We start from the raw sequence: 445,673 nt of genomic DNA on the forward strand, positions 1-445,673 counted from the left end.
GGCGCGCTCACCCGCAGCCGCAGCGTGACGCACCTGGCGGCTCCGGCCTTCGCGAGCGCGATGATGGGCCGGCAGGTACTCGGTGCCATCCCGGTCGAGCGGCGGGTGCTGCTGTTCGCCGCCCTGGAGGTGGCCGGCCATCCGCAGCTGGAGGGGCGGACCATCGCGGAGTCCTTCCGGCCGGGGGCCTGGCGCGTGATCGCCCTGGACACCAGCGCACCCGAGGACCGGCGCCCCGACCTGTCGGCGACGCCCGAGGAGACCCGGCTGCCCGAGGCCGGCCTGGTCTGGGACCTGCATCCGGGTTACGTCCTCACGGCGCAGGACCGGGTCGTCGTGGCCGCCACCCGGCGGGGCCTGGCGGAGCTCCTCGGGCGCCGCCTGCCCGGCCCGGCGGACCCGGGGCCCCGCAGCCGTACGGTCTGAGACGCCGACGGGCCGGGCTTCCCTCCGTACGGGCCCTAACCGGCAGGCTTCTGCTTCGACACGACGAACGCGACGAGGACCGCGGCCAGCACCGCCCAGACGAGCCCCTCCGCCCCGCCCTGCAGCCAGCCCGGCCAGGCCAGGACACCGGCGGTCACCGCACCCGCGGCCAGCGCCCGGGTGTCCTTCAAGGAGGTCCACCGGGCGTTCCCCGCACCGGGATGCCGGAGCTCGGCCACGGCCGTCCTGATGACGAAGGCCGCGACGATCACGACCGCGATGAGCAGGGCCGGTCCCATGGCGCCTCCGATCGGCGATCCGCGGCGGCCTCCCGCCGCCGGATGTCGGCGATGCCGCCGGCGTCGCCGTCGACGGTCGTCCCCTCATCGTAGGGCCGCTCCCGGGCGGGCACCTCGTGCGCGCCGGTCCCGCGCTCACTCCTCCCGCGCCGGGGAAGCACCCGCCGGCTCCGCAGCCCCCGCGGGCGGGGAGCCCGGCGGTCGCTGCACCCCGGAGCGACGGTGCCGGAGGTCGTAGAGGGCCGCCGCCGTGACCTCGCAGGCCCTGGGCACCGCGCAGGCCGGTGCCAGCAGGGTCAGGAACACCATGGGCGACAGCGTGCCGTTCGCGATCCCCTCCAGGCACGCGAGCACCGCCACACCGCCGAAGCAGCAGATCGCCGCGTGGACGCGCCGGCGGAAGACCGCGTCGTCGGGGGCGAGGGCCGCCCCGGCCACGGCGAGGACGAACAGGAGCAGCCCCAGCGTCTTGACCAGGGTCAGCGGTGCGGGCGGCGCCGAGAAGGCCAGGAGCCGGCCCGTCAGGACGAGCGCCCAGGCGCTCACGCCGAAGGTCGCCAGATGGCACGCGACGAGGACCCGGGTGCGCAGCGGAGCCGATGCCCCGGTCACGGTGCCCCGGCCGAACTCCGCCTCCACCGGCGGATGGTGGACACCGCCGGCCGGTGGGCGGCGCCGCGGGCGGACCAGGGGCACGGCGGCGAGGAGGGGCAGGGCGAGGACCACCGCGTAGCAGTACGGCCGCAGGCCCGCGGGCAGCGCGGCGGGGAACCAGGCGACGGTGACGAGCGCACCGTACGCGCCGTGGAGCAGCAGGGCGGGCCTGCGGGGCGGTGCCACCGCCTCCGTTCCCAGGGCCACGAGCGTGCACAGGCCCACGGTCGCCGTGCAGGTCACCGCCAGGCCCAGGGCGGGCGACCCGGTCAGCGTCTGCCACAGCATCACGGGCATCTCGTGGGGCGAAGGGGTCTCGGTCAGCGGTCCCGGGCGCAGCAGGCAGCCCAGGCAGGTGCCGGCCCACAGGCAGCTGGCGAGCACCGCCTGGCGTGCGAACGGGACGCTCCGGCGCCAGGGGAAGCGGCCGGGGTCGCGGACCGAATGGCGCAGCCCCAGGGCGATGACGGGCCCCGCGACGAGGAGCAGCGGCAGGGCGGACCGCACGTACACCCCGTTGAGGTCGATGCCCTCCAGGTCGAGCACGCCGATCCGCAGACCGAACATCTTCATGTCGAGGCTGTGACCCGTCACGAGGTTCGCGGCGAAGGTGAGGATGCAGCCGATCAGCGCCGCTTCCCACCCCGTGAACTCGTCGGCGAGCACCGGGCGGGCGAGCGAGGCCCTGCGCCGGGCCGGGGAGGGATGGGTGGCGAAGGGCCAGGCGGAGGTGTCCACCCTCTTGGCGGGACGTTCCCCGGCGACCCGGACGAGGAACCGGTCCAGTGCCTGTCGCACGGTCCCGCCGGCGGTGCCCCGCGCCGGGCGGCCGGCCGCGAACGCGTCGGCGTGCAGCTCACGGGAGTGCAGATAGCTGTTGCGCGCCGCGTACACGAGGAAGGTGAGCAGCAGGAGCTGCATGCACAGGGAGCGCAGGTGCTTGTCCTGGGCCGAGTACGTGGTGAGGGAGAGCCCGAAGGTGGCCGTGACGAGCGTGACGAACACCCACCACAGTGCCGTGACGCCCTGGGTGACGTCGAGGTCCCGGTTGCGGATGTGCCCGAGCTCGTGCAGCACGACCGCGTCGAAGGCCGGGGGATCCTTCACGAGGAGGTCCTCCATGCCGCTGGACAGTTCGACGTACCGGCGGCCCACGTGCCCGAAGGCCACGGCGTTGGCCGTGTCGTCGCCCGCGTTGAACAGCACCGCGTGCACGGTCACCCCGGTGTCGGCCGCCAGGTGCCGTACGGGCGTGACCAGGCAGAGGGTGGGTGTGCCGTCCGGGTTGACGGTGCCGGGCTCCCGAGGCCGCTCCCGCGTCAGGCCGTACCGCAGGATCGTCAGGTAGGGCAGCAGCCAGTAGAGGAGGAAGCCGCCTCCGGCGAGCACGGCCACGGCCAGGGCGACGCGCTGCTCGGGGTGGTCGACGGGCCGCTCGCCGCACTCCCGCAGAACGGCCCGGGAGACCAGGGGACGGTAGGGGTCCGGGACGATGTCCCGAGGCCAGAACGGGTCCGCGGTGGCGAGGGGCAACTCCTCGGGGGTGAGGGGGAGCTGGAGGAGGAGCTCCTGCTCGATGCGGCGGGCGCAGAAGCGGTAGGACCAGGCCGCGTCGTAGTGGCGCTTCGATTCGGTCAGGGGGCCGATGGCGGCGGCCGCGAAGACGAGGGCGAACAGGAAGAGCAGTGCTCGCGCGAACACCGGGGCCGTCAGCCCTCGGTCGGACGCGGCCCGTCGGCGGCAGGAGGCCCGGGCGGCCCGGGCGGCCGCGGGGGATCCGGCGGCTGCGGGGGATCCGCGGCGGGGGCCGGGCCCGAGGCGACCTCCCCGGTCGTCTGCCCGGGGAGGACGGGGCCGGTGTCCCCGCCCAGTGACCGGACGAGGTCGGCCAGCGCGGCGTCGACGACCCGCCGGACGAGCTCCTCCGGCACCCGGGGCGGGGCGGCCCGCATGGCGACGGCGTGCCAGCGGGCCAGGTCGGCGACGGTGGGCTGGGGTGCGGCGGCCGGGGGCGCGGGAGGAAGAGCGGCCTGCCGGCGTCGGCGCCGGGCCCGCCGGGACAGGCCTCCGACCACTTCCGTGGACACGGCCCCCAACAGGGCGGTGGCCACTGCGAGGACGGTGGGCGTCAGCAGGTCCGAGGGGACGCCGAGTACGTCGAAACGTGTCGTGCGGTGGCCGCGCCAGGGAAGCCGCCGGCGGAAGTGGGCCCGAGCCCGCTGCTCGAAGCGCTGCGCCTCGCCCGGTGCCAGGCCGACCACGACGCGCCGTGCGAGGTCCTGCGCCAGTTCCCGGCGCTGTCCGGAGAGTCGTCCGGACGGCTGCTCCAGGTCCGTTTCCGGTGTGGATCGTGTTGCCATGTGCGGATGTCAGCCCCTTGCGTCACGATGTGATCATCACTCGTAGGGATGTCATGATTACGGTGCGTCAATCAGTGTGTGGCGCGTTCGCGTCGCCTGGCAAGGGATTTCGTTGCCCCGGGCCGAGGAGGGTTCCGACACACCCGGACGGTGTTCGGACCCGCAGGACTCCCATGCGGCGCGGGAGTTGCCCCGGGGGCCGCCGGGCCGTCCGCCTGCCCGGCGGGCGGGGCGGTGGCCGGGGTGCGCCGCCGCGTGGTCCCGTCGGGGTGCACTCCGGGGGTCGCCCGTGCGTCCGCCCGTGCCGGGGCGCACCGACGCCCTAGCGTGGCCCCGCAACGATCCCGGCGGACCGCCGCCGGGATCCAGGACCACGGAGGCACCTTGACCACGAGCCCCACCCTCGCCGACCTGACGGGGGACTACGTCCTCGACCCCGCCCACACCCGGATCGGCTTCGTCGCCCGGCACGCCATGGTGACCAAGGTCCGCGGGGCGTTCCACGCCTTCGAGGGCACGGCCCGGCTGGACGGCGCCGACCCCGCCCGCTCCACCGCGCAGGTGGTGATCAAGGCCGAGAGCATCGACACCGGTGTGGAACAGCGTGACCAGCACCTGCGCACCAACGACTTCCTCGACGCCCCCAACTTCCCCGACATCACCTTCCGCACCACGTCGGTCGAGCCGGGCTCCGACAACGAGTACCGCGTCACCGGTGACTTGACCATCAAGGACACCACCCGCCCCGTCAGCATCGACTTCGAGTACACGGGCACCGCTACGGACCCCTTCGGCAACCGGCGCGTCGGCCTGGAGGGCTCGGTCACCATCTCCCGCAAGGAGTTCGGCGTGACCTGGAACGCGGCCCTGGAGGGCGGCGGCGTGCTGGTCGGGGACAAGGTCGTCCTCGAATTCGACATCTCCGCGATCAAGCAGGAGTAGCGCGGGCAGGGGAAGCGCGCCCTTCCGCCGTGCCGGTGCCGGTGCCGAGGTCACGGGGCGAGGGCGCGAGGCGGGGTCGTCCGGGGCCGGGACCGGGCCGCCGCGCGCGGCCCGGCTCCCCGGCCCCGCTGCGGGAACCGGCGGACCGGGCCCTGTCAGAGGCCTCGGACGCACTGCGCGCCACGGACGCGAGGGGGCTCGTCCCCGAACGGCCCGCCGAGGAGTGGACCCGCGTGGGCATCGACATCACCGATGCCCACGGAGAGCGGCTGTACCGGGAATGGACCTTCGAGGAGGTCGCGGCAGCGTGCGACCGGGCGCGGGCGCGGGCGGAGGCGGACGCGCCGGTCGTGATCATCGAGCCGCGGTGAAAGCGCAATGTTCCGGTTCCTCGCGGAGATCATCATTCTATTCATGCGGAGGGATGATTCATGATCGTCTTCGGGTTTCCGGCCTGCTTATGATTCCCGCGCCATGACAGAAACCCGTCCTTCCCCCGCCTTACCCGATTCCGCCGACGTGGTCGTGCTCGGCGCCGGACCCGCAGGCCTGGTGCTCGGCAACCTCCTGCTCGCCGCCGGGATCGACTGCGTCGTCGTCGAACGCACCACCCCCGCACAGGTCCGGACCCGCGCCCGGGCCGGCTTCCTCGCCCCGAACACCGTGCGGATCCTGGACCGCCACGGTCTCGCCGACGGGCTGCACCGCCACGGGAGCACGCACGGCACCTGCGAGTTCCGCACCGGCCAGGGCAGCTTCCGGCTCGACTACGGCGCCCTCGGCCACGGCGAGCCGCACACCGTCTACCCGCAACAGGACCTCGTGTCCGACCTGCTGGAGGCCTATCTCGGGGCCGGCGGGAGGATGCGTTTCAGCACCGAGGCCCTGTCCGTCCACGACGCCGACGGCCCGCGGCCGTACGTCCTCACCAGGGGAGCGGACGACGACCGCCCCACCCGGTGGAACGCCCGGTACGTCGCCGGCTGCGACGGCCGGCACGGAGCCGCGCGCCGCTCGCTGCCCCCCGGCACCACGCTCCACCACCACGACCACGGAGTGAGCTGGCTCGGCCTCCTCGCCGAGGCCCCGCCCAGCCTGGACGCCGTCGGCTACGCCGTCCACGACCGCGGTTTCGCCGGGCACATGGCCCGCAGCCCGCGCATCACGCGCTACTACCTCCAGTGCCGGCGCGGTGCCCCCGCCGACGCCTGGACCGACGAACAGATCTGGGACGAACTGGACCTGCGGATGCGCGCCGCGGAACACGGCCCGCTGCGCAGGGGCGCGATCGTCGAGCGCGGCGTCGTCGACCTGGCGTGCGACGTGGTCGAACCGCTGCGCCACGGCTCCCTCCTGCTCGCCGGTGACGCCGCCGGGCTGACCGCCCCGGCCGCCGCGAAGGGGGCCAACCTCGCGGTCCTGGCGGCGGAGGCGCTGGCGGAGGCGCTGACCGACGCACTCGCCCACGGCGACGACGCGGCACTCGACCGCTACTCGGTGCGCGTGCTGGCCCACATCTGGCGCGCCCGGGAGTTCACCCACTGGATGACCGGACTGCTGCACGACCTCCCGGGCCCGGACCGGCCGGGCGGACCGTCCTTCCACGCCTCCCTGAGGCGTGCCCGCCTCGACTCGCTGCGCACCTCCCGCGCCCACCAGGTCTGGTTCGCCGAGAACTACGTCGGCGTCTGACCCACCGTCCGCTCCGGCCACCCGCCCGGACCGGTCCGGCGCGGTCCGGTCCGGCCAACGGCCCGGTCCCGACCGCGGCCCCGTCCGGCCCGCCCGCCCCGCCTGCCTGCAGCCCCCCACCTGCTCCGCCCGGCCCCGCCGGGCGCTGCCCCCACGCCCCGCTCCACACCCCCCAACGTGCCCCGGTCTCCGACCCGGCACCGGCCTGAGGACACCTCCGTGACGACCACGACCCTCCCCGACTGTTCCCGCGTCCCCGCCGCGGCCCGCCCCCTCGCCACCGGGTCCACCGGCGAAACGATGCTGCACGACGACGCGGCCCGGCTGCGCGCCGCGGCGGCCTTCGTTCGCGAACACCGCAGCGCGGCCACGCTGCTCCCCCTGCTGCTCCCCGGCCTGCACGGCACCGAGCTGGACTCCCTCGCCGCGCACTGCCGCTTCGCCCACGCGGGCCTGCTCCTCTTCCCGTCGGACGCCCGGCAGTTGCGCGACACCTTCGACGACTGCGGACTGGCCGCCGACACCCCGTCCCACCCCAGCGTCGTCGTACGGCAACGGCTCGCCCGCCGCCACGGCCGCGACGCGGCCGCACTGGACGTCCGGATCCTGCGCCCCCACGTCCCCGGCCCGGCGGGCGAAGCGCGCACGGTGGAGGTGTTCGCCCTCACCGTCCCCGACGGCTCGGACCTCGTACCGCTCGCCGCGTACGAGCGCGCCCGCGACCACGAGGCCCATCTGGCCTTCACCCTGGAGCGCCCCGACGCGCTGGTGCTGCGCGGACTGTGCGCGCTCCTCGCCCGGTACGGCGCGCGCCCCGACGGCGGCGGGTACAACGCGCACGAGGACGGCACCGTCCTCTACTTCACCACCCCCGCCGGCGCCGCGTGCGGCTACCGGAGGCTGGAGCTCTACGCGCCGGGCGAGCACCGCGACGTCCTGGACACCCACCTCGCCGGAAGTCCCGCGGCGCACGGGCATGCCGAAACGCTCCTCCACCTCCTGACAGGGGCGTGGACCACACAGGCCCTCGCCGGGTTCGCCCGCCTGCGCCTGCCCGAAGCCATGGAAGCGGACCCCAACGGCACCAGTGGCACCATCGGCACCACCAGTACCGTCGAACTCGCCCGCCGCACCGGCACCCACCCCGAGAGCCTCGGCACCCTCCTGCGCTACCTCGCGATGCTCGGCGTCGTCACGCCGGACGGCGAACAGCGGGCCGACGCACGGCCCGAGGGCTTCCGGCTCACCCCGGTCGGGCGCCTGCTGCGGGCCGACGCGCCCGGCTCGATGCGCCCCCTGGCCCTGATGTACGCGGGCCCCTTCTACCGCTCCTTCGCCGCACTCGACCACACCGTGCGGACCGGCGAGCCCGCCTTCGACCACCTCTTCGGGGAGAACCACTTCGACCACTTCGCCGCCGATCCCGCCCTGGCCGACCTCTTCGACCGGTCCATGGCGGCCAGTACGCGCATGTTCGAGCCGCTCCCCGGACATCCCGTGATCACCGCCGCGGCCCGTTCCACCCGCCCCGCCACGGTCGTCGACGTGGCCGGCGGCAACGGGGAGCTCCTCGGACGCGTCCTCGCCGCCCACCCGACCCTGCGCGGCACGCTCCTGGAACGCCCCCACGCCGTCGACGCCGCCCGCCGCTCGCTCGACGCCATGGGCTGCGCCGCCCGGTGCGAGTTCCGCAGCGGGGACTTCGCCGACGTACCCGCGGGCGGCGACGTCTACGTCCTCTCCCGCGTCCTGCACGACTGGGACGACGACCGGTGCCGCGAGATCCTGCGCCACTGCGCCCGCGCGATGCCCGCCCACGCCGACCTGCTGATCGTCGAACGGCTCCTGCCCGCCGACGGGTCGCCGTCGCTGGCCACGGCCTGGGACCTCCACATGAAGTGCAACGTCGGCGGCCGGGAACGCACCGCCGGACACTACGCCGCCCTCCTCGCCGACGCCGGACTGGAGCTGCTGGACCGTACGCCACTGCCCCTGGACGCCCACGTCCTGCACGCCCGCAAGGACCCCACGGGCTGACCCGGACACCGGCGGCCGTCGGCAGGTGCCGCCACCCGGGCCCGGTGGTGAACCGGGCCCGGGTGGCGGCTCAGGTGGGGACGGGGGCGGGCGGGGCGAGGACGGCGTACGGGTTCGGGGCGCCGGACTGCTCCGGCGCGGCGAGCCTCGGGTCCGCGGGACGGGGCACGTACACCGGTGAGTCCGCCTGGTAGAAGAGGTCGATGTCGGCCTCCTCGCCGCCGACGATCAGGGTGTCCCAGGCGCCGCTCTCCAGGAGCGTGCGCACGGTGGCCGGGGCGATCTGCGAGAGGTGGGCGCGCAGTTCGTCGTCCGTGGGCAGGCCGGGCATCCGGGGCGCGAGCCGCTCGCGGATCGCGGCCGTACGGGCCACCAGCGCGTCGACGTCGGACCCGCCGGATCCGCCGGACACCTCGGCGCCGTGCGGGGCGTGCGCGCTGTCGGCGATCACGTCCCTGATCGCACGGGTCACGCCCCCGTCGTCGGTCGTGACCATGGCGTTCCAGGCCCGGCTCTTGTGCCGGTACTGCAGCATGGACATCGCGGCCTCGTGACGGATGAAGTCGGCGTCGCGCAGCGGTCTGCCCCGCCAGGCCCGGCTCAGCGAGCGGGCGAGGGAAGTGGCGGAGGCGAGGCCGCTGTTGAGGCCCCGGCCCGGCCAGAAGTGGATGGCGTTGGCCGCGTCGCCGAGCAGGAAGCCGTACGTGCCGGGGCTCGTCGCCGTCGGGCGGCTCAACTGGGCGGTGAACCGCGGGCGCTGCACCATGTCCAGGCGGAAGGAGGTGATCGCCGACAGGTCCTCCTCGGCCACGCCGAAGAGCTTCAGACCCTGCCGGATCTCCTTCCACAGGGGCGAGCTGCGCAGCAGTGCGGGCAGGAAGAGCGTCCCGTGCGTGGGGCAGCGGAACTCGTTGTCCTCCTCCTCGCGGCTCATCAGGCAGGGCCGCGCCGCGATGCACTCCTCGAAGACGTGGCGGACCGGGTCGATGCCGATCACCTGGCGGGCCTCCTCGCGGGTGAGCCGCATGTTCAGGAAGCCCTCGCCGCGCAGGGAGTTCAGCAGGAAGCGGTTCTGCGAGACGGTCAGCAGCACGCTCATCGGGTCCGGCAGCGCCGAGGTGACGCGCAGCCCGAGGACGACGTCCTGCAGGTGCTCGCCGTCGAGGGAGTAGATCGAGGCGTCGGCCGCGCCGAAGCGGTCGGCGAAGTGCTCGCGGGTGCGGGAGCGGCCGCCCTCGCAGACGGCCAGGACGTGCTCCTGGGCGAGCCGGTGGCGTTGTTCCACCGGGTCGAAGCGCTTCGGCACCAGCCGGATCGACGCCTTGGTGTTGGCGAGTTCCAGCAGCCGGTCCTCGATGTAGGCGATCCGGATGTTGCGGGGCGGGTTGCCCTCGACCGAGTCGGGACCCACCGGCCACATCTCCGAGTACTCGGACGGCCGGTCGAACAGTGCCTCCCGGACCTCCTGAGACAGCGCGAGGTACTGCCGGCTCTGCACCGTCACCACCTGCAGGCGGCGGACGTTGCCCTCCTCGGCGCCCTTCCAGACGACCGTGGTGCCCCGACGGGTCCACCGGCCGTCGTAGAGGGTGATCGCCACCCGGCCCGGCAGCATCTCGTCGAGGGCGAGCGCGAAGGCGAGCCCCACCGGCCCCCCGCCGGTGATCGTGACCCGCAGCACCCCCGGGTCTGCGGTGGCCGGGGCCAGGCGCGGGAGGTCCAGCTGCGAGAGGTTGACGACGACCGTCTCCGCGGAGTCCTGCGCCTCGTAGAGGAAGGTTTCCTCGCCGATCCGCACCAGGTCGTTCGGGCGCAGCACGTGGCGGGCCACGCGCTGGTCGTTGACGTACGTGCCGTTCCTGCTGTCGCGGTCGTAGAGGACGAACCCGGCGTCCTCCGCGACGATCTCGGCGTGCAGCCGGGACGCGCTGGGGCTCACGATGACGACCCCGTTGTCGCTCTTGCGCCCGAACGTGAGGGGGGCATCGCCCAGCACCACGCTCTGCCCCGTGAAGGGACCCGTGCGACCTACGATGACCGATGGCACAGCACACTCCTTGTGAAGATTCCAACCACCCCGTATACGGCGTGATCCCGTGCGGCCGGTCCGGCCAGGTGTCACCCGTACGGCACTGACACGTCGGTGCGACCGGTTCGGTTCATCTCTGCTCAGTTCTTTTCCGAACACGCCCTTCTGTTGATCGCGGTCGAACCGGTGTGCCGGACCGGACGTGTGGTCCGTGGCGGATGCCCGGAGCGCGGACCGCAGAGCGCCATGGAACGGAACGGAGAGTCGCCCTGATGTACGACGAGGAGAGCACGCCGCAGGAACCGGCCGGTGGTGGTCTGGTCGCGGGCCGCTACCGCCTGCTGTCCCGGCTCGGTGAGGGCGGGATGGGCACCGTGTGGCGCGCCCGCGACGAGATGCTGCAACGGGACGTCGCGGTCAAGGAGGTGCGCGGCCCGGCCGGCCTGGAGCCCGCCGACATGGACCGGCTGTACACCCGGCTGCAGCGGGAGGCCTGGGCGGCGGCGCGGATAGCCGACCGGAACGTGGTCACGGTCCACGACGTGGTCATGGAGTCCGGCCGCCCCTGGATCGTGATGGAGCTGATCCGCGGGCGGTCGCTGGCCGATCTGCTGAGGAGCGCGGGACCGCTCACCCCGCAGCACGCCGCGTACGTCGGGGGCGAGGTGCTGGCCGGTCTGCGCGCCGCGCACGCGGCCGGGGTCGAGCACCGGGACGTGAAGCCGGCGAACGTGCTGATCGCCGACGACGGACGCGTCGTGCTCACCGACTTCGGCATCGCGGTGGTCGAGGGCACCACCGCCCTCACGATGGCGGGCGAGGTGGTCGGGTCCCCCGAGTACCTGCCCCCGGAGCGGGCGTTGGGCGGGACCTCCGGGCCGGAGTCCGACCTGTGGTCCCTGGGCGTGCTGCTGTACACGGCGGTCGAGGGCGCGTCGCCCTTCCGGCAGGGGACGGCGCTCGGCACGCTGCGGGCCGTCGTCGAGACGGAGCCGCCCCCGCCCGTGCGGGCCGGCCCCCTGGCGGCCGTCGTCGAGGGGCTCCTGCGCAAGGATCCGGCCGAGCGGACTCCGGCCGGGGAGGCCGCCGCCGCGCTGCGGTCGATCGGCGGGGGCGGCGGGGCCGGCGCGGCGTTCGCGCTTGTGGCGGCGGGCAGCGGACCGGCACGGGACCCCGGCCCCGAGCCCGAGACCGTGGACGCGCCGGCCCTCGGGGCGGCCGAAGCGGGTCGCCGCCCGGGAGGGGACACCTCCCGGACGGCCGCCATGGGCTCCGTACCGGCCGGGGAGGACCCGGCGGGCGCCCGCCGCGCCCCCGCTGCCCTCGCCGCCGCGCCCCTCGTGCCCCGGCGCAGGCGCCGGGCCGGGACGGTCGTCGTGGCCGGCGCCGCGGTACTGGCCGTGCTCCTGGGTGCCTCGGGCTACGCGCTGGCCCAGCGGGAGGAGGGCGCGGGCCGGGGCGCCGACCAGGTGCCCGCCGCCGCCAGTTCGCCGGGCGCGGTCCGTACGCCCGGCGCCGTCCGTACGCCCCAGGGGGCCGGGACGCCCGACGCTGCGGGGACGCCCGACGGGGACCGTACCCCCGACACGGCCGGGACGCCCGAGGCCGGCCGCACCCCCGAGGCCACCGGCCGGCCCGATGCGGGCCGTACCCCCGACGCCGCCTCCGTCCGCGTGGTGGTGTCGGGATCCGGTACGACGTACCGGGGGGCCTGCCCGCCCTCGGGCGACCGGGCCCCGACCTTCAGGGCGACGTTCACCTCCTCCGCGCCCGCCCGGATCTCCTACCGCTGGGTGTCCGACGACGGCTCGGTGGTCGACCCGCACTGGCGCGTCATGGACCTCGGGGGAGCGGGGGCCGCCGCCGGACAGGACACGGTGAGCCTGACGGCCCGGGCGAGGTCGGGCACCCTCACCGGCCGGATCGGAGTGGAGATCCGAGAACCCGTCAGCACCGCGTCCAACCAGGTCCCCTTCACGGTGACCTGCCTCTCCTGACCGCCCGCCGCCGCTCCGCCCCGGACGGGCGGAGCACGGACTCCTCCCGTCCGGCATCTACTTGCTAAGGTGGCAAGTAGATGCCGGGCCGGCATGTTCAGGCCCGCCCGGCCGTGACGGGAGGGGTGTGGCGTGCACGAACAGGCGGCAGCGGCAGCGTCGTTGAAGGACCTCGCGCGGATCGAGGGGACCGTGCGGGGGCACAGTGGCTGGTACGTGGCGTACCTGTGGCTGTTCGCGGCCTGGCAGCTCGCCCTCGTGCCCGCGGTACTGCTGTGGCACGGGCCGGTGGGGACGCTCGTCAGTACGGCGGCCAACGCGCTCGTGGTCGCGGGCCTGTCGGTCTTCGCCACCCGTCGGCCTGTCGTTCCGCGCGGCCACGGGAGCCTGCACCTCCGGGTGATCGGGGCGTGGGCGGTGGCCTACGTCCTGGCCCTCGTGCTCGGCTACGCGTTCTTCCGCGACGGCGTGGCCTTCGCGGCCGTGGCCGCCCTGGTGTGTGCGCTGCCGCCCGCGGCCGCCGCCCTGCGCGGGGGACGCACCCGATGACGGTGCCGGCGACGGCGCAGGGGGCGCCGGGCGCCCACCCCCGCCACGGGCTCGAACCCCTCCTCGGGTCGGCCGTGCGGCTGTCGGTCGTGGCGGCCCTCGTGGCCGTGGAGAAGGCCGAGTTCGCCTATGTGCGCGACCTCGTGGAGGTCACCGACTCCGCCCTGTCGAAGCAGGTCTCGCGGCTGGAGGAGGCGGGCTGGGTGGCGGTGGAGAAGGGGCAGGTCGGCCGCCGGCCGCGGACCTGGCTCCGGCTGAGCGCGGACGGGCGGGCCGCCTACCGGCGGCACGTCGCCGCACTCACCGCGATCGCGGGCCCCCTGCACGGGTAGCGCCGGGGCGCACCCGCCCCCGGCGGCCGCCCGAGGACCGCCCGGGGCCCAGTCCGGTCCCGTGGGCGGGCGTGCACGTGCCGGTCCCACCGCGGGGAAGGCGGGAGGACCGGCACGGCTCCGGCCGTGGGGCAGGCGGCGGAGGGCTACGCGCCGATGTCGCGCAGGCGGAGGTCCTCCAGGGTCTCGCGCCGCACCAGGAGACGGACGGCGCCGTCGTGGACGGCGACCACGGCCGGGCGGCCCACCATGTTGTAGCCCGAGGCCATGGACAGCTGGTACGCCCCGGCCACCGGTACGGCGATCAGGTCGCCGGGCCGCACGTCGCCGGGCAGCGACACACCGGCGGCGAGCACGTCGCCCGCCTCGCAGTGCCGTCCGACGACCGTGGCCGCGACCGGCGGCGCCGAGGAGGCCCGGCCGAGCAGCCGGGGCGCGTACCGGACCCCGTACAGGGCGGGCCGCGGGTTGTCGCTCATCCCGCCGTCGACGGCGACGAACACCGTGTCCCCGCCGCGCTTGACGGCGAGCACCCGGTAGACGGCGACCCCGGCCGGTCCGACGACGGCCCGGCCCGGCTCGACCAGCAGGCGCGGTACGGGCAGCCCCGCGGCGGCGCAGCTCTCGGCCAGACCGCTGCGCAGCCCGCGGGCGAGGGCGGCGACGTCGAGGGCCGGTTCACCGGGCCGGTAGGCGATGCCGTGGCCGCCGCCCAGGTCCAGTTCGGGCAGGACGACCCCACAGGTGTCGCGGACGCGCGCCATCAGCCCCACCATGCGACGCAGCGCCGTCGCATAGGGCTTGGCGGAGGTGATCTGCGAGCCGATGTGGCAGTGCAGCCCGGTCAGCTCCAGCCGGGGCTGCGCCAGGACCCGCACGATGGCGTGGTGGGCCGAGCCGTCGGCCACGGACAGGCCGAACTTCTGGCCCTCCGTCCCGGTGCGGATCTTGTCGTGCCCGCCTGCGGAGACGCCCGGCACCACCCGCACCATCACCTTCTGGCGTTCCTCCGGGCCGACGGCCGCCGCGATCCGGGCGATCTCCGACGGGCTGTCGATGACGATCCGCCCCACCCCGAGGCGCAGCGCGCTCTCGAGGTCACGGGGGGACTTCGCGTTGCCGTGCAGCACGATCCGTTCGGGCGGGAACCCGGCCGTGACGGCCAGCTCCAGTTCCCCGGCCGAGCAGACGTCCAGGCCCAGGCCCTCTTCCCGCACCCAGCGCACCATCGCCCGGGAGAGGAACGCCTTCGCCGCGTAGAGGACCCCGTCCCCGGGGAAGGCGTCCCGGTAGGCGCGGCAGCGCACCCGTACCTCGCCCTCGTCCAGGACGTAGAGCGGTGTGTCGAACCGCCGGGCCGCGTCCGCCAGGTCCACCCCGCCGACGGCCAGGCCGCCGTCCGGGAGCCGGGACGTGGAGGCGGGCCAGACGGACAGGTCGTCCGTGCCGGACTGCGGCGTGGAGACGATCGCCGTGGTCATCGCGCTCCCCCTCTCAGGCGCTCGGAGCCGGGCTGACGGGCCGTCCGGCGGGGGCCGGGGCGGGGCCCGCCGGAGGTGGGCAGAGCGTCGCCGGCCCGGCGACCGCGGCGGCGGTGAACGTCGGGTCGACGGTCAGCAGCCGCACCCCGAGGGGCTCGGCCAGGGCACGCAGCGCCGGCGCGGAGAGGCGGATCCACGGCTGTCCGGCGCCGAGGGTGGCGGTCAGGCGGGTGGCGTCGGTGAACCCGACGGCCGTCCGCGCGCCCAGCGGGGTGCGGAACATCCGCACCACCACCTCCGCCGTACCCGGCCGGACGGGGACGTGGAGCAGTCCGGCCGGGACGCGTTCCTCGGGCTCGGGGTCGTCGTCGTACTGGAACAGGCACATGGGGCCCTCCTGGAGGAGCCGTGGACGGATGTCGGTACGGGCCCCGGGCGCGGGGAGGCGGGCCGGGGCCGCATCCGGAAGCCTTGCCCATGCCGGCGTCCCACCGGCCCTGCCCTGACGGCTCCTTGACGAGGACCGGCGTGGTTCATACGCGCCGCTGACGGCGGGGTGGCCACGGCGCCCCCTCATCCGCTAGGCAAGCCTTACCTGATCGGGGGTTCTGGTGACGTCCGCTGCCGCCCTGCTCGCAGCCCAGGCGACCCCCGCCGAACAGGCCCGTTCTGTACTGGCCCGCGCGGTGTCGCTGACCGTCACCACCAACGGCCTCCGCCACGACCTCGTCGGCCTCCACTCGGTCGATGCGCGGGGACAGGTCCGGCTCCGGCTCCCTGCCGACGGCCTGCCCGCGGCCCAGGCGGCCTGCGCGCCGCGCGGAGCCCTGGCCTCGCTGGTGGAGTTCACCGACATCGCCCCGTCTCCGTACGCGACCGGGTGACCCTCTCTGGCTGGCTCACCCGCTCCGGGCGCGCCCCCGCGAACGGTGACGTCGACCGCCGCCTGGACACCGCCCGCGTCACCCTGGCGACGCGCGAGACGGCCCAGGCCGTCGGCCTCGACGAATTGGTCCTCGCCGCACCGGACCCGCTCGCCGTCGACGAGGGCTCGCTCCTGACCCACCTCGCCGACGCGCACCAGGACGCCGTCCTGCGCCTCGCCGGCCTCGCCGACCCCTGGCTGCTGCGCGGCGCCGTCCGCGTCCTGCCGCTCGCCCTGGACCGCCACGGCATCACCCTGCGCTGCGAGTACGCCCACAACCAGCGCGACCTGCGCCTGCCCTTCCCCCGGCCCGTGCACGAGGCGTCCCTGATCGCGCGGCAGCTCGAAATGCTCCTGACCACGGCCGCCGCGCACCCCGCGCCGTCGTGAACCGGCCCGTGCCGGCCTCCCGTACGGCGCCCCGCCGGATCCCGGCGGGCCCGCGGCCGCTCAGGTCCCGGCCGCGGCCGTCCGCTCGAAGGAACGGAGCAGGTCCGCCGCGACGCTCACCGCGATGGTGGCGGGCTCCTTCCCGCCGATCCCCTCGATCCCGATCGGGGTCTTGATCCGCTCGATCGCGGCGGCGTCGTGGCCGCCCTCGGCCGCCAGCCGCTGCCGGAACCGCGCCCACTTCGCGGACGAGCCGATCAGGCCGATCGAGCCGAGACCGGGGGTGCGCAGCGCCGCGTCGCACAGGGCCGCGTCCTCGGCGTGGTCGTGCGTCATGATCAGGACGTGGGCGCCCGGCGGCAGCTCCTCCAGCACCGCCTCCGGCAGCAGCGGGGTGTGGTGCACGTGGACCTGCGCCACCGGGTCCGCTAGCACGGCCAGGCGCTCCCCGGTGAGCATGTCGGGCCGGCTGTCCGTCAGGTGCAGGTCCAGGTTGTGCCGCGCCAGGATGCGCGCCAGCTCCAGCCCGACGTGCCCCACCCCGAAGACGGCCACCGCCTGCACCACCGGCAGCGGTTCGAGCAGCACGGTGACCGCGCCACCGCAGCACTGCACCCCGTGCGGGCCGGTGACCTTGTCGTTCAGGGCGAACTCCATCAGCTCCGGCTCCGGGTCGGCGGCGGTGTTCAGCTCGCGGGCCCGGTCGATGGCGACGGCCTCGATGTTGCCGCCGCCGATGGAACCCCAGGTCTCGGTCCGGCCCACCACGAGCTTGGCGCCGGCCTTGCGGGGCGCGTGACCGCGCACGGTCGCCACGGTCACGAGCACACCGGGTTCCCGGTGCGCCCGCAACCGCGCGACCGCGGCCACCCACGTCATGTCAGGCATTGCTCAGGGCGTGCCCGTCCGGGGTGGGCGCGCCGTCGCCGGCCGGCCCGCGGGCCGCACGGGCCGCCTCGACCGCCCAGAACACCGCCTCCGGGGTCGCCGGGGCACCGAGTTCCAGGCTGACGCCCGCGGGCCCGAACTCCGCGGCGGCCTGCCGCAGCGCCTCCCGCACCGAGAACGCCAGCATCAGCGGGGGCTCGCCGACGGCCTTGGACCCGAAGACCGCCCCCTCCTCGGTGGCGTTCTGCATCAGCGTGACGTTGAACTCCTCGGGCATCTCGGAGAAGCTCGGCAGCTTGTACGTGCTCGCCGCCTGGGTCAGCAGCCGGCCCCGGTGCGGCCCGTCGCCGCTGTCCCAGCGCATGTCCTCCAGCGTCAGCCAGCCCGCACCCTGCACGAAGCCGCCCTCGACCTGGCCGATGTCGATCAGCGGGGACAGGCTGTCGCCGACGTCGTGCACGATGTCCACCCGCCGGATGCGGTACTTGCCGGTGAAGCCGTCCACCTCCACCTCGCAGGCGGCGGCGCCGTAGGAGAAGTACTTGAACGGCGAGCCCCGGAAGGTCTTCGCGTCCCAGTGCAGCCCCTCGGTGCGGTAGAAACCGGCCGCCGACAGCTGGACCCGCTGGAAGTACGCCGTGCGCACCAGGTCGTCCCAGGCCAGCTCCTCGTCGCGGCCCAGGACGCGGGCGACACCCTCGACGATGCGCACGTCCGAGGCGTTCGCGCCCAGTTGGGAGGCGGCCACCTGGAGCAGCCGTCCGCGCAGCTGCTCGCAGGCGTTCTTCACGGCCGCGCCGTTCAGGTCGGCGCCGGAACTGGCCGCGGTTGCCGAGGTGTTGGGCACCTTGTCGGTCCGCGTCGGCGCCAGCCGCACCTTGTGCAGGGGGATCCCGAGGGTGGTCGCGGCCACCTGCAGCATCTTGGTGTGCAGGCCCTGGCCCATCTCCGTGCCGCCGTGCGTGATCAGGACGGATCCGTCCTTGTAGATCAGCACCAGCGCGCCGCCCTGGTTGAAGGCGGTCAGGTTGAAGGAGATGCCGAACTTGATGCCGGTCAGCGCCAGCGCCCGCTTGGTGTGCGGGTTCGCCGCGTTGAACGCCGCGATCTCCCGCCTGCGCCCCGCGACACCGGCGTCGTCCTTCACCTGCTGCCAGATGGCGGAGATCCGCTCCGCCTGGGTGACGGGCTGCCCGTACGGGGTGGTCTGGCCCTGGCCGGGCCGGTAGAAGTTGCGTTCCCGCAGCTCCATCGGGTCCAGCCCGAGCAGGGGCGCGCACCGGCCGAGGATGTCCTCCATGACGAGCATGCCCTGGGGGCCGCCGAAGCCGCGGAAGGCGGTGTTGGACACCTTGTTGGTCTTCGCGATGCGGCCCGCGACGCGTGCGTTCGGGATCCAGTAGGTGTTGTCGATGTGGCACAGGGCGCGCGCCACCACGGGCTCGGACAGGTCCAGGCTCCACCCGCCGTCCGCGGTCAGGGTGGCGTCCAGCGCCTGGATACGGCCCTCGGCGTCGAAGCCGATCCGCCACGAGGCGTGGAAGCCGTGGCGCTTGCCCGACATGGTCAGGTCCTGGGTGCGGTTGAGCCGTACCCGGACCGGGCGGCCGGTCAGCCGGGCGCCGAGCGCAGCGACGGCCGCGAAGCCGTGCGGCTGCATCTCCTTGCCGCCGAACCCGCCGCCCATCCGCAGGCACTGCACGGTCACCTCGTGGCTGTTGAGGCCGAGGACGTGCGCGACGATCTCCTGGGTCTCCGAGGGGTGCTGGGTGCTGCTCTGGACGAACAGCTGCCCGTTCTCGTCGACGAGGGCCAGCGCGGCGTGCGTCTCCAGGTAGAAGTGCTCCTGGTCGGAGAACTGGAACTCGCCCGTGAACACGTGCGCGGAGTCCTCGAAGCCGGCGCCGATGTCGCCGGTCTCCATCAGCGGCCGCGCCCCGTGGAAGCTCTCGGCCGCGATCGCCTCCTCCAGGGTGATCAGGGAGGGGAGCTCCTCCAGCTCGACCTCGACGGCCTCCGCGCCCAACCGGGCCGCCTCCAGGGTCTCGCCCAGCACCCACGCCACCGCGTGGCCGTGGAACATGACCTCGTCGGGGAAGAGCGGTTCGTCGTGCTTCATGCCGGCGTCGTTCACTCCCGGCACGTCGGCGACGGTCAGCACCCGCACGACACCGGGCACGGCCAGCGCGGGCTTGGTGTGCAGGGCCGTGATCCGGCCGCGGGCCTTCATCACCTGCACCGGGTGGGCGTGCAGCACGTCCTTGGTGCGGTGGACCAGGTCGTCGGTGTACAGCGCCGTGCCGGTGACGTGCAGGGTCGCGCTCTCGTGCGGCATGGACACGCCGACGACGGGCTTCTCGGGACGCTCGGACAGTTGGCTCATGACGACACCGCCTCGGTGGTCTGTGCGTACAGCTTCAGCAGGCTCTGGCCGAGCATCGCGGAGCGGTACTCGGCGCTGGCACGGTGGTCGTTCATCGGCGTGCCCTGGGCACGCAGCACCCGGGCGGCGGCCTCGACGGTCTCGGCCGTCCACGGCCTGCCCTCCAGGGCCGCCTCGGCGGCGAGGGCACGGATCGGGGTGGCCGCGACACCGCCCAGCCCGATCCGCGCCTTGCGGACCGTGCCGTCCCGGACGTCCAGGGCGAAGGCGACCGCCACGCTGGAGATGTCGTCGAAGCGCCGCTTGGCGATCTTGTGGAAGGCCGTGACCCGCGACAGCGGCAGCGGGACGCGCACCGAGCGGATCAGCTCGCCGGGCCGGCGCACGCTCTGCCGGTAACCGGTGAAGTAGTCGCAGAGGGGGACCTCGCGCTCGCCGTCCGCACCGGCGAGCACCAGCGACGCCTCCAGGGCGAGCAGCACCGGCGGGCTGTCGCCGATGGGCGACCCGGTCCCCAGGTTCCCGCCGAGGGTCGCGCTGTTGCGGATCAGCCGGGAGGCGAACTGCGGGAAGAGCTCGGCCAGCAGCGGGACGGCACCGTCGAGGCGGCGCTCGATCTCGGTGAGGGTCTGCGCCGCGCCGATCTCGATGTGGTCGGACCCGACCCGCAGCTCCCGCAGTTCGGGAAGCCGGTCGATGGCGATCACGCAGTTCTCGCGGCGGGAGCGGATGTTGACCTCCACGCCCCAGTCGGTGCTGCCGGAGACCAGCACCGCGCCGGGCCGCTCGCGCAACAGCTCCGTCGCCTCGGCCAGCGTGCCCGGCCGCAGGAACTCGGCGCCGTCCCGGGTGTACGCGGTCGCGACGGGTTCGGGCGGCGCCTGGTCGCGCCGCTGCGCCAGGACGTCGTCCTCGGCGGGCGCGCCGACGGCGAACGCGGCGTCACGGATCGGGCGGTAACCGGTACATCGGCACAGGTTCCCGCTGAGCGCGTGCAGGTCGAAGCCGTTCGGACCGTGCTCGGGGTCGGACGCGCCGTCGTGGGCGCCACCGGCACCGGCACCGGGCTGGTCGGCGGCGTGGGCGCAGCGTCCGGGCCGGTAGTACTCGGCGGCCATGCTGCACACGAACCCCGGTGTGCAGTACCCGCATTGGGAGCCGCCGCGGACGGCCATCTCCTGCTGCACGGGGTGCAGTGCGACCGGGGTGCCGCCCTCGTCGACGGTGGCCAGCCCCTCGGAGGTGACCACCTCCTGCCCGTCGAGCGCCGCGACCGGCACCAGGCAGGCGTTGACCGCCACCCAGTCGGTGGGCCGGTCCACCCCGGGACGGGCCACCAGGACCGAACAGGCCCCGCATTCACCCTCGGCGCAGCCCTCCTTCGTACCGGTGAGTCCGCGCTCGCGGAGGAAATCCAGCACCGTGGTGTGGGCGGGGGCCGGAGAAATCGGTGTCTCTTTCCCGTTGACCGTGATCCGTGCCGCTACCATGACACGTCCTCATTTCGGCGCGCGGTGGATGTGACTGTCCTAGTCGCCATTTCAGGAGCTTTCTCTTTCGGCGGTCGCGGCCGGCGGACCCGCAGCGCGACGCGTCGGCACGCGACGACGTGCCGTGAACGGTGACAGAGAGGAAAAGGTTCCGGGGCCTCGACGGGCACGCCGGAGAAAGGCTGTTCAGCAGCCGTGTGCTACACGACCCGGAGCCCAGGCGACCTGGTGCGCGAGGCGAATCGTTCCGGAGAGGGTCGACATCCGGTTTCGCCTCCTTCCAGCAGCTCACGAGTGGGTGCGCTTGAAGTTACGTTGCCGCGGGTTCATCGGTCAAGCAGATGTGGGTGGAATCCATGAAGGCCGGGGACCTGCGGTGACGATGGTTCGTATGCGAAACCAGTGGTCTCGTCGGACGTGGTGGTTTTCCACGAAGTCCGCCCGGGGCCGGACCGGCCCCGGGCGGTGTCCTGCCCCGGAGGGCTACTGCCAGTCGTCCCACGGCGGAGGGGGCATCTCCTCGGAGTCCAGGGGCGGTTCCTCGTCCTCCGGCGCGGCGGAACCGGCCCGGGGCGCGGGGGAACCGGCCTGCGGCGCGGGGGCGGAGGCCGTCCCGCCGCACTCCGCCAGGGTGTCCAGGACCCCCTGGGCGTACTTGGCGAGCTTGGCCTCGCCGATGCCGCCGATCCCGCCGAGCTCCTCCGCCGTGGCGGGCAGGCGTACGGCGATCTCCCGCAGCGTCGCGTCGTGGAAGACGACGTACGCCGGGACGCCCTGCTCCTTGGCCGTCTCCGCCCGCCAGGCGCGCAGGGCCAGGAACACCGGCTCGGCCGCGGCCGGCAGATCGACCGGCACCCGGGCGCCCTTCCCCGAGCGGGCACCGGACTCCTTGCGGCCGGACGCGGCGGGCGCCTTCTCCTTGCGCATCGCCACGGTGCGGCGGCCGCCCAGCACCTCGCCGCTCTCGTCCGTCAGCACGAGCGTGCCGTAGTCGCCCTCCACCGCGAGCAGCCGCTGCGCCAGCAGCTGCCGTACGACTCCGCGCCACTCCGCGGTCCCCAGGTCCGCGCCCACCCCGAACACCGAGAGCGCGTCGTGGTCGAACTGGATGACCTTGGCGGTCTTCTTGCCCTGGAGGATGTCGATGATCTGGCCCGCGCCGAACTTCTGCCGCCGCTCCTTCGCCAGGCGCCACACGGTGGACAGCAGCTTCTGCGCGGCCACCGTCCCGTCCCAGGACTCGGCGGGCGTCAGACAGGTGTCGCAGTTGCCGCACGGCGCCCCCGACTGGCCGAAGTACTCCAGCAGCCGCACCCGGCGGCAGTCGACCGTCTCGCACAGCGCGAGCATGGCGTCCAGGTGCATGCCCAGGGAGCGCCGGTGCGCCTCGTCGCCCTCGGAACCGTCGATCAGCTTGCGCTGCTGGACCACGTCCTGCAGGCCGTAGGCCAGCCAGGCCGTCGCCGGCTCGCCGTCGCGGCCCGCGCGGCCGGTCTCCTGGTAGTAGCCCTCGACGGACTTCGGCAGGTCGAGGTGGGCCACGAAGCGCACGTCCGGCTTGTCGATGCCCATGCCGAAGGCGATGGTGGCCACCACCACGACGCCGTCCTCGCGCAGGAAGCGCGCCTGGTTCTCCGCCCGGGCCCGGGCGTCCATGCCGGCGTGGTAGGGCACGGCGTCGACGCCGTGCTCGGCCAGGAAGGCGGCGGTCTTCTCCACGGAGGCCCGCGAGAGGCAGTACACGACCCCGGCGTCCCCCGCGTGCTCGGTCCGGATCAGCTCCAGGACCTGCTTGAGCGGGTTGTTCTTCGGGGCGATGCGGTACTGGATGTTCGGCCGGTCGAAGCTGGCGACGAAGTGCCGGGCCTCCTCCAGGCCGAGCCTCTTCACGATCTCGGCGTGCGTGGCCCGGGTGGCCGTCGCCGTCAGCGCGATCCGCGGGACCTTGGGCCAGCGGTCGTGCAGCATCGACAGGGCCAGGTAGTCGGGCCGGAAGTCGTGGCCCCACTGGGCGACGCAGTGCGCCTCGTCGATTGCGAACAGCGACACCCGGCCCCGGTCGAGCAGCCGCTGGGTGCCCTCGGTGCGCAGCCGCTCCGGGGCCAGGTAGAGCAGGTCCAGCTCATCGGCGAGGAACGCCTGCTCGACGGCCTGCCGCTCGTACGTATCCTGGGTGGAATTGAGGAATCCGGCCCGGACCCCGAGCGCGGTCAGCGCGTTGACCTGGTCCTGCATCAGGGCGATGAGCGGGGAGATCACGACGCCGGTGCCCTCCCGGACGAGCGCCGGGATCTGGTAGCAGAGCGACTTGCCGCCACCGGTCGGCATCAGCACGAGGGCGTCGCCGCCGCCGACGACCTGCTCGATGATCTCCTGCTGTTCGCCGCGGAAGGAGTCGTATCCGAACACACGGTGCAGTACCTGCAGAGCGTCGGAGGTCTCGGGGGAAGTGTCCGGAAGGGCCATCCACGAAGCCTATCGGCACCCGCGGACACACCCGCCCCGGTCGCCCGGACCTGTGGACGACCGCACTCCCGGGTTGGGGGAAGCGGGCGAAGGTTCCGGTCGGTCGCGGCGTGTCGGGCCCGCGGCGGGCCCGTCTCCCGGCACCGCCCCCATACTCGGTGATCGTTGCGTCCGTGTGGTGCGAGGGGCTGGAGGGGCGTGGTGGACAGGGACGTGCCGGTGCTGCCGGAGGTGGTCGACAGCCCCGCCCTGCGGGCCGAGCCGACCGGGGCGCTGGAGCGGTGGCTGCTGCGCCACCGGGTGCAGCCGGTGGGGCCCGCCGCCGACGAGGGGCACTCCGTCCCGCACGCCTGGTGGAAGGTGATGTGCCTGACCGGCGTCGACTACTTCTCCAGCCTCGCGTACGTGCCCGCGATCGCCGCGCTCGCCGCCGGGGCCGTCGCCCCGCTCGCCACCCTGCTGATCGTGGTGCTGACCCTGGCGGGGATGCTCCCGATGTACCGCCGGGTGGCCGAGGAGAGCCCGCACGGCGCCGGGTCGGTGGCCATGCTGGAGAAGCTGCTCCCCTTCTGGTGGGGCAAGCTGTTCGTGCTCGTCCTGCTGGGCTTCGTCGCGACCTCCTGGATCATCACGATCACCCTGTCCACCGCGGACGCCTCCGTCCACGTGGTGGAGAACCCCTTCTTCCCGGCCGCGCTGCACGGGCACGAGGTCGCCCTGACCGTCGCGCTGCTGCTGGTCCTGGGCGGGGTCTTCCTGCTCGGGTTCAGCGAGGCGGTCAGTGTCGCGATCCCGCTGGTCGCGGTGTTCCTCGCGCTGAACGCGGTCGTCATCGGCGTCGGCCTGGTGCACGTGTTCACCACCCCGGACGCCCTGCCGGCGTGGACGACGGCGCTCTCCGGCGACACCGGCGGCCTCGGCCACCTCGTCGGGCCCGCGCTGCTGGCCTTCCCGCTGCTGGTGCTCGGACTGTCGGGTTTCGAGACGGGCGTCAGCATGATGCCGCTGGTCGCGGCCGAGGGGGCCGACGAGGAGCGGCGGCTGCGCGCGCGGATCCGCAACACCAGGCTGCTGCTGACCACCGCCGCGCTCATCATGAGCGTGTACCTGCTGACCGCGAGTTTCGTGACGACCGTGCTGGTGCCCCCGCAGGAGTTCCAGCCCGGCGGCGCCGCCAACGGACGCGCGCTGGCGTGGCTGGCGCACGAGCACGTGGGGGAGGGCTTCGGTACGGTCTACGACATCAGCACCATCCTGATCCTGTGGTTCGCCGGCGCCTCGGCGATGGCCGGCCTGGTCAACATCGTGCCGCGGTACCTGCCCGGGTACGGCATGGCCCCCGAGTGGGGGCGGGCCGTCCGCCCGGTGGTGCTCGTGTACACCGCCCTGTGCGTGGTCATCACGATCCTGTTCGACGCGGACGTCGACGACCAGGCCGGGGCCTACGCCACGGGCATCCTCGCGATGATGGTCTCCGGTGCCTTCGCCGTCACCCTGTCGGTGGCCCGCAAGCGGCGCCGCGGGCCCGCCCTCGGGTTCGGCCTGCTCACCGCGGTACTGCTCTACGCACTGGTCGAGAACATCATCGACAAGCCCGACGGCATCGCCATCTCGCTGGCGTTCATCGCCGGGATCGTCCTGGTGTCGCTGGTCTCCCGGGTCTCGCGCACCACCGAACTGCGCGCCGACCGGATCGTCTTCGACGGGGCCGCGCGCCGGTTCGTCACCGACAGCCTCGCCCACGACCGGGCCCTGAACCTCATCGCCAACCGGCGGCAGACGGGCGACAGCGCCGAGTACGAGGCCAAGGAGCACGAGCAGCGCAGCACCAACCCGGTCCCGGGCCGCGCCGACGTGCTGTTCCTGGAGATCGACGTGGTGGACCCGTCCGACTTCAGCGACACCCTCACCGTCCGCGGCGTGGAGGTCGGGGGCCACCGCGTCCTGCGCGCCGAGGCCCCGGCCGCGCCCAACGCCATCGCGGCCGTCCTCCTGGCCCTGCGCGACGCCACCGGGGTCCGCCCGCACTGCCACTTCGCGTGGGCGGAGGGCAGCCCGCTGGTCCACATGGTCCGGTACTTCCTGCTCGGCCGCGGGGACACCGCCCCCGTCACCCGCGAGATCATCCGCAGCCACGAACCGGACCCCGACCGGCGCCCCGGCATCCACGTCGGAGGCTGACCCGGACGACCTCAGCCCTTGCGGGACAGTCCCGCGGAACCCAGGGCGGCGCCGGCCAGCGCGGCCAGGGCGACGGCGACCAGACGGTCCTCCTCCGCGGGCACGGGCCGGTCGGGGAACGGGTCGAGCAGGAAGCGCCCGCGGGAGCGCCCCGCGCCGACGACGGGGAGCTCGGTCTCGCCGTCGGGCCAGGTGACGTACTCCACGAGACGCCCTCCGTCGTCCAGCCAGAGGCCGCCGTCGTGCTGCATGCGGGGGCGGGGCCCGGCCCCGCTGCCGGCCTCGAAGCGGCAGCCGCGCAGGCCGAGCAGGCCGATCAGCTCGACGCGTACGTGCTCCACCAGCGCCTCGGGCGAGGGGGAGTCCTCGGCGAAACGGGCCGCGGCCCGCAGCGTGGCCAGGTGCGCCGAGCCGGAGGCGGCCACGTCCCGCATCCGCCGGGCCCGTACGGCCAGCTGCGAGACGATCAGGCCGACCGCCAGCAGCAGGACGGAGGTCCCCGTGTCGCCTCCGTCGGCGATGGTGAAGCGCTGGTAGGGCTCGATGAGGAAGAAGTCGTACCAGGCGGCCGCGGACAGCGCGGCCAGGGCGCCGGCGGCCCGGGTGCCCGAGGCGGCGACGGCCACCACCACCACGACCATCACCAGGGCGGCGTTGGCGGCCGTCAGCGACGTACGGAAGGGCACGAGCGCGAGCGCGACGAGGAAGGGCGCGACGAGCGCCGCCACCAGCGCGGCACCGTCGTGCAGGCGGTAGCCGGACATGTGGGACCTCCTGCTTCCACTGTGCCGCGCCCCCCGCAGGTCCGCACACGCGTGCGCCCGTCCCCCGGCCGGATCAGCGTTCCGCCAGCCGGCGTTCGATGATCGACTTGAAGTCCTCGTAGCCGCGCGGGGAGACCCTGCTCCCGTCGACGAAGAACGTCGGCGTGCCCTGCACCTTCAGACCCGCCCCGTCGCGCTGGTCGAGGGCGATGCGGTCGGCGGTCCGGGGGTCCGCGACGTCGGCGTCGTAGCGGGCCAGGTCGAGCCCGAGCTCCTGCGCGTAGCCGCGGAAGACGGCGTCCTTCGGCTCCCGCGACTCACCCCACTCGGCCTGGGTGGTGAACAGCTTGTCGTGCATCTCGCCGAAGCGGCCCTGCTGCGCGGCCGCCTCGGCGGCCCGGGCCGCCGCCTGGCCGTTGCGGTGGCCCGGCAGCGGGAAGTAGCGGGCGACGAAGGTGACGCGGTCGCCGTACTCCTTCTTCAGCCGGTCCATCACCGGGTGGAAGGCGCCGCAGGACTCGCACTCGAAGTCGAGGAACTCGACCACGGTCAGCCTGCTCTGGGCCGGGTCGGTGAGGCGGTGGCTGTTCTCCCGCACCGCGCGCGCGTCGGCGGCCGGCGAGGGGAGGGCGGCCGGCGTGGTGTCGCCTCCGGCGGGCCGGAGGAGGAGGAAGGATCCCAGGCCGGCGGCGAACGCGGCCAGCAGGACGAGGAGGACGTAGAGCTGCTTCTTCACGGCACGTGTGCTTTCTACGGAGCGCCGGCGCAGGGCCGCGGCGGCGCGCGGGCGCGCGGCGGCGGGACGGTGGCCGGGGCGGAGGACGGAAGGGGAAGGGGACGGGGCCCGTACGGGCGCCGGCTACTGACCGGAGGGGCTGCCGGCGCGCCGGTGCCGGCGCACGGTGACGACCATCGCGGCCACCAGGGCGAGGAGACCGACGGCGAATCCGGCCGCGATGGCCTTGAGGCTGTTCGCCGCCCTCCGGCCGTTCGTCACGGCGGTCCGCGACAGGGACGCGGAGGGCGCCGGTGCCGGAGCGGCGGACGGGACGGACGGTGCGGGGGAGACGGCCGGGACCGCGGCCACCGTGCGGTGGACCGGAGCCGCGGCCGGGGCGGCCGCGGCCGGGGACGGCAGCAGCAGTCCGGCCGCCGCCACGGGTACGAGGAGACGCCGCGCCGCGCAGACGGCGGCGCGCGGGACGATGACGCGCATGTCGGAAGGTTCTCCGGTGGTTCCGGGCCGGACGCGCGGCCGGGAAGGAGGACGGGGGACGCCCCGGGGCGCCCGCGCGTGAGCCGCGCCCGCGCCCCGGGCGATCAGCTCGCGAGGCGGAGGCCGGTCACGGCCGGGGGCCGGGACGGGTACCGGGTGAGGGGCGCCGGGACCGGAGGCGCGCGGCCGGGCCGCGGGGGCACCAGGGCCGACGGGGGGAGCGGGCTCGCCCCGGTCGCGGGTACGGCCTCGGGCCCGTGCCCGCCCGCGGTCGCCGCCGTCAGCAGCGGCAGCAGCGCGCCGAGGAGGCGCCGGGCGTGCTCCGCGAGCGGCCGGCCGTGCCAGAGCAGGGACTGCGGTGCGCCGACCAGCCGGGCGGCGAGCAGCAGGGTGACCGCGTGCCCGCCCAGCAGCACCGGCGAGTGCCCCTGGGGGGCGGCGCCGGTGAACGCCGTGCACGCACCCGGCAGCACGTAGCAGAGGTGGTAGACGGTCTGCGCCGCGAGGAAGGCGGCCAGCGCCTGGGTGTCGGTCAGCCGCCGCCGGGCCAGGGCCCGGCAGACGGGCAGCGCCACGACGGCCAGGGCGACCAGGGCCACCGTGCCCGGGGTGTGCTCCCGCAGCAGCGCGCGCCCACCCAGGGGGAGCAGCACGCACAGGGCCGCGAGCACCGCCGCCCGCAGCGCGGGCAGCGCACCGGTCCGCGGCTCGGGGCCGGGGAGGATGCGCAGGGCGTGCACGGCGTCGCTTTCGGGCAGGCGGGGTGCGGGCGCGGGCCCGCTGGGTCCGTCGCAGCGTACCGGCCGGCCTCCCGGCCCCCGACACCGGCCGTGCCGTGAGCGGCCCTCCCGCGACCGGCGCCGGTCGCGGGAGGGCTCCGCTGGCTCAGCGGGCGGGCCCCGCGCCCTCCCCGGCGGCGGCCGCGCCCGCATCCGCACCCGCAGCAGTAACCGAGACCGGGACCGGGACGGGCGCCGCGGAGCCGGCGGCCCCCGGGGTCCCGGCCGGGAGGTCACGGCTCCCGCGGAGGGGACCCGACAGCAGCAGGAGCGCGCACAGGGCGTTGCCGGCGTAGAGCACCCACAGGGCGTCACGGGTGCCGAGCAGGGCGCCGAGCGCGCCGCCCAGGACGCTGCCGACCGGGATCGTCCCGTACATCACGAACCGGATGCCGGCGCCGACCCGGCCCAGCATGTCCGGCGGGCAGTACGCCTGGCGGAAGCTCACGATGATCACGTTCCCGGCGACCACCCCGGTCATCAGGCAGAACTCGCCGACCAGGAAGGCAAGCAGCCCCGCCCCGTCCGTGGTGAGGGGGATCAGCAGCCCGAACGGGCCGCTGCAGAAGGCGCACAGCAGCACCGCACGGGCCGTCCCGACCCGGCGGGCCAGCCGCGGCGACACCATCGCGCCCAGCACCCCGCCGAGACCGGCCAGCGCGATCAGGAGACCGATCACCGTGCCCGACGCCCCCACCGTCCGGCTCAGGAACAGGATCGACAGGGACTGCGCCCCGGCCAGGAACAGGTTCATCGCCGCGTCGCACAGCAGGATCGTCCGCAGGAACGGGTCCCCCGTCAGGAAGGCCGCGCCCGCACGGATCTCCCGGACCAGCGAGCGCCGCGCGGCGGGGTCCGCCGGCGGGCCCGGAGGTTCCTCCGGCGTCCGGATCCGCAGCAGCAGCACCGCGGACAGCAGGAAGCTCAGCGCGTCCGCGAGGAAACCGACGGCCGCGCTCCCGGCCTGGGCCAGCATCCCGCCCGCGCCGGGCGCGACGACCTCCGCCACCGATTCGCTGGCCTGCAGCCTGGCGTTGCCGTCGGGCAGCGCCTCGTGCGGCAGCACGGTGGGCAGGTAGGCGCCGTAGGCGGCGCGGAAGAACACGTCCGCGGTCCCGGCCAGGACGGCCACCGCCGTCAGCTGGGTGATCGTCAGCGCCTCCAGCCAGGCCGCGGCGGTCAGCGACAGCATCAGCAGCGCCGACACCGTATTGCAGACGATCATCACGGGCCGCCGGCGCATCCGGTCCGTCCACGCCCCCACGGGCAGCCCGAACAGCAGCCACGGCACCCAGGCCGCGGCGCCCAGCACCCCCATGGCGAGGGGCCCCGCGTCCAGCGTCTCCACCGCGATCAGCGGCATCAGCACCCGGGTGGCGGCGCTCCCGAACTGGCTCACCGACTCCCCGGCCCACAGCAGCCGGAAGTCGCGGTGGCGCAGCGCGCCGTGCCCGGCGCTCACCGGCCCACCGGTCCCGCGCCCGTACCGGCGCCCAGCAGTGAGGCGATCTCGGCGGCCGGCTTGGGGTCCATCATCTCGCCGTGCGCACAGGGCACTTCGTACCGGGAGACCGGGCCGGTGACGTACGGCTCCCACACCTCCGGACCGGGGACGTCGGGCTCGTGGGCGGCGCCGACCAGCGTCACCCCGCCTCGGAACACCCCCGGACGGTGCGCCGGAGCCAGCCGGTCGTGGTGGACGTACGCCTCGCCGAGTGCGGCGACCGTCCCCGCGTCGAGACCGGCCAGCGGCCCCCCGGCCGTACGGGCGGCCGCCACCAGGCCCGCCGGGGACAGCGGTCCGGATCCGCCCGCCGCGTCGTCGTCGAGCGGCGGGTGGCCGAGCGAGAGGAGCAGGTCACGCAGCGGGTCCGCCGACGGGGTCTCACCGGGTGCTGCCGGATAGCCGTCCAGCAGGACCAGCCCGGCCACCTCCTCCCCGTCCTCCTGGAGCCGGACGGCCACCGCGTGGGCGAGCAGCGCCCCGAAGGACCAGCCCAGCAGGTGGTACGGGCCGTGCGGCTGCACCCCGCGGATCCGCCCGGCGTACTCCGCGGCCATCTCGGCCACACCGGAGGCCCGCGCACCCGGCTCGCTCAGCGAACGGGACTGCAGGGCGTGCACCGGCCGTGCCGGGTCCAGGTGCTCCAGCAGGCTCCGGTACACCCAGCCCGTGCCCGCGCCGGGATGCACGCAGAACAGGGCGGGCGGCGGGGCGGACGCGCCGGGCGGCGCGGCCCGCAGGGTGACCAGCGGCGCCAGCGGGTCGCCGTCCCTGCCCTGCGCGCCGTCCCCGGACCGCGCACCGGGACCGGACCGGGCGGCGAGCCCGGCCACCGTCGGCGCGGCGAACAGGTCCGGTACGCCCAGCTCCTCGCCCAGGGCCTCGCGCACCCGGGCCATCAGCCGGGCCGCCAGCAGGGAGTGCCCGCCGAGGTCGAAGAAGCCCTCGTCGATCCCGACGGTGTCCGCCGGAACCCCCAGGACCTCGGCGAACAGGCCCGCCAGGACCTCCTCGCGGCGGTCCCGCGGCGACCGGCGCGAGGCGCCCCCGCCCGCGGCCGGCTCCGGAGCGGGCAGGGCCGCGCGGTCGAGCTTGTCGTTCGGGGTGCGCGGGAAGGCGTCGAGCACGACGAACGCGGAGGGCACCATGTGCGCCGGCAGGCCGCCGGCCAGGTGGGCGCGCAGCGCGGCCGCGTCCACCGGCGCGTCCCCGCTGCCGCTCCCGGCCCCGCCCGCGGCCGGGACCACGTACCCGACCAGCCTCTTCCCGCCGCCGGGCGCGTCGTCCCGGACGGTCACCGCGGCCCGGCCCACCCCGGGCACCGCCGCGAGCGCCGCCTCGACCTCGCCGGGTTCGATGCGGAAGCCGCGGATCTTGACCTGGTCGTCGGCGCGGCCGAGGTAGTCGATGCGGCCCTCGCGGTCCCAGCGGACCAGGTCGCCGGTGCGGTACATGCGGGCGCCGTCCTCGAACGGGCAGGCCACGAAACGCTCCGCCGTCGTCCCCGGGCGCCGCAGGTAGCCCCGGGCCAGTCCGGCCCCCGCCAGGTACAGCTCGCCGGGCACGCCCGGGGCCACCGGCCGCAGGGCCGCGTCGAGCACGTAGGCGCGGGTGTTGGCGACGGGGGTGCCGATGAGCGGGTGCCCGCTGCGGGCGGTGTCCCACCAGAGGGCGTCGACCGTGCACTCGGTGGGCCCGTACAGGTTGTGGGCGCGCAGTCCCGCGGTGGCGCGCAGCCGGCTCCACAACTGCTCGTCGGCGGCCTCTCCGCCGATCAGCAGCAGCCGCGGCGGGGCGTCGAGGAGCCCTTCCTCGACGAGGTGCGCGGCGTGGGTCGGGGTGGTGTCGAGGACGTCGATGCCCGCGTCGGCGACGTGCCGGGCCAGGGCGGCGGAATCGTGCCGCAGGTCGTCGCCGATCAGGTGGAGTTCGTGTCCGGCGATCATCCACATCAGGGCGTCCCAGGAGGCGTCGAAGGACAGGGAGGCCACCAGGGCCACCCGCAACGGACGCCCGTGCGCCGCGCGTTCCACCTCGGCCATGGTGTGGGCGCGGTGGAAGGCGTACAGGTTGCGCAGGGCCGCGTGGTCGACGACCACGCCCTTGGGCCGGCCGGTGGATCCCGAGGTGTACACGAGGTACGCGGCGTCGCCCGGCGCCGGCGTACGGGGCACCGCCACCGCGGCACCGCCCCGGGCCTCGGCATCGGCCTCGGCCTCGGGGTCCGCGTCCGTGAGCACCACGTGGACCTGCGGCAGAGGTCCGAGCGGCAGCCGCGGAGCGGTCGCGGAGTCCGTGACCAGCAGCGCCGGGGCGGAGTCGGCCAGCATGTGGGAGATCCGCCCCTCCGGATAGCCGGTGTCCACCAGGACGAGCGCCGCACCCGCCTTCAGCACGGCGAGGACGGTGGCCACCGCCGCGGGGGAGCGTGGCAGGGCGATCGCCACCACCCGCTCCGGGCCCGCCCCCGCGCGGACGAGACGCCGCGCGAGCCGGTCGGCCCACGCGTCGAGGGCGGCGAACCCGATCCGCTCGGTGCCGTGCACCAGCGCGGTGGCCCCGGGGGTGCGCGCGACGGACGCCGCGAACAGCTCGGGCAGGGTGGCGTCCGGCACGGCGAGCGCCGTGTCGTTCCACTCGGTCAGCATCCGCCGGCGCAGCTCCGGCGCCAGCGGGTCGGCGGCGCCGACCGGCAGGTCGGGCGACTCGGCGAGCGAACGCACCACCCGCTCCAGGGCCGCGGCGAGGTCCCCGGCGGTGGCGTGGTCGAACAGCTCGGCCGCGTACTCCAGGAAGCCGGAGATCCCGGCCGGGCGGCCCTCGCCGTCGCGCAGCTCCCGGACGTCCAGGGTCAGGTCGAACTGGGCGACGTCGAAGCGGAAGGGCTCGGCGCGGACGTCGAGACCGGGCAGGGCGAGGGTCTCGTCCCCGCCGTCCTGCACCTGCAGCAGGACCTGGAAGAGCGGGTGCCGGGAGAGGGACCGCTCGGGGTTGACCGCCTCCACCACCCGTTCGAAGGGCACGTCCTGGTGCTCGAAGGCGGCGAGGTCGCTCTCGCGCACCCGTTCCAGGAGTTCGGCGAAGGTCGGGTCGCCGGAGAGGTCGGTGCGCAGGACGAGGGTGTTGACGAAGAAGCCGACCAGGTCGTCCAGGGCCTCGTCGGAGCGGCCTGCCACGACCGTGCCCAGCGGGACGTCGGTGCCGGCGCCCAGCCGGGACAGGGTCACGGCCAGCGCCGCCTGCACCACCATGAACAGGGTGCAGCCGTGCCGGCGGGCCAGCTCCAGCAGCCGTCCGTGCAGGGCCGCGTCCAGCGCCACGGGGACCGCGCCGCCGGCGTGGCTCGCCACGGCCGGCCTCGGCCGGTCGGACGGCAGGGCGAGTTCGGCCGGTGCCCCGGCCAGTCCGGCCTTCCAGAAGGCCAGTTGGCGTGCGCCCCGGCTCTCCGGGTCCTCCTCCGCGCCGAGCAGCTCCCGCTGCCACAGCGTGTAGTCGGCGTACTGCACGGGCAGCGGCTCGAACCGGGGTGCGGCGCCCGCGCACCGGGCGGCGTAGGCCTGCGCCAGGTCCCGGAAGAGCGGCCCCCAGGACCAGCCGTCGAGTGCGATGTGGTGCACCACCAGGGCGAGCACCCACTCCTGCGGCCCGGCCGGGATCAGCGCCGCCCGTACGGGGGGCCGCGCGGCCAGGTCGAACGGACGGGCCAGCAGGGCGTCCAGCACGGCGGCCGTCCCCTCGGGGCCGCACTGCGGCTCCTCCAGCACCACACTGCCGCCCGCGGGCAGCACCCGCTGGTACGGTTCGCCCCCCGCTTCCGGGAACATCGTCCGCAGGGCCTCGTGCCGGTCGGTGACGTCCCCCAGGGCCCGGGTCAGCGCCACGGTGTCCAGCGGGCCGTGCAGCCGCAACGCGAACGGGCAGTGGTAGCCGGCCGACTGGCCCGCCCGGCTCAGGAACCACATCCTGCGCTGCGCCGCCGACAGCGGCGGAGCGTCCGGCCGGTCGGCGGCCGCGGTCAGCGCGGGACGGGGAGCGTCCCCGCCACCGGCCTCCGCCGCCAGACAGGCGGCCAGTCCGGCCACCGTCGGGTGGGAGAAGAGCTGCCGGATGCCCAGGTCGCCCCCGAGGACGGTCCGGATCCGCGACAGCAGCCGGGTCGCCAGCAGCGAGTGGCCGCCCAGTTCGAAGAAGCCGTCCTCGGCGCCCACCGACGCCACCCCCAGCACCTGGGCGAACAGCTCCGCCAGGAGCTCCTCGCGCAGCCCGCGCGGGGCCCGCGAGGAGGACCCCGAGGAGAGGTCCGGAGCCGGCAGCGCGCCGCGGTCCAGCTTCCCGTTCCGGTTCGTCGGCAGGGCGTCCAGGACCACGACGGCCGACGGGACCATGTGCTCCGGCAGTTCACCGGCCAGGCGCCGGCGCAGCGCGGCCGGCTCGGCGGTGCGCCCCGCGGCGGGGACCACGTACGCCACGAGACGCTTGCCCCCGGGACCGCCGTCGCGGGCGACCACCACGGCCTGCGCCAGCTCCGGGCAGTCCCGCAGACGGGCCTCGATCTCGCCGGGTTCGATGCGGAAGCCGCGGATCTTGACCTGGTCGTCGGCGCGGCCGAGGTAGTCGATGCGGCCCTCGCGGTCCCAGCGGACCAGGTCGCCGGTGCGGTACATGCGGGCGCCGTCCTCGAACGGGCAGGCCACGAACCGGCCGGCCGTCAGGGCGGGACGCCCCAGGTATCCGCGGGCCAGGCCGGGCCCGGCCAGGTACAGCTCGCCCGGCACACCGGGGGCGACGGGCCGCAGCCCCGCGTCCAGCACATAGGCGCGGGTGTTGGCGAGCGGCCGGCCCACGAGCGGGTGCTCGCTGAGCGCCGCGTCCCACCACAGCGTGTCGACGCTGCACTCGGTGGGACCGTAGAGGTTGTGGCAGAGCATGCCCTCGGCGGCGCGCACCCTGGTCCACAGGGCCGCTCCCGCCGCCTCCCCGCCGAGCAGCAGCACCGCGGGCCGGTGGGCGGGATCGTCCAGCAGCCCCTCCTCGACGAGCTGTTCGGCGTGGGTCGGGGTCACGTCGAGGGCGTCGATGCCGGCCCGGGCGATGTGGCGCACCAGGGCGTGCGCGTCCCGCCGGGTGTCGTCGTCGATCAGGTGGAGCTCGTGCCCGGCCACCATCCACAGCAGCCCCTCCCACGAGGTGTCGAAGGACAGGGCGGCGGTCAGCGCCATGCGCATCCGGCGTCCGCCGTGCCGTTCCTCCGCGCGGGCGATCACCCCGGCCCGGTGGAAGGCGTACAGGTTGCGCAGCCCCGCGTGGTCGATGACCACCCCCTTGGGTTCGCCCGTCGAGCCCGAGGTGTGGATCACGTACGCGGCACTGCCGGGCAGGATCCGGCGGCCCGGGACCGGACCGGCGGGAGCCGGCCCGGCCGGGCCGGGGGCGTCGGTGAACACCCGGAGCGCACCGGTGTCCGGGAGCGCCGGGGCGGTCGCACGGTCGGTGACCACGGTGGTCGCGGTGCCCAGCAGGCGGGCGATCCGCTCGGCCGGGTAGTCCGTGTCGACGGGGACGAAGGCCGCGCCCGCCTTGAGCACCGCGAGCAGCGCCACGACCGAGTCGGCGGACCGCGGCAGGGCGAGGGCCACCAGGTGTTCCGGGCCGACTCCGTGCCCGGCGAGCCGGTGGGCCAGCTCGTCGGCGCGCGCGTCGAGCGCGGCGAAGCTCAGCCGGGTGTCCCCGGACACGAGCGCGGTCGCCCCGGGGGTGCGGGCGGCCTGTGCCTCGAAGATCTCGGGCAGGGTGGCGGCGGGCACCGCGACGGCCGTGTCGTTCCAGCGGGTCAGGACCTGCTCGCGCTCCTCGGCGGAGAGCGGGTCGGCCATGCCGACCGGGGCGTCGGGGGCCGCGGCGAGCTGGGCCAGCACCCGGGTGAGGGCGGCGGCGATCCCCTCGGCGGTGGCCGGGTCGAAGAGGTCCGTCGCGTACTCCAGGGCTCCGCCGATCCCGGCGGGCGAACCGTCCTCGTCCCGGCGTTCCTGGAAGTCGGCGGTGAGGTCGAACTTGGCGACGTCCCAGCCGACGGGCTCCTCGGCGCAGGCCGTGCCGGGCAGGGCGAAGGCGGGGCCCCCGCCGCTCTCCAGGGTCAGCATGACCTGGAAGAGGGGGTGGCGGGCGAGGGAGCGTTCCGGGTTGACCGCCTCGACGACCTGCTCGAACGGGACGTCCTGGTGTTCGAAGGCGGTGAGGTCGGTTTCGCGGATGCGTTCGAGGAGTTGGGTGAAGGTGGGGTCTCCGGTGAGGTCGGTGCGCAGGACGAGGGTGTTGACGAAGAAGCCGACGAGGTCGTCGAGTGCTTCGTCGGTGCGGCCGGCGACGACGGTGCCGAGGGGGATGTCGGTGCCGGCTCCGAGGCGGGAGAGGAGGACGGAGAGTCCTGCTTGGAGGACCATGAAGAGGGTGCAGTGGTGGGTGCGGGCGAGGTCGGTGAGGCGGGTGTGGAGTGCGGCGTCGAGTTCGAGGGGGACGGAGCCGCCGGTGAAGCTCGCGACGGGCGGGCGGGGCCGGTCGTGGGGCAGGGCGAGTTCGGCGGGGGCCCCGGCCAGCTCCCTCCTCCAGAAGCCCAGTTGGTGGCTCAGGAGGGAGTCGGGGTCGCCCTCCTCGCCGAGCACCTCCCGCTGCCACAGGGTGTAGTCCCGGTACTGGACGGGCAGCGGCTCGAAGGCGGGCGCGGCGCCGGAGCACCGGGCGGTGTAGGCGGTGGCCAGGTCGCCCAGCAGCGGTCGCCAGGACCAGCCGTCGGTGGCGATGTGGTGGAGCACCAGCGACAGCACCCACTCCTCCCGGCCGACCGAGAACAGGTGTGCGCGCAGCGGCAGTTCCGTCGTGAGGTCGAAGTGGTGGCCGGCCTCGGCTGCCAGCGCCGCCGGGAGCTCCTCCTCCCCGGTCGGGGTGACGGGCAGTTCCGGTGTCCGCTCGGTGACCTGCTGCACCGGTTCGCCGTCCACCTCGGGGAACACCGTCCGCAGCACCTCGTGCCGGGTGGTCAGGTCGGCCAGGGCTTCGGCCAGCGCCCGCGGGTCGAGGGGACCGCTGATCCGGGTGGTCAGCGGGCAGTTGTAGGCGGAGCCGGTCTCGCCGAGCCGGCTGAGGAACCACAGCCGCCGCTGGGCGAACGAAACGGGGAACACGGGGCCTCCGGGGGCGTGCGGGGCGGTGCGGGGGGCGGGGGACGGATCAGACATCGGCGGCGCGCCGGAGGGTGGGGCGGGCCTTGGGTGCGTCGGCGAGCAGGGCGGCGGTCCGCGCGGGGGTCGGGTGCTGGAACAGCTGGCGGATCTTCAGCTCCCGTCCCAGCTCGGCCCGGATCCTGCTGATCAGCCGGGTCACCAGCAGGGAGTGACCGCCCAGGGCGAAGAAGTTGTCGTCCGGGCCGACCTCCTCCCTGCCGAGGACCTCGGCGTACAGGGCGCGCACCCGGTCCTCGGCTGTGTCGCCCGGCGCGGCGTCCGGACCGGGCGCTGCGGGCGAGGAGGCACCGGCGCGCGGGGCGGGGCCGTCGGCGGAGCCGACCGGCCGGTCCGGTGCGTCGGCGAGCCCCCGCAGCAGCCGCGCCAGGTCCTCGGCCAGCCGCTCGGCACTCGTACGGTCGAACAGGTCGACCGCGTAGGTGAGTTCGCCCGAGAGGCCGTCCGGCGTGCCGGCGGCGGTCCGCCGCTCGGCGAGGTCCACGCCGAGGTCGAACTTCGACACGGGCCACTCGACGGGGTGCGGCCGGGCCGTCACTCCCGGCAGCCGCGGCAGCGCCGGCGGCTCGTTCTGCACCTGGAGCATCACCTGGAAGAGGGGGTGCCGGGCGAGGGAGCGCTCCGGGTTCACCCCCAGGACCACCTGCTCGAAGGGGACGTCCTGGTGCTCGAGGGCGGTGAGGTCGGTTTCGCGGATGCGTTCGAGGAGTTGGGTGAAGGTGGGGTCTCCGGTGAGGTCGGTGCGCAGGACGAGGGTGTTGACGAAGAAGCCGACGAGGTCGTCGAGTGCTTCGTCGGTGCGGCCGGCGACGACGGTGCCGAGGGGGATGTCGGTGCCGGCTCCGAGGCGGGAGAGGAGGACGGAGAGTCCTGCTTGGAGGACCATGAAGAGGGTGCAGTGGTGGGTGCGGGCGAGGTCGGTGAGGCGGGTGTGGAGTGCGGCGTCGAGTTCGAGGGGGACGGAGCCGCCGGTGAAGCTCGCGACGGGCGGGCGGGGCCGGTCGTGGGGCAGGGCGAGTTCGGCGGGGGCCCCGGCCAGCTCCCTCCTCCAGAAGTCCAGCTGACGGGTCAGCAGGGATTCCGGGTCGTCCGCCGCGCCCAGGACGGTGCGCTGCCACAGCGTGTGGTCCCGGTACCGGACGGGCAGCGGCTCGAAGGCGGGCGCGGCGCCGGAGCACCGGGCGGTGTAGGCGGTGGCCAGGTCGGTGAGGAGGGGTCCCCAGGACCAGCCGTCGGTGGCGATGTGGTGGAGCACCAGCACCAGCACCCACTCCTCCCCGCCCAGCTCCAGCAGGCGCGCCCGCAGCGGGAGTTCCGCCGCGATGTCGAAGCGGTGGCCGGTCACCTCGCGGACGGCGTCCGCGAGGCCGGTGGCCGCGTCCACCCGGCGGACCTCCAGCGCGGCCCCGGCCGCGGGCGGCTCCAGCAGCCGGATCACCGGCTCGCCGTCGCGCTCGTCGAAGACCGTCCGCAGCACCTCGTGCCGGGCCACCAGGTCGCCGAGGGCCAGATCGAGCGCCGCCGGGTCCAGGGCACCCGTCAGCCGGTAGGCGAAGGGCACGTTGTGGTGGGCGGAGGGGCCCTCCGCCTGGTGCGCGAACCACAGCCGGTGCTGGGCCGACGACAGCGGCACCTCCTGCCCCGGCTCGGACCGGCGCAGCGGCGGCCGGGCCGAGCCGGCGCTGCCGGCCAGCTCGGCCAGGGCGGCGACGGTCTGCGCGCGGAACACGTCGCGCACCGACAGCTCGACCCCGAGGGCCGTACGGACCCTGCTGACCAGGCGGGTCGCCAGCAGCGAGTGGCCGCCCAGGTCGAAGAAGCCGGCGTCGGCGGCGACCGCTTCCAGGCCGAGCACCTCGGCGAAGAGCCCCGCGAGGATCTCCTCGCGCGGCGTCCGGGGCGCCCGTCCGCCGCCGACGGGCCGGGCGGGCTCGGGCAGGGCCCGGTAGTCCACCTTTCCGTTCGGGGTCAGTGGCAGGGCGTCGAGGACGGTGACGTGCGAGGGCATCATGTAGCCGGGCAGCAGCCGCTCCAGCGCGCGCCGCACCCCTGGTCCGGTGACCTCCCCGACGACGTACCCGGCGAGCCCCTTCTCGCCGTCCGCGCTCCTCCGTACGGCCACCACCGCCTGGCGGACCCCGGGGCAGGCGGCCAAAGCCGCCTCCACCTCCCCGGGCTCCACCCGGAACCCGCGCACCTTCACCTGGTCGTCGGCCCGGCCCAGGAACTCCAGCAGCCCGTCGGCCCGGTGCCGCGCGAGGTCGCCGGTGCGGTACATGCGCGTCCCCGGCGGCCCGAACGGGTCCGCGACGAACCGTTCGGCGGTCGCCGCGGGCCGCCGGTGGTAGCCGCGCGCCACGCCGCAGCCGGCGAGGTACAGCTCCCCGGGCGTGCCCGGCGGGACCAGCCGCAGCCGCTCGTCCAGCACGTAGACGCGGGAGCCGTCGAGAGGCCGGCCGATCGGCACCGGGCCGTCCGCCTCCTCGGCCCGTGCGACCAGGTGGGAGGTGGCGCACAGGGTGGCCTCCGTGGGCCCGTACAGGTGGCGGACCACCGTGTCCGGGCAGGCCTCCAGTACCGCCCGGACCGCCGCCGGACTCACCACGTCGCCCCCGGTCAGCACCTCCCGGACGGTGGCCAGGAGCCCGGGGGACTCCTCGGCGACCACCCGGAACAGCCCGGCGGTCAGGTGCACGGCGGTGATCCGGTGCTCCCGGAGCAGCGCGCCCAGGGTCGCGACGGTCGGCTCGCCCTCCGGGGCCACGACCACCTGCCAGCCCGACAGCAGCGCCACCCACAGCTCGTAGTCGGCGATGTCGAAGGCGTGCGGGGCGTGGAAGAGGACCCGCTCGGCGCCCCGCGTGTGCCAGCCCCGGTCGGCCACCAGGTCCAGGAGGTCCCGGTGGGTGACGGCGACGCCCTTGGGCTCACCCGTCGAGCCCGAGGTGTGCATCAGGCAGGCGAGCTGCCCGGGGGCGTACGGCGCCGGCGTGAAGGGCGCGCCGTCCTGCGCGGCGCCGGCTCCGGGGTCCGCCGCGCCGACCAGGACCGTCGGCATGCCCTCCGGACCGAGCCCGGCGTGCGCCCGGTCGACCAGCAGGACGGCACATCCCGCGGCCTCCAGGATCCGCCGGCTGCGCGCGGCCGGCTGACCGGTGTGCAGCGGCACGTACGCGCCGCCCGCCTTGAGCACGGCCAGCATCGCCACGACCACCTCGGGCGAACGGCCCATCAGCAGACCGACCGGGGTCTCGGCGGTGACGCCGAGCCCGGCCAGGCGCCGGGCCAGCCGGTCCGCGCGCCGGTCGAGCTCCCCGTACGTGATCGCGTCCGGGCCGCTGACGAGGGCGACGGTGGCCGGGTGCAGCGCGGCCCGCCGGGCGAACTCCAGGTGCACGGCTTTCCCGGGGACCTCCGGCGGCGCCGCCGGGAGCCAGTCGCCCAGCAGCAGCCGGCGCTCCTGCGGCAGCAGCACCTCCAGGTCCGAGACCCGCCCGCGGGGCGCGCGCACGGCGGCCGCGAGCACGCCGCGCAGCCGCTCCACGAGGGCGCGCACGGTGGCCTCGTCGAAGAGCCCGGTACGGTACTTGGCCACGCCGCGCAGCCCCTCGCCGGCGCCGGCCCCCTCGGTGAACTGCAGCGCCAGCTCGAACTCGGCCTGCGGCACGTCCACCTCCTCGGTCCGCGCGACCAACCCGGGCAGCTCGAGGGCCGCGGCGGACGCGGCCCGGCGCATCGTCAGCGCCACCTGGAACAAGGGGTGGTGGGCGAGCGAACGGCGCGGGTTGACCGCCTCCACGACCTGCTCGAAGGGCACGTCCTGGTGGGCGAACGCCGCCAGGTCCGTCTCCCGCACCCGCTCCAGGAGTTCGGCGAAGGTCGGGTCGCCGGAGAGGTCGGTGCGCAGGACGAGGGTGTTGACGAAGAAGCCGACCAGGTCGTCCAGGGCCTCGTCGGAGCGGCCCGCCACGACCGTGCCCAGCGGGACGTCGGTGCCGGCGCCCAGCCGGGACAGCACCACGGCCAGCGCGGCCTGCAGCACCATGAAGACCGTGCACCCGTGCGTCCTGGCCAGCGCCTCCAGCTCCGCCGTCAGCGCCGCGTCCAGAGCGAAGGGCACGGCCGCGCCCGCCGGATCGGCCACCGGGGGCCGGGGCCGGTCCGTGGGCAGCGCGGGCTCCTCAGGCAGCCCCGCCAGCGCGGTGCGCCAGTGCTCCAGCTGCTCCTCGCCGACGGCGTCCAGCAGGGTGCGCTGCCAGAGCGCGTAGTCGGCGTACTGCACGGCCAGCGGCGACCGCGCGCTGGTGCCGGCCCGGCCCGTACGGGCGGCGTACGCGGCCGACAGGTCGCCCAGCAGGGGACCCCAGGACTCGCCGTCGGTGGCGATGTGGTGCAGGGCCAGCACCAGGGTGTGCCGTTCGGGTCCGGCCACCAGCAGCGCGGCCCGCAGCGGAGCCTCCGCCGCCAGGTCGAAGGGCCGGCCTGCGATCTCCGCGACGTCCGCGCGGTCCGCGTCGAGGAGCTCCAGGACGGGCCCGCACGGCGGCAGGACCACCTGGCGGGGTTCGCCGTCGGACTCCGGGTGGACGGTGCGCAGGATCTCGTGCCGCCCGGTCACGTCGGCCAGGGCGCCCCGCAGCGCGTCCACGTCGAGCGGACCGTCCAGCGCCACGGCGACCACGCTGTGGTAGGCCGGGTTCGGCCCGTCGAGCCGGTCGAGGAACCACAGCCGCCGCTGCGCCGGGGACAGGGGCAGCTCCGGCGGGCGGGGACCGGGGCGCAGCGCGGGCCGGGCCCCGGCCGCACCGTCGACCAGGGCGGCCAGCGCCGCCGGGGTGCGCGCGGTGAACACCTCACGGATGCCCAGCTCCGCGCCGAACGCGCCGCGCACCTGCGCCACCAGCCGCATCGCCAGCAGCGAATGGCCGCCCAGCTCGAAGAAGTCCTCGTCGGCGGCCACCTCCGGCAGGCCCAGGACGGAGGCGAACAGGCCCGTCAGGATCCGCTCCCGCTCGGTGCGGCCGCCCCGCCCGCCGGAGCGCCGGGCGGGCGCGGGCAGGGCCCGCCGGTCGAGCTTGCCGTTCGCGGTGACGGGCAGCGCGTCGAGGACGACCACGGCCGGAACCATGTGCTCGGGCAGCGCGGCCGCCAGGGCGGTGCGCACCCCGGCCGCGGTCGGGGCCGCGCCGGGCGCGGGCACCACGTAGGCCACCAGACGCGGGTCGCCGGGGCGGTCCTCGCGGACGACGACCGCCGCGTGGGAGACGCCGTCGCAGGCGGCCGCGGCGTTCTGCACCTCGCCGAGCTCGACGCGGAAGCCGCGGATCTTCACCTGGTCGTCGGTGCGCCCCAGGTACTCCAGGACGCCGTCGGACCGCCAGCGCACCAGGTCGCCGGTGCGGTACATGCGGGCGCCGGCCTCGAAGGGGCAGGCCACGAAGCGTTCCGCGGTCAGCCCGGGCCGGCCCAGGTAGCCGCGGGCCAGCTGGACGCCGGCGAGGTACAGCTCGCCGGCGGTGCCGGGCGCCACCGGCCGCAGCGCGCCGTCCAGGACGTACGTACGGGTGTTGGCGGCGGGCCGGCCGATCGGCACGGTCCGGTCCCCGGCCCGGCACGCCCACAGGGTGACGTCGACCGCGGCCTCGGTCGGGCCGTAGAGGTTGTGCAGCACCGCCCCGGGCAGCACCCGGTAGAAGGTGTCCTGGGTGTGCGGGGACAGCGCCTCGCCACTGGCGATCACCCGGCGCAGCGAGCGGCTCCGGGCCGCGGCGGGCTCGCGCAGGAACACGTCCAGCATGGACGGCACGAAGTGCGCGGTGGTGACGGCCTCCCGCTCGATCAGGGCGGCCAGGTAGGCGGGGTCCTGGTGGCCCCCCGGCGTGGCCACGACCAGCGTCGCGCCCGTCAGCAGCGGCCAGAAGAACTCCCACACCGACACGTCGAATCCGGCGGGGGTCTTCTGCAGCACCCGGTCGCCGGGGCCGAGACCGTACTCGCGCTGCATCCACTCCAGCCGGTTGACGATGGCCCGGTGCGGGACGAGCGCCCCCTTGGGGCGGCCGGTGGACCCGGAGGTGAAGATCGCGTACGCCGGGTGGTCCGGGAGGACGACGGGCCGGGGCGCGGAGGGCGCCGCCGGGAGCGGGGCGTCCAGCCTCAGCGTCGGCGTTCCCGCGGTCTCCCAGCCGGTGCTCAGCACCAGGGCCGGGGCCGCGTCGGCGATGATGCCGAGGTTGCGGCCGTCGGGCTGGGCCGGATCGACGGGCAGGTAGGCCGCCCCGGCCCGGAGCACCCCGCACAGGGCGACGACCAGGTCGAGGGAGCGCGGCACGGCCACCGCGACCAGGCTCTCCGTACCGATGCCCCGGGCGGCCAGGACGTCGGCGAGGCGGTCCGCCCGCTCCTCCAGCTCGCGGTAGGTGAGGGACTCGCCCTCGAAGACGACTGCGGTGGAGTCCGGTGTGCGGGCGGCCTGCTGCGCGAGCTGCGCGGTCAGGGTGGTGGCGGGCAGCTCGGCGGAGGTGTCGTTCCACTCGGAGAGGACCCGCCGGCGCTCGGCCGGGGTCAGCGCGTCCAGGGTGTCGACCGGCGCGTCCGGGTCGGCGGTCCAGCGTTCCAACAGCCGCACCAGCCGCTCGCCCAGCTCCCGCACCCGCCGGGTGGCGAGGAGTTCGGGGTGGTGGCTCAGCCGCAGGCCGAGGCGGGCGCCCGGCTCGACGACGAGGGTGAGCGGGAAGTGCGTGGTGTCCCGGAACCGGATCCGCGCCTCCAGGTCGAACCCGGGCAGGTCGAGCGCGTAGTCGCTCATCGGGAAGTTCTCGAAGACCAGGTTCGTGTCGAACAGCGCCGAGGAGGATCCGGCCAGCTGCTGGATCCGGGTCAGCGCCAGGTGGTCGTGGTCCACCAGCGCGGCGCGCTGCCGCTGGAGCTCCGCGCAGATCCCGCGCAGCGGGGCGGAGGCGTCGATCCGGGCCCGCACCGGGACGGTGTTGATGAGCATGCCGATCATGTGCTCGGATCCCGGGAGTTCGGCCGGGCGGCCGCTGACCGTGCAGCCGAACACCACGTCGTCCTGTCCGGTGGTCCGGGCCAGGAGCGCCGCCCAGGCGCCCTGGACCAGACCGGTCAGCAGCAGCCCGCACTCCCGGGCCCGCGCGGTCAGCGCCGCGGTCGCCGTCTCGTCCAGCCGCAGCACCACGTCCTCGGGGGTCGCGCCGGGGGAGACCCGGCCGGAGCCCGTGGCGATCCGGGTGGGCGCGCCGAGACCGGCCAGGGCGGCGCTCCAGGCCGCCTCCGCGGCGGGGCGGTCGCCGGCGGCCACATGGGCCAGGTAGTCCCGGTACGGCCGGACCGGCTCCGGCTCCCCGCCCCCGTACAGGGTGAACAGCTCGCGGAAGAGCAGCCCGAACGACCATCCGTCCAGCAGGATGTGATGGGCCGTCACCAGCAGGCGGTGCCGGTCGCCCGCCAGCCGCAGCAGGGTGAAGCGCAGCAGCGGGGGACGGCGGCTGTCGACCCCCCGGGCCCAGTCCTCCTCGGTCAGCTCCACGGCCCGGTCCTCGGCCCGCCCGGCCGGCAGACCGCCGAGGTCGTGCTCCTGCCAGGCCGGTTCCATGTCCCCGCGGACGACCTGGACGGGGTCGCCGTTCTTCCGGTGCGTGAGCACGACCCGCAGACTGGCGTGGCGGCGCAGCAGCTCCCCGGCGGCCCGGCGGAGCCGTGCGGCGTCGAGCGCCCCGTCCAGGTCGACGGTGAACTGCGCGATGTAGAGGTGCTTGGACTCCTCGTCGTACCCGGAGTGGAAGAGCATGCCCTCCTGCAGCGGGGAGAGCGGCAGGACGTCCTCGATGGCCGGCCGGGTGGTGTTCATGACTGGTTCGCTTTCTGGGGAGTCCGCCGGGGCGGCGGCCGCCGTCGGGGAACGACGGGGGAGGAAGGGCGGGGAGGAGGAGGGGAGTCGGGGAGGAGTCGGGGAAGGCGGGGAGGCGGGAGCGGCCGGTCCGGGGGCGGGTCAGCCGAGGCCGAGGGCGGCCGCGAGGTCGTCGAGCTCGTCCTGGCCGATCGCGGCCAGCGTGAGCCCGGCGGCGGGCGGTGCCGGGGGCGGGGCGGCGACGTCCGCGCGGTCCGCGTGCGCGACGAGGGCGCCGAGCATCCGGAACCACCCCTCGGCCAGCGCCCGCACCTCCGCCTCCTCGTGGACGCCCTCCGCCCACGCCCAGTCGGCGTGCAGGACGGGCCCGGCCGCCGACTCCAGGACGAAGGCGTTCACCTCCACGGCGTGCGCCATCGGCATGCAGGGGCCGGGCGCGTCGAGCCGGGCGCCGTACGCGGGCAGCAGCTGCCAGTCGCCGCCGCCCGGACCGCCCAGCCTGCCCAGGTAGTTGAAGCCCAGCCCCGCCCGCTCGGCGGCGCCGAGCACCGGGCCGGCCACCGGGTCGAGGTGGCGCAGCAGGCCGTAGCCGATCCCCTTGCGCGGGATCGCGCGGAGCTGCTCCCGGACCCGCCGCAGGGCTGCTCCGGCGGTGGGCCCGCCGTCCTCGGCGTCCGCCGCGTCCAGCCCGTCCAGGACGAACCGGGTCGGGAACAGGGTGGTGAACCAGCCGACCGTACGGGAGAGATCGGCCTCGGCGCCGATGTCCTCCCGGCCGTGCCCCTCCAGCTCCACCAGCACCTCCGGTCCGCACGGCCGCCACCGGGCGAGGGCCAGGGCCAGTCCGGTCAGCAGCACCTCGTTGGCGTCGGCGCCCAGCCGGTCGGCGACCGAGGTCAGCAGCGGACCGGCCGTCGCCGCGGGCAGGCTCAGCACGAGACGCCCCGCCCGGTCCTCGTGGTCGCTGCCCGGATCCAGCGGACGGCGGCCCGCGATCCCGGCCCCCGGCCGTACCACGCCGTTCCAGTACGGGGCTTCGGCGGCGGTCCGGCCGGCCGCCGCCTCCGCGGCGAGCAGTTCCGACCAGCGGCGGAAGGAGGTCGCCACCGGGTCGAGCGCACCCTCCGGGGAGCGTCCCGCCGCGACGGCCTCCCAGGCCCGCGCGAGATCGCCGGTCAGCACCCGCCAGGAGATCCCGTCCACCACCACGTGGTTGACCACCAGCGCCAGCGCGCCGGGCCGGCCGGTACCCGCGTCGAACCAGACCGCCCGGACGATCACCCCGGCGGCCACGGACAGCAGGTCGCGGGCCGCGTGCACCTCCCGCTCGACCTCCTCGGCCGTGGGGTCGCTACCGTCCGTGACCACGCGCCGCAGGCAGTCCGCGGCCCGCACCGCACCGGCCGGGCGGGTGCTCCAGCCCGTGTCGTCCCGCACCAGGCGCAGCATGTCGTGCCGGTCCAGGACCGCCTGGAGCACCGCGGTCGCGGCCCGGCCGGTCAGCCCGGCCGGGGTCCGGACGACCAGGTACTGGTGGTAGCGGTCGGCGGGACCGCCCCGCTCGTCGAGCCAGCGCATCACGGGCGTCGCCCGGACCGGCCCGACGCCGTCGTCCGCGCCGGCCCCCGCGGCACGCGCCAGCGGCACGGCCGTCGCGGCCAGGGCCGCCACGTCCGGCAGGGTCAGCACGTCCCGGACGGCGATCCGCAGCCCGGCCCGGCGGGCCGCGCCGACGACCTGGACGGCGATGATGCTGTCACCGCCGAGCCGTACGAACCCGTCACCCGGGCCCACGTCCGCGATCCCGAACAGGTCCGCCAGGACCCCGCACAGGATCCGCTCCGCCTCGGTCACGTCGATTCCCCTCATGGTCTTCCTCGTTCTCGTTCTCCGCGGGCGCTGCCGCGGGGCGTGGTCAGGCGGCGGCGCGGGCCGGTGCGAACAGCGTCCGCAGCGCGGCCCGGTCGACCTTTCCGTTGGCGGTCACCGGCAGCTCGTCCAGCCGGTGGAAGTGCCGGGGCACCATGTACGCGGGCAGCCGGGCCGCGCAGGCCGCCGCCAGGTCCTCCGGCCCCGGGCCGCCGGAGCCGGCGCGGGTCCAGACGGCGGCCAGCCGCCGGGAGCCCGCGACCTCCACGGCCACCACCACGGCCCGGCGCACCCCGGGCACCGTGCCGAGCACGGCCTCGACCTCGCCGGGCTCCACCCGGTAGCCGGCCACCTTGAGCTGGTCGTCGGCCCGCGCCACGAAGTGGAAGGACTCCCCGTCGAAGCGGACGAGGTCGCCGGTGGCGTAGCAGCGGCGCGGGGCGCCGTCGGCGTGCGGCAGGGTCCGGAACCGGGCCGCCGTCAGCTCCGGGTCGCCGAGGTAGCCGAGCCCGACGCTGCCGCCGGCCACGATCAGCTCGGCCTCCTCGCCGGGGGCGAAGGGCCGCAGCACGCCGCCGGCCTCGCGCAGCAGCTCCGCGCCGGCGACCGCGGTGCCGATCGGCGGGTGTTCGGGCCAGGACGCCGCCCCGCGCGGGTCCAGCCGGTGCTGGGTGACCACGTGGGTCTCGCTGGGGCCGTACTCGTTGACCAGGGCCACCCCGGCGGCCGCGCAGAACTCCCGTACCTCGGCGTTGACGACGAGGCGCTCGCCCGCGACGGCGATCTCCCGCAGGTCGGGCATGGCGTCCGGCTCGAACACGGCGGCCGTGGCCAGCGCGTGCAGGCCCACCACCGGCAGGAAGAGCCGGGCGACGCGGTGCGCGCGGACCACCTCCATCAGAGTGAAGGGGTCCTGTCGTTCCTCGTCGGACACCACGACCAGAGCGGCCCCGGCCAGCCAGGTGGCGACGATCTCCTCGTAGCCCACGTCGAAGCCGATGGAGGCGGCCTGGAGGGTGTGCGGCGGGCGGTCGTGGGACCAGTGCCGCACGTGCCAGTCGCCGAGCGCCGCCAGCACGGACGGGGGAACGGCGACGGACTTGGGCTCACCGGTGGAGCCGGAGGTCGGTATGACGTAGCCGACGCTCCCCTCCCGGATCTCCTCCAGCGGCGCGCCGCGCACCTCGCCGAGGGTGGCCTCGGCGGGGCCGAGCCCGGCCGGGGCGCTCGCGTCGGACCGGACGAGCAGGGCGCAGTGCCGGGCGATCCGCGCGGCCCGCGGCGCGGGCATGCCCGGGTCGACGCAGACCACGCCCAGGCCGGCCCGCCAGGCGCCGAGCACGGCCGCGCAGCGCTCCCAGGACCGCTCCCCGTGGACGGCGAGCACGTCGTCCGGGCCCAGCCCGCGGGCGGCGAGCCCGCCCGCGATCTCCGCGGAGAGCCGGTCGAGTTCGGCGTAGGTGTGGGCGGCGGCGCCGTCGACGACGGCCACCGCGCGGGGGTCGCGCCGGACGGCGCGGAGCAGGGCCCGGACGAGGGAGGGCGGTGGTCCGGGCGCGTCGTCGGTGTGCATGGTCGTGCCTTCCGGGGGCGGTACGGGGGACGGGTGGCGGGTGGGGCGGGGACGCTCAGGCATCCGGCGCCGCGGTCTGTGCGCGGACCAGCGCGGCCAGCCGGTCGAGGCCGTCCTCGATCCGGTCGGGGTCCAGGGAGCTGCACGACAGCCGCAGCTGGCGGGCGGCCCGCGCGGAGCCGCTGAAGTGGCGCATCGGCGTGAAGAGCACGCCGTGCCGGACGGCGGCCTCCTCGACGAGGGCGTCGGTCACCGCGAACGGCACGTCGACGACGACGAAGAAGCCGCCCGCCGGGCTGCTCCAGCTCACCCCCGGCGCCTCGGCGAACCGCCGCCGCAGCCCCTCCAGGAGGCAGCGCAGGTTGCGCCGGTAGACGCCGATCTGGCGGCGGTTGGCGCCCAGCAGGCTGCCGTCGTGCTCCAGCAGCATGCCGCCGACCAGGGCCTGGCTCACGGGCGAGGTGTTGACCGTCAGCATGCTCTTGGCCCGGGCCAGTTCGTCGGCCAGCAGCGCGGGACCGCCCGGTCCCGTGACCCGCTGGTCGGCGACGGCGAAGCCCACCCGGGCACCGGGGAAGCAGGTCTTCGCCAGCGAGCCGATGTGGACCACGCGCTGCCCGGTGTCCAGGGCCTTCAGCGTCGGCGGCCGGCCGGTGTCGGAGAGCCGGAACCAGCCGTACGGGTTGTCCTCCAGGAGCAGCACGTCCTCCTGCTCCGCGACCTCCAGCAGCTCCAGGCGCGTCACCACGTCCAGTGAGTGGCCGCTCGGGTTGGAGAAGTCCGCTACGAGGTAGAGGGCGCGGGGCCGTTCGCCCGCGGCGCGGACCTCCCGGATCCGCTCGCGGACCTGCTCGGGGCGCAGCCCGCGGGGGCCCTCGGGGACCGGGCGCACCGGGAGGTCCAGCAGCCGGGCCGCCCCCGTCAGGCCGACGTACGCGGGGTCCGTGGCCAGCACCACGTCGCGCGGGGTCGCCCGCAGCGCGCGCAGGACGAGCCACAGGGCCTCCTGGGCGCCCACGGTGACCAGGAGGGCCTCCGGGTCGCAGGTGATGCCCTCGTCCCGTTCGAGCTGGTGGGCGATCAGCTCGTGCACGACGCCCTTGGTACGGCCGTACTGGAACAGCTCCCGCCGCACCCCGGCCGCGTCGAGCCCCTTCTCGGTGGTGAGGTGCTCGATGTACGTGTCCAGGTAGCGGTGCAGGTCCGCGGGGTCGAAGAAGTCCTCGACGGGTCGTCCCGGGGCGAAGGAGACCGCGTCGGGGAAGCGTCCCGCGATCTCGTTCAGGAAGGTCATGGACAGCAGTGCCGGGTCCGAGAGGGAGGCGTGCAGGTCGGCCCGGTCCAGCAGCACGGAGGGTCGGTTCACCGGCCGGCCCCCAGCGCGGTCAGCCACGGGGCCTCGGCCGGGGTGGCGCAGCCCGACAGCTCCAGCGCGGAGCGCAGTTCGGCCTCGAGCAGCCCGAGCACCCGGGCGACCCCGTCCTCCCCGTCCGCCGCCAGGCCCCACAGCACGGGACGGCCCAGCAGCACCCCGTCCGCGCCGAGCGCCAGGGCCTTGAGGACGTCCGTCCCGCCGCGGATCCCGCTGTCCAGCAGCAGCCGACAGGACGGCGGGACCGCCTCGCGGACGGCCGGCAGCATGTCGGCGCTGGCGACCGCGCCGTCGAGCTGACGGCCGCCGTGGTTGGAGACGACCACCGCGTCCGCGCCGACGGACGCGGCGATCGCGGCGTCACCCGGATCGAGGATCCCCTTGACGATCAGCGGAAGCCCCGTCAGGTCCCGCAGCCGGGCCAGTTCGTCCCAGCCCAGCGCGCGGGCGAAGGACTCGGCGGTGTGCTCCGCGACCGCGCAGGTCCCGGCGCGCCGCTCGGCCGCCCGGCGGGCGCCGGCCGGGTCGAGGTGGGCGGCGGCCACACCCGGCGGCAGGGCGAAACCGTTGCGCAGGTCGCGCAGGCGGCGCCCCATCACGGGCACGTCGACCGTGACCATGAGCGCGGCGCAGCCCGCCTCCTCGGCGCGCCGGACCAGGGCCGCGGTGGCCTCCGGGTCCCGCTGGCAGTACAGCTGGAACCAGGTGACCCCGCCCAGCGCGGTCACCTCCTCCACCGGCACGCTGCTCAGCGTGCTCAGGGTGAACGGCACGCCCGCGGCCGCCGCCGCGCGCGCCGTGGCCAGTTCGCCCTCGGGGTGCAGCAGCCGCTGGTAGGCCATCGGCGCGACGGCCACCGGCAGGGCCGCCCGTCCGCCGGGCAGTTCGGCCGAGGTGTCACAGGCACCGGTGCCCGACAGCACGCGCGGGACCAGTCGGATCCGGTCCAGGGCCGACCGGTTGGCGGCCATGGTCAGCTCCTCGCCGCTGCCGCCGGCCACGAAGTCCCAGACCTCCGGGTCCAGCGCGCGCCGCGCCGGTCCGGCGAAGTCCTCGAGCCGGACCGGGATCGCGGAGGTGTCGTCGACGCCGCTCACCGCAGGACCTCGCCGCCGAGGCGCTCCGCCTCGACGGCCTCGTACAGGGCCTTGATGTTGCCGTTGCCGAAGGTGCGGGCGCCGAACCGCTCGATGACCTCGTGGAAGAGGGTGCGCCGCGGGTGGGTGGAGCGGGTGAAGATCTGGAAGAGCTGCCCGTCGTGGTCCTCGTCGACCAGGACGCTGATCCGCTGGAGCTCCCGGGTGGAGTGCCGCGCCAGGTCGAGACGGGCCGCGAGCATCGTGTAGTAGGCGTCGGGAACGCTCAGGAACTCCACCCCGCGCTCGCGCAGCGCCCCGACCGCACGCACGATGTCGCGGGAGGCGAAGGCGATGTGCTGCACGCCGGCGCCGCCGTGCTCGGCGAGGAAGCGGTCGATCTGGCCGGACTCGCGTCCGGTGTCCGGTTCGATCAGCGTCAGGGTGACCTCGCCGGAGGCGCTCTGCACCACCTTGGAGTCCATGGCCTGCGCACCGACCCGGATCAGCTCCTGGAAGATCATCCGGAAGCCCAGGACGCGGGTGTAGAACTCCACCGTCCGGGCGAGTTCCCCGGCGGGCAGGCAGATCGCGAAGTGGTCCAGTTCCTCCAGGAGTTCACCGTCGGGGTCGGCTGCGGGCGCGTCCGGGAGCGGGGCGAAGCCGGCGGGGAGTCCGGCCGGGTCCGGCTCGACGAGGGTGTGCACGACGTCGCCGAACCCGGCGATCACGGCCCGGGTGCGGCCGTCGGCGCCGCGGTGCGGCACCGCCAGCGGAACGGCGCCGCGCGAGACCGCCTCGTCGAAGACGGCGGACACGTCGGGGACGCTCAGCGCGATGTCGGCGACCCCGTCGCCGTGGGCGAGCACGTAGCGGGCGCCCGGGTGGTGCGGGCTGAGGGCCCGGGTGAGGACGAGCGAGATCCGGCCCTGGCGCAGGAGCAGGGACTCGGCGTCGTCGGACGCGGCACGGGCGACCGCGCGGAATCCGTAGCGGTCGGTCAGTTCGGCCGCCGCCGAACCGAGGTCGGCGACGTAGGACTCGACGTGGGCGGTGCCGAAGGCGGGGGAGAAGGTCATGGTGCTGCCGTTCGTCATGGGGCCGCCGTCCCTCGCGGGCCGGCGGGCACGGACAGGGCCGCGGCCGGTGCGGGGGCCGGGCCGGTGGCCGTGGTCAGGAAGGGGATCCGGGAGGGCAGGGTGCGCCACACCCCGGGTGTGTAGAAGTGGCCGCCGGGCAGGACGTCGTGGCGGAAGGGGCCGTCGGTCAGCGCGGCCCAGCGCGGGCCCGCGTCCTCGCCGATCACCGGGTCCGCGTCACCGGAGAACACCTGGAGCGGGACGTCCGTCCGGGCGCCCGGGACGGGGGCGAAGCTGTCCCGGGCGACCAGGTCGGCCCGCATCAGCTCCACGGCCATCTCGGTCAGCTCGGGCTCCTCGCGGACGTGCTCGGGCAGCAGCCCGTGGGTGAGCATCCAGCCGAGCAGCTCCTCGTCGCGCTGCCCCTGGGCGAGGAACCGGTCCCGTTCGGTCACCCCGCGGTCCGGGGCGTTGCAGGCGGAGACCACCAGCGCGCGGGGCGCGGGCGCCCCGGCGGCGGCGAGCCGGACGGCGACCTCGAAGGCCATCCAGCCGCCCATGCTGTGCCCGAACAGGACGTACGGGCCCTCGCCGGCCACCGCGGCGACCCCGGCGGCGGCGTCCGCCGCGAGCTCGTCCCAGGTCCGCGCGTACTCCTCGGCGAACCGGCCCTCCCGGCCCGGATAGCAGACGGCCACCAGGCCGGCGCCGTCCGGGAGGGAGGGGATCCAGTCGTGGAAGGTGGCGGTGCCGCCCCCGCAGAAGCCGAGGCAGACCAGGGTGGGAGCCCCGTCGGCGCTCTCCCTGAGCCGTACCGCGGTGGTGTCCGGGGCGCTCACGAGGACACCTCCGCGGCGCGGACGGGCACCGAGCCCGCGTGCCGTGCCAGGTCGGCGAGCACGGGGAAGCGGTAGACGTCCTTGGTCCGCAGCGCGATGCCGGCGTCCTTCTTCAGCCGGGACACCACCCGCAGGGCCACCAGCGAATGGCCGCCGAGGGCGAAGAAGTTGGCCTCGGCGTCGATGCCGTCCCGTCCCAGGACCTCGGACCAGACCGCGGCGATCAGCTCCTCCAGCGGCCCCTCCGGAGCACGCCCGGGGGACTGCGTCCCGCTCGCGGCCGTCGGCAGCGGGGGCAGCGCCTCCGTGTCCACCTTGCCGTTCGGCGTCAGGGGGAGCGCGTCGACCGTCACGAAGACGGACGGGACGAAGTGGGCGGGGAGCACGGCGGCGCAGTGCCGCCCCAGCTCGGCCCCGGCCACCGGCTCGCCGGGAGCGGGTACCCAGTACGCGGCGAGCAGCGCGTCCCCGTCGGGGCCGGTCCGCACCACCGCGACCGCGGCGTCCACGCCGGGGTGCTCGCGCAGCCGGTCCTCTACCTCGCCCGGCTCCATGCGGAAGCCGCGCACCTTGAGCTGGCGGTCGGTGCGCCGCAGGAACTCCAGGCCGGATCCGGCCCGCCAGCGCACGAGGTCGCCGGTGCGGTACATGCGGCTGCCGTCGGCCGCGAACGGGTCCGCGACGAACCGGCTCGCGGTCAGCCCGGGCCGGCCGACGTATCCGACGGCCACACCCGGACCGGCCAGGTACAGCTCGCCGGTGGTGGCCGGCCGCAGCCGCTCGTCGAGGACGCAGGCGCGCACCCCGGCCAGCGGCTCGCCCAGCCGCGGGGTGTCCCCGGTGATCCGGACGGCCGTCGCGTCGACCGTGCACTCGGTGGGACCGTACAGGTTCCACGCCTCCACGGCCGGGTCCGCGGCCAGCGCCCGCCACATGGGCACGGGCACCGGTTCGCCGCCGAGCAGCAGCCGCAGCGGTCGCCCGGGCCGAAGCCGCGGACCGGTGAGCCGCCAGTGCGAGGGCGTGCAGTCCAGGTCGGTCACGCCGTGCTCGTCGAACAGGGCGTCCAGCCGCGCCGGTTCGGTGCGGTCCTCGTCGTCCAGGACGACGAGGGTGTCGCCGCGGCAGACCCGGACCCACTGCTGGACCGACGCGTCGAAGGACAGGCTGGCGTTCCAGGCGACCACGCCGTGGTCGCGGGGGTAGACGCCCCGCTCCTCCAGGCCGGCCACGAGGGCGGCGACGCCGCCGTGCGTGACCTCGACGCCCTTCGGCGGGCCGCTGGAACCCGAGGTGTGGATGACGTACGCGGCGTCGCCCGGCCGGCCGACGGGCCCGGACGGGGCGTCGGCCTCCGCCTTCGGCCCCGCGGTGTGCGGGTCCAGCACCGGCAGGCCCGCGGCCCATCCGGCGGCCGTACCCGCGTCCGCCACCACCGCGCGCAGTCCGGCGTCGGCGGCGATGTGCGCGAGGCGGTCCGCCGGGTGCGCCGGGTCGAGGGGGACGTAGGCGGCGCCGGCCCGCCAGACGGCGAGCGGGGCCACCGTCCAGCCCGTACCGCGCCGCAGGCACACGCCGACGCGGTCGCCCGGGCGGACGCCGGACGCGCGCAGCGCCGCCGCCAGCCGGGCCGTGCGCGCGGCGAGTCCGGCGAAGGTCAGGGAGCCGTCGCCGGCGTGCACCGCGGCCCGGTCCGGGACCTCGCGGGCGGCCCGCAGGAAGCGCTCCACCAGGGTGTTCGGCTCAGCCACGGGACACCGCCGCGACGTCTCCGGCGCGCGGGGCGACGGTGGGGGAGCAGTCCGCCACCGACACCGGATCGCCCATGGCGACGACGACGCGCCGCTCGCCGCGGAAGGGGTCCCGGGCGTGGGCGGTCAGGACGTTGTCGACGAGCAGCAGGTCGCCCGGCTGCCAGGCGCGGCGCACGGTCGCCCGCTCGTAGGCGGCGTTCACCACCGCCAGGTCCTCCTCGGTCAGCGGCACGCCGTCGCCGAGGCCGGTGTCGAACGGCAGGCCGTCGGGGCCGAGTTCGTCGAGCAGGACCTCGCGGATCTCCTCGTCCAGCGAGAACCGGTTCCAGAACGCCAGGTGGTTGAACCAGACCTCCTCGCCCGTCTCGGGGTGGCTGATGACACCCGGCCGCACCTGGCTGGTGCGCAGGGTGCCGTCCTCGTCCCAGGCGCAGGCGATGGCGTTCTCGGCGCAGTACGCCTCGACTTCCTCGCGGGTGCGCGCGCCGAAGGCGGACTGCCAGGCCACCGACAGGGTCTCGGAGTAGGTACGGGTCAGCACCCAGCCGGAGGCCCGCATCCGCCCGACCAGCTCGGCGGGCAGCGTGCGCAGCACCTCCCGGCAGTCGGTGACGGGGGTCGATCCGCCCTCCTCGGGGGCGGTCAGGCAGCCGAAGAGCAGCAGCCCGGGGAAGGTCAGCGTGTAGCTGTTCTCGTTGTGCGGCCGGATGGCCTGTGCGGCGGGCAGGTCCGTGGAGGAGAAGACGCCGGAGCCGAAGTCGCTGCGGGGCGTGGCCTTCTCCCGGTACGGGGTGGCGCGCAGCACCAGCTCGTCGCGGACGAGGGCGAAGTCGTCGACGGTGCGGACGGGCAGCCCCCCGATGTGGACGGCGCCGAACTGGTGCAGTCCGGCCCGCAGTTCGGCCCGGTGCTCGGCGAGCCAGTCCCGTGCGGCGGCGGCGTCGGCCAGCTGCGGCGCGCGGACGCCGGCGGGTGCGCCGGGCTCGGTGTACCAGTCGAGGACGCCCGTGAAGGGTGCGGCGGCCGGGGCCTGGTGCGTGCTCATGCGGCACCGCCCGCGGCCGGTGCCGTCACCGCGTGACGGAGCTCCAGGGTGCAGCACTTGACGCTGCCGCCCCCCTTGAACAGCTCGGACAGGTCGACGCCGATCGGGGTGAAGCCCCGTTCGGCCAGCCGGTCCGCGAGCGAGCGGGCGGCCGCCGCCAGCAGCACGTGCTTGCCGTCGGAGAGGGCGTTCAGCCCGAAGACCTCCGCGTCCTCCTCGGTGGCCAGCAGCGCGTCCGGGTACAGCTCGCGCAGGACCGCGCGGGACTCGGGCGAGAAGGCACCGGGGAAGTACATGACCTCGTCGTCGTCGAGGACGGCGAGGGCGGTGTCGAGGTGGTAGAAGCGCGGGTCGGTCAGGGTCAGGCTCACCACCGGAGCCCCGAGCACCCGCTCGGCCTCCGCGTGCGATGCCGGATCCGTACGGAAGCCGGTGCCCGCCAGGATGCGGGACCCGGCGACCAGGTAGTCGCCCTCGCCCTCGTTGACGTGCTCGGCGACGTGCACCAGCGGGTAGCCGTTGGCCTCGAACCACGCCTGGTAGGCGGGGCCCTCCGCGGCCCGCTCGGGGTGGCGGAATCGGGCCGTGAGGACCCGGTCCGCCAGCACGGTGGCGCCGTTGGCGGCGTAGACCATGTCGGGCAGCCCCGGAACGGGGTCGACCAGGTCGACCGTGTGCCCCAGCTCGCGGTACAGGGCGTACAGGCGCTCCCACTGCAGGACGGCGAGCGCGGTGTCGGTCGGCTTGGCCGGGTCCATCCAGGGGTTGATCCGGTAGTCGACGGTGAAGTGGGACGGGCGGCACATCAGGTAGTGCCGGGGGCGGGCGGCGCGCTGGACCTGCATCGGCTCAGGCCTCCCCGAGTGCGGCGACCAGGCCGGCCGGGCGCATGTCGGTCCAGTGCGCCTCGATGTGCTCCAGGCAGTCCTGGCGCCCGGCCGGGCCGTGGGTGGCGCTCCAGCCGGCGGGCGCCTCGATCGAGGCGGGCCACAGGGAGTGCTGGTTCTCCTGGTTGACGAGGACGAAGTAGGTGGCTTCGTCGTCCTCGAAGGGGTTGGTCACGGGTGCTCCTGTCACGTCGTGGTGGGGCTCGCGGCGGGTCGCGCGAGGCGGGCGGGTCCGGTGGCGATGAGCCAGCCGTGGAAGGGGGAGGGCGCCACGAGGGCGCGGCGGCAGACGGCGAGCGCGGCGTCCCGGGCGCTGCGGCCGGGCGTCGCCACGGTGAAGAGGCCGAGGTCCACGCCGTACGGGCCGCTGCGCACGCTGATGTGCTCCAGGCGTTCCTCCGGGCGGGCCGCCGACCTCAGGAGGCCGAGCAGCAGGGCGTCGTCCGGGGGGAGGTGGCCGGCGCTCGGGTCGGCCGGGACGAGAGTGACGAGTGTCAGCTCCACGCCGCCTCGTCAGTCCCAGATGAGGCCGTACGGGGCCGCGGCCGCCCGGACCGGGGCCGGAGCGGGCACGTCCGTACCGGACGGGCCGCCGACGGCGAACGCGAAGGCGGCGGCGCAGGCGACCGAGGCGACCGCGGCGGCCGCGGCGCCGACGACGGCGGTACGGACCGGACGGACTGCGGAGTGGACGCGAGAAGTCATGGAGGTGCCCTCATCGGGAGTGGGAGACGGAGGTGCCGAGCGGCACGCCCCCATCCTCACCGCCCCGTTGACCTGGGGGAACGGGGTCCGGGGTGGCGGAAGCGGCCAGGACGCTTTGGGACATCCGGCGTCCGTGCGACGGCGTCTATCTCCCGTAGATCTCCGGCGGGCAGGCTGGTCGCCGATGGACGGGGGCGACCCCATGCGAAGAGGGGAATGCGATGTCCGTGACGCTCGGCCTGGAGCCGCTCGACCAGACGGTGTACGAGGAGATGCTGGCCCGGCCCGAACTGGGCCTGGCCGAACTCGCAGCCCGGCTCGGGACGGAGCCCGACCTGATCCGCGCCTGCCTCGACCGGCTGTTCGCGCTGCGCCTGGTCCAGGCGTCCTTCGAGGCGCCCGGCCGCTTCACCGTCGTCGACCCGGTCCTCGGCATGCAGCGGCTCCTGGAACAGCAGCACGAGGAACTCCTCCTGCGCCACCGCCAGGCCGCCGGCCACCAGCAGGCCCTGGTGCGCATCCTCGCGGGCACTGGCTCCGCAGGCCGCCCGGCCGAGGGCGTGGAGCGGCTGTCCGGACTCGACGCCGTCCAGCGCAGGCTGGAGCGGCTGGCGTTCGAGGCCACCAGCGAGGTGCTCACCTTCATGCCCGGCGGCCCGCAGTCCGCGGCCGCGCTGGAGGCCGCCGAGCACAACGACGCCCTCGCGCTGGGCCGGGGCATCGCGATCCGCACGATCGGCCTGGACCTGGTGCGGACGGATCCGGCCACCCTGCGTTACAGCCGGGCCCTGGTCGAGCGGGGCGGCGCCTTCCGCACGGTCGCCTCACTGCCGACGCGCATGGTGCTGGTGGACCGGAGCCGGGCGCTGGTCCCGATCGACCCGGCGGACAGCCGCCAGGGCGCGCTGTGCCTTTCCGCCCCCGGCATGATCGCCCCGCTGGTCGCCCTCTTCGACCGGGAGTGGGGTGCCGCGGTGCCGCTGGGCACGGACCCGGCGGAAGCCGTCTACGTCCCCACCGAGCAGGAACGATCGCTGCTGGGCCTGCTGGCCGAGGGGCACACGGACGAGTCCGCCGCGGGTCAACTGCACATCTCGGCCCGCACGGCACGCCGCATCATGGCCTCGCTGACCGAACGGCTCGGCGCCCGGAGCCGGTTCGAGGCCGGGACGCGCGCCGCCCGCCTCGGATGGGTCTGACGGGCGGCCCCGGACCCTCCCGCCCCCTGCCGGCCGTGCCCCCCGGGTGCCGTCTCCGTGCCGCCGCGCCGTCGCCGTGCATTCGATGGCATGGTCACACAAACCCCTTAGGATGACGCTCCGTACATCGGCGGGCCAGGACATCTGGGGACCGACCGCCGGGTGGAGCTGTGCGCGCGCACAGGGGGAAGTCGTGGAATTCTTCGTGCTCGGATCCGTGGGGATGTCCCTCGGCGGACCCGTTCTGACCGGTGGGCCGCCGCAGCAGCAGGCGACCCTGGCCGCACTCGTGCTGCGCGCCGGCCATGTCGTCCCGCTGCACGAACTGACCTCGGCGGTGTGGGGGGACACCGCCCCCGGCTCCGCGGTGATGATCCTGCGGACCTACGTCTGGCGGCTGCGCAAGCTGCTGGAGGGCGGCAGCTCCGGGAAGGCCGGGGCCCAGGTCCTGGAGTCCGCCAACGACGGCTACCGGCTCGCGGTGCCGCCCGGCTCGGTGGACGCCGTACGCGTGGAGGAGCTGGCCGCGAAGGCCGCGCGCGCCCACGCGGCCGGGCAGCTGGACGACTGCGCCGACGCCCTCGCCGAGGCCGTCGCCCTGTGGCGGGGCGAACCGCTGGCGGGGGTGCCGGGCCCGTTCGCCGAGAGCCAGCGCTCCCGCCTGGCCGAGCTGCGGCTGCACCTGCTGGAGGAGCGCTTCGAGGTGGACGTCCTCCTCGGCCGACACGACCGCGCCGTTCCCGAACTCACCTCCTTCATCCGGGAGGTGCCGCTGCGGGAGCGGCCGTACGGCCTCCTGATGCGGGCGCTGTACGCCGCCGGACGGCAGGGCGACGCCCTGGCCGTCTTCGGCCGGGCGCGCGAGGTGCTGGCCGAGGAACTCGGCCTGGACCCGGGCCCGGACCTGCGGGACCTGCACGCCCGCATCCTCTCGGGCGACCCGGCCCTCCACCCGCCCGCCCGCACCCCGCACGGGGCGGCCGCTCCCGCCGCCGCCCGTCCGCCCGCCGCGCGGGCCGCCGCTCCCGCACCGCACGCCGGGGAACGGGGCCCCGTCCCGCCCGCCCGCGCCGGAGTGTTGCGGGCCGACGACCCCACCGGGCCGGCGCCCGCCGGGGGCCCGGTGGCGATGCCGCCCACGGGCACGCCCGCGCGCACGGCTCCCGGCCCGGACCCGGCCGGGGAGCCGGCCTACGGACCGGCCGTCGCCGGGGACCCCGCGGGCTCCCCGGGGCAGGACCGCTCCGGCCGCGCTCCGGCCGACGGCGCGGGACCGCACCGCATCCGGATCCCCGCCGCCCGTACCCCCGGACACGCGCCGGCCGCCGCCCCCGTGGCGGACGCCGCCCACGCCCGGCCGGCCCAGCTGCCCGCCGACATCACGGACTTCAGCGGCCGGGCGGCCGAGCTGGCGGGCCTCGCGGCGGCCCTCACCGACCCGGCGCGCCCCGCCCTGGCGGTCGGGACCGTGAGCGGCATGGGCGGCATCGGCAAGAGCGCGCTCGCGCTGCGGGTCGCGCACCAGGTCAAGGACGCCTACCCCGACGGCCAGCTCTACGCCGACCTCCGCGGCACCGGCACCGACCCCGCCGACCCCGGCACCGTACTGGCCGGCCTGCTGGCCGACCTCGGGGTGCCCCGGCGCGAGGTGCCCGCCTCGGCGGAGGACCGCGCACGGCTCTTCCGGACCGTCGTCGACGGCCGCAGGCTGCTCCTGCTGCTGGACGACGCCCGGGACACCGCCCAGGTCAAGCCGCTCCTGCCGGGCGCCGCCGGCTGCGGGGTGATCGTCACCGGCCGGGCCCGCCTGGGCGGACTGCTGTCCGGACACCACGTCCAGCTCGCCGAGTTCACCCCGCGGGAGGCGCTCGGGCTGCTGCGCCACATCGTCGGCGACGCCCGCGTGGACCGCGAGGAGGAGGCCGCGGCCGCGCTGGTCACCGCCTGCGCCCGGCTGCCCCTGGCGGTCCGGATCGTGGCCGCCCGGCTCGCCGCCCGACCGGGGTGGACCGTCGCCCACCTGGTGGCCCGCCTCGCGGACGAGCGGCGCCGGCTGACCGAGCTGCGGGCCGACGACCTGGCCGTCGCCGCCGTCTTCGAACTGGGCTACCGCCAGCTGACCGGCCCCCAGGCGGCGGTGTTCCGCCGGCTGGCCCCCGTCTCCCGTCCGGGCATCGCCCTGGCCGCCGCGGCGGCCGCCCTCGGCCTGCCCGAGCCGGAGGCCGAGACCCTGCTCGAGGAGCTGGTGGACGCGGCCCTGCTCGAATCGCCCGAGCCCGGCCGCTACCGCCACCACGAGCTGGGCCGGGACTTCGCGCTCAACCTGCCCGCTCCGGCCGACGACCCCGAGGAGGCGCTGTGCCGCCGGCTCCTGCACCACCTGCTGGGCATGGCGGCGGAGGCGTTCCAGTGGATGATCCCGGGCGACCCGGTGCACCGTTCGATCGTCGCGGCCACCGCGGATCCGGGGGAGGGCCGTCTCGGGAGCCTCACCGAGGCCCGTGCCTGGGTGGTGGCGGAGTTCGACTGCGCACTGCACGCCGTGCAGCTCGCGGTGCGCCGTCCGGGGGGCGCGGACACCGCCCATCTGACGGTGGCCGCGGACCTGCTGGTCGCGCTGAGCTCCTTCGGGCAGGACATCCCGTACGCGCGGATCACGGCGACGGCCGCGGAGCTGGCCCGGGCCGCGGTGCTGTGCGGGAACGACCGCGCGGCCGGGCGCGCCCACTTCCTCATCGGGAACGCGGCGCTCCAGGCCACCGATCTGGGCCGTGCCCGCACGGCCTCCGAGCTGGCCGCGCAGGCCTGCCGCCGGGCGGGCGACCGCGCGATCCTCCAGCAGGCGTACAACGACCTCGGCGTGATCGCGCAGTTCGAGCAGCGCTACGGCGAGGCGGCCGAGTACTTCGACGAGGCGCTCGTCCTCGCGCGGGAACAGGGCCACCGCTCCGGCGCCCTGACCATCACCCTGAACGCCGCCCTGGCCCGGATCCGCGGCGGACGCGCCGCCGAGGCACTGCCGGCCTGCGAGGAGGCGCTCGCCGCGCTGCGGGAGATGGCGGACCAGCACGGCGTCGCGCACGCGCTGTGCGTGCGGGGGCAGGCCCTGCACGAGCTGGGCCGCCTGGGAGAGGCCGTCGCGGCGTACGAGGAGTGCCTCGCCCTGTGCGAGGCGGTCCGGATCCCGGGCCAGCGGGCGCAGGCGGACTACCGCTACGCCCGCACCCTGGGCGCCCTCGGCCGGACCGGGGAGGCGCTGGACGCCTCCGCCCGGGCGCTGGCCCATCTGCGCACGGCCCCCGGCCGGGGCCGGGACCGGGGCTACGCCCTGCTGGTCCACGCCGGTGTCTGCCGGGAGGCCGGCCGGCACGAGGAGGCCAGGAGCCACGCGCAGGAGGCACTCGACGCCTTCACCCGGGCGGGCCTCCCCGAAGCCGGGGAGGCCCGTGCCCTGCTGGAGGCGTCGACGGCGGTCAGGCCCGGCTGTTGAACTCGTTGTGGTCCTTGGGCGGGCGCTGCAGCGAGTCGCCCGCCGACACGGTCGTGTCCTGGCCCGCGCTGCCGGCCGGGGCGCCGGCCGTACCGCCGACGGCGATCAGCGCGGCGAGCGCGGCGGGGACGAGGAGGGCCAGGCGGCGCGTGACGGACGGGTGGAGGTGCGGCACAGGGGGTCCTGACTGTCGGTCCGGGTCCCGTGCGGGGCACCCGGCTGGCGTGCGTTCTGTTCTGCCGAGGACTCTCACAGCCGCCCATCTACATTTCATATACGCGGCCGGCGGAGGGCGGCCGGCGGCGAGGCTCCGAGTCCCTCACCGTACGGTGTACGGCAAGGGGGTGGGTGCTCGGCGGGACGGCGTCCCCGCCCCGGCATACGCTGGACCGGGGGGCCGAGATCCGGGCGGCGACGCTTGCCGGAAGGGACGCCTCGATGGACGAGTACCCGCTGATCGAGAACCACGGCCTCATAGGCGATCTGCAGACCGCCGCGCTGGTGACCTCCGACGGGGCGGTCGACTGGTTCTGCTGCCCGCGCTTCGACTCACCGAGCGTCTTCGGGGCCCTCCTCGACAAGGACAAGGGCGGGCACTGCACCGTCCGCCCGGGCCACGAGACCTACGCGACCAAGCAGTTGTACCTGCCCGACACCGCGGTCCTGGTGACCCGTTTCATGACCGAGGCGGGCGCGGGCGAGGTGGTCGACTTCATGCCGCTGACCGGCACCACCGCCACCGACCGGCACCGGCTCGTGCGCATGGTCCGCTGCGTGCGCGGCAGCATGACCTTCGAGGTCGACATCGCGCCCCGCTTCGACTACGGGCGGGCGTCCCACGAGCTGCACGTCACCGAGGCCGGGGCGGTCTTCACCGCCGGCACCACGACCCTGACCGTGCACACGGTCCGCGAGCCGGACGACGAACGCCTCGCCCAGCTCCTCACCAGCGACCGCGACGACCTGCACCTCACCCTGCGCCTCCAGGCCGGCCAGCAGCGCGGCCTGGTCCTGGAATCGGCAGCCGACGGGCCACCCCGGCAGATGCGCGTCGCCGAGTACGAGGAGCTCTTCCACGCCACCATCGGCTTCTGGCGGAACTGGCTGAGCACCTCCCGCTACACCGGCCGGTGGCGCGAGGCGGTCGAGCGCTCCGCGGTCACCCTCAAGCTGATGACCTACGCCCCCACCGGGGCCGTGGTCGCGGCCCCCACCGCCGGACTGCCGGAGCAGCTCGGCGGCGAGCGCAACTGGGACTACCGCTACACCTGGATCCGGGACGCCTCGTTCTCCGTGTACGCGCTGCTCGGCATGGGGTTCACGGAGGAGGCGAAGGCCTTCATCGGATGGCTCGACGACCGCATCAAGGAACGCGCGGGCGGCGACGGCGAGACGGGACCGCTGAACATCATGTACGCGGTGGACGGCTCCTCCGACCTGAAGGAGGAGACCCTCGACCACTGGGAGGGCTACGAAGGCTCCGCGCCCGTCCGCATCGGCAACGGGGCCGCCACCCAGCTCCAGATGGACATCTACGGCGAGGCGCTGGACAGCATCTTCTTCGCACACGGGCACGACATCCACCTCGGCTACCACGGCTGGACGGGCATGGTCCACGTCCTGGACTGGCTGGCCGACCACTGGGACCAGGCGGACGAGGGCCTGTGGGAGACCCGCGGCGGGGCGAAGGACTTCACCTACGGCCGGGTGATGTCCTGGGTGGCCTTCGACCGGGCCCTGCGGCTGGCCGCGGCCGGAGGGCGTCCCGCGCCGATGCAGCGCTGGAACCAGACCCGGGACCGGATCTTCGAACAGGTCATGCAGAAGGGCTGGAACGAAGGCCGCGGCGCCTTTGTCCAGCACTACGGCAGCGACGTGCTGGACTCCTCGCTCCTGCGCATGCCGACCGTCGGCTTCCTCACCCCCCAGGACCCGGTGTGGGCCTCCACCCTGGACGCCATGGAGCAGGAACTCGTCACCGACAGCCTCGTGTACCGCTACAACCCGGAGGCCTCGCCCGACGGCCTGCGCGGCTCCGAGGGCACCTTCTCGCTCTGCACCTTCATGTACGTCGACGCGCTGGCCCGGGCCGGGCGCATCGACCAGGCCCGCCTGGTCCTGGAGAAGATGCTCGGCTACGCGAACCACCTCGGCCTGTACTCCGAGGAGATCGCCCTGACCGGACGCCAGCTCGGCAACTTCCCGCAGGCGTTCACGCACCTGGCGCTCATCGACGCGGCCATCACCCTCGACGCGGCCCTCAACCGGGGCTCGGCACGCGGCTGAACCGCCCCCGCGCCCGCAGACGTCCCCGCCCCGGGCGGGGGCCTTCAGGCACCGGGTTCCGGGTCGCCCCGGCGCAGGTCCGCGTCGGACAGCGGCTCCAGATCGCCCCGGGTGTCGAGCCGGTACAGGACCGCCACCGCCGGGAAGACCAGGACCACGGCCACGGCGGTCACGATGACCAGCCAGTGCAGGGTGCTCGGCGCCCCGGCCGCCTCGGCCACGGTCAGCCGGCCGGGGATGAGGTACGGGCGCTGCGCCAGCCCCCAGGCGATCACCGCCGCGCCCATCACGGCGACGGCGGAGACCCGCGACCAGGCGCCGGAGGTGCGCAGCAGCAGCCAGCCGGTGACGACGGTGGCCAGCACGGACACGACGAGGAAGAACAGCCCGGCGCCGTGGCTCAGGCCGTGCCACAGGTGCGGGGCGTCGGCGTGTGCGACGGCCAGGGTGACGGCGCCCAGTACGGCGACGGCGCCCAGGGCTGCCAGGGCCCGCCGCCGGAAGTAGGCGTGGAGATCCGGGGCTTCGTAGCGCACCGCGTCCGCGGCGAGGAAGACCGCGCCGAGGAGCGCCGTGCCGACGACGGCCAGCAGCCCGAAGAACACGGAGGTCGGGTTGTACCAGGCGTGCGCCGTGGGCTCGATGCCCGGACCGACCCGCCCGGAGGCGATCCCGCCCGCGGCGGCGCCGAGGAAGAACGGCGTGAGCAGGGAGGAGATCGCGAACACGGCGCCGTACACGCGCCGTCCGGCCAGCCTGCGGGTGGGTTTGCGCAGGGCGAACCCGGCGCCGCGCAGCACGATCCCGACGGCGGCGAGGGCCAGCGGCAGCCACATGGCGGAGAAGACGGTCTGGAAGAAGACGGGGAACCCGGTCCACATGATCACCAGGACGAAGATCAGCCAGACGTTGTTGACCTCCCAGACGGGGGCCATGGCGTGGTCGATCAGCCACCGGGGCCGCTTGCCCCGCTCCGCCCCGCCCGCCGTCAGGTCCCAGAAGCCGGCGCCGTAGTCGGTGCCGCCCGCACAGGTGTAGGCGGCCACGGCGAGCAGCATGACGAACGCGACGAGGGTGGCGGCGCTCATGTCCGGCCCCCCTCGGCCGGGCCCGCGCCCTCGCCGGCCGCGACCGGCGGCCGGGGACCGTAGGGGGTGTCCTCCTCGGGCGTCGGCGCGGCGCCCGGTCCGGCACGCCGCTCGTCGTCCTCGCGCCATCGGGTGCGCATCTTCAGCAGCACGGCCAGGAAGGACCCGAAGATGAAGACGTACACCACGACGATCAGCCAGAACATGGCCCACAGGGAGCCGGAGCGGGCGCCGGTCACCGCCTCGGCGACACGCATGTTCTCGTAGACGATCCAGGGCTGGCGGCCCACCTCGGTGGTGATCCAGCCGCACTCGACGGCGATCACGCTGGCCACTCCGGCACAGGCCGCGCTGCGGTAGAACCACGGGGACGCGGGCAGTCTGCGGCGCCGGAACCACACGAAGGCGTACCAGAGGACCAGCAGCAGGAGCACCGAGCCGATGCCCACCATGATGTCGAACGTCCAGTGGATGAGGGTCGCCTGGGCCACGGTGGGCCGGTTCTCCGCCGGGACGGACGACAGGCCCTGCACCCGGGTGTCGGGGCTGAAGCCGGCCAGGATGGAGTCGAGTTGGGGGATCTTGATGCCGCCGGTGACGGTCCCGTCGGGATGGAGCCGCCCGAAGAGGTACTCCGGGACGTGCGTGTCGGTGTTCCAGACGATCTCCATCGCCGCGAACTTCACCGGCTGCTTTTCGAAGACCGCGCGGGCGATCGCGTCGCCCAGGACGAACTGCACGGGGGTGAAGACGGCCGCGACGGTGAACGGGACGGTGAAGCCGAGCCGGTGGTAGCGGTCGCGACGGCCGCGCAGCCAGCCGCTGGCGTAGACACCGGCCACCACGAACCCGGCAGTGACCAGCATCGCGACGACGAAGTGCCAGTACTGCGGCCCGAACATCGGGGTGAAGATTGCCTTGCGGACGTCCACGTCGACGGGGTTGCCCTCGGCGTCGAGGGTGAAGCCCCGGGGGGTGTTCATCCAGGAGTTGGCGGCCAGGATCCCGAAGGCGCCGAGCAGCGCGGCCGCCGGCAGGGGCAGCGCGAGCAGGAAGTGGGTCCGGGCGGGCAGCCGGCGCCAGCCGTACAGGTAGATGGCGATGAGGACCGCCTCCAGGAAGAAGGCCCAGGCCTCGACCCCGAACCCGATCCCGAACACGTCGCCCCACCGGCCCATCAGCCCCGGCCACAGCAGCCCGAACTCGAAGGACAGGACGGTGCCCGTCACGACGCCGATCGCGAACTGCACCGCCATCACCGCCGACCAGCGGCGCGCCAGCAGCAGGGCGGTCGCGTCGCCCCGCCGCAGCCCGTAGCCGTGCATGATCAGGGTGATCAGCGGCAGGGCCACGCCCAGGGGCACCAGGATGATGTGCGAGGCGAGGGTGAAGGCCATCAGCGATCGCGCCGGCAGCATCTGGGGCGGGGCCTCCGCCAGCAGGTGGAGCGTGGTGTGCATGCGTGCCTTTCCGGGGACCGGCGGGGAGGTGAGGTCAGCCGCCGGTGGCGAAGCCCGGGAACAGGGTCATGCCGCCGTCCACGTACAGCGTGGCGCCCACGACGTAGTCCATGAGGTCGGAGGCGAGACCGACGGCGGCGTGGGCGATGTCCTCCGGGTCGCCGACCCGCCCGTACGGGATCAGCTTCAGGAGGTCCTGCTCGGCCTGCTCGGTGTCCCACGCGCTGCGGTTGATGGGCGTCCGGATCGCCCCCGGGGCGATCGCGTTGACCCGGATCCGGTGCGGCGCCAGCTCCTGTGCCAGGGTCTCCATCATCATCTGCACGCCGCCCTTGGAGGAGGCGTAGTTGACGTGCCCGGCCCAGGGGATGATCTGGTGCACCGAGCTCATGCAGATGATCTTCCCGGCGGCGCTGGAGACCTCCGGGACGACCCCGCGCCGCAGGAACTCCTTCGTCGCCTCGCGGGCGCACAGGAACTGCCCCGTCAGATTGACGTCGATGACCTTCTGCCACTGGGCGAGGGTCATCTCGGTGAAGGCGGCGTCCCGTTGGAGTCCGGCGTTCGCGACGAGGATGTCGATGGTCCCGAACTCCTCGACCATCCGGTTCGTCATGGCCACGACCTGGGCCTCGTCCGAGACGTCCGCCTCGTACGCCGCCGCGCGCACCCCGAAGGACGCGATCTCCTCGACGACCTTCTCGGCCTCCTCCCGGCCGGCCACGTAGTTCACGACCACGTCGGCCCCGGCCCGGCCCAGACCGATGGCGGTCGCCTTGCCGATCCCGGAGTTGGCGCCGGTCACCAGCGCCTTCTGGCCCTTGAGCAGGTGCGCGGGAATCACTCCCCGGGGTCCTGTCTCGGTGGAACTCACGACCGTCCGCCTCCTCCGCGCCGCCGGCCCGCGCCGTCCGGGCGACGGCACCCGGCGGGTCCGGCGTCACCCAATCACCGGGCCGGGGCGGGGGCGGGCCGCCGCGAAGCGCGTTGCGCCACCCGGACCAGGATCTTCGCCCGGTCGGCGGTGCCCCGCCGTGGATCAGCCCAGGCGTTCGAGGAGATGGTCGCCGACCCGCAGGGCGTTCGCGATGGCCGTCAGCGAGGGGTTCACCGCGCCGATGCTCGGGAAGAAGCTCGTGTCCACCACGTACAGGTTGTCCAGGTCGTGCGCCTTGCAGTGCACGTCCAGGGCGGACGACGCCGGGTCGGTGCCGAAGCGGACGGTGCCCGCCTGGTGCGCGGTGGCCCCGATCGGCATGCCCTTGTGCAGGTAGAGGCTGTGGTCCAGCAGGTGGTGTTCGTGCATGCCGAGGTGTCCCAGCATGCTCTGGAGCTTGTGCCGCAGACGGTCGAGCCCGGCGGTGTTGTGGGTCTCGTCGAGGGCGAGGTGGACGCGGCCGTCACCGTCGAGGGTGACGCGGTTGTCCGGCAGGGGGAGGTCCTCTCCGCACAGCCAGAAGTCCACCGAGTGGTGGGCCATGACCGCGAAGGGCATGTTCGGGGTGACCGCCCCGGCCCAGCGGGGGGCCTCGCCGTGGATCTGCTCGGCGTCCGACTTGCCGAGCATCTGGATCCCGCCCAGCGGGTAGTCGAAGTCGTCCGCCCCCAGGTACCAGTCGTGCAGGGCGAGGGTCTTCTGGAACTGCGTGTCGTTCGGCTCCTTGGACACCGCCATGAGGGCGAGGTTGTTGTGGCGCATGTAGAAACGGCCCACGACGTCGGAGGAGTTCGCCAGCCCGCGGGGATGCCGGTCGTTCGCCGAGGCGAGGAGCAGCACGGCCGAGTTGACCGCTCCGCAGGCGACGACCACGATGTCCGCCGAGAAACGGGCCTCCTCACCGCCGTCGAGCCGGGCCACGACGGAGCTGACCGTGCGTCCGGTCGGGTCGGTCTCCAGCCGGAGCACGTGCGCTCCGGTGACCAGCTCCACCCCGGGGTGGAGCAGGGCGGGCTCCACGCAGACCACCTGGGCGTCGGATTTCCCGCGCACCAGGCAGGGGAACCCGTCCACCCGGTTGCAGCGGATGCAGACGCTCGACGGGGTGGCCCGCCCGGCCGCGTCCTGCACCAGGTCGACCCCGATCGGCAGGTGGAAGGGGTGCAGCCCCTGCTTCTCCAGGTCGTCGCTCAACTGCTGGATGCGCGGCTCGTGTTCCACCGGAGGGTGGGCGTACTGGGCGCTCGCCGGGCCCTCGGAGGGGTCCTCCCCGTGCCGGCCGTGCACCCGGTAGAGGTGCTCGGCCTGGGTGTAGTACGGCTCCAGGTCCTCGTAACGGACCGGCCAGGCCGGGGACATGCCGTCGTGGTGGCGCAGCTCCCCGAAGTCCTCCGGGCGCAGCCGGAACAGGGCCGCGCCGTAGAACTTGGTGTTGCCGCCCACGTAGTAGTTGACCTCGGGCGGGAACTCCCGGCCGTGCTTGTCCAGCCAGAACTCCGGCGCCCGGTACTTGCCCTTGACGAACACCGCCGTGGAGTCCCAGTTGTCCCGCTCGCGGGGCAGGAACCCGCCGCGTTCGAGGATCAGGATCCGTTTCCCGGACGGGGCGAGCCGGTGGGCGAGGGTGCCGCCGCCCGCTCCCGTCCCGACGACGATGACGTCGTAGTGCGGAGCGTCGTTCACGGCGACCACCGTCCTCGGGTTGCGGCGCCGGCTCTCCGAACGGGTCCGGCGCGGCGGGATCCCCCTTCGAACGTATACGCCCCCCGCCGGTGCGGCACCCGGGGGAGGCCGGGGACGCGGGGGCCGGGAGACGCGGCGGCCGGGGGCGCGCCCGTGGCGGGGCCGCCCGGCCCGCGACGCCCCGTCACAGGACGGCGATCGGGTTGACCGGCGAGCCGGTGGCGCCGGGCAGCCGCAACGGGGCCACCGCGCACAGGAAGCGCCAGTTGCCGAGCTCCGCGCAGGCGCCGGCCAGCCCGTCCAGGTCCAGATAGTCCATCAGCTGCATGCCGAGGGCGTGCAGGGCCAGGACGTGGACCGGGAAGGGGACGCCGGCCACCGGGCTGGGGGCGGTGTCGTTGTTCCCGTCCGAACCGAGGACGGAGACCTGCCGGTCGGCCAGCAGCCGGACGCACGTCGGGTGCAGGCCCGCCCGCGCGTGCGCCGCGTCCCACGGGCCGGTCTCCCGGCGCCGGCGGCGGTGCCCCACACGGACGAGCAGCAGGTCGCCCGGACCGGCGCGCACCCCCTGTGCCTCCTCGGCGGCCAGCAGGTCGTCGACGGTCACGCAGTCCCCGGGATCCAGCCAGGGGACGCCGCGCAGCCGGGGGACGTCCAGCAGGACCCCGGGGCCGACGATCCCGTTCCGCACCAGGTCCACGGTGAGCCCCCGACCGCCGTCGGAGGTCAGGCGGCTCTCCGGGAGGCCGCCGTGGAGTTCGCCGTCGAACACGACGTGGCACAGCGCGTCGAGGTGGCTGTGGGCGTCGCCGTGCACGTTCATCGCGAACCGGTCCAGGGCGAAGTGCACCCCCGGAGCGCCGCTCTCCCGGGCGGTGGGCGCGGTCAGCCGGTAGACGGCGGGCTGGGGGTCGTCCGGGCCCGGCCGCGTCTCGATGGGAGCGGCCAGCGACACGGTGCGCCCGTGGCGCACGCCGGCGGCGGCCGCGGCCACGCGGGCGGGGGTGAGGTGCGCGAGGGTGCCGCGCCGGCGCTCGTCGCCGGTGGCGTCCGCGGTCCGGCGCAGGGCGGCGTGGAGGTCGCGGAAGGCGGCCTCCGTCATGAAAGGCGAGTCCGCCGGGTGCGGTGTCGCCTCGTCCGTCACGTCCGTCACGCGGGTCCTCCTGCTCTGGCGAAGGCTCCGCATCCACTGTCCGCCGCGGCCGCGGCCCGCGCATCCCGGTGGCCGGCCGCCGCGTCCTACGCGGGTGCCGCGGCCCGCCAGCCCGGTTCGAGGCGGTCCAGCAGCAGGGTGAAGGCCCGGTCGGCCCGTTCCCGGTCGCCGTCGGCCAGGGGGGCGACCAGCAGGCCGAACATGCCGTCGACGAGCAGGGTCGCCTCGGTCCGGGCCCGCGCCGCCGGCAGGCCCAGGCCGACGAAGAGCCCGCAGAGCAGATCGGTCCAGCCGTTGAGCACCTCGCGCATCACCGGCCCGTACCGCTCCGGGTGCAGGACGCTGGTGGTCATCATCTCCAGGTAGAGCGGGAGGACCGCCCGCATCTCCGGCACCCCGAACTGCCGCCAGGCCCGCTCGATGGTCCGCCGCAGGGCCGCGGCGTCCCGGGGCGGGTCTCCCGCCTGCTCCAGCAGCAGCCGCAGCCGGATGAGGGGGCGCTGCTCCTCCAGGGCGAGAGCCTCCGCCACCATCCGCTCCTTGGTGACGAAGTAGTACAGCAGCATGCGGTCACTGGTGCCGACGGCCCGGGCCAGGGGGCGCAGGGACAGGTCGGACAGGCCGTGGTCGAGCACGTAGCCGCGGACCCGGCGCAGCAGGTCGCGGCGTTTGGCGGGATCGACCGGTCGGGGCACGGGCACCTCCGGAGGCGGGACGTGAGCGGTGTCCGGTATGAGATGTAATATCAAAACTTTAACGTAATGTCCGTTACGTGTATGATGTAAATGTAGCACCTGCTACGTGAACGGCGGCCGAGGTTCCCCGGCCCCGTCGCACCTCCTACCGTCCGGGCCACCGGCACAGAAGGGACTGATGACCATGGCCCGCTCCACCGTCCTGCTCCGGCGCCCCCTGCGACGCGACCGGACGGCGCTGCCGACCGCCGTGCCGGCGGCCGTGCCGGTCGGGCCGCGTCGAGCGCCATGGGTGCGGAGGAACGCCTCGGGGTCGTGGCTCACCCGGAACGCCGCCCTCTGGGCCCGCAGCCTGGAGCCGCTGCGCCCGCTCTGCGCCCCCGCCGGCCGGGCCACCGACCGCGAGGCCTCCTGGCCGCTGGTGCGCGATCCCGCGTCGGCCGGCCGGGCCCGCCGGCTGGTCCGCGAACGCCTGCGGGGCTGGGGCCTGGCCGGGGACGCGGACACGGTCGACACCGCCGAACTCCTCGTGAGCGAACTGGTCACCAACGCCCTGCGGCACTCGCGGGGCCCCGTACGGCTCAACCTCCGGGCCCTCGACGGCCGCCTGATGTGCGTGGTGGAGGACACGAGCGACGCCGGCCCGGTGCGCCGCACGGCCGGCCCGGCCGCCGAGGGCGGGCGCGGCCTGGAGCTGCTCGACCTGCTCAGCGAGTCCTGGGGCAGCTCGTGGACGGCCGTCGGCAAGGCCACCTGGTTCTCGCTGTCCGTGCCGCCGGGGGCCCTGCGTGCCGACCGCCGGCCTGACCGGTTCCGCACGGCCTGACCTGCTCCGCGCGGCCCGTTCCGCACCGTCGGCCCGGACGGCCCACCGTGCTCAGGGGCGGTGCCCGGCGACCGACCGGCGCGCGACGGGGAAGTCGAAGTAGCTGTCGGGGAACGGCTCCGGCCGGTAGGTGAAGTGCCACCACTCCTCGGGCAGGTTGACGAAGCCCTCCGCCGCCAGCGCCGTCCTCAGGCGCCGGCGGTTCTCGCGCTGTGCCTCCCCGACGCGCGGGTCGTCGGTGTGCGACAGGGTGTCGAAGCAGTCGAACCCGGTCCCCATGTCCACCGGGCCGTCGGGGTACCGCTCGGCCCGGGGTGCGTCGCAGGCCCCCGGCTCCCGCCCCGGCCGCGGCGGGTGCGCGGGCAGGTCGGGCAGCCGTACGAGCGTCACGTCCACGGTGCTGCCCCGGCTGTGCCCCGACCTCCTGGCGATGTAACCGTCCTCGAACAGCCGGGACTTGTCGACGCGCGGATAGAACTCCGCCTTGTGCCGCTGGTCGTCCGGGTCCTCGGCCCACCGTACGAAGTGGTCGACGGCCCGCTGCGGCCGGTAGCAGTCGTACACCCTCAGCGCATGGCCCTGGCGCAGCAGGGCGGCCTGGGCCCGGCGCAGCGCGTCGGCGGCCGGGCGGGTCAGGATGCAGACGGGCTCCCGGTAGCCGTCGATCGGGTCGCCGACAAAATTGCGCGGGCCCGCGTAGCGGATGTCCTGGCGGATCGTCGGGTCCACCGAGGCGAGCGTCACGAACGCGCGGGGGGCCCGGAGCCCGGGGGTCCGCGCCTCCGCCCCGGCCCTGGTGGCCGGGGCGAGCACAAGGACGGTGGCCGCGGCGACGGCGGCGGTCACGGCACGACGTGCCGTGCGGCGGTGCGGGCGCTGGGGGTGCTGCGGGGGCGGGGGGACGGTCATCCGGTCCTCCATCGGCGCGGACGGTGCGGAAGGTGTCCGCCCCACCCTGTCAGCCGCCGGCCGGCGCGGGGTGCAGCGCGTCGTGCGCCGGGCAGTGGCGGTGCCGGAACCCGCCGGAGGTCCTGGACGCTCCGGCGAGGTGCGGGTGGCCCGGCTCCAGCCCGGTGTGCACGTGCTCCTCGCCCTCACCCTCCGCCTCCGCCTCGGCCGCCGGTTCCGCTGCGGGCCACAGCCGGGCCGCCGCCCCCGCCGCCACGGCGGCGACGGCCCCCAGGGTCACGGCGGCGGTCAGGAGCCCGGCCGTGGCGCCGAGCCATCCCGCCAGCGGATAGGTGAGCAGCCAGCAGACGTGCGACAGCGAGAACTGCGCGGCGAACAACCGGCCGAGCTCCCCGGGCGGCGCCGAGCGGCGCAGGACCCGGCCGGTCGGGGTGAGCACCAGGGAGCAGGCCGCGCCGAAGACGGCCCAGGCGGCCAGCAGGGCCGGCCACCGCCAGCCGCCCCCCGTGAACGAGGTGAGGGCGGCGAGGGCCGCGAAGACCACCGGCAGGGCCACCGCCCCGCCCGTCATCACGGTGCGGTCGGAGATCCGGTCGAGCGCGCGGGGCAGCGCCAGCGCCACGGCCATCGATCCGGCGCCGTAGGCACCGAGGGCGAGGGCCACGTCGCCGGCGCCGCGCGACAGTTCGCTCCGTACGTAGACGACGGTGTTGACCGTGACCATGGCGCTCGCCGCGGCCACCGCGAGGTTCAGGCACAGCAGGGCGCGCAGCCGCGGCACCCTGAGGAACAGCCGGCCGCCCGCGGTGGCCTTCGCGTACACCCCGCCGCCCGCCCGCGGGGCGGGCGCGGGCCGGGGCACCGCGGCGGAGGCCACCAGGACCGCCGAGGCGAGGAACCCGGCGACGGTGCCGAGGAAGAGCCGGTCGTATCCGACGACGGTCAGCAGCGCGGCCGCCAGGGCCGGGCTGAACAGGCTCTCCAGGTCGTAGGCGAGCCGGGACAGCGAGAGGGCCCGGGTGTAGTCCCGCTCCCGCGGCAGCAGCTCCGGGACGACGGCCTGGAAGGTGGGGGTGAAGGCGGCGGAGGCCGCTTGCAGGACGAAGATCAGTACGTAGACCTGCCAGACCTGGTCCACGAACGGCAGGGCCAGCGCGACCGCCCCGCGCAGCAGGTCGGAACCGACCATCAGGGCGCGCCGGGGGAGCCGGTCGGCGAGGGCGCCGACCAGGGGTGCGATGCCGACGTAGGCCACCATCTTGATCGCCAGGGCGGTGCCCAGGACGGAGCCGGCCCGGGAGCCGGCGATGTCGTAGGCGAGCAGGCCGAGCGCGACGGTCGCGAGGCCGGTGCCGACCAGGGCGACGACCTGGGCGCCGAACAGGCGCCGGTAGGTGCGGTGGCGCAGGACCGAGAGCATGTGCGCACCTCCTTTGCGGGCCGGACGGGCCGGACGGGCCGGACGGGCCGGACCGGACGGGGCGGGACTGCGGTGCCCGCCCCTCCACCGTACATACATGTGCGCATGTGTGCACATGATGGCGGGCACTCCCCGGTCTGCCGGACGGCCGGGACTTAGGCTGTGCCCATGCCAGTCAGCGAATCGGTTCCACCTGCGGGTGATGCGCATCTGGGCGCGCCCGACGACGCGCGCCTCCAGGAGGCCGCCGCGGTGTTCGGCATGCTCTCGGACGCCACCCGGCTCCACCTGCTGTGGCTGCTGGCGGAGCGGGAGTCCGACGTGGGCTCGCTCACCGAGCGGTGCGCCGCGTCGCGCACGGCGGTCAGCCAGCACCTGGCCAAGCTCCGGCTCGCCGGGCTGGTGGAGACCCGCCGGGAGGGTCGGCACGTGCACTACCGGCTCCGCGACGGCCACCTGCGCCGGCTGGTCCTGGAGGCGCTGAGCCACGCCGACCACCGGGTCACCGGCGAGGCCCCGCACGACTGAGCCCCCGGCCCGCACCGGCGGAACGAGCACGGGCCCGGCGGCTTGCGCCGACGGGCCTCGTGGCCGGGGTGCGGTCCCGTCGCGGCCTGGATGGCCGAACCGCACCCCGGCGTCCCGCGCCTACCCCGCCGCGCGCCGTTCATGGCAGCGCGCGGCGCGGCGGGCGTCAGCCGAGAACCGCGGTGGCCTCGATCTCGACCAGGTGCTCGGGGACGTCCAGCGCCGCGACGCCCAGCAGGCTGGCCGGCGGTACCGGGGTGACGCCCAGCTTCGCCGCGGCCCGTGCGATCCCCTCCTGGAGCAGGGGCATCATGCCGGGCGTCCAGTCGACGACGTACACGGTCAGCTTCGCCACGTCGGCGAGGGTGGCCCCGGCGGCCGCCAGCGCCGTGGCGACGTTGAGGTAGCACCGCTCGACCTGCGCCGCGAGGTCGTCCGCCCCCACCGTGACGCCGTCGGCGTCCCACGCGACCTGTCCGGCGACGAAGACCAGCCTCGACCCCGTCGCGATCGCCACCTGCCGGTAGGCGTCGATCTCCGGCAGTCCTTCCGGGTTCACCAGTGTGATGGCCATGTCGTGCCCGCCTCTTCCCTGAGCCCATGCTCTCTTGTGGTTACTCGGAAACCGTAGGAGAGTGAGGCCTGACCTGGAAGAACGCACTTTTCGGTAACGGGGGAACCTCATGGTGACCAAGCAGGTCACGGCCACGCAGGGCACGGACCCGGCGGACGTGACGCGGGCGGACTCGCTGGCGCGGGAGATCTTCTCGGACATCGCCAACAAGTGGGCGCTGCTGATCATCGAGGCGGTGGGCGACCGCACCCTGCGCTTCAGCGCACTGCGCGACGAGGTCGAGGGCATCAGCCACAAGATGCTCACGCAGAACCTGCGCATGCTCGAACGCAACGGCCTGCTGCTGCGCACGGTGCACCCCACCGTGCCGCCGCGGGTCGAGTACACCCTCACCGAGCCGGGCCGCGCCCTGCGGGTGACCATCGACGGCATGTGCGACTGGACGCACCGCCACCTCGGTCACATCGAGGCGGCCCGCCACCGCTTCGACGCCTGATCCCCAGGGCGCGCCGCAGGGTCGAACGGCCGCCGTCGGCGGCCACGACGTAGCGCGCGCGAACGGGCGGGCCCGACGTGAAGGCGACCGTCACCCCCTCGGCGTCCTGCTCGATGCCCGCCACCTCCCGCCCGAAGGCGATCGTGCCCCCCAGTTCGGCGAGCCGCGCCGCGAGGATCTCCTGCGTACGCCGCTGGGGAAGCGTCCACGGACCCGCGAACGGGGCGCCCTCGTCGGCCGCGACCTCGTCGGACAGCCGGTGCTCGCCGACCCGGACCCCCTCCTGCCAGATCATGCCGACCGGGTACGGGCCGCCGGCGGCCAGGACGGCGTCGAGCACGCCCAGGTCGTGGAGGACCTCCAGGGTGCGGGGCTGGAGTCCCTTGCCGCGGGTGCCCGGGAAGAGGGCGTCGGCCCGTTCGACGACGAGGGCCCGTACCCCGCGGCGGGCGAGGTCCGCGGCCAGCGTCAGCCCGGTGGGGCCGGCCCCCACGACGAGCACTTCGGTGCGGTCTGCGCGCACGTTCACGACATTCTCCTTAACGCTGTTAAGTCAGCGGCTCCCGCTTCACCGGCACCGAGCACGCCGTCCAGCTGGAGGAGAACCTGCGCGCCTTCGCCGCCGCCGGGTTCGACCCCACCCGGGCCGTGCGGGCCCTGACCACCACGTACCTCTTCACCCTGGGGTTCGTCACCGAGGAGCAGGGGGTCGTACCCCTCCCGGGCGACCGCCGCGAGGGGTACGGCATCGACGAACGGGCCGCGCGGATGGCGGACTTCCCCCTCGCGGCGGCCGCCGGCGCGGACCACTTCCAGGACCGCGCCGCCGCCCTCGAGGAAGGCCTCGGTCTGATCGTCGCGGGCATCGAGGCCCGCTACGGCATGGCGTGAGCGGTGGGCGGGAGCGCCCCGGCCCCGCGGGAGGCCGGCGCGCTCAGGGGGCGTTCAGGGGTGTTCGGGGCGCGGGGGAGCGCATTCGAGTAGAAGATCAATTCGAATGCGCCCCCCGGGGTGACGGCCGCCCGTCCAAGATCGTCCGATTGCTAGCGTCCTGGCCGTGACTCACTTCATGCAGTCCGGCACGGAGCCGGACACCTTCGTGCTGCCCTCGCCCGGCCGGGCGAGCGAATCGTTTCGTCCCGTGCTGCTGGACCCGGCCCGGCCCGCCGATGCGGCCACCCTGGCCGCCCTGCGGGACTCGCCCCTGCTGCGCGAGGTCCACGACCGCATCGAGGACCAGGTGGCCGAGCTCGTGCGCGCCCTCGCGCCCGCGGAGCCCTTCGGCCCCGCGGCCCTGCACCGGGCGGTCTCCGAGGTCACCGGAGGTCGCGCCGAGGCGTACGGCAGGTGGGTCTGGTACCCGTGGTCGGGACGCCTGGTCCACGTGCTGCCCGAGGAGGAGTTCCGCCTGGTCCGCACCGACCGCAACCGCGGCCGGATCACCCGTGAGCAGCAACGGGGCCTGCTGCGGCGGCGCGTGGGCGTCATCGGGCTCTCCGTCGGCAGCAGCGCGGCGCTGACCTGCGCCATGGAGGGCGTCGGCGGGGCCTTCCGGCTGGCCGACTTCGACCGGCTGAGCCTGTCGAACCTCAACCGGCTGCGCGCCGGCGTCCACGAACTCGGCCTGGAGAAGACCGTGCTGTGCGCCCGGCGCCTGTACGAGCTCGACCCCTACCTGGACGTCGAGATCCACCGGGAGGGCGTCACCGAGGAGAACATCGGCGCGTTCTTCGGAGCGGCGGAGGACGGCACGGACGGCGCGGACGACGGCGCCGGCCACGGCGGCGACGGGTCCGGCGCGGGCTCCGGTATCGACGTGCTCATCGAGGAGTGCGACACCGCGTGGGTCAAGGTCGCCGCCCGCGAACACGCCCGGCGCCACCGCGTTCCCGTCCTCATGGACACCAACGACCGCGGCATGCTCGACATCGAGCGCTACAACACCGAACCCGCCCGGCCGCTCTTCCACGGCCGCATCGGCGACACCACCGCCGCCGACGTGCGCGGCCTCGACCGGGCCGGGACCGTCGACTTCCTCCTGCGCGTCGTCGACGCGCAGGAGCTGAGCCCCGCCATGGCGGACGCCCTGCCCCGCATCGGCCGCACCCTCTCCAGCTGGCCCCAGCTCGCCGACGGGGTCATGCTGGGCGCGGCCCTCGTCACCGACGCCGCCCGCCGGATCCTGCTCGGCGAACCGCTGCCCTCCGGACGGCACCGCATCGACCTCGACGAACTCGTCCCCGCCCGGGCACCCCGGCCCGCACGGCACGGAGCCGCCCTGTGAACCGGGTACCCGTACTGCGCGGCGAGCACCTCCGGCTGCGCGAGCTGCACGCCGACGACCACGAGCCCTTCGCGCGGATCCTGACCCACCGCGTCCTGACCCGCTTCCTCGGCGTGGACCGGATGGACCCCGGCCAGGCCCACGACACCTTCGCCCGCAGCCTCGCCCAGCCCCACGCGCACCCGCGCCGCCGGTACACCCTGGCCGTCTGCGCGCCGGACGACGACACCTTCCTCGGCACCATGGGACTGCTCGTGGAGGACTACGGGAGCAACGCCATGCTCACCAGCCTGGTGCTGCTGCCCGGCTCCCCGGTGCGCGGACACGGGCACGAGGCCGGACGGCTGCTGATGGCCTACGGCTTCGGGCACCTCGGCCTGCACCGCATCTGGGCCGGGCACCGCAGCGACCACCACCACATGCCGAGGGTCATGCACGCGGCAGGACTGCGCCCCGAGGCCACCCTCCGCCAGCTGTTCAGCACCCGCGGGTGCTGGCACGACGTCACCACCTACGCCGCCGTGGCTCCCGAGTGGAAGCTCCAGGCGAGCGGGAACGAACTCGCGATCCTCGACGGTGTCCGCCCGCTCGACCGGGTCTGAGCCGGCCACGTCCCCCGGGTGGGGTCCGCCTCACGGGCGCCCGGTGAGGGCGGCCACCAGCGCCCGCAGCCGGGCCGGGGTGGCCTCCTCCAGGGAGCCCAGCACGGTGCGGCCGGGCGCCGGGTCGATCGGGGCCACCGAGGGCACGGCGAGGACCTGGCAGCCCGCGGCCTCGGCCGAGGCCACACCGGTGGGGGTGTCCTCCACCGCCACGCACGCGGCCGGCGGGACGCGCAGGGCACGGCACGCGGCCAGGTAGGGCTCGGGGTCCGGCTTGGTCAGCGCGGTGTCGTCGGCCGTGACGGTGACGGCGAACCCCCCGTGCCCCGCCTCCGCCAGCGCGGAGACGACGGTCTGCGCGACCTCCCGGGGCGAGGCCGTGACGAGGGCGGTGGGCACGCCCTCGTCACGCAGCGCCCCCAGCAGGGCGAGGGCGCCGGGCCGGGGCACGACCCGGGTGCGGACCCGCTCCGCGAAGGCGCGGTGCAGCGCGGCGGCGATCCGCGGGGCGGGCGCGCCGCTGCGCCCGGCGAGGAACTGCGCGGTGTGGGCGACGGGCCGGCCCAGCACGTCGCCCTGGTCGGCCGCGACCAGGGCCTGGCCCAGCCCGGCGGCCGTCTCCGCCACGGTGTCCCACCACAGCTGCTCGGTGTCGACGAGGGTGCCGTCCATGTCGAAGAGGACGGCCTGCAGCGTCGGCGGGACGGGGGAGGTCGAGGAGGTCACGAACGGTCTCTTTCCGGTACGGGGGAGCGTGTCGGCGCAAGCCGCCCGGGCTCCGGGTCCCGGGGCCCGGGACGGCCGGAGGCCGGGCGTACGTCCACCGGGTCAGCGCGGGCGGGGGGCCACCAGGACCGGGCGGTCCGGGAGCGACACGCGGACGGGCGTGCCCGGCGTGAGGGCGGCTGCGTCGTGGGCGGGGAGGTCCGCCTTGACCTGCGTACCGTCGCCCAGGAGGACCGTCAGGCGGACGGTCGCGCCCAGGAACGAGGCGCCCGCCACCCGGTCCGGTCCGGCGCCCGCGACGACCCGCACCGCCTCCGGCCGTACGAGGACGTCGACCTCGGTGCCGTCCCCGCCGGCCGGCGGGGTGCCGTCGACCGGAAGGCGCCTGCCCAGGACCTCGACGGTGCCGTCGGCGGCGCGCAGCCGGCCCGGGACCCGGCTCATGGTGCCCACGAACTCGGCGACGAAGGCGGTGGCCGGGCGGGCGTACAGCTCCGCGGGGGCGGCGCACTGCTCCAGGCGGCCCGCCCGCATGACGGCCACCCGGTCCGCCATGGACAGGGCCTCCTCCTGGTCGTGGGTGATGAAGAGGGTGGTGATGCCCAGTTCCTGCTGGAGGCGGCGGATCTCCTCGCGCAGCGTCAGCCGGACCTTGGCGTCCAGGGCGGACAGCGGCTCGTCCAGGAGCAGGACGCGGGGCCGCAGGGCGAGGGCGCGGGCCAGCGCGACGCGCTGCTGCTGGCCGCCGGAGAGCTCGTGCGGGAAGCGGTCGCCCTTGTCGGCGAGGCCGACCAGGTCCAGGAGTTCGCGGGCCCGGCCGCGCCGTTCCGCGGCCCCGACCCGCCGCATCCGCAGGCCGAAGGCCACGTTGTCGACGGCGTTCAGGTGCGGGAAGAGGCTGTAGGACTGGAAGACCATGCCGGCGTCGCGGCGGTGGGCCGGTACGGCGGTGACGTCCTTGCCGTCGAGGAGGATCTCGCCGGAGTCCGGGTGCTCGAAGCCCGCCAGCATGCGCAGGGCCGTGGTCTTGCCGCAGCCGGACGGGCCGAGCAGGGCCAGGAGTTCGCCGGGGCGCACCGTCAGGTCGAGTCCGTCGAGGGCGGTGGTGGAGCCGAAGGACCGGTGCAGGCCGCGCAGTTCGACGGTGGCCGCGCCGGACCGGGCTGCCGGGCCCGGCGCGGGGGCCGGGACCGGTGCGGAGGTGGTGGGTGCGCTCATGGGGGATGTCATTTCCGGTCGGTGGAGGCGGAGGCGGAGGGGGTGCGGCGGCCGAGGCCGGCGAGGCCCAGAAGCAGCAGCCAGGTCACCAGCAGGCTCATGACGGAGACGGCCACGGACATCTGGGCCTCGGAGCCACTGATGTTGACGATCCAGACGGCGAACGGCCGGAACCCGAGGAGCTGGGCGGTGGTGAACTCCCCCAGCACCAGGGCGAGGGTGAGGAAGGCGGCATTGAGGAGCGCCCCGCGCAGGTTCGGCAGGACCGCCCGGACCAGGGCATGCGGCAGGCTCGCTCCGCAGCTGCGCGCCGCCTCGACGAGGGTGCGCACGTCGAGGGCGCGCAGGCCCGCGTCCAGGGCGCGGTGCACGAAGGGCAGGGCCATGACCGCGTACGCGAGGACGAGCACCACGGGGAAGCCGGGGTCCTGGACGGCGACGAAGGTCTGGAAGAGGGGGGTCCGGGAGAGGTGCTCGGGGCCCCACTTCAGGACGGTTCCGATGCCGGCGACGAAGGCGATGGGCGGGACCACCAGCGGCAGCGAGCACACCACCTCGACCACGGGCCGCAGCCGGGGCGCGCCCAGGCGCAGGGCCACCATGGCCGGGACCATCAGCAGCAGTACCAGGGCGACGGTGGCCGCGGCGAGCTCGAGGGAGAGCAGCAGGCTGGGCAGGAACCCCTCGGTGCCGAGGATGCGGGTGTAGGCGTCGAGGTTCACGCCGCGGCCCGGTACGTCGACGGTGAAGACCACGGAGGCGGCGAGCGGCACCAGGAAGTACAGGGCCGCGGCGGCGAGGACGAGGGCGCGCCAGGGGGCGGCCGGGGTCAGGCGAGCCATCGGGCGCTCCGTCGTTGCAGGGGCAGGTGGACCGCCATCACGAGGCCGGCCACGAGGACCATGTCGAGGCTGAGGGCGAGGGCCACGTTCTCCTGCCCGATCAGCACGTTGCCGGAGATGGCGTCGGCGATCTGCAGGGTGACCAGCGGCACCGAGCTGCCCACCATCGCCGCGGCCGTGGCGTAGGCGGCGAAGGCGCTGCCGAAGAGCAGGACGAGGCCGCCGAGGAGGGAGGGGGCGAGGACCGGCAGGGCGACGTGCAGCCAGTACTGGCGGGCCGTCGCGCCGTTGTTCCGGGCGGCCTCCCGCCACTGGACGCGCAGCCCCTCCAGCGCGGGGGTGATGGTGAGGACCATGAGGGGCACGAGGAAGTAGAGGTAGACGAGCACCAGGCCCCAGAAGCTGTAGAGGCTCCAGCCGGTGTCGGCCAGGCCCAGTGCGCGGGTCAGGACGCCGGAGTTGCCGAGGGTGGCGACGAAGGCGAAGGCGAGGGGAACGCCGCCGAAGTTGGCGAGGACGCCGGAGGCGGTCAGGACGGCTTCGCGCAGGGCGCGCAGCGGGGAGCTGACGACGGCCTGTGCGAGGAGGAGGCCGAGCAGGGCCGCGAGGGCGGCGGAGGTCGCCGACAGCTTCACGCTGCCGGTCAGGGCGGTGAGGTAGGCGCCCTGCCAGGAGGCGGTCAGGTTGCCGAGGCCGTACACGGCGGCTCCGGTGGCCGGGTCCTCGACGGTGAAGGCGCCGTTCAGCATGGCGACGGCGGGCAGGCCGAACGCGGTCGCGGCGAACAGCAGCAGCGGGACGACGGCGAGCGCGCCGGAGCGTCCGGCCCGCCGCCGCCCGGTCCGGGCGGCGGGTGCGGCGGGCGCCGGGGGGCCCGCCGGGGCGGCGGCCGCGGGGGGAGCGGCCGCCGTACGGGGAGGGTTCGTGTCGGTGGTCATGTGGGTCGTGTCGTGTCCGGTCGTGTGCGGTGTGCGGTGTCCGGTGGTGGTGGTCGGGCCGGCGCTCAGCCGGCGACCGCCTTGCCCCAGCTCTGGGAGAGGGTGGCCTTGGCCTTGGTCTGCTGGGCCTCCGTCGGGAAGGACGGGGTACCGCTGACCTGCGGGAGCTTCGCGGCCGCCGCCTTGTCGAGGGTGCCGGCCTGCTCCATGGCGGGCATGAGGACCGGACGGGCGTACCCCTTCAGCCAGAGGTTCTGGCCCTCGGCGCTGTACAGCCACTCCTGCCACAGCCGCGCGGCGGCGGGGTGCGGCGCGTCCTTGTTGATGGCCTGGGCGTAGAACTGCGCGTACTTGCCGTCCTCGGGGACGGCCACCTTCCAGTCGACGCCCTTGCCCTTGAACTGCTCGGCGTAGCCCGAGTTCAGGTAGTCCCAGTCGATGCTGATCGGCGTCTCGCCCTTCTCGACGGTGGCCGGGGTGGACTCGACGGGCGTGAAGTTGCCGTTCTTCTTCAGCTGGCCGAAGAAGTCGATGCCGGGCTGGATGTCGTCCAGGGAGCCGCCGTTCGCGAGGGCGGCCGCGTAGACGCCGCCGAAGGCGGAGCCGGACTTGGTCGGGTTGCCGTTCAGGGCGACCTGGCCCTTGTACTCGGGCTTGAGGAGGTCCTTGAAGGTGGTGGGGCAGTTCTTGACGCGGGCGGCGTCGCAGCCGATGGAGACGTAGCCGCCGTAGTCGTTGTACCAGCGCGCCTGGTCGTCCTTCTGCGCCGAGGGGATGTCGCCGAAGGAGGCGACCCGGTACGGCGCGAACAGATCCTGCTGGGCGCCGCTGACGGCGAAGGAGGTGCCGAGGTCGAGGACGTCGGGGGCGCGGTCCTGGCCCTTGCGGCCGGTGACGGCGTTGATCTCGTCCTGGCTGCTGCCGTCGGGGTTCTCCACCTCGACCTTGATGCCGTACTTCTGGGTGAAGCCGTCGATGAGGGCCCCGTAGTTGGCCCAGTCGCGGGGCAGGGCCATCGCGTGCAGGACGCCTTCCTTCTTCGCGGCTTCGACGAGGGCGTCCATGCCGCCGAAGTCCGCCGCGGAGGTGGCGGTGGCGGCGTCCTTGCCGGTGGCGGTCTTGTTGCCGGCCTTCTCGGGGGCGGCGCCGCAGGCGGTGAGGGTGAGGGCGGCGACGACGGCGAGGCAGCCGGCGAGGGCGGCGTTTCTCGGCAGGGACACGGGTCTCTCCTGGGAGGTTGCGCGAGGGGCGCGCTGCGGGACGAGCGGCCCGGGAAGGGCGGACTCGGTGGTTCCGAAGGCAACTTGTCTGAACAAGTTGGCCTCAGTAGGCCCGGCATCCATGACCGCCCGGTGAACGGAAAGCGACTGGTTCCGGCCAATAACCTGGACACTCTCCGCTCGTTTCGAGCCAGTCGGCCCTGCCCTTACGCTGTACGCGACACACCCCCTGGCGCACAGTCAGCGCTCACGACGAGGGACGGGAGCACCATCGATGACGGCCCGGCACGAGGAGATCGCCGAGGAACTGCGCCGGGCGATCGACCGCGAGGAGTACGCGGTGGGGGCGCTCCTGCCCGCCGAGACGGACCTCGCGGCCCGGTTCGGCGTCTCCCGCGGCACCGTCCGGCAGGCCGTGCTCGCCCTGACCGCCGAAGGCCTGATCGGATCCCGCCAGGGCGCGCGCCGCGTGGTGCTGGCGGGCCGCCGCAGCCAGAGCTTCGGCGAACTGCGCAGCTTCGCCCAGTGGGCCGCCGCCATGGGACGCTCCGCGACCGGGACGGTGGTCTCCACGCGCTACCGGCCCGCCACCGGCCGCGACGCCATGCGGCTCCAGGTCGAGCCCGACACGCCCGTCCTCCACGTCCTGCGCGTCCGCGGCCTCGACGGCGACCCCGTCCTGCTCGAGCGCACCGTGTACGCGGACTGGATCGCCCCCGCCGTCGAACGCATCGAGCCGGACTGCCCGTCGGTGACGCAGCGGCTGCTGGACGACACCGGGCTGGTGTTCGCCCACGGGGAGCACCTCATCGACGCGGTCGCCGCCGGGGCACGGGACGCCGAGCACCTCGGCGTGCGCCGCACCAGCCCGCTGCTGCGGGTGCGCCGCCTGACCACCACGCGCGAGGGCCGGCCCGTGGAGTGGTCCGACGACCGCTACCGCCCGGACGCCGTCAGCTTCAGCGTCCGCAACTCCATCGGCAGCAACCCCCTGGCCCGCCGTACCGGCCCCGCCCTCGCCTGACCCGGCCCGCGCGCCCCGCTCCGAGTCGCCCGATCGGTCCCGGGCGCGACAGCATGGAGGGAGGACGGTCGTCGGGACGTCCTCCGGAGGAGGCGATACGGGCGGTGACCAGATCTCGCTTTGCGTTCTGCGGGGCCGAGCTCGCCGCTGTCTACGTGGTCGCCGACCAGGACAGGGAACTCCACCTCGCCGAGCTGACCGGCGACCGCGGGGTCCTCTACGGGCTGCCCGCGATCCTCGCCGTCGCCGGGCACTCGCCCGCCGCCAACGCCTTCCGCTCCGGCCGCCCGCTCTGGCTGACCCCCAAGGAACTCGCCGCGTTCATCGAGGAGGAGCCCCACCACTTCCCCACCCGGGTGCGCGACGGCGACCCCCACTCCCCGGCCCGGATCTCGCTCGGCGCACTGCCCCTGGGCCACGGGGATCAGGAGCTGGGCTGCCTGGTCGTGGCAGGCGAGGTGGGGGAGGGCTTCAGCGCCGACGACCGCAGTCTCCTGGAGCTCTACGCCGACCAGGTCGCGGCGGGCCTCGAAGCCGTCAGCACCCGGCTGAGCGGGCACCGCAGCCCGCAGGCCCACCTCGGCCAGTCCCTCGTCCCGCACCAGGGCGGAGCCTTCATCCTCGAACTGGGCACCGGCCGCATGGAGGCCCACGCGCACGTGCTGGAGCTGCTCGGCCTGCCGCCGGAGCACTTCGACGGGCAGGTGGAGACCCTCCTCGCCTGCGCCGTCCCCGACGACATGCCCGCGCTGATGGCCATCGTGGAGCCGGACCGGCTGGTCGCCGCCGGACAGCAGCTGGCGTTCCGCATCCGCCGCCCGAACGGGGAACTGCGCTGGCTGGGCCTGCGCTGCCGGGTCGAGGTCGCCCCCGACGGCGCCCCGCGGCGGGTCCTCGGCGTCGTGGCAGACGCCACCTACCTGCGCCCCAGCGCGGACGAGGTGTCCCTCGTCCAGCGGCTGTCGGCCACGCTGGCCGGCGCGGCGACCGTCCGCGAGGTCGGCCGGCTGGTCGTCGCCGCCCTGCGCGAGCCGCTCGGCGCGACCCGGGTCGCGGTCGGCGAACTGGAACCTGAGCGGCTCATCGTCACCGCCCTCGACCCGCCGGAGCCCGACGCCTGGCCCGAGCTCTGGCGCTCCGAATGGCGCTCGGAGTGGCCCGACGTCCCCCTGGGGGAGCTGCCCACCCTCCAGAGCGCCCTGCGCAGCGGCCACATGGGCCTGTGGCCGCCCGGCGCACCCCTCGAACCGGGCCTCCTGGACGTCGGACCCGGCGGCCTCGCCGTGCTGCCGCTGCCCGCCGAGGGCAGGCTGGTCGGGGTGTGCCTGGTGGGGTGGGACGGGGAGCATCGCTTCGGCCCCGAGGAGCGCTCGCTGCTGACCGTGACCGCCGGCCTCGCGGGACAGGCCCTCGTCCGCGCCCACGCCCTGGACGCGCGCCACGAACTCGCGACGATGCTCCAGCGCAGCCTGCTGCCCCGCAAGCTCCCGGAACTCCCGGGCGGCGTCGCCGTCGCCCGCTACCTGCCCGCCACGGCCGGACTGGAGGTGGGCGGCGACTGGTACGACGTCATCCCGCTCACCGACGGCCACGTGGCCTTCGTCATCGGCGACGTGCAGGGGCACAGCGCGGGCGCGGCCACCATCATGGGCCAGATGCGCACGGCGGTCCGGGCCTACGCGGTGGAGGGCCACCCCCCGGACGTGGTGGTCGCGCGGGCCAACCGGCTGCTCGTCGGCATGGAGACCGACCTCTTCGCCACCTGCGGATACGTCGACCTCGACATGGAGGAGGGCATCGCCCGGGTGGTCCGGGCGGGACACCTGCCGCCGCTGCTGCGCCACCCCGACGGCGTGACCGAGGAGCTGGCCGTGGAGGGCGGACCGCCGCTCGGCGTGCTGGCCGACGCCGAGTTCCCCATGACCGAGACCGGACTGCTGCCCGGGACCCTGATGGTCCTGCTGACCGACGGGCTGGTCGAGTCCGCCCGGCTGCCGGTGGAGGAGGGTGTGCGGCGGGTGTGCGAGGCGCTGGCCGAGGCCGACCCCGCCGACGTCGGAGGCGTCGCCGACGAGCTGGTCGCGGGGGTGCGCCGGCGCGACGACGACGTGGCGCTGCTCCTGCTGCGCTACGACGGCACCGGCGGTCGGCCGAAGCGGAGCCACTGGACGGTGTGGCGACTGCCCAAGGCGGTCCTGCACGCACGCCGCTTCACCGCCCGCACCCTGCGCTCCTGGGGGCTGGCGGGTCAGGTCGACGCCGCCCTGCTGATCGTGTCCGAGCTGGTCACCAACGCCATCGCGCACACCCAGGGAGAGATCGGGATGGACCTGACCCTCTCGGCGGACCGGCTGCGGATCGCCGTGAACGACGCCTCCCCGCGCAGCCCCGTCAAACCGGTGGCGGTGAGCTGGGAGTCGACGGGCGGACGCGGGCTCTTCATCGTCGAGGCGACGACGACCGCCTGGGGTTCGGTGCCGCTGAGCGGCGGCAAGCAGGTCTGGGCGGAGATCGCCGTCGACCGGACGGACGGCTGAGGCGGGGCCCGGACACGAGGTCCGGGCCCCGGGGGCTCAGGTCCGCGCGGCGCTCGGCGTCGCCCCGGTCGGCGTGGCGGGCCGGGAGAGGGCGCTCGGCCACCAGGACCGCGGGCCGATGTCGATGACCAGGGCCGGCACCAGCAGGGAGCGCACGACGAGGGTGTCCAGCAGGACGCCGAACGCCACGATGAAGGCGATCTGCACGAGGAAGGCCAGCGGGATCACCATCAGCGCGGCGAAGGTCGCCGCGAGCACCACCCCGGCGGAGGTGATCACCCCTCCCGTGGTGACGAGGCCGCGCAGCACGCCCTCGCGGGTGCCCAGGGCCAGGGTCTCCTCGCGCACGCGCGACATCAGGAAGATGTTGTAGTCCACGCCGAGGGCCACCAGGAACACGAACCCGTACAACGGCACGGAGGCGTCCGTTCCGCTGAAGCCCAGCAGGTGCTCGAAGACCAGCGCGGACACGCCCAGCGTCGCCACGAAGTTCAGGGCCACCGTCGCCACCAGCAGGAGCGGCACCACCACCGAACGCAGCAGCGCGACCAGGATGAGCAGGATGATGCCGAGGACGACCGGGACGATCACGGTGCGGTCGCGGGCGGAGGTCTGCTGGGTGTCGAACTGCTGCGCCGTGTAGCCGCCGACCAGCGCGTCGGCGCCCGGCACCGCGTGCACCCGCTCCCGCAGCCGCTGCACGGTCTCCTTCGCGGCGTCGCTGTCGGCCGCCGCGTCGAGCGTGGCGTCCAGCCGCACCCGGCCGTCCACCACCAGCGGCGGGCCCGCGCCGGGCCGGCCTCCCGCGGTGGCGGGCACGACGGCCGCGACGCCGTCCGTGCCGTCCGCGGCCGCACGTACCTCCTCGGCCCGGTCCGCGGCCGCGATGATCACGGCGGGGTTCCCGGAGCCGCCGGGGAAGTGGCGGGCGAGGGTCTGCTGCGCGCTCACCGAGGGCGCGTCGTTGACGAAGATCTCGTCGAGCGGCACGCCCTTCGAGGACAGGCCGGGGGCGAACGCGGCCAGGACCAGGAGCAGCAGGGCCGAGGAGGCCCAGACCCGCCGCGGCGCCCGGTCGATGAGAGCGGCGATCCGGCGCCACACGGCGTGCCCGTCGGCGGTGGCGTCGGCGGCCTTGGGGGTGGCCGGCCAGTAGGCCGCGCGCCCGAGCAGGACCAGGACGGCGGGCAGGAAGGTCAGGGCGCTCAGCGCCGCGCAGACGATGCCGATCGCGCCGACCGGCCCGAGGGCCCGGTTGTTGGTCAGGTCGCTCGCCAGCAGCGCCAGCAGACCGAGGGCCACGGTCGCCGCGCTGGCGGTGACGGCCCCGGCCGAGCGGCGTACGGCGGCCAGTGCCGCGGCCGCCCGGTCGCCTCGTACGGCCAGCTCCTCGCGGAAGCGGGCCGCGATGAGCAGGGCGTAGTCGGTCGCGGCCCCGATCACGAGGATCGACAGGATCCCCTGGACCTGGCCGTCCACGCGGACGGCGCCCCGGTCGGCCAGGGCGTAGACGACCGCGCAGGCCAGGCCGAGGGCGAGCACCGCACTGAAGATGATCACGAGGGGGAGCAGCACGCTGCGGTACACCAGCAGCAGGATCAGCAGGACCGCCCCGAGCGCGACCCCGAGCAGCAGTCCGTCGATGCCGGCGAAGGCGTCCCCGAGGTCCGCCTGGGCGGCGGCGGGTCCGGCGATCTGCACGGTGGCGCCGGGCACCTGGCCGGCTGCCTGCCGGACCTCGTCCAGCACCGTCGGGAGTTCCTCCCCGAGGTCGGGGGCGAGGGGCACGACGGCCTGCATCGCCAGGCCGTCGTCCGAGAGGAGCGCCGGCGAGGGCGGGGAGGCGATGCCGCTGCGGCCCGCGAGGCCCCCGACCGCCCGGGTGGCCGCCTCCTGCTGGGCGCCGGTCACCCGCTGCCCGTCCGCGGTCCACACCAGGACGGCGGGAACGGACGCCGAGGTCTCGAAGGGCTTGCGGGCCTCGATCACGCGGGTGGACTCGGCGCCGCGGGGGAGGAAGGCCGCCTGGTCGTTCGTGGCGACCTCGCCCAGCCGGCCCGCGTACGGGCCGAGGGTCCCGCCGATGCCGAGCCAGGCGATCAGCAGCACGAGCGGGACGATCCAGAAGGCCCAGCGTGGTGTCTTTTTCAATGGGGGTCCTCGAGCACGGGTTTCGAATGATCAGGTCGGCAATCGTCTAAGTCAACGATAAAGAATGTCAATCATCGAGACATCATATGCTGAGATCATGCATGCGACCGAAGCCTCCCCACCTGTACTTCCGGCCGACGACCCCATCGGGTTGCAGTCGTTCGCCGTACTGCTGCGCCGGATGAACGCGGAGTTCAATCGCATCGCCCAGGAATTCGCCCATGCGCAGGGCCTGCACCTCACGGACGTGCAGGCGATGATCGCCGTACTGGACGCCGACGCCGAGGGCCCCGGCGGCCCCATGACGCCCGGCCGGCTGCGCAAGCAGATGAACCTCACCTCGGGCGCCATGACGGCCTGCCTGGACCGGCTGGAGCGGACCGGGCACATCCGCCGCGTCCGGGCGGCCGACGACCGCCGGGTGGTCCACCTGCACTACGAGGAGCGGGCCCGGCAGGTGGCCCGCGAGTACTTCCGCCCCCTGGCCCTCGGCACGGACGCCGCCCGCGCCCGCTTCAGCGACGACGAGCTGCGCGTGGTGGTCCGCTTCCTCGCCGAGATGAACCGGGAGCTGTCCGTCGTGGGTCGCTGAGGAGCCCGTCCGGGCTCCGTCCGGCATGGTGGTGGTGAGCCCTCCCGACGGGAGGACGCGGGCCCGGACGGAACGTCGGAAGGGGCGGCCATCTCCGTGGACGCGCATGCGAAGGGGGCGGGACGCACGCCGGCGCGGCACCGCCGCGGCCGCCGGCGGGGCCCGCGATGACCGGCGAGGTGGTCCTGTTCGCCCTGGTGATCGCCCTGTCCCCGTTCACCCTCATCCCCGCCCTCTTCATGCAGTTCGCACCGCGGGCGCACGCCGCGGGCGGGGCGTTCACGGTGGGCTGGGTGGCCGGGGTCGCCGTCCCGGTGTCCCTCTGCGTGGCGCTCACCCCCCTGGTCCAGCGCTTCGAGGGCGGCCACTCCTGGACCGCCTGGGTCCGCATCGTCCTGGGCGGGCTCCTGGTGCTGCTGGGCGTCCGTCAGTGGCTGGTGCGCCACGGCAAGGCCGCCCCCGGCTGGATGCGGCTGCTCGCCGACGCCAGCCCGGGCCGCGCCTTCCGGCTCGGGCTGCTGCTCTCCCTGCTCAACCCGAAGATCTTCCTGCTCTCCGCGGCCGCCGGTTTCGCGATCGCGACCGCGGACCCGGGCCCCTCCGGCGCCGCGACCGCCGTCGTGGTGTTCACGGCCTGCGCCGCCTCCACGGTCGTCCTGCCCGTCCTGCTCCGGCTGCTCCTCGGGGAACGGGTGGTGGAGCCGCTGGCCCGGACCCGGAGCGCGCTGGAGCGCAATGCCGCGGGGGTCATGGCCGTCGTCATCGCCGCCATCGGAGTCCTGGTCCTCGTGGAGGGACTCGTCGACCTCTGACCACCCTCACCTCCGGTCAGAAGGCGTAGCGGATGCGCAGCCACGGGGCGTGCTCCGCCACCAGCCGCCGGACGGTCCGTACCGCCTCGGCCTTGCGGTCGTGGTCGTAGCGGACGTTCCAGCCGCCGTTCTCGGAGCGCTTGGCCTCCTGCAGCCCGGGGCGCCACAGGACCTCCTCGGCGCGCGGGTGCCAGGCCAGGTTCAGCTCGTGCAGGTCCCGGTTGTGCGTCAGCATGATCACCTCGGCGCCGGCCTGCTCCTTCACCGCCCGCGGCAGGACGTCGTCCATGTGCCGCAGCAGCAGGCCCCAGTCCTGCTCCCAGCCGGGCCGCAGGACGACGGGGGAGAGGTTGAAGTGCACCTCGTAACCGGCCTCCAGGAAGTCCCCGGCCGCGGCGATGCGCTGCTCCACGGGGCTGGTGCGGATGTCCAGCAGCCGGGAGTCCCCCGGAGGCATCACGGAGAAGCGCACCCGGGTCCGCCCGCGCGGGTCGAGGAGCAGCAGGTCGGGGTTGACGAACTTCGTGGCGAAGGAGGCCTTGGCCGTCGGCCAGCGGGAGAAGGCGGCCACCAGGTCCGCGGTGTTGTCGCTGACGAGCGCGTCCACGGAACAGTCGCTGTTCTCGCCGATGTCGTAGACCCAGGCGCTCGCGTCGCACTGGTTCGGCTCCCGCTTCGGGCCCAGGCGGGCGACGTGCCGGGCGAGGTGGGCGGTGATCCGCTCGATGTTGGTGAAGACGGTGATCGGGTTGGCGTAGCCCTTGCGGCGCGGCACGTAGCAGTACGCGCAGGCCATGGCGCAGCCGTTCGCCGGTCCGGGCGCGATCCAGTCGGCCGACCTGCCGTTCGGCCGGGTGGTCAGCGTCTTCCGTTCGCCGAGCACCAGGACCTCGCTCTTGACCCGCACCCAGCGCTCGAGGTTGCCCTCGTTGCCGTGCAGTCCGGGAATGCCCCAGTGCGATTCGACGGGGACGACCCGGGCGTCCGGGAAGCGCGCCAGGACCTCGCGGCCGCGGGGCGAGGCGGCCGCCGCGGGCTCGGCGTGGATCTCGCGGACGGCGAGCAGCCTGCGGGCGGCGGGGGAGTCGCGGTAGGACGGGCCTGCCGGGGCCGCGGTCCGGGCGGTTCCGCCGGCGGACGCGGGCCCGCAGCGCAGCTCCTCCAGGCCGAACAGGCCGTCCTCCTGGCCGCCGGGTGCCTGGGACGGCCGGGCCTGGGCCATGGTGTGCTCCGGTTCTCGCTCCGACGTCCGTCCCGCGCGGGCCGCGGGCCCGTCCACTCTAGGGCGTGCCCGGCGTCGCACCGGCCCGGCACCCGCCGCCGCGCCTCCGTTTCCGTCCACTGCCGCGGGGCAGGCGGGGTGCGTGGCCGCCGAGTGGAAGGGGCGCCGGGCATGGAGCGCGATGCGATGCCGGACGAGGACGCGAAGGGCGCGGACGTGAGGGGCGCGGACGTGAGGGGCGCGGACGTGAGGGGCGCGGACGTGAGGGGCACGGACGCCGAGCGGGACGAGGACACGCGGCGGGACGAGGGCGGGCGGGGCGGTGCCCCCGGCGCGGGACCCGACGGCGGCGGCGCGGGTCCCGGCGCGCGGGTGCGGGAGCGAGCCCCCGACCGGCCCGCCCAGCTGACCGGGAGCTCGTGGCGGGCCGTACTGCGCGGCACGGTGCGGGAGTTCACCGAGGACGAGCTCGGGGACCGGGCCGCGGCCCTGACCTACTTCGGGGTGCTCTCCCTCTTCCCCGCCCTGCTGGTCCTGGTGTCCCTGCTGGGCATCGCCGGCGAGGCGACGGCGCAGCGCGTGCTGGACGGCCTGAACAGGCTGGCGCCCGGCTCGGTCCGGGACGTGATCGGCGACGCCGTGCAGCAGCTCCAGGGCCGCAGCGGCGTGGGGTCGCTGGTCGCGGTCGTCGGCCTGGTCGTGGCGCTGTGGTCGGCGTCCGGCTACGTGGCCGCGTTCATCCGGGCCTCCAACGCCGTCTACGACGTGCCCGAGGGGCGGCCGGCGTGGAAGATCCTGCCGCTGCGCCTGGCGCTCACCGTCACCCTCGTGCTGCTGGCCTGTGCCGGCGCGCTGATCGTGGTCTTCACCGGCGGCCTGGCCCGGCAGGCCGGCGCCGCGCTCGGGATCGGGGACACCGCGCTCACCGTGTGGTCGATCGCGAAGTGGCCGGTCCTGGTGGTCCTGGTGACGATCATGATCGCGCTGCTGTACTGGGCCGCGCCGAACGCCCGGGGCCGGGGCTTCCGCTGGGTCACGCCCGGCAGCTTCCTCGCCCTCGCGATCTGGATGGCGGCCTCGGGCGGCTTCGCCGTCTACGTCGCGAACTTCGCGTCCTACAACAAGACGTACGGCACCGTGGCCGGCGTGATCGTCTTCCTGGTGTGGCTGTGGATCACCAACCTCGCTGTCCTCCTCGGCCTGGAGTTCGACGCGGAACTGTCCCGGCAGCGGGCCATCGCGGGCGGGATGGCCCCGGGTGACGAGCCGTACGTGCGCCCCCGTGACACCCGTCAGTGGACCGAGGCGGACCGCCGCCGCATGGTGTGAGGGCCGCGCCCCGCAACCGCTCCCGGGCACGCCCGGCCCCCGCGGGGGCCGGGCGCACCGCGGTTCACCCCTCCAGCAGGGCGGGAACCGGGCGCGGACGCCCCTCGGCGTCGATGGCGACGAAGGTCAGCCGGGCGGTGGCGACCTCGGTGGCGGGGGTGGTCGTGGCGTTCCAGCGCTCGGCGGTGACGCGGACGCCGACCGTCATCGAGGTCCGGCCGGCCCGGTCCAGCGCGGCGTGCACGGTGAGCAGGTCTCCGGCGCGGGCGGGCGCCAGGAACGTCATGCGGTCGACGGAGACCGTCACCGCCGGCCCGTCCGCGTGCCGGCCCGCGGACGCCGCGGCGGCGTCGTCGATCAGCTTCATGACGACCCCTCCGTGGATGGTCCCGTAGAGGTTGGTGTCGTGCTCGCTCATGATGTGGGCGAGGGTCACGCGGGAGTCGGCCGGTGCCTTGTGGGCCCTGGAGCCTGCGGTGGTGTCCGTGGTCACGGAACTCTCCTTCGCGAGTCGTGGCGTGGTCCCGGGGACCGCTGGGGGGCGCGAAGGAACGGCGGGTCCGGTGGGGTCCGCCGTCGCCGGCCCGCCCACGAGGCCACCGGGATCTTCCGTGCGCGTCCGTCGCGCACGGGCAGCGGCAGGTCTTCGGACTCGCGGGCGCGCCGACGTGCGCGGGGTGCGCACGGGGCACCTACTGGCCGTCGCTTCCCGGGCCGGTACGGCCCAGTGCTCGATGACGGCGGTCGTTCCCACTCACCGCTGCGGGGCAGTCCCGGATTCCCACCGGGTTCCCTCTTGCGACGCATCCCGCCTGGCTGGCGGGGCGAACCGGCTGCACGGCACACCCTAGGTCACGCCCCGGCCGGCCGGACCGCCGCTCGCGCGTGAGCCGCACCTCACCGCGAGCCGGTACCTTGTTGCACATCACTTGCAAGAAGATTTCATGTGCGAAAGGGGAGGCCGTGGGCGCTCCGGTGGTGCTGGGCATCGAGTCGTCGTGCGACGAGACCGGGGCGGGGATCGTCTCCGGGGGGAGACTCCTCTCCTACGTCGTCGCGTCGAGCATGGACGAGCACGCGCGCTTCGGCGGCGTCGTCCCCGAAATCGCCGCCCGTGCGCACCTCCAGGCCTTCAACCCCGTCGTGCAGGAGGCGCTCGACCGGGCCGGGCTGCGGATGCGCGACATCGACGCCGTCGCCGTCACCACCGGACCGGGCCTGTCCGGCGCGCTCCAGGTGGGCCTGGCCGGAGCGAAGACCCTGGCGTTCGCGGCCGGGGTGCCGCTCTACGGGGTCCACCACCTCGCCGGGCACGTCGCCGCCGACACCCTGGAGCACGGGCCCCTGCCGGACCCGTGCATGGTGCTGATCGTGTCCGGCGGGCACACCTCGCTCCTCCTCGTACGGGACCTGGTGCGCGACCCGATCCTGCACCTCGGCGACACCGTCGACGACGCCGCCGGCGAGTGCTTCGACAAGGTGGCCCGCGTCTTCGGCCTGCCCTACCCGGGCGGGCCCGCCGTCGACCGCGCCGCCCGGACCGGGAACCCCTGCGCCGTGGCCTTCCCCCGCCCGCTGACCGGGCCCCGCGACGACCCGTACGCCTTCTCCTTCTCCGGGCTGAAGACCGCCGCCGCGCGCTGGGCCGAACGGCACCGGCAGAACGGCGAGGAGATCCCGCTCGCGGACGGCGCCGCCTCCCTGCAGGAGGCCGTCGCGGACGTGCTCACCCGCAAGGCGCTGGCCGCCTGCCGGGAGTACGACGTCCGCACCCTGGTGGTCGTCGGAGGCGTCGCGGCCAACTCGCGGGTGCGGGCGCTTGCCGAGGAGCGCTGCGCGGCGGCGGGCGTCGAACTGCGCGTCCCGCCCCTGACGCTGTGCACCGACAACGGGGCGATGATCGCCGCCGTCGGGGACCTGCTGGTCCGGGCGGACGCGCCCCCCGCGCAGCTCGACCTGTCCATCGACCCGTCCGCGCCCCTGGAGTACGCCGCGCTGCACCCCGTGGCCGGCCCCGCGCGGCCGGTGGTGGTGGGCGCCGCCTGAGCGGGGCGGGCTCCGAGGGGATCCCGCGCGTCGCGATGAGTTCCGGGGGCTCCGGCGGTCGTACTGTCGAACCCGTCACCGAGGAGGACTTGCGATGCGCAGCGTGACCTACGCGATGAACATCTCACTGGACGGCTACATCGTCGGGCCGGACGGCGGCTTCGACTGGTCGGAGCCCGACGAGACGGTCTTCCGCTTCTGGATCGAGGAGACCCGGCAGCTCGGCGTCCACCTGCTCGGCCGGCGGCTGTACGAGACGATGCTGTACTGGGAGACGGCCGCCGAGGACCCGCCGCAGGACGAGGCGACCCGCGCATGGATCTCGGTGTGGAACCCGCTGCCCAAGGTCGTGTTCTCGCGCACGCTGTCGGAGGTGCGGGGCGCGGCCCGGCTGGCCTCCGGCGGCCTTGCGGAGGAGATCGCGCGGCTGCGGGCCGAGCCGGGCGAGGGCGACATCGCCATCGGCGGCGCGGACCTGGCCGCGCAGGCGGCCGAACTGGGGCTGATCGACGAGTACCGGGCTGTGGTGTACCCGGTGCTGGTCGGCGGGGGCCGCCCGTTCTTCCCGCAGCACGAGCGCCGGGTGGACCTCGAACTCGTCGAGACCCGCACCTTCTCCTCCAAGTTCCTCTACGTCCGCCACCGCGTGACGCGCGGGGGCGTTGGTGCCTGAGCGGTGCGGGGCGGACCGCCGGGCGGGGGGAGCCGGTCGCGGGACACCCGTCAGGCAGCCAGCGGGGTGAAGGGGTGCAGGGCGTCCGCGCCCGGGCCGACCACGCCGTAGCTGCTCTCGGGGACCTCGTGCCAGGCGCCGGGCAGGTCGCCCAGCGGCTCCGACACCACCAGGCGGGTCTCGTCGGAGACCTCCCGGAGGAACTGCACGTCGGGGTGGAGCCTGCGCAGGGCGTCCACCCGGCTGCTGTAGAAGAGCGAGCGCGACGCGCCCTGGCTGGAGTAGCGGAAGGCCCACACGTTCGTGCCGTCCGTCACCGCCACCGTCATCTGCATCGGGAACTCCACCCCGTGCTCGCGGCCGACACGTTCCACCGTGCCCACCATCCGGGCCACCGCCCCCGGCGGGTCCGTCTCCAGGCCGTAGGTGAGTGCCAGGTAGAACATCGTCTCGGAGTCCGTCGTGCCCTCGATCTCCGGGTACAGGACGGGGTCCACGAGCAGCGCGAGATCGCGGCGCATCGCGTGGAAGCCCGCCACGGCGCCGTTGTGCATCCACATCCACCGGCCGTGCCGGAACGGGTGGCAGTTCGTCTGCTGGACGGCCGTACCCGTGGACGCCCGGATGTGGGCGAAGAACAGCGGGGAGGTGACATGGTCCGCGAGTTCCCGCAGGTTGCGGTTGTTCCAGGCGGGACCGACGTCCCGCAGGAGCGCGGGCGTGCCGTCGTTGCCGTCCGAGTACCACCCGACACCGAAACCGTCGCCGTTCGTCGTCTCCACGCCCAGCTTGGAGTGCAGGCTCTGGTCGATCAGCGAGTGGGCCGGTCTGTACAGGATGGTGTCGAGGAGTACGGGGGTTCCCGAATACGCCAGCCACCGGCACATGAGCGCTCACCTGACCCGTCGCCCCGTCCGGTTCCGCGGCCACCGCGCGCGGGCGGACGGGGGTGTGCCCGTCGCGTGGTTGGGCGCCCCGACGCCGCTCCCATTCTCACGCCCGCCGTCGGCGGTCGCCACAGGGACGGTCGGGGCCGCCGTCGGCCCGCGGCCCGGTCCGCCGCTACCAGCCGAAGCGGCGGTCGATCACGGCCGCGAACTCCTCGAAGGTCAGGACGCGGTCGCCGTTCTGGTCGGCGGCGTCGAAGAGTGCCGAGGAGTCGTCGGTGTCCCCGACTCCCCAGAAGGGGATCGCTCCCTGTGCCGCGAGGGTGGGTCCCTTGGAACGCAGGGCGCCGATGACCTCGGCACGGGTCAGGGTGCCGTCCTGGTCGAGGTCGAGGGCGTCGAACAGCCGCCGGGCCTTCTCGCTCATCACGTGGTCCTCTCCGCGTGCGTGCGCCGTCCTGCGCGGCGCGTGCCGTACGGGAGGACGCCGCGGAGCCGCCCGGGGTTGCCTCGTCCGGCCCACCCGTCCCGGCGGGAGCGGCCCGCCGGGACGGGCGGACCGGACGCGGTCACGGGCCGGGCGGCACGGCGGTCTCGACGATGCGGCCGTCGCGCAGCTCCACGACCCGGTCGGCGAGCTCGATCAGGTTGGGGTCGTGGGTGGCGACGAGGATCGTGACGGACTCGCTGCGGACCACCGCCCGCAGCAGCTCCATGATCGACCGGCCGGTCTCGGAGTCCAGCTGGCCGGTGGGCTCGTCGGCGATGATCAGGTCCGGGTCGTTGGCCAGGGCGCGGGCCACGGCGACGCGCTGCTGCTGGCCTCCCGACAGCTCCCCGGGGCGCTGCTCGGCGTGGTCGGCCAGACCGACCAGGGCGAGCAGGGTACGGGCGCGCTCCTCGCGCTCCTTCGCGGGCATCCGGCGCAGGCGCATCGGTACGCCCACGTTCTCGGCGGCCGAGAGCACGGGGATCAGGCCGAAGGACTGGAAGACGAAGCCGATGCGGTCGCGGCGCAGCGCGAGCAGGCCCGGTTCGTCGAGGGAGGCCAGGTCGGCCCCGTCCACGGTGATGCGCCCCGCGGTGGGGGAGTCGAGCCCGCCGACGAGGTTCAGCAGGGTCGTCTTGCCGGAGCCCGACCGGCCCCTCAGAGCGGTGAGTTCGCCGCGGCGGACCTCGAAGGACACCCCGCGCAGGGCGTGGACGGCCTGCGGTCCGCTGCCGAAGCTGTGGTGGACGTCGTCCACGACCACGATCGGCGGTGCGTCGCCCCCGCGTTCCGCCGTCGCGACCGCCGCCGGTGACTGTTGGTCGCTCATCGCATGTACCCCCCGTTGGGCCCTGTCGGTCCAGATGGTGCCGGCCGTGTCGCCGTCGATCCTGCCGGCGGCCACTGTGCAGCTTTCTGATCGAATTTGCACACCTGGCGCACCCGTCACGCAAGACCCTTCCGTCAGTGGATCAAATCTGACAGCATCGTCCGCTATCCGGTACCCAGGGTCCGGACGGGGGAGGAACTCAACACGTGCTCGGCTTCGTCGTGCGCCGACTGCGCGGGCGATGGCCGCTCGCTGTCGCCGTGCTGCTCACCGTACTCATCACCGCGACCACGCTCACCGCGCTGACGGCGTTCACCCGCGGCATCGGGGAGGAAGGGCTGCGCCGCGCCCTGACCGGCCCCGAGCGGTCCCGCACCACCGCCGTGATCACCAGCGGCCATCCCGCCGCGGACCGAGCCAAGGACGACGCCGCCGTCCGCGGCTTCGCCGACGAGGTCTTCGGCCGGATCCCCGTGGCCACCGAGAGCGTGGCCCGCAGCCGCTCGTACGGCCTGCCCGGCGCCGCGGCCTCCGGACGCGACGCCGACCTGACGCTGCTCGCCGCCCTCGGCCGCGACCACGTCGAACTCGCCGCCGGCCGGTGGCCCGGCCCGGCCGCCCCCACCGCCCAGGGCGCGCCGACCGAGGTCGCCGCACCGCGCGCGGCGCTGGCACGGCTCGGCCTCGCCGAGACCGCGCTGCCCGCCCCCGTACGGCTCGACGACCGCTTCGGCGGACCTCCGCTAACGGTGCTGGTCACCGGGGTCTACCGGGCGGCCGACCCGGACTCCGCCTACTGGAGGCTCGACCCCCTCGGCGGCCGCGAGGTCCAGTCCGGCGCCTTCGCCACCTACGGCCCGCTCCTGGTCGACGACAGCGCCTTCACCGGCGGCGCCCTGCTCCAGAACCACCGCCTCACCCTCCTCACCCCCGACCTGAGCACCATCCGGGCCGCCGAGGCCGAGGCCGTCCGCACCGCGACCGGCACCTCCGTCATCGCCCTCGAACGCGCCACCGGCCTGCGGACCTCCACCGACCTGCCGCTCCTGCTCGCGGAATCCCGCTCCGCCCTGGTCGTCGCCCGGTCCACCCTGCTGATGGGCGCGCTCCAGCTCGCCGTCCTGTCGGCCGCCGCACTGCTCCTCGTCTCCCACATCCTGATGGCCCGGCAGGAACCCGAACGCGTCCTGCTGACCGCGCGCGGCGCCTCACGCCGCCGGCTCGGCGCGCTGTCCGCCGCGGAATCCCTGCTGCTCGCCCTGCCCGCCGCCGTCCTCGCACCGCTGCTGACCCCGCCCCTGCTGCGGCTGTTCGCCGACCACGGACCGCTCGGCCGGGCCCGGCTCGAGGTGCCCGGCACCTGGCTCGTCTGGCCGGTCGCCGCCGCCTGCGCCCTCGCCTGCGTCCTGCTGACCGCCCTGCCCTCCGTCCTGCGCGGCGCCTCGGCGGCCGTACTGCGCCGCGTCGGCGGCCGCCAGGCCCTGGTCTCCGGCGCCGCCCGCTCCGGAGCCGACCTCGCCGTCCTCGCCCTCGCCGTCCTCGGCTACCAGCAGCTGTCGACGTACGCGGGCACGGACCCGGCCGCCGCCGACGGGCTCGGCGTGGACCCCGTCCTGGTCGCCGCCCCGGCGCTGGCCCTGTGCGGCGGCACCCTGCTGGTCCTGCGCCTGCTTCCCTTCGCGGCGCGCGCCGGCGGCCGGCTGGCCGCCCGCGGCCGGAGCCTGGCACCGGCCCTGTCCGGCTGGCAGCTCGCCCGCCGCCCCGGCCGCGCCACCGGCCCCGTACTGCTCCTCGTCCTCGCCGTCTCCAGCGGGATCCTGGCCCTCGGCCAGCACTCCGCCTGGTCGCAGTCCCAGCGCGACCAGGCCGACTTCGCGACCGCCGGCGGCCTGCGGATCTCGGCGAGCAGCATGGCCGCGATGGGCCAGGGCGGACGCTACGGCGCGCTGCCGGGCGGCGCCGGCCTGACCCCCGTGGTCCGCACCGAGCAGCGGCTCCCGGGCGGGGACACCGCCGAACTGGTCGCCCTGGACGCCGCCAAGGCCGACGACCGGATCCCGCTGCGCGCGGACCTGCGCGACGGCCGGACGATGCGCGAGCTGTTCGGCACGCTGACCGCCGCAGTCCCCGCCGCCGGACCGGTCCTGCCCGGCTCCCCGCGCCGGATCGACCTCGACGTGACCGTCCGCTCCACCGCGACCGCCTGGGCGTCCGTGAGCCTGCTGCTGCGCGACCGCTTCGGGGTCACCCACGCGACGCAGTCCGCCACCCTGCCGGCCGGCGGCGACGCCACCCTCCGGTTCGGCCTGGACTCCCTCACCGGCGCCCCGGTCGGCTCCGTCGCCGCCCCCCTGACCCTCGCGGGGATACGCCTCTCGTACGCGGGGGACGGCACCTCCGCGGGCAACGGCAGCGAGCTGGCCGTACGCGGCATCGCCGCCTCCGACACGGCCGACGGCCCCGCCGCCCCGGTCGCCGCGCCCGCTCCCGCGGCCGGCGCGGCCCCGGCCGCCTGGCGCACCGCGCCCCCGCAGGGCTCCCGCGTGGTGCGGGCCCCCGAGGTGTCCCCGCCCCCCGCCGGATCCACCGAGCTGCTGCGGCTGCGCTACTGGGGCGGGGCCGGCACCGACCGGGGCATCCACGCGATGGCCTTCCCCGCGCCCGCGGCCGAACCGGTCGACGTCGTCCCGGGCGTCGCCACCACCCCCTTCCTGCGGGCCCTGGGCGCCTCGGTCGGCCAGACGGTCCCCGTCACGGTGGACGCCGCGACCGTGCCCGTGAAGATCACCGCGGCCGTGGACGCGCTGCCCGCCTCCGGGCGTTCGGCGCTCGCCGTCGACCTCGGGACCCTCGGCCGGTACCTGGTGGAGACCGCCGGCCGGGAACCGCCCACCCCCGCCGAGTGGTGGCTGCCCGCCGCCTCGGCCGCCGACCCGGCCCCGGCCGCCGCCGCGGCACGGCTGCGCGACGGGGCCAGGACCGAACGGGTCGAGGTGCGCGAGGAGTTCGCCGCCCGTCTCCTCGACGACCCGCTGAGCGCCGGCCCGCAGGGCGCGCTGGCCGCGCTCGCCGTGTCCTGCGCGGTCCTGGCCGCCATCGGCTTCGCCACCTCCACCGCCGCCGAACGGCGCGTGCGCGGACGGGAGTTCTCCGTCCTGCTGGCCCTGGGCACCCCGCGCCGCTCGCTGGCTCTGGCCTCCGCCGCCGAGGGCGGCGTGCTGATCGCCGTCGGCACGGCCGTCGGCACCGGGCTCGGCGTGGCCCTCGTCCACCTGATGGCGCCGCTCGTCGTGCTCACCCCCTCGGCCGGCCGGCCCTTCCCGCCCGTACGCGTCGACATGCCGCTGGGCGCGACCCTGCTCACGGTCGCCGCCATCGCCGCCGTTCCCCTGCTGTCCGCCGTGCTCAGCGGCCCCCGGGGCCGTGACATCGCCGCCCGGCTGCGTCCCGTGGAGGAGATGTGACCACCCCGCCGCCGACCGGCCCCACCCCGCCGCCGACCGGTTCCACCCCACCCCGGACCGGCGCCCCCGTGCCCGCCGCCGGGAAGCCGTCCGGGCCCCGGCCCGCGCCGTGGGTCGGGACCCGCCTGCGCGCGATGCCCCTGGCCGCCGTCCTCGCGGCCGCCCTGGCCTTCGTCACCGTCCTGCTGGCCGCGGCGCTGCCCCGCGCCCAGGACCGGGGCGCCGACCAGGCCCTTCGGGACTTCCTCCAGCGCAGCGGCCCGACCGACACCAGCCTGCGGGTCGGCGCGCCCGTCCCGCGGACCAACACCGCCGAGGCCCTGGACGGGACACTGAAGAGCCTGCTCGCGCGCACCGGCGACACCTTCCACGTCGACGAGGACCAGGCGGTCCACGGCACCCGCACCACCAAGCGGCGGCCACTGCTGACCCCGGGGCTGTCCCGGCCCTCCGGACTCGACCCCCACATGAGCCTGCTGTACGTACGCCAGGCGGAGGCCCACGGGAAGCTGGTCGAGGGACAGTGGCCGCGCAGCACCCCGCCGCCTGCCCTCGGCGCGTCCGACGGGGCCTCCACCGACATGCGGCCCCTCCAGGTGGCCCTCTCCAAGCCGGCCGCCGACACCCTCGGCGCCCGCGTCGGATCCGTCCTCACCAGCAACCCCCAGGTCGACGGCACGCCGTCGGTGGAGGTCGTCGGCATCTACGCCCCCGACCGGGACGCGCTGTTCTGGTCCGACGAACTGGGCTGCCTGGCCCGGGCCTGCGAGCGCTACGTGGAGGACAACCTCGCCTGGGACGTCGACGCCCTGGTCGGTACGGGCGACCTGGACCGGCTGGTGAACTGGGACCCGATGGCCGTGGACTTCTGGCGGCTGCCGGTGGACGTCACCCGGCTGAGGGCCGACCGGCTCGACGCCACCGCCGCACAGGTCGCCTCGTACGTCGGCGGGCCGACCGCCGCCGCCCTCGCCCGGGAGACCGGCCGCGACCGGCTGCACACCACCTCCTGGCTGCCGGAACTCTTCGAACAGGCCCGCATCCGCCGGCAGGCCGCGGCCCCCCTCGCCGCGATCGGCCCCGCCGGGGTGGCGGGCGTCGCCTTCGTCGTCCTGTGCCTGGCGGGCGCCCTCGCCGGGGACCGCCGCTCCGCCGAACTGCGGCTCCTGCTCGCCCGGGGCGGATCCCGCGCCGGGATCGCGGGACGGCTGCTCGGGGAGGGCGCCGTCACGGTCCTGCCGGCGGCGGCCGCCGCCACCGCCCTCGCCGTCCTGCTCCTGCCCACGCCCCGGCTCGCCCCCGCCCTGTGGGCTGCCGCCACGGTGACCCTGCTCGCCGTGCTGGCCTTCCCGGTGCGCGCGGCCGTGCTGCTGACCCCGCCGCGCCGGGCGAACAAGTGGCGCAGGATCGTCGCGGAACTCCTCGTCGTGGTCGCCACGGCCGCCGCGGTGGTCGCCCTCCGCCGCCGCGGGGTCGCCCCGCCCGGTAGCGACCTCGACCCGCTGCTCGTCGCGGCCCCGCTGCTGCTCGCGCTGTGCGGCGGACTCCTGCTGGCCCGCGTCCAGCCGGTGCTGACCGGAACGCTCGCCCGCGCGGCCGCACGCGGCTCCGGGCTGGTCGGCTTCCTCGGCCTCGCCCGGGCCGCACGCGGCTCGGGCGAGGCGGGACCCCACGGCCGCGGCCGCACCGGCCCGTCCGTCCTGCCGATGGTGGCCATGCTGCTCGCGATCACCACGGGCGGCTTCGGCGCCGCGGTCCTGGAGTCGGTGAAGGCAGTCCGGTCGGACGTGGCCCGGCTCACCGTCGGGGGCGACGCGGCGATCACCGCCTCCGGCCGGCTGCAGCTGCCCGCCGGGGTCGCCCGCGCCGCCGGTGAACTCCCCGGCGTCCGGACGTCCGTACCGCTGTGGGTCGACTACAACACCACCCTGCGCGGCGGAGCCCGCGGCTCCCTCCAGCTCACGGTGGTCGTCGCCGACCCGGCCGGCTACGCCGCCCTGTCGCGCTCCCTGGGCTGCGGGAGCTTCGACCCCGGCCTCCTCGCCGGAGGCGGCACGGCGGCCCCCGGCACACCGGTGCCGGCCCTGTTCAGCGCCGGCCTGGCACGCCAGGTGGGCGAGGGCACGCACACGCTGCGCACGGCCGGCGGCACCGAACTGCAGGCCCGGGCCGCCGCAGTACTCGACTGCACCCCGGTCGCGCCGGCCGCCGACGCACCCACCGTCGTCCTGCCCGCGGGCCCCGCCACGACCGTGATCGGCACCACCGAACACCCCAACCGCTGGCTCGCGACCGGCTCCGTCGACGCGGCACGGCTGCGCGCCCTGGTCCGGGAGGCCCTCCCGGCTGCGGCCCGTACGGCCGCTGCCGCCACCCCGGCGCCCGCCCCGGCCGCGACCGGAGCAGCGGCCCGCGCGACGGACGCGGTCGAGGCGTCCTTCCCCGTGCGCACCAGCGCCGAGGCCGTGGCCGAACTGGCCGCCGACCCGCTGCAACGTTCGGCAGGACGCCTCTTCTGGGCCTCCGTCGCGGCGGCGGCCGGCTTCGCCCTGCTGGCCGTCCTGCTGACACTGCTGCGCAGCGTGCCCGACCGGATCGGGCTGCTGGCCCGGCTGCGCACCATGGGGCTGCGCCGCCGGCAGGGCGTCTGGCTGATCCTCGCCGAGACCCTCCCGCAGACCCTGGCGGCCGCGGCGGGCGGCGCTCTGGTGGCGGTCGCCGCGATCGCCCTGCTGGGCCCGGCGATGGACCTGTCGACGCTGGTCGGCGCGAAGGTGCCGACCGGGGTCCGGCTCACGGCCGCGCCCGTACTGACCCAGGCCCTGGGACTGGCGGCCCTGGTCGCCGTGGCCGTGCTCGTCGAGGCGGCGACGTCCGGCCGACGGCAGATCACCACCGAGTTGAGAGCGGGAGACCAGCGTTGAACAGCGACCAGCCGACGTACGAGGAGCTGCGCCGCCGGGCGACCGCCGCGGCGGAGCCCCGCACCCGGGCGGCGGACGCCGCGATCGTCTGCGACCGCCTGGTGCGCATCTTCAGCGCGGACGGGATCGAGGTCCAGGCCCTCCAGGGCCTGGAACTGACGGTCGAGCAGGGCGACCTGATGGCCCTCGTCGGAGCCTCCGGCAGCGGCAAGTCCACCCTCCTCAACATCCTGGCGGGCCTCGACGTCCCCACGGCGGGCCGTGCCGCGGTCGCCGGGTACGACCTGCTGGAGCTGTCGGCGCGGGACCGGCTGCGCTACCGGCGCGAGGCCGTCGGGTTCGTCTTCCAGCAGACGGCCCGCAACCTGCTGCCCTTCCTGACGGCGGCCCAGAACGTCGCCCTGCCGATGCAGCTGCGGGGCGACGGCCCCCGGCGCGGCGCCGCCGCGCGCCGCGGAGCCCGGGCCGCCGAGATCCTGGACGCGCTCGGCATCGGCGACCTGGGGCACCGCCGCCCGGCGGAGCTCTCCGGCGGCCAGCAGCAGCGCGTCGCGATCGCGGTGGCGATGGCCAACGACCCGAAAGTCCTGCTGGCCGACGAACCCACCGGTGAACTGGACTCGGAGACGGCCGCGGCGGTCTTCGAGGCCTTCCGCACCGTGAACAAGGAACTCGGCGTGACGGTGGTCATCGTGACCCACGACCCGATGGTCGCGGGCGAGGTCCGCCGGACGGTCGCGATCCGGGACGGCCGTACCAGCAGCGAGGTGCTGCGCCGCCTGGTCACGGACGAGCACGGCGAGGAGTCCATCAGCGAACGCGAGTACGTCGTCCTCGACCGCTCCGGCCGCGTCCAGCTCCCCCCGAAGTTCCTGGAGGCCCTGGGCATGGAACACCGCGTCGCGGTGGACCTGGCACCCGACCACATCGAACTGCGCCCGGACACCCACTAGGACGCCCACGGGGCGCCGCCGGCGGGGCACACCGCCGGCGACGCCCCGTGCGCGCGGTCCGGCGCAGCCCGGGGATGTAGGCGAAGGCGTCGTCGTAGCCGTCGCTGATGCGGTAACGGGCCGGCAGGGCGACCTCGTCCAGGGTCGCGGTTCCGTGAATGAGGTCGAGGACGTCGCGGGCGGCCGGGAAGGCTGGGGCGGCGCTCCGGGGGCTCGTCAGGAGTTGGGGATCGTGGCCGCGCGGATGATGTCGGCGTGGCCGAAGGCCAGCTCGTCGGCGTCGGGCGAGCCGCTGATGGGCGGCTTCCGTCGCGGCCCCACCCCCGGGCCGGCCAAGCTGGAGGGCGTGCAGGAGATGGCGTGGGCGGTGGACCTGATGGAGAAGGGCCTCAACCCCGCCCGCACAGGCCGGGGCCGCCCTTGAGACGGCCCCGGCGTGACATGAAGACGAGCCCGACAGTGATTGATCTCCACGAAGTAGCAACCCCGGCGGTACTGCACGGCCGCGATGACGAGTTGGACGCGCTCGCGCGATCGCTCACCGCCTCGGGCGGCGGCTGCGTCCCCGTGCTGCCCCCGGACCGGTGGCCGGACCCTGGTGGTGGCCGCCGAGGCGCAGTTGCCGGCCGGCCTGGTCCTCGACGGCGAGCTCGTCGTGTGGGACACCGAGGCGGGCAGGCTGCCGTCCGAGGCGTTGCAGCGCCGGGCAGCCGCCCGCGCCCGCGGAGCCCGGGCCTGGCAACCCGGTGGCCGGCCTACTTCGTTGCCGTCGATCTCCTGCAGCGAGGCGGCCAGGAGCTCCTCGCGAGCCCGGGGGACCTACGCCTCTCGTACGGCATTCAGGCAGCGGGTCCCCTGGATGCGCAGGGCGTCGGCGAGTTCGGGCGGGGCATGGGTGAGAGTGAAGTCGGCATCGACCGAAGTGATCATCCACGCGAGGTCGCGGGGGGTGCCGGCGCCCAGGTGCAGCAGACAGCTGTGGTCGTCGACGGGTTCGATGACGCCCATGCCGGGCCAGATGCGGTCGGCGACCGCTGCGGCGGGCTCATGCAGGGTGACGACGGCCTGGAAGGGCCACGCCTGCGACGACAGCCGGCGCGCGAGATAGGCGGCCACGTCGCCGTCGGGCAGTTCTCGGGGGGTGAACTGCGGGCCGTTCGGAGTGCGTGGGGTGAGCCGGTCGACGCGGAAGGTGCGCCAGTCGGTGCGGTCGGTGTCCCAGGCGACCAGATACCAGTGGCGCCCGAAACTGACCATGCCGTGCGGCTCGACCGAGCGGATGCTGTGGCCCCGGCGGGGGCTGGTGTAGTCGAAGCGCAGCCGCTCACGTCGGCGGCACGCCTCGGCGATGGCCATGACGGTGTCCGCAGAGACCGTGGGAGCCGGGACCGCGCCGGCCCGGACGGTGGTGGTCGTGAGCAGAGTGTCCATCCGGTGCCGCAGCCGGGACGGCAGCACCTGTTCCAGCTTGGCAAGCGCACGCAGGGAGGACTCCTCGATCCCGGTGACCGGGCCGTCGGCCGCGGTGCGCAGCAGCCCGAGGGCGACAGCGAAGATCTCATGATGGTCGAGCAGCAGCGGAGGAAGCTTGGCCCCGGCGCCGAGCCGGTAGCCGGCGGTGCCCTGGGTGGCGTGCACCGGGTAGCCGAGCCCGCGCAGCCGCTCCACATCACGGCGCAGGGTACGCCGGCTGACCGCGAGGCGTTCGGCGAGTTCGGCGCCGGACCAGGCACGGTGGGTCTGCAGCAGGGAGAGCAGCCTCAGCAGCCTCCCGGAGGTCTCGAGCATGCTTCCAGACTGCCCGAAGGTTAGGACCGCAAGTGACCCAAGCGAGCCCTAGCGTCACAGCCATGGCGAACACGACACCCGGCATCCGCCCTTTCCTCATCGACATCCCGCAGGCCCACCTCGACGACCTCTGCTCCCGTCTGGCCGCCACCCGCTGGCCGGACGAGCTGCCCGGTGTTGGCTGGAGCCGCGGCGTTCCGGTGACGTACCTCAAGGATCTCGCCGAACACTGGCGCACCGCCTACGACTGGAGGGCGCACGAGACAGCGCTCAACGAGCACCCCCAGTACATGACCACCATCGGCGGACAGAACCTTCACTTCCTGCACGTGCGTTCCCCCGAGCCAGGTGCCACACCGCTGATGCTGCTGCACGGCTGGCCGGGCTCAGTGGCGGATTTCCTTGACGTCATCGGGCCCTTGTCCGATCCCCGCGCGCACGGCGGCGATCCGGCAGATGCCTTCCACCTGGTCGTCCCCTCGCTGCCCGGGTTCGCGTTCTCCACCCCCCTGGCCGGGCCGGGCATGGGCGCGGCCACGATGGCCGCGGCCCTCACCCGCCTGATGTCCCGCCTCGGCTACCTGCGCTACGGCGTCCACGGCTACGACACCGGCTCGTGGGTCGCCCCAGAGATGGGCAGGCAGGCCCCGGACCAGGTCACAGGCATCCACGTCAACGCGATGATCACCTTCCCGGCCGGCGTGGAAGGCGAGACGGACGGCCTGACCGAAGCCGAACAACGACGCTGGCAGGCAATGCAGAACCTCAACGACGGCTACCTGCAGTGCAACTCCAAACGGCCGCAGACCGTGGCCTACGCCCTCACCGATTCCCCCGTCGGCCAGCTGGCCTGGATCGTGGAAAAGTTCAAGGAGCTCACCGACCCGGAAGACGGACTGCCCGAGGACAGCATCGACCGGGACCGCATCCTGACCGAGGTCTCGCTGTACTGGCTGACCGGCACCGCCGCCTCGGCCGCGCAGGTCTACTACGAGGAGATCTCCGCGCAGGCCTGGACCGAGGCCGCAGCCGACGACGGGAGCAACGGCCCCGGCACCGAGCAGAACACCAACGGGGGCAACGGCCAGGACGACTGGGCAGCCGACCGGCGCGGGACGGTTCCCACCGCCGTACTGGTCTCCACCCACGACGTGACCATCCGACGCTGGGCCGAACGCGACCACAACATCGTGAGGTGGACCGAACTCGACCGCGGTGGCCACTTCCTCGCAATGGAAGCCCCGGACCTGCTCGTCAGCGACCTCCGCGCGTTCTTCGGCCAAGCACACTGACAGGAAGACCCGAACCGCCCGCGCCCAGGGGCCCATCTCGCCCCGGGCGCAGGACACCGGCACGGCCGGGGCCCGGCGGCCGGGGCCGCCGCTGTCCGCGTAAGCCGGCCGCTACCCGGCCGCGGGTCTCAGCGGCGGCGGCCCGCTCCCGCCCCACCACCCCCGCTGCTGCGGCGCCCGGCCAGCCGGCCCCGGCCGTGGTCCCCGTGCTCATCGCCGGCTGCCCGCCCAGGGCAAGGAGCCGGGCGCGCCCCGGTAGACGCCCGGAGCGGGAGGCAGGCATGGCGTGTCGGGCTGGGGGAGGGGCGCGGGGTCGAGAGCGCCGGCCACCCCCTCCGCTGCCTTGGCGCCGGCCGCCCCTACCGTCGGCTGTGGCCCCGACCGCCCCTACCGCGGCCCCGGCAGCGGCCGCTCCGGCTTCCGCACCCGCGGCCGGTGCCCGGGTACCGGCGGACGACCCGTGGGCACCGCCCACCCGACCGACCCCCTGGCGGGTGGTGCCCACAGTTCCGCACCGGCCGCCGCTCCCCGCTCGCCTGCCTCACCCCCGGTCACCTCGGACACGGACCGGGTCCTCCTTGCGGAGGTGGCCCGGACGGGACGGGTGGCGGTGGTCGACTGGCGCCGCCGCCACACCGATTTTCCCCGCCGCGACCGCCGGGACGGAGGTGCATCCGGAGTTCGAGTGGGCCGACGTCGTCGCGTGGCTGCTCGCCCCAGCGCCTCGGAACTCCTCCCGTCCCGCGCCTTCGGCGCGCGCACGAGCCCCGCGAACTCCTCGACGACGGCGTCCTTCGGCATTCCACCCCCCTCGACCGCGCGTCCCATCCTTCACGTCCTCGCACGTCAGCGGGGGTGGAATGGTTTCGGGACGGCTGATGGGCGCGTGATCGTTGCGGTCGGCGGGCGCCGGCCCCACGCTGGTTGGGCACTGACCGAACGAACGACCCGACGGGGGATCCACCACCATGAACACGCTCCGCACCGCACTCGCCACCGCAGCCGCTGCCGCACTGGGCCTCGCGGCTCTCGCCGCAGCCCCGGCGCAGGCCGCTGCCCAGCCCGCCTTCCTCGCCGCTTCCCAGATGCCGCCGTCGTCGACGCCGTGGACCGCCACCCAGGTCTTCACCGGCGTCCCCGAGAACGGCGGCGTCCTCTGCGCCCCGTACAAGATCCCGGCACAGAACACCCGCTACCGCGAGTTCAGCACCGAGCTCGACACCAACGGCGTCCAGATCACCACCGTCGCCCGTACCGAGGCCGACGCCGTGAAGCTGGTCGACACCCTCCGCGCGGCCCTCGCCGGCTGCGGCCCCCTGCTGGAGCAGCAGAACCCGGGCCTGCAGGCCGTCAGCGCCTCCCACGGCAAGCTCGCCGTCGAGGAGGGCGCCTGGGTCTACAGCCTGGACACCGCCGACCCGCAGATCGGCAACTCCGACATCCACCTGTTCTCCGTCGGCCGTGACGGCCGCACCGTCACCCTCGTCCGCTGGGGCCAGATGGGCGACCTCGAGGACGCCCCGCTGACCGCCTTCCGCACCACGACGAAGACCGCCGTCAACAAGCTCCACTGATCCCGGGGGCTCCCCCGAGGGCTGACCACAGCTCGACAGCGGCGCGGCCGGAACCCGGGCGCGCCGCTGTCGTGCCCACCCGCTCCGCCGGCGGCGACCACTTCCTGGCCTTCACCACCATCGCCTGGACTCTCATCTGCTGCCGCAGACGCGCCAAATGGTCTCCAAACCGCCCCCAACTCCTCATCCTCGGACGCCACGACCCCACCGGACGCCTCCGCCCCATCGGCCGGACGGTTTGGCTGCGTCCCGACCCGGCCCGCGAGCTCGCAGAGCGCCTCAGCCCCGCCGGCTCCGGCCGTCTGCAGACGGTGGCAGCCGCCCCGGCCGGCATCAGCGGGGCGGGCACCGACCGATGGGCCGGCCTCCTGATGGCGACGATGCCCGAAGGCCTTGTACGTGACGCGATCCTGGCTTCCCCGGCTCGGCCGGACATGGCCGCCATGATGCCCCGCCTCGACCAGCTCGGACCTGCGGCCGGGGTGCCCGCCGCCCGCCCCGCCCCCGCTGCGAACCCGTACGCCGCGCCTGCGGGGCCCGAGGCCACCCCCGCCCCCGCTGCTCCCGATCGGGCCCCGGCTGCGGAGCCGGTGGCGGTGAGCGCGGACGCCCGCGCGATGTGGGGGCCGCTGACCGAAGGCCTCACAGTCTCCGACGACCTGGATCTGTCCGAGCGGCCCGCCGCCCTTTGAGTAGCTCGGCGTCTCGGCAGCGGAGAATAGCTGGCTGGTGTCCCTCACAGAAGTACGTCACCTTCGCGGGGAACACGGCCCTTGCTGGTGGCACCGTCCGTCGCCGAGATGGCCTTGCTTTGAGTGTGGGCTGCCCGGCGAGGGTTGAGGCTGGGCCATCCAAGCTCACGAACGGGCCGGTCTGAGAGCCCTCGCATGTCTGCGGCGCTGGCCCGACCAGCCCCTCGTCCACGATACGGCGGAGAGGTGACAGCAGGCATGCCGTGGGGACCGGAATGGTGACCACTGCAGCCGTACCGTCCAGCCGGTCGTGGCGGCACCGGCGCGTCAGAAGGCTTCGTACGACGGTCCGATGACTGTCCGGCCGACCTGCCCGGCCGGCCAGGCGGCGTATCCCTCAGCCTCCGGCCCCCGCTGGAGGCCGATGCACAGCGTGTGCGTGCCGGCCTCCAGGTCCGTTCCTTCGGCGTTGCAGTTGAGCACCAGGGTGACGGGGGGTCGGCGTAGGCCGGACCGGCTTGGAACATGGCGCCCTCACTGCCAGCGGTGGTGCTCAGCGCGCGGACAGCTCGTGTCAGCAGCCCTTCGTCCGGTCTGCTGTGATCTTAGTGATGAGCCATGTGTCGCCCTCCAAAGCGGCCTGGGACGTGACCGGGTATTTCAGACGCTGATCAGCCGGCTGAACGGGCTTCCCGGAGTCCTTGTCGACGGGCTTCCAGTTGGTTGTGTTGAAGCAGTCGGAGAGCGTGGCGGTCTTGTTCTTGATGTCGACGGATGTAACCGTCGGGCTCATCTCCGGCCGGCCGGTGTACTTGATGTTTTCCGACGTGTTGAGCAGGGCGGATCCTTTCAGGTCGGCTGCTGCGTCCCCCTTGGCGAACTTCGCCAGGTCCTCGGTGCGCACCTTTCCGTCTGCGGCCGTCTTGATCTGTATCTCGCGCATGTTGGTGTAGGCGGCCAAGACCTTTTCCTTCGCGGCCTGGCCGGGATCGCTGGGAGGCGGCTTGGACGCTGACACGGAAGGCGTGGACGACGCTGTGCCCGTCGCGTTGTCGGAGCTGCAGCCGGCCAGCGCTCCAGCGGCCACGGCGTATGTGAGAGCGGTGCCGGCCATACGCAGGGCGTGGGTTCGGGTCATGGTGGACGGTGCCATCGGCAGATCCCCCTTCAGTGTCGGATTCGGGCGCGAACGTGTGAGCCATGAGGGCAGTAGGCGCGGAGGAGTTCCTCCAACGCGATCCGCCTGCCATGGACGGACTCATCGGGCCAGGACCCAGCGAGCCTATAACTGCGCCCGTACGGCGCGCCGCGCCCCGCGAGTGCGTCGACCCGGCCCGCATCCGCCGCCGCATCGTACGGCGCGAGGCGAAGGGAATGGATGCCGGCGCTGTCGCGGCGGCCCTCGAGGAGGCTCGGTTCGACGCGCGGCAGGCGTCCCGGTACGAGGACCTGGCCGACGACCTCCGTGGCCCGGCGGAGCATGCGGAGCGGGAGCGCATCGCCCAGCTGCTCGCCGCTGCCGGTCCGGGCGCCGTGTACGACCCGGACGTCGACGACGTCGTCCAGGCCGAGCTCGCCGCCGACACCGCGGCCGCCGCCCGGGAGGCCGAACTGCGCGAAGCCGTCCGGATCGCGACCCGCGCCAACCACCTCCAGGTGCTGCGCGACCTCGGCACCCTGGACCAGGCCGAGCCAGCCGAAGGCGACGAGGCCGTACGCGACGAGCTCACCCGGCGCACGGACGGGTACGTCCAGGCCGACGTCGACACCTTGCTCGCCCACGCCCTGGCCACGCACCGTAGGCACTGCCGCGACCCGGCCGCCCGCGAAGCCGCCGGCCTTCTGACCCCGCGGTCCTCGCCCACGCCGCCCTGCTCCGCGAACTCCTGCGTCTGGTCCCCGGCGCCGACTCCGACCAGCTGGCGTTCGCGGCCCGGCTCGCCGCCACCGAGCCCGAAGCCGTCAACGGGCTCGCCGTGCTTTTCACCCGAGGGCTCCTCACCAGGCCCAAGCCGATGTCAAGCTGAGGCAGCGTGTGCGTGGCACCGGCTGTCACCGCGACCCGGAAAGTGTCACGGCGCTGGAACAAATCCATCCATGTCCCTTTCAGGGAGCCCTGAGGTCGTCCTGACGGGGGTCGAGGGGCGGCCGTGACACATAGAGGTCCAGACCTCCCGAGGGCCGGCAATCCGTACGGACCGTGATCGCAGGCGCTGGTTTGGTCGGAGTGGCCCCGGGCCCTTCCGTCCGGCGATATCGTGGTGAGGCCCGCCAGTTACGCGCCCTGGAGCCCGCGGCCGCCGACGCGGTCCGGGCGTACGCGGCCCAGACCCGCGAGAACGCCGACCGGTTCGCCGCCGTCCTGGAGGACATCGCCGCCAACGGCGAGGTGGAAGCCTGCGCCCACGCCGCCTCGGGTGTTCATGTCGCTGATGATGAACTCGATCGAGGTGTGGCCGGGGAAGCCCCAGAGATTGCCGACGAGGGTGGTTCCGTTGACGACGGGCCCGCCGGAGTCGCCGGCGTTGGTGGCGATGACGCTGGTGAAGCGGCCGATGCTTGCCGGGCCGTGGCCGACGACGTTGCCACAGGTCTTTCCGGTCCGGTGGCCCATCTTGCACAGGCGAGTGCCGACGGCGGGGCGGGCGCCGAGTGAGGTGATGGTCACCGAGCCCGACGGGCTGTTGACCGTGTTCGTCGGGGTCACCTTGGCCGGGTCGAACTTGATCACGGCGTAGTCGGGTCCTGCCACACCGCCGGTGTAGTAGCCGTTGCCCTCGCTGATGTAGGTCACCTCGCCGATCACGCCAACCTCGAGGAACTCAAGGCTGCTGGGCAACGGGGCGGGGGCGAAGAAGCTGCCGTGCGGCGACCTGTCGAGGTAGACCTTGTCGCCGTGCACCTTGTTGCCCGCGTCGTCGACGAAACAGTGCGCGTTGGTCAGGCCCACGAGGTTGCCGGCGTTGTCGTAGCCGACCGCCGTCAACGTACAGCTCTTGATCTTCGCTTCCGTCGGCGTCTGCACGAACTGCTGGAAGATTCCGGTGCCGCCGCCGATCGGATGGAGGGTGTCGGCCCGGGCTGCGGGGGACAGGGTGTCGGCCTGGGCCGGGAGGCCCACGACGGCGAGCAGCGATGCCGCCATCGCCGCGGCTAAGACAGCTGCCCTGCGTATGAAGTCGGGCATGTTCACTCACTCCCCGGGAGAGATCAGGACGCCGACCGTTCAAGCAGGCGATGACGCTCTTGACCTCGCGCTTTCAGGTCACGGCCGCCACGCCACGGAATCCCCATCGGGATCGGGCACGCCGACCAGATTCATGTCAGAGAAGACCGCCGCCACCCGCGCCTGCCGGGTCCTCAAAGCCAAGGTGAAGGAGCTGGAGAAGACCGGCGAGGTCCGCGGCCGGGACCCGGCCCCCGCCTTCACCGTCCCCCGGCTGCGGGCCGCCGTCGCCGCCGCCCCCGACACCCTTGCCGGGCTTGCGCAACGGGGCCATCGGAACGCTCGCGTTCGCGCTGATGGCCCGCGAGCACGAGATCGCCGGGGCTGGCAGGGCATGGGTGTCCGGTTCGGGGGCGTGGGCGACGGGGTCGTCGCATTGCACGGCGTGGTGGTCCTCGCGTCCCGTCGGCCTCACGGGGTCCGGGCGCGCCCGGTCACGCGTACGGGTCGAAGGGGATGCCGGCCGGCTTGGCCTTGGCCAGGTGGGAGGCGAAGGAGCCGTCCTTCAGGCCGAAGTGCGCGCTGCCGAAGTCCGCCTGGGTGAGCTTCTCGCGCAGGTTCGCCGGATAGCCCGACCAGCCGACCAGCGTCGGGTACTGCCAGGTCCCGCGGTGGTTCTCCGGCGGCTCGTCGTTGGTGTTGGCCGCGCGGAAGCAGTGGGTCCCGATGCCGTCCTTGTGGTAGACGACCTTCGGGTGGCTGCCGTCCCAGCGGATGCGGTCACGGGCGTGGACGACGAAGTCGCCGTGGGCGGACGTCGCCACGTACTTCGCCTCGCCGCCCTGGATCCACACCACGACGTGCTCCCAGTCGTGCCGGTGCCCGCCGAGGCTGATGCCCGGTATCGCCTGGTCCTTCTCGAAGTACAGCGCGTACACGACGGCGCACCAGCCGTTGTTGCAGGCCGCGCGGGAGTAGCCGTTGGTGTTGGCGAGGTCCGAGGCGTCCCGGCAGCTCCCGTTCAGCGCGCCGGTCGGCGACAGGCCGCCGTTGAGCACGCCCGTGGGACCGATGGCGGGGGTCGGGTAGCAGCCGTCGGTGTCGTAGTCGAAGGCCGGCTGGAACGCCCGCTCCATGGCGTCCGCGTTCCCGGGGAGGGCGGGAGGCGGCGCGGCGAAGGCCGCCTGCGGCACGGCGACGACCAGCGCGAGGGCGGCGCCGACTACTCCGAGGGATCTCTTCACGCGCCAACTCATCTTCACGACACGTCTCCTGACGATTCATCAAAATCGGTTGGGGGGTGCGTGCCGTCCCGGGACGGCGCGTCCGGTGGCATCCTTCGGCAACGGAGGCCGGGGGGCAAGAGGCCCTGCGCCGAACGTCCGCCGTCGGCCGGGGAACCGAACGGGAGCGTTCCTCCTCTGACAGGTCGTACGCACGTCCGCAGAAGAGGAGTCGGCATGAACGCAGGGCGTCCCCAGGGGGTCGGAACGGCGTGGACGCTCACCTGTTGCGCCGTCGCCGCGCACGCGGTGGTCTGGGTGCTGGGCGCGTTCGTGGTCGCTCCCACCGGCCTCGACGAGCTGACCGCCACCTCGGGTGCCGGGGGAGCCGTACGCCAACTCGCGCTGTCCGGAGGGGTGCTGGCCCTGTTCCTCGCCGGATGGCTGGCCGTCGGCCTGCGGATGCGGGCCGGCCGCGGCTGGGCCCGCCACGTCCTCGCGGTCATCGGCGCCGGGTCGCTGCTGTTCCTCGCCACCGACTTCTCGATGAGCGGCGGGGAGACCGGCCCGTGGCCGCTCCTGTCGGCCGTCCCCGACCTGCTCGCCGCCGCCGTCGTGGTCCCCGTGTACCTGCCCGCTCTGCGCTCCCGCTTCCCCGCGGGCCCGCACCGGGCCTGAACTACGCAGGATCTGCGGCCGGACCGGGCCGGGACGGAAGTCCTTCCCGAATTCCGTGCGGCGCGCGCTGCGACTATGCTCCGGCGAGTGCCGCCCGCCCCCTTGTTCGAACGGGCGGGCCGCCTTTCGCGTGCAGAGTTCCAGGAGTGCAGTGGTGATCGGACGTCAGCAAGAACGGGCGTTCATCGCCGCGGCACTCTCCCCCCGCGCGGCGGCCGCCTCCGTGCTGCTGCTCGGCGAGCCGGGCGTGGGCAAGACCCTCCTGCTGGACACCGCCGCCGACGAGGCGGCCCGCGCCGGGACCCGCGTGCTGCGGGTCCGGGGCAACGCCGCCGAGGCCGAGCTGGCCTTCGCCGGCCTGCACCAGCTGCTCCTGCCCGTACTGGACGGCGTCGCCGGCCTGCCGGTCCGTCAGCGCGGGGCCCTGCTCGGCGCGTTCGGCATGGGGGAGGACCCGGCCCCGCCGGACACCATGATGATGAGCCTGGCCGTGCTGACCCTGGCCTCCCAGGTCGCCTCGACCGGCCCGCTGCTCCTCGCCGTCGACGACGCCCAGTGGCTGGACCGGGGCAGCTGCCAGGTGCTGGGCTTCCTCGCCCGCCGGCTCGCCGGCGAGTCCATCGGCCTCCTCGTCGCCGCCCGCGGCGCCCACCGCCCCGACTGGCTGGACCCCTCGGTGCCGCACCTGGTGGTGCCCGCCCTCGCGCCGGCCGAAGCGGAGGAGCTGCTCAGCGCCCAGCCCGAGCCCCCGGTCGGCCCGGCGCGGCGCCAGGTGCTCGCCACCGCCGCGGGCAACCCCCTCGCCCTGGTGGAACTGGCCCGGTCGGCGGCCCGCGACGGCCACCTGCCCGCGGCCGGGCCCGTGCCCGTTCCCGTCACCGACCTCCTGGAGCGCACCTTCGCCGCCCAGGTCGGCGAACTGCCCGGGGCCACCCGCGAGGCGCTCCTCGTGGCCGCGGCCGCCGAGGGCGTCGCCCTGGCCGACGTCCTGGCCGCACTGCCCCCCGGCTCCCGCACCGACGTGTGGCAGCCGGCCGAGCGGGCGGGACTCGTACGGCTCCACGCGGACCGCATCGACTTCCGTCACCCCCTGGTCCGCTCGGCCGTCTACGGCGCCGCCCCGTTCGCCGAACGGCGCAGCGCCCACCTGGCCCTCGCCGAGGTGCTCGCCGGCGACCCCGACCGCCGGGCCTGGCAGCTGTCGGCCGCGACCGTGACCCCCGAAGAGCCGGTCGCCACCGCCCTGGAGGCCGCCGCCCTGCGGGCGCTCGGCCGCGGCGCGGTGGCCGAGGCACTGGCCGGGCTGGAGCGCGCCGCGCACCTGCACCCGGTCCCGACCGAACGGGCGCGCCTGAGGGCGACCGCCGCCTACGCCGCCGTCGTCACGGGCGACATCGCCAGGGCCGAAGCCCTCGCCGCGCAGGCCTCGCTGCCCGACGGGGACCCGGACGCCCTGCGGTGGATATCCGCCTTCAGCGGACTCGTCGAAATGCTGATGCTGCGGATGGAACGCGCCTTCCGCCTCGTCGTCCCGGACGAACTGCCCGGCTCGGCCCAGATCGACGCGGGCGTCTCCACGATCGCGACGGGCATCGTCTACCACTCGGGGATCCCCGCCCAGCGCGAACGGATCCGGCCGATGCTGGCCGCCCGTGCCGGGGACGAGGGAATGGCCACGCATCCCTTCCACCTCTGGGACACCGGCGTCACGGACCCCTACCTGCACGGCAACACCGTCCGCGGCCACCTGCCGGCCGTCACCGCGGCCCCCGGCCTGATCCCCACCGAGAAGCACACCCTCGGCGTGCTGTGCATGGTGCTCGACGAGACCGAGACCGCGATCGGCCTGCTGGGCGAGGTGGTCAACCCGCAGTGGGAGGACGCGGCCGACTTCCACGCCGGGACCACCGCCGCCGACCTGGCCCTGGCCCACCTCGACGGCGGCCGGTGGGCGGACGCCCGCCTCGGCGTCGAACGGCTCGCGGACCGGTTCCTCGCCGGCCGGCACAACCTCGGCACCGTACGGGCCCTCGCCGTCCTCGCCACCCTGTGCGCGCTGACCGGCGAGAGCGAGAACGCCCGGCGGCACGCCGCAGCCGTGCTGGCCGTCACCGAACCGGCCCACGCCCTCGCCACCACCGTCCGCGCCCACCGGGCCGCCGCCTTCGCGGCGACGGCCCTCGGCGACCACGCCGCCGCCCACCGCCACCTCCGGGCGCTCTTCGACCCGGCGGGCGCGCCCCTGCACTACCACCTGTCCTGCTACGCCGTCGCCGACCACGCGGCCGCCGCGGTGCTCACCGGGCACGCGGAGGAGGCCCGTACGGCCCTGCGGCGGGTGACGGCCGAGGTGGGCGACGGCGCCTCCGCGCGGCTGCGGCAGATCCTGCTCCGGGCCGCCGCCCTCCTCGCCGAACCGGCCGCGGCGGGACCGTACTTCCGCCAGGCACTGGAGGACCCGGCCGGCCAGGGGTGGCCCTTCGAACGCGGCCAGCTGTGGCTGGAGTACGGGGAATGGCTGCGCAGGCAGCGGCAGATCGCCGACGCCCGCTCCGCCCTGGCCAAGGCCCGCGAGATCTTCGAAGGCCTGGGCGCCGGCCCCTGGGCGGCCCGCGCGGAGGCCGAACTGCGCGCCGCCGGCGTCGCCGTCGACCCGGCGCGGCAGAGCGCACTGCGCTCCCTGACCCCGCAGCGGCAGCGCATCGTGCGGCTGGCGGCGCAGGGCCTGACCAACCGGGAGATCGGAGAGCGGCTCTTCCTGTCCCCCCGGACCGTGGGAACCCACCTCTACCAGGCGTTCCCGGTGCTCGGCGTGACCGCGCGCGGCCAGCTGCGCGACGTCGTGGAGCGCGAGCCGGGCGACTGAGGCGGCCGGCGACGACGCAAGTCATGTGACGGATGGCGCGGACCGCGGACCGGCGGAGAGTGGGAGCAGAACGCCCCGCACCGCAACCGGAGTTCCCCATGACAGCCGCACCGCCCACCCCGCCGCTCTCCCCGTCGGAGCGGGCCGACCACTGGCACCACCTGGTGTCCGGCACCTTCGTCCCGCTCGACGTCGTCCTGCACGAACCGGTGCCCCCGGCCTGGAACATCTCCAGCGAACGGCTCGGGCCGCTGCGGATCTCGGTGGTCGAGGCCGGTCCCCAGACCGTCTCCCGCAGCCGGCGCCGGATCTCCCAGGGCGGCGGGGAGTACCTGACCGTCACCCTCCAGCAGCGCGGCACCGCCCGGCTCACCCAGGACGGCCGCCAGGCCCTGGTCGGTCCGGGCAGCTTCACCTGCTCGGACGCGGGCCGGCCCTTCCTGCGGGAGCAGCCCGACGACTTCCGCTTCACCGCGTTCCGGGTGCCCAAAGCGGGACTCGGCGTCACCGACGCCGAGCTGAGAGCCGTCACGGGCACCCTGTTCAGCGGCAGCGCCGGAACCTCCGGACTGGTGGCGGGCTACCTGGCCGGCCTCGCCGAACGGGCCGCCGGCTTCGACGCCGACACCGCCCACCGGCTCGCCCTCACCACCACCGACCTGCTGACCCTCCTGGTCCGGGAACGGCAGGGCGCACCGGACCCGCAGGCCCCGGAAACGGCGCGGGCCATGCTCGCCCGCGTCCAGGACCACGTCCTGCGCCACCTCGGCGACCGTGGTCTGTCCCCGGAGCGGATCGCGGCCGAGCACCACATCTCGGTGCGGTACCTGCACAAGCTCTTCCAGGCCGAAGGGACCACCGTCGGCCGCTGGATCCGGCGAGAGCGGCTGGAGCGGTGCCGGCGGGAGCTGGCCCGGCCGCGGGGGAGCGCACCGTCGGTGTCGGCGGTGGCCCAGCGCTGGGGCTTCGTCAGCCCCTCCCACTTCAGCCGGGCCTTCCGGGACGCGTACGGGATGTCGCCCCGCGAGTGGCAGTCGGCCGGCCTGGCCCCCGCCGGTCCGGAACGGTGCCGGACCTGATGCCCGGCACCGTTCCGGACCCGCCCTCGGGCTCCGCTCCCGGCGTCCCCCGTCACAGGGTGCGCCGCACCCCCGCCTGCCGCTCCAGATTGCGCAACTGCACCCCGAGGCCGCCCTCCACCGCGTGGTGGGCCGGCCCGCTGCGGCCGATCGGGAGCACCTCCTCACCCCGCACGTCCTCCAGCATCAGCGCGTACGCCGCGTACGCCGCCACCAGCGCCACCAGGATCCCGAGCCCTCCGGCCGTACGCACGAGCCACTCCGCCCCGGTCAGCCCCGCCAGTCCCGTGGCCGCCCAGCGGGGCAGGGAGGCCACCAGGACCAGCCACAGGGCCCGCTTGGGCCCGGTCACCGCGGCCAGCAGCACGCCGAAGCACAGCAGCGCCAGGTTGAACACGCCGAGCACCGCCGGACCGCCGGCCGCTCCCGTCCCCATCACCAGCGCGTACGCGAGCCAACTGCCCGCGAACGTGCCCATCAGGGTCGCCGCGATCACGTCCCGGGCACCGAAGGCGAGGACGCTCACGAGGAACTGCAGGGCGAAGGCCGGCAGCACGCACAGGGCGACCGCCCGCCGGTCCGCCGCGTCGAACACCCCCAGCTGCTGGCAGCCCGTCAGCACGGACGCGAAGGCCACGGTGAAGAAGCCCAGCGGCAGGGGCGAGGCCACCGGGTGCAGGTTGATCCGCGTCATCGCCCGCAGGTCCGGCTCGAACCGGCGCCCGGAGCCGCCGGGATCCCCGTCGGGTGCGGCCGCGGGGCTCCCCGCGGCAGGATCCGTACTCATCCGCCGTTCCTCCCCGTTCACGGTGCGAAGCACGGGTCGACGGGACCCCGGGCGGCCGGCCCGGTCGCGCTGTCTCCGCGGGCGGCCCGCCAGGCGCGGTGCCGCTCCGACTCGGCGACGGCCTCGGCCATCGCCTCGGCCTGACGGGACCCCGAGGCGTACCCGCCGAACCGCGCCACGGGACTCCACGCAGGGGAGACCGGCGGCACGGCCTCGTCCATGCCCGCGTACTCGGCCCGCGCGTGCACGATGCGCCCCCCGACGACGGTCAGCACGGACTCGATGTCCGGGATCTCGGCGTCGGGCACCGTGAAGTAGTCCTGCGAGAGGACCGCCAGGTCGGCGTAGCAGCCCTCCCGCAGCACCCCCTTGACGTCCTCCTCGCCGGTGAGCCGCGCCCCGCCCAGGGTGTACAGGCCGAGGGCCTCCTCCCGGCCGAGCAGGTTCGCCGGAGGGTAGAGGGCCGTGCCGCCGACGGTGCGTCCGGTCACCAGCCAGTGCAGTGCCACCCAGGGGTTGTACGAGGACACCCGGGTCGCGTCGGTCCCCGCGGCGAGCGTCAGCCCGTGCTCCAGCATGGACCGCACCGGCGGGGTCCGGGCGGTCGCCTCCGCCCCGTACCGGTCGAGGAACGCGGTGCCCTGGAAGGACATCCGGTTCTGCACGGACACGGCGCCGCCCAGCGCGGCGATGCGCTCCAGGCTGTTGTCGGAGGCGGTTTCGGCGTGGTCGAAGAGCCAGCGGCGCCCTGCGGGGAAGAGACCGTCGGCCGCGAGCCTCTCGAACACCGCCAGATCGCGGCGGATGGTCTCGTCGTAGGTGGCGTGCAGCCGGAAACCCCAGCCGTTCTCCGTCAGCAGGCGCACCGCCTGCGCGAACTCCGTCTCGTAGCCGGGTCCCAGGACGGGCCGTGGCTCGGCGAAGTTCTCGAAGTCGGCGGCGGCCCAGGTGAGGTTCTCCCCGGCGCCCGCCAGGCGCAGCCACTCGTCGCCGTCCCCGGGCCGGACCGTCTGCGTCCAGCGCCGGAGGTCGGCGAGCTCCTGTCCCGCCGTCTGCGGGAAGAGGAAGTAGGCGATGCGCAGGGAGAGTTCCCCCGAGCGCGCCAGGTCGACGACCGCCCCGTAGTCGTCGGGGAAGTTCTGGAAGCCGCCGGCCGCGTCGAGCGCCGAGGTGAGGCCGAAGCGGTTGAGCTCCCGCAGGAAGTGCACGGTGGACGTCCGCCGGTCCGCCGCGTCCAGGGCCGGGGCCTTGGCCAGCGTGGAGTACAGCAGCAGGGCCCCGGGCGCCGCCAGCAGCACTCCGGTCGGCTCGCCGTCCCGGCCGCGGACGATCTGGCCGCCGCGCGGGTCGGGGGTGTCCCGCGTGTAGCCGGCGGCCCGGACCGCGGCCCGGTTCATCAGGGCGGACTGGTAGAGGTGCAGGACGAAGACGGGCGTGTCGGGAGCGGCGGCGTTCAGCTCGGCGACGGTCGGCATGCGCCGCTCCGCGAACTGCTCGGCCGTCCAGCCGCCGACCACCCGGATCCACTGGCCCCTGGGCGTGCGGCCGGCCTGTTCCCGGAGCATGGCCAGCGCGTGGCGCAGGCTGCGCACCCCGTCCCAGCGCAGCTCCAGCACGTAGTTCAGGCCGCCGCGGATGACGTGCAGGTGGGAGTCGTTCAGACCGGGGACCACCCGGCGGCCGAGGGCGTCGACCACGCGGGTGTCCGGGCCGACCAGCGCGGCGAGGTCGTGGTCGTCGCCGAGGGCCGTGATCCGGCCGTCGCGGACGGCCAGGCCCCGGGCCCCGGGCCGGGCCGGGTCCCCGGTGTACACCTTGGCGTTGCGGACGAGGAGATCGGCCGGGGCGCCGCGCGGGGCGGGCGCCTCGGCCGGGCGTATGCCGGCCACGGGCATGCCGGTGGAGCCGCTCATGCCAGGGCCTCGCGCAGGGTGGTGACGGCGAGTCCGATGGCGAGCGAGGCGGCCGCGGTCTCCCGCAGGGCGTTCAGCATCACGAAGTCGTGGATGGTGCCGAGCGCGCGCAGCGCGGTGACCGGTACGCCGGCCTCCCGCAGCTTCGCCGCGTACGCCTCGCCCTCGTCGCGCAGCACGTCCGCCTCGGCCGTGACGACCAGGGCGGGCGGCAGCCCGGCGAGCTGCCCGGAGTCGGCCCGCAGCGGCGAGGCGGTGATCTCGGCGCGCTGGGCGGGGTCGGTCGTGTACTGGTCCCAGAACCAGCGCATCGCGTCGCGGCGCAGGAAGTACCCCTCGGCGAACTGCAGGTAGGACCCGGTGTCGAAGGAGGCGTCGGTCACGGGGTAGAAGAGGACCTGCTGGACGAGGCGGACGTCGCCGCGCTCCTTGGCCATCAGGGTGAGCGCGGCGCTCATGTTGCCGCCGACCGAGTCGCCCGCGACGGCGAGGCGGCCGCCGTCGAGGCCGTGCCGGTGGCCCTCGGTGGTGATCCAGCGGGCGACGGCGTAGTTCTGTTCGATGGCCACCGGGTACCGGGCCTCGGGCGAGAGGTCGTACTCGGGGAAGACCACGGCCGCCCCGGCACCGACGGCCAGCTCGCGGACCAGCCGGTCGTGGGTGTGGGCGTTGCCGAAGACCCAGCCCGCGCCGTGGATGTAGAGGATCACCGGCAGCGGGCCGGTGGCGCCCGCCGGGCGGACGATGCGGGCGCGGACCTCGCCGGTGGGGCCGCCGGGCACGGTCAGCCACTCGTCGTCCACGGACGGGAGGGTGACGCCCTCGCCGTTCTGGACCTCGTCGACGGCCTTGCGGCCCTCGGCCACGGGGATCTCGTAGAGGAACGGGGGCGTGGCGGTGGCGTCGGCGAAGGCCTGGGCGGCGGGCTCCAGGACGGGGCGGTTCGACATGGCGGGGGAACTCCTTGGGGGAAGTGGTGGGCGGTTCAGGATCGCGCCGGCGGCCGCTCCGGTGAGGGAGACGGCCACCGGCACGCCGTAGCGGGACCCGCTCAGCCGAGGAAGGCGAGCAGGGCGGCGTTCACCTCGTCGGCGTGGGTCCACAGCAGACCGTGCGGCCCGCCGGCGACGGTCTTCAGCTCGGCCCCGGCGATGCTGCGCGACAGCGGGACGGCGGTGGAGTCGATGGGCAGGGTGCGGTCGGCGTCGCCGTGGATGATCAGGGTGGGGACGTCGATGCGGGGCAGGTCCTCGCGGAAGTCGGTGAGCCAGGCCCGTACGCAGTCCAGGGTGCCCTTGGCGGAGGCGCCGACGGCGACGTTCCAGCTCGCCCGGACGACCTCCTCGCTGATCCGCTCGCCGCCCAGCACGTCCATGTTGTAGAAGTCGGCGAGGAAGTCAGTCATGAAGGCGAACCGGTCGGCGCGCAGGGCCTCCTCGATGCCCTGGAACACCGAGGCCTCGACGCCGGCCGGGTTGTCGACGGTCTTGAGGAGGAACGGCGGCACCACGCCGATCAGGACGGCGCGCTCGATCCGCTCCGACCCGTAGGTCCCCAGGTAGCGGGTCACCTCGCCGGTGCCCATGGAGAAGCCGACCAGGGCGGCGTCGCGCAGGTCGAGGACGGTCAGCAGCCGGTCGAGATCGGCGGCGAAGGTGTCGTAGTCGTATCCGTCCGCGGGCTGGTCGGAGCGGCCGAAGCCGCGCCGGTCGTACGTGACGACCCGGTGGCCGGCGGCCAGCAGCGCGGCGGTCTGCTTCTCCCAGGAGGCCCCGTTCAGAGGCCAGCCGTGGATCAGGACGACGGGGCGGCCGGTTCCGTGGTCCTCGTAGTGGAGCCGGACGGGGGCGGAGTTGCCCTCCGCGACGTCGATGTAGGGCATGGGTGTGTTCCTGTTCGGTGTGTCAGTGGGTGTGGGTGCGGGTGTGGGTGCGGGCGGGTGAGGCCGGGCCGGGCCGGGCGGCCGGCGGGCGGTGCAGGACGAGCCGGGTGAGCAGCCCGCTGCCGACCCCGGCGGCGAGGACCACGGCCGTCCACCACAGCGGGTACGGGGCGAGGCCGAGCAGCCGGTCCAGGGACCAGTTCCCGGGACCGGTGGCGGCGAGGGCGGCGGCCGTGCCGATCAGGACGAGCGGGTACTCGTAGCCGTCGTCCTGCACCCAGAGGCCGTTCGGCCACTTCACGGTGAGGGCGACGGTCATGACGCCGATGGCGCCCGTGGCGGCGAGCGGGGTCAGGAGTCCGCAGGCCAGCAGCAGACCGGAGCCGATCTGGCCGGCGCCGGCCGCCAGGGCGGTCAGGGCACCGCCGCGGAACCCGTCCGCGCGGAACTCCCGCGCACCGCCCTGGAGGCCCGTGCCCCCGAGGTGCGAGCTGATCTTCTGGACCCCGTGGCCGGCGATGAGCAGGCCCACCAGCAGCCGCAGGAGAAGGAGGCCGGTGTCCAAGGGGGTCAGCCGGCGGCGTGCGCGCCGATGACCGACTGCGCGTACACGACCCCCAGGCCGTAGGCGCCCGCGTGCTCCTTGACGATCTCCATGACGGCGCCGTACGTCTCCTGGCGGGCCCAGTCGCGCTGGAGCTCCAGCAGGACCTGCACCCAGGTGACCGGCACCGCGCCCGCGGCGACCATCCGCTGCACGGCGTGCTCGTGGGCGGCCGGGCTCACCCCGCCGGAGGCGTCGGTGACCACGTAGACCTCGTAGCCCTGCTCCAGTGCGGACAGCGCGGGCAGCACCAGGCAGACCTCGGTCCACAGACCGGACAGCACGATCTTCCGGCGGCCGGTGGCGCGGACCGCCTCGACCAGCGCCTCGTCCTCCCAGGCGTTCATGCTGGTGCGGTCCACGGGCTTCTGGCCGGGGAAGACGGACGCCAGCTGCGGCAGGAGCGGACCGGAGAAGGACTCGGCGGCGACCGTGGTCAGGACGGCCGGGACGTCGAAGGCCCGGGCCGCCTTCGCCAGCCCCACCGTGCTGTTGATGATCGCCGTGCGGTCCCCGCTTCCGGTCCCGAAGAACATCTGCGGCTGGTGGTCCACGAAGAGCATGACCGCGTTGTCGGGCGTGAGCAGGTCCGCGCTCGGGGCGGCGTGCACCCGGGTGATGTCGAACATGAGGGGAGTCCTCTCGCAGGAAGAGCCATGAGTAAGGGGAGTGACCACGCGCCGTGCGGCGCGGCCGGTCACTCCCCGAACGTAGGTCCGCGAGGATCAGTCGAGTTGCCCCTGCGCGCCCGGCGTCTTGTCCGCGGGCGCACCGTGCGGCGGCGGCGCGGTGCCCCCGTCCCGGTCGCGGTCCAGCGCGCGTTCGGCGTTGAACCGGGCGCCGACGAGCAGGGCGAGATTGGCGAACCACAGCCAGATCACGAAGACCACGATCCCGGCCAGCGAGCCGTACAGCCGCCCGTAGGTGCCCAGTTCGGTGTACAGCGTGAAGAGCCCCGAGGCCCCCAGCCAGAGCAGCGCGGCGAGGACACCGCCCGGCAGCCCGCGGCGGGTCCCCCGGCTCTGGGCCGGCCCCGTCCGGAAGAGGACCAGGACCAGCAGGGTGACCACCAGCAGCAGCACCGGCCAGCGCAGCAGCGTGATGCCGTGCACGCTGCCCCCGCCCGCCGCCCGGACCGCCCACCGGGCCGCGGGGCCCGACAGGACCAGCCCGGCGGCGCCCGCCACGAGCAGCACCAGCAGCAGCGCCGCCGTCATGACCAGGGTGTGCGCGGCCCGCAGCGGCGGCCGCGTGTCGGGCACCCGGTGCATCGTGTGCAGGGCGCGCCGGAAGACCGCGAGGTAACTGCACGCCGACCAGAGCGCGCTGACGACCGCACCGATCAGCAGGGCCCAGATCGACGTGTGCGCCGCCGAGAGCCCGTCGAGCGCTTCGCGCAGCACCTGTGCGGACTGGGGTGGGGCGTACGAGGTGAGCCCGGCCACCAGCCGGTCCCGGCTCTCCGCGCCCAGCAGGCCCACCAGGGACACGGCGATGACGAGCGCGGGCAGCAGGGCCAGGACGGCGTAGTAGGTGAGGGCCGCCGCCTGGTCGGCGACGTTGTCGGTCCATACGCGCACGGCGGTGCGCACGAGGGCGGCGCGGGTGCGCACGAGGGCGAGGCGGGTGCGCGCCGCCAGGGCGGAGGCTCGGCCCGCTCGGTGCAGGGCGGAGCCCGGGATGTCTGTCACGGAACGCGCGTTCCCCGCGGACCCCGGTGCCATGCGCGCTGGTGCGTCCGGCTGCGACCGGTGGAGACGGGTACGGCGGCCGCACCCGGTGCCCGGGGGGAAGGGGACACCGCGTGCGGCCGCCGTACCCGGCGGGTCGCCGCCCCGCTCGAACGGCGGCCTGCCGACCACTGCGCGTATGGCCCCGAACCGAGGACCCAAACGCACCTCGGAAGAAGAACCTCCTTCGGTGTCGGTGCTCCCTCGTGGGGCAGGCGAGTGAAGTCCATGCCGCCAACATCAGCTGAGGAGACATGAACACCGCTCTTCGCCTCCTGACCGTCCTGGGCGGCTCGGCACTGCTCACCGTCGCGGCCGGATGGGCCGTCGACCGGCTGCTGCGCCGAGCCGACGTACGCCACCCCGAAACGCCGCTGTGGAACGCGCTGCGCCGCTGCCGCCCCGCCCTGCAGATCGTGCTGTTCGCCGCCCTGCTCAGGGGTGCCTACCGGCAGACCCAGTGGCAGCCCCTCCAAGACCACGAGGCGGGCGTCGGCCGGGTCCTCTCGCTCGTGCTGATCGGCGCGGGCGCCTGGCTCGTCGTCGGCCTGGCCTCCGCCGTGGTCGAGTCCGGGTACGCGCGCTACGCGATCGGCACCCGCGACCCGGCCAGGGTCCGCAGGGTCCGCACCCAGGTGACCCTGATCATGCGGGTCGTGACCGCCGTCGTGGGCGTCGTCGCGGTCGCGGCGATGCTGCTGACCTTCCCGAGCTTCCGCGCGCTCGGCACCTCCGTGCTGGCCTCCGCCGGCATCATCGGCATCGTCGCGGGCATAGCCGCCCAGTCCACGCTGGGCAACCTGTTCGCCGGCTTCCAGATCGCGTTCGGCGACATGGTGCGCATCGGGGACACGGTCGTCGTCGCCGGCGAATGGGGGGTCGTGGAGGAGATCACCCTCACCTTCCTCGCCGTCCGCACCTGGGACGAACGCCGGATCACCATGCCCGTCTCGTACTTCACCACCCGCCCCTTCGAGAACTGGTCGCGCGGCGGGGTCCAGATGACCGGCACCGTCTTCCTCCACTGCGACCACGCGGCGCCCGTCGACCTCATCCGCGAGAAGGTCCACGAGATCCTGCACCGCTGCCCGGAGTGGGACGGCCGCGGCTGGGACGTCGCCGTCACCGAGACGACCCCGTCCACCATGGTGGTGCGGGCCATCGTCACCGCCAAGGACGCCGACGACCTGTGGACGGTCCGCTGTGCCGTCCGGGAGCAGCTGATCACCTGGCTCTCGGAGAAGCACCCCGAGGCCCTGCCCCGTCTGGTCCTCGCACCCGCCCCGGACGCGGGCTCCGCCCCGTTCGGCCCCGGGACCACGGGACGCGTCCCGAAGCAGGGCGGCCGACGCTGACCCCGGCGCCCCACCGGCCCCGCCCGCCGTGTACCGGGGCCCGCCCCGGGCACACGGGCTGCATGACCGTACCCAAGACGACCGTTCTCGTCCTCGACAGTGCCGAGCCCGAACCCCTGGCACGGTTCTACGCCGACCTGCTCGGCGGCACCGTGGGCCCCGCGCCGGGGGACGGGGACCTCCTCCTCGTCACCGGCGCCACCGGGGTGGTGCTGGGCGTGCGCCGCGACCTCGGCCGGGTCCCGCCGAGCTGGCCCCTCCCGGAAGGCTCCCACCAGCCCCATCTGCGCATACTCGTCGCGGAGCAGGGCCTCGACGAGGCCGAGCGCGAGGCCGTGGCGCTCGGGGCCCGCCCGGTGGCCGCCGAGGACGACGGGGCACCTCCGGGCAGCCGCACCACCCTGCGCCGCTACGCGGACCCGGCCGGCCACGCGTTCGTGCTCGCCGTGACCGGCCGGGACTGACCGGTCCCGATCTGGACGTGCCGGGGTGCCGGGCGCGCCGCGCCCGGCACCTCACCCGTAGCTGACGTGCACCGTGCGGAAGCCGAGGGACCGCAGCAGGCCCTCCAGCATGGAGGTGGTGTTCTGCTCGGCGCGCTCCGCGAGACCGCTGTCCCGGGCCGCTTCCTGGATGTGCTGGGCGGCCAGCTTCTGCACGGCCTGCTCACCGGCCGGGTTGTCGGAGAACAGGTCCCCGATCCGGTCCAGCAGGCCGCGCTGCTTCGACACCGCGTACGAGCGCTCCGGGTCCAGGGCCGTCGCGCCGAGCACCGGGCGCGGCAGCCGGATCGTCGCCGCGGTGCGGTCGGCGTCGACGGTCACGTTCCCCTCGTCCAGGCCGCCGAGGTCGACGTAGCCGCTGACCGAGCCGGCTCCGACGTACAGGGTGCGGGTGCCGCGGATCGCGTCGGGCAGGAAGGCCGCGTCCTTCTCCAGGTCCACCACGACCTGGAAGTTGCCGACGGCGGCCTCGTAACGGTGCATGTCCTGGAGGGACTTGAGCAGCGCCGGCCCGGACCGGTCCCGGGTCTGCCCGCCGAACAGGTCACCGAACCACGACACCCGCCCGAACTGCCCGACGAGGACGGCCAGTACCGCGACCACAGCCAGGGCGACGGCGATCCGCGCCCACCACGGGCGGCGCGCGCCGCCCGTCCGTTCCGATGAGGTCTCCATGTACCCCGGATACCCCGGGAACCGCTCGGCAGGCGGCTGTCTACCGGTGCCGTGCCAGGGAGTGCACGAGGACGAGGAGGGCGAAGGCGATGACGGCCAGGTGGATCCAGGCGGGGCCGGGCGCCGGGTTCAGGGCCAGCGGGACGTACGGATGCGATTCCATACCGGGCGGATGCCCCCGTCCGCCGGGATGACGCCCCGTCGGCGGGACGTGTACGGGGACGGTCGGCGGGACGTGTACGCGCACCGATTCACGGGAACGCGGGGTTCGACGAACCGACCGGCCATCCGAAAGGAACCGTCCATGCTCATGGCTCACCCGGCAGTGCTCTCCGGCCTCGTCGACCGCTACTGGGCCCTCTCGGTCCTGGACGCGCGGGACGGCACCGTGCCGGCCCGCCGCCTCGAGGACGCGGCTGCCCTGCTGTGCGTCGCCACGGGCACCTCCGACGTGCACGCCGCCCTCGCGGCGGCCCGCTACGGTCTGCCCGGCGCCCGGATCCACGACGACTCGGTGCTCGGACCGCGGCCCGTGCCGCGCCGCTCCGCGGCCTCCTGACCGGCGGGGCCCGCCGGCCCCGGCCCCGGCCGGGATCACGCGCCGGCGGGCCTGCCCGAGGTCAGCCGGGACGCCTCGATCTCCGCCCAGACGGCCTTGCCGCCGTCGTGGACGGTGCTGCCCCACCGGTCGGAGAGGCGCTCCACGATGTACAGGCCGTGCCCGCCCGGCAGGCCGCGCTGCGGGGACGGGTGACGCCGGGGGAGCGTCGTCGTGGCGTCGAAGACCTCGATCCGCAGCGCCGTGCCGGACGTCAGGACGAGTTCGACGCAGCCGCCCGCGTGCAGCGAGGCGTTGGTCAGCAGCTCGGAGACGAGCAGCAGGACGTCGTCGGCGGTCTCCGTGCCGTCCCAGCCCCAGTCCCGCAGCGCCTGGTGCGTGAAGTCGCGCCCCTTCGCCACGTGGCCGCGCACCCCGGACAGGGCAAGCCGACGCCGCTGCCCGGCCACGGACAGCCCGGCGGGATGAGGATCGCCGGCCCCCGGCCCGATGGATTCCACTGTGGTCCCTCACCCCCGTCGTCGACACTGGCCCCTGCTCGCGCGTACCTCCACGGCCCCGCGCACGCCCGTGACAGTGTAGGGCCTGCACTGCGGATCACCGGGCGGTCGCCGCTCTCACGCGGTGCTCAGGTGCTCATGTGCAGTCTCAGCGTGAGGCCGTCCGCCGCCGCGCGGATCTCGACCAGGTCGCACAGCTGGTGGATCATCCACAGGCCGCGGCCGCCGTGGGCCGAGGCCAGGGTGGGGCGGCGCCGCCCCGCGAGCGGGTCGGCCAGCCGGCCGCCGTCACGGATCTCGGCCACCACGCCGTTCCCGGGGGTGCTCCACAGCCGGAGGGCCCCCTTCCCGCCGCCGTGCGCGAGGGAGTTGGCGGCCGCCTCGCTGACCGCGAGGACGAGGTCCCCCCGGCGGAGCGGGCTCAGGGCCGTGCCGAGGGCCCAGTTCTCGGCGTACTCGCGGACCTCGCCGAGCCGGCCGTGCGCGTACGCCAGCCACGGCGCGGGGCCGTCGGGCTCCGGGAGGGGGGTGTCGCAGTCCGCGCAGACGGGGGAGGCGCCGGCGTAGGCCGGGCTGGCTCCCCGGGCGCCCTTCTCGATCACCGTCGGGTGGGTGCGCCGGGCGTCCGACACCGCCGCGGCCGGCAGCCTCCGCACGTCGTACGGGCACAGCACGGTGGCGGGGCGGCCCGCGAAGGCCGTGTTGATCAGGGCCTCGTGGCGGGTGGCCTCCAGCAGCTCCGCCGGCGAGCGCCCGGGCCATATCGGTTCGCCCACGATCCGGGCCGGACGGCCCGGGTGCCGGTCGGCGAATTCCTGCAGGTCCGCGAGGATGCGGCCGGGGTTGCGGCCGGCCTGCTCCATGTCCGTCCAGGTCACCGCGGACGCGTCCGCGCCCAGGCTCTCGCGCAGGGCGTCCAGGCGGGCCCCGGGTACGGCCACGAGCACCGGCTCCTCGGCCGCCAGGGAGGCCAGCACGAACGCCCCCACCTCGTCCAGGTACTGTGCCTGGCCCTCGTAGAAGAGGGCGGGGTGGAGGAAGGCCCCGGGGTCGGCGGACCCTGGCACGTTGGTCATGCTGCGACCTCCAGGGCGGCACATTCGTCCGGGAACATCTCCACTACCTTGCGGAGCGAGTACGGCGGGTGGTGGAGCAGCAGGCGACGCCCCTGTCCGGTGAGGGTGGCGGTGGCCTGGACGAGCGCCGCGACCGCGGCCGTGTCCAGGAAGGGCACGGCCGCGAGGTCGAGGTGCACGACCCGCCCCGGGATGCGCGTGACGACGCCGAGCGCGGCACAGAGTACCGGGCGGGTGTCGATGTCGCAGCTGCCCCGCAGCAGGGCGCCGGGACGGTCGCACAACGGCAGGGCGCTCAGGGAGGCCGCCGCCGCACCGTGACCGGTGTGGGCGAGCCGTACGACGGCGTCCGGCCATCCGAGGTCGTCGAGCAGCGCCGACGGGACGGAGGGCGGGACGGGTCCGCCGTGCGGGTGGGGTGGCATGCCCGCTGCCTACCCGGAGAGCATTCCGGCACGCAGCCGGGTCAGGGTCCGCGAGAGCAGGCGCGAGACCTGCATCTGGGAGATGCCCAGTTCGGCGCCGATCTCGGCCTGGGTCTTCTCCTGCCCGAAGCGCAGCTGCAGGATCACCCGGTCGCGCTCGTCCAGCTGCTCCAGCAGCGGCCCGAGCGTGTGGAAGTCCTCGAAGAGCTCCATGGCCGGGTCGGGCTGGCCGATCCGTTCCGCGAGCGGCCGCGTCGTGCGCGTGGCCGTCGAGGTCTCCTCGGCCTCGGCGGTGTCCAGGGACCCGCTCGTGTAGCCGTTCGCGGCCACCAGACCGTCGATGACCTGCTCCTCGGTCAGCTCCAGGTGCTGGGCGACCTCCTTGACCGTCGGGGCGCGCCCCAGGACGTCGGTGAGCGCCTCCTGGGCCTTGGCCAGTTCGGTCCGCAGCTCCTGGAGGCGGCGCGGCACGTGCACGGCCCAGGTGGAGTCGCGGAAGTACCGCTTTATCTCCCCGGTGATGTAGGGGAGGGCGAGCGTGGAGAACTCGACCTCGCGCTCGGGGTCGTAGCGGTCGATGGCCTTGATGAGGCCGATGATGCCCACCTGGATGATGTCGTCCATGTCCAGGCCGCCGCCCATCACGCGGGCCCGGAAGCGCCGTGCCGCGAACTGGACGAGGGAGAGGTTCATCTCGATCAGGGTGTTGCGGGCGTACTGGTACTCGCGCGTGCCCTCTTCCAGGGTGCGGAGCCTGCCGAAGAAGAGCTTCGACAGCTCGCGCGCGTCACCGGGCGCCACCTCGCGGGCGTTCTTCACCTCGGGCAGTGTCAGGTCCTGGGGTGGGGCCTGCGTGTCGCCGGGCACGGTCGGAGCGACCTGTGCGTCTGTTGCGCGAACGGGGCTTACGGCTGTGGCCGAACGAGACATGGTGGCCGTTCCCTCCCTGGTGACTGACGGCTGCTCGGGCGCTTGTGCCCCGACTTCGCGTTCCTACGCGTCCCGCTCCTGATCTTTTTTGATTTTCTTTCTCCGCCTCCGTGCGGCCGGGCGGGCGGAGGCCGCCGCGGTGGTGCGTGTGCCGAGCTCCCGGAGGTCCGGGTCGGCCGATGAGCAGGCATACTCCCTTGCGGAGCCCGTAGGTGACGATCCGGGGAGGCGGAGGCGGACATGACCGGAGCAAGGGACGCGAACCACGAAGGCGTCGTCGGGGAGGGCTACCCGGCGGGCGCCGGGTGGGTGGTGGCCGCGCACGGCGAGCTGGACCAGGACACGCTGGCCCCGTTGGAGGAGGCGCTGGCCGCCGCGGCGGACCGGCACGGGATGGTGGTGCTGGACGCCACCTCCATCACCTTCGGGGATTCGTCGTTCCTGAACCTGCTGCTGCGCCTGCACCACCACACCACCCTGCGCATCGCCGCCCCCGGCGAGCAGCTCCGCCGCCTGTTCGCCCTGACGGGTGCCGATACGGTGCTGTCCCTGCACCCGACCGTCGAGGACGCGGCCCGCGTGTCATGAGGCGGCCGGCCCGGAGGGCGCCCGCTCGCGGTGCGGGGAGGGACCGCCCCCGGGGCGGAAGCAGGCCGTGATCGCCTTGCCCCCGTGGACGGCGTGCACGCTCCAGTCGTCGGCCAGGGTGGCGACGATCCCGAGCCCGCGGCCCGAGGTGGCGCCGGCGTCCGAGCGGGCCGCCTCCTCGCGGGGCCGCGGCAGGCGGGGGTCGGAGTCGGCGACGCTGACGTGGAGGCAGCAGCCGTCCCACGTCAGCACCAGGTGTGCGGTGCCCGCCGCGTGCAGGTGGGCGTTGGTGACCAGCTCGGACACGCTGAGCAGGACGGAATGCACCGTGTCCGGGGCCGATTCGGTCCAGGTGAGCGAGGCCAGGTGGCCGGCCGTCCACTGCCGGGCGGCCCGTACCCCCCTCGACACCGGGAACGAACGGGCCCAGCCCACCGCCTTGACGGCCAATGTCCTCACCCCACTTCGTCGGTCTTCGTCCGTCACCGGCTCGTCTGCCCGCCGTGCGGGCATACACCCCCCGCTTCCGCCGCGGGGTGCGGAAGCGTTGCTTCCGGGTGATCGCGGTGCCGTAAGGTCCTTCGGGCGGCGATAGCCTTCGCCTATTGATCGTGGGCAGTGCGTAGTGAGGTTGGCGGGATGGCTGAGCGGACGGGCACGGAGCCACTGAGCAGGTCGGCGGCGCTTCCGGGGGACACCGGGATCGGCGAGAGCGGCATCGGCGAGGCGGAGCTCCGTAGGCTGCTGGCCGGCCTGACCGCCGTGCGCGACGGGGATTTCCGTACGCGGCTGCCCGACCACGCGGACGGACTGCTCGGCGAGATCGCCACGGTCTTCAACGGGATGACCGACCAGCTGTCGCTGTTCACGTCCGAAGTGACGCGCGTGGCGCGCGAGGTGGGCACCGAAGGCACGCTCGGGGGCCAGGCGGAGGTTCCGGGCGTCGGGGGCGCCTGGCGGGACCTGACGGATTCGGTCAACTTCATGGCCGGAAACCTCACAGCCCAGGTCCGCTCCATCGCCCAGGTCGCGACCGCCGTGGCCAAGGGGGACCTCTCCCAGAAGATCACCGTCACCGCGCGCGGGGAGATCCTGGAGCTGAAGGAGACCATCAACACGATGGTCGACCAGCTCTCCGGCTTCGCGGGCGAGGTGACCCGCGTGGCCCGTGAGGTCGGCACCGAGGGACGCCTCGGCGGCCAGGCCGACGTCAAGGGCGTCTCCGGCACCTGGAAGGACCTGACGGAGTCGGTCAACGTCATGGCCGACAACCTGACCGCGCAGGTCCGCTCGATCGCCGAGGTCACCACCGCGGTGGCCCAGGGCGACCTGACGCAGAAGATCCGGGTGGACGCCCGCGGGGAGATCCTGGAGCTGAAGGAGACCATCAACACGATGGTCGACCAGCTCTCCGCGTTCGCCGACGAGGTGACCCGCGTCGCCCGCGAGGTCGGCACCGAGGGCAACCTGGGCGGCCAGGCCACCGTCCGCGGGGTCTCCGGCACCTGGAAGGACCTCACCGACAACGTCAACGTCATGGCGTCCAACCTCACGGGCCAGGTGCGCTCCATCGCCCAGGTCGCCGCCGGCGTCGCCCGCGGCGACCTCTCCCAGAAGATCATGGTGGAGGCCAAGGGCGAGGTGGCCGCGCTCGCCGGGGTCATCAACACCATGGTCGACACCCTCTCCGCGTTCGCCGACGAGGTCACGCGCGTCGCCCGCGAGGTCGGCACCGAGGGCCGGCTCGGCGGCCAGGCCCGGGTCCCCAACGTGGCCGGCACGTGGAAGGACCTCACCGACAACGTCAACTCCATGGCGAACAACCTCACCGGGCAGGTCCGCAACATCGCCCTCGTCACCACGGCGGTGGCCAACGGCGACCTGTCCAAGAAGATCGACGTCGACGCCCGCGGCGAGATCCTCGAACTCAAGACCACCATCAACACCATGGTCGACCAGCTCTCCTCCTTCGCCGCCGAGGTCACCCGCGTGGCCCGCGAGGTCGGCAGCGAGGGCCGGCTCGGCGGCCAGGCCGAGGTGGAGGGAGTCTCCGGCACCTGGAAGCGGCTGACGGAGAACGTCAACGAGCTCGCGGGGAACCTCACCCGGCAGGTCCGCGCCATCGCCGAGGTCGCCAGCGCGGTCGCCGAGGGGGACCTGACCCGTTCGATCACCGTCGACGCCTCCGGCGAGGTCGCCGAACTCAAGGACAACATCAACTCCATGGTCGGGTCGCTGCGCGAGAGCACCCGGGCCAACCAGGAACAGGACTGGCTCAAGACCAACCTGGCCCGCGTCTCCGACCTGATGCAGGGCCACCGCGACCTCGCGGTCGTCGCCGAGCTCGTCATGGACGAACTGACCCCGCTGGTCGCCGCCCAGTACGGTGCCTTCTACCTCGCCGAGGACGGCCCGCACGGCACCGTCCTCACCCTGGTCGGCTCCTACGGGCGTCCGGCCGGCACCCCGGACTCCACCGGATTCGCCCTGGGAGAGTCCCTCGTCGGACAGGCCGCGCGCAGCCACCGCATCATCGCCACCGACCAGGTCCCCGCCGGCTACGTCATCTCCTCGGGCCTCGGCCACACCACCCCCGGCAGCCTGATCGTCCTGCCGATCGTCGTCGACGACCAGGTGCTGGGGGTCATCGAGCTCGCCTCCTTCGCCGCGTTCACGCCCGTCCACCGCGACTTCCTCGGGCAGCTGATGGAGACCATCGGCGTCAACGTCAACACGATCGTCGCCAACGCCCGCACGGACGAGCTGCTCGGCGAGTCCCAACGGCTCACCGGCGAACTCCAGGCACGCTCCGCGGAACTCCAGGACCAGCAGGAGGAACTCCAGCGCTCCAACGCCGAGCTGGAGGAGAAGGCGGCCCTCCTCGCCAGCCAGAACCGCGACATCGAGGCGAAGAACCTGGAGATCGAACAGGCCCGGCAGGAACTGGAGGACCGCGCGCAGCAGCTGTCGCTGGCCTCCAAGTACAAGTCCGAGTTCCTGGCCAACATGAGCCACGAACTGCGCACCCCCCTCAACAGCCTGCTCATCCTCGCCCAGCTGCTCGCCCAGAACCCCACCCGCAACCTCAGCCCGAAGCAGGTCGAGTACGCGGGCATCATCCACTCGGCGGGGTCCGACCTCCTCCAGCTGATCAACGACATCCTCGACCTGTCCAAGGTCGAGGCCGGCAAGATGGACATCAACCCCGAGCGGGTCGACCTGCCGCAGCTGCTGGAGTACGTCGACGCCACCTTCCGCCCGATGACCACGCAGAAGAGCCTCGACTTCACCGTCACCACCGCCCCCGACGCCCCCACCGGCCTGCTCACCGACGACTCCCGGCTGCGCCAGGTCCTGCGCAACCTGCTCTCCAACGCCGTGAAGTTCACCGAGCGCGGCGGCGTCGAGCTGCGCATCGAACCGGCCGCCGCGCCCGAGGTCCCCGCGGGGCTGCACGGCCGCGGACCGGTGGTCGCCTTCCGGGTGCGGGACACCGGGATCGGCATCCCCGAGCAGCAGCTGGAGTCGGTGTTCGGCGCCTTCCAGCAGGCCGACGGCACCACCAGCCGCAAGTACGGCGGCACCGGCCTCGGGCTTTCCATCAGCCGGGAGATCGCCCAGCTCCTCGGAGGCGCCGTCACCGCCGAGAGCACCCCCGGCCAGGGCAGCACCTTCACCCTCTACCTGCCGGTCAGCCGGGCCGACTACGAGGACGTGCCCGCCTTCGACACCCCGTCCGCCGCCCCGAGCGCCGGCGGCTCGACGACCGTCGAGGCAGGCGGTTCCGGCAGTCCCCTCCCGGCCCAGCGGCAGGCACGCCGGCTGCTGGTGATCGAGGAGCGGCAGGGCGGCCTGCTCTCCCTCGTCGCCGAGAGCGCCGACCGGGACTTCGCCCCCAGACACCGGTCCGCGGGGGACCGGGGCGGCCTCCAGGTCGTCAACGCGACCAGTTCGCGGGAGGCGGCCGCCGCACTGGCCGCCGACTCCTTCCACTGCGTGGTCCTCGAGCTCGACATGCCCGACGGCGAGGCGCTGCGCTTCCTCGACGCGCTCGACGGGGACCCGGCGCTCGCCGGCCTCCCCGTCCTCGCCCACAACAACCCCCGGCTGAAGACGGGGCAGGAGCGGGTCCTGCGGGAGCGGGCCGCGTCCCGCCGCCTGGAACTGCTGTCGAGCCTGGACGAACTCCGGGAGCGCATCGTGCTCCACCTCACCGCCGACCAGCCGAGCGACGTCCTGCCCCTCGCCCAGGGCGGTGCGGAGCGGCAGCAGACCGCCCACGTCCTCGACGACGACCTCGCCGGGCGCACCGTCCTCGTCGTCGACGACGACGCCCGCAACCTGTACGCACTCAGCGGCGTGCTCGAACTGCACGGGGTCCGCGTCCTGCACGCGGAGGACGGGCGCAAGGGAATCGAGACCCTCACCCGCAACCACGGCGTGGACCTGATCCTGATGGACGTGATGATGCCGGAACTGGACGGGTACGCGGCGACCGCCGAGATCCGCCGGATGCCCGCCCACTCCGGCCTGCCCATCATCGCGGTCACCGCCAAGGCCATGCCCGGCGACCGGGAGAAGAGCCTCGCCGCGGGCGCCAGCGACTACGTGACCAAGCCCGTCGACGCCGACGACCTGATCGCGCGCGTCCGACACTGGCTCACGCGGTGAGCGCCACCCGGCCGGTCCCGCCCGCCCGCGGCCACCGCCGCCCCAGCAAGGAGCCGGCAGCACGGTGAGCATTACCGACACGCAGCACCCCGACGAGGCCCGCCCGCCCGGTCCGCCGGACGCGGAACCGGCCCGCGGCGTCATCCCGCATCAGGCCCCGACCCCGCTGGGGCGTCTGGTCGCCACCGTGGAACGCCTGCGCCGCGAGGTGCGGGAGGCCCACGCGGCCGCCGACGGCAGGGCCCTCGTGGAACTGGCCAAGGGCATCCTGATCGGGCAGCTGAGCTGCACGCCCGCCGCCGCCGCGCGCCAGCTCGACGACCTGTGCCGTGACACCGGGCTGTCGCCGCTCGAACTCGCCGCCGACATCGTCAACCAGGCCGCCCGCGACCAAGTCAGCGACGTCGCCGCCGAGTTCGTCGAACGCACCGCCGGCCCCGGCCCGCTCCGCCCGCCCCCGCCGGCCGCGCCCGCGGTACGGCCCGACACCGTCGCGGTCCGGCTGCGCACCGCCGAGAGCGGCATGCTCGCCGTCGCCGCCGACACCCAGGCCGTCGCCGAGTCGCTCCTGACGAACGCCCTCGCGCCCCTCGGCGCCGCCGCCGTCGCCGTGTGGACCGCGGCCCCCGACGGTTCCCTGGCCCTCGCGGGGCACGCCGGTTTCCCGCCCGGGGAGGCCGCCCGGTGGCACCACGTACCGCCGGGCGTCTCCACCGTCGCCCGCCTCGCGCTGCAGGAACGCCGGCTGGTCGCCGTCGCCCGCCTCAAACGCGACGGGCTCCCCTCCATCGGCCACCTCCAGTGGCCCGACGGCGGCCGGATGGCCGTCCCGGCGGGCACCGGCGGCCGGATACACGGCGTCCTGGAGATCTGCTGGCCGCAGCCCCTGCCGCCGCAGCCCCCGAGGATCGAACGCCAGGTCGAGGCCCTCGCCGAGCTCTGCGCCCGCACCATGGACACCTCGCCCGCCGCCGACCCCGCGGTGGACACCGTCCTCCCCGACGTCCGCGAGCTGATCGACCTCGCCGAGGGACTCCACGATCCGGCCGTCGTCCTCACCCCCGTGCTCGACCCCGACGGCTGCCTCACCGACTTCCGCATCCGCCACACCAGCAGCCGCTTCGTCGACCCCGCGGGCCGCCCGCGCGGCGACGTCAACGGCGCCCTCCTGCTGGAGGCCTATCCCATGGCGGCCGGGGAGAGCGGTCTGTTCGACGTCGTCGAGCGGGTGCACGCCACCGGAGAGCCCTTCCGCGCCGAACGCATGGGGCTGACCGCTCTCGTCGACCAGATCCCCCTGACCTCGGTCGCGGACATCAGCGTCAGCCGGCACGGCGCGGCCGTCCTGCTCATCTGGCGGGTCGAGGACGAGACCGCACGCCTGGCCGACCTCCTCCAGCACGCCCAGCGCCTCGGCCGCATCGGCGGCTTCGAGGAGAACCTCCTCACCGGCGAGACCACCTGGAACGCCCAGCTCTACGCCCTGCACGGGCTGCCCCCCACCGCCTCCCCGGTACGGCTGCGGGAGCTGCCGGACTACACCCACCCCGACGACTCGGCGGCCCTGGGCCGCTTCCTGCGGGCGGTGCTGCGCTACCGCCGTCCCGCCTCGGTGAACCTCCGGCTCCAGCGCGCGGACGGGATCACCCGCCACGTCCGCGTCGTCGCCGAACCCGTCCTCGACGCCGACCAGGGGTTGTACGCCGTACGCGGCGCCTACCAGGACATCTCCGCCCAGCACTGGACCGAGGTGGCCCTGGCCGCGACCCGCGACCAACTCGCCCACACGGCGGCCGAGTCGGCGGAACGCAACCGCCTCGCCCTCCAGCTCCAGCACGCCATCATGCCCCCCAGCCCGCAGGCCGTGGAGGCCCCCGGGCTGCGGGTCGCCGTCCGCTACCGGCCCGCCGAGACGGAGTCGCTCGTCGGCGGCGACTGGTACGACACCGTGGTGCTGCCCTCCGGGCTCGTCCTCCTCTCGGTGGGCGACGTCGCCGGCCACGGGATCGAGGCCGCCACCGGCATGGTCGTCCTGCGCAACGCCCTGCGCGGGCTCGCCGTGACCGGCGCCGGGCCGGCCCAACTGCTGTCCTGGCTCAACACCGTCACGCACAACCTGGCCAAGCACGTCACGGCCACCGCCGTCTGCGGACTCTTCGACCCCGGCACCCGGGTGATGCGTTGGGCGCGCGCCGGACACCTGCCGCCCGTGCTGGTGCGCGGCGCGCAGGCCGAGGCCTTCCCGCTCATCGAGGGCCTGCTGCTGGGCGCCCTGCCGGACGTCCGCTACGCCGAGCGGGAGGTCCAGCTCGAACCGGACGACACCCTGCTGATGTTCACCGACGGCCTGGTGGAGCGCCGGGACTCCTCGGTGCAGGACTCCCTCGGCCATCTCGTACAGGCGGCGGCCGCCTGCTCCGGCGACCTGGACGGGCGGCTCGACCGCCTCCTGGCGGCCAGCCGGTCCGACACCGACGACGACACCTGCGTCATCGGGATCCAGGTCGGCTGACGGGGCGGGCCGTTTGGGACGGCCGTGAGCGAACAGACGCGCACGGGAGGCGCCCGACCGAGCGCCGCCGTTCCCGGCCCGCCGCGCAGAAACGAGTCATCATGCCCCGCCCGAGTTCCGTCACCGAGCACGACCTGACCCTCACGATGGAGATCCGCCAGCTGCGGGAACAGCTGAGGTTCCCGCTCCGGGCGACGTTGCGGTGGTCACCGGGCGCCCCGCTGGACGTCGGGATCACCTTTTACGTCCCCGGCGCCGAAGAGGTGACCTGGACACTCGGCCGCGACCTCCTGGCCCGTGGCGTCCGTACCCTCGTGGGGGAGGGCGACGTGCGCGTCCGGCCGGCGTCCGGGCCCGGCAGGGAGGGGCAGGTGCTGCTGCGCCTGGGGGCGGAGCCCATGGTCGCCCTCTTCGCGCTGGACCGGGCGGAGCTGCGGTCCTGGCTGGAGTCGACCTGGCGGGTGGTGCCGGCCGAGGCCGAGACAGAGCGCCTGGACTGGGCGTTCTTCGACCGGTTGCTGGCGTGAGGTCCGGCGGCGTCAGCCCACGGCCCGGGCCCGCAGCGCACGGGCCGGCTCCTGCCCGCCCCCGCTCGCCAGGACCCGTACCTCGCCCTGGTCGCTGATCTCCGCCCGGACGATGCCGCTGGCGTCCTCGTAGACGGGATGGCCCCCGGGCCCCGAGGCGTCGGTGCGGGTCATCCTGACCACGTCCTCGCCGGTGCCGTCCGCGGAGGCGAAGACCACCTCGTACGCGTCCTGCGGGGAGCCCTTCGATCCGTGCACCGTAGCCATCGCCGGCCCTCCTGCCGTGCCGTGTCGTGTGTCGTCCGCACGGCGGTGGATCTGTGGGATCTGTCCCACCTGCCACGCTAAGCCCGCCCCGGCGCCCGCGCAGGCCCGCCGGTCCGCTTCACGGTCCGCGTCACGGCCGCCGCCGGGCATACCCGCGGCCGGCCCGGGCAGGCGGAAGGGGTTCCAAGGACGTCGAGGCAAGGGAAAGACCGGATGCGCAGTGTGGGCGTGGAAGAAGAGCTGCTGCTCGCGGACGCCGGGACCGGAGAGCCGCTGGCCCTGGCGGGAGCCGTGCTGGCGGCCGCCGACGGGGAGCAGGACCCCCAGGGGCACTCCTTCGAGTCGGAGCTCCACGAGGAGCAGGTCGAATTCGCCACCAAGCCGGTGACGGGGATGGCCGAGCTCCGGGACGAGATCCTCCTGTGGCGGGCCGAGGCGGCCCGGCACGCGGCCACGGCCGGCGCGGTGGTCGCCGCCACCGCCACCTCCCCGCTGCCCGTGCGCCCCTCCCTCTCGCCCGGCCACCGCTACGCATGGGCGGCCCGGCAGTTCGGCATGACCGCGCAGGAGCAGCTGACCTGCGGCTGCCACGTGCACGTCTCGGTCGAGTCCGACGAGGAGGGCGTCGCGGTGCTGGACCGGATCCGGCCCTGGCTGCCCGTGCTGACCGCGATGAGCGCGAACTCGCCGTTCTGGCAGGGCGAGGACACCCGCTACGCCAGCTACCGCAGCCGGGTGTGGAACAGGCTCCCGGCCGCCGGCCCCACGGACGTGTTCGGCTCCGCCGCGGCCTACCACGCCCAGGTCGAGGCCATGGTCGCGTCGGGAGTCCTGCGCGACCGGGCGATGGTGTGGTTCGACGCCCGGCTGTCGTACGCGTACCCGACGGTGGAGATCCGGGTGGCCGACGTCTGTCTCGAGGCGTCGACCCCCGTCCTGCTGGCCGCGCTCGTCCGCGGGCTGGTGGAGACCGCGGCCCGCTCCTGGCGGGCCGGCGAACTGCCCGCCCCCGTCAGCAGCGGCCTGCTCCGGCTGGCCTCCTGGCAGGCCGGCCGCTCGGGACTCGACGGCCCGCTGCTGCATCCCGCCACGATGCGGCCGACGACCCCCGAGGACGCCGTCCGGGCCCTGTACCGGCACGTCGGGGACGCGCTGGCCGACGCGGGTGACGAGCACCTGGTCCGCGAGGGCATCGCCCGGCTGCTGGACGGGGGGAACGGCGCGCGCGTCCAGCGGGCCCTGCTCCGGTCGGAGGGGGACCTCGCGAACGTCGTCCGGGAGTGCGCGCGGATCACGGCGGGCGGCGCCGCGTGACCGGCGGGGCCCGTCGTGCGGGCCGGGCCGCGGGGCCCGCGGTGCGGCCGGGACGTACCCTGGCCGCGTAGGGCGGCGCGCAGCGGGCAGGCGCGGGGGAAGGCCGTCGAAGGGACGCCGTGGGAGCGGCGTCGCCGAAGGGATGCCATCCATGCTGATCGCCGCGCTGCTGTTGCTGCCCCTCCTCCTCTGTGCCGTGCTCGCGCTCGGCCGCTACGAGGAGTTCCTGCTCGGCCCCGGCCCGGACGCCGGGCCACCGCTTCCCGCGGGCACCCGGCCGCCGGAGACGGCGCCGGCGGGGCCCGGGCGGCACCGGCACCGGCCGCGCCACGGGCCGGCCGGCCGGGGGACCCGCGTGGGGGCGGTCAGCCGAAGTCGGGCAGGATCAGTGAGCCGTCCTCGTACAGGGTGAAGCCGGGATTGTGGGCGATCTCCCAGGCGTGGCCGTCGGGGTCGGTGAAGACGCCCGAGTAGAAGCCGATGGCGTTGACGGTGGCCGGCCGGGTGATCGTGCCGCCGGCCCGCCCGGCGGCCGCGAGGAGGTCGTCCACCTCGGCGTCCGTGCGGACGTTGTGCGCCAGGGCGATGCCGCCGAAACCGGTGGACGGGCCGGGCGGGGTGGGCGGGAGTCCGCAGTCCTCGGCCAGTTTCCGCCGGTCCCACAGCACGAGGGCCAGACCGCCCGCCTGGTGGAAGACGGTCTCCTCGACCTCGGTGCCGCGCCAGCCGAGCGCCGCGTAGAAGTCCTTGGCGCGGGCGAGGTCCGCGACGCCGAGGGTCACCAGGCTGATCCGTTGCTCCATCCGGACACCGTAACGGTCGTCACACGCTCGCGCTGTCGGGTGCCCCGGGAACGGCGGGCCCGTCGGCGGCGGGCGCGTGCGGAGCGGGGGCGCCGGGCGCGGGGGACTCCACCGCGGTCGCCGGGGCGGCGAGGTAGGCCAGCAGGCCGGCGATCTCGCGGTCGGCCTCGGCCGGGTGGCGGAAGCGCGCGGCGGGGGTGACGACGTAGCGGTTGCGGCGTCCGTCCCGGGTCCGGGTGAGGTAGCCGTCCGCCTGCAGGTCCGTGACGATCGCCTGCACGGTGCGCTCGGTGAGGCCGCAGTCCACCGCTATGTCGCGCAGGCGGATGCCCGGGTCGCGGGCGATGGCGATCAGGACCCGGGCGTGGTTGGTCAGGAAGGTCCAGCGGTTCCTGCGGGAACCCGTGTGTTCGCTCTCCACGCGGCCATTGTTGAGGCGGGACTCGCGAAAATCAATTCCAGAAGAACGTTTCCGGTATAACTTGACGTGTGTCCGTGGGCCCGGCAGGGTGCAGGTGAGCGGAACGACCCTTCCGCATGACCGAACGACCGCGCGCAACGCACCGCAAGCACCCGTGCCCAAGGAGCGACGATGACCCCCACGGCCACGGCCACCGTCATGACCCCGGCGACCCCCCGGACGCACACCACCCCCACCGGAGGGACCGCAGCCGCCCCCGCGCTCAGCGGGCTCCCGGACGTGTCCTGCCCGCGCGAGCTGTCCACCGGCGACGCACGCCGGCTGACCCGCGTCTTCTTCGAGCGGCTCCGGTCCCTGGAAGAGGGCACCCGCGAGTACCAGTACGTGCGCAACACGCTCATCGAGATGAACATCTCGCTGGTCCACTTCGCGGCCCGGCCCTTCCGCGACCGCTCCGGCGGCCCGGAGAACGAGGACATCGTCCAGGTCGGCATCATCGGCCTGATCAAGGCCATCGACCGCTACGACCCCGAGCGGAACACGCAGTTCACCACGCTCGCGGTGCCGTACATCACGGGCGAGATCAAGCGCCACTTCCGGGACACCACCTGGGCCGTGCGCGTCCCGCGCCGCCTGCAGGAACTGCGCCAGCTGCTGGCCCAGGCCACGGAGGAACTGACCTCCGTCACCGACCACCCGCCCACGCCGGCCGAGCTCGCCGCGTTCCTGGACCTCACCGAGGACGAGGTGCGCCAGGGCCTGGTCGCGGCCAACGGCTACTCCACCCAGTCCCTCGACGCGCCGCAGGAATCCGCCGTGTCCGGCACCGGGGCGCAGTCCGCCGGGGGGCCCACGCGCACCCTCGTCGAGACCATGGGCGACGTCGACCCGGCCCTGGAGGCCGTCGAGGACCGGCACGCCCTGGCGCCCCTGCTCGCGGACCTGGACGAGCGCACCGCGCGCATCCTGGAGATGCGCTTCGGGCAGGAGATGACCCAGGCGGAGATCGGCGCGGAGATCGGACTCTCCCAGATGCACGTGTCCCGGGTGCTCAACCGCACCCTGGGCGCCCTGCGCGAAGGACTGCTCCGCGACTGATCGCTCCGGCAGCCGCCGGCTCCGGGACCGCGGCCCCTGAGGGGAGCGGGTCCGGACGCGTACACCGGCCGTGTGGGGCGGGACCGAAGAGATCTCTTCGGTCCCGCCCCACACGGCCGCTGCCTGCCCGCTGCTCAGAGCTCCTGCCCGCCGAGGGGCCGGTCGGCCCGCAGGCGCGCGGCGTCTATCTCCGCCCACACCACCTTGCCGTGCGCGTGCCGCTCGGCGCCCCAGTCGTCGGCGAGCCGCCGCACTATCTGCAGTCCGTGACCGCCGGGCGTGCCCGGGCGCGACCCGGACGGCAGCCGCGGCAGCTCGCCCACGCCGTCGTGCACCTCGATGCGGAACGCGTCACCGCCGAGCAGCGTCAGCTCGTGGCAGCCGTCCGCGTGCAGGTTGGCGTTGGTCACCAGCTCGGACACGACCAGGAGCGCGTCCTCGGCGGTGTCGCCGCCGTCCCACCCCCAGTCCCGCAGCGCCTCCCTGGCGAACTCCCGCCCCCGCGCGACCTGCCGGCGGGCTCCGCGCAGCGCCAGCCGCCGGCGCTGGCGTACGGCAGGTCCCCGGGTGGCCGGTGCGGACCGGCCGGTGTCGGCTCCGATGGTGTGCACTGGGCCCTCACCCCGTCCTCGGTGTCGGTGTCGGTGTCGGTGTTCCGTGATCTCGTGGTGCGCTTGTACCCGGTCGGCCGGAACGGACACCCGTGACCGCGAGGCCGTGCCGGACGGGTTTCGGCGGGCGGCCCGGGGCCGGACGCGTGGGGGACGGGCGAGCGCTCGCGCGGCTGCGCGTAACCGCGGCGACTGACGAGAGGATTCCGGACATGCCGAACGTGTCGCGCCTGCCCGGCCTGTCGGAGCACCTCTGGCTGTGGCAGGAGGAGGCGGCGTGCCGGAACCTCGGCACGGACCCGTTCTTCCACCCGGCGGGGGAGCGCGGCGAGGACCGCGCGGGCGGCCGGCTGATCGCCGCGGAGCCGGCCGCCCCGGCGCCCGTACCGCCGTCCGGGTGCCGTCCGGTGCCTCAGGGGCTCGCGTTCAGCTCCGCGACGATCGAGGCGGGGGTGTGGCCGCTGCCGTCCGAGCGCCGGTGGAAGTCGACGGAGACGAAGTTCGGCTCACGGCCCCCGGTCGCGGAGCGGCACTGGCCCGCGATGCGATCGCGCAGTTTCGTGCCGTTGTCCAGGGCCGCCGTGAGCACGGTGGGGACGTTGCGGTGGTGGCTCATCGTGAACAGGCGCCGGAATCCGGGCTCCTGCCGGTCCAGCGGGACGTCGGCCCAGCGCGTGACGCAGCTCAGGTCGTTGCCCAGGTCGCCGAGGCTCCAGAAGTTGCTCACGGTCCAGGACCTGTCGTACATGACGCCCAGCTGCTCGCGGTCCGAGCGGTCGGAGAAGATCAGCAGGCGCTTGCCGGAAGTGACGAGGTCGGCGACCTTCGGCCAGCCGTTCTGGCGCACGTTCCACTGGTCGGGCCGGAACATCATCTCCTGGAGGCCCCGGACCCGACCGAGGGACTGCCCGAGCTGGTCGGCGCTGACGTAGTCCTCCAGGAAGACGGTCACGACCTCCTGGGGGTTGGCGGCGAGGAAGTGCACCACGGTCTGCAGGGTGCCGTGGAAGGACTGCCGGGGCAGGGCGTACGTGATGCCGGCGAAGGTCTTGCACTCGCCGTGGCAGAGGTAGACGTCGCTCGCGTAGCAGTCGCTGCCGAAGCTGATGACGCACAGCCAGGTGCTGCGCTCGTACCAGTGGGTGTCCAGGCTCAGGCCGCGCACCCCGCCTTCGAGCTGGCCCCGTACGGACTCCGCCTGGTTCACCGAACTCCAGCGGGAGTCCTCGTAGTTGGTGAAGGCGTTGTGGGTCGTGAGGAAGGAGACCTCGTCCAGGCGCCGGTCGCCCCAGCGGGCGGTGGCGGCGGGGTCGGCCGGGCGGGCGGCGGGGGCGGCCGCGGTCGTCACCGCCGTCTGCGGGGCGGCGGCCGCGGTGCGTTCCGAGGCCGTCGCCGACGTCGCCGTACCCAGGAGAGCCAGCAGCAGGAGGCAGACGAGCCGGCGCCGGCCGGCTCTCCATCGCTTCATGTCCATGTCAATCATGCGCGGAGGGTAGCGCGCGGGCCGCCCATCCGCGCCCCCGCGGACGGACACGGCCGGATCCGGCCGCCGCGGGGCCGCCCTCAGGACGACGGCCGGTCCGCGCGGGTGAGCCGGTGCAGGCGCAGCGCCAGCTGGTTCTCCAGGGCGCGTTCGGGCGTGTTCCAGTCGTCCCCCAGCAGCCGGGCGACCCGTTCGAGCCGCTGGACCACCGTGTTGACGTGGACGTGCAGCCCGTCCTTCGCCCGCGACAGGCTGCCGTTGGCGGCGTAGTAGGCACCGAGGGTGCGGATCAGCTCGGTGCCGCGCTCCGCGTCGTACTCCAGGACCGGCCCCAGGACCCGCTCCACGTAGCCGCCGACGTCCGTGCGGTCGCCCAGCAGCATCCCGACGAAGCCCAGTTCGGGCAGGTGGGCGCCGTCGCCGACGCGCCCCAGGCTCCGCAGGGCCTCCAGGCAGCGCAGCGCGTCCGCGTAGGTCCGCGGGAGCTCGTCCGGCCCGCGGGCCGGACCGGCCGCCCCCACGGTCACCGGAGCCCCCAGGAACCTGCCCAGCTCCAGGGCGAGTTCACGCGGATCGGCACCGCGCCCGCCGGCCGGCGCCACGAGGACCACGTGCCCCCGGTACACACCCGCCAGCCCCCGCAGCTCCCGGGCCCGCCGGGCCGCCTCGCCCTGCAGCCGCTGCCGCTGCGCCGGCTCGCAGTGCGCCACCAGGACGTCGTGCGGGTCCCGAAGGTGCACGTCGAGCCTGCGGGCCCGCAGCACCAGGCTGCCGAGGTGTCGCGGACGGTCCGCCTGGTCCTCGGCCAGCAGGTCGTCGAGGAGTTCGCCGCGCACGCGCTCCTCCGCCTCGGCCACCGACCGCCGCAACAGCAGCAGGAGCGCGGCCACCAGGCTCGTACGCTCGAACAGCCGGCGGTCGGTGTCCGGCAGATCGGGCCGCCCGGTGAGGGCGATGCTGCCGAGCAGCGCGGAACCGGCCATCACCGCGCAGACCCAGACGCCCTCCACGGGCACCGCCCGGCCCTCCGCCCGCGAGGCGGCCACCCCCCGGGCGGGCGGGGCGAGCGCGGGGGCCGCGACCCGGGCGAGCTCCGCGCCGTCGGCGTCGTGCACCACCAGCCCGCCGCCGAGGATCGCCGCGATCTCCCGCGCCACGTCCCCCACCTCGCCGCCGCGCAGCACGAGGTCCGTGAGCCGGTCGTGCGTCTCGGCGGCGCGGCGCAGCGCCTCGCTGTGCCCGCGGGCCGTCTCCGTGGCCGCGTTGAGTTCCAATAGGGCCGACCGCGTCTCCTCCATCCGCCGCGCGCTGTCGATGGCCGTGGCCGCATGGTCGGCGAGGGAGGAGAGCAGGGCGATGGAGTCCGGGGTGAACTCCCGGACGGTGCGGTCCGCCGCGTACAGCACGCCGATGAGCCGGGTGCCCAGGCGCAGGGGGACGCCGAGGATGCCGCGCAGCCCCTCCTCGCCCACGCCCGCGTCGATCGCGGAGGTGTGGGCGAACTGGCCGTCCACGGTGTAGTCGGCCGTCCAGTACGGCCGCCCGCTCTGCGCGACCAGCCCGCCGAGCCCTTCCCCCATGCCCAGCCGCAGCTGCTGGAACCGCGCCGACACCGAGCCGTCGGTGACCCGCATGAAGGTGTCGCCGGCGGCCGGGTCGGCCAGGGTCAGGTACGCCACGTCGGCCCCGAGGAGGAGCCGTGCGCGGTGGACGATCGCCCGCAGTACGGAGTCCAGGTCGCGCAGGGCGGCGAGATCGCCCGCGGTGTCGAAGAGGGCCGCCAGCTCCGTCTCCCGGCGCCGGCGCTGTTCGAGGGTGCGGCGCACGTCCAGCGCGGTCCGCGTGGCCCGGTCGACCACGTCCTGGTCCGCGGCCGGCAGACCGAGGGCCCGGGCCTGCGCCGCGGGTTCGGCGAACCGTTCCGCCGCGGCGTCCTCGGCCAGCAGCTCCAGCAGCCGCGCCACGGACCGGGCCGCGTCTCCGGCCGGGTCGGGGGAGTCGTTCACGGTGGTCATCGTGGCACCCCCGCCGGGCGGGGGAGGAGGCGGGGCGGCTGATCCCCCCGGTGCGAACCGCCGCCCCGCCCCGTACGGTCCCCCGCGCTCAGACCCGTACCGCGTCCCGGGACTTCGCCCCGGCCCCGGCGGTCCGGCCGGCGGACAGGTCGCGTCCCCGGGTCTCCTTGGCCACGAGGACGGTGGCGGTGGTGACCAGGGCGGCCGCGCACAGGTAGACGGACACGGGCACCGAGGAGTCGTACCGGGCGAGCAGCTCCACCGCGACGATCGGTGCCAGCGCCCCGGCGACGATCGAGGCCAGCTGCGAGCCCATCGAGGCCCCGGAGTAGCGGACCTTCGTGTCGAACATCTCCGAGATGAAGGCCGCCTGGGGCCCGTACATCGCGCCGTGCAGGAGCAGCCCGGCCGTCACCGCGAGCGTGATGACCGTCGCCGACCCGGAATCGACGAGGGCGAAGAACACGAAGGCCCACAGGGCCATGCCCACCGAACCGATCAGGGTGACCGGCCGCCGCCCGAGCCGGTCGGAGAGCGCGCCCCAGGCCGGAATGGCCACGAAGTGCACCGCGGAACCGATCAGGACGGCGTTCAGCGCGGTGGACTTGGCCAGCCCGAGGTGGACCGTCACGTACACCAGCAGGAAGGAGGTGAGCACGTAGTAGGAGATGTTCTCCCCGAACCGGGTGCCGATGGCGGTCAGCACCTCCCGCCGGCTCGTGCGGAACACCTGTACCACGGGAGCCTTCTCCTTCACCCCCCGGGCCGCCTCGGCCTCGGCCTTGGCCTGCGCCGCCAGGAACACGGGCGACTCGGACACCGATATGCGGATCCACAGCCCGACGATCACGAGGACGCCTGACAGCAGGAACGGCACGCGCCAGCCCCAGGCGAGAAAGGCCTCCTCGGACTGCACGGCGGCCAGCAGCGCCAGCACGCCGGTCGCGAGGAGGTTGCCGCCCGGGGCACCCGCCTGCGGCCAGGACGACCAGAACCCGCGGTGCCGGTCGCCGCCGTGCTCGGAGACGATCAGGACGGCGCCGCCCCACTCGCCGCCGAGCGCGAACCCCTGCACCAGGCGCAGGACGGTCAGCAGGACCGGCGCCCCCACGCCGATGCTCGCGTAGGTGGGCAGCAGACCCATCGCGAAGGTGGCGCCCCCCATCAGCAGCAGACTGAGGACGAGCAGCTTCTTCCGGCCCAGCTTGTCCCCGAAGTGCCCGAAGACGACGCCGCCGAGCGGGCGGGCGAGGAAGCCGATGGCGTACGTGACGAACGCGATCAGGGTGCCCACGAGCGGGTCGGCGGTGGGGAAGAACAGGGTGTTGAACACCAGGGCGGCGGCCGAGCCGTAGAGGAAGAAGTCGTACCACTCGACGGTGGTCCCGATCAGGCTCGCTGCGACGACTCTCCGGATTCCGGTTGATGGGGGTGCGGCTGTTTCAGGGGAGGTCATGTGCACCACTTCCGGGGTCTGCGGGGACGATTGGTGTGGGCACACCGTAGAAGCCCGCAGTTCGGCGGCGTATGTGGCGGGACATCACATTGAGGCGCCACCTTGTGTACCCGACCACCACACCGCCGCCTCGGACACCTCGACGGCTTCCGGCACCCCTGACCGACTCCTGCCTCCCCCTCGGCACGCCGGGGTGGCGAAGCCGAGAAGGCCCAGTGACTGGAAAACACCCTTGAACGGCAGTTCGGTGGCCGGTAAGTTCAGCTACTCGCCCGACTGCTGTCCGGTGGAGGGCGGCACAACGCAAGGAGTGCACAGATGCGCAGCAGGTGCCGAACCTGCCGCTGACTCGTGGAACGCGGGCCGGCGGGGTGTGACCAACCATCTGGTTGCCCTACCAGGGCACCGACTCGGGGAGACCTGTGCCCTCAGTCGGGATACCAGGTGACCCCGCCTGCTGCCCGAGGAGTACCCCTTTGCTGGACCGTGTGATCGAGCTCCTGTCCCAGACCCGGACCCTCCGCGCCCTGCTCGACTTCTGCACCATCGTCGTGCGCCTGCTGCCCGCCCTGGTCGTGGTGATCGCCCTCGTCCCGTCGTTCTTCGCCTTCGCGTTCATCTCCGCCGGCGCGCGCAGGTCGGTCCTGGAGATCGTGGACCGCCTCACGAAGTGGACGCTCGCCCGCTAGCAGTGCGAAGCCGCGCCGCCGCCCTCGGTACCGGATGACGGAAGGGCGGCGCGGGGACGGCGGGCCGACGGTGCGGTCACACCGGCCCCCGCCGGCCGTCAGCCGAGGATCCGGCGCTTCTGCTCCGCGAACTCCTCCTCGGTCAGGACGCCTTGGTCCCTGAGGTCGCCGAGCTGCTTGAGCTGGTCGAGCTTGCTCGTCGTGTCCTCGGCCGCGGGTGCGGGCGGTGCCGCCGCGGGCGCCTGGGCCTGCGCCTGCTGCTGTTGGGCCGCGGCGTCCTGCTGCGCCCAGCGGCCCGCCTGCCGCCGGGAGACCCGGTTGGACACCGTCGTGGCGGTTCCGGCGATGACGGCGGTGCGGGCGACGCCGCGAAGGAGTCCGGGCATGGCACTCATCTCCAGGCTGGGGGGTAGGGGACGGAAAGGCGAAGGGGGACGGGCGGTCACTCCAGGTCGGCAGGGTCCGCCGTGGCCTCCAGCGACGCGATCAGGGCCTGGACGGGGATCCGTCCCGCCGCGACGAGCTGGGCGCCGCCGCGCCGCAGTTCGCGGGCGAGCGGGGCCGCCCAGGTGTTCTCGTACACGAGGACCCCGGCAGAGTTGCCCGGCTCCAGGGCGGTCCCCGCGTCGTCGATGTCGCTCTGGTCGAGCAGTCCGGAGGAGGCGCCCTCGAAGACGGTCAGGTCCACCTCGTCACCGAGGTCGCGGAGCTCCAGCGCCCGCACCGTGCCGTCCTCGTCCTTGCGGACGAAGACCAGGTCGAGGATGCGGATGATGCCCCGGTCGACCAGGTCGACCAGCATGGGCAGGCCCTGCCCCGTCATGCGGTTGCCCGGGAACTCGATCACCAGGTAGTCGACGGGGCCCATGTCCTCGATGTCGTTGAGCCCTGCGCGTTCCTCGGCCTCGCTGCTCATGGCGACTCCTGTCAGGCGGAAGGGATGTGGTGCGGGCGCCCTGGACGCCGCCGTGCGCGGCCGGGTGGGTCCACGGCGCGCCCCTCCCCATTCCAGCACCGCGACCGGCCGCCCGCATGTGCTGACTCCGCCGGGGACGGCCGGACGGCCGGGACGGCGGTCAACCGGTGAGCTGGAAGATGCTCTTCGCCGTGAGGTAGAGGCCGAGTCCCAGGCAGAGGACCACGATCGCCTGGTCCGCGTGGTCCTTCAGCCACTGGCGCAGCCGCAGCAGCCGGGCCTGGGCCGCCTCCCTCGCGAACACGATGTACAGCTCGGCGGCGATCAGCACCGCACTGGAGACGAGGCAGAAGCCGAACAGGGCCAGCCAGGACTCCCAGTGCGCGGTGTCGGCCTCCAGCACCGTGACCGCCCCGGCCGCCACCATGCCCCACGGCTGGACCAGCACCGCCAGCCCGGCCGCCGCCCAGAGTCCGCCCGCGTCCTTGGCGGCCTCCTTCGCCGCGGGCGCGTCCTCGGGACCGGGGCCGTCGGGGGTGCCGTCCGCGGTCCGGTCGGGGGCGGGGCCGTCCGGTGTGGGCGTCCCCGTGGCGCCCACACGCATGCGGTGGCGCCGGTGCAGGCCGTAGATGACCAGTGCCACGCCGATGGCGAGCTTGGCGGCGATGCCCGCCAGTCCCGGCGGGGAGCGCGGCGGCGGGGGCTGGCCGTGCGTCACCCCGAGGACGATCGCGATCACCACGACGAGGCAGGCGAGCCAGGCCAGGATGAAGGCCAGCCCCTTCAACACCCCCCGGGACGAGGACACCACGAGGGCGAACGCCATGACGGGCAGCGGGTTGAGCGCGATGGCCACCGCGATGAGCATGAGGTCGAGGACCATGACCGCCCCAATCGTGTGACGACCACCTCCGACACTACGCGGCGCCGCGGAAGCCGACACGTTCTGCCCGACGGCCGCCCCCGGCCGCCTTCGAGATGCTGCCCCGGGCCGGGTCCTCCACCCTGGACGCACACGAAGGAGGCCGCCATGACGACGACCGCGCCGCCGGCGCCGTTCCCGGCGTCGGGCCGACGGCTTCCCGCCCGGGCGCGCACCCGCCCGGCGCGCCGCTGATGCCCGCCGGCCGGCGCCTTCGGGACCTGCTGCGGGCCTCGTGGTGGCGGACCCGCTCGCGGGAACTCGCGGAGACCGGCAAGCGCCTCCAGCGCCGCTCGGAGGAACGGTTCCCGGTGATCACGCATCTGGCGGAGCGGATGGTGTCGGTGAACATCTTCGACTCCGCGACGCGGGTGGCGGCCCAGGTCTTCCTGACCGCGGTGCCCCTGCTCTTCGTGGTGGTGTCCTTCGCCCCGCAGGGCGTCCAGGACCAGCTGGCCGACTCGCTGCGCACGATGTTCGGGCTCACCGGCGCGGCGAACGAACAGCTGACCGACGTCTTCGGCGGCACCTCCGACGAGGACCTGGAGAACGCGGTCGGCCTGGTGGGGTCGCTGATGGTGCTGCTGTCGGCGACCGCCGCGAGCCGGGCGGTGCAGCGGCTGTGCAAGCGCGCCTGGGGTATCCCCCGGACGGGGACGCGGATCGCCGTCTGGCGCTGGTTCGTCTGGATCGCCGTCTGGACCTGCCTGCTGGTCGTCCAGGGCCCGGTCCGCGAGGGCTTCGGCGTCGGCCCGTGGCTCGGCGTCCCCCTCACCCTGCTGTTCCAGACGGGCGTGTGGTGGTGGACCCAGCACCTGCTGCTGGGCGGGCTGATCGGCTGGCTGCCCCTGCTGCCGGGAGCCGTGATCACCGGTGGTGCCGTCACCGCCCTGTCGCTCACCGCGCGCTTCTACCTGCCGGTCTCCCTCAACAAGGCGGTGGGCGAGTTCGGTGCCGGCGGCTCGGTCTTCGTCGTGCTGTCCTGGCTGATCGTGCTGTGCGTGGCGGTGGCGATCGGGCTCACCCTGGGCGCCGTACTGGCCCAGCAGCCCTCCCTCGCGCGCCGCCTGGGCAGTCCGGTACCGGAGCGGTGGGCGCAGCAGGCCGGGCCCCGGCCGAGCTGATGAGCACACGTCCCGGGGGATGCATGCTGGAAGGCACAGGCCCTTGAGCCAGGAGGTCCGGATGAAGGCGATCCACGGAGCGAACGCGGCGGGCGGCGGGCCCTGGCTGTCTCCCGAGGACCGGGCTGCCCGCGGCCGGGCCGCCCGCAAGAAGGTGCCGCGGTCCGCCCACGAGGAGTTCACCCCGGCCGGGCAGCGCCCCGATCCGGTGGAGATCATCGAGCGGCAGTCGGCGACCCGGCTGCAGGAGCTGGTGCCCATCCGGTACGGCCGGATGACGGAGTCGCCCTTCCGGTTCTACCGGGGCGCAGCCGCGATCATGGCCTCCGACCTGGCAGGCACCCCGGACTCCGGTCTGCGGGCCCAGCTGTGCGGGGACGCGCACATGCTGAACTTCAGGCTCCTCGGGTCGCCCGAGCGGAACCTCCTGTTCGACATCAACGACTTCGACGAGACGCTCCCGGGGCCCTGGGAGTGGGACGTCAAACGGCTGGCCGCCAGCCTGGTCATCGCGGGCCGGGAGAACGGCTTCAACGAGGGCGAGCGGGCCGGGATCGTCCGCTCCACCGTGCGCTCCTACCGCGAGCAGATGCGCCGCTTCGCCACGATGGGGAACCTGGAGGTCTGGTACGCGCGCATCGACGAGCAGCAGCTGCGCACCGTGGCCTCCGAGGCGCTGCACGGGCGCGGTCGCCGGCGGGTGTCGGAGACCATCTCCAAGGCCCGCAACCGGGGCAGCCTGCAGGCGTTCGAGAAGCTCACCGAGGTGGTCGGCGGGGAGCGCCGGTTCGCGGCCGTGCCGCAGCTGATCACCCCGCTCTCCGACCTCATGCCGGACCAGGAGCGCAGCACCCTGGAGGAGGCGATCCGCGACCTCATCAAACGGTACGGGCGCACCCTCGCGACGGACCGGCGCCACCTGCTGGACCGGTTCACGGTGGTCGACATGGCCCGCAAGGTGGTCGGCGTGGGCAGCGTGGGCACCCGGTGCTGGATCGTGCTGCTGATGGGCAGGGACGGCTCGGACCCGCTGATCCTCCAGGCGAAGGAGGCGTCCGCCTCGGTGCTCGCCGAGCACGTCGGCGCCAGCGCGTACGCGACCCAGGGCGAACGGGTGGTCGCGGGCCAGCGCCTCATGCAGGCGGCCAGCGACATCTTCCTCGGCTGGACCCAGGCCGAGGGCATCGACGGACAGGAACGCGACTTCTACCTGCGGCAGCTGCGCGACTGGAAGGCGATCGCCGAGCCGGCGGAGATGGTGCCCAAGGGCATGCGGCTCTTCGGCGAACTCTGCGGCGAGACCCTGGCCCGCGCGCACGCCCGCTCCGGGGACCGCATCGCCATCGCGGCGTACCTGGGCCGCAGCGAGGTCTTCGAGCAGGCACTGGTCGGATTCGCGGAGAGCTACGCCGACCGCAACGAACGCGACCACCAGCTGCTGGTGGACGCGGTCGCCGCCGGCCGGGTGACCGCCGAGTCGGCCTGACCGCCCGGTGCAGGGGGTCCGGGCCCGCCCGCACCCCCGGTCGGGGTACCCGCCCGGCGAGGCTGCGCGCCGCTCCCGTACGGCGGTGGAACCCTGCCTGCATGACAGCCAAGGCACGCACGGCCGAGAAGGCGGGGGCCGCGAACGTCGTCCTGCTGACCCTGGCGTCGGGACAGTTCCTGATGGCGCTGGACAGCTCGGTCATGAACGTCTCGATCGCGACGGTGGCCGAGGACGTCGGCACCACGGTCAGCGGCATCCAGGGCGCGATCACCGCCTACACCCTGGTGATGGCCATGCTGATGATCTGCGGTGGCAAGGTCGGCGCGCTCATCGGCCGCAAACGGGCCTTCCTCATCGGCTGCGTCGTCTACGGGTGCGGGTCCCTGACCACCGCCCTCGCACCGAACCTGACCGTCCTGATGATCGGCTGGTCCTTCCTCGAAGGCGTCGGCGCGGCGCTGATCATGCCGGCCATCGTGGCGCTGGTGGCGTCCAACTTCGCGGTGGAACGCCGTCCGGCGGCCTACGGGCTCGTCGCCGCGGCCGGAGCCGTGGCCATCGCGGTCGGGCCGCTCATCGGGGGTCTCGCGACCACGTTCTTCTCCTGGCGGTGGGTCTTCGCCGGCGAGGTGCTGGTGGTGGCGGGCATCCTCGTCCTCGGCCGACGCGTCGCCGACGCGCCCCCCGACCGCCGGCCGCACATCGACGTCGCCGGCGCGGCCATGTCCGCCCTGGGCATCGGGTTGTTCGTCTACGCGGTGCTGCGCACGAGCGAGTGGGGCTGGTTCCGGCCGAAGGCCGGCGGGCCCTCCTGGTTCCACCTCTCGCCCGTCGTCTGGCTGATGTTCGCCGCCGTCCTGCTGTTGTGGCTCTTCCTGCGCTGGGAGGAGCGCCTCGTCACGCGGGGCACGGAGCCGCTCGTCGACCCGGGCTTCCTCGGCAACCGGCAGCTCACCGGCGGCCTGACGATGTTCTTCTTCCAGTACCTCGTCCAGATGGGCGTGTTCTTCGTCGTCCCGCTCTACCTGTCCGTCGCGCTCGGCCTGTCGGCCCTGCGCACGGGCGTGCTGATCCTCCCCCTCTCCGTGACCCTGCTCGCCGCCGCGGTCGGGATCCCCCGGGTCCTGCCGCACGCCTCACCGCGGCGCGTGGTGAAGTTCGGGGTGCTGGCGATGTTCGCGGGCGCCCTCGTCCTGCTGGCCGTCCTGGACGAGGACTCCACCGAGGCCGTGGTGGTCGTTCCGCTGCTGCTGATCGGGCTGGGCATGGGAGCCCTCGCCTCGCAGCTCGGCGCGGTCACCGTCTCCGCCGTCCCCGACGAGCAGAGCGCCGAGGTCGGCGGTGTCCAGAACACCGTCACCAACCTCGGCGCGTCGATCGGCACCGCCCTCGCCGGCTCCATCCTCATCGCCGCGCTGACCGCCTCCTTCCTCGCGACCATCGAACAGAGCCCGGCGATCCCCGCGGAGGTCAAGGCCCAGGCCGGGGTCAGCCTTGCCGCGGGCGCCCCGTTCCTGTCGGACGAGCAGCTCGGCACGGCCCTGGAGGAGGCGGGCGTGGAGACGGACGTGGCGCAGGCGGCCCTCGACGCGAACGCCGCCGCCCGGATCGACGGCCTGCGCGCCGCCCTCGCCGTCCTGGCCCTGGCGGCGCTCACGGCCCTCTTCTTCACCCAGCGCATCCCCACCACCCAGCCGGGCGCACGGAGCCCCTGAATGGGGCCAGGGCCGCGCGGACTAGACCGAGGCCGGCGGGGTCCCGGGACCCGAGCCCGTACCGGGACCCGTACCCGGACCCGAGCCCGCGCCCGCTCCCGTCCCGGCACCCGCGTCGCCGCCCGGCCCCCCGCCGGCGGCGGGCGCAGCCGCCGTGACGGCCTCCGGGTCCTCCTCCAGGAAGTCCGCCACCGCCAGGGCGAAGAGCAGGGCCAGGGCGAGGCCGAGGACCACCCAACCGGTCGGGTGCGGCCACAGGACGTACACGACCACGGCGATGGCCACGAGGATCCAGGTGATCCAGGCGCGGTGCCGGTGCACGAACGCTCCGACCGGACCGGTCCGCATCCCCATCCGGTCGGCCGAGGCCCGTACGGCGGTGATGCCGGAGTGCCACATCTGGCGCACCGCCGTCGCCCAGCGTCCCGGCCCGGACAGCCAGGCGGCCAGCGCCAGCACCAGACCGAGGACGATGACCGTCCGGACGGAGATCCGCAGCAGCCGAACCATCGCGTCGTAGACGGAACCGGCGGCGGCCTGCGAGACCGTGTCCGGCAGGGCGTTGAGGTACACCGTACGGAACACCGTGAGCACGACCCCGAGGACCAGCGCGGCGAAGGCGAAGCCGAGGGCCGCCGCGACGAGGGCCCGGCGTCGGCGGGTGCAGAGGAACACGCCCACCACGGCGAGCAGGACGGCCAGGACGGGCAGCCACACGCCCGCGAGCTCCAGCAGCCGGAAGCCGGTCTTGACCCGGCCGATGTCCTGCGACTGGACGACGGTGAAGTCCGTGTGGATCTCCGGGATCTTGTTCGCGACGGTCAGCCCGGACTGCACCAGCCGCTGCTTGACCTCCTCGACCACCGGCGCGAGGTCGAGGGTCACCGCGTCGTTCTTGATCTGCACCGCGCCCTCGCCGCTGCCGGTCAGGGCGCGCACGAGAGAGGTGTGGATCGTGCGGTTGGCGTTGGTCCAGATCGTCTCGAAGGCGTCCGACGCGACCACGTCCTGCGCCTTCTCCTTGACGAAGCTGCTCAGGGCGCTCTCCAGGGAGCCGCCGAGCTTCCCCAGCGCCTTCTCCAGCAGGGGCCGCTGGTCGGGGGCGGCCTCCTCCAGCAGGGCCGGGAGGTCGATGTGCTCCATCACCGCCCCGGTGACCCGGTTCGCCACGGCCGCCTGCACGTCCGGGTCGGAGGCGAGGGGAGCCACGGTGGTGACGTAGCGGTCGGTGTCGCCCACGATGTCCGAGGTCCAGGCCGCCAGGATGCCCAGGGGGGCCAGCAGGCATCCGAGGAAGATCAGGACGGCACCGAACAGGGAGCGCATGCGGTGCCGGCGTGGCGGGCGTGCGGCGGCCTCCGACTCCAGCGCGGCGACGCGCGCCCGCAGAGCGGCCAGTTCGTCCCGGTGGTTCTCCTGCGACATCGCCGGCCTCCTACGGTTCGGATTTCAGGCAAGCACCGCGGCGAGCGGGCGCGCGAGGCGGGGCCGACCGATCGGGTGACGGTGTCCGGGACGGCCCGTCCGCCCGAGGTGCGGACCGTCCGGGGCCGACCGATACTGCCGATCACGGGCACCCGCCCACCGACGGAGGTACCGATGGACGACGACTACTCACTCCTCGACGTCTTCTGGACCATGCTCTGGTTCTTCGTGTGGATCCTGTGGCTGTTCCTGCTGTTCAAGGTGATCGGCGACATCTTCCGCGACCACGAGCTCAGCGGCTGGGGCAAGGCCGGCTGGCTGATCTTCTGCATCTTCCTGCCCTATCTCGGCGTGCTCGTGTACGTCATCGCCCGCGGCAAGGGCATGGGCAAGCGGGACCTCAAGCAGCGCCAGGAGTCGGAAGCCGCCTTCCAGGACTACATTCGCAAGACCGCCGGGACGGCCCCCTCCGGAGGATCGGGGGCGGACGAACTGGCCAGACTGTCCGAGCTGAAGGACAAGGGCGCGCTCACCGAGGAAGAATTCCAGAAGGCCAAGGCCAGACTCCTGGCCTGACGACCGGAGGGCCGGGGCGCACCGCCCCGGCCCCGGCGGAGGGAGTGGTCGCCGTGGACCGCACGACCTGTTGCGTCGTGGGCGCCGGCCCCGCGGGCATGGTGCTGGCACTCCTGCTGGCCCGCGCCGGGGTGCGGGTGACCGTGCTGGAGAAGCACGGGGACTTCCTGCGCGACTTCCGCGGCGACACCGTGCACCCCTCCACCCTGTCGCTGCTGGACGACATCGGCCTGGCCGAGCGGTTCGCCCGGCTGCCCCAGCGCCGCGTCACCTCCGTGCAGCTCCCCGTCGGCACCGACCGGTCACTCGTCACGGTCGGGGACATCGGGGCACTGCCCGGCCCGTACCACTACATCGCGATGGTGCCGCAGTGGGACCTGCTCGACCTGCTCGCCGACGAGGCGGCCCGGGAACCCACCTTCACCCTGCGCAGGAACACCGGGGCGACGTCCTTCCTCATCGAGGGCGGCAGGGTCACCGGTGTGTGCTACCGCACGGCCGACGGCGCCACCGGCGAACTGCGTGCCACGCTGACCGTGGCCTGCGACGGCCGGGGCTCCCTCGCCCGCGCCCTGCCCGAGCTCGGGCTGGAGGACTTCGACTGCCCCATGGACGCCTGGTGGTTCCGGCTGCCGCGCCACGAGGACGACCCGAGCGGGCTGGTGGGCGGCCTGGGGGAGCGGTTCTTCGCCGCCCTCATCGACCGCGGCGACTACTGGCAGATCGCCGGGCTCATCCCGAAGGGCACCGACGCCGAGCGCCGCGCCGAGGGCCTCGAACTGTTCATGGACCGGTTCACCGAGGCCGTCCCCTGGCTGGCGGACCGGGCCGGCGCCCTGACCTCCTGGGACGACGTCAAACTGCTCGACGTACGCCTCGACCGGCTGCGCCGCTGGCACCGCCCGGGACTGCTGTGCATCGGCGACGCCGCGCACGCCATGTCCCCGGTGTTCGGCATCGGGATCAACCTCGCCGTCCAGGACGCCGTCGCCGCCGCCCGGTACCTGGTCCGGCCGCTGCGGGAGGGCACCGTCGGGCTGTACGACGTACGCCGCGTCCAGCGCCGCCGGATGCCCACGACCGTGGCCACCCAGGGCCTGCAACGCCTCGCGCACGCCCGGGTCATCGAGCCGCTGATGGCCGGCCGGTCCGCCTTCGGGGATCCCCGGCGGGCCGCGCGGTTCAGCGAACTCATGACCGGATCGAGGTGGCTGAACCGGATCCCGGCCTACTTCCTCGCGTACGGGGCCCTGCGCGAGCGGCCCCCGGCGCAATCGCTGCGGCCCTCCGGGCGGGCCCGCTAGTCCCGACGTCCCCGCGGCCCCGGCCCCCGGCCCCACCGGGCGGGGGAACCCCTACTCCCAGGAGGAGACATGAGCGAGCGGCCGGTCCTTCTGCCCTACGCCGACCCGGCGTTCGTCGCGGACCCGTTCCCGCTCTACCGGAAGCTGCGCGAGGAGGGCCCCGTCCGCCGCACCGTCATCGCGGGCGGCCTGGAGGCCTGGCTCGTCACCCGCTACGAGGACGCGCTCGCGGCCCTGTCCGACACCCGGCTCAGCAGCGACGTGCGCGACGCCTCGGACCCCCGGCTGCTCGCCCAACTGCCGAACGACGAACGCGAGTCGATGCTGAGCAACATGCTGCGCAGCGACCCGCCCGACCACACCCGGCTGCGCCGCCTGGTCTCCCAGGCCTTCACCGCCCGCCGGGTCGCGGGGATGCGGCCGCGGATCCAGGACCTCACCGACCGCCTCCTGGACCGGATCGTCCCGGCCGGCCGCGCCGATCTCGTGGCCGACCTCGCCCTGCCGCTCCCGGTCGCGGTGATCAGCGAACTGCTCGGTGTGCCGCCGCAGGAGCGGGGCGCTTTCCAGGAGTGGACCGACCGCATGGTCACGAGGGGTGCGGAACCCCCCGACCCGGCCGTGGTCGAGGACGCCTGGCAGCAGATGCGGACCTACCTCGGCGCACTCGTCCACGCCCGGCGCGCGAACCCCGGCGACGACCTGCTCGGCGCGCTCCTCGTCGCCCGTGACGAGGAACAGCGCCTGAGCGAGGACGAGTTGATCGCCATGGTGTTCCTGCTCCTGGCCGCCGGTCACATCACCACGGTCAACCTGATCGCGGGTGGCGTCGCGGCCCTCCTCGCCCACCCCGACCAGCTCGACCTGCTGCGTTCCGACCCCGGCCTGCTCCCCGGCGCGATCGAGGAGTTCCTGCGCCACGACGGCCCGGTCAGCCCCGGCATCGCCCGGTTCGCGCGGGAGGACGTCGAGATCGCGGGCGTCACCGTCCCGAGGGGCGCGACCGTGCTGATCGGTTCGGCCATCGCCGACCGCGACCCGGCCCGGTTCGCCGAACCCGATCGGCTGGACATCACCCGGGGCGACAACGCCCACCTCGCGTTCGGGCACGGCATCCACTACTGCCTGGGGGCGCCGCTGGCCCGGCTGGAGGGCCAGATCGCGATCGGCACCGTGCTGCGTCGGCTCCCCGGGCTCGCGCTCGCCGTGGCCCCGGAGGAGCTCCGCTGGCGTCCGGGCGGGCTGCGGGGCCCGCTGAGCCTGCCCGTCACCTTCACCCCCGGCGCGGCGGCCCGTTGAGCTTCCGCATCCGCTCCGGTGCGCTGCGGCGGACGACGGCTTCGCGCTGGTCGGCGGAGGCGGTGGAGGGGGTCCGGCGCCGCCCTGCGGGGCCCTCCGTTCCGACCGTGGAACCACCCGGAAACCACCTCGGCCCTCGTGTGAAGCTACGAAGTGACGGTTTCGGCCAGTGGACTTCTTAGGGCCTTCGGCCTCTGACCGGATTCGGCCGGTGCGCTGTGTACTCCTCCCAACCCCCAAGTGAAAAGCCGGGGTTCGGACCTCCCGTACGCTTCCGCGTTCGGTGTTCCGTACGAGTGGGACAGCTGTGCAGCCACCACGTTTCCGAATGGAGTGACCGTGACCGAGCACACCCTAGAAGCGAGCATCCACGAGCTGCAGCGCACCTGGATGGACCATGCGATCAGAGTGGCCACCGAGAGCGTGGCGAACGGCGGGGGTCCGTTCGGCGCGCTGGTCGTCAAGGACGGCGAGGTGGTCGCCGTGGGGAACAACCAGGTCACCGCGACCCTCGACCCGACGGCCCACGCCGAGGTGAGCGCGATGCGCGCCGCCTGCAAGCGGCTCGGCACCTTCTCGCTCAAGGGCTGTGTCCTGATCACCTCCTGCGAGCCCTGCCCCATGTGCCTGTCCTCCGCGCTGTGGGCCCGCGTCGACCGGATCGTCTACTCCGCCGACCGGCACGACGCTGCGGTGGCCGGATTCGACGACCGCAGGTTCTACGACCTGTTCGAGAAGAAGCCCGCGTCGATGTGGCCGACCCCGGTGGAGCAGCTCGATCTGCCGCACCGCACGGCGCCGTTCGACGCCTGGCTGGCCCGCGTCGACCGCATCGACTACTGAGCGCACGGCGGTACTGCGGTACGGCGTCCCGTGAGCCCCGGGTCCACCGGGGCTCACGGGACGAGCACCACCTTGCCGGCCACCGTGCCCGACTCGGCCAGGCGCATGGCCTCGGCGGCCCGGACCAGCGGGAGTTCGGCCGCCACCCGCGCGGTGATCTCACCGCGCTGCAGCGCCGTGAACACCTCGGTGAGGTCGGCGCGCAGGCGCGCCCGGAAGCGCCCCCTGGCGTAGGCGCGGCCGGCCCACACGTTGTAGAAGTACGCGCTGCGGCCGTTCGGCAGCCAGTTCCACAGCCAGACCCGGCCCAGCAGCTTGAGCACGGGCCACGCGCCGGAGCCCTCGTCGTCGCGGGTGGCGGCGGTGCCGTACGAGACGAGGGTGCCGCCGCGCTTCAGCAGCCTCCAGGACCCGACGACGCCCTCCCCGCCGACGTGGTCGAAGACCGCGTCCACCCCCTCGGGAGCGAGCGCCCGCACCCGGGCCGGGACGTCGCCCGAGCTGTAGTCGACCGGGATCACCCCGTGCGCGCGCAGGGCGTCGTGGTGGCGGGGGGAGGCGGTGCCGATCACCCGGGCGCCCGCGGCGAGCGCCAGCTGGACGAGGACCGTCCCGACCCCGCCGTTGGCGCCGTGGACGAGCACGGTCCGGCCGGGGCGGATCCGGGCCTTGCGGTGCAGCATCTGCCAGGCGGTGATGCCGTTCACCACCGCGGTCTCGGCGTCGACGGCGCCCACTCCGGCCGGCACCTCCACGGCGTCGGCCGCGTCCAGCACGATGTGGCTGGTCCACCCTCCGGTCTTGGTCAGGGCGGCCACCCGGCGGCCGACCAGCCCGGTGTCCACCCCCTCGCCCACCGCCTGCACGGTGCCGACCAGGTCGTAGCCGGGGACGAAGGGGAAGGGGGGCTGGTCGTAGTAGCGGCCGCGGCGCATCTGCTGCTCGGCGAAGGACACGCCCGTCGCCTCCACCGCGACCACCACCTGGCCGGCGGCGGGCGCGGGGACGGCGCGCCGGTGGAGCTCCAGCCCCTCCGGCTCGACCTTGCCGGGGAGGACGATCTCGATCAGCTCGGTGGTGTGCACCATGGCCTCCGGTGGGGTTCGTGGATCTCGTGTTCGTTAGAAGGTGTAACCAGAGTGATGGGGGTATGCCTTCGATGTCAAGCGAGTGGTTCGTCCGATCGTGATGTGTCATGCCGTTGGTGATAACTTCTCACTCCCACTGGTGGCGGCGAGAGGCGGCGCAGAAGTGACCGAAGCAGCGAAGACCCCCCGGGAGCGGTACCGGCAGCAGATCCGCGAGGAGGTGAAGGAGAAGGCCTGGCAGCAGATCGCCGGATCGGGCGCCTCCGCGCTGTCCCTCAACGCGATCGCCCGGCAGATGGGGATGAGCGGGCCCGCGCTGTACCGCTACTTCGCCAACCGCGACGAGCTGATCACCGAACTGGTCCGCGACGCCTACCGCAGCCTCGCCGACACCTTCGCCGCCGTGGGCGGAGCGGCGGCCGAGGCCACGGCGCCCGGCACGGCGGACGGCGCGGAGCCGGCCGGGCCCGGCCTGGCCGCTCTGGCCGGCGCCCTGCGGGACTGGGCCGTGGCGGACCCGCACCGCTACTTCCTCGTGTACGGCACACCGGTGCCCGGCTACCGCGCCCCCGAGGACATCACGGCGATCGCCGCGGAGATGATGTCCGTCCTGCTCGACGCCTGCGCGGCCGTCCCCCCGGTGTCCGGCGGGGCCTCCCCGGACGGCGGCATCGACGAACACCTGTCCGAGCACCGGGGGTGGGCCGCGACCCACCCCGACCTCCCGCCGTCGGCCCTGCGCCTGGCCCTGGCCTTCTGGAGCCGCCTGCACGGCGTGCTGTCCCTGGAGCTCGCGGGCCACTTCACCGGCATGGGCCTGGATCCCGCCCGGCTCTTCGACGCCGAGGTGCGCGCCCTCACCGAGGGCCGGGCGGGCTGACGCCGGGTCAGCCCGAGGTGTCCCAGGCGGTCGTCAGGCCGTCCAGCCAGGCCGGCGGCAGCTCGCCGGCGTCCCACTCCTCCCGCAGGACCGCCGGGGCCGCGGCGAGCCGTTCCAGCACGGCGAGGCTCGTGGGGGAGTGGATCAGGGAGTAGCGGCCGTGGATGGCGATGGCACTGCCGGGCCCGTACTGGGCGTACAGGCGCTCCAGCCGGGACCGGTGGGCCGTGCCGAACTCGGCCAGCCGGCCCGCGTACAGGGCGCGCTGCCGGTGCCCCATGGTGCCGAGGACGGCGGTGAGCACCTCCGTGGTGACCTCGGGGTCGAAGTCGGACTCCGCGGCGAAGGAGAGGTAGAGGGGGGTGACGGCCACCTGGGCCCGCTCCACCTCCATCCGCCGTACGCGGGGCCGGTCCTCCGCAGGGTCCCCCGGGTCGGCCGCGTCCGCCGACGGGTCGTCCCCCACGGCCCGGTGCAGGGCCCGCTCGGCGATCCCGCCGAGCTCGGCGGCCGCGTCGCGCGTCCCGTCGAGCCAGCCGGAGTCGTACGGCTCGCCCTTGTCCCCCGGAGCGGTCCGGCCGCTCGCGGAGATCTCCTCGTACGCGCGGGCCAGGGCGCCCGTCTCGACGAGCCCGAGGAGTTCCTCCGCGTCGCCGGTGAAGACGCCCGCCCGGGCGAGGAGCTGGAGGAGCGTCGTCCTCGCGTTGGCGACGCTGACCGCATCCGGCAGCTGCGGTCCTTCTCCGGCGGTGTTCATCGGATCCTCCTCGTCGCTCGGGTCGCGCGGCGCGTTCACGCGGGTTCGCTCGCTCCAAGGATGCGACGGGCGGTGATCGTCCCGCCAACCACCCCTCCGGCGCGGCGCGCGGACACCCGTCACGGGTGCGTCGGGAGCCGGGCCCCGGCATGCGTCCGCCTCCGTGCCGGCGGGGGCACGGAGGCGGGAGGGGAGGAGGCGGCGGCGGGCGGGCGGAGGCCCGGGCGCGGCCGGTCAGAAGGAGAAGGCGGCGTTCCCGTTGAGGGTCGCGGACATGGCGCAGCTGTTGGCGAAGGTGTGCTTCCAGGCGACGCGGCTGCCCTGCCAGACGCCGTCCACGGTGACCACGACGGGGTCGTAGTGCATCGGACAGGCGCGGTTCTGGTCCGGCGCCGACAGCAGCGCGTCGAGGCGCCCGTCGGTGGCCTTCAGGGCCGCGCAGGCGGCGCGGGGGTCGGGGTGCGTGCCCTGGGCGCTCGGCGCGCAGCTGAGGGTGGACGCCCGGACGACGGTGGCGCCCCCGTCCCCCTTGGCGACGGCGAGGACCACGGCGGACGGGGCGTACAGGCTCGCGGGCTGTGCCTCGGCGATACCGGTGACCCCGGCCACGGTGACGAGGGCGGCGGCGGAGACAGCAGCGATGCGGTGACGCACGACAACACTCTCTTTCAATTCGAAGGGCAGGCGCAGCATTTGGCTGCGGTGTGTCGGCTTGACGTCGCTGAGTCTTGCGGGTGTGAAGGCCGTGCGCACATTGATGACCGATTTACGGACACTCCGTCCGACTATCGGAGACCGAATGGTCGTTCGGGCAGCTCAGGGGCGCTGTGCGCCCTGTGCGACCGGACGGGAACGGAGGGTGATCATGCGGGGGAGGTGTCCCTGGCGACCCGCTGACCTGCTGTCGGTCGCTCCCGGTTCATCGAACGGCCATTCAGGCTGACCGGATAGTGCCGTTCAGCACGCCCCCCAGCCGCCGTCGAGCGGCAGGGACGTCCCGGTGATGTGGCCCGAGTGCGGACCGCAGAGCCAGAGGACCGCGGCGGCGACCTCGGCCGGCTCGATGAGCCGTTTGACGGGGGACCGGGCCAGGAGCACCCCGGAGAGCACGTCCTCGGCGCTCACGCCGTGCGCCGCGGCCTGGTCCCGGATCTGACCCTCCACCAGCGGCGTCCGGACGTACCCGGGGCTGACGCAGTTGCTCGTCACGCCGTGCGCGGCGCCCTCGACGGCCGTCACCTTGCTCAGTCCCTCCAGCCCGTGCTTGGCGGCCACGTACGCGGCCTTGTACGCGCTGGCCCGCAGCCCGTGCACGCTGGAGATGTTGACCACCCGCCCCCAGCCGCCCCGGTACATGTGCGGGAGCGTCTGCCGGATGAGCAGGAAGGGCGCGGTCACCATCACCCGCTGCATCAGCTCGAACCGCTCCGGGGGGAACGCGGTGAGCGGGGCGACGTGCTGCATGCCGGCGTTGTTCACCAGGACGTCGACCGCCGTCGGCAGCGTGGCGACGGCCGCCGGATCCGCGAGATCGACGACGTGGGCCCGGCCCCCCACGGCGGCCGCCACGCTCTCGGCGGCGGCTCCGTCGACGTCCGCCACGTGCACGGTGGCGCCCGCCTCGGCCAGGGCGACGGCGCAGGCCCGGCCGATCCCGCCGCCGCCCCCCGTCACGAGGGCGGTACGGCCGCCGAGGCCGGAGGAGGCGGGTGCGGGTGCGGCGGAGGAGGGGGAACGTCCGGTCGTCATGCCAGGGACGGTAGGGACCCGCGGGCCGCCCCCGACATGGTGCGGGCCGCCACAGCCGCCGGGCCCGGCATGGGGGCCGGGGCCATGGGCCGCCCGTGGCGGGGCGTCAGTAGCGCAGGGCGGTACCGGTGCTCGCGGACACCGTGCCGGACAGCTTGTGCGTGCTGCGGGCGGTCCCCTGGCCGGTGCCCTTCCCGGCGACGTCCTTGACCGTGACGACCACGGTGTCGAGGAGGCTTCCCCCCTCGTCCTTGAACTCGACCTGCACCGCGAAGGACTTCGCCGCGTCGTCGGTGTTCTGCACGGTCACCGGGACCGTGGTGAACCCGTCCGCGTCCGTGGCCACCGTGCCCAGGGTCACCTGGCCCTTGGCGTCGACCCCGTTCTTGACCTCCGCCAGCTTGTCCTTCGCGACGGCGGCCGCCGACTCGGCGGACTTCGCGGCCTCCGAGGCGGCCGACGAGACCGCCTCGCCCGCCGACTTCACCGCCGACGCCGCGCTCGACACCGCGCCCGAGGGGGTGCCGTCGCCCCCCCGAGCAGCCCGCGGCGGCGAGCACCACCGCCGCCAGCACCGCACCCGCCGCACCACGCTTCCACGCGACCGTCGTCACCACGCCTCCTGGGATGTACCGGACGTCCGGACCTCCCAGTCAACGGGGCCCGCCGCCCGGATGCCCGACGGGCCGGGCATCCGGGTGAGCTGCGCGGGCCGGCAGGGCGGGCGTCAGCCGCGGGCCCCGGCGAGGCGCCGCTCGTGGACCCGCAACCGGAGGTCGGCCAGGTCCAGCAGGGGAGTGGCGACCCCGAGCGCGCGGGCCCGGACGGTGAGGTCCGTCAGCACGTGCTCCGCCTCCGTGGGCGCTCCGGCGACCAGGTCGCGGTACAGGGAAGGGGTGAGCGGCGAGCCGGGATCCGTGACGGTCGCCGCGGCGGCGGCGCGTTCCGACTCCGGCAGCGGGTGTCCGGCGGCCTCCGCCACGGCGCAGGCCTCGGCGAGCAGGGCCCGGCTCAGCTCGGCCCCGCCGGGGACGGAGGTGATCTCGCCGACCGTGCCGCGCATCAGACAGGTCAGGGAGACCAGCGTGGAGATGAACACCCACTTGTGCCACATGGCCGCGACGATGTCCGGGGTGTCCGGCGAGTCGATGCCCGCCCCGGCGAGCACCCCGCGGACGGCGTCCACCCGGGCCGAGGGGCGGGCGTCGAGCTCACCGGTGAGGACGACCGCCGGTGGTGCCATGCGCACGATGTCGCCGTCCTCGTTCAGCGTGGTCACCACCTTCGCGACCCCGCCCAGCACCGCGGTCGGACCCAGGCGGGCGGCCAGCGCGTCCAGGTGGGCCATGCCGTTGAGCAGGGGCACGACGGCCGTCCCGGGTCCGACGGCCGGACCGGCGTCGTGCAGGGCCGCCCCCAGGGCGGTCGCCTTCACGGAGAGGAGGACCAGGTCGTACGGTCCTCCCACCGATCCGGCGGTCACCAGCCGGGGCGCGAGGTGCAGCTTCTCGCCCTGCCCCTCGACGCGCAGGCCCCGGGCCGCGAGGGCCTCGGCGCGGGCGGGCCGGACCAGGAAGGTGACGTCCTGTCCCGCCGCCGCGAGGCGGGCGCCGAAGAAGCCGCCGACGGCGCCGGCTCCGACCGTGAGGATCCGCATGGTGGTGCCTTTCGTGGAAGGAGCCGGGAGGGGACGAACGGGCGAGAGGGGGGCGGCGGGAGGCGGTCAGGTCCGGCCGGCGCCGAGCCGGCCGTCCTCGGCGGCTCCACGCGCGGCACGCGGCGTGCGGCGGGAGACGGCCACGCCGGCGAGGCAGAGCGCGCCGCCGAGCAGGGTCAGCCAGGCCGGGACCTCGCCGAGCAGGGCCCAGCTCAGCAGGACCACGATCGCGGGGACGGCGTAGGTGGTCGCGCCCAGCCGGCCGGCGGGCATGCGGGCCAGTGCGTACGTCCAGGTGGTGAAGGCGAGGGCGGTCGGCACCACGCCCAGGTAGATCATGTTGAGGGTCGCGGAGACCGGCGCCTCGGGCAGCTCCCGCAGCAGCTGTCCCGTGAAGGGCAGGCAGGCCACCGTCCCCGTCAGGCACGCGAAGGCGGTGACCTGCAGTGGGGTGCCGAAGGACAGGGCCGGCTTCTGGGCGACGACCCCGGTGGCGTACGCGACCGCCGCCAGCAGGCAGAGCACGACGCCGAGGAGGGAGGTGGAACCGCCCCCGCCGGCGGACATCGACAGCCCCACGACCACCGCACCCGCGAACGAGACGGCCATGCCCGCGAGGAGCCGCGGCGGCAGGGCCTCGCCCAGCAGCCGCGCCGCCAGCAGGGCCATCAGGATCGGCCCGGTGTTCACGAGGAGGGAGGCCGTCCCCGCGTCCACCAGGCGCTCGCCCCAGTTCAGCGCGATCGTGTAGCCGCAGAACCACACCACCCCGGACACCAGGATCCCGCGCCACGCCCCGCGGGGCGGCAGGCCCTGCCGGCGGACCAGGAGCAGGACCACGAGCACCAGGGACGCGGCGAGCAGCCTGCCGAGCGCCAGGGCGCCGGGCGAGTAGGCGGCGCCCGCACTGCGGATGGAGACGAAGGCGGAGGCCCAGGCGAACACCGTGAAGGTGACGGCGCCGACCGTGAGGACACCGGGCGGGATCGGACTCGATCGGAACGTCATGACCTCACCCTACGAGCTCGACATTTCGGTGTCGACCGAAATATTGGCGCGTGTGCGCCCGGGGCGGAGCACTCAACTCCACGCGTCGGGCGTCAGCCCCAGGAGGTCCCGCAACGCCCGCTCCCCGGCCCCGGTCACCTCCAGCGCCCGCCCGCCGTCCGCGGGCCGCACCACCCACCCCTCCTGCGAGGCCCGCGCGCACAGGCGCGCCGCGGTCAGGCCGCCGAGGTGCCGGCGCCGCTCCGTCCAGTCCAGGCAGGAGCTCACCAGCCGCCTGCGCCCCTGGCCCGCGAGGTCGATGCCGGCCTCGGCGCACCACGCCCGGCCCGCCTCCGTCAGCTCGAACACGCCCTCCGTGCGCAGCAGTCCGCGCCGCCCCATCGCGTCGGTCACCGCCATGCCGAGCCGCCCCGCGAAGTGGTCGTAGCAGGTGCGGGCGCGTGCCAGCGGGTCCGGTGCGGCGACCACGGGCACCGCGTGCGCCGCGTCGCGGTCCGGGACGGTGTGGGAGGCCAGCCCGTCGAGCAGACGGGCCGTCTCCGCGTCGGCGATCCGCACGTAACTGTGCCGGCCCTGCCGTTCGGTGACGCAGATGCCCGCCTCCAGCAGCCGGGCCAGATGCCCGCTGACCGTCGACGGCGCGACCGAGGTGACGCGGGCGAGCTCCCCCGCGGTCCAGGCCCGTCCCTCCAGCAGGGTCATGCAGATGGCGGCCCGCGTCTCGTCGGCCAGGGCCGCGGCGAAGGCCGCCAGGAGGGCCGCCGGAGCCGGCCCCTCGCCGCCGGCGGGTGGCCCGGTGTGCGTCGCGCTCGCGTCCATGACTCCAGGATGCCGCATGACTTCGGCGTCCGGCGAACGATCCCGTCGGGGCTCAGTGCCCCGCGGCGGCCTTGACCAGTGCGACGGACAGACCGATCGCCGCGTCCAGGGCGCCCGCCAGCAGGGACACGACCACCCCGCTGCCCATGCGCACACCGCCGTACCAGCCCCACCCGAAGAGGCTCGCGACGCTCACCCCCGCGGCGGCGTACAGGGCGGTCGGCAGCGCCATCACCCCCAGGGCGGCGCAGCCGATCAGCAGCAGGGGGCCGACGGCGGACAGCAGCAGCGGGCTGCTGACCCACAGCATGCGCCGCAGCTCCGTGCCGGAGGCGAGCCGGCCGTGGACCACGCGGTGGGCCTGCTGGTCGGCGACCAGCGTCGCCAGCCACAGTCCGACCGCGGCGGTCAGCACGGTGGCGGCGGTCCCGGCGGGATCGGCGTGCTCCGACACGGCCAGACCGATCACCACCGAGATCATGGTGATCGTCGCGTAGAGCCGCTCCTTCAGATGGGCGGCGGCCGCGGCCGTCGAGGCCGGCGGGTCCGCCCCGTGCGCGGCCTCCGCCCCCTGCGCGCCGCCCGTGCCGGAGCGCTCGGGCGCGGCCCCGGTACCGCCGGTGTCCTCGTGACCCATGGCGCCAGCGTAGTGACGGCGCCCGCCGACGCGGTGTCAGCGGGCGCCGACCCGGCCGGACATGACCGCCGGGGCCTTCGTCCGGCGGTACGGGCCGCGGCCGGGCGGGTCCCCTGTCGCGACGGGGCCGCGCGGGCCACACTGGGACGACGGGGTGCGACGCCGGGTACGACGCCCCGTCACGAGGAGGCGGTGGGACTGTGCCGGTCGACCCTGCGGAGCTGCCCGTTCCGGCCGTGCGCCCCCAGGTCTGGGAGACGTACGGGCCGGCCGACCTCAGCGCCGAGCCGGTCTTCGCCGGCGGCTTCATCAACTTCGGCCACTGGCAGGCCGTCGACCTGGACGGGCCGCTGTCCCCGGAGGACCGGATCCGCAGCGAGCAGGACCTCTACCGGCAGGTCCTCGACGCGGCCGCTCCCCGCGGCGGCCGGGCCGTGGAGATCGGCTGTGGCCTGGGCCTCGGCTGTGCCCTCGCCCTGGAGGAGTACGCTCCCGCCTCCGTCACCGGGGTCGACGTCCACCCCCAGCAGCTCCGGCGGGCCCGCGAGGCGAACTCCGCGCTGTTGGAGGCGCGTCCGGACGGGCTGCGCCTCGTGCTGGGGGCCGCGGAGGACCTGCCGTTCGGCGACGGCGCGTTCGACTGCCTCTACAGCGTCGAGGCGGCCCAGCACTTCCCCGACCTGGAGGCGTTCGCCCGGGAGGCCGCACGCGTGCTGCGGCCCGGCGGGCGGCTGGCGGTCACCAGCTTCTTCAGCGCCGAGGGGGAGCCCGACGCGGGGGAGCGGCTCGCGGGACTGCTGGAGACCTTCGCCGGCGGCCTGGACATCGCCCGGCCCGTCTCCCGGCTCGCGGACGCCCTCACGCGCGCCGGCTTCGCCGGGGTCCGGGCCGTCTCGATCGGCCCGCACGTCTGGCCGGGCTGGGACCGCTGGCTCGCCCGGCTCTGGGCACCGGGCACCTGGCCCCGGAACTTCCACGTCGCCTGGGAGCAGCGGCTCCTGGACTACCACCTCGTCACCGCGCTCCGCCCCGGGTGACGGGCCGCGCGGCCCACCGGGAGTGGTCCGACCGGGTGGGAGCGGTGTGACCTCCCCCGAGCAAGATCGTTCTCGGGTCATGAGCCTCCTCACCGCACGTACCGCCGTCATCGCCCTCGTCCTCGCGGGCTCCGCCCTCTCCTTCGCCGCGACCGCCCAGGCCGCCGCACCCGCGACCGCGTCCGGCCCGGCGGCCGTGGCCGCCGCCGCGGCGTCCGGTCCCGCCGACGACCTCGCCGACGACCTCGCCGACGAACTGGCCGACGACCTCACGGACGACCTCACCGACGAGCTCACCGACGAGGCGGGCGACGACCTGGACCTCCCCGGCGAGGACTGACCGGGCCGGTGCGCCCACGACGGGAACGGCCGGACCGCGATCGCGATCCGGCCGTTCCCGTTCAGGCGTCCGGGTCGGCTCAGTCGCCGTCCCGCGGCGGATGCACCGCCTCGACGAGGGTGGCGAGCACGTCCACGGCGCTGCCGTCGTGGTCGCTGCCCGCCGTTCCGCTTCCGCTCTGGAGGTTGGCCGTACGGTCCACCTCCACCACGGAGTCCGCGTGGGAGTTGTCGATGACGGTGATCAGGCTGTCGCTCGCGGCGGCCGGCGCCGCGCCTCCCGCCAGGAAGGCCACGGCGAGGCAGGCGGCCGCCCGGACGCGCGCGCCGGTCACACCCGTGCGCCCTCGCGCGCGACGGGCAGGGGGTGGTGACGCGAGATGTTCTTCGCCAGCAGCCGGGTGGACTCCCCGACGCCGACCTCCTCGTTGCCGTCCGCCGCCGGGAGCCGTCCGTCGGCGAGCCGCAGTTCCGCCAGGGCCGTGTCCATCGCCTTGTGGGCGGCGAACAGGCAGGGGGTGCTGTAGATGGCGACGTCGATGCCGAGGTCGGTCAGCTCGGTGAGGGAGAGCCGGGGGGACTTGCCCCCGGCGATCTGGTTGAACAGCAGCGGCTTGTCGCCGACGGCCCGGCGGATCCGCTCGATCCACTCCACGCTGCGGACCCCGTCGACGAGGACCACGTCGGCGTCCGTCGACGCCAGTGCCTGCGCGCGGTGGACGATGTCGGCCTCCTCCGTCGCGTCGGTGCGGGCGACGACGACCAGGTCCTTGCGCGTGGCGAGGACCATCTCCAGCTTCTCCAGGTACTCCTGCAGCGGCAGGACCTGCTTGCCGTCGGCGTGCCCGCAACGGCGCGGACGCTTCTGGTCCTCGAGGATGACGCCCGAGGCACCCATGCGCTCCAGGCCCTCCACGACGTGGCAGGCCACCTCGGGATCGACGTACCCGTCGTCGATGTCGACGAGGAGGTGGTGGCGGGGGAAGGCGCCGCGCAGCCGCTGGACGAACGCCATCATGTCGGGCCAGGCGATGAAGCCGATGTCCGGCAGCCCGTAGTGGGAGGCGGCGAATCCGAATCCGGAGACGAACATCCCGTCGTAGTGCCCGGCGGCCACCGAGGCCGAGTACATGTCGTACACCCCGATCAGGGGAGTGGTGCCCGGTTCGGCGATCTGTTCCCGCAGCTTGGTCCCGTAAGTCATCGGTCGGCTTCCTCCGAGGAGAGCGTCGGCACAGGGGAGGCGGAGAGCCCGTACGACGAGGGGGGGCTCTTTACCTGAACGGGATGGTTCCTTGGGGAAGTGCCGAACATCTCCTGGGCAAGCCTTTGCTCACCCCATCGGCGTAGATCGTTCACCACAGAAACGTCACTGGTGGGGGCCGGTCGGGCGCCGTGTCACGCTGCGGTGGGCAGCCAGCAGCCGTGCAGGCCCAGGGGTACCCGTACGGGGATCCGCGCGCGGGCCACCGGCCCGGAGGCGGGGTCCTCGGCGGGGATCACCAGGAACCAGCTCGAACCGTCGGTGCGGTCGGTCGCGAAGGTCATCCAGTAGCCGTGCGCGTCCGAGTCGAGGCCCGGTTCGGGTGCGAACACCGGTTCTCCGACCGAGAGGTCCCCCGCGTCCCAGACCTGTGCCGCTCCGGTCTCCGTGTCGAACCAGCGCACGGCGTCGTACTCGCCGGCCAGCAGGTCCGTGCGCCCGGTCTCGGTGGCCAGCGCCGCATGGCGGTGGCGCCGCCCGATGCGCCGGTCGTCGATCCGCGGGAACTCCACCCGGGCGTCGTCCAGCAGGGTGCGGGACATGCTGCCGGCGGCCGGGTCCAGGCGCGCCCGCACGAGCCCGCCCGTCACCGGCTCGGAGGGAACCTCGCCCCCGACCGTGAGCCGGCTCCACTGCACGTAGTCGAGGACCACCGGCGCGTCCGGGCCGGTTCCGTCGTCGTAGGCGTTCACCGTGTGCCAGAGCCAGAAGGCCTCGTCGTCCGCCCACCGCGGCGGTCCGCCGTCGCGCGGGATCAGCACCGCCCGGGTGCCGCGTTCGGGCCGCCAGGAGAGCAGCGCGCCACCCGCCATCGCCGCTTCCAGGTCGAAGAAGGCGGGGGCCAGGACGAGGACGGCGTACCGGCCGGTCAGGGCCATGTCGTGGATCATCATCGGCTCGTCCACGCCCTCCACGGGGGTGGGGCCGCGGGAGACGGTGCCGTCCCGGGCGATGACCGACCAGGTGAGGTAGGGCGGTTCGAGGCCGTAGCAGAAGACCACCATCTCCCCCGTGACCGGGTCGATCTTGGGGTGGGCGGTGATCCCCGCCGGCAGGGCCCCGCCGAAGTCCTCCCGGCCCAGGGTTCCCAGACCCCCGTCGACCCGGAAGGGGCACGCCGACTCGGCGAGGGCCAGCAGGCGGCCGCCGTGCCGGACCACGTTGATGTCGGGGAGGTCCCGGAAGGTGCCGGCGAGCTCCGGTCCGACCTGGTCGGCACCCGGGAAGACCATCGACTCCAGACCGCCCCACAGGGCGTGTCCCACGCGTTCCTCGGCCTCCAGCGCGGGCGTGCGCACGAAGCGGTTGCGGTAGCGGGCGCGGCCCTGCGAGAGCCAGACGCCGTGCAGCATGCCGTCACCGTCGATCGGATAGAGGTACGAGCCGATCGGGGTGAAGCGCGGATTGGGTCCGTTGCGCAGGTACAGGCCGTCCAGGGCGGCCGGGATCTCGCCCGTCACCTCCAGGTCGACGGCGTCGACCTCCTCGGTGACCGGGGCGAACGAGCCCAGCAGATGCGGGACGCGGGCGGGGTCGAATCGGGGTGGCGTGTGCGTGTTCACGGGACCTCCCGGCAGGCGCCCGGGGGCCGTCGCCGGCCGGAGCCGTCCCCCGCGGGCGCGCGGTTGCGGCTCCTTCCAGTGAAACCCGTACTCCGGGCGGGTGCCCTGTGCCGGGCTGGGCAGCGGCGGGGGACGGCTGCCCGGCTCAGGCCGGAGTGAGGACGGCCTCGTGCGCGTCGTCGAGGACGAACCCGTTGTCGAGCCGGACCCGCGCGGTGACATGGGCCCGCTGCTCCCGGTGGGCCAGCCAGTGCGGCTCCAGTTCGCCGATGCGCTCCTCCAGCTGCTGCCGGCTCGCCGGGGGCATCTGGTGGCCGAAGTCGTCCCGCAGCGAGGTGAGCCGTACGTACTCGCGGACCTCGTGGCTCTGCTCGTGCTCCCGCGGGCCGTGCACCCGCTCCACGGTGCCCGCGGTACCCGCCGCCAGGGACAGGGACCCGACGACGGCGTCTGGCTCCTCGCCGGCCGGCCCGTCCGCCGCCACCACGACGGCCCCGGTCAGCCGCAGGTCCGCCGCCAGTCGTACCCGCTGGCCCTCTCGGAGCGTCATCGGTCCCTCATCCCTCCGCGCCGTCACCGGCCGGTCGCGCACCGGCCCGCCGCCATTATCCGGGGCGCCGCCGGACGGGGTCGGCGGCCGGCGGGCACCGGTCTGTCGGTGGCCCCCCGTACGCTCCGGACCATGTCAGTCAACATCGATCTCGCCTTCACCGTCACCGGCATCGCCGACGAACCGCAGGCCCACCGGATCGTCGACGCCCTGGGCCGGCTGATGCTCGCCGAGAACATCGAGCTCGAAGTCAGCATGGGCGTGGCCAAGGACGATCACGGCGCCCTCTTCGTCTCCGGGGAGTCGGACCACCCGCTCTGCGTCTCCCGCTCCTACCTCTGGCGGCCCCACTTCGAGGGGCTCTTCCGGGCGGCGGTCGAGGAGGTCGCAGCGGGAGCCGTGTCCAGGATCGAGTGGGGCTACCCCGACGAGGAGTACTGAGCGACCGGGGGAGCCGGGGGCAGCGCCCAGCGGATCGCCCGGGTCACGGCATGGCCGCCGAGGCGGGCGGCACCGGGCGGCAGCCGGGCCGGCAGCGGCACGGGACCGGAGGTGACCGCCGCCCTCGCCCACGGCGGGAGCAGCTCGACCGCCGCGGCCGCCAGCAGTCCGTACGGCAGCCGGGCGGCCCCCGGCAGCGGCGGCTCGGCCAGCAGGAACCGCGCGGTGTCACGGGACGCGGGCGTCGGCCGCAGCAGCGGCCGGCAGGCCTCCATCCGGTCCTCCAGTTCGGCCGTGCTCTCCGGGGGCCCGACCACCCCCAGGGCCCGGGCGACGAACCCCGTGTCGGCGAGGTAGGCGTCGCAGCCGGCGGGGTCCAGCGGACACCTGCCGTACCGCTGGTGCGCCCGCAGGAAGCAGTACGCCTCCGCGACGTGCACCCAGCCCAGCAGCTCCGGATCGTCGGCCCGGTACGGCACGCCCTCGTCGGTCCTGCCGCGGACGCGGGCGTGCACCGCGCGGACCCGGGCCACGGCGGCCTCGGCGTCCGAGCCCGTCCCGAACGTGGTGACCGCCAGGAAGGTACTGGTCCGGTGCAGCCGCCCCCACGGGTCCCCGCGGTAGCCCGAGTGCGCGGCGACGGCGGCCATCGCGACGGGGTGCAGGGACTGGAGCAGCAGGGCGGACAGCCCGCCCACGAACATCGAGGCGTCCCCGTGGACCCGTCGCACCGGCCGGTCCGGGGAGAACCACCGCGGTCCCGGAGCCGTGTGGATCCGGGCCCGGTTGCGCGGCCCGTCGGGCCCGGCTACCCGCAGGAAGACCGCCTCGCCGGCCTGCCGCCTGATCCGCCGGACAGCCGTCGTCGCCCTCGCCATGCCCCCAGTATGTGCCCGGCCCGCACCGGCGCCCAGCCCGTACCGGCCGGGGCGATCGGGGCGATTGGGGGATGATGTGAGGGGAAGGCGCGCGGCGTACGAGGAGGAACGTCATGGCTGCCGAAGACGCGCGAGCACCGGGACCCCCGGCCGGTACCGCCGGCCCGGGACCCTACGTGGTCCGGGTGACCGGTGACATGGACGTGGAGCACGCCGACGAGCTCCGGGCGGCCCTCGCCGCCGCCCTCGCCGAGGCGCCCGACGGCGCCGAGATCGTCGTCGACCTGCGCCATTCCTCGTTCTGTGATTCCGCGGGCCTCAACACACTGCTGGAGGCGCGCCGGCGGGGCGAGGAGTCGGGGCACGTGGTGCGGCTGGCGGCGCCCAGCCACCAGCTGCTGCGGCTCCTGGAGTACACCGGCACGACCGGCCGCTTCCCGCTCGACCCCGCCGTACCCGGCTGAGCGACGCCGGCACCGGAGCGTTCCGCCCCGCCTGCGGCCGTACGGACCCACCGATGGGAGAACCCGATGAGCAGCGCCGACGAACACTACGGCGACGACGTCTACCAGCCGCAGGAGACGGACGAACCGGCCGAGGCACAGCCCGACCTGGAGAACGCCCTCGACGAGCCGGACCTCGACGACACCCTCGACACGGCCTACGTCCCCCTCGACCGGCCCCTGGCCGTGGACGGCCGCGGCACGACCGCCGCCGAGCAGCGCGCGGGGGAGACCCTGGACCAGCGGCTCGCCCGTGAGCGGCCGGAGGTCTCGGACGAGGACGAGGCCCGCGACGAGTCCGGGGACGCGCTGCTCGCCGGAGCGGACCGGGCGGGCCGCCTCATGGCGGTGGACGACGCGGGCCCGCGGCGCCACATCTCCGTGCTGGCCCGCGACGTCGGGATCGACGGCGGAGCCGCCTCGGCCGAGGAGGCTGCCGTCCACGTCGTGGAGGAGGGCTGGGAGGACAGGTCGGAGGACGGGGACGAACCGTACCCGCCCCCGTGACGGCCGCCTCGGATGATGTGGATCCGCTCCAGCGTGCCCGCGGAGTCACGCATCATCAGGTCGTGGCCCTTGGCCCGCTCCTGCTCGATGAACCCGAGCAGGAGCACCGCGCGGTTGATCACGTCGGACTTGCTGACGCCGGACGCGGCGGCCGGCTCCGACACGACGGTGACGGCGGGCGGGCACAGGGTCACCGAGTAGCGCTCGGTGTCCGGGTGCGGGGGTGCACCGTGACTGCACCACTCTTGCACCACGTCCGCGCGATGTCGCACCCATTCCGAGCGGACGCAAAGGTGCCCGGCCGCGTGTGCGGCCGGGCACCCCTGCGCCGGAACGGGCCGGCCCCGCGTCACATCAGCGGCAGGAAGCCGTAGTAGCCGCCGAGCTGCCGGCGGTACTCGACGTCCTCCAGGTGCCGGTCCCGGGCGAACTCCGGTGCGTTCTTGACCTGTTCCCTGGTCAGGGAGACGTGCACCGTCTCCTCCCGCACGTCGATAGCGGTGACCGTGCCCGCCGGGACGAGGACCTCCTTGCCGAAGATCCACGGTCCGGTGTCCACGACCAGGTAGGAGGAGTCGGCCTCGTCGGAGTGCTTGTCGACCTTCCCGATGCCTCCGTCGGTCGCCTCCACCGTGAAGCCTGACAGGTCCACGTCCGCGATGCGGCCGGCGGCGGTGCGGTAGGCCCAGGCGTGCTCAGACATCAGGAAACAGCTCCCTCGCTTCGATCTTTCGGTCACGGCCCGCCTGCCCCGGCTCCCGGGGGATACACGTGCACGCCGCCGCCGGTCCTCGAAGGGCCGGCTACTTGGGCATGAGGACGGTGTCGACGATGTAGACGTTGGCGTTGGCGGTCTTGACGTTGCCGCAGACGACGTTGGAGGCGTCGTTGACCTTGTAGGCCTCTCCGGAGCCGGAGGTGGTGACCATGCCCTTCTGCAGGGTCTCGAAGCTGCCGTTCTCCAGCTGCTGCGGGGTGAGCTTCTGGCCGACCACGTGGTAGGTGAGGATCTTGGTCAGCTGCTCCTTGTCGGCGAGGACCTTGTCGAGGTCGGCCTTCGGGATCTTGGCGAAGGCGTCGTTCGTGGGAGCGAAGACGGTGATGTCCTTGGCGTTGTTGAGGGTGTCGACCAGGCCGGCCTGCTTGACCGCGGCGACCAGGGTGGACAGGGCCGGGTTGTTCGAGGCGGCGGTGGCGACCGGGTCCTTGGCCATCCCGTCGAACGAGCCCGCGCCCTCCTTCGGGACACCGGCACACGCCGCGCCGAACGGCTTGTCACCCGTCATCGCACCGTCGGACGGCGTGCCCGTGGCGGTCTTGGCCTGGTCCCCGGCGGCCGCGGTCGGGGCGGCCTTGGTGTCACCGGAGTCGGAGCAGGCGGCGAGGGTGAAGGGCAGCACCGCGGCTGCGGCGACGGCGACGGCGGTACGGCGGATCTTCAGGGCGTTCATGATCGGTTGCTCCCCTTGAGCTTCTGTCGATGGATGGATGGAGAGGTGGTCACGGGAGGGATTCGGGAGAACCGGCCGGATGGATGGGGTACTCACCCGAACGAGTGAGTCCGCCGCCCGGGCGCCGCCGGGCCCGGCCCCCGCGCCACCGACCCATGCGTCGCCCTCCCTTCGCCGTCGCCCGCCCCCGTCGTACGGGAGCGCTGCGGGTGGCCGCCGACCGGCCACCCGCAGCGGGCCCACGCGCCGGCCCGTCTTCCGGCGGCGGCCCCGGGCCCCCGGCCGCGGGGAGCGCCCGCGGCCGACCGAGCGGCGCCGGAGGCGGCTGCCGCCCGCTCGACCCTTCTTCGTGCCCCGGGCCGCTTTGGACGTGCCCCGGAGGCCGGGTTCCCTCGAACGAGTGAACCGGTGGCCGCGCGGATGACCGGGTAGCGTCCCATCCACACGCGCGTCGGCTACGAAGAACTGTTCAGAGGCGCCACACGGCTCTGCGGTCGGACCGCCCCGGGAGGCGGTCCGGCCCCGCTCTACGGACTGAGGAACACCATGCGATGGACACCCCGCCCCCCGACGGCCCCGCCAGGCCGCCCCTTCGCCTGGTCGCAACGGCCGGAGCCCCGCCGGTGAACCAACCCATTCCCTTCGGCCCCCGCCCAGGCGGCCGCCCAGGACCCGGCGATCTCGCCGAGGTCATGCAGAAGGTCGCCCACGGGGACAAGCAGGCGTTCTCCGTCCTCTACGACGCCCTCGCGCCCATGGTGTTCGGGATCGTCGTCAAGGTCGTGCGCGACCGGGCGCAGTCCGAGGAGGTCGCCCAGGAGGTCATGATCGACCTGTGGCGGCAGGCCGCCCGTTACCGCTCCGACGCCGGCAGCGTCACCACCTGGGCCGCGACGATCGCCCACCGGCGGGCCGTGGACCGGGTTCGCTCCGCCCAGGCCGCCGCCGACCGCGAGCAGGCCCAGGCCGCCCGCGAACACCGCACCGCCTTCGACGAGGTCGCCGAACAGGTCGAGACCCGGCTGGAGAGCGAGCAGGTCCGCCGATGCCTGCGGAGTCTGACCGAACTCCAGCGCCAGGCGGTGACCTTGGCCTACTACCGGGGGCTCACCTACCGTGAGGTCGCGGAAGCCCTGCGCACACCCCTTCCGACCATCAAGACACGCATGCGCGACGGGCTCATCCGGCTCCGCGACTGCATGGGGGTGACCACATGAAGCAGCACCACTCCGATGCCCACACCCTCGCCGCCGCGTACGCCCTGGGCGCCCTGGACCCCGCCGAACAGGAGGCGTTCACGGCCCACCTGCCGCACTGCGAGGAGTGCCGTCGCGAGGCCGCCGAGTTCGAGGCGACCGCCGCACGCCTGGCCGTGGCCGCCTCCCAGCCCCCGCCGCCCGAGATGCGGCAGCACACCCTGGCCGCCATCGACGGGGTGCGGCAGCTGCCCCCGCGGCTTCCCGGCGCCGCCTCCACCACCACCCTCGGCGGCACCCTGCGGCGACGGGCCATGCCGCTCGCCCTGGCGGCCAGCCTGGTGGCCGCCGCCTCCTTCGCCGGCCTGGCCGCCTGGCAGCACCAGCAGAGCGAGGAACAGCAGCAGCGCGCCCGTCGGGCCGAACAGCGCCTGGACACCGTCAGCGGTGTCCTGGCCGCGCCCGACGCCCGTACCGTCCACGGACGCACCGGGAACGGGGCCCTGACCACCGTGGTGTCCTCCGACCGGCAGAACAAGGCGGTGTTCACCGCGAGCGGGCTGCCCGCACCCGCGGCGGGCATGACGTACCAGCTCTGGCTCGACCACGACGGCACCATGGTCCCGGCCGGCCTCATCGACCGGGACGGCACCGTCCTCATGGTCGGCGATCCGGCCGACGCAGGCGCCGTCGGGCTCACCCTCGAACCGGCCGGCGGATCGCCCAGCCCCACCAGCGCACCCCTGATGCTGATGCGGCTGCCCGCCTGACCCGCGGCGGGACCGGACCCGCTGCCGCCGCCCCGCGACCGGGGCGCGGCGGCGGGCTGCCCGCGCGCCCGAAATTCGTCGCGCCTTCACCCATCCGCACGCCCCTCTGCTGCGAAACAAGGGTGAACAGTGCCGCGCACGCGGCGTGTCGGATGGGTGGGAGTGTCGTGGTGGAACAGCGGAAAGTGGCCGTCGTCGGCGCCGGAGTGGCGGGTCTGACCGCCGCCTACGTGCTGGCGTCCTCGTGCGAGGTCACCCTGTACGAGGCGGACGACCGCCTGGGCGGTCACGCCCACACCCACGAGGCGGCGGGCCCCGGCGGCCGCCCCGTCGCCGTGGACTCGGGCTTCATCGTGCACAACGAGCGCACCTACCCCACCCTGCTGCGGCTGTTCCGGGAGCTGGGGATCGGCACGCAGGACGCCGAGATGAGCATGTCGGTGCGGTGCGACGGCTGCGGCCTGGAATACGCGGGCGCCCGCGGCCCCGGCGCCCTGTTCGCCTCCCGGTCCGCGCTGCGGGCCCGCCACCTGCTGCTGCTCGCGGAGGTCCCGCTCTTCCACCGCCGCGCCCGCCGCCTCCTCGCCGGCGAGCCCTCCCCGCACCTCACCCTGGGCGGCTTCCTGCGCGCCGGCCGCTTCTCGCCCTACTTCGTCACCCATTTCGTCCTGCCCCTGGTCTCGGCGGTCTGGTCCTGCCCGGCACGGACCGCCCTGTCCTATCCGGCCGCCTACCTCTTCGCCTTCCTCGACCACCACGGACTGCTGTCCGTGACGGGCTCCCCGCAGTGGAAGACCGTCACCGGCGGTTCGGCCGCGTACGTCGCCGCCGCGGCCAAGCACGTCCAGCGCGTCCACACCTCCAGCCCGGTGGACGCGGTCCGGCGCACCGGCGGAGGCGTGAGCGTCACGACCGGGGAGGGCACCGACTCCCACGACGCCGTGGTGATCGCCACGCACCCCGACCAGGCGCTGCGCCTCCTCGCCGACCCCACCGAGGACGAGCGGCGCCTCCTGGGCGCCTTCACCTACTCGCGCAACCCCACCGTGCTGCACACCGACACCCGGATCCTGCCGCGTTCGCCGCGGGCCCGCGCCTCCTGGAACTACCGCATGACCGGCTGCGACCCCTCGACGGAGCCCGTGCGCGTCAGCTACGACATGCGGCGCCTGCAGCACCTGCCCGAGGGCGCCGACTACGTCGTCACCCTGGGCGGGGAGGACGGCATCGCCGCGGACCGCGTGGTGGACCGGATGGTCTACGAGCACCCGGTCTACACCCCGGAGTCCGTCGCCGCGCAGCGGCAGCTGCCCCGCCTGAACACGGGCGTCACCGCCTACGCCGGCGCCTGGCACGGCTGGGGCTTCCACGAGGACGGCTGCCGCTCCGGCGCGGAGGCCGCCCGGTCGCTCGGGGTGCGCTGGTGACCGGGACCGCGGGCCCCGCCGCCCGCACCGCGACCGCCGCACCGGCAGCCGCGGGGACGCCCTCCGCGGCGCCGACCGCGGCGCTCTACGAGTGCGTGATCGCGCACGCCCGCACCACACCGCTGCGGCACTCCTTCCGGCACCGGACCTACCTGTGGTGCGTGGACCTCGACCGGCTGCCCGTACTGCCCCGCCCGGTGCGACCGCTCGCCCGCTTCGACGCGCGCGACCACTTCGGCGGCGGCGCGCCCTCCCTCCGCGCCGGACTCGACGCCTTCCTCGCCGGCCACGGCATCGACCTGGACGGCGGGCAGGTGACCATGCTGGCGCACGCCCGCGTGTTCGGGTTCGTCTTCAACCCGCTCAGCGTGTACTGGTGCCACGACCGCTCCGGCGCCCTGGTGTGCGTCGTGGCCGAGGTCCACAACACCTACGGGGAGCGCCACTGCTACCTGCTGCGCCCGGACGGCTCCGACGAGGCGGAGGTGGACAAGGAGTTCTACGTCTCGCCGTTCTTCGCCGTCGAGGGCCGCTACCGGATGCGGCTGCCGCTGCCCGGCGAACGGCTGCACCTGGCCGTGCACCTGGAGAACGAGGAGGGCCGCGCCTTCACCGCCGTGGTCCGCGGCCGCCGCCGGCCCGCCACCGTGCCCGCCCTGCTGTCCGCCGCCGCCCGCCGACCCTGGTCCACCGCCGCCGTCTGGGCCGGCATCCGCCGCCACGGCATCCACCTGCTGCTGCGCGGCCTGCCCGTACACCCCCGTCCCCGGTCCACCCCGCAGGAAGGCATGACGTCGTGACCCAGCCCGCCACCACGTCCCACGGCCGCGTCCGGACGTCCGGCCGCGCCACCGGGATCCCCCCCCAGACGCAGGCGCACGCGCATACGCAGGGGCGGACATCCCCGGCCCGGTCCGCCGCTCCCGGCGCGCCGGCGGTCCGCCGCGGCGACGTCGACGCCGGCCGCTGGCCGGACGTGGCGCGGACCCCTCCGGCCGGGCCCGCCCGGACCGCCGTCGCCGCACACCTGGTGGGCCGGGCCCTCGACCGGCTTGCCCTGACCGCGCCCCCCGGCGGCGCCGCGCACCCCGGTACGGGCCCCACGCTGACCGTGCACGACCCCGCCGCCTTCCACCGGCGCATCGGCCGCCACGGCCTGATCGGCTTCGGCGAGTCCTACATGGCGGGCGAATGGGACAGCGACGACCTGGCCGGTGTCCTCACCGTCCTCGCCGAACACGTCGACGAGCTCGTCCCCGCCCCGCTGCGCCGCCTGCGCGGCCTGTGGGTCTCGCGCCGCCCGGCCGCGGACCGCAACACCCGGGCCGGGGCCCGCGACAACATCCAGCGCCACTACGACCTGTCGAACGACCTGTTCTCCGCGTTCCTCGACCCCACCCTCACCTACTCCTCCGCGGTGTTCGCCGAACTCCCCGCCCGCTTCGAGGACCTGGTCCCCGCCCAGCACCGCAAGATCGACCGCCTGCTGGACCTGGCCGGCGTCGGCGACGGCACCCGGCTGCTGGAGATCGGCACGGGCTGGGGCGAACTCGCCCTGCGGGCCGCCGCCCGCGGCGCCCGGGTCACCACCCTGACCCTCTCCGCCGAGCAGGCCGCCCTGGCCCGCGAACGCATCGCCGCCGCCGGGCTCGCCGACCGCGTCGAGGTCCAGCTGCGCGACTACCGCGACGTCGAGGGCCGCCACGACGCCGTGGTCAGCGTCGAGATGATCGAGGCCGTCGGCTCCGAGTACTGGACCTCCTACTTCACGGCGCTGCGCCGCGCCCTCGTCCCCGGCGGCAGGATCGCCCTCCAGGCCATCACCATGGACCACCCCCGCATGCTGCACACGGCCGCCACCCACACCTGGATCAGCAAGTACGTCTTCCCCGGCGGCCTGATCCCCTCCCGCCGGGCCATTGCCGAGCACTCCGCCGCCGCCGGGCTGACCACCGTCGCCGACCACGGCTACGGCGAGCACTACGCCGAGACCCTCCGCCTGTGGCGGGAGCGGTTCACCGCCCGCCGCGACCACGTCAGCGCCCTCGGCTTCGACGCCGTCTTCCAGCGCATGTGGGAGTTCTACCTCGCCTACTCCGAGGCCGGGTTCCGCTCCCGCTACCTCGACGTGCGCCAGCTGCTCCTCACCGAAGGGACCCGCCCGTGAAGCCCGCCGCCGACCGACTCGCCGACCTCCTCGGCCACGTCCTGCCGGGCCCGCTGCCGGTCCGGGTCCGCGCCTGGGACGGCAGCCAGGCCGGCCCCGAGGACGCACCCCTGGTCGTGCTCCGGACGCCCGCCGCGCTCCGCCGCGTGCTCTGGCAGCCGGGCGAACTCGGCCTCGCCGAGGCCTACATCACCGGAGAGCTCGACATCGACGGCGACCTCGCCGACGCCCTGTCACGCGCGGGCCGGACCGTCCGCGACCGGCCCGCGGCGCGCCCCCGGCCCGCCGGCCTGGCCGCGGCCGCCGCCCTCGCCGTCCGGCTGGGCGCGGCCGGGCCGCCCCCGCGCCGGCCCGACGGGCGGGCCCGCCTCACCGGCCCGCTGCACAGCGCCTCCCGCGACCGGGCCGCGATCAGCCACCACTACGACCTGTCCAACGCCTTCTACGCGCTCCTGCTGGACGAGTCGATGGCCTACTCCTGCGCCTACTGGACCCGCCCCGACGACCCCGGCTACACCCTCGCCGACGCCCAGCGCGACAAGCTCGAACTGATCTGCCGCAAGCTCGGACTGCGCGCCGGCGACCGGCTCCTCGACGTCGGCTGCGGCTGGGGCTCGCTCTCCGTGCACGCGGCCCGCGAACACAAGGTGCGCGTCACCGCCGTCACCCTCTCCCGCGCACAGTGCGACTTCGTCGCCGAGCGCGCCGTCCGCGAGGGCGTCGACGACCTGGTGGACGTCCGGCTCCGGCACTGGCGGCACATCGACGGCGGGGGCTACGACGCGGCCGCCGCCGTGGAGATGGGCGAGCACGTCGGCGACGCCGAGTACCCCGCCTTCGCCGCGAAACTGCACGACGTACTGCGCCCCGAGGGCCGGCTGCTGATCCAGCAGATGTCCCGCGGCGCCCACGCTCCGGGCGGCGGCGCGTTCATCGAGACCTACATCGCCCCCGACATGCACATGCGGCCCGTCGGCCGGACCGTGGACCTGCTGGAGGACGCCGGACTGGAGGTCCGCTCCACCGAAGCCCTCCGCGAGCACTACGCCACCACCATCGACGCCTGGCGCGCCACCCTCGAGAACCGCTGGAGCGAGATCACCGACCTGGTGGGGGAGACCACCGGCCGGGTGTGGCGCCTCTACCTCGCCGGAGCCTCCCTGGCCTTCTCCGAGCGCCGCATGGGCGTCGACCAGATCCTCGCCGTGCGGCCCACCCGCGAAGGGACCTCGGCCCTGCCGGCCACCCCCGCCGCCTGGTACGCCCCGGTGGGCCCCTCGTGACCGGAACCGACTGGGGCGCCCTCGCCGTCAACCTCGCCGTCTGCGCGGCCACGGCCGGGGCGGTCCTGCTCGCCACCTTCGCCGTCGCCCTGCGCCGCGGCCTCCACCGCATCGTCGACATCGCCTGGGGCCTCGCCTTCGGCGCCGTCGCCGTCGTCACCTGGCTGCTCTCCGCCGGGCACGGGGACGACGGCCGCCGCCTGCTCGTCGCCGCGGCGACGCTGCTGTGGGGGCTGCGGCTCTCGGCGCACATCGCCCGGCGCTCCCGCGGCCACGGCGAGGACCCCCGCTACACCGCCCTCCTCGACAAGGCCCCGGGGAACCGCACCCTGTACGCGCTGCGCACCGTCTACCTCGGCCAGGCGGCCCTGGTCTGGGTGATCTCCCTGCCCGTCCAGGCCGCCTCGTACAGCTCCGCGCCGCTCGGCCCGCTGGCCTGGTGCGGGATCGCCGTGTGGGCGCTCGGACTCGCCTTCGAGGCCGTCGGCGACCACCAGCTGGCGCGCTTCAAGGCGGACCCCGCCCACCGGGGCCGCATCATGGACCGCGGCCTGTGGTCCTGGACCCGTCACCCCAACTACTTCGGGGACAGCCTCGTCTGGTGGGGCATCTACCTGCTCGCCTGCACCGCGTGGCAGCCTGCCCTGGCCGTCCTGGTCTCCCCGGTCCTGATGACCCTGCTGCTCACCGCGGGCAGCGGCAAGCGCCTCCTGGAGAAGCACATGGCAGACCGTCCCGGCTACGCCGAGTACGCCGCGCGCACCAGCGGTTTCCTGCCGCTGCCACCCCGCCGGGGCGGCGACGGCCGGCGGAGGCCGTGAATGCGCGGCGTACCCGACGGCACGTACCCAGGCAGCCCCGGCGGCACCCCCGACCAGGCGGACGGAGCCGCCGGCCCGGCCCTGATGGCGGTTCCCGGCGGGCAGCCCCCGCACGGGGCGAGGGCCGCCGTCCTGCTCCTGCACGGCGGCCGCGCGGACGCCCTGGAGCCGCCGACGCGGCTGAACCTGCCGGCCCGGCGCATGCGGCCGTTCGCGGCGGCGCTGGTGCGCGCCACCGCGGACGACGGCGTGCTCGTCGCCCGCGTCCGCTACCGCCACCGGGGCTGGAACGGCCCGCACGCCCACCCGGTCGCCGACGTGCACCGCGCCCTGGACGAACTGCGGGCGCTCACCGGCCCGGTTCCGGTCGTGCTGGTCGGACACTCCCTCGGCGGCCGGGCCGCGCTCAGGGCCGCCGGGGACCCCCAGGTCACCGGGGTCGTCGCGCTGGCCCCGTGGTGTCCGCCCGGCGAACCCACGGAGCACCTGCGGGGCCAAACCGTCGTGGCGCTCCACGACGAGGCCGACCGGGTCACCCGGGCCGCGGACACCTGGGCCTGCCTGACCCGGGCCCACGCCGCCGGCGCGCGGGTGGTGGGGATCCGGATGCCGGCGGGCGGTCACGCCATGATCCGCCGGGCGGGGCTGTGGCACCGGATCACGGCCGGTGCCACCGCGGCCCTGCTCGGTACGGCGCCCTGCCCGTCCCTGACCGGGGACCTCGGCTGGACCGGCAGCCCCCGCCCGGCCCCGGACCCGCCGGCCCGGCGGGCGGCGCGGGGGTCAGTGCCGGGGTGACCACAGGGCCGTCAGGTGCCCCGCGCCCGGTGTGAGGGTGTCCCAGCCGCCCGGCAGGTCCACCACGACCACCCCGGAGGTGGGGAACCGCGCCCGCAGCCGCTCCAGCAGCTCCTGCCCGCCCGTCCCGCACAGGGCCGAGGCGAGCTCGTGGATCCCGGAGTTGTGCCCCACGAGCGCCAGGCAGCCCAGCCCCGGGCCCCGCTCGGCCAGGACGGAGACGAGCGTGTTCGGCACCGCGTCGTAGAGCCTGTCGTCGTACACGGCGGGCGGCGGGGCGGCGAGCGCCGGCACCGCCAGCTGCCATGTCTGCCGGGTCCGGCGGGCGGGAGAGCACAGCGCCAGGTCGGGCAGCCGGCCGGACTGCGCCAGCCAGGCGCCGGTCCGGGCCGCGTCGGCCCGGCCCCGCTCGCTCAGGCCGCGCTCGAAGTCGTCGGCGGGGTCCCCCTTCGGCACCGCCTTGGCGTGCCGCACCAGCAGCAGCCGGCTCCCGGCCGCCGCCCCTTCGGATTCCGAGGACATGCCCGCTCCTCCGCTCTGCGCGTCCACCGCGGGTACACGGCCATGGTGCGGTCCGGGCGGCGGGCCCGCACCCTCACGGCAGGTAGGACTCCAGCGTTCCCCGGCGCCGTACGTCGAGCGTCGCGCAGTGGAAGGACCCCCCGAACGGGGCGTAGTGCTGCAGGTCGCAGGGGATCGGCTCGAAGCCCCACGCCTCCAGGGCCCGGAGCATGCCGGTCTGCTTGCGCTCCGCGATCACGCGTCCGTCACCGATCGCCAGGACGTTCATGCTGAGCCACTTCCCGCACATCGACGTGATGCCCAGCAGGCGCTCGTCGACCGGTTCCGGCTCCGGAGCGACCAGGATCTCCCAGGAGTCGAGCACCGCCGGCAGCCGGTCCACGTCGACGTACTCGGGGTTGACCAGCACCCGGCCGGGCGACAGCGGGACGAACGTCGTGTCGATGTGCATCGGGGTCGGGCAGCGGCTCTCGATCTCGTGGATCCGGTAGCCCGGCCCCAGATGCCGCCGCAGCCACTCGATCCCCATCAGGTTCGTGACGTTGCTCCGGGTCACGAACAGGTCCCTGCCCGCCCGGACGAAGTCGGCCGCGTCGAACACGGGCTCGAACTCGGTGAGGATGTACCGCTCGGGCGGCCCGGTCCGCGCCGCCCGGTACTCCGGCTCGTACAGCGCCTCGGTCAGCTGCGGCCGCGGCGCCGCGGTCCAGCGCGCACCGCGGCGGAAGTAGTCCTTGAGGAGGGTGCGGTAGGCGTGCGTCTCGAAGTACCGGCACGGCCACGCCATAGGGGTCTCGATGATCTCGTCCCCGACCACCAGCATGCTGTCGCGCGGACAGCTGGTGCAGAACCCGCGCGAGGACCAGTCGGGCGTGGCGAACCTGCGGGTGTGGTCGACCGGGTCCGGGCGCGTCACGGTGATCCCGAGGGACCCCAGGAGGGCGATGAAGCGGTCCAGCTCGTGCTGCGCCGACTCCACCAGGATCCGCGGGTACCGGCGGCCCGCCGCCAGCCCCTGCAAGTGCGCAGCCCAGGGCGGGATGTTGCACGCCACGACCGGGTGCCGGGAGGGGAACGCCGCGCCCTCCAGCCGGCCCACCACGACCTCCTCCAGCGGGTCCCACTCGTTGTGCGAGCAGACCGGCGGGACGGCGGGCACCGCTTCGGGCCGCACGCTCGCGTCCGCGGGCGAGCGGCCCGGTCCCTGCGCTGCCGCCATCGTGAGCCTCCGTTCCGGGGAGCCCTCGGCCCCACTGCCCGCCACCCCACGATGCCGCGCGCTCCACGCCCCGCGACAGCCGGTGCGCCCGTCCGGGTGGTCCGCCCGATCCGGCGGCGGCCGCGCGGCGGCCGGGATACCCTCCGCAGGATGGAACGCGCAGAAGTGCTCAAGCGGGTGATCGGCATCCTCACCGACGCCCAGGACATCCGCCGGGCCGCCGAGGCGGGGGAGTTCGCCGACCTCCCCGAGGACGACGAGGACGCCGCCGGGAAGGCGGGCGTGGCCACCCTGCTGCTGAACGAGATGCTGCCCTCGATCCGGGTGCCCGCCGACGCGAGCCCGCAGCAGGTGGCGTCCCTGGTGGCCGAGGCGCTCGGCCCGGCCCTGCACACGATGGTCTCCGGGTTCAGCCTGGCCTTCACCAGCCTGGCGATGGTCCACGACAGCGGGCGCACGGACCTCTCGTCGATCGAGGTCCTGCGGGAACTGGCCCTGGAGATCGAGGCGGGGACCTACGACGAGGGCCCGTAGCCGACGAAGGCCCGTGGGCGGCGTCCGCCCGGCCGGGGCCGGACGCCGCCCACGGGCCCGCCGCCGCGCCGCTCACTCCGGGTCGTCGTCCCCCTGCCGGGCCATCTTCCGCTCCTGGCGCATCCTCAGCTCCTCCGGGGTCTTCCCGGCGACCGGCTTGCTGGCCTCGGGATGTACCGGGTCGGGTCCGGGGTGTTCCTGGGCCTGCTCCTCACGGCCCTTCCCCGGCTCCTGACGCTTCTCCTCGGCACCCTTCATGGCTTCCGCTCCCTCGCAGACGTCGTCGACCGGTGTCCGGACACCCCGCCTACCCGCGGATCGCCCGTACACCCTCCTCGTACGTCCATCCTGGAGCGATCCGACCGGCGCGGCCATGCCACGCGTCATTCGGCCCACCAGGGGGAAGGCGCCCGGACATGCCCGAAACGATCACTGACCTCGCCACCCGGTTCGCCCGCCGGCGCAGGGAGCCCGTGGCCGTCCAGGCCCTGCGTTCCACCGCCGCGGCCGTCATCAGCTACGTCGTCGCGCTCCGCCTCAGCAGCGAACCGAACCCGCTCACCGCCCCGCTCACGGCCCTGCTCGTCGTCCAGGTCACCCTGTACTCCACCCTCACCACCAGCATCCGCAGGGTGAACTCCGTGGTCGTCGGCGTGCTCATCGCCATCGGGTTCAGCGCGCTCGTCGGCCTCACCTGGTGGAGCCTCGGCCTGCTGATCCTGGCCTCCCTCGTGGTCGGCCACCTGGTGCGGGTGGACGAGTTCGTCCCCGAGGTCGCGATCAGCGCCATGCTCGTCCTCGGCGTCACCCAGGTCACCGACACCGCCTGGGACCGGGTCCTGGAAACCCTCATCGGCGCGGTCGTCGGGCTCCTCGTCAACCTGCTCCTCGCACCGCCCCTGTGGGTCGGCCCCGCCGGCACCGCGATCACCGACCTGGCGGGACGCATGAGCCGGCTGCTGGACCACCTCGGCGAGGAACTCCCCGGCCCGGCCAGGGTCGAACAGGCCGCCGCCCGGCTCGACGAGGCACGACGGCTCGACAACGACATCGCACAGGTCGACGCCGCCCTCCGGCAGGCCGAGGACAGCCTCCGGCTCAACCCCAGGGTCAAGGAGGGGCTGCTCTTCCGCCTGGTACTGCGCACCGGACTGGACACCCTGGAGATCTGCGCCGTCGTGCTCCGCGTCGCCTCCCGGACCCTGACGGACCTGGCCCGGGCCAAGCCCGACGGTCCGCTCTTCGACCCCCGCACCGCCGAAGCGCTCCGCCAGGTGCTGCGCCACACGGCCGTCGCCGTCCAGAGCTTCGCCCAGCTGATCACCGCGCAGGTCAGCGCCAACGCCGAGGAGGCCGAGGCCCGGCTGGCCGCGGAACTCGCCGTGGCCCGGGCCCACCGCGACCGGCTCGCCGACCTCCTGCTGGCCGGCGCCCGCGAGGACCCGGCCCACTGGCAGTTGCGCGGGGCCCTCCTGAGCGAGATCGACCGCGTCCTCGACGAACTGGGCGTCGAGAAGCGCTCCCAGCGCCTGCTGGAGGAACTCGACCGGCACACGCGCACCCGCCGCACCGGCCGCCTGACCGGATGGCTCAGGAAGCGGCCGGGACGCCGCCGCGCCCGCGAAGGCGTCCGCGAGGACGCCTGAACGGGATCAGGGACGGAAGCGCAGCGGATGGTCCGCCGGGACCTCCACCACGGCGATGCGCACCCCGTCGGGGTCGGCGATCCACATCTCGATCAGCCCCCAGGGCTCGCGCACCGGCGGGCGCAGCACCTCCGCGCCCCGGCCGCGCAACTCCTCGTACGCCGCCGCGGCGTCCGCGACCTGGAGCCACAACCGCAGCCCGGGCGCCGGGGGTTCGTCGGCACGTCCGGACACCTCGAGGAAGCCCCCGCCGAGGAAGTAGACCGTCCCGCGCTCGGGTCCGGTGCCGAACTCGCGGTAGACGGGGAGCCCGAGCGTGTCGCCGTAGAAGGCCCGCGAGCGGTCGGGGTCCGTGGGGCGCAGCAGGATCCTGCTGCTCAGTACGTGCACCATGGCACCACCCTCCCGCACCCGGCGCCCGGCGGGGAGCGTTTCGCCGCGGGCGGCGGCGCCGTGTCGGCCGCTACGCCCCGCGGGCCGCACGGAGCACGCCTCACGGCTCCCGCAGGTGGCCGCGGCGCCGCCACTCCCGGGCCAGCAGGCCGTAGGAGCGCACCCGGGCCGCGTGGTCGTGGGTGATCGTCGTGATCAGCAGCTCGTCCGCGCCGGTGGCCTCCCGCAGCACCTCCAGACGGTCGGCTACCTCGCGCGCCGAGCCCACGAACCGGGTCTCCGTACGGTCGGCGACCAGCGCCGTGTCCGCGTCCGACCAGGGCAGGGCACGCGCCTGCGCCGGGGTGGGGTAGGGGATGGCCCCCTCCCCGCTGCGGATGCTGCGCACCCAGGCGGCGTACCCGGTCGCCAGCTCGGCGGCGGCCGCGCCGTCCTCGGCCACGACCACGTCGGCGGACACGGTCAGGTAGGGCCGCTCCAGCTCCGCGGACGGCTCGAAGGCGGCCCGGTAGGCGTCGGAGGCCTCCAGCACCGTGGCCGGGCTGACGTGGTAGTTGGCCGCGAACCGCAGTCCGTTGCGGCCCGCGGCCCGCGCGCTCACCCCGCCGCTGCTGCCCAGGAGCCACACCTGTACGTCGGCCCCCTCACCCGGCACCGCGTGCGCCTCCACCCCCTCCGGGGTGCGGTACGCGCCGCGCAGCAGCGCGAGGACGTCGTCGACCTGCTCGTCGTAGTCCTGGGGCCGCGCACCGGGCAGGTTGAGCAGCCGCTGCTGCAGCGCGACCCGGGGGTGGGCCCACAGCGGGGCGGGGGAGAACCGTTCGGGGATGCGCAGGCCGTTCGGGGCGTACCCGGCCGCGGACGCTGCCGGTACGGGCGTCGGCGGCCCCCCGGAGGCGGGCGGCCGGGGCGGGCCCGCCGAGCGGCCCAGCCCGAGGTCCAGCCGGCCGGGGTGCAGGGCGTCGACGAGGCCGAACTCCTCGACCGTGGAGAGGGCGGTGCGGTGGCCGAGCTGGACGGCGCCTGAGCCGAGCCGGATGGTGCGCGTCGCGGCGGCCGTGAGGGCGAGCACCACGGCCGGGGAGGTTCCGGCGACCCCCGGGTTGAGGTGGTGCTCGGCGAACCAGTGGCGCGCGTACCCGAAGGCCTCCGCGTTCCGGGCGAGATCGATGCTGCTGCGCAGGGCCCGCGCGGCGGTGGAGCCGGACGGGACCGGGACGAGGTCGAGCACCCCGAGGGGGACGCCGGACACGGGCTGCCTCCTTGTTGCGGTCGGTCGTGGGGGACGGGCGGGGACGGCGGGCAGGGGCCTCAGGAGCCGGTGCTCCCGGCGGTCCCCGCCCCGGGCACGGCCAGACCGAGGTGCTCGCGCAGGGTGGTGCCCGCGTACTCGGTGCGGAAGACGCCCCGCTCCTGGAGCAGCGGCACGACGGTGTCGGCGAAGGCGTCCAGGCCACCCGGGGTGAGGTGGGGCACCAGGATGAAACCGTCGGCCGCGTCCGCCTGCACCAGGGCGTCGATGGACGCGGCGACGGTGGCGGGGGAGCCGACGAAGGTCTGGTCCGCGGTGGTGGAGATGACGAGCTCCCTGATCGACAGGTTCTTCGCCGCGGCGAGTGCCCGCCACTGCCGGGCGGTCTCCAGGGGGTCGCGGAACGCGCGCACGCCGGCCCGCCCGAGGGCGACGGTGTTCTCGCCCGGCAGCGGGTCGACGTCGGGCAGCGGCCCGTCCGGGTCGTAGCCGGACAGGTCCCGGTTCCACACGTGCTCCAGGAACGCGATCGCGGTCTGCCCGCTGACCTGCCGGCGGCGCACCTCGTACGCGGCCTCGTGCGCCTCGGCGTCGGTGTCGCCGAGGACGAAGGTGGCGGCGGGCAGGATCTTCAGCTCGTCCCGGGTCCGGCCGTACGCGGCCAGCCGGCGCTTGACGTCGGCGTAGAACGCGCGGCCCTCGTCGAGGGTCCCGTACCGGCTGAAGATCGCGTCGGCGGAGGCGGCGGCGAACTCACGGCCCTCGTCGGAGCCGCCCGCCTGGAAGACCACGGGCCGGCCCTGCGGGCTGCGCGGGACGTTGAAGCGGCCCGCGATGTCGAAGTGGCGGCCGCGGTGCGCGAAGGAACCCGCCGCCGGGTCCCGCAGGAAGCGTCCCGACCCGGCGTCGGCGAGCACGGCCCCGGCGCTCCAGGAGTCGAACAGCTCCGTGGCCGTCGACAGGAACTCCCGGGCCCGGGAGTAGCGGTCCTCGCGGGGCAGGAAGCCGCCGCGCCGGAAGTTCTCGCCGGTGAAGGCGTCCCAGGAGGTGACCACGTTCCAGGCGGCCCGCCCCTCGGAGAGGTGGTCCAGGGAGGCGAACTGCCGGGCCACCTCGTAGGGCTCGTTGAAGGTGGAGTTGATGGTGCCGGTCAGGCCGAGACGGTCGGTCACGGCGGCCAGCGCGGCCAGCACCGTGAAGGTGTCCGGGCGCCCCACGACGTCCAGGTCGTAGATGCGCCCGCGCTGCTCCCGCAGCCGCAGCCCCTCGGCGAGGAAGAGGAAGTCGAACTTGGCGCGCTCCGCGGTCCGCGCGAAGTGGACGAAGGAGTCGAAGTCGATGTGGCTGCCCGCTGCCGGGTCGCTCCACACGGTGGTGTTGTTGACCCCCGGGAAATGGGCCGCGAGGTGGATCTGCCGGGGCGGTCGGCCGCTCATCGCCGGTCCTCTCGTGCCGTCAGGCCGCGGGGTGCGCGGCCGGGGCGTAGCGGTTGGCGGGCCGTCCCAGACCGAGCAGTCCGCGCAGGGTGTCCGCCTCGTACGCGCGGCGGAACAGGCCGCGGCGCTGCAGTTCGGGCACGAGCCCGCGGGTGACGGAGGGCAGGTCGTGGGCCAGGACACCGGGCCTGAGCCGGAACCCCGACAGGCCCGCCTCCCGCTGGAGTCCTTCGAGCAGGTCCGCGAGCTCTCCCGGGGTGCCGGTGAAGACCGTCGCGTCACCCTCGTACGGCTCGCCCGCGAGGTCGTCGAGCCGGGCGCGGCGCGCGGCCGCGGCCCCGGGCGTGCCGTCCAGGTACACGGTGAGCTCCCCGAACAGGTGCAGGGGCTCGTGCCCGAGCCCCGCGGCTTCGCGGACCTGCCGCACCGCCGCGACCGCGGCCCGCGCCCCGGCCGCGTCGCGTGAGACGAGGAAGCCCACGTCCGCGGAGCGGGCGACGAGCCCGTACGCCGCGCTGTCCGCCGCGCGCGCGGTGACCAGGGGCTGGCCCTGCGGCGGGCGCGGGGTGATGGAAGGCCCCCGGACGCTGAAGAACCGTCCCCGGAAGTCGACGTGGTGGAGCTTCTCGCGGTCGACGAAACGGCCCGTGGCGACGTCCCGGATCTCGGCGTCGTCCTCCCAGCTGTCCCATAGCCGCCGGACGGCCTCGACGTGGTCGACCGCCTCCGCGTACAGCTCCCCCCGCGCGGGCGGGGCGGGGCGCCGTCCGAAGTGCCGCTCCTCGTGGGCCGGTCCGGACACCTGGACGTGCACACCGGCCCGCCCGCGACCGACGTGGTCGAGCGTGGCCACCGCCTTGGAGATGTGGAAGGGCTCGGTGTGGGTGGCGGTCACCGCCGGTACGAGACCGATCCGGCGGGTCAGCGGGGCGACCCGGGCCGCGGTGAGCACCGCGTCCAGCCGCCCGCGCACCCGGTCGGTCCGCTCGTCGGCCCCGTCCGGCGAGGAGGACTGGACGGACAGCCCGTCCTCGAAGGTGACGAAGTCCAGCAGCCCGGCCTCCGCCTCGGCGACGAGCCCGGCCCAGTGGCGCGCGGTGAACACCTCGCCGGGCCGGGCCCCCGGTTCCCGCCAGGAGGCCGGGTGGGCCCCCGTCCCGTCGAGCGCGACCGCCAGGTGCAGCGGAGCGGACGGGGCGCCGGACGGGTCGGGCGCGGAGGGGAGATGAGGGGGCACGGAAACGGACACGGCGGTGACGCCTTCCTGATCGGCGCGCGGGAAGGGAAGCCGGAGCGGGCCGGGGATCGTGCCCCGGCCCGCCGTCGGTCTCCTGCGAAAAACGCTACGTCCGGGTGTCCGGGCCTTCAATGCCGCCCGTGTGAAGAGAACTTGGCGGCAGTGTTGCGGGCCGGACGCCGCCCGCCGCGCCCCACCGGGCGCCTGCCGGCGTCACAGCCAGGGGAGCTCCGAGGCCGCGTGACGGGAGGCGCGGAACACCGAGTTCTGGGCACCGGCGGAGGACTCCAGGCCCACCCCGTCACCGAAGGAACGGAACTGCGGGACCACGAACTCCCACACCACCTCGCGCTCCGGGGTCACCTCGAAGAGGCGCCCGAAGGAGCCCTCGGCGATGAACGTGTTCCCGTTGGGCAGGCGCTGCGCGCTCGACATGTACGGGCTGTAGAAGTTCTGCGGCGGGTTGTCCTCGTAGGACCACAGCTCCGCACCGGTGGCCGGGTCGAGTTCCAGCACCCGCGAGTACGGCACCGACGTGGTGTCCCGGTAGGTCCCGTTGTCGAAGACCAGGATGCTGCCGCCGGCCAGCTCGTGCGGATGGTGCTGCTGGGCCAGGACGTCCGGGCCGATGCTCCACTGAACGGAGCCGTCGCTCCGGTCCACCGACACGGTCACGGAGGCGCTGCGGAACCCCACCATCACCGAGCCGTCGGCGCGTTCGTTCACGGTGTTCGCCATCGGCCAGTGGTTGCGGGCGAAGTGCCGGTTCAGCACCACCTCGGCGGGGTCCAGATGGTCGATCGCCGCCCAGCGCCACACCACCTCCCCGTCCCAGGTCAGTTCGAGCACCACGTCCCCGTAGACCACCCCTCCGGGCGCCTCGGAACCGGGAATGCCGCCCCGCACCCGGGCCGCGTCGGCCGGGGCCAGCGGCTCGACCACGGTGATCAGGAGGTTGCCGTTGCGCAGCACCGTCGCGTCGTGGTGGTGGAACGGGTGCCTGACCTCGCGGACCACGGTGGAATCGGGGGCGAGCTCCTGGAGGATGCCGCCGTGGTAGACGTCCCAGATGGGGAAGAGGCTCGGGCCGGAGGTGTCCTTGGCGGCGTAGAAGAGGTTTCCGTTCGGGAGGAGCTGGGCCTGCCGGCCGGGCGGATGGGGGGAGGTCCAGGTGTGCGCGGGCCGGCCCTCGATGTCGACGAGATGGATCTCGCCGGACCCGGTGATCGGGGTGTACAGGGTGTACCCGCCGTAGCTGAGCCGCGGGTCGTGCGCGATGAGGCCGGTGCCCCGGCGGCGCAGGGTGTTCTGGTCGACGGTCATGAGGATCTCCGTGGGGTGGGGACGGTGTTCAGCGGACGGTGACGGCGGCCGGGTCGGCCGCGGCCAGGGGAGCGGGGTGCAGGTGCTTCAGGAGCGAGGCGCGGTCGGCGGCGCCGGGCAGGCTCTGCGTCGCCTTGGCCCATCCGGCCTCGTCCTCCAGCTGTGCGAGCAGTTCGGGCGAGAGGGTCGCGCCGTAGGTGTAGCGGGGCTGGAACGCTTCGACGTAGCCGGCCTGGAGGGCGCCCTTGGACTGCGTGAGCAGGGCCCGGCGGGCCCCCGCGGGGTCGGCGGCGAGCTCGCGCTGCGCCGCCAGGAGCGCGCGGAGCACGGCGGTGGTGCCCTCCTCGGTCGCCGACGGCCCCGCGACGAGGAGGGTGCGCGCGGTGTACCCGGCGAAGGGGACCTCGGCGTAGCGCTCGCCGAGCGCGGTGCGCGCGGCGTCGTAGAAGCTGGGGAAGGTGAGTCCGGCGTCGACGTCGCCGCGGGCCAGGGCCGGGGGCACCTGGTTCGGCGCGAGGTTGACCACGGTGACGTCGGCCGCGGTCAGCCCGGCCGAGGCCAGCATCCGCGACAGCGCGTACTCGACGTTCGTGCCTTGCGGGACCCCGACCTTGCGGCCCTTGAGCGCGGCGAAGCCGGTGATCTGCCGGTCGGTGCGGGTGAGCAGGCGCCAGTCGGTGAACCGGGACAGGTCGGCGACGATGCGCACCTCGCGGCCCCCGAGCGCCGCCGTCACCGCGGGCAGGTCGCCGACGACACCGAGCTGGGCCTGCCCGCCGAGCACGGCGTTGAGGGCGTCGCGCCCGGTGGGCTGGGTGGTGACGGTGGCCTCGATCCCCTCGGCCGCCCACAGTCCGCGCTCCTGGGCCACGTGGACGGGCGCGCCGCCGAGGTGGTCGCTGCCGACGATGGTGACGGCGGGACGTCCGGAGGCGCCCGGGCGGTCGGCGCCCTCGGAGCAGGCGCCGAGGAGGGTGGTGAGCAGGGCCGTCAGGAGCACGGCGGCCGCCGCGCGGGGTGTGCGGGCTGCCGGGGATCTACGGGTTGCGGGCATGGCGAGGGTCCCTCCGGGACGGGGTCGTGGGCGGGGCGGGAAAGGCGGGGGAGGGGTGTGCGCGGCGGGCCGCGCAGGGGTGGGTCAGGTGGTGCCGAGGTGCCGGGCGACGGACGCGCGCAGGCCAGGGTCGGGCGGGCCGGGGAGCACGGTGTGGTCGGCCAGCACCCGCCCGGGCGCGCCGCCGAGCACGACGACCCGTTCGGCGAGGGCCAGTGCCTCGTCGATGTCGTGCGTGACGAACAGCACGGTCGTGCCGCGGCGCTGCCACAGCTCCCGCAGCAGGGTCTGCATCCGGGTCCGGGTGAGCGCGTCCAGCGCGCCGAACGGCTCGTCCATCAGGAGGACTTCCGGCTCGGCGGCCAGCGCCCGGGCCAGTGCGACCCTCTGCTGCATACCGCCGGAGAGCTGCGCCGGGTACTTCTCCGCACCCTCCGCGAGGCCCACTTCGGCGAGGGCCGCGAGAGCCCGCCGGCGGCGTTCGGCCCGGGGCAGGCCGAGCCGCTTCAGGGCGAACTCGACGTTCCCGCGGGCCGTGCGCCACGGGAACAGGGCGTAGTGCTGGAAGACCACCCCGCGGTCCGGACCCGGTGCGCGGACCGGGGTCGCGCCCACGCTCACCAGGCCGGAGGCCGGACGGACGAACCCGGCGACGGCGCCCAGCACCGTGGACTTGCCGCAGCCGCTCGGGCCCAGCAGCGCGGTGAAGGACCCGGCGGGGAACTCCAGGTCGGTGGGCTCCAGGACGGGTGCGCCGCCGTAGCCGACGGACAGTCCCTCCAGGCGTACGCTCCGGCTCACGAGGCGCTCCAGTGGACGAAGCGGCGGCCGATCCCGGCCAGGACGAGGTCCACGACCACGCCCAGCGCGCCGAGGACGAGCAGGCCCGCGAACATCCGGTCCACCCTCAGGAACTGGCCGTCCACCTGGAGGCGGTAGGCCAGACCGCTGTCCGCGCCGCCCAGTTCCGCGGCGACCAGCGCGAGGAGCGCCACGGACGCGCCGTAGCGCAGGGCCGCGAGCACGGCCGGGGCGGCGGCGGGCAGCAGTACTTCGGTGAAGCGCCGGTGCAGCGGCGCCCCGAGGGAGCGGGCGGCGCGCAGGTGGGAGGCGGGCACCCGGGAGACGCCGTCGTGGACGTAGAGCCAGACCGCGAGGAGGACGGCGTAGGCGATCAGCAGCCGCTTGGCGTTCTCGCCGATGCCGAACCAGGCGGTGGCGAGCGGTACCAGGGCGATCGCCGGGATCGGCCGCAGGAAGGAGACGACCGGCGTGACGGCCGCCGAGAGCCTCGGGAGGTAGCCGGTGGCGAAGCCCAGGGCGCTGCCGAGCAGGGCGCCGAGCGCGAAGCCCTGCCCCGCGCGGGACAGGCTGGCGCCGAGATCCGCGGCGAGGAGCCCGCTGCGGGCGCTGTCGGCGACCGCGGCCGCCGTGTCGGCGGGGGTCGGCAGCAGCCCCGGAGCCACCGCGCCGGACCAGGCGACGAGCGACCACGACGCGAGCACGGCGGCGGCCGCGCCCAGGGCGGGGCCGAGCCGGCCGGGGGCCCGGCCTGTCGGTGAGGGTGTGGAGTGCACGGGGCGGCTCCTCGTTCGGAGATCTTTCATAAGTGAGGTCAATAATTGACCACGCTTATGAAGGGAGTGTTGCAGCAGTACGAAACCTCCCTGGGCCTCCGAGGCCCGCCCGCGCCATGAGGTACGTTCGGGCCGTGTCTCGCCCCGAACCCACACCCGAAGCGATCGAGGTCGGACGGGTGATCCGCGGCTGTCGCAAGCAGCGCGGCGTCTCCATGGCCGTGCTCGCCACCCGCTCGGGCCTCTCGCAGCCCTTCCTCAGCCAGCTGGAACGCGGCCTCGCCACCCCCAGCCTCAGCTCGATCTACAAGATCGCCGACGCGCTGGACGTCACCCCGGGCACCTTCCTCAGGCCGCCGGGCCGCCCCGGACCCGTCAGCCACGAGCGCGACCCCCAGGTGATCCGCGTGGACGAGGCCGCGGGGCAGGTCGCCCGCGTGCTGATCCCCGGCGGCAGCAGTGGCCTGATGGAGGCCTACGAGCACCACTTCGAGCCCGGCGCGGGCGAACGGGGCTGGTTCGAACACCCCGGCGAGGACTTCCTCCACGTGCTGGAGGGCGAGGTCCTGCTGGAGATCGAGGGGGAGGAGCCCCTGGTCCTGCGCGCCGGCCAGAGCGCCCACCACCGGGGCGAACTCCCGCACCGCTGCCGGCTGTCGGGCCCCGAACCGGCCCGCACCCTGCTCGTCGTCGCGCACGCCCCCTGACGCCCGGCGGCCCGCGCCGCTCAGGACACCAGGGTCTGCTCCTCCAGCTCGGTGAGCCGCACCGTGCTCAGACCGCCGCGCGCCGTCGTCACGCCCGTCACCTTCAACTGGGTACCCGGCGGCAGGATGTACTCCTCCTCGCCCGTGAACGCCGAGAACGCGCGGATGCCCACCGCCCGCACCGGCGTCACCTCGAAGAGCGTCCGCTTGCCCCGGCTGCCCAGGAAGGCGCGGGCCACTCCCGGCTCGGAGGTGCAGGAGGAGACGCCCCACCAGGTCACCGTGCGCCCCAGCGGGTACTGGGAGCGCAGGTCCGGGGCCACCCCGCGGTCGATGCCTGGGTCTCCCCGACCAACTCCCGCGGCCGTATCGACGGAGGGGTCGACGCGGTCACCAAGCGCCATCTGGGGGCGGGTATCCAATTGCGGGTGCAGCGGGCCATCCGCGACCGGTTCGCCGGAAACCTTCCGGTGGGGAGCGCCGTGTGCGTTCCGTCGGGAGCGGTCCACCCGAATTTCCCATATCGACTCCGACCATGGTCGAGTCCTCGCAGAACGTGCGGGAGACGCTGAATGTCGCGCTCGCCTGCGCGGCCGCCTTCCAGGCCGTCCACCAGCAGAACACCGCCGCCCCGGGCAGCGTTCGTTCGGTGGCGCTGGTCGGCATGGGCGCCCGGACCGGACGCGTGCCCGCGAGGGTCTGCCCCAACCTGATGTGGACCGGCTACACGCTCTTCGGCGACCACCGCTTCGAGGACTACGACGACCCGCGCCACGGTCGTCGCCCAGCTCGACGACCTCGAGAGCGCGCCCGCCGCCGAGCGGGTCCGCATCACACCGCCGAAGCGGACCCCCTCCCGCCGCTGACGGGCCGTTCGTCACCGCGGACTCCCGGCGCTCCGGTCGATGTCAGTCGGGCGCGCTAGCTTCCCCGCATGGGTGTGTATCTGGTGAGCGTCGGCGCGCAAGAGTGGTTCGGTGGCGAGGAGGACGGCTGGGGTGAGGTGGCCTCGGCTCTCAATGCCGAGCTCGGGCGGAGGGGTCTGCCGCCCTACGAGGACGTCCCCCCGGAGACGGGCTTCGTGCGCGGCTCCGGTCAGGCCTTCGAGGAGAAGCTGATCCCCTCCATGAACGGGTTCTTCGCCCTGTGCGAGGCGCACCTGTCCCGAAAGGAGCAGGAGCTCCTCTGCGGCTGGACCGTGCTCGTGCCCTTCGCGCTCGACGAGGAGATCTGGTTGCCGATCGAATCCGGCGAGTTCGACTCCATGGTCGCCGGCGCCCCCGAGGTGCTGCCGCTCGCCGAGAAGCTGGCGGCGGCCATCGATCTGCCGCCCGACACCCCGGCGGCATGCGACAACCTCGACCTGGGCACATGGTTCCGGCACCGGGCGAAGGAACCGGCCGGTACGCGGACGGGGCCGTGGGGCGAGGACCTGGACTCCGCCTTCTACGTCGCGCTGTTCCTGCGCGCCGCCCAGCACTCGATCCGGCGCGGTTGTCCCGTCGTCTTCACCTGAGACCCGCAGAAAGTTGGGTCAGGCTGCGGCACGCTCGCCGAGCACGTGACCCCCGAGCGGCTGGCGGCGACCCGTACGAACGCCCGGACCGGAGCCGTGCCCAGGCCGTCCGCGCACGGGTACCCGCTGGTGGTGCTCTCCCCGGGCTTCACGATGCCGCGCGCCTCGCTGACCGTGCTCGCCGAGGACCTCGCCAGCCGGGGCTACGTCGTCGCAGCCGTGGACCACGCGTACGAGTCCGACGGCACCTCCTTCCCCGGCGGGCGGGTGCTCACCTGCACGGCCTGCGAGCAGGTCCTCCCCGACCGGTCGCTGGAGCGGGTCTCGGACGGCCGGGCGCGCGACATCCCGTTCGTCCTGGACCGCCTCACCGGCCCGCGCCCCGCGTGGCGCCACTCCCGTCTGATGATCGACGCCGGGCGCATCGGGATGGCGGGCCACTCCATCGGAGGCGCCGCGGCTGGACGGCTGGAAGCGCTGGCTGAACGTCACGGGAGCGGGGCACGCCGCCTTCACAGACCGGCCCGCGCTCGGTGACCAGGTCGGCTACGGCCACCCCGAGACTCCGCTGTCCGGGCTCCGCTCGCAGCAGATCACCCGCGGGTACGTCGGCGCGTTCTTCGACCTCCACCTGCGCGGGATCGCCCCCCCGGCTGGAGGGCCCCACGGCGGCCGACCCGGAGGTCGTCTTCCACCGACGCTGAACGCCGGGCCCTCAGCCGGCTCCGCCCGCGAAGGCCCAGGACTCCAGGTCGCGGTAGTGGATCGGCCCGGGGCCGCGGCCCCGGTTGCTGCCGACCAGGTGCAGACGTTCGCTCGGCCAGCGCCGGCCCGTGAACGCCTCCAGCCCCGCGGCCGCCTCGATCACGCACGCGGTGTCGCTCCGCCGGGTGCGGGCCAGCGTGAGGTGGGGGCGCAGCACCCGCTCCTGGAAGGCGATCCCGCACTCCCTGACGAGGGCGCGCACGTCGGCGGCGAGCAGGTGCAGGCCGTCGAGGTCCCCCTCGATCCCGCTCCACAGGACCCGCTCGTCGAAGTGCCCGCCCCCGCGCAGCGCCAGCTCCACGGGCTCCCGCGCCGCTGCGAGCTCCGCGAGCGGAGCCCGCAGCAGCGAGGCGGCGGCGACCGGGAGCTCGCCGAGGAAGGCCAGCGTGATGTGCCAGTCCTCGACGCGGTTCCACCGCATGCGGGGGTACGCCTCGTAGGCGGGACCGAGGGCGCGTTCGAGCTCGCCCTTGGCGTCGTCGGGCGGGGCGAGCGCTATGAACAGCCGCACGGTCGAGGGCCGGTTCTCTTCCTTCACATGGGCCTTCGTACCTCACCACCGCCCGTCCGGTCACTTCCGGGCACGGGGCTGCCCGTCCGTGACGCCGCGGCTCCGCTCAGTCGACGAGCACCCCGGGGTTGAGGATGCCCCGCGGGTCGAGTGCCCCCTTCGCGGCCTTCAGGGCGAGGGCGAAGGGGTCGGGGCGCTGGAGGTCGTATCCCTTGCGGTGGTCGCGGCCGACCGCGTGGTGGTGGGTGATCGTCGCCCGGTGGCGGTGCAGGACGTCGCCCGCCACGGTCTTGAGGTCGTCCCAGAAGGCGACCTCGTCGCCCGGGCGCCCCGCGGCGATGACCGTGAAGTAGGGCGCGGCGCCGTCGGGATAGACGTGCGTGAGGCGGCAGTTGACGGTCGCCGGGTGGCCGGAGGCCTTGAGCGCGGCCGCGCCGACCTCCCTGCGGACCTCCTCGACGAGCTCCGGTATCCGGTCCCAGGTGGCCGCCGTCTCGAAGGTCTCGGCGACGGCCCCCATCCTGGCCAGACCGTCCCGCAGGTAGGGCATCCGCAGGAAGGCCGAGCGCCACGCGCCCACGGCGGCGTCGGCGGGCGCGCCGTCGTGCGCGTACGGGGTGTCGTCACGCCGGCCGCCGTGCGAGCGGGCCAGCTCGACGGCCTGTCCGAGCCGTCCGGTGACCGGGCCGTCCGCGGACTCGAACCCCAGGACGAGCACCGCGGAGCCGTCGTGCGAGGCCCCGGACATGGCCGCCTCGCCCGCGTCCAGCAGCCGGCAGTTCGCGGGGGAGAGGTCGGACTGCGCGACGGCCCGGACCGCTCGCAGCGCGGCGTCGAAGTCGGTGAAGGACAGCGCGGCGGAGGCCTTGTGCGAGGGCCGTTCCTGCAGTCGCACCCAGGCCTCGGTGATCACGCCGAGGGCTCCCTCCGAGCCCAGGAAGAGCCGGTCGGGGGAGGGGCCCGCGCCGGAGGCGGGCAGCCGCCACGAGGCGCTCGTACCGGCGGGAGTGACCACGCGCAGGGACTGGACGAAGTCGTCGATGTGGGTGCGGCCGGTGGCGTAGTGCCCGCCGGCCCGGGTGGCGAGCCAGCCGCCCAGCGTGGAGAACTCGAAGCTCTGCGGGAAGTGGCGCAGGGTCAGCCCGTACGGCCGCAGTCCGTCCTCCAGGTCCGGCCCCAGGGCCCCGGCCTGGATGCGGGCGGCCCGGCCGGGGACGTCGACCTCCAGGACGCGGCCCATCGAGGTCAGGTCCAGGGAGAGCACGGCGCGGTGGGCGTCCCCGCGGTACTCGACGCCGCCCGACACCGACGAGCCGCCGCCGTAGGGGACGACCGCGACCCGGTGTTCGCCGGCCCAGTCCAGCAGGTCCGCCACCTCCCGCTCGTCCGTCGGCCGGGCGACGAGGTCGGGTATGCGGCCGGGCCGTCCGCGCAGGGCGCGGGCGATGTCCCGGTAGGCCTTCCCCATGGCGTGGGAGGCGCGCTGTCCGGGGTCGGAGTCCACCAGGTGCGCGAGGCTCGCCGGGGGAGTGACGGCGGGCGGTGCGATGCGCAGGTCCCGGACGAGGGGAACGGGGAGCGGGTGCGCGAGCGTACCGGGCACCAGGGCGCCCATGGCCGCGCACTCCGCGTCGTCGGGGTGGGCGTCCGCCCATCCCCAGCCCCACCAGGAACGGGTGCGCGTGGTGCGGGAGGGAGGGGTCGGCTGCGCCGTCGTGCCGGACATGGATGCGCTCCAGAGCTCGCGGGAACGGGAACTTACCTTGCGGTAAATTACTTACTGATAATATCCGCGCATGGCAACCCCCCGCTCGAAAGCCGGCACCAAGGGCGTCCCGCGGCAGCACCGTCAGCAGCAGATCCTGGCCGCCGCCACCGAGGAGTTCGGCACCCGCGGCTACGCGGCCGCCTCGCTCGCCTCCATCGCCGAGCGCGTCGGCGTCACCAAGACCCTGCTGCACCAGTACTTCGGCACCAAGGAAGACCTCTACCTCGCCTGCCTGACCCCGGTCGGCGACCGGCTCCTCGACACGATCCGCACGGCCATGGGCCCCGACGGCACCTCCCCGCACACCCCCCTGCGGGTCCTGGGCAGCATCTTCACCGCGCTCGAAGGCCGCCGCGAGGCGTGGTTCGTCCTGTACGACACCACGCTCCCGCCGGGCGGTGAGGCCGCCCGGCGGGCCGCCTCCTACTGGGCGGCCATCGACCGGCTCGCCGCCGGCGGCACGGCGGACCTGCTGCGCACCGCCGGGTCCGAGGACCCCCTGGACGCCGACGTGCTGACCTACGTCTGGCGCGACCTCGTCGCCACGGTCGTGCGCTGGTGGGTCAAGCACCCGGAAGAGACCCCGGAGGCCATGGCACGGCGCTGCGGCCGCCTCTTCGCCGCCGCGGCGGCCCTCACCGCCGACCCCGAGCAGACCTGATCCGACCCTCCGCCGGCCTGGTCCGGCCGCGGCCGGCGCCCCGGCCGCCGGCGCGTGCCCCGGCCGTGCCGGGGTTAGCCTGGACGGGGCGAACCCGCCGGTCAGGCAGGCCCTCGCCCGCCGACGGCAGAGACGTCCCGGTGCCCCGAGGGAGGTCCCGTGACCCCGAGACTGCGTGTCACCACCGTGGACGCCGGCCCCTTCACCATGCCGCGCGGCGGCCTCCTGCACGGAGGGGGCGACGAGCCGGTCACCGTGCCCTCGACGGTGGCCGTCATCGAGCACGCCACCCACGGACTCCTCCTGTTCGACACCGGGATCAACCACCGCGTCGCGGACCCCGAGGCGGCCGAGGCCCACTGGGGACCGGGTCTGCGCACCGCGTACGGGGCCGAGGGGTTCACCAGGGCCCACGCCGTCGACGCCCAGCTGGAGCGCCTCGGCTACCGGCTCGACGAGGTCAGGTACGTCCTCTACTCGCACCTGCACCTCGACCACGCCGGAGGCATGACCTACTTCCCGCACGCCGTCCACGTCGCCCAGCACGACGAACTGCGCCACGCGTGGTGGCCGGACCGCTGGACCGCCCGCGGCTACGCCTTCAACGACTACGCGGCGACCCGGGCCTACGACTTCCTCGAACTGCGCGGCGACGCCGACCTGTTCCAGGACGGGACCGTCACCCTCGTGCGGACGGCGGGCCACACGCCCGGCCATCAGGGGGTCGTCCTCGACCTCCCGCACTACGGCCGGATCGGCCTCATGGGCGACGCCGCGCACCTCCAGGAGGGGCTGGACCGCAACGTGCCCATGCTCAGCGACTGGAACGTCGAGGAGAAGCTCCTCGGCCACGGCAGGCTGCGCGCGCTGTCCCGGGCCGGGATCCGCGTCTCCCTCTCCCACGACCCGGCCCACTTCGCCGCCCTCCCGCACGACGGGACCTACTGGGACTGAGGCGGGCCGGGACGGGACCTGGAGGACGCCTCTTGCTCGATCTATCGAGTTTCGATAGATTTCCATCGGGACTCGATGGAAGGGTGGGGGGTCATGAGCAAGTGGACCGTGCACGCGCTGAGAGCGGTGCTCGCAGTGGTGCTCGCAGGCACCGTGTTCGTGCAGGTGTCGATGGTGTGGGCGCTGGTGAGCGGGAACGACCCGGAGGACGGATCGCTACCGCTGACCCCGCTGCGGCTGATCATGATCATGGGCATGCTGGCGGCCCAGGTCGCCCTCGTCTCCGTCTGGCGGCTGGTGACGATGGTGCGGCGCGGAACCGTCTTCTCGCACGCCGCCTTCCGCTACGTGGACGCCGTGATCGGGTCGATCGTCGCCGCCGCCCTCGTCTGGTTCGCCGTCACCGCCGTCAACGCACCGGGCCAGCGGGAGGACCCGGGCGTCACCGTCATCATGGCCGGGGTGGGCGTGGCCATCCTGGGGGTGGCCCTCATCGTCCTCGTCCTGCGGATGCTGCTCGTCCAGGCCGTCGCGCGCGACGGCGAGGCGTCGCGGATGCGCGCCGAGCTGGACGAGGTGATCTGATGCCGATCGCCGTCGACATCGACGTGATGCTGGCCCGGCGCAAGATGTCCGTGGGGGAGCTCGCGGACCGGGTGGGCATCACCCCGGCCAACCTGGCCGTCCTCAAGAACGGCCGGGCCAAGGCGGTCCGCTTCGCCACCCTCGCCGCGCTCTGCGAGGTGCTCGAATGCCAGCCGGGAGACCTGCTGCGCTGGGAGCCCGAGGGCGCCGAGGACCTTGCGGCTGCCGCGGAGGTCGCGGACGGCTGACCGGCGGCGGGCCGGGGGCCGGAGCGTTCCCCGCCGGCGCGCCTGCGGACGGGACCGGGGAGCCGGCCCCGCACCCTCGGCAGCCCGGTGCCGCCGGTCCGGTGTGTTCCGGTCAGCCGTTCAGCGAGGCCATCAGCTCGGGGGCGTACCGGTCCCCCGAGGCCACGCCGTGCGGGGCCACGGCGTCGATCGCCGCCCGTTCGGCCGCGCTGATCGTCACGGCGGTGGCGGCGACGTTCTCCTCCAGGTAGCGGCGGCGCTTGGTGCCGGGGATGGGCACCGCGCCCTGCTGGAGGGTCCAGGCCAGGGCGAGCTGCGAGGGGGTGACGCCCTTCTCGGCGGCCAGCCGGCGCACCTGGTCCACGACGGCCAGGTTCCGGCGGAAGTTCTCGCCCTGGAAGCGGGGGTCGGTGCGCCGGAAGTCGTCGGCGGTGAAGTCGTCCGGCGAGGTGATGGCGCCCGAGAGGAACCCGCGGCCGAGCGGGGAGTAGGCGACGAGGCCGATGCCCAGCTCCCGGAGGGTGTCCAGCACGCCGTCGTGCTCGATGCCGCGCTCGAAGAGGCTGTACTCGGTCTGCACGGCGGCCAGCGGGTGGACGGCGTGGGCGCGGGTGATGGTGGCGGGGGAGACCTCGCACAGGCCGATGTGGCGGACCTTGCCGGCCTCGACCAGCTCGGCCATGGCGCCGACGCTCTCCTCGACCGGCACGGCCGGGTCCACGCGGTGCAGGTAGTAGAGGTCGATGTGGTCCGTGCCGAGGTGGCGCAGGGAGCGGTCGGCGGAGCGGCGGATGTAGTCGGGGGTCCCGTTGTGACCGCGGAAGGCGCCGTCGTCGGTGAACTCGACGCCCGTCTTGGTCGCGACCACGGCCGCGTCGCGCCGCCCGGACAGGGCGCGGCCGAGCAGCTGCTCGTTGCGGAAGGGGCCGTAGCCCTCGGCGGTGTCGAGGAGGGTGACGCCGAGCTCCAGGGCCCGGTCGATCGTGGCCAGCGACTCGGTGTCGTCGGTGGCGCCGTAGTGGGCGCTCATGCCCATCAGGCCGAGGCCCTCGGCGCCGACCTCCAGGCCCTGACCGCCCAGTGCGCGGATCTCCATGACGTGCTCCTTCGAGATAAGTAACTAACTGGATAGATAGAGCTTGCGACGCCATGGCTCCGTTTGTCAATAACCGGATAGTTACTTGCTAGGCTGCGCCTCATGGCACGGGATTCCAGCGCGACCAAGGCGCGCCTGCTCGACGCGGCCTTCTCCGAGTTCGCGGCGTACGGCATCGCGGGCGCGCGCGTCGACCGCATCGCCGAGGCGGCGCAGGCGAACAAGCGGCTCATCTACGTCTACTACGGCAACAAGGAGCAGCTCTTCGACGCGGTGCTCCAGCGGGCGCTCGAAACGGGAGCGGAGTCCGTCCCCTTCGACGCCGACGACCTCCCCGGGTACGCGGGAGCGGTCTTCGACCACCTCGTCGCGCGGCCCGCGCTGATGCGGCTGGTGCTGTGGAAGCAGCTGGAACGCCCCGGGGCCGGCGAGGCGGAGTCCGCCTCCGTCGAGGAGAAGCTCGCCGCGGTGCGACGGGCGCAGGACGCGGGGCTGGTCGACCCGGGTCCGTCCGCGGCCGACCTGCTGACCCTGGTGATGGGTCTGGCCCAGGCGTGGTTCGGCGCGGTCGGCGGTCCGGCCGCGGACCGGGACGACGCGGGCCGGGTCGTCGGGCAGCTCGCCGGCCACCGCGCCGCGGTGGTGGAGGCGGTGCGCCGACTCGTGGCGCCCCCGTCCGCCGGCCCGGTGGCCTGACGACCCGGAGCCGCATCCCCTGGGGCCTTGACGCCCGGGGCCTGGCGCCCCGGGTCTCGACGCCCCAGGAGATGCGGCTCCCCGGACCTGACGCCCCCGGGCCTGGCTTCCTGGGTGACGCCCCGGAGGTGGACCCCCTTGGGCCTGATGCCCCGGGCTTGACGGCCTGCAGTCGGACCCTCTGGGGCCTTGACGCCCGGGGCCCGGCGCCCCGGGCCTGGCTTCCCGGATGACGCCCCGGGCATCGACGCCCCGGAGGCGGACGCCCTGGGGCCTGACGGCCCGGAGCCGCATCCCCTGGGTCTGATGTCTCGGGATTGACGGCCTGCAGCCGGACCCCTGGGGCCTGACGCCCCCGGCCTGGCGCCCCGGAGGTGGCCCCCGGCCTGCCCCCGGGCCCGGCTGCCCGGACTTGGCGTCCCGGGTCTGAGGCCCTGGGGCGGCTGCCGGTACTCGGCCCGGCCGTATCCGGGTGCCGGGTGTCCGTTCGTCAGGTGCCGGGGGCTGCGAACTCCAGCAGGGTCCGCTCGTACAGTGCGCCGAAGTCCACCCGGGTGATGTGCTCGTACGGGAACCTCGACGGCTTGCGGTGCCACCGGGCCTCCGGGTCGATCTCCCGCAGCCGCAGCGACTTGGGCCGGGTCTCGGCCACTTCGCCGACCCGGCAGGCCTCCGGCGCGTGCCGCTCCAGGTGGACGGAGATCAGGCCGAAGGCCTGCGCCGCGGCCTGCGCCAGGGCCGGGAGGTCGTCCAGAGGGAGCGCGGGCTCGGGCGGCCGCACGGGCCATTGGCCCCGCCGGCTCAGCGCCCTGACGGTCAGACAGTCCTCGTCGCCGCGGCGCCGGACGGCGGTCACGTCACCGGTGCGGACGGCCGCCCAGCCGTCGAGCCGCAGGTCCGTGCACCGCGCCAGCAGGGTCCATTCCGGATGTGCGGCGACGACGAACCCGTCGAGCCGTTCCGCGTCGCGTATACCCGTACGGTCCAGGCGGACCGGCCTGCCTGTGGCCACGGCCTCGTCGAGCCGTGCCCTCACTTTCTTGCCCATGAGGGCATCCTGCCTGGTGGCGGCGGTGGAGGTCACCCGGATTTCGCGCCGCGCGGGGCCTGTGAGGGCCCGCCGGGCGCTCGGTGATGGCGCGAACAAGCGGGGGACGGCTGTCCGAATACCGTCCGGTCGGCCTCCCAAACACGGTACGGCTCAAGATCACCGGTTCGAGGTAATCCGATCGGCTCTGGCAAGGGGCCGGCCTCGTAGGCCGTTAGTGTTCTTCCGGATCCAGAGGGATTGCCCGGGTATTCACCCTATTTTTCTGCTTTCACCGGTGAAGTGCGCATCTGTGCACCGCATCACTGCCCGCACGAAGGAGAGCCTGCCGCAATGACCGTGGACACCAGCCCAGAGGCGCAGCTGGAACAGCCCCAGCAGACCAGCCTGGGCACGGCGGCCGCCCGTAATCTCGCCACCACGACCAAGTCCGCCCCGCAGATGCAGGAGATCACCTCCCGCTGGCTGCTGAGGATGCTCCCCTGGGTGGAGACGAAGGGCGGCACCTACCGGGTGAACCGCCGGCTGACCTACACCGTCGGCGACGGACACATCGAGTTCGTCCAGGACGGTGCCCGCGTCAGGGTGATCCCCCGCGAGCTCGGCGAACTCGCCATGCTGCGCGGCTTCGACGACGAGGAAGTGCTCGCCACCCTCGCCGACCGGTGCGTCCAGCGCGACTTCCGCGCCGGTGAGGTGCTGGTCGAGCGCGGCGCCCCCGCGGAGCACATCCACCTGATCGCCCACGGCCGCATCAGCCAGACCACGGTGGGCAAGTACGGCGACCAGGTCGCGGTGGCCGTCCTCGCCGACGGCGACCGGTTCGGCGAGAACGCCCTGCTGGACGCCGACGCCACCTCCGACTACACGGCCACCGCCGAGACCTCCGGCGTCCTGCTCACTCTCTCCCGCACCGACTTCGCCTCGGTCATGGCGGTCGCCCCGCAACTGCGGAGCCACATCGAGCAGTTCGGCTCGCTCCCGCAGCAGCGCCAGAACAAGCACGGCGAGGCCGAGATCGCCATGTCGGCCGGCCACACGGGCGAGCACGAACTGCCCAGCGCCTTCGTGGACTACGAGCTCAAGCCGCGCGAGTACGAGCTGTCCATCGCGCAGACCGTGCTCCGGGTCCACACGCGCGTGGCCGACCTCTACAACGAGCCGATGAACCAGACCGAGGAGCAGCTCCGGCTCACGATCGAGGCCCTGCGCGAGCGCCAGGAACACGAGCTGATCAACAACCGCGAGTTCGGCCTCCTCCACAACGCCGCGTTCAACCAGCGCATCCAGACCCACTCGGGCCCGCCCACCCCGGACGACCTGGACGAACTGCTCTGCCGCCGCCGCGGTTCCAAGTTCTTCCTCGCGCACCCGAAGACCATCGCGGCGATCGGGCGCGAGTTCAACGCCCGCGGCCTGTACCCGGACCACGTCGACCTCGGCGGCCAGCAGGTCCCGGCCTGGCGCGGGGTGCCCATCCTGCCCTGCAGCAAGATCCCCATCAGTAAGGAGAACACGAGCTCGATCCTCGTGATGCGTACCGGGGAGGACAACCAGGGCGTCATCGGCCTGCACCAGACCGGCCTGCCGGAGGAGTACGAACCGGGCCTGTCGGTGCGGTTCATGGGCATCGACGAGAAGTCGATCATCTCTTACCTGGTCACCACGTACTACTCCGCCGCCATCCTCGTGCCCGACGCGCTCGGCGTGCTGGAGAACGTGCAGATCGCCCGGCGCAACGCCTGACCGGCTCCGGCCGGCGGGTGTACGGGCCCTCCGGGCGCGACGCGCAGCCCGGAGGGCCCGTTCCGCGGGCCACGACAGACCCATCACCCCTCAAGGAGCCACGGATGCCCGACCCCGGGCCTTCCCCTCTGCAGTCGAGCCTGCCCGGCGCAGCGGCCCGCTTCGGGGCCCACGGTCTCGGCCGCGGCGCCGACGGCGTCGGCGGCGGCCGGCCCGCACCGCCCTCCGTCCCGGCCCCGCACCAGGCCCCGGCAGCTCCGGCGGCGGCTGCACCCGCAGCTGTTCCGGCAGCCGTCCCGGCGGTCGCACCCGCAGCCGTTCCGGCATCCGCCCCCGCGGCCCGCTCCGCCGGACTCCCGGTCACCGGGACGGTACCGCTGCCCGCACGCGCACCGGCCGGCCCCGCCTCCGGCGGCGAACGCCCCGCAGCGGCTCCCGCCGCGGTACGCACGGCCGGCCCCGCCCTGGAGCGGATCCTCGGCGGGCCCAGCGGCCTCGGGACGGACGGCCTGCACCCCGCCCGCCGCGCCGCCTGGGTGGCGCTGCCCGAACCCTCAGCGGAGCCGCCCCCTGCCGCCGCCGGCCGCCCCGTCCCGGGCCTCTACCACCACCCCGTTCCCGAGCCCGACCCCGTGCGGGTGTCCGAGGTCAGCCGGCGGATCAAGCGGTGGGCGGTGGACGAGGTACAGGCCTATCCGCCGGAGTGGGAGGACCAGTTCGACGGATTCTCCGTGGGCCGCTACATGGTGGCCTGCCACCCGGACGCGCCCACCGTCGAGCACCTGATGATCGCCACCCGGCTGATGGTCGCCGAGAACGTCGTCGACGACTGCTACTGCGAGGACCACGGCGGCTCTCCGGTCGGCCTCGGCGGCAGGCTGCTCCTCGCGCACACCGCGCTGGACCCTGTCCACACCACCCCGGAGTACCACACGCCGTGGGCGGACTCCCTGCTCTCGGACCCCGCCCGGCGCTCCTACCGCTCCGCCATGGAGTACTTCGCCGCCGCCGCCACGCCCGCGCAGGCCGACCGCTACCGGCACGACATGGCCCGGCTGCACCTGGGGTACCTCGCCGAGGCCGCGTGGTCCGAGACGGACCACACCCCCGAGGTGTGGGAGTACCTGGCGATGCGGCAGTTCAACAACTTCCGGCCGTGTCCGACGATCACCGACACCGTCGGCGGCTACGAACTGCCGGCGGACCTGCACGCCCTCCCCGCCATGCAGCGGGTCATCGCGCTTGCCGGCAACGCCACCACCCTGGCCAACGACCTGTACTCGTACACCAAGGAACTCAAGAGCCCCGGCAAGCACCTGAACCTGCCCGTGGTGATCGCCGAGAAGGAGGGACTCTCCGACAAGGAGGGCTACCTCAAGGCGGTCGAGGTCCACAACGACCTCATGCACGCGTTCGAGGCCGAAGCCGCCCTGCTGGCGACGGCCGTTCCCGACCCGCGGGTCCTGCGCTTCCTGAAGGGCGTCGCCGCATGGGTCGACGGAAACCACTACTGGCACATGAGCAACACCTACCGCTACAGCCTGCCCGACTTCTGGTAATGAGGAATGGATTCATCTGTGACCACTGAGATCACTCCCGCTGTCGGCACCTCCGCCTTCATCCCGGCCCCGGCGACCCCCTACCAGGGGGACATCGCGCGCTACTGGAACGAAGAGGCCCGGCCGGTGAACCTGCGTCTCGGCGATGTCGACGGGCTCTACCACCACCACTACGGCATCGGCGACATCGACACGGAAGCGCTCGGGAACCCCGCCGACAGCGCGTACGAGAAGAAGCTGGTGGCCGAGCTGCACCGGCTGGAGTCGGCCCAGACCGACATCCTCCTCGACAACCTGGGCGTGATCGGCCGCGACGACCTCCTGGTGGACGCCGGCTGCGGCCGCGGCGGCTCCATGGTCATGGCCCACCAGCGGTTCGGCTGCAAGGTCCAGGGCGTCACCCTCTCCACCAAGCAGGCCGACTTCGGCAACCAGCGCGCCGGCGAGCTCGGCATCGAGGACTCCGTCCGCTCCCGGGTCTGCAACATGCTCGACATGCCCTTCGAGACCGGCTCCGCGTCCGGCTCCTGGAACAACGAGTCCAGCATGTACGTCGACCTCCACGACCTGATGGGGGAGCACTCCCGCATCCTGAAGACCGGCGGCCGCTACGTCACGATCACCGGCTGCTGGAACCCGCGCTACGGGCAGCCCTCGAAGTGGGTCTCCCAGATCAACGCGCACTTCGAGTGCAACATCCACTCCCGCCGCGAGTACCTGCGCGCCATGGCCGACAACCGCCTCGTACCGCAGGCCGTCATCGACCTCACCCCCGACACCCTGCCCTACTGGGAGCTGCGCGCCACCTCCTCCCTGGTCACGGGGATCGAGGAGGCGTTCATCAACTCCTACAAGGACGGCTCCTTCCAGTACGTGCTGATCGCGGCCGACCGGGTCTGAGCCGGTCCCGCACCCGCAGGGCGGCACCACCCGCCGGACAGCCGGGCCCGCCACCGACGGGCCCGGCCCCGCGCGTGGCGCCCCGGCGGGTTGTCCGGAGCCGGATCGCCGACAAGAGGTCGGTCAACTCCCGCGCCAGGGTGCGCGCGTGAGTTCACACGTCGTCATCGGATTCGGACCCGTCGGCGCCACCACCGCCCGGCTCCTCGCCGCACAGGGCCATGCCGTCACCGTCGTCACCAGATCGGGCGGACGCCCGGAACCGGGCATCGAGCACCTCGCGTGCGATGCCACGGACACCCGGCGGCTGACCGAGGCCGCGCGTGGCGCTGCGGCCGTCCACCACTGCGCCGCCCCGCCCTACCACCGCTGTGCGCAGGAATGGCCCGCGCTCGTCGCCTCGGCCTGCACCGCGGCCGAGGCCACCGGCGCCGTCCTGGTCATGCTGGGGAACCTCTACGGCTACGGCCCCGTCGAAGGCCCCCTGACCGAAGACCTGCCCCTCGCGGCCGCGGGCCCCAAGGGCCGTGCGCGCGCCGAGGGGTGGCGCACCGCGCTCGCCCTGCACGAGCAGGGCCGCATCCGCGCCGTCGAGGTGCGGGCCTCCGACTTCTTCGGACCCGGCGTCACCGACGGCGGCCACCTCGCCGGACGGGTCGTACCGCCGGTGCTGCGCGGCAGGCCCGTCACCACCCTCGGCGACCCCGACGCCCCGCACAGCTGGACCTACCTCCCCGACGTGGCCGCAGCCCTCGTGGAGGTGGCCGGCCGGGAACACGCCTGGGGCCGGCCCTGGCACGTGCCGACCCTGCCCGCGGCCTCCGTACGGAGATGGTCGGGCTGCTGGCCGCGCAGGCGGGGACCGGGCTCGTCGCCGTGCGCAGGATTCCGGCGCCCGTGCTGTCAGCTGCCGGGCTGTTCTCGCCGCTGCTGCGCCAACTCAAGGAGGTCCGCTACCAGTTCGACCGCCCCTTCGTGGTCGACTCCGTTTCCCGGGCGCCGGAACGCGAACGAGTACTGGCGGCTCCTGACCGTCCCGCGGGCACGGTTCTCCACCGTCCCGGACACCCGCTGGCGCAGCGCCGCTTCCTCGGCGACGACGTGCGGGACACGTCCTCGCCGTACACCGACACCATGGCCCTGCTGCCCGACGTCGACCGCTTCGACGCGGCCCACTACGGCATCCCGCCACGCCACGCCGCCGCGATGGACCCCCGGCACCGGCTGCTGATCGACCTCGCCCGGGAGGCCGTCCAGGACGCGGGGTGGGAGGCCGACGGCTTCGACCGCGAGGAGACCTCGGTGATCACCGCGCTCACCGAGAGCGGCTACCGCGAGCTCAGCACCCTGCGCATCCGGATGCGCCAACTGGCGGGCGGGGAGTTCGGAGCACCCGCGGCCGGTCCCGAAGCGCAGGAGCAGGTCCGCGCCGTGGACGGGCTGCATGGCAGTTCCGTGGCCGGGCTCCTGCTCAACATGGGCCCCAACAGCGCGCAGGAGCATGTCGCGGACCAGTTGCGGGTCGAGGTTGGGGAAGAGCAGGCGGGCGGCGGCCTCGTCCAGCCCGCCCGCACCGCGGTGGCAGCAGATGATGTGGCCCAGCTCGTGCACGATGATGTGCTCCTGATGCGCGCCGGTGGTGTTGGCGTCGTAGAAGATGAGGTCCTCGTCGCGCGCGGCGACCCACATGCCGCACGGGTGGGTGGAGGGCATCTGCATCGGGACGAGGACGATCGGGCGCCCCCGTGCCGCGCCGAGGTGGCCGCACAGCTCGGCCACGTCGGCGGCTTCCGGCAGGCCGAGTGCGGCGAGGTGCCGGGCGCCGGCCCTGCGGAGCTCCTTGAGCCGGCTGCGGCGGTCCTGGTCCGCCGCGCGCTCCTTGCGGGAGCCCCTCATCCGGCGTCCCCGGGACCTGCGCCATCCGCGGGATCTGCGGGGTCCTTCACCGGGGGCAGCCCCTGGAGCTGGCGGTACTGGTCCATGATGGCCGTGATGGCCTGGAGGTTCTCCTTCTTCATCCCGGCCGCCCGCATCGCCACGGCGCGGACTCCGGACTGGCGCAGCGCCTCGACGGCGGCGAGCTCGCTCAGGACGGACCGGGCGGCCTCGTCGTCGAAGAAGTAGGCGACGGAGACGCCGAAGAAGCGGGCCAGGGCGGCGAGCAGGCCGGGGGAGGGGGTGGAGCGCTTGCCCGTCCGCAACTGCGACAGGTACACGCCGCCGACCTTGAGGTCGGGACTGACCCGTTTCAGCTCCTCCGCCACCTCGGCGTTGGTCCAGTGCCTGCCCTTGGGCCGGACCGTCCTGAACAGGTCGTCCAGCCGCACCGCGAGCAGGGGCCGTTCGTCGGCCCCGTTCCCGGTCTCCGTCATGGTGAACCTTCCTCTCGTCACCTCCTCGGAATAGCCACTGGCTATACGGACATTTCGCAGAATAGCGGTCAGTTGACAATTGGCCCTGACTCGGCAGACGTTGGGTCTCGCCGATAGCTGTCAGCTAACGCGGCCCACGGGGGAAGGACGGGTCGTACGGCGGCAGACGTCGGTCTGGCCCGGCCCTCGGGGGATGGGCCGGGCCAGCCGGGGCGGGGAGCATCCCGTCCAGCCCGCAGGAAAGCGGGGACACGGGGGTGTCCCGCCCGGTTCGACGGGGGATGCAAACCGGGCGGGAGCTCTCAACTCGCCTCGCCGAGCTTACTGTAGGCCGCCGCGACCCGGGTGAGCCAGGCTACTTCCGCGCGGAAATTGTCCGTGTTCCGGCCGTCGAGATCCCCCGCGTCCTTGCTGTCGCGGGGCACGGCCCCGGCCCGTTCGGCGCTCAGGGCCCGCTTGATCTGCGCCGCTTCGGTGACGGCCTGCCGCTGCTCGGTGCCCGCCCCGTCCGCCGCCGCGCCCGGCAGGTCCGTTCCGGGGGCGGCGCGGTCGATGTAGGGGGCGCAGATCGCGCCATCCGTCCCGTATCTCCACCACCCGCCGGTGCAGGCGGTAGTCGAGGTCGGAGACCGAGGCCCCCCGGGGGTTCCAGCGCGATGTCCGGGGACGACTCGTACAGGTCCCGCCAGAGCGGGTACAGGGCGCGGTAGGACCGGTAGGCGCGTGCCCAGTCCAGCAGCCGGGTGGCCGCGGGCCCCCAGGAGGAGTTCGTCAGGCCCAGGGACAGGACGACGATGCCCAGCGCGCCGAAGACGTTGGAGGCGAGCTTCCAGGGGCCGATGTCGACCCCGGCCGCCGCCGTGAGGATGTTGACCGTCCGCGCCGTGCAGTACAGGAAGAGGATCACGGCCGCCGCGGAGAGCGTGCGCAGGGCCTGTCGCAGCGGGGCGTTGTCGGTCATCCGGGCGTACGGGCCGCACTGGCGGAAGATGGTCACGCACGGAACCGCCTGGGAGACGATGAAGGCCAGGAGGTGGACGAGGACCAGCGGGCGGCCACTGCCGGTGTCGAAGTCCGTCTGCGGCCGGTCCGGCCCGTCGGCGAGCAGGAAGAGCGCCACCAGCAGGATGTTGAGGACGAATCCGGTGACGATCCACCGGCGCGCCCGGCGCGCCGTCGTCTCGTCGGACGCCGCCCACCGCAGCAGGATGATCTGCGCGCTGACGCAGAACGCCACCGTCGACAGGTGCATGAGGAGGATGGCGAGGTTGCCACGCCCAGGATGCTCCCGCCCCCCATCGCCACGGCTCCCATGGCGAAGGTCACGCACTGCAGCACCAGGGTGGTGATCAGCGTGCGGTAGGCGCTGTCCTTCCAACTGCGCCGCGCCTGGCAGAGGCGGTGGACGAGCGCGGCGTACGAGGCGAGTGCCGCGATGACGAAGCAGAGGGTCCTGGTGGTGTTCACGTCCCGGTCTCCTGCGAGGGCCGCGCTGCGGCGGACGGTTCAGTCGGATGCCCCGCCGAGGGGGACCTCGAGCCCGATGCCCTCGGCCGTCACCGCGACGGCGTAGTCGAAGAAGGCGGCCTCGTCGCGCACGCTGTCGTGCGTACGGCTGAAGACCTGGAACACCAGCAGCCCGATCAGGCCGCTCCACAGCACGATGCCCCGTTCGACGATGTCCGAGAACGGAGCCTCGGGAACCCCGCCGAAGAGCGCCGTCGCCTCGGGCAGGAGCAGGGGCGGGCCGGGCACCGCCCGCCGCGGCGGGGTGAGTTCGCCCCCGGCCAGGGCCGCCCCGAGGATGCCCGCGAGGACCGCCGGGGTGCGGGAGGCGGGTCCGACCGTGTCCTGCGGCGCGTGGTAGCCGGGCACGGGAGACCCGTAGACGAGGCTGAACTCGGCGGGGTGGTCGAAGGACCACTGCCGCAGGGCCCGGGTGACCGCGAGCAGGCGGGCGCCGGCCCGGGCGCCGCGGGCGACGGCGTCCGCGTCGGCCCGCTCCATCGCCGCGCCCGACGCGTCGTAGGCGTCGACGAGGAGAGCGGTCAGCAGGTCGTCCCGGTGCGGGAAGAGGGCCTCGACGGCGTCGGCGCCGAGGCCGGTGTCCCGGGCCACGGCCGCCGGTGACAGGCCCGCGGCCCCCACCTCGGCCAGGTGGCGGCGCGCGGTGTCCTTGATCCGCGGGAGCGGTCCCGCCGGGTCGTCGTTCGAACTGATGGGGGAAGCGTTCATGGCGGCACCGTACCCGCCGGACGGTGCGGGTCCGCTCCCGCGACCGGCGAACGCCCGCGCCCTGCAACGTGATCCGGCCACGGTGCGGGACGCGGGCGCGGCGGCTCAGAGGGAGGGGTCGCGGTGTGTGGGCCGGCCGTCGAGGACGGTGAGCAGCACGGGGAGGTCGGGCAGGTCCGTCGCGGAGGTGGTCAGCGGGTCGTCCGCGAGGACGGTGAGGTCGGCGCGGTGGCCGACGGCGATCCGGCCCGCGAGGTGCTCCTCGCCGGCGGCGAGGGCCGGGTTGACGGTCATGCCCTGCAGGGCCTGGAGGGCGGTCAGTGCCTGTTCGGGGCCGTGCGGGGGCTGGGTGAGGTCCCGGCCGGGGCGGCGGTGCCGGGCGCCCGCCATGACACCGAGGGGCGGGTACGGGGCGATGGGCCAGTCGGAGCCGAGGACCACGGTGGCGCCGGAGTCCCACAGGTCGCGGCAGCGCCAGGCGCGCGCGGCGCGTTCCTCGCCGAGGCGGCGGGACCAGTTGTCGGTGTGGTCGGCCCGGGTGAAGTCGCAGCAGTGGGTGGGCTGCATGGACGCGATCACGCCGAGTTCGGCGAAGCGGCGCAGGGTGTCGTCGGGCACGGTCTCGATGTGCTCGACGCGGTGGCGCACCCGGGGCCCGCCGCCGGCCGCGGCCCGCTCGACGGAGTCCAGGACGTGGCGCACGGCGGCGTCCCCGATGGCATGGGTCGCGGTGGGCACGCCGGCCCGGTGGAGTTCCCCGACGATCCGCGTGTAGACGTCCGGGTCGGGCCAGAACGCGTGGGTGGACTCGCCGTGGCAGTCGGGGCGTTCGAGCCAGGCGGTGCCGTTGTCGATGGTGCCGTCCATGAAGATCTTGACGCCCTCGGTGCGCCAGAGCGCACCGCCGGTGCCCTGTTGCCGGATGAGCGCGCGGACCCCGGCCGCGTCCGTGCCGGGCTGGCACCAGGGCGCGACGCGCAGCCGGAGCGGCAGTTCGCCCGCCTCGTCGAGCCGGGCGAAGAAGGCGAGGCTGTCGCCGCCCGCGTCCATCACGTGCGCGCCGGTCAGGCCCGAGGCCGCCAGCGCGCGCAGGGTGGCGGCGAGCCGGTCCAGGCGCTCCTCGCGCGTGGGCCGCGGCGCGACGCTCTCCACGAGCTCGCAGGCGGCGTCCTCCAGCAGCAGCCCCGTCGGGCGGCCCGCGTCGTCGCAGACCACCTCGGCCGACGCCTGGCGGAAGACCCGCGGGCCGTCCACGCCGGCCAGTTCCAGGGCACGTCGGCTGGCGACCGCGGAGTGGGCGTCGAAGAGCAGCAGGAAGGCGGGCACGCCGTCGAGCACCGCCTCGAAGGGGCCGTTGTCCACGGGCCGGTCCCCGAAGGCGTTCGGGTCGAGGCCCCAGCCGTGCAGCCAGGCGCCGGGTGCCAGCTCCCGCACACCCCGGGCCAGCGCCGCGCGCACCTGTTCCAGGTCGGTGCAGGCCGACAGGTCGAGGCCCGCCGTGAGGTCGGCGCCGGTGACGGGGTGCAGGTGGCCGTCGACCAGCCCGGGCGTCACCACGGCGCCGCCCAGGTCGATGACGGTGCTGGAGGCGCCGGCGAGGGACCGGATCGTACGGTCGTCGCCCAGGGCGGAGATCCGCCCGTCGGACACGGCCAGCGCCGTCTCGGGCAGCACCTCACCGGTGACGGGGTCCAGGAGGCGGGCGGAGAACAGGGCGAGGGAGGTGTGCACGGCGGCTCCAGGAGGAACGGGGCGGTTCGGCGGGTCAGCAGGTCATCGGGTCCGATCGGACGGTCACCGGGCCGGGTCGGACGGCGCGGCGGGGGTGGCCAGGGCGCCGCCGGCGAGCCCGAGCGCGTGCTCGGCGGTGGCGGCGGCCATCCGGGTGGCGGCCGCGGGGCGGTCGCCGGTGTCGGTGTTGGCGTGCGCGCCGAGACCGTCGAGGACGACCAGGATCTGGACGGTGGACACGTACGGGTCGGCGGTGCGGAACTCGCCGCGGTCGACGCCCTCGCGCAGGAGGCCCTCCAGTCGGCCGCGCCAGGCGGCCTCCTGCTCGCGCACCCGGTCGCGCAGGACGGGCCGGTAGCGGCTGAGGTGCCGTGCGTTGATCCAGAGCCGGCTGATGGCGTCGTAGTCCTCGCCCGAGGTGCGGGCGAGGAAGCGGGCGAGGTGGTCCGTCGCCGTGCCCGTGGGCCGGTCGGCGGGCAGCAGCCCGTCCAGCTCGACCCCGGCCGCGGTGCCGAAGGCCTCCGCCACCAGGTCCTCCACCGCGGGGAAGTAATGGCTGATCAGGCCCGGCCGGACGGCCAGGTCGTCGGCGACGCGGCGCAGGGTGACGCACTCCAGCCCTTCGGTCAGGGCGACGGCCGTGGCGGCGTCGACGATCTCCGCCCGGCGGGCCTCGGGGGACTTGCGGATCCGTTTGCGTCCGACGCTTGACGCCATGGTGCGGATGCTATTGAGTGTGCGACCAATAAGCAAGCAGGCGGGCTGAACCCCGGCACACGGAGGACCTCGCGGCGTCCACGACCCCCGAACCGCTCCCCGGAACCCGCGGCGCTCCCGCGGAGGCGATGGCCGCCGCACGGTCCGGCGGCGGCCGCCCCGCGCGCGCCGGCCGGGTCGAGGCCCACGGCGTGGAACGCATTCCCGACGGGGAACGGCGCGGCCGGCCCCGGGACCTGTTCGCCGTCTGGGCCGCCGCGAACGTCAACTACCTCAGCCTGGTGATCGGCGGCGCGCGGGTGCTGATGGGACTGAGCCTGTGGCAGGCCGTCGCGGTGATCGTGGCGGGCAACCTCTTCTGGGTGTTCCCCGGCCTGCTCGCCACCTCGGGCCCGGCGGCGGGCACGCCCAGCGAGGTGATCACCCGGGCGCTCTACGGAGTCCTCGGCAACCGCGTGAACAACGCCATCGGCGGCTGGCTGCTCTCCGTCTGCTACTTCGCCCTCGACCTCACCGCCGCAGGAGCGGCCGCCTTCGCCCTCGCGGAGCGGGCCGGTGTCACCCCCGGCACGGGTCTGCGGATCGCCCTCGTCGTCCTGATCGCCGTGGCCACCCTGGCCCTCAGCGTCTACGGCCACGCGATGATCATGAAGCTGTACCTGCCGATCACCCTGGCCCTCACCGCGGCCTTCGCCTTCGCCGTCGCCGTGGCCGCGCGGGCCGACCTCGCCCTCCAGGCCGTCGGCCTGCGGGTGCGCCGCTCCGTCAGCGTCGTCCTCGACGGGATCGTCTCCGTCGCGCTGACCCTCTACGGACTGCTCGTGGCGGGCCTGCTGGACACCGTCGGCAACGCGCTCCAGCTGAGCGTCGTCCTGATCGGCCCGTTCACCGCGGTCTGCGCCACCGACATCGTGCTGCGCCACGGCCGGTACGACGGCGCCGCCCTCTGCGACGAGAGTCCGCGGAGCCCGTTCTGGGACGCGGGCGGTGGCCGCCGTCCTCGGCGGAGTGGACCTCTCGCTGTCGGCGGGCATGCTGGTGACGGCCTCCCTCTACGCGGCCCTGATGCGCAGGTCCCCCACCGTGGTCGCCGCCCGTTCGGGGCGCTGACGGCGGTCGGCGCGCGGGAGGGCCCCGGGGACACGCCCCGGGGCCCTCCCGCGTACCGCAGCCCGCCTACCGGAGCCCGCGTACCGGATCCCGCGTCAGGACACGGTGAGGAACCGGGCGACGCTCGGGACCCCCTGGGAGTCCAGCGCGAAGAGCATGTAGTTCCCCGGCAGGACCACGCCGGTGTCCGAGGGGATCGAGACGGTGTACGCGCCCGTCCCCGCCGGTGTGGCCGACAGCGGCACGCGCCGCTGGTCGTTGTCGGTGGAGTGGGTGGCCGCCGCCGCCCGCATCAGGACGAAGGAGGCGACGGGGGAGTCCGTGCCGACCGTCAGCGAGGCGCCGGGGGCGGCACGCGGCGGAACGCCCCCGGTGATGGCGGGCCGCGGCTTCGGCGAGCCGTCGGCCTCGAGGAGGTACGGAGGCGTGAAGACCGCCCCGTCGGCGTGGTTGGTCGCGCAGTCGCCGCACAGGCCGCCGCCGCCGGAGAAGATCCGCCCGTCCGGCAGCAGGTTGGCGACGCTGTGGTAGTTGCGCGGGACGGCCATCGTCGCCAGCGGCGTGAAGCGGCCCGTCGCGGGGTCCCACAGCTCGGGGGTCAGGACGGACGTCGCGTCGCTGAACGGGACCGGGTTGGCCTGGCCGCCGAAGACGGCGACCTTCCCGTCCGGCAGGACCACGCTGTTGCTGAAGGCGCGGGCGTGCTCCATGTCGCCCGTCCGGGCGGCCTGGACCTGGCTGTCCGAGATGCCGACCGTGTACGCGCGCTGCGTGGCGGGGGAGTCCTGGTAGGCCGGCGACCCGCCCAGGGTGACCAGCTTGCCGATGTCGTACGCGACCGCGTTGCCGGTCATCGCGTCCTGGCTGTCGGCCCGGTTGCCGGCGGAGGTGATGGTGCCCTGCCCGGTGGTGGTGATCCAGTTCATCTGCCGGCTCGGCCCCAGCTGGAGCACCTTGCCGCCCGAAGTGGCGTGCAGCCACATGTGGTTGTCCGCGCGGTACGGTCCGGCGGGGTCGGCGGTGAGCGCCGGTGCGGCCGAGACGCCGGGCAGCTTGCGCCAGGTGCGGGTGTCCGGGGACCAGACCTCGCCCGCCTTGTCGGTGCTCGCGTTCCCGCTCCAGGAGCCGCCGAGGACGAAGGCCTCCCCCGTGGAGAGGAGCGTCATCGCCTGGTAGCCGCGGGCGGTGTTCATGCTGCTGGTCGCCGACCAGGCGTCCGTGGCCGGGTCGTAGATGCTCGCCTTCTCCGCGTTGCTGCCGCCGGTGATCAGCACGCGGCCGTCGGCGAGCATGGCTATGCCCGGGCAGAACATGTCGTGCCCGGTGTTGTCGATGCGCCGCTGGGTGACCTTGCCCGTCCTGAGGTCCAGGATCGCGGTCTGCGTGTACCCGTTGCTCCCGCCGAAGCGGTCGACGGCGTACGCGGACCAGGCGAGCAGCTTGTCACCGGGCAGGGCGGCCGTGGCGACGGGCACCAGCGGGAAGCCGATGATCCGGCCCCAGGAACCGTGGACGGCGGGGCTGGCCGGCCCGCTCAGGCGGATCTCCGAGGCCGAGGACCAGGGCCCGCGGCCGCCCGCCTCCGAGGTCAGCGTCAGCCGGACGTAGCGGGCGCTCTCGGCGCGGGTGAAGGTGGCCGTCTTGACGGAGTCGTCGTCGCGCCAGGTGCCTGCGGCCACCGGTGCGCGGAAGGTCGTCCCGTCGGTGCTGGTGGCGATGGTGTAGGCCCCGGCGCGCCCGTTGGCCCCGTCGGTGCGCGGGTGGTAGGCCAGTGCGGAGACCGTCGTCGCGCGCTTCATGTCGATGGTGAGGGTGTGCGGCAGGGGCGCGGCGGTGCCCGACCACCTGCTGTGCCAGATCGTGGCATCGCTGCCGTCGAGGACGTTCGCGGCGCGGCCGTTCTCGCCGGTGGTCTCCTCGTCGCTCGCCGTCGCCGTCCAGCCGGCCCGGGACAGGTCGACGGTGGCCTCCGGGGTGCCGGGGTCGCCGAGCAGGTTGATCTCGGCGGCCGAGGTCCAGGGGCCGCGCCCGCCCGCCTCGGTCAGCGCCGTCAGCCGCACGAACCGGGTTCCCTGGGGCGCGAACCCGAGGGTCTTGGCGCTCGCGTCGTCCGCGACGGTGCCGGTGGCCACCGGGCTCCCCCAGTTCACCCCGTCCGGGCTGACGCTGATGCCGTACTCGCCCAGCCGCCCGTTCGGACCGTTGGTGCGGGGCTGGTAGACGACGGCGGAGACCACGGCCGTGCGCTTCATGTCGATGGTCAGGGTGTGCGGCAGGGGCGCCGCGGTGGCGGTCCACTTGCTGTGCCAGATGGTCGTGTTGTCGCCGTCGAGGACGTTGGCGGCACGGCCGTTCTCGCCGGTGGTCTCCTCGTCGCTCGCCGTCGCCGTCCACCCGGCGCGGTCGAGGAGCGGGGCCGTGGGCTCCATGGCGTTCGCCGGCACGAGACCGTGGTGGGGCGACTGCAACGCCTGCTGGTCCGTGGGCACGGGCGCGGGCCGGGGGCGGGGCGCGGCCGGGCTCGCCACGCCGAGCCAGGGGGTCAGGCCGATCAGCAGGGAACCGAGGCCGAAGGCGATGAGCAGATGGGAGCGGCGTAACAGCCGGAGCGAGGCGAAGGAGCGCCTGGACTGCAATCTGACCTCCTGGGGCGAACGGACAGGCCCGTAGAAGATAGTCAGATCAGTGACAACTCGCCCGAGAACGTGGAGAGTTGGCGGGAAACCTCACGGTCCCCCGGCAGGCCCCCCGGTCGGACCCCCGCCCTCCCCGGCCGGCCGGCCGGGGGAGAGGCCGTCCCAGAAGCCGAGGCGGTGCTCGCGCGCGTAGTCCACCGGCCCGATCCGGGACGGAGCCAGCGACTGCGTGTACGGCCGGCCCGGGAGGGCCGTGCGGTACGGCGGCCACGCGGGCAGCCCCGCGACCCCGGGCGAGCCCGTGCGGGCGAAGGCGGCCCAGTACGCGGTCATCGCCTCCGCCAGGCGGCGCTGCGCGGGCGTGAACCGCGGTTCGGCGGCCCCGTCCTCGAACAGGTACGGGACGTCGCCGGCGTGGAACGCCCCGAAGTCGAAGCCGTCCGGCACGGGCAGGAACACCGGCGCCCGCCGGTCGGCGAACTCGTAGGCGTACACCGGGACGTGAGCGGCCAGGGCCTCGTGCTGGGCCCGCGTGCCGCGCGCCCACATCCGGTCGGTGACCACGGCCGCCCACGCCAGCCCCGGTGAGGGGAAGGAGTCCACGGGATACTCGGCCCGCACCCGGGGAGCCGCCCCCGTGCCGAACGCCGTGCGCAGGGCGCGGTCGTAGTCGTCCGCGGTGAAGGGCCTGCCCGCCGCGTCGTACGCCGTCCCCACGAAGGTGCGGTGTTCGTCCCGGGTGGCTCCCGACAGGACGGGCACCCGGTGGAACCGCCCCGAGTGCAGTGCGGCGGGCGGCAGTTCCGGCAGGATGGCGTTGCCGAAGGCGAAGGCCTGGAAGGCGTTCATGACGGAGGGCACCCGCAGGATCCGCTCCACCGGCAGGGCCCGCAGACAGGCCAGCGCCCGGATGCCGCCACCACAGCCCAGCGACCCCGTCATGGCCGCCGTGATCTCCTCCATCTCGCGCCCGGTCCGCCACACGTACCAGGGGTACGCCGGCACGTCCGGCCCCATCGTCCCGGCCGGCATGTCCATCAGGGCCTCGCCGCTCGCCATCACCGCGCGGTGGAACAGGCCCCGGGAGGCCGGCGAGGTCAGGTGCGCCGCCACGGCCGACGCCCCGAAGGACACCCCCGCCAGGGTGACGTTGCCGGGATCGCCGCCGAAGGCCCGGACGTTGCGCCGCACCCACTCCAGGGCCGCCCGCTGGTCCTGGAGCCCGAAGGTGCCCGACCCGGCGAGCCCCGGCAGGGCGAGGCCGCCGAACACGCCGAGCCGGTAGTTCACGGTGACCACCACCAGCCCCCGGCCGGCCGGGCGCCGCCCGTCGAAGAAGGAGCCGCCGCCCACGGCCCCGTCCCCGTGGATCCACACCAGCACCGGCGCGGGCCGCCGCGTGTCGGCCCCCGGTGGCGTGGTGACGTTCAGGACCAGGCAGTCCTCCTCCGTGCTGGAGATCCGCGCGTACGGCGAGGGCACCTGGGGGCACAGCGGCCCGGTCCGGGTGGCATCCCGGATCCCCTCCCACGGTCGCACCGGGCGGGGCGGGGCCCACCGGTGGGGCCCGGTCGGAGCGCCCGCGTAGGGGATCCCCCGGAAGAGCGTGAACGCGCCCGACCGGCTCCCGCGCAACGCGCCGTCCTCCGTCCGCACGACCGCCCCGACCGCCGTCCCGGACCCCGGAGCCGGGGCGCACCCGGACGGGAGGGCCGCCGCCGCGGCCAGGGCGAGGGCGCAGACCGCGGCCGGCACGGCCCGGTGCGGGCGCCCGCGGCGACTCATCCGGTGGCCCGCATCAGGCCCCGACGTACTGGGCCAGGTGTTCACCGGTGAGGGTGGAACGGGCGGCCACCAGCTCGGCGGGCGTCCCCTCGAAGACGATCCGGCCGCCGTCGTGACCGGCGCCGGGACCGAGGTCGACGATCCAGTCCGCGTGGGCCATGACCGCCTGGTGATGCTCGATCACGATGACCGACTTGCCCGAGTCCACGAGCCGGTCGAGGAGCCCGAGGAGCTGCTCGACGTCGGCCAGGTGCAGGCCCGTCGTCGGCTCGTCCAGGACGTAGACCCCGCCCTTGTCGGCCATGTGCGTGGCCAGCTTCAGGCGCTGGCGTTCGCCGCCGGATAGGGTGGTGAGCGGCTGTCCGAGGCTGACGTAGCCGAGCCCCACGTCGGCCAGGCGCTCCAGGATGCGGTGCGCCGCGGGCGTGGCCGCCTCGCCGGAGGCGAAGAACCCGGTGGCCTCCGTCACCGGCATGGCCAGCACCTCGCTGATGTCCCGCCCCCCGAGGCGGTAGTCCAGCACCGACGCCTGGAACCGCTTGCCCTCGCAGTCCTCGCAGGTGGTGGCCACCCCGGCCATCATCGCCAGGTCGGTGTAGATCACGCCGGCGCCGTTGCAGGTGGGGCAGGCCCCCTCGGAGTTGGCGCTGAACAGCGCCGGCTTGACCCCGTGCGCCTTCGCGAAGGCCTTGCGGATCGGGTCGAGCAGCCCGGTGTAGGTGGCCGGGTTGCTCCGCCGCGAACCGCGGATCGCGCTCTGGTCCACCGATACGACACCCTCGCCGCGGGGGACCGAGCCGTGGATCAGCGAGCTCTTCCCCGAGCCGGCGACGCCGGTGACGACCGTGAGCACGCCGAGCGGGATGTCGACGTCCACGTCCCGCAGGTTGTGGGTGGAGGCCCCGCGGATGGAGAGCTTCCCCGTGGGCTCGCGCACCGTGTCCTTCAGCGCCGCCCGGTCGTCGAAGTGCCGCCCGGTGATGGTGCCGGCGGCCCGCAGGCCCTCCACCGGTCCTTCGAAGCAGACCGTTCCGCCCGCCGTGCCGGCGCCGGGGCCCAGGTCGACGACGTGGTCCGCGATCACGATCGTCTCCGGCTTGTGCTCCACGACGAGCACCGTGTTGCCCTTGTCCCGCAGGCGCAGCAGCAGCTTGTTCATGCGCTGGATGTCGTGCGGGTGCAGGCCGGTGGTGGGTTCGTCGAAGACGTACGTGGTGTCGGTGAGGGAGGAGCCCAGGTGCCGGATCATCTTCACGCGCTGCGCCTCGCCGCCGGAGAGCGTGCCCGCGGGGCGGTCGAGGGAGAGGTAGCCGAGCCCGATCTCGACGAACGAGTCGAGGGTATGGTGGAGCGTGGCGAGCAGCGGGGCGACCGACGGCTCGTCGAGTCCGTCGACCCACCGGGCGAGGTCGCTGATCTGCAGGGCGCAGGCGTCGGCGATGCTGACGCCCTTGATCTTCGACGACCGGGCGGCCTCGGTCAGCCGGGTGCCCTCGCAGTCGGGACAGGTCGTGAAGGTGACCGCCCGGTCCACGAACTCCCGGATGTGGGGCTGCATCGACTCCCGGTCCTTGGCCAGCATCGACTTCTGGATCCGGGGGATCAGGCCCTCGTAGGTCATGTTGATGCCGGCGATCTTCATGCGGACCGGCTCGCGGTACAGGAAGTCGTGCAGCTCCCGCTTGGTGAACTTCGCGATCGGCTTGTCCGCGTCGTAGAGCCCGGACTCGCTGTACAGGCGGTAGCTCCAGCCCCCGGGCTTGTAGCCGGGCACCGTCATGGCGCCCTCGTTCAGCGACCTGGAGCTGTCGAAGAGCTGCGTGAGGTCGAGGTCGGTGACCGAGCCGCGCCCCTCGCACCGCGGACACATGCCGCCCGTGATGCTGAAGGAGCGCCGCTCCTTCACCTTCTGGCCGGCGCGTTCCACGGTCACCGCACCGGCCCCGCTGATCGAGGCGACGTTGAAGGAGAAGGCCTTGGGCGAGCCGATGTACGGCGTGCCGAGCCGGCTGAACAGGATGCGCAACATGGCGTTGGCGTCGGTGGCGGTGCCCACCGTGGAGCGGGGGTCGCCGCCCATCCGCTGCTGGTCGACGATGATCGCCGTCGTCAGGCCGTCGAGCACGTCGACCTCGGGCCGGGCCAGGGTCGGCATGAAGCCCTGGACGAAGGCGCTGTAGGTCTCGTTGATCAGGCGCTGCGATTCGGCGGCGATCGTGTCGAACACCAGCGAGCTCTTGCCGGAGCCCGAGACCCCGGTGAACACCGTCAGACGGCGCTTCGGGATCTCGATGCTCACGTCCTTGAGGTTGTTCACGCGGGCGCCGTGCACGCGGATCAGGTCGTGACTGTCGGCAGCGTGCGGCTGCGTGTTCTTCCTCGTGGCCATGCTGGTCGTGTCTCCTACGGCTGTCGCTGGGCTGCTACTGCTTGCGGGGCTGGTTGAAGCGGAGCATGTTGCCGGCCGGGTCGCGGAAGGCGCAGTCGCGCACGCCGTACGGCTGGTCGATCGGCTCCTGCATGACCTCCCCGCCCGCGGCCCGGATGCGTTCGAAGGTGGCGTCCACGTCGTCGGTCGTGAAGATCACGCCCCGCAGCAGGCCCTTGGCCAGCAGCTCCGCCATCGCCTGCCGGTCCGCGGGGGAGGCCCCCGGGTCGGCGAGCGGGGGTTCGAGGACGATCTCCACGTCGGGCTGGGCGGGCGAGCCGACGGTGACCCACCGCATGCCCTCGAAGCCGACGTCGTTGCGGACTTCCAGGCCGAGGACGTCACGGTAGAAGGCGAGCGCCTTGTCGTGGTCGTCGACGGCGATGAAACACTGGGAGAGGTTGATGTTCATGGCTCCGACGCTACGAGGAGGAGGCCGGTTTCGCTTCTCCATTCCTGACCGGTTCCGCGCCGCGCACCGGTCGTGTCATGAATTTGGCGACGCAGGCGGGGATCGCCTCGCCCGCGTCGTGGCTGCGGGCCCGGTAGGCGCTGGGGCTCTCGCCGACCAGCTCGGTGAAACGGGAGCTGAACGATCCCAGGGAGGTCGACCCGACCGCGAAGCAGACCTCGGTCACGCTCAGGTCCCCGCGCCGCAGCAGTGCCTTCGCCCGCTCGACACGGCGGGTCATCAGATAGCTGTACGGGGTCTCCCCGAAGGCGGTGCGGAAGCTGCGCGAGAAGTGCCCGGGGGACATCAGGGCGATCGCGGCCAGCGCCGGGACGTCCAGCGGCTCCGCGTAGTCGCGGTCGATCGTGTCCCGTGCGCGGCGCAGCCGTACCAGGTCCTCCAGCGTCATACCGAGCAGCATCGCACGGCGGGGGCGCCCGCCCGGGCCGGGCCGGTCATCCCGTGGGGGATTCTCCGACGATCAGGCTGCGCAGGGCTGGCATGCCGCCCTGCGCCAGGGCCCGCCGCTGCCGGTCGGCCGGGGTCCCCTCCTGCAGCAGCCGGTGGACGAGGGAGCCGACCTCGCGGTCGTCCCCGGACTCCTCCAGGGCCGGCGCCACGTGGGCGAGCAGCGCGCACAGCACGTCACCGCTGCTGCGGCGGCGGCCCTCGGGGTCGACCAGCGTGGTGTCGAGGCCGTGCCGGGCCGCGTGCCAGTTGGCCGCCTGGAGCAGCTCCGGAGGGCATGCGGGCGGTGCGACCCCGGCTTCCGTCTCGGCCAGGGCGACCGCGACGAGCGCGCGGACCAGGCCCGCCAGCATCACCGCGTCGTCGGCGTACAGCTGCACGTCCAGGCAGCGCACCTCGATCGTGGGGTAGCGGTCGGACAGCCGGGCCTGCCAGTAGAGCTGGCCGCGGTCGGCGATCACGCCCGAGGCCAGCAGGGCGTCGATCCGTGCCTCGTAGTCGGCGAGCCCGTCGAAGTACGGGGGCGGGCCGCTGACCGGCCAGCGGCCGAAGACGATGGTGCGCCAGCTGGCGAATCCGGTGTCGCGACCGTCCCAGAGGGGCGAGTTCGCGGACATGGCCAGCAGGGTCGGCAGCCAGACCCGGATGCGGTTCAGCACGGCCACGCCGGTCTCCGGATCGGGCACCCCCACGTGCACGTGCATGCCGTTGATCAGCTGTTCGTCGACCAGCTGCCGGGCCTGCCCCTCCATCCTCAGGTAGCGCGGGCGCGGGGTGACGGGCACCGCGGCCGCGTTCCGGACGGGGGCGGCGGCCGTCATGGCGACGCGGCAGCCGTGTTCCTCGGCCGCGGAGACGACCGCGTGCCGCAGCCGCAGGAGGTGGCCGCCCACCTCCTCCAGCTCCGAGCAGACCGGTGTGGCGACCTCCACCTGCGCCTGCAACAGCTCGTCCTGGACCTCGTCGTCCTCGGCGATCGACCCGAGCCCCGCGGCCCCGCGCACGTACTCGGCACCCGGAACGGGAAGGACCGTCACCGGATCCACGAGGAGGTACTCCTCTTCGACGCCAAATGTGATCACCAGGTGCGGTTACCCCGGAACGGGCCGATCATCCTGCGGCTGCGCCCGTCCGGAGTACACCCGGGTGTACTCCGGACGGGCGGGGGAACGGCCGCGGCGGCACGCCGGACGTGTGAGGGAGGTGTTCCGGACGGGGCGGACGGGCATATGCGTACGACAAGGACGGGAGGCCAGCGATGAACGGTGGAGAGCAGGCGAGAGGGCGGTCGGCCGGCGCGGGGGCGGAGGGCCCCTGGAAGGACTTCGAGCACGTGCTTCGGGCGATGGACCGCCTGGCGGAGCGCTCCGCGACGCGGCCCGGCCCGGTCGGCCGAGGCGCCCGCGGGCCGCGGGCCGAGGCCGAGCCCCGGGTGTAGGCGACCGCGGTGGGCGCAGGAGCGCCGTGGAGGTGGCGAGGGCCCGTACGGTGCGCACCGTACGGGCCCTCGCCACCTCCACGGCGCCGCCCGCCCGGCGGTTCAGTGGCCGAGGGCGCGCTTCAGCTGCGCCTTGTCCATGGAGGACCGGCCGTGGACGTTCCTGCGCCGGGCCTCCTCGTACAGCTGGTCGTACGTCGGGCCCCCGGCCCCCTTGTGGGAGCGCAGCCCGCCCCGCCGGCCGGAGGAGATGTCCTCCAGGGAGGTCCGGGAGGCGGTCCTGGACTCGCCGGCCCGGGCCCGTTCCTTGTTGACGGTCCGCGCGGCGATCTCCTTGGCCCGCTCCGGGCTCTCGCCCCTTTCCTCGGCGCTCTCCCGGATGTGCTCGTACTGGCGTTCCCGCTTGGGGCTGGATCCACGAGGCATGATCACTCCTCGGTCGTGGGGTGGCCGGACCGGTTCCACCCGCGCCTACCCTGCCGGCCCCGGTCCACGCGCGGATCCCGCCCGCCTCCCCCGGTGCCGAAGTGCGGGGGTTGGTCCCGTGCCGACCGGGTATCCGCCCCGACGAGAAACCTCCTTGGAGAGGGGTGCCATGATCCAGGTGTCCATTCCGCTGTTCCCCACGGGAGACGGCATGCTGCTGATCCCCGCCGAACACGTGACCACCCTGCTGCGGCATCTCGCGGCGGACTGGGTGGATTCCACCGAGCGCGGTGAGCTGCACGGCGACCCGCAGACCGCCCGCGACCTGTCCGGTGTGCTGGCGGAGCTCGCCGATCAGATCGACGTCGAATGCATCGGGTTCAGCTCCGCACTGGACCGCTAGCCAGGTCGCGCCGTCCGGGTGCGAGATGGGCCCCGGCGGCCGCGAGGGCCTCGTGGACCGAGGTCCGGCCCATGAGCACGCACAGCGTGTACGCGGCGTCGTCCATGGCGGCGCGGGCCGTGGCGTCGCCGGGCGCCGCGGCGAGCAGCTCGCGGCACGCCCGGAACCGGGAGAGGGCCTCCTCGGTGCGGGCGACGCTGGGCAGGAGTCCCACGCCCCGCCCGCCCTCCGCGCACCGTCCTGAGGTCCGCAGGGCCTCCACCGCGCGGCGGACGGCCCGCTCCCAGCGGCGGGGTACGGCCTCCCCGGCGGAACCCGCGTGCAGGGCCGCCGCCAGGTCCGCGACCGGGACCGCGGCCGACTCGGCGGCGGCCGCCAGCACCAGGCGCGCCTCCCGCACCCCACAGGGGGTCAAGGCCATCACCATGCCCGTCGCCCACTCCGCGGAGGGCTCGCTGCGGAGCGCCGAAACCTGCCCTGCAGAGGGCTGATGAATGCGTGGAATGATCACGGATCATCCTTTCAACCGAAGGTCGTGTGCGGGATGGACGGGGGGTATGGAAGGTATGCCCGCCCGGTGGGCCTTCGTACCCCCGAGTCCGGCCGGGAACGGGGCACCGGCCGTGCCGACGGGGACGCCCGCCGACCCCCCGCGACCGCCCGCCGCCCCCGCGGGCGCCCGCCGTCTCCCCGGGTCCGGGCCGCCCACCGGTGGGACAATCCCTTGTGGGGACACCGGCGCGGCGCACCGGACCCCGTCCTCGGGGTGACATCTGGGGAGGAGCGTGATGAGCACCCCCGCCGCTCGCATCGCCGACCTGCTGGACGTCGTACCCGCCGCCTCCAACCCGCCCGTACGGCCCCCCGATCCGGTCCCGGAGAAGCCCGCGCGGGCCGCCGGACCCGTCCTCGCCGTCACCGTCATGTGGGGCGACCTCGCGGAGGTGCCCGCGGACCTGCACGTCACCGGCCACTACCAGTCGGTGGTCCCCGCGGCCGCGGAACTCGCCCTGGACGAGGCCATCTCCGCCGGCTCCCGGCGGTTCATCACGGAGCACACCGGACTGGGCTGGATCGACGCCCAGTCGGGGAAGATCACCTACTTCCCCGGCAAGGGTGGAACGTTCCGGTCCGCGGCCGTGGTCGGCATGGGGCCGCTCGGAACCCTGACGGAGCGCCGGGCCGGACAGATGTACGCCTCCCTGCTGGGCGAAGCCGTCGCCCTCGGCCACGTCTCCACCCGGGCCACCGTGCTCATCGGCTCCGGCGCCGGCAACCTGACCGTGCACCGGGCGGCCCGCGCGCTCGCCAGGGGCTTCGCCGGCGCCCTCACCGCCCTGGGCACCTCCGCGGCCGCGCCCCGCCTCGCCGACGCCGTCGTCGTGGAGGTCGACCGGCTGCGCGCCGAACAACTGCACCTGGCCCTCACCGAGGCCGCGGCCAGGCTGCCGCAGCTGCGGATCGCCCCCGGGCTGCGGGAGGGCACCGGGGGCCTGATGCTCGGCCCCTCGGCCTGGGTCTACGCCCTCGCCGCGCTGACCGGACTCGCCGAGCGGGGCGGTCGGGTGTCGGCGGCCTGCGCCGGGCCGCGCTGACCGGGCGGGCCACCGTACCCGAGCGGCTGGTCCCCGTGGACACGGACCTGCTGCGGGAGCTCGTGGACCGGCTGGCCGAGCCCTCCGTCAAGGACGCGCGCGAACTCCCCGACCTCCTGGCCCGGTTCGTGGTGCCGCCGGACTTCCAGCGGCTGCTCACCGACGACGCCACCGTGCTGCTCGAACTGGACCGCGACACCGCCTCCGACCGGCTCAAGAGCCTCGGCGTCGAGGTGAGCCTCTTCCTCGGCGCGGCCAACTCGGTGCGCCAGGCGGGGTTCGAGCCCGCGCGACGGCTCGACGTCCTGCGGGTCCTGCTGTGCGGGGGCAACCACATCGTCCACTACCGCGGCCACAGCGACTTCGACCCCACGGGCGCGGGCCGCCGCTCCGGATGGGTCTTCGCGGACGGGCTGCTGACGGCTCAGGAGCTGACCCTGCTCGAACGGCCGCCGCTCATCGTCGTCGCCAACGCCTGCCACCCGGCCCGCCTCGGCAGCGCCGGCGGACCGCGGACCGGGACCGGCCCGGGCTCCGCCGCCGCGGACCGCACCCCCTGGGGCCACCCCCAGGCCGCCCTGGCCCCGAGCCTCGCCGACGAGTTCCTGCGGATCCGCGTCGGACACCACGTCGGGGCGGCCTGGCGGATCCGGGACGAGCAGGCGGTCACCTTCGCCGAGCAGGCGCGGTCCCTGCGGTGGGCGGCGGCCGCCCCGACGGTACGGACGGCGGCCGTACGGAACGCAGCGGAGGCGGCGGGTGACGGCCCGGCTGCCGACGGATGACGGCCCGACCGACCGCCCTGCCGCGGTCAGTCCTCCGGGCGCCGTCGCGTCGCCGACGGGTCCGGACCGGGCCGCGCCGTGCCGCCACCGGCCGCGCCCGTCCGGTCGTAGAGGCGGAACAGCCTGAGGCTCCCGGGGCCCTCCGCGTCGCCTTCCTCGGCCAGGGCCTCCCAGCAGCGGGCGAACAGGGCCCGGGCCCGCGTTCCGGGCCAGGGCCGCGGCAGCAGTTCCGGCGGGAGCAGCGGGTCGGGCCGCATGGCGTCGGTGAAGGCCGCGGCCAGCTCGACGGCGCACACCAGCCGCTCGGTGCCCGTGGGCCGGTCCGGGCCGGTCAGCCGGTCCAGGCGGGCCTGAGTCAGCGCCGCCAGCGCCGTGTGGCGAGCGGCGACCTCCCGCAGCGGCCAGAGCCGTGCCGCGAGCCGGACCGGGTCGTCCTCCTCGCCCACCCGCAGGTCACGGGTGGTGAACCGGGTGAGGACGGGTCGTACGCCGAGTCCGTCGGCGTGGGCCTCGACGATCGGGCCGATCGCATTGGCGCAGACGTAGAGGCCGCCCTGGAGGGGAGCGGCGCCCAGATACAGCAGTGTGTCGCGGAGGGCGTCCCGGGCCCGCCGCTCGGTCTCGGGGACGGCGAAGGCGAAGAGGTGCCAGTTGCCGTCCCACGGGGCGAGGCCCCGGTCCTGCCGGTAGGCGTGGCGCACGTACTCCACGTCCGGCGCGAGGGACCCGGCGGCGTCGGGTGCGGCGTGCAGCCGGGACCTGCGGCCCCGGCCCTCCTGGGTGAACCGGCCGTCCGCGACCAGGCGTTTGACGCACAGTCTGACCTGCTGGTCGGTCATGCCGAGGGCCTCGGCGACGGCGTACAGCTCGGCGCCGTCGACCGTGCCGTCCTCGCGGAGCAGGCCGTGCACCAGGGTCCTGGTGCCGATCTCCGGAGCCACGGGCGGTGCGCCGGGACCGGCGGGCTCGGTGGGGTCCGTCTGCGGCGTGCCGTTCGTCACGGCTGCTCCTCGGGGGTCCGGGGGGAAGGGGCGGCGCCGGCCGGGAGGAGACGGTGCATCGTGGTCACCGCGCCGAAGCCCATGAGGTGTTCGAGGTACGGGGTGCGTTCCGTGCGCACGGCGGTGAAGCCGTGGCGCTCGTAGAGGGCGCGGGCGCGCGGGTTGACGTCGATGACGTCCAGCCGGATCCGGGTACAGCCCGCCTCGGCGGCGACGGCCGCGATCTCGGTGAGCAGCCGGCTCCCGATGCCCGAGCCCCGTTGGGCGGGGTCGACGGCGATGCCGTCCATGACCAGTTCGCCCGGCGCGGGGGTGCGCTCCAGCAGGGCCAGCAGGGCGATCCGCGGCAGGCCCCGCAGGGGGCCGTAGGCCCGGAGCACGTCGCGCGAGCCCCCGCCGGTCAGGCCGCGGTCCCCGAGGCGGTAGCCGGCCACCCCGGCCACCCGGTCACCGCCCGGGCCGCCGGGGGAGAGGGCGACGATGCCGCGGTCGTGGTGCAGGTGGCGGGCGAGGAAGGCCCTGCCCCGTTCGGGCGGCCCCAGCGCGGAGCCCAGTTTCCGGCCGAAGGCCTCCCAGTACAGCTCGGCCACCCGGTCCTCGGCGCCGTCCGGGACGCCCCGCCGGATGAGGGCCGCGTGGTCCGCCGCGTTCCCGTCCATGATTCCTCCTCGTCATTTCCGTACGAGCATAGTACGGTCGAATTAGAAACGAGCGTTGTTGAATCGATAGTTCTGGGAGTGGTGACATGGCATCGAGGTGCACCCGCCGCCGCCGGGTGGTGAGGGCCCTGGCCGCCACGTTGGCCGTCCTGGCCGTCCTGGCGGCCGGACTGGCCGGGCTGGTGATCCGGCAGAACACCTACGACCTGCGGGAGGAGGCGGTGACCGTGCACCGCGGCGAGCGGACCCTGGACGGTGTGCTGGCCACGCCGCCCACGGGCGAGGGTCCGTTCCCGCTCGTGGTCCTCGTCCACGGAGACGGGCCGGTGGACGCCACGCACGACACCTTCTACCGGCCCCTCTGGGAGGCGTTCGCCCGCGCTGGCTACGCCTCCCTGTCCTGGAACAAGCCGGGAGTGGACGGCTCCCCGGGCGACTGGCTCGACCAGAGCATGGACGACCGGGCGGCGGAGGCCGCCGACGCCATCGCCTGGGCCCGCACCCGGCCGGACGTCGACGGCGACCGGATCGGCCTGTGGGGCGCCAGCCAGGCCGGCTGGGTGCTGCCCGGGATCGTCGCGCGGGACCCCGGCGTACGGTTCGTGATCGCCGTCTCGCCCGCCGTCGACTGGCGCCGGCAGGGCCGCTACAACCTCCTCGCCGAACTCCGCCGCGACACCTGCCCTGCATGCCCTGCGCGGACTGCCGGTCCTGCTGGTGCTCGCCGGGCACGACGTCAACGTGGACGTCACCGAGACCGAGGCCGTCTACCGGCGGCTGCTCTCCGCACCGGGCCTGCGCGTCGCCCACTATCCGGACGCCACCCACGCGCTGGTCAGGCACGCCGTGGAACGCTCGTCCCTGCTGCTGACGCTGACCGCCGTGTGCGCCCCGCGGGCCCTGTTCGCCGAGGGCTTCCTCGCGGACCAGCGGGAGTTCCTGGCGTCGCTCTGACGAGAGCGGCATCCGGGGTCCGGGGTCCGGGGTTCGGGGTCCCGTGGGGGAGCGAACGGCGCGGTGTCATGATCGTGCCATGAGTGCGCATCCCGCGGTCGCCGTCGTCCGCCGCCCCGGCCACCTCCTCCACGAGCGGGACGGCCTGCCCGCCCTGCTGACCGCCTATCACCTGAGCACCGAGGCGGAGAAGGGGTCCCCGGTCGTCGACGCGGCCGCGCTGCCCGAGCGCTACCGGGCCGAGATCCGCGCGCCGCGGACCGCGTTCGCCGCGGACACGGTGCTCCTGGCGCTCGACGGCCCGGCCGGCACCCCCGTGGGCACCGCGGTGGTGACGGCGCCGCGCGAAGGGGCCTCGGAGATCAAACGGCTCTGGACCGACCCTGCCCACCGGGGGCGCGGGATCGCCTCCGCGCTCCTGCGGGACGCCCTCGCCCACTGCGCCGACAGCGGCACGGGCACCCTCCGGCTCTCCGTGTGGCACTGGCGGACCTCCGCGATCGCCCTGTACGAGCGGGCGGGCTTCCGGGTGACCGAGGCGTGGGACCCCCGCGACGGCCTGGTCTGCATGGAGCACCCCGGTGTCCACGCGGACCCGCGCCCCGGCGCCGCGCAGGACCGGGCGGTCCGTCAGAGGCCCTGACCCGCCCGCCGCGCCCGGCCCATGGGCGGCGCCTCCACCCGGAGCGCGAGCGTCAGCTCCGTGGCGGCGTCGCGCGTACGGCGCGGCACCCGCCGCCCGGACCCGACCAGCCGGGCGGCGTCCCCCATGGCCCGCAGCGCGCGGACGGAACCGACGGCGGGCACGGCCTCGGCCAGCGCCGACAGGGCCGTACCGGCCTCGCGCCAGTCGCCCGCCCGTGCCGGCACCCGCGCCGGCTCGGCGGCGAACAGCACCCGGTAGGCGGGGCCCTCGCCCCCGGCGCGGGCCGCCCCGTACAACAGCGCGGCCGCGCCCTCCAGATGCCCCAGGGCGGCCCGCGCCAGCCCGTGGTGGCCGTCGTACTCCGGGCCGTCGAACCACCAGGCCCAGGCGGGGTCCCGTCCGTCGGCCCGTCCGCCGGAAGGTCCGCGGCGGTCCGCAGCGCCCGTTCCGCGGGCGCCTCCCGTCCCATCCGGGCCAGGGCCCGGGCCGCCCGCACCTGGAAGATGGCCGCCACCCGGCCGGGGAGCCCGGGGCGCGCCGGCACGGCCCGGGCGATCCGCAGGGACCCCACCGGCCGGCCGAGGTGCTCCTCCTGCATCGACAGCACGGCCAGCACCAGCGGTTCCACCCCCGCGGACTCCGACTCCTCCTGACCGCGCGCCAGTTCAAGGGCCCGCAGATGCAACCGGCGCGAGACGGGCTGGCATTCGGCGTCGAAGGCGATCCAGGCGGCCACCTGGAACAACTCCGCCCGTGCGGCCCGCGCCTCCGCGTCGCGCACCGGCCCGCTCCGCCCGACCGCGTAGCCCGCCTCCAGCGCCCGGCCCACCGCCCAGCGGGCCCCCACCGACACGTCGAGCTCGACCAGCCCCCGAGCCAGCGCCCGCACCTCACCCACCCCGAGCCCGGTCCCCCTCGTCTCGCTCACACATCCCCCCGGAGCCCTCACCACAGGAGCCGAAGCCGAAGCACCCCCCGCGATCATCGCAGTCGTGACCCCCGCCCGCCGACACAGGCCGGTGCTGCACACACGAACCGAGCCCTGGCACGAGGATGGCGCCATGGCCGACACCTTCATCTCGCGCACCTTCGACGTGACCACGGGCAACCGGGAGACCGTCCACGACCTGACCTCCACCTGCACCGCCTTCCTCGACGAGGTGGCGCGCGGCAGGAGCGGACTGCTCAACGTCTTCACCCCGCACGCCACCGCGGGGCTCGCCGTCATCGAGACGGGCGCGGGCAGCGACGACGACCTCCTGACGGCCTTGGGCCACCTGCTGCCGTCCGACGACCGCTGGCGGCACCGGCACGGCTCCCCGGGCCACGGGCGCGATCACGTCCTGCCGGCCATCGTGCCGCCCCACGCCACCCTCCCGGTGGTCGACGGAGCGCTGCAGCTGGGCACCTGGCAGTCCGTCACCCTCGTGGACACCAACCGCGACAACCCCCGCCGCACGGTCCGCCTGTCGTTCCTCGGGTAGCGCTCCCCGGCCGCGCCGGACGCCATCCGGCCGGCCCGGCGGGCCGGCTGAGCGGCCCAGGGGTGAAGACGTATCAATCATGACAGGTCAGAGGGCATTTTCGTAGGACCGAGAGCACAGTCGATTGCCCTTGTTCGCCCCCCTGTGCACCTTTCAGAATCACCGTCATGACTCACATGGCGCACATCAACCACGACGCGGTCCTCCGAGCCCGAGTGGCACTCCTCGGCTCCCAGACCCTGACGGCTCGACAGAAGGTGGCCGCCTACCGGGTGCTCGCGCAGGTGAGCCCCCTGGCCTATCTGCACCGGCTGCCCGAAGCGCTGTACGAGTACAGCAAGCAGGACTTCGCACACCGGCCCGACATCGCGCTGGCCCTGCGGACCGAAGGCCTCGACGCGGCACGCCTGATGTGCGGACTCGAAACGGGGCGGGCCCAGTTGCTCGTCGAGGCGCTGCACTACTACGGGGAGCAGCTGGCCCTCATGGAGCGCGCGGAGGAAGTGGACGAGGTGGAACGGGAGATCGCCGCGCTGATCGCGTCCACGGGGGCGAAGCGCCCCCGGCTGTGAGCGCGGCGGACCTCCGGGCGGGCGGTTCCGGCCGTACGGGGGTCCGCGGGCCGGGGCCGGCCGCGTCCGCCGGGATCCGCCCGCCGCGCGGGCGGACGGTGCCCTCACCAGCGCCAGGTGAGGGCCTCTCCCTCGGCCACCCGGGACCAGCGCTCCGCCGCCCGGTCCAGAGCGGCGGTGGCCAGGGCGGTCTCACGGTCGTCCAGCGGGCTGCGCCCGACGCCCCGGCCCTGGGTGCTCAGCCCCGACCAGACCCGGTAGGCCCAGTTGACGGAGAGCTCCGCCCGCATCACGGCATCGCCCTTGCGCCGCAGCACCTTCAGGCCCGAGCGGCGGTGCCGGGTGGGCTCCACCGTCTCGAACCCCTCGAACGTGGCGCCCTGCGCCATGGCCCCCCAGAACCCGTCGGTGATTCCGAGGGCGTCCTCCACCGCCGCGTGCGCGAGGTCGTGGGGGAGGGTGGGCCCGGTGGCCGCCGGCGCCAGCCGGACGTCCGGGCCCTTGCGGTCCCGTACGACGATGTCGTGGCGGCCGTCGGGGAGCTTGCGGAAGACGATGTCCATCGGGCCTTCTCTCGAGGGGCCGTCCGGGCGTGGCCGGACGGGCGCTGCGCGCCCCGGCATGGTAGGTCCGCGGATTTCCCGCCCGCGCCCGGTTTTCCCGTCCCCGGGGCCCGCGTACCCGCGCAGGCCCCGCCTCCGGTCACCGCTCGGGTCACCCGGTCCGGGTGACCCGAGTGGTGATCTCACCCGATCACGGTTTCAGTGGAGGGCGTGGTCCCACCACAGAGTGACCCCATGCTCACGGCCCGGTTCACCGCACCGGCCGTTCCCAAGCTGCTCGTCCACCGGCCCGGGCTGCTGGAACGCCTGTCTGCCGGGGTGCAGGGGCCGCTGACCCTGATCAACGGACCCGCCGGCTCGGGCAAGACGGTCCTCACCGCCCAGTGGGCGGCCGGCCGGCGGGCGCCGGGTGCTCCCGTGTGGCTGACCGTCGAGCCGGACGACGCCCCCGGCGCCTTCTGGGCGTACGTCCTGGAGGCACTGCACCGCGGCGGGGTGGAACTCCCGGCCGCGGTGGGCCGGCCGATCCGGGCCGAGGGCGTGACCCGGTCCTTCCTCGTACGCCTCGCCGAGGGGCTCGCCGCGGCACCGCGGCCGGCCGTCCTGGTCCTCGACCAGTTCGACACGGTTCGCCCGCCCTCGGCGACGACCGGGATGACGGAAGGCCTGGACTTCGTGCTCCGGCACTCCTCCGGCGGCCTGCGCGTGGTCCTCACCAGCCGGACGGACTCCCTCCTGCCCCTGCACCGCTACCGGGCCGCCGGCGAGATCACCGAGATCCGGCAGGCGGACCTCCGGTTCACCCCCGGGGACGCCGGGGCCCTCCTGGACGAGCACCGGCTGCGGATCTCCCCGGAAGGGGTACGCCTGCTGATGGAGCGCACCGAGGGGTGGGCGGCGGGAGTGCGGCTGTGCGCCCTGGCCATGCAGCGCAGCCCGGACCCCGAGGCCTTCCTGCGCCAGTTCGCGGCCGACCGGACCACCATCGCGGACTACCTGCTCAGCGAGGTCCTGGACACGCAGCCGGCGTCCACGCAGGACCTGCTGCTGCGGGTCTGCGTGACGGATCGCGTCCACCCCGGCCTCGCCGACGCCCTCACCGGACGGGACGACGGGGCCCGCACCCTGGCCGGCCTCGCCCGGGACAACGCCTTCCTGGAACGGGTGGACGCGTCCGACTGGTACCGGCTCCACCCGCTGTTCGCCGAGGTGCTCCGGGCCCACCTGCGCCAGCGCCGGCCCGGCCTGGAGCCGCTCCTGCACCGGCGGGCGGCACGCTGGCTCGCCGGGACCGGCCGCCTCACCGAGGCCGTGGTGCAGGCGTCGGCAGCAGCCGACTGGCCGTTCGCGGCGGCCCAGCTCGTCGAGGGACTGGCCCTCGGCAGGCTGCTCACGGGCCTGGAAGCCGAACCACTGGGCCGGGCGCTCGCCGCCCTGCCGGCCGAACCGGACGGACGGGCGACGGCCCTGGTCGGCGCGGCCTGCCGGATCGCCGCCCGGGACCCGGCCGGCTGCGAGGCCCGGCTGCGCCGTGCGGACGCCTGCCGGGACACCGCCTCCCCGGCGGCCGCGCTCGCCCGCGCCTTCGTCGGGGTGCTCGCCGGGCGGCTGGCCGGCGACGCCGCGGCGGCCGGACGCGCGGCGGCCGACGCCGAGCGGCTGTTCCGCGAGGTGCCGCCGGACCTGCTCGCGGAACGTCCCGAGCTCCGCGCCCTGCTCCTGGCGGCCCTCGGCACCGCCGAACTCGGAGCCGGCCGCCTCGACCGGGCCGGCACCGCCCTCACCGCCGCCGTCGCGGCCTGCGGGGCCCCGGGCACGGAATCCGCGCTGTGCGACGCCCTCGGCTCGCTCGCCATGACCGAGCTGCTCGGCGGACGGCCCGCGGAGGCGGCCGGCCATGCCCGTGCCTCGCTGGCGGCCGCGGAGCGGTACGCCCTGCCGCCCGGGAGCCGGTCCGCCCTCGCCCACCTGGTCCTGGCGGGGGTCGCCGTCGAGGAGGGCGACCTGTCCGCCGCGCGGGCCGAGCTGGGCCCCGCGGCAGCGGCCGCCGGGCCGCGCCCCGAGCGGGTGGCGCTGGTCTCCGCCGCCGTCATCGGGGCCCGTATCGCCGCCGCGGAGGGCGACGGGGAGGGAGCGCTGCGCGCCCTGCACGCCGTACGGCCCGGGGCGGGCCCGCGGTACGCCTGGGAGGCGGACGAGCTGGCCCTCGCGGAGTCGGCCGCCCACGTGGCGTGCGGCGACCCCGCGGCGGCGCTGCGGGCCCTCGACGCGGTGCCCGCCGGAGGGCCCCGGCACGCGCTGGCACGCGCCCACGCGCACCTGGCGGCCGGCCGTCCCGGTCCGGCGGCCCGCGAGCTCGCAGGCCTCCCCGGCGACGACTCCCTCCCGGCGCCGCTGCGCACCCGTACGCACCTGCTCCGGGCCCGGATCACCGCGGCGGGCGGGGACCCGGGGGAGCACGAGGGGCCGGGCGTACCTGGCCCAGTCGACCTTCCGGGCGTACCGGGCCGAGCCGACCTGCCGGGCGTACAGGGCGTCGGCGTACCGGGCGGTGCACGGCGGCCTGCGGCGGTGCCCGCCGTCCGGCCCGCCGTGGTGGAAGCGCTGACCGCCCGCGAGACCGAGGTGCTCGCGATGGCAGCGCACCTGCTCTCCACCGAGGAGATCGCCGCCGGCCTGTACGTGTCGGCGAACACCGTCAAGACGCATCTGAAGAGCATCTACCGCAAGCTCGGGGTGACCCGCCGCAGCGACGCCGTGCACCGCGCGCAGGACCTCGGCCTCCTCTGACCGCCGGGTCGCCCGCCGTGGGCGATGCCGAACCGCCGGGCCGGGCCCACCATGGCGGGGCGGGGACCGGGCCGAGACCCGGTCCCGGCGCCAGGAACCATCCTTCGGAAAGAAGTGAGTGCTCCCATGCGCTACGAGTTCCGCATCTCGGGAATCGTGCCGGACACACTCGCCGCGCTCCTTCCCGAGCTCGACCGGATCCCCGTCCGGGAGCAGACGCTCCTCCTGGGGACCGTGGCGGACGAGGCCCACCTCTACGGGCTCCTCACCCGCTTCCAGTCCCTGGGCCTGCGGGTACTCGAAATGCGGCAGCTGCCCGCCTGAGACGGCGGGGGCCGCCGCGCCCGCACGGAAAAGACCACCCGCTCCGGGTGATCACACGAAGCGTCCGCCGCACGACATTGCGAAGAGGGTCCGGCGACGTGACACCAACTGTGAGGTGAGTTCGATGGGCCAGCCGACACCGACCGGGGGGAACTGGAACACCGGCCCCGCGCCGGGCACGACCCCGATGTCCGGCGGAGGGGACGGCGCGGGCGCGGAGGTGGGAACCTTCTTCGCCGCGGTCCTCCTCGTCGTGACCGGATGCCTGGCGATCTTCCAGGGCATCGCCGCCATCGCCGAGGACGACGTGTACGCACGCCTCGGCAGCTACGTCTTCGAATTCGACCTGACGGCCTGGGGCTGGATCCACCTGATCCTCGGCATCATCGTCGTCCTCGTCGGCGTGGGGCTGTTCATGGGCTCGAACGCGGCCCGCGGCGCGGGCATCGCCCTCGCCGGCCTCAGCATCCTCGCCAACTTCCTGTGGCTGCCCTACCAGCCCTGGTGGTCGATCATCATCATCGCGATCGACGTCTTCATCATCTGGGCCCTGTGTTCGAGCTGGACGCACAAGACCACCTGAGAGGTGGGCCCGTGGGCCGACGCGGCACCCGGTACGCCCCCGAGGCGCGCCGGGTGCCGCGCGGCGCGCCCCCGGGCCCTCCCTGCGTGCGTACGAACTGGCGTGCGGCGGACGGGAGTCCGCCGCACGGCTGCCTTCACTACCTCCAAACGGAGGCGCGAGGACACCTCTTCGAGCGAACCGGGCCGTCGGGACCGGGGCGGGCGGCCGTCGGCTGCCGAAGAAGAGGGGGCGGCCCCCCTCGGGACCGTGCGGTGCTCCGGCGCCGCTGTGCACGACAAGGAGATGCAACGTGTCGCGTGTTCTGAAGAGTGCGGGTCTTGCTCTCGTGATGGGCCTGGCGGTCATCGGCGGGGCGTCGTCGGCCTCGGCGGACGCCGTTTCGGAGGGTTACGCGGTCGGTTCGCCGGGCGTCCTCTCGGGCAACGTCGTCCAGATCCCCATCCACGTGCCGATCAACGTGTGCGGCAACAGCATCAACGTGATCGGTCTGCTCAACCCTGCCGCCGGCAACACCTGCATCAACGCCTGAGGTCCTGGCACCCCGCCCGTCCCGGCCGGCGCTCAGCCCCGGCCGGGACGGGCCGTGTCCGGGTTCATGCCCGGGTCGCGGCGTCGGCCGGGAGCCACACGGCCCGTACGGCCTTGCCCGCCGCGTGCGGCCGTACCGTCACCGACGAGGTCAGCTCCTCGACGATGCCCCAGCCGAACCCGCCGCCGCCCTCCGGATCGCCGTCCCGCGGGACGGGCCGGTCGGTGCTGCGGTCGTGGACCTCCAGCACGAGGGACTCCCGGCGGCAGGTCATGTGCAGCAGCCAGTCCCCGTCCGTGTGGCGCACGGCATTGCCGAGCAGCTCGCTGACCACGAGCAGGACGTCGTGCACGTCGGCCCACGCACACCTGTCCCGCAGGAAGCGCACGGTGGCGCGGCGCGCCCGTGCGATGTCCGTACGGGCGGGGTCGAGGACCAGCATGGGAGCGGCTCCTCACGCGGGGGGCGGCGAGGAAGCGGTCCGCGGCGGACTGCCGCGGAGGACTGCTTCCAGCGTCCCAGTCGGCGCCCTTCCCGACATCGGCTTTTCGGCCGACCGGCGGCCGCCGGCCCTCGTCCGCACCGCCGATACGGACCCCGGCCGTCCGCAGGACCGGCCGCGGGGCCCCGGACCGGCCGCGGGGCGCCGTGGTGCCCGTGCGAGGCTTGTCGGGCAACCGGGAGGAGAACCATCATGCACACGCCCAGCAGGCCCGAAGACCTCGACCGGCCCGAGCTGTTGTGGACCAGGGCGGTGACCATGGCGCTGCTCGACGTCGCCACCTCCCGCAGGAGCGAGTTCGCCCTCGACGGCGACGGCCTGTGGTGCCACGCCACCGGCGCCGGAGGATGGTGGCGGCTGACGGTCCTCGACGCGGGGCGCGCGGTGTTCTGCGGCCAGGACCCGGACGGCAGCCGCACCCACGTCGGCGGTGAACAGGTCGACTTCCTCGCGGGCGGCCCCGACTGGCTGCCGTGGGAACTCCTGAAGGAGGACGCCTCGGGCAACCTCTTCGGCTTCGTCTACTGGTGGGAGGACGGTGCGTGGCACCGGATCCCCTATCCGGCCGAACTGGACGACGACGGACTGGACATGGCCGCACCCTGGGCGGGCTCGCACGAGGAGTTCCTGGCGCTCACCGTGGACTGCTGCGACCCGCCGGCCGGCCACAGGGGCGCCCTCGCCGAGGCCGTCGGGCGGTTCGCGGCGCAGGTGGGGGAGGGCACGGTGGACGCCGATGCGGTGGCGGCCCTGCTGGCCCCGGCCCGGGCCGACGACCGGCCCGAGCCGCGGCTCGACGTGGCGCTCGACCTGGCCACCCGGGCAGGGGTCCTGGCCTGACGCGGTGGCCCGGCGCGCCGGGCCTTGCGCGGCGGCCTGACGCGCCGGGTCGACGTGCCGGCCCGCCGCGCCGGGGCCGGCCTCACTTGAGGGCGGCGAAGGCCTTCGTGAAGGCCAGCGGCTCCTGGAGGATCGAACTGCACGTGGCGTCGGCGTGGTTGACGGCGCCCGCAGCGCACTGCTTGTCGCGCGTCGCGGACCACATCGCCAGCCGGCCGATGCCCTTCGACGCGGCGAAGTCGACCAGCTGCCGGGCGTCCTCGACCGTGAACACCTCGCTGACCACGTCGTTCACACCGATCATCGGGGTGATGGCCACGGCCTTCCACGCCGCCGCGTCCGACAGCCCGAGCACTCCCTTGACCTGGGCCTGGGTGGCGGTCGCGGCCTGGATCGCGTAGAGGCCCATGTCCCCGGAGTACGCCGGTCCGTAGTCCATCGCCATGATGTTGACGGCATCCACCCGGACGCCGTTCCTCTTCGCGTCGGCGAGCAGGGCCACCCCCGGCGGGGTCAGACCCTCCGGCATCACGGGCAGGGTGAAGGCGACGTCCAGGCCCGGGTGGGTCTTCTGCAGCCGGGCGATGGCCTGCGCGCGGCGCGTGTTGGCCGCGGTGTCCGGCAGCGCCGCGCCCTCGATGTCGAAGTCGACCTTGGTGAGCCGGTAGTGGTCGACGACCTTCCCGTACGCGGCGGCCAGATCGTCCACCGTCGCGCAGTTCAGGGCGAGTTCGTGGCCGGCTGCCCCGCCGAAGGACACCCGCACGTCGCCGCCCCGGGCGCGCAGCGCCCCGATCTGGGCGGCGACCCTGTCGTTCGCGAGCTCGGTGGTTCCGCCCCACAGCGGTGCGCAGCTCCCGCCGGAGGTGATGAAGGCGAGGTGGAACTCCTTCACCCCGGTCCGGGTGGCGGTGTCGAGGAGGTCGTACGCCGGGTACAGCGAGGTGTCCACGTACGGGGCGAACCGCGCGCCCACACCCCCCGGGGCGGTGCTGGTGCTCGGCCGCGGGGCGGGATTGGTGCTGCCGGTCGGCGCCGGCGAGGTGGGGTCCGCGGTCGGCGCGGCGGTCACGGTCGCGGTGGGCCGGGCGGTGGGCGGCACCGTCGCGCCCTGGTCCACCGAGCACTTCGTCCCGTTGACCAGGCACCCGCTCGGGTCGCCGGGAGTCCCGGACCCGCTCACGACGAAGCCCACGGTGACCGAAGCCCCGGCCGCCAGGCGGCGGTTCCAGTCGGCGGGCTTCACCGTGACGCGCCGGCCGGAGACCGTGTGGGTGCCGTTCCACAGCGAGTCGATCCGCGCTCCCGCCGGCAGGTCGAACCGGAGCGTCCAGTCCTCCTGCACCCGGCCGGTGGTGTTGGTGATGACGTACTGCCCGGTGTATCCGCCGCTCCAGGAACCGGACTTGGTGTAGGCGGCGCCGACGGTGCCGGCCTGGGCCGTACCGGTGAAGGCGAAGGCCGCGCCCCCGATCACCGCCGCCGCCACGACGGCTCCGGTGATCTTCGCCGTACGGCTCGTCGTGCGCCGGTGACCTGCTGTGCTGCCCATCGTGTGCCTGCCTTTGGTGACTGGGAAGTCGGGGATGCGGCAGCACGCTAGCCGCACCGAAACGGACATTCGTTCGTTTCGGTGCGGCCGTGAGGAGTCTTAGGCCCCGCTTAAGGGAGGGGAAAGCGGGGGATCAGGTTCAGCCGTGGGCGGTGTCGATGACGCAGAAGCGGTTGCCCTCGGGGTCGGCCAGCACCACGAAGTCGGGGTCCTCCGGGTAGGAGTCCCAGTCGATGTGCCGGGCGCCCAGGGACAGCAGTCGCTCCACCTCGGCGGCCTGTTCGGCCGCGTCCGCCGTGTACAGGTCGACGTGCACGCGGGGCCGTTCCTGCACGGGGCTGACGCTGCGGCCCAGCGCGATGCCCGGTCCCGCGCCGTCGGAGGGGACCAGGACGGTCCAGTCCTCGTCCACCTCCCCGTCGCGCGGTACGTAGTCCAGCGCGCGGCTCCAGAACTGCGCGGCCCGCCGTACGTCGGCGGCGCCCATCACGATCGTCCCCAGGATCAGCATGATCCGATTCTGACAAACCGCGCCGGGCCGGACACCCCCTACGGTCCCGCGGGCCGCCGGAGCGCGACCATCGCGGCGTCGTCGCCGAGGGTGTTCCCGTCGGCGTGCGCGAGCAGGTCCGCGCAGAGCCGGTCCAGCAGCGCCTGTGGGGTGGTCCCGGAACGCCCGGCCGCCATCCGCTCGGCCAGCGGGTAGAAGGCGCCTGCGCCGTCCCGGGCCTCCAGGACGCCGTCCGTGTACAGGAGCAGGACGTCGCCCGGCTCGAAGGGGAACGTCTGGGCGGTGACCTGCGCGGCGACCAGCCCGGCGAGTCCCAGCGGGGGCGCCGGCCGGGCCACGTCGAGGCCCAGCACCGTGCCGTCCGGACGCAGGCGCAGCGGCGGCGGGTGCCCGCAGCTGACCAGCCGTACCACCTGCTCGTCGTCGGGGATCTCCAGGACGGCGGCGGTCACGAAGCCCTCGCCCCGGTCCCCGCCACCGTCGAGGTCCGCGCGGACGGCCGCCTCCAGGTAGTCCACCAGGCCGGTGAGCGCGGGCTCCTGGTGAGCCGAGGCGCGGAAGGCGCCGAGGACGAGGGCGGCGTCCCCGACGGCCTCCAGGCCCTTGCCGCGCACGTCGCCGATGATCAGTCGCGTCCCCGTCGCCGTACGGGCGGCCGCGTACAGGTCGCCGCCGATCCGGGCCTCCGCCGCCGCGGCCAGGTACACGGAGGCGACCTCCAGCCGCCCGAGGCGGTCCGGCAGCGGGCGCAGGACCACCTGCTGTGCGGTCTCGGCGACCGTGCGCAGCTGGACGAGCTCCCTCTCGTGGACCTCGCGCAGGTGCGCGAAGAAGGTCACGAACACGGAGATCATGACGAGCGCGATGATCTGGACGGTGTGGTTCAGGTCGGCCATGTCGGTCCGGGCCCCCGCGACCACCACCTGCGCCAGTACGGCGACCAGCCCCACGAAGCCGGTCATCCGGGGCCCGGCGAACGAGGCCGTGACCGCGGGCGCGGCGGCCAGGAACGGCCCGAGGTGCACCTCCGGCGGCGAGAGGACGTCGGCCACCGTCACCAGGGCGATCAGCGCGAACGGGACCAGCAGCTGCCAACGGCTCACCCGCCGGGACCGGTGGCGGCGTGTGAGCGACGCCAGGAGTTCCATCCCTCCTGCATACACCGCCCGGGGGCCCCGCGCCCGAAGCCGGGCCGCCGCCGACCGGTCCCGCTCCCGGGGGGGAGCAGGCCGGGCCGGGGCGGGAAGCGGAGAAGCAGGACGCGCCGGAGCAGGACCGGCAGGAGCAGGGCTACGGCCTGCGGCGCGGCTTCCCGCTCTTCGCCCCCTTGGCGCCGCCGGAACCGCCGCGCGGGTTCTTGCCCGCCGACCTGCCGGACGCCGACCCGCCGCGGGCCGGCTTCCCGGACCCGGCCCCGCTCCCGCCACCGCGCCGCGCACCGGCTGCGGAGCCACCGCCCGCCTCCGGGGCCTTGCGCCTCGCCTTCGCCTTCGGCTGTGGCGGGGTCGGACCGCGGCCGCGCGTGCTGTTCACGGTGCGCCCGCGGACGATCCCGATGAACTCCTCGACCAGGTCCGGGGTGGTCTCCTCCTGGGCCCAGGACAGCGCCACCCGGGAGGCCGGGGCGTCCGCGACCGGCCGGTAGGTGAGGTCCCTGCGGTGGTGGAGGCGGGCCAGCGACTGGGGCACGACCAGCACGCCGATCCCGGCGGCGACCAGCTCGATCGCGTCCGCCGTCGTGGCGGGCCGCTCGAACGCGGGCCGCCCCGGGAGCTCCTCCCAGGCGAGGGTGTCGTCCAGCGGGTGCAGCACGATCTCGTCGGCGAGGTCGGCGGTGACGGCCTCCTCCACCGCCGTCATCAGGTGGTCCTTGGGGACCACGACCACGGTGGTCTCGGTGTAGAGGGGGATCGCGCTGAGGTCCGTGCGGTCCACCGGCAGCCGGACCAGTCCGGCGTCCGCCTCGCCGGAGCGCAGGAGTCCGAAGGACTCGGTCGGGGACACCGGGACGAGGGTCAGCGGGACGTCGGGCAGGCGCTCGTTCCAGACCCGCACCCATTTGGCAGGTGTGACCCCGGGGACGTAGGCGAGCCGGAACGCGTGGGGTACTTCGGAGCCTGTCACCCCGCAAGGTTACCGGGCGTGGTCGGAAGGGGCGCACACGCTCGAATACCCTTGACACCATGACGTCGCACCAGAACACCCAGACGATGAAGCCCGCGACCGCGGCGAAGAAGCTGGGCGTGTACCTCGAGGCCACCCCCGCAGAGTTCCAGGAGGGTGTCGTCTCGCGCAGCGAATTGAGTGCGCTCCAGGCCGATCCGCCGGAGTGGCTGCGGGAGCTGCGCCGCAACGGACCGCACCCCCGTCCGGTGGTCGCCAACAAGCTGGGCGTCTCCATCGCGGGCCTGGCCCGCGGCGGGGTCACCGAGGCACTGACCACCGAGCAGATCGAAGCGCTGAAGCAGGAGGAGCCCGAGTGGCTGCTCCGCGAGCGCACCACCCAGGCGGAGGTCCGCAAGGAAGCGGTCCGGATCAAGGAGAAGAACGCCGAGCGCGCCGAGAAGGCGCGGGAGCGCAGCGCCTGAGCCGAGCCGCTCCGCACTGCCGCGCCCGCCGTCGGGCCCGTTCCCCTGCCCTCAGGAGAGCGGGCCCGACGGCCGTTTCCGTCGCCCAGTTCGTCCATGCGCCCAGGCTGGCGACCGCGGCGCCGGCCGACACGGAACGATTCCGCAGTGCGCTGCGTCAGGCGGTGTCAGGCGGTCACGGCCTCCTGCCGGGTCTCGTCACGGCGGCCGGAGGCCGCCGCCGCCCGCGAGGTGAAGAGCGAGTCGGCCGCGAGGGCCCCGGGGCCGGTGAACACCAGCAGCAGGAAGGCCCAGCAGAACATCGCCGAGGCCTCGCCGCCGTTCTGCAGCGGCCAGAGGGCGTCGGGCTGGTGCACCGTGAAGTAGGCGTAGGCCATGGACCCGGAAGCGACGAAGGCGGCCGCCCGGGTGCCCAGCCCGAGGAGGACCAGGCCGCCGCCCACCAGCTGGATCGCGGCGGCGTACCAGCCGGGCCAGGTGCCGGCGGCCACGGTGCCGCCGCCGTGCGCGCCGCCGAGGACGCCGAAGAGGGAGGCGGCGCCGTGCGAGGCGAAGAGCAGCCCGGTGACGATCCGGAACAGGCCGACGGCGTAGGGGCGGGCACGGTCGAGACGTGCGTACATGGGGAGGGCTCCTTCGGGTGGGGGGAGGGGTTCCGAAGTCGTGCCGGAAGGTGCGAGCGAAGAGCGGGAGGAGCAGGGGAGCGGGGGAGCACGAAGAACCGCAGAAGTGTGGGAAGAGGGGGAGGAACGGGGAGCGAGCCACAGGTTAGGTAGGCCTAACCCACCTGGCAAGCCCGAGTTCCGGCCACGGAACGGCGCGTTCTGACGGCGCGTTCCGACAGCTGGTGTCGTCCGCCGGCGCCGCGCCGGTCGGCCCAGTGCACTGGCGGCGCGCCCACCCGTGGGTTCCGCTGGTGCGGTGAGCATCGTTCCCGGTCCGGGCTGGTGGGCGGGGCTCCCGCCGGCGGCGGGAGCCGCCGTCATGGCCACCGGCATCCTCTCCGTCGCCCTGGAGCTGACCGGCCACCGGGCCGTGTCGCTGGTCGCACTGGTCCTCGCCGTCGCGCTGTGGCTCGTCCTCGCCTTCGACTTCGGCTCCCGGCTGCTGTCGGACCGCGGGCGGTTCCGCGCCGAGGCGGACACCCCCGCCGCACTCACCGCCGTCGCCGCCACCACCGTCGTCGGCACCCGGCTCTCCCAACTCGGCTGGCAGAGCGCGGCCGCCGCGCTGCTGCTCCTCGCCGCGCTCCTCTGGCCCGGACTGCTCCTCAACGTCCTGCGGCACTGGCGGCGGCGCATGCCGGGCGGCGCCTTCCTCGCCAGCGTGGCCACCCAGGGTCTCGCCCTCCTCGCGGCCACGCTCGCCACCGTCTGCCGAGCGGACTGGCTGGCCCGGGCCGCGCTCGTCGCCTTCTGCCTGGGGCTCGTCCTCTACGTGGCCGCCTTCCTGCGCTTCGACCTGCACGAGGTCGTGGGCGGCGCCGGCGACCACTGGGTGGCGGGCGGGGCGCTCTCCCTCTCCGCGCTGGCCGGATCCAGGCTCACCGCCTCACCCGTGTGGACGGGGCAGGTCCACGCCACCCTCCGCCTGGTCACCCTCGTGGCCCTGGCCCTGTCGCTCGTCTGGTACGCCGTCCTCCTCGCGGCCGAACTGCGCCACCCCCGGCCGCGCTACGACATCCGCCGCTGGGCCACCGTCTTCCCCCTCGGCATGACGGCCACCGCCTGCCTCTCCGTGGCCGGCCCGGCCGGCCTCCCTTGGCTCGTCCCCCTCGGCGAGGTCCTGATGTGGATCGCCGTCGGCGCCTGGCTGCTGACCGTCGCCGTCCTGCTCTCCGGCGCGGCCCGCCCCACCGCCGGGCGCCGCTGACCCGCTCCGCCGACCGGGCGCCGTCCGCTCCCGCCGTCCGCACCGCCGTCCCGTGGCGGGGCCGTGCCCGGACCAGTAGGGTCCCCGGCATGGCCTACACGTTCCAGGTGACGATCGACTCCGCCGACCCGCACCCGCTCGCCGACTGGTGGGCGGACGCCCTCGGCTGGGAAGTGGAGCCGAGCGACGAACCGTTCATCCGCGGGTTGATCGCCGCGGGCCACGCGACCGAGGACGACACCACCACGCACCGCGGGGTCCTGGTCTGGAAGGCGGGCGCCGCGATCCGCCACCCGGAGGGGCTGGAGGGCGCACCCCGGATCCTCTTCCAGTTCGTCGAGGAGCCCAAGACGGTCAAGAACCGCGTCCACCTCGACGTCCGCACCGGCTCGGACGATCCCGCGGCCGTCGTCGAACGCCTCCTCGCCAAGGGTGCCAAGCACCTCCACGAGGGCCGCCAGGGACCCAGCGTGTGGACCACGCTCGCCGATCCCCAGGGCAACGAACTCTGCGTCTCCCACTGAGCGCCCCGGGCCGCGGCACATGAACGTCCTCCTCTTCGGCGCGACCGGGATGCTCGGCAGGAGCGTCCTGCGCGCCTGCCTGCGCGACGACTCCGTGGCGGGCGTCCTCGCCGTCGGGCGCACCCCGCTCGGCGTCAGCCACCCCAAACTGCGCGAGCGGGTCCAGGAGGACCCGTCCGACCTGACCGCGGCCTGCGTGGACCCCGCCGCGTTCGACGCCTGCTTCTTCTGCCTCGGCGTCTCCTCCGTCGGCCTGCAGGAGGAGGAGTACCGGCGCGTCACCCACGACCTGACCCTCGCCGTGGCGCGGCCGCTGGCCGCGGCCAACCCCGGCATGACCTTCGTCTACGTGTCCGGCCAGGGCACGGACAGCACCGCCCGGGGCCGCACCATGTGGGCCCGGGTCAAGGGGCGGACCGAGAACGACCTGCTGGAACTGCCCTTCCGCGCCTACATGTTCCGGCCCGGCTTCGTGCAGCCCCTGCCGGGCGCGCCGTCCAGGACCCGGCTCCACCGGGTGCTCTACGCCGTCACCGCTCCGCTGGTCCCGCTGCTGCGCAGGCTCTCCCCGGACCTCGTCATCACCTCCGAGGCCTTCGGCCGCGCCATGATCGCGGTTGCCACCCCCGGCACCGAGATCCCCGGCCACATCCTCCGGCCCGCCGACATCAACCGCCTCGGTGCAGCCCGGACCAGGCATAATTGACTACCGGCACACCCTCCCGCACGTGAGAATGAGCCGTCTCATACCGGGAGGAACCCATGAGCCAGGCGACCCTGACTCTGCACGACCTGCTGCCCGCCCAGGCGCTGGCCGACTCGATCGACGCCGGGTACGTGACCCGCAAGTCACACCCCGAACTGCCTCTGTCCATCTACACGTACTCGCGGACGGCACAGTACGAGCGCGTGTGGAACGAGGTCACCACGCGGTGCCGAGGACTCGTCGCGGACGACACCACCGGCGCGATCGTCGCCCTGCCGCTGCCGAAGTTCTTCAACGTCGGCGAACACGAGTCGGGCCAGCCGTACGCCCCCGCGCTCCCCGACGAGCCGTTCGAGGTGTACGACAAGGTCGACGGCAGCCTGGCGGTCGTCTTCCACTACGCGGGCCGGTGGCGGGTCGCCTCCAAGGGTTCCTTCATCAGCGACCAGGCCACCTGGGCCCAGCGCCGGCTCGACGGCCGGGACACCACGGGGCTGCGTCCCGGCACGACCTACCTCGCCGAGATCCTCTACCCGGAGAACCGCATCGTCGTCGACTACGGCGACCGCCGCGACCTCGTCCTCCTCGCCGCCTTCGGACCCGACGGCACGGAGGTCCCGCTCACCGAGGCGGCACCCCACTGGGAGGGCATCGGCTCCGTCGTCACCGTGTGGCCCGCCATGCCGCTCGACGAACTGGTCGCGCTGACCGAGTCCAACACCCTGCCCGGCGGCGCCGCCGCGAACGGCATGGACGCCGAGGGCTTCGTGCTGCGCTTCGCCTCCGGCGTGCGCGCCAAGGCCAAGCTGACCGAGTACGTACGGCTCCACAAGGTGCTCACCGGCGTGACGGCCCGTGACATCTGGCGCGGTCACGGCATCCAGCGCTTCGCGGGCCTGCCCGCCAAGCAGGTCGCGCAGGGGCTGAACTGCACCGTCGCCGACATCGAGGCCTCGGGCGGCAAGCCCCTCGACGCCCTGCTGGAGCAGGTGCCCGACGAGTTCGACCACTGGGTGCGCGAGGTCGTCGCCGGCCTGGAGGAGGCCGCCGCCGGCCACGAGCGGGCGATCGACGAGGCCTACGCCGGCCTCGCCCACCTGACGGCCGACCGGGGCGCGTTCGCCCGGGCGGTCGCGCAGCTGCCCGACCGTTCCGTCCGGCCCGCGATGTTCATGCGGCTCGACGGCCGGCCGACCGAGCTGACGACCTGGCGACGGGTGCGTCCCGAGACCGCCGGAGCGTTCGTCACCGACGAGGAGAACGGCGCCGGTTCGGAAGGGGGCGGCACCGCCCCCGCGGCGCGGCGCGCACCCGCCCCGGCCGCGGTGCCCGCCCCGGCCGCGGTGCCCGCCCGTACGGCGCAGGCGACGCGGCCGCCCGCGCCGACGGTGGAGCGTGCCGACGGCCCCGCGCCGGAGGACCGGCTGCCCGTCGTGCACGTCATGACCGGCCTGCCCGCCTCCGGCAAGACCACGGCCGCGCGCGCCCTGCAGGCCGAGTCGGGCGGGCGGATGCGCCGCGTCAACCTCGACGACCTGCGGGCCATGCTCGACCTGCCGGACCCCGGGCGGGCCCGCGGCTTCGCCCACGAGCAGACCGTCCTGGCGATCCAGGACGCGGCCGTCCGCGCGGCCGTGGACGGCGGCTTCGACGTGGTCGTCGACAACACCCACCTGACCAAGCACATCCCCAAGCGGCTCAAGGCGGCGGTCGCCGGACGCGCCACGTTCGTCGTCCACGACTTCACCCACGTCCCGCTGGAGGAGTGCCTGCGCCGGGACGCCGCCCGCGAACGCCAGGTCGGCGAGGAGATCATCCGGATCCTGGCCGACAAGCACCGCAACGCCCGCAAGGGCGGCTGGCGGCTGACCGCGGAGTGGCTGAACGGCGCCACGGGCGCGGCCGCGGCCACCCCCGTGACGGAGTACGTCCCCGATCCGGCGCTGCCCACCGCGGTGATGTGCGACATCGACGGCACCCTGGCGCTGACCGGCGACCGGGGCCCCTACGACTTCACCCGCTGCGAGCTGGACCTGCTCAACGTGTCGGTACGGCAGGCCCTGGACGCGTTCCGGCGTGCCGACGGCGACACGATCGTGCTGCTCTCCGGCCGGAGCGAGGAGTTCCGCCCGCAGACCGAGGCGTGGCTGCGACGCCACGAGGTGCCCTACGACGAGCTGTGGATGCGTGCGAAGGGGGACACGCGCCGCGACGACGTGGTCAAGGCGGAGCTGTTCGACGCGCACGTGCGCCACCGCTACGCGGTCCGGGTCTCCCTCGACGACCGGGACCGGGTGGTCGCGGTGTGGCGCCGGATGGGCCTGCCCACCTGGCAGGTCAACTATGGCGACTTCTAGCGGGAAGCTCCCCGGCCGGCTCCGGCCGGGGACTGCCCCCGGGCGGCGGCCGTGCTGATCGTCGACGGGGCCAACGTCGTCGGGTCCGTGCCGGACGGCTGGTGGCGCGACCGCCGCGGCGCGGCCGAGCGGCTGCGCGACCTGCTGGCGGCCCGCGAGGGGGACGAGGAGATCGTCCTCGTCGTCGAGGGCGCCGCCCGCGGGGTCGAGTCCGTGCCCGGCGTACGGGTGGACCCGGCGCCGGGCAGCGGCGACGACCGGATCGTGGAGCTGGTGGCGGCCCGGGCAGGACGCGACTGCGTGGTGGTCACGGCCGACCGCGGGCTGCGGACAAGACTGCGGGCGTACGGTGTGCGGTGCGTGGGGCCGCGTACCGTACGCCCGGCGGGCTGACCCGAGGTCAGCGGCAGTACTTCACCTCGGAGAGGTTCTTGACGTAGCGCGCGGCGACCCAGCGCTCCTTGTCGTACGCCTTGCGGGCGGTGCGGTCCTCGCGGTCGGCGCCGTTCTCCCAGTCGCTGTTCCCGTTGCTGTTGCTGTCGCGGAGGCGGTACCAGAGGCTGTTGCCGTCGACCTTCTCGCCGTGCTTCTTGCACTTGATCTCGACGCGGCTGTTCGCGGCCACGCGGCCGAGGGACTGCGAGCGGGTCGTCGGCTTGCTGCGGACGGTCAGCGGTCCCTTGGAGACGACCTTGCCGGCGGCGTACCGGTCGTAGGAGTAGTCGCCGGGCTGCGCGTTCGAGGGCTGGCCGACGATGATCTCCCGCGGCGCGTCGGTCCCCTCGTCCGCCAGGGCGGCGCCCGCACCGACCAGACCGACGACCAGGCTTCCGGTGGCGAGAGCGAGGATGGTTCTGGTGGGCTTCAGCATGAGCCGGCTCCTCTGTGCAGTGCAGACGTCCGCCCGGCCGCGGTGGGCGGCACGGGGTGGCAACGGGCGGTTGCCACGGACGACTATGGCGACGGCCGGCCCGGTAGCCCCGGTGGCTCACCGCTTTTTAGCCCGATATGACCAATCTGTCCGCAGCGGGGCACCGGCCGGGTGCGGGAGCGGCCGGACGGCGCCAGAGTGGCCGGTATGGGTATCGACGACTACGGCGGCGGTTCCGGGGCGCACGAGAGCGGCGTCCTCGTGGTGACGACCAACGACGTCCCCGGCTACCGGGTCGAGCGGGTCATCGGTGAGGTCTTCGGGCTCACCGTGCGCTCCCGCCACCTCGGCAGCCAGATCGGGGCGGGCCTGAAGTCGATGATCGGCGGCGAACTGAAGGGCCTCACCAAGACCCTGGTGCAGACCCGCAACCAGGCCATGGACCGGCTCGTCGAGCAGGCGAAGGCGCGCGGCGCGAACGCCGTCCTGATGATGCGCTTCGACGTCACCGACGCCGCGGACGTGGGCACCGAGGTGTGCGCGTACGGCACCGCCGTCGTCCTGGTGCCGGCCTCCGGCTGAGCGCCGCGCGGACCGCCCGCCCACATCCCCGCGCCTCCGCGGACCTTCGGCAGGCCTCCGCGGGAACCGAATTGATCATGTTTGGCGTCTTCTGGGCCACACGACCCGGCAGAAGAAGGAGACACCGACGTGAAGACCCCGGGGGCCACACCGTCCCGTCGAGCGCTGCTGACCGCGGGAGCGGGCGCCGCCCTGGCCGCCGCCCTGACCGCCGGCGCGCCCGCCTCCGCGTCCCCGCGCGGCGGCGGGCGGGACGCCGCCGCGCGGCTGCGCGCACTGGAACGCGAGTACGGGGCACGGCTGGGGGTGTACGCGCACGACACCGGCACGGGCCGGACCGTGCTGCACCGCGCCGACGAACCCTTCCCCATGTGCTCGGTGTTCAAGACGCTCGCCGCGGCCGCCGTCCTGCGCGACCTCGACCACGACGGCACGTACCTGGCCCGGCGCCTGCACTACACCGCGCAGGACGTCGCGGACGCCGGCGGCGGCGCCGTGACCTCCCTGCCCGAGAACGTCGCGGGCGGCCTCACCGTCGCCGAGCTGTGCTCGGCGGCCATCGCCCAGAGCGACAACGCGGCCGCCAACCTGCTCCTGCGCGAGCTGGGCGGCCCCGGCGCCGTCACCCGGCTCTGCCGCTCGCTCGGGGACCGTACGACGCGATTGGACCGCTGGGAGCCCGCCCTCAACTCGGCGGAACCCTGGCGGGTGGAGGACGCCACCTCTCCCCGCGCGATCGCCGGCACGTACGAACGCCTCGTGCTCGGCGACGCCCTGGAGCCGCGGGACCGGGAACGGCTGACGGGATGGCTGCTGGCCAACACCACCAGCAGCGCCCGGTTCCGGGCCGGCCTGCCCGCCGACTGGGCCCTGGGGGACAAGACCGGCGCCGGCTCGTACGGGACCAACAGCGACGTGGGCATCGCCTGGCCGCCCGGACGCCCGCCGGTCCTGCTGTCCGTCCTCAGCACCATGCCGGAGCAGGCCGCGCCGCGCGAGGACGCCCTCATCGCCCGGACCGCGAAACTGCTGGCGGACGCGTTCGCCTGACGGACCGCCCGCATCCGGCGGGCCGAACCCCTCTCGCGGAGCCGCCCGCGACTTGTACGGTGGGCCCCCACCGGAGACGAAGGGCGGCCCGATGAGCCAACGCAAGTCGGCGGCAGAGGTGTTCGACGCACTGGGGGAGCGCTACGAGGAGGTGTTCGGGCGGGTCCCCGGGCAGCTCGCGGCCCTCGACTGGCTCACCGGTCGGCTGCCCGCAGGCGCCCGGGTGCTTGACGTCGGGAGCGGCACGGGCCGGCCCACCGCCGAGGCGCTGGCCCGGGCCGGCTGCGCCGTGACCGGCATCGACGTCTCCGCGGCCATGGTCGCCCTCGCCCGCGAGAGGGTTCCGCAGGCCCGCTTCGAGCAGGCCGACGTGCGCACGTACACGCCGGAACGCGCCGGCTTCGACGCGGTGTGCGCCTTCTTCCCGTTGCTCGTCATGGACCAGCCGGAGGTCGCGGACGCCCTGGGCAGGATGGCGTCGTGGGTCGCCCCGGGCGGGTACTTCGTGATGGCCACCGTCCCGGGCGACATCCGCCGGCTGGACATCGAGTGGATGGGCCACGAGGTCACCGTCAGCAGCCTGTCCACCGAGGACCACCTCGCCCTGCTCGAGGATCGCGGACTGGAGGTCCTGCACCACCACACCGCCCCCTTCCGGCCCGCCGACGCGCTCGCGGTCCCCGAGGAGCACCTCTTCTGCCACGCGTGGCGCCGTCCCTGACGGACCGTTCAGGGCGCGGCGGGCGCCTGCCCGCCGCGGTCGGCGGATCCTGCGGCGCCGGTCCGCCCGGCACCGGGAGCGGTGGCGCGCGGACCGTCGGACCGGGCCGGGCGCAGGCCGAAGGCCAGCCCCGCGACCACCGCCGCCAGGCCCAGCCAGACCGCCGGCCCGGGCGTCCCGCCGCCCGTCAGCACGCCCGCCCCGGCCGCCGCGAGGGGCGCGATCCCGCACAACAGCCCCGCCCGGCCCGCACCCACCGTTGCCACCGTGCGGTACCAGAGCAGGAACGCCACGGCCGTCACCATGACCGCGAGGTAGCCGGCCGCCGCCCACTGCCGGGCTCCCGTCCCGGCCAGCGCGGCCGGCCCCTCGACCAGCGGCGCGAGCACGGCCAGCATCAGCGCGCCCAGCCACACGGCGTGGACGGACACCCCCCAGGCCCCGTGCCGGCGCAGCACCGGCACGGCCAGCAGCGTGAACCCCGCCTCGCAGCACAGGGCCACCGCCGCCCAGAACACGCCGACGGCGTCCGTCCGGCCCGTGCCCTGCACGAGCACGGCCCCCGCCGCCACCAGCCCGGCCGCCGCCAGGACCCGGCGGCTGGGCCGCCGCCCCTCCAGGACCGGGCCGAGCACTCCCAGCAGGACCGGTGCGGACGCCACGGCCACGGCGACGACCGCCGGTTCGGCGTGCGCCACCCCGCGGACCACGGCCACGTTGAACAGGACCAGCCCGGTCGCCGCGACGCCCGCCAGCCACAGCCACTCCCGGCCGCGCGGCCGGAGCAGGGGCACCCGGGCGGCCCGGGCCAGGACGACCAGCAGCACGGCGGCGGCCGCGTACCGCACGGCCTGCACGGAGAGCAGCGGGGCGTCGACGAGTGCGTGGGAGACCGTGACGCTGCTGCCGACCAGCGCCATGCCGACGGCGCCGGGGGCCAGGTCCCGCACGGAGAAGGGAACGGAGGGGGAGGGTGTCTGCATGCGTCCCAGCCTGGGCCCACAATGGCCCCATGAGCAGGTCCAATGAGGGCGCGAACCAGGGGTCCAAAAGAGCTGCCGACAGCGCGGGCGGATCGGACTTCCTCCAGCTCGACGCCGACGCGGCCCCGCCCGGAGGACGCACCGAATGGCTCGCGGGGCGCCTGCGCGCCGCGATCGCCGACGGCACGCTGCCCGTCGGCAGCCGGCTGCCGGCCACCCGCGTCCTCGCGGCCGAACTGCGCGTCTCTCGCGGGCTGGTCACCGAGGCCTACCAGCGACTGGCGGAGACCGGCCAGGTCGCGGGCCGGGGCAGGGCCGGCACCGTGGTCGTCGCCGCCCCGCCCCCGCCGCCCTCCCGGCAGACCGTCCGCCCGCCCGGACCCGTGGCGGACCGCGGCAGCGCCGTGGACGCCCTGCGCGCCGAGCCCTGCCGGATCGACCTCTCACCGGGCGTACCCGACCTGACCGCCTTCCCCCGTACGGCCTGGCTCCAGGCCGAACGCAGGGTGCTCGCGGCGCTCTCCCCGGGCGACTTCGGCTACGGCGACCCGCGGGGCGCGCCCGCGCTGCGCGCGGCGGTCGTCGGCTGGCTCGCCCGGAACCGGGGCATCCGCGCCGAGCCCGAGGAGGTTGTGGTCGTCGCGGGTGTCGCCCAGGCGCTCGGCCTGCTGGCCCACGTCCTGCGGGAGGAGGGTGTGCACCGCATCGCCGTCGAGGACCCGGGCTCGCTCGGTGCCCGCCGGCAGCTGGAGTACGCCCGGATGGAGACCGTCGCCGTGCCGGTGGACGGGGCCGGGCTGGACGTCGCGGCGCTCCGGACGAGCGGGGCCGGTGCCGTCCTGCTCACCCCCGCCCATCAGTTCCCGACCGGGGTGGTCCTCGACGGCGGGCGCCGCCGCGACCTGCTGCGGTGGGCGGCGGACGGGGGACTGGTGATCGAGGACGACTACGACGCCGAGCACCGCTACGACCGTGCGCCGGTGCCCGCGCTGCGCGCCCTCGTGCCCGAGGCCGTCTGCTACGCGGGCAGCGTCTCCAAACTCCTCGCGCCCGCCCTGCGCCTGGGCTGGCTGCTGGTTCCGCCGCGCCTGCACGACGCCGTGACGGACGCGAAGCGCTACGCGGACCTCGGCAATCCGGTCCTCGCGCAGCTGGTGCTCGCCCGGCTGATGGACTCGGGAGAGCTGGAGCGCCACCTGCGTTTCGTCCGCCGCCGCCACCGCCGCCGGCGGGACGCCATGCTGGCGGCGGTGGCCGGACGGCTGACGGGGGCCCGCGTCCACGGAGCCGCCGCCGGACTGCACCTGATGGTCACCTTCGACGGCGCGGACTTCGACGACACTGCCCTGGCCTCTGCCGCCCTCGCGCTCGGGGTGAAGGCCCACCCGCTGTCCTGGCACCGGGACCGGCCGGGCCCTCCGGGCCTCGTCCTCGGCTACGCGGCGGGGACCGCGGGAGAGATCGAGGAGGGCGTCGCCACCCTCGGGACGGCCCTGCGGAAGCTGCTCCGAGGCTGAGGCTCTGAGGACCGTCGGAGGATTCCTTCGAGATTTTCCGGCAACGGCGGCAACCTCCCCGGGGGTCACGCGTCGTGCGGGGGTGAAGGGGCGCAGTCCGGCGCCCCCGCACCGACCGTGGAGAACCACCGTGAAGAACCTGAAGCGCGTCCCCCTGGCCGTCCGCCGCACGGCCGTGGCCGCTGCCGCCGCCGGGGCGGCCGTGGCCCTCGCCGGCCCCGCGACCGCGGCGAGCGCCGGCCCGGCGTCCCCCTCCCCGTCGGTCAGCGTCCCCGCCAGCGCCTCGCCGAGCCACGCGGGCCCCAGGCCCTCCCCGTCCGTGAGCACCCCGTCGGCGTCGGACGGCCGGAGCGCCGGCGTCAGCGCGTCGCCCAGCGCCGGCGGCAGTGCCACTCCCAGCGCCGGCAGCAGCGTGTCCCCGAGCGCCTCCGCGGTCCCGGGCGAGGCCGGCGTGCGGCCGAGCGCCTCGCCCTCGGCCCCCACCCCCGCGGCTTCCGGCGAGGCGGAGCTCGCGCATACTGGCTCCTCGGCCACCACCCTCGCCCTCGGGGCGGGCGCCACCGGCCTGATCCTCGCCGGTGCCGGAGCCATGTACGCCGTGCGGCGCCGCGCGAACAGCTGAGGAACCACGTGCTCCACCTCGCTCCACCCGTCGGCCCCCTCGTGCCCGGCTTCGGCCGGGCATGGCGGGGCCTGTGGTCGTTGCTCCGGCGGGAGGGCCCCGCGCCGCGGCTCTCCGCGCGCTCCGACCGCTTCCCGTACGACCCCGCCCACGGGAACGCCCACGCCGGCCCGGCCGGTGACGACAGGTCGCGGGCGCCCACCGTCACCGACCTCTACCACGCGCACCGGCTGAGGATGGTCCGGCTGGCCGTGCTGCTCGTCGATGACCTGGCCACCGCGGAGGACGTGGTCCACGACGCCTTCACGGCCCTCTACCGCCGCCACGGGGAGCAGATCTCCGAGGTCGACAACGCCCTCGGCTACCTGCGCACCGCGGTCGTCAACACCGCGCGCTCCGTGCTGCGCCGACGGCGGACCGCCCGGGCCTGGACCCCGCCCGCGGCGGTGGACATACCCTCCGCCGAGGATCACGTGGTCCTGGACGAGGCGCACCGCGAGGTCCTCGCCGCGCTGGCCCGCCTGACGCCCCGCCGCCGTCAGGTCCTGGTCCTGCGGTACTGGGCCGACCTCAGCGAGGCGGAGATCGCGGCCACCCTGGGCATCAGCCGCGGAGCGGTGAAGTCGAACGCGAGCCGCGCCCTGGACGCGCTGGAACGGAACCTGGAGGGACGGATATGAGGCAGGACGGCGAACGCCCCGGCGAGCGCCCCGTCGAGCGCAGGCTCCGCGCGGCGCTCGACGCCCGCGCGGAGGGCGTCGACGTCCGCCGGCTGCGCCCGGCCGCCCCGCCCGGGGCCCACACGGGGCGGCGGCCCGTGCACACCCTGCGGCGGTTCGCCCTGCCGCTCGCCGGCCTGGTGGCGGCGGCGGCCGCCGTGGCGGGCTACCTCCTGGTGTCCCCGGACCGGACTCCGGGCCCGCAGCCGCCGGCCGACCAGCCGCGGACCACGGCCCCCGGGCCCTCGCGGGACTCCAGCCCCTCGTCGCCCTCGCCCTCGCCGGGGTCCGGCGGGCCGACGGGCCCGACGCCGGGCGTGAGCGTCTCCCGGCCGGCGGGGGAGTCCTCGTCGCCGGGCCGGCCGCCGAGCCCGTCGGGGACGCCGAGCCCGTCGGACTCCGCGTCGCCCGTCACGCGGGGCCGGGCCACGCCGTCGGCGAGTGCGTCCGTTCCGGCGGGCAGCCCCGAGCCCTCGTCGGGCGCGTCCCGTTGAGGCACCCCCGGGTCTGCGGGGCCGCCGGTGAGGCGGTCCCGCCCCGGGCTCAGACCTGCGGGCTGCGCAGGTTCTCGACGGCCGACACCAGCGGGGCGAGCTCCGGATTGCGCGAGGCCTCGTCGAGGGCCTCGCGCAGGGCGGCGTCGTTGGTGGGCCGGGCCGCCGCGAGGAGGGACAGGCCCGCCTCGCTGACGTCGGTGTAGATGCCCCGGCGGTCGGTGTCGCAGATGTAGCGGTTGAGCAGGCCGCGGTCCTCCAGCCTGCTGACCAGGCGCGTGGTCGCGCTCTGGCTGAGCACCACCGAGTCGGCGACCTGGTGCATGCGCAGGTGCCCGCCGGGACCGTTGTGCTGTCGGCTCAGGACGTCGAGCAGCGAGTACTCGCGCACGCTGAGGCCGTGTCCGGACTGCAGGGCCCGTTCGATGTGCGCCTCGATCCGCCCGTGCAGGAGGGAAAGGGCGCACCAGCCCTGGGAGAGGGCGGTCAGCGCGCTGTCCGTGGCCGTCATGGGCTCCTCCATCGAAGCGTGCCGCGAGGCGTGGCGGCGTGTGTCCACCCAGGATAGGCCACTTCCGCAATAGCCCGCGCTTGCAAATATCCCGCGCCTGCAATTAATGTGGACGCACGCAGTCGGCGTGAGCATTCAATTCTCGGCCGCTGCACCCCGCACCACCCCCTCCCCTGAAGGACACCTCCCCCCATGCCTCTCGCACTTCTCGCCCTCGCCGTCGGGGCCTTCGGGATCGGCACCACCGAATTCGTGATCATGGGACTGCTCCCCGAGGTCGCCGGTGACTACGGCGTCACCATCCCCACCGCCGGATTCCTCGTCACCGGCTACGCCCTGGGCGTCGTCCTCGGTGCTCCGCTGATGACCGTCCTGGGCACCCGCATCCCCCGCAAGCGCATGCTGATGCTGCTGATGGGCCTCTTCATCGCGGGCAACGTGCTCTCCGCACTCGCTCCCGCCTTCGAGCTCATGCTGGCCGGCCGCGTGGTCGCCTCCCTCGCGCACGGAGCCTTCTTCGGCATCGGCGCGGTCGTCGCCGCCGAACTCGTCGCGCCCGAGAAGAAGGCCGGGGCGATCGCCATGATGTTCACCGGCCTCACGGTCGCCAACGTCGTCGGCGTGCCGCTCGGCACCCTCGTCGGGCAGACCCTCGGCTGGCGCGTCACCTTCCTGATCGTCGCAGCGCTCGGCGTCGTCGGCCTGCTCGGCATCGCCCGGCTCGTCCCCGAGCTGCCCCGGCCCGAGGGCGGGGTCCGCGTCCGCAAGGAGCTCGCCGCCTTCCGCAACGTCCAGGTGCTGCTGGCCATGGCGATGACCGTCCTCGGCTTCGGCGGCGTCTTCGCCGCGATCACCTACATCACCCCGATGATGACCGAGGTCGCCGGCTTCGCGGACACCTCCGTCACCTGGCTGCTGGTTCTCTTCGGACTGGGCATGGTCGCGGGCAACCTCGTCGGCGGACGCCTGGCCGACCGCGCGCTGATGCCCCTGCTGTACGTGTCGCTCGGCGCCCTCGCCGTCGTCCTCGCCACCTTCACCCTCACCGCCCACAGCAAGGCCGGCGCCGCCGTCACCGTCGTCCTGATCGGCGCCCTCGGCTTCGCGACCGTCCCGCCGCTCCAGAAGCGCGTCCTCGACCAGGCCGCCGGCGCACCCACTCTGGCCTCCGCCGTCAACATCGGCGCCTTCAACCTCGGCAACGCCCTCGCCGCCTGGCTCGGCGGCCTCGTGATCGCCGCCGGTCTCGGCTGGACCGCCCCGAACTGGGTCGGCGCCGCACTGGCCGCCTCCGCCCTGCTCCTGGCCCTGGTCTCGGGCGCCCTGGAGCGCCGCTCGGCCGGCCGCGGGGCCGCGAGCGGCCCGGTCGCCGCGGGCGCGGCCCCCGGAGCCCGGGCCTCCGCCCCCGCCCACCACTGATCCGGCCTGCCGGACCGCCACCCGCCCCGCACACGCCCCGTACGCACCACCCGCAAGGAGAACCCCGTGTCCAGCACCACCCGCATCGCCCCCGCCCCCCTGAGCACCGAGGACGCCGAGCTGCTCCTGGCCGCCGCCCGGTCCGCCGCCGACGCGGCCGGCGCCACCGTCAGCGTCACCGTCCTCGACGCCGGAGGCCACCTGCTCGCCTTCCGCCGCGACGACCGCGCCGTACTCGTCTCCGGCGAGACCAGCACCCGCAAGGCCTTCACCGCCCTCCAGCTGAACGCGCCCACCGCCGACCTCGTCGACGCCGTACAGCCCGGCGGCCCCTTCCACACGCTGCCCACGGCCCTCGACCGCCCGCTGCTGTTCATCGCCGGCGGGCTGCCCGTCCACCGCGACGGCCGCCTCGTCGGAGCCATCGGCGTCGGGGGCGCCGCCCCCGACCAGGACCACGCCTTCGCCGCGGCGGCGGTCGACACCCTGGCCTGACCCCCGGGTCGCGCGCTCCCGTCCCCCGTGCCACGTTGGTACGGGGGACAGGAGCATGATGAGCGAGCCGAGGCAGCACAGAAGGGCCCACGCCATCGCGACGGCGACGGTCGCCGCGCTGGTCACCCTTGCCCTCCCCGGCTGCACCGCCGCCTCGGACGGCTCGCGCGCCAGTGGCGCCCGCACCCCGGCCTCCGCCACGAACCCGGCCGACGCCGCCGCGGCCCCCGCTCCCTCCGCCACCCCGACCCCGGCGCCCACCTACGCCCTGTCCACCGCACCGCGGACCATCCCGGCCGTGCAGGAGCACGTGCCCGCGCGCGGACCCGGCTGGAAACCTGCGCCCGGGGCGCGTGTGGTCGTCGCCAGGGACGACACGGCCGCCCTCTCCGACGAGGGCCGGATGCTCGCCGGCGAACTGGGGATCGCGTACGGAGAGTCCGCGGCGCCCCGCTCCGGCGACGTGGAGCTGTCGGTGGAGGGCACGGGCAAGCCCGAGTCGTACGCCCTCGCCGTCAAGGACGGCCGGGTGCGCATCGCCGGCCCCGACGAGGCGGGCGTCTTCTACGGCACCCGCACCCTCAAACAGGCCGTGCGCGCCTCCGGCTCGGCTCCCGAGGGCACCGTGCGCGACGCCCCGGCCAAACCCCAGCGCGGCCTCAACCTCGACATAGCGCGCAAGCACTTCACGCCCGAGTGGATCAAGGCCCGGATGCGTGAGATGGCCGACCTCAAGCTCAACCAGCTCGGCCTGCACCTCTCCGACGACCAGGCCTTCCGCATCCAGTCCGACAGCCACCCCGAGATCGTTTCCACCCCGCACCTCACCAAGGCGCAGGTGCGCGACATCACGGCGCTCGCCTCCCGGCTGCACATCACGGTGGTCCCGGAGATCGACTCGCCCGGACACCTCGGCGCGGTGCTGCGTGCCCACCCCGACCTGCAGTTGCGCGACGTGAACGGCAAGGCCGTCAAGGGGGCGGTGGACATATCGAACCCCGCCTCGGCCAAGCTGATCGACGGCCTGCTGCGCGAGTACCGGCCGCTCTTCCCCGGCGGGGCCTGGCACCTGGGCGCGGACGAGTACCAGGCGCTGGTGGTCCGTGACCCCCAGGCCTCCTTCCCGCAGCTCGCCCGGGCGGCGCAGCAGCGCTACGGCCCCTCGGCGCGGGTGCAGGACCTGGCGACGGGATGGCTGAACGACCGCGCCGACGTGGTCCGCCCGTCGGGCAAGGCCCTCAAGGCCTGGAACGACGGCTTCTTCGCCGGCGGGGTGACCAGCGCCGCCAAGGACATCCAGGTCGAGTACTGGACGGGCAAGGAGATCGGCGCCCGGCCGCCCCTGGAGTACCTGCGCGAGGGCCGCAAGCTCGTGAACCTCAACGACGAGTACCTCTACTACGTGCTCGGCGAGCCCAACCAGTTCACCTACCCCACGGGCCGGCGCATCTACGAGCAGTGGACCCCGCGGGTGCTGCGCGGCACCACCCCCGTGCCGGCCTCCTACGACGGCCAGATACTCGGCGGGCGCCTCGCCGTCTGGGCCGACCTGGCCGGCGCGCAGACCCAGGACCAGGTGGCGGCGGGCATCCGGCTGCCGCTGGCCGCACTGTCGCAGAAGGTGTGGGACGCGCGCACGCCGACGATGACCTGGCCCGAGTTCCAGTCCCTCGCCAACCGGCTCTGAACGCGCGCGGCCCCGGCGAGCGGGTCGCCGGGGCCGGGTGGGGCGGGATCACCAGATGGCGTCGACCCACTCCGGGTGGTCGACGAACGGGTTGCGGTTGTGCTGGTAGGTGTCGAATATGACCTGGTTGCGGCGCTGCTCGAAGGCGTCCGGCGGGTCGATCCGGTTCCACTCCTTGAGCAGGCTCAGCTTCCCGTGCGCCGGGGCCGAACCGTTGTTCACCTTCTCGTTCAGCTCCAGGTCGGCGAAGCCGTCGTCGCCCTGGTAGCGGACGGCCATGTAGAACAGCATGCGGGCGACGTCGCCCTTGACCGCGTTGCGGGGCTCGAAGGAGTCGGCGTCGGTCAGGCTGCCGGGGGCCTCGCCGACCGGGCTGCCGCCGCGGTCGAAGTCCTTGTTGCCGCGGGTGCTGTTGACCGTGACGTCCTCGGGGCGCAGGTGGTGCAGGTCGGTGCCCGGGCCGGTGGCGGTGCCGAAGTCGCCGTGGCTCTTGGCCCAGACGTGCTCGCGGTTCCAGTCGTTGGCCCCGCCGCCGTTGGTCGACTTCGACTGCGAGCGGCCGGAGTACAGGAGGATGACGTTGGCGGAGTTCGCCGGGTCCTGGTCGGTCACCTTCAGGGCGTTCCAGACGCCGTCGTAGGACACCTTGGACTGCGACTTGATGATGTCGTGCAGGGCGGTCTTCAGCGCCGGGCCGGTCTTGCCCTCGGCGGGCGCGTAGTACGAGTCGACGGCGGCCGCGTCCGCGGCGTGCACCGGGGCCGCGGCGTCCGCCGCGGACTGCTGGCCGGCGGATGCCGCCACCGGGACGGCGAGCAGACCGGCCGCGGCGAGCGCGACCGCCCAGGGGGTCAGGCGCGAGATCTTCATCTGGTGGGGGGTACCTCTCCGAACGCACCGTCCCCGCCTGGGGAATGGGCGGGGTGTCGGGTGGCAGAGCCAGGTTCACATTGACATGTGCCCATCAGGTGAAAACCGCGTGTCCGGAACGGGGGAGCTTGGTGTGTGCCGCCCGATCGCCGCGGGCAGGGTAGCGGTGGCCCCGGTGGGGCCCCTCCGACCGTGAACAGCCCTGTTGGGAGCAGCCCGTGGCAGTGAAGATCCTCATCGTGACCGGAGACGCCGCCGAGTCGCTGGAGGTCCTGTATCCGTACCAGCGCCTGCGCGAGGAGGGCTACGAGGTCCACATCGCGGCGCCGCGGGTGAAGAAGCTGCGGTTCGTGGTCCACGACTTCGAGGACGGCTACGACACCTACACCGAGAAGCCCGGCTACACCTGGCCCGCCGACCTCGCCTTCGCGGACGTCGTCACCGAGGACTACGCGGCCCTCGTCGTGCCCGGCGGCCGGGCGCCCGAGTACCTGCGCAACGACCCGGAGGTGCGGCGCATCCTCGCCGCCTTCGCCGAGTCCGACAAGCCGATCGCGCAGATCTGCCACGGCCCGCTGATCACCGCGGCCGCCGGCGGGCTGGGCGGCCGCAGGGTGACCGCGTACCCGGCGCTGGAACCGGACATGAAGGCGGCCGGGGCCGAGTTCGAGGACTCCGAGACCGTCGTCGACGGCACCCTGGTGTCGGCCCGGGCCTGGCCCGACCACTCGCGCTGGATGCGCGAGTTCCTGACCGTGCTGCGCGGCAAGGCGCCGGTGGTCTGACGGGCCGGTCCGCGCCGCGCGGACGCGCCGGTGGCCGCGGTCCCGTCATCCGGGTCCACGGCCACCGGCGGACGGCCGGGTCAGTTGACCGCGGCGACCGCCGGAGCCGGCTCGTACTTGTAGTTCGGGCCGAAGTTCTTCTTCACGGCGGCCTCCCAGCTGCCGTCCTTGACCATCTTGCGCAGGGCGTCGTTGATCTGGCCCTGGAGCTCCTTCTCGCCCTTCTTGACGCCGATGCCGTAGTTCTCGTTGCTGAGGGTCTGGCCCGTCAGCTTGAACTTGCCCTCGTTGCCCTTGCGCGCGGCGTACCCGGCGAGGATCGAGTTGTCGGTGGTCATCGCGTCGACCCGGCTCTCCTGGAGCGCGACGACGCAGTCCGAGTAGCTGCCGAGCTCCAGCAGGGAGGCCTTGGGCGCGAGGTTCTTCTTCAGATTCTCGGCGGAGGTGGAGCCCGTCACCGAACAAAGGCTCTTCGAGTTGAGGTCCTCGGCCTTGTTGATGGACGTGTCGTCGGCACGCGTCATCAGGTCCTGGTGGGCGACGAAGTAGGGGCCGGCGAAGTCGACCTTCTCCTTGCGCTTGTCGTTGATCGAGTAGCTCGCGGCGACGAACCGGACCTCGTTGTACTGCAGGAGCAGCTCGCGGTCGTTGCTGTAGACCTGCTTGAACTCGATCTGGTCGGCCTTGTAGCCGAGCTCCTTGGCGATGTAGGTGGCGACGTCCACGTCGAAGCCGGAGAAGGTGCCGTCGGCCTCGCGCATTCCGATGCCCGGCTGGTCGAACTTGATCCCGACGGAGAGGGTCCCCTTGTCCTCGTCATCACCGGTGCAGCCGGTGGCGGTCAGGGCGAGAACGATCACTGCGGCGACCGCACCGGCCTGGGGAACCTTCATGTTGCACTCTTTCCTGGGGGAACGCGGAACGCGTCATCGGGATCGCCGGGCGTGTGGAACCGCGGGAACGTACGTGACGTCGGGATACATGTGTACGAGGAAGCTAGGAAGCCCGCGGGCGCAGCGTCACTAGATTTGAGCAGAACTTGAGGATAACGATCCGGCCAGACCGGAGATCCTTCGGTGCATCCGGCTCAGAACAGTGAAAAGTGGTGCGAGGTAGCGCCTGGTCGGGATGAATGGTGTGAAACTCGCCTTTATCGGATGCAAAGGCGCGGAATCGAAGCTTCCGGTCGCCGTGCCCGCCCGGATCCCCGAGCATCGGGCTCGGGTCCTCCCTGAGCCCTCCCACGGGCACTCCCGCGCCGGACGGGCCCCGTGCCCGGGGCCGGTGTCGCTGCGGCGGGTCGCCGCCCGACTGGCCGGGAACGCAAGGGCGTTCGGCCCGCGACGGCGCGGACGTGGAATCATGGGCGGGCAATGCCCGTAAACGAAGGGGGAGTTCGGTGAACGGCGTACGCAAGGGGCTGGGCAAGGTGGAGGTCGCGCTGCGGTGGGACCCCAGCCCCGCGGGCACTCCCGCGAACGACCTGGACATCGTCGCCGCGGTCTACGCCGCCGTGGACCCGCACGGCGTCCCGCGCCAGCTGGTGCACTTCGGCAGCCGGTCGTCCGACGGGACCATCACCCTGAACCGGGACAGCCACACCGGGCAGGGTTTCGGCTTCGACGAGGTCATGACCGTCGAGCTGCACCGGATGGCCCCGGACCTGGGCCGCGTGGTGGTCGGCGTGGTCATCCAGCACACCGGCGGCGGAGCGGGCGCGGACGGCGCGAAGACCTTCGCTGACATCGCCGGCACGGGCTTCCGGATCCGCGAGGGGCACGTCGACCTCGCCCAGGGGGACTTCTCGCCGGTGGCGGACGCCACGGCCGCCACGGTGGCTGAGTTCACCCGCGACGGGTCGGGCGCCTGGTCCTTCGGCCTGCGGCTGGAGGGCTTCGAGGCCGATCCCGAGGAGTTCACCCGGGCCATGGGCGGGGTCCGCTGAATGAGGTCCGCGGTGCCGGCTCGGTCGTCGTGCGACCGCGCAGACCGGGCGGCGGCCAGTCGCACGCGTGGCCGCCGCCCGGTCCGGGTGGCGCGCTGCCGCCGTCCCCACGAGGCAGCGCGGGCCGGCCGCCGTCCGGTCACCGGGACGACGGCCGGCCGGTTCAGGGGGCCTGTCCGGCCGCCGTCCCGGCGGGGCGGGCGGGAGCGAGACCCAGGGCCGGGAGCATGACCGCCTCCACGAACCGGATCAGGTAGTCGGCGTCCGCGTAGCGCCCTTCCAGCACCGGACGGATCCGGAGCACGCCCATCAGCTGGGCCGGCAGGAACTCCACGGCGGGATGGTCCGCCGCGATCTCGCCGCGCGCGACCGCCCGGCCGACCATCGCGTCGAAGGCGGCCAGTTCCGGTTCGACGAGCGCCTCGCGCAGGGCGGCCTGCAGCTCCTCGTCACTGAGCACCGCGTGTCCGAGGGCCTGCGTGAGCCGGGTGTCACGGCCCGAGGTGCCGGCGGCGATCCGGGCGGCCTCGCGCAGGTCGCCCGCGAGGCTCCCGGTGTCCACGGCGGCGAGGGTGCCCCGGCGCCCCGCGCGCAGTGCGGCGGCGACCAGCCGCGGCTTGGTCCGCCACTGCCGGTAGAGCGTGGACTTGCCGCAGCTCGCCCGGGCGGCGACGCCCTCCATCGTCAGGGCCTCGTAGCCGTGGTCGCGGAGCTGCTCCAGGACGGCGTCGTAGAACTCCTGCTCCCGCTCCGGGGTGATCTTGGAGCGGCGCGCGGGGGGCGGCGTCGACGTCATGGGATGCGGCTCTCCTCGGGGCGTCTCGACGGCGGGTTCCACGGAAAGTGTACGGGAGACGCGACCGTATCGGTACACGAGCGTATCGATACGCCGATGTATCGATACACTGGCGTGTCGCAGTGCGCGCAACAGGAAGAGAGACCGGGGGATGACCTCGCACACCAGGCCTGCCGGGACGGCGGGCGGAGACGGAGCCAGAGCCGCTCGCCGTCGCCTCCTGCGCGAGCTGCTGCTCGTCGCGGGCTTCTTCACCGTCTACAAGGCCGGGCGGCTGCTCTCCACCGGCCGCACCGACGACGCCTTCCGCAACGCGGAGCGAATATGGGACGCCGAGCGGGTGCTGCACCTGCCCGGCGAAGGCGTGGTACAGCGACTGCTGCTGCACGGGGACGCCCTCGTGACCACCGCGAACACCTACTACGCGGCCGTCCATTTCCCCGCGACCGCCCTCTTCCTGATCTGGCTCTACGTCCGCCGCCCGGGCCACTACCTGTGGACCCGCCGCGTGCTCGCCGTGCTGACCGCGGCCGCGCTGGTCCTCCACCTCGCCTATCCGCTCGCGCCCCCTCGGATGCTCGCCACCGCGGGACTGATCGACACCGGACAGGTCTACGGCCCCACCGTCTACCACGCGGCACCGGACGCGGACACCCTGGCCAACCAGTTCGCCGCCATGCCCTCCCTGCACTTCGGCTGGGCGCTGATGCTCGCGATCGGCGTGATCGTGGCGACCAGGCCCGCTCCCGGGTCGGCGAAGGCCCGCTCCCGGCTGCGCCTGCTGTGGCTGCTGCACCCCCTGGTGACCCTGCTGGTCATCGTCGGCACGGCCAACCACTACTGGCTCGACGCGGTCGTCGCCGCCGTCCTGCTCGCCGTCGCCCTGCTGCTGGTCCCGCGGCCGCGGCCGGAGGGGCCCGCCGCGGACGACCGCCCGCGGGCGGACGCCGCCGCCGGGCCCGGAACGGATCCGGACGCCGCCACCACCGCCGTGCCCGGCACCGGCCCGGAGGCCGCCGTGCCCGTGCCGTCCCCCCGTACGAGCCCGGCCGGTCCCACCGCCGTAGGGGCCGGGAAGTGAACGACACCGCCCTCGCCGTGGGCCTGTGCCTCGCCTCGGCCGTCACCTACGCGGCAGCCGCCGTCGCCCAGGAGCGCCTCGCGCGCGCCGGGGTGGCGCGCAGCGCCGGAACGCTGATGGCCTCCGGGGCCTGGTGGTGGTCGGCCGGGCTGAACACGGCCGCGGCGCTCCTCCACGCGGCCGCTCTGCGGTACGGGCCGCTGACCCTCGTGCAGCCGCTCGGCGCCCTCACCCTGGTCGCCGCCGTCCCCATGGGAGCGCGGCGGGCCGGACGCCGGGTCGCCGCTACCGAATGGCGGGGCACCCTGGCCACCGTCGCCGGGCTCGGCCTGCTCCTGCTCCCCGCCTCCGGCCCGGCCCCCGCCGACACCCTCACCCTCGCCGAGGCCCTGGCCGTCTCCGGCGCCACGACGGCCGTCGTCCTCGCCCTGACCGCCGTCCGGGACCCGGGCTCGGGCCTGCGCCACGCGACCGCCTCCGGCCTGGCCTCGGCCGTCGCCTCCGCCCTGACCCAGACCGTCGCCGTGGCGGCGGGCCGCGGCGGGTCTGCGGCCGACCCGCGGGTCCTGTGCGTGGCCCTGCTCGTCGTGGTGTTCGCCGTCGGCGGGATGCTCCTGTCGCAGCGGGCCTACCGGGGCGGCGGGCTCGGCGCCCCGCTCGCCGTGGTGAACCTCGCCAACCCCCTCGCCGCCGCCGTCATCGGCGCCGTACTCCTGGGCGAACGCCTCCAGGGCGGGACCGCCGGACTGGTCCTGGCGGGGGCCGGAGCCGCCCTCGCGGCCCGCGGGGTGGTCCTGCTGACCCGCATGCCCGCCCCCGCGGCCGGCTTCCCCGCACCGCCGCAGGTGCCGGCGGAACGCACCCTCCCGCGCACCCACGCGACGGTGTGACGGCCCGTCGGCCCGGCCGGTCCGGGTGGGCGGCTCCTCCGCCCGCCCGCCCCTTCGCCTGTTCTCGGCCCGACGCGGGCCCTTCCGTCGCCCTCCGGCCGATCGCGGCCGTCGCGGCCGTCACGGTCTCGGCCAGGGGGCGGCCCCCGGCCCCCCACCCCGGCCGGGCTGGGCCGGGCCGGGGGAGCACGCCCTAGGCTGGCCGCACAGGCGCGACGTCCGACAGCCAGCAACGAGCAGCGAGAAAGCCGGTATCCCGATGAGCGTCACCCCCGTCCCGACCGCCGACCTCTACGACGAGCACGGCGAAGCGCTCGGCATCTGCGCCACGGCCTTCCGCCAGTTCGGCGGCCGCCGCCTCTTCGCCGGTCCCGTGCGGACGGTCCGCTGCCGCGAGGACAACGCCCTGCTGCGCGAACTCCTCCACACCCCCGGCGACGGCGCCGTCCTCGTCGTCGACGGCGGCGGCTCGCCGCGCACCGCCCTGGTCGGCGACCTCATCGCGGGCGCCGCCGAACGCAACGGCTGGGCGGGCCTCGTCATCAATGGCTCCGTCCGCGACAGCGTCGCCCTCGGCGCCCTGGACCTCGGCATCCAGGCCCTGGGCACCGTCCCCCGCAAGAGCGGCAAGACCGGAGCGGGCGCCGTCGACGAAGAGGTCACCATCGGCGACCTCACCTTCCGTCCCGGTGACACCCTCCACGCGGACGACGACGGCGTGGTGCTCGTCCGCGGCTGACGGCCCGGCGGCCCGACACCCCGGCGGGCGGCCGGCAGGCCGGGCCCGGTGGCGGCGAGAACAGGCCAGGGCCGCCACCCGGCCCTGGCCTCCGCCCGGCGGCCGCGTTTCACTGCCGCTCCATGACACGACGCCACAGGATCACCGGCCTGCTCGGCGCGATCGCGCTGGCCGCGGGCGCCCTGGCCGCCGCGGGGACCGCGCACGCCCGGCCCGCGCAGGACCCGCCGCCCGCCGAGTTCGGCACCGACTGGCACGACCCCCTCACCGCCGCCCCGCCCGTCGGGACACCTCCGACCCGGTCCTGCCGGGTGACCCTCGCAGCGGCGCAGTTCCGCGACTTCACCCCCTACCGGGGTGCGTACGCCCCACCCGCCGGCTGCGGCACCGGCCGCTGGGCGAAGGTGGTGCTCCGCCTCGACGGCAAGGTCAAGGGCCGTCAGTACGACCGTCTCGGCCACGTCTCCGTCGGCGGGGTCGAGATCCTGCGCACCTCCACCCCGCAGCCCTCGCCCGACGGCATCACCTGGTCCGTGGAGAAGGACGTCACGCGCTACCGGGACACCCTCGCCCGCCCGCAGCCCGTCGAGATGCTCATCGGGAACGTCGTCGACGACACCTACACCGGTGTCATCGACGTCACGGTGACCCTGACCTTCCACGCCGCCGAGGGCCGCTTCACCGCCCCCGACACCCCCGACCGCGTCCTGCCCCTGACCTCCCCGTCGGTCACCACCCCGCGCAACACCGAGCGACTGCTGGCCGAGGTGTACGCCACCGGCTCCGGCGGCGGCTGTGAGGAGTACTGGTACCTGACCACCCCGGCGGGCGCCCCGTACTCCTGCACGGCCGACGGCGGCCCCCACCGCGAGGTGCGCATCACGGTCGACGGACGCCTCGCCGGCATCGCGGCACCCTTCCCCACCGTCTGGACGGGCGGCTGGTCCAACCCCTTCCTCTGGTACGTCACCCCCGGCCCGCGTGCCTTCGACGTCCGGCCCGTCCTCTACGACCTCACCCCCTACGCCGCCCTCCTCAACGACGGCCGCCCGCACCGCGTCGAGGTCACCGTGGCCGGGGTGCCGGCCGGGAGCAGCGGCTGGAGCACCCCCGCCAACCTGCTGCTGTGGCAGGACGAGGGCCGCGCCGTCGTCACCGGCGCCCTGACCCGGCACGAGGAGGAGGCACCGACCGGCCGTTCCCACTGGACGCCCGCCACCCCGGGAGTCCCGCACCGGGTGGACACCGAGGGCGCCCACCGGCTGACCGTCGCCGGCCACCTCGACACCTCGCACGGCCGCGTCGCCACCACCGTCACCCGCTCCGTGCACCACACCTCCGTGCACCGCTGGACCGACGGCGAGAACAGCGACGCGCTGGACGCCGTCTGGACCGACGAGGAGAGCGTCACGCACGGCCCGGTGACCACCCGTACCGCCCGTACGTACACGATGGACGGCGAGACCACCCTCGGCGCCGGCGACCGGCTGCGCACGGTGATCTCGCTCGGCGACCGGGCCGACACCGTCACCCTGCGCGGGGGCCGGACCGTCGCCGCAGGCCGCCTCGACGACCGGTACACGGGGGACGCCACCTACACCGCGAACGTCCCGCGCGACCAGCGGCACGCGGTCGGCACCACGTCCGTCCGCCACCGCCTGTACGGGTCGGAGGCACCCGGCGGGTGCTACGACCGCACGGTGGAGACCGCCCAGGGCACCGTGACGGCGGACCGGCGCCACTGCTGACGGTGCGGGCGCCTACGATGATCCGCCATGGACACGAGTGAGGCCGGCAGACAGCTGATCGACGGGCGCTTCGAACTGGTGGCGCCCCTGGGCAGCGGCGGTATGGGAACGGTATGGCGGGCCAGGGACATCGCCCTGCACCGCGAGGTGGCCCTCAAGGAGGTGCGACCGCCGGATCCGGCGACCGCCGCCGCCCAGCCCGGGCTGGCCGACCAGATGCGCGAGCGCGCCGTCCGCGAGGCCCGTGCCCTCGCCCGCCTCGCCCACCCGCACGTCGTGACCATCCACCACATCGTCGAACCGGCCGAGGGCGCCGACGGCCACCCGTGGATCGTCATGGAGATGGTCAAGGGCGGCTCCCTGCACGACAAGCTGGAATCGGGCCCGCTGCCGCCGGCGGAGGTGGTGCGCCTGGGCCTGGACGTGCTGTCCGCGCTGCGCGCCGCACACGCCGAAGGCGTCCTGCACCGCGACGTGAAGCCGGCCAACGTGCTGCTGCGCCCCGACGGGTCCGCGGTCCTCACCGACTTCGGCATCGCCGCGCTGCACGACTCCACGGGCCTCACGGCGACGGGCGTCCTGATCGGTTCCCCCGAGTACATCGCGCCCGAACGCGTCCGCGGCGAGGAGGGACTGGCCGCCTCCGACCTGTGGTCGCTCGGCATGCTGCTCTACGTCGCCGCGGAGGGCGTAAGCCCGCTGCGCCGCGCCACCAGCCTGGCCACGGTCGTGGCCGTCCTCGACGAGCCGATCCCCGCACCGGTGCGGTCCGGCGCGCTGGGGCCCGTACTGGAACGGCTGCTCGTGCGGGACCCGGCCGTGCGGCCCGACGGGGAGCAGCTGGAACAGCTGCTCCGCGAGGCGGGCACCGCTCTCGGCTCCGGCTCCGGCTCCTCCTCCGCTGCCGGGCCGGCGCACGCGCCCGTCCCGCCCGCGGCGCCCGTCCCGTCCCCGTCCGCCGCGGGCCCGTACGGGCAGTTCGGACCGTACGCGCCGGCCACCCCGCCGCCGTACGCCCCGGGCGGGTCCCCGTACGCGGTGCCCGCCACCACCCCGGTGGACGTCGCCCCCGGCGCCGCCCGCCGCAAGCGCCCCGTCCTGCTCGGCGCGGTCCTCGCCGCCGTCCTCGTGGCCTCCGCCGTCGGTGTCGTCCGGCTGCTCCCGGACGGCGGGTCCGGCGACGACGAGGCGAAGGGCGGCACGATCCGCCCCACCACGGCGGCTTCCGCCACCCCGGCCGGAGGCGGGGCGTCGGCACCCGCCGTGAAGGCGAGCACCCCCAAGGACGCGGGGTCCCGGGCCGCCACGATGACGCCCGAGGGCGTGCGCACGGCCCTGGAGGCGTTCAAGAAGCAGACCGGGACGACCACCTTCGTCGACATGACCCTCTACGACGGCTACATCCTCGCCTCGATCCCCACCGCCGCGGGTGCCGAGACCGTCGACTCCTGGCAGTACCGCGACGGGGCCGCCTCCCGCACCGGCCCGGACGGCACGGTCGACGAGGGGGAACCGCTCATCGACATGTCGACCGTCAACTGGGACGCCCTGCCCGGCCTGCTGGAACAGTCCAAGAAGGACCTGAAGGTCGAGAAGCCCACGTCGCGCCACGTCATCATCGACCCCTGGATGATGGACCAGGTCCCCTCCATCAGGACCTACCTCAGCGACGAGTACGGCCGCGGCGGCTACGTCCTGTGGGGCATCGACGGCAAGCTGCGGAAGGTCGTCGCCACCTGAACCGCGCGCGCCCGGCCGCGCCGCCCCCTCCGCACCCGCGTATCCAGAGGAGCACACCACCATGCCCAGTTGGCGCAGCACCCTCACGGCGGCCGGCATATCCGGACCCCGGCTGCGGGACGACTACACGCAGGCCGCCCGCCGGGTGCTGCGCCGCGAGTCGGCGCCCTACCTCGCGCTGCGACTGCTGGCGGCGCCGCCCCTGGTACCCGCCCTCGCCGCGGGCCTCGCCTTCATGAACCTCGTCGACGACGTGGCCGAGACCGGCACCCCGCGGGAACGGGCCGACGGGCTCGCCGCGTTGACGGACGAGGTCGGGGCGGCCCTGAAGACCGGTGACAGCCCCGACCCCGTGCTGCGCGCCTACGCCCACGCGGTGGACACCCGTGGCCTCCCCGCACACTGGGTGTCCCGCTTCCTGGAGGGCGCTGCCACCGCCGAGGCCGGCTTCGACGGCTTCGGCGACGAGGAGGACTTCCAGGCCTACCTCGACGCCTACGCCTGGCCCGGGGTACTGGTCTTCACCGGCCTCCAGTACCAGGGCGGCCCCGACCCCGAACAGGCCGCGGGCTGGAGGCGGTTCGTCGACGCGGCCCAGCGCGTCGACTTCCTCGCCGACCTCCACGGGGACCTCGCCGAAGGCCGCCTCTGCCTCCCGCGCGCCCGGCTGGCCGAGCACGGGGTGACCCGGGCCGACCTGGAGGCGGCCCGTGACACCCCTGCCGTACGGGCCCTCCTCGCCGACGAGGCCCGGCGCGCGCGCACGGCCCTCGACGCCACCCACGGCCTCCTCGACCTCGCCGTGCCGGGCCTGCGCCCCGTGGTCGCCACCATGGCCGACCTGATGGCGCACCAGCTGTCCGCCGTGGAACGGGCCGGCGCGGACGCCCTGCGCCAGGACGTCGGCTACGGGGCGGTCGCGCCCCTGCGCATCCTGCTGCGCGCGGTCCGCAGCCGGCGGGACCCGTCGGCTAGTACGGACCGTTGACGTTGTCGATCGACCCGTATCGGGCGGCCGCGTAGTTGCAGGCGGCCGTGATGTTGGCGACGGGGTCGTAGGAATCCGTCGACGTGCCGGGCACGTGGTAGGCCTTGAAGGTGGGGTCGATCACCTGGAGCAGGCCCTTGGAGGGGATTCCGTTGCGGGCGTTGATGTCCCAGAGGTTGATCGCCTTCGGGTTGCCCGAGGACTCGCGCATCACGTTGCGGTGAATTCCGTTGTACGACCCGGGAATTCCGTGCTTCGCCATGACGGAGAGGGACTCGCGGATCCAGCCGTCGAGATTGTTCGGGTAGGCGGTCGCCGTGCGGGGGGCCGCGGCCGCCTTCGCCTGGGTGCCCAGGCTCAGCTTGGTGCCGGGGCGGATCACCGAGGGGTTGTCGCCGACGACTCCGCGGTTCGCCTCGTAGAGCTGCTGCCATCCGCCGCTCACGGAATGCGTGGCGGCGATCTGCGAAAGGGTGTCGCCGGAGACCACGGAATACGTGGTGGGAGCCTTGGCCGTGGTCGCTGCGAGTGCGGCCGGCGCCTTCGAGACCGCGGGGGCGAGTGCGGCGGGGGCCTTGACGGTCTCCACCGCTCCGGCGCCGGTCGCGCTGATCAGCGGGAGCGTGAGGGCCGCGCCGCCGGTGCCGGCCAGGGCCAGCCTGCGGGTGATCGGGTTCTGCTTCGGCCGACGGTGCTTTCCCTTTGCGGGCATGGCGGAATTCCTCACGTGGGGGGACGGGAGAGCCCCGGAGGCGGCCGTACGGGGGAGCTCGCCGCCAGGAACGAGGTGACCGTAGGTGAGCCCCGCCGGAAGGAACAAGGCCCGAATTCCGGGTATAGATCGACAACTCGCCGGAACCCCCGGTAATGACCTTGAAGAAAGGTGTGAGGAAAGGCCGATTTCCTTTCCGGGGAAAGGAAATCGGCCTCTCGGGAGAAATGATGTTGACATGTCGGGCGTGACTGACATCACGGGCGGGGGGCCCCGGGGTCAATAGGGGCAAGTCCGGTCTCCGGCGGCCTCATTCGGGCGAGCCGTGCGTAGGTGTCAAATCGCCCATGACGGGCTCTTTCCGGCGGGGAAATGGGACGCCCGCGCCTCCGGTGCCGGGAGTTCCGCCAGCCGCTCCAGCGCCGTCCCTACGGCCGCAGGCGAGGCCGGCAGTAGCGGGAGCCGTACGTCCGGGGTCGGAATGCGGCCCTGCGCGTGGAGCACGGCCTTGATCACGGCCGGACTGGGCTCGGCGAACGCCGCCGCCGACAGCCGGGCCAGCCCGTGCCCCAGCGCGCGGGCCCGCACCACCTCGCCCGCCCGCCAGGACGCCTCCAGCTCCACGAACCGCTCCGTCGCCAGGTGGGCGGATGCCAGGACGGCGCCCTGCGCCCCCAGCGCCAGCATCGGGGACGCGTACACGTCGTCGCCGGCCAGCACCGCGAACCCGGCGGGCGGGTCACCGAGCAGGTCCACGACCTCCTGGTCGATGCCGCCCGCCGCGAGCTTCACCCCGGCCACCCCGGCCAGGCCGCCCAGCGCCCGCAGCGCCGCCGCGTCGAGCGGCTGCCCGGTGCGGTACGGGATGTGATAGACGATCAGCGGCACGGGACTGACCTCCACCAGGCGCCTGAAGTGCGCCAGCACCCCCGCCGCCGACGGCCGCACGAACGACGGCACGGTCACCAGGGCGGCCCCCGCCTGCGGCCGGCGCGTCAGCCGGATGAGCGCCGCCTCGGCCGCACGGGTCCCGGAGGCCCCGGCGCCGACGGTCAGCCGGGCCCCCCGTTCCCGGCAGACCCGGGCGCAGACGTCCGTGACGAGGTCGCGCTCCGCCTCGTCGAGACAGGCCGCCTCCCCGGTGGTGCCCAGGGCGACGATCCCGGCCGCCCCGGCGTCGAGCACCTCGTGTGCCAGTGCCTCCAGGGCCTCGGCGGCGATCTCCCCGCGGCGGTCGAAGGGGGTGACGAGCGGTACGTGGATCCCGTGCAACGGGAGGGTCTCTGCGATGTCCTGTGCCATGCCGACGAGCCTCGCCCGTCCCGAGCCGTGAATCCAGTTCGCCTTTCTTACCCGATGCGTAAGCTGAGCCGATGCTCGACGTACGACGCCTGCGCCTGCTGCGCGAACTCGCCCGCCGCGGCACCATCGCCGCCGTGGCCGAGGCCCTCGCCTTCAGCCCTTCGGCGGTCTCCCAGCAGCTCGGCGTGCTGGAGCGGGAGGCCGGCCTTCCCCTCCTGGAGCGCACCGGCCGCCGGGTCCGGCTCACGCCGGCCGGGCAGAACCTGGTCCTGCACGCCGAAGCCGTCCTGGAACGCCTGGAGCGGGCCGACGCCGATCTCGCCGCAGCGCGTGGCGGCCTGTCCGGCGCCCTGCGGATCGGCGCCTTCCCGACGGCCACCCGCGCCATCGTCCCGGCCGCCCTGGTCGCCCTCGCCCGGCTCCACCCGGGGCTGGAGCCGATGGTCCGGGAGACCGATCCGGCGGAGGTGGCGCACGCGCTGCGCGCGGGCGACCTGGACGTGGCCCTGGTGCACACGTACGACTTCGTCCCGGCCGCCCGCGAGCCGGGACTGACCACCGAGCCGCTGTACGGGGAGGCGATGTACCTGGCGGTCCCGGCCGGTGACCCTCCTGCCGACTCCGACTCCGACTCCGACTCCGGTGAGCCCTCCGGGCAGGGTCCCGTCCTGCGGGCCCACGCCGACGCGCCCTGGATCACCGCCACGCCCGGGACCCTCTGCCACACGATGACCGTACGGGCCTGCCAGGCCGCCGGCTTCACCCCGCGGGTGCGGCACCGCGTCGACGAGTTCGCGACCGTGCTCGCGCTGGTCGCGGCGGGTCAGGGCGTCGCGGTCGTACCGCAGCTCGGGGTCACCGGCCCCGCCGATCCGGCCGTACGCCTCACCCGGCTGGCCATGCAGCGCCGTACCGGGCTCGCCTTCCGCAGCGGGGCCCGCACGCACCCGGCGGTGGCGGCCTTCGGCGCGGCACTTCGCGCCGCCGTACCGCCGGATCTGGCCGGGTCGCGCGCCGCGCAGTGACACAACTCCCGTACCGGGGCCCGCGCGTGTACGTTCGGTGATCCAGACCGAATCGAATCAGAGCGGGGTACGACGTGACGCATCGCGTACGAGGGGTCATCGCCCGGAGCAAGGGCGCACCGGTGGAGACGACGACGATCCTCGTGCCCGACCCGGGACCGGGCGAGGCGCTCGTCCGCGTGCAGGCCTGCGGGGTCTGCCACACCGACCTCCACTACCGGGAGGGCGGGATCAACGACGACTTCCCCTTCCTGCTCGGCCACGAGGCCGCAGGCGTCGTCGAGTCCGTCGGCCCGGACGTCACGTCCGTGGCACCCGGCGACTTCGTCGTCCTGAACTGGCGTGCGGTGTGCGGCACCTGTCGCGCCTGCAAGCGCGGCCGTCCCTGGTACTGCTTCGCCACGCACAACGCCACCCAGCCCATGACCCTGGAGGACGGCACTCCGCTCTCGCCGGCGCTCGGCATCGGCGCGTTCGCCGAGAAGACGCTCGTCGCCGCGGGCCAGTGCACCAAGGTGGACCCGGCCGCCTCCCCGGCCGCCGCCGGCCTCCTCGGCTGCGGGGTGATGGCCGGTCTCGGCGCCGCCCTGAACACCGGGAACGTCGGCCGCGGCGACTCCGTCGCCGTCATCGGCTGCGGGGGAGTGGGCAACGCGGCCGTGGCCGGCGCCCGGCTCGCCGGCGCCTCGAAGATCATCGCGGTGGACCTGGACGACCGGAAGCTGGAGTGGGCACGCGGCCTGGGAGCCACGCACACGGTCAACGGCCGCACCGACGACGTCGTCAAGGCCGTGCAGGCCCTCACCGACGGGAACGGCGCCGACGTGGTCATCGAGGCCGTCGGGCGCCCCGAGACCTACCGGCAGGCCTTCTACGCGCGCGACCTGGCCGGCACCGTGGTCCTGGTCGGCGTGCCCACCCCGGAGATGAAGCTCGAACTCCCCCTGCTCGACGTCTTCGGCCGCGGCGGGGCCCTGAAGTCCTCCTGGTACGGGGACTGCCTGCCCGAGCGCGACTTCCCCCTGCTGATCGACCTCTACCTCCAGGGCCGCCTGGACCTCGACGCGTTCGTCTCCGAGACCATCCCGCTGGACGGGGTCGAGGAGGCCTTCGCGCGGATGGAGCGGGGCGAGGTCCTCCGCTCGGTCGTGGAGTTCTGAGACCGTCCGGGCACCGGGAAGGCGCCCGGACGGTCCCGTCCGGCCGTCCCGGTCAGAGCGCCCGCCACAGCGCTGGCACCGACGGGGGTTCCCAGCCGCGCTGCGCCGTGTGCGGCTGGAGGCAGACGTAGCCGCGGCCCCCGTGGGTGACCCGGTCGCCGACCCGGTACGCCGTGCCCACGGCCCAGGGCGTCCCCGCCGGGGGAGTCCCGGTCGGTGTGGGGCTCGGGCCGGGGCCCGGGTCCTGGGGGACGTCCAGGACGAAGTCGAACGCGGCCTCGCGCGCGCCTCCGGCGTCCCGCACGGTCATCAGCAACCGCGGGTCGAAGATCGAGTCGGTGTTGTTGCGGGGCTCGTTCGGGAAGTAGAGCTGCGTCGTCAGCACCGGCCGGCCCGGGGCCTGCACCTTGACGTGGAGGTGCCGCGTGCGGCCCGGGTAGAGCCCCGGGACGATCGTCGTCAGCGCGAAGGAGCCGCGCGAGTCGGTGAACTGGTGGCCGCGCAGCCGGAAGCGGGTGTTGTCGTAGGCGCCGTTCACGTCCGCCTGCCAGAAGTCCAGCAGCGCTCCCGTGACCGGGCGGCAGGCCCGGCCGAAGACGTAGCCCGTCACCGTCAGCCGTGTGCCGGGCATACCCGGCTCCAGCAGGCTGGTGCGTTCGGGGGAGTGGGGCTTGAAGTAGGGGCCCTCCGTCTGTTCGGGGGTGGGGTGGTCACCGTCGTCGCATTCCGGGGTCAGCGGCCAGGCCCCGGGGTCCGGGGTGAAGGTCCGGGCGAGCGCCGGGCCGCCGATGAGGGCGACGGGGACCGCCGCGGTGGCCGCCAGCGCCGCGCGCAGCACGGCCTTCCGGGTGATCCGGTGGGGCTGCGCCGGACCCGTGGGTTCGGCGGGGCGGGCGGTGCCCACAGGGTCGACGGGTTCGACGGGTCCTGCGGGTTCGGCGGGGCGTAAGACTCCGTCGGCGGTCCTGTCCGGTTCGCGCATGCCTGCCTCCTCGGCGGGGGTGGGATTCGCAACGAACCTAGGCGGGGTCCGCATCCGGATCGATGGACGGGAGACGGCTGCTGTGGTGCTTTCGGTACTCGCCCGGGCTGGTGCCGGTCTCCCGCCGGAAGAACCGGCAGAAGTAGGCGGGGTCGGCGAACCCGACCCGGGCGGCGACCTGCCGCACGGGCAGTTCGGTGTGTGCGAGCAGGCGTTGGGCCCGGTAGGCGCGGGCTTCGATCAGCAGCCGCCCGGGGCTGCGGCCGGTGGCCGCGCGCACCGCCTGGGTCAGGTGGCCCGGCGTCACCCCGAGCCGCTCGGCGCACTCCCGCACCGACCGGTCGACGTGGCGGGACACCAGCCGGACGAACTCCTCCGCCACCGCCGGGGCCGCTCCCGGACCCCGTACGGGCCCGTCGGCCTGCCCCACCCGTGCGTCCCGCAGCGCGGGGCCAACAACGGCGGCCCCGGGCGGCCTGGTGGACCCGGCGGACCCCGGCGGTCCCGGACGGCCGCCAGGGCTCCCGGAATCCGCGGCTGCCGTCAGCCGCGCCATCCGGACGACGAGTACGTGCAGCAGCGCGCGCAGCACGCTCTCGTGCCCGGGGGCCCGCTGACGGCATTCGGCGGCCATGTCGGCCATCAGCCGCCCGGTCCGCTCGTGTTCCTCCTCGCTCAGGTCGAACCAGCACGTCCTCCCGATCCGGCGCAGGAGCGCGCGGTCACCGGGGTGGTCCACCAGGAAGTCCTCGGTGAACAGCGCGAGGGTCCCGTCGAGGCCGCGCTGGTCCCGCCAGCAGTGGATCTGCCCCGGCAGGACCACCGCCAGCTGGCGCGGCCGCACCGGGTGCCCGGCCAGGTCGACGACGTGCGTGCCCGACCCGGCGGAGACGTGCACGATCTCGTAGAAGGTGTGCCGGTGCGGGAGGTCGGACCGCGACAGGGGGCCGAGCACGTCGAAGGCCCCGGCCGCGAACGGCACGGCGCCGGGACCGGCCACCTCCAGCCGGTGCAGCGGCGGCTCCCCGGTGCGGCGCGGTGCCGGGCACGGCGTCCCCGGTCCGACGGTGGTGTTCCGCATCGTTCCCCCTCGGGAGTGGCCGGACGGGCGGGAGGTCCAGACCAGTTGGGTGCTGTCACGATCCCCGCGGCCCCCGCCCCGCGAAACCCGGCCGCGGGAAGTCCTCCGTAAGGCCCGGCGGTCGTACGGCCCGCGGTCGCGCCGGTGCCGTACGACCCACCGCACCGGCCTCCCCGGCCGCAGCCCCGCCTCCTAGACTCGGGCCGACCGAGCGCCCGCGCCCGCCGGCACCCGGCCGGACGCGGGCTTCCGCACCTCGTACCCCTGGGGGCCGCCCGTGACCATCGTCGACAGCTACCGCCAGCCCGGCACGGTCCTCACCGACCACCGCTTCCACGTCCCGCTGGACCACCACCGCCCGGACGGGCCGCAGATCGAGCTGTACGCCCGCGAGGTGGTCGCCTCCGGCAAGGACCCCGAGGCGCTGCCCTGGCTGCTCTACCTGGAGGGCGGTCCCGGCTTCGGTGCCCGCAGGTTCGTCGGGCGGCAGGCCTGGCTCGAACGCGCCCTGCAGGACCACCGGGTGCTCCTCCTGGACCAGCGCGGCACCGGCCGCTCCACCCCGCTGAACCGGCAGACGCTCCCCCTGCACGGCACCCCCGCCCAGCAGGCCGAGCACCTCGCGCACTTCCGTGCCGACTCCATCGTCCGCGACGCCGAGGCGATCCGGCCCGGCCTGACCGGCGGCGCGCCCTGGACCGTGCTCGGCCAGAGCTTCGGCGGCTTCTGCACGGTCCGGTACCTCTCCAGCGCGCCCGAGGGCCTGGCCGCCGCCCTGATCACCGGCGGCCTCCCCTCGCTGACCGCCACCGCCGACGAGGTCTACCGGGCCGCCTGTCCGCGCATCGAGGGCAAGAACACCACCCACTACGGCCGCTACCCGATGGACGTCGAGCGGGCCCGCCGGATCGCCGCCCACCTCGCGGAGCGGCCGGCCGAACTCCCCGGCGGCCACGTCCTGACCGTCGAGGCCTTCCAGTCCCTCGGGATCCTCCTCGGCGGCGGCGACGGCAGCCACGAGCTGCACTACCTGCTGGAGGACGCCTTCGTCCCGACCCCCGCCGGACCGGCCCTCTCCGACGCCTTCCTGGAAAGCGCCCGCAGCCTCCTCTCCTTCGCCGGACACCCCCTCTACGCGCTCCTCCACGAGGCCATCTACGCCCAGGACCCGGCCGCCCCCACGGCCTGGGCCGCCGACCGCGTCCTGGCGGAGCACCCCCGCTTCGACGCCCGCAAGGCCCTCGCGGGCGACGACCCCCTGCTCTTCACCGGCGAGACCATCCACCCCTGGCACTTCACCACCGACCCGGCCCTCGCCCCGCTGCGCGAGACCGCCGACCTGCTGGCCGCCCGTACGGGCTGGGAGCCGCTGTACGACCCGCGGCGCCTCGCCGCGAACGAGGTTCCGGTGGCGGCGGCGGTCTACCACGACGACATGTACGTGGACGCCGGGCACTCCCTGCAGACGGCCCGCTCGATCCGCGGACTGCGGACCTGGGTCACCGACGAGTTCGAACACGACGGCCTCCGCGCCGGCGGCCCCCGCGTCCTGGACCGCCTCCTGTCCCTCGTACGCGACGAGGCCTGAGCGCCGACGGCCCGAACGGCGAGGTCCGAGCCGCTGCCTGCGGCCCGCCGGTACGGGACGCGGTTTCCCGCCGGGGCGCAGGAGTGCCGGGGCGTGGTGCGAGGTTCCGTCGCCTAGGGTGCTCGGCATGACCGAACGAGCTGATCAGCAGGCCCCCTTGGAGCCCATGCCCACCGACTGGACGCGCGCCCTCGCCGTCGTCGCGCACCCCGACGACCTGGAGTACGGGTGTGCGGCCGCGATCGCGGACTGGACGGACGGCGGCCGGGAGGTGGTCTACCTCCTGGCCACCCGCGGCGAGGCGGGCATCGACACCCTCGCCCCCGCCGACTGCGCCCCGCTGCGCGAGGCCGAGCAGCGGGCGAGTGCGGCGGTGGTCGGGGTGTCCGCGGTGGAGTTCCTCGATCACCGCGACGGGACCGTCGAGTACGGACTCGGCCTGCGCCGTGACATCGCGGCGGCGATCCGGCGGCACCGCCCCGAGCTGGTCATCACCCTCAACCACCGCGACACGTGGGGCGGGGAGCAGGGCGGCGGCTACTGGAACACCCCGGACCACAAGGCCGTCGGGCGGGCCACCCTGGACGCGGCCGCCGACGCCGGCAACCGCTGGATCTTCCCGGAGCTCATCTCCGAGCAGGGGCTGGAGCCGTGGAACGGGGTCCGCTGGGTGGCGGTGGCCGGGACGAGCACGCCCACCCACGCGGCCGACGCCGGTCCGGGCCTGGAGCGTTCGGTGCACTCCCTCCTGGAGCACAAGGCCTACATCGCCGCGCTGACGGACCAGGACCCGCAGGAGTACGTCCGTACCTTCCTCACCGGGAACGCCGAGCGGGTGGCCGAGCGGTTCGGCGGCCGCCCGGCGGTGGCGTTCGAGGTCTTCCCCCGCTGACCCCCTCCCCTTACCCTGACGACTCGTCAGACATGGGCGGCTGGGCGGCTGGGCGGGCGGGGGTGCGGGACGAGGTGATCGACACCAGGTCCACGGAGATCGCGGAAGGCGAGGAGCGGATCCGTCTGGAGGTCGGGGACGGCCTCGCCGTCCTCACCCTGTGCCGCCCGGACGCGCTCAACGGCTGGAGCTGGGAGTCCAGCCGCCAGCTCGGTCTGCTCGCCGACCGGATCCGCTTCGACTCCTCGGTGCGGGCCGTCCTGCTGCGGGCCGAGGGCCGGGCCTTCTGCGCGGGCATCGACACGACGGCCCCGGGCGGCGCGATCACGGGCGGGTCCGCCGCCGAGCGGACCCGCAACTACTACGAGGGCATCCGCTGGGTCCACGAACGCTTCGCGGTCCTCGCCCGCCTCCCGCAGCCCGTGGTGGCGGCCGTCCAGGGCTACTGCCTCGGCTTCGGATTCGAGCTGGCGCTGATGGCGGACGTCCGGGTCGCCGCCGAGGACGCCGTCTTCGCCCTGCCCGAGGCGCGGCTGGGCGTGGCGGTGGACGCGGGCGGTGACCTGCGCATCGCCCGGGAGGCGGGGGCCGGCTGGGCCAAGTACCTGGCACTGACGGGGCGCCGCATCGACTCCGCGACCGCCGAACGCCTCCACCTCGTCCAGCTGGTCGTCCCCGGAGCGGAGCTGGAGGCGGCCTCGCACGCCCTGGCCGCGGAGATCGCCGCCAACGCCCCGCTCGCGGTGCAGGGCATCAAGCGTGCCGTCGACGCGTACGCGGACTCCGCCCTCCCCGCGGCCCTCGACCGGGCGGCGATGACCGCCGCCCTGACCCTCACCTCGGACGACTGCCGCGAGGGGTACGGGGCCAAGGCGGACCGCAGGCCGCCGCACTTCACCGGCGGCTGAGGGCGCCGCCGCCCACTGCCCGCCACCTGCCGGGGTCCGTCGCGCGCCGGGACCGGGCCGGCAGGCCCGGGGCAGGGGTCCTACGGCCGGAACGGGCCGCGCCCCAGCTGTTCCCGCACCGGGACCACCTCCGGGTTGACCACGGCCCGCCGCTGCCAGTTGCCGCCGTCGACCACCAGGGTGTGGCCGGTGACGAAGCGCGCGTACGGCGAGGCGAGGAAGGTGGCGGCCCAGCCCAGTTCGCGCGGTTCCCCCACCCGCAGCGCGGGCTGCCGGGCCCCCGCCGCGCCGCTCGGGTCGCCGGAGTCCCCGGCCCGCTCCAGGCCGCCGCGGATGTCGGCGGTCATGTCGGCGTGCGGGAAGAGGCCCGGGACGAGCCCGTTGACGCGGATGCCGTACGGACCCCACTCGACGGCGAGGGTCTCCACCAGGTTCTTCACCCCGGCCTTGGCGGCGGCGCTGTGCGCGAAGCCGGGCCCGCCCGTCCAGGCGTACGAGGCGCCGACGTTCACGATCGAGCCCGGCGTGCCCGCGGCCAGATGGCGGCGGCCGAACTCGCGGGTCATGAACCAGGTGCCGGTCAGGGTGATGTCCACCACCGCCCGCCAGGCGCCCGGCGACAGGTCCTCGGCGGGGGAGGGGAAATTGGCGGCGGCGTTGTTGACCAGCACGTCCGGCAGCCCGAGCGCCGCCTCGGCGGCGTCGAAGACCTCCGCGACCCGATCCGGGTCCCGGATGTCGCAGACGGCCGCCGCCACCCGGCCCGCGCCGGGGACGGCCGCCAGTTCCTCCCGGGCCGTCCCGAGCGGGCCCGGCCGCCGGCCGGCGATCACCAGGTCGGCGCCGAGCCGGGCGAACTCGGTGGCCACGGCCTTGCCCAGCCCGGTGCCGCCGCCGGTCACGAGGACCACCTGCCCCGCGTACGTACCGGGGGGCAGGGCGGCGGCACCCAGGGGCGGCGGCGCGGGCAGACCGCGCTGGGGGTTCTGCATCCGCCCATCGATAGCGCGCGGGCGCTCAGATCGCCATGCCGGTGACGGGATCAACGCGTCGGCGTGTAGGCCTGCTTGCTCGCGCAGGTCCAGAGCACCGCGCCGCCCGCCCGCGTCTCGCGGTCCTCCACGCTGCCCCCGACCCGGTCGTCGTCGGCCGCGGCGAAGGCGCGGGTGAGGGGCACGGCGTCGGGGGCGCCGGCCGGGGCGGGCAGGACCTTCGGGGCGCCCGTGCCGGACCAGTGGACGGCCTGGAAGTAGCTGGGGAAGGCCTCCTCGAACTCGGTGGCGGTGCCGACGGCCACGTTCGTGGTCGGGCTGCTGCCGTCGAACTCCAGGTCGCCGTAGCCGGCGACGCGGCCCGGGTCGGTGGGGAGGGCGTCGTAGGGCTTCTTCCACACGGCCGGGGTCCGCGTCGGGTCGTTGCGGTAGTGGTAGCGCTCCAGGCCCACCACCCGGCCGCGGTCGTCGATGTCCCGGCCGATGGTGGCGAAGGAGTCGTGGTAGCCGTTCCACACCTCCAGGCTGTAGGGCGCGTAGCCGCCGCCGGCCGGCCAGACCACCGGGAAGGTCTTGGTGACCTCGATGTCGTTGGCCGTGTCGAAGTACGAGCCGCTGACGGTGCCGACGATGTCGCCGCGCTTGTTGATGCCGTTCACCCCGACGACCTTGCTGCCCGCGATCGCGTCGGCGGGCACCGGCAGTTCGCGTACGACCGTGCCGTTCACCCACTCCTTGGCGACGTCGCCGTCCATGGCGACGACCCGGCCCGAGTCGTTGACGTCGACGGCCACCTCGCCGTACCGGGGCGAGGGTGCGGTGATCGCCTGGGAGGCCGCGCTGCCGACCTGGTGGGTGAAGGCGACCGAGGCCTGGTCCGAGGAGCGCACGGCCATGCCCACCATCAGGCCCTTGGCGCTGACGGCCTTGACCCGGCCCCGGTCGAAGCCGGCCGGCAGCGGGACGGCGTGGACGGTGTGCTCGGCGCCCGTCCAGTAGGCGGGCAGCCCGCCGCTCTCGCCGACGGCCAGGCCGTTCGCGCCGAAGCCCCGTACGGCGCCGCCGCCCCGCCCCGGCAGGCCGGGCAGGAGCTCGACGGAGGGCGTGCAGGCGGCGGGCGCGGTGCCGGCGGCAGCCGCGGTGCCTGCGGCGGCGGCCGGTCCGGCGGCGGTGATCAGCCCGCAGAGCAGGACGGCGGCCCCCGCGGCCGCCGTCGTGCCCCTGATGGCGAATGCGTTCATGGTGGTTCTCCCCCCGGTGCGGCGCGTGCCCCCGGCACGCGGCCAGTTGATCTACGGGACACATGCTGCCCGACGAGGACGCCGGTCGCACAGGCTTTCGCACGGACGGTCGTCCGAGGTCGCACCGGAGGCAGCCGCTCCGGCGATCCTCCCGGGAGGGGCGCCTCCCGACCCGCCCGGCCCATGGGTTCACAGGAGGGCAAGCGACCGCTTAGTATGCGGCGGAGCGTGACCCCTCGACGGCGGCTGGAGGCCCCCGATGCTGGCATGGCGAGTACACACCCACGGCGAGCCGCGTGAGGCCATGCGCCTCGAAGAGGTTCCCGAACCCCGGCCCGGCGAGGGTGAGGTGAGGGTCCAGGTGCTCGCGGCGAACATCAACTTCCCCGACGCGCTGCTCACCCGCGGCCAGTACCAGATCCGCCCGCCGCTGCCCTTCACGCCCGGGGTGGAGATCTGCGGGCGCACCGACGACGGCCGCCGCGTCATCGCCACCCCGAGCCTGCCGCACGGCGGCTTCGCCGAGTACGTGGTCGCGCCCGAGCGCGCCCTGCTGCCCGCCCCCGAGTCCCTGAACGACGCCCAGGCCGCCGCCCTCCACATCGGCTACCAGACCGGCTGGTTCGGCCTGCACCGCCGGGCCCGCCTCCAGCCCGGCGAGACCCTCCTCGTGCACGCCGCCGCCGGCGGCGTCGGCAGCGCCGCCGTCCAGCTCGGCAAGGCCGCCGGAGCCACCGTCATAGGGGTCGTGGGCGGCAAGGCGAAGGCCCGCACCGCCGAGGAGCTCGGCTGCGACCTCGTGATCGACCGTACGGCCGAGGACGTCGTCGCCCGCGTCAAGGAGTTCACCGCGGGCCGCGGCGCGGACGTCGTGTACGACCCCGTCGGCGGGGACTCGTACACCGCGTCCGCCAAGTGCGTGGCCTTCGAGGGCCGGATCGTCGTCGTCGGCTTCGCCAGCGGCACCGTCCCGGCGCCCGCCCTCAACCACGCCCTCGTCAAGAACTACTCCGTCCTCGGCCTGCACTGGGGGCTCTACGCCACCAAGGACCCCGCCGCGGTCGCCGCCTGCCACGCCGAACTCACCCGCCTCGCCGACCAGGGCGCCATCGCCCCCCTGGTCAGCGAGACCATCGCCCTGCCCGCCGTCGCCGACGCCGTGCAGCGCGTGGCCGACGGCACCACCACCGGCCGGGTCGTCCTGGCCATGCCCAGGGAGCGGAGCACCGCACGATGAGCACCACCACCGCCGAGCAACTGCGCGCCCGCGTACGGGACCTCCTCGCCGCCCACCCGCCCGCGACCACCCCCCGCCCCGACTTCCTGCGGGCCCGCTTCGACGCCGGACTCGCCTGGGTCCACTACCCCGAGGGCCTGGGCGGCCTCGGCGCCTCCCGCACCCTCCAGAGCGTCGTCGACGCCGAACTGGAAGCGGCCGGCGCGCCCGACAACGACCCCCGCCGGATCGGCATCGGCCTCGGCATGGCCGCCCCCACGATCCTCGCGTACGGCACCGACGAGCAGAAGCGCCGCTTCCTGCGTCCCCTGTGGACCGGCGAGGAGGTCTGGTGCCAGCTCTTCAGCGAACCGGGCGCCGGCTCCGACCTGGCCGCCCTCGGCACCCGCGCCGTCCTCGACGAGGACACCGCCACCTGGGTGGTCGACGGCCAGAAGGTGTGGACCTCCAGTGCCCACACCGCGCGCTGGGGCATCCTCGTCGCCCGCACCGACCCCTCGCTCCCCAAGCACCGCGGCATCACCTACTTCCTCTGCGACATGCACGCCGCCGGGGTCGAGGTCCGGCCGCTGCGCCAGATCACCGGCGAGGCCGAGTTCAACGAGGTCTTCCTCACCGGCGTGCGCATCCCCGACGGCCACCGACTCGGCGCCGTCGGCGAGGGCTGGGCGGTCGCCCGCACCACCCTGATGAACGAACGCGTCTCCATCGGCGGCATGCGCATCCCGCGCGAAGGAGGGATGATCGCGCCCGTCGCCGAGGCCTGGCGCGAACGCCCCGGACTGCGCACCCACGCCCTGCACCAGCGGCTGCTGGAGCTGTGGGTCGAGGCCGAGGTGGCCCGCCTCACCGCCGAACGGCTGCGCCAGCAGCTCGCCGCCGGGCAGCCCGGCCCGGAGGGCTCGGGCATGAAGCTCGCCTTCGCCCGCCTCAACCAGGAGATCAGCGGCCTGGAGGTGGAACTCATGGGCGAGGAGGGCCTGCTGTACGACGACTGGACCATGCGCCGGCCCGAAGGCGTCGACTTCACCGGCCGCGGCCCCGGATACCGCTACCTGCGTGCCAAGGGCAACAGCATCGAGGGCGGCACGAGCGAGATCCTCCTCAACATCGTCGCCGAACGCGTCCTGGGCCTGCCCCCCGAGCCGCGCGACGACAAGGACCTGGCCTGGAAGGACCTGAACCGATGACGGCACGGACGGATCTGCTCTACTCCGACACCGAGGAGGAGCTCCGCGCGGCGGTACGGGACCTCCTCACCGACCGCTGCGACGCCGCGGCCGTCCTGGCGCGGGCGGAGACGGGCCGGCCGCACGACCCTGCCCTGTGGCGCACCCTGGCCGCGGACATCGGCGCGGCGGGGCTCCTCGTACCGGAGAAGCTCGGCGGCCAGGGCGCCGGCCACCGCGAGGCGGCCGTGGTCCTGGAGGAACTGGGACGCGCCGTCGCCCCCGTGCCGTACCTGACGAGCGCGGTGCTCGCCACCGAGATCCTGCTCGGCTGCGACACCGCCGAGGCGGGCCCGCTGCTGCGCGAACTGGCCGCCGGGGACGTGGTCTGCGTCCCCGCGCTGCCGCTGACCCTCGCCCCGGGAGCAGCCCTGCCGGCACCCGTCCGCGACACCGGCGGCGGGATCCTGACCGGCACCGTCACGACCGTCGCGGACGCGGCCGCCGCCGACGTCCTGCTGGTCCTCGCCGACACCGGCCTCTACGCGGTCCCGGCCGCGTCGGCCGCGCTCACCCCGCGTGTCGCGCTGGACCTGACCCGCCCGCCGGCCACGGTGGCCTTCGACCGGGCCGGCGGCACCCGCCTGGCCGACCCGGCGACGGCCCGCGCGGCCGTCGCAGGAGCCCTGCTGTCGGGGGCCGGGCTGCTGGCCTCCGAGCAGGTCGGGCTGGCCGAGTGGTGCCTGACCGAGACCGTCCGGTACGTCCGCGGCCGGCACCAGTTCAACCGGCCCGTCGGCTCCTTCCAGGCCGTCAAGCACCGGCTGGCCGGGTTCTGGCTCGACGTCGCTTCGGCCCGGGCCGCGGCCCGCGCCGCCGCGGACGCCCTGGCGACCGGGGCGCCCGACGCGCCCCTCACGGTGGCCGTCGCCCAGGCGTTCTGCTCGGGCGTGGCGGTCCGGGCGGCGGAGGAGTGCGTCCAGCTGCACGGCGGCATCGGCATGACGTGGGAGCACCCGGCCCACCTCTACCTCAAGCGGGCCAAGGCCGACTCCCTCGCCCTGGGCACCGCCGGCCACCACCGGGGCCTGGTCGCGGACTTCGCGGAACTCCCGGCACCCTGACGCGGATCCGTCGGGACGGGACGGGACGGGACGGGACAGGACGGCCGGGCCCCGTCCCGGCCCCGCGTTGCCGCACGCCGGACCCGCCCCGGGCCCGGCGTGCCCCGCAGGCATCCGTATCCTCACCGCATGACGACCATGATCACCGCGCTCGACGCCGCCGCCCTGCGGGCCCACCGCGACGAACTCGCCTCCCTCCTGGTCGACGTCGTCGCCTCCGGCTCCTCCCTCGGCTTCCTCACCGGTCTCGACCACGCGGCCGCCGCCGCGTGGTGGGACTCCCTCCTGCCCGCCGTCGAGGAGGGCTCCCTCGCGCTGTGGGTCTCCCGACCCGCACCGGACGGCCCCGTCGACGGCACCGTCAGCTGGTGCCGGGAGTCCAAGCCCAACGGCCGCCACCGCGCCGAGCTGCGCAAACTCATGGTCCACCCCGCGTCCCGCGGGCGGGGGACCGCCCGCGCCCTGCTCGCCGAGGCCGAGGCCGCGGCCACCCGCGCCGGCGTCCTGCTGCTCGTCCTGGACACCGAGACCGGCAGCCCCGCCGAGGACTTCTACCGTTCCGCAGGCTGGACGGAGGCGGGCACCATCCCCGACTACGCCGCCGACCCCGCCGGGCGCCTGCACCCCACCACCCTCTTCTACAAGCGGTCCCCGCACGCCCACGGGTGACCTCGCCCGCCGCGCGGCGTTAGACCCGTAGCCGCCGGCCACCAGCGAGGGAGAGACCGCATGTCCGCAGCGTCCGCCGCACCCCTGACCCGACGAGCGGTCCTGCGCTCGGCCTTCACCGCGGCCGTGCTCGCGGGGACCGCGGCGGCCCTGGCCCCCGTACTGCGCGCCCGGCGCCCCCGCCAGACGCTCACCCCGGCTCCGCTCGCCGAGGAGGAGACCTACCGCGGCCGGCACATCGCCGTGGACGTCGCCGGGGTCCGCATCGACGGCCGCCCGCTGCACGTCATGCGCCGGGCCGACGGCAGCTACCTGAGCGGGATCAACCACTTCCAGTCCTACGGGACCCCGCTGGAACTGGCCCGGGCCGCCGTCGACGAGCTGGGCACGGCCCAGCTGGCGTCGGCGGCCTCCCCGCACCACGTCTGACACGGCCAAGGGAACGGGAGGACCCCCGCGTTGTACACCCGGCAGAACCAGAAGAACCTGACCAGCGCCCAGAAGAAGCGGTTCACGGCGGCGGTGCTGGAGCTCAAGCGCACCGGCGCCTACGACGCGCTGGTGCGCACGCACGACAAGTACTTCGTGCCCGACCGCGACCGCAAACTGCGCGTCGGCCACATGTCCCCGTCCTTCTTCCCCTGGCACCGGCTCTACCTGAGCGAGTTCGAGCGGCAGTTGCGGGAGATCGACCCGGGCGTGACCGTCCCGTACTGGGACTGGACCACCGACAACAGCCCGGTCTCCTCCCTGTGGGCGGACGACTTCCTCGGTGGCACCGGGCGGGAGTCCGACCGCAAGGTGATGACGGGGCCGTTCGCCTACGACAAGGGCAACTGGACGGTGACCGTGGGCATCACGGAGTCCGCCTTCCTCACCCGCAACCTGGGCCGGCCGCAGAACCCGATCGCCCTGCCCACGGCGGCCGAGCTCCAGTGGGCGCTCGACGACCCGGTCTATGACGTGTCGCCCTGGGACTCCACCGCCACCGCCGGGGGCTTCCGCAACAAGCTGGAGGGGTGGGCCGCTCCCCGGAGCGAACGCTGGCGCAACCACAACAAGGTGCACCAGTGGATCGGCGGGCACATGACCGGCGGCACGGCGCCCAACGACCCGGCGTTCTGGCTGCACCACGCCTTCGTGGACCTCCTCTGGGACCGCTGGCAGCAGCGGCACCCCCGCTCCGGCTACCTTCCCGCGGCCCCGCTGCCGCTCGGCGACTTCCAGCGCGGCCGGGTGATCGCCCTGGACGAGCCCATGCCGCCCTGGGGCGTCACGCCCCGGGAGACCCTCGACCACCGGCAGGCGTACCGCTACGAATGACCGGCCGCTTCGCAGACCGGCCGCCGCCGCGTGGCGCGACGGACACGGGGAAGGGCCCCCGCCACCCGGCGGGGGCCCTTCCGTCGATCCGCGGATCAGGTGATCAGTGGCCGTAACCGTCGGTGTGCTGCACCTGCTCGTCGCCGCCCGAGGCGTTGATGCAGGTGTTGCCGAAGGCGGGGTTCAGCAGGCCGACGACGTTGACCGAGTTGCCGCAGACGTTGACCGGGACGTGGACCGGCACCTGGAGCAGGTTGCCCGAGAGGACACCGGGGGAGCCGACCGCCGCACCCTGCGCTCCGGCATCGGCGACAGCCAGACCCGCACCGGCGACCACGGCGCTACCGGTGACAGCGGTGATGGCGAATGCCTTCGCGATACGCGACATCAAGATCTCCTCGTGAGATAGGAAGCCACAAAATGTGTGGCATTTGACATGGCATACAACGCGGCGGCGGCCCAGGAGTCACGGCCGCTGGGCCTACCCGGTGACGGGAAAAGCGACCGACGCGAAGTACGGCCGCACCTGGGTCACCTCGCCGGCCCGCAGGACCCCCACGACCCGGCCGGAGCAGTGCGCCCCCTGGTAGAGCGTCGCCGTTCCCCGGGTCCTGTTGGTGACCGCCCGGGTGCCGCCCCCTTCGGCCTCCACGCAGCCCCGCGGCGCGGTGAGCCCGTGGACGCGGTCGTCCTGGCCGACGTACTGGAAGTCCGGACCGGCCGCCGCATGGGCCTGGCCGGCGAGGTACGAGCTGCCGATGAGCAGCAGGGCGGGCAGAGTGTGGTGGATACGCAGGATTCGCATGCCGGTCCAACCGGGCCGGTCCGGGCGACGGTCACGCCTTGTCACCCGTGGGACGGCTGTGCGAGCGTGCGCCGGTACCAGCAGCACAGGAGGACGGGATGGACACAGAGGGCGCCACCGACGGCAGCCGCCCGAGGGTCGCGACCGCGGCGGGAGTGGTCGAGGGCCGGACCCGACCCGACGGCACATCGGTCTTCCTCGGCATCCCGTACGCCGCCCCGCCCGTCGGAGACCTCCGCTTCGCCGCGCCCGCGCCACCGGAGCCCTGGGACGGCGTACGGGAGGCCACCGCCTTCGGACCGACCGCCCCCAAGGTGCCCTACCCCCAGACGTACGCCGCCCTGCTGCCGGACCCGGTGATCCCCGGGGACGACTGCCTGAGCGTGAACGTGTGGACACCCGACCCGGCGCGCGGCGCCCGGCTGCCCGTCATGGTGTGGATCCACGGCGGGGCCCACAGCCGGGGCTCCTCCGCCGTGCCCGTCTACGACGGCTCCGCCTTCGCCCGCGACGGGGTCGTCCTGGTCTCCTTCAACTTCCGCCTCGGCATCCTCGGCTACGGGCTCTTCCCCGACGCCCCCGCCAACCGCGGCCTGCTCGACCAGATCGCCGCCCTCACCTGGGTCCGCGACAACATCGAGGCCTTCGGCGGGGACCCCGGCCGCGTCACCGCCTTCGGCGAGTCCGCCGGGGCGATCAGCATCGGCGCCCTGCTCGCGGCCCCCCGCGCCACCGGCCTCTTCCACCAGGCCGTCCTGCAGAGCGGAGCCCCCGAAGCCCTGCCCCGGCCCCGGGTGCGTGCCATGGCCCGGCGGATGGCCTCCCTGCTCAAGGTGGAGGCCACCGCCGCCGCCTTCGGGGCCGTCGCCCTGCCCGACCTGCTCGCCGCCCAGGCGGCCGTGCTGCGCAGATCCGGTCCGCTGGTCGGCGGACCCGCCTTCGGCCTGGTCCTCGACGACCGGACGCTTCCCGAGGACCCCCTCGACGCCCTCGCGGCGGGGGACGCCTCCCGCGCCGTGCCGCTGCTGCTCGGCTGGACCACCGAGGAGTACCGGCTGTGGCTCGCCCCGACGGGCGGCATGCGCGTGCTGGACCGCCTCGGCCCGCTCGCCGTGGCCCTGGCCAGGGCCCGTACGGGCAAGGACCGGGCCGCGGTCGCGGCGCTGCGGGCCGCCCTGCCCGGCGCCGGGGCGGCCGACCTCGCCGGGCAGCTGATGACCGACCGCCTGCTGCGCGACCCGCTGCGCAGGCTCGCGGGCGCGCGGCGGGAGGCGCCGAGCTACCTGTACGAGTTCGGCTGGCCCTCCGGCATCCCGGGGCTCGGCGCCTGCCACGCGCTGGAGCTCGGCTTCGTCTTCGACACGCTGGCCGTGGCGGAGGCCTCCTGGCTCGCCGGGCCGCAGACCCCGCAGGCGCTGGCCGACGAGATGCACGCGGCCTGGGTGCGGTTCGCCGTGACCGGCGACCCGGGCTGGCCGGCCTGGGACGGCGACGGCCCGCCGAGGCTGTTCGGCGGGCCGGAGCTCGAGCGTGCGGAGGCACCGACGGCTATTCGACGGGTCCTTCCATGACCTTGCTGATGTACTGGATCGGCCCCTCGCCCATGTTCGGGACATAGGTCTTGGCGTTGTGCTGGCCGCCGGGGATCACCCGGAGGCTGGTGTGGACGGGCCCCTTGTCGCCGTAGGTGGCGACGAACTTCTGGACGTCCGGCAGGGTCTTCTTGTTGCTCTCGTTGTCGCCGACCTGGAAGGCGATGTAGACGTCCGGGCCCTTGCGCTCGATCAGCTGCTTGGCCAGCAGCTCGGGGTTGTTCTCGGCCTTCTCCTTGTCGTGGCCCTTCCACAGGGAGGAGTCCGGGACGATGTCCGGGCCGGAGGCGATCACGGCCTTGAACTTGTCCGGGTGCTTGAGCACGGCCTTCATCCCCGCGAACCCGCCGGTGGAGGAGCCCATGAAGGCCCAGCCGTCCCGGGACTTCACCGTGCGGAAGTTCGCCTTCATCAGGTCGGGGACGTCCTCCGTCAGCCAGGTCCCCATCTTCGGCTGGCCGGGGATGTCGGAGCCGTCCCAGTAGACGCCCTTGTCGTCCGGTCCGGGGTTGAGCACCGGCATGGCCAGCAGGAAGGGCTTGCTCTTGCCCTCCGCGTACCACTTGCTGATGCTCGTCTGCAGACCGAGGTCCGTGCCCATCCAGTAGTTGCTGGGGTAGCCTGCGCCGCCCGGGAGGGCGATCAGGACCGGGAAGCCGCTCTTGGCGAACTTCGGGTCGTCGTACTCCTTCGGGGCCCAGACCCACACCTTGCCCTTGAACCCGGACTTCTTGCCGTCCAGCGTGGTGACGGCCACGTGCGTGCCGTCGGGCAGGGTCATCGCGTTCTTGAACTCGGCCGCAGGCCCGGTCGGCATCAGCATCTTCGAGTTGGCGGGCTGCTGGGAGCCGTCCTGCCCGGAGCCCTTCCCCCCCGCCGGGGGCTTCCCGAACGACACCGCGGAACCCTTGTCGGTGAACGGGGGTATCTCGAAGTGGGCCATCACGCCGGCGGCCGCGCCCGCGAGGGCGAGCACCGAGACCCCGGCGATCAGCCGGCGCCTGCCCCGGGACCTGCGGCGCGGCGGCTCGGGCTGCTCCTCGTGGTGCTGCGGAGGCCCGCCGTACGGGGGTCCGCCGTGGTGCTGCTCCCCGTAGGGGCCTTCCCCGTAGGGCTGCTGCCCGTACGGCCGGCCGTACCGGTCGCCCTGGGGAGGCTGCGCGCTCCGCCCCTCCGGCCGGTACGGCTGGTACTGCTGCCCCTCGGGTGCGTACGACATCTGCGGTGGCTCTCCGACTGGTGCTGCCCCCGGAGGGGCGGGTGATCTGACGTTCGGTTCTTCCGTTCGGAAGATGAACGGACGTACGTCACAGTTCCGCACTTTCCCTTCTCTTGGCGTTCCCTAGAACAGGCCATTGCCCGTCGGGGGCGGACGTGCCGTACACGGGTCGGCCCCCGTGCCTCCTCCACGGGGGTGGAGGAGGCACGGGGGCCGGGAACGAAGGGTGAGAGCCGGGGGTACCGGGGGAGGACCGTTTTTCCGTTCTTCCGTACGGCTAGGCCGGGATCAGGGCCTTCCGGCGCCGCTTGCGCTGCGCGCCCGCCGACAGCCGCAGCTCGATGATCGACCGTACGGCCGGCCACTCCTCGTCGAGGATCGAGTAGAAGGCCGTACTGCGCACGGCTCCGTCGAGGCCGCGCGAATGGGCCCGGCGGACCCCCTCGCACGTGAAGCCGAGCCGCTCCATGGCCGCCCGCGACCGCCCGTTGCGCGCGTCGGCGCGCAGGGAGATCCGCCGCACGCCCCAGGTCTCGAAGGCGTGGCGGAGCATGAGCAGCTTCGCCTCGGTGTTGATGCCGGTGCCCTGGGCGCCCGGGGACAGCCAGGTGTTGCCGATCTCGGCGGCGTCGGGGACGGCCGTCGCCGGATCACCGAACGGGACCCCGGGCACCGCGGGCCACACCAGTGGTCCCTGCCAGTAGTCGAGTTCGAGGAACCGGGTCGAACCGACGACCCGCCCGTCGGTGGCTCTGACCACCGCGAACGGGAGGGAACGTCCCGCCGCCTGATCGGCGAGGGCACGGTCGATGTACTCGTGGGACGCCTGCACCCCATGGGGTACGGGGGTGAAGGCGTAAGTCGTACGATCCTCGGCCCCGGCCACGGCCAGGGCCTCGGTGTGGTGGGGGGCGAGGGGCTCGAGCCGCACGGTGCGGCCCGCGAGGTGTACGGGTACGGGCACGGAGCCTTCGGTCCTTCTGGGCGGTGGGGTGGTTGCACAGTCTGCGTCCATGACGTTGCCCCCCGTGCAAAACACGAGTGAAAGACAACCGGCTGTCAGGTGAACGCGAGTGGCTCAATGTAGCCCCTTAAAGTCCTTCCATGAAGCCCCAATTTGGCAATGGTGTGACGCTGGTTTTCGACGACATGGGTCCCCGCGGCGGAACGCCCGTAATCCTTATCCACGGACATCCCTTCAACCGCACCATGTGGGCCCCCCAGACGGCCGCCCTGACGGCCGCCGGGTACCGCGTGATAGCCCCTGACCTGCGAGGATACGGAGACAGCCCGGTCGTGCCGGGCACGGCTGCCTTCGCCGCGCTCGCCGACGACCTCGCGGCGCTCCTGGCCCGCCTGGGCATCGAACGCGTGGTCGTCGGCGGTGTGTCCATGGGTGGGCAGATCGCCATGGAGCTGCGGTTGCGCCACCCGGGTCTCGTGCGGGCCCTCGTGCTCTCCGACACCTCCCCGGCACCGGAGACGGAAGCGGGTGCGGAACTGCGCCGGGAGACCGCCGAACGGCTGATCGCCGAGGGCATGCGGCCCTATGCCGAGGAGGTGATCGACAAGATGATGGCGCCGTACAACGTCACCGGGATGCCCGGGATCGCGGCCCAGGTCACCCGGATGATGTGCGCGACCGACCCGCAGGGCGCGGCGGCGGCCCTGCGCGGCCGCGCCGAGCGCCCCGACTACCGGCCGGTGCTCGCCGGGGCCGCCGAACCCTGCCTGGTGCTGGTGGGCGCGGACGACGTCTTCACCCCGGTGGCGGAGGCCGAGGCCCTGCGCGACCTGCTGCCGCACGCGGAGCTCGCCGTGATCGAGGGCGCCGGGCACCTGCCGGGGCTGGAGCGGCCGGAGGCCTTCAACCGGGCGCTGCTGGACTTCCTCGGCCGGCTCTGAGCCGGGGCGCGCGACGGAGGGGCGGGAGCGGGGGAACGCCCGTAGAGTCGGCACGACGTCCGGCGCCGAGGAGGGCTCCATGCTGCGGGGATTCGCGACGATCAACTTCTGGGCCGACGACCTGGACGCGGCCAAGGCCTGGTACGCGGAGGTGCTGGGGATCGCGCCCTACTTCGAGAGGCCCGGCTACGCGGAGTTCCGCCTCGGCGACTACCAGCACGAGCTGGGCATCGTCGACCGCCGGTACGCCCCGCCGGGCGCGGCCGAGCGGCCGGGCGGGGCGGTGGCCTACTGGGTGGTGGACGATCTTCCCGCGGCCCGTCAGCGGCTGCTGGACCTCGGGGCCCGGGAGTACCAGCCCGTGACGGCGCACGGCGACGCAGGCTTCGTCACGGCGGCCGTCACCGACCCGTTCGGCAACGTCCTGGGGATCATGCGCAACCCCCACTACCTGGAGATCCTCGAAGGGGCCACGCCGGATCCCTCGTGAGCCGTGAGCCGTGAGCCGTGAGCCGGGTCCGGCCCGGGGCCGGACGCACGAGCAGGCCGTGGCGGGTGCCACGGCCTGCTCATCGGGGTGACCGGCGCGTCAGTTCTTCGCGTAGAAGCCGAAGGTGTCGACGATCAGGTCGGTGCTCGACCAGCTCATGTTCCAGAAGTCGATCACACCGTGGGTGCCGTTCGTCGCCTGGACCAGGTTCGGGACGGTCTGGCGGGGGAGCCAGTTCAGGTTGGACGAGTTCGGCGGGGTCGGCTCGCCCGCCCAGCCGTTCTCGTAGTCGGCCCAGGAGTACGGGTCCGGGGCGACCGTCAGGAAGCCGGCGTCCTTGCCGTTGGTCACGGTGGCGTTGGTGACCACCGCGGTGATGTTCGGGTCGGCGTCGCCGAACTGGCCGTAGATGTACGCGCGGCCGTCGAGCGGGCCGCCCATCTCACGGGTGTCGAACCACCGCGACGGGGAGTTGCGGACCAGGGCGCCCTCGCTCTCGGGGCTGTAGTAGCCGACGACGTCGACGATCACGTGGGTCCCGGCCCAGGCACCGTTGCGGATGCTGATCCGGCCGTCGGCGCCGATCGGCACGATGACCGAGTTGGCGATGGTGTGGCGCGGTCCGAAGTTCAGGTTCGACGCGGTCGGGGCGGCACCGCCGGAGGGGTAGACGGTCAGGTGACCGGCTTCCTTGGTGTCGGTGACGGTGACGTTCAGCGCGACGGCCTTGGCGCTCGACGGGACGCCGCCGCGGCCGGTGATCTGGGTGCTGAAGGTGCCCTGGCCGGGGACGTGGCCACGGCCGGTGCCGAGGCCCTCGCGGGTGTCGACGACACGGCTCGGCGTGAGCGGGGTGTAGCCGTTGGCGGCGGTCTTGGAGAAGTAGCCGGTGACGTCGGCGACCAGGTCGATCGGGCGGTCGCCGCCGTTGTAGACGTTCACGTAGCCGTTGTTCCCGACCGAGGCGATCACCAGGTTTGGGACGGTCTGGCCCACGCTGTAGTTGACGTTGGAGGTGGTCGGCAGCTCTCCGCCGTCGGCGTACACGCGGACGTGGCCGGCGCCGCCGGCGTTGGTGACCGTGACGTTGAGGGCCACGGCGGTGACGCCGGCCGGGATCTGCGCCGCGCCGCCGACCTTGATGCGGGCGGTGCCGTAGGCGGGCACCTGGTGGCGCGGCGCGCCGGTGCCGTCGCGGGTGTCCAGCAGGCGGGTCGGGGCGTGGGGCGTGAACTCGTTGCCCGCGGTCCGGAAGACCAGCTGGTTGGTTCCGACGACCGTGGGGCCGGAGAGCAGGCTCACCTTGACCGTGTACGCGCCGGTCTTGGAGTAGACGTGGTTGCGCGTGAGGTTGGTGGGGCCGTTGGCGCCCACCTGCTCGCTGCTGCCGTCGCCCCATTCGACGAGCACGCCGAGCGCGGTGCCCGGGTCGCTGGTGACGTCCAGCTTGAGCTGCACGCCGTGGGCGCTGCTGGCCTCGGCCTGGAGGGCGACCACCGGTTCGGTGGCGGCGGCGCTCTGGCCGCCCTTGACCGTCGGGTGCACGGTCTTGGCGGCGGGGCTGCTCGCCTTGACCTCCCCGTACGCCTGGGCCTTCGCCCCGGTCAGGTCGAGGTCGGGAGCGGCCACCCCCGGACCGGACGTCCCCTTGGCGCCGTCCTGGCCCGCCGCGTTGGCGACACCCGGGACGAGACCGACACCGGCCGCGACGATTGCGGCGGTGGAAAGCATGAGTCGGCGATTGCGCACCGGCCCCCCCATTTTTCGTTTTTTGAACGCGATCAGGTTTGAAGCTCGCCCAGAGTACATACGTTCGACGGCCTGCGCGAGTGTATTGATCAAAGGGTGAACGACCCTCCGGTTCGGGCCGCCGCGCCACCCGCCCTCCACCCGCCCCCTGGCCCTCCCGACCGGCCTGAGATCATTCCCTGCATGGACGACGTACTGCGCCGACTGGCCGCCGTGGGCCCCTTCTTCGCGGTCCCGTCCGGTCCTCGGCCGCCCGGCCCGGGCTTCCGTCCGCTGAGCGCACTGTACGACGAACACCTCGACGCGTACGTGGCCGAGGTGGGGCGGCGGATCGGCAGCGGGACCGGCCGGGTCGCCGCGTCGACCGCGCAGTTCGGGATCGCCTCGCGGCTGTGGTCCCTCGGCCTCGGATGCGCCGCGCTGTCCGGCCGGGTGCCCGACCTCGCGCCCGACCGGCTGTGGTGGCGGCTCCCGGACGCGGGCTCGCTGGAGCTGTGGCTGCCCGAGCCCGGCGCCCTGCCCGCCGAGGAGCTCGGCGCGACGGTCCTGGACCACCTGGCCCCGCTGGACGCGGCCCTGCGCGAACGGTTCGGGGTGTCGCCGACGGTCCTGCGGGGCAACGCCGCCTCGGGGCTGGTCGGCGCCCTGCGGGTGCTGCTCGACCGGGTACCGGGCGGCGCCGCCGCCGGGCTCGCGGCCGGTCTGCTCGGTGAGGGCGGAGCCCTGGCGGGGACCGGGACCTATCTGCACGAGGAGGGCCTCGGGGTGGCCTTCGTACGGCGCAGCTGCTGCCTGTACTACCGGGTGCCCGGGGGCGGGTTCTGCGGCGACTGCGTCCTGCGCACCCGCGGGAAGCGGCCCGGCCCGCCCTGAGCCCGGGGACGGCAAGGGGCCACCGGGGAGCAGCGGCGCTGCTCCCCGACGGCCCCGGAAGGGTCGGTCCTAGAAGGTGAGGTTCCAGGAGTCGATCTTGCCGGTGTCGCCGCCGGCGTTGTCGTTGACCCGGAGCTTCCAGGTGCCGTTGGCGGCCTCGGAGGAGGCGTTGACGGTGTAGACCTGGTTGATGTTGTCGGCGCTGCCGCCGGTCCGGTTGTGGACCGTGTAGACGGAGCCGTCCGGGGCGATCAGGTCGACCTTGAGGTCACCGATGTAGGTGTGGACGATGTTCACGCCGACCTTGAGGGTCGCCGGGGCGTTGCCCGTCACACCGCTGACCGTGAGGGAGCTCTCCACGGTGGTGTTGTCACCGATGGCGACGTCCGCCGCGTTCTCGAAGTACTTGCCGGGGGGCGGAGTGCTGCCGACCGCCTTCAGCGCGTCGACCTGGCCCTCGCCGAAGAAGCCGTTCTTCGCCGTGGTGCCCTTGCAGCGGCTGTCGGACGGGCAGGCGACGTCGTTGGCCTGGGTGGCCAGCTTGTCGCGCAGCTGCGCCGGGGTGATGCCCGGGTTGGTGCTGACCAGCAGGGCCGCCACGCCCGCGACGTGCGGCGAGGCCATCGACGTACCGCTCATGGAGCCGTACTTGCCGCCGGGCAGGGTGCTGTAGATGCCGGTGGCGTCGCCGCCCGGGGCCGTCACGTCGACCACGTTCAGGCCGTAGTTGGAGTACGAGGCCTTCGCGGTGGTGCCCATCGCCGAGACCGTGACCACGCCCGGGAGCTCGGTCGGGATGTCGAGGCAGGCGTTGGTGATGGTGCGGGTGACCGGCGTCGAGTCGTTCGGGCTCTCGGTGTCGGTCGTCTTGTTGGCGAGGTCGAGGTTGGAGTTGCCGGCCGCCGCGACCTGGAGCGAGCCCTTGCTCTCCGCGTACTCCTGGGCGCGCTTGACGCCCTCGATGATCGCGGCCTGGTCGGCGTTGTCCGGGCAGTTGAACTGCCACGGGTCGGTGTAGTAGCTGTTGTTGGTGACCTTGAAACCGTGGTCACCGGCCCACATGAAGCCGCAGACGGTGTTCTCCGCGAAGAACAGCGAGGTGCCGGGCTCGGCGATGCGCACCGAGGAGATCTTCACGCCCGGGGCGACGCCGATGACGCCCTTGCCGTTCTTGGCGGCGGCCACGGTGCCGGCCACGTGCGTGCCGTGGGTGCCGACGTCGCGCCAGGCGCCCGTGCGGGTGTCCGGCTTGCCGTACGCGCAGGACGCGGAGTCGGCGGCGTTGAAGTTCGGGGCCAGGTCCTGGTGCTGGTCGTCGACACCGGTGTCCAGGATGCCGACCTTGACGGACGCGGAGCCCGTGGTGACGGCCCAGGCCTGGTCGGCCTTGATCTGGGTCATGTCGGCGCGGACCGGCTCGCCCGAAGGCGTCGTGGACTGCGCGGGGTTGGCGGGCAGCGCCGGGTTGTAGGCGTCGGCCGGGACGTCCGAGGTGCGGGTGGCACCGACCTGCTGGACACCGCTGACGCCGCGCATCGTGGTGGCGAAGCTGCCGGAGGCGGAGTGGGCGACGATCACGCCGATGGCGTCGTAGGCCTGGAAGACCGTGCCGCCGTTGGAGGTGATCGCGTTGCGGACCGCCGTGGTGTCACCGGGGGCGGTGATCACGAGGTAGGCGCGGGTACCGGCAACCCAGGTCGCACTCTGGGAAGCGGGGGCCGCGGCCTGGGGCGCCGGCGCGGGGGCGGCGGCGGGGGAGCCGGACGGAGAGACCGGAGCGGTGCCGGCGAGGGCGGCGGGAGCTCCGAGGGCCAGGGCCGCGCCGAGCGTGGCGGCCAGCACCAGCGCACGCCGAGGTCGGCTGGATATGTGGGGTATCAATGCGTCCTCCGAAGACCCGGTGGTCAGGCCGGGTCGTACGAAACAAGTGGTGGACGCAAGATGTCATGCACGCGGCCGGTTGCGGAAGTACCTTTTACAGCCCGGGGGTTCGTATATCGGTGGCCGATTCCCGACTATGGGTGCAAGTGTGCTGAATGCGGCGGGCCGGCCGGGCTGGGCACCGTGGGGGAGAGCCCTGCCCGGCCGGCCCGTTCGCGCGCGACCGGCCCGGTCCGGGTCCGCGGCGTCCCGCCTGTGCGGCGGGACTTCGCAGCCGACGCCTAGACCGGCACGCCGTCCTTGGAGCCGTGCGCGGGGACCGGTACGGCGGCCGGCGTCGGCTCCGGGGCGGAGGCGTCCGTTCCGTGCCCGTCGTCCACCAGGGTCCGCTCGTCGAACGGCAGCCGTCCCGCGAGGACTTCGGTGGCGCGATCGCGGTCGAACTCCTTGGTCCAGGTGCCGATGAGCACCGTCGCGACCGCGTTGCCCGCGAAGTTCGTCAGCGCCCGTGCCTCGCTCATGAAGCGGTCGATGCCCACGATCAGGCCGACCCCGTCGACCAGTTCCGGCCGGTGCGACTGCAATCCGCCCGCCAGGGTGGCCAGACCCGCACCGGTCACGCCGGCCGCGCCCTTCGAGGCGATGACCATGAACAGCAGCAGCGAGATCTGCTCGCCCAGGGCGAGCGGGGTGCCCATGGCCTCGGCGACGAACAGCGAGGACATCGTCAGGTAGATCGCGGTCCCGTCCAGGTTGAAGGAGTACCCCGTCGGCACCGTGATCCCGGTGACCGGCCGGGAGACGCCGAGGTGCTCCATCTTGGCGATCAGCCGCGGCAGCGCCGACTCCGAGGAGGAGGTCGAGAGGATCAGCAGGAACTCCCGGCCCAGGTAGCGCAGCAGGGCGAGGATTCCCACCCCCGTGCACACCCGCAGCAGGGTGCCCAGCACCAGGAAGACGAAGAGCAGACAGGTCGTGTAGAAGCCGATCATGATCACGGCGAGTGACTTCAGCGCGTCGATCCCGGTGGCCCCGACCACCGCCGCGATCGCGCCGAAGGCACCCACCGGCGCCGCCCACATGATCATCGCCAGCACTCGGAACACCAGCTTCTGCACGTGCCCGATGCCGCGCAGGACCGGCTCGCCCGACGCGCCCATGGCCTGCAGCGCGAACCCGCACAGCAGCGCCACCAGCAGCGTCTGCAGCACCTCGCCCCCGGTGAAGGCGGAGACCAGCGTCGTCGGGATGATGCCCAGCAGGAACTCCGGCGTGCTCTCCGCGCCGCCCGCCTTGGCCTGCGCCTCGCCCGCGCTGCGGGCCGCCTCCGTCAGCTGGAGCCCGCTGCCGGGCTCCAGCAGGTTGCCGACGACCAGGCCGATGGCCAGCGCCACCGTCGACATGACCATGAAGTAGCCGAGGGCCAGCCCGCCCACGGCGCCGACCTTCGCGGCTTTGCGCACCGACCCGATGCCCAGCACGATGGTGCAGAAGATCACCGGCGAGATCATCATCTTGATGAGGTTCACGAAGCCGGTGCCCAGCGGTTTCAGCTCCACGGCCACGCCGGGCGCGGCGAAACCGACGGCGATGCCGAGCAGCACCGCGGCGATCACCGCGATGTAGAGATAGTGCGTTCTGTCGCGCCTGGCGGCCACGATGCCTCCTGGTGGTGAAGTCGTCCGGGGAGACCTTCACCCAGGGCTGTGACCCCGGTCACCCTTGCGTTCATTGAGTTCACGACACCGTGCACACTGAGCGCCATGTTCCGCTTCCCCCGGCCCCCGCGCAGCCTCGCCGGCCAGCTCTTCGCCATGCAGGTGCTGCTGGTCGCCGTGGTCGTCGCGGGCTGCGCCGTCTACGCCTACGCCACCGCCCGCGGACAGGCCGAGGAGGCCGCGCGCCGCCAGGCCGGAGCGGTGGCCCGGGCGGTCGCCGACTCGCCGTCCGTCCGGGAGGCCGTACGGGGCGCCGCGGCCGGCGAGGACCCGTCGGCCGAGCTCCAGCCGTACGCGCAGAAGGTCCGCGTGGACTCCGGGGTCGACTTCGTGACGATCATGGCCCCGGACGGCAGGCGCTGGACCCACCCCGACCCGCGTCGCATCGGGGAGCCGTTCCTGGGCAACACCGCACCCGCGCTGCGCGGCGAGACCTTCAGCGAGACCTACACCGGCACCCTCGGCCCCTCCATCCGTGTGGTCACCCCGCTGGAGGACGGGGACCGGATCGTCGGCCTGGTCAGCGCCGGGATCACCGTCCGCGCGATCAGCGACCGGCTCGCCGCCCAGCTGTCCGCGCTCGGCTGGGTCGCCGCGGGCGCGCTCGCCCTGGGCGGAGTCGGCACGTACGTGGTCAACGCACGCCTGCGCCGCCACACTCATGGCATGAACGCGGCCGAGCTCAGCGCCATGTACGACTACCACCAGGCGGCGCTGCACGGAGTGCGCGAGGGACTGCTGATGCTCGACGGGCAGCGCAGGATCACCCTGATCAACGACGCGGGCCGGGAGCTGCTCGGCCTGCCGGGCGAGGTCACCGGCACCCGCGCCGCGGAGCTCGGCCTGCCCGCCCCCCTCACCGGGGTCCTGCTGGCCGACCGGCCCCGCGTGGACGAGGTGCACCTCACCGCCGACCGGGTGCTCGTGGTCAACAGCTCGCCGGTGGCCGGCGGCGGCCGCAAGGGCACCGTGGTGACCCTGCGCGATCACACCGAGCTCCAGGCGCTGACCGGCGAGCTCGACCACGAGCGCGGCTTCACCCAGGCGCTGCGCTCCCAGGCCCACGAGGCCGCGAACCGGCTGCACACCGTGGTCTCCCTCATCGAGCTCGGGCGCGCACAGGAGGCGGTGGAGTTCGCCACGGCGGAGCTGGAGCTCGCCCAGGCGCTCACCGACGAGGTGGTCACGGCCGTCGGGGAGCCCGTCCTGGTGGCGCTGCTGCTGGGCAAGGCCGCGCAGGCGCACGAGCGCGGCGTGGAACTGGTCGTGACCGCCGACAGCCGCAGCCTCGCCGACCTGGCCGGGCTGCCGCCCGCCCGCGACCTCGTCACGGTGCTGGGCAACCTCATAGACAACGCGGTCGACGCCGTGAGCGCCGTGCCGGGCGCCCGCATCGCGGTGACCCTGCGGCCCGAGCGCGACGAACTGCTCCTGCGGGTCGCGGACAACGGACCGGGACTGCCCGAGGGCGTGGACGTGTTCCGCCGCGGCTGGTCCGGCAAGGGGGAGGGCCGCGGGCTGGGCCTCGCCCTGGTCCGGCAGGTGGCCGAGCGCTACGGCGGCGCGGTGGTCGCCGCCCAGGGGCCGGGCGGCGGCGCCGAGTTCACCGTACGCCTGCCCGCCGCCGCGGTGCCGACGGCCGACGCCCCGCCGGCCGAGGGGACACCCCGATGAGCGGGGGAGAGGTCCGCGTGCTCGTCGTCGAGGACGACCCGGTCGCCGCCGACGCGCACGCCCTGTACGTCGGCCGGGTGCCCGGATTCACGGCCGTCGGCGCCGTCAACTCCCTGGCCGAGGCCACCCGGGTGCTGGAACGGACCCGGGTCGACCTGCTCCTGCTCGACCTGGGCCTGCCCGACGGGCACGGCCTGCGCTTCGCCCGGGGACTGCGGGCCGCCGGTCATCCCGTCGACGTGATCGTGGTGACCTCGGCGCGGGACCTCGCCGTGGTCCGCGAGAGCGTCTCGCTCGGCGTGGTCCAGTACGTCCTGAAACCCTTCGCCTTCCCGACGCTGCGCGAACGGCTGCTGCGCTACGCCGAGTTCCGCGCGGCGGCGGGGGAGGCGGCCGGCCAGGACGACGTCGACCGGGCGATGGCCGCGCTGCGCGCGCCCCGCCCGGCCGAACTGCCCAAGGGGCTGAGCGCCCCGACCCTGGACCGGGTCGCCGCCCTGCTGCGGGCGGCGCCCGAGGGGCTGACGGCGGCGGGGGCGGCCGGGGCGGCCGGGATCTCCCGGATCACCGCCCGCCGCTACCTGGAGCACCTGGTGGACACCGGCCGTGCGGACCGGACCCCCCGGTACGGCCAGGTCGGCCGCCCCGAACTGCACTACCGCTGGCTGGCGGCGGCGGGCTCGGTGTCGAAGGTGTAGAACTTCCGGTGGTCGAGCATGTCCGCCGGGGTGACGTCGTTCCACGGCCGCATGGTGTCGTTGAGGTCCACCACGTTGTTCGTCCCCGCGGCCGGCAGGTAGGTCGACTGCGGGTGCCTGGCCTGCCAGTCGGCCCACAGCTTGTCGATGAAGGCGTGGTGCATCCAGAACACCGGGTCGTTGGGGGAGACGCCGGTGGACATCTGGCCGCCGACCCACACATGCACCCGGTTGTGCAGGTTGGCTCCGCGCCAGCCTTCCAGGTGGTTGCGGAAGCCGTTGGAGGAGCTGTTCCAGGGGGCCGCGTCGTAGACCGGCATGGCCAGGACGGAGTCCACCTCGGCCTTGGTGGGCAGCTGGGCGACGCCGGTGCCGAGCGCGCGCCGCAGGTAGGGGCGCCCGTCCACGCGGACGTCTATGTTCCATTTGCCCGTCGCGTAGGCGAAGGGGCCGTCGATGACCTGCCCGTCACGGGCCCGTCCGGTGCCGCCGAGGAAGTCCGGGGCCCAGAGGGAGGCGCGGGTGGTGCGGTCCACCGTCCAGTCCCAGTACGGCAGCGCGACGGTCGCGTCCACCTTCTGCAGCGCCTGCTCGAATTCCAGCAGGAAGCGCCGGTGCCACGGAAGGAAGGAGGGGGAGCGGTGGCCGACGCGGTCGCCCGAGTCGGTGTCGCTCATGATGAAGCCGTTGTGGGTGGTGACGAAGCGGTCGTAGGCCCCGGTGCGCTTGAGTTCCAGCAGCGCGTTGGTGAAGGCGCGCTTCTCCTCGGGGGTCAGCGCGGCCTGGTTCTTGCGGACGGTCATGCCGCACCTCCGAAGGGGGCGAGGGGGGCGCCCTGCAGGTCGCGGACCGCGGCGCGGGCGAGCAGGGTCGGGTTGGCGAAGGTCTCGTAGTGGTTGACGACGCTGATCCAGCTGCCGTCGGCGTTGCGCATGATGTGGAGTTCTCTGCCGTCTATCCGGACCGTGGGTTGGCCGGGGGAGTGGTGGCCGCCGTGGTGGCCTCCTCCGCCCTGGGCGATCTGGATGCGGCGGCCCTGGTAGACCTCGTCGACCGTGCCCGGGGGTGTGGGCGTCGCGGGGGTCGCGGCGGCGCTCGTGGCGACACCGGTGGCGGCGGTGAGTCCAAGGACGGTGAGTGCACCGGCAGTTGTGCCCAGAGCCTGACGTCGAGTGATCTTGTTCATGGCTCGAAGAGGTATCAGTGCCGGCGGAAAGGGTGGCCGGTATCCGGACATGAGCGGATAAGTTGCGCATAGAACAAGTTGGATGATCTTCCCGTCCCGACCGGCTCCGGCGGCCCGGACGGGAAGATCTGCGGCGCCGAGTCTACTGGACAGTAATTTATCCGGCGTCCGTGGAGGCATATGCCAGGGGTCACAATCCAGAGTCGGCCGGAAGCAGAGCGTCAATCCCGGCCATCGCGAGCCGTGGAGCCTACCGGAATGTCGCTTTCTGTCACCTATAGTCACGATATGGCTCTTCATGTGACGAAGGATGCGGGCACCCAGGACGCCGACACGGACGTGTTCGCGTCCACGCTGAGCGGCCAGATCCTCCCGAAGTACCGGATCCCCGAGGATCACTCGCCCACCGAGGTCGTCTACGAGCTCCTGCGCAACGAGCTCCTCCTCGACGGCAACGCGGCCCAGAACCTCGCGACCTTCTGCACCACCTGGTCCGACGAGGGCGTGCACCGCCTGATGAACGTCTGCCTCGACAAGAACATGATCGACAAGGACGAGTACCCGCAGACCGCCGAGATCGAGTCCCGGTGCGTGAACATCCTCGCCGACCTCTGGAACGCGCCCGCCGGCACCGCCGCGACCGGCTGCTCCACCACCGGCTCCAGCGAAGCGGCCATGCTCGGCGGCCTCGCCCTCAAATGGCGCTGGCGCGAACGCCGCCGCGCCGCCGGCCTCCCCACGGACCGCCCCAACCTGGTCTGCGGGCCCGTCCAGATCTGCTGGGACAAGTTCGCCCGCTACTTCGACGTCGAACTGCGCCAGGTCCCCGTCGAGCCCGGCGCCACCGGCCTGCAGCCCCACCAGCTCGCCGAGTACGTGGACGAGAACACGATCGGCGTCGTCGCCATCCTCGGCGTGACCTACACCTGCGACTACGAGCCCGTCGCCGAGATCGCCGCCGAGCTCGACCGGATCCAGGCCGAGCACGGCTGGGACATCCCCGTCCACGTGGACGCCGCGAGCGGCGGATTCGTCGCCCCCTTCCTCCACCCCGACGTCGTCTGGGACTTCCGGCTGCCGCGCGTCGCCTCCGTGAACACCTCCGGCCACAAGTACGGGCTCGCCCCGCTCGGCGTCGGCTGGATCGTCTGGCGCACCGCGGACCTGCTGCCCGCCGAACTCGTCTTCAACGTGGACTACCTCGGCGGCGACATGCCGACCTTCGCCCTGAACTTCTCCCGCCCCGGCGGCGAGATCGTCGCCCAGTACTACCTCTTCCTGCGCCTCGGCCGGGCCGGCTACACCCGCGTCCAGCAGGCCTGCGCGGACACCGCCCATTACCTGGCCCGGGAGATCGAGGCCATGGGGCCCTTCACCCTCCTCTACGACGGCCAGGGCGGCCTGCCCGCCGTCTCGTACGCGCTCACCGACCCCGACGGCGCGGGATTCTCCCTCTACGACCTCTCCGACCGGCTGCGCATGCGCGGCTGGCAGGTCCCGACGTACCCGCTGCCCGCCGACCGCGACGACACCGTCATCCAGCGCGTCCTGGTCCGCCACGGCGTGACCCGCGACCAGATCGCCCTGCTCGTGGAGGACCTCCGCCGGGCCGTGGAGCACCTCAAGGCCACGCCCCCACCCACCCCCTCCACCCCGCCCCGCTCCGGCTTCCACCACTGACCCGCACCCGGCGGCCCCGCGCGGACTCCCGCGCGGGGCCGCCGGGGAACGGCGCCGCCCCGAACGGGCCGCGGGTGTGGCGCAGGTCACCTCCCGCCGCTGTCACGTCCGGGGGAGCCCGCCTGTCCCATGGGCATGACCGACACCAAGAACGTACTCCTGGCCGGGGCGAGCGGAGTCCTGGGAGCCCACATCACCGAGGCGCTCACCCGCGCCGGGCACACCGTCATCGGTCTCGGACGCGGCCCCGGAGCCGACGTCCGGGCCGACCTCATGGACCGCGACGGTCTGCTGCGGGCCGTCGAGGGCATCTCCGCGAACACAGTCGTGCACGCCGCCACCGCCCTGCGCCGCGCCCCGATGAAGCACAGCGACATGTACGCCACCGACGACCTGCGCCTCACCGGGACCGGGCACCTCATGGAAGCCGCCCGGGCCGTCGGCGCCCGCCGCGTCGTCGCCGAGTCCATGGTCTTCGGCTACGGCTACCGGGACTTCGGCGACCGCCTGGTCACCGAGGACGGCGACCCCTTCGGCGAGGCGGACGACCGGGCCACGGCCCGCCACGTCGAGGCCATGCGGGTCAAGGAGGAACTCGTCCTGGGCGACCCGGGCATCGAGGGCGTCGCCCTGCGCTTCGGGCTCTTCTACGGGGCCGGTGGCACCGACGCGCTCGTGGACCTGCTGCGCCGCCGGGGGCTCCCGGCCGTCGCCGACCACGGCCGCGTCCTGCCCTGGGTCGACCTGGCGGACGCCGGCCGCGCCGTGGCTCTCGCCGTCGACGGCGGCCGCCCGGGCCGGGCGTACAACATCGTCGACGACACCCCCATGGGGTTCGGGGCGCACGTCAAGGCGGTCGCCGCGGCCTTCGGGACGCCCCGGCCCCTCAACGTGCCCGCCTGGCTGATGCGCCCCTTCCCGTACGCGCACCGGATGGCCACGACCTGCATGCGGGTCTCCAACGCCCGGGCCAAGGCGGAGCTGGGCTGGGCCCCGGCCCGGCCGGGCTGCGTGGAGGGGCTGCGCGCGCTCGCCGCGGCGTGAGCCCCGCCGGCCCGCCCGCCCGAACCTGACCGGAATTGTTCGTTCGGGCGGCTGCTGTCACGGTGGTGATCATGACTGACGTTTTCGAGGAGCACCGGCGGCTGCTGTTCGGCACCGCCTACCGCATGCTGGGCAGCGTCGCCGACGCCGAGGACATCGTCCAGGACGCCTGGATCACCTGGAACCGCGCCGACCGCACGGACGTCGAGCACCCCAAGGCCTATCTGGTGCGGACCGTCACCAACCTCAGCCTGAACCGCCTGAAGTCCGCTCAGGCGGTCCGGGAGTCCTACGTCGGGCCCTGGCTGCCCGAACCCCTTCTCACCTCACCCGACGTCGCCGAGGAGGCGGAACTGGCCGACACCGTGTCCATGGCGGTCCTCGTCGTCCTGGAGACCCTCACCCCCACCGAGCGCGCCGTGTTCATGCTCCGCGAGGTGTTCGGCTACTCCTACGCGGAGATCGCCGAGGTCGTCGGCAAGTCCGGGGCCAGCGTCCGCCAGTCCGCCCACCGGGCCCGCGAACACGTGCAGGCGCGCCGCCCCCGCTTCACGGCCGACGTGGGCGAACAGCGCGAGATCGCCGAGAAGTTCCGCGAGGCCTGCACGGGCGGCGACCTCGGCGCCGTCCTGGAACTCCTCGCCCCCGACGTGGTGTCCTGGAGCGACGGCGGCGGCATCGTCACCGCGGCCCGGCGGCCGCTGCACGGCCACGACAACGTCGCCCGCTGGTGGCTCGGCGTCCTGGCCAAGCCCGAGGTCCGCGACGGCGAGATGCGCGTCGCCGAGATCAACGGCGAGCCCGGCCTCCTCCTCGTCCACAGCGGCGTCACCGTCGGCGCCCTCACCTTCGAGGCCGTCGACGGCCGCATCACCGCGCTCCGCATCGCCGTCAACCCGCAGAAACTGCGGGGCATCCAGGACTGAACCCCGGGCCCGGAGCGCCGCGGACGGTCAGCGCGCTCCGAAGTTCTGCGTCCACCAGGGACCGCCGGCACCCTGGTGGACGCCCACCCCGAGGTCCTTGAAGGAGCAGTTCAGGATGTTGGCGCGGTGCCCCGGGCTCTTCATCCACGAGTCCATCACCGACTGCGCGGTCTGCTGGCCCCGCGCGATGTTCTCCCCGTACGTCGACCAGCGGTAGCCGGCCGCCGTGGTCCGGTCGCCCGGGTCCTTGCCGTCGGGGTTGGTGTGGTCGAAGAAGCTCCGCGCCGCCATGTCGTCGGAGTGCTTCTGCGCCGCGGCCCGCAACTGCGCGTCGTCCTTCAGCGGGCCGCAGCCGGCCGCCGAGCGTTCGCTGTTGACCAGCGCGAGGACCTGCCCGGCGATGCCCGGCGGCGGCGCGGGCGCCGGCTTGGCCGTCGAGGCCCGCGGGCTCGGCGTGGCGCTGCGGCTCTGCTCCGGGCTCGGGCTCGCCGACGGGCTCGCCGAGGCGGAGGCGGACGCCGAGGGGGACGGGGAGGCCGACGCCGACGCGGACGCGGAGGGGGAGGCGGGAGCCGAGGGGGGACCGGCGGACTCCGGTGCCGCCAGCGCCGCCACCGGAGTGCCGCTCGCGCCGCCCTCCTCCTTGCTGTCACCGGAACCGGGCAGCCCGCCCAGGTACACCAGGCCGCCGCCCGCCACGCAGGCCGCGAGGACCGCGCCCCCGATCACCCGGCGCCGGCCGCGCTGCTGCTGGCGCCGGCGCTGCGCGCCCCGGCCGCCGCCGCGCACGTCGCCCACCGGCGTCAGCCCGGTCGCCGCGTCGTCGAAGCCCGCCCCGGAGCCCTCGCCCAGGGCCGAGGCCGAGGCCACGGTCGCGAACCCGGCCTCCGTGCTCGCCCGCATCCCGGCGAGCAGCGCCGCCGACACCGGGACGAGCGCCAGGCCGGCCAGCAGCCCCTCGGCCGGGACCAGCCCGCCCCACAGGCCGGAGCACCGTACGCAGTCCCGGGCGTGCCGGGCTATTCGCTTGCGCCACAGTGCAGACGGCCGGGCGTCCCAGCCGGCCAGGACCGCCTGCAGCTCGGTGCACCGCGGACGCGAGTCCAGGGCCCGCTCCACGACCCGAGCCGCCTCCAGTTGCGCCTTCATCCGCTGCACCCGGACCGCCGTGTGCTGCGGCGTCAGCTCCAGCGCGGACGCCACCTCGGCCCGGGTCAGCTCCCCGGAGCACTCCAGCCACCACAGCGACAGCAGGCCCCGGTCCTCGGGCTCCAGCCAGCGCGTGGCCCGCGCCGTCTCGCGCCGCTGCCCCGACAGCTCCAGGCGCAGCACCGTCATGTCGACGAAGTCGGCCCCCGGGTCGGCCAGGTCCTCGGCCGCGTCGAGGGTGCTCTCGCCGTAACCGCTCTGCCGGGCCTGCCAGTGCGCCCGCACCCGGTTCATCGCGATCGCCACCAGCCAGGAGCGGAAGGATTCGTCCGCCTGCAGCCCGCCCAGCCCGTCGAGGGCACGCAGCATCGTGTCCTGCACCACGTCGTCCACGTCGCAGGAGCCGCCCAGGGCCCGCCCGACGATGTTGTAGACGAGCGGGAGGTGCGCGCCGACGAGCGCGTCCTGCGCGCGCGGATCGCCCGCGCGGGCCGCTGCGACCAGCGCTGCGGTGTGCTGAGTAGTCATGTGAATGTCCCTGTCCGTACCGGCGGTCGATGATGCCCGATACCTGGGAGACCGTGGAGGGGGGCCTCGATAACAGTTATCCGGAAGAATTTTCCCGACGGCCAGTCTCGGGCCCCCAGCGGGGTCACAACAGGGGCGCCAGCGCCTCCGCCGCCGCGCGCACGGCGGGCCCGTACGCCTCGATCTCCGCCCGGGGGACCAGGGGGGCGACCGTGGTGACGCTGACCCCGCCGACCGGCCGGCCCGAGGGCCCGAGGACCGCCGCGCCGATGCAGCGGATGGTGGGCTCGTTCTCCTCGTCGTCCAGCGCGCAGCCGCGGGCCCGGACGGCCGCCAACTCCTCGTGCAGCGCGGCCGCGGTGGTGAGCGTGTTCGGTGTGCGGCGGGGCAGGCCGGTCGCGGCCGTCAGCGCACGGACCTCCGCGTCGGGCAGATGGGCCAGGACGCTCTTGCCGATGGCGGTGCTGTGCAGCGGCATGCTCATGCCGATGCGGGAGGCCGTCCGTACGGGCTGGTCGCCCTCCACCTTGCGGATGTACGTGACGGCCTCGCCGTGGTGCAGGGCGAGATGGACCGTCTGGCCCGTGGTCCGCTGGAGTTCGCCGAGGACCCGCCCGATGCTGGCCGGCTCCCCGCCGCCGACCAGCGCCGACAGCAGGCGCAGGCGCGGCCCCACACCGTAGCGGCCCTCCGCCCCGGTGCGGACGAAGCCCTGGGCGGTCAGGGACGCCAGGACGCGGAAGGCCGTCGACTTCGGCACGGCCGCTGCCACCGCCAGGTCGGTCAGCCGGTGCGGCCCGCCGGGCGCGGCCACGGCCTCCAGGACCCGCAGGGACTTCTCCGCCGCCGAACCGGCCGCCGAGCTCCGTCCCGCACGCCCGCCACCCGAGTCGCCCCCGGGAGCGCCCCGCGGCGGGCCTTCCCCGTCGTTCCTCGTCACGACAACTCCCGGTGCGTGTAGGGTCTGGACCAATCCGTTCCGCTGCACGGTACGGCGTTCCGCTACGTGGAACAACCGGGAGGCTTCCTTGACCAGCCCATCGCCCCGCCCGATACCCGCACCGTGCCCCGGCCCGGCAGCCGGACCCGGCCACCTGCCCGGCTGTACGTCCGGCCTCGCGGGCGGCGGCGTGGGCGGTGACGCGGGCGGCGATCCGGCCGGTGACGTGGGACGCGATGTACGTGGCGATGTGGCCGGTGTGCGGACCGGTGTGACGGACCCGCAGCCACCGGCCCGCCGGCCCGCGGACCGCCCGTCCGGACACCCGTACGCCGTCCTCGCGGCCCAGCGGCTCCTCCCCGTGCTGCGCAGCGCCGACACCGAAGCCGCCGTCCGCCGCACCACCGCCCTCCTCGCCGCCGGCTGCCGCGCCGTCGAACTGACCACCTCCGTCCCCGACTGGGCCGCCGCCGTCGCCAGGACCGCCCACCTCGAAGACGCCCACGGCCGCCCCGCCCTCATCGGCGTCGGCACCGTCACCACCGCCGCCCAGGCCCGGGCCGCCCTGGACGCGGGCGCCGCCTTCCTGGTCTCCCCCTACCCGGCGCCGGAGGTGCGCGAGGTCGCCGACCGCCGCGGAGCCGTCTTCATCGAGGGCGGATTCACTCCCGGCGAGATCGCCGCCGCCGTCCGGGCCGCCGGCTCCGCCAAGGTCTTCCCGGCCCACGTCGGCGGCCCCGACTTCGTCCGCTCCCTGCGCGCCGTGCTGCCGGACGCGGTGATCGTCCCCACCGGAGGCATCCGGCCCGCAGAGGTCCCGCTCTGGCTCGACGCGGGCGCCACCGCCGTCGGCATCGGAGGCGGACTCCCCGCCGAACCCGCCGCATTGGCCGCCCTGTTCGCCGGACCCGCGGAGCGCTGACCGTGCCCGCGCAGGCCCACGCCGCCCGGTCCGCCCGGTCCGCCCATGACGTCCTCGTGCTGGGCGAGGTGCTGGTGGAGATCCACGCCGACACCGCACTCGGCCACGCCGCCGACGGCACCGCGGCCCGCATCTCCTTCTCGGGCGACGCACTCAACGTCGCCGCTGCCGCCGCCGCGGCCGGCGCACGCACCGCGCTGCTCGCCGTCGTCGGCGACGACGAACTGACCGCCCCGCTGCTGCGCCGGGCCGCCGACCTCGGCGTGGACGTCTCCCCCGTACGCCGCGCCCCGCACCCCAACGGCGCCTACCTGCTCAGCGCCGACCCCGACGGGGACCGCGCGTTCGTCTACTGGCGCACCGGCAGCGCCGGATCGACGCTCGCGCCGTCCCACGTCGACTCCTGGCACGGGCTGCTGACCGGCGGCGCCGCTCTCGTCACCAGCGGCATCACGGCCGCCCTGTCGCCGAGCAGCCGGGACGCCGTGCTCGCCGCCGCCCGCCTCGTGCACGCGGCGGGCGGCCACCTCACGTACGACCCCAACTTCCGTGCCCGGCTCACCGACCCCGCCGGGGCGCGGTCCCTCCTCACCCGCCTCGCCCCACTGACGGGGCTGCTGAAGGTCTCCTGCCCGGCCGACGCCCGGGCCCTCGCGGACACCGCGGATCCGGCCACGGCCGCGGCGCGACTGCGCGCGCTCGGCGCGCCGGCGGTCGCGGTCACCGCCGGGTCCGGTCCCCTGCTGCTGGCCGACGATTCGGGCACCACGTACCACCCGGTGCCGGTGAACCCGGCTCCCGTGGACGCGACCGGCGCCGGGGACTGTTTCACCGGCACCGTCACCGCCCGGCTCGCCCTCGGCGACACGCTCGCCGAGGCCGCGGCCCTCGGGGTCGCCGCCGCCTCGCTGTCGGTCTCGGGCCGGGGCGGTACGGGCCGGGTTCCCCCGTTCGCGGAGACCGCTGCGCTGGCGGCCGCCCACCGGCGGATCAGTACTCCTCTTCCTCCTCCTCGTCCTCCCGCCACTCCGCCGCTTCCTCCGGCTCGGTGACCCAGCCCGCGGCGAGGACCAGCCGCGAGGTGCGGTGCACGGCCAGGAAGCCGAACGGCCGGTCGTACGTCACCGCGACCCGGCGGACCCGGTAGCGCAAGCGGGGCAACCCGGCCCCGACGGCGGCGAAAGCCGTGACGGCCGCGGCGTCGAAGCCCTCGGCGTGGAACCGGGCCAGGGCGGACTGCCGGGCCGAACCGATGCAGAGGGGCTCGCCGCTGATGCCCGGGAAATGGCCGCCGTACGGGTCCCGCGCGGCCTCCAGCCCGAACAGCCGGGCCTGGTCGAGGAGGTCGTGCTCCGCCCGCACCTCGAAGGCCGCTGTCGCCACGCTCAACAGCGGTTCGGGCGTCGTGGTGCGCACGGTGTCGATGAACAGCCCCGGCCCGGCGGCGCCGAGCGGAAGCGCGCGGGCCCCGACGGTCGGCAGGGCCCGGGTGGCGGCCGCGATGCCGGTGCCCAGCGTGTCACCTGCCGGGGCTTCGGGCTCGCCCAGGACGAGGTGCACGTCCACCCCGGCCGCCCCGACCACCTCCAGCAGGGTGACGGCGCCGGCCGTGCCGTGGGCCACCCGGACCCGGTCCGGCAGCGCCGTGTGGCGGTGCAGCATCCGCACCGTGCGGCCGGCCCACGGACCGTCCGCGATCTCGCGCGACCATGCGTTGAAGGGACGGATCCAGTCGATGCGCAGGGTCAGCGCGGAGGCCAGCACGAACCGGGTGTCCGGGGCAAGGGGCGCCGGCATCCGCTCGATCAGGCCGTCGGTCCGTCCGGCGGCCCAGGCGTCGAGGGCCTTCCGGTCCACGTCGGCGTCTCCGGTCAGCGAACCGCGGGTCCCCGGCGGGAGTTCCGCCAGCCACCGCCGCTCCCACGGCATCCCTTCGGCCGTCCACAGACCGGTGGCCGCGCGCAGCCCGCGTACGCGTTCCAGTGCGGACAGCAGTTCGCGTGCCGCCCCGGCGGCCGTGTCGGCGGGTATGCCCAGCGCCCCGGCCAGCTCGGCGCGGGCGGCACCGGCCGAACCGTCCGCGAGGAAGGCCAGCAGGGGCCAGACCCCGGCGGCGGTGAGGACGGTACCGGCGTCCCCGTCCGGGGCCTGCGCGGCCCAGCGTGCCGTGAGCCGGTTGACCGCGCCCACCGTCGAATTCCTCATGCGCGGAGGCTACGTGGAAGGCGCCGCCGGGCCGGATGGATTTTCCGCGGCCCGGCGGCGCCGGTCAGGAGGGGCGGTGAGGCGCCGTCAGTGCCCGCGCAGCCCCCGGTCGACGGCCGTCATCAGCTCACCGTCTGAGGTGTCCGCGTCGAGCGACCAGATCATGGCGCCGCCCAGGCCGTTCTCGCGGACGTAGCGGGTCTTGGCCCGGAGCACCTGGGGGTCGTCGTAGGTCCACAGGGTCGTCCCGTCGAACAGCCAGGCGTGGCCGCCGCGGCGGTCGCGGTGCACCTGGAAGCTCCCGGAGTCGGCCAGCTTCTTCAGCGCCTTGTAGTCCTCGTAGCCGGCCGCCCAGGTGGCCGGGGCGGGCCCGGTCGCCGGCTGCCCCATGCCGTCCCCGCCGCCGCTCACGCCGGTCCAGCCCTGCCCGTAGAACGGCAGCCCCACCACCAGCTTCCGCGCGGGCGCCCCGCGCCGCTTCCAGGCGTCGACGGTTCCGTGGACGCTGAAGTCGTCGCGTGCGTACAGCGCGGACTGCTGGGCGGTCGTGGACTCCCCGGAGACGTGGAAGTCGTAGCCCTGGAGGGTCACGAAGTCCAGGTCGCGCATGATCCGGCGGACGTCGAAGCCCGCGTCGATCTTGGCGGGGGCGGTCGGTACGAAGGCGCTCAGCTCGTACTTCGTCTTCCGCTTCTGGCTGCGGGCGTAGGCGTCGAGCTGGGTGCGGAACTCCTTGACCAGTTCGGTGAAGTTCCGCTTGTCCTCGGGCCGGTACTTCGTGTCGGTGTCGCCCGCCGAGCCGGGCCACTCCCAGTCCAGGTCGATCCCGTCGAACACGCCCGCGGCCGCGCCGGCGCCGCCGCGGGTGCCGTCCTGCGGGAGGTTCCCCTTGATGTAGAGGTCGATGCAGGAGGCCACGAACGCCTTGCGGGAGGCGGGGGTCAGGGCCGCGTCGGAGAAGTGCGTGGACCAGCTCCAGCCGCCCAGCGAGATCATCACCTTGAGGCCGGGGTGCCTGGCCTTCAGCTCGCGCAGCTGGTTGAAGTTCCCGGCGAGCGGCTGCTCCCAGGTGTCGGCGACCCCGTCGACGGAGTTCGCGGCGTCGAGGGGGCGGACGTAGTCGGCCCAGGCGTCGGCCTCGCCCGGCACGTTCCCGGTGAAGCACTTGCCGTCGGCGCTGACGTTGCCGAAGGCGTAGTTGACGTGGGTGAGCTTGCCGGCGGAACCGTTCGCCTCCAGGTCCTGGACCTGGAAGTCCCGTCCGTAGACGCCCCACTGGGTGAAGTAGCCGACCTTCCGGTACGAGCCGCCGGCCCCGCCCCGCTCGCTGTCACCGCCGTCGGCGCCGGAGGTGGCGGGGGCGAAGGCGGTCAGCAGGGAGAGGGAACAGGCGGCGACGGCCAGTCTGCCGAGCATGCTGCGGCGCATGGGCTTCCTTTGCGGCTGCGAGGAGTGGGCGTGAGCGCGTGCGGCGGTGCAAGCGGGAAACTATTGGTCTGGACCAACTGCGGTCAAGGGGGTGGCTCGTAAATCGCTGGATCGCGGACGCCGGGGGTGTCAGAGTGTGTTCACCGAAGGGGTGTAGCTCAGTTGGCCAGAGCAACGGTCTCCAAAACCGTAGGCCGCAGGTTCGAGTCCTGCCGCCCCTGCCATCGGGTGCGGGAGCCTGCGGATTCCCGCGCCGGCCCACCGCGCGAGCCCCGTCGACGTGTCGACGGGGCTCGACGTCTTTCGCGGCCCGACCGCCCGGTCGGCGCGGCTCAGGGGCAGTTCTCCTCGAGCTTGACCGTGTGGAAGACGAGTTCGGTGTCCGTCGTGGCGCTGCTGCCGGCCGCGGGCGTCTGCGAGCAGACCTTCCAGTTCCGGTCGAGGACCTGCATGCGGCTCTTGCCGAGGGCGTCGGTCGAGCCGAGACGGAAGAAGCCGGCGGCCTGCGCCTGGTCCTGGGCGGCTTGCAGGACCTGCCCGACGGCCCGGGGGACGGTCGCCCGGGTGGCAGCCGGAGGCGCCGCGGCCGGGGCACTCCCCGCGGGTGCCGGTACGGATGCGGGCGCCGTGCTGGGCGCGGCGGGAGCGGGGGCGGGAGTGGCGGGCGCGGCCGGAGCCGTGGACGCCGGGGCGGGCGTCGTGGGCTGCGGGTCGCAGGCGGTGAGGGCGAGAGCGGCGACGGAGGCGGCGGCGAGCACGGCGACGGTGTGGTGGGTGCGCATCGCGCCATGCTGCCGCGAGACGGCGGGCGTTGTGGGGCCTGTTGCCGCACTGTGACCGACCGGCTGCGTTCCGTCGTCGCGGCGCGCCCGTGCGCGTTCCCGCCCCGGAGCGGAACGGGAGCGGGCTCCTACCGGTCGTGCGGAGGCTCCGGCGCGCGGGCGCGGTCCGCCGGGGTTCCGTCGGGGGAGCGGTCGAAGGCCGCGGCGAGGACGACAGGGAGGTCGGCGTCCGGGAGCGCTGCCCGCAACTCTGCCAGGACCTGCGGGAAATCCTCGTCCTCGACGTAGCCCGCGTACTCCTGGCGCAACCGGTGGATCACCTCGACCAGCTCGGGCCGCAGCCGCATCCAGGCGCGGGAGGACCGCACCTCCTGGTCGACCTGCTCCATGAACCACCTCAGGACCGGGTACGGGACGTCCCGGTGCTGCCCGGTGGGATGGAAGCTGACCGTGGGCTCCCGGTCCGGGTCCTCGTCGGGGACGACCGCGGTCGCCAGGTGGAGCTGTTCGGCGGCGAGGCCCAGTTCGAGGTACCAGGCGTCGTCGGCCACGGAGTACATCGAGGTGATGGCGTAGTCGCCTCGGGGGTGCGGGAAGAGCATCACCGGATGCTGCCACGTCCGCACCCCCGTCCGCCTCCCGATTCCGGTCGGTCCGGAGGCCGGGCGGGCGGGGCCGGAGAATGGGGGTGCCCGTCGGTCGCTGTCCCCGAAGGGCCGACGGGCGGTTTCCGAGTAGCTGCCGCAGCCACGGGGCAATCGCTCGGATGTGATGAGCCGACTGTAGGGGCGGGCACTGACAACGCCTCCCGCGACGGCCGCCCCCGCACGCGCGGCGGCCCTCCCGCGGGGAGGTTCGGGAGGGGCGCCGGCCCGGGGAGGTCCGGTGCGGCACACCGTAGACCCGCAGGCGGGCGCGGCGGTAGGCATATGCCGCGCCGAGTTTCGGACGGCGGACGGCGGACGGACGGGGCGCGCGGCGGGGCGCATGGGGGAGAATGCTCGGCATGACGACGTGAAGAGAATCCGGCGCATGGCGCGAGTGGCGCAAGAGCGGGGTGTGGGAGCCGGCCGCCGACGGGGGCGGGTCGGTCTGCGTGGACTGCGGGACCGCCACCCGCACCTACCAGTACCGCGTGTACCCGCCCGGGTCCCCGCACCACGCCCGGTGCATCGGGCTCGCCTGGTGCTCGGACTGCCGCGTCTACTCCGGAACCATGGTCCACGTACCGCCGGAGCGGGTGCTCGACGACGCCCTGGCGGCGCTGCCGCAGGACCGCCGGGAACGCACGCTGCGGAGCGAGACGAGGCTGATCCAGTACCTGGACAAGGCGTACCGCCCGGGCACGCTGCCCGGATCCTGACAACGCCCGGGCGGCGCCGGCGAACGGTCGGTCGGGCTCGTACGGGGGCGCCACCGGACCCGTTGCGAGTGCCGGTGGCGCATGCCGTGCGAAGGTGCCGTCCGGCGGTGACTAGCCGGCCGCGGGCTCCTGGTAGCCGTACGGGCGGGTGATGATCTCCATCCAGTGACCGGCCGGATCGGTGAAGTAGACCCCGCGTCCACCGTCGTTGTGGTTGATCTCGCCGGGGTGCTCGCCGTGGGGGTCGGCCGTGTACGGCACCCCCGCCGACCGGATCTTCTCGAAGGCCACGTCGAACTGCTCCTCCGAGATGAGGAACGCGTAGTGCTGCGGGGTGATGGACGCGGCCGGGATGGTCGCGAAGTCCAGGGTGACGCCGTTGCCGGTTTCCACCGGGATGAAGGGGCCCCACTCGGTTCCGACCTCGAGGCCGAGGAGGTCGGCGAGGAATTCCGCGGACTGGCGGTTGTCACGGGAGTGGATGATCGTGTGGTTCAGCTGTGCAGCCATGGGTGAATGCCTCCGAAAGGCACATCACGGGCGCCTCCATGCCTCACCCAGCCGGTGACCGACACGCGACGCCGTGATCGCGATCCTAGGCACGGCGTCCGGGCGAAGTCCAGCGGGCCCGGGGCGGCCCGGGGCGGCCCGAACGGGACCCCTCACGGGCCCCCGATCCCCCTCCCCTCCTCCACGCCGGGGCTCCGTCGCGGCCCCGGCGGTCACGAACCCCCGTACACCGCCGCCACGTTGTCCTGCGCCGGGTGCGAACGGCCGGCGGGGCCCGCCGCGAAGACCCGCAGGAGGTTCTCCGTGACCCGGGTGGTCAGCGCGCCCGACCGGGCGTCCAGCCCGTGGTTGCGGCCGATGCGGCCGTCACCCGTCGCGTCCAGGGCCTCCACCCACCGCATGGTGCCGGTCGCGAACACGCCCGCCCCGCTGGCCACCGTGTAGTACGCCGTGTCCTGGTGGCTGGGGCGGCCTTCGCAGACGACGGGGGAGTGGGCGAGTATCTCGATCGGGCGGGGCGTCGGGAACCCGGTGTTCACCTTGTCGTACTCCACCCCCACCAGGTGCCCGAAACGGTCCCCCGCCCGGACGCCGGTGCCCTCGAACAGCCAGTGGCCGGGGTGGGTCACCACGTACGGGGCGTCCACCGGATAGCCGTCGTAGATCACGCCGAGCAGCGAGCTCTCCGGGTCCGCGCCCGGCGCCGAACGGAAGTCCACCGTGGCCGGGTGGCCCCGCCGGAAGCCGGGGTCCTGGCCGTAGGAGGACTTGTAGCAGACGAGGACCCGGTCCGGCCCCAGCTCCGAGGCCTCCAGCCGGATCCTGCGGAAGCAGCAGTTCGCACCCAGTACCGCGATGTTGGTGCCGGCGTCCCGGGCCGCCGTGAAGTGGGCCCGCTGCTCCGGCGACCAGTACTCGTCGTGTCCGAGGGACAGCGCCGCGGCCGCCCCCTCCAGCAGGCGCTTCTCCCGGGCCACGTCCGTGGTGGTGGCGTAGGCGAGGGGTATGCCGAGGCGCTCCGCGAGGGCGATGAGCGGGGCCTCGTACACCAGGAACAGGCCCGCGCCGTCGTCGTACTCGTACGGCCGGTCGAAGCTCACGGACAGTGAACGCGAGGCGTAGCCCCCACTGGGCCCGTCGTAACTCCCGTAGCCGCCCCAGCGGTTGTAGGCCTGCCAGGTGGCCACCGCGTTCACGACCACCGTACGGCCGTCCGTCGCCGCGGACCGCACGGTGACCGGGACGTACCGCTGGCCCTCGCCCCCCTGTGCGTCGAGCCGCAGCAGGTAGCTGCCCTCCGGCCAGTGCTGCGTCCCGACCGTGAGGGTACGGGCCCACCGCGTGCGGACCATCCGGGTGTCCGCGTCCACCGTGTGCTCCGGCTGCCGGACGCCGGGCAGCGCCTCCGAACGCCACACCAGGCGGGCGCGGGCGCCGCCGTACCAGCCCATGCGGTACGCGGACACGGTGAACCGGGGTGCCGTGGTGGACACGTACAGGCCGAAGGACTCGCCGGACAGCACGCTGACCCGGTCCGCGAAGCCCTCGACGGCCCGCGCCGGTCCGGCCCGGGTGATCCGCCAGTCGGCGTTGCCCGGACGGGAGTTCTCGGCCCGGACGTCCAGGCCCGGGGCGGCCGCGGACGCCTGCGCACCGTCCCCGGTCCGGCTCCGGTCCTTGCTCCCGTCCTTGTCCCCGCCCCCGTTCCCGTCCGCGGTGCCCTCGCCGCGGCCGCCGGTGTCGGTGCAGCCCGCCACGGCCCCGAGTCCCGCCGCCGCGCCCGTGGCGATCGCGAGGAACCGCCGCCTGCCCCCGTGGTCGCCGCCGCCCCGGGCCGTGTGCTCGTCCATGGAGATCACGCTATGTCACGCCCGGGCCCACGCCGCCACCGGCCCTGGCGTGCGCGGTCCGCCGTCGGCCGGGTCCTCAGGCCGCCGGGCCGCGCGGCTTCCCGGGGCCGGCGGAGGCCGAGTCCTCGGAGGAGTAACGCCGCAACAGCTCCCGCTCGGCGTCCCGGTGCGGGAACATGAAGAAGATCAGCAGCGCGCCCAGGGCGATCGCGATCAAGCCGATGGTGTACGCCGTGTCGTCGCCGTGGAGGAACGACTCGCGCGCCGCCGCGATGATCTGGTCGGCGTACTGGGGGTGCTGCTCGGCGACCTGCGCGGCGGAGGCGAACGACTTCGTCAGTTCGCCCTGGACCTGCTCCGACACGTCCTTGCTCTCGGGGGAAGCCGCGATCGCCGCGCTGAAGGCGGAGGCGTAACCGGCGGTGAGGAGCACGCCCATGACGGACTGCATGATGGCCCCGCCGAGGTCCCGTTGCAGGTCGGCGGTGCCCGAGGCCATGCCGGCGCGGCGCACGGGCACCGACCCCGTCAGCGAGTGGGACGCGGGCGTCCCCGCGAATCCGGCGCCGATGCCGATGAGCACGTAGACGATGCCGATCTGCCAGTAGCCGCTGTCCTCGCCCCAGAACACCAGCATCCAGGCGAAGGCGAGGAAGAGGAACGTGTACCCGATCAGCAGGGTCGCCCGGGCGCCGCGGGTCTCGACCAGCTTCGCGGACCGCGGCGCGACGAGCACGATCATCACCACGAGCGGGAGGATGGCGGCGCCGGCCTCGACGGGGTCGTACTCGAGGACGTTCTGCAGGTACTGCTGGCTGATGAACGCCGAGCCCATCATGGAGCCGTACACGATGATCCCCGCGCACGCCGCGACCCAGAACGTGCGCCGGGCGGCGATGTGGAGGTCGTACAGCGGGTTGGGAGCCCGGCGCTGACGCCAGAAGAACGCCACCCCGGCCGCCAGGGCGATCACGACGAGGCCGACGACCAGCGCCCCCTGGCCCGGGACGGCCCCGAGGTTGATCGCCAGCACCAGGCCCGCGATCAGGACGACGGAGAGGACACCACCGAGGTTGTCCACGGGTTCGGTCGACTCGTTGGCGTGCGCGGGGACGAACAGCAGGGCCATGACCAGCGCGATCACGGCGAGGGGCAGGGTGACCAGGAACACCGACCCCCAGTAGAAGCGTTCGAGCAGCGCCCCCGCGACCACCGGGCCGAGCATCGAGATGCCGCCGCCCAGGGACGACCACAGGGCGATCGCCTTCGTCCGCCCCGGGCCCGCCCACAGGGCGGTGATCAGCGCCAGGGTGGTCGGGTACGCCATGCCGGCCGAGAGCCCGCCCAGGATCCGGGCCACCGCGAGGACGGTGTCGCTCGGCGCGTACGCGGCGAGCAGGCAGGCGGGGACGGACAGGGCGGTGCCGAGGACCAGCAGCAGCTTGCGGCCGTGACGGTCCCCGACCGCGCCCAGGTAGAGCACCGACGCCGCCAGCCCCAGGGAGTACCCCACGGCGATCAGGTCCAGCGCGCTCTGGGAGGAGTCGAAGGCCTTCCCGATCGCGGGCAGCGCCACATTGGCCACGGACAGGTTCAGGTTGGCCACCGCGGCAACGAGGATCAGGGACGCCAGAACGAGCGACGCCCGTGCCGGGGCCTCACGCGGCAGGTCGGAACGGGGCGCGCCGCTTGTCGACATGGAACCTCCGGGGCGAAATCGGCCGTCGGGGGAGTCTTGCCTGATTCGCCCTGCCGCACATCGACCCATCCGGATGACACGCGGGAACGCGCGAGGGCACGCTCACCCCAGCCGGACCGGGAGCCCTGGAAGGTCCGGGGCCGTCAGGGGGCCGGGGAACGGAACATGAGCGTCCCGAACCGGCCGCCCGAGGGCTCGGTCAGCGCGAGCCCGCCCGCTCGGTAGTCGACGGACAGTCCCGGCACCGACAGGGGCACGTCGGGCGCCCGCACGGTGCTGATCCGGCTCCTGGCGCCGCCCTCGGCCGCGTAGGCGTAGACGTTCATGTCCTGGGACGCCTTCCCTCCCAGGACGTACACGGCGTCGGCGTCGGCTCCCAGGAAGCGGGGGCTGGTGACCGTGTCGACCGGCTGCGTCCACTTGGTCGCGCCGGTCGCGAGGTCGAGGGCCACGATCCGGGCGGGCTCGGTGTCGCTCGCGTGGTCCCCCGCGACGAAGTAGGCCGTGGAACCCTGGAAGGCGATGTCGTGGAAGCTGTGGCGGCCCAGGCGCGAGCTCCAGTTCAGCCGGGCCGGGCCGGCGGTGGACGCGAGCGGGACGACCCGGGCGATGGTGCCCTCCCGGGTGAAGGTCACGAGCTCCGGCTTCTTCTTCTCCTTCTCGCCCGGCGGAGGCGTCAGGAGCACGGTCATGGCCGCACCGTCCAGGAGGTCCACCCCCGCGCCCATCGGGACGCCCAGCGGTACGGGCTCGGGCGCGCGTTCCTTGCCCGCGGTGTCGAGGGTGGCCACCCAGTAGCGCCACCCGCCGGTCTGCATCCCGATCATGACCATCAGACGGTCGCCGTGAGCCGTCATGTCCCAGTTGAGGACGTACTGGTCGGCGGGGACCCCGGGGTTGCGCCAGGTCCAGGCCTCGGTCCCGTCGCGGCGCATGCCGACGACCGTGTTGGGGGTCATGACGGCGAGGACGCCACCGTCGAGGAAGGCGAGGCGGGTGGTGTCGTTGGTGAGCGGCTTGCCGTCCAGGGGAGCGCCGGACACCTGCTTCGTCCAGACGAGTGCGTTGCCGTTGCGGGTGTCGACGAGCGACACACGGTCGCAGCTCGCCGCGGAGCCGCTCGGGTCGCCCTTGATCCACGCGATCGCGCCGATGCCGTCCGCGGTCAGATCCGCGGTCATCCCGCACGGATGCATGTCGGGCTCGGGCGGCGTGACGGATCCCAGCTTCCTGCCCGTCGCGGCGTCGAGGACCTCCACCCCGGTCCCGCGGCCCACGTAGTACGCGGCCTTCGTGTGCCAGGTCGTCATCAACGCCGTGCGCAGCGGACTGCCCTCGACGGCCGGGGTCTTCCACTGCTGTGCCAGCAGGGCGGGAGCGAAGGGCTCCTTCGGCGCCGGGCCGGTGCTGCTCTTGGCCGCCGTACTCCCGCCGCTCCCGCCGCTCCCACCGCATGCGGTCGCGCCCGCGAGGAGGAGCACCGTGGCGACGCCGGCGGCGAGGACCCGCCGCCCCCGCGCACGGCCCTGCACGCGCGTACCGGCGCTGTTCGACGGTGGGGACGTGCGCCCGTGGCCTGCGGAGGGGAGGGGGTGCGGGTGGTGCTGGTGCGCCATGCGGTGCTGGACCTCTTTCACTTCGGACGTGCCGGCGATCCGGCGCGGGTTCGTTCGTTCCGTCTCAGGCGAGGGCGTGGACCGCGACCAGGAACGCCCAGACGAGGACACCCGCGGCAGCGACCGCTGCGGCCACGGCCAGGACGACGACGGCCGCACGCTCCACGCCGCGACGGTGGCCGGCCGGCTTCCATTCGCTCCGGTTCATGATCACAGACTGCGGCCACCGGCCCGCCACCGCATGAGTACGTGTACTCAGGTGCCGGGAGTACCGCCCCCACCGAAGGACCCCGGGCGCGACGAGAGACGCGACGAGAGAGACGTCAACCTGAAGTGTGTATGTCATTCATAGGGGTGATGAACGGGTGAAAGACTTCACGGAAAGTGACCGGCTGTCAGGCTCGGGGCATGCCTCGGACTCCCGGTCGCCTGCAGCGACGACATCGCCTGCTGCGCCTGGCACTGCTCGGGCTCGGCGGCGTCGGACTCGTGCTCTGCCTCGTCATGCCACTGCTGGGGCTCGGTACGGGCGACTCGCTCGCCAGCGTCCTCAGCCTCTTCGTCTCCCTGGCCGCGTTCGCCCTCGCGCTGGTGGAGTTCCTGAGGACCGCGGAGGAGCCCGCCGCCGACCCGGGCGGTCTCGCCGACGACCTCGCGCGGATCGTGCGGGGGCAGTGGCTGGAGGAGGCGGACGCCCAACGGCTGCGCGATCCGGGAGTGCTGCCGCTGTCCTGGTCGGCCACCCGGCGCGCGGTCGGCGACCGGTCGGCGGATCCCGCCCGCCTCCCCGCCGGAGCGGGCGCAGAGCCCGACCCGCCCGGGGTGCCCGGCGCCCGGACCGCCCTGCGCGTGGTGCGCGTACGCCTCGACGGGCGCCTCGCCGGCCGCTTCGACGAGGCCGCGGCCACCCTCGCCACCGGGTACCGGCTGATCGGCAGCGGCCGGCTGGTCGTGCTCGGCGAACCGGGCGCGGGCAAGAGCGTGGTGGCACTGATGCTGACCCTCGGGCTCCTCGCGGACGGGCGGCGTCCGGCCGGCGGACCGGTTCCGGTGCTGCTGCCGGTCTCCTCCTGGGACCCGGTCGTGGAACCCCTGGACGAGTGGCTGGTGCGCCGCCTGGCCGAGACGTACTACGCAGGGCGCCCCGAGATCCCGCGCGCCCTGCTCCTCCGCGGCCTGCTGCTGCCGGTGCTCGACGGCCTGGACGAGATCCCCGAGTCCTCCCGCCGCACCGCGGTGGTGGCCCTCAACGAGGCCCTGGGCGGGGAGCGTCGCGTGGTCGTCACCTGCCGTGCCGCCGAGTACGAGGACGTGATCCTGGCCGGTTCGGACCCGCTGGCCCGGGCATCGGTGGTGGAGATCTCGCCGGTGGCCGCCGAGGACGCGATCAGCCACCTCTCCGCCGTCCGGTGGCCACCGGAGACGGACTGGAACCCCGTGTACGAGGAGCTGCGCGAGCGCCCCGCCGGACCCGTGGCCGCGGTCCTGTCCACGCCGCTGATGGTCTCGGTGGCACGGACGGTGTACGAGCGGGGCGGCGGCAGTCCGGCCGAACTGGCCGACGCCGCCCGGTTCCCCGCCCGGCACGCGGTCGAGGACCACCTCATGGACCGCTTCCTGGACGCCGTGTACGCCGGCGGCGCCACGAACGGCACCGGCAACGGGCACGGTGAGGGCGACGGGCCCGACCCCGGCCCCGATGCCGAGCGGGCCCGCGCCTGGCTCACGTACCTCGCGCTCTACCTGCACCGCCACCACGAACGCGATCTGGCCTGGTGGCTGATGCCACGCCGGCTGCTGTCACCCTGGACGGCGCCCGGTGTGGCGTTCGGGCTCGGCGCGCTGATGTGGTTCCTGACCATGGTCATGGAGCGCCTCGGCCTCCTCCGCCTCGGCGAGGCCGGCGGTGCCACGGTCGGCGGGGGCTTCGCCCTCCTCGCCATGATCACCTGGTACGTGACGGCGGGACGGGCACCGGGCCGGCCCTCGTTCACCCTGCGCGGCGCCGCGCCCCGGCTGCGCCGCGGGCTGCGCACCGGGTTCGCCCTCACGGCCGTGCCGGCCGGGGCGGTGGTCGTGGCGATGGCGCTGGTCTGCGTCTCGACGGGCTGGGACGCGGCCGTGACCGCCACCCTGCTCGACATCGAGGCCGGCGCGCTGGCCCTGGTCCTCGCCGTCGCCGCCGGACTCGCCGTGCACGAGCTGCTGGTCGCCCCGCCAGGCCGGGCGGCCCGCAGCGATCCGACGGGCTCGCTGCGGGAGGACCGTACGTCGGCAGTCGCGGGCGCGGTGGCGGGCGGCGCGGTCGTCGGGCTGGCCGCCTTCCCCCTGATGGTGCTGGCCGGCTACACCTTCGGCGCGGCCGGCGTCGCACTGCGCGGATGGCGAGGCGACCAGCAGGCCTGGTCCCGGATGCTCGGGCAGATCGAGGCGGAGGCCACCCGGTTCGTCTCGGACGGCGAACTCGGCATGTCCCTGCCGCTTCTGGTCGCCGGCTGCCTGCTCCTGCCGGCCGTCGTGGCGGCGTTGCTGTTGCTGCTGTCGCGGTCGTGGACCCGGTTCGCGCTGCTGCGGCTGATCGCAGCGGCGCGCGGACAACTGCCCCGGCGGCTGATGGCGTTCCTGTCGGACGCACACGACCGCGGAGTGCTGCGCCAATCGGCGGGGACGTACCGCTTCCGGCACGTGCGGCTCCAGGAGGCCCTCGTGGGCGGGACGGCGACGGCCGCCGCAACCGCCCCGCCCGAGCGCCCCGCCGCGCGGCGGCTGAGGCGTCCGCTGCTGGTGGGCGGGGGAGCGCTGGCGGCCGTCTGCACCGTACTCTTCCCGCTCCTGGCGGTCTTCCCCGCGGACCACGCCCGGGTCACGCTGATCACACCGCACTTCGCGGACGACCTGTGGTTCGAGGGTGGTGACGTCCTCATCATGGACACCTTCGAGGACGAGTCGGAGGAAGGCGCCCAGGTCCACCGGTGGAACGCGAACAGCGGTTCGCCGGGGTCCTTCCCGCGGTCCGGTGTGGCGCTGAAACTGCCCGTGGAGCTGTTCCGCCCGCCGTTGCGGGAGGCGCTGCCCGGAGTGTTCGACACCACCGGCGCCGTCGACGCGATCGATCCGCGAAGCGGCCTCCTCCACCGCGACGTGGTCGCGGACGACGATCCGGATACGGATGCCGTGCTGCGGTGGGGGCGCGACGGACATCCGCTGGTGCTGCTCGGCTCCTGCACCGGCCCACTCGACGTGTGGGACCTGACCGCGCAGCGCGCCCTGCGCCACGTCCCCCTCCTGGAGGACGCCCAAGGGTGCGACGGGGAGCTGGTCCTCTCCGGCGACGGAGCCTCCGTGGCCGGAGTCGACCCGCGCAACCCCTGCCTGGTGGCGGTGTGGAGTGCCGACACGGGGCGTCGCACCGGCGGAGCCGGCTCGTGCGAGGAGGGCGACCCCGCGGAAGCGGGCATCCGGGCGGTCAGCCACGACGGGAAACTGGCCGCGTTCGGCTGGGACGACGGACGGGTCCAGGTGTGGGACACCCGCCGGAACGCCCCGCTCGGCGGCCCGCTCACCGGGCACGCCGCTCCGGTCTACGCGCTGGCCTTCGACGCCACCGGCACCCGTCTGGCCAGCGCCGGGTACGACGCCCGTCTCAGGATCTGGGAGGTGCCGCACAGCCAGGCGAAGGGGCGACACTGACAGGCCGGGAGCGGCTTCGACAGCCGGCGGGGCGAAGGGGTGCCCCCGGTGACGGGTCAGCGGGCGACGGAGATCGCGAAGGGTGTGAATCCGTGCGACCGGATCACGTGCGGCACGAACAGGATCGCGGCCTCCGTCGCGCGGGCGGTGCGTATCCCGCCGAGGTCGGTGATCCGTTCCTTGGACCAGCCGAGGTCGACCAGCAGATCGCGGACGGTCTGCTTGGCCTGCGCGTCGTCGCCCGAGACGAAGGCGTCGGGGGCCTGGGCGAGGATGGCGGGCGCGGTCATCACGGGGTAGAGCATCGTGTTGAGCGTCTTGACGACGTACGTCGCGGGGAGCGCCTCCTGGAGCCGCTCGGCCAGGCTCGAACCGGGGTAGAGCAGGTCGGCGGGCAGGCCGTCGGGTCCGTCGACGGTGGCGTTGGACACGTCGACGAGGATCTTCCCGTGCAGCTCCTCGCGCAGGGCGCCGAGCCGTTCCAGCGAGTCTGCGCCCGGGGTGGCGTTCACGACGATACGGGCCGCCCGGGCAGCGGCGGCTGCGGCGCCTGGCGTGCTGTCCGCCACGCTCACCTCATGTCCGGCCCGGGTGAGGGCCGCGGCCAGGCTGCCGCCGACACGGCCCTTTCCGAGGACTGCGATCGTGCTCATGATGATCTGCTCCTGAGTGCGTGAGTGCGTGAGTGCGTGAGTGCGTGAGTGCTTGCGTACGCGTGTGCGTCGTTGCGTGGGGGAGGGGCCGTTGCGGGTCAGCGCGAGAGCGTGGCGACGGCCTCGGCGTGGACACCCGGTGCGCCGGCCAGGAAGCTTTCGCTCTGCGGGGTCCAGGGGCGCCCATCGGCGTCGGAGATCCGTCCGCCGGCCTCGGTGACGAGCAGCGCTCCGGGCAGCAGGTCCGCGCGGGCGCCGGCGAACTGCCAGAAGGCGTCGATCCGCCCGGCGGCCACGTTCGCCAGGTGGAGGGTCGCCGGTACGGCGGTGCGGACGACGAGCGCGTCGAAGAGCATCGCGGTGATCGAGGAGCCGATGCGCCGCACGACCTCCGCGTCCTCGTCCGGCCGGGCCTGGCTGGTGGCCACGATGCCCAGGCCGAGCGCCGCGGTCCGTGAGACGCGCAGCGGCTTCCCGTCGAGATGGGCACCCGCGCCGGCGAGCGCGGTGTAGGTCTCCCCGGTCAACGGCAGGTGGACCACGGTGAGTACGGGCCGGTTCTCCCGTACGAGGGTGGCGGTCACCGCCCAGTCGGGCAGGGCATGCAGGTGGTTGACGTTGCCCTCGGCGGGGTCCACCACCCACCACTCGCCGGGCGGCAGTGCCCCGCCGTCCAGTTCGTCCTCCACCCAGCCGGCGTTGGGGCGCAGGGCCGCGAGGCGGGGACGCAGGACGGCCAGGACCGCGTCGTCGTTGGCGGCGAGCGCGTGCATCAGCTCCCCGCGGGTCCGGTGGCGGACGACCTGGCCGAAGCGCTCGCGCAGCACCGCGCCGGCCTCGCTCACGGCGAGGGTGGTCCGGTCGAGGAGGTCGGCGTCGGAGGCGGCGAGCTCGGTGGTGGCCCGGAGGGCTTCGGACATGGTGCAACTCCCTTGTGAGCAGGGGTGGATGAGGCCGTTCGGACCGATCGGGCCGGGCCGGACGCGGCGTCGTGCGTTCGCGTTCTCAAAGCTAGACAGCCTCTTGATTAACTTCAAATGCATGGCAAGCATGCCTAGGATTACTCGCATGCAATTGGACTTGAACCTGCTCGCCGCACTCGACGCACTGCTGGAGGAGGGCAGCGTGGCCGGGGCCGCCGAGCGCATGCACGTCACCGCCCCGGCGATGAGCCGGAGTCTCGGCCGCATCCGCCGCACGACCGGCGACCAGATCCTGGTGCGCACGGGCCGCACGATGACCCCGACGCCGTACGCGATCGCCGTCCGGGAAGAGGTCCATCACCTGCTGCACCAGGTCCAGGGCGTGCTGGCGCCGAGCCGCGAACTCGAACTGGCCACGCTGGAACGCACGTTCACGCTCCGCTGGCACGACTCCCTCGTCGCCTCCTGCGGCCCCGCACTGCTCGCGGCCGTGCGCGGACAGGCTCCGGGCGTGCGCCTGCGCTTCATCGCGGAGTCGAGCGTCGACACCCCGGGGCTACGGCGCGGCGAAGTGGACCTGGAGGCGAACGCCGGCCGTCCCGGCGCGCCCGACATCCGCTTCGAGAACGTCGGCGAGACCCGCATCGTCGTCGTCGCACGGCAGGGGCACCCCCTCACCCGCACCCGGGCCGTCACCGCGGAGGAGTACGCCGCCGCGGAGCACGTCACCGTCTCGCGGCGCGGCAGTCTCGGCAATGCCGTCGACGACGCCCTCGCCGGGCTGGGCCTCACCCGGCGGGTGGTGGCGAGCGTCCCCACGGAAGCGGCCGCGCTGGAGTTCGTCCGCGGCTCCGACCTCCTGGTCGGCGTCCCCGAAGCCACCACCCGGTCCGCGGTCGCCGACCTCGGCCTGGTCGTGCTCCCCCTCCCGCTCGAACTGCCCCCGGCGTCCCTGTACCTGTCGTGGCATCAGCGCTACGACACCGACCGGGCGCACACCTGGCTCCGCGGGCTGGCCCGGACGGCCCTGACCCTGGGCGAACGGCCGTAGGGCACGCGCCGGCATCAGCATCGGGACCCCCGACGGCTCTGGTGCTCTACCGAACCGTCGACAGATGGCGGTACGCGATGTACTTCACCGAACCGTTGGGCGTCGCCGACGGCGCTCTCCACGATCCCGTGCCCTCGTCCGAGCCCGGAATCGCGCACGCTGCCTGCCGCCGGAAGGTCGAAGAGCTCACGCACAGACGTCTGGAGGTCCTCGGGCGCGCATTCGGTCAACCGGGCTGCTGGACCGGCACCGTCACCAGCGCCGGCCCGCGTCCACCTGCCCCACCGCATCAGCGCGTCGCTCCACCAGGCGAACCTTCGCGGTCAGAGCACGAGAGGTGCGGCAGGGTTGCGCCGGAGTCGGCCGGACGACCCTCGGACAGCCAGAAAAGGTAGTGGCGGAGGTACTCTTCGAGGCCTGCGTCGATGTACGCAACGTACGCCCGGCCCCCGCCGGCGGCCTCGCGCTCCTCCTCCCGGCTCGAGACGGACCACGCACGGTCCAGAGCCGCGGCCCACTCCCGCACCCGGCCCCGCTCCGCCCACCAGTCGCGGACGAGTTCCGGGGTCCAGTGCTCGTCACCGTCGCAGGCGTACCCGACCATGGGGTCCTGCGCGACCGCGCCCAGCAGCACCAGCGCCTGCTCGGGGTCACCGGGCTGCCGGTAGACGAACTCGGCTCCCCACTCGTCGTCGTAGAGCACATGCGCGGGGGCGATCAGCCGGCCCATCCAGCAGGTGTCGGTCCCGGCCCCGTAGAACGGCCCCGGCACGTTGCGCCAGTCGCGTTCGGCCCAGCGTTCGGGGCGCCTGTTCCACCAGTTGCCGCGGAAGTCCGGCGAGGGCAGCCACGTGCCGCCGTCCGGCGCGGGCAGCGGCCCGCTCTCCGCGGCCCGGACGGCCGGCAGGGGATCCCAGTAGCTCATGATCGGCATCCTGTCAGACGGCGTTGGCGGGAAGGCCATCGCGCATACCGGGGCCGCCCGGCCGGTTCGTCGTGGCCCGCACGCGACGTCGCCGGTCCGGCGAAGCCCGGCTTGCGCACGCGTTCCCGGATGCTGATCGACGCAGGGCTTGAGCGGCATTTCGGGTACCGCATACCGTCAGGGCGGTGGAAACGACGCACCGGCCCGCAGCCCGGGTCATCTGCCTGGACGCCTCCCACCGCCTGCTCCTGCTGCATTGGCGGGACCCGTTCGACGGGACACGGCTCTGGGAGCCACCCGGTGGCGGCATCGAGCCCGGTGAGACGCCACTGGTGGCGGCACGACGAGAGCTGGCGGAGGAGACCGGGCTCGACCCGGCCGCCGTCCTCGACCGGTCGGTGCTCGTCGACCGTGACGTGCGGTGGAACGGCAGGCGACACATCGGGACGGAGTACTTCTTCGTCGCCCGGTTCACCGACGAGCAACCGGCCCTGGTGCGTACGGGTCTGCTCCCCGGCGAGCAGGCGAACCTGCACGCGCACGCCTGGATCGCCTGGTCGGAGCTCGACGCGTTGCCGGACCGGGTCGAGCCGCCGCAGTTGTGGGCCGTGCTCGGCGTTCTGGTGCCGGACGGGCCGTGGTCCGGTCGGGACTCGGCATGAGGGTGTCCGAGCCGGTGGTTCGGGCGCCCCTTACGGAGTGCGCCCGGGCAGGCACCGGTCGGGGGCGAGTGCGGTGGCGAGGGCTTCGAGGGTCTCGGTGAACTCCTCGGCCCCGATCTCGGCGGTGAAGACCGCGCCGGCGTCGGCGGGGTGGCCGAGCAGGTGGTCCTCGCGCCAGAACGACAGGGTGAGCAGCAGGCGGTCCTCGTCTCGGAACAGGTGGGCCTGCACGTTGTCGGTGGTGGGCCCCCAGAGCAGGAACCGGAACCGGCTGCGCAGTTCGTAACCGGACTCGGACGCGTCCCCGTCCTCGGTGCTCTGGACGAGTCGGCGGTGCGTGGCTTCCGGGGACAGGCCGGGGAAGGGCAGGGGAGAACCTCCGCCGGACCGCAGACCGGCAGCGGCCGCCAGCACGTCGCGGCGGAACTGCGGTACGTACGCCATGTTGTCGTCGCAGGTCAGCCACCTTCCGGCGGCCCAGAGGTCGACCCGGCGCAGCGGGCCCGGCGCGCCGACCTCCGCGCCGAGCTCCGCGCCGAACCGGGACCGGTCCCCGAGCATCACGTTCATGCCGGTGACGGTCGCAGCTCCGCCCTTCGCGAGCAAGCCCGTACAGCGCAGGCGGTCCCTCGGGTCAGGCTGCTTCGGGGGTGATCAGGCAGAAAGGATGGCCGACGGGGTCCTCGTAGACGCGGTAGCCGATCGGCTTGTCCGAACCGTCCAGCAGCTTCGCGCCGAGGGCGAGTACCTGCGCCTCCGCCGTGTCGAGGTTCGTCACCATCACATCGAGGTGCTGCTGCGGCGGACGTGCGGGATCCGTCCAGCGCGGTGCGCGAAAGTCCTCCACCCGCTGGAGGGTGAGCACCGGGGTCCCCGCCGCGTTCTGGAGCACGACGTACGTGCCGGTGTCGGCCTGCCGGGTGAGTGACAGCAAGCTCTCGTAGAATCCGGCCAGTTCGTCCGGATCCGGGCAGTCGATGACGACGCTGTACAGGTGTCCGATCATCCGGCTCATTCTGCCACCGGCCGTGGAGGACCTCCACGGCCGGCGAGCGCGGGCCTCGGTCAGTCGTCTTCGACCCGCTGGAAGACCGTGGTGAATTCGTCGGTCCCGATCAGTCCGGCGACCACGTCGGTCATGCTGTCGACACCGGGATCCCTGACGATCAGGCCGTCCGAGACCCAGAAGAACCGGCCGCCCAGGGCCTCGCCGCTTTCGGCCCAGACCTTCATCAAGCGCTCGACCTCCGCGACCGTGAACACGGTCGCGGTCCAGCGGGAGCCGTCGTTCAGGGTCACGAAGAGGTCGACGTTGCGCAGTGCGTCCAGGTCCTCGCCCGCGCTGGGCAGGAACGAGGCCTCGAAGGCGTCCGTGCGCACCCGGTCCCACGGCTCGTCCCAGCCTCGTTCGACCGTTCCGGGTGATGCGTCGCGTGTCATCGTGCGAGTGTCTCCGGGCGGCCCTGCGATCTCAACAGAGTTCCTCGGCCCTACGAGGCTCAGCGGCTCCGGCGGCTCCGGCGGTTCCGTCGGTAGACAGGGCGGAGCCCGGACCGTGCGCGCGCAGGAGGAGGACGGTGACCGGCGTGCCGACGGCCATGACCGCGGCCACCACGACCATCACGACCGAGTAGGCGTCGTCGAAGGCGCGGGAAGCCGCCTCGACCAGTGCCGGGTTGCCGTCGCCGGCCAGGGCGAGGGCGCTGTCGATGCTGCCGCGCGCCGCCTCGGGGACCCCGGCGGGGAGGTCGACGGACGCGGTGTAGACGGCGGTCGTCAGACTGCCGAGCACGGCGACGGCGATGAGGCTGCCGAACTCGTAGGACGCCTCCTCCAGGGAGGAGGCCATGCCCGCGCGGTCGGCCGGGGCGTTGCCCATGATCGCGCTGGATGCCATCGACATCGCCGCCCCGAGTCCGGCGCCCGTGACGAGCAGGCCGGTGACGAGCAGACCGCCGCCGAAGAGGCGGGGGTGACCAAGCCGGGCCTGATGTACCACTTCCCCACCCGGCAGGCACTGCTGGTCGCGATCCAGAAGCACCTGACCCTGCGCTGGGAGTCCCTCCTCGCCGAGCAGCTGGGCCGGCCGCCCGAGGCGGCCGGTGACCGGGAGAAGGTGGCCGCCTGCGTCCGGGTGGGTTCGCGCCTCACGGCCAGCAGGGTCGAACTGGCCTTCATGGTCGAGCACGACCCCGAGGTCGAGGCGGTCTGGGACGACCTGCTGGACCGCGGGGTGCCCACCCCGGTCACGGCCGGCCCCCGCGACATCGACCTGCTGCTGGCTCGCATGGCCGTCGACGGTCTGTGGATGCTGCACGCCACGTCGAACGCCCGCCTCACCCCTGCCGTACGCGCGGCGCTCGTGGCCCGCATCACGGCGCTCGCCGAGCCGCAGGCCGTCGCCGGCTGCCCGGAACGCACGGAGTTGCCGGCATGCGCAGAGTCCCCGGCTGCTCCCCGCAACGCAGAGTGATCTCCGGTGCCCGCAGGGTCGAAGGGGGTCGACGGGTGATCAAGCCCGCCCTATCCGGACCTTAAGGGACGGATAACAGGAGCCCCACAAGCCATCGGAGGGCCGTTCGGGCGGTGAACCGTGCTTAGGGTCACGGGTGTTGACCGAGGCGTTTCTCCGATGCCGCCGCTGCACCGGCGGTTCGGCTTTACCAAGAGGTTTCCTATGTCCCGAAAGCGAATTGCCCTGGCCTGCGTGGCCGTGGTCGTGGGTGTCGGCTCCGTCGTCATCCCCGTGGCCGCCAATGCGGGAGAGGAGGAGAACGCCCTGGGCGCCACCTGCCGCGTCGCGGACGGGGCCGGCGTCTGGTGGGCGTCGGGCGAGGTCGCGCTGGCCAACAAGGGGGACCGGCCCGTACGCAACTGGACCGCCGAGTTCGACGTGTCGCAGGGACAGGTCACCCTCGACAACCCGTGGGCGTACGAACTCCGCCAGGACGGCAAGCGCGTCACCGTCAAGCCGATCGCCGACCGCGCGGACGTCGCCGCCAAGGGCAGGCTGGCCGTGAAGATCGGCATCAACCCCGCCGGCAAGGGCCTCCCCAAGATCACCGGATGCCGGGTGAACGGCCCCTCCGCGGGCGGCGGCGACACCGGCACGAGCACGGCCGTCCCCGCCGACAGCGGCTCCTTCGTCAAGGACCACACCGCCGTCCACCTGATGTGGAAGCCGCCCGCCGGCGCATCCGACATCGCGCGCTACGAGGTCTTCCAGGACGGCAAGAAGGTCAAGACCGTCAAGGACACGATGACGGACGTCGAGAAGCTTGCCCCCGCCACCCGCTACGTGTTCAAGGTCCGGGGCGTCCGCACCGATGGCCGCACCACCGGATTCGGCAAGGACATCGTGCTGACCACCCTCGCGGCGCCCGGCCAGGACAAGGCGAAGCCGGTCATGCCGGTGGACCTGGAGGCTACGGGCTCCGGCCCCTACCAGGTGGTCCTGCGCTGGCGCGCGGCCACCGACGACGTCGCCGTCACCGGCTACCGGATCCACCGCGACGGAGCGAAGGTCCAGGAAGCGGACGCCAAGGCCACCTCGGCCACCGTCTCCGGCCTGACGGCCGGCACCGCCTACCGCTTCAAGGTCACCGCCGTCGACGCCTCCGGCAAGGAGTCCGACCCGACCCGCGAGGCGCAGGTGACGACGGGCAAGGCCCCCGACGGCAACACCGGCACCGCCGCCCCCGGCGACTTCGCCGCCACCACCGCCACGAAGCAGGACGGCAACGTCACCCAGCACTACCTGAACCTCACCTGGTCCGTCCCGCAGGGCGTCGGCCAGATCTCGACCTACCAGGTCTACCTGAACGGCAAGCCCGCCCAGACGTTCATGTGGGGCACCGGCGACCCGGTACTTCCCGTTCCCGCAGGCAAGGCCTCGCGCGAGGTGCTGGTCGGCCCCCACCCCGGTACGACGTACACGGTCAAGATCCGGCCGCGGCTCGGCGACGGCACGTGGGGAGCGTTCTCCCGCGAACTGACCGTGCAGACGGGCCGCTGACATCCGGCGCGCCACCGCACCCCGGCGCGCCACCGCACCCCCCGCGCACGGCCGACGCCCTGCGCGAGACCGCACCCCATGACCTGGAGCATCCCCTGATGACCACGACCGGCCCCGCCGCCACGCCCGACCGGGAACGGCCCCCGGCCCGCCGCACCGCCCTCCTGCGCCTCACCGCGCTCCTGGCCCTGCCCCTCGCCGTGACCGGCCTCGGCTCCGCCCCGGCCTCCGCGCACGGGTCCACCGCCGACCCGGTCAGCCGCAGCGTGGCCTGCACCAAGAACCCGAAGGCGAGCGAAGCCTGCCGGCTCGCCCTCACCCAGAGCCCCGGCATCCCCGGTGACTGGAAGTCGATCGTTCAGGGCCGCGCCATCGACCACAGCACCCCGACCTCCTCCCCGCAGCACCGGGCCCGCATCCCCGACGGCACGCTGTGCAGCGCCGGCAACCCGCAGTTCTCCGGCCTGGACCTGGCGCGGGACGACTTCCCCTCGACGACGCTGCCCGGCGGCGCGGAGTACGACCTCCGCTACGACATCAGCGCGCTGCACAACCCGTACCGCATGGAGATGTACGTCACCAAGGACGGCTACGACCCGAAGAAGCCGCTGAAGTGGTCGGACCTGGAGGACACCCCGTTCCTCAGCGCCGACAACACCGCGGCCACGGCGGCCCCCGCGGGCTACCTCGGCGCGAAGGCGTTCACGTTCAGGGCGGTGCTCCCCGAGAAGAAGGGCAAGCACCTGATCTACACGGTCTGGCACGGGCTGAAGCGGCCCGACGGATCCTTCCAGAGCGAGGAGGCCTTCTACTCCTGCTCGGACGTCACCTTCAAGTAGCCGCCACCGTGCCGGACCGCCTCGGGGCCGCCGCCCCCACCCGAGGGTGGGGGCGGCGGCCCCGGCGGTCTCCCGGCCGGCCTGCCGAAGCCGCCGGTCACACCCGTGACGAGCGGCCGGGCACGCGGCCGTCACCGTCCTCGGGCAGCGGGGCGCGTCGGCTAGTCGTCGTGACCGTGGCCGCCGCCGTGGCCGGGCCTGTGCTCCTTGCCGGGCTTGTGACCGTGGTCGTCTCCGTGCTCGTGCTCGTCGCAGTCCTCCTCCCGCTTGACCTCGATCGTGACCGAGCAGGAGCGGGAGGTCGCGCAGGTGCCGCCCGGTGCGGTGGGCACGGCGACGTTGACCATCCTGCGGTCGCCGGTGTCCGGGTCGTTGACCCGCACCTGGTACGTGACGGTCGCGGTGGCGCCGGGTGCCAGGGTGCCGGTCCACGTCAGGGTGTTCCCGGTGACGGTGGCGGAGCCGGTGGTGGCGGTGACCGAGTCCGGGACGAGGGTGGCGTCGTCCAGGACGTCGCTCAGGTCGTCGCTGAAGTCACCGCTCGCCGCGGTGGTGCCGGTGTTCCTGACCGTGACCCGGTAGGTGACCGTGTCACCCTCCTCGGCCCGGTGGGCCGGGCGCGCCGACTTGGCGATCGTGTAGGCGGGTACGACGCAGCTGCCGCTGTCCTGGGCGGAGGTGGCCCCGTAGAAGCCGCGGCCCGTCGCCTCGACGGTCGTCACCGGGAGGGGCGCGGTCGAAGCGGTCGTGGGCAGGCTGGTCAGCAGGTTGATGTCGCCGTTGGAGGCGAACGCGTAGACCTGCCCGGCGGACTTGGCCGCGCCGAAGGTCTGCGGCACCGTGCCGATCTGCACGATGGTGTTGTCGGGGCGGATGCGGAACACCGGGGACGGGCTCGTCGTGTCCGGGGTGCCGAAGGCGAGGACGTCGCCGTCGTCCAGCGTGATGAAGTCACCCGCCGAGACGACCCCCGTCGGGAACGAGACCGGGAACGGCGTGGAGACGCCCGTGGCGGGGTCGATCAGGAAGATCTGGCTCGTGCCGAACGAACCGGCGAGCAGCGTCCCGTCCGCGCGGGCGGTCAGGCCGTTGACGGCGGGCTGCGGAGTGACCGCGGCGAGCGGTCCCGAGATCGGCGTGCTCCCCGTCTCCGCGCCCGTGACCGGATCGATCGTGTAGAGCGTGGTCGAGCCCGCGGAGCCGGGGAAGTCGACCCCGTACAGGACCGAACCGTTCGGGCTGAACGCGATGTCGCCGTAGTCGCGGGCCAGCGGGACGTCGCTGAGCGTGGCGCCCGTCGTGTCGAACTGCAGGAGCCGCCGGTCGTTCCCGCCGGTGTTCGCCCACAGCGGCGTAGGCGGACACACCGCGCGCGCCTTCGCCGCGGCGGCACCGGTGGAGGCCGCGGCCCCACCCCCGTCGGCCTGCGCGAATCCCGCGGGACCCGTGACGGCCAGGACGAGGCCGATCGCCGCACTCGTCAGCACCCGTCGCAGGACGGGCTGCCGGTAGTTCGCCATGAAGAGCCCTCACTTCTTCCGTCTCCCGCAGGAGCACGGATCGCGTCGTGCCGACCGCCCGCCCGCCCGAAGGCGGCGGCGGCCGTCAGGGCCACCAGGCCCGGACCGGACGCATGGCACGATGCCCGCGGCCCCGGGGTCCGCCACGCGGCACACGAGAAGGCCCCCCTTCCGGGCCATCACCGCCACTCGGACAGCCCGCCCGCCGCCCACCCCCCCGGGACACACCCGTCGCACCCGTCCCACGCACCCCGGTCACCGAGAGCCTCAGGTGCCGGCCGGAGCGTACGGGACGGATGGGGCGGGCGGGGAATCACAGCTTGATCCCGCTCACGTCTCGTCAGGCGTCCGCCCAGGGCTTAGGGTTCCGGTACCCGGCCGGGAAGAAGTGTGAAAACCGATGCCACTCCGCTGGAGGATGACTCTCCGTGTCGCACGTTTCACAAGCTTCCGTCACGACCCCCGACGGTGAGCCGGCCCTGCTCGTCCCCACCACGTACGACGAGGTCAAAGGATGGTTCTCGGCGTACGACCAGGTGCTCTTCGACTGGTTCCTGACACGCCAGAACAGCGAGGGGGAGCCGGGCGACCTGCTGGAGCTCGGCGCTTTCATGGGGAAGAGCGCGATCTTCCTCGGCCGGTACCTCCGCCCCGGTGAGCAGTTCACCGTCTGCGACCTGTTCGACTCGCCCGCGACGGACGACTTCAACGTCGCGGAGAACCGCAGCTCCTACCCCACGCTCACACGACGCGGCTTCGAGACGAACTACCTGGCCTTCCACGAGGCGCTGCCCACGCTGATCCAGGCGCCCACCTCGGTCGTCGCCGACCGGGTCAAGCCGGCGAGCTGCCGGTTCGTCCACGTCGACGCCTCGCACCTCTACGAGCACGTCGTCACGGACATCGCGTCCTCGCGTCTCGTCGCGACCCCGGACGCCGTGGTGGTCTTCGACGACTACCGCTCCGAGCACTGCCCCGGCGTCGCGGCCGCCGTCTGGAGCGCCGTGGTCACCGGCGGTCTGCACCCCGTCTGCGTCTCGGGCTCGAAGCTCTACGCGACCTGGGGCGACCCCGCACCCCACCAGGCGGCCCTGCGCGCATGGCTGGAGGAGCGCACCGACCTCTGGCACGGCGTGGACGTGATCGACGGCCGCCCGATGGTACGCATCGGTGACCAGGGCGTGGTCGCGCCGGAAGCCCCGCAGCCGCTGCACCCCGCCCCTCGGGAGGAGCCGGCCCCGGCACCGGCCCCCGCTCCTCCCGCCGCCGTGCGCAGGCCCGGCGCCCGCTGGCGCAAGCTCGCCAAGGACCTGCTCCCGCCCGTGGTGACCCGCGCGATCGTCGCCCGGAACCGCCGCCGCAGGGGCTGATCCCGGGAGCGCAGCACGGGCGGCCCCGCACCCCGGCCCGGATCCTGCCCGGACCCGGCCCGGGGTGCGGGGGTGCCCACCCGCCGGCCGGCCCGGGTCCCGCTGCGGGGAGGCGGCCGGCACGGCCGTGACGGTCACGCGGTTCCGCTCCGGAGCCGCGTGCGAGACTCGGTGGCCTGAGCAGCGAGGCGGAGGGGGCCTGATGCCGGACGAGACGGCGCCACCGGTGCATCTTCACGCAGTGGTGGAGGGGCTCGCGGCGAACACCGCCCTGCCGTCCGCACTCGTGCGCCGACTGTTCGGCCATCGCCGGGGCCGGGACACGGTGGCCAGGCGGCAGGACCTGAGCGAGGACATGATCGCCGAGATCATCGCCAGGGACGACCGGTGTCTGACGCACTCCCTCGCCCTCAACCGCAGCCTTCCCCCGGCCTTCCGGCTGGCGCTCGCCGGGCACCCGGATCCGGGGATCCGCAGGGCCGTGGTGGTCGCCGCGGACGGCGCACCGCGGGAGTTGTTCACCGCCCTGCTCGAAGACCCCGACCCGCAGGTGCGCGAAGAAATGGCGGAGAGCGATCACACGCCGGAGGACCTGCGGGCCCGGCTCGCGGCGGATGCGGACCCGAAGGTCCGGAGGGCGCTCGCCCAGTGGTGGACGGCGGCCCCCGAACACGTGCGACGGCTGCTGCTGACGGATCCCGACGAGTCCGTACGGGCCGGAGCCTGCGCGACGTACTTCCGCCGCACCCCCCACCCCGTACCGCCCGCGGACCTCGTCCCGGCGCTGCTGGCCGACCCGGTCACGCGCGCCGGGGCCGTGCGCCACAGCACCCTGGACACCGCGACCGCCCACCGGCTGGCCGACGATCCGGACGACGAGGTGCGCAAGGAGCTCGCGGAACACCCCGACCTCCCGCCGGAGCTGCGTGACCGGCTCGCCACCGATGCCAACCCGCGCGTCGCGCTGCGCGTCTTCGCCCGTCAGGACACCCCGGAGGCCACACGGTCCGCGATCCACGCCCGGATCCTGTCCGGCCTGTCCCCGCTGCACCGGCTCGCCGCCCACCAGGACCAGGGCCAGGGACTCTTCCCGGACCTGGACCCTGACGTGGACGACGCGGCGCTCGAACGGGAGATCATGGGCGAGATCGCCCGGGCCGAACTGTGGGCGCTGCACCTGCCATGGGTCGCCGCGGACCCGCTGCCCCACGCCGACTCGCCTTACGTCTGCTTCCGCGTTTCGGCAGCGTGGTCCGAACACCTCCCGCCACACCTCGTCGCCCGGCTGCTGCACGACGAGGAGAGCAGCGTCCGCGAGGCCATGGCGCTCCGGGCCCGGGACCACATCGATCCCGACACCGCCGAGCGCATCGAACGGACCCACCGCCCGCAGAAGCCGATTCGATGGCGACCCGCCGACGACCTCCCCCTGCCGGCAGACGTACTGCGACGGCTGGCCACGGACCCCGACGCGCGGATGCGGCAACTGGCCCCGCGCGACCCCGACCTGCCCGCGGAGTCCCTGAGCCGCCTGGCGGCCGATCCCGACCACACGGTGCGCCGTCTCGTCGCCGCGCACCCGCGCCTTCCGGCGGAGGACCTGACGAGGCTGGTGGCCGACCCGGCGGAGTCCGTCGCGGCCGCGGCGGCCGCGCATCCCGGCCTGCCGAGGACGGAGATGCACCGGCTGCTCGCCCTCGCCGGGCTGTGACGTCCACCGGGCGGGGGCCCCGGTGTGCCGTGGAAGCCGGGAACTATCCTGTGCCCGCGCCGGAACACAGCGCTCCGGCCTGCCGTACGGGCGCGCGCCGGACACGAGGACAAGAGAAGCACGAGGACGCATGGGCAGGATCGCGGGCAGTCGCCGCGGAGCACGATGGGTGGCGGCGGCAGCGGTCGCCACCGCAGTCGTCGTCGGGGCCGTCCTGATGACGGCGCCGCCCGACGAGTACCCGGAGGCCGACGGCTGGGTCCGCGAGCCGGGCGCCCCGGAGTCCGCGCCCCGCCCCGCGGGCGACCCCTCGCGGGCCGCGGTCACGGCGGAACTCACCGCCGCCGCGCGGACGGCCGGGCTCACCACCGGTCCGGTGCACCCCGCGGCCGAGGACGACGGGACCGCCGACTGCCTGGCGGACTGGACCGGCGACGGCCCCGCCGACGCAGCGCGGCTGGCCGCCGTGGAGACCGCCCTGGAGGAACGCGGCTGGCAGGTCGTGGCCCGCCGCGGGGAACCCGTACCCGAAGTCGCCCTGCACAGCGGCACATGGCGGCTGGTACTGCACAACGGCGGCCTCCTGAACACCGCCACCCTCATCGCCCGGCGCACCACGGACTCCTGCGACGAGGCCTTCCGCCGGGCGGAGGAGACCAGGGGCCCACGAGGCTGACCCGCCGGGCCCGGGGCACCGGCGGACCGCGCCTGCGGACCTCCGGTGCCGCTCCGGGTCCGGGCGGGCCGTATCGGACGTGCGACCGGACGTGCGGCTTGGCAGGGTGTGTGCCATGGAGACGTTGAGAGTGGTGGAAGAGCTGTGGGACCGGATCCAGGCGAGGGACTGGGAGGGAGTGGCCGGGCTGGTCGCCGAGGACGCCGTCGTCGAGTGGCCGGTCAGCGGCGAACGCATCGTCGGGGGCGGCAACTACGTGGCGGTCAACCGTGAATACCCGGAGGGCTGGGAGATCCGGGTGCTGAGGATCGTCGCCGACGGCGACGAGGTCGTCTCCGAGGTGGAGGTCCCGCACGAAGGCGTGGGCGTGTTCCGCGCGGCCTCGTTCTGGACCGTCCGCGACGGCCGGATCGTCCGCGGCAGGGAGTACTGGACCGGCCTCGGTTCCGACCCGCGCCCGGAGTGGCGCTCCGCCTTCGTCGAGCCCATGTAGGCGGGCCTGGCGACCCGGCCCGCAACTCCTCGTCCGAGGCGCGCCCGTACGTACGGCGGTGGTCCCGCCCGCCGGGGTGGGCCCCCGCCGTACGTACGGGCGCGCGGTCCGGGTGCTCAGGTCGTCGGGCCGGCGGCGGCCGCCCGGGCCGCGGTGTCCGTCGAGCCCAGCAGGGCCTGGGGGAGGTACGGGGAACGGACGTCGAGCTGCCAGCCGTGCACCTGGACGGCGAGCGCGGCGAGGGCGAGCGGGCCGGTGGGCAGCAGGGTCCGGGGAGCGGGGTCGGCCCCGACGGCTTCACGGTGCTCGGCCAGGCGGGCTGCCAGAGCCCGTTCGAAGGCCCGCCGGTCGTCGTCGAGGAGGCAGCGCAGCAGCCGCTGGTCCGGGGTGAGGGGGCCGGCCGCATCCAGCCGGGCTGCCGCTGCGGCGAGTTCGTCCGCACCCGGCTTGCTCAGGGTGAGCTTCGGCCAGTCGCGCGGCAGGTGCCCCGAGGACAGGGTCAGGTACTCCGCGAGGGCGTCCATCCGGGCCGTCTCCGCCGCCGTCGACACCGACTCGAACGTCGAGTAGGGGACACCGTCGCGGATCGCGGGTGCGTAGTCCTCGCGCAGCAGTCCGCCGATGACCCGCCGCCACTCCCACAGCAGCCCGCTGATCAGGCACAGTTCGAACGCCTCGGTCCACTCGGCGGCCGTGGGGGCGGCATCGACGACCTCACCGAAGGCGATGTACTCGCTGCTGAGCTGCTCGCCGACGAGCGGAAGGTCGATCTCCTGGTCGCCGTCGGGGAAACAGCCCACGCCGAGCAGCCCGAGGGAGCATTCCGCGGCGGTACGCAGGACCACACGCAGCGGTTCGTCCAGTGACGGGTCCGTCGCGATGCGGGCGGCCGCGTGGTCCATGAGCTCGTCGCGCATCTCCGCCAGATCGGCGAGGCACATGCCGCCGTACTGCATCGAGTGCCACCGCCCGAAGGCGCGTCGGCGTATGTCCTCCCGTGCCTGTTCCAGCTGTCGGCCGTCGACGTCGTGGGGGGTCACCTCGTGCACTGTTGCAGCCCTCTTTCATGATCGATCCCGTCGGAGGCGGCACGCTACCAGCAGGGTGCCGCCCCTGCTGCGCCGCGCCGGGGGAGGCCGACCCGGACCCCGGCGCGCAGTCGACTTTTGAGCATGTTCACATATGGGGGCGCGGTCGCAGTGTCGGCCGTCCGAACGTGGGGGAGAGAGCCGTGAACGTGCGTGCAGCGATGAAGTCCGAGGCCGGGGTGCGTACTGGGGGGAAGGGCGCGGCGCGCCCATGGGGGCTCGTCGGCGGGCTGATCGCCGCCGTGGTGGCGCTGTCGGGCTGCACGGGCCCGATCGATTCGGCCGAACTGCCCGGCACGTACCGGAGCGACAGGACGGGCGGCGCCATCGTGCTCGCCGCCGACGGGACGTTCTCCGCCACGGACATCTCCGAACGCCAGGTCACGGGAGCGGGGAGCGCCGACCCCGTCGAGTTCAGCGGCCGGTGGAGCGCCACACAGAGCAACTTCGTCTACCTGGAGGTCGAGGGCGGTGAGTTGGGCGGCGACATCCAGCTGTACACCTCGGCCCCGAAGACGGCCTTCCTGTCTCCCGATCCGGAGGGGCCGGCGACCCTGGAGCTCACGAAGGTGGCCGCGAAGTAGACCTCGCGGGTGCGGGTGCGGGTGCGGGTGCGGGTGCCGGTGCCGGTGTCCGTCCGGATGGCGTGCGGGGCGCGTCCTCGTGTGGGAGACAACAGAACGTTGTTCCGTTGATGCCGGAGTAGGATGACGCCATGTCGGACGACGCCGAGACCACCACCCGCCGCAGGCCGGCTGCCGCGCCCGGTACCCCGGTCGACGGCGGCCCTTCGTCCCTGCCGCCCTCGGGAGAGGCCGCCACGGACGGGCTCCGGCAGCACGTCGCCTTCCTGGAAGGCCTGTTGGCGGGCACCGCCGGGAGCGGCGCAACGGGGCGGTCCGATGTTCCGGACGAGGACATCGCCACCGCCCTGGGCCTGTTCGAGGACATGCGTACGGCGCTCGACCGGCTGGAGGCACAGGTGGTCATCGAGGCCCGCCGCCGCGGGACGGAATGGCGGGAGATCGCCCGCTGCCAGGGGATGAAGTCCTCCCAGGCCGCCAGTCAGCGCTACCAACGGCTGGTGACCCGCCTCGAAGAGATCCGCCAGGGCATTCGGTAAGACAAGGCAGGAGACACCCCTTCCCATGAGCAGCCAGCCCCCCGACCCCCTCGCCGCGGTCGACGCTCTCCTCGCCGCCGTCGAGTCCGGCCGGCTCCTCCCGGCACCCGCGGAGCGGGTCCGCCTGCGTGAGGCGGCCGGTCTGACCCGGGCCGCCGTGGCCCAGGCGCTCGGCGTACGGATCCCCAGCATCGAGGCCTGGGAGGAAGGACGCGCCGAGCCGAAGCCCGAACGGCTCCAGGCCTACCGCCGCCTCCTCGAAGGACTGGCCGAACGCTATCCCGCGCCGTCCGCCGCGCCGTCCCCTGCGCCTGCGCCCGTTCCCGCCTCTGCTCCTGCTCCGGCCCCTGCCCCCGCGCCGTCGCACCCCGCCCACCCGCCGGCTGCCGCCGACGCCGGGGCGCCGGGGTCCGTGCGTACCTCCCGCCCGGCCGCACCCCGCCTGTCCTCGGCGGCGAAGGCACCCGGGGCAGGCCCCGACCCCCGCTTCCCGCACGGCCCGCTCGTCGTCCTCGACGGCGACGGGTCGGCCCACGGCGTCGACGGGATCGTGCTGGACTGCCCCGCCGCCACCGTCGCCGAGCTGGTGGAGTGGGCGCTGAGGGACGCCGGTCTCGGTGCTCCCCGCCTTCACCGGAACGGCAAGGACTCCGACCCCCTCGTCGTCCTCACCGCCTCCGCCGCGGTGCGGCTCGGACTCCCGCAGCGGCTGGAGGGCCCCGAGGAGCGCCGCTCGCTCCGCCTCGCCCCGGACCATCCCGTCGTGAAGCAGATCGCGAAGGCGAAGTGGCAGCTCACCCGGCGCGGCTTCGGCCCGTGGCCGCGGATCTACCGCACGGCCGCCCGGGGGAGCGCCCGGCAGTGCGTCCAGCTCGCGGTCCTGTCCTGGGACGCCCTCGACCCCCGCGCATGGCCGGGTGTCGCCGAGATGCCCCCCGCGGACATCGCCCGCGTCCTCGGCGTCTACGCACAGCGGGTCATCACCCCCCGCGGTTCCACCGCCGTGTCCGGGCTGGAGCTGATGACGGCCCTGCGCCCGCCCACGAAGGCCGTGCAGGAGAAGGGGTCCTGGGTGCCGGGCCACAACCCCGGATCGCTCGGGACGGAGCCGATGGACCCGGCGCCGCCCGAGGCCACCGAGGAGCACCCCGTCGTCGTGCACTCCGGCTGGACGGGCGGCTTCCTGAACGAGGAGGCCTACAACTGGGTCCGCGACCCCTCCCTCCTCACCGACGAGGAGTGCCTCCTGCCCTACGCGGTGGGCCTGGACCTGAACACCGCGTTCCTCGCCGCGTCCGCCCGTCTGACGGTCGGCCTGTCGGCCCCCGACCACTTCCACCACCCGGTGTTCAACAAGAAGATCCCCGGCTGCTGGCTGGCCGACCTCTCGCACATCGAGTCGGACCCCCGCCTGCCCAGCCCGTTCACCCCGGACGGCACGCGCCCGACCGGCCCGGCCTGGTACCAGACCCACACCCTGGCCTACGCCGTGGAACTGGGCCACGAGGTCCACCCCGTCGAGGCCTACCTGCGCCGCGAGACCGGCGCCTATCTGGACCCCTGGCACGACCGGCTCAAGACCGCCTACCTGGACACCCTCACCGACCTCGGGGTCACCGACGGGCTCACCGACGCCGAGTTCCTCGAGGCGATGGCCCACCACAGGCAGGGCGACCCGGCGATGGCCGCCGTCCTCGCCGCGATCAAGGCCACCGTGAAAGGCGGCATCGGCAAACTGCGCGAGCGCCCGCAGGGCCGTGCGTACCGCGGCGGCGAGCGCTGGCCCGCACTGGAACGCCCGACCTGGCGCCCCGACATCCGCGCCGCCGTCATCGCCAAGGCCCGCGTCAACATGCACCGCAAGCTCGCCAATATGGTGAAGCTGACCGGGCTGTACCCCCTCGCGGTCCTCTCCGACTGCGTTGTCTACCCCAGCCGCGGCCCCTCCCCGATGGACTTCCTCCCCTACACCCCCGCGGGGGAGCCGCAGGCGGGGGGCTTCCGGCTGGGCCGGACCCCCGGCCTCGCCAAACCGGAAGGCGTGCAGGAGATGTCCTGGGTGGTCGACCTGATGGAGAAGGGCTTCAACCCGGCCCGCCACATCAAGGGCGGCGACGCCGTCCTGGACGAAGGGGAGTGAGACGTTGGGCGACATCGACGACGCCCTCGGGCGCGCGGACCTGGAAGCGTTCACCAAGGAGCCGCCCAAGACCCTCAAGGGGCAGATCGGCTATCTGATCCGGCAGTTGAAGACGGCAAAAGCGGTGGCCGCCGAGCTCGGCGTCACCGCCGACTCCGTCAACCGCTACCGGCGCGGCGCCCGCAAGCACCCGCCCCGGCACGTCCAGGCCCGGATCGACGACGCCGTCCGCACCCGGTGGCAGCCCCTCGTCCGCAAGCGCCGCCGCAGCAGGGCGGCGAGCAGCACCGGCATCACCGTGGAGACCCGGGCCCGCTTCGGCTACGACGCCCCGGCGGGCGCCACGGACGACGGACGCTTCCGCCGTCTCACCGTGCACCTGCCCGCGGACTACGCCCGAAGGCTGTTCGAGGCCCGCGCCCAGGGGGCCGACGACGCGCGCCTGCGCGCCATCGTGGCGGAGGGGTTGCAGGAGGTGTACTTCAAGGACGGCGGACGTCGCGCCGCGGGCCTGGAAGTGTCGCTCAACGACATCGACTACTTCGATGTCTCCTTCTGACCCCCGGCCGCACCTGCGGCTTCCCGTTGACGCCGTCACCGCCACCGTGCTGATCGAGGTGGTACGGATCTCCGGCCTGCCCGCCGGACGGGAGGACCCGTACCCCGGCACGGTGGTCGCCCACTGGGCCGGGAGCCGGGCCGACGACGCCCTGGCCCTGATCGACGGCCTGCCCGGCAGCGAACGGCACCGCTGCGGTTTTGCGCCCGGCTGGGGCGTCCGGGCGTACGACGACTCCCTCGACGCAGTGCTGTTCGAGGCGGCGTTCTGCTTCACCTGCCACGAGGTCCGCATGCACGGGACGGCCGTGCCGCCGGGGCTCGCCACGCAGTTCTTCGACCCGGACGCCCCGCCGTCCCGGTCCCTGCTGACCCTGTTCCGCGGGGCGGCCCCGTAGCAGGCCCGGCCCGCGACGGCGTCCGCGATGCGCCGGGCGGGCGGCAGCTTCACCCCAAAGGCTCATTCATCATGAAATCCACCCGCAGCGTTGGCCTTTGTGGTTACGGTCGGTGTCCATGAGGCTACTGCACACCTCCGACTGGCACCTCGGCCGCCAACTCCACCGCGTACCGCTCATCGACGAGCAGCGTACCTTCCTCCGATTCCTCCTGGACACCGTCCGCGAGCACCACGTCGACGCCGTCACCGTCGCGGGCGACGTGTTCGACCGGGCCATTCCGCCCCTCGACGCCATCGACCTCTTCGACCGGACCCTGGAGGAACTCGCCTCCCTGGAGGTCCCGTTGGTCATGATCAGCGGCAACCACGACTCGCCGCGCCGACTGGGGGTCAACGCCCGCCTCATCGAACGCGCCGGCATCCACCTGCGCACCCAGGTCCACGACTGCGCCCGCCCCGCCGTCCTCCACGACGTGCACGGACCGGTCGCCTTCTACGGGCTCCCGTACCTCGAACCAGGCCTCGTGCAGGAGCACTTCGGAGCCCGGAGGCCCAGTCACCAGGACGTGCTGGGCGCGGCGATGGACCAGGTCCGCGCGGACCTGGCCGGCCGGGCCCCCGGCACCCGCTCCGTCGTCCTCGCCCACGCCTTCGTCACCGGGGGCGAAGCCAGCGACAGCGAACGCGACATCACCGCAGGCGGCGTCCCCTCGGTGGCCGCCTCCGTCTTCGACGGCGTGGACTACGTCGCGCTGGGGCACCTCCACCGCTGCCAGCAGATCACCGAACGCATCCGCTACAGCGGCTCCCCCCTCGCGTACTCCTTCTCCGAGGCGGACCACCCCAAGGCCGTGTGGCTCATCGACCTGGACGCCCGGGCGCGGATCACCGCGGAGAAGATCCCCTGCCCCGTACCCCGGCTCATGCGGCGGCTGTCCGGCACCCTCGACGCCCTCCTCACCGAGCCCGAGCACACCCCGTACGAGGACTGCTGGCTGCACATCACCCTCACCGACCCCGGACGGCCGCACCTGGCCATGGAACGGCTCCGCCGGCGCTTCCCGCACACCCTGAGGCTCAGCTTCACCGAGGACCACAACAGCGGCGACGCGTCGTACCGCACCCGCGTCAACGGCCGCGGCGACCACGACATCACGGTCGGGTTCCTCCACCACGTGACCGGCATCCCCGCCACCGCGGAGGAACAGGACCTGCTCCGCGAAGGACTGGAGCACGTCCGCACCGAAGCCGCGACACGAGAGGCCAACTGATGTACCTGCACCATCTGACCGTCCAGGCCTTCGGCCCCTTCGCGCGCGCCGAATCCGTCGACTTCACCGCGCTGGCCGGGAACGGCCTGTTCCTGCTGCGCGGCGACACCGGAGCCGGCAAGACCAGCGTCCTCGACGCCGTCTGCTTCGCCCTCTACGGCACCGTTCCCGGCATCCGCCCCACCCACCGGCTGCGCAGCGACCACGCACCCGACGGCACCCGCACCACCGTCACCCTCGACTTCAGCGCCGCCGGCCGCAGGCTGCGGATCACCCGTACCCCCAAGCAGTCCCGTCCCAGCAGCCGGGCCAAGAGCGGCATCGCCACGGACGAGGCCACCGTCCAGGTCCACCGGCACACCAGGACCGACGACGGCGAGGACCACTGGGAGCCCGTCTGCGCCAACCACCAGGACGCGGCGAAGGAGATCGACGCGGCACTGGGCCTGTCGAAGGAACAGTTCTGCCAGGTCGTGCTCCTGCCGCAGGGCGACTTCGCGACGTTCCTGCGCGCCGACGCCAAGGACCGGGCCGCACTCCTGCGCAGGCTCTTCGACACCGGGCGCTTCCAGGACCTGCAGAGCTGGCTGTCCGCCCGCAGCAAGGACGCGAGGAAGCGCCTCGACGACGTGCTCGCCGGCATCGGGCAGCTCACCGAACGGATCGACCAGGAGACGAGGACCCTGCGGCAGCCGGACGGCGGCCTCGGCGCCCGGCCCGGCGCAGACGGCCCCGGCACGCCGGAGGTCCGACCCGGCCCGCCCGACGTCCGGCCCGGCACCCCCGACGTCCGGCCCGGTGTCGACGACCCCGCCGGGATCCGTACCTGGACCAGGGACCTCCTCACCCGCGCCGAGCAGGCCCGCACCGGGGCGAAGGCCGACGCCGGGCAGAGCGAAGAAGAACACCGGGAGGCCAAGACGGCCCACCAGCGGGCCACCGAGCTCGCCACCCGGCAAGCCCGCCACCGGGACGCCCTCGCTCGCCGCACCGCCCTCGACGCGCAGGCCTCCGGCCACGCGGAGCTGCGCCGGCAGCTCGACGCAGGGCGGCGGGCTCAGACCGTGCGCCACCTCCTCGACGGACTCGAAGGCGCCACGGCGACCCTGGACACCGCACGCGGCGAGGAGCAGACGGCCCGCGCCCTGCTCACCACCGACCACGAGGACCAGGATCTGCACGGGCTGCGCGTCCAGCTGGAGCACCACCACGCGGAACGCGGACGCGCCGCAGGGCTCCTGCCCGAGGAGCAGCTGCACGCCCGGCTCGGCGCCCAGCTCCGAGAGCTCAAGGCCAAGGAGGAACAGGCGCGCGGCGTACTCGACGACACCGAGCAGTGGCTCGCCGCCTGGCCCGCCGTCGAGGGCGAGCACACCGCGAGCGTGGAGGCGATGAAGAAGAGCGCCGACCGCGTCCCGCACCTGGAACAGACCGTCCAGGAGCTCGCCGGGCGACATGCCGCAGCCCTCCTCCGCGACGAGCTGGCCGCCCGCCTGGAGGTCGCCGCAGCCGAGGAGGACGACCGCAGGGCGGCAGCGCTCCAGGCCAAGCAGGACTGGCTCGACCTGAGGGAACGCCGCCTCGACGGAATGGCGGGAGAACTGGCCACCGGGCTCAGTGCCGGTACGCCCTGCGCGGTCTGCGGTGCGCGCGAACACCCCGCCCCCGCACGTCCCCGGGCGGACCAGCCCACGCGCGAGGACGAGGACAAGGCACGCGCCCTCCACGAACAGGCCGACGAAGCCCTGACGAGCGCCGGCCACGAACGCGGGGACCTCGCCACCCGGCACGCCCAGGCCCTCGGCACCGCCGGCACCGTCCCCCCGGCCGACGTAGCGACGGCACTCCACGACGCCCGCACGGCCCACACCGAGGCCTGCGACACGGCCGCCCGCCTTCCCGAGGCACAGGAGGAACTCACCCGGCTGCGCGACGAACACCACTCCCGCACCCGGCAGCACCAGGAGGCCCGGGAGCGGCTGACCGAGTGCCAGACGCGCAGCCGTACGCTCACCCAGCGGCAGGCGGAGCTCACCGCCACCCTCGACGCCGCCCGCGCCGGCCACACCAGCCTCGAAGCACGGCTCGCCGCCCTCGTCCGGACGGCCGCCCGCCTCGACGGGGCGATCGCCGCCACCCACGCCACCCGGGACGCCACGGACCGGCACGGCGAAGCCCTCGCCGCCGCGGACCGCGGTGCCCGCGACGCCGGCTTCACCGGCCGCGCGGACGCGGCCGCCGCGCTGCGCACCCCGGGGGACCTGAACCGGTGGGAGGCCGAGCTCGACCAGTGGGGCAAGGAGGACGCCGTCGTCACCGCCGCCCTCACCGACCCCGACCTGGTGGAGGCGGGCGCGCAGCCCGCCGCAGACCCCGACGCCGCCGCCCGTACCCTCCAGCAGGCCGAGACCCGCCTGAAGGACACGGCGGGTGCCGTCCGGCAGGCCGACGACCGGATGACCGCGCTGACCGAGCTGACCGAGGACCTGCACACCCGGCTGGCCGGCCTCGAACCCCTGGAGCGGCGCCACGCCCTCGTCGACCGCCTGGCCTCCATCGCCACGGCCAACAGCGCCGCCAACACCCTCACCATGGAACTCGAGGCCTATGTCCTGGCGGCCCGCCTCGAGGAGATCGCCGCGGCCGCCAACACCCGGCTCCAGACGATGACCTCGGATCGCTACCTCCTCGTCCACAGCGACGAGAAGGAGGCCGGGCGCCGCGGACGGGCCAAGGCCGGACTCGGCCTGCGAGTCCTCGACACCTGGACCGGAAGCGAACGCGAAACCTCCACCCTCTCCGGCGGCGAGACCTTCACGGCCTCCCTCGCCCTCGCCCTCGGCCTGGCCGACGTCGTCACCCAGGAGGCGAGCGGACGGCCCCTGGGGACGCTCTTCATCGACGAGGGCTTCGGCACGCTCGACGAACAGAACCTCCAGGACGTGATGGACGTCCTGGACCAGCTCCGGGCCGGCAACCGCACCGTCGGCATCGTCAGCCACGTCGCCGAGCTCGGCCGCCGCATCCCCAGCCAGCTCGACGTGCGGAAACAGCGCGACGGATCGAGCCTGTCCACCCGGATCCGCGCGGACCTGTAGCAGCGCCGGCCGTCAGCAGCCGGAGCACCAGGGGTCGCCGCACGGCCCCTGCCGCTGGTCACCGAACCCGCCCACCTGCTCCAGGCCATGCGCGGCGCCAGGACCACCGCGGGCGAACCGACGCTGCGGGCGATGGCCGACCGTCACGCCGTCGCGGACTCCGCGGTCAGCCACCTGCCGCGCAGCACCCTGCACGACATCATGTCCGGCCGCCGCGTGCCCACCCTCGCCCAACTGCGCCGGTTCCTCCAGGCCTGCGACACGCCCCCGGCCGACTTCCCCGCCTGGGAGGCGGCCTGGCACCGCGTCACGTCCCCGTCCACCCGCCCGCGGTGAACCCCGTGCGGGCGCGGCGGGTGCGCGGACGGCACCTCACCCTCACCGTCGGTCGAGAGCGGGGTAGTCGGACACGACCTCGGGCGTCAGACCGGCGTCGCTGACGGCGTTGAGCAGCGCAGGGTCGCCGCTGAGCAGCGACACGGGTCCTTCGGCGGTGGCCTCGCGGACGAGATCGACGAGCCGATCGCGCTGGCCGGCACGAAGGGCGGGCAGCAGCTCCACCGTCCAGCCGATGTCCTGCATCGTCCTCCGGAAGCGCGCGAGGTCGGCCACGTCGGCGCAGCAGAGCAGGAGCAGTGTGCCGTCCTCTTCCGCAAGAGCGGCGTGCAGCGCTCGCAGGTCGGGCTTGGGGCGACGGCGAGCGAGCCACCAGTGGTCGGCGACGACGGTCCGGAGGGGAACGGCGGGCCGCGTCCGGCCGTGGTCACCGTGGAGGGCCGTGGCGGTGCCGAGTACGTCGAGCCGGGTGAGGCCGCCGTCGTAGTCGGTGACGAGCAGTCCGCCGGGGGCCGTGCGAAGGCTCACGGGCCCGGCGGCCGGGACCAGCCTGGTCAGCAGTACGGGCCGGACGGTGCGCCCGTCCATGGCCGGCTCCGCGGACCATACCCGGACGGCGCCGTCGTCGGCGGTGGCCGCGACCCAGCTCCCGTCGGGTGCCACGGCGAGGGAGCGGATGTCGCTGTCGGGGCGATGCCGACCCACGTGCAGCGGGTAGGAGAGTCCTCCGGTCACGTCCCAGCGCAGGATGGTGCCGCGGTCGTCTCCCGAGTACACCCAGCGACCGTCGGGGGAGACGGCGAGGCAACGGCCGCGGCCCTCCAGTACGCCGATCTGGAGGTGCCCACCGCCGGGGGCGAGACTCCACCGGCGGACCTTGCGGTCCAGGCCCGTGGTGACGGCCCAGCTTCCGTCGGGTGCGACGGCGATGGCACGGGCACGCCGCAGGCTGTGCTTTCCGAGGAGCCGCGGGCCGGTTCCCGGGGACTCCCAGTGCTCGACCGTGCCGGCCTCCGTGGTGGCGATGAAACCCGAGCCGCCGTGGACGGACACGACTGCCTCGTAGCGGTGGGAGCCGGTGTTCATGTTGCGCCCCGCCCCATCCGGTGCCGAGAGGCGGTGGACGCGGAGCTTGCGGTCCTTGCCGATGCAGACGACTTCCCCGGTTGCGGCCAGCAGCGCGAGGCCCTGGACGGCGTCCGAGGAGATCCGTTCCGGTGCGGGCGGGCGACCGGGGCCGCCGAGGTCCCATCGGTGGATGCCGTTCCGGCCGCCCGTGAGTACCAGTTCCAGGGTGGAGTCAGTCTCCAGTGACCAGGTGTCCGGGGTGCTCGAGGTGGGGTCCTCCGTCGGCCGGGTGCTGTCGCCCGGCACCGTCCAGCGGAGCAGGAGTCCGTCCCGCCCTCCGCTGAGTACCGTTCCGTGGGCATCCACGGCCACCGCCGTCACGGATCGCTCGTGCCGTCCGATGGTGCGGGCGCGTGCCTCGGGGCGGCGGGGCGACGCGAGGACGCGGCCGTCCACGCAGCCGGTGAGTATCCGGCTTCCGTCGCGTGACACCGCCAGTCCCTGCAGCGGAACGTCGTACCGGCCGACGACCTCGCCGTGGCCGGAAGACCGTGCGGCACCAGGGGTCCACTGCCGCACGGTGCGGTCACGGCCGAGGCTGAGGACGACTCCGGCCGCGGGCACGGCAATCAGGTCGTCGATGCCCCCGTTCTCGTGAGCGCCAACGGTCAGCGGGGGACCGGTGCCGGTGAGCGGCCAGCCGGTCAGCGTGCCGTTGCGGTCACCGGTGACGATGCGGTCGCCGAGCACCGCTACGGCCGTCAGCGACCTGTCCGCCACCTCGCCGATCAGCGTGCCGGCCGGTTCCCACGGGTTCTGCCGTCCGCTCGCCTCTTCGTCGGGGCGCACCTGCGGATCGTCCGTCGCAGGGTGGTCGGCCGCCCAGCGCAGGAGCCGGCCGTCGTTGCTGATGGAAACGATCCAACGCCCGTCCTCACTGAACGTCACGGCCCGGACCGCTCCGGTGTGTCCGCCGAGCCGGCGCGCACGGGAGACCGATTCGCCCGCGGCCACGGGCCACAGGCGTAAGGCGCCGCCGAGGTCGCCGGTCACCGCATGCCGCCCGTCGGGGGCGAGCTCCAGCGCGGAGACGGAGTACGCGGCGCGCCCGAGCAGGACGGGCCGTGCGGTGTCGTCACCCGGGGCCCAGGACCACAGGCATTCGTCGCCTCCGGTGAAGACCACGTTCTGGCCGGACGGGGTGACCCGCAGCAGCGTGATCTCACCGGTTTCCGGACGCAAGCGGCTGCGGGCATGGCTGGTGGACCATCGGGTGGCGAGCCCGAGGCCGCCGTGTGCCAGTGCCTGACAGAGCCGGTGCGAGGCGACGGGAGCGAGCTCGGCCAGGGCGGGGTCGACGGCGGACTGGTGCAGCAGGTGCTGTGGCAAGCACTCCGGATGCCCCTGCCAGTCGGCGGGCAACAGCTCGTGCGCCTGCACGCGCAGTGCTCGGTAGAACGCTTCCAGAGTGATGGCCATGGGAGCTCAGCTCTCGCTTCCTGGGCGGGCGGGTACCTCACTCGCCCGAATCACGAAGCCGGCCCCCGGCACCGCCTCGATGGTCAGGATGACCCGGACGATGGCGTCGAGGCCGGCCCTCTTGCGTGCGCCGTCCCACACCATGATCCGCAGTTCACCGGGTGAGGGAATGGTCTTGAGGTACTGGTCCTGGAGCTCGTCGAGATCCTTCTGGGCCGCGGTGATGTCGGGGTACGGCTTGGCCGGCGGGTCGGTCCGCTGGTTGCGCAGCACCCGTCGAAGAATGGGATGGCCCCAGTTGGGGTGGTGGTGGCTCTGCTGGACGCGCCGACGCTTGGGGTGGGGACGATCGGTTTCGAGCTTTTCCGCCGCCAGGGTCCACCTGTCGTTCCCGAGCCGGGCGACCGACAGCCGGGCGTAGTTGCCGATCAGGTTCCTCGCCCTGTCGCGCAGGGTCAGCTCGTAGCCATGGATCCACAGAATCGGCCGTTCCGGGTCCAGCTCCCGGTTGTAGAGCCGGGACAGCGTGAAGGAGTTGGCGATCGCGATCAGCCTGTCCAGCGCCTCCTGACGGCTGTGGTGGCGGTAGGAGCCGTGGATGATCCCCCGGATGCTGGGGCTCTGAACGGTCGCGTAGCGGGCCCCTCTGCTCCAGCCGTGCGCCCCACGTGCGGGAGGCGCAGCGGTCTGGCCGTCGTCGGCAGCGGAGTCGTCGGTCGGATCGGGCTCCGCCGCGCCGGTGCGGACGGGTTCGACCGGTGTGGACGGTAGGGACGGCTCGGGCGATGCGGTCGGCTCCGTCGGCGCGGGCCGCTCGGGTGCGGCCACCGGCCCGTCCGGCCACAGGGCGAGCGTCGCGGGGGCGAAGCCGTCGAGCCCGACCAGTCGGCCCAATTGGCCCACGACCAGGGCCATGCCCAGCGGAATCGCGGGGTCCTCGGCATGCTCGGTGCAGTGGGTGAGCCACTGCCAGTCTTCCAGCAGCCGCCGGACGAGGAGCTCGCCCCGTCGGAGCGCCTCCGGGTCGGTGGGGTGGCGCAAGGCCTCCTCGATGCCGTCGGTGATGAGACCGAGGGCAGAGGCCAGGGCCAGTCGGCCGTCCACCGGGTCCCAGGCCGCTCCGGTGCCGTCGAGCGGGGTGAGCGCGCTCAGGAGGCGGTCGCGCTCCCGGGTGGCGGAGATCCGGGGATGGGTGACCGCGGGTGTCAGGACGCCCTCGCGGACCGAGGAGTGGATGAGCCGGAAGCGGTCCCCCGCATCGCCGGGATCCGGCAGGTGGAGGAAGGTGCGAGCGGGACCGTTGGCGACCATGGCGACCACGCCGCCCTTCCACGGTCGGTGCCCCGGTGATTTCTCCTCGCCCGCCGCCGGGGTCTGCCACACCGTGCCGAATTCGGCGGGGGTGAGTCCCTGAGGGGTCAGTGCGGCGAGCGTGAGGAACCGCTCGGTGTCCTCCCACTCCTCGGCGCCCCCGACGCTCCCCGACATCGTTTCGCGCAGGCGTCTCAACCTGTCCTGGTAGTACCCCACGGCGCTGCCTGCCGGCCGTGCCGTCCCGGCGGAGGGTACGGCACCCCCGGCCTCCCATTCCTCCAGGTGGCCATGGGCGACGATGAACAGCCCGTCGGCCAGTCGCACGACGGCCTCGGCCGCGTCCAGGGCCTGGCCGGAGTCCAGCCGAGCGGACAGCCGGTCGTGTGCGTACGCCCGGATTTCCGCGTCGACCTCGGGTCCGCGCAGGTCGACGACCGCCGCCGGCGAGAGCCAGTCCGGCCGGTACTGCGAGGAGACCAGGATCTTGACGCCCCACGTCGGACCGTGCGGGTCACTGCGCGGCTGCTGCTCCAGCTCCGCCACGAGCGCGCGCAGTCCGTCCTGCCCGCCGGGTTCGAGTTCCAGTTCGTTCAGCCCGTCCACGACGATCAGCAGGGGCGTCCGCGGCTCGCCCGAAAGCGCTCGGCGGCGCAGTTGGGCGGCCAGCCCGTCCACGGTCGGTGCCACACCGGTGATCGACGTCCCCGTGAACGAGACCCCGGTGATCGTTCCGGCGGTGTCCTGTGCGTCGACGCTGCCGACGATGTGAACCACGTCTTCGGGAAGGGCGTACCCGAAGCCCTGCCTGCCAAGAGCCTCCGCGACACTCCTCACCATCTTCTCCGCCGTGAACACGGGAGGGTTCGGTGCGTCCCAGTCGCGCAAGAGCTCGAACGCGACCCTGACGCGGTCGTCGGCACGCAGCGTGTCGACTGCCTCCTGCATCAGCGTCGTCTTCCCGGCCCCGGGCGGCCCGGTGACGAGAAGCACGTCGTCGCCCGGGCTGGTGGCCCAGCTGCTGATGCGTTCGACCAGCTGGGGTCGCGGGTGAACGTGTCGCAGAGAGACGACCAGTGCGCGGGGGTCGTCCACTTCCGGCAGATACCGCAGGTCCGACCCTACGCCCAGCACCAGTCGCACCCCTGCCTCCGCGAGGGCAGCGCAGTTCCGTGCGGCCATCTCCACGGGTCGGGCGAGTCGTCCGGTCAACTCGTCCAGGTCGTCCACCAGCAGGAGCCGCCTGGGCGGCCGCCCCTGAAGAACCGGGCCGCCCCGTACGGAGTCCAGCAGGCGCTCAAGGGCCGCGCGAGGGTCGGGCAGCGAGGAGCGGACGTCCTGGTCCTCCGTGATCCGCACCCATTCCGCCGTGCCGGACCCGTCCCGGCTCCAGGTGTCGGCCAGTGCGGTCAGCACCGGCTGTCGGTCCTGGACGGCGTGAGCACTGACGACGGCCACCGGTGCCACGAGGTCCGGAGGTGCCAACAGCCAGTCCCTCAGCAATTGTTGGATGCTCGCCCGCCCCGCGGGCCGCACGCTCGGCCTGCTGCCCTGCCCCACCGTCTCCCCGTTCGCGTCCCCGACTGCCCACGTCTTGACGTTGCTTCGTTTCCGGCGCGACGCGGTGCGGCGTGCGGCCGGACCGTGCACTCAGCCGCCTTCGTACCTCACGGCGGTGCTGTCCGACGTCTCACTGGCGCCGCGCACCTTCATCCTGGCCGTGATCGGGCCTTGGAGAGGTCCCTTGACCCCCTTGATCTCTACGCCCACGACCTTCCCGGAGACGTCCTCCAGGTCCAGGTCGGCATTGACCCCCGAAGGTTCCCGCTGCTCGCCGACGAAGGTGATCCGACGGCCGTACACCCCCTCCAGGACCGTCCTCAACGTGTTGAGTTCGACCTCCAGGCGGTTGTCGTCGACGCTCAGGCGATCCGGGTGGCGCTCGTACGGTCCGAGCGCGCCCGCAAGCCTTTCCAGGTCGCCGGCGAACCGTTCGATCCGTTCCGGATCGGCTTCGAGCGGCCGGGGGTCACCGGACACGGAGTCCGGGACGGCGATCTCGACGGGGTCGACGGACGAATCGTCGTCGGAGCGGTGCCGACGGTCGAGCAGCCGGTTGAGATGACCGTAGAGGAAGTCGAAGGTCGGCCCCAATGCAGCTGCCCCGATGGCGGTGAGGGTAAAGGCGTCGGACACGATCGGTCCTCGTTTCACGTCGCCGGGGCGTCGGAAACGCCCCGGCCTGGGATGAAAGCGCGCAGAGCACGACAGTACCCACTTGCGGCCCGAACAAGGCGGGTTCGACCAATCTGTGACGTTGCATCAGGGATGCCGCACGATCCTCGCGGGTTCGGCAGCGGCGCGTTCGTGAGCCGCCGGCCGCCGGCCGCCGGTCTGGCGAGGGGTGTCGTTGTCAGTGGTGCGATGCAGGATCGGCGGGTCAGCTCTGTGGGAGTGGGGAAGCGCCATGCCGATCACCGACCAGCAGGTAGCGCGTCACGAGTTCCTGCGGCAGATGTACGACGACGCGTACTTCCCTGATCGCGTGGTCGACCGGGGGAAGGCGATCCTGCTGCGGCTGTGCGAGCGCATCGAGGCCGAACGGCCCGCGGACGTGCAGAGCTTGTACGCACTCACCCAAGCTGCGACGGAGGAGTTCAATCTGCTGGACAGAGAATTCGTTGCGGCCGGGAGTGGGATCGAGACGGTCGCGCGGGAGTGGATCTGTGACGAGTTCTGCTTCGTCGCGTCGGCTTATGGATTCACGGACGCGGATGCCGAGGGGCTGACCGCGGGCCGGGACTGGTGAACAAGGACGGGGGAGCCCCTGCTGGTCGGAGCCACTCGTTCCGTCAGGGCCGACGTCGCCGCGCCACCCTCGGAAGCCGCCGCCCGGGCGTCGCCGCCTGCAGCGCCGGAATGTCCGGCAGCCGCACCGCAGCCTCCCTGGGCGTCCCGGGGGTTGGGTCGCCACCTGATCCGGATCCCAGGTCCTGCGCCCGGGCACCCGCCCGCGCGACGCCGCACGGCCCGCGGGCGTGTCGGCGACGACCGGACGGCTGTGCACGTCGATGCCGACCCGCACGGTCGTGGACGGCAACCAGCAGGGCCCGCCGACCATCACCAGGACTGGTCCTGCCCCGCTCCCGGCAGCGCCTGCCGCGTCGCTGCCCCGCACGCTGCGGGGCGTGAGGTGTGATCCGCCCTCGGCCGCCCCCGCGGTCTTCGCCTTCGTGGTGATGGCCCCGGCCCATACGGGCGGGGCCATTGCCCTGCCCTGAGCTCTCACCCGTTCCCGCTGCGGCCGCCCGCGCTGCGGCGTGCTCGCGTACCGGGTGGGCGTCCTCAAAAATACCCCCGGGGGTACCCGTGCTACGCTCGAGATATACCCCCGGGGGTAAATTCAGGAGCAGTGGAAAGGAGCGACAGCGTGTTCTTCATCGACACCATCGAGACCGAAGGCCTCGGAAACCGCAGCTACCTGGCCGGTGGCGCCACGACCGCGGTGGCGGTCGATCCGCCCCGTGACATCGACCGGGTCCTCGCGGCGGCGGCGCTGCGCGGGGTGCGGATCTCCCACGTGGTGGAGACCCACGTCCACAACGACTACGTCACCGGCGGCCTGGACCTGGCCCGGCTGACCGGCGCCGCCTACCTCGTACCGGCCGGTGCCCGGGTCTCGTTCGCCCGCATCCCGGTGGCCGACGGCGACACGGTGGACATCGACGAAGGCGTCGCGCTGCGGGCGCTGGCCACTCCGGGGCACACCCCCCACCACACCTCCTACGTCCTGCTGGAGGAGGGCGGCCGGGCCGCTGCCGTCTTCACCGGCGGGTCGCTGCTGATCGGCTCGGTGGGGCGCCCCGACCTGGTCGAGCCGAGGCTGACCGAGGAGCTGGCGCGCGCCCAGCACGCCTCCGCCCGCCGCCTGGCCGCCCTGCTCCCCGACGAGACGCCGGTGCTGCCCACGCACGGGTTCGGCAGCTTCTGTTCCTCCTCCCAGGCGGAGGGCGACGCCACCACCATCGGCAAGGAGAAGGCCGTCAACGACGCCCTGCTCAGGGACGTCGACTCCTTCGTCGCCGGTCTGCTGGCCGGTCTGGAGGACGTGCCCGCCTACTACGCACGCATGGGCCCGGTCAACGCCGCCGGTCCCGCCCCGGTGGACCTCGGCGCACCGCCCCTGACCGACGCCGCCGACATCGCCGATCGGCTGGCCGCCGGGGAATGGGTCGTCGACCTGCGCAACCGGATCGCGTTCGCCGAAGGGCACGTCGCCGGTTCCTTCAACTTCGAGGCCGACGGGAAGATCGCCACCTACCTGGCCTGGATGATCCCCTCGGGCAAGCCCGTCACCCTGCTCGCCGAATCGCCCGCCCAGCTCGCCGCCGCCCAGCGTGAACTGGTGCGCGTCGGCATCGACCGGCCCGCCGCCGCGGCCACCGGCTCACCCCGCGACTGGCTTGCCGACGGCCAGGCCCCCCGTTCCTTCCGTCGCGCGACCTTCGCCGACCTCGCCGCGCAGCCGACCGGACCCGGCACGGTGGTCCTGGACGTGCGCCGCGATTCCGAGCGGGCCGGGGGTCACATCACCGGATCCGTGCACGTCCCCGTCCACGAGCTGCACCGGCGCCTGGCCGACGTGCCGCCCGGGACGGTGTGGGTGCACTGCGCGGGCGGGATGCGCGCGGGCATCGCGGCCTCCGTCCTGGACGCGGCCGGACGTGACGTCGTCGCCGTGGACGACTCCTTCGACGCCGCGACCGCAGCCGGCCTGCCCCTCACCGGCAGCCGCTGAGCCCCGTCGCCCGCACCCCGACCCCCACCCGACCTCGTACCGGAAGGAAGCCGGATGTTCCTCTTCCGTCGCGGCCCCGCCCGCGTCACTGTCCGCGTCACCCCCGCCCAGGCTCACCAGCGCACCGCCGGAGCCGCCCGCACCGATGCCCATGCCCCTGCCGATGGCGCCCGGGGCGACGCCGTGCTCCTCGACGTACGCGAACAGGCCGAGTGGAACGCCGGACACGCCCCCGGCGCCGTCCACGCCCCGCTCTCCCGCCTGCTCGACGGCGCCGCCCTGCCGGTGGCCGCGCAGGACCGGCCGCTGGTGGTGATATGCCGATCAGGGCACCGCTCCCGGAAGGCCGTCAGGCTCCTGACCGGCCGTGGAGCCGAAGCCGTCGACGTGGAGGGCGGCATGAACGCCTGGGCGGCGGCCGGACTGCCGGTCCTCGTGGACGGCGGAAGCCCCGGTCGTACGGCGTGAGCACGCTCGTCCTCGCTCTCGTCGCCGGGGCCGTCGTCGGACTGGCCCTCGGAGCGCTCGGTGGCGGCGGCAGCGTCCTGACCGTTCCCGCCCTGATCTACCTCCTCGGCTTCACCCCGGCCGCCGCCGCCACCGCGTCCCTGATCATCGTCACCGTCACCTCCGCCACCGCGCTCCACACCCACGCCACCTCGGGTGACGTGCGCTGGAAGAGCGGAGCCCTGTTCGCCGTCGCCGGCATCGCACCGGCCGCGGCAGCCGCCACCCTGTCCAGCCGGGTGCCCGCCCCGGTGCTCACCGCGGCGTTCGCCTCCGTCGCGGCCCTGGCCGCGCTCGCCCTGTTCAGGACCCCGTCCCAGGACCGGGAGTCCGAAGCCGTCCGGCCCGCGCGGGCGGCGGGAGCGGGCGCCGGGCTCGGCGCGGTCACCGGCTTCCTCGGCGTGGGCGGCGGCTTCCTCGCCGTGCCCGCCCTCGTCACCGCCCTGGGGCTGCGGATGCGTCCCGCCGTCGGCACCAGCCTCCTCGTCATCACCGTGAACTCCCTCGCGGCGCTGGCCGCCCGAGCCGGCACGCACGCGCCGCTGCACTGGGCCGTCATCGCGCCCTTCACCGGCGCGGCGATCCTGGCGGCCCGGGACGGCAGACGCCTGGCCGCCAAGGTCTCCGGCCGCAGCCTCCAGCGGACCTTCGCCGTCGTCCTGCTGGCCGTCGCCGCCTTCATGCTCACCGACGCCCTGCACTGACCGTGACCACGACCGGGACCACTCCGGACCGCCGGCACCGCTCCGCGATCCCCTCCCCACAAGGAAGAAGCACAGCACCATGTCGAACCCCCGCAGCCCCCGCAGCCCCCGCGCCCTCGATGTCCACCAGGCCCACGCACGCCTGCACGAACTGATCGTCCTCGACGTACGCACCCCCGCCGAATACGCGGGCGGACACCTTCCCGGCGCCCTCAACCTCCCCCTCGACCGCCTCACCCGCGCCCTGCCCGACCTCCGCGGGGCCGCCGAGCGCGGCGACGTCCTCGTCGTCTGCGCCTCCGGCAACCGTTCCGCGAAGGCCTGCGGAACCCTCGCCGAGCACGGCGTCACCGCCGCCACCCTCACCGGAGGCACCACGGCCTGGACGGACGGCGGCCACCCCCTCCACCACCCGGAGGACTTCGCCGCGGGCCGCACCTGGGGCATGGAACGCCAGGTCCGCTTCACCGCGGGCGCCGTCGTCCTGACCGGCCTGACCCTCGGCCGCCTACGCCCCGCCTTCCGCCTGGCTTCCGCGGGCGTCGCCGGCGGCCTGGTCTTCTCCGCCCTCACCGACACCTGCGGAATGGCGGCCCTCCTCGCGAGGCTTCCGCACAACAGGCCGCGCCGCGGCGCCCTCGAAACGACCCTCGCCGCCCTCCGCGCGGGCTGACCCGGCCGCAGCAGATACCCCCTGGGGTACCATAGGGGGAGAACGAGAGGCCAGGAGGCACCGGTGAAGGTCGACGACGACGCAGTGAACGCAGTCCTCAACCGCCTGCGACGCGCCCAAGGACAGCTCGCCGGTGTCATCGCGATGATCGAGGCCGGACGCGACTGCAAGGACGTCGTCACCCAGCTCGCCGCCGTCTCCAAGGCCCTCGACCGGGCCGGCTTCAAGATCGTGGCCAGCGGTATGCGCCAGTGCATGGCCAACGCCGACGAGAACCAGGCCCCCATGACGGAGGAAGAGCTCGAGAAGCTGTTCCTGGCCCTCGCCTGAGGTTCTGCGCCGCCCCTGACGCGTACGGGATCTTCCTGCCCATCGAGCCGTGACGGGCCGGAGGGGCCGGCGGGGCGGGAGAGGCCGGCCCCGAGGTGCCCCGATCCCGGGCAGTGGGCACCGTGTGATGATGGGCGTCCACTCCGGGGAGGCGATCGTGCTGGGCAGAGGTGTGCGACGAGCCGTGGGCGTACTGGCTGCGGTCGGCATGCTGCTGCTCCTCGGCCCCGCGGCGCCGGGCGACGCCGCTCCCCGTCCCGAACTGCTGCCGGCGGGCGCCGCCGAGGCCATCGTCCCGGACCGGGTCGGCACGTGGAACATCTGCAACCCGTGCGGCAGCGGCAACAACTTCGGGCGGGCGACGGAGATCGCCACGTACGCGCCCCAGGTCGTCGCGCTGCAGGAGGCGTGCGTACGGGACGTCGAGCGGATCCGCGCCTACCTGGAAGAGGTGTACGGGCTGGTCTACCGGGTGGAGTACGGGTCCGTCCTGCGGAACTGGAACCGCTGCGGGGGCCTGCCGTGGCGGCCGGGCGGCTACGGCCAGGCGATCCTCTCGGCCGCGCCGATGACGGACCGCGTGAGCGCCGAATACCCCGACGGCGGGAGCGAGGACCGCGGCTACCTGGCCGTGACCACGCTGGTGGGCGGCCGGCCCGTCCGCGTCTTCAACACCCACCTCGCCGAGCGCCGGCAGGCCGAGGTGCGGGCGGCCCAGGTGCGGGTGCTCGCCGCCGAAGTCGCCCGCCACGACCGTGCGATCGTCCTCGGCGACTTCAACGCCGTGCCGGACGCGCCCGAGCTCGCCCCGATGTGGGCCCTGGCCGCGGACACGGATCCCGACTGCCGCCCCGCGCCCGCCGGTTCCGCCGCGGAGCAGGACGACGGCGACGGCCGGAACGGCCGGGGCGGCGCGGGCGGCTGTGCGGTGACCACGGACTGGAGCCGCAAGTTCGACTACGTGTTCCTGCGCGAGGTCACCGGCCGCACCTTCCACGTCCGCCCCAGCCCGTATTCGGACCACCACCTGCTGTACGCCGACCTGGACCGAGGCCGGTGGCCGGCCCGCTGACGCGCGGCCGGGCGACGGGTGCGTCAGCCCCCGCCTCCGCCCACACCGCCGGTCGAGCCCCCGTACCCCACGCCCGACCCGCGCGACTCGACGCGGCGCTCGACGACCAGGTCCACCTGGACGTCGGTCGGGGCGAGCGTCTGCTGCAGCTGTCGGTGCAGGGCGGCGGTGTCGGTCGTCGGCGGGAGGAGGGGAACGGGCCGGACGGTGCGGCCGTTCCACAGGAGCACCTTGAGGTTGATCTTCACGGAGACGGGCTTGCGCCCGGCCGTGGCGGACTCCGTGACGGAGTGGTCGATCCAGATCTGCCGGAGGCCGATGAGCGGTATCGGCGGGTCCGTACGGGGGCCGCGTACGACGGTCATGGCGGTGGGGGAGGCCGCGGGGGAGAACCGTAACCGGGTCACGTTCCGGACGCCCCGGTAGAAGATCGCGAACGTGTTGACCAGGAGCCCCAGGGCGGCGGCGAGGTCCGAACGGTCGATCCGGACACGGTTCATGACACGACGTTAGGGCCGGGTCGCCGGTCGGGGAAGAGCGTGCGGACGCCGTGCACGGCGCATCAGCCGGCCCCTCGCTCACCCCGCGCCGGGCAGGGGCGTGTCAGGGGGCGGGCGGTGTGCCGCCGTCCGCGTCGGGGGGAAGCAGGTCCTTGGCCCGGCGTTCCATCAGGACCGGCAGGTAGGTCCGTACGCGCGCGTACCTAAGCTCCTCGTACGCCGTGAGCACCGTGCTCTGCACGACCGCGGCGTCCAGCCGCGGGTACGCCTCCATCAACCGTGCGGCCACCTGGCGGATGGCCTGGACGTCCTCCGATTCCGCCGTCATGCGTTCCCCGCAGTTCCCTCAGGATCGCCGTCCCCTCCAGTCTCACGGAGCGGAATTCAACGGGGAAGTCGATCTTCGGCCCCTGACCCTGCCGCTCGCGGGTGCCGAGGCGTACCGGTGGCCGTCCCGACGGGGCCGTTCCCTTGCGCCATGCGGGTGGCGTGCGCCCTGGTGGCACGTCCGCGGCGGGCGCGGTCGCGCAGCCCCCGCGAGCCGTCGGCCGACCGGCCGAGGCATCCGACCGTCGTGCCGGCGGCGCCTGGCGAAGCCCGTGCCTCAGTCGGCGTACCGAACGCACGGCGCTCACCGGCAGGCACCATGAAGACCGTTGGTCGAGAAAGCCGTTCCTGGCGGCAGGGCCGTGTAGGAGCCACCGGGCGCCGGCAAACACCGGCAACACCGGGGAGCGGCCGACCCGTCGGAGGTTCTGGGCGGGGCCTGAGGGAGTTTCGTCCGTTCGGGGAGAATCGGGCGATGGCGATCACCGTGGTGCCCTACTCCGCTGACTGGCCCGCCCGCTTCGAGCGGCTCGCGGGCACCCTGCGCGCCGCCCTGCACGGGGTGCCCGGCGCGGTGGTGGAGCACGTCGGGTCCACCGCCGTGCCCGGGCTCGCGGCCAAGCCCGTCCTCGACGTGGACGTGATCGTGTCGGGCCGGGACGTCCCGGGGGCCGTGGCGGCGCTGGCGGCCGTCGGCTACGTCCACCGCGGGGACCTGGGCGTCGCCGGCCGCGAGGCGTTCCGCGCGCCGGACGAGGACCCGGCCCGGCACGTGTACGTGTGCACCCGGGGCACCCTGAACGTCCGCAACCACCTCGCCGTCCGGGACGTGCTGCGACGGCGGCCCGATCTCCGTGAGGAGTACGGCGCCGTCAAGCTGGCGCTCGCCGCCGATCCGCGGAGGGACGTCGCGGCGTACCTGGCGGGCAAGACCGCGGTCCTGCAGAAGGTCCTGGCCGCCGCGACCGGTGAGTTCACCGAGGAGGAACTCCTCCGGATCAGGCGGTTGAACGACCCCGAGGGGTGAGCCGCGACCTGCGGAAAACCTGTTGGACGGGACGGACCGCTGATGCGACTGTCTGTTCGTGATCATGACCAGATCTTCTTCCACGACCGTTGCCCTGCCCGACGGCCTCGTCCTGCGCCGGGCGACGCCGGCCGATCTCGACCGGATCGGCACGCTCCTGTCCGAGCGTGGTGACTCGGACGACTCCATCGACCACCGGCTCGTCGTCTCCGACCCCGACGCCGGATGGTCCTCCTGCGCCGTGGTCGTCGACGGCGACCGCGTGGTGTCCACCGCGACGCTCCTCGACGAGGAGGTGTCCATCGGGGGAGTCCGGCTGCCCGCCGGACAGGTGGAACTCGTCGCCACCGCCCGCGAGTACGAGGGCCGCGGGCTCGTACGGGCGCTCATGAACTGGGCCCACGAGGAGTCCGCCGCCCGGGGTCACGTCATCCAGGCGATGATCGGAATCCCGTACTTCTACCGGCTGTTCGGCTACGAGTACGCCATCGACATACCGCAGGCGCTGAACGTGAAGGCCCTGCCGGTCGGCACCGGAACGGCGACGCTCCGGGCCGCGCGGCCCTCGGACATCCCCGCCATGGCCGCGCTGCAGGCCTCGGCCCAGAGCGGGTTCGACGTGACGATGCCGCATTCGGCGGCGTGCTGGCGGTGGCTGCTGGAGCACGAGTCCAGCAACCTCCATGTCCTCGAGGACGGCGGCACGATCACCGCGACCGCGCGCACCACGCCTCCCGGTGAGGAGATGCTGCTGGCCGAGGCGGCGGCGCGCGACGAGGCGGCGGCACGGGACCTCCTGCGGGGCGTCGGCGCCCTGGCGGGCGGGGAGGACCTCCAGGTCGTCCACCGGGCGGGCACCGTGACGGGCAACGCCTGGCAGGAGTTCGTCGAGCACGAACCGCGCGGGAACGCGGAGCAGTACTACCTCCGCATCCCCGACGTCCCCGTGCTGCTGGACCGGCTGCGTCCGGTGTTCCTGCAGCGCCTCACCGCCGCGGGCATCGACCGTACCGGCCGTGACCTCGTCATCTCGACCTTCGGCGCGCACCATCGGATTCCGGTTCTCGCCGACGGGCTCGGTGAGGTCGTCACCGGTGGCGCGGTGCAGTCTCCGGGCTCCGTGGGAGGCGCCGGGGTGGCGCCCGACCAGCTGGCCGCCCTGCTGTTCGGCCCGCACGGCATGGAGGGCCTGACCCGGTTCCGCCCCGACGTCTACGCCGCGGACGAGGAGCTGTTCCACACGCTGTTCCCGCCGCTCACCGCGGACGTGCTCAGCTTCTACCTGCCGTACTGACGATCCGGGCCGGCCGATCCGATCCGATCCGGGGCCGGGAGTCACGGGGGAACGATGTGGAGGGGGAGGTCCTGCCCAGGGCCTCCCCCTCCGCCGTCGGACGGGTGGGGGCTTCCGTCCGGCTGTGACCGGGCCCCGGCGGTGCCGGGTCGTCCGGTGGGTTACGCGGTGCCCTCCCGGCCGTCGCGGACGACGAACTCGCCCGCTCCGGTGGTGCCCGTCGCGGTGCGCCGGAGGGTGAGCGCCACCGCACCGGAGCCGCCCTCCGCCACGTGCGACTCGGTGATGCGGAACGTGGACGGGACGGCACCGTCGGCGAACAGCCGCTTGCCGGCTCCGACGACGACCGGGAACTGGATCAGCCGGTACACGTCCACCAGTCCGGCGTCGTGCAGGGTGCGGACGAGCTGCCAGCTCCCGTGCACCTGGAGCTCGCCGCCCGGCTGCTCCTTGAGCCGGCGCACCTGCTCGACGATGTCGTCGCCGCGGAGCACCGCGGTCTTGCCCCACGCCGCGTCGGTGTCGGAGAGGGTGTTGCTGACGACGTACTTCTGCCAGGTGTTGAGGGCCGTGGCCACGACGTTGTCGGGCTCGGTCACCTGCGACCAGTACGTGCGCATCATCTCGAAGGTGGTCCGCCCCAGGAGGATGGCGTCGGCCCGGCCGAACCACGTCCCGACCGGGTCGAGCTGCCCCTCGGTGCTGTGCGGGACGAGCCAGCCGCCGCGGTCGAAGCCGCCCGCCCGGTCCTCCTCGAGTCCTCCCGGGCCCTGCATGACGCCGTCAAGGCTGACGAAGGTGTGAACACTGAGTTCCATGTGTCTCTTTCCGTGGTCGAGCGGCGGGTCGGCCGCTGTCGTGGTGGTTCGACCCGTAGACAGGCGGGCGGCCCGAAACGTGACACCTTCCGTGGTGTTCCGGGCCGCGGGTGTCCGTCAGCCGGTCTTGCCCATGAGCTCCACGAGGCCCGAGAAGCTCTCCGCGGCGCCGCCGGCGTCCATGCCGCGGCGGAACAGGGCGGCGACGGCGGCCGGCAGGACGGTGTCGACGCCCGCGTCGGCGTGGGTGTGCAGGACGTGTTCGACACTGGCCGTGCCCATGGCGAGGCGGTCGACGTCGCCGTCGTGCTTGCCGGCGTCGATGCGGTCGGCGTAGAAGGTGAAGAAGCCCGGCAGGGAGTTCGCCGTGTCGACGGCGTGCTCGAGGATGTCGGAGGCGGTCAGGCCGTTGGCGCGGGCCAGGGCGGTCGCCTGCCAGTAGCTCAGCATGGACGTCCAGAACATCGTCATGCCGATCTGGTAGAAGAGCGCGGCCAGTCCGGGGTCCTCGCCGCGGTAGTCGGTGGTGCCGGTGATCGCTTCGAGCGCCTGCCGGTGGCGGTCGAAGACCTCGCGCGGACCGCTGTAGAAGGTGGCCGACTCGGGACGGCCGATGCCGGAGGGCGGGACGGTGACGCCGCCGGTGAGCTGAACCGCACCCCGCTCGGCCGCCCAGCGCGCGGCCTTGCGGGCCTCTTCGGGGGTGTCCGAGCTGAGGTTGACCAGGACCCGGCCGGCGAGGGCGGCCTCGGCGGGGCCGAGCAGGTCGTACATCGCCGCGTAGTCCGTGAGGCTCAGGACGACGAGCTCGTTGGCGGCGAGGGCCTCCTCGACGCTCGGCGCGAGCCGGGCGCCGCGTGCCACGAGCGCGTCGGCGCGGGACGCGGTGCGGTTCCAGAGCGTGACGTCGTACCCGCGCTCCAGGAGGGCGGCCGCCATGGCCTGTCCCATGGGGCCGAGGCCGATGACGGTGAGACCCGTCCGCGCGTCGGTGGCGTGGGCGGTGGTGGTGGCGGTACCGGTGGTGTGGTTGCTGCTCATGGTGGGATCCCCCAGTGCTAGAACGAGCGCTCTATTTAGCGCGTGAGAGGAAAGTAGCACACTCTAGAACGAGCGCTCTATCCAATTTCCGTACGAGGGTGGCGTGTACGGGTCGCGTGCGGGGGAGCCGTCAGGTGGCAGGACTGCCCGACGGCTTCAGGTGCGCGGCGGTTCGGGGTCCGTCGCCAGGCGGGCGTGGAGTTCGACGTCGTACCTGACGCCGTCGTACGCGAGCTTCGCGCGCTGCAGGCCCTCCACCGCGAAGCCCGCGGCGTGGGCGACCCGGCAGGAGCCGGGGTTGTTCACCCGGTGTCCCAGCTCGAGCCGGAACAGCCCGGCCTCCCGGAACGCCCAGTCGGCCAGGGCGGCGCAGGCCCGGGAGGCGACGCCGCGACCTCTTGCCGCTCCCGTCGTCCAGTACGACACCCAGCCGACGGAGTGCCGCCGGTCCACCGGGCCGACCGACACGTTGCCGAGCACCCGGTCGTCGCCGTCGACCACCGCGAAGGCGAAGGCCGTTCCCGCCTCCCACTGCGTCGCGCGCTCCTCGACCCAGCGGCGGGCGGCCTCCACCGAAGCGACCGGCTCGGGCCACGGAATTTCCGCCGCCACCGGCCTACTCGGTTGCGTGCGAAGCCGGGGTCCGGTCCGTCGCGCGCCGCCGTGACCGGAGAGAATGCCGCCACGGACCGCAAGCTGAAGAAGGAATTCGAGCGCAAGCGCAGGATCCTCAACGACATGGAGGACGCCGCGCACGACGCGAGCGGCGGCCTCTACAGCATCACGCTCGACGCGCCGCCCTTCCCGCACACCGCCCTCGGCATGGCCGTCGGAGAGCTCCGGGCGACACCGATGCAGGCGGTGGTGAGCATGCAGGAGCACGCGCGTGAGCTCGGGGCCGACGGCGTGCTCGGTGTGGCGATATGCGCCGACCCCCAAGGCCTCGGGATGGGCACGTCGGCACTCACCCCGCGGTTCGTGGCCTACGGAACCGCCGTCCAGTGGGCCCGGTCGGACTGACGGAAGGTCACCACAGCTCCGGCCGAATGCTGATGCCCGGATCCTGCCGCAACGTTGCGCCGACCTCGGGGGAGTGGGGGTCTTCGGTGCGCCGCGAGCGGCAGAGGGCGTGGCCTTCGTGCCGCCGGGCGGAAGTGCACGTGGGGGCACGCGAGGTCGATGCCCGTCGCCGACGGCGCGTCACCTGGTCGCGGCCTCGGGGCGGCTCACCTCGGGGTCGGCGGGTGGGCCGGGAGGCGTAGGGCCAGGCCGTCGAGCACGGTCTCGAGGCCGTAGGCGAACTTGGCGTCGCGCACGGTCGCCGGATCCCGGACCTCGGCCGTGGCTGTCGCGTAGGCCTCGGCCAGGACGTCGTGGGCCTGGGCGGCCTCCTGCGCGGCGGGCATGAGGCGGGCGATGAAGGCGGCCTCCGTCTCGCCGGACCGGGCCACCGTGGTCAACCACGCCGTCTCGGTCGTGCTCATCCCCACCACGTACGCGAACAGGGTGTCGATCGCGCGGTCGGGTTCTTCGAAGCCCGCATCGATGAACAGCGCGGCCAGCCGGCTGGAGTAGGACATCAGGTTCGGCCCGAGGTAGGCCAGACCGGCCTGGCCCAAAACCGAGGACAGCCAGGGGTGCCGCAGAGCCGTCGCGCGGAACGAGGACGCTGCCCCGGCGGCCGCCGTCCGCCAGTCCGCCGAGGAGGCGGCCGGCACATCGACCTCCGCGACGACCTCGTCCACGGCCAGTTCCATCAGCTCGTCCTTGGTGGCGACGTGCCGGTACAGCGAGGTCGCCCCGGCATTCAGCCGGGCGGCCAGCTTGCGCATGCTCAGGGCCTCGATGCCGTCGGCGTCCAGCATCACGACGGCCTCCCGGACGATCGTGGCCCGGGAGAGTGCGGGCTGTTCGCTCTGGCGCTCCCGGCGGGTCCACACCGAGGGGATCGGCTGGGGATTCGTCTCGTGGACCATCGGCTCGCTCCTTCTGCGTACGTCGTGCGCGCCCAGCGTACAGAGTTCTCTGCTTGCGCACACTGTACGCATCGGCGTACGGTGTGCGCATCGATCGGAACAGTGTGCGCACGAGAGGAACGCTGTGCGCACGGGAGGGGGAGAGTCCATGGGAGCCACAACCGCAGACAGGCCCGGGGGCGGCGGCGTCGGAGTCGGGAGCCGCGAACCGCGGCGCTGGTGGATCCTGATCGTGCTGTGCCTCAGCACGCTGGTCCTGGTGGTCGACAGCATGGCGCTGACCGTCGCCGTGCCGGCCATGACCGAGGACCTCGGGGCGAGCCCCCAGCAGATCCAGTGGATCCTCGACTCCTACGTGCTGGTCTTCGCCGGCCTGCTGCTGACCTCGGGAAGCCTCGGCGACCGGTTCGGCCGCCGGAAGGTGATGATCGTCGGGCTGCTGCTGTTCGGGGCGGCGTCCCTGGCCGCGGTGTTCTGCACCAGCCCCGGCGAGGTCATAGCCGCCCGGACGGCCATGGGTGTCGGTGGCGCGCTGATCATGCCGTCCACGCTGTCCATCCTGATCACGGTCTTCGACGAGGAGGAGCGTCCGAAGGCGATGGCGGCCTGGGGCTCGGTGTCGATGCTCGGCCTGGTCGGCAGCCCGATCCTGGGCGGTGTGCTGATCGACCACTTCTCCTGGCACTCGATCTTCTTCATCAACGTCCCGGTGGTCGTCCTGGCCGTGGCGGCCGGTCTGCTGCTGATGCCCGAGTCCAGGGCCCCGTGGCAGAAGCCCGACCCGCTGGGAGCGGTCCTCTCCGCCCTTGGCATGACCGCCCTCGTCTGGTGGATCATCGAGATCCCGCAGCACGGGGCCTTCGAAGGCCGCGGGCTGGTCACCCTCGCCGTCGCGGTCGTCTCCCTCGTCGGCTTCGTGGTCTGGCAGAACACCACCGCCGCGCCGATGGTCCCGCTGGTCCTCTTCAAGCACCGCGACTTCACCGGTGGTTCGATCTCGCTGGCCCTGGTCCAGATCGGCAACGGCGGCCTGCTGCTGGTCCTCACCCAGTACCTGCAGTCGGTGCTCGGGTACTCCCCGGTCAAGGCGGGCCTGGCCTTCACCCCGCTGGCCGTGGCCGCGTTGATCGGCAACGGCGTCGGAGCCAAACTCGCCGTCACGGCCGGCCACCGGCGGCTCATCCTCGCCGGCATGCTCCTCATGGCGGCCTCCTTCGGCCTGCTGACCACCGTCGGCGCCGACAGCGGATTCACGCTCCCGGCCGTCGCCCTCGGTGTGCTCGGCCTCGGCGCGGGCCTGGCGATGCCGGCCGCGGTGGGTGCCCTGATGGGGACCATCCCGGCCGACAAGGCGGGCGTGGGCTCCGCCCTCAACGACACCATCCAGCAGGCCGGGACGGCCCTCGGCATCGCCATCCTCGGGTCGCTGCTCACCAGCACCTTCGCGCGGGAGATGCCGGCCGGCTCCTCCGATCAGGCCAGGCAGTCGATCGGCGGTGCGCTCGCCGCCGCCCAGGGGGACGCGGGGCTGGTCCGGGCGGCCAAGGACGCCTTCACCGCCGCGATGTCCACCACGCTCACCTTCTCCGCGATCGGTGTCCTGACGGCCGCCGTGCTCGCCGTGGTCGTCATGCGCGGGGGCGGGGCCGGCGCCCCGGCCGGGAGCGGCACGACCCCGGACGCCCGGCTCACGCCGGCCGGCTGACGCGGTCCCGCGTCACGGCGCGGAGGGGGCCGGCACCCACGGGGGTGCCGGCCCCCTCCGCGCGCCCGTTCCGTCCTCCCCGCGCCCTCCCCGCGCCGCTAGGCGTGGCAGCGCGGCCGGACGAGGACGGTCTCGCCGGGCAGCGCGGCGAGGTACACCTCACTGCGGGTCGTGGGGACACGGCCCGGGGTCGCAGGAGGCGTGCAGGGCCGTGCCGTCGCTCTCGCGCCACCAGCCGTCCGGGGTGAGGACGTCCGTGTCCCGCCCGTAGGGGTCGGTGCGTTCCCGGACGTAGTCCTCCCGGTCGCCGTCGTAGCCGATGACCGGATGTTCGGCGGGGCGGGGAACCCCAGCCGGCCGTAGGCGGCGAACAGGGCGTCGCCCCAGCGGTCGTCGGGGAAGGCGTCGGGGTCGTTCGTCCAGCGCTCGACGAAGTCGTGCAGCGGTACGTGCGGGGGATGTACGGCGGCCAGCCGGTGCCAGAGGTCCCAGGAGGCCGCGGCGGCGCGCCGGGACGCGGCGAGCGGGTCGGAGAAGTCGAGCAGGGCGCGCGGTCCGCCGGCGCAGATCCCGAAGACGCTCGGGCAGGGCGTGCCGTCGTACCAGGGATCGTCGTGCAGGAGCCTCGGATCGTGCTCGTGCTCGTGTTCGTGCCCGGCGGCGACGGCGAACCCCACGCCGTCACTGCCGTCCCTGATCCGCCGGGAGTCCCACATGCCGCGGTCGGGCGGGTTGTCGGACGTGTCGGTGAAGAACGGAGCGAGGGCCCGCTCCAGTGCCCCCTCGTCGACATCGGCGGCCGCCTCGGGCGGCAGACACACCGTGACCCACAGTCCGGCCATGGAACCCCTCCGGAGTACGCACGGTGGGAGGCGGACCGGATTCGAACCGGCGTCATCCCCTCCTGACAAGAGGGCGCGTCGACCACTGCGCTACCGCCCCCCACCGCGGTGAGCCCACCCTATGCGCCGCCGGCCTGACCACCCAGCGGATACTCCCGGGCAGCGGCCCGGCCGGTGCGCGGGGACGGGCAGAATGCGGCGGATGGACTCTGTGGCAGTGTGGCTGGCCGCGAGCGGGTGGTACCCCGTGGGGATCGCGGCGACGGCGCTCGGGGTGTCGGCACGTCTGTACGCGGTGGTGAGGCGGGCCCTTTCGCTTCCCGGCGGCCGCACCCAACCGTTCGGCCCCGCCGAGGTGTTCGCCGTGGTGCTGCCGGTACCGGCCGCGCTGCCTCTGCTGTACGCGCCCGTGCTCTACGGCTGGACGGCGGGCACGCCGGTGCTCCTGGGGCCGACGGGTACGGGCGTGGCCTGGGTGCTCGCCGTCGCCGCGGCGACGGGCATCTTCGCTGCGGGTGCCCGCAGCCGCGGCTGAGGACGGACGGCCGCGCGGTGTCAGAACGCGTACACCGGGCTGCCGTTCAGCGCCCTGGACATCGCGCACGGGTTGGGGAAGGTGTGCTTCCATGCGACGCGCCGACCGTGCAGGACGCCGTCGGCGGTGACCGTGACGGGGTCGAAGTGCTTCGTGCAGGCGCGTGACCGGTTCGGTGTCGCCAGGAGGCGGTCGAGTTCGCCGTCGGTGGCGTTGAGGGCGTCGCACGCGGCCCGCGGGGCGGGGTGGGTGCCCTCGGCGGTGTAGGCGCAGCTGAGGGTGGCCGCGCGCAGGATCGTGTCCGTGGGCACTCCGGAGCCCTGCGCGATGGTGAGGACCATCGCGGACGGGCCGTGCGCACCGGAGGTGGGCTGGGCTTCCGCGACACCCGTGGTGCCTGCAAGGCAGAGGAGGCTGAGCGCGGATGCGGCAATGATGTGGTGGCGCATGACAGATTTCGCCTTCGATTCAGGATTGACTGCGGTTCGATGCCTCTGATCTGTTGCTCAACTGCAGACGAGCCTGGCAGTTCCCGGCGCGGGTCGCCAAACGGGTGGTCGGTTTCCGGACGGTGGATTCGGATACCGGACGCGCCGGGGGTGTTCGCGCAGTTGGCACGGCGCGTCAGGGGCTGCCGGACGGCTCGTGGGCGGCGGGGTGCCGCCCCGTCGGCCTCCGCCTCTGCCTGGTCACGGCGGTGGCTCCGGTGCCGAATCGCCCCCAGGGTGGCGGGATGAGCGCGGTCCGTCGCGCACGGCGGGAAGGTGAGCCGTCCTCAGGCCCTTCCGGTCGACCGTGAGCGGAGGGAACCGCTCCGCAGGCGCGGTGGTCTGGAGGGGCATGGGCGTTCTGATCTTGTTCTTCGGCCTGTTCCTGCTGGCAGGCTGGGCCGTGGCCCTCGGCTGGTTCGGGTACGCCTCCTCCGTGCTGTGGCGCGTCCGCACACAGCCATGGGTGCGTACGGACGGGCACCCCTGTGCCCGGCTGCTGTTGCCGACCCCCGCGTACCTGCGCTTCGACAAGGCGCTCGCCGTGGCCGCGCTCCTGGCCGACCTGTGGCTGCTGTCGGGGATCGTCCTGTTCGGTACCGAGGGCATCTTCACCGAGGACTGGATGGGGTACCCCGGCATGATGGACCCCGCGGGGCAGGGGTACCAGGCGGAAGCGGTGGACACCCTGCGCACGACGGCCTGGTGGAGCGCCTCCGTCGCCGTCCTCGGGCGGTGCTGGACCACGGCCTTCGTCCAGCTGACGGTCCTGCCGTTGTCGGCGCTGTGGGTCGCCTCGTTCGACACCTACTACAACTGACGGCCTCCCGCGCCCGACGCCCTGACTTTCCGACACATGCCCGGCGTGCGACCGGAGTTGCCCTCCGCAGGGTTGCCCTCCGCAACGCCATCGTGTCCCGATCTCCGCCAGAGCCTGACCTTCCGCCTGCCGTTGCCCTATCGAGACGCGTTCGCAACACCTTCGTCGGTTCCGACTCCCCCTCCCGAACGTCACATTCGCAGACACCGATCGTCCGAAGGGGGACACCATGACGTTGCGCACGCCCGGTCGCGAACCCGGCCGTGATTCCGGCAGCGGCAGCAGCCGCCGCAGTTGCAGCCGCCGGCCGACGAGACCCGCCCTGCTCGCCGTACTCGCCGCCGCCGCGGTGCTGGTCTCCGGGTGCAGCTCCGCCGACGGCGGCCACGACCGCAGCAGCGGCACCTCCCAGGAGTCCGGCCGACGGGCTCCCGGCGGCAACTCCGCCCCGGCGCCCGCCCAGAGCGCGCCCGGCGCCGCCGACCGGGCCGACGGGTCACCGCAGGGCGAGGACGACGGACGCCGCACCGCGGCGCCGCCCGCCGACTACCTCTCCACCTTCGCCCTCGACGTCGACACCGCGAGCTGGGGCTACTCCCGCCGGACCCTGGCCGACGGCAAACTGCCCGACCCCGCGACCGTCCGCCCCGAGGAGTTCGTCAACAGCTTCCGCCAGGACTACCCCCGGCCCGACGGCAACGGCTTCTCCGTCACCGTGGACGGCGCCCGCACCGACGCCGCGGACTGGTCCCTGCTGCGCGTCGGCCTCGCCACCCGGGCCGGCCTCGGCCAGGACCGGCGCCCGCCCGCCGCCCTCACCTTCGTCGTGGACATCTCCGGCTCGATGGCCGAGCCCGGACGCCTCGACCTGGTCCGCAGCTCCCTGGGCCTGATGACCGACCGGCTGCGCGACGACGACTCCGTCGCCATCGTGGCCTTCAGCCAGACGGCCGAGACCCGGCTGCCCATGACCCGCCTGGGCGACAACCGCAAGCGGGTGCACCAGGTCGTCGACCGGCTGCGCCCCACCGACTCCACCAACGTGGAGGCGGGCATCACCCGGGGATACGACACCGCTGTCGAGGGCCGCCGGGCCGGCGCCACCAACCGCGTCGTCCTGCTGTCCGACGCCCTCGCCAACACCGGCACCACCTCCGCCGACGCGCTGCTGCAGCGGATCGACGGCGCCCGGCGCGACCACGGCATCACCCTCTTCGGGGTCGGCGTGGGCAGCGACTACAACGACGCCTTCATGGAACGGCTGGTCGACAAGGGCGACGGGCACACCGTGTACGTCTCCGACGCGGAGGAGGCCCGCAGGGTCTTCTGCGACGAGCTGCCCGCACAGGTCGAACTGCGGGCCCGGGACGCCAAGGCGCAGGTCTCCTTCGACCCCCACAACGTCGAACGCTTCCGGCTGATCGGATACGACAACCGGCGCGTCGCCGACGACGCCTTCCGCGACGACTCCGTGGACGGCGGCGAGGTGGGCCCGGGCCACACGGTGACCGCGCTCTACGCCGTGCGGCTGCGGCCGGGCGCGTCGGGGCACGTGGCCACCGCCACCGTCCGGTGGCTCGACCCCGAGGGACGGGCCCCACACGAGGAGTCCGGCCGGGTGGAGGCCTCCGCGCTGACCGGCGGCGGCTGGGACCAGGCGGAGCCCCGCTTCCAGGTCGCCGCGGCCGCCGCGTACCTGGCGTCGTCCCTGCGGGAACGCGGAGGCGGCTGGGAGCCGGTTCCGGGCGCGGTGGGCCTCGGCCGGCTGTCGGAGCTCACCGACCGGCTGGCCGAACGGACCGAGGACCCCGAGGTCCGTGAGCTCTCGGAGGCGGTGCGCCAGGCCCGCCGGCTGCTCGGCTGACCGGTCGCGCGCGCCCCCGCCCCCGGACCCCTTGGCGGGGGCGCGGGGGCGGGGGCGCCGAGCAGGCGGTCAGCCCGCCTCGGGCGCCGTGCGGGCCCGTACCTCCTCCGGGGTGAGGTAGTGAGCGGTGTACTCGAAGTCCCGGAGCGTCCCCGACTTGTACGTCTGGAAACCGGTCCGTACGAAGTCGTCGCCGGCCACGGCGTTCAGCAGCCAGTTCGTCATGACGCGGGTCTTCGCGGCGCCGGTGCGCAGCGCCGCCCAGTGGTAGCCGCGGGCCACGGCCTGGGCGGGCATACCGCGCAGGTCGATGCCCAGCGGCCGGGAGACGCCGTCGCGGCCGCCGAGGTCCACGACCAGGCCGAGGTCCTTGTGGACGTACCGGCGCAGCGGTGTGCCCCGCAGCGCGGCGACCACGTTGTCGGCGGCGACCGAACCCTGGCGCGCCGCGTGCTGCGCGGTCGGCGGGCACACCGCGCCGTCGCCGACGGCGAGGTCGGGCACGGCGGCCGCGTCGCCGAGGGCGAGCACGCCGTCGGCCCCCGGCACCCGCAGGTCCGGAGTGACGACGAGCCGGCCGCTCTTCGCCGTCTCGGCGCCGAGCGTGGCGACGAGCGGGCTCGCGGTGACGCCGGCCGTCCACACGAGGGTGCGGCAGGGCAGGACCCGGCCGTCCGTGAGGGTGACCTCCTCGGCGCCCGCCTTGGCGACGGAGACGCCGAGGGAGACCTCGATGCCGCGCCGGCGCAGCACGTCGAGCGCGGCCCGGCCCAGCCGGTCGCCGAGCTCGGGCATCAGCTTCGGGGCCACGTCCACGAGGTGCCAGGTGATCTCGCGGCGTTCCAGCCGGGGGTAGCGTGCGACGGCGTTCGCGGTGAGCCGTTCCAGCGAGGCCGCGGTCTCGGTGCCCGCGTAACCGCCGCCGACCACGACGAACCCGAGCCGCGAGGCCCGCTCGGCCGATCCCGGCGCGGCGGCGTCGGCCAGGTCGAGCTGGGCGATCACGTGGTCGCGCAGGTGGGCCGCCTCTGCCAGCGTCTTCATGCCGCGGCCGTGCTCCGTCAGGCCGGGGATGTCGAAGGTGCGGGTCACGCTGCCCGGTGCGAGCACCAGGTGGTCGTACGGCTGGTCCACCAGCTCACCGGTGATCTTCCGGATGACGCAGACCTTGGCCCGGGTGTCGACGCCCACGGCCCCGCCGGGCACGATCCGGGTCCGGTGGCGGCGGCTGCGGCGCAGCGACACCGCCACGGACTGGGGTGTGAGCACCCCGGAGGCCACCTGCGGCAGCAGGGGCAGGTACAGCTGGTAGGAGAACGGAGTGACCAGCAGGATCTCCGCCTCCCCGGGTGACAGCGTCCGCTCCAGGCGGCGTACGCAGGCGACGCCGGCGAAGCCCGCGCCGACGACGACGATCCTCGGTCGCGCCATGGTGTCCGTCCCTTCTCGGGTGTACGGGTACCTCGCGCACCTTCCCCGGAAGGTCCTCTCTGCACACCGAAAACGGGACCGATCCCTCCGGAGGGATCGGTCCCGGTGGCGTCCACCGGGCCCGCGGACGGAGGCGGGAGACCCCGCCGTGCCGCCTACCGGCTGAGGGACCGCAGCGCCGCTGCGTCGTACGGCTTCAGCTCGTCGAAGCGGTTGCCGAGCACCTTCGCCGCCCACTGCGGGTCCTGGAGCAGGGCGCGGCCGACGGCGAGCATGTCGAACTCCTCGCGCTCCATGCGGTCCAGGAGGTTGTCGATGTCGCCGAGCGCCGCGCCCTCGCCGGCGAACGCGCGGATGAAGTCGCCGTCGAGGCCGACCGAGCCGACGGTGATGGCGGGACGCCCGGTGAGCTTCCTGGTCCAGCCCGCCAGGTTGAGGTCCGAGCCCTCGAACTCCGGGATCCAGTAGCGCCGGGTGGAGGCGTGGAACGCGTCGACGCCGGCCTCCGCCAGCGGGGCCAGGATCGCCTCCAGTTCCTGCGGGGTCTGCGCGAGCCGGGCGTCGTAGGCCTCCTGCTTCCACTGCGAGTAGCGGAAGATCACGGGGAAGTCGGCCGCGACGCGCTCGCGGACCGCGGCCACGATCTCCGCCGCGAACCGGGTACGGGCCACCGCGTCGCCGCCGTAGGCGTCGGTGCGGCGGTTGGTCCGCTCCCACAGGAACTGGTCGAGCAGGTAGCCGTGGGCGCCGTGCAGTTCGACGCCGTCGAAGCCGATCCGCTCCGCGTCCGCGGCGGCGTCGGCGAACGCACCGATGACGTCGTCGAGGTCGGCGCGGGTCATCGCCACTCCGGCCCCCTCGGTGCCGTCGACCCGGATGCCGGAGGGGCCGACCGCAGGAGCGTCCGCGTACGGCGCCTCGCCCTGCTTGCGGACCATGCCGATGTGCCACAGCTGGGGCACGATCGTGCCGCCCGCCTCGTGCACGGCCGCGGCGACCTTGGACCACCCCGCCAGCTGCTCCTCGCCGTGGAACCGCGGCACCCGGTCGCTCTGCCCGGCGGAGTCGTGACCGACGTAGGTGCCCTCGGTGACGATCAGGCCCACGCCCGCGGCGGCCCGGCTGGCGTAGTACGCCTGCACGTCCTCGCCGGGCACGCCGCCGGGGGAGAACATCCGCGTCATCGGGGCCATCGCGATGCGGTTGGGGACGGTCAGGCCGTTCAGCGCGACGGGCCGGGACAGGATCTCGGCCGCGCGGGAGGCGGCGGAGGTGGTGACGGACATGCGGGTCCTCCGGGTGGGGCGGTGGCTCGCCGGACTCACGACGAGAAGTGCATAATACACATGCTATGTATCATGCATATGTCGAGGATCCGGTGGCGGAGGGCCCGGCGGCGCGTGGGGACGGGCCGCCCTGCCGGGCGGAGATAATGGGGCGTCGGAAGGAGCGGGAGGCGCAGTGCTGGAGAAACTGGAGCGGGAGCTGATGCTGCTCTCGCGGCACCAGGTGCTCGCCCGGCGCGAGCGCGACCCCGAGCGCCTGGACCGGTCGGCGTACCTGCTGCTCAGCCGGATCGACACTCAAGGGCCCATGTCCATCGGGGAGTTGGCGGAGGCCTTCGGGCTCGACACCTCGACCGTGAACCGTCAGACGGCCGCGCTGCTGCGCTGCGGCCTGGCCGAGCGCGTCGCGGACCCGGACGGCGGCATGGCGCGCAAGCTCCGCATCACCGGGGAAGGCGGCCGCCGGCTCGGCGCGGACCGCGAGGTCAACCGGTCCTGCCTGGCCCGGGTGGTCGCCGACTGGTCCCCCGAGGAGGTGCGGGAGCTGGAGGAGGTCCTGCTGCGGCTCAACCGCAGCGCCGAAGCCCTCGAAGGGCGCCACTGGCCGCGCCCGGAGCCGGACGGGACCTGCGGGACCTGAGCGGAGCCCGCCGGGCCCGAACGGAGCCTGCCGGACCGGGCGTCTGCCCGGATCCCGCGGAGCGGGGGCCGTTCAGGGGGTGGCGCCGCCTTCGGCGAGCGGCGGCGCCTGTGGTGCGGGGCCGCCGGCGGCGACGGCTTCGCCGCAGGTCGGGTTCGTGCAGGGGGCGTCGGCGTAGAGGGGGACGTAGACGCCCATCGTCTTGTGCCGCTGGACCGTCGCGGGCAGTTGCTGCCGGCAGGTGGGGCACAGGTGTCCGGGGAGCGAGGCCGCGGGATGCTTTTCACCGTCCATGAAATCACTTTACGCCCACTTTGCCCGGCTTTGAAGGTCTCTTTGTGTGCCGCTCGCGTCCCGCCGTGCACGGACCTCACGTGGCAGGGCGGTCGGGCCCATCGGCGTCGGTCCCGGTGCCGGGTGGTGGCCGCAGCAGACTGAGGGCGACCGAGGTACCGAGGACGACGACGATCACGGCGAGGCTCACGGGGGAGGGGATCTCTGGGATCGCCGGGCTGATCAGCTTGTGGGAGGCCTGCAGCACCAGCTTCACGCCGATGAACGCGAGGATCAGGGCCAGGCCCTTGCCGAGGTAGTGGAAGCGGTCGAGCATGCCGGCCAGCATGAAGTAGAGCGCGCGCAGGCCGAGGATGGCGAAGGCGTTGCTGCTGTAGACGATGAAGGCGTCGCTGCTGACCGCCAGCACGGCGGGCACGCTGTCCACGGCGAAGACCAGGTCGGCGGCCTCGATGGCCGCCACCACGGCCAGCAGCGGCGTGGCGACCCGCTTGCCCGCCTCCTTCACGAAGAACTTCGTGCCGACGTACTCCTCCTTCACCGGGACGACCTTGCGCAGGAGCCGGACCGCGATGCTCCGCCCCGGGTCGAAGCTGTCGTCCTCCTCCTTGAAGATCTTGTACGTGCTGTAGAAGAGGATCGCGGCGAAGACGTACAGCACGGCCGTGAAGCGGCTCACCACGGCCACGCCGGCGGCGAGGAACACGCCTCGGAACACCAGGGCGCCCAGCACGCCGAAGAACAGGACACGGTGCTGGTACGCCCGGGGGACCTTGAAGTAGCCGAAGATCAGGGCGAAGACGAAGAGGTTGTCGACCGACAGGCTCTTCTCCAGCAGCCACGCCGTCGTGTACTCCACCCCGGCCTGGGTCCCGACCACGGCGAACACCAGGGCGCCGAAGGCCAGCGCCAGGCCGACCCACACCCCGCTCCACGCGGCCGCCTCGCGGAAGCCGATGACATGGGCCTGCCGGTGCGCGAGCAGGTCGACCGCCAGCGCCACCAGGACGGTGACGGCGAAGACGATCCAGAGCCAATAGGGCACGTCGTGCACGGCGGACCCCCGCGGGGCGACAGGAGGGGCGGAGCCCTTGTACACGATTCTGCGGGAACCGCGCCGGGTTGTCCTTCCGGCGCGGTTCCCGCAGGTCGCGGCCCGTGGGGGTCAGCAGGTGCGGAAGCGGTAGCCCTTCGTGCCGGGGGCCGTGACGTCCAGGTCGCGCTGGACGACGGACAGCTTCGAGCCCCAGCCGGAGCAGGCCTTGCCGTAGCCGGAGTTCTCGTACTCGATGACGAACACGCGGTTCGCGTAGGCCTTCGCGAAGTCGCCGCACTCGTCGTACTGGCCGCACTCCTCGGCGACGGCGAAGTCGAAGCCGATCCTGGCACGGTCCGGGAGCAGCTCGGCGGTGTTCTTCTGGGCGATGGCGAGGCCCGCGGCGTGGGCGCGGTCGGCGAGCAGCTTCGCGAAGGCGGCGTTGTTCGCCTTCGTCAGCCTCCCGTTCGAACGGGAGAAGGAGTCCAGGTTGTCCGGCTCGACGGCCTGGAATCCGCTGCGGGCGCAGCCGCTGATCCACTCGCCGACGACCTTGGCCAGGCGGGTGCGCTTGTCCGCCGTGGAGGTGTCGAGGAGGGCCTCGCCCCAGTCCTCGTCCACGACCGGGCGCCGGGAGGAGTCGCGCAGGACGAGGTCGGGGTGGTTCTTGTCCCACCAGCCCAGGGCGTCGGGCTGGGCCTGGAAGGCGTTGACGTAGCAGACGTTGTACAGCCCGGCGGCGGGCTTCGCGGAGCGGTCGCGGGAGACCGCGGTCACGCCCTTCGGCGGCGTGTAGGGGGCGCCGATCTGGTAGTCGAAGGTCGCGTTCGCGGCGGGCAGGCGGGGGGAGCCGGCCTGGCCCGCGGAGGCGGGGGACAGCAGCAGGCCCGCTCCGGCGGCGACGGCGACGCCCGCGGCGGCCGCGGCCAGGGTGCTCTTGCGGCGCAGGAAGGGGGTGGGGGAGTGCTTCGGCACACGTCCTCCAGTACGAGGTCCGATGAGGTGTTCGCATCCTGCGCGAGCGATCGTGAGGAATTGATGAGGCGCGGTGCGGACACCCCCCTACGGCCGTGCCGGGACCCCCGCGTGGGCGGGGCCCGGCGCCTCGGGCCCCAGCGAGAGGCGGACCAGAGTGCCGCCGCCGGGCCGGAGGTCCGCCGTGAGGGAGCCGCCGTGCGCGGCCGCGATCTCGGACACCAGGGACAGGCCGATGCCGGTGCCGCCGCCCGGCGAACGGAAGCGTTCCGTCAGGGCGGGCAGGTCGGCGGCCGCGATCCCGGGACCCCGGTCGGCCACGGCGAGGTTCGCGCCGCGGACCACCACGTGCACCTCGGCGTGGCCGGCGGAACGCGCGGCGGCCGGGGTGCGGCCGTGACGCAGCGCGTTGTCGAGCAGGTTGCGGACTGCGATGCGGACGAGCGCGGGGTCCGCCGTGACGACGGAGGCGTCGAGGGAGGTGGTCAGCACGTGGGGGCCGGCCGCCACCTCCTCGCACACCTGCTCGACCAGCTGGTCGAGACGCAGCGGCACGGCCCGCAGGTCCTGTCCCGCGGCCTGGAGCCGGCCACGGGTCAGGACGTTGTCGACCACGTCGGCGAGGCGCTCGGTGGCCCGGCGGATGCGCGGCAGGTGCGGATCGAGGCCGCGCGGGTCGGTGCCCGCGACGTCGACGGAGCTGCGCATCACCGCGACCGGGGTGCGCAGCTCGTGCGCGGCGTCGGCGAGCATCCGCTCCTGGGCCTCCAGCGACTGCCAGGCCGGGCGCAGGCTGCGGCCGGACAGCAGGTGGCCCGTCGCGGCCGCCAGCGCCGTGAGCAGCCCGGCGCCGACCAGGACGGAGGCGGCCAGCCTGCGGTGCTCGCCCATCCACTGGGACGGGTCGCCGACGACCACGACCGCGCCACGCACCTCCTGCGTCTCGTCGTGGTGGAAGGGGCGCGCCAGCAGGTAGGCGGTGGCGCCCCGGGCGTCGGGCTCCTCGGTGCGCACGGTGTCGTCGCGGTCCATCGCGGAGCGGGCCAGCGCGGCCAGCCGGTCCGCGCCGACGGCCGGGTCCGCCGGTCCCCGGGAGGTGAAGACCGGGCGCAGCGAGCCGTCCGGGTCCGCGTGCAGCACCCGTACGCGGGGGGTGCCGCGGGTGGCCTCGTCGTCGTGGAGGCCGTCGAGCTGGAGGCCCGCGTCGGTGTAGTAGATCAGCGAGGTGCTGACGGCGGCGCGCTGGTCCATCTCGTCGTACGCGGCGCCGCGCCAGGAGCGCTCGTCGGTGCGGATCACCATCCAGGACAGGGCGCTGACGCCGGCCAGGGTGATGAGGGTGTAGGCGAGGGTCAGCCGGAACTGGAGCCGTCGCAGCCGTCTGCGCGCCGGTGACCGGCGGCGGCCCGCGCGGCTCCGGGCCGCCCCGGCCGGCTTCGCTGCGCCCGTCATCCGGGGTTCCGGCCGCCGCGGGCCGCCCCGCCGTCGCCGTGCCGGGCGCCGGCGCGGCCCGCGCCGTCGTCGCCACTCTCCCCGCCGAGGAGGAAGCCGTGGCCGCGGACGGTGTGGATCAGGGGCGGCGGGCCGAGCTTGCGCCGCAGGCCGACGACGACGGCGTCGACGACGTTGGAGACGGGGTCGGCCATCTCGTCCCAGCAGTGCTCGACCAGCTCGGCCCGCGTGACCACGGTCTCGCGGTGGACGAGCAGGTGCCGCAGGACGGCGTACTCCTTGTGGGTCAGGGTAAGCAGGATCCCGTCCCGCCGGACCTCACGGCGGGCCGCGTCCAGCTCCAGCCCGGCGTGCCGCAGGTGCACGGGGAGCCGGTCGCCCGCGCGCCGGGCCAGGCTGCCGACCCGCATCACCAGCTCCTCCATCGCGAAGGGCTTGGGGAGGTAGTCGTCGGCGCCGGAGCGGAAGCCGTCGACCCGGTCGGAGAGCGCGTGCAGCGCGGTGAGGCAGAGCACGGGGGCCGTCCAGCCGGAGCGGCGCCGGTGCTCCAGGCGGGGGAGGGCGTCGCCCGACGGCAGCATGCGGTCCAGGACGACGCAGTCGTAGGCGTTCAGGTCGAGCAGGAAGTCCGCCTCCGGCCAGTCGGGGGCGCCGTCGACGGCGTACCCGGCGGCTTTGAGGCCGGCCGTCACGACCTCGTGGAGGTCGGGTTCGTCCTCGACGAGGAGTACGCGCATGTGCTGTCCGCCGTTGTTCGCGCCGAAGGGGAGGACATAGTAATCAAGCCATGGCCATTGCTTGACGCGCGGTCGCGGATTCGCCTCCCGAGGCCACGGCTGCCACGCCCCCCGGTGTGCCGGTCCGCCGTCCCGCGGCCCGGCGCCGAGAATGCGGGGGTGCCGCGCGGCCGGCCCGTACCGGTCCGCGCGGGGCCGCCGGCACGGACACCGGCGGCCGATGTCGAGAACGTCCCGTCGGCTCCGTCCCCGGGACGACGCGGCCGGCACCGGCCGCACCGGAACGAAGGAGCACCCGCATGGCCGTTCAGCGCATGGACAACGTCGGCATCGTCGTCGAGGACATGGACGCCGCCCTCGCGTTCTTCGTGGAACTGGGCATGGAGCTGGAGGGCAGGGGAGAGGTCGAAGGCGCCTTCGCCGACCGCTGCACCGGACTCGACGGGGTCCACTGCGACATCGCGATGCTCCGCACCCCGGACGGCCACGGCCGGCTGGAGCTGGCCCGCTACCGCAGCCCCGTGGCGAGCAGTGCCGGGCCCCGCGACCGGCCGCACAACGTCCTGGGAACCCACCGCGTCATGTTCGCCGTCGACGACATCGAGGACACCGTCGCCCGCCTGCGCCCGCACGGAGGCGAACTCGTCGGCCGGATCGCCCGCTACGAGGACAGCCACCTGCTCTGCTACCTGCGCGGCCCGGAGGGCGTCATCGTCGGACTCGCCGAGCAGCTGAGCTGATACGGACGGTCCCGGCCGCGCGCTGTCGGTGGCGGCGCCTACCGTACGGCCATGAGCATGATCGGGAAGTACCTGCGCCTCGCCCCCGCCGAGCTGGAACGGGCCCTGCGCGACCCGGGCTGGGCGGCCGAGCACCGGAGCGCCCTGTCCGGCGCCGACGGCCTGCGTGCCGCCGGGCGGCTGCACACCACGGACCGCGCCTGGCACGCCCTCGACTTCCTCCTCTCCCGGCGGGGCTTCCCCGTGGACGTGGTCTTCGGGGAGGAGGACCTGCCCTGGCCGGCGGGGCACGACTGGGGCTACGGCCCGCCCAGGCTGCTCGGCGCCGAGCGGGTGCGGGCCGCGGTGGACGCCCTCGACGGCCACGCTCCCGACGTCCTGGCCGAGGGGGTCACCCCGGCCGATCTGGTCGCCGCGAAGGTCTACCCGCAGACCACCTGGGAGCGCGGCGAGGAACCGGACTGGGCGGTGGCGCACTGGGCGGCCCTCGCGCCGTTCCTCAGGTCCGCGGCCCGGCAGGGGGACGCCTTGCTGGTGTGGATCGCCTGAGACCGTCCCGCCCGGCCCGGGAGTCTCCCGTGGGCCCCAGGGGCCTCTTTTCGTCCCCTTGACGATATGGTCGCACTCCCTTTATCGTCGTACTGACGAAATCGAGGGGGTCCCCATGGCAGACATCACCCGGCGCTTCGGCTGGCGCCACCTGCGCTCCGCACCCACCGCCCACATCCGCCACCACCGGCGCGGCCGTCTCGTCCACGACGGCCGGGGGCTCAGCTTCTGGTACCGCTCGCTGTCGGCGGCACTGTCCGAGGTCCCGGTCGACGACCGGGAACTGGCCATGGCCTTCCACGCCCGCACCTCCGACTTCCAGGACGTCGCCGTCCAGGCCACCGTCACCTACCGGATCAGCGACCCGGCCGAAGCCGCGGAACGACTCGACTTCTCCGTCGACCCGGACACCGGGAGCTGGCGCGGCGCCCCCTTGGAGCAGATCGCCACGCTCCTCACCGAGACCGCACAGCAGCACGCGCTCGACGTCCTGGCCCGGACCCCGCTCGCCGTCGCCCTCGTCGACGGCGTCACCTCCGTCCGGACGAGCGTCGCCTCCGGCCTGGCCGCCGAGCCGAGGCTCCCGGCCACCGGCATCGACGTCGTGGCCGTGCGCGTCGTCGCCATCCGCCCCGAGGCCGAGGTCGAGCGCGCCCTGCGCACCCCGGCCCGCGAACAGATCCAGCAGGAGGCGGACCGCGCCACCTACGAACGGCGGGCCGTCGCCGTCGAGCGGGAACGCGCCATCGCCGAGAACGAGCTGGCCAGCCAGATCGAACTGGCGCGGCGCGAGGAGCAGCTGATCGACCAGCGCGGCACCAACGCCCGCCGCGAGGCCGAGGAGAAGGCGGCCGCCGACGGCATCAGGACCGAGACCGAGGCCGCCCGCAAGGTCCGCCTCGCCCGCGCCGACGCCGAGGCGGAGCGCGAGACGGGCGCGGCCCGCGCCGAGGCCCAGTCCGCCTGGCTGCGGGTGCACGGCGACGTCGACCCGGCCACGCTCCACGCCCTGGCGGCGACCCGGCTGGCGGAGAACCTCCCGCGGATCGAGAGCATCACGCTCTCGCCCGACGTCCTCACCGGGCTCCTCGGCCGGCTCGGACGCCCGGAAGGCGGCACGGGAGCGTGAGCCTGGCCCCGCGGGCGGTCGTCGTGCACCGCCGGACCGAGTACGAGGAACTGCTCGCCCGGCACGGTACGCACGGCCAGGCCGCGTTCTTCCTCTCCAGCCGGGGCCGGTCGATCGACGAGGTGCTGCGCCGCCACGACCGCACGCGGGAGGCACTGCGGGCGGTCGCGGCCGCGGTGCCGCTCACCTGGCGCAGCTCCCGCGTGGAGCGGGCGGACCTCGACCGCTTCCTGTTCGCCCCGGAGGACGTGGTGGTCGTGGTCGGCCAGGACGGCCTGGTCGCCAACACCGCGAAGTACCTGGGCGGACAGCCGGTGGTGGGCATCGACTCCGACCCGGGCCGCAACCCGGGCGTGCTGGTCCGCCACCGCTGCGCCGACGCGGCCGCCCTGCTGCGCGCGGCGACCGCCGTCGGCAGCCGGGCCGAAGAGCTGACGATGGTCGAGGCCGTCGCCGACGACACCCAGCGCCTGCTCGCGCTGAACGAGATCTACCTGGGCTCGCCCGGACACCAGACGGCCCGCTACCGCCTCGCCACCGGCGACGCAGACGGCCAGGGCGAGTCCCAGGCGTCCTCCGGGGTGCTGGTGGGCACCGGAACGGGCGCCACCGGCTGGCTGCGCTCCCTCTGGCTGGAACGCGGCAGCACCGCCGACCTGCCCGCACCCTGCGAGCGCCGCCTGCTGTGGTTCGTGCGGGAGGCCTGGCCCTCGCCCACCACCGGAACGACGAGGGTCACCGGTGAGCTGGGACGCGGGGAGGGGCTGCGGCTGACCGTCGAGTCGGACCGGATGGTGGTCTTCGGCGACGGGATGGAGGGCGACGCCCTGGACCTGACCTGGGGCCAGAGCGTACGGCTGGGCATCGCGGCCACGTCCCTGCGCCTGGTGGTGTGAGGGCCCCGCCACCGCTCCCGACCCGGCGGCTCCCCCGCCGTCCGCCCGTACGCCGTGCCGGCGGCCGTCAGGGCCCGGTCTCGAACGCGGGCGCCTTCAGGTCCTTGAGGCAGGAGGTGTCCGCCGAGCCCGGGGTGTCGAAGAAGGACACGGCGATCTCCTGGGCGCACTCGGAGGTGGCGATCACCACGTGCGGCTCGTACGGGATCGTGACGACCTCGACGTTGTCCAGGGTGCGGGCGACGTACGGTCCGTTGTCCGCGCCCGTCTGGGAGTCGAAGCCGCCGGACAGGGCGAGGGTCGGGATGTCGCCGCGGGTCGCGTCGCGGATGGACGCGGGCGCCGCCGGCACGTCCCAGGCCTCGCAGTCGGGACGCAGGAACGTCAGCTGCGGCGCCTGGGCCTGCACCGAGGGCGGGTAGGACGGGAAGGCCTTCCGGCCGCCCTGGAGGGCCTGCTCCTGGCTCTCGTACGGGGTCCACTCGCTGCAGAAGACCCCGTAGACGAGACCGTGGGCCACCCGGCCCATCGCCGCCGGGCTGAGCCTGCCGCCCGCGTACTGCTCGGCGATCCGCTGCGGCTTGCCGCGCGCCAACTCGTCCAGCGCGAGCGGCACCTGGGGCGCCACGTGGGTGGCGGAGGTCATCCAGTTCACCAGGGCCACACCGTCCAGGACCACCTTCACCGGTTCCTCCCGGCCGGGAACGGTGACGGTGGTCGTGACCGGCTTCGCTTCGAGGTCGCGCACCAGCTTGTCGAAGGTGGCCGACAGGTTCGGATACCGCTCGTTGCACGCCGGCTGCTGCGCACATTCCTTGAACAGCCCGTCGAAGCCCTGCCGGGCGCTGCTCCAGGTGGCCGCCGAGCCCGACCGGGAGGGCGGCAGGATGCCGTCGAGCGCCACGGAGCGGAGCCCGTCGGGGTGCTCGCGCATGTACACGAGCGCCAGGTGGGTGCCGTACGAGATGGCGTACAGGTTCCATTCCCTCACACCGAGCGTCGCGCGCAGGTCCTCGTAGTCGGCGGCGCTCTCGGTGTCGTTGTAGGCGGCGAGGTCGATCCCGCGGGCCGCGAGCCGGTCGCGGCACTCCTTGGTGGCCGCGACGTGCAGGCGCTCGGTCTCCGGCGCGCCGGAGACGAGGCCGACGGCGCGGGCGTTGAACTCGTCGATGTTGGGGCACAGGAGGTTCGGCTCGGCCGAGTACGTGCCGCGCTGGGACATGAGCACCAGGTCGCGGTCGCGGTTGAGGCCACCGTCGACGGCCATCTTCGCCTCGCCGACCGCGTCGTCGCCCGGGCCGCCCGCGAGCCACACGATGGGGTCGGGCTTCGGGTCGGCCGACAGGGCGGGCACGATCGCGACACCCAGTCGGATCTTCCGTCCGTTCGGTTCGGCGCGGTTCTCGGGCACGGTGAGGGTGCCGCAGCGGGCATTTCCCAGGGCCTCGACCGGTTCCGGGGTCTTCGGGCAGGCCCCCGGCTCGTAGCGGGCGTCACCCACCGTGCGGGCCACGGTGCCGATCGGCGCCCCGGGGCTCGGGTCGGGCGTGGCACCCGTGGGTGCGGACTGCGCTCGGGCGGGTGACGCGAGCAGGGCCGTGCCGAGGAGACCGGCAGCCGCCGTCCCGGCCGCCGCGGCACGCAGCCGCCGTACGGTGCGGCGGCGACGGCGGGGAGCGTGGGGGTGGATGGTCATCTGCCCTCCCGGTCATCTCGGAGCGATCGTGAACGGTGCCGGCTCCAGACCCTCCATGCAGGAGGTGTCGGGAGCGGTCGGGCGGGCGAAGAACGACGCCAGGACGCGCTGCGCGCACGGCGACTGCGGGACCACCCAGTGGCCGATGCCCGGCACGACCACGGACGTCGAGCGGGGCAGGTCCGCCGCCACCTCCTTCGCCCAGCTCGCGCCGGTCTTGACGTCGAAGCTGCCGGATACGATGAGCGCGGGCACCGAGCTCGCCGTGGCCACCCGCTGGATCTCCGCGCGGTCCGCGACGTCCCAGACGTCGCACACCGGGTACTGGAAGGGGAGTTGCGGCGCCTGGGCCAGCACCGAGTCCGGCCAGTCCGGGTAGACCTTCCGGCCCGCTTCCAGCACGTCCGCCTCCGCATAGCCCGGCGCCCATTCGGCGCAGGCGATCGAGTTCGTCAGACCGTGCGCGAACTCCCCGGTCCTCTGTACGGATCCGGCTGCGCGGGCCTGGGCGAAACGCTCCGGGTTGCCGCGGCTGAGCTCGTCGAGGGCCGCCGGGATGTCCTTGGGCCGGGGGGTGAAGGCGACGATCAGATTCAGCAGGGCGCCCCCGTCGAGGACGGTCCTGACCGGCTTCCCGCCGCCCGGCGGGGTGACGTCCAGGGTCAGGGGGTTCGCCTCGAGCTTGCGCACCTGCTCAGTCAGCAGGCCGGGGAGGTCCGGGTAGCGGCTCTTGCAGGCAGGCTGCGCCGCGCACGCCGCGAAGATGTTCCGGATGCCCTCGGCGGTGCTGCCCCACGTCCACGGCAGGGTCACCGACTGGGGAGGGGAGACGGAGTCGATCGCGAGCGCCCGGATGCCCTCGGGGTGCAGACGCAGGTAGGTGAGGGCGAGGTTGCTGCCGTAGGAGTAGCCGTAGACGTTCCACCGGGGGATGCCGAGGGCGGTGCGCAGGTCGGCGAAGTCCGCCGCGTTCTCGGTGGTGTTGTAGGCGTCCAGGTCGACGCCGTCGGCGACGAGACGGGCCCGGCAGTCCGTCACGGCCTTCAGCAGGATGCGTTCCGCCTGCTGCGAGTCGTAGCCGAGGCCGACGGCCTGCTCGTTGAACCGGTCGACCTCCGGGCAGGCGAGGTTCGGCCGGTCGTGGAGGTTGCCGCGCTGGGCCATGACGATCAGCTCGCGGTCCTTGTTCAGGCCGGACTCGACGAGGAAGGGGATGTCGTCGAAGGTGTCGGCGCCGGGTCCGCCCGCCATGAACACCACCGGGTCCGGGGCCGGCTTGTCCGCGGCGGCCGGAATCCTGGCCACGGCCAGCCTGATGGTGCGTCCCTCGGGGCGCGAGCGGTTCTCCGGGACCTCCAGGACCCCGCACTGCGCGGTGGCCAGCGCTTCGACGGGCTCCGGTGTCTTCGGGCAGGGGCCCGGCACGAACCGGGGGGCCGTAGACGCGGCGGGCGGGGTCGGAGCGGACGGCGTCGGGGCGGCCGCGTCGCCGGTGCCGGTTCCGGCGGTCTGCATTCCGGCGGTCCGCCCGGCCGGCTCCGCGAAGCCGCCCGGCAGCGGGCCGCAGGCCGCGAGACAGGCCAGGGCCGCCGCGGCGGCCGCCGCGCGAGTGCTGTGCTTGGGCATGGGGCCTCGTTCCTCGGCCGGCAGCGGCGGCGGCCGGCGACCGTGTCGGGCCGCGGCGGTTGGGCGGAACGCGCGCGCCCTTCGACGCTACCGGCTGGCGCGGTCGGCTGCATCCGCAGCGGTCACGGCCGGTGACCACGTGTACCGGCCACTGCGACGCGGTCTCCGCGACGTGGTCGGCCGCCCGCTGACCGGGCGTCGGCCGGAGTGCCCGCAGGAAATGGCTGGCAGGTGCATGACGTATCGCTGCGGTGCGGGGCTACCTTCTTAGGGCTCCGGAGGGTCTGCCGCCCGAACTCGCTTCCCACAGGCGGTCGGTGGCGCCTCCAGTGCCCCGGCTCCGCCGAGGGGCCGGGCCCCCCACGCATGAAGGAAGACGACCATGTCCCTGGGCACCTGGCTGAAAGCAGGCACCTCCGCCGCCGCGCTCGTCCTCGCGGCGGCGACCGCCGCGACCGCGGCCCCCGCACCCTTACCGGCACCCGCACCGGACGCCGCCGCGGCGGTCGTGACCCTTCGTTACGACGACAGCCGGGCCGGCGGCTGGGAAGCCGCCATCGCGGCCGGGGTCGCGAACTGGAACGCGAACGTCAGCAACGTACGGCTCGTGGAGGCCGCGCCCGGGACCCGGGCCGAGATCGTCATCGTGGCCACCACCGGCTGGCCGCAGGCCACCCTCGGCCCGGTCCGACCGGGGCGGCAGGTCCGGGTCGAACTCGGCGCGCAGGCCGTGAGCCAGGGGTACGACAAGACGCGCATCGCCGCGCACGAGCTGGGCCACAGCCTGGGCCTCCCGGACACCAAGCCGGGGCCCTGCTCCCAGCTGATGTCCGGCTCCAGCGCCGGGACGGCCTGCGCCAACGCCGTGCCCAACGCGACGGAGCGCGCCCGCGTGCAGAACGCGTACGCCAACGGGCTCGCGGCCGCCGTCCCGACCGACGGCCGGGTGCTCGTCGACGCCCCCTGACCGCCGGCGCGCGCACGCGACGCGGCCGGGCCCCGACCTGTGGAGAGGTCGGGGCCCGGCCGCTGTTGTCAGGTGCGTCCCGCTGCCGTCAGGGGCGGAAGGCGTCCTTGACGTCCTCCTTGGCGTGGCGGGCCTTGCCCTTCGCCTGCTCGGCCTCGCCCTCGGCGGTCATCCGCTCGTTGCCGACGGCCCGCCCGACGGTCTCCTTGACCTTGCCCTTGGCCTGCTCGGCGTGCGCCTTGCTCTTCTCCGTACCCGACATCGGGGACCTCCTCGTTGCTGTACCGGCTTGGTCGTGACCGCTCTCCTGCTCCCGATCGCCGGCCGCAAACCCCCGTCCCGAGGACGCGTGATCCGGTCTCCCGAGCCCCTTCCCGGGGCGCGTCCGTCGCGCCGCGGGCGCGCTCACTGCTGCCCGCCTGCGCAGGTAAGTAACGCGTAAAAGTCATGTGCATGGCCGAGCGGCGCCAGGGCAGGCGGTGCTGCGGAGGTTGATAACCATGGTTCCCCTGCTTCTCGTCCTGCTCCTCGTCCTGATCCTGTTCGGTGCCGGCTTCGCCGCGAAGATCCTCTGGTGGATCGCTCTGGCGGTGCTGGTCCTGTGGCTCATCGGCTTCGTCGCCCGCCCCAAGGGCAGCAGCGGCCGCTGGTACCGCTGGTAGCCACGGCGGGCCGACCGCCCGTCACCACCCGTGGCCTGCCGTCCCCCAGCGCACTGCTGGGAGCGGCAGGCCACGGCCGTGTCCGCTCCTTCTCCTCCCTCCCCGCGGGCCCGCATGGTCCGCCGGTCGGCGGGCAAGTGCACCCTGGGACCGGGAGCAGGGGAGGAACACGTGGCCGGGAACGCACTGACGCCGCGCGAGACCGCGGTATGGGACCAACTGCTCGCCGAGCTGCACGGCCGTCCGGCAGAGACCGGCGTCCGAGAACGACGGGGCCCCTGGCTCCAGCTCGTCCTGGTGGTCCTTCTGCCGGGCGCGCTCACGCTGCTCGCGGCCGGCAGCCTCGCCCGCTCCGAGGCGCTCGCGTGGAGCGGGGTGATCCTCTGGGTGAGTGCCGTGCTGATCATCTCCCGTCTCCACGGACACGGCCCCCGGCTCCCGGCCCGCCGGCAGGCCGGCGCCGAGCCCTCGTGAGGGAGCGGGCGGGCCGTCGGGCCGTTCGGACCAGCCGCACTGGCGCGACACGGCGCTCGGGGTGACGGTGGCGGGAGGGCCGGCGGCGCGCCCGCCCTCCCGCGCGAGGAGACACCCATGCCGGAACGCCACACAGTCCTGCGAAGCCTTCACGACCTGGGTCTGGCCGCCTGGTTCGGCGGCTCCCTGATGGGGGCGGTCGGCCTCAACGGCACCGCGCGGGCGGAGGGCGCGAGCCGGGAGGAGAGCGTACGGATCGCGGGCACGGGGTGGGCGATGTGGGCGCCCGTGGGCGCGGCCGCGATCGGCCTGCACCTGATCGGCGCCGGCGGTCTGCTCGCCGCCGACGCCCCGCGCGCGCTCGCCCGGCGCGGCGTCGCCGCCACCGCCCTGACCAAGACCCTGCTCACCGGGGGCGCGCTCGCGGCCACCGTCTGCACCCGCGCCCTGGGGAGGAAGATCGAACTCGCCGCCTCCACCGGTCCGCAGGACGAGGAGGAGGCCGGCCGTGCCCTGCGCGCCGCCCGCCGGGCCGAGCGGCAGCTGTCCTGGGCCCAGTGGTCCGTACCCGCCCTGACCTGCGGTCTCATCGTCGTCGAGGCCTTGCGGGTCGAGCAGCGGCGGCCCGGTCTGCACCTGCCGGGTATGTGGCGGAGCGCCCGCACGCTGGCCCCGTACGCGGTGCGTGGCTACCGCCTCTACCACGGTCACTGAACCGCTGTGATATCCGGGCGGCGGGTGGGTAGCCGCGCGGTGTGAACGATACGAAAGGGCAGAGTTCCCAAGGTCTGCTGGCCGGGCTCAGCGTGGACGACCGCCGGCCGGAGCAGCCCGTCCTGCTGGATGCCGCGGGTGCGCCGATCCGTACGTGGCGGGAGAACTACCCGTACGACCGCAAGGTCCGGCGCAGGGAGTACGAGCGGACGAAGCGGATCCTGCAGATCGAACTCCTGAAGCTGCAGCACTGGGTCCGCGAGGCCGGCGTCCGGCTGGTGGTGGTCTGCGAGGGCAGGGACGCCGCGGGCAAGGGCGGCACGATCCGCCGGTTCACCGAGCGGCTCAATCCCCGCGGGGCGCGGATCGTCGCTCTGGACCGGCCGACCGACCGGGAGACGAGCGAGTGGTACTTCCAGCGGTACGTGGCCCACCTGCCGGCGGCCGGGGAGATCGTCTTCTTCGACCGGTCCTGGTACAACCGTGCCGGGGTCGAGAAGGTCATGGGTTTCTGCACCGACGAGCAGTACGCGCTGTTCCTGCGGCAGTGTCCCGCCTTCGAGGCGATGCTCGTCGAGGACGGAATCCTGCTGGTGAAGTTCTGGTTCTCGGTCTCCCGGGCCGAACAGCGCACCCGCTTCGCGATCCGGCAGGTCGATCCGGTCCGGCAGTGGAAGCTCTCGCCCACCGACCTCGCCTCGCTGGACCTGTGGGACGCCTACACCGCCGCGAAGGTCGAGATGTTCCGCGCGACCGACACCACGCACGCGCCGTGGACGGTGGTCAAGACCAACGACAAGCGGCGCGGCCGCCTGGAGGCCATGCGGAGCCTGCTGTGGCACGTCGACTACGACCGCAAGGACGCGGCCGCGGTCGGCCGCCCCGACCAGCTCATCGTCGGGGCCGCCGACACGCTCCTGGAGTCCGGTGAAGAGCCCACCGACCTCTCGCCCACTCCGCTGGCCGGACCGCCGCTCGGCCCCGGCCTCCACCCCTGACTGCGAGGAGACCTGCAGGACACCGCGGACCGTTCCGCCGGGACCGCCGGAACTGCCGGGGCCGCAGGAGTGCCGCTGCCGCCGGGTCAGGGGCAGAGCTCGCCCGGGCGAGGGTTGCACCCGGGCTCCTCCGGGTCCCCGGGGCCGCCGGGACGGAAGTTGGACCACCACAGCGGTGTCGAGCCGTAGTACACCACCATGTTCCCGGAGTTCTGGATGGCGAGGTGGGCGCCCGGGTGGTAGTGCGTCTGGCTGTTCCACACGGGGCGCATGGCGGCGTCGTAGACCACCAGGTTGCCGTCGGCCTGCATGTAGAGCTGGTTGCCGACGCCGTAGCTGCCGCGGGCCGTCCAGATCGCCGCGCCGTCGTGGTAGAGCACGGCGTGGCCGTCGCCCTGCAGGGCGAGCATGGTCCGGCCGTCCGGCGAGTACCAGGCCTGGCCCCGCGCCAGCATGCTGGTGCCCTGGATGATCGTGTCGCTGGGGGCCGAGGCCACCGTGGAGGCGGCCGCCGGGGCGTTGTCGGCGGGCGCGGCGGCAGCGGGCCCCGACAGCAGGCCGGCGGCCGCGAGGACCGTGCCGACGGCGACGGCGGTGCGTGAGGCGAGCGGATGGCGCGGAAGTCGCATGACGGGTCTGCTCCTCGGTCACGGCGGGCGGTCGGTTACGGGCCGGCGCGCGGGGGACGGTGTTCGCTCACGTCCCCCGGCGTCGCGGCCGGGCCCAGTCTCACCCACGGCTCCGGCGGCGGCCAACACCCTTCGACCTCCATCGAATTCGGACACGGGACGACGGCCGGGCAGCGTCTCCCGGCCAGTTCCGCGGCGGGCCGCCACGAGGCCGTGCCGGGGCGGATAGCGTGCCGTGGGCTGGTCCTCTCCCCGTCGCCGTCACCTCCGGAGAACAACCGGTGCTACGTGTCCACTTCACCCCGGAGGACCTCGCCCGCGTGCGCGTGGCCCGCTGCCCCGACCCCCTCGCCGAGACGGTCCTGAGCCTGCCGGTGCTCCAGGCCGGCGGGCCCGGGGGCGTCGAGCTCGCGGGCTGGAGGGAGCGCACGCGCGGAGGCCTGCGGGCGGTCATGCGGCCGCTGTTCGACCTGGCCCCCGCCGGCCTCGGGGAGTACGTACCGGAGGTGTTCACGCACGCCGCCACCGGCACCCTCGCCGACAGCATCGACCACACCTGGTCGCTGCCGCGCCTCCAGTGGGCGGCGGACCTGGACGCCGTCGCGCGGCAGCGCCCGCGGGCACCGCGCTGGATCCACGCGCTGCACCACGGCGACCGGGAATGGGGCGCCGTCGTCCGCGAGGCCCTGTCGGCCTATCACGCCGTGGCCGTCGCCCCGTACTGGGCGCAGATCACGGCGACGGCGCACACCGACCGCACCGGGCGCGCGCTGACCCTGGCCGACTGCGGTGTCGAGGGGCTCCTCGCCGGCCTGCACCCCGAGGTCCGCTGGTGCGCGCCCGTCCTCCACGTCCCGTGCGAGGCCGACGCGGACCTGCGGCTGGCGGGGCGCGGGCTGCTGCTCGTACCGACCTTCTTCTGGCCCAGGCCGCTGGCCCTGGTCGACAACGCCGATCCGGGCCGGCCGCTGGTGCTGCGCTACCCGGTCGCGCGGGACCTCCCCGCGTACGGCCGGGTCTGGGCGCCCACCGCCCCGCCCCGCCCGGACGGGGCCCTCGGCGCCCTGCTCGGCAGCACCCGCGCCCGGGTGCTGCGGGCCGCCGAGACGCCCGCGAGCACGGCGGAGCTGGGGCGGCGCACGGGTACGTCCCCGGCGACCGCGAGCCACCACGCGACGGTGCTGAGGGCGGCCGGGCTGCTGACGACGGACCGGGACGGGAACGGGGTCCGCCACGTCCTGACGCCCCTGGGCCGCGCCCTGCTGAGCGACCCCTAGACGGCGCCCGGCCGCTCGTGCCGGTCCTGCGGAGCACGGCGGGTCCGCGCGGCGGACGGTGGTTCCGCGGCACGGAGCCGCCGCTGCCGTACTACCGTTCCCCCGTGGCCAGGTTCCCCCTGTTCCTGGCCTGAGCCACCACCGACGTCCGACCGGGTGGCGGCGCTGTCCGACCCGGTCGTTAGGCTCGGCGGATGGTTGCCGTGCCCCTTCCGAAGGTCATCACGCGTCACCGCGACGGACTCGTCCACGTCTACGTCGTGGGCTCCGGCGCCGTGGGGCCGTTGGAGCCCGCCGCGGTGTTCCGGCCGCGGCCCGGTGACGAGCTCGTGGAGTCGGTGGTCCGACCCGACCTGGAACGGGTCGTGTACACGACGCCGGGCGGTGTCGTCTGCCTCGCCGGCACCGGAGAGTTGCTCTGGGCCCGGGACTTCGGGCCCCGCCCGGACGTGAGCCACGGGCATCGGGCCGGCTGTGCGCTGTCCCTGGACGGCCGGACCGTATGGGTCTACCGGCCGGACGTGATGGCGCAGCGCGGTACCCGCGACCAGTGGGTCGTGCTCGACGCGGACAGCGGCGCCGTGCTGGCCCGCCGGGAGCTGGACACGGCCGGCCACGGCGGCGTGCACCACCTGCATCCGGCGGACGGCAGCGTCTACCTCACCGTCGGCGAGGGCCAGGACGGCTCCGTCCTGCTCCGGGGGGTGGCCGGCGCCGACGGCGGGCCGGAGTTCACGACGGACGGGTGGCCGGACCGCTGCCTGATCGACGTGGCACCGTCCGGGGAGCAGTTCATGACCGTCGACCACGACCAGTCGGACGTGGCCTTCCACCGCCATCCCGGCGGCGAGGTGGTCCTCCGCCTGTCCGCACGGGACTTCGGGTGCGACCCGGAGGACACCTTCCTCGAATGGAGCGGCGGCTACCTGGACGCGCACACCGCCGTCGTCGCCCTGAGCGGTGAGTCGGAGGACGAGGAGATCTGGTTCCGCCACCACCCCGTCGACGTGCGGACGGGCACGGTCGGCGACGCGCTCACCACAGCGGCGGACGATGCGTACGATCTGCTGCCCCTCGGGGACGGCTCGTGGCTGACGGAGGGGCCCGGCGGCCACCCCGTACGGGGTCTCCCCGCCGGTCCATGAGAGGCTCCGCGGCATGCCCCGCCCGGGAATGTCGCCGTCGGTGTCAGTGGCCCCGCGTAGGGTCCGGGCATGACTGATCATCAGCCTCCGCGCGCCGACCGGCCGGCGGCGCGCGCGCATCCCGGAGTGCCGGTCCCGGCCCCCTCGGTGGACCTCGACCTGCTCGAACGGACGCTGCGCGAAGCCCTGCCCGGCATCGCCGGGGCGACGGAGGAGGAGGTCGCGGCCGTCGAGGCCCGGCTCGGTGTGCCGTTCTCCGAGGAGCTCACGGTGCTCCTCCGGGTGGTGGGGTCGGGGGAGGAGGACTCCGGAGGGGGCGAGGAGTACGACCACGAGGGGGTGTGCCCCGTCGACAGGGCGGTGGGCTGCGACTTCTTCGGGCTCGAGCACCTGTCCGCCGTCGACGCGGAAGTCCGCGGCTCCAGTTGGTACGGGGCGGGGGCGGGGGAGGCGGCGGATCACGCGGCGGCCGGTGCGGCGGTGGTGCGGCACGTGGCCGGGTCGGCGGGCTGGATCGCCTTCGGGAGCAACGGGGGCGACACGTACGCGGTCGACCTCACCCCCGGCCCCGCCGGACACCACGGGCAGGTCATCCTGGTCGGGCACGAGCAGAGCGTCGGAGCCGATCTCGTCTCCGACTCCCTCACCGACTTCGTTCTCGCCCGGCGCGCCCTGTAGGGCGACACCCGTAGCGGCGACCGCCCGGCTCAGTCCCAGGCGTTGAAGAGCACGCCGCCCAGCGTCGTGATGCCGTAGGCGCGCACCGCGCGCCGTTCGGTGGGGGTCAGGGCCGAGGTGTCGACGTCCGCCAGCGGAAGGCAGAGCGTCGCACGGTCCAGCACGGTGAACCCCAGGTGCGCGAAGGCGTCCGCCCACGGCGGCGGCGCGAGGAACTCCTCGGTGTACCAGTCACGGCGTTCCCGTGCGAAGGCGATCCAGGGGTGGTGGGCGTGGCACAGGACGACGGCCTCCCCGCTGCCGGAGCGGATCGTCGCGCCGTGGAAGCTACGGGGGTACGCCTGCTCCTCCACGTCGTCCACGGCGCCTCCGGCCGCGCGGGCGGCGGCGTGCAGTGCTGCCCGGAAGGCCCGCCGGTCGCTCTCCGGTACGGGTCCGTCCTCCGGCCGGAAGAAGCCGGTGGCGCCGCGCGGCAGGGCGGACGGTGGGGTCGCTGCTGAGCTCATGCGTCCCATTCTGCCGAGGAGGACCGGGCGGCCCCGCCGCCGCCCGGCCCGGACGCCGCCCCGGCTCCCCACCCCGCCGCCGCCCCCGGCGGACCGTACGGGCCGATTCGGTGCGGAAACGACGCGACTTTTCCCGTATGCCGCATCTGGTCACGCTGGACACCTCGGGACCTGGAACGCGATCTGGGAGTGCCTATGAACCTGCGTGACGAACTGCCGGTCGACCACCCGCTCAGCCGGGTCTACCGCATCGGCGCCGCACTCTGCGGGCTCCTCCTGCTCGTCTTCGGATGCCTCGGGTTCGCGGACAGCCTGTCCTCCTTCGACACCGCCGGACAGCAGATCGCCGGTCTCTCCACCAACGGACTGCTCAGCACGATCTCGGTGGTGGTCGGGCTGCTGCTGTTCGTCGCGGCGCTGATCGGGGGCAACGTCGCCTCGACCGTGAACATCACCGTCGGCGTGCTCTTCGTCCTGAGCGGGTTCGTCCACCTCTTCCTCATCGGGCGGCCCGCCAACATCCTCGACTTCGGCATGACGAACGTGATCTTCAGCTTCCTGATGGGCCTGCTGGTCATGACCTTCGGCATGTACGGCCGCGTCAGCGGCGGCCTGCCCCACGACAACCCCTACTGGCAGCAGCGCCACCCCGGGCAGGCCGCGGCCGAGGCCCGCGCGGTCCCGTCCCGGACGCCCGCGATCGTCTCCCGTGCAGCCGCTCCGGCCCGGACCCAGCTGCCCCGGCGGTGAACGGACGATGACCGGGAGCAGCCCGCGGGTGCTGGTGGTCGGAGCCACCGGCGAGCTCGGCACGCTCGCGGTGCACGAGCTGCTCGCACGCGGCGCGAAGGCGGCCGTGTGCGGGCGGGACCCGGACCGGCTCGCCGGCCTCGCCGCGGACACCGGCTGCCCGGCCCGCCGCATCGACGCCTACGACCTGGACGACTGCGGCTCGGCCGCCCCGTGGGCCGCCGCCGCCCTCGGCGGACTCGACGGAGTGCTCACCACCGTCGGCGTGGCCGCCTTCGGGCCGGCGGCCACGGTCACCGACGACGTCGCCGAGCACCTGATGACCGTCAACGCCCTCTGTCCGATGGCGGTGCTGCGCGGCGCCGCGTCGACCGTTGAGGACGGCGGTTTCCTCGCCGCCGTGACCGGCGCGATCGTCGACGCCCCGTTGACGGGGACGGCCGACTACGCCGCCGCCAAGTCCGCGCTCTCCTGCTGGCTCGGGGTCGTGGCCCGCGAACTCCGCCGCCGCCGGGTGGCCGTCGTCGACGCGCGCCTGCCCCACATGGACACCGGCTTCGCGACGCGAGCCGTCTTCGGCAGCCCACCACCCCTCGCGCGCGGCGCCGATCCCGGCCGGGAGGCGGCCGTACTCGTCGATCGGCTGCTGGGACACCTCCCCGGCGCCCCGACCGGGCCCCCGTCCTGAACGACACCGACTGAACGACACCGACGCACCGCTCCGGAGGAAACCATGTCCACGTCCAAGGTCCCGCCGGGAGAGACGCCCCCGGCAGAAGGCTCCACCGCCTCCGCCCACGTCGAGCGCGCCGACGGAGGGGTCTGGGAACACCCGATGGCCTTCCTCGCCCTGATCGTCGTGGGAGCCGTCCTGGTCGCCGGGTTCTTCGTCGCCCGCATCTGGGGCTGGTGATGGCCCCAGCCCGAAGCCGCGGGCCGGCCGGTCCGGACACGGAGCCCGACCGCGCGGGCGGCCCGGACGGTTCCGTCGGCATCACGACCGGCGCCGTGGCCCGGCGGCTGGGCGTCTCGCCGACCACGGTGCGGTCCTGGGAGCAGCGCTACGGGATCGCGCCCGCCGCCCGTCAAGGGGGCAAGCACCGCCGATGGACGCGCGACGACGTCGCGATGCTCGACGAGATGTGCCGGCTGACGACGGCCGGGATCCCGCCCGCCGAAGCCGCCCGCGCGGCCATGACCACCCGCGTCCCCACGACGGGGACCGAGCCGGAGACCGGAGCCGCGACCCCCCACACCTCGTCGACCGGGACCGGGACCGGTCCCGGTCCCGGTCCCGCGTCGGCGTCCGCCGCGCCGCGCACCCGGGCGGCCGGCGCGGGCAGCGGCCTGCCGCTGGGGGCCGTACGGCCGGAGTGCCGCGGGCTGGCGCGCGCCGCCGTCCGGCTCGACAGCCCCGCCATCGACGACCTCCTCACCGAGGTCCTGCGCGACCACGGCCTGGTCACCGCGTGGGAGGAGGTGATGGCCCCCACCCTGCACGCGGTCGGCCGGAAGTGGGGGACGACGGGCGAGCGGTACGTGGAAGTGGAACACCTGCTGTCCTGGCACGTCTCGACGGCCCTGCGCAAGGTCGCCGTCACCCGGCCGCCCGGCACACCGGTCGAGGGCCCGCCCGTGCTGCTGGCCTGCACCCCGGGCGAACAGCACACGCTCCCGCTGGAGGCGCTGGCGGCAGGACTCGCCGAGCGCGGTCTGCCGACGCGGATGTTCGGCGCTGCGGTCCCCGCGGAGGCCCTCGACGAAGCCGTACGGCGCCTGGGGCCGGCCGCCGTCGCGCTGTGGTCCCAGTCGGCCTCCACCGCCGACGCGGCCCTGGCCCGGCAGGTCGCCCGGACCGGCTTCGGCCTCCGGGGCGCACGCACCGCCCCCCTCGTCCTCCTCCTGGGCCCCGGCTGGCAGACCTCCCAGGCCAGGGCGGGGGCGGTGCGGCCCCACGGGCTGCGCGCCGCGATCGACGCGGTGGCACACCTCTTCACCCACCCCCGCCGCCACCCCACCGCCTGACCCGGCCGCGGCCGGCGCCGGGTTCCGGCGTGCGGCGTGCGGTTGTGCAGCGTGTCGTCGTGGCGGGTGGCGTTGACCGGGGTTGTGGCCGTTCCTATATTCGGCTGCGGCCACACCGTACGGTGACGTCTCGTCCCCCGGGAGCAACCGCATGCTCACGTACGACCAGGAAGGGTTCCGGCGCGCGGGACGTCCGCACCGGATCGTCTCGGGAGCCCTGCACTACTTCCGGGTGCACCCGGAGCTGTGGCAGGACCGGCTGGAGCGACTGCGTGCCCTCGGTGTGAACACCGTGGACACCTACGTGCCGTGGAACTTCCACGAGACCGCCCCCGGGAAGGCCGACTTCACGGGGTGGCGCGACCTCGGCCGGTTCCTGCGCACCGCCCAGCGGCTCGGGCTCGACGCCATCGTGCGGCCCGGCCCGTACATCTGCGCCGAATGGGACTTCGGCGGTCTGCCCGCCCGTCTCCTCGCCGTCGACGGGCTGCACCTGCGCTGCTCCGACCCGCGGTTCGAGGCCGAGGTGGACGGCTGGTTCGACCTGCTCGCCCCCGAGCTGCTGCCGCTGCTCGCGAGCCGCGGCGGCCCCGTCGTCGCCGTGCAGGTGGAGAACGAGTACGGCTCCTACGGCGACGACACCCGCTACCGGGCCCACGTGGAACGCGCCCTCGTCGAACGCGGCGTGGACTGCCTGCTGTTCACCGCCGACGGTGCGGAGGACACCATGCTGCAGGGCGGCACGATCCCGGGGCGCCTCGCGACGGCCACCTTCGGCGCCCGGCCCGCCGAGCGCCTCGCCACCCTGCGCCGCCACCAGCCGACCGGACCGCTGGCCGCCATGGAGTTCTGGATCGGCTGGTTCGACCACTGGGGCGAGGACCACCACGTCCGCGCCGTCGACGAGGCCGCCGCCGCCCTCGACGAACTCCTCGCCACCGGCGCCTCGGTGAACCTGTACATGGCCCACGGGGGCACCAACTTCGGCTACTGGGCCGGGGCCAACCACACCGGCAGCCGCCCGGGAGAGCCGGGTCACGAACCGACCGTCACCAGCTACGACTACGACGCGCCCATCGGCGAGGCCGGCGAACTCACCCCGAAGTTCCACGCCTTCCGCGAGGTCATCGGGAAGTACCTGCCGCTCCCCGACGCGCCGCTGCCCGAGCCGCGGCCCCGGATCGTCCCCGCACTCGCCACGCCCGCCGGCAGCGCGGACCTGCTGGCCCGGGTCGACGTCCTGTGCGGCGGCCCTCCGCTGCTGCGCCCCGCCCCCGAGCCGATGGAGCGGATCGGGCAGAGCCACGGACTGATCCACTACCGCACCGTCGTGACCGGTCCCCGGCCCGCCATGCCCGTCAGGATCGACGGCCTGGGCGACCGCGCGTACCTGTTCGCCGACGGGGAACCGCTGGGGGTCGTCGACCGCAACGCCCCCGACGAGGGGCCCGACCTGGCCGTGGGCGCGTCGGGAGCCGTCCTCGACGTGCTCGTCCTGGCGCGGGGACGCGTCAACTACGGCCCGCTGCTCGACGACCGCAAGGGCATCTGGCGCGGCGTCCGCCACGGACACCAGCACCTGTTCGAGTGGGAGATCAGGCCGCTGCCCCTCACCGACCCGGGCCCGGTCGACTGGTCGCCGCCGGACCACGCCCCCGACGCCGGGCCCGGCCCGCACCCGTCCGGCCCGTACCCCTCCAGCACGCGCCCCACCTTCCACCGCTTCACCCACGCGCTCCCCGCGGACGGACCCGCCGACGCCTTCCTCGGCATGGCCGGGTGGGGGACCGGCCTGGTCTGGCTGAACGGTTTCCTCCTCGGCCACTACGACAGCCCGCGCGGCCCGCAGCGCACCCTCTACGCCCCCGGGCCGCTGTGGCGCGCCGGGGAGAACGAGATCGTCGTGCTGGAACTGGAGTCGCCCGGCGCCGAACTGCCGTTGCTGGACCGGCCCGACCTCGGCAGGACCACCGTCGTCACGCTCGCCTGACCGCCCTGTCCATCCGGCTGGCCCCCGTTCGGGAACGGGCGCGTCCCCGATGGCGGGCGGCTCCGTGCGGTTCCTAGCCTCGAGTTCATGATCTTCCGTCGTATGTGTCCCGCAGCCGCCGTACTCGCCCTGGCCGTGTCCTCCTCCCTGCCCTTCGCCCCCACGTCCGCCTTCGCCTCCTCCGCGTCCGCCGCCGCCCCGGCCGCGCCGCCCGCCGCCGGCACGGCCTGGTCCGTGCAGCGCGGCGCCGACGCGCTGCGCGACACCGGGGTCACCGGAGTGGCCGTCCGCGTGGACACCCCGCGCGGCACGGTCAGGGCGGTCTCCGGGGTGAGGAGCCTGCAGGACCGGCGTCCGGTGCCGCAGGACGGCCCCCTGCGCCTGGGCAGCACCACCAAGACCTTCGTGGCCACCGTCGTCCTCCAACTCGTGGGCGAGGGGCGGATGTCCCTCGACCGGACCGTGGAGGAGCTGCTGCCCGGAGTCGTGTCCGGGAACGGCAACGACGGCCGGACCGTCACCGTCCGCGACCTGCTCCGGCACACCAGCGGCCTCTCCGACTACGTCCAGGACGTCTTTCCCGATCCCAGTGCCCGCACCTACTTCGCCCACCGGTGGACCTCCTACCGGCCCGACGAGCTGGTCGCCCTGGCCATGCGCCACGAGCCCGGCTTCCCGGCGGGCTCCGGATGGGCCTACTCCAACACCAACTACGTGCTCGCGGGCATGATCGTCGAGAAGGTCACCGGCCGCACCTGGCAACAGCAGGTCCACGACCGCATCCTGCGCCCCCTCGGCCTGCGGGACACCACCGCCGAGGTCACCACGCCCTTCCTCCCGGATCCGCACACCACCAACCACCAGCAGTTCGCGCCAGACGGCCCGATGGTCGACACCACCATCCCCTACCGCCCCTTCGACAGCGGAGCCGACGGCTCGATGACCGGCACGGCCCGGGACCTCAACCGCTTCTTCGCCGCCCTGGCCGGGGGACGCCTGCTCGCGACGGCCGAACTCGCCGCCCTGCGGGACACGGTCGAGGTGCCCGGCGGCGGCGACCACCCGGCCGGGACCCGTGACGGCCTGGGCGTCTTCCTCACCCCGCTGTCCTGCGGCGGCGAATACCTCGGGCACGGAGGAAGCGGCTTCGGCTACGTCGTCCGGGCGGCCACCACCACCGACGGCCGGCGCTCCGTCACGGTGTCCGCGCACAGCCGCTCCGCGGACCCGCGGACCGCCGAGCGCCAGGAGCAGGCCCTGAGCGAGCTGGTCGACCGGGCCCTCTGCCGGACCACATGAAGCCGCCAAGCCCGCCAAGCCCCGGAAAGCCCCGCCAAGGCACGTCAAGGCAGGTCAAGGCACGTCAAGCCCCACCGAACGCCGCCAAGCCCCGGCATGATCGGCAGGACACCCCTAGACTGACGGTTCCTTGATCGTCATGTGCCCGTCGAGCCGGAGGAACGAACACACATGCGCCATCTCCCCCTGGGCAGCTCAGGTCTGCTGGTCTCCGCCGTCGGCCTCGGCTGCAACAACTTCGGCGGACGACTCGACGCCCAGGCCACCCGCGCCGTCGTGGACGCCGCACTGGACGCGGGCATCACCCTCCTCGACACCGCCGACATCTACGGCGGCGCAGGCGGATCGGAGGTCTTCCTCGGCCAGGCCCTCAAGGGCCGCCGGGACCAGGTCGTCCTCGCCACCAAGTTCGGCTACGACGGCGTCGACATGAAGTACGGCCCCGCCGCCGGGTCCCGCGGCGGACGGGCGTACGTACGCCGCGCCGTCGAGGAGTCGCTGCGACGGCTGGACACCGACCACATCGACCTGCTCCAGCTGCACAGCCACGACCCGGCCGTCCCGATCGCCGAGACCCTGGCCGCCCTCACCGAGCTCGTCGCCGAGGGCAAGGTCCGCTACGTCGGCCACTCCAACTTCACGGGCTGGCAGCTCGCCGAAGCCGCGCACGTGGCCCGCGAGACCGGCGCGGTGCCCTTCGTGTCGGCGCAGAACGAGTGGTCCCTGCTGGAGCGGTCCGCCGAGCGCGAGCTGGTCCCGGCCGCACTGCACTACGGGGTCGGCGTGCTCCCGTACTTCCCGCTCGCCAACGGCCTGCTCACCGGCAAGATCCGGCGCGGGGCGCCCGTCCCGGCCGGCTCCCGCCTGGAGGGCCGCGACTCCTACGTCACCGAGGAGCGGCTCGACGTGGTCGAGGCACTGGCCGTGATCGGCGAGAAGCACGGGCGCAGCGTGCTCGAACTCGCCATCGGCTGGCTCTCCGCCCGGCCCGGCTGCGCCTCCGTCATCGCGGGCGCCACCTCGGCCGAGCAGGTGCGGGCCAACGCGGCGGTCGCCGACCGCCCCCTGGACGCCGAGCTGCTCGCCGAGATCGACGCGATTGCCCCGCCCGTCCCCGCGTAGGCGCCGGGAGGCCCGCGGCGACGGCGCGCGGGACCCGCGACCACGACGACGGGCGGCGGCCGTCACCGGCCGCCGCCCGTTCCCGTCCGTGGCGCGCCCCGTGGTCCGGCGCGCCAGGGGTCAGGACACGATGTCCTTGCGGGAGAACCCGCGGAACGCGAGCGCGAACAGCACCAGCGCATACGACACCGACACCACCGCCCCCTTGACCATCCCGCCCCACTCCAGCTGGGGCTGCAGGGCGTCCGCCCACGCGAACTGCCAGTGCGCCGGGAGGAACTCCCGCCACGTGCCGAGCGCCGTGACCGCGTCCAGGACGTTGCCGACGATGGTCAGGCCGACCGCGCCGCCCACCGCGCCCAGGGGCGCGTCCGTGCGGGTCGACAGCCAGAACGCCAGTCCCGCCGTCACCAGCTGCGACACGAAGACGAAGGCCACCGCGAGGGCCAGCCGAGGGACGGTGTCCCCGGCCGCCAGCGCCCCGCCGGCGGGGAGTTTCAGCGGACCCCAGCCGTACGCGACGGTGCCCGCCGCCAGCGCCACCACCGGCAGCAGGACGATCGCCGCCAGGCTGAAGCCGAGCGCCACCACCAGCTTGCTCCACAGCAGCCGCGCCCGCGGGACGGGGGAGGCCAGCAGGTAGCGCAGGGACGACCAGCTCGCCTCGGAGGCCACGGTGTCCCCGCAGAACAGTGCCACCGGCACCACCAGCAGGAAGCCCGCCGACACGAACAGGCAGGTCGCGGCGAAGTTCGCGCCGGAGGCCGTCGCCGTGTCGATCAGGGTGATCCGGTTGTTCCCGCCGCGGCTGTCCGGCCCGCCGCCCACCGCGAACGCGATGATCATGACGAAGGGCAGTGCGGCCAGCACCCCGCCCATCACCAGCGTCCGCCGCCGACGCCACTGGCGCAGCGCCTCCACGCGCAGCGGCAGCGTCCGGTTGGCGCGGTAGCCCGGTGCGGTCTCCGCGGACTTCGCGGGCTCCGCCGTCTTCGCGGCCGTCGTCGCCGTGCTCACGCCGCACCTCCGATCAGGGTGAGGAACGCGTCCTCCAGTCGCCGGTGCGGGCCCACTGCGGACACCGGCACCTCCAGCCGTACGAGTTCGGTGATCAGGCCCGAGGCCGTCGTGCCGTCGAGACGGACCAGCAGCCCGTCGTCGGCGGCCACCACCGAGCCCACTCCCTCCAGCGCCGCCACCTTCTCCACGGTGACCTCGTCCACCGGCTCGGCCAGGACCACCAGCAGGGTGTCCCCGCCACCGGTGATCTCGGCGACCTCGCCCGCGGCGACCCTGCGGCCGCGGTCCATGACCACGAGGTGCGTGCAGGACTGCTCCACCTCCGACAGCAGGTGGCTGGAGACGATGACCGTCCGTCCGCCCGCCGCGTAGCGGATCATCACGTCCCGCATCTCGCGGATCTGCGGCGGGTCCAGACCGTTCGTCGGCTCGTCGAGGATCAGCAGGTCCGGCATGCCGAGCATCGCCTGTGCGATGGCGAGCCGCTGGCGCATGCCCTGCGAGTACGTCCGCACGGCGCGCTCCAGGGCGTCGCCGAGCCCGGCGATCTCCAGGGCCTCCGCCATGTGGGAGTCCTCGGCGGGACGGCCGGTGGCCTGCCAGTACAGCTCCAGGTTGGCGCGGCCCGTCAGGTGCGGCAGGAAGCCCGCACCCTCCACGAAGGCCCCGACCCGCGACAGCACGGGCGCCCCGGCGCGCACGGCGTGCCCGAACACCCGGATCTCCCCGGCGTCCGGCGAGATCAGGCCCATCAGCATGCGCAGGGTGGTGGTCTTCCCGGCCCCGTTGGGTCCGAGCAGCCCCAGCACTTGCCCCTTCTCCACCCGGAACGACAGGTCCCGCACCGCGTAGCGGTCCTGGGACTTGGCGTACCGCTTGGACAGACCGGTGATCTCCAGCGGTACGTCGGCCAGAGCCGGGTCCGGCTCCGGCACCCCGGCCCCCGGACGGCCCCGGCCGGGCCGCCGCAGGCCGATCAGCGCCGCCGCGAGGGCGACCGCGCCGAGCGGCAGCCCCCACGTCCAGGCGGGCAGCCCGGCGGTGGCGGTCCGCACGTCGGAGGCGACGGGCACGGCCAGGGGTCCCTCGGCCGCGACCGTGTAGGCGGCGGGCGACGCCGGGGAGGCGTAGCCGAGGTCGGTGGCCGCGACGACCAGCCGCATCCGGTGTCCGGCCGCGAAGGAGTGGTCGATCGCGGGCAGCGTCAGCCGCACGGTCGTGGGCTGCTGGGCGTTCTCCACCCGCAGCGGGGCGACGAGCTGGGAGGGCAGCAGCTGCTGCCGTCCGTCGGGACCCACGTCGTACACCTTGCCGAACAGCACGGCGGACCCGTCCGCAGCCGTCGACCTCACCTTCAGGGTTACGGTCGGGCTGCCGGTGACCATCAGGTCCCCGTCCAGCGGTGCCGACTCGAACCGTGCGTTCTGGCCTGGGAAGTCCAGCGAGAGCCCGGCCCCGAAGGAGGCGAGCTGCCCGCCGATGCCGGGCAGCGAGGACAGTGCGGGGGGTGCGCCGCCCACCGGGTTGGTGAACGTCTGCTCCCGCCCGGTCAGCGCGACCTCCCGCGGGCCGGAGACCAGCCCCGGGTAGCGCTCGCCGCTCGCGCCGCGCAGTATCACCTGGCCGTCGGTGGAGTCGATGCCACCGGAGCGCGACACCCGGAACGCCGGACCGGTGTCCGCGCCGGTGTCGCCCTTGAGGTGGCGGTCGAACCAGGCGGCCACGCGGGCCTCCACCCGGTCCGCCTCGCGCATGCCGCCGTCGTGCCCGCCGGCCGCCCAGTCCACGGCCACGGGAGCGCCGTTCGAGGTGATGGCCGCGGCCATCGCGTCGGCCTGGTCCAGCGGGAAGAGGGAGTCGTCCTGGCCCTGCACGATCAGGGTGGGCACCTTGATCCGGTCGGCGACCGCCGACGGGCTGCGCCCCTCCAGCAGGCTGCGGGCCTCGGCGTCCGGCTTCCCGGCCACCCCGACGCGCTCGTACATCGCGCACAGCTCGGGGGTGAACCTGCCGCAGGCGGGATCCGCCGCGGCTTCCGCGGGACCGCTGCCGGTCTCGGTCGCCGTGCCCGGAGCCGCTCCGGCCGGGGCCTGGGGCCTTGCGTTCCCCGCGTCCCGCGGCTGCCCGTCCCCGCTCTCCCGCGGCTCGGTGCCGCCCGGCTGCAGCCCGCCGGCCGAACCGGTGGTGAAGAAGATCCCGGACCACAGCTTCTTGAAGACGCCGCCCGGGAAGAGCGAGTCCGCGAGGTTCCAGTAGGTGATCTGCGGGGCGATGGCGTCCACCCGCGGGTCGTGCCCGGCGGCCAGCAGCGCGATCGCACCGCCGTAGGAGGCACCGGCCACGCCCACCCGGGGGTCGCCCGCCCCGTCCAGCCGCACCTCGGGCCGGGCCGCGAGCCAGTCGACGAGCCGGGACACGTCCTTGACCTCGTGCTCGGGATCGTTCAGCCCGATCTTGCCGCCGGAGCGGCCGAAGCCGCGCGCGGACCAGGTCAGGACGGCGTACCCGTCGCGGGCCAGCCGCTCGGCCTGCGCGCGGACGTCCTCCTTGCTGCCGCCGAACCCGTGGCCGAGGAGGACGGCGGGCCGTTTCGCCGCACCGCCCCCCGCGCCGTCCGCCGTGAAGTAAGAGGTGTCGATCCCGGCGCCGGGCATGTTCAGGACCTGGTCCTGCCGGTGCACGGCGGGCGCGTCGCCGGACGCGGACGAGGCCGTCCACGTGCCGGCCCCCGCCACGACGACCAGCGCGGCGGCTCCCGCGAGCAGGCGGTCCCGGCGGCGCCGGGGCATTCGGAGCTTCATAGGGGCACCCTAAGGGCCCGGCCACGGGCCTTCGAGCACCCACAGGCGGAACTGCCGCCCTTCTCCGGTACTACTCCAGGGCCCGCCCGTACCGCGGACGCGGTACGGATCTCCGACCTGCGCGGCCCGCCCGGGGGCGGCAGGATGGCCGCATGCTCCTGGCCGAGGTCGCACGCGTGTCCCGGGAGGTCGCCGCGACCTCCGCCCGTTCCCGCAAGACCGCCCTGCTGGCGGAGCTCTTCGCGGCAGCCCCGCCGGGCGAGGCCGGCCTGGTCATCTCCTACCTCGCCGGGCGCCTCCCGCAGGGCCGCCCCGGCATCGGCCGGCGCACCCTCGGCCAGGAGATCCCGCCCGCACCGCGGCCCACCCTCGCCGTCCGCGACGTCGACACCGCCGTGAGCGAACTCGCCGCCGTCGCGGGGGCCGGGGCGGCCGAGCGCCGCCGCGGCATCGTCGCCGCCCTGCTGGGCGCGGCCACCGGACCCGAGCAGGGGTTCCTGCGTGGGCTGCTGTCCGGGGAGGTCCGCCAGGGCGCGCTCGACGCGGTGGCCCTGGAGGGCGTCGCCGCGGCCGCCGGCGTCCCCGCCGCCGAACTGCGCCGGGCGGTGATGCTGGACGGATCGCTGCCGCGCGTCGCGGAGGCGGTGCTCGCCGAGGGCGCGCCCGCCCTGCGCGCCGTCACCCTGCGCGTGGGGCGGCCCGTCCAGCCGATGCTGGCCGGCACGGCAGGTTCGGTCGCCGAGGCCCTGGACGCGCTCGGGCCGTGCGCGGTGGAGGAGAAGCTGGACGGCATCCGCGTGCAGGTCCACCGGGAGGGGGACGACGTACGGATCTACACGCGCTCCCTCGACGAGATCACCGGGCGGCTCCCGGAGGTGGCCGAGCTGGCGCGCTCGCTGCCGGGGGAGCGGTTCATCCTCGACGGGGAGGTCATCGGCCGGGCGCCGGACGGCCGACCGGTGCCCTTCCAGGAGATCGCGAGCCGCGTCGGCTCGCGGCTCGACGTGGCGGCCGCCCGCCGGACCCTCCCGGTCGCCCCCTACTTCTTCGACGTCCTCGCCGCGGGTGACGACGTCCTCCTCGACCTCCCCGTCAGCGAGCGGTACGAGGTCCTGGCCGCCCTGGTCCCCGAGAGCGCCCGCGTCGGGCGGCTCGCCGTCCGGGACCCGCTGGCGCAGCGGGACGAGGCCGAGGGGTTCTGGGCCGAGACCCTGCGCCGTGGCCACGAGGGGGTGGTGGTCAAGGCCCTCGACGCGCCCTACGCGGCCGGCCGGCGCGGCAAGCAGTGGCTCAAGGTGAAACCGGTGCACACCCTGGACCTGGTGGTGCTCGCCGCAGAATGGGGCCACGGCCGGCGCACCGGACTGCTGTCGAACCTGCACCTCGGGGCGCGCGCCGCCGACGGCGGCTTCGCCATGCTGGGCAAGACCTTCAAGGGGCTCACGGACGAGATGCTGCGCTGGCAGACTGCCGCGCTCGGCGCCCTCGCGACCTCCGACGACGGCTTCACGGTGCGGGTGCGGCCCGAGCTGGTCGTGGAGATCGCCTACGACGGCCTCCAGCGCTCCACGCGCTACCCGGCCGGGGTGGCCCTGCGCTTCGCCCGGGTCCTGCGCCACCGCCCCGACAAGGACGCGGCCCAGGCGGACACGGTGGAGACGGTGCTCGGGCAGGACCACACGCCGTGAGCCCCACGGGTGACCTTCCTGCGCTCCGGACCGCAGAGGCGTCATAGGGCGGTGATGGACCGGTGGGGGAGGGTGACCGCGGGCCGGCCCGTCGCGGGCCGGCGCCCGGCGAACACCCCCGCCGGCCCCCTTCCGCCGTGCCAGGAGCCGCCCTCGTGGACGTCGAATCCGTACTTTCCCGCCCGCCGGGACCCGGCCCGAAAGCGCCGGGCACCGGCACACCGGCCCGGCCGGGGGCCGGGCGGCGCATCCGGGCGGCGGTGCTCGGGGTGCTGCCCGGCAGCGGGGCGGTCGCCACCGCCCTCCTCGCCCTCGCGGCGGCCGGCGCGCTGATCGGGGAGCCGGTGCTCCTGCCCTCCCTCGCCGCGAGCGCCGCCGTCCTGCACCACACTCCCGGGCTGCCCGCGGCGCAGCCCCGCACCCTCGTCCTCGCCCATCTCCTGGGCGCCGCCTCCGGCTACGCGGTGCTCGCGGTGGTACCCGGCAGCCCCTGGGGCGCCGCGGTGGCCGCGGGCCTGACCTTCGCCGCGACGAGCCTCGCCCGCGCCGCGCACTCGCCGGCCTGTGCCACCGCCGTGGTCGTCGTGCTCCAGGACCCGGTGCCCGTGCGGTTCGTCCCCCTGCTGCTCGGCGCCACGGTGGTCCTGGTCCTCGGCGGGTACACGACCTCGCGCCTGCGCCGGGCGGCGCCCCCGTACCCCGTCCGCTGGTGGTGAGACGGGTGCCGCCGGACGGCCCCGGACGGGCGGCTTTGCCTCAGAGGCAAGAAGGTTTGCCAGGAAGGCAAGACTCTGGCTCAATCGGGGCATGACACCCGGTCCCGCCCCCGAAGACGCGGTCGACGAGCTGCCCGCCGTGGCACCGCAGCTGCGCGAGCTGCGCCGGCGCGCCGGCCTCACCCTGGAGCAGGCCGCCGCCCGGGCCCGGCTCTCGCCCGCGCACCTGTCCCGCCTGGAGACCGGCCGACGCCAGCCCTCGCTGCCCCTGCTGCTGGGCCTCGCCCGCACCTACGGTACGACGGTCTCCGAGCTGCTCGGCGAGACCTCGGCCGTCGCCGACCCCATCGTACGGGCCGGCGGACCGGGCGCCCGGGAGGCCGACGGGTGGACGTACTGGCAGGCGGGCGGCGCGGGGCGCGGCATGCAGGCGCTGCGCGTGCACGTGCCGCGGGGGCGCGGCCAGGACGAGCTGGTCCGCGTACACCCCGGCGAGGAGTGGCTGTACGTCCTGGAGGGGCGCCTGCGGCTGCACCTCGGGGACGCCGAGCACCTCCTGGAGCCCGGGGACAGCGCGCACTTCGACTCGCTGACCCCGCACCGGATCGGCGCCGCCTCCTCCGGGGGAGCCGAGCTGCTGTTCGTCCACACCCTGTTGCAGAGCAGTCTCGCCGGGCTGTGCCTGGGCGGGGCCCCGACCACCACGCACCACCGATAGGCGAGGAGTCCGCCCATGTCCCCCGTTTCCCCCGCAGACGAGCCCGTCGGCGCAGACAAGCCCGTCGGCGTCCGCGCCCGCTTCGAGGCCAAGTTCCCCCGCGGCCTGATCATCCGGCTGATCGCCTACCTCTTCGTCGGCCACCTCTTCGCGTTCTTCGTCTACCTCCTCTTCGTCCTGGGTGGCCAGAACCAGTAAGTCCGCGGCACGCGCGAGTCGGTGCCGCGCGGCTATGGAAAGGTGAGGGGCCGGTGGCTACCCTCCGCGCATGATTTCCACGGTTGTCTGGGGTACCGGCAACGTCGGCCGTCTGGCCATCCGCGCCGTCGAGGCCCATCCCGCGCTCCGACTGTCCTCCGTCATCGTCCACGATCCAGCCAAGGTCGGCCGCGACGCCGGCGAACTCGGCGGACTCGACCACCTGTCGGGGGTGAGGGCCACCGACGACGTCGAAGCCGTGCTGGCCGCACGCCCCCGGGCCGTCGTGTACGCCGCCTCCGGGGACGTCCGGCCCGACGACGCCCTCGCCGACATCACCCGCGCGATCCGCTGCGGCGCCGTCGTCGTCAGCCCCGCGCTGTACCCGCTCTACGACCACCGCAGCGCCCCGCCCGAGTTCCGTGCCCCCGTGCTGGCCGCCGTGGAGGAGGGCGGCGGCTCGCTGTTCGCCTCGGGCGTCGACCCCGGGTGGGGCAACGACGTGCTCCCGCTCCTGCTGAGCGGACTGGGCACCACCATCGACGCCATCCGCTGCCAGGAGATCTTCGACTACTCCACCTACAACCAGCCGGACTCCGTCCGCCTGCTCGTCGGCATGGGGCAGCCCATGGACTTCGAGCCGATGATGCTCATGCCCTCCGTCCCGACCATGGTGTGGGGCGGCCAGATACGCATGATGGCCAGGGCCCTCGGCGTCGAACTCGACGAGATCCGCGAGACGTCGGAGCGTCGCGCCCTCGACACCACCGTGACCACCCGCACCATGGGGGAGTTCCGGGCCGGGACCCAGGGCGCGATCCGCTTCGAGGTGCAGGGCGTCGTCGCCGGAGAGCCCCGGATCGTCATCGAGCACGTCACCCGCATCCACGCCTCGTGCGCCCCGGACTGGCCCGTGCCGCCCGACGGCGGCGACGGCGCGCACCGGGTGGTGATCGAGGGACGGCCCCGCATCGAGGTGACCGTGGCGGCCACCGACGAGGGCGAGAACCGCTCGGCCGGCGGCAACGCCACGGCCGTCGGCCGCCTGGTCGGCGCCATCGACTGGCTCACCGAGGCCCCGCCCGGCCTCTACGACGCACTCGACGTCCCGCTGCGCCCCGCCGTCGGCAGACTCGGAAGGAAACCGTCATGAGGATCGACATCCCCGAAGGCCAGCACCCCATCGAGTACGTCTGGGGCGACATGGTCCCGGGCATCGGCATGGCCGCCGCGAACTTCTCGCTCTCCGTCTACGCCCACACCACCCTCGGCCTGCGCGAGTTCGAGGCCGCCCGGCTGCGCGTGGCGCAGATCAACGGGTGCGTCTTCTGCCTCGACTGGCGCACCGAACGCGACGGGGCCAAGGTCGAGGAGGAGTTCGCCGACGCCGTCACCGAGTGGCGCACGACCGGGGCGTTCGACGAGCGCACCCGGCTGGCCGCCGAGTACGCCGAGCGGTACACCCTCGACCACCACGGGCTGGACGAGGAGTTCTGGGAGCGGATGACCGCGCACTACAGCCAGCTGGAGATCGTGGAGCTGACCATGAGCATCGGGTCGTGGCTCGCGTTCGGCCGGCTCAACCACGTGCTCGGGCTCGACAGCGTCTGCGTGCTCCCGGGGCACTGAGCGAGAGCTTCCGCATGCCAGGGGAATGGGGCCGTCCGGTGCGTCCGAACGGCCCCTGCCGCTGGGGGGAGACGCGGCGCTACGGGAGGTCGGTGGCGATGATCTTCTCGATGTTGCGTTCGGCGAGTGCCGTGATGGTGACGAAGGGATTCACGCTCGCGTTGCCGGGGATGAGCGCGCCGTCGATCACGTACAGGCCGGTGTAGCCGTGCAGGCGGCCGTAGTTGTCGGTGGCCTTGTTCAGGACCGCGCCGCCGAGGGGGTGGTAGGTGAGGGTGTCGTTCCAGATCTTGTACGCGCCGAACAGGTCGGTGCGGTAGATCGTCCCCTCCTTCGCGTTGATCTTGTCGAAGATGGTCTTGGCCATGGAGATGGACGGCTGCTTCCAGGCGGTCTGCCAGCTGAGGTCCACCGCGCCGGTCGCTGCGTTGAAGGTGAACTCCGCGCGGTGGGGGTTCTTCGTGATCGACAGGTAGAAGGAGGCGTAGGTCTCGATCCCCGTGGGCAGCGGAGCCACCTCCGCGAAGGCGCCCCCGGCGTCCCAGTTGTCGATGCCGGAGCAGGGGATGGTGGACTGCAGCTTGCCGGTCGGGTCCCACATGTGGTTGGCCCGGCCGCACATGACGTTGCCGTTCTCGCCCCAGCCCTTGCCCACCTCGCCGTTGAGGTTCGGCAGTGCCCCGGTGGCCTTCAGCCTGACCAGCAGCTTGCTGGTGCCGACACTGCCGGCCGCGAAGAACACCCGGTCCGCGGTGACCGTCTTGGTGGTCAGGGTCTCGCCGGTGGTGCCGAGCTGGTCGATCGCGACCGTGTAGCCGCCGCCGGCAGCGGGGGACACGGAGGTCACCTTGTGCAGCGGGGAGATGGTGACCCGTCCCGTGGCCCGGGCCTGGGCGAGGTAGGTCTGGACGAGCGACTTCTTCCCGGCGTTGTTGCCGTAGAGGATCTCGCCGGCCAGGGCGGACTTGGTGACGGTGCCCGCGGCCTCCTTCTTCATGTAGTCCCAGTCGTACACGTCCGGTACGAAGGTCCAGGCGAAGCCGGAGCGCTGGGCGTGCTTGCGGCCCACCCTGGAGAACTGGTAGCAGTCGGCCGTGTCGAACCAGGCGGGGTCGACCATGCCGACGCCGAGGGCGGAGTTGGCCCGCGGGTAGTAGACGGAGTACATCTCCTCGGCGTCCACCGAGGGCAGGACGGCGGCGAAGTTGGCGCGCTTGGGCGTGACCGCCATGCCGCCGTTGACGAGGGAGCCGCCGCCGACGCCGCGTCCCTGGTAGACGGTGATGCCGGCGAAGTCCTCGGCGTCCAGGATGCCCGTGTAGCGGGGGACGTCCCGGTCGATCGGGAAGCCGAGGAAGTTGCTGAGGGGGGCCTTGGTCCGGGTGCGGAGCCAGAACGACCGGTAGTCGGGGCTGGTCACCTTCGGGAAGATCTTGCCGTCGGGGCCGGGGGTGTCCCAGGACATGCCCATCTCGATCATCTGCACGTCCACGCCCGCCTGGGCGAGCCGCAGGGCCGCGACGGAGCCGCCGTAGCCGGTGCCGATGACGAGGGCCGGTACGTGGGCCCCGTGGCCGATGGGGCCGGGCGCGGTGGCGGCTGCGGCGGAGGACGGGCCCGGGGCGAGCGGACCGGCCAGCGCCAGTGCCCCCACAATGGAACCAGTTCTACCCAGGAATCCGCGTCGGGAGATTCCATTGGAGCCCCTTTTGGGCAGGGCTTTGTCACTCATGTGACGTTCCTCACTCTCGATGGAATGGGAACGAGTTCTACTGCTGCCCGCGTGTGAAGTCACTACATACGTCTAGGTAACTTTCGGTCGGCCGTGTGGCCGGAGAGGCCCGGTTGCCGCTGCCGTACCCAGCCCGGTACGAGCACCGAGGCGACCACCGCGAACGCGCACCAGGTGGAGGTGAATTCCAGTCGCCACAGCGCTGAGCAGGCCAGGGCCCCTGCCGCCAGCACCACGCCGAGGGTCCACAGCCGGCGGTCCCCGGCCGGCAGGAGGGCGTCGAGGGTGGCGAACAGGTAGCCCGCCAGGACCAGGGGCATCCACGGAACCTTCACGCCGTAGCCGATCGTCCGGCCCCGGATCTCGGCCGTCACCGGCCCGGTGGCGAGCTCGTACGCGAGGACCGCGGCCGTGGCCGTTCCCACGGCGAGCGTCGCCCACAGGCGCCGCCGCGCGCCCGGCGCGGCGGCGAGCAGCACCCCGGCGGGCACCCACGCCGGCAGCAGGGGGAACGCGATCACCGCCCAGGCCGTGACGGCCGGGGAGCCGCCGCCGGTGTTCCGGACGGCGGCCTCCACCGGCTGGTGCGCGCCCAGGAGCAGGGGCAGCGCGGCCACCGGCAGGTCACGGGCGCGCCGTACCCGCGCCAGGCGGACGAGCCCGACGGCGGCGATGGCCGTGCCCGCCCGGAGCCGATGGCGGGTGCGCCGGCCGGCGCCGTGGCCCTCATCGCGCCGGGCGGGCCGGGCCGGGGGAGCCGTCGTCGGGCGCCGCGGGCGCCGGGCCGGCCCCCTCGCTGGGTTCGAGCGGCGGGGAGACCAGCGCGCAGTGGGTGTGGCACTGCGGGTGGCACGCCCCCGGGGCGGGGGACCGCACGGTCGCCCAGGCCACGACGGCGCCCGCCGCGAAGGCCGCGGTGCACCACGGCATGGCCCGCCGGAAGGCGGCGTCGAACTGGTCCGCGGAGAGGTACGCCTCCGGTCCCATCCCGGCCAGCAGGGGCAGTGCCGCCACCGCCAGCAGGCCGGCGGCGCGCGCGGCGGCGTTGTTGATGCCGCTGGCCAGGCCCGCGCGCCCCGGGTCCACGCTCGCCAGCACGGTCGCGGTCAGCGGCGCCACGAGGATCACCAGGCCCATGCCCATGACGGCCATCGCGGGCAGGACGTCCCCGGTGTACGAGGCCTGCGGTCCCACGCGCAGCATCAGGAGGGTTCCGGCCGCGCACAGCAGGGGTCCCACGGTGAGCGGGAGGCGCGGGCCGATCCGTTCGCCGAGTTCGCCCGAGCGCGCCGACAGCAGCAGCATGAGCACGGTGGTCGGCAGCATGGCGGCTCCGGCCGCCAGCGCGGAGTAGCCGGACACCACCTGGAGTTGGAGGACCACGAGGAAGAAGAAGCCGCCCAGGGCGGCGTACACGCACAAGGTGACCAGGTTGACGGCGGTGAACTGGCGCGAGGCGAAGATGTCCGGCGGCACCATCGGATCGGCGCGCCGCCGTTCCACCAGGACGAAGGCCACCCCGAGCAGCACTCCGCCGACCGCCGCCGCGATCACGGGGGCCGTGCCGGACGAGGCCTCGATCAGCGCGTAGGTGACCAGCCCGAGGGATCCGGCCCCCAGCACGGCGCCGGCCACGTCGAACCGCCCGTGCGCCTGCGGGTCCCGGGACTCCGGTACGTGCCGCAGCGCCACCGGTACGCACAGCGCGGCCACCGGCACGTTCAGCAGGAACACCCAGCGCCAGCCCGGCCCGTCCACCAGCCAGCCCCCGAGGAAGGGGCCCACCGCCGCCCCGACCCCGCCCAGGCCCGACCACAGGCCGACGGCGCGGCCCCGGTCCTCCGCGCGGATCGAGCCCTGGATCAGCGCGAGGGAGCCGGGAGTGAGCAGCGCCCCGCCGATGCCCTGCAGCGCCCGGGCGGCCACCAGCACGCCCGCGTCGGGCGCGAGCCCGCACAGCAGCGAGCCCACGGCGAACCAGACCACGCCCACGACGAAGATCCGGCGCCGTCCGAAGCGGTCGCCGAGCGCCCCGCCGACCAGGATCAGGCCGGCGAGGGTCAGCAGGTAGGCGTTCACCGTCCACTGGAGCACCGCCAGGTCGGCGTCGAGGTCCTGACCGATGCGGGGGAGCGCCACGTTCACCACGGTCGAGTCGAGCAGGGCCATGGTCGATCCGAGCACCGTGGCCAGCAGGATCCACCGGCCGCGTGCGGACGCGATCGGCACGGAGGGCCCGGGCGGGGGCGCGGCGGCCCCGTCCGGCCCGTAGGGCGCGGTCATGACTTCAGGCTGGCCCGCACGGCCGGGAAGGGCCAGCGGGAAGGGTGGCCGGATACGGCTCATTAGGCCCTCTTGTAATGAGCATGACCGCTCGTTCACCATGACCCCCGCACGTCACGCGCACCCTTCCCGCACATCCCGCACACGGCGTACGAGGAGACAACACGTGGCCCCACCCGACAACCGGTCCGCACGGTCATCCGGATCCTCACCGAGCGGATCCTTACGGGCGCCGCGCCGCCCGCGGACCTCACGGTCCCTGCGCGCGGCGCTCGCCGCCGTCACCTCGGTCCTGCTCCTGCCGCTCGGCGCGGGCGCCGCGGCGGCCGCCACGGACCCGGTGCCCGCCCCGAGCGCGGCCGAGCGCAAGATCGAACCCAAGCTCCGCGCCCAGCTCGACGGCTCCGCGAAGGCCGTCTTCTGGGTCTACCTCGACAGCGCCGCCGACCTGACCGCCGCGAGCCGCCAGCCGACCCGCGCCGCCAAGGCGGAAACGGTCCTGCGGACCAAGCAGGAACACGCCGCGCGCAGCCAGGCCGACGTCGTCAAGGCCCTGCGCGGCGCCGGCGCCGAGTACACCTCGTACTGGATCGTGAACGCCCTGCGCGTCGTCGGCAGCGAGAAGCTCGCCGGAACGCTCGCCCAGCGCCCCGAAGTGGCCCGGATCGACGCCGACGACAAGGTCGACCTGCCCAAGCCCGCCGAGGGCGTGCGCGAGAAGGCCGTGGCCGACGCCGTCGAGTGGAACATCGACCGCGTCAAGGCCCCGCAGGTCTGGGAACAGACCGGGGTGCGCGGCGAGGGCATCGTCGTCGCCAACATCGACAGCGGCGTGGACCACACCCACCCCGCGGTCAACAACCAGTACCGCGGCAAGAAGGCGGACGGCACCTACGACCACGCCTACAACTGGTTCGACCCGGCCGGCGTCTGCGGCACCGCGGCGCCCTGCGACAACAACGACCACGGCACCCACACCATGGGCACGATGGTCGGCGACGACGGCGGCGCCAACAAGATCGGTGTGGCCCCCGGCGCCAAGTGGATCGCCGCCAAGGGCTGCGAGTCCAACTCCTGCTCCGAGGCCTCCCTGCTGGCCTCCGGCCAGTGGATCGTCGCCCCGACGGACGCGAACGGCCAGAACCCCCGGCCCGACCTCGCCCCGCACATCGTGAACAACTCCTGGGGCGGCAGCGGCGGCGACCCCTGGTACCAGCAGATCGTCGACACCTGGCGCGCGGCCGGCATCTTCCCGGCCTTCTCCAACGGCAACGCCGGGCCCGGCTGCTCCACCAGCGGCTCGCCGGGCGACTACGCGAGCTCCTACAGCTCCGGCGCCTTCGACATCAACAACGCGGTCGCCTCCTTCTCCTCCCGCGGCGCGGGCCCCGGCGGCATCGTCAAGCCGAACATCGCCGCCCCCGGCGTGAACGTCCGCTCCTCCGTCCCCGGCGGCGCGTACGAGGCGTTCTCCGGCACCTCCATGGCCTCGCCGCACACCGCCGCGGCCGTCGCGCTGCTCTGGTCGGCGGCACCGGCCCTCGAAGGCGACATCGCGCAGACCGAGTCGCTCCTCGACGGCACCGCCCTGGACACCGACAGCAGCCAGTGCGGGGGCAACGCGGCCGACAACAACGTCTTCGGCGAAGGCCGCCTCGACGTCCTCGCCGCCGTCAACGCCGCCCCGCGCGGCGCGCTCGGCGCACTCGGCGGCACCGTCCGCTCCGGCGGCCAGCCGCTCGCCGGCGTGAAGATCACCGCCGACGGCCCCATCGACCGGACGACGACCACGGCCGCCGACGGCAGCTACTCCTTCGCGGCTCTGTCCGTGGGCGAGTACACGCTGACCGCCGCCAAGTTCGGCTACGGCGACCAGACCGCCACGGCCACCGTCACCGAGAACGCCACCGCCACCGGCGACTTCACGCTGACCCAGGCCGCCTCCGGCAAGCTCACCGGAACCGTCTCCTCGGCCACCGGACCCGCCGCGGGCGCCGCCGTCACGGTCGCGGGCACCCCGGTGACCGCCACCGCGGACGCCCAGGGACGCTTCGAGGTCACCCTGCCGCACGGCACCTACGACGTGAACGCCGCGCACACCTCCCGCTGCCTGACCACGGGAACGGCCAAGGTCACCCTCGCGGGCGACGCGAACGTCGCCATCGAACTGCCGCAGCGCACCGACGGATACGGCTACGCCTGCGCCACCGCGGGCGACCGCCCGTACGTCGCGGGCAGCCGCCAGCTCGCCCTCACCGGCGACAACACCACCGAACGGGTCGACCTGCCCTTCCCGCTCCCGCTGTACGGCAAGACGTACGGCCAGGCCTGGATCGGCACGAACGGCACGGTCAGCTTCGGCGGCAACAACACCGGCGACATCAACGGCGACCTGCCCAGCACGGCGACGCCCAACGCGGCCCTCTACCCCTTCTGGGACGACCTGGTCGTCGGTGCGGCCGGCAGCGGCTCCGGCGTCTTCACCGCCGTCACCGGCACCGCCCCGCACCGCAGCTACGTGATCGAGTGGCGCGAGGTGTCCCACTGGTCGGCGCAGGCCGACAAGTTCTCCTTCTCCGCGGCGATCGGCGAGGACGGCACCGTGTCCTACGCCTACAAGGGCACGGGCGGCACCGGGATCAAGGGCGGCTCCACCGCCACGATCGGCGTGGAGAACGCGACCGGCACGGACGCCTTCAAGTACTCCTTCAACACCGCGGTCGTCACGGACGGCCTGTCCATCGCCTTCCGCACCACCAAGAGCGGCGTGGTCGCGGGCCGGGTGCTCGACGCCAACGACGGCAACGGCGTCGCCGGCGCCACGGTCACCGTCGGCACGGGCGACACGGCGGTCTCGGCGACCACCGCCGCGGACGGCGGCTACGTCGTCCAGAGCCCGTCCGGCGCGCGGGCCGTCTCCCTCGCCGCCCCGCAGTACGAGTCCGCGACGGCGACGGTCGACGTCAAGGCCGCCGACGTCACCTCGGTCACCCAGTCCCTGCGCACCGGCAAGGTCACGGCCTCCAAGCCGTCCGTGGAGGTCGTGCTCCCGGCCGGCCAGCAGCGGACGCGGACCCTGGACCTCACCAACCCGGGCCTCGGCACCGCCTTCACGGTGACGGAGAGCGCCGACTGGCTGACGGCCACGCCGGCCGCCGGCGACCTCCCGACCGGGGCGAAGGTCCCCGTCGGCCTGTCGGTGGACACGACCGGTCTGGCAGCGGGGACCGTCCTCACCGCCGAGCTGAAGATCACCTCGGCGAGCGGCCGGACCCCGGTCCTCACCGTCCCCGTCAAGGTCGTCGTCCCGCGCTACCAGGTCGCCCTGGACGCCGGCTCCGGCTACGGCTCCACGGACGTCCTCGGCGACGCCTGGTCCCCGGACCGCAAGTACGCCGCCGGTTCCTACGGCTACCAGGGCAACGGCGACGTCGTCTCCACCGGCCGCACCATCGCCGGCACGGACGACCAGCGGCTCTTCCGCAACGCCCGCGAGGGCATGTACGAGTACCGCTTCGACAACGTGCCCAACGGCATCTACACCGTGGAGCTGGGCTTCGCCGAACTCTCCTCCACCAAGCCCAACAAGCGCGTCTTCGACGTCCTCGCCGAGGGCACCGAGGTGCTGCCCTCCCTGGACGTCTCCCTGGAGGCGGGCACCTACAAGGCCCTGACCCGCACGTACACGGTCACGGTCACCGACGGGGTGCTGAACATCCGCTTCGTCACGCACAAGGGCTACGGCAAGCCCCTGCTGAACACCCTCCGGGTCACCGACCGCCCGGACCGGAGCTGACGCTCTGAGGGAGGGGGCGGGGCGGGTCGTGTACCCGTCACGCCCCCTCCCGCCGTCCCGCGCCGACGGGACCGGCATTCGGGTGGCAGCACCGGCGACTCCACCGCGACGGCGCCGGGACCGCACCCGGGCTCGCTAGCGTGGGCGACCATGACGCTGCCGAGCGACCAGGCCGAAGCCGTCAGGACCCTCGTGGAGTCCGCGGACCCCGGGGCCGTGTGGGCCGCCGGCGGCCCAGAAGGCCCCCACCACGGATCGGACGGCGGGCAGGGTCCGCCCACTCCGCCCGACGGTGCGACACCCGTCCCGCCCGACCGTGCGGCGCCCGCCCCAGGCCCCCGCGAAACGCCCGTTCCCGACCCGACGCTCGACGTCGGCGGCCTGACCGCCGTGCTCGCCCTCTGGCCGGCCGTCGGCGCCCTCGTCGACGAGGGCACACTGAGTTTGCACACCCCGCTCACCGCCTACGGGGAAGCCGCGGCGGCCGGCACCCCCGCCGGCACCACCGCGCACCACCTCCTCACCCACCCGGGCGGCACCGCCGCGCTCACCCGACTCGTCGAACACCTCGCGGAGAGCCCCCTCGCCGACCTCGCGGCCGTCCGGGTCTGGCACCCCCTCGGCATGACGGGGACCGGCTTCGTCGCCGGCACCCTGCGCGCACCCCTCACCGACCTCGTCCGCTTCCTGCGGAGCCTCCTGCACCCGGCGGACGGGCCGACCGCCGCCCCGCGCCCCTTCACCGCCGCCTGGACGGCCCAGTCCCTCCGCATCCGCACCGGCGAGCTCACCCCCGCGCGCGGCCTGCTCTGGCAGCCCGCCCCGCACGGCGCCTGGACGCACCACGGCCCGGAGGAGCCCGGCCCCGCCCTGTGGGTCTCGCCGCGCCACCGGCGCTGGGCGGTGCTGCTGCCCACCGGCACGTCCGGCGGCGCCCCCCTGCGCAGCGCCTTCCGCGAGGCCGTCTTCGCCCCGGCGGCGCCCGCGCCGGGCGGTGGATCCGGCCCCCGGGCAGGCGCCGTCCCCCGGGCGTAGTCCTCGGGGCGCGCGGCCCGCGACCGGGACGTACGGTGATGCCGATGTCACCGCCCGTCGTCGCTGCCGCTTCGGAGGTACACGGATGCGTACGGTCCAGGGGGCTGCCCTGCGCGGGCTGAAGGCCCGGGTACGGGCCCTGGCGGAACGAACCGGGCTGCCGGTGCGGCCCGCGCGGCGGCGCCCGGCCCGGCCGGACGCGCACCGGCCCGGTGGCGCCGCGCCGGACACCCCGACCCTGCGCCGCCTGCCCGGGTACGGCACCCCGCGGACCGCGGGCGGCCCGCCGCCCGCGGAGCCCCGGCCCGCCCCGCCCGGCCCCGGCACGGCGACCCGCGTCCGGCGGACCCCCGCGACCGCCGCGCTCCGCCGGGCCCCCGCCGCGCCCGCCGTCGCCCTCCGCCCGGCCGGGACCGCGTCCCCCTCCGCCACCGCGCCGCTCGCCACCCTCGCCGCGCTGCTGTCCGGACGGGTCCGCCCCCGCCCCCGCCGCCGCCCCGCCGGGACGTACGCCTCCGCCACCGCGCTGCGCGCCCTGCGCGCCCGCCGCGGGGACGCGCCCGCCCTGCTGCGCGTCCGGTCCGGCGAGAGCGTGCTCGTCCTGCTCGATCCCCAGGACCTGCGCCGGTTCTACGCCGACCCCGCGGGAGTCCTCACGGCCGACCCGCCGCGCTCGTGCCGGGGCGCGGACCCCGGCGACCCGGCCGGCACCGGCTGCTCCCGCGGCGAACCGCGCGCCGAACGCCGGGAGATGACCGCGGACGCCCTGGGCGCCGACCTGCCCGTGCACCCCGCCGCCGGACCGATCCTGGCGGCCCTCGCCGAGGAGGCCCGGCACCTCACCGCCGCCGGGACCCTCGACCTCGCCCGCGCCCGGCACGCCGTACACCGGGCCGCCCGCCGCATCGTGCTCGGCGACGCCGCCGCGGACGACGGGGAACTCGCCGGATGGCTGGCCCAGTTGTGCGCGGGCGACAAGGGCCTGCGCGGCGGCCGGACGCGCGCCGCGCGGTCCGTGGAGGACCGGGCCCGCGCCCGCATCCGCCAGTACGCGCGGCTCGCCGACGACACGGCGCTCGTCGCCAGGGCCGCCCGCCATGCCGACGGCACCCCGCACGGCGAGGACGCCAGCGGTCCCGACCCGGCCGACGAGGCCCGGCTCTGGCTGCTGGCCATGGACGCCGTCCCGGAAACCCTGCTGCGCACCCTGCTGCTGCTGGGCGCGCACCCCGCCGAGCAGGACGCGGCCGCCGCCGAAGCGGCGGCGGAAGTCGCCGCCGGACCGGCCCGCGGCGAACTGCCCAGGCTGCGGGCCTGCGTACGCGAGTCGCTGCGGCTGTACCCGGTGGTGCCCGAACTGGTCCGGATCACCCGCACCGAGAGCGAATGGCGCGGCGTGCGCCATCCGGCCGGCACCCCCGTCCTGCTGCCCGCGGCGTTCCACCAGCGCGATCCCGAACGGGTCCCGGCCGCGCACGTGTTCGTGCCGGGCCGCTGGAAGAACCCGGGTGCGGACCAGGACATCCGGATGGCCCCCTTCGGCCACGGCGGCGGCCGCTGTCCGGGCGCCCAGCTCGGCCTGATGATCACCGCGGCGCTCTGCGCCGAGGTCCTGCGGACCCACCGGATCACGGACACCCGGCCGTCGCTCGACCCCGTCGGGCCGCTGCCGCCGACCCTGGACCCGCAGGCCGTCCGCCTCACCCTGGGCCGCCGCTGAACGCGCGGCACCCGCCCGGCCGGCGCCCCGCCCCGGAGCGTCGGCTTCCGCCAGACCCGCCGACCCGGCATCCCCGCCGACCCCGCATCCCCGCCGACCCCCGAGGACCGAACCCATGCCCGACGCCGCGACCTCCGCGTCCACCGCCCCGGACGTCGACCTGCTCGACGCCCCGTGCCGCGCACTTGCCGAGGCCGCCGACGCGGTCGGCGAGGCCGCCCGGTACGCCTCCGGCCTGGCCCTCGGCGCCCGCCTGCCCGCCGCGGCGCTCGCCCGCGGAGGCCGCACCAGACGGGGCTGGCGCACCCTGCTGCGGACCCTCACCGATCCGGCGGGCCTGGGCTGGGCGCCGCGCGGCCGAGGGGTGGCCCGGGCCGGCCGGTTGGCCGGGGTCCTGGCGAGCCGGGAGAGCCTGGCGATCAGCATCGCCGTCTGCGGACTCAGGGCGCGGATCCGGGCGGCCGGCGAGGCCCGGCCCGACCTCCTGGAGGACCCCGGCAGCGCGGCGGTGCTGCGCGCCGTGGAGGCCGGCCGCCAGGCCGAGGCCGCCAGGCTGTTCCGAGGCATCGTGCGCGAGCGCGGCACCGAGCGGGCCTTCGGGCTGCTGGCGCCCTCGTTCGCCGACATCCTGGCCTGGGACGCCCTGACCGACGCCAACCCCTTCAACGACCACGCCGGCTGGCAGGTCGCCACCGGCCGCGCCGAGACCGCGCGGCCCCTCCTCGGACTCGGCGCGGCCGTAAGGGCGTTCTGCGACCGCGGCACCGGCCTGCCGGCGGGGGAGGACGTCCCGCCCGGTCCGGGACCGGCGCGGCGCACCGCGGCGGCCCGGGCACCCCGCCCGGCGGCCCGGGTGTGCCGGCCGAGCCTGAACGGGCATGCGGACGCCCTGCACACCCATGCCGTGCGCCTGCGCGGGGCGGCCTGGGCGCCCGCGTGGCAGGGCCCCGGGAGCGAGGCGCTGCGTGCCGAGGTGGAGCAGCTCGCCGCCCGCTGCGCGACGGCGGCGGGAGGCCTCGCACTGGCCGCCGCCCAGTTGGGGGAGGACTGAGCGCGGCGGTGGCCGTCAGAGCACCAGGGACAGCAGGAGCACGCAGCCGAGGCCGACCACCGAGATGACCGTCTCCATCACCGACCAGGTCTTCAGGGTCTGTCCGACGGACATCCCGAAGTACTCCTTCACCATCCAGAAGCCGGCGTCGTTGACGTGGCTGAAGAAGAGCGATCCCGCCCCGATGGCGAGGACCAGCAGCGCGGTCCCGGTGGTCGACATGTCGGCGGCGAGCGGTGCCACCAGACCGGCGGCCGAGATGGTGGCGACCGTCGCCGAGCCCGTCGCCAGGCGGATCGCCACCGCGATCAGCCAGGCCAGCAGGAGGGTGGGCACCGCCCAGTTCTCCGAGATGTCCATGATCATCTGACCGGTGCCGACGTCGATGAGCGTCTGCTTGAAGCCGCCGCCCGCTCCCACGATCAGCAGGATGCCGGCGATCGGGGCGAGCGACTTCTCGACCGTCGCCGAGATGCGTTCCTTGGTGAAGCCCGCGGCCCGGCCCAGGGTGACCATGCCCACCAGGACCGCCGACAGCAGGGCGATCAGCGGGGAGCCGATGACGTCGGTGACCCGTTGCACGGGGTTCTCCGGGTCGTCCACGACGATGTCGACCAGGGCCTTGACGAGCATCAGCGCCACCGGCAGCAGCACGGTGAGGACCGTCGCCCCGAAACGGGGCCGGTGCTCCGGGGCGTCCGACGGGCGTTGCTGCTCGATCATGCGCTCGGGAGCCGGGATGTCCACCCAGCGTGCCGCGTAGCGGGAGAACAGGGGCCCGGCGATGATCACGGTCGGGACGGCGACGACCACGCCGAGCGCGAGGGTGACGCCGAGGTTCGCGTGGAGGGCGTCGACGGCGACCAGGGGGCCCGGGTGCGGGGGTATCAGCCCGTGCATGACCGACAGTCCGGCCAGGGCGGGTATGCCGATGCGCATCAGGGAGTAGTTGCCGCGCTTGGCCACGAGCAGCACCACGGGGATCAGCAGCACGATGCCGACCTCGAAGAAGAGCGGCAGTCCGATCACCGACGCGATGAGCACCATCGCCCACGGCATGGCCCGGCCCCGGGCCCGGGCCAGGATGGTGTCGACGATCTCGTCCGCGCCGCCCGAGTCCGCGAGTAGCCGGCCGAGGATCGCGCCGAGGGCGATCAGCACGCCGACTCCCGCGACCGTGGCACCCAGCCCCGCGGTGAAGCTGGTGATGGTTTTGGCGAGCGGGGCTCCGGCGAAGACCCCGAGCGCAAGGGAACCGACCGTCAGGGCCAGGAACGCGTGCAGCTTGAGCCGGGTGATGAGCAGGACGATGACGGCGATACCCGCGAGGACGGCCACCCCCAGCCGGGCGTTCCCGGCCGAGGTGATGGGTGCGGTGCCCGCTGCCAGTGTCTCGACGGTGAGACCTGTCACGGTGACGATTCCTCAGTTCTTCGGTGTGCTGAGCCGGTCGAGGGCGGTGACCGCCCGTTCGGTGATCTCCTCCGGGGTGCCGGACACCTCGACGACCACGCCGGGTTCGTCGTCCTGGAGCGGTTCCAGCGTCGCGAACTGCGAGTCCAGGAGGGTGGTGGGCATGAAGTGGCCCCTGCGGTCCGCCATCCGCTGCTCGATGAGGGGGCGGTCGCCGGTCAGGTGGACGAACACCGCCCCGGGGGCGGCGGCGCGCAGCCGGTCGCGGTAGGCGCGCTTGAGGGAGGAGGCGGCGACCACACCGCCGCTGTGCCCGGCCCGGTTGCGGATCCACTCGCCGATGGCCTCCAGCCACGGCTGCCGGTCCGTGTCGTCCAGGGGGACACCGGCCGACATCTTGGCGACGTTCGCCGCGGGATGGAAGGCGTCGCCCTCCGCGTACGGGACGCCGAGCGACTGCGCGAGCAGTCTGCCCACGGTCGTCTTGCCCGTACCGGCCACGCCCATCACCACAATGACGCGCTGGGTGCTCACGCCGTCCACCTCGCTGTCCTCGTCGACATCGGTTCGTGGGCCCCACTGAAGCGCATTAAGTACTACGTATTCAAGAGTCAGGTGAAAAACGTCGCATCTTTCACCGGCGGGAGCGTGATCGTACGCTTACGCCATGACCACCGACGGCAGTCCCGGACCGGGCCTGCACTCCCACGTGCTGGACACCCTCGGCCTCGCCATCGCCGCGGGGGAGCACCCCCCGGGCAGCGTCCTGCGCACCGACGAGATCGCCGGAGCCTTCGACGCCTCCCGCACCGTGGTCCGCGAGGTCGTCCGCGTCCTGGAGTCGATGCACCTGGTCGAGTCACGGCGCAGGGTCGGCGTCACGGTCCGTCCGGCCGACGAGTGGAACGTCTACGACCCCCGGCTGATCCGCTGGCGGCTGGCCGGCCCCGACCGCCCCCGCCAGCTGCGCTCCCTCACCGTGCTGCGTTCGGCGATCGAACCGGTCGCGGCGGGCCTGGCCGCGACCCTGGCCACGCCGCAGCAGTGCGCCGAGCTCACCGAGGCCGCCCTCGGCATGGTCCGCACCTCGCGCGGCCACCAGCTCGACGGCTACCTCCACCACGACATCGCCTTCCACCGCGTCGTGCTGAACGCCTCCGGGAACGAGATGTTCGCCCGGCTCGGCGACGTGGTGGCCGAGGTCCTGACCGGCCGCACCGAACACCGGGTGATGTTCCACGACCCCGACCCCGCAGCGGTCACCCTGCACGTCCAGGTGGCGGAGGCGGTCCGCGAGGGCGACGCCGCACGCGCGGAGGCCCTGACCCGCCGGATCGCGGTGGGCGCCCTGGAGGAACTGGACGTGCTGGCCCCCTGAGAGGACCGGTCAGGCTTGGTGCCGCCTGCTCCTGCGGTACGGGGCGCGCTCGCCGGGCGGGCGCGGAGCGGGCCACGGGCCGGTGCTCCACACGGCGACCGCGGCCGGCGCCCCGGGCACGGCCAGACGGGCGAGGTCCATCGGGCCGTCCCGCCCGGGCTCCCCGCACCGCCCCCGCGGCAGGAGCTGCTCGTAGGCCGCGCGCCTGGCCGCGGCGCGCGCGGCCCGTACGGCGTCGGGTCCGCCGTCGCCGCCCGTCGGCACACCGACCCCGACGGGGGTGTCCGAGAGGGCGTACACGACCGTCGCGCCCACCGCCGCGAGGCCCACGTACACCGGGGGAGCGCCCGCCCGGGCGCCGTCCGTGGCGATCATGCCGTGCACGGCCCCGCAGCGTTCGCAGGGGCCGTCCTCGACGGCCGGCCGCTCCGGCGGCACGCCGAACTCCGCGCCCAGCAGCAGCCGCAGCCCGTGCCGGACCGCTCCGGGGCCCGCAGTCGCCGCATCGAGGACCCAGAAGACGGGCCGGCCCGACCGCGCGACCCGGACCGGGGCCCCGTCCAGCGGACGGGGCGCTTCCGGCGGGCGCGGCCGGAGGGGTTCATGGGCGGGCCACGGCGCGGGCGTTGCGGCGGCGAACCGCTCCGGTGTCCACGGGGTCCGGGGCGAGCCGGATCCGGAGGGCGGTCCCTCACTCATCGTCGTACTCCTCCTCCCTGGGCGGCCGGTGGCCGTCCGGGTGCGGGGCCTTCGCCATAATGGCGGCGAACGGCAGGAACCAGGAACAGTGCAGGCGCCGGAGACCCGTGGATCCCCGGCAGGAGAAGGAGCCCCCGATGGACGTGCAGCACTTCGAGCGCATCACCGCATTCCTCGAGGCGCGGCTCACTCCGCTGTTCGACGAGGCGACGGGCAGCGAACACGGATTCGCCATGGACGACACCTCCCGCGCGCTGCGCGCCCTGCGCAACTCCGTCCTGGAGGCCTCCGCCGTCAAGGGCCTCATCGAACAGCGGGAGACCGCCGAACCGGCCGTGCGCCGCGTCATCGACCAGTCCGTCGAGCACCACTGGGACGTCCTGCGCGGGATCGCCCGCCAGTGGGAGGACCACGCCGACTTCCTCCACGAGTTCAAGCACCACGCCTGGGAGCTCGACCACCACCACGCGGCGGCGCAGGCCTGACCTCACCGGGTACCGGGCGGACCGCGCCGCGGGGCCGGGCTCCTTCCGAGCCCGGCCCCGCGGCGCTGCCGTGACGGGTGCCGGTGGCGGCGGCCGCGGTCAGGCTCCGGCGGATCCCGGGTCCGCCGGGGCCGCTTGGCGCGGGGTGATCTGCTGGACGGCCCATCCGTTGCCGTCCGGGTCGGAGAAGTACACGAAGGACCCCCAGGGCAGGTCCTGGATCTCGGTCACCTCGACCCCCCGGCCCCGCAGGTCCTCGTACGCCTCCTCGATGTCGGCGACGACGACCTGCATGTTGTCGAGGGACCCCGGGGTCATGCGGGTGAGGCCCTTGCCGAGCGCGATCGAGCAGGCCGACCCCGGCGGGGTCAGCTGGACGAAGCGGATGTCCTCGCTGACCGTGACGTCGTGGTCGGCGGTGAACCCGATCTTCTCGTAGAAGGCCTTCGCGCGGTCGACATCGGTGACGGGGACGGCGACCAGTTCGAGTTTGATGTCCATACCGGCATCATGCTCCCGGCACCGGCGCCCCGCCGCCCGACACCGCGAACTGGGTGCGGTACAGCTCCTCGTACCTGCCGCCCGCCGCCAGGAGTTCGGAGTGCGTGCCCCGCTCCACGATCCTGCCGCCCTCGACGACCAGGATCAGGTCAGCGCTCTGCACCGTCGACAGCCGGTGCGCGATCACCACGGCGGTGCGGCCCGCCAGCGCCTCTCCCAGCGCCTCCTGCACCGCCGCCTCCGAGGTCGAGTCCAGGTGCGCGGTCGCCTCGTCGAGGATCACGACGCGCTGCCGGGCCAGCAGCAGCCGGGCGATGGTCAGCCGCTGCCGTTCCCCGCCCGACAGCCGGTAGCCGCGCTCGCCGACCACCGTGTCCAGGCCGTCCGGCAGCGAGGCGACCAGGCCGTCCAGCCGGGACCTGCGCAGGGCCTCCCAGATCTCCTCCTCGGAGGCGTCCGGCCGGGCCAGCAGCAGGTTCGCGCGGACGGACTCGTGGAAGAGGTGGCCGTCCTGCGTGACCATGCCGAGCGTCTCGCGGATCGAGTCCGCCGCCAGGTCCCGTACGTCGATCCCGCCGAGCCGGACCGTGCCCTCGTCGGCGTCGTAGAGCCGGGGCAGCAGCTGTGCGACGGTCGACTTGCCCGCACCGGACGAGCCCACCAGGGCGACCATCTGTCCGGGTTCGGCGCGGAAGGACACCTCGTGCAGGACCCGGGTCCCGCCCCGGTCGTCCAGTACGGCGACCTCCTCCAGGGAGGCCAGGGAGACCTTGTCGGCCGACGGGTAGCCGAAGGAGACCCGGTCGAACTCGACGGCCACCGGCCCCTCCGGCACCCTCCGGGCGTCCGGCTTCTCCGCGACGAGGGGCTCGAGGTCCAGGATCTCGAAGACCCGCTCGAAGCTCACCATCGCGCTCATCACCTCGACCCGGGCACCGGCGAGCGAGGTCAGCGGGGCGTACAGCCGGGTGAGCAGCAGGGCGAGGGCGACCACGGATCCGGCGTCGAGGCTCCCGCGCAGGGCGTAGAAGCCGCCGAGCCCGTAGACCAGGGCCAGGGCGAGGGCGGAGACCAGGGTGAGGGCCGTGATGAAGGCCGACTGGGCCATCGCCGTGCGGACGCCGATGTCCCGCACCCGCGCCGCCCGCAGCGCGAACTCCGCGGACTCGTCGGCGGGCCGCCCGAACAGCTTCACCAGCGTGGCGCCGGGCGCCGAGAACCGCTCGGTCATCCGGGTGCCCATCGCCGAGTCCAGGGCGGCCGCCTCCCGCTGCATCGCGGCCATGCGCACGCCCATCCGGCGGGCCGGCACGACGAACACCGGGAGCAGCGCGAGTGCCAGCAGGGTGATCTGCCAGGAGAGGCTCAGCATCACGGTGAGGGTCAGCAGCAGGGTCACGGTGTTCCCGACCACCCCCGACAGGGTGTTGGCGAACGCCCGCTGGGCGCCGATCACATCGTTGTTGAGGCGGCTCACCAGGGCTCCGGTCCGGGTCCTGGTGAAGAACGCGACGGGCATCCGCTGCACGTGGTCGAAGACCGCGGTCCGCAGGTCCAGGATGAGGCCCTCGCCGAGGGTCGCGGAGAGCCTGCGGGCCAGCAGCCCCAGCGCCGCCTCGGCCACCGCGATCAGGGCGATGAGCAGGGCGAGCCGGACCACGGCCGCGCTGTCCCGGCCGTCCACGATGGCGGTGACGACCCGGCTGGCGAGGACCGGGGTGGCGACCGCGAGCAGCGCGGTCACGACACTCAGCAGGAGGAAGAGGGCGATCCCGCGGCGGTGCGGGCGGGCGAACGCGGCCACGCGGCGCAGACCGGCCCGCGAGAGCGGGCGGCGGTCCTGCTGGGCGGTGACGGCGCTGTGCATCGATGTCCAGGCGGTGACTTCCATGTCCATGACCCGCACGCTAGGACCTCGACCGAACTCGAGGTCAAGGCTTCGGCACCGAAACCCCCGCGGGAGCCAACTCCCGCTCGTACGACGGAAATGCGCGGTCCGCCACCGCTGTCGGCCCCCGGTGGCATCATCGGTCCATGACGCAGGGATACGAGTCCGCCCGCACCGCGGACGGCGCCACCGACACCGTCCTGCACCTCTTCGAACGGTGGGCCCGGGACACCCCGGGCGAGCCCGCCCTCATCACGAACCGGCAGAGCCTCACCTACGGCGAACTCGACGAGCGGGCCAACCGGCTGGCGCACCATCTGCTCGCCGCGGGACTGCCGGAGGGCGGCCTCGTCGCGATCGGGGCCACCTGGCAGGCCGACCTGGTCACGGCCGTCCTCGCCGTCCTGAAGGCGGGCGGGGTCTACGCGGTCGTCGACGCCGAGACACCCCGCACCGGCCGGCACCAACTGGCGCAGCTCCAGGCCTTCTCGCCGTTCGCGCTGCTCACCCCGGAACAGCACCGGGCCCCCCTCGACACCGGCTCGGGACTGCGCACGATCCGGCCCGACGAGGAGGCCGCGGCGATCGCCGCCCGGCCCGGCTACGCCCCCGATCCCGCGGAGGCCTCCGGCCGGGCGGCGGCCGCCGACGGCCCCGCCGGACCGGCCGCGGCCCGCGCCGCCGTCCTGTTCACCGCGGGCGACGCGCCCCGCCCGGTCCCCGTCGGCCACGCCCTGCTCCTCGCCGCGTACCGGGGGTGGGCCGACCTCGCCCGGCTGACCCCGCAGGACCGGCACCTGATCACCGCCCGGCCGGACGTCACCGCCTTCGCCGCGGGCTGGACGAGGGCCCTGTGCTCCGGCGGCGCCCTCGTCCTGCCCTCGACGCCCTGTTGGCCCGCCGGCAACCCCCACCCGGTCCGCTCGGCCGTCGAGGGCCACCGGGTCACCGTCCTGCACGCGGATCCGGCCGGCATCGGCTCGCTGGTGGTCGACGGCCACCGGCCGCACGCCACGGACCGAGGGACCGGCCCCCGGCCCCTGCGCTGGCTACGGCTGGTGACCGTCACCGGGGACCGCCTGCACCTCGACGAACTGGACGCCCTCCAGGCCCGGTTGCGCCCCGGCGTGCGGGTCCTCAACGTCTACGGCCTCACCGAGAGCGCCGGCGTGGGCACCAGCTTCGAGCTCGGGCAACTGCCCGCCCCCGTCGCCGCACCCGAACGTCTCTCCCTCCTCGGCACCCCCTTCGCCGGCTGCGCGGTGGACCTGCGGGACGGGGAGATACACCTGACCCCGCCCGGCGGCGGGGACGCCGTCCCCACCGGCGACGTCGGAACGCTGCGCCCCGACGGCCTCCTGGAGTACGCCGGCCGGGTCCGGCACCGCATCGACCTGCCCGACGGCCACTTCGAGCCGCACGCCGTCGAGGCCGCCATCCGCACCCATCCGGGGATCGGCGCTGCCGTCCTGGCCCGCGTCGACAAGGCGGGCGAGCCGCGGTTCGTCGCCTACGTGGCCCCGCCGCCCGGCGACCCGGCCTGGGACGCCTCCGCCCCGCTCCCCTCGGTGGAGGGCCTGCGCGACCACCTGGCCGGAGTCGTCATCAGGGAGGTGTCCCCGCAGATCGTCGTCCGGCTGCGGGCCCTGCCGCGCAACCGGGGCGGCCAGGAGGACCGTTCGGCGCTGCCCCTGCCCACCCGGCCCCCCGCCGAGGGGACCGTTCAGTACGGCAGCAAGTTCACCGGGCGGCCCGCCACCGGGGCGCTGCCCCTGGCCAACGGCCTGCTGGGCGGATGCCTGGCGGTCGTCATCGGATTCCTGACCCTGCTGCTCACCCGGGTCGTCTGGCCCGGATCGACCGACCTCTCCGCCGTGCCCTACCCCTGGGCTGCCCTCTTCTTCCTCCTCTACGTGGCCGAGAGCCTCTCCTTCGGGGCCGGGCTCGCCTTCCTCCTCACCGGCTACCGCCTGCTGGTGCGCCGGGAGCGTGGCAGGCCCGACCGCTGGACCCGGGCCGTGCACCTCGCGACGAGCTACCTCCTGCTGGCGTGGTGGCCGCAGGACAACGCCTACCGGCTGGCGGCCAAACAGGACTGGCCGCTCCAGGCCCTCCTCGTCTACGCCTTCAACATCCCGCTGATGATCGCCGCGTTCGTCGTGGTCCGGTACCTCACCCGCCGGCCGCCCTCCCCCTTCGACTTCGAGGACCGGAGCTGAACCGGCCGCCCGCGGGGCGGTGATCCACCGCCACCGCCCTCACCCGCCGGTCTCCGCGGGCCCGAACATCTCCCCGACGGCCCGCGCCCCGGACCGCACCAGCCGCTCGGCCGCGTCCAGCACCTCCCGGCTGCGCGCGGCCACCAGCACCCCCATCCAGGGAGACGGCTCGAAGGCGCCCGTCGGGACCGCGGGGACGAACACCGCCCCGAGCTCCGCACAGCCCCGGTCCAGGCGGGCCCACAGCTCCTCCAGCTGCGCCTCCGGCAGCCGCGCCCCCAGCTCCACCCGGTCGGCGACGCGGACCAGGTGCCCCGCACCCCGCAGCACGTCGAGCCGGGCCGCCACCATGAAGGCGACCGACGGGCCGGTCAGCCGGAGGTTGGTCTCGGTCGGCGCGAGCCGGCCCGAGCCGTCCACCACGAAGTCCACGTCGAACCAGCCCCGGTAGCCGGAGGCCGCCAGCTCCCGCCCCACGGCCGCCCCGAAGGCGAGCAGCGGCTCCCGCACCCCCTCGGGCACCGCCC

412 protein-coding genes, 2 tRNA genes, 14 pseudogenes and 1 riboswitch (2 of these 429 only partly in view) are annotated in these 445,673 nt (G+C 74.3%); of the genes and pseudogenes, 212 read left to right on the top strand and 216 right to left on the bottom strand.

Annotation, left to right across the window (positions count from 1 at the left end; all coding sequences use genetic code 11):
* Positions 1 to 426: the end of a potassium channel family protein gene (locus tag ACPU2J_RS31645; RefSeq protein ID WP_420082288.1), read on the top strand. 1,491 nt of this gene lie to the left of the window's left edge; the window shows 426 of its 1,917 coding nt (coding positions 1,492-1,917); the start codon falls outside the window, past its left edge; it ends in the stop codon at positions 424 to 426.
* A gap of 35 nt (positions 427 to 461) precedes the next feature.
* Here the strand turns inward: ACPU2J_RS31645 and ACPU2J_RS31650 are convergent, their stop codons facing one another.
* The 3 genes from ACPU2J_RS31650 to ACPU2J_RS31660 all read right to left on the bottom strand — a co-directional run bounded on the left by ACPU2J_RS31650 (position 462) and on the right by ACPU2J_RS31660 (position 3,739).
* On the bottom strand, positions 462 to 725 hold the full coding sequence (locus ACPU2J_RS31650) for a hypothetical protein (RefSeq protein ID WP_389071329.1): 264 nt from the start codon (positions 723 to 725) through the stop codon (positions 462 to 464).
* Positions 726 to 860: 135 nt separating this feature from the next.
* Positions 861 to 3,080 (bottom strand): M48 family metalloprotease, encoded by a 2,220-nt coding sequence (locus tag ACPU2J_RS31655; RefSeq protein WP_423834593.1) that lies wholly within the window; start codon positions 3,078 to 3,080, stop codon positions 861 to 863.
* A gap of 8 nt (positions 3,081 to 3,088) precedes the next feature.
* Positions 3,089 to 3,739, bottom strand: a complete 651-nt coding sequence (locus ACPU2J_RS31660) for a hypothetical protein (RefSeq protein WP_420078558.1) — start codon at positions 3,737 to 3,739, stop codon at positions 3,089 to 3,091.
* Between the two features lie 384 nt (positions 3,740 to 4,123).
* Between ACPU2J_RS31660 and ACPU2J_RS31665 the strand changes: the two genes are divergently transcribed.
* The 4 genes from ACPU2J_RS31665 to ACPU2J_RS31680 all read left to right on the top strand — a co-directional run bounded on the left by ACPU2J_RS31665 (position 4,124) and on the right by ACPU2J_RS31680 (position 8,410).
* Positions 4,124 to 4,681, top strand: coding sequence for a YceI family protein (locus ACPU2J_RS31665; RefSeq protein ID WP_420078557.1), 558 nt, complete (start codon positions 4,124 to 4,126; stop codon positions 4,679 to 4,681).
* Positions 4,682 to 4,914: 233 nt separating this feature from the next.
* A complete protein-coding gene (locus ACPU2J_RS31670) occupies positions 4,915 to 5,052 on the top strand; it encodes a hypothetical protein (protein WP_420078556.1) in 138 nt (45 codons plus the stop codon).
* A 103-nt stretch (positions 5,053 to 5,155) separates the two neighbouring features.
* The gene (locus ACPU2J_RS31675; protein WP_420078555.1) at positions 5,156 to 6,373 is read left to right on the top strand and encodes a 4-hydroxybenzoate 3-monooxygenase; all 1,218 of its coding nucleotides are present in this window, start codon (positions 5,156 to 5,158) and stop codon (positions 6,371 to 6,373) included.
* A 219-nt stretch (positions 6,374 to 6,592) separates the two neighbouring features.
* Complete coding sequence (locus ACPU2J_RS31680; RefSeq protein WP_423834594.1) at positions 6,593 to 8,410, top strand: methyltransferase; 1,818 nt, start codon at positions 6,593 to 6,595, stop codon at positions 8,408 to 8,410.
* Positions 8,411 to 8,480: 70 nt separating this feature from the next.
* Here ACPU2J_RS31680 and ACPU2J_RS31685 read toward each other — a convergent pair whose 3' ends face one another.
* A complete protein-coding gene (locus ACPU2J_RS31685; RefSeq protein WP_423834595.1) occupies positions 8,481 to 10,409 on the bottom strand; it encodes an FHA domain-containing protein in 1,929 nt (642 codons plus the stop codon).
* Positions 10,410 to 10,711: 302 nt separating this feature from the next.
* Here ACPU2J_RS31685 and ACPU2J_RS31690 point away from each other — a divergent pair, with 302 nt between their 5' ends.
* The 3 genes from ACPU2J_RS31690 to ACPU2J_RS31700 all read left to right on the top strand — a co-directional run bounded on the left by ACPU2J_RS31690 (position 10,712) and on the right by ACPU2J_RS31700 (position 13,317).
* Positions 10,712 to 12,436 carry a protein kinase domain-containing protein gene (locus ACPU2J_RS31690; protein WP_423834596.1) on the top strand — a complete coding sequence of 575 codons (1,725 nt, stop codon included), beginning with the start codon at positions 10,712 to 10,714 and terminating at the stop codon, positions 12,434 to 12,436.
* 132 nt (positions 12,437 to 12,568) lie between these two features.
* Complete coding sequence (locus tag ACPU2J_RS31695; protein ID WP_365489222.1) at positions 12,569 to 12,985, top strand: hypothetical protein; 417 nt, start codon at positions 12,569 to 12,571, stop codon at positions 12,983 to 12,985.
* Positions 12,982 to 13,317, top strand: coding sequence for a winged helix-turn-helix domain-containing protein (locus ACPU2J_RS31700; RefSeq protein WP_361604390.1), 336 nt, complete (start codon positions 12,982 to 12,984; stop codon positions 13,315 to 13,317). The genes ACPU2J_RS31695 and ACPU2J_RS31700 overlap by 4 nt, the downstream gene beginning before the upstream one ends.
* Before the next feature lie 146 nt (positions 13,318 to 13,463).
* Here ACPU2J_RS31700 and lysA read toward each other — a convergent pair whose 3' ends face one another.
* On the bottom strand, positions 13,464 to 14,798 hold the full coding sequence (lysA, locus tag ACPU2J_RS31705; RefSeq protein WP_423834597.1) for a diaminopimelate decarboxylase: 1,335 nt from the start codon (positions 14,796 to 14,798) through the stop codon (positions 13,464 to 13,466).
* Positions 14,799 to 14,811: 13 nt separating this feature from the next.
* The gene (locus tag ACPU2J_RS31710; protein WP_420078550.1) at positions 14,812 to 15,186 is read right to left on the bottom strand and encodes an SAV_915 family protein; all 375 of its coding nucleotides are present in this window, start codon (positions 15,184 to 15,186) and stop codon (positions 14,812 to 14,814) included.
* 223 nt (positions 15,187 to 15,409) lie between these two features.
* On the opposite strand from ACPU2J_RS31710, the gene ACPU2J_RS31715 reads away from it, so the two are divergent.
* Together ACPU2J_RS31715 and ACPU2J_RS31720 are read left to right on the top strand one after the other, a co-directional pair.
* The gene (locus tag ACPU2J_RS31715) at positions 15,410 to 15,682 is read left to right on the top strand and encodes a hypothetical protein (RefSeq protein WP_423834598.1); all 273 of its coding nucleotides are present in this window, start codon (positions 15,410 to 15,412) and stop codon (positions 15,680 to 15,682) included.
* On the top strand, positions 15,679 to 16,113 hold the full coding sequence (locus ACPU2J_RS31720) for a DUF2470 domain-containing protein (protein ID WP_423834599.1): 435 nt from the start codon (positions 15,679 to 15,681) through the stop codon (positions 16,111 to 16,113). Before ACPU2J_RS31715 ends, ACPU2J_RS31720 begins: the two co-directional genes overlap by 4 nt.
* 60 nt (positions 16,114 to 16,173) lie before the next feature.
* Here the strand turns inward: ACPU2J_RS31720 and xdhC are convergent, their stop codons facing one another.
* The 4 genes from xdhC to recQ form a co-directional block, all read right to left on the bottom strand.
* Entirely contained in the window at positions 16,174 to 16,992 is an 819-nt protein-coding gene (gene xdhC, locus ACPU2J_RS31725) for a xanthine dehydrogenase accessory protein XdhC (RefSeq protein WP_420082287.1), read from the bottom strand.
* Position 16,993: 1 nt separating this feature from the next.
* A complete protein-coding gene (xdhB, locus tag ACPU2J_RS31730; protein ID WP_420078547.1) occupies positions 16,994 to 19,384 on the bottom strand; it encodes a xanthine dehydrogenase molybdopterin binding subunit in 2,391 nt (796 codons plus the stop codon).
* Positions 19,381 to 20,874 carry a xanthine dehydrogenase small subunit gene (locus ACPU2J_RS31735; RefSeq protein ID WP_423834600.1) on the bottom strand — a complete coding sequence of 498 codons (1,494 nt, stop codon included), beginning with the start codon at positions 20,872 to 20,874 and terminating at the stop codon, positions 19,381 to 19,383. Before ACPU2J_RS31735 ends, xdhB begins: the two co-directional genes overlap by 4 nt.
* Before the next feature lie 483 nt (positions 20,875 to 21,357).
* Positions 21,358 to 23,340 (bottom strand): DNA helicase RecQ, encoded by a 1,983-nt coding sequence (recQ, locus tag ACPU2J_RS31740; RefSeq protein WP_423834601.1) that lies wholly within the window; start codon positions 23,338 to 23,340, stop codon positions 21,358 to 21,360.
* Positions 23,341 to 23,571: 231 nt separating this feature from the next.
* Here recQ and ACPU2J_RS31745 point away from each other — a divergent pair, with 231 nt between their 5' ends.
* Positions 23,572 to 25,521: an amino acid transporter gene (locus tag ACPU2J_RS31745; RefSeq protein WP_420082286.1), complete on the top strand. Its 1,950-nt coding sequence runs from the start codon at positions 23,572 to 23,574 to the stop codon at positions 25,519 to 25,521.
* Between the two features lie 11 nt (positions 25,522 to 25,532).
* On the opposite strand, the gene ACPU2J_RS31750 is transcribed toward ACPU2J_RS31745, so the two are convergent.
* The 19 genes from ACPU2J_RS31750 to ACPU2J_RS31840 all read right to left on the bottom strand — a co-directional run bounded on the left by ACPU2J_RS31750 (position 25,533) and on the right by ACPU2J_RS31840 (position 57,088).
* Positions 25,533 to 26,285, bottom strand: coding sequence for a DUF4118 domain-containing protein (locus ACPU2J_RS31750; protein WP_423834602.1), 753 nt, complete (start codon positions 26,283 to 26,285; stop codon positions 25,533 to 25,535).
* Positions 26,286 to 26,358: 73 nt separating this feature from the next.
* On the bottom strand, positions 26,359 to 27,021 hold the full coding sequence (locus ACPU2J_RS31755) for a DsbA family protein (protein ID WP_365489193.1): 663 nt from the start codon (positions 27,019 to 27,021) through the stop codon (positions 26,359 to 26,361).
* A 123-nt stretch (positions 27,022 to 27,144) separates the two neighbouring features.
* Positions 27,145 to 27,501 carry a hypothetical protein gene (locus ACPU2J_RS31760; RefSeq protein WP_423834603.1) on the bottom strand — a complete coding sequence of 119 codons (357 nt, stop codon included), beginning with the start codon at positions 27,499 to 27,501 and terminating at the stop codon, positions 27,145 to 27,147.
* A 104-nt stretch (positions 27,502 to 27,605) separates the two neighbouring features.
* Positions 27,606 to 28,241: a hypothetical protein gene (locus tag ACPU2J_RS31765; protein WP_420078542.1), complete on the bottom strand. Its 636-nt coding sequence runs from the start codon at positions 28,239 to 28,241 to the stop codon at positions 27,606 to 27,608.
* Positions 28,242 to 28,386: 145 nt separating this feature from the next.
* The gene (locus ACPU2J_RS31770; protein WP_423834604.1) at positions 28,387 to 29,742 is read right to left on the bottom strand and encodes an MFS transporter; all 1,356 of its coding nucleotides are present in this window, start codon (positions 29,740 to 29,742) and stop codon (positions 28,387 to 28,389) included.
* Positions 29,739 to 36,962: an amino acid adenylation domain-containing protein gene (locus ACPU2J_RS31775; RefSeq protein ID WP_423834605.1), complete on the bottom strand. Its 7,224-nt coding sequence runs from the start codon at positions 36,960 to 36,962 to the stop codon at positions 29,739 to 29,741. The genes ACPU2J_RS31770 and ACPU2J_RS31775 overlap by 4 nt, the downstream gene beginning before the upstream one ends.
* A 46-nt stretch (positions 36,963 to 37,008) precedes the next feature.
* Positions 37,009 to 44,889, bottom strand: a complete 7,881-nt coding sequence (locus ACPU2J_RS31780) for an amino acid adenylation domain-containing protein (protein WP_423834606.1) — start codon at positions 44,887 to 44,889, stop codon at positions 37,009 to 37,011.
* A gap of 141 nt (positions 44,890 to 45,030) precedes the next feature.
* Complete coding sequence (locus tag ACPU2J_RS31785) at positions 45,031 to 46,758, bottom strand: condensation domain-containing protein (protein WP_420078538.1); 1,728 nt, start codon at positions 46,756 to 46,758, stop codon at positions 45,031 to 45,033.
* Between the two features lie 46 nt (positions 46,759 to 46,804).
* Positions 46,805 to 48,331 carry an AMP-binding protein gene (locus tag ACPU2J_RS31790; RefSeq protein ID WP_420078537.1) on the bottom strand — a complete coding sequence of 509 codons (1,527 nt, stop codon included), beginning with the start codon at positions 48,329 to 48,331 and terminating at the stop codon, positions 46,805 to 46,807.
* A 55-nt stretch (positions 48,332 to 48,386) separates the two neighbouring features.
* Positions 48,387 to 49,697, bottom strand: a complete 1,311-nt coding sequence (locus ACPU2J_RS31795; protein WP_365071513.1) for a PLP-dependent aminotransferase family protein — start codon at positions 49,695 to 49,697, stop codon at positions 48,387 to 48,389.
* Positions 49,694 to 50,800 carry an alpha-hydroxy acid oxidase gene (locus ACPU2J_RS31800; protein WP_391342484.1) on the bottom strand — a complete coding sequence of 369 codons (1,107 nt, stop codon included), beginning with the start codon at positions 50,798 to 50,800 and terminating at the stop codon, positions 49,694 to 49,696. Before ACPU2J_RS31800 ends, ACPU2J_RS31795 begins: the two co-directional genes overlap by 4 nt.
* A complete protein-coding gene (hppD, locus tag ACPU2J_RS31805) occupies positions 50,797 to 51,876 on the bottom strand; it encodes a 4-hydroxyphenylpyruvate dioxygenase (protein ID WP_420078536.1) in 1,080 nt (359 codons plus the stop codon). The genes ACPU2J_RS31800 and hppD overlap by 4 nt, the downstream gene beginning before the upstream one ends.
* The gene (locus ACPU2J_RS31810; protein WP_420078535.1) at positions 51,873 to 52,697 is read right to left on the bottom strand and encodes a thioesterase II family protein; all 825 of its coding nucleotides are present in this window, start codon (positions 52,695 to 52,697) and stop codon (positions 51,873 to 51,875) included. Before ACPU2J_RS31810 ends, hppD begins: the two co-directional genes overlap by 4 nt.
* Complete coding sequence (locus ACPU2J_RS31815) at positions 52,694 to 54,448, bottom strand: non-ribosomal peptide synthetase (RefSeq protein WP_420078534.1); 1,755 nt, start codon at positions 54,446 to 54,448, stop codon at positions 52,694 to 52,696. The genes ACPU2J_RS31810 and ACPU2J_RS31815 overlap by 4 nt, the downstream gene beginning before the upstream one ends.
* Complete coding sequence (locus ACPU2J_RS31820) at positions 54,441 to 55,496, bottom strand: TauD/TfdA family dioxygenase (protein WP_420078533.1); 1,056 nt, start codon at positions 55,494 to 55,496, stop codon at positions 54,441 to 54,443. Before ACPU2J_RS31820 ends, ACPU2J_RS31815 begins: the two co-directional genes overlap by 8 nt.
* Positions 55,493 to 56,341 (bottom strand): dimethylargininase, encoded by an 849-nt coding sequence (gene ddaH / locus ACPU2J_RS31825; protein WP_420078532.1) that lies wholly within the window; start codon positions 56,339 to 56,341, stop codon positions 55,493 to 55,495. The genes ACPU2J_RS31820 and ddaH overlap by 4 nt, the downstream gene beginning before the upstream one ends.
* A 4-nt stretch (positions 56,342 to 56,345) precedes the next feature.
* Positions 56,346 to 56,558 carry an MbtH family protein gene (locus tag ACPU2J_RS31830; RefSeq protein WP_361604956.1) on the bottom strand — a complete coding sequence of 71 codons (213 nt, stop codon included), beginning with the start codon at positions 56,556 to 56,558 and terminating at the stop codon, positions 56,346 to 56,348.
* A gap of 11 nt (positions 56,559 to 56,569) precedes the next feature.
* Positions 56,570 to 56,887 (bottom strand): hypothetical protein, encoded by a 318-nt coding sequence (locus ACPU2J_RS31835; RefSeq protein ID WP_420078531.1) that lies wholly within the window; start codon positions 56,885 to 56,887, stop codon positions 56,570 to 56,572.
* A gap of 9 nt (positions 56,888 to 56,896) precedes the next feature.
* Positions 56,897 to 57,088 carry a hypothetical protein gene (locus ACPU2J_RS31840; protein ID WP_420078530.1) on the bottom strand — a complete coding sequence of 64 codons (192 nt, stop codon included), beginning with the start codon at positions 57,086 to 57,088 and terminating at the stop codon, positions 56,897 to 56,899.
* Between the two features lie 221 nt (positions 57,089 to 57,309).
* Between ACPU2J_RS31840 and ACPU2J_RS31845 the strand changes: the two genes are divergently transcribed.
* Entirely contained in the window at positions 57,310 to 58,287 is a 978-nt protein-coding gene (locus tag ACPU2J_RS31845) for a LuxR C-terminal-related transcriptional regulator (protein ID WP_420078529.1), read from the top strand.
* Positions 58,288 to 58,480: 193 nt separating this feature from the next.
* Positions 58,481 to 61,777 (top strand): BTAD domain-containing putative transcriptional regulator, encoded by a 3,297-nt coding sequence (locus ACPU2J_RS31850; RefSeq protein ID WP_423834607.1) that lies wholly within the window; start codon positions 58,481 to 58,483, stop codon positions 61,775 to 61,777.
* On the opposite strand, the gene ACPU2J_RS31855 is transcribed toward ACPU2J_RS31850, so the two are convergent.
* The gene (locus tag ACPU2J_RS31855) at positions 61,761 to 61,952 is read right to left on the bottom strand and encodes a hypothetical protein (protein ID WP_365489146.1); all 192 of its coding nucleotides are present in this window, start codon (positions 61,950 to 61,952) and stop codon (positions 61,761 to 61,763) included. The two genes, ACPU2J_RS31850 and ACPU2J_RS31855, sit on opposite strands and share 17 nt — an antisense overlap.
* A 263-nt stretch (positions 61,953 to 62,215) precedes the next feature.
* Between ACPU2J_RS31855 and ACPU2J_RS31860 the strand changes: the two genes are divergently transcribed.
* Positions 62,216 to 64,063 carry a glycoside hydrolase family 15 protein gene (locus ACPU2J_RS31860; protein ID WP_423834608.1) on the top strand — a complete coding sequence of 616 codons (1,848 nt, stop codon included), beginning with the start codon at positions 62,216 to 62,218 and terminating at the stop codon, positions 64,061 to 64,063.
* Between the two features lie 44 nt (positions 64,064 to 64,107).
* Here the strand turns inward: ACPU2J_RS31860 and ACPU2J_RS31865 are convergent, their stop codons facing one another.
* The 6 genes from ACPU2J_RS31865 to ACPU2J_RS31890 form a co-directional block, all read right to left on the bottom strand.
* Positions 64,108 to 65,151, bottom strand: coding sequence for a cytochrome d ubiquinol oxidase subunit II (locus ACPU2J_RS31865; protein ID WP_420078526.1), 1,044 nt, complete (start codon positions 65,149 to 65,151; stop codon positions 64,108 to 64,110).
* Entirely contained in the window at positions 65,148 to 66,611 is a 1,464-nt protein-coding gene (locus ACPU2J_RS31870; protein ID WP_420078525.1) for a cytochrome ubiquinol oxidase subunit I, read from the bottom strand. The genes ACPU2J_RS31865 and ACPU2J_RS31870 overlap by 4 nt, the downstream gene beginning before the upstream one ends.
* Before the next feature lie 34 nt (positions 66,612 to 66,645).
* The gene (locus ACPU2J_RS31875) at positions 66,646 to 67,440 is read right to left on the bottom strand and encodes an SDR family oxidoreductase (RefSeq protein ID WP_365490145.1); all 795 of its coding nucleotides are present in this window, start codon (positions 67,438 to 67,440) and stop codon (positions 66,646 to 66,648) included.
* Positions 67,441 to 67,650: 210 nt separating this feature from the next.
* Complete coding sequence (locus tag ACPU2J_RS31880) at positions 67,651 to 69,231, bottom strand: GMC oxidoreductase (RefSeq protein WP_420078524.1); 1,581 nt, start codon at positions 69,229 to 69,231, stop codon at positions 67,651 to 67,653.
* Between the two features lie 184 nt (positions 69,232 to 69,415).
* Complete coding sequence (locus ACPU2J_RS31885; RefSeq protein WP_420082285.1) at positions 69,416 to 70,333, bottom strand: cyclase family protein; 918 nt, start codon at positions 70,331 to 70,333, stop codon at positions 69,416 to 69,418.
* A gap of 137 nt (positions 70,334 to 70,470) precedes the next feature.
* A complete protein-coding gene (locus ACPU2J_RS31890; RefSeq protein ID WP_420078523.1) occupies positions 70,471 to 71,079 on the bottom strand; it encodes a TetR/AcrR family transcriptional regulator in 609 nt (202 codons plus the stop codon).
* Positions 71,080 to 71,257: 178 nt separating this feature from the next.
* Between ACPU2J_RS31890 and ACPU2J_RS31895 the strand changes: the two genes are divergently transcribed.
* Positions 71,258 to 71,905 (top strand): ATP-binding protein, encoded by a 648-nt coding sequence (locus tag ACPU2J_RS31895; RefSeq protein WP_423834609.1) that lies wholly within the window; start codon positions 71,258 to 71,260, stop codon positions 71,903 to 71,905.
* Between the two features lie 51 nt (positions 71,906 to 71,956).
* On the opposite strand, the gene ACPU2J_RS31900 is transcribed toward ACPU2J_RS31895, so the two are convergent.
* Together ACPU2J_RS31900 and ACPU2J_RS31905 are read right to left on the bottom strand one after the other, a co-directional pair.
* A complete protein-coding gene (locus tag ACPU2J_RS31900) occupies positions 71,957 to 72,814 on the bottom strand; it encodes a M15 family metallopeptidase (protein ID WP_420078521.1) in 858 nt (285 codons plus the stop codon).
* Between the two features lie 49 nt (positions 72,815 to 72,863).
* A complete protein-coding gene (locus tag ACPU2J_RS31905; protein ID WP_420078520.1) occupies positions 72,864 to 74,234 on the bottom strand; it encodes an MFS transporter in 1,371 nt (456 codons plus the stop codon).
* 168 nt (positions 74,235 to 74,402) lie between these two features.
* On the opposite strand from ACPU2J_RS31905, the gene ACPU2J_RS31910 reads away from it, so the two are divergent.
* Positions 74,403 to 74,762: an ArsR/SmtB family transcription factor gene (locus ACPU2J_RS31910; RefSeq protein ID WP_361604912.1), complete on the top strand. Its 360-nt coding sequence runs from the start codon at positions 74,403 to 74,405 to the stop codon at positions 74,760 to 74,762.
* A gap of 166 nt (positions 74,763 to 74,928) precedes the next feature.
* On the opposite strand, the gene ACPU2J_RS31915 is transcribed toward ACPU2J_RS31910, so the two are convergent.
* Positions 74,929 to 75,336: a RidA family protein gene (locus ACPU2J_RS31915; RefSeq protein ID WP_423834610.1), complete on the bottom strand. Its 408-nt coding sequence runs from the start codon at positions 75,334 to 75,336 to the stop codon at positions 74,929 to 74,931.
* A gap of 109 nt (positions 75,337 to 75,445) precedes the next feature.
* Here ACPU2J_RS31915 and ACPU2J_RS31920 point away from each other — a divergent pair, with 109 nt between their 5' ends.
* A complete protein-coding gene (locus ACPU2J_RS31920; RefSeq protein WP_365489115.1) occupies positions 75,446 to 75,832 on the top strand; it encodes a winged helix-turn-helix transcriptional regulator in 387 nt (128 codons plus the stop codon).
* Here the strand turns inward: ACPU2J_RS31920 and ACPU2J_RS31925 are convergent.
* A pseudogene (locus ACPU2J_RS31925) lies at positions 75,831 to 76,355 on the bottom strand (FAD-dependent monooxygenase); the annotation flags it as partial. The gene ACPU2J_RS31920 and the pseudogene ACPU2J_RS31925 overlap by 2 nt on opposite strands.
* 32 nt (positions 76,356 to 76,387) lie before the next feature.
* On the opposite strand from ACPU2J_RS31925, the pseudogene ACPU2J_RS31930 reads away from it, so the two are divergent.
* The 3 genes and pseudogenes from ACPU2J_RS31930 to ACPU2J_RS31940 all read left to right on the top strand — a co-directional run.
* Positions 76,388 to 76,723: pseudogene (locus ACPU2J_RS31930) on the top strand (TetR/AcrR family transcriptional regulator C-terminal domain-containing protein); the annotation flags it as partial.
* 166 nt (positions 76,724 to 76,889) lie between these two features.
* Entirely contained in the window at positions 76,890 to 78,116 is a 1,227-nt protein-coding gene (locus ACPU2J_RS31935; RefSeq protein ID WP_423834611.1) for a ThiF family adenylyltransferase, read from the top strand.
* Positions 78,113 to 78,718: a GNAT family N-acetyltransferase gene (locus tag ACPU2J_RS31940; RefSeq protein WP_365071560.1), complete on the top strand. Its 606-nt coding sequence runs from the start codon at positions 78,113 to 78,115 to the stop codon at positions 78,716 to 78,718. Before ACPU2J_RS31935 ends, ACPU2J_RS31940 begins: the two co-directional genes overlap by 4 nt.
* Before the next feature lie 54 nt (positions 78,719 to 78,772).
* On the opposite strand, the pseudogene ACPU2J_RS31945 reads toward ACPU2J_RS31940, so the two are convergent.
* From ACPU2J_RS31945 to ACPU2J_RS31965, 5 genes and pseudogenes are all read right to left on the bottom strand, one after another.
* A pseudogene (locus tag ACPU2J_RS31945) lies at positions 78,773 to 79,390 on the bottom strand (HAD family hydrolase); the annotation flags it as partial.
* Between the two features lie 156 nt (positions 79,391 to 79,546).
* Positions 79,547 to 80,662, bottom strand: a complete 1,116-nt coding sequence (locus ACPU2J_RS31950; RefSeq protein ID WP_420078516.1) for an ABC transporter ATP-binding protein — start codon at positions 80,660 to 80,662, stop codon at positions 79,547 to 79,549.
* Positions 80,663 to 80,670: 8 nt separating this feature from the next.
* Positions 80,671 to 81,504, bottom strand: a complete 834-nt coding sequence (locus tag ACPU2J_RS31955) for an ABC transporter permease (RefSeq protein ID WP_420078515.1) — start codon at positions 81,502 to 81,504, stop codon at positions 80,671 to 80,673.
* Positions 81,492 to 82,442, bottom strand: coding sequence for an ABC transporter permease (locus tag ACPU2J_RS31960; RefSeq protein ID WP_420078514.1), 951 nt, complete (start codon positions 82,440 to 82,442; stop codon positions 81,492 to 81,494). The genes ACPU2J_RS31955 and ACPU2J_RS31960 overlap by 13 nt, the downstream gene beginning before the upstream one ends.
* Before the next feature lie 65 nt (positions 82,443 to 82,507).
* Positions 82,508 to 83,662, bottom strand: a complete 1,155-nt coding sequence (locus ACPU2J_RS31965) for an ABC transporter substrate-binding protein (protein ID WP_365139153.1) — start codon at positions 83,660 to 83,662, stop codon at positions 82,508 to 82,510.
* Positions 83,663 to 83,936: 274 nt separating this feature from the next.
* Between ACPU2J_RS31965 and ACPU2J_RS31970 the strand changes: the two genes are divergently transcribed.
* On the top strand, positions 83,937 to 84,686 hold the full coding sequence (locus tag ACPU2J_RS31970; protein WP_399821940.1) for a GntR family transcriptional regulator: 750 nt from the start codon (positions 83,937 to 83,939) through the stop codon (positions 84,684 to 84,686).
* Between the two features lie 104 nt (positions 84,687 to 84,790).
* Complete coding sequence (locus ACPU2J_RS31975) at positions 84,791 to 87,223, top strand: SpoIIE family protein phosphatase (protein ID WP_423834612.1); 2,433 nt, start codon at positions 84,791 to 84,793, stop codon at positions 87,221 to 87,223.
* Positions 87,224 to 87,259: 36 nt separating this feature from the next.
* Here ACPU2J_RS31975 and ACPU2J_RS31980 read toward each other — a convergent pair whose 3' ends face one another.
* The gene (locus ACPU2J_RS31980) at positions 87,260 to 89,374 is read right to left on the bottom strand and encodes an MMPL family transporter (RefSeq protein WP_420078512.1); all 2,115 of its coding nucleotides are present in this window, start codon (positions 89,372 to 89,374) and stop codon (positions 87,260 to 87,262) included.
* 97 nt (positions 89,375 to 89,471) lie between these two features.
* Here ACPU2J_RS31980 and ACPU2J_RS31985 point away from each other — a divergent pair, with 97 nt between their 5' ends.
* Together ACPU2J_RS31985 and ACPU2J_RS31990 are read left to right on the top strand one after the other, a co-directional pair.
* Positions 89,472 to 89,966, top strand: a complete 495-nt coding sequence (locus tag ACPU2J_RS31985; protein WP_361601647.1) for a MarR family winged helix-turn-helix transcriptional regulator — start codon at positions 89,472 to 89,474, stop codon at positions 89,964 to 89,966.
* A gap of 167 nt (positions 89,967 to 90,133) precedes the next feature.
* Entirely contained in the window at positions 90,134 to 90,778 is a 645-nt protein-coding gene (locus ACPU2J_RS31990; RefSeq protein WP_420078511.1) for a GAP family protein, read from the top strand.
* Positions 90,779 to 90,794: 16 nt separating this feature from the next.
* Here ACPU2J_RS31990 and ACPU2J_RS31995 read toward each other — a convergent pair whose 3' ends face one another.
* Positions 90,795 to 92,000 carry a spore photoproduct lyase family protein gene (locus tag ACPU2J_RS31995; protein WP_423834613.1) on the bottom strand — a complete coding sequence of 402 codons (1,206 nt, stop codon included), beginning with the start codon at positions 91,998 to 92,000 and terminating at the stop codon, positions 90,795 to 90,797.
* A 171-nt stretch (positions 92,001 to 92,171) separates the two neighbouring features.
* Between ACPU2J_RS31995 and ACPU2J_RS32000 the strand changes: the two genes are divergently transcribed.
* On the top strand, positions 92,172 to 93,329 hold the full coding sequence (locus tag ACPU2J_RS32000; RefSeq protein WP_423834614.1) for a YihY/virulence factor BrkB family protein: 1,158 nt from the start codon (positions 92,172 to 92,174) through the stop codon (positions 93,327 to 93,329).
* Between the two features lie 76 nt (positions 93,330 to 93,405).
* Here ACPU2J_RS32000 and ACPU2J_RS32005 read toward each other — a convergent pair.
* Positions 93,406 to 93,786: pseudogene (locus tag ACPU2J_RS32005) on the bottom strand (acyl-CoA thioesterase); the annotation flags it as partial.
* Positions 93,787 to 93,949: 163 nt separating this feature from the next.
* A riboswitch (cobalamin riboswitch) is annotated at positions 93,950 to 94,179 on the bottom strand.
* A gap of 125 nt (positions 94,180 to 94,304) precedes the next feature.
* Here ACPU2J_RS32005 and tsaD point away from each other — a divergent pair.
* Positions 94,305 to 95,375, top strand: coding sequence for a tRNA (adenosine(37)-N6)-threonylcarbamoyltransferase complex transferase subunit TsaD (gene tsaD / locus ACPU2J_RS32010; protein ID WP_423835033.1), 1,071 nt, complete (start codon positions 94,305 to 94,307; stop codon positions 95,373 to 95,375).
* A 94-nt stretch (positions 95,376 to 95,469) separates the two neighbouring features.
* On the top strand, positions 95,470 to 96,048 hold the full coding sequence (locus ACPU2J_RS32015; RefSeq protein ID WP_423834615.1) for a dihydrofolate reductase family protein: 579 nt from the start codon (positions 95,470 to 95,472) through the stop codon (positions 96,046 to 96,048).
* A gap of 50 nt (positions 96,049 to 96,098) precedes the next feature.
* Here the strand turns inward: ACPU2J_RS32015 and ACPU2J_RS32020 are convergent, their stop codons facing one another.
* From ACPU2J_RS32020 to ACPU2J_RS32030, 3 genes are all read right to left on the bottom strand, one after another.
* The gene (locus ACPU2J_RS32020; protein ID WP_420078507.1) at positions 96,099 to 96,935 is read right to left on the bottom strand and encodes a class II glutamine amidotransferase; all 837 of its coding nucleotides are present in this window, start codon (positions 96,933 to 96,935) and stop codon (positions 96,099 to 96,101) included.
* A gap of 175 nt (positions 96,936 to 97,110) precedes the next feature.
* On the bottom strand, positions 97,111 to 97,362 hold the full coding sequence (locus ACPU2J_RS32025) for an EF-hand domain-containing protein (protein WP_361601627.1): 252 nt from the start codon (positions 97,360 to 97,362) through the stop codon (positions 97,111 to 97,113).
* Between the two features lie 142 nt (positions 97,363 to 97,504).
* On the bottom strand, positions 97,505 to 98,254 hold the full coding sequence (locus ACPU2J_RS32030; protein WP_420078506.1) for an ABC transporter ATP-binding protein: 750 nt from the start codon (positions 98,252 to 98,254) through the stop codon (positions 97,505 to 97,507).
* Between the two features lie 206 nt (positions 98,255 to 98,460).
* Here ACPU2J_RS32030 and ACPU2J_RS32035 point away from each other — a divergent pair, with 206 nt between their 5' ends.
* The 4 genes from ACPU2J_RS32035 to ACPU2J_RS32050 all read left to right on the top strand — a co-directional run bounded on the left by ACPU2J_RS32035 (position 98,461) and on the right by ACPU2J_RS32050 (position 106,019).
* Complete coding sequence (locus tag ACPU2J_RS32035) at positions 98,461 to 101,718, top strand: FtsX-like permease family protein (RefSeq protein ID WP_423834616.1); 3,258 nt, start codon at positions 98,461 to 98,463, stop codon at positions 101,716 to 101,718.
* Positions 101,715 to 104,642, top strand: coding sequence for an FtsX-like permease family protein (locus ACPU2J_RS32040; RefSeq protein ID WP_423834617.1), 2,928 nt, complete (start codon positions 101,715 to 101,717; stop codon positions 104,640 to 104,642). Before ACPU2J_RS32035 ends, ACPU2J_RS32040 begins: the two co-directional genes overlap by 4 nt.
* Positions 104,639 to 105,595, top strand: coding sequence for an ABC transporter ATP-binding protein (locus ACPU2J_RS32045; RefSeq protein WP_361601615.1), 957 nt, complete (start codon positions 104,639 to 104,641; stop codon positions 105,593 to 105,595). The genes ACPU2J_RS32040 and ACPU2J_RS32045 overlap by 4 nt, the downstream gene beginning before the upstream one ends.
* Before the next feature lie 154 nt (positions 105,596 to 105,749).
* Positions 105,750 to 106,019, top strand: coding sequence for a hypothetical protein (locus ACPU2J_RS32050; protein WP_420082537.1), 270 nt, complete (start codon positions 105,750 to 105,752; stop codon positions 106,017 to 106,019).
* Between the two features lie 395 nt (positions 106,020 to 106,414).
* Here the strand turns inward: ACPU2J_RS32050 and ACPU2J_RS32055 are convergent, their stop codons facing one another.
* Positions 106,415 to 107,383, bottom strand: a complete 969-nt coding sequence (locus ACPU2J_RS32055) for a helix-turn-helix transcriptional regulator (protein WP_361597361.1) — start codon at positions 107,381 to 107,383, stop codon at positions 106,415 to 106,417.
* A 62-nt stretch (positions 107,384 to 107,445) separates the two neighbouring features.
* On the opposite strand from ACPU2J_RS32055, the gene ACPU2J_RS32060 reads away from it, so the two are divergent.
* The 3 genes from ACPU2J_RS32060 to ACPU2J_RS32070 all read left to right on the top strand — a co-directional run bounded on the left by ACPU2J_RS32060 (position 107,446) and on the right by ACPU2J_RS32070 (position 110,941).
* Positions 107,446 to 108,675, top strand: coding sequence for an epoxide hydrolase family protein (locus ACPU2J_RS32060; RefSeq protein ID WP_420078502.1), 1,230 nt, complete (start codon positions 107,446 to 107,448; stop codon positions 108,673 to 108,675).
* A 968-nt stretch (positions 108,676 to 109,643) separates the two neighbouring features.
* Positions 109,644 to 110,249 (top strand): hypothetical protein, encoded by a 606-nt coding sequence (locus ACPU2J_RS32065; protein WP_420078501.1) that lies wholly within the window; start codon positions 109,644 to 109,646, stop codon positions 110,247 to 110,249.
* A 71-nt stretch (positions 110,250 to 110,320) separates the two neighbouring features.
* Positions 110,321 to 110,941 (top strand): hypothetical protein, encoded by a 621-nt coding sequence (locus ACPU2J_RS32070; protein WP_420078500.1) that lies wholly within the window; start codon positions 110,321 to 110,323, stop codon positions 110,939 to 110,941.
* 574 nt (positions 110,942 to 111,515) lie between these two features.
* On the opposite strand, the gene ACPU2J_RS32075 is transcribed toward ACPU2J_RS32070, so the two are convergent.
* The 4 genes from ACPU2J_RS32075 to ACPU2J_RS32090 form a co-directional block, all read right to left on the bottom strand.
* Positions 111,516 to 112,094 carry a hypothetical protein gene (locus ACPU2J_RS32075; protein ID WP_420078499.1) on the bottom strand — a complete coding sequence of 193 codons (579 nt, stop codon included), beginning with the start codon at positions 112,092 to 112,094 and terminating at the stop codon, positions 111,516 to 111,518.
* Positions 112,095 to 112,108: 14 nt separating this feature from the next.
* Positions 112,109 to 112,723 carry a hypothetical protein gene (locus tag ACPU2J_RS32080; protein WP_420078498.1) on the bottom strand — a complete coding sequence of 205 codons (615 nt, stop codon included), beginning with the start codon at positions 112,721 to 112,723 and terminating at the stop codon, positions 112,109 to 112,111.
* Positions 112,724 to 113,216: 493 nt separating this feature from the next.
* Positions 113,217 to 114,086 carry a peptidase S1 gene (locus tag ACPU2J_RS32085; protein ID WP_423835056.1) on the bottom strand — a complete coding sequence of 290 codons (870 nt, stop codon included), beginning with the start codon at positions 114,084 to 114,086 and terminating at the stop codon, positions 113,217 to 113,219.
* A 515-nt stretch (positions 114,087 to 114,601) separates the two neighbouring features.
* A complete protein-coding gene (locus ACPU2J_RS32090; protein ID WP_365499830.1) occupies positions 114,602 to 115,363 on the bottom strand; it encodes an NPP1 family protein in 762 nt (253 codons plus the stop codon).
* A gap of 204 nt (positions 115,364 to 115,567) precedes the next feature.
* Here ACPU2J_RS32090 and ACPU2J_RS32095 point away from each other — a divergent pair, with 204 nt between their 5' ends.
* The 3 genes from ACPU2J_RS32095 to ACPU2J_RS32105 all read left to right on the top strand — a co-directional run bounded on the left by ACPU2J_RS32095 (position 115,568) and on the right by ACPU2J_RS32105 (position 119,953).
* Positions 115,568 to 116,008 carry a hypothetical protein gene (locus tag ACPU2J_RS32095; RefSeq protein ID WP_420078497.1) on the top strand — a complete coding sequence of 147 codons (441 nt, stop codon included), beginning with the start codon at positions 115,568 to 115,570 and terminating at the stop codon, positions 116,006 to 116,008.
* A gap of 154 nt (positions 116,009 to 116,162) precedes the next feature.
* The gene (locus ACPU2J_RS32100) at positions 116,163 to 118,874 is read left to right on the top strand and encodes an AAA family ATPase (protein ID WP_423834618.1); all 2,712 of its coding nucleotides are present in this window, start codon (positions 116,163 to 116,165) and stop codon (positions 118,872 to 118,874) included.
* Positions 118,875 to 118,972: 98 nt separating this feature from the next.
* On the top strand, positions 118,973 to 119,953 hold the full coding sequence (locus ACPU2J_RS32105) for a helix-turn-helix domain-containing protein (protein ID WP_423834619.1): 981 nt from the start codon (positions 118,973 to 118,975) through the stop codon (positions 119,951 to 119,953).
* A gap of 52 nt (positions 119,954 to 120,005) precedes the next feature.
* Here ACPU2J_RS32105 and ACPU2J_RS32110 read toward each other — a convergent pair whose 3' ends face one another.
* From ACPU2J_RS32110 to ACPU2J_RS32140, 7 genes are all read right to left on the bottom strand, one after another.
* Complete coding sequence (locus ACPU2J_RS32110; protein WP_420078494.1) at positions 120,006 to 120,740, bottom strand: hypothetical protein; 735 nt, start codon at positions 120,738 to 120,740, stop codon at positions 120,006 to 120,008.
* A gap of 17 nt (positions 120,741 to 120,757) precedes the next feature.
* Entirely contained in the window at positions 120,758 to 122,653 is a 1,896-nt protein-coding gene (locus ACPU2J_RS32115; protein WP_423834620.1) for an amidohydrolase, read from the bottom strand.
* Positions 122,650 to 123,603, bottom strand: coding sequence for an alpha/beta hydrolase (locus ACPU2J_RS32120; RefSeq protein ID WP_423834621.1), 954 nt, complete (start codon positions 123,601 to 123,603; stop codon positions 122,650 to 122,652). Before ACPU2J_RS32120 ends, ACPU2J_RS32115 begins: the two co-directional genes overlap by 4 nt.
* Positions 123,604 to 123,704: 101 nt before the next feature.
* Positions 123,705 to 124,535 carry an alpha/beta fold hydrolase gene (locus tag ACPU2J_RS32125; RefSeq protein ID WP_423834622.1) on the bottom strand — a complete coding sequence of 277 codons (831 nt, stop codon included), beginning with the start codon at positions 124,533 to 124,535 and terminating at the stop codon, positions 123,705 to 123,707.
* Between the two features lie 22 nt (positions 124,536 to 124,557).
* Positions 124,558 to 125,100 (bottom strand): DoxX family protein, encoded by a 543-nt coding sequence (locus ACPU2J_RS32130; protein ID WP_423834623.1) that lies wholly within the window; start codon positions 125,098 to 125,100, stop codon positions 124,558 to 124,560.
* A gap of 5 nt (positions 125,101 to 125,105) precedes the next feature.
* Positions 125,106 to 125,768, bottom strand: coding sequence for a hydrolase (locus ACPU2J_RS32135; protein ID WP_361601591.1), 663 nt, complete (start codon positions 125,766 to 125,768; stop codon positions 125,106 to 125,108).
* Positions 125,769 to 125,864: 96 nt separating this feature from the next.
* On the bottom strand, positions 125,865 to 126,830 hold the full coding sequence (locus ACPU2J_RS32140) for a YihY/virulence factor BrkB family protein (RefSeq protein WP_420078489.1): 966 nt from the start codon (positions 126,828 to 126,830) through the stop codon (positions 125,865 to 125,867).
* 293 nt (positions 126,831 to 127,123) lie between these two features.
* Here ACPU2J_RS32140 and ACPU2J_RS32145 point away from each other — a divergent pair, with 293 nt between their 5' ends.
* Both ACPU2J_RS32145 and ACPU2J_RS32150 read left to right on the top strand, forming a co-directional pair.
* Positions 127,124 to 128,224: a mechanosensitive ion channel family protein gene (locus ACPU2J_RS32145; RefSeq protein WP_423834624.1), complete on the top strand. Its 1,101-nt coding sequence runs from the start codon at positions 127,124 to 127,126 to the stop codon at positions 128,222 to 128,224.
* A 62-nt stretch (positions 128,225 to 128,286) separates the two neighbouring features.
* The gene (locus ACPU2J_RS32150) at positions 128,287 to 128,688 is read left to right on the top strand and encodes a VOC family protein (protein WP_420078487.1); all 402 of its coding nucleotides are present in this window, start codon (positions 128,287 to 128,289) and stop codon (positions 128,686 to 128,688) included.
* Between the two features lie 51 nt (positions 128,689 to 128,739).
* Here ACPU2J_RS32150 and ACPU2J_RS32155 read toward each other — a convergent pair whose 3' ends face one another.
* Both ACPU2J_RS32155 and ACPU2J_RS32160 read right to left on the bottom strand, forming a co-directional pair.
* Positions 128,740 to 129,402: a DUF4230 domain-containing protein gene (locus tag ACPU2J_RS32155; RefSeq protein WP_420078486.1), complete on the bottom strand. Its 663-nt coding sequence runs from the start codon at positions 129,400 to 129,402 to the stop codon at positions 128,740 to 128,742.
* Between the two features lie 40 nt (positions 129,403 to 129,442).
* Positions 129,443 to 129,565 (bottom strand): hypothetical protein, encoded by a 123-nt coding sequence (locus ACPU2J_RS32160; RefSeq protein ID WP_420078485.1) that lies wholly within the window; start codon positions 129,563 to 129,565, stop codon positions 129,443 to 129,445.
* Positions 129,566 to 129,706: 141 nt separating this feature from the next.
* On the opposite strand from ACPU2J_RS32160, the gene ACPU2J_RS32165 reads away from it, so the two are divergent.
* The gene (locus tag ACPU2J_RS32165; protein ID WP_361601573.1) at positions 129,707 to 129,961 is read left to right on the top strand and encodes a DUF5133 domain-containing protein; all 255 of its coding nucleotides are present in this window, start codon (positions 129,707 to 129,709) and stop codon (positions 129,959 to 129,961) included.
* A 35-nt stretch (positions 129,962 to 129,996) separates the two neighbouring features.
* On the opposite strand, the gene ACPU2J_RS32170 is transcribed toward ACPU2J_RS32165, so the two are convergent.
* The 4 genes from ACPU2J_RS32170 to ACPU2J_RS32185 all read right to left on the bottom strand — a co-directional run bounded on the left by ACPU2J_RS32170 (position 129,997) and on the right by ACPU2J_RS32185 (position 132,892).
* Positions 129,997 to 130,362 carry an ATP-binding protein gene (locus tag ACPU2J_RS32170; protein ID WP_423834625.1) on the bottom strand — a complete coding sequence of 122 codons (366 nt, stop codon included), beginning with the start codon at positions 130,360 to 130,362 and terminating at the stop codon, positions 129,997 to 129,999.
* Between the two features lie 227 nt (positions 130,363 to 130,589).
* Positions 130,590 to 131,537 carry an anti-sigma factor RsbA family regulatory protein gene (locus ACPU2J_RS32175; RefSeq protein WP_423834626.1) on the bottom strand — a complete coding sequence of 316 codons (948 nt, stop codon included), beginning with the start codon at positions 131,535 to 131,537 and terminating at the stop codon, positions 130,590 to 130,592.
* Complete coding sequence (locus ACPU2J_RS32180) at positions 131,534 to 131,962, bottom strand: STAS domain-containing protein (protein ID WP_420078483.1); 429 nt, start codon at positions 131,960 to 131,962, stop codon at positions 131,534 to 131,536. The genes ACPU2J_RS32175 and ACPU2J_RS32180 overlap by 4 nt, the downstream gene beginning before the upstream one ends.
* A gap of 9 nt (positions 131,963 to 131,971) precedes the next feature.
* Complete coding sequence (locus tag ACPU2J_RS32185; protein WP_399821832.1) at positions 131,972 to 132,892, bottom strand: SigB/SigF/SigG family RNA polymerase sigma factor; 921 nt, start codon at positions 132,890 to 132,892, stop codon at positions 131,972 to 131,974.
* A gap of 240 nt (positions 132,893 to 133,132) precedes the next feature.
* Between ACPU2J_RS32185 and ACPU2J_RS32190 the strand changes: the two genes are divergently transcribed.
* Complete coding sequence (locus ACPU2J_RS32190; RefSeq protein WP_361601558.1) at positions 133,133 to 133,480, top strand: STAS domain-containing protein; 348 nt, start codon at positions 133,133 to 133,135, stop codon at positions 133,478 to 133,480.
* Here ACPU2J_RS32190 and ACPU2J_RS32195 read toward each other — a convergent pair.
* Complete coding sequence (locus ACPU2J_RS32195; RefSeq protein WP_365499806.1) at positions 133,475 to 133,939, bottom strand: ATP-binding protein; 465 nt, start codon at positions 133,937 to 133,939, stop codon at positions 133,475 to 133,477. The two genes, ACPU2J_RS32190 and ACPU2J_RS32195, sit on opposite strands and share 6 nt — an antisense overlap.
* A 180-nt stretch (positions 133,940 to 134,119) precedes the next feature.
* Between ACPU2J_RS32195 and ACPU2J_RS32200 the strand changes: the two genes are divergently transcribed.
* The 3 genes from ACPU2J_RS32200 to ACPU2J_RS32210 all read left to right on the top strand — a co-directional run bounded on the left by ACPU2J_RS32200 (position 134,120) and on the right by ACPU2J_RS32210 (position 141,190).
* Complete coding sequence (locus ACPU2J_RS32200) at positions 134,120 to 138,151, top strand: HAMP domain-containing protein (RefSeq protein ID WP_420078482.1); 4,032 nt, start codon at positions 134,120 to 134,122, stop codon at positions 138,149 to 138,151.
* Positions 138,152 to 138,221: 70 nt separating this feature from the next.
* The gene (locus ACPU2J_RS32205; protein ID WP_423835034.1) at positions 138,222 to 140,663 is read left to right on the top strand and encodes a SpoIIE family protein phosphatase; all 2,442 of its coding nucleotides are present in this window, start codon (positions 138,222 to 138,224) and stop codon (positions 140,661 to 140,663) included.
* Between the two features lie 101 nt (positions 140,664 to 140,764).
* Positions 140,765 to 141,190 carry an SsgA family sporulation/cell division regulator gene (locus ACPU2J_RS32210; protein WP_420078481.1) on the top strand — a complete coding sequence of 142 codons (426 nt, stop codon included), beginning with the start codon at positions 140,765 to 140,767 and terminating at the stop codon, positions 141,188 to 141,190.
* Positions 141,191 to 141,202: 12 nt separating this feature from the next.
* Here ACPU2J_RS32210 and ACPU2J_RS32215 read toward each other — a convergent pair whose 3' ends face one another.
* Complete coding sequence (locus ACPU2J_RS32215) at positions 141,203 to 141,457, bottom strand: DUF6296 family protein (protein WP_420078480.1); 255 nt, start codon at positions 141,455 to 141,457, stop codon at positions 141,203 to 141,205.
* Positions 141,458 to 141,670: 213 nt separating this feature from the next.
* On the opposite strand from ACPU2J_RS32215, the gene ACPU2J_RS32220 reads away from it, so the two are divergent.
* Positions 141,671 to 142,771, top strand: a complete 1,101-nt coding sequence (locus ACPU2J_RS32220) for a glutamate--cysteine ligase (protein ID WP_423834627.1) — start codon at positions 141,671 to 141,673, stop codon at positions 142,769 to 142,771.
* 365 nt (positions 142,772 to 143,136) lie between these two features.
* Here ACPU2J_RS32220 and ACPU2J_RS32225 read toward each other — a convergent pair whose 3' ends face one another.
* Together ACPU2J_RS32225 and ACPU2J_RS32230 are read right to left on the bottom strand one after the other, a co-directional pair.
* Positions 143,137 to 143,574, bottom strand: a complete 438-nt coding sequence (locus tag ACPU2J_RS32225; protein WP_423834628.1) for a VOC family protein — start codon at positions 143,572 to 143,574, stop codon at positions 143,137 to 143,139.
* Positions 143,575 to 143,593: 19 nt separating this feature from the next.
* Positions 143,594 to 143,995 (bottom strand): helix-turn-helix transcriptional regulator, encoded by a 402-nt coding sequence (locus ACPU2J_RS32230; protein WP_365499821.1) that lies wholly within the window; start codon positions 143,993 to 143,995, stop codon positions 143,594 to 143,596.
* A 171-nt stretch (positions 143,996 to 144,166) separates the two neighbouring features.
* Between ACPU2J_RS32230 and ACPU2J_RS32235 the strand changes: the two genes are divergently transcribed.
* Positions 144,167 to 145,093: a SigB/SigF/SigG family RNA polymerase sigma factor gene (locus ACPU2J_RS32235; RefSeq protein ID WP_423834629.1), complete on the top strand. Its 927-nt coding sequence runs from the start codon at positions 144,167 to 144,169 to the stop codon at positions 145,091 to 145,093.
* A gap of 134 nt (positions 145,094 to 145,227) precedes the next feature.
* Here the strand turns inward: ACPU2J_RS32235 and ACPU2J_RS32240 are convergent, their stop codons facing one another.
* The 4 genes from ACPU2J_RS32240 to ACPU2J_RS32255 all read right to left on the bottom strand — a co-directional run bounded on the left by ACPU2J_RS32240 (position 145,228) and on the right by ACPU2J_RS32255 (position 150,658).
* A complete protein-coding gene (locus ACPU2J_RS32240; protein ID WP_420078478.1) occupies positions 145,228 to 145,704 on the bottom strand; it encodes an ATP-binding protein in 477 nt (158 codons plus the stop codon).
* A gap of 412 nt (positions 145,705 to 146,116) precedes the next feature.
* Positions 146,117 to 147,172, bottom strand: a complete 1,056-nt coding sequence (locus tag ACPU2J_RS32245; protein ID WP_423834630.1) for a PI-PLC domain-containing protein — start codon at positions 147,170 to 147,172, stop codon at positions 146,117 to 146,119.
* 95 nt (positions 147,173 to 147,267) lie between these two features.
* The gene (locus ACPU2J_RS32250) at positions 147,268 to 149,202 is read right to left on the bottom strand and encodes a helix-turn-helix domain-containing protein (RefSeq protein ID WP_423834631.1); all 1,935 of its coding nucleotides are present in this window, start codon (positions 149,200 to 149,202) and stop codon (positions 147,268 to 147,270) included.
* A gap of 88 nt (positions 149,203 to 149,290) precedes the next feature.
* The gene (locus ACPU2J_RS32255) at positions 149,291 to 150,658 is read right to left on the bottom strand and encodes an MFS transporter (RefSeq protein WP_420078475.1); all 1,368 of its coding nucleotides are present in this window, start codon (positions 150,656 to 150,658) and stop codon (positions 149,291 to 149,293) included.
* Between the two features lie 476 nt (positions 150,659 to 151,134).
* Here ACPU2J_RS32255 and ACPU2J_RS32260 point away from each other — a divergent pair, with 476 nt between their 5' ends.
* Complete coding sequence (locus ACPU2J_RS32260) at positions 151,135 to 151,347, top strand: hypothetical protein (protein ID WP_361605885.1); 213 nt, start codon at positions 151,135 to 151,137, stop codon at positions 151,345 to 151,347.
* Positions 151,348 to 151,445: 98 nt separating this feature from the next.
* On the opposite strand, the gene ACPU2J_RS32265 is transcribed toward ACPU2J_RS32260, so the two are convergent.
* From ACPU2J_RS32265 to ACPU2J_RS32275, 3 genes are all read right to left on the bottom strand, one after another.
* A complete protein-coding gene (locus ACPU2J_RS32265; RefSeq protein WP_423834632.1) occupies positions 151,446 to 151,733 on the bottom strand; it encodes an SHOCT domain-containing protein in 288 nt (95 codons plus the stop codon).
* A gap of 56 nt (positions 151,734 to 151,789) precedes the next feature.
* The gene (locus ACPU2J_RS32270; RefSeq protein WP_423834633.1) at positions 151,790 to 152,263 is read right to left on the bottom strand and encodes a DUF6325 family protein; all 474 of its coding nucleotides are present in this window, start codon (positions 152,261 to 152,263) and stop codon (positions 151,790 to 151,792) included.
* Between the two features lie 160 nt (positions 152,264 to 152,423).
* On the bottom strand, positions 152,424 to 153,146 hold the full coding sequence (locus ACPU2J_RS32275; protein WP_423834634.1) for a GAP family protein: 723 nt from the start codon (positions 153,144 to 153,146) through the stop codon (positions 152,424 to 152,426).
* A 95-nt stretch (positions 153,147 to 153,241) separates the two neighbouring features.
* On the opposite strand from ACPU2J_RS32275, the gene ACPU2J_RS32280 reads away from it, so the two are divergent.
* From ACPU2J_RS32280 to ACPU2J_RS32290, 3 genes are all read left to right on the top strand, one after another.
* Positions 153,242 to 154,309 (top strand): YhjD/YihY/BrkB family envelope integrity protein, encoded by a 1,068-nt coding sequence (locus tag ACPU2J_RS32280; RefSeq protein WP_423834635.1) that lies wholly within the window; start codon positions 153,242 to 153,244, stop codon positions 154,307 to 154,309.
* 61 nt (positions 154,310 to 154,370) lie between these two features.
* Positions 154,371 to 155,795: a DUF2252 domain-containing protein gene (locus tag ACPU2J_RS32285; RefSeq protein ID WP_423834636.1), complete on the top strand. Its 1,425-nt coding sequence runs from the start codon at positions 154,371 to 154,373 to the stop codon at positions 155,793 to 155,795.
* Positions 155,796 to 155,896: 101 nt separating this feature from the next.
* Positions 155,897 to 157,513: an MFS transporter gene (locus tag ACPU2J_RS32290; RefSeq protein WP_420078469.1), complete on the top strand. Its 1,617-nt coding sequence runs from the start codon at positions 155,897 to 155,899 to the stop codon at positions 157,511 to 157,513.
* A gap of 21 nt (positions 157,514 to 157,534) precedes the next feature.
* Here ACPU2J_RS32290 and ACPU2J_RS32295 read toward each other — a convergent pair whose 3' ends face one another.
* Positions 157,535 to 158,938 (bottom strand): hypothetical protein, encoded by a 1,404-nt coding sequence (locus tag ACPU2J_RS32295; RefSeq protein WP_420078468.1) that lies wholly within the window; start codon positions 158,936 to 158,938, stop codon positions 157,535 to 157,537.
* 174 nt (positions 158,939 to 159,112) lie between these two features.
* On the opposite strand from ACPU2J_RS32295, the gene ACPU2J_RS32300 reads away from it, so the two are divergent.
* The 4 genes from ACPU2J_RS32300 (at position 159,113) to ACPU2J_RS32315 (ending at position 162,960) form a co-directional block, all read left to right on the top strand.
* Positions 159,113 to 159,514 carry an SHOCT domain-containing protein gene (locus tag ACPU2J_RS32300; RefSeq protein ID WP_361605909.1) on the top strand — a complete coding sequence of 134 codons (402 nt, stop codon included), beginning with the start codon at positions 159,113 to 159,115 and terminating at the stop codon, positions 159,512 to 159,514.
* Positions 159,515 to 159,567: 53 nt separating this feature from the next.
* Positions 159,568 to 160,818 carry an FAD-dependent oxidoreductase gene (locus ACPU2J_RS32305; RefSeq protein WP_420078467.1) on the top strand — a complete coding sequence of 417 codons (1,251 nt, stop codon included), beginning with the start codon at positions 159,568 to 159,570 and terminating at the stop codon, positions 160,816 to 160,818.
* Between the two features lie 69 nt (positions 160,819 to 160,887).
* Complete coding sequence (locus tag ACPU2J_RS32310) at positions 160,888 to 162,117, top strand: cytochrome P450 family protein (RefSeq protein WP_420078466.1); 1,230 nt, start codon at positions 160,888 to 160,890, stop codon at positions 162,115 to 162,117.
* A 339-nt stretch (positions 162,118 to 162,456) separates the two neighbouring features.
* Entirely contained in the window at positions 162,457 to 162,960 is a 504-nt protein-coding gene (locus ACPU2J_RS32315) for a nucleoside deaminase (RefSeq protein ID WP_420078465.1), read from the top strand.
* A 53-nt stretch (positions 162,961 to 163,013) separates the two neighbouring features.
* Here ACPU2J_RS32315 and ACPU2J_RS32320 read toward each other — a convergent pair whose 3' ends face one another.
* Positions 163,014 to 164,048, bottom strand: coding sequence for a medium chain dehydrogenase/reductase family protein (locus ACPU2J_RS32320; protein ID WP_423834637.1), 1,035 nt, complete (start codon positions 164,046 to 164,048; stop codon positions 163,014 to 163,016).
* Positions 164,049 to 164,211: 163 nt separating this feature from the next.
* Here ACPU2J_RS32320 and ACPU2J_RS32325 point away from each other — a divergent pair, with 163 nt between their 5' ends.
* Positions 164,212 to 164,928, top strand: coding sequence for a TetR/AcrR family transcriptional regulator (locus ACPU2J_RS32325; RefSeq protein ID WP_423834638.1), 717 nt, complete (start codon positions 164,212 to 164,214; stop codon positions 164,926 to 164,928).
* Positions 164,929 to 164,935: 7 nt separating this feature from the next.
* Here ACPU2J_RS32325 and ACPU2J_RS32330 read toward each other — a convergent pair whose 3' ends face one another.
* The 8 genes from ACPU2J_RS32330 to ACPU2J_RS32365 all read right to left on the bottom strand — a co-directional run bounded on the left by ACPU2J_RS32330 (position 164,936) and on the right by ACPU2J_RS32365 (position 171,555).
* The gene (locus ACPU2J_RS32330) at positions 164,936 to 165,685 is read right to left on the bottom strand and encodes a hypothetical protein (RefSeq protein ID WP_401166962.1); all 750 of its coding nucleotides are present in this window, start codon (positions 165,683 to 165,685) and stop codon (positions 164,936 to 164,938) included.
* Positions 165,686 to 165,919: 234 nt separating this feature from the next.
* Positions 165,920 to 166,339, bottom strand: a complete 420-nt coding sequence (locus ACPU2J_RS32335) for a subtilase-type protease inhibitor (protein WP_420078462.1) — start codon at positions 166,337 to 166,339, stop codon at positions 165,920 to 165,922.
* A gap of 303 nt (positions 166,340 to 166,642) precedes the next feature.
* Positions 166,643 to 167,434, bottom strand: a complete 792-nt coding sequence (locus tag ACPU2J_RS32340; protein ID WP_420078461.1) for a 3-hydroxybutyrate dehydrogenase — start codon at positions 167,432 to 167,434, stop codon at positions 166,643 to 166,645.
* A gap of 106 nt (positions 167,435 to 167,540) precedes the next feature.
* Positions 167,541 to 167,942: a hypothetical protein gene (locus ACPU2J_RS32345; protein ID WP_423834639.1), complete on the bottom strand. Its 402-nt coding sequence runs from the start codon at positions 167,940 to 167,942 to the stop codon at positions 167,541 to 167,543.
* Positions 167,943 to 168,161: 219 nt separating this feature from the next.
* Positions 168,162 to 169,091: a 2-dehydropantoate 2-reductase gene (locus ACPU2J_RS32350; protein ID WP_420078460.1), complete on the bottom strand. Its 930-nt coding sequence runs from the start codon at positions 169,089 to 169,091 to the stop codon at positions 168,162 to 168,164.
* A 66-nt stretch (positions 169,092 to 169,157) separates the two neighbouring features.
* Positions 169,158 to 170,099 (bottom strand): DMT family transporter, encoded by a 942-nt coding sequence (locus ACPU2J_RS32355; protein ID WP_420078459.1) that lies wholly within the window; start codon positions 170,097 to 170,099, stop codon positions 169,158 to 169,160.
* A gap of 72 nt (positions 170,100 to 170,171) precedes the next feature.
* Positions 170,172 to 170,918 (bottom strand): ArsR/SmtB family transcription factor, encoded by a 747-nt coding sequence (locus tag ACPU2J_RS32360; protein WP_423834640.1) that lies wholly within the window; start codon positions 170,916 to 170,918, stop codon positions 170,172 to 170,174.
* A gap of 52 nt (positions 170,919 to 170,970) precedes the next feature.
* Positions 170,971 to 171,555, bottom strand: a complete 585-nt coding sequence (locus tag ACPU2J_RS32365) for a hypothetical protein (RefSeq protein WP_423834641.1) — start codon at positions 171,553 to 171,555, stop codon at positions 170,971 to 170,973.
* A gap of 200 nt (positions 171,556 to 171,755) precedes the next feature.
* Between ACPU2J_RS32365 and ACPU2J_RS32370 the strand changes: the two genes are divergently transcribed.
* Together ACPU2J_RS32370 and ACPU2J_RS32375 are read left to right on the top strand one after the other, a co-directional pair.
* Positions 171,756 to 172,592, top strand: a complete 837-nt coding sequence (locus ACPU2J_RS32370; RefSeq protein WP_423834642.1) for a class I SAM-dependent methyltransferase — start codon at positions 171,756 to 171,758, stop codon at positions 172,590 to 172,592.
* A 79-nt stretch (positions 172,593 to 172,671) separates the two neighbouring features.
* Positions 172,672 to 172,932, top strand: coding sequence for a hypothetical protein (locus ACPU2J_RS32375; protein WP_420078455.1), 261 nt, complete (start codon positions 172,672 to 172,674; stop codon positions 172,930 to 172,932).
* A gap of 79 nt (positions 172,933 to 173,011) precedes the next feature.
* Here ACPU2J_RS32375 and ACPU2J_RS32380 read toward each other — a convergent pair whose 3' ends face one another.
* The 4 genes from ACPU2J_RS32380 to ACPU2J_RS32395 all read right to left on the bottom strand — a co-directional run bounded on the left by ACPU2J_RS32380 (position 173,012) and on the right by ACPU2J_RS32395 (position 176,307).
* Positions 173,012 to 173,266 carry a hypothetical protein gene (locus ACPU2J_RS32380; RefSeq protein ID WP_391342620.1) on the bottom strand — a complete coding sequence of 85 codons (255 nt, stop codon included), beginning with the start codon at positions 173,264 to 173,266 and terminating at the stop codon, positions 173,012 to 173,014.
* A complete protein-coding gene (locus ACPU2J_RS32385) occupies positions 173,263 to 174,135 on the bottom strand; it encodes an isocitrate lyase/PEP mutase family protein (protein ID WP_423834643.1) in 873 nt (290 codons plus the stop codon). The genes ACPU2J_RS32380 and ACPU2J_RS32385 overlap by 4 nt, the downstream gene beginning before the upstream one ends.
* Before the next feature lie 194 nt (positions 174,136 to 174,329).
* On the bottom strand, positions 174,330 to 175,757 hold the full coding sequence (locus tag ACPU2J_RS32390) for a carotenoid oxygenase family protein (RefSeq protein WP_423834644.1): 1,428 nt from the start codon (positions 175,755 to 175,757) through the stop codon (positions 174,330 to 174,332).
* A gap of 145 nt (positions 175,758 to 175,902) precedes the next feature.
* Positions 175,903 to 176,307, bottom strand: a complete 405-nt coding sequence (locus ACPU2J_RS32395; protein ID WP_420078451.1) for a hypothetical protein — start codon at positions 176,305 to 176,307, stop codon at positions 175,903 to 175,905.
* Positions 176,308 to 176,439: 132 nt separating this feature from the next.
* Here ACPU2J_RS32395 and ACPU2J_RS32400 point away from each other — a divergent pair, with 132 nt between their 5' ends.
* Positions 176,440 to 176,748 carry a hypothetical protein gene (locus tag ACPU2J_RS32400; protein WP_420078450.1) on the top strand — a complete coding sequence of 103 codons (309 nt, stop codon included), beginning with the start codon at positions 176,440 to 176,442 and terminating at the stop codon, positions 176,746 to 176,748.
* On the opposite strand, the gene ACPU2J_RS32405 is transcribed toward ACPU2J_RS32400, so the two are convergent.
* The gene (locus ACPU2J_RS32405) at positions 176,727 to 177,626 is read right to left on the bottom strand and encodes an oxygenase MpaB family protein (protein ID WP_423834645.1); all 900 of its coding nucleotides are present in this window, start codon (positions 177,624 to 177,626) and stop codon (positions 176,727 to 176,729) included. The genes ACPU2J_RS32400 and ACPU2J_RS32405 overlap by 22 nt on opposite strands.
* Before the next feature lie 113 nt (positions 177,627 to 177,739).
* Here ACPU2J_RS32405 and ACPU2J_RS32410 point away from each other — a divergent pair, with 113 nt between their 5' ends.
* Together ACPU2J_RS32410 and ACPU2J_RS32415 are read left to right on the top strand one after the other, a co-directional pair.
* Positions 177,740 to 178,090 (top strand): STAS domain-containing protein, encoded by a 351-nt coding sequence (locus ACPU2J_RS32410; RefSeq protein WP_420078448.1) that lies wholly within the window; start codon positions 177,740 to 177,742, stop codon positions 178,088 to 178,090.
* 66 nt (positions 178,091 to 178,156) lie between these two features.
* Entirely contained in the window at positions 178,157 to 178,636 is a 480-nt protein-coding gene (locus ACPU2J_RS32415; RefSeq protein ID WP_420078447.1) for a DUF5709 domain-containing protein, read from the top strand.
* A gap of 349 nt (positions 178,637 to 178,985) precedes the next feature.
* Here ACPU2J_RS32415 and ACPU2J_RS32420 read toward each other — a convergent pair whose 3' ends face one another.
* Positions 178,986 to 179,339, bottom strand: coding sequence for a PRC-barrel domain containing protein (locus tag ACPU2J_RS32420; protein ID WP_423834646.1), 354 nt, complete (start codon positions 179,337 to 179,339; stop codon positions 178,986 to 178,988).
* A 100-nt stretch (positions 179,340 to 179,439) separates the two neighbouring features.
* Entirely contained in the window at positions 179,440 to 180,087 is a 648-nt protein-coding gene (locus tag ACPU2J_RS32425) for a fasciclin domain-containing protein (RefSeq protein WP_423834647.1), read from the bottom strand.
* Between the two features lie 623 nt (positions 180,088 to 180,710).
* On the opposite strand from ACPU2J_RS32425, the gene sigK reads away from it, so the two are divergent.
* From sigK to ACPU2J_RS32465, 8 genes are all read left to right on the top strand, one after another.
* Positions 180,711 to 181,304, top strand: a complete 594-nt coding sequence (gene sigK / locus ACPU2J_RS32430; protein WP_389075417.1) for an ECF RNA polymerase sigma factor SigK — start codon at positions 180,711 to 180,713, stop codon at positions 181,302 to 181,304.
* Positions 181,301 to 182,053, top strand: coding sequence for an anti-sigma factor (locus ACPU2J_RS32435; RefSeq protein WP_420078444.1), 753 nt, complete (start codon positions 181,301 to 181,303; stop codon positions 182,051 to 182,053). The genes sigK and ACPU2J_RS32435 overlap by 4 nt, the downstream gene beginning before the upstream one ends.
* Before the next feature lie 152 nt (positions 182,054 to 182,205).
* The gene (locus ACPU2J_RS32440) at positions 182,206 to 183,480 is read left to right on the top strand and encodes an NAD(P)/FAD-dependent oxidoreductase (RefSeq protein ID WP_420078443.1); all 1,275 of its coding nucleotides are present in this window, start codon (positions 182,206 to 182,208) and stop codon (positions 183,478 to 183,480) included.
* A 95-nt stretch (positions 183,481 to 183,575) separates the two neighbouring features.
* Complete coding sequence (locus tag ACPU2J_RS32445; RefSeq protein WP_361608103.1) at positions 183,576 to 184,280, top strand: DUF1365 domain-containing protein; 705 nt, start codon at positions 183,576 to 183,578, stop codon at positions 184,278 to 184,280.
* Positions 184,277 to 185,647 carry a class I SAM-dependent methyltransferase gene (locus ACPU2J_RS32450; RefSeq protein ID WP_420078442.1) on the top strand — a complete coding sequence of 457 codons (1,371 nt, stop codon included), beginning with the start codon at positions 184,277 to 184,279 and terminating at the stop codon, positions 185,645 to 185,647. Before ACPU2J_RS32445 ends, ACPU2J_RS32450 begins: the two co-directional genes overlap by 4 nt.
* Complete coding sequence (locus ACPU2J_RS32455) at positions 185,644 to 186,930, top strand: class I SAM-dependent methyltransferase (protein ID WP_423834648.1); 1,287 nt, start codon at positions 185,644 to 185,646, stop codon at positions 186,928 to 186,930. The genes ACPU2J_RS32450 and ACPU2J_RS32455 overlap by 4 nt, the downstream gene beginning before the upstream one ends.
* Complete coding sequence (locus ACPU2J_RS32460) at positions 186,927 to 187,751, top strand: DUF1295 domain-containing protein (protein WP_420078440.1); 825 nt, start codon at positions 186,927 to 186,929, stop codon at positions 187,749 to 187,751. Before ACPU2J_RS32455 ends, ACPU2J_RS32460 begins: the two co-directional genes overlap by 4 nt.
* A gap of 84 nt (positions 187,752 to 187,835) precedes the next feature.
* On the top strand, positions 187,836 to 188,549 hold the full coding sequence (locus tag ACPU2J_RS32465) for an alpha/beta hydrolase (protein ID WP_423835035.1): 714 nt from the start codon (positions 187,836 to 187,838) through the stop codon (positions 188,547 to 188,549).
* Here ACPU2J_RS32465 and ACPU2J_RS32470 read toward each other — a convergent pair.
* Positions 188,535 to 189,071 (bottom strand): SixA phosphatase family protein, encoded by a 537-nt coding sequence (locus ACPU2J_RS32470; protein ID WP_420078439.1) that lies wholly within the window; start codon positions 189,069 to 189,071, stop codon positions 188,535 to 188,537. The genes ACPU2J_RS32465 and ACPU2J_RS32470 overlap by 15 nt on opposite strands.
* A gap of 73 nt (positions 189,072 to 189,144) precedes the next feature.
* Entirely contained in the window at positions 189,145 to 190,290 is a 1,146-nt protein-coding gene (locus tag ACPU2J_RS32475) for an amidinotransferase (RefSeq protein WP_423834649.1), read from the bottom strand.
* A 150-nt stretch (positions 190,291 to 190,440) separates the two neighbouring features.
* On the opposite strand from ACPU2J_RS32475, the gene ACPU2J_RS32480 reads away from it, so the two are divergent.
* On the top strand, positions 190,441 to 190,824 hold the full coding sequence (locus ACPU2J_RS32480; protein ID WP_420078437.1) for a hypothetical protein: 384 nt from the start codon (positions 190,441 to 190,443) through the stop codon (positions 190,822 to 190,824).
* A gap of 72 nt (positions 190,825 to 190,896) precedes the next feature.
* On the opposite strand, the gene ACPU2J_RS32485 is transcribed toward ACPU2J_RS32480, so the two are convergent.
* On the bottom strand, positions 190,897 to 191,082 hold the full coding sequence (locus tag ACPU2J_RS32485; protein ID WP_361602103.1) for a hypothetical protein: 186 nt from the start codon (positions 191,080 to 191,082) through the stop codon (positions 190,897 to 190,899).
* 158 nt (positions 191,083 to 191,240) lie between these two features.
* Here ACPU2J_RS32485 and ACPU2J_RS32490 point away from each other — a divergent pair, with 158 nt between their 5' ends.
* Positions 191,241 to 192,470, top strand: a complete 1,230-nt coding sequence (locus tag ACPU2J_RS32490) for an FUSC family protein (protein ID WP_420078436.1) — start codon at positions 191,241 to 191,243, stop codon at positions 192,468 to 192,470.
* A gap of 6 nt (positions 192,471 to 192,476) precedes the next feature.
* Here ACPU2J_RS32490 and ACPU2J_RS32495 read toward each other — a convergent pair whose 3' ends face one another.
* From ACPU2J_RS32495 to ACPU2J_RS32530, 8 genes are all read right to left on the bottom strand, one after another.
* On the bottom strand, positions 192,477 to 192,863 hold the full coding sequence (locus ACPU2J_RS32495) for a VOC family protein (RefSeq protein ID WP_389075403.1): 387 nt from the start codon (positions 192,861 to 192,863) through the stop codon (positions 192,477 to 192,479).
* 100 nt (positions 192,864 to 192,963) lie between these two features.
* Positions 192,964 to 194,115, bottom strand: coding sequence for an LLM class flavin-dependent oxidoreductase (locus ACPU2J_RS32500; protein WP_423834650.1), 1,152 nt, complete (start codon positions 194,113 to 194,115; stop codon positions 192,964 to 192,966).
* A 59-nt stretch (positions 194,116 to 194,174) separates the two neighbouring features.
* Positions 194,175 to 195,551 (bottom strand): NtaA/DmoA family FMN-dependent monooxygenase, encoded by a 1,377-nt coding sequence (locus ACPU2J_RS32505; RefSeq protein WP_423834651.1) that lies wholly within the window; start codon positions 195,549 to 195,551, stop codon positions 194,175 to 194,177.
* Between the two features lie 19 nt (positions 195,552 to 195,570).
* Positions 195,571 to 196,800, bottom strand: coding sequence for an LLM class flavin-dependent oxidoreductase (locus ACPU2J_RS32510; protein ID WP_420078432.1), 1,230 nt, complete (start codon positions 196,798 to 196,800; stop codon positions 195,571 to 195,573).
* Between the two features lie 201 nt (positions 196,801 to 197,001).
* Complete coding sequence (locus ACPU2J_RS32515; RefSeq protein ID WP_423834652.1) at positions 197,002 to 198,111, bottom strand: aryl-sulfate sulfotransferase; 1,110 nt, start codon at positions 198,109 to 198,111, stop codon at positions 197,002 to 197,004.
* Positions 198,112 to 198,139: 28 nt separating this feature from the next.
* Positions 198,140 to 199,165, bottom strand: a complete 1,026-nt coding sequence (locus ACPU2J_RS32520; protein ID WP_420078430.1) for an ABC transporter substrate-binding protein — start codon at positions 199,163 to 199,165, stop codon at positions 198,140 to 198,142.
* Positions 199,166 to 199,249: 84 nt separating this feature from the next.
* The gene (locus ACPU2J_RS32525; protein ID WP_420078429.1) at positions 199,250 to 199,966 is read right to left on the bottom strand and encodes an ABC transporter ATP-binding protein; all 717 of its coding nucleotides are present in this window, start codon (positions 199,964 to 199,966) and stop codon (positions 199,250 to 199,252) included.
* Entirely contained in the window at positions 199,963 to 200,742 is a 780-nt protein-coding gene (locus tag ACPU2J_RS32530; RefSeq protein WP_423834653.1) for an ABC transporter permease, read from the bottom strand. The genes ACPU2J_RS32525 and ACPU2J_RS32530 overlap by 4 nt, the downstream gene beginning before the upstream one ends.
* Before the next feature lie 134 nt (positions 200,743 to 200,876).
* Here ACPU2J_RS32530 and ACPU2J_RS32535 point away from each other — a divergent pair, with 134 nt between their 5' ends.
* Complete coding sequence (locus ACPU2J_RS32535) at positions 200,877 to 201,449, top strand: helix-turn-helix domain-containing protein (RefSeq protein WP_361602133.1); 573 nt, start codon at positions 200,877 to 200,879, stop codon at positions 201,447 to 201,449.
* A gap of 20 nt (positions 201,450 to 201,469) precedes the next feature.
* Here the strand turns inward: ACPU2J_RS32535 and ACPU2J_RS32540 are convergent, their stop codons facing one another.
* Positions 201,470 to 201,853, bottom strand: a complete 384-nt coding sequence (locus ACPU2J_RS32540; protein WP_420078428.1) for an ADP-ribosyltransferase domain-containing protein — start codon at positions 201,851 to 201,853, stop codon at positions 201,470 to 201,472.
* Between the two features lie 131 nt (positions 201,854 to 201,984).
* Here ACPU2J_RS32540 and ACPU2J_RS32545 point away from each other — a divergent pair, with 131 nt between their 5' ends.
* From ACPU2J_RS32545 to ACPU2J_RS32555, 3 genes and pseudogenes are all read left to right on the top strand, one after another.
* Positions 201,985 to 202,374, top strand: a complete 390-nt coding sequence (locus ACPU2J_RS32545) for a hypothetical protein (protein WP_423834654.1) — start codon at positions 201,985 to 201,987, stop codon at positions 202,372 to 202,374.
* Between the two features lie 9 nt (positions 202,375 to 202,383).
* Entirely contained in the window at positions 202,384 to 202,965 is a 582-nt protein-coding gene (locus ACPU2J_RS32550; RefSeq protein ID WP_420078427.1) for a hypothetical protein, read from the top strand.
* A 36-nt stretch (positions 202,966 to 203,001) separates the two neighbouring features.
* Positions 203,002 to 203,669 (top strand): annotated as a pseudogene (locus tag ACPU2J_RS32555) (alpha/beta hydrolase); the annotation flags it as partial.
* Between the two features lie 11 nt (positions 203,670 to 203,680).
* On the opposite strand, the gene thpR reads toward ACPU2J_RS32555, so the two are convergent.
* Together thpR and ACPU2J_RS32565 are read right to left on the bottom strand one after the other, a co-directional pair.
* A complete protein-coding gene (thpR, locus tag ACPU2J_RS32560; RefSeq protein WP_420078426.1) occupies positions 203,681 to 204,268 on the bottom strand; it encodes an RNA 2',3'-cyclic phosphodiesterase in 588 nt (195 codons plus the stop codon).
* 79 nt (positions 204,269 to 204,347) lie between these two features.
* Positions 204,348 to 205,967, bottom strand: a complete 1,620-nt coding sequence (locus tag ACPU2J_RS32565; RefSeq protein ID WP_423834655.1) for an FAD-binding oxidoreductase — start codon at positions 205,965 to 205,967, stop codon at positions 204,348 to 204,350.
* Between the two features lie 70 nt (positions 205,968 to 206,037).
* On the opposite strand from ACPU2J_RS32565, the gene ACPU2J_RS32570 reads away from it, so the two are divergent.
* The 4 genes from ACPU2J_RS32570 (at position 206,038) to ACPU2J_RS32585 (ending at position 208,457) form a co-directional block, all read left to right on the top strand.
* Positions 206,038 to 206,670 (top strand): TetR/AcrR family transcriptional regulator, encoded by a 633-nt coding sequence (locus ACPU2J_RS32570; protein ID WP_420078424.1) that lies wholly within the window; start codon positions 206,038 to 206,040, stop codon positions 206,668 to 206,670.
* 159 nt (positions 206,671 to 206,829) lie between these two features.
* On the top strand, positions 206,830 to 207,624 hold the full coding sequence (locus tag ACPU2J_RS32575; protein ID WP_365082396.1) for an N-acyl homoserine lactonase family protein: 795 nt from the start codon (positions 206,830 to 206,832) through the stop codon (positions 207,622 to 207,624).
* Between the two features lie 93 nt (positions 207,625 to 207,717).
* Entirely contained in the window at positions 207,718 to 208,209 is a 492-nt protein-coding gene (locus ACPU2J_RS32580; RefSeq protein ID WP_423834656.1) for a DUF2975 domain-containing protein, read from the top strand.
* A complete protein-coding gene (locus ACPU2J_RS32585; RefSeq protein ID WP_420078421.1) occupies positions 208,209 to 208,457 on the top strand; it encodes a helix-turn-helix domain-containing protein in 249 nt (82 codons plus the stop codon). Before ACPU2J_RS32580 ends, ACPU2J_RS32585 begins: the two co-directional genes overlap by 1 nt.
* A 112-nt stretch (positions 208,458 to 208,569) precedes the next feature.
* Here ACPU2J_RS32585 and ACPU2J_RS32590 read toward each other — a convergent pair whose 3' ends face one another.
* The gene (locus ACPU2J_RS32590) at positions 208,570 to 209,553 is read right to left on the bottom strand and encodes an aldo/keto reductase (RefSeq protein ID WP_423834657.1); all 984 of its coding nucleotides are present in this window, start codon (positions 209,551 to 209,553) and stop codon (positions 208,570 to 208,572) included.
* A 102-nt stretch (positions 209,554 to 209,655) separates the two neighbouring features.
* Here ACPU2J_RS32590 and ACPU2J_RS32595 point away from each other — a divergent pair, with 102 nt between their 5' ends.
* Complete coding sequence (locus ACPU2J_RS32595) at positions 209,656 to 210,249, top strand: TetR family transcriptional regulator (RefSeq protein WP_423834658.1); 594 nt, start codon at positions 209,656 to 209,658, stop codon at positions 210,247 to 210,249.
* A gap of 490 nt (positions 210,250 to 210,739) precedes the next feature.
* Here ACPU2J_RS32595 and ACPU2J_RS32600 read toward each other — a convergent pair whose 3' ends face one another.
* On the bottom strand, positions 210,740 to 211,297 hold the full coding sequence (locus ACPU2J_RS32600; RefSeq protein WP_423834659.1) for a hypothetical protein: 558 nt from the start codon (positions 211,295 to 211,297) through the stop codon (positions 210,740 to 210,742).
* A gap of 333 nt (positions 211,298 to 211,630) precedes the next feature.
* Here ACPU2J_RS32600 and ACPU2J_RS32605 point away from each other — a divergent pair, with 333 nt between their 5' ends.
* The 5 genes and pseudogenes from ACPU2J_RS32605 to ACPU2J_RS32625 form a co-directional block, all read left to right on the top strand.
* Positions 211,631 to 213,043, top strand: coding sequence for a family 2B encapsulin nanocompartment shell protein (locus tag ACPU2J_RS32605; protein ID WP_361602175.1), 1,413 nt, complete (start codon positions 211,631 to 211,633; stop codon positions 213,041 to 213,043).
* Between the two features lie 104 nt (positions 213,044 to 213,147).
* On the top strand, positions 213,148 to 214,602 hold the full coding sequence (locus ACPU2J_RS32610; RefSeq protein ID WP_423834660.1) for a family 2 encapsulin nanocompartment cargo protein terpene cyclase: 1,455 nt from the start codon (positions 213,148 to 213,150) through the stop codon (positions 214,600 to 214,602).
* An 18-nt stretch (positions 214,603 to 214,620) separates the two neighbouring features.
* Positions 214,621 to 215,502 carry a geranyl diphosphate 2-C-methyltransferase gene (locus ACPU2J_RS32615; RefSeq protein ID WP_361602181.1) on the top strand — a complete coding sequence of 294 codons (882 nt, stop codon included), beginning with the start codon at positions 214,621 to 214,623 and terminating at the stop codon, positions 215,500 to 215,502.
* A 148-nt stretch (positions 215,503 to 215,650) separates the two neighbouring features.
* Positions 215,651 to 216,489, top strand: a pseudogene (locus tag ACPU2J_RS32620) (NAD-dependent epimerase/dehydratase family protein); the annotation flags it as partial.
* A 147-nt stretch (positions 216,490 to 216,636) separates the two neighbouring features.
* A pseudogene (locus ACPU2J_RS32625) lies at positions 216,637 to 216,795 on the top strand (beta-ketoacyl synthase N-terminal-like domain-containing protein); the annotation flags it as partial.
* Positions 216,796 to 216,966: 171 nt separating this feature from the next.
* Here ACPU2J_RS32625 and ACPU2J_RS32630 read toward each other — a convergent pair.
* From ACPU2J_RS32630 to ACPU2J_RS32665, 8 genes and pseudogenes are all read right to left on the bottom strand, one after another.
* Positions 216,967 to 217,398: pseudogene (locus ACPU2J_RS32630) on the bottom strand (toxin); the annotation flags it as partial.
* On the bottom strand, positions 217,395 to 217,874 hold the full coding sequence (locus tag ACPU2J_RS32635) for a helix-turn-helix domain-containing protein (RefSeq protein WP_420078416.1): 480 nt from the start codon (positions 217,872 to 217,874) through the stop codon (positions 217,395 to 217,397). The gene ACPU2J_RS32635 and the pseudogene ACPU2J_RS32630, both read right to left, overlap by 4 nt.
* Before the next feature lie 302 nt (positions 217,875 to 218,176).
* A complete protein-coding gene (locus ACPU2J_RS32640; protein ID WP_423834661.1) occupies positions 218,177 to 218,299 on the bottom strand; it encodes a hypothetical protein in 123 nt (40 codons plus the stop codon).
* Positions 218,300 to 218,411: 112 nt separating this feature from the next.
* A pseudogene (locus ACPU2J_RS32645) lies at positions 218,412 to 218,483 on the bottom strand (hypothetical protein); the annotation flags it as partial.
* 82 nt (positions 218,484 to 218,565) lie between these two features.
* Positions 218,566 to 219,126 (bottom strand): annotated as a pseudogene (locus ACPU2J_RS32650) (MAB_1171c family putative transporter); the annotation flags it as partial.
* A 254-nt stretch (positions 219,127 to 219,380) separates the two neighbouring features.
* A complete protein-coding gene (locus ACPU2J_RS32655; RefSeq protein WP_420078415.1) occupies positions 219,381 to 220,109 on the bottom strand; it encodes a TetR/AcrR family transcriptional regulator in 729 nt (242 codons plus the stop codon).
* 105 nt (positions 220,110 to 220,214) lie between these two features.
* Entirely contained in the window at positions 220,215 to 221,840 is a 1,626-nt protein-coding gene (locus ACPU2J_RS32660; protein WP_423834662.1) for an amidohydrolase, read from the bottom strand.
* Positions 221,841 to 221,903: 63 nt separating this feature from the next.
* Positions 221,904 to 222,557 (bottom strand): TetR/AcrR family transcriptional regulator, encoded by a 654-nt coding sequence (locus ACPU2J_RS32665; RefSeq protein WP_423834663.1) that lies wholly within the window; start codon positions 222,555 to 222,557, stop codon positions 221,904 to 221,906.
* A 128-nt stretch (positions 222,558 to 222,685) separates the two neighbouring features.
* Here ACPU2J_RS32665 and ACPU2J_RS32670 point away from each other — a divergent pair.
* Together ACPU2J_RS32670 and ACPU2J_RS32675 are read left to right on the top strand one after the other, a co-directional pair.
* Positions 222,686 to 223,210, top strand: a pseudogene (locus ACPU2J_RS32670) (cytosine permease); the annotation flags it as partial.
* Between the two features lie 334 nt (positions 223,211 to 223,544).
* Positions 223,545 to 223,667, top strand: coding sequence for a hypothetical protein (locus ACPU2J_RS32675; RefSeq protein WP_420078412.1), 123 nt, complete (start codon positions 223,545 to 223,547; stop codon positions 223,665 to 223,667).
* Between the two features lie 95 nt (positions 223,668 to 223,762).
* On the opposite strand, the gene ACPU2J_RS32680 is transcribed toward ACPU2J_RS32675, so the two are convergent.
* From ACPU2J_RS32680 to ACPU2J_RS32710, 7 genes are all read right to left on the bottom strand, one after another.
* Positions 223,763 to 226,303 (bottom strand): discoidin domain-containing protein, encoded by a 2,541-nt coding sequence (locus tag ACPU2J_RS32680; RefSeq protein ID WP_423834664.1) that lies wholly within the window; start codon positions 226,301 to 226,303, stop codon positions 223,763 to 223,765.
* Between the two features lie 90 nt (positions 226,304 to 226,393).
* Entirely contained in the window at positions 226,394 to 228,088 is a 1,695-nt protein-coding gene (locus tag ACPU2J_RS32685) for a carboxylesterase/lipase family protein (protein ID WP_423834665.1), read from the bottom strand.
* A 13-nt stretch (positions 228,089 to 228,101) separates the two neighbouring features.
* On the bottom strand, positions 228,102 to 230,477 hold the full coding sequence (locus tag ACPU2J_RS32690; protein ID WP_423834666.1) for an ATP-binding cassette domain-containing protein: 2,376 nt from the start codon (positions 230,475 to 230,477) through the stop codon (positions 228,102 to 228,104).
* A gap of 34 nt (positions 230,478 to 230,511) precedes the next feature.
* Positions 230,512 to 230,928 carry a VOC family protein gene (locus ACPU2J_RS32695; RefSeq protein WP_361602214.1) on the bottom strand — a complete coding sequence of 139 codons (417 nt, stop codon included), beginning with the start codon at positions 230,926 to 230,928 and terminating at the stop codon, positions 230,512 to 230,514.
* Positions 230,929 to 230,938: 10 nt separating this feature from the next.
* Positions 230,939 to 231,376 (bottom strand): AraC family transcriptional regulator, encoded by a 438-nt coding sequence (locus ACPU2J_RS32700; protein WP_361602217.1) that lies wholly within the window; start codon positions 231,374 to 231,376, stop codon positions 230,939 to 230,941.
* A 46-nt stretch (positions 231,377 to 231,422) separates the two neighbouring features.
* On the bottom strand, positions 231,423 to 232,517 hold the full coding sequence (locus tag ACPU2J_RS32705) for a carboxylate-amine ligase (protein ID WP_423834667.1): 1,095 nt from the start codon (positions 232,515 to 232,517) through the stop codon (positions 231,423 to 231,425).
* A gap of 458 nt (positions 232,518 to 232,975) precedes the next feature.
* Complete coding sequence (locus tag ACPU2J_RS32710; protein ID WP_420078407.1) at positions 232,976 to 233,299, bottom strand: plasmid stabilization protein; 324 nt, start codon at positions 233,297 to 233,299, stop codon at positions 232,976 to 232,978.
* A 169-nt stretch (positions 233,300 to 233,468) separates the two neighbouring features.
* Here ACPU2J_RS32710 and ACPU2J_RS32715 point away from each other — a divergent pair, with 169 nt between their 5' ends.
* Positions 233,469 to 233,702, top strand: coding sequence for a DUF6213 family protein (locus tag ACPU2J_RS32715; protein ID WP_361607294.1), 234 nt, complete (start codon positions 233,469 to 233,471; stop codon positions 233,700 to 233,702).
* Here ACPU2J_RS32715 and ACPU2J_RS32720 read toward each other — a convergent pair.
* Positions 233,680 to 234,129: a DUF5133 domain-containing protein gene (locus ACPU2J_RS32720; protein ID WP_423834668.1), complete on the bottom strand. Its 450-nt coding sequence runs from the start codon at positions 234,127 to 234,129 to the stop codon at positions 233,680 to 233,682. The genes ACPU2J_RS32715 and ACPU2J_RS32720 overlap by 23 nt on opposite strands.
* Positions 234,130 to 234,490: 361 nt before the next feature.
* Between ACPU2J_RS32720 and ACPU2J_RS32725 the strand changes: the two genes are divergently transcribed.
* On the top strand, positions 234,491 to 235,297 hold the full coding sequence (locus tag ACPU2J_RS32725) for a hypothetical protein (RefSeq protein WP_423834669.1): 807 nt from the start codon (positions 234,491 to 234,493) through the stop codon (positions 235,295 to 235,297).
* Between the two features lie 35 nt (positions 235,298 to 235,332).
* Positions 235,333 to 236,082: a hypothetical protein gene (locus tag ACPU2J_RS32730; protein WP_423834670.1), complete on the top strand. Its 750-nt coding sequence runs from the start codon at positions 235,333 to 235,335 to the stop codon at positions 236,080 to 236,082.
* Positions 236,083 to 236,108: 26 nt separating this feature from the next.
* On the opposite strand, the gene ACPU2J_RS32735 is transcribed toward ACPU2J_RS32730, so the two are convergent.
* Both ACPU2J_RS32735 and ACPU2J_RS32740 read right to left on the bottom strand, forming a co-directional pair.
* Positions 236,109 to 237,023 carry a PaaX family transcriptional regulator C-terminal domain-containing protein gene (locus ACPU2J_RS32735; RefSeq protein WP_420082279.1) on the bottom strand — a complete coding sequence of 305 codons (915 nt, stop codon included), beginning with the start codon at positions 237,021 to 237,023 and terminating at the stop codon, positions 236,109 to 236,111.
* A gap of 56 nt (positions 237,024 to 237,079) precedes the next feature.
* The gene (locus ACPU2J_RS32740; protein WP_420078403.1) at positions 237,080 to 237,742 is read right to left on the bottom strand and encodes a GNAT family N-acetyltransferase; all 663 of its coding nucleotides are present in this window, start codon (positions 237,740 to 237,742) and stop codon (positions 237,080 to 237,082) included.
* 86 nt (positions 237,743 to 237,828) lie between these two features.
* On the opposite strand from ACPU2J_RS32740, the pseudogene ACPU2J_RS32745 reads away from it, so the two are divergent.
* The 3 genes and pseudogenes from ACPU2J_RS32745 to ACPU2J_RS32755 form a co-directional block, all read left to right on the top strand.
* Positions 237,829 to 238,335: pseudogene (locus tag ACPU2J_RS32745) on the top strand (alpha/beta hydrolase family protein); the annotation flags it as partial.
* Between the two features lie 124 nt (positions 238,336 to 238,459).
* The gene (locus ACPU2J_RS32750) at positions 238,460 to 238,696 is read left to right on the top strand and encodes a hypothetical protein (RefSeq protein ID WP_423835057.1); all 237 of its coding nucleotides are present in this window, start codon (positions 238,460 to 238,462) and stop codon (positions 238,694 to 238,696) included.
* A gap of 79 nt (positions 238,697 to 238,775) precedes the next feature.
* The gene (locus ACPU2J_RS32755) at positions 238,776 to 239,339 is read left to right on the top strand and encodes a GNAT family N-acetyltransferase (protein WP_423834671.1); all 564 of its coding nucleotides are present in this window, start codon (positions 238,776 to 238,778) and stop codon (positions 239,337 to 239,339) included.
* Here the strand turns inward: ACPU2J_RS32755 and ACPU2J_RS32760 are convergent.
* A complete protein-coding gene (locus ACPU2J_RS32760; protein ID WP_423834672.1) occupies positions 239,327 to 239,638 on the bottom strand; it encodes a hypothetical protein in 312 nt (103 codons plus the stop codon). The genes ACPU2J_RS32755 and ACPU2J_RS32760 overlap by 13 nt on opposite strands.
* A 765-nt stretch (positions 239,639 to 240,403) precedes the next feature.
* Here ACPU2J_RS32760 and ACPU2J_RS32765 point away from each other — a divergent pair.
* A complete protein-coding gene (locus tag ACPU2J_RS32765) occupies positions 240,404 to 240,826 on the top strand; it encodes a secondary thiamine-phosphate synthase enzyme YjbQ (protein ID WP_361607270.1) in 423 nt (140 codons plus the stop codon).
* A gap of 167 nt (positions 240,827 to 240,993) precedes the next feature.
* Positions 240,994 to 241,398: a hypothetical protein gene (locus ACPU2J_RS32770; RefSeq protein ID WP_420078399.1), complete on the top strand. Its 405-nt coding sequence runs from the start codon at positions 240,994 to 240,996 to the stop codon at positions 241,396 to 241,398.
* 104 nt (positions 241,399 to 241,502) lie between these two features.
* On the opposite strand, the gene ACPU2J_RS32775 is transcribed toward ACPU2J_RS32770, so the two are convergent.
* Positions 241,503 to 241,961 (bottom strand): hypothetical protein, encoded by a 459-nt coding sequence (locus ACPU2J_RS32775; protein WP_365135573.1) that lies wholly within the window; start codon positions 241,959 to 241,961, stop codon positions 241,503 to 241,505.
* 234 nt (positions 241,962 to 242,195) lie between these two features.
* Here ACPU2J_RS32775 and ACPU2J_RS32780 point away from each other — a divergent pair, with 234 nt between their 5' ends.
* The 4 genes from ACPU2J_RS32780 (at position 242,196) to ACPU2J_RS32795 (ending at position 246,190) form a co-directional block, all read left to right on the top strand.
* On the top strand, positions 242,196 to 244,751 hold the full coding sequence (locus tag ACPU2J_RS32780; protein ID WP_423834673.1) for a LuxR C-terminal-related transcriptional regulator: 2,556 nt from the start codon (positions 242,196 to 242,198) through the stop codon (positions 244,749 to 244,751).
* A gap of 126 nt (positions 244,752 to 244,877) precedes the next feature.
* Positions 244,878 to 245,075, top strand: coding sequence for a hypothetical protein (locus tag ACPU2J_RS32785; RefSeq protein WP_361608190.1), 198 nt, complete (start codon positions 244,878 to 244,880; stop codon positions 245,073 to 245,075).
* Positions 245,076 to 245,199: 124 nt separating this feature from the next.
* Positions 245,200 to 245,658: a DUF7144 family membrane protein gene (locus ACPU2J_RS32790; protein ID WP_420078396.1), complete on the top strand. Its 459-nt coding sequence runs from the start codon at positions 245,200 to 245,202 to the stop codon at positions 245,656 to 245,658.
* Between the two features lie 292 nt (positions 245,659 to 245,950).
* Positions 245,951 to 246,190 (top strand): chaplin, encoded by a 240-nt coding sequence (locus ACPU2J_RS32795; RefSeq protein WP_361602494.1) that lies wholly within the window; start codon positions 245,951 to 245,953, stop codon positions 246,188 to 246,190.
* 64 nt (positions 246,191 to 246,254) lie between these two features.
* Here the strand turns inward: ACPU2J_RS32795 and ACPU2J_RS32800 are convergent, their stop codons facing one another.
* Complete coding sequence (locus ACPU2J_RS32800; RefSeq protein WP_420078395.1) at positions 246,255 to 246,632, bottom strand: ATP-binding protein; 378 nt, start codon at positions 246,630 to 246,632, stop codon at positions 246,255 to 246,257.
* 252 nt (positions 246,633 to 246,884) lie between these two features.
* On the opposite strand from ACPU2J_RS32800, the gene ACPU2J_RS32805 reads away from it, so the two are divergent.
* A complete protein-coding gene (locus ACPU2J_RS32805; protein ID WP_420078394.1) occupies positions 246,885 to 247,532 on the top strand; it encodes a hypothetical protein in 648 nt (215 codons plus the stop codon).
* A gap of 82 nt (positions 247,533 to 247,614) precedes the next feature.
* Here the strand turns inward: ACPU2J_RS32805 and ACPU2J_RS32810 are convergent, their stop codons facing one another.
* The 4 genes from ACPU2J_RS32810 to ACPU2J_RS32825 form a co-directional block, all read right to left on the bottom strand.
* Positions 247,615 to 249,084, bottom strand: coding sequence for a cellulose binding domain-containing protein (locus ACPU2J_RS32810; RefSeq protein WP_423834674.1), 1,470 nt, complete (start codon positions 249,082 to 249,084; stop codon positions 247,615 to 247,617).
* Between the two features lie 139 nt (positions 249,085 to 249,223).
* The gene (locus ACPU2J_RS32815; RefSeq protein WP_423834675.1) at positions 249,224 to 249,595 is read right to left on the bottom strand and encodes a VOC family protein; all 372 of its coding nucleotides are present in this window, start codon (positions 249,593 to 249,595) and stop codon (positions 249,224 to 249,226) included.
* 38 nt (positions 249,596 to 249,633) lie between these two features.
* A complete protein-coding gene (locus ACPU2J_RS32820) occupies positions 249,634 to 250,743 on the bottom strand; it encodes a PP2C family protein-serine/threonine phosphatase (protein ID WP_420078391.1) in 1,110 nt (369 codons plus the stop codon).
* Between the two features lie 142 nt (positions 250,744 to 250,885).
* Complete coding sequence (locus ACPU2J_RS32825) at positions 250,886 to 251,719, bottom strand: LysR family transcriptional regulator substrate-binding protein (protein ID WP_423834676.1); 834 nt, start codon at positions 251,717 to 251,719, stop codon at positions 250,886 to 250,888.
* Positions 251,720 to 251,778: 59 nt separating this feature from the next.
* Here ACPU2J_RS32825 and ACPU2J_RS32830 point away from each other — a divergent pair, with 59 nt between their 5' ends.
* Entirely contained in the window at positions 251,779 to 252,183 is a 405-nt protein-coding gene (locus tag ACPU2J_RS32830) for a DUF5997 family protein (protein WP_361602375.1), read from the top strand.
* Between the two features lie 167 nt (positions 252,184 to 252,350).
* Here ACPU2J_RS32830 and ACPU2J_RS32835 read toward each other — a convergent pair whose 3' ends face one another.
* On the bottom strand, positions 252,351 to 252,806 hold the full coding sequence (locus ACPU2J_RS32835) for a DoxX family protein (protein WP_420078389.1): 456 nt from the start codon (positions 252,804 to 252,806) through the stop codon (positions 252,351 to 252,353).
* A gap of 298 nt (positions 252,807 to 253,104) precedes the next feature.
* On the opposite strand from ACPU2J_RS32835, the gene ACPU2J_RS32840 reads away from it, so the two are divergent.
* From ACPU2J_RS32840 to ACPU2J_RS32860, 5 genes are all read left to right on the top strand, one after another.
* Positions 253,105 to 254,055: a hypothetical protein gene (locus ACPU2J_RS32840; RefSeq protein WP_389075289.1), complete on the top strand. Its 951-nt coding sequence runs from the start codon at positions 253,105 to 253,107 to the stop codon at positions 254,053 to 254,055.
* 89 nt (positions 254,056 to 254,144) lie between these two features.
* Positions 254,145 to 254,579, top strand: a complete 435-nt coding sequence (locus ACPU2J_RS32845; RefSeq protein ID WP_361602383.1) for a VOC family protein — start codon at positions 254,145 to 254,147, stop codon at positions 254,577 to 254,579.
* 19 nt (positions 254,580 to 254,598) lie between these two features.
* A complete protein-coding gene (locus tag ACPU2J_RS32850; RefSeq protein WP_423834677.1) occupies positions 254,599 to 255,285 on the top strand; it encodes an epimerase in 687 nt (228 codons plus the stop codon).
* A 56-nt stretch (positions 255,286 to 255,341) separates the two neighbouring features.
* Complete coding sequence (locus tag ACPU2J_RS32855) at positions 255,342 to 257,642, top strand: RNA ligase (protein WP_423834678.1); 2,301 nt, start codon at positions 255,342 to 255,344, stop codon at positions 257,640 to 257,642.
* Between the two features lie 51 nt (positions 257,643 to 257,693).
* A complete protein-coding gene (locus tag ACPU2J_RS32860; protein ID WP_361602392.1) occupies positions 257,694 to 258,035 on the top strand; it encodes an NTP pyrophosphohydrolase in 342 nt (113 codons plus the stop codon).
* Between the two features lie 7 nt (positions 258,036 to 258,042).
* Here the strand turns inward: ACPU2J_RS32860 and ACPU2J_RS32865 are convergent, their stop codons facing one another.
* Complete coding sequence (locus tag ACPU2J_RS32865) at positions 258,043 to 258,513, bottom strand: SH3 domain-containing protein (RefSeq protein WP_361602395.1); 471 nt, start codon at positions 258,511 to 258,513, stop codon at positions 258,043 to 258,045.
* A 207-nt stretch (positions 258,514 to 258,720) separates the two neighbouring features.
* On the opposite strand from ACPU2J_RS32865, the gene ACPU2J_RS32870 reads away from it, so the two are divergent.
* The 3 genes from ACPU2J_RS32870 to ACPU2J_RS32880 all read left to right on the top strand — a co-directional run bounded on the left by ACPU2J_RS32870 (position 258,721) and on the right by ACPU2J_RS32880 (position 260,866).
* Complete coding sequence (locus tag ACPU2J_RS32870; RefSeq protein ID WP_361602398.1) at positions 258,721 to 259,095, top strand: YbjQ family protein; 375 nt, start codon at positions 258,721 to 258,723, stop codon at positions 259,093 to 259,095.
* A 129-nt stretch (positions 259,096 to 259,224) separates the two neighbouring features.
* Positions 259,225 to 260,145: a class A beta-lactamase gene (bla, locus tag ACPU2J_RS32875; protein ID WP_423834679.1), complete on the top strand. Its 921-nt coding sequence runs from the start codon at positions 259,225 to 259,227 to the stop codon at positions 260,143 to 260,145.
* 91 nt (positions 260,146 to 260,236) lie between these two features.
* Positions 260,237 to 260,866, top strand: coding sequence for a class I SAM-dependent methyltransferase (locus tag ACPU2J_RS32880; protein WP_423834680.1), 630 nt, complete (start codon positions 260,237 to 260,239; stop codon positions 260,864 to 260,866).
* 8 nt (positions 260,867 to 260,874) lie between these two features.
* Here the strand turns inward: ACPU2J_RS32880 and ACPU2J_RS32885 are convergent, their stop codons facing one another.
* Complete coding sequence (locus ACPU2J_RS32885; protein WP_423834681.1) at positions 260,875 to 261,849, bottom strand: DMT family transporter; 975 nt, start codon at positions 261,847 to 261,849, stop codon at positions 260,875 to 260,877.
* A 29-nt stretch (positions 261,850 to 261,878) separates the two neighbouring features.
* On the opposite strand from ACPU2J_RS32885, the gene ACPU2J_RS32890 reads away from it, so the two are divergent.
* The 3 genes from ACPU2J_RS32890 to ACPU2J_RS32900 all read left to right on the top strand — a co-directional run bounded on the left by ACPU2J_RS32890 (position 261,879) and on the right by ACPU2J_RS32900 (position 264,668).
* Positions 261,879 to 263,366, top strand: a complete 1,488-nt coding sequence (locus ACPU2J_RS32890) for a PLP-dependent aminotransferase family protein (protein WP_423834682.1) — start codon at positions 261,879 to 261,881, stop codon at positions 263,364 to 263,366.
* A gap of 130 nt (positions 263,367 to 263,496) precedes the next feature.
* On the top strand, positions 263,497 to 263,988 hold the full coding sequence (locus tag ACPU2J_RS32895) for an LPXTG cell wall anchor domain-containing protein (protein ID WP_420078382.1): 492 nt from the start codon (positions 263,497 to 263,499) through the stop codon (positions 263,986 to 263,988).
* Positions 263,989 to 263,996: 8 nt separating this feature from the next.
* The gene (locus ACPU2J_RS32900) at positions 263,997 to 264,668 is read left to right on the top strand and encodes an RNA polymerase sigma factor (protein WP_423834683.1); all 672 of its coding nucleotides are present in this window, start codon (positions 263,997 to 263,999) and stop codon (positions 264,666 to 264,668) included.
* 205 nt (positions 264,669 to 264,873) lie between these two features.
* Here the strand turns inward: ACPU2J_RS32900 and ACPU2J_RS32905 are convergent, their stop codons facing one another.
* Positions 264,874 to 265,206: a hypothetical protein gene (locus tag ACPU2J_RS32905; protein ID WP_423834684.1), complete on the bottom strand. Its 333-nt coding sequence runs from the start codon at positions 265,204 to 265,206 to the stop codon at positions 264,874 to 264,876.
* Positions 265,207 to 265,250: 44 nt separating this feature from the next.
* The gene (locus ACPU2J_RS32910; protein WP_420078379.1) at positions 265,251 to 265,712 is read right to left on the bottom strand and encodes a MarR family winged helix-turn-helix transcriptional regulator; all 462 of its coding nucleotides are present in this window, start codon (positions 265,710 to 265,712) and stop codon (positions 265,251 to 265,253) included.
* 192 nt (positions 265,713 to 265,904) lie between these two features.
* Here ACPU2J_RS32910 and ACPU2J_RS32915 point away from each other — a divergent pair, with 192 nt between their 5' ends.
* The 3 genes from ACPU2J_RS32915 to ACPU2J_RS32925 all read left to right on the top strand — a co-directional run bounded on the left by ACPU2J_RS32915 (position 265,905) and on the right by ACPU2J_RS32925 (position 269,313).
* Positions 265,905 to 267,131 (top strand): MFS transporter, encoded by a 1,227-nt coding sequence (locus ACPU2J_RS32915; protein ID WP_423834685.1) that lies wholly within the window; start codon positions 265,905 to 265,907, stop codon positions 267,129 to 267,131.
* A gap of 66 nt (positions 267,132 to 267,197) precedes the next feature.
* Positions 267,198 to 267,626: a GlcG/HbpS family heme-binding protein gene (locus tag ACPU2J_RS32920; RefSeq protein WP_399313116.1), complete on the top strand. Its 429-nt coding sequence runs from the start codon at positions 267,198 to 267,200 to the stop codon at positions 267,624 to 267,626.
* A 58-nt stretch (positions 267,627 to 267,684) separates the two neighbouring features.
* The gene (locus tag ACPU2J_RS32925) at positions 267,685 to 269,313 is read left to right on the top strand and encodes a beta-N-acetylhexosaminidase (RefSeq protein WP_423834686.1); all 1,629 of its coding nucleotides are present in this window, start codon (positions 267,685 to 267,687) and stop codon (positions 269,311 to 269,313) included.
* Positions 269,314 to 269,361: 48 nt separating this feature from the next.
* Here the strand turns inward: ACPU2J_RS32925 and ACPU2J_RS32930 are convergent, their stop codons facing one another.
* Entirely contained in the window at positions 269,362 to 270,183 is an 822-nt protein-coding gene (locus tag ACPU2J_RS32930; RefSeq protein WP_420078376.1) for an endonuclease I family protein, read from the bottom strand.
* Positions 270,184 to 270,401: 218 nt separating this feature from the next.
* Here ACPU2J_RS32930 and ACPU2J_RS32935 point away from each other — a divergent pair, with 218 nt between their 5' ends.
* A complete protein-coding gene (locus tag ACPU2J_RS32935; protein WP_361602437.1) occupies positions 270,402 to 270,968 on the top strand; it encodes a DJ-1/PfpI family protein in 567 nt (188 codons plus the stop codon).
* 80 nt (positions 270,969 to 271,048) lie between these two features.
* On the opposite strand, the gene ACPU2J_RS32940 is transcribed toward ACPU2J_RS32935, so the two are convergent.
* On the bottom strand, positions 271,049 to 271,861 hold the full coding sequence (locus ACPU2J_RS32940; RefSeq protein WP_420078375.1) for a glutamate ABC transporter substrate-binding protein: 813 nt from the start codon (positions 271,859 to 271,861) through the stop codon (positions 271,049 to 271,051).
* Between the two features lie 506 nt (positions 271,862 to 272,367).
* Here ACPU2J_RS32940 and ACPU2J_RS32945 point away from each other — a divergent pair.
* Entirely contained in the window at positions 272,368 to 272,913 is a 546-nt protein-coding gene (locus ACPU2J_RS32945) for a TerD family protein (RefSeq protein ID WP_420078374.1), read from the top strand.
* A 163-nt stretch (positions 272,914 to 273,076) separates the two neighbouring features.
* Here the strand turns inward: ACPU2J_RS32945 and ACPU2J_RS32950 are convergent, their stop codons facing one another.
* Positions 273,077 to 273,709, bottom strand: coding sequence for a TetR/AcrR family transcriptional regulator (locus tag ACPU2J_RS32950; protein WP_423834687.1), 633 nt, complete (start codon positions 273,707 to 273,709; stop codon positions 273,077 to 273,079).
* A 151-nt stretch (positions 273,710 to 273,860) separates the two neighbouring features.
* Between ACPU2J_RS32950 and ACPU2J_RS32955 the strand changes: the two genes are divergently transcribed.
* The 6 genes from ACPU2J_RS32955 (at position 273,861) to ACPU2J_RS32980 (ending at position 280,895) form a co-directional block, all read left to right on the top strand.
* Positions 273,861 to 274,790, top strand: a complete 930-nt coding sequence (locus tag ACPU2J_RS32955) for a phosphatase PAP2 family protein (protein WP_420078372.1) — start codon at positions 273,861 to 273,863, stop codon at positions 274,788 to 274,790.
* Entirely contained in the window at positions 274,787 to 275,680 is an 894-nt protein-coding gene (locus tag ACPU2J_RS32960; protein ID WP_423834688.1) for a DMT family transporter, read from the top strand. Before ACPU2J_RS32955 ends, ACPU2J_RS32960 begins: the two co-directional genes overlap by 4 nt.
* A 259-nt stretch (positions 275,681 to 275,939) precedes the next feature.
* Complete coding sequence (gene rraA, locus ACPU2J_RS32965) at positions 275,940 to 276,419, top strand: ribonuclease E activity regulator RraA (protein ID WP_423834689.1); 480 nt, start codon at positions 275,940 to 275,942, stop codon at positions 276,417 to 276,419.
* 122 nt (positions 276,420 to 276,541) lie between these two features.
* Entirely contained in the window at positions 276,542 to 278,167 is a 1,626-nt protein-coding gene (locus ACPU2J_RS32970; protein ID WP_423834690.1) for a peptide-N4-asparagine amidase, read from the top strand.
* Positions 278,168 to 278,194: 27 nt separating this feature from the next.
* Positions 278,195 to 279,907, top strand: coding sequence for a serine/threonine-protein kinase (locus ACPU2J_RS32975; RefSeq protein WP_423834691.1), 1,713 nt, complete (start codon positions 278,195 to 278,197; stop codon positions 279,905 to 279,907).
* Positions 279,908 to 279,968: 61 nt separating this feature from the next.
* Positions 279,969 to 280,895: a phytoene/squalene synthase family protein gene (locus ACPU2J_RS32980; protein ID WP_420078367.1), complete on the top strand. Its 927-nt coding sequence runs from the start codon at positions 279,969 to 279,971 to the stop codon at positions 280,893 to 280,895.
* Here the strand turns inward: ACPU2J_RS32980 and ACPU2J_RS32985 are convergent.
* Positions 280,879 to 281,607: a transglycosylase SLT domain-containing protein gene (locus ACPU2J_RS32985; RefSeq protein WP_420078366.1), complete on the bottom strand. Its 729-nt coding sequence runs from the start codon at positions 281,605 to 281,607 to the stop codon at positions 280,879 to 280,881. The two genes, ACPU2J_RS32980 and ACPU2J_RS32985, sit on opposite strands and share 17 nt — an antisense overlap.
* A 336-nt stretch (positions 281,608 to 281,943) precedes the next feature.
* Complete coding sequence (locus tag ACPU2J_RS32990; RefSeq protein WP_420078365.1) at positions 281,944 to 282,909, bottom strand: dihydrodipicolinate synthase family protein; 966 nt, start codon at positions 282,907 to 282,909, stop codon at positions 281,944 to 281,946.
* Between the two features lie 71 nt (positions 282,910 to 282,980).
* Between ACPU2J_RS32990 and ACPU2J_RS32995 the strand changes: the two genes are divergently transcribed.
* Positions 282,981 to 283,934 (top strand): LysR family transcriptional regulator, encoded by a 954-nt coding sequence (locus ACPU2J_RS32995; protein WP_420078364.1) that lies wholly within the window; start codon positions 282,981 to 282,983, stop codon positions 283,932 to 283,934.
* Between the two features lie 74 nt (positions 283,935 to 284,008).
* Entirely contained in the window at positions 284,009 to 285,094 is a 1,086-nt protein-coding gene (locus tag ACPU2J_RS33000) for an S-(hydroxymethyl)mycothiol dehydrogenase (RefSeq protein ID WP_420078363.1), read from the top strand.
* A gap of 52 nt (positions 285,095 to 285,146) precedes the next feature.
* Here ACPU2J_RS33000 and ACPU2J_RS33005 read toward each other — a convergent pair whose 3' ends face one another.
* Both ACPU2J_RS33005 and ACPU2J_RS33010 read right to left on the bottom strand, forming a co-directional pair.
* Positions 285,147 to 285,947: a carbohydrate-binding protein gene (locus ACPU2J_RS33005; RefSeq protein ID WP_423835036.1), complete on the bottom strand. Its 801-nt coding sequence runs from the start codon at positions 285,945 to 285,947 to the stop codon at positions 285,147 to 285,149.
* Between the two features lie 166 nt (positions 285,948 to 286,113).
* Complete coding sequence (locus ACPU2J_RS33010; protein ID WP_423834692.1) at positions 286,114 to 287,157, bottom strand: AraC family transcriptional regulator; 1,044 nt, start codon at positions 287,155 to 287,157, stop codon at positions 286,114 to 286,116.
* 283 nt (positions 287,158 to 287,440) lie between these two features.
* Here ACPU2J_RS33010 and ACPU2J_RS33015 point away from each other — a divergent pair, with 283 nt between their 5' ends.
* From ACPU2J_RS33015 to ACPU2J_RS33025, 3 genes are all read left to right on the top strand, one after another.
* Positions 287,441 to 288,745, top strand: coding sequence for an alpha/beta fold hydrolase (locus tag ACPU2J_RS33015; protein ID WP_420082278.1), 1,305 nt, complete (start codon positions 287,441 to 287,443; stop codon positions 288,743 to 288,745).
* A gap of 127 nt (positions 288,746 to 288,872) precedes the next feature.
* The gene (locus tag ACPU2J_RS33020) at positions 288,873 to 289,637 is read left to right on the top strand and encodes a PIG-L deacetylase family protein (RefSeq protein ID WP_420078360.1); all 765 of its coding nucleotides are present in this window, start codon (positions 288,873 to 288,875) and stop codon (positions 289,635 to 289,637) included.
* Between the two features lie 74 nt (positions 289,638 to 289,711).
* Positions 289,712 to 290,545 (top strand): enoyl-CoA hydratase/isomerase family protein, encoded by an 834-nt coding sequence (locus ACPU2J_RS33025; protein ID WP_420078359.1) that lies wholly within the window; start codon positions 289,712 to 289,714, stop codon positions 290,543 to 290,545.
* Positions 290,546 to 290,625: 80 nt separating this feature from the next.
* Here the strand turns inward: ACPU2J_RS33025 and ACPU2J_RS33030 are convergent, their stop codons facing one another.
* Both ACPU2J_RS33030 and ACPU2J_RS33035 read right to left on the bottom strand, forming a co-directional pair.
* On the bottom strand, positions 290,626 to 291,537 hold the full coding sequence (locus ACPU2J_RS33030; protein WP_423834693.1) for an SDR family oxidoreductase: 912 nt from the start codon (positions 291,535 to 291,537) through the stop codon (positions 290,626 to 290,628).
* A 50-nt stretch (positions 291,538 to 291,587) separates the two neighbouring features.
* Positions 291,588 to 292,778, bottom strand: a complete 1,191-nt coding sequence (locus ACPU2J_RS33035; protein WP_420078357.1) for a hypothetical protein — start codon at positions 292,776 to 292,778, stop codon at positions 291,588 to 291,590.
* 259 nt (positions 292,779 to 293,037) lie between these two features.
* Between ACPU2J_RS33035 and ACPU2J_RS33040 the strand changes: the two genes are divergently transcribed.
* The 6 genes from ACPU2J_RS33040 to ACPU2J_RS33065 all read left to right on the top strand — a co-directional run bounded on the left by ACPU2J_RS33040 (position 293,038) and on the right by ACPU2J_RS33065 (position 298,300).
* Entirely contained in the window at positions 293,038 to 294,015 is a 978-nt protein-coding gene (locus ACPU2J_RS33040) for an NADPH:quinone oxidoreductase family protein (protein WP_361599720.1), read from the top strand.
* A complete protein-coding gene (locus ACPU2J_RS33045) occupies positions 294,012 to 295,205 on the top strand; it encodes an acyl-CoA dehydrogenase family protein (protein WP_420078356.1) in 1,194 nt (397 codons plus the stop codon). Before ACPU2J_RS33040 ends, ACPU2J_RS33045 begins: the two co-directional genes overlap by 4 nt.
* Positions 295,202 to 296,308 (top strand): acyl-CoA dehydrogenase family protein, encoded by a 1,107-nt coding sequence (locus tag ACPU2J_RS33050; RefSeq protein ID WP_423834694.1) that lies wholly within the window; start codon positions 295,202 to 295,204, stop codon positions 296,306 to 296,308. The genes ACPU2J_RS33045 and ACPU2J_RS33050 overlap by 4 nt, the downstream gene beginning before the upstream one ends.
* Positions 296,309 to 296,437: 129 nt before the next feature.
* Positions 296,438 to 296,977, top strand: coding sequence for a GNAT family N-acetyltransferase (locus tag ACPU2J_RS33055; RefSeq protein ID WP_423834695.1), 540 nt, complete (start codon positions 296,438 to 296,440; stop codon positions 296,975 to 296,977).
* 60 nt (positions 296,978 to 297,037) lie between these two features.
* Positions 297,038 to 297,406: a tyrosinase family oxidase copper chaperone gene (locus tag ACPU2J_RS33060; RefSeq protein ID WP_361599735.1), complete on the top strand. Its 369-nt coding sequence runs from the start codon at positions 297,038 to 297,040 to the stop codon at positions 297,404 to 297,406.
* A gap of 30 nt (positions 297,407 to 297,436) precedes the next feature.
* Complete coding sequence (locus ACPU2J_RS33065) at positions 297,437 to 298,300, top strand: tyrosinase family protein (RefSeq protein ID WP_423834696.1); 864 nt, start codon at positions 297,437 to 297,439, stop codon at positions 298,298 to 298,300.
* A gap of 103 nt (positions 298,301 to 298,403) precedes the next feature.
* Here ACPU2J_RS33065 and ACPU2J_RS33070 read toward each other — a convergent pair whose 3' ends face one another.
* Both ACPU2J_RS33070 and ACPU2J_RS33075 read right to left on the bottom strand, forming a co-directional pair.
* A complete protein-coding gene (locus tag ACPU2J_RS33070) occupies positions 298,404 to 298,688 on the bottom strand; it encodes a chaplin (RefSeq protein WP_361599741.1) in 285 nt (94 codons plus the stop codon).
* Between the two features lie 93 nt (positions 298,689 to 298,781).
* Positions 298,782 to 299,105 (bottom strand): hypothetical protein, encoded by a 324-nt coding sequence (locus ACPU2J_RS33075; protein WP_420078353.1) that lies wholly within the window; start codon positions 299,103 to 299,105, stop codon positions 298,782 to 298,784.
* A 98-nt stretch (positions 299,106 to 299,203) separates the two neighbouring features.
* On the opposite strand from ACPU2J_RS33075, the gene ACPU2J_RS33080 reads away from it, so the two are divergent.
* Positions 299,204 to 300,676 (top strand): carboxylesterase/lipase family protein, encoded by a 1,473-nt coding sequence (locus ACPU2J_RS33080; protein WP_423834697.1) that lies wholly within the window; start codon positions 299,204 to 299,206, stop codon positions 300,674 to 300,676.
* Here ACPU2J_RS33080 and ACPU2J_RS33085 read toward each other — a convergent pair.
* Together ACPU2J_RS33085 and ACPU2J_RS33090 are read right to left on the bottom strand one after the other, a co-directional pair.
* A complete protein-coding gene (locus tag ACPU2J_RS33085; protein WP_420078351.1) occupies positions 300,654 to 301,916 on the bottom strand; it encodes an alpha/beta hydrolase in 1,263 nt (420 codons plus the stop codon). The genes ACPU2J_RS33080 and ACPU2J_RS33085 overlap by 23 nt on opposite strands.
* A gap of 277 nt (positions 301,917 to 302,193) precedes the next feature.
* Entirely contained in the window at positions 302,194 to 302,880 is a 687-nt protein-coding gene (locus ACPU2J_RS33090) for a GNAT family N-acetyltransferase (protein WP_361599753.1), read from the bottom strand.
* 140 nt (positions 302,881 to 303,020) lie between these two features.
* Here ACPU2J_RS33090 and ACPU2J_RS33095 point away from each other — a divergent pair, with 140 nt between their 5' ends.
* On the top strand, positions 303,021 to 303,821 hold the full coding sequence (locus ACPU2J_RS33095; protein ID WP_420078350.1) for an alpha/beta fold hydrolase: 801 nt from the start codon (positions 303,021 to 303,023) through the stop codon (positions 303,819 to 303,821).
* 79 nt (positions 303,822 to 303,900) lie between these two features.
* A complete protein-coding gene (locus tag ACPU2J_RS33100; protein ID WP_420078349.1) occupies positions 303,901 to 304,311 on the top strand; it encodes a VOC family protein in 411 nt (136 codons plus the stop codon).
* A 99-nt stretch (positions 304,312 to 304,410) separates the two neighbouring features.
* Here ACPU2J_RS33100 and ACPU2J_RS33105 read toward each other — a convergent pair whose 3' ends face one another.
* Entirely contained in the window at positions 304,411 to 306,042 is a 1,632-nt protein-coding gene (locus ACPU2J_RS33105) for a hypothetical protein (protein ID WP_420078348.1), read from the bottom strand.
* Between the two features lie 201 nt (positions 306,043 to 306,243).
* Between ACPU2J_RS33105 and ACPU2J_RS33110 the strand changes: the two genes are divergently transcribed.
* Positions 306,244 to 306,933, top strand: coding sequence for a (2Fe-2S)-binding protein (locus ACPU2J_RS33110; RefSeq protein WP_399313160.1), 690 nt, complete (start codon positions 306,244 to 306,246; stop codon positions 306,931 to 306,933).
* Positions 306,934 to 307,002: 69 nt separating this feature from the next.
* Here the strand turns inward: ACPU2J_RS33110 and ACPU2J_RS33115 are convergent, their stop codons facing one another.
* The gene (locus ACPU2J_RS33115; RefSeq protein ID WP_361599914.1) at positions 307,003 to 308,775 is read right to left on the bottom strand and encodes a S8 family peptidase; all 1,773 of its coding nucleotides are present in this window, start codon (positions 308,773 to 308,775) and stop codon (positions 307,003 to 307,005) included.
* A gap of 320 nt (positions 308,776 to 309,095) precedes the next feature.
* Positions 309,096 to 310,472, bottom strand: coding sequence for a cation:dicarboxylate symporter family transporter (locus tag ACPU2J_RS33120; protein WP_420078347.1), 1,377 nt, complete (start codon positions 310,470 to 310,472; stop codon positions 309,096 to 309,098).
* Between the two features lie 105 nt (positions 310,473 to 310,577).
* On the opposite strand from ACPU2J_RS33120, the gene ACPU2J_RS33125 reads away from it, so the two are divergent.
* Both ACPU2J_RS33125 and ACPU2J_RS33130 read left to right on the top strand, forming a co-directional pair.
* Positions 310,578 to 312,206: a sensor histidine kinase gene (locus tag ACPU2J_RS33125; protein ID WP_423834698.1), complete on the top strand. Its 1,629-nt coding sequence runs from the start codon at positions 310,578 to 310,580 to the stop codon at positions 312,204 to 312,206.
* Complete coding sequence (locus ACPU2J_RS33130) at positions 312,203 to 312,904, top strand: response regulator (protein WP_361599774.1); 702 nt, start codon at positions 312,203 to 312,205, stop codon at positions 312,902 to 312,904. The genes ACPU2J_RS33125 and ACPU2J_RS33130 overlap by 4 nt, the downstream gene beginning before the upstream one ends.
* On the opposite strand, the gene melC2 is transcribed toward ACPU2J_RS33130, so the two are convergent.
* Together melC2 and melC1 are read right to left on the bottom strand one after the other, a co-directional pair.
* Positions 312,862 to 313,707 (bottom strand): tyrosinase MelC2, encoded by an 846-nt coding sequence (gene melC2 / locus ACPU2J_RS33135; protein WP_361599777.1) that lies wholly within the window; start codon positions 313,705 to 313,707, stop codon positions 312,862 to 312,864. The genes ACPU2J_RS33130 and melC2 overlap by 43 nt on opposite strands.
* Positions 313,704 to 314,090 carry an apotyrosinase chaperone MelC1 gene (gene melC1, locus ACPU2J_RS33140; protein ID WP_423834699.1) on the bottom strand — a complete coding sequence of 129 codons (387 nt, stop codon included), beginning with the start codon at positions 314,088 to 314,090 and terminating at the stop codon, positions 313,704 to 313,706. The genes melC2 and melC1 overlap by 4 nt, the downstream gene beginning before the upstream one ends.
* A gap of 288 nt (positions 314,091 to 314,378) precedes the next feature.
* Here melC1 and ACPU2J_RS33145 point away from each other — a divergent pair, with 288 nt between their 5' ends.
* From ACPU2J_RS33145 to ACPU2J_RS33155, 3 genes are all read left to right on the top strand, one after another.
* Positions 314,379 to 315,770, top strand: coding sequence for a glutamate decarboxylase (locus ACPU2J_RS33145; protein ID WP_420078345.1), 1,392 nt, complete (start codon positions 314,379 to 314,381; stop codon positions 315,768 to 315,770).
* A 129-nt stretch (positions 315,771 to 315,899) separates the two neighbouring features.
* Complete coding sequence (locus tag ACPU2J_RS33150) at positions 315,900 to 316,814, top strand: NAD-dependent epimerase/dehydratase family protein (protein ID WP_423834700.1); 915 nt, start codon at positions 315,900 to 315,902, stop codon at positions 316,812 to 316,814.
* A gap of 71 nt (positions 316,815 to 316,885) precedes the next feature.
* Positions 316,886 to 317,740, top strand: coding sequence for an RNA polymerase sigma-70 factor (locus tag ACPU2J_RS33155; RefSeq protein WP_423834701.1), 855 nt, complete (start codon positions 316,886 to 316,888; stop codon positions 317,738 to 317,740).
* Between the two features lie 27 nt (positions 317,741 to 317,767).
* Here ACPU2J_RS33155 and ACPU2J_RS33160 read toward each other — a convergent pair whose 3' ends face one another.
* Together ACPU2J_RS33160 and ACPU2J_RS33165 are read right to left on the bottom strand one after the other, a co-directional pair.
* On the bottom strand, positions 317,768 to 319,417 hold the full coding sequence (locus ACPU2J_RS33160; RefSeq protein ID WP_423834702.1) for a sigma-70 family RNA polymerase sigma factor: 1,650 nt from the start codon (positions 319,415 to 319,417) through the stop codon (positions 317,768 to 317,770).
* A gap of 124 nt (positions 319,418 to 319,541) precedes the next feature.
* A complete protein-coding gene (locus ACPU2J_RS33165; RefSeq protein ID WP_423834703.1) occupies positions 319,542 to 320,357 on the bottom strand; it encodes an IclR family transcriptional regulator in 816 nt (271 codons plus the stop codon).
* A 271-nt stretch (positions 320,358 to 320,628) separates the two neighbouring features.
* Here ACPU2J_RS33165 and ACPU2J_RS33170 point away from each other — a divergent pair, with 271 nt between their 5' ends.
* Together ACPU2J_RS33170 and ACPU2J_RS33175 are read left to right on the top strand one after the other, a co-directional pair.
* On the top strand, positions 320,629 to 321,279 hold the full coding sequence (locus ACPU2J_RS33170) for a bifunctional 4-hydroxy-2-oxoglutarate aldolase/2-dehydro-3-deoxy-phosphogluconate aldolase (protein WP_423834704.1): 651 nt from the start codon (positions 320,629 to 320,631) through the stop codon (positions 321,277 to 321,279).
* Positions 321,280 to 321,281: 2 nt separating this feature from the next.
* On the top strand, positions 321,282 to 322,331 hold the full coding sequence (locus ACPU2J_RS33175; RefSeq protein ID WP_420078339.1) for a PfkB family carbohydrate kinase: 1,050 nt from the start codon (positions 321,282 to 321,284) through the stop codon (positions 322,329 to 322,331).
* On the opposite strand, the gene ACPU2J_RS33180 is transcribed toward ACPU2J_RS33175, so the two are convergent.
* Positions 322,270 to 323,484 carry a serpin family protein gene (locus ACPU2J_RS33180; RefSeq protein WP_423834705.1) on the bottom strand — a complete coding sequence of 405 codons (1,215 nt, stop codon included), beginning with the start codon at positions 323,482 to 323,484 and terminating at the stop codon, positions 322,270 to 322,272. The two genes, ACPU2J_RS33175 and ACPU2J_RS33180, sit on opposite strands and share 62 nt — an antisense overlap.
* A gap of 87 nt (positions 323,485 to 323,571) precedes the next feature.
* A complete protein-coding gene (locus tag ACPU2J_RS33185) occupies positions 323,572 to 324,912 on the bottom strand; it encodes a glycoside hydrolase family 18 protein (RefSeq protein ID WP_423834706.1) in 1,341 nt (446 codons plus the stop codon).
* Between the two features lie 147 nt (positions 324,913 to 325,059).
* On the opposite strand from ACPU2J_RS33185, the gene ACPU2J_RS33190 reads away from it, so the two are divergent.
* Positions 325,060 to 325,136: transfer RNA gene (locus tag ACPU2J_RS33190), tRNA-Trp, on the top strand.
* A gap of 108 nt (positions 325,137 to 325,244) precedes the next feature.
* Here ACPU2J_RS33190 and ACPU2J_RS33195 read toward each other — a convergent pair.
* Together ACPU2J_RS33195 and ACPU2J_RS33200 are read right to left on the bottom strand one after the other, a co-directional pair.
* A complete protein-coding gene (locus ACPU2J_RS33195; protein ID WP_423834707.1) occupies positions 325,245 to 325,694 on the bottom strand; it encodes a hypothetical protein in 450 nt (149 codons plus the stop codon).
* A 128-nt stretch (positions 325,695 to 325,822) separates the two neighbouring features.
* Positions 325,823 to 326,296 (bottom strand): hypothetical protein, encoded by a 474-nt coding sequence (locus tag ACPU2J_RS33200; protein WP_420078336.1) that lies wholly within the window; start codon positions 326,294 to 326,296, stop codon positions 325,823 to 325,825.
* Positions 326,297 to 326,751: 455 nt separating this feature from the next.
* Here ACPU2J_RS33200 and ACPU2J_RS33205 point away from each other — a divergent pair, with 455 nt between their 5' ends.
* Entirely contained in the window at positions 326,752 to 327,057 is a 306-nt protein-coding gene (locus tag ACPU2J_RS33205) for a hypothetical protein (protein ID WP_420078335.1), read from the top strand.
* Between the two features lie 111 nt (positions 327,058 to 327,168).
* Here ACPU2J_RS33205 and ACPU2J_RS33210 read toward each other — a convergent pair whose 3' ends face one another.
* The 5 genes from ACPU2J_RS33210 to ACPU2J_RS33230 form a co-directional block, all read right to left on the bottom strand.
* Positions 327,169 to 327,567, bottom strand: a complete 399-nt coding sequence (locus tag ACPU2J_RS33210) for a VOC family protein (protein ID WP_420078334.1) — start codon at positions 327,565 to 327,567, stop codon at positions 327,169 to 327,171.
* A gap of 212 nt (positions 327,568 to 327,779) precedes the next feature.
* Positions 327,780 to 329,417, bottom strand: coding sequence for a N,N-dimethylformamidase beta subunit family domain-containing protein (locus ACPU2J_RS33215; RefSeq protein WP_420078333.1), 1,638 nt, complete (start codon positions 329,415 to 329,417; stop codon positions 327,780 to 327,782).
* A 76-nt stretch (positions 329,418 to 329,493) separates the two neighbouring features.
* Positions 329,494 to 331,116, bottom strand: coding sequence for an MFS transporter (locus ACPU2J_RS33220; protein WP_423834708.1), 1,623 nt, complete (start codon positions 331,114 to 331,116; stop codon positions 329,494 to 329,496).
* Between the two features lie 143 nt (positions 331,117 to 331,259).
* Positions 331,260 to 332,732, bottom strand: a complete 1,473-nt coding sequence (locus ACPU2J_RS33225; RefSeq protein ID WP_423834709.1) for a PQQ-binding-like beta-propeller repeat protein — start codon at positions 332,730 to 332,732, stop codon at positions 331,260 to 331,262.
* Between the two features lie 64 nt (positions 332,733 to 332,796).
* A complete protein-coding gene (locus ACPU2J_RS33230) occupies positions 332,797 to 332,940 on the bottom strand; it encodes a hypothetical protein (protein ID WP_420078330.1) in 144 nt (47 codons plus the stop codon).
* A gap of 200 nt (positions 332,941 to 333,140) precedes the next feature.
* Between ACPU2J_RS33230 and ACPU2J_RS33235 the strand changes: the two genes are divergently transcribed.
* A complete protein-coding gene (locus ACPU2J_RS33235; protein WP_423834710.1) occupies positions 333,141 to 336,422 on the top strand; it encodes a hypothetical protein in 3,282 nt (1,093 codons plus the stop codon).
* Positions 336,423 to 336,478: 56 nt separating this feature from the next.
* Here ACPU2J_RS33235 and ACPU2J_RS33240 read toward each other — a convergent pair whose 3' ends face one another.
* On the bottom strand, positions 336,479 to 337,075 hold the full coding sequence (locus ACPU2J_RS33240; RefSeq protein ID WP_423834711.1) for an NADPH-dependent F420 reductase: 597 nt from the start codon (positions 337,073 to 337,075) through the stop codon (positions 336,479 to 336,481).
* 98 nt (positions 337,076 to 337,173) lie between these two features.
* Complete coding sequence (locus ACPU2J_RS33245) at positions 337,174 to 337,995, bottom strand: inositol monophosphatase family protein (protein ID WP_423834712.1); 822 nt, start codon at positions 337,993 to 337,995, stop codon at positions 337,174 to 337,176.
* 148 nt (positions 337,996 to 338,143) lie between these two features.
* On the opposite strand from ACPU2J_RS33245, the gene ACPU2J_RS33250 reads away from it, so the two are divergent.
* Complete coding sequence (locus ACPU2J_RS33250; RefSeq protein WP_420078326.1) at positions 338,144 to 339,049, top strand: LysR family transcriptional regulator; 906 nt, start codon at positions 338,144 to 338,146, stop codon at positions 339,047 to 339,049.
* Positions 339,050 to 339,338: 289 nt separating this feature from the next.
* Here ACPU2J_RS33250 and ACPU2J_RS33255 read toward each other — a convergent pair whose 3' ends face one another.
* Complete coding sequence (locus tag ACPU2J_RS33255) at positions 339,339 to 339,974, bottom strand: ferredoxin (RefSeq protein ID WP_423834713.1); 636 nt, start codon at positions 339,972 to 339,974, stop codon at positions 339,339 to 339,341.
* Between the two features lie 185 nt (positions 339,975 to 340,159).
* On the opposite strand from ACPU2J_RS33255, the gene ACPU2J_RS33260 reads away from it, so the two are divergent.
* The gene (locus ACPU2J_RS33260; protein WP_423834714.1) at positions 340,160 to 340,636 is read left to right on the top strand and encodes an NUDIX hydrolase; all 477 of its coding nucleotides are present in this window, start codon (positions 340,160 to 340,162) and stop codon (positions 340,634 to 340,636) included.
* A gap of 30 nt (positions 340,637 to 340,666) precedes the next feature.
* On the opposite strand, the gene ACPU2J_RS33265 is transcribed toward ACPU2J_RS33260, so the two are convergent.
* From ACPU2J_RS33265 to ACPU2J_RS33280, 4 genes and pseudogenes are all read right to left on the bottom strand, one after another.
* Complete coding sequence (locus tag ACPU2J_RS33265; protein ID WP_420078323.1) at positions 340,667 to 341,206, bottom strand: hypothetical protein; 540 nt, start codon at positions 341,204 to 341,206, stop codon at positions 340,667 to 340,669.
* Between the two features lie 64 nt (positions 341,207 to 341,270).
* Positions 341,271 to 341,642, bottom strand: a complete 372-nt coding sequence (locus ACPU2J_RS33270; RefSeq protein ID WP_420078322.1) for a VOC family protein — start codon at positions 341,640 to 341,642, stop codon at positions 341,271 to 341,273.
* Positions 341,643 to 341,701: 59 nt separating this feature from the next.
* The gene (locus ACPU2J_RS33275) at positions 341,702 to 342,076 is read right to left on the bottom strand and encodes a hypothetical protein (RefSeq protein ID WP_423834715.1); all 375 of its coding nucleotides are present in this window, start codon (positions 342,074 to 342,076) and stop codon (positions 341,702 to 341,704) included.
* A 31-nt stretch (positions 342,077 to 342,107) separates the two neighbouring features.
* Positions 342,108 to 342,590 (bottom strand): annotated as a pseudogene (locus tag ACPU2J_RS33280) (hypothetical protein); the annotation flags it as partial.
* Positions 342,591 to 342,608: 18 nt separating this feature from the next.
* Between ACPU2J_RS33280 and ACPU2J_RS33285 the strand changes: the two are divergent.
* From ACPU2J_RS33285 to ACPU2J_RS33295, 3 genes are all read left to right on the top strand, one after another.
* Complete coding sequence (locus ACPU2J_RS33285; protein ID WP_423834716.1) at positions 342,609 to 343,109, top strand: TetR/AcrR family transcriptional regulator; 501 nt, start codon at positions 342,609 to 342,611, stop codon at positions 343,107 to 343,109.
* A gap of 204 nt (positions 343,110 to 343,313) precedes the next feature.
* Entirely contained in the window at positions 343,314 to 344,651 is a 1,338-nt protein-coding gene (locus ACPU2J_RS33290) for a fibronectin type III domain-containing protein (RefSeq protein ID WP_423834717.1), read from the top strand.
* 98 nt (positions 344,652 to 344,749) lie between these two features.
* On the top strand, positions 344,750 to 345,490 hold the full coding sequence (locus ACPU2J_RS33295) for a lytic polysaccharide monooxygenase (protein WP_420078318.1): 741 nt from the start codon (positions 344,750 to 344,752) through the stop codon (positions 345,488 to 345,490).
* Positions 345,491 to 345,651: 161 nt separating this feature from the next.
* Here ACPU2J_RS33295 and ACPU2J_RS33300 read toward each other — a convergent pair whose 3' ends face one another.
* A complete protein-coding gene (locus ACPU2J_RS33300; RefSeq protein WP_423834718.1) occupies positions 345,652 to 347,010 on the bottom strand; it encodes a DUF7507 domain-containing protein in 1,359 nt (452 codons plus the stop codon).
* A gap of 428 nt (positions 347,011 to 347,438) precedes the next feature.
* On the opposite strand from ACPU2J_RS33300, the gene ACPU2J_RS33305 reads away from it, so the two are divergent.
* The 4 genes from ACPU2J_RS33305 (at position 347,439) to ACPU2J_RS33320 (ending at position 351,260) form a co-directional block, all read left to right on the top strand.
* The gene (locus ACPU2J_RS33305) at positions 347,439 to 348,380 is read left to right on the top strand and encodes a class I SAM-dependent methyltransferase (RefSeq protein ID WP_423834719.1); all 942 of its coding nucleotides are present in this window, start codon (positions 347,439 to 347,441) and stop codon (positions 348,378 to 348,380) included.
* A gap of 226 nt (positions 348,381 to 348,606) precedes the next feature.
* On the top strand, positions 348,607 to 350,091 hold the full coding sequence (locus ACPU2J_RS33310; protein WP_423834720.1) for a hypothetical protein: 1,485 nt from the start codon (positions 348,607 to 348,609) through the stop codon (positions 350,089 to 350,091).
* 130 nt (positions 350,092 to 350,221) lie between these two features.
* Entirely contained in the window at positions 350,222 to 350,767 is a 546-nt protein-coding gene (locus tag ACPU2J_RS33315; protein WP_423834721.1) for a hypothetical protein, read from the top strand.
* A gap of 115 nt (positions 350,768 to 350,882) precedes the next feature.
* Complete coding sequence (locus tag ACPU2J_RS33320; protein ID WP_361599905.1) at positions 350,883 to 351,260, top strand: nuclear transport factor 2 family protein; 378 nt, start codon at positions 350,883 to 350,885, stop codon at positions 351,258 to 351,260.
* Positions 351,261 to 351,376: 116 nt separating this feature from the next.
* Here the strand turns inward: ACPU2J_RS33320 and ACPU2J_RS33325 are convergent, their stop codons facing one another.
* Positions 351,377 to 352,309 (bottom strand): immunity 49 family protein, encoded by a 933-nt coding sequence (locus tag ACPU2J_RS33325; protein WP_423834722.1) that lies wholly within the window; start codon positions 352,307 to 352,309, stop codon positions 351,377 to 351,379.
* Between the two features lie 182 nt (positions 352,310 to 352,491).
* On the opposite strand from ACPU2J_RS33325, the gene ACPU2J_RS33330 reads away from it, so the two are divergent.
* From ACPU2J_RS33330 to ACPU2J_RS33365, 8 genes are all read left to right on the top strand, one after another.
* Positions 352,492 to 352,932, top strand: coding sequence for a hypothetical protein (locus ACPU2J_RS33330; RefSeq protein WP_423834723.1), 441 nt, complete (start codon positions 352,492 to 352,494; stop codon positions 352,930 to 352,932).
* 131 nt (positions 352,933 to 353,063) lie between these two features.
* The gene (locus ACPU2J_RS33335; protein WP_423834724.1) at positions 353,064 to 353,471 is read left to right on the top strand and encodes a hypothetical protein; all 408 of its coding nucleotides are present in this window, start codon (positions 353,064 to 353,066) and stop codon (positions 353,469 to 353,471) included.
* Positions 353,472 to 353,496: 25 nt separating this feature from the next.
* On the top strand, positions 353,497 to 355,611 hold the full coding sequence (gene tap, locus ACPU2J_RS33340; protein ID WP_423834725.1) for a telomere-associated protein Tap: 2,115 nt from the start codon (positions 353,497 to 353,499) through the stop codon (positions 355,609 to 355,611).
* Positions 355,612 to 355,615: 4 nt separating this feature from the next.
* The gene (gene tpg, locus ACPU2J_RS33345; RefSeq protein WP_423834726.1) at positions 355,616 to 356,170 is read left to right on the top strand and encodes a telomere-protecting terminal protein Tpg; all 555 of its coding nucleotides are present in this window, start codon (positions 355,616 to 355,618) and stop codon (positions 356,168 to 356,170) included.
* Complete coding sequence (locus tag ACPU2J_RS33350; protein WP_423834727.1) at positions 356,157 to 356,567, top strand: hypothetical protein; 411 nt, start codon at positions 356,157 to 356,159, stop codon at positions 356,565 to 356,567. Before tpg ends, ACPU2J_RS33350 begins: the two co-directional genes overlap by 14 nt.
* Before the next feature lie 118 nt (positions 356,568 to 356,685).
* Entirely contained in the window at positions 356,686 to 357,840 is a 1,155-nt protein-coding gene (locus ACPU2J_RS33355; RefSeq protein WP_423834728.1) for an exonuclease SbcCD subunit D, read from the top strand.
* Positions 357,840 to 360,938 carry an AAA family ATPase gene (locus ACPU2J_RS33360; RefSeq protein WP_423834729.1) on the top strand — a complete coding sequence of 1,033 codons (3,099 nt, stop codon included), beginning with the start codon at positions 357,840 to 357,842 and terminating at the stop codon, positions 360,936 to 360,938. Before ACPU2J_RS33355 ends, ACPU2J_RS33360 begins: the two co-directional genes overlap by 1 nt.
* An 87-nt stretch (positions 360,939 to 361,025) precedes the next feature.
* Positions 361,026 to 361,274 (top strand): helix-turn-helix domain-containing protein, encoded by a 249-nt coding sequence (locus ACPU2J_RS33365; protein ID WP_423834730.1) that lies wholly within the window; start codon positions 361,026 to 361,028, stop codon positions 361,272 to 361,274.
* 42 nt (positions 361,275 to 361,316) lie between these two features.
* Here ACPU2J_RS33365 and ACPU2J_RS33370 read toward each other — a convergent pair whose 3' ends face one another.
* The 3 genes from ACPU2J_RS33370 to ACPU2J_RS33380 all read right to left on the bottom strand — a co-directional run bounded on the left by ACPU2J_RS33370 (position 361,317) and on the right by ACPU2J_RS33380 (position 367,328).
* Positions 361,317 to 363,821, bottom strand: a complete 2,505-nt coding sequence (locus ACPU2J_RS33370; RefSeq protein ID WP_423834731.1) for a hypothetical protein — start codon at positions 363,819 to 363,821, stop codon at positions 361,317 to 361,319.
* Positions 363,822 to 363,827: 6 nt separating this feature from the next.
* On the bottom strand, positions 363,828 to 366,617 hold the full coding sequence (locus ACPU2J_RS33375; protein ID WP_423834732.1) for an AAA family ATPase: 2,790 nt from the start codon (positions 366,615 to 366,617) through the stop codon (positions 363,828 to 363,830).
* Between the two features lie 165 nt (positions 366,618 to 366,782).
* On the bottom strand, positions 366,783 to 367,328 hold the full coding sequence (locus ACPU2J_RS33380; RefSeq protein WP_423834733.1) for a hypothetical protein: 546 nt from the start codon (positions 367,326 to 367,328) through the stop codon (positions 366,783 to 366,785).
* 271 nt (positions 367,329 to 367,599) lie between these two features.
* Here ACPU2J_RS33380 and ACPU2J_RS33385 point away from each other — a divergent pair, with 271 nt between their 5' ends.
* The 8 genes from ACPU2J_RS33385 to ACPU2J_RS33420 all read left to right on the top strand — a co-directional run bounded on the left by ACPU2J_RS33385 (position 367,600) and on the right by ACPU2J_RS33420 (position 373,216).
* The gene (locus ACPU2J_RS33385; protein WP_420078301.1) at positions 367,600 to 367,941 is read left to right on the top strand and encodes a DUF5713 family protein; all 342 of its coding nucleotides are present in this window, start codon (positions 367,600 to 367,602) and stop codon (positions 367,939 to 367,941) included.
* A 229-nt stretch (positions 367,942 to 368,170) separates the two neighbouring features.
* The gene (locus tag ACPU2J_RS33390; RefSeq protein ID WP_423834734.1) at positions 368,171 to 368,413 is read left to right on the top strand and encodes a hypothetical protein; all 243 of its coding nucleotides are present in this window, start codon (positions 368,171 to 368,173) and stop codon (positions 368,411 to 368,413) included.
* Positions 368,414 to 368,562: 149 nt separating this feature from the next.
* Complete coding sequence (locus tag ACPU2J_RS33395) at positions 368,563 to 369,930, top strand: rhodanese-like domain-containing protein (protein ID WP_423834735.1); 1,368 nt, start codon at positions 368,563 to 368,565, stop codon at positions 369,928 to 369,930.
* A 54-nt stretch (positions 369,931 to 369,984) separates the two neighbouring features.
* Positions 369,985 to 370,398 (top strand): rhodanese-like domain-containing protein, encoded by a 414-nt coding sequence (locus ACPU2J_RS33400; protein WP_420078298.1) that lies wholly within the window; start codon positions 369,985 to 369,987, stop codon positions 370,396 to 370,398.
* Positions 370,395 to 371,141: a sulfite exporter TauE/SafE family protein gene (locus ACPU2J_RS33405; protein ID WP_423834736.1), complete on the top strand. Its 747-nt coding sequence runs from the start codon at positions 370,395 to 370,397 to the stop codon at positions 371,139 to 371,141. The genes ACPU2J_RS33400 and ACPU2J_RS33405 overlap by 4 nt, the downstream gene beginning before the upstream one ends.
* Positions 371,142 to 371,220: 79 nt before the next feature.
* Positions 371,221 to 371,814, top strand: a complete 594-nt coding sequence (locus ACPU2J_RS33410; protein ID WP_423834737.1) for a rhodanese-like domain-containing protein — start codon at positions 371,221 to 371,223, stop codon at positions 371,812 to 371,814.
* Positions 371,815 to 371,877: 63 nt separating this feature from the next.
* On the top strand, positions 371,878 to 372,144 hold the full coding sequence (locus ACPU2J_RS33415) for a metal-sensitive transcriptional regulator (protein ID WP_365075569.1): 267 nt from the start codon (positions 371,878 to 371,880) through the stop codon (positions 372,142 to 372,144).
* 130 nt (positions 372,145 to 372,274) lie between these two features.
* Entirely contained in the window at positions 372,275 to 373,216 is a 942-nt protein-coding gene (locus ACPU2J_RS33420; protein ID WP_423834738.1) for an endonuclease/exonuclease/phosphatase family protein, read from the top strand.
* A 23-nt stretch (positions 373,217 to 373,239) separates the two neighbouring features.
* On the opposite strand, the gene ACPU2J_RS33425 is transcribed toward ACPU2J_RS33420, so the two are convergent.
* Together ACPU2J_RS33425 and ACPU2J_RS33430 are read right to left on the bottom strand one after the other, a co-directional pair.
* Complete coding sequence (locus ACPU2J_RS33425; protein ID WP_423834739.1) at positions 373,240 to 373,716, bottom strand: hypothetical protein; 477 nt, start codon at positions 373,714 to 373,716, stop codon at positions 373,240 to 373,242.
* Positions 373,717 to 373,819: 103 nt separating this feature from the next.
* The gene (locus tag ACPU2J_RS33430) at positions 373,820 to 374,044 is read right to left on the bottom strand and encodes a three-helix bundle dimerization domain-containing protein (RefSeq protein WP_420078293.1); all 225 of its coding nucleotides are present in this window, start codon (positions 374,042 to 374,044) and stop codon (positions 373,820 to 373,822) included.
* A 474-nt stretch (positions 374,045 to 374,518) separates the two neighbouring features.
* Between ACPU2J_RS33430 and ACPU2J_RS33435 the strand changes: the two genes are divergently transcribed.
* Together ACPU2J_RS33435 and ACPU2J_RS33440 are read left to right on the top strand one after the other, a co-directional pair.
* Positions 374,519 to 375,070, top strand: coding sequence for a GrpB family protein (locus ACPU2J_RS33435; RefSeq protein WP_423834740.1), 552 nt, complete (start codon positions 374,519 to 374,521; stop codon positions 375,068 to 375,070).
* Between the two features lie 64 nt (positions 375,071 to 375,134).
* On the top strand, positions 375,135 to 376,364 hold the full coding sequence (locus tag ACPU2J_RS33440; RefSeq protein WP_420078291.1) for a GNAT family N-acetyltransferase: 1,230 nt from the start codon (positions 375,135 to 375,137) through the stop codon (positions 376,362 to 376,364).
* Between the two features lie 161 nt (positions 376,365 to 376,525).
* On the opposite strand, the gene ACPU2J_RS33445 is transcribed toward ACPU2J_RS33440, so the two are convergent.
* The 3 genes from ACPU2J_RS33445 to ACPU2J_RS33455 all read right to left on the bottom strand — a co-directional run bounded on the left by ACPU2J_RS33445 (position 376,526) and on the right by ACPU2J_RS33455 (position 378,835).
* Positions 376,526 to 377,182, bottom strand: coding sequence for a dihydrofolate reductase family protein (locus ACPU2J_RS33445; protein ID WP_361603430.1), 657 nt, complete (start codon positions 377,180 to 377,182; stop codon positions 376,526 to 376,528).
* Between the two features lie 117 nt (positions 377,183 to 377,299).
* Positions 377,300 to 378,133 carry an NAD(P)-dependent oxidoreductase gene (locus ACPU2J_RS33450; protein ID WP_365076032.1) on the bottom strand — a complete coding sequence of 278 codons (834 nt, stop codon included), beginning with the start codon at positions 378,131 to 378,133 and terminating at the stop codon, positions 377,300 to 377,302.
* 246 nt (positions 378,134 to 378,379) lie between these two features.
* The gene (locus ACPU2J_RS33455) at positions 378,380 to 378,835 is read right to left on the bottom strand and encodes a GNAT family N-acetyltransferase (RefSeq protein WP_423834741.1); all 456 of its coding nucleotides are present in this window, start codon (positions 378,833 to 378,835) and stop codon (positions 378,380 to 378,382) included.
* Between the two features lie 51 nt (positions 378,836 to 378,886).
* Here ACPU2J_RS33455 and ACPU2J_RS33460 point away from each other — a divergent pair, with 51 nt between their 5' ends.
* Positions 378,887 to 379,243 carry a heavy metal-binding domain-containing protein gene (locus tag ACPU2J_RS33460; RefSeq protein ID WP_423834742.1) on the top strand — a complete coding sequence of 119 codons (357 nt, stop codon included), beginning with the start codon at positions 378,887 to 378,889 and terminating at the stop codon, positions 379,241 to 379,243.
* A gap of 206 nt (positions 379,244 to 379,449) precedes the next feature.
* Here the strand turns inward: ACPU2J_RS33460 and ACPU2J_RS33465 are convergent, their stop codons facing one another.
* On the bottom strand, positions 379,450 to 380,199 hold the full coding sequence (locus tag ACPU2J_RS33465) for a TetR/AcrR family transcriptional regulator C-terminal domain-containing protein (RefSeq protein WP_420078287.1): 750 nt from the start codon (positions 380,197 to 380,199) through the stop codon (positions 379,450 to 379,452).
* A gap of 148 nt (positions 380,200 to 380,347) precedes the next feature.
* On the opposite strand from ACPU2J_RS33465, the gene ACPU2J_RS33470 reads away from it, so the two are divergent.
* The gene (locus ACPU2J_RS33470; RefSeq protein WP_420078286.1) at positions 380,348 to 381,904 is read left to right on the top strand and encodes an MFS transporter; all 1,557 of its coding nucleotides are present in this window, start codon (positions 380,348 to 380,350) and stop codon (positions 381,902 to 381,904) included.
* Positions 381,905 to 382,002: 98 nt separating this feature from the next.
* On the opposite strand, the gene ACPU2J_RS33475 is transcribed toward ACPU2J_RS33470, so the two are convergent.
* Both ACPU2J_RS33475 and ACPU2J_RS33480 read right to left on the bottom strand, forming a co-directional pair.
* On the bottom strand, positions 382,003 to 382,746 hold the full coding sequence (locus ACPU2J_RS33475) for a hypothetical protein (protein ID WP_423834743.1): 744 nt from the start codon (positions 382,744 to 382,746) through the stop codon (positions 382,003 to 382,005).
* A gap of 26 nt (positions 382,747 to 382,772) precedes the next feature.
* Positions 382,773 to 382,846, bottom strand: a tRNA-Asp gene (locus ACPU2J_RS33480).
* A 102-nt stretch (positions 382,847 to 382,948) separates the two neighbouring features.
* Between ACPU2J_RS33480 and ACPU2J_RS33485 the strand changes: the two genes are divergently transcribed.
* Positions 382,949 to 383,281, top strand: a complete 333-nt coding sequence (locus ACPU2J_RS33485; protein WP_423834744.1) for a hypothetical protein — start codon at positions 382,949 to 382,951, stop codon at positions 383,279 to 383,281.
* A 20-nt stretch (positions 383,282 to 383,301) separates the two neighbouring features.
* On the opposite strand, the gene ACPU2J_RS33490 is transcribed toward ACPU2J_RS33485, so the two are convergent.
* A complete protein-coding gene (locus tag ACPU2J_RS33490) occupies positions 383,302 to 383,730 on the bottom strand; it encodes a subtilase-type protease inhibitor (protein ID WP_420078283.1) in 429 nt (142 codons plus the stop codon).
* A 391-nt stretch (positions 383,731 to 384,121) separates the two neighbouring features.
* Here ACPU2J_RS33490 and ACPU2J_RS33495 point away from each other — a divergent pair, with 391 nt between their 5' ends.
* Both ACPU2J_RS33495 and ACPU2J_RS33500 read left to right on the top strand, forming a co-directional pair.
* Complete coding sequence (locus ACPU2J_RS33495; RefSeq protein WP_423834745.1) at positions 384,122 to 384,589, top strand: hypothetical protein; 468 nt, start codon at positions 384,122 to 384,124, stop codon at positions 384,587 to 384,589.
* 229 nt (positions 384,590 to 384,818) lie between these two features.
* The gene (locus ACPU2J_RS33500) at positions 384,819 to 386,453 is read left to right on the top strand and encodes a vWA domain-containing protein (protein ID WP_423834746.1); all 1,635 of its coding nucleotides are present in this window, start codon (positions 384,819 to 384,821) and stop codon (positions 386,451 to 386,453) included.
* A 69-nt stretch (positions 386,454 to 386,522) separates the two neighbouring features.
* Here ACPU2J_RS33500 and ACPU2J_RS33505 read toward each other — a convergent pair whose 3' ends face one another.
* Both ACPU2J_RS33505 and ACPU2J_RS33510 read right to left on the bottom strand, forming a co-directional pair.
* Positions 386,523 to 387,884: an NAD(P)/FAD-dependent oxidoreductase gene (locus ACPU2J_RS33505; RefSeq protein WP_420078280.1), complete on the bottom strand. Its 1,362-nt coding sequence runs from the start codon at positions 387,882 to 387,884 to the stop codon at positions 386,523 to 386,525.
* Positions 387,885 to 388,039: 155 nt separating this feature from the next.
* On the bottom strand, positions 388,040 to 389,170 hold the full coding sequence (locus ACPU2J_RS33510; RefSeq protein WP_423834747.1) for an NADH:flavin oxidoreductase: 1,131 nt from the start codon (positions 389,168 to 389,170) through the stop codon (positions 388,040 to 388,042).
* Positions 389,171 to 389,372: 202 nt separating this feature from the next.
* Between ACPU2J_RS33510 and ACPU2J_RS33515 the strand changes: the two genes are divergently transcribed.
* A complete protein-coding gene (locus ACPU2J_RS33515; RefSeq protein ID WP_423835037.1) occupies positions 389,373 to 389,810 on the top strand; it encodes a MarR family transcriptional regulator in 438 nt (145 codons plus the stop codon).
* Positions 389,811 to 389,882: 72 nt separating this feature from the next.
* On the opposite strand, the gene ACPU2J_RS33520 is transcribed toward ACPU2J_RS33515, so the two are convergent.
* The 5 genes from ACPU2J_RS33520 to ACPU2J_RS33540 form a co-directional block, all read right to left on the bottom strand.
* Positions 389,883 to 390,104, bottom strand: a complete 222-nt coding sequence (locus ACPU2J_RS33520; RefSeq protein WP_423834748.1) for a hypothetical protein — start codon at positions 390,102 to 390,104, stop codon at positions 389,883 to 389,885.
* A gap of 76 nt (positions 390,105 to 390,180) precedes the next feature.
* The gene (locus ACPU2J_RS33525; RefSeq protein WP_420078278.1) at positions 390,181 to 391,158 is read right to left on the bottom strand and encodes a TerC family protein; all 978 of its coding nucleotides are present in this window, start codon (positions 391,156 to 391,158) and stop codon (positions 390,181 to 390,183) included.
* A gap of 111 nt (positions 391,159 to 391,269) precedes the next feature.
* Positions 391,270 to 392,115 carry an endo alpha-1,4 polygalactosaminidase gene (locus ACPU2J_RS33530; protein ID WP_420078277.1) on the bottom strand — a complete coding sequence of 282 codons (846 nt, stop codon included), beginning with the start codon at positions 392,113 to 392,115 and terminating at the stop codon, positions 391,270 to 391,272.
* Between the two features lie 87 nt (positions 392,116 to 392,202).
* Positions 392,203 to 393,567, bottom strand: a complete 1,365-nt coding sequence (locus ACPU2J_RS33535; RefSeq protein WP_423834749.1) for a sensor histidine kinase — start codon at positions 393,565 to 393,567, stop codon at positions 392,203 to 392,205.
* On the bottom strand, positions 393,564 to 394,304 hold the full coding sequence (locus ACPU2J_RS33540; protein ID WP_423834750.1) for a response regulator transcription factor: 741 nt from the start codon (positions 394,302 to 394,304) through the stop codon (positions 393,564 to 393,566). Before ACPU2J_RS33540 ends, ACPU2J_RS33535 begins: the two co-directional genes overlap by 4 nt.
* Positions 394,305 to 394,603: 299 nt before the next feature.
* Here ACPU2J_RS33540 and ACPU2J_RS33545 point away from each other — a divergent pair, with 299 nt between their 5' ends.
* The 4 genes from ACPU2J_RS33545 (at position 394,604) to ACPU2J_RS33560 (ending at position 397,618) form a co-directional block, all read left to right on the top strand.
* Positions 394,604 to 395,044 carry a VOC family protein gene (locus ACPU2J_RS33545; protein ID WP_420078274.1) on the top strand — a complete coding sequence of 147 codons (441 nt, stop codon included), beginning with the start codon at positions 394,604 to 394,606 and terminating at the stop codon, positions 395,042 to 395,044.
* A gap of 51 nt (positions 395,045 to 395,095) precedes the next feature.
* Entirely contained in the window at positions 395,096 to 395,593 is a 498-nt protein-coding gene (locus ACPU2J_RS33550) for a YfbM family protein (RefSeq protein WP_420078273.1), read from the top strand.
* 115 nt (positions 395,594 to 395,708) lie between these two features.
* The gene (locus ACPU2J_RS33555; RefSeq protein WP_420078272.1) at positions 395,709 to 396,722 is read left to right on the top strand and encodes an SPFH domain-containing protein; all 1,014 of its coding nucleotides are present in this window, start codon (positions 395,709 to 395,711) and stop codon (positions 396,720 to 396,722) included.
* The gene (locus ACPU2J_RS33560) at positions 396,719 to 397,618 is read left to right on the top strand and encodes a hypothetical protein (RefSeq protein WP_423834751.1); all 900 of its coding nucleotides are present in this window, start codon (positions 396,719 to 396,721) and stop codon (positions 397,616 to 397,618) included. The genes ACPU2J_RS33555 and ACPU2J_RS33560 overlap by 4 nt, the downstream gene beginning before the upstream one ends.
* Positions 397,619 to 397,685: 67 nt before the next feature.
* On the opposite strand, the gene ACPU2J_RS33565 is transcribed toward ACPU2J_RS33560, so the two are convergent.
* Both ACPU2J_RS33565 and ACPU2J_RS33570 read right to left on the bottom strand, forming a co-directional pair.
* Positions 397,686 to 399,314, bottom strand: a complete 1,629-nt coding sequence (locus tag ACPU2J_RS33565; RefSeq protein WP_423834752.1) for an alpha/beta fold hydrolase — start codon at positions 399,312 to 399,314, stop codon at positions 397,686 to 397,688.
* Positions 399,315 to 399,326: 12 nt separating this feature from the next.
* Positions 399,327 to 400,940: an alpha/beta fold hydrolase gene (locus tag ACPU2J_RS33570; protein ID WP_423834753.1), complete on the bottom strand. Its 1,614-nt coding sequence runs from the start codon at positions 400,938 to 400,940 to the stop codon at positions 399,327 to 399,329.
* Positions 400,941 to 401,322: 382 nt separating this feature from the next.
* On the opposite strand from ACPU2J_RS33570, the gene ACPU2J_RS33575 reads away from it, so the two are divergent.
* Positions 401,323 to 401,907, top strand: coding sequence for a snapalysin family zinc-dependent metalloprotease (locus ACPU2J_RS33575; RefSeq protein ID WP_365075482.1), 585 nt, complete (start codon positions 401,323 to 401,325; stop codon positions 401,905 to 401,907).
* Positions 401,908 to 401,995: 88 nt separating this feature from the next.
* On the opposite strand, the gene ACPU2J_RS33580 is transcribed toward ACPU2J_RS33575, so the two are convergent.
* Positions 401,996 to 402,169, bottom strand: a complete 174-nt coding sequence (locus tag ACPU2J_RS33580; RefSeq protein ID WP_420078268.1) for a CsbD family protein — start codon at positions 402,167 to 402,169, stop codon at positions 401,996 to 401,998.
* A 238-nt stretch (positions 402,170 to 402,407) separates the two neighbouring features.
* On the opposite strand from ACPU2J_RS33580, the gene ACPU2J_RS33585 reads away from it, so the two are divergent.
* The 4 genes from ACPU2J_RS33585 to ppk2 all read left to right on the top strand — a co-directional run bounded on the left by ACPU2J_RS33585 (position 402,408) and on the right by ppk2 (position 404,755).
* A complete protein-coding gene (locus ACPU2J_RS33585; RefSeq protein ID WP_365490720.1) occupies positions 402,408 to 402,569 on the top strand; it encodes a hydrophobic protein in 162 nt (53 codons plus the stop codon).
* Positions 402,570 to 402,740: 171 nt separating this feature from the next.
* Positions 402,741 to 403,043 (top strand): hypothetical protein, encoded by a 303-nt coding sequence (locus tag ACPU2J_RS33590; RefSeq protein ID WP_423834754.1) that lies wholly within the window; start codon positions 402,741 to 402,743, stop codon positions 403,041 to 403,043.
* A 117-nt stretch (positions 403,044 to 403,160) separates the two neighbouring features.
* Positions 403,161 to 403,757, top strand: coding sequence for a hypothetical protein (locus ACPU2J_RS33595; RefSeq protein WP_420078266.1), 597 nt, complete (start codon positions 403,161 to 403,163; stop codon positions 403,755 to 403,757).
* Positions 403,758 to 403,798: 41 nt separating this feature from the next.
* On the top strand, positions 403,799 to 404,755 hold the full coding sequence (gene ppk2 / locus ACPU2J_RS33600) for a polyphosphate kinase 2 (RefSeq protein ID WP_420078265.1): 957 nt from the start codon (positions 403,799 to 403,801) through the stop codon (positions 404,753 to 404,755).
* Between the two features lie 86 nt (positions 404,756 to 404,841).
* On the opposite strand, the gene ACPU2J_RS33605 is transcribed toward ppk2, so the two are convergent.
* A complete protein-coding gene (locus tag ACPU2J_RS33605; protein WP_423834755.1) occupies positions 404,842 to 405,384 on the bottom strand; it encodes a hypothetical protein in 543 nt (180 codons plus the stop codon).
* 281 nt (positions 405,385 to 405,665) lie between these two features.
* Between ACPU2J_RS33605 and ACPU2J_RS33610 the strand changes: the two genes are divergently transcribed.
* The 3 genes from ACPU2J_RS33610 (at position 405,666) to ACPU2J_RS33620 (ending at position 408,484) form a co-directional block, all read left to right on the top strand.
* Entirely contained in the window at positions 405,666 to 406,661 is a 996-nt protein-coding gene (locus ACPU2J_RS33610) for a winged helix-turn-helix domain-containing protein (protein ID WP_423834756.1), read from the top strand.
* 194 nt (positions 406,662 to 406,855) lie between these two features.
* Complete coding sequence (locus tag ACPU2J_RS33615; protein WP_423834757.1) at positions 406,856 to 407,806, top strand: hypothetical protein; 951 nt, start codon at positions 406,856 to 406,858, stop codon at positions 407,804 to 407,806.
* Positions 407,807 to 407,875: 69 nt separating this feature from the next.
* The gene (locus ACPU2J_RS33620) at positions 407,876 to 408,484 is read left to right on the top strand and encodes an SMI1/KNR4 family protein (RefSeq protein WP_423834758.1); all 609 of its coding nucleotides are present in this window, start codon (positions 407,876 to 407,878) and stop codon (positions 408,482 to 408,484) included.
* Between the two features lie 29 nt (positions 408,485 to 408,513).
* On the opposite strand, the gene ACPU2J_RS33625 is transcribed toward ACPU2J_RS33620, so the two are convergent.
* Positions 408,514 to 408,990 (bottom strand): hypothetical protein, encoded by a 477-nt coding sequence (locus tag ACPU2J_RS33625; RefSeq protein WP_423834759.1) that lies wholly within the window; start codon positions 408,988 to 408,990, stop codon positions 408,514 to 408,516.
* 195 nt (positions 408,991 to 409,185) lie between these two features.
* Here ACPU2J_RS33625 and ACPU2J_RS33630 point away from each other — a divergent pair, with 195 nt between their 5' ends.
* The 7 genes from ACPU2J_RS33630 (at position 409,186) to ACPU2J_RS33660 (ending at position 416,176) form a co-directional block, all read left to right on the top strand.
* A complete protein-coding gene (locus tag ACPU2J_RS33630; protein ID WP_420078258.1) occupies positions 409,186 to 409,740 on the top strand; it encodes a DUF4383 domain-containing protein in 555 nt (184 codons plus the stop codon).
* A 7-nt stretch (positions 409,741 to 409,747) separates the two neighbouring features.
* Positions 409,748 to 410,428, top strand: coding sequence for an SDR family NAD(P)-dependent oxidoreductase (locus ACPU2J_RS33635; RefSeq protein ID WP_423834760.1), 681 nt, complete (start codon positions 409,748 to 409,750; stop codon positions 410,426 to 410,428).
* Between the two features lie 45 nt (positions 410,429 to 410,473).
* Positions 410,474 to 410,653, top strand: coding sequence for a DUF6480 family protein (locus tag ACPU2J_RS33640; protein WP_361604479.1), 180 nt, complete (start codon positions 410,474 to 410,476; stop codon positions 410,651 to 410,653).
* Entirely contained in the window at positions 410,653 to 411,765 is a 1,113-nt protein-coding gene (locus ACPU2J_RS33645) for a MerR family transcriptional regulator (protein WP_423834761.1), read from the top strand. Before ACPU2J_RS33640 ends, ACPU2J_RS33645 begins: the two co-directional genes overlap by 1 nt.
* A 151-nt stretch (positions 411,766 to 411,916) precedes the next feature.
* Positions 411,917 to 413,755, top strand: coding sequence for a glycoside hydrolase family 35 protein (locus ACPU2J_RS33650; RefSeq protein ID WP_423834762.1), 1,839 nt, complete (start codon positions 411,917 to 411,919; stop codon positions 413,753 to 413,755).
* Positions 413,756 to 413,842: 87 nt separating this feature from the next.
* A complete protein-coding gene (locus ACPU2J_RS33655; RefSeq protein ID WP_423834763.1) occupies positions 413,843 to 415,054 on the top strand; it encodes a serine hydrolase domain-containing protein in 1,212 nt (403 codons plus the stop codon).
* A 171-nt stretch (positions 415,055 to 415,225) separates the two neighbouring features.
* A complete protein-coding gene (locus ACPU2J_RS33660) occupies positions 415,226 to 416,176 on the top strand; it encodes an aldo/keto reductase (protein WP_361604467.1) in 951 nt (316 codons plus the stop codon).
* A 120-nt stretch (positions 416,177 to 416,296) separates the two neighbouring features.
* Here the strand turns inward: ACPU2J_RS33660 and ACPU2J_RS33665 are convergent, their stop codons facing one another.
* Positions 416,297 to 417,193 (bottom strand): ABC transporter permease, encoded by an 897-nt coding sequence (locus ACPU2J_RS33665; RefSeq protein WP_420078253.1) that lies wholly within the window; start codon positions 417,191 to 417,193, stop codon positions 416,297 to 416,299.
* Positions 417,190 to 419,997, bottom strand: a complete 2,808-nt coding sequence (locus tag ACPU2J_RS33670) for an alpha/beta fold hydrolase (RefSeq protein WP_420078252.1) — start codon at positions 419,995 to 419,997, stop codon at positions 417,190 to 417,192. Before ACPU2J_RS33670 ends, ACPU2J_RS33665 begins: the two co-directional genes overlap by 4 nt.
* A gap of 152 nt (positions 419,998 to 420,149) precedes the next feature.
* Here ACPU2J_RS33670 and ACPU2J_RS33675 point away from each other — a divergent pair, with 152 nt between their 5' ends.
* The 6 genes from ACPU2J_RS33675 to ACPU2J_RS33700 all read left to right on the top strand — a co-directional run bounded on the left by ACPU2J_RS33675 (position 420,150) and on the right by ACPU2J_RS33700 (position 424,946).
* The gene (locus tag ACPU2J_RS33675) at positions 420,150 to 421,685 is read left to right on the top strand and encodes an ATP-dependent DNA ligase (RefSeq protein ID WP_420078251.1); all 1,536 of its coding nucleotides are present in this window, start codon (positions 420,150 to 420,152) and stop codon (positions 421,683 to 421,685) included.
* 260 nt (positions 421,686 to 421,945) lie between these two features.
* A complete protein-coding gene (locus ACPU2J_RS33680) occupies positions 421,946 to 422,401 on the top strand; it encodes an HPP family protein (RefSeq protein ID WP_423834764.1) in 456 nt (151 codons plus the stop codon).
* 91 nt (positions 422,402 to 422,492) lie between these two features.
* Positions 422,493 to 423,119 carry a helix-turn-helix domain-containing protein gene (locus ACPU2J_RS33685; RefSeq protein WP_420078249.1) on the top strand — a complete coding sequence of 209 codons (627 nt, stop codon included), beginning with the start codon at positions 422,493 to 422,495 and terminating at the stop codon, positions 423,117 to 423,119.
* A 15-nt stretch (positions 423,120 to 423,134) separates the two neighbouring features.
* Entirely contained in the window at positions 423,135 to 423,317 is a 183-nt protein-coding gene (locus ACPU2J_RS33690) for a DUF6126 family protein (protein ID WP_365140345.1), read from the top strand.
* Between the two features lie 70 nt (positions 423,318 to 423,387).
* Positions 423,388 to 424,470 carry a dihydrodipicolinate reductase gene (locus tag ACPU2J_RS33695; protein ID WP_423834765.1) on the top strand — a complete coding sequence of 361 codons (1,083 nt, stop codon included), beginning with the start codon at positions 423,388 to 423,390 and terminating at the stop codon, positions 424,468 to 424,470.
* Positions 424,467 to 424,946: a carboxymuconolactone decarboxylase family protein gene (locus tag ACPU2J_RS33700; RefSeq protein ID WP_361604444.1), complete on the top strand. Its 480-nt coding sequence runs from the start codon at positions 424,467 to 424,469 to the stop codon at positions 424,944 to 424,946. Before ACPU2J_RS33695 ends, ACPU2J_RS33700 begins: the two co-directional genes overlap by 4 nt.
* 79 nt (positions 424,947 to 425,025) lie before the next feature.
* On the opposite strand, the gene ACPU2J_RS33705 is transcribed toward ACPU2J_RS33700, so the two are convergent.
* From ACPU2J_RS33705 to ACPU2J_RS33715, 3 genes and pseudogenes are all read right to left on the bottom strand, one after another.
* Positions 425,026 to 426,678 (bottom strand): GMC oxidoreductase, encoded by a 1,653-nt coding sequence (locus ACPU2J_RS33705; protein ID WP_420078247.1) that lies wholly within the window; start codon positions 426,676 to 426,678, stop codon positions 425,026 to 425,028.
* Positions 426,679 to 426,740: 62 nt separating this feature from the next.
* A pseudogene (locus tag ACPU2J_RS33710) lies at positions 426,741 to 427,370 on the bottom strand (DUF6629 family protein); the annotation flags it as partial.
* 34 nt (positions 427,371 to 427,404) lie between these two features.
* Positions 427,405 to 428,961, bottom strand: coding sequence for a DHA2 family efflux MFS transporter permease subunit (locus ACPU2J_RS33715; RefSeq protein WP_420078246.1), 1,557 nt, complete (start codon positions 428,959 to 428,961; stop codon positions 427,405 to 427,407).
* A gap of 166 nt (positions 428,962 to 429,127) precedes the next feature.
* Here ACPU2J_RS33715 and ACPU2J_RS33720 point away from each other — a divergent pair, with 166 nt between their 5' ends.
* The 4 genes from ACPU2J_RS33720 to ACPU2J_RS33735 all read left to right on the top strand — a co-directional run bounded on the left by ACPU2J_RS33720 (position 429,128) and on the right by ACPU2J_RS33735 (position 436,563).
* Entirely contained in the window at positions 429,128 to 432,757 is a 3,630-nt protein-coding gene (locus ACPU2J_RS33720; RefSeq protein ID WP_423834766.1) for a S8 family serine peptidase, read from the top strand.
* 150 nt (positions 432,758 to 432,907) lie between these two features.
* Positions 432,908 to 433,792: a hypothetical protein gene (locus ACPU2J_RS33725; RefSeq protein ID WP_423834767.1), complete on the top strand. Its 885-nt coding sequence runs from the start codon at positions 432,908 to 432,910 to the stop codon at positions 433,790 to 433,792.
* 85 nt (positions 433,793 to 433,877) lie between these two features.
* Positions 433,878 to 435,512 (top strand): cytochrome P450, encoded by a 1,635-nt coding sequence (locus tag ACPU2J_RS33730; RefSeq protein WP_423834768.1) that lies wholly within the window; start codon positions 433,878 to 433,880, stop codon positions 435,510 to 435,512.
* Between the two features lie 115 nt (positions 435,513 to 435,627).
* A complete protein-coding gene (locus tag ACPU2J_RS33735) occupies positions 435,628 to 436,563 on the top strand; it encodes a hypothetical protein (protein WP_420078242.1) in 936 nt (311 codons plus the stop codon).
* Between the two features lie 15 nt (positions 436,564 to 436,578).
* Here the strand turns inward: ACPU2J_RS33735 and ACPU2J_RS33740 are convergent, their stop codons facing one another.
* Together ACPU2J_RS33740 and ACPU2J_RS33745 are read right to left on the bottom strand one after the other, a co-directional pair.
* On the bottom strand, positions 436,579 to 437,976 hold the full coding sequence (locus ACPU2J_RS33740; protein ID WP_420078241.1) for a GntP family permease: 1,398 nt from the start codon (positions 437,974 to 437,976) through the stop codon (positions 436,579 to 436,581).
* A gap of 12 nt (positions 437,977 to 437,988) precedes the next feature.
* A complete protein-coding gene (locus tag ACPU2J_RS33745) occupies positions 437,989 to 438,510 on the bottom strand; it encodes a gluconokinase (RefSeq protein WP_423834769.1) in 522 nt (173 codons plus the stop codon).
* A gap of 133 nt (positions 438,511 to 438,643) precedes the next feature.
* On the opposite strand from ACPU2J_RS33745, the gene ACPU2J_RS33750 reads away from it, so the two are divergent.
* A complete protein-coding gene (locus ACPU2J_RS33750; RefSeq protein ID WP_361606302.1) occupies positions 438,644 to 439,354 on the top strand; it encodes a FadR/GntR family transcriptional regulator in 711 nt (236 codons plus the stop codon).
* A 9-nt stretch (positions 439,355 to 439,363) separates the two neighbouring features.
* Here the strand turns inward: ACPU2J_RS33750 and ACPU2J_RS33755 are convergent, their stop codons facing one another.
* Complete coding sequence (locus ACPU2J_RS33755; protein ID WP_423834770.1) at positions 439,364 to 440,053, bottom strand: hypothetical protein; 690 nt, start codon at positions 440,051 to 440,053, stop codon at positions 439,364 to 439,366.
* 137 nt (positions 440,054 to 440,190) lie between these two features.
* On the opposite strand from ACPU2J_RS33755, the gene ACPU2J_RS33760 reads away from it, so the two are divergent.
* The gene (locus ACPU2J_RS33760) at positions 440,191 to 440,538 is read left to right on the top strand and encodes a hypothetical protein (RefSeq protein ID WP_365075371.1); all 348 of its coding nucleotides are present in this window, start codon (positions 440,191 to 440,193) and stop codon (positions 440,536 to 440,538) included.
* Between the two features lie 99 nt (positions 440,539 to 440,637).
* Here the strand turns inward: ACPU2J_RS33760 and ACPU2J_RS33765 are convergent, their stop codons facing one another.
* Both ACPU2J_RS33765 and ACPU2J_RS33770 read right to left on the bottom strand, forming a co-directional pair.
* Positions 440,638 to 441,039, bottom strand: a complete 402-nt coding sequence (locus ACPU2J_RS33765) for a VOC family protein (RefSeq protein WP_399819287.1) — start codon at positions 441,037 to 441,039, stop codon at positions 440,638 to 440,640.
* Positions 441,040 to 441,046: 7 nt separating this feature from the next.
* Positions 441,047 to 442,936 carry an ABC transporter ATP-binding protein gene (locus tag ACPU2J_RS33770; RefSeq protein WP_389077066.1) on the bottom strand — a complete coding sequence of 630 codons (1,890 nt, stop codon included), beginning with the start codon at positions 442,934 to 442,936 and terminating at the stop codon, positions 441,047 to 441,049.
* 137 nt (positions 442,937 to 443,073) lie between these two features.
* Between ACPU2J_RS33770 and ACPU2J_RS33775 the strand changes: the two genes are divergently transcribed.
* Positions 443,074 to 445,146, top strand: coding sequence for an AMP-binding protein (locus ACPU2J_RS33775; RefSeq protein ID WP_420078238.1), 2,073 nt, complete (start codon positions 443,074 to 443,076; stop codon positions 445,144 to 445,146).
* A gap of 39 nt (positions 445,147 to 445,185) precedes the next feature.
* On the opposite strand, the gene ACPU2J_RS33780 is transcribed toward ACPU2J_RS33775, so the two are convergent.
* On the bottom strand, positions 445,186 to 445,673 hold the end of the coding sequence (locus tag ACPU2J_RS33780) for a GNAT family N-acetyltransferase (RefSeq protein ID WP_420078237.1). The gene runs 1,300 nt beyond the window's last position; only the last 488 of its 1,788 coding nucleotides appear in the window; its start codon lies off the right edge, out of view; it ends in the stop codon at positions 445,186 to 445,188.

Origin of the sequence: Streptomyces manipurensis, assembly GCF_049570255.1 — a bacterium.
Lineage (GTDB): Bacteria > Actinomycetota > Actinomycetes > Streptomycetales > Streptomycetaceae > Streptomyces > Streptomyces manipurensis.

Bases quoted from the DNA above. Each gene is read 5' to 3' on its own strand.
- ACPU2J_RS32120 (WP_423834621.1), bottom strand. From the start codon at position 123,603: ATGTCGAACCGCCCCGTCCTGGAGCCCGCCGCCCAGGCCTTCGCCGAC.
- ACPU2J_RS32285 (WP_423834636.1), top strand. From the start codon at position 154,371: ATGAAGGCGATCCACGGAGCGAACGCGGCGGGCGGCGGGCCCTGGCTG.
- ACPU2J_RS33130 (WP_361599774.1), top strand. From the start codon at position 312,203: ATGAGCGGGGGAGAGGTCCGCGTGCTCGTCGTCGAGGACGACCCGGTC.
- ACPU2J_RS32115 (WP_423834620.1), bottom strand. From the start codon at position 122,653: ATGAGCGGCTCCACCGGCATGCCCGTGGCCGGCATACGCCCGGCCGAG.
- ACPU2J_RS33715 (WP_420078246.1), bottom strand. From the start codon at position 428,961: ATGACCGCGCCCTACGGGCCGGACGGGGCCGCCGCGCCCCCGCCCGGG.
- ACPU2J_RS32075 (WP_420078499.1), bottom strand. From the start codon at position 112,094: ATGGCACCGTCCACCATGACCCGAACCCACGCCCTGCGTATGGCCGGC.
- ACPU2J_RS33505 (WP_420078280.1), bottom strand. From the start codon at position 387,884: ATGGCGCGACCGAGGATCGTCGTCGTCGGCGCGGGCTTCGCCGGCGTC.
- ACPU2J_RS31920 (WP_365489115.1), top strand. From the start codon at position 75,446: ATGGTGACCAAGCAGGTCACGGCCACGCAGGGCACGGACCCGGCGGAC.
- ACPU2J_RS32490 (WP_420078436.1), top strand. From the start codon at position 191,241: ATGCCCGAAACGATCACTGACCTCGCCACCCGGTTCGCCCGCCGGCGC.
- ACPU2J_RS32410 (WP_420078448.1), top strand. From the start codon at position 177,740: ATGGCTGCCGAAGACGCGCGAGCACCGGGACCCCCGGCCGGTACCGCC.
- ACPU2J_RS33765 (WP_399819287.1), bottom strand. From the start codon at position 441,039: ATGGACATCAAACTCGAACTGGTCGCCGTCCCCGTCACCGATGTCGAC.
- ACPU2J_RS33695 (WP_423834765.1), top strand. From the start codon at position 423,388: ATGATTTCCACGGTTGTCTGGGGTACCGGCAACGTCGGCCGTCTGGCC.
- ACPU2J_RS33650 (WP_423834762.1), top strand. From the start codon at position 411,917: ATGCTCACGTACGACCAGGAAGGGTTCCGGCGCGCGGGACGTCCGCAC.
- ACPU2J_RS32955 (WP_420078372.1), top strand. From the start codon at position 273,861: ATGACCTCGCACACCAGGCCTGCCGGGACGGCGGGCGGAGACGGAGCC.
- ACPU2J_RS31650 (WP_389071329.1), bottom strand. From the start codon at position 725: ATGGGACCGGCCCTGCTCATCGCGGTCGTGATCGTCGCGGCCTTCGTC.
- ACPU2J_RS31915 (WP_423834610.1), bottom strand. From the start codon at position 75,336: ATGGCCATCACACTGGTGAACCCGGAAGGACTGCCGGAGATCGACGCC.
- ACPU2J_RS32995 (WP_420078364.1), top strand. From the start codon at position 282,981: ATGCTCGACGTACGACGCCTGCGCCTGCTGCGCGAACTCGCCCGCCGC.
- ACPU2J_RS32245 (WP_423834630.1), bottom strand. From the start codon at position 147,172: ATGAAGCGATGGAGAGCCGGCCGGCGCCGGCTCGTCTGCCTCCTGCTG.
- ACPU2J_RS33635 (WP_423834760.1), top strand. From the start codon at position 409,748: ATGACCGGGAGCAGCCCGCGGGTGCTGGTGGTCGGAGCCACCGGCGAG.
- ACPU2J_RS31780 (WP_423834606.1), bottom strand. From the start codon at position 44,889: ATGAACACCACCCGGCCGGCCATCGAGGACGTCCTGCCGCTCTCCCCG.
- ACPU2J_RS31735 (WP_423834600.1), bottom strand. From the start codon at position 20,874: ATGGTAGCGGCACGGATCACGGTCAACGGGAAAGAGACACCGATTTCT.
- ACPU2J_RS32685 (WP_423834665.1), bottom strand. From the start codon at position 228,088: ATGAGTCGCCGCGGGCGCCCGCACCGGGCCGTGCCGGCCGCGGTCTGC.
- ACPU2J_RS33445 (WP_361603430.1), bottom strand. From the start codon at position 377,182: ATGGAACTCAGTGTTCACACCTTCGTCAGCCTTGACGGCGTCATGCAG.
- ACPU2J_RS32850 (WP_423834677.1), top strand. From the start codon at position 254,599: ATGAACGTCCTCCTCTTCGGCGCGACCGGGATGCTCGGCAGGAGCGTC.
- ACPU2J_RS32280 (WP_423834635.1), top strand. From the start codon at position 153,242: ATGCTGCCCCGGGCCGGGTCCTCCACCCTGGACGCACACGAAGGAGGC.
- ACPU2J_RS32385 (WP_423834643.1), bottom strand. From the start codon at position 174,135: ATGACTTACGGGACCAAGCTGCGGGAACAGATCGCCGAACCGGGCACC.
- ACPU2J_RS32655 (WP_420078415.1), bottom strand. From the start codon at position 220,109: ATGAACGCTTCCCCCATCAGTTCGAACGACGACCCGGCGGGACCGCTC.
- ACPU2J_RS33210 (WP_420078334.1), bottom strand. From the start codon at position 327,567: ATGGCTGCACAGCTGAACCACACGATCATCCACTCCCGTGACAACCGC.
- ACPU2J_RS32880 (WP_423834680.1), top strand. From the start codon at position 260,237: ATGAGCCAACGCAAGTCGGCGGCAGAGGTGTTCGACGCACTGGGGGAG.
- ACPU2J_RS33370 (WP_423834731.1), bottom strand. From the start codon at position 363,821: ATGGCCATCACTCTGGAAGCGTTCTACCGAGCACTGCGCGTGCAGGCG.
- ACPU2J_RS33660 (WP_361604467.1), top strand. From the start codon at position 415,226: ATGCGCCATCTCCCCCTGGGCAGCTCAGGTCTGCTGGTCTCCGCCGTC.
- ACPU2J_RS33540 (WP_423834750.1), bottom strand. From the start codon at position 394,304: ATGCGCGTACTCCTCGTCGAGGACGAACCCGACCTCCACGAGGTCGTG.
- ACPU2J_RS32395 (WP_420078451.1), bottom strand. From the start codon at position 176,307: ATGACGCTCCGAGAGGGCCAGCGGGTACGACTGGCGGCGGACCTGCGG.
- ACPU2J_RS32065 (WP_420078501.1), top strand. From the start codon at position 109,644: ATGAACACGCTCCGCACCGCACTCGCCACCGCAGCCGCTGCCGCACTG.
- ACPU2J_RS33580 (WP_420078268.1), bottom strand. From the start codon at position 402,169: ATGTCGGGTACGGAGAAGAGCAAGGCGCACGCCGAGCAGGCCAAGGGC.
- ACPU2J_RS33355 (WP_423834728.1), top strand. From the start codon at position 356,686: ATGAGGCTACTGCACACCTCCGACTGGCACCTCGGCCGCCAACTCCAC.
- ACPU2J_RS32275 (WP_423834634.1), bottom strand. From the start codon at position 153,146: ATGGTCCTCGACCTCATGCTCATCGCGGTGGCCATCGCGCTCAACCCG.
- ACPU2J_RS31950 (WP_420078516.1), bottom strand. From the start codon at position 80,662: ATGAGCGCACCCACCACCTCCGCACCGGTCCCGGCCCCCGCGCCGGGC.
- ACPU2J_RS32425 (WP_423834647.1), bottom strand. From the start codon at position 180,087: ATGAACGCCCTGAAGATCCGCCGTACCGCCGTCGCCGTCGCCGCAGCC.
- ACPU2J_RS33040 (WP_361599720.1), top strand. From the start codon at position 293,038: ATGCTGGCATGGCGAGTACACACCCACGGCGAGCCGCGTGAGGCCATG.
- ACPU2J_RS32950 (WP_423834687.1), bottom strand. From the start codon at position 273,709: ATGACGTCGACGCCGCCCCCCGCGCGCCGCTCCAAGATCACCCCGGAG.
- ACPU2J_RS31675 (WP_420078555.1), top strand. From the start codon at position 5,156: ATGACAGAAACCCGTCCTTCCCCCGCCTTACCCGATTCCGCCGACGTG.
- ACPU2J_RS31660 (WP_420078558.1), bottom strand. From the start codon at position 3,739: ATGGCAACACGATCCACACCGGAAACGGACCTGGAGCAGCCGTCCGGA.
- ACPU2J_RS33630 (WP_420078258.1), top strand. From the start codon at position 409,186: ATGAACCTGCGTGACGAACTGCCGGTCGACCACCCGCTCAGCCGGGTC.
- ACPU2J_RS33605 (WP_423834755.1), bottom strand. From the start codon at position 405,384: ATGCGACTTCCGCGCCATCCGCTCGCCTCACGCACCGCCGTCGCCGTC.
- ACPU2J_RS33160 (WP_423834702.1), bottom strand. From the start codon at position 319,417: ATGACTACTCAGCACACCGCAGCGCTGGTCGCAGCGGCCCGCGCGGGC.
- ACPU2J_RS32910 (WP_420078379.1), bottom strand. From the start codon at position 265,712: ATGACGGCCACGGACAGCGCGCTGACCGCCCTCTCCCAGGGCTGGTGC.
- ACPU2J_RS33585 (WP_365490720.1), top strand. From the start codon at position 402,408: ATGGTTCCCCTGCTTCTCGTCCTGCTCCTCGTCCTGATCCTGTTCGGT.
- ACPU2J_RS32310 (WP_420078466.1), top strand. From the start codon at position 160,888: ATGAGCGAGCGGCCGGTCCTTCTGCCCTACGCCGACCCGGCGTTCGTC.
- ACPU2J_RS32720 (WP_423834668.1), bottom strand. From the start codon at position 234,129: ATGGTGATGGCCTTGACCCCCTGTGGGGTGCGGGAGGCGCGCCTGGTG.
- ACPU2J_RS33250 (WP_420078326.1), top strand. From the start codon at position 338,144: ATGCAATTGGACTTGAACCTGCTCGCCGCACTCGACGCACTGCTGGAG.
- ACPU2J_RS33470 (WP_420078286.1), top strand. From the start codon at position 380,348: ATGGGAGCCACAACCGCAGACAGGCCCGGGGGCGGCGGCGTCGGAGTC.
- ACPU2J_RS33575 (WP_365075482.1), top strand. From the start codon at position 401,323: ATGTCCCTGGGCACCTGGCTGAAAGCAGGCACCTCCGCCGCCGCGCTC.
- ACPU2J_RS33095 (WP_420078350.1), top strand. From the start codon at position 303,021: ATGAAGCCCCAATTTGGCAATGGTGTGACGCTGGTTTTCGACGACATG.
- ACPU2J_RS33185 (WP_423834706.1), bottom strand. From the start codon at position 324,912: ATGCGCCGCAGCATGCTCGGCAGACTGGCCGTCGCCGCCTGTTCCCTC.
- ACPU2J_RS32485 (WP_361602103.1), bottom strand. From the start codon at position 191,082: ATGAAGGGTGCCGAGGAGAAGCGTCAGGAGCCGGGGAAGGGCCGTGAG.
- ACPU2J_RS33180 (WP_423834705.1), bottom strand. From the start codon at position 323,484: ATGAGGAATTCGACGGTGGGCGCGGTCAACCGGCTCACGGCACGCTGG.
- ACPU2J_RS32565 (WP_423834655.1), bottom strand. From the start codon at position 205,967: ATGTCCGGCACGACGGCGCAGCCGACCCCTCCCTCCCGCACCACGCGC.
- ACPU2J_RS32290 (WP_420078469.1), top strand. From the start codon at position 155,897: ATGACAGCCAAGGCACGCACGGCCGAGAAGGCGGGGGCCGCGAACGTC.
- ACPU2J_RS31690 (WP_423834596.1), top strand. From the start codon at position 10,712: ATGTACGACGAGGAGAGCACGCCGCAGGAACCGGCCGGTGGTGGTCTG.
- ACPU2J_RS33475 (WP_423834743.1), bottom strand. From the start codon at position 382,746: ATGGCCGGACTGTGGGTCACGGTGTGTCTGCCGCCCGAGGCGGCCGCC.
- ACPU2J_RS33640 (WP_361604479.1), top strand. From the start codon at position 410,474: ATGTCCACGTCCAAGGTCCCGCCGGGAGAGACGCCCCCGGCAGAAGGC.
- ACPU2J_RS32610 (WP_423834660.1), top strand. From the start codon at position 213,148: ATGCCCGACCCCGGGCCTTCCCCTCTGCAGTCGAGCCTGCCCGGCGCA.
- ACPU2J_RS33075 (WP_420078353.1), bottom strand. From the start codon at position 299,105: ATGCGAATCCTGCGTATCCACCACACTCTGCCCGCCCTGCTGCTCATC.
- lysA (WP_423834597.1), bottom strand. From the start codon at position 14,798: ATGACCACGGCGATCGTCTCCACGCCGCAGTCCGGCACGGACGACCTG.
- ACPU2J_RS33435 (WP_423834740.1), top strand. From the start codon at position 374,519: ATGGCGATCACCGTGGTGCCCTACTCCGCTGACTGGCCCGCCCGCTTC.
- ACPU2J_RS31820 (WP_420078533.1), bottom strand. From the start codon at position 55,496: ATGAGCACGCACCAGGCCCCGGCCGCCGCACCCTTCACGGGCGTCCTC.
- ACPU2J_RS32360 (WP_423834640.1), bottom strand. From the start codon at position 170,918: ATGGACGCGAGCGCGACGCACACCGGGCCACCCGCCGGCGGCGAGGGG.
- ACPU2J_RS31900 (WP_420078521.1), bottom strand. From the start codon at position 72,814: ATGACCGTCCCCCCGCCCCCGCAGCACCCCCAGCGCCCGCACCGCCGC.
- ACPU2J_RS33620 (WP_423834758.1), top strand. From the start codon at position 407,876: ATGACTGATCATCAGCCTCCGCGCGCCGACCGGCCGGCGGCGCGCGCG.
- ACPU2J_RS31840 (WP_420078530.1), bottom strand. From the start codon at position 57,088: ATGACTTCTCGCGTCCACTCCGCAGTCCGTCCGGTCCGTACCGCCGTC.
- ACPU2J_RS32405 (WP_423834645.1), bottom strand. From the start codon at position 177,626: ATGGCGAGGGCGACGACGGCTGTCCGGCGGATCAGGCGGCAGGCCGGC.
- ACPU2J_RS33080 (WP_423834697.1), top strand. From the start codon at position 299,204: ATGGACACAGAGGGCGCCACCGACGGCAGCCGCCCGAGGGTCGCGACC.
- ACPU2J_RS32885 (WP_423834681.1), bottom strand. From the start codon at position 261,849: ATGCAGACACCCTCCCCCTCCGTTCCCTTCTCCGTGCGGGACCTGGCC.
- ACPU2J_RS32800 (WP_420078395.1), bottom strand. From the start codon at position 246,632: ATGCTGGTCCTCGACCCCGCCCGTACGGACATCGCACGGGCGCGCCGC.
- ACPU2J_RS32145 (WP_423834624.1), top strand. From the start codon at position 127,124: ATGAACACCGCTCTTCGCCTCCTGACCGTCCTGGGCGGCTCGGCACTG.
- ACPU2J_RS32890 (WP_423834682.1), top strand. From the start codon at position 261,879: ATGAGCAGGTCCAATGAGGGCGCGAACCAGGGGTCCAAAAGAGCTGCC.
- ACPU2J_RS32015 (WP_423834615.1), top strand. From the start codon at position 95,470: ATGCGCAGCGTGACCTACGCGATGAACATCTCACTGGACGGCTACATC.
- ACPU2J_RS33010 (WP_423834692.1), bottom strand. From the start codon at position 287,157: ATGCGGAACACCACCGTCGGACCGGGGACGCCGTGCCCGGCACCGCGC.
- ACPU2J_RS33555 (WP_420078272.1), top strand. From the start codon at position 395,709: ATGGCAGACATCACCCGGCGCTTCGGCTGGCGCCACCTGCGCTCCGCA.
- ACPU2J_RS33230 (WP_420078330.1), bottom strand. From the start codon at position 332,940: ATGAACCGGAGCGAATGGAAGCCGGCCGGCCACCGTCGCGGCGTGGAG.
- ACPU2J_RS32200 (WP_420078482.1), top strand. From the start codon at position 134,120: ATGGCTGAGCGGACGGGCACGGAGCCACTGAGCAGGTCGGCGGCGCTT.
- ACPU2J_RS33100 (WP_420078349.1), top strand. From the start codon at position 303,901: ATGCTGCGGGGATTCGCGACGATCAACTTCTGGGCCGACGACCTGGAC.
- ACPU2J_RS32495 (WP_389075403.1), bottom strand. From the start codon at position 192,863: ATGGTGCACGTACTGAGCAGCAGGATCCTGCTGCGCCCCACGGACCCC.
- ACPU2J_RS33775 (WP_420078238.1), top strand. From the start codon at position 443,074: ATGACGCAGGGATACGAGTCCGCCCGCACCGCGGACGGCGCCACCGAC.
- ACPU2J_RS32465 (WP_423835035.1), top strand. From the start codon at position 187,836: ATGGCGGTTCCCGGCGGGCAGCCCCCGCACGGGGCGAGGGCCGCCGTC.
- ACPU2J_RS33755 (WP_423834770.1), bottom strand. From the start codon at position 440,053: ATGAGTGAGGGACCGCCCTCCGGATCCGGCTCGCCCCGGACCCCGTGG.
- ACPU2J_RS33725 (WP_423834767.1), top strand. From the start codon at position 432,908: ATGACGCTGCCGAGCGACCAGGCCGAAGCCGTCAGGACCCTCGTGGAG.
- hppD (WP_420078536.1), bottom strand. From the start codon at position 51,876: ATGACGAACGGCAGCACCATGACCTTCTCCCCCGCCTTCGGCACCGCC.
- ACPU2J_RS32090 (WP_365499830.1), bottom strand. From the start codon at position 115,363: ATGAGTTGGCGCGTGAAGAGATCCCTCGGAGTAGTCGGCGCCGCCCTC.
- ACPU2J_RS32105 (WP_423834619.1), top strand. From the start codon at position 118,973: ATGACAGCCGCACCGCCCACCCCGCCGCTCTCCCCGTCGGAGCGGGCC.
- ACPU2J_RS32940 (WP_420078375.1), bottom strand. From the start codon at position 271,861: ATGAAGGTTCCCCAGGCCGGTGCGGTCGCCGCAGTGATCGTTCTCGCC.
- ACPU2J_RS32520 (WP_420078430.1), bottom strand. From the start codon at position 199,165: ATGCCCGCAACCCGTAGATCCCCGGCAGCCCGCACACCCCGCGCGGCG.
- ACPU2J_RS32150 (WP_420078487.1), top strand. From the start codon at position 128,287: ATGACCGTACCCAAGACGACCGTTCTCGTCCTCGACAGTGCCGAGCCC.
- ACPU2J_RS33670 (WP_420078252.1), bottom strand. From the start codon at position 419,997: ATGAAGCTCCGAATGCCCCGGCGCCGCCGGGACCGCCTGCTCGCGGGA.
- ACPU2J_RS32215 (WP_420078480.1), bottom strand. From the start codon at position 141,457: ATGGCTACGGTGCACGGATCGAAGGGCTCCCCGCAGGACGCGTACGAG.
- ACPU2J_RS32600 (WP_423834659.1), bottom strand. From the start codon at position 211,297: ATGGGCAAGAAAGTGAGGGCACGGCTCGACGAGGCCGTGGCCACAGGC.
- ACPU2J_RS32350 (WP_420078460.1), bottom strand. From the start codon at position 169,091: ATGCGGATCCTCACGGTCGGAGCCGGCGCCGTCGGCGGCTTCTTCGGC.
- ACPU2J_RS31985 (WP_361601647.1), top strand. From the start codon at position 89,472: ATGCATGCGACCGAAGCCTCCCCACCTGTACTTCCGGCCGACGACCCC.
- ACPU2J_RS32865 (WP_361602395.1), bottom strand. From the start codon at position 258,513: ATGCTGAAGCCCACCAGAACCATCCTCGCTCTCGCCACCGGAAGCCTG.
- ACPU2J_RS32340 (WP_420078461.1), bottom strand. From the start codon at position 167,434: ATGACGACCGGACGTTCCCCCTCCTCCGCCGCACCCGCACCCGCCTCC.
- ACPU2J_RS32845 (WP_361602383.1), top strand. From the start codon at position 254,145: ATGGCCTACACGTTCCAGGTGACGATCGACTCCGCCGACCCGCACCCG.
- ACPU2J_RS32440 (WP_420078443.1), top strand. From the start codon at position 182,206: ATGGGTGGGAGTGTCGTGGTGGAACAGCGGAAAGTGGCCGTCGTCGGC.
- ACPU2J_RS33235 (WP_423834710.1), top strand. From the start codon at position 333,141: ATGCCTCGGACTCCCGGTCGCCTGCAGCGACGACATCGCCTGCTGCGC.
- ACPU2J_RS33410 (WP_423834737.1), top strand. From the start codon at position 371,221: ATGTCGAACCCCCGCAGCCCCCGCAGCCCCCGCGCCCTCGATGTCCAC.
- ACPU2J_RS32805 (WP_420078394.1), top strand. From the start codon at position 246,885: ATGCACACGCCCAGCAGGCCCGAAGACCTCGACCGGCCCGAGCTGTTG.
- melC1 (WP_423834699.1), bottom strand. From the start codon at position 314,090: ATGAACAAGATCACTCGACGTCAGGCTCTGGGCACAACTGCCGGTGCA.
- ACPU2J_RS33225 (WP_423834709.1), bottom strand. From the start codon at position 332,732: ATGGCGCACCAGCACCACCCGCACCCCCTCCCCTCCGCAGGCCACGGG.
- ACPU2J_RS32235 (WP_423834629.1), top strand. From the start codon at position 144,167: ATGACCCCCACGGCCACGGCCACCGTCATGACCCCGGCGACCCCCCGG.
- ACPU2J_RS31885 (WP_420082285.1), bottom strand. From the start codon at position 70,333: ATGACGGAGGCCGCCTTCCGCGACCTCCACGCCGCCCTGCGCCGGACC.
- ACPU2J_RS33335 (WP_423834724.1), top strand. From the start codon at position 353,064: ATGTCGGACGACGCCGAGACCACCACCCGCCGCAGGCCGGCTGCCGCG.
- ACPU2J_RS32095 (WP_420078497.1), top strand. From the start codon at position 115,568: ATGAACGCAGGGCGTCCCCAGGGGGTCGGAACGGCGTGGACGCTCACC.
- ACPU2J_RS32820 (WP_420078391.1), bottom strand. From the start codon at position 250,743: ATGGAACTCCTGGCGTCGCTCACACGCCGCCACCGGTCCCGGCGGGTG.
- xdhC (WP_420082287.1), bottom strand. From the start codon at position 16,992: ATGACGTGGGTGGCCGCGGTCGCGCGGTTGCGGGCGCACCGGGAACCC.
- ACPU2J_RS33570 (WP_423834753.1), bottom strand. From the start codon at position 400,940: ATGCCCAAGCACAGCACTCGCGCGGCGGCCGCCGCGGCGGCCCTGGCC.
- ACPU2J_RS33465 (WP_420078287.1), bottom strand. From the start codon at position 380,199: ATGGTCCACGAGACGAATCCCCAGCCGATCCCCTCGGTGTGGACCCGC.
- ACPU2J_RS32770 (WP_420078399.1), top strand. From the start codon at position 240,994: ATGACTCACATGGCGCACATCAACCACGACGCGGTCCTCCGAGCCCGA.
- ACPU2J_RS32000 (WP_423834614.1), top strand. From the start codon at position 92,172: ATGGAGCGCGATGCGATGCCGGACGAGGACGCGAAGGGCGCGGACGTG.
- ACPU2J_RS31960 (WP_420078514.1), bottom strand. From the start codon at position 82,442: ATGACCACCGACACGAACCCTCCCCGTACGGCGGCCGCTCCCCCCGCG.
- ACPU2J_RS33535 (WP_423834749.1), bottom strand. From the start codon at position 393,567: ATGACGGGCGCAGCGAAGCCGGCCGGGGCGGCCCGGAGCCGCGCGGGC.
- ACPU2J_RS32330 (WP_401166962.1), bottom strand. From the start codon at position 165,685: ATGAACACCGCCGGAGAAGGACCGCAGCTGCCGGATGCGGTCAGCGTC.
- ACPU2J_RS32970 (WP_423834690.1), top strand. From the start codon at position 276,542: ATGACACGACGCCACAGGATCACCGGCCTGCTCGGCGCGATCGCGCTG.
- ACPU2J_RS32590 (WP_423834657.1), bottom strand. From the start codon at position 209,553: ATGGAGATCCGCGCACTGGGCGGTCAGGGCCTGGAGGTCGGCGCCGAG.
- ACPU2J_RS33110 (WP_399313160.1), top strand. From the start codon at position 306,244: ATGGACGACGTACTGCGCCGACTGGCCGCCGTGGGCCCCTTCTTCGCG.
- ACPU2J_RS31760 (WP_423834603.1), bottom strand. From the start codon at position 27,501: ATGCGCGTCATCGTCCCGCGCGCCGCCGTCTGCGCGGCGCGGCGTCTC.
- ACPU2J_RS33770 (WP_389077066.1), bottom strand. From the start codon at position 442,936: ATGGACATGGAAGTCACCGCCTGGACATCGATGCACAGCGCCGTCACC.
- ACPU2J_RS32030 (WP_420078506.1), bottom strand. From the start codon at position 98,254: ATGAGCGACCAACAGTCACCGGCGGCGGTCGCGACGGCGGAACGCGGG.
- ACPU2J_RS33265 (WP_420078323.1), bottom strand. From the start codon at position 341,206: ATGAACGTGATGCTCGGGGACCGGTCCCGGTTCGGCGCGGAGCTCGGC.
- ACPU2J_RS32830 (WP_361602375.1), top strand. From the start codon at position 251,779: ATGACGTCGCACCAGAACACCCAGACGATGAAGCCCGCGACCGCGGCG.
- ACPU2J_RS32980 (WP_420078367.1), top strand. From the start codon at position 279,969: ATGCCCAGTTGGCGCAGCACCCTCACGGCGGCCGGCATATCCGGACCC.
- ACPU2J_RS33200 (WP_420078336.1), bottom strand. From the start codon at position 326,296: ATGCTCTTCCCGCACCCCCGAGGCGACTACGCCATCACCTCGATGTAC.
- ACPU2J_RS32570 (WP_420078424.1), top strand. From the start codon at position 206,038: ATGGCAACCCCCCGCTCGAAAGCCGGCACCAAGGGCGTCCCGCGGCAG.
- ACPU2J_RS32180 (WP_420078483.1), bottom strand. From the start codon at position 131,962: ATGCCACCCCACCCGCACGGCGGACCCGTCCCGCCCTCCGTCCCGTCG.
- ACPU2J_RS33625 (WP_423834759.1), bottom strand. From the start codon at position 408,990: ATGAGCTCAGCAGCGACCCCACCGTCCGCCCTGCCGCGCGGCGCCACC.
- ACPU2J_RS33545 (WP_420078274.1), top strand. From the start codon at position 394,604: ATGGCCGTTCAGCGCATGGACAACGTCGGCATCGTCGTCGAGGACATG.
- ACPU2J_RS31785 (WP_420078538.1), bottom strand. From the start codon at position 46,758: ATGAGGGGAATCGACGTGACCGAGGCGGAGCGGATCCTGTGCGGGGTC.
- ACPU2J_RS32420 (WP_423834646.1), bottom strand. From the start codon at position 179,339: ATGTCTGAGCACGCCTGGGCCTACCGCACCGCCGCCGGCCGCATCGCG.
- melC2 (WP_361599777.1), bottom strand. From the start codon at position 313,707: ATGACCGTCCGCAAGAACCAGGCCGCGCTGACCCCCGAGGAGAAGCGC.
- ACPU2J_RS32505 (WP_423834651.1), bottom strand. From the start codon at position 195,551: ATGAGCGGCCGACCGCCCCGGCAGATCCACCTCGCGGCCCATTTCCCG.
- ACPU2J_RS32055 (WP_361597361.1), bottom strand. From the start codon at position 107,383: ATGCTCGAGACCTCCGGGAGGCTGCTGAGGCTGCTCTCCCTGCTGCAG.
- ACPU2J_RS33420 (WP_423834738.1), top strand. From the start codon at position 372,275: ATGGGCGTCCACTCCGGGGAGGCGATCGTGCTGGGCAGAGGTGTGCGA.
- ACPU2J_RS32740 (WP_420078403.1), bottom strand. From the start codon at position 237,742: ATGGACGGGAACGCGGCGGACCACGCGGCCCTCATCCGGCGGGGCGTC.
- ACPU2J_RS32755 (WP_423834671.1), top strand. From the start codon at position 238,776: ATGAGTGCGCATCCCGCGGTCGCCGTCGTCCGCCGCCCCGGCCACCTC.
- ACPU2J_RS33690 (WP_365140345.1), top strand. From the start codon at position 423,135: ATGTCCCCCGTTTCCCCCGCAGACGAGCCCGTCGGCGCAGACAAGCCC.
- ACPU2J_RS33360 (WP_423834729.1), top strand. From the start codon at position 357,840: ATGTACCTGCACCATCTGACCGTCCAGGCCTTCGGCCCCTTCGCGCGC.
- ACPU2J_RS33490 (WP_420078283.1), bottom strand. From the start codon at position 383,730: ATGCGCCACCACATCATTGCCGCATCCGCGCTCAGCCTCCTCTGCCTT.
- ACPU2J_RS32470 (WP_420078439.1), bottom strand. From the start codon at position 189,071: ATGTCCTCGGAATCCGAAGGGGCGGCGGCCGGGAGCCGGCTGCTGCTG.
- ACPU2J_RS32060 (WP_420078502.1), top strand. From the start codon at position 107,446: ATGGCGAACACGACACCCGGCATCCGCCCTTTCCTCATCGACATCCCG.
- ACPU2J_RS32185 (WP_399821832.1), bottom strand. From the start codon at position 132,892: ATGTCTCGTTCGGCCACAGCCGTAAGCCCCGTTCGCGCAACAGACGCA.
- ACPU2J_RS32925 (WP_423834686.1), top strand. From the start codon at position 267,685: ATGAGCGAGCCGAGGCAGCACAGAAGGGCCCACGCCATCGCGACGGCG.
- ACPU2J_RS32400 (WP_420078450.1), top strand. From the start codon at position 176,440: ATGTCAGTCAACATCGATCTCGCCTTCACCGTCACCGGCATCGCCGAC.
- tap (WP_423834725.1), top strand. From the start codon at position 353,497: ATGAGCAGCCAGCCCCCCGACCCCCTCGCCGCGGTCGACGCTCTCCTC.
- ACPU2J_RS33425 (WP_423834739.1), bottom strand. From the start codon at position 373,716: ATGAACCGTGTCCGGATCGACCGTTCGGACCTCGCCGCCGCCCTGGGG.
- ACPU2J_RS33685 (WP_420078249.1), top strand. From the start codon at position 422,493: ATGACACCCGGTCCCGCCCCCGAAGACGCGGTCGACGAGCTGCCCGCC.
- ACPU2J_RS32780 (WP_423834673.1), top strand. From the start codon at position 242,196: ATGCTCACGGCCCGGTTCACCGCACCGGCCGTTCCCAAGCTGCTCGTC.
- ACPU2J_RS33615 (WP_423834757.1), top strand. From the start codon at position 406,856: ATGGTTGCCGTGCCCCTTCCGAAGGTCATCACGCGTCACCGCGACGGA.
- ACPU2J_RS32110 (WP_420078494.1), bottom strand. From the start codon at position 120,740: ATGAGTACGGATCCTGCCGCGGGGAGCCCCGCGGCCGCACCCGACGGG.
- ACPU2J_RS33070 (WP_361599741.1), bottom strand. From the start codon at position 298,688: ATGTCGCGTATCGCGAAGGCATTCGCCATCACCGCTGTCACCGGTAGC.
- ACPU2J_RS33700 (WP_361604444.1), top strand. From the start codon at position 424,467: ATGAGGATCGACATCCCCGAAGGCCAGCACCCCATCGAGTACGTCTGG.
- ACPU2J_RS32580 (WP_423834656.1), top strand. From the start codon at position 207,718: ATGAGCAAGTGGACCGTGCACGCGCTGAGAGCGGTGCTCGCAGTGGTG.
- ACPU2J_RS32975 (WP_423834691.1), top strand. From the start codon at position 278,195: ATGGACACGAGTGAGGCCGGCAGACAGCTGATCGACGGGCGCTTCGAA.
- ACPU2J_RS33050 (WP_423834694.1), top strand. From the start codon at position 295,202: ATGACGGCACGGACGGATCTGCTCTACTCCGACACCGAGGAGGAGCTC.
- recQ (WP_423834601.1), bottom strand. From the start codon at position 23,340: ATGGCCCTTCCGGACACTTCCCCCGAGACCTCCGACGCTCTGCAGGTA.
- ACPU2J_RS32550 (WP_420078427.1), top strand. From the start codon at position 202,384: ATGGGTGTGTATCTGGTGAGCGTCGGCGCGCAAGAGTGGTTCGGTGGC.
- xdhB (WP_420078547.1), bottom strand. From the start codon at position 19,384: ATGAGCCAACTGTCCGAGCGTCCCGAGAAGCCCGTCGTCGGCGTGTCC.
- ACPU2J_RS33515 (WP_423835037.1), top strand. From the start codon at position 389,373: ATGCTGCTCTCGCGGCACCAGGTGCTCGCCCGGCGCGAGCGCGACCCC.
- ACPU2J_RS31995 (WP_423834613.1), bottom strand. From the start codon at position 92,000: ATGGCCCAGGCCCGGCCGTCCCAGGCACCCGGCGGCCAGGAGGACGGC.
- ACPU2J_RS32765 (WP_361607270.1), top strand. From the start codon at position 240,404: ATGGCCGACACCTTCATCTCGCGCACCTTCGACGTGACCACGGGCAAC.
- ACPU2J_RS33155 (WP_423834701.1), top strand. From the start codon at position 316,886: ATGACTGACGTTTTCGAGGAGCACCGGCGGCTGCTGTTCGGCACCGCC.
- ACPU2J_RS32515 (WP_423834652.1), bottom strand. From the start codon at position 198,111: ATGACCGTCGACCAGAACACCCTGCGCCGCCGGGGCACCGGCCTCATC.
- ACPU2J_RS33385 (WP_420078301.1), top strand. From the start codon at position 367,600: ATGCCGATCACCGACCAGCAGGTAGCGCGTCACGAGTTCCTGCGGCAG.
- ACPU2J_RS32605 (WP_361602175.1), top strand. From the start codon at position 211,631: ATGACCGTGGACACCAGCCCAGAGGCGCAGCTGGAACAGCCCCAGCAG.
- ACPU2J_RS32815 (WP_423834675.1), bottom strand. From the start codon at position 249,595: ATGCTGATCCTGGGGACGATCGTGATGGGCGCCGCCGACGTACGGCGG.
- ACPU2J_RS32025 (WP_361601627.1), bottom strand. From the start codon at position 97,362: ATGAGCGAGAAGGCCCGGCGGCTGTTCGACGCCCTCGACCTCGACCAG.
- ACPU2J_RS32125 (WP_423834622.1), bottom strand. From the start codon at position 124,535: ATGCCCTACATCGACGTCGCGGAGGGCAACTCCGCCCCCGTCCGGCTC.
- ACPU2J_RS32255 (WP_420078475.1), bottom strand. From the start codon at position 150,658: ATGACCTCCCCTGAAACAGCCGCACCCCCATCAACCGGAATCCGGAGA.
- ACPU2J_RS32855 (WP_423834678.1), top strand. From the start codon at position 255,342: ATGAGCCAGGCGACCCTGACTCTGCACGACCTGCTGCCCGCCCAGGCG.
- ACPU2J_RS33045 (WP_420078356.1), top strand. From the start codon at position 294,012: ATGAGCACCACCACCGCCGAGCAACTGCGCGCCCGCGTACGGGACCTC.
- ACPU2J_RS32155 (WP_420078486.1), bottom strand. From the start codon at position 129,402: ATGGAGACCTCATCGGAACGGACGGGCGGCGCGCGCCGCCCGTGGTGG.
- ACPU2J_RS31905 (WP_420078520.1), bottom strand. From the start codon at position 74,234: ATGCTCTCGGTCCTGCGCCACCGCACCTACCGGCGCCTGTTCGGCGCC.
- ACPU2J_RS33020 (WP_420078360.1), top strand. From the start codon at position 288,873: ATGACCGAACGAGCTGATCAGCAGGCCCCCTTGGAGCCCATGCCCACC.
- rraA (WP_423834689.1), top strand. From the start codon at position 275,940: ATGAGCGTCACCCCCGTCCCGACCGCCGACCTCTACGACGAGCACGGC.
- ACPU2J_RS33520 (WP_423834748.1), bottom strand. From the start codon at position 390,104: ATGGACGGTGAAAAGCATCCCGCGGCCTCGCTCCCCGGACACCTGTGC.
- ACPU2J_RS32415 (WP_420078447.1), top strand. From the start codon at position 178,157: ATGAGCAGCGCCGACGAACACTACGGCGACGACGTCTACCAGCCGCAG.
- ACPU2J_RS33290 (WP_423834717.1), top strand. From the start codon at position 343,314: ATGTCCCGAAAGCGAATTGCCCTGGCCTGCGTGGCCGTGGTCGTGGGT.
- ACPU2J_RS32790 (WP_420078396.1), top strand. From the start codon at position 245,200: ATGGGCCAGCCGACACCGACCGGGGGGAACTGGAACACCGGCCCCGCG.
- ACPU2J_RS32020 (WP_420078507.1), bottom strand. From the start codon at position 96,935: ATGTGCCGGTGGCTGGCGTATTCGGGAACCCCCGTACTCCTCGACACC.
- ACPU2J_RS32435 (WP_420078444.1), top strand. From the start codon at position 181,301: ATGAAGCAGCACCACTCCGATGCCCACACCCTCGCCGCCGCGTACGCC.
- ACPU2J_RS32540 (WP_420078428.1), bottom strand. From the start codon at position 201,853: ATGGCGCTTGGTGACCGCGTCGACCCCTCCGTCGATACGGCCGCGGGA.
- ACPU2J_RS32220 (WP_423834627.1), top strand. From the start codon at position 141,671: ATGCGCAGTGTGGGCGTGGAAGAAGAGCTGCTGCTCGCGGACGCCGGG.
- ACPU2J_RS33595 (WP_420078266.1), top strand. From the start codon at position 403,161: ATGCCGGAACGCCACACAGTCCTGCGAAGCCTTCACGACCTGGGTCTG.
- ACPU2J_RS33275 (WP_423834715.1), bottom strand. From the start codon at position 342,076: ATGACACGCGACGCATCACCCGGAACGGTCGAACGAGGCTGGGACGAG.
- ACPU2J_RS33550 (WP_420078273.1), top strand. From the start codon at position 395,096: ATGAGCATGATCGGGAAGTACCTGCGCCTCGCCCCCGCCGAGCTGGAA.
- ACPU2J_RS33645 (WP_423834761.1), top strand. From the start codon at position 410,653: ATGGCCCCAGCCCGAAGCCGCGGGCCGGCCGGTCCGGACACGGAGCCC.
- ACPU2J_RS33240 (WP_423834711.1), bottom strand. From the start codon at position 337,075: ATGAGCACGATCGCAGTCCTCGGAAAGGGCCGTGTCGGCGGCAGCCTG.
- ACPU2J_RS31700 (WP_361604390.1), top strand. From the start codon at position 12,982: ATGACGGTGCCGGCGACGGCGCAGGGGGCGCCGGGCGCCCACCCCCGC.
- ACPU2J_RS32690 (WP_423834666.1), bottom strand. From the start codon at position 230,477: ATGGCCACGAGGAAGAACACGCAGCCGCACGCTGCCGACAGTCACGAC.
- ACPU2J_RS32250 (WP_423834631.1), bottom strand. From the start codon at position 149,202: ATGACCACCGTGAACGACTCCCCCGACCCGGCCGGAGACGCGGCCCGG.
- ACPU2J_RS33085 (WP_420078351.1), bottom strand. From the start codon at position 301,916: ATGTCGTACGCACCCGAGGGGCAGCAGTACCAGCCGTACCGGCCGGAG.
- ACPU2J_RS32375 (WP_420078455.1), top strand. From the start codon at position 172,672: ATGAGCCTCCTCACCGCACGTACCGCCGTCATCGCCCTCGTCCTCGCG.
- ACPU2J_RS33735 (WP_420078242.1), top strand. From the start codon at position 435,628: ATGCCCGACGCCGCGACCTCCGCGTCCACCGCCCCGGACGTCGACCTG.
- ACPU2J_RS33125 (WP_423834698.1), top strand. From the start codon at position 310,578: ATGTTCCGCTTCCCCCGGCCCCCGCGCAGCCTCGCCGGCCAGCTCTTC.
- ACPU2J_RS32695 (WP_361602214.1), bottom strand. From the start codon at position 230,928: ATGAACATCAACCTCTCCCAGTGTTTCATCGCCGTCGACGACCACGAC.
- ACPU2J_RS33655 (WP_423834763.1), top strand. From the start codon at position 413,843: ATGATCTTCCGTCGTATGTGTCCCGCAGCCGCCGTACTCGCCCTGGCC.
- ACPU2J_RS33320 (WP_361599905.1), top strand. From the start codon at position 350,883: ATGGAGACGTTGAGAGTGGTGGAAGAGCTGTGGGACCGGATCCAGGCG.
- ACPU2J_RS33055 (WP_423834695.1), top strand. From the start codon at position 296,438: ATGACGACCATGATCACCGCGCTCGACGCCGCCGCCCTGCGGGCCCAC.
- ACPU2J_RS32665 (WP_423834663.1), bottom strand. From the start codon at position 222,557: ATGGCGTCAAGCGTCGGACGCAAACGGATCCGCAAGTCCCCCGAGGCC.
- ACPU2J_RS32480 (WP_420078437.1), top strand. From the start codon at position 190,441: ATGGAACGCGCAGAAGTGCTCAAGCGGGTGATCGGCATCCTCACCGAC.
- ACPU2J_RS32635 (WP_420078416.1), bottom strand. From the start codon at position 217,874: ATGACGGAGACCGGGAACGGGGCCGACGAACGGCCCCTGCTCGCGGTG.
- ACPU2J_RS32545 (WP_423834654.1), top strand. From the start codon at position 201,985: ATGGTCGAGTCCTCGCAGAACGTGCGGGAGACGCTGAATGTCGCGCTC.
- ACPU2J_RS31790 (WP_420078537.1), bottom strand. From the start codon at position 48,331: ATGCACACCGACGACGCGCCCGGACCACCGCCCTCCCTCGTCCGGGCC.
- ACPU2J_RS32915 (WP_423834685.1), top strand. From the start codon at position 265,905: ATGCCTCTCGCACTTCTCGCCCTCGCCGTCGGGGCCTTCGGGATCGGC.
- ACPU2J_RS33300 (WP_423834718.1), bottom strand. From the start codon at position 347,010: ATGGCGAACTACCGGCAGCCCGTCCTGCGACGGGTGCTGACGAGTGCG.
- ACPU2J_RS33675 (WP_420078251.1), top strand. From the start codon at position 420,150: ATGCTCCTGGCCGAGGTCGCACGCGTGTCCCGGGAGGTCGCCGCGACC.
- ACPU2J_RS33255 (WP_423834713.1), bottom strand. From the start codon at position 339,974: ATGAGCTACTGGGATCCCCTGCCGGCCGTCCGGGCCGCGGAGAGCGGG.
- ACPU2J_RS33750 (WP_361606302.1), top strand. From the start codon at position 438,644: ATGACCACCGACGGCAGTCCCGGACCGGGCCTGCACTCCCACGTGCTG.
- ACPU2J_RS33220 (WP_423834708.1), bottom strand. From the start codon at position 331,116: ATGTCGACAAGCGGCGCGCCCCGTTCCGACCTGCCGCGTGAGGCCCCG.
- ACPU2J_RS32710 (WP_420078407.1), bottom strand. From the start codon at position 233,299: ATGCCTCGTGGATCCAGCCCCAAGCGGGAACGCCAGTACGAGCACATC.
- ACPU2J_RS32985 (WP_420078366.1), bottom strand. From the start codon at position 281,607: ATGCCCGCAAAGGGAAAGCACCGTCGGCCGAAGCAGAACCCGATCACC.
- ACPU2J_RS32295 (WP_420078468.1), bottom strand. From the start codon at position 158,938: ATGTCGCAGGAGAACCACCGGGACGAACTGGCCGCTCTGCGGGCGCGC.
- ACPU2J_RS32165 (WP_361601573.1), top strand. From the start codon at position 129,707: ATGCTCATGGCTCACCCGGCAGTGCTCTCCGGCCTCGTCGACCGCTAC.
- ACPU2J_RS32700 (WP_361602217.1), bottom strand. From the start codon at position 231,376: ATGACGCTGGAGGACCTGGTACGGCTGCGCCGCGCACGGGACACGATC.
- ACPU2J_RS33295 (WP_420078318.1), top strand. From the start codon at position 344,750: ATGACCACGACCGGCCCCGCCGCCACGCCCGACCGGGAACGGCCCCCG.
- ACPU2J_RS31860 (WP_423834608.1), top strand. From the start codon at position 62,216: ATGGACGAGTACCCGCTGATCGAGAACCACGGCCTCATAGGCGATCTG.
- ACPU2J_RS32595 (WP_423834658.1), top strand. From the start codon at position 209,656: ATGGCACGGGATTCCAGCGCGACCAAGGCGCGCCTGCTCGACGCGGCC.
- ACPU2J_RS33215 (WP_420078333.1), bottom strand. From the start codon at position 329,417: ATGGACGAGCACACGGCCCGGGGCGGCGGCGACCACGGGGGCAGGCGG.
- ACPU2J_RS33510 (WP_423834747.1), bottom strand. From the start codon at position 389,170: ATGTCCGTCACCACCTCCGCCGCCTCCCGCGCGGCCGAGATCCTGTCC.
- ACPU2J_RS32300 (WP_361605909.1), top strand. From the start codon at position 159,113: ATGGACGACGACTACTCACTCCTCGACGTCTTCTGGACCATGCTCTGG.
- ACPU2J_RS32810 (WP_423834674.1), bottom strand. From the start codon at position 249,084: ATGGGCAGCACAGCAGGTCACCGGCGCACGACGAGCCGTACGGCGAAG.
- ACPU2J_RS32085 (WP_423835056.1), bottom strand. From the start codon at position 114,086: ATGGCGGCATCGCTGCTCGCCGTCGTGGGCCTCCCGGCCCAGGCCGAC.
- ACPU2J_RS33400 (WP_420078298.1), top strand. From the start codon at position 369,985: ATGTTCCTCTTCCGTCGCGGCCCCGCCCGCGTCACTGTCCGCGTCACC.
- ACPU2J_RS33430 (WP_420078293.1), bottom strand. From the start codon at position 374,044: ATGACGGCGGAATCGGAGGACGTCCAGGCCATCCGCCAGGTGGCCGCA.
- ACPU2J_RS32365 (WP_423834641.1), bottom strand. From the start codon at position 171,555: ATGGGTCACGAGGACACCGGCGGTACCGGGGCCGCGCCCGAGCGCTCC.
- ACPU2J_RS32320 (WP_423834637.1), bottom strand. From the start codon at position 164,048: ATGGTGCACACCACCGAGCTGATCGAGATCGTCCTCCCCGGCAAGGTC.
- ACPU2J_RS32270 (WP_423834633.1), bottom strand. From the start codon at position 152,263: ATGAGCAGCGAGGCCGAGGAACGCGCAGGGCTCAACGACATCGAGGAC.
- ACPU2J_RS33350 (WP_423834727.1), top strand. From the start codon at position 356,157: ATGTCTCCTTCTGACCCCCGGCCGCACCTGCGGCTTCCCGTTGACGCC.
- ACPU2J_RS33145 (WP_420078345.1), top strand. From the start codon at position 314,379: ATGGCTCTTCATGTGACGAAGGATGCGGGCACCCAGGACGCCGACACG.
- ACPU2J_RS33500 (WP_423834746.1), top strand. From the start codon at position 384,819: ATGACGTTGCGCACGCCCGGTCGCGAACCCGGCCGTGATTCCGGCAGC.
- ACPU2J_RS32725 (WP_423834669.1), top strand. From the start codon at position 234,491: ATGAGCACCCCCGCCGCTCGCATCGCCGACCTGCTGGACGTCGTACCC.
- ACPU2J_RS31710 (WP_420078550.1), bottom strand. From the start codon at position 15,186: ATGTGCCTGTTCCAGTACGACGACGACCCCGAGCCCGAGGAACGCGTC.
- ACPU2J_RS32990 (WP_420078365.1), bottom strand. From the start codon at position 282,909: ATGGCACAGGACATCGCAGAGACCCTCCCGTTGCACGGGATCCACGTA.
- ACPU2J_RS33440 (WP_420078291.1), top strand. From the start codon at position 375,135: ATGACCAGATCTTCTTCCACGACCGTTGCCCTGCCCGACGGCCTCGTC.
- ACPU2J_RS31870 (WP_420078525.1), bottom strand. From the start codon at position 66,611: ATGCACACCACGCTCCACCTGCTGGCGGAGGCCCCGCCCCAGATGCTG.
- ACPU2J_RS33705 (WP_420078247.1), bottom strand. From the start codon at position 426,678: ATGAGTGACAAAGCCCTGCCCAAAAGGGGCTCCAATGGAATCTCCCGA.
- ACPU2J_RS33730 (WP_423834768.1), top strand. From the start codon at position 433,878: ATGCGTACGGTCCAGGGGGCTGCCCTGCGCGGGCTGAAGGCCCGGGTA.
- ACPU2J_RS33060 (WP_361599735.1), top strand. From the start codon at position 297,038: ATGTCCGCAGCGTCCGCCGCACCCCTGACCCGACGAGCGGTCCTGCGC.
- ACPU2J_RS33315 (WP_423834721.1), top strand. From the start codon at position 350,222: ATGGGCAGGATCGCGGGCAGTCGCCGCGGAGCACGATGGGTGGCGGCG.
- ACPU2J_RS32835 (WP_420078389.1), bottom strand. From the start codon at position 252,806: ATGTACGCACGTCTCGACCGTGCCCGCCCCTACGCCGTCGGCCTGTTC.
- ACPU2J_RS31910 (WP_361604912.1), top strand. From the start codon at position 74,403: ATGCCAGTCAGCGAATCGGTTCCACCTGCGGGTGATGCGCATCTGGGC.
- ACPU2J_RS33030 (WP_423834693.1), bottom strand. From the start codon at position 291,537: ATGCAGAACCCCCAGCGCGGTCTGCCCGCGCCGCCGCCCCTGGGTGCC.
- ACPU2J_RS31895 (WP_423834609.1), top strand. From the start codon at position 71,258: ATGACCATGGCCCGCTCCACCGTCCTGCTCCGGCGCCCCCTGCGACGC.
- ACPU2J_RS31865 (WP_420078526.1), bottom strand. From the start codon at position 65,151: ATGAGCGCCGCCACCCTCGTCGCGTTCGTCATGCTGCTCGCCGTGGCC.
- ACPU2J_RS33485 (WP_423834744.1), top strand. From the start codon at position 382,949: ATGGACTCTGTGGCAGTGTGGCTGGCCGCGAGCGGGTGGTACCCCGTG.
- ACPU2J_RS32225 (WP_423834628.1), bottom strand. From the start codon at position 143,574: ATGGAGCAACGGATCAGCCTGGTGACCCTCGGCGTCGCGGACCTCGCC.
- ACPU2J_RS32355 (WP_420078459.1), bottom strand. From the start codon at position 170,099: ATGACGTTCCGATCGAGTCCGATCCCGCCCGGTGTCCTCACGGTCGGC.
- ACPU2J_RS32930 (WP_420078376.1), bottom strand. From the start codon at position 270,183: ATGAAGATCTCGCGCCTGACCCCCTGGGCGGTCGCGCTCGCCGCGGCC.
- ACPU2J_RS33035 (WP_420078357.1), bottom strand. From the start codon at position 292,778: ATGAACGCATTCGCCATCAGGGGCACGACGGCGGCCGCGGGGGCCGCC.
- ACPU2J_RS32265 (WP_423834632.1), bottom strand. From the start codon at position 151,733: ATGCCCGGACTCCTTCGCGGCGTCGCCCGCACCGCCGTCATCGCCGGA.
- ACPU2J_RS32585 (WP_420078421.1), top strand. From the start codon at position 208,209: ATGCCGATCGCCGTCGACATCGACGTGATGCTGGCCCGGCGCAAGATG.
- ACPU2J_RS32715 (WP_361607294.1), top strand. From the start codon at position 233,469: ATGATCCAGGTGTCCATTCCGCTGTTCCCCACGGGAGACGGCATGCTG.
- ACPU2J_RS31955 (WP_420078515.1), bottom strand. From the start codon at position 81,504: ATGGCTCGCCTGACCCCGGCCGCCCCCTGGCGCGCCCTCGTCCTCGCC.
- ACPU2J_RS32190 (WP_361601558.1), top strand. From the start codon at position 133,133: ATGACCGGAGCAAGGGACGCGAACCACGAAGGCGTCGTCGGGGAGGGC.
- ACPU2J_RS31750 (WP_423834602.1), bottom strand. From the start codon at position 26,285: ATGTCCGGCTACCGCCTGCACGACGGTGCCGCGCTGGTGGCGGCGCTC.
- ACPU2J_RS33105 (WP_420078348.1), bottom strand. From the start codon at position 306,042: ATGCTTTCCACCGCCGCAATCGTCGCGGCCGGTGTCGGTCTCGTCCCG.
- ACPU2J_RS31990 (WP_420078511.1), top strand. From the start codon at position 90,134: ATGACCGGCGAGGTGGTCCTGTTCGCCCTGGTGATCGCCCTGTCCCCG.
- ACPU2J_RS32210 (WP_420078481.1), top strand. From the start codon at position 140,765: ATGCCCCGCCCGAGTTCCGTCACCGAGCACGACCTGACCCTCACGATG.
- ACPU2J_RS32135 (WP_361601591.1), bottom strand. From the start codon at position 125,768: ATGTTCGACATCACCCGGGTGCACGCCGCCCCGAGCGCGGACCTGCTC.
- ACPU2J_RS32775 (WP_365135573.1), bottom strand. From the start codon at position 241,961: ATGGACATCGTCTTCCGCAAGCTCCCCGACGGCCGCCACGACATCGTC.
- ACPU2J_RS33760 (WP_365075371.1), top strand. From the start codon at position 440,191: ATGGACGTGCAGCACTTCGAGCGCATCACCGCATTCCTCGAGGCGCGG.
- ACPU2J_RS32475 (WP_423834649.1), bottom strand. From the start codon at position 190,290: ATGGCGGCAGCGCAGGGACCGGGCCGCTCGCCCGCGGACGCGAGCGTG.
- ACPU2J_RS33150 (WP_423834700.1), top strand. From the start codon at position 315,900: ATGGGCATGACCGACACCAAGAACGTACTCCTGGCCGGGGCGAGCGGA.
- ACPU2J_RS33495 (WP_423834745.1), top strand. From the start codon at position 384,122: ATGGGCGTTCTGATCTTGTTCTTCGGCCTGTTCCTGCTGGCAGGCTGG.
- ACPU2J_RS33565 (WP_423834752.1), bottom strand. From the start codon at position 399,314: ATGACCATCCACCCCCACGCTCCCCGCCGTCGCCGCCGCACCGTACGG.
- ACPU2J_RS33450 (WP_365076032.1), bottom strand. From the start codon at position 378,133: ATGGGACAGGCCATGGCGGCCGCCCTCCTGGAGCGCGGGTACGACGTC.
- ACPU2J_RS32160 (WP_420078485.1), bottom strand. From the start codon at position 129,565: ATGGAATCGCATCCGTACGTCCCGCTGGCCCTGAACCCGGCGCCCGGC.
- ACPU2J_RS32175 (WP_423834626.1), bottom strand. From the start codon at position 131,537: ATGACCAACGTGCCAGGGTCCGCCGACCCCGGGGCCTTCCTCCACCCC.
- ddaH (WP_420078532.1), bottom strand. From the start codon at position 56,341: ATGCAGGTCCAGCGCGCCGCCCGCCCCCGGCACTACCTGATGTGCCGC.
- ACPU2J_RS31970 (WP_399821940.1), top strand. From the start codon at position 83,937: ATGACGGCCCGGCACGAGGAGATCGCCGAGGAACTGCGCCGGGCGATC.
- ACPU2J_RS33270 (WP_420078322.1), bottom strand. From the start codon at position 341,642: ATGATCGGACACCTGTACAGCGTCGTCATCGACTGCCCGGATCCGGAC.
- ACPU2J_RS31845 (WP_420078529.1), top strand. From the start codon at position 57,310: ATGTCCGTGACGCTCGGCCTGGAGCCGCTCGACCAGACGGTGTACGAG.
- ACPU2J_RS32785 (WP_361608190.1), top strand. From the start codon at position 244,878: ATGCGCTACGAGTTCCGCATCTCGGGAATCGTGCCGGACACACTCGCC.
- ACPU2J_RS32870 (WP_361602398.1), top strand. From the start codon at position 258,721: ATGGGTATCGACGACTACGGCGGCGGTTCCGGGGCGCACGAGAGCGGC.
- ACPU2J_RS33195 (WP_423834707.1), bottom strand. From the start codon at position 325,694: ATGCGCACCCACCACACCGTCGCCGTGCTCGCCGCCGCCTCCGTCGCC.
- ACPU2J_RS33245 (WP_423834712.1), bottom strand. From the start codon at position 337,995: ATGTCCGAAGCCCTCCGGGCCACCACCGAGCTCGCCGCCTCCGACGCC.
- ACPU2J_RS33365 (WP_423834730.1), top strand. From the start codon at position 361,026: ATGCGCGGCGCCAGGACCACCGCGGGCGAACCGACGCTGCGGGCGATG.